Source organism: Halogeometricum sp. S1BR25-6, assembly GCF_031624495.1.
In the GTDB taxonomy this organism is placed as follows: domain Archaea; phylum Halobacteriota; class Halobacteria; order Halobacteriales; family Haloferacaceae; genus Halogeometricum; species Halogeometricum salsisoli.
Map to the genome: position 1 here is coordinate 109,719 of NZ_JAMQOP010000002.1, position 437,168 is coordinate 546,886.

Below are 437,168 nucleotides of genomic sequence, written 5' to 3' on the forward strand. Positions count from 1 at the left end.
GGAGGTGTCCGCCCCGGAGATGACCTCGACGAGTTGCATCCGAACGGGCGGGTTGAAAAAGTGCATCCCGCAGAACCGCTCGGGGCGCTCCGTCACCTCGGCGAGTTCGGTGACCGAGAGGCTGGAGGTGTTCGTGGCGAACACCGTCTCCTCGGGAGCGGCCGCCTCCAACTCAGTGTAGACGTCCTTCTTGATGTCCATCCGCTCGGGGACGGCCTCTATCACCACGTCGGCGTCCGCGACGGACTCCGCGAGGTCGACGTACGTCTCCACCCGTCCGAGGGCATCCTCGGCGTCGGCCTCGGTTATCTGCTCTTTCTCGGCGAGTTTGTCGAGCGACCACTCTATCTGGTCGTAGCCGTTCTCCACGAACTCCTCGTTGATGTCGCGCAGGTGCACTTCGTAGCCGGCCAGCGCCGCCACCTCGGCGATACCGTGGCCCATGTTACCGGCACCGAGAACCGTGATAGTGTTGATATCGTCTAACTCCATACCCCGAATCTCGGTTGCGAGGCGTTTCAACGTTTCCCTCGTAATCAGTTAAAACTCTTAGATAGTTTATTAACGGTTCTTCGTGATGCACCTGCGGGTTGGCGGCCGAGAAACTATTGGCGCCCGCGTCCCGCTTGCCGGACGAACACACCGTGACCGACGACGCAGACTCCGTCCTTCGAGAAGACCCCGTGATGCGGCGAGTGATGGACCGGCGCGACCCCTACACCGAACGCGAGTGGACGCCCTTCGAGCGCATCGTCGTCGCCATCGCCTACCAGAGCGTCTCGACGGCCAGCGCGGCGGCCGTCACGGAACGCGTCTTCGAGACGCTCGACGGGGAAGTGACGCCCGAACGCGTGCTCGAAACGGACGAGTCGGCGCTCCGGGAGGCGGGTCTCTCCGGGCGAAAGGTGGAGTACGTCCGGAACGCGGCGCGGGCCTTCCGGGAGTCGGACTTCTCGCGGGAGACGTTAGCCGACTACTCGGACGAGGAGGTGGTCGAGACGCTCACCGAGATATCCGGCATCGGCGAGTGGACCGCCGAGATGTTCCTCCTATTCGTTCTGGGGCGAGACGACGTGCTCCCCCTCGGGGATTTGGCCGTCCGACGCGGCATCGAGGACCTGTACGGCGAGGGGAAGAGAGACGGCGAGGACGGCGAACTGACGCGGGCGGAGATGCGGGATATCGCCGAGCGGTGGCGGCCGTACCGGTCGCTGGCGACGCGGTACGTCTGGGCCGACTACATGGCCGACGAGGGGTAGGCGAGGGCCGGACTCGGAGTCGAAGAGGGAGTCGAAGAGTCAGTCCACCGACCGCCAGAGGTACCGCGAGGCGAGCGTTCGGTGCGGCCGCCACGCTTCCGCGCGGTCGACCATCGCCGTCCGGTCGTCCTCGTCGATGCCGTACAGTTTCGCCATCGCCTTCCGAATCCCGAGGTCCTCGACGGGGAAGACGTCCTCCCGGCCGAGGACGAACATCAGATACATCTTCGCCGTCCAGTCCCCGACGCCGCGAATCTCTGTGAGGCGGGCGAGCGCCTCCTCGTCGCTCAGGTGCGCGAGACCCTCGCGGGTGAGGTCGTCCTCCTGAAACGCCGTCGCGACGCTCCGCACGTACGATATCTTCTGCGAGGAGAGCCCCACGTCGCGAAGCGCGTCTTCCTCGGCGGCCAGCATCGCCTCCGGCGTCACCTCGAAGCGCTCGAACAGGCGGTCCCGGATGGCGGCCGCCGACTGCGTCGACAACTGCTGGTTGACGATGGAGACGACGAACCGCTCGAACTCGTTTTCGGCGGGTTCGACGGCGAGTTCGCCGTGCTCCGCGACGAGTTCGGCGAGTCGGTCGTCGTTCCGTATCGGGTCCATGGTCCGCCGTTCGGGTCGCCCGGAAATAGGGGCGTCGCTCCCGGCGGGCGGACCCGTGTTCGGTCGCGACTCAGCGCTTCACTCTTCCTCTTCGAGACGTTCCTCGCTGTCGCCGTCCTTGCCGCCCTCGTCGACGCGGCGGCGCACGTCGACGCGGTAGTGTTCGAGGATGTCGCGGCCGAGGAGGAGCGGGTAGTCCATGTGCGAGCGGTCCTCGACGCTCGCGGTGACGGTGTGTTGGGTGCCGCCGATGCCGATGACGAGGTCGACGACGGGGCGCGCCTTGCCGGACTTCACGGACCCCGACTTCACGCGCGTCATGCTTTTGATGGGACCGGCCCCGATTTTCGCCGCGAGCGAGGTGTCGATGCTCGTCCGCGTCGCGCCGGTGTCGGACTTCGCCAGCGCCTGCGTCGACCCGCTGGTGCCCGAGACGACGACCTCCTCGATGTAGCCGATGAGCGGCAGTTCGCCCTCCGGTCCGGGGTCGACGCGCGGCATGCTCGCCGGTTCGGAGTCGTCGAGCGTCGCCGCCAGTTCGGCCACGCGGTCCTCCTCGACGTCGCCGCCCGCCTGTTCGATGGCGAGTTTGGCGATGTAGGGGGCGGGCGACCGACTCGTCGCCTGGTACAGTCCCTTGAAGCCGGCCGTCGGGTTCACTTCGAGGACGAACCAGCCGTCGTCGCCCTCGATGAGGTCGACGCCGACGTAGTCGAGGCCGATGACCTCGGCGGCGTACAGTGCCGTCTCCTTGGCCTCCTTCGGCATCTCTCCCGTCGCGTCGGCCACGTCGCCGCCGAGGGCGACGTTCGTCCGCCAGTCGCCCTCCGGGGCGTAACGGTACATCGCGCCGATGACCTCGCCGTCGACGATGTAGACGCGCAGGTCGCGGTGCTCGTTCTCGTCGCGTTCGATGAGGTCCTGCAGGAACGCCTGCCGGTTGCCGACTTTCGGGTTGACGGGGGTCGTGAGGTCAACCTTCCACGTCCCGCCGCCGTGCGTCCCGATGGCGGACTTGTAGACGCCGACGTCGCCGAAGCGGTCGCGGCCCTGGTTCAGCCGCTCGTTCGAGAGGGCGAGGAGCGCGTCGGGCACCTTGATGTTCCAGTTGGCGAGCGTCGCGGCGGTGGCGAACTTGTGGACGGCGGTGAGCACCGACGCCGGTTCGTTCAGCATCGGCCGGATGCGCTCGAAGGTGGTGGCGAGACCGAGCAGTTCGGCGGGCGCTTCGGTGTTCGAGAGCAGCAGGCGGTTGGCGATGATGTCGACCTCGGGTTCGACCGAGACGTCGCCGTCCTCGATGCTGATGGCCGTGTTCTCCCGGCGGAGCCAGACGCCCTCGTGCCCCAGGTCGTCAACAGCGTTCAAGATAGCCTTCGTCTCCTTGCTGTTGTGTAGTGACAACACCCCGACTCGAACCGAATCACCGTCGCCAGACATACAGCAACCTAACAGAGGCGGGTTTCAAAGGTATGCCGGTGTCTCGGTGTCGTGGGTGTCGTTCGCGCGCCGGAGGCGCGGTATGGGGAGTTTATATACGTCCCTCACCCAGACCCGGGTATGCGCGACGACGGGGCCTTCACGTACAACGGCGGGAAGGTCGCACGCGGCGAGACGCAGAACGTTCGGTACGGCATCAGCGAGACGTATCTCGGCGACCCGGTGCGCATCCCCGTCACCATCATCAACGGGGAGCGCGACGGACCTACGGCGTTCCTGACGGCCGCCGCACACGGGGACGAACTCAACGGCATCGAGGTGGTCCGCGAGGTGGCCCACGAGTGGGACCTCTCGGACCTTGCCGGAACGCTGGTCTGTATGCCCGTGCTGAACGTTCCCGGCTTCCTCGCTCAGCAGCGGTATCTCCCCATCTACGACCGCGACCTGAACCGGTCATTCCCGGGGCGGGAGGACTCGACGAGCGCCAAGCGGATGGCCGCCCGCATCTTCGACAACTTCATCCTGCCCTGCGATTTCGGCATCGACTTCCACACGTCGACGCGCGGGCGAACGAACATGCTCCACGTTCGCGCCGACATGGAGCACGCGGGCACCGCCCGCCTCGCCAACGCGTTCGGTTCGCACGTCATCATCGCCAGCGGGGGCGGCGAGGGGATGCTCCGCACAGAGGCGACGGCGGCGGGCGTCCCGTCCATCACCGTCGAGATGGGCGAGGCCCACCGCTTTCAGCGCGAACTCATCGACGAGGCGCTCGCCGGCGTCGAGAGCGTGTTCGCGGAGTACGGCCTCTACGACGACACCGCCGTCCGCTGGCCCGGGTGGCGGACGGTCATCGACGACGAGAACGAGAAGACGTGGATTCGCGCCGACGCCGGCGGCATCGTCGACATGCATTACGACCGCGGGTCGTTGATCCACGAGGGCGACCGCATCTGCACCATCACCAACCCGTTCAAGGACGACAACGTCACCGTTGAGGCGCCCTTCACCGGACTGATGGTCGGCGTGCTGGAGAACCCGGTGGTCTACCCCGGCAACCCCCTCTGCCATCTCGTCGAACTCGAAGCGAACGTCCGCCGCGTCGTCGAACGCGAGCAGTCGCCCGACGGCGACTCCGTCAGAGCCTGAATCGGAAGGCGCGTCTCGAACGCCCGACGGAGGACCGCTCCCGCCGAAATCGGTGCTCGCGCGGCGGTAAACCGGACCCCGCTCGCCGTACTGGCTTCGCGGCACGGGCTGCCGATTCTTTTCTCGCGGCTCGTGCCGTACACGTAAGTTCTATACTACCGCGCTCCCGAGCCTCAAGCGAGCATGAGTCAGTCTTACAATCGAGGCCTCATCGAGGACTTCGGCCGATGGAAGGAGTTCTCCGCGGGGATGTGGGCCTGGATTTTCCACAAGTTCACCGGCTGGGTGCTGGTGGGATATCTCTTCACCCACATCGCCGTCCTCTCGACGGCGTTGACGGGCGCCGCGGCGTACACGGAGACTATCCAGACTCTCGAGAGTCTGCTCGTGGTTCGCATCCTCGAAGTCGGCCTCCTCGCGGTGGCCGTCTTCCACATCCTCAACGGCCTCCGCCTGCTCCTCGTCGACCTCGGCGTGGGGCTTCACGCACAGGACAAGAGCTTCTACGCCTCGCTGGCGCTGACGGGCGCTATCGTCGTCGCCAGCGTGCCGACGTTCCTCGCGGGGGTGTTCTAACGATGGCGGAACACTACTCCTCGTTCGAACGCGGCGGGAGGCGGTGGCTCTGGCAGCGCATCACGGCGGCGTTCCTCGTGATAGTGCTCGCCTTCCACTTCTTCCTCCTCCACTTCGTCCACCACGCGGACGAGGTGACCTTCGCCATGTCGTCGGCGCGGATGGAGCAGTGGACCTACTACTCGCTGATGATCCTGTTCTTGGTCACCGCGACGTTCCACGGCGTCAACGGCGTGTTCAACGCCCTGGTGAACCAAGGAATCGAAGGAACGCGGAAGACGGCCGTGAAGTGGACGCTGGTCGCCGCCAGCCTCCTCCTGATCGTACAGGGCGTCCGAACGGCGAACGCGTGGGCGGGAATCAGTCTCCTCCCCTTCTAACATGAGCACGCAAGTTCCGGAACAAACCGAAGAAGAATCGTCCGCCGACACCGAATCGCAGTCGCAGTCCCAGTCGGCCGCACAGCAGGCGCGGATGCAGAAGAAGCGCGACCGGGCCGCAGAGCGCGACCGCCAGAAGGAGGCCGAAGAGGCCGAGAAGGCGTCCAGCGAGGACGACACCTACCTCCTGAAGGTGTTCCGCTACGACCCCGAAGTCGAGGGCAAACAGGAGCCGCGGTTCGACGAGTTCCACGTCCCCTACCACCAGGGGATGACCGTCCTCGACGCGCTGATGTACGCCCGCGACGAGTACGACTCCAGTCTCACCTTCAGACACTCCTGCCGACAGGCGGTCTGCGGGTCGGACGCGCTGTTCATCGACGGCCGACAACGGCTCGGCTGCAAGACCCAGCTGTCGGACCTCGAAGAGCCCGTGCGCATCGAACCGCTCCCCCACCAGGAGGTCGTCAAGGACCTCGTCGTGGACATGGAGCACTTCTACGACCAGATGCACGCGGTCGAACCGTACTTCCAAACGAACGACCTCCCGGAGGGCGAACAGCTCCAGTCCCGCGAGAACCGCGAGAAGATCAAGATGTCCACGCGCTGCATCTGGTGCGGCGCGTGCATGTCCTCGTGTAACATCGCGGCGGGCGACAACAAGTACCTCGGCCCCGCGGCCATCAACAAGGCGTACCGCTTCACGATGGACGAACGCGAGGGCGAGGACATGCAGGAACACCGGATGGAGATTCTGGAGCAAGAACACGGCGTCTGGCGCTGTCAGACGCAGTTCTCCTGCACCGAGGTGTGCCCGAAAGACATCCCGCTCACGGAGCACATCCAGGAGCTGAAGCGCGAGGCGGTCAAGAACAACCTGAAGTTCTGGTGAACGGGCAACATAAGTTCAGCCAGTCCTAACCCACGACAAACACTCACACCATGCACGAACACGACGTTATCGTTGTCGGCGCGGGCGGCGCGGGTCTCCGCGCGGCAATCGCGGCACAAGAAGAGGGGGCCGACGTGGCCATCGTCTCGAAGCTCCACCCCGTCCGCAGTCACACGGGCGCGGCGGAGGGGGGCATCAACGCCGCCCTCCGGGAGGGGGACTCCTGGGAGCAGCACGCCTACGACACGATGAAGGGGTCCGACTACCTCGGCGACGCCCCGGCCATCGAGACGCTCTGTCAGGACAGTCCCGAAGAGGTCATCCAACTCGAACACTGGGGGCTGGCGTTCTCCCGCGACGAGGACGGCCGGATGAGCCAGCGCCCGTTCGGCGGGATGTCGTTCCCGCGGACGACGTACGCGGGCGCGGAGACGGGCCATCAGCTCCTGCACACGATGTACGAGCAGTTGGTCAAGCGGGGCATCCAGGTGTACGACGAGTGGTACGTCACCCGCCTCGCCGTCTCCGACGAGGAAGACCCGACGGAGCGGCACTGTCACGGCGTCGTCGCCTACGACATCAAATCCGGCGGCCTCGACGCCTTCCACGCGCGCGACGGCGTCATCCTCGCCACCGGCGGCCCCGGTCAGGTGTTCGACCACACCACGAACGCCGTCGCCAACACCGGCGACGGGCCGGCGATGGCCTACCGGGCCGGCGTTCCGCTCGAGGACATGGAGTTCATCCAGTTCCACCCGACGACGCTCCCCTCGACGGGCGTCCTCATCACCGAGGGGGTGCGCGGCGAGGGCGGCATCCTCTACAACGAGGACGGCGAGCGCTTCATGTTCGAGCGCGGGTACGCGAACAACGACGGCGAACTCGCCTCCCGCGACGTGGTCTCGCGCGCAGAACTCACCGAGGTGAACGAGGGGCGCGGCATCGAGGACGAGTACGTCCACCTCGACATGCGCCACCTCGGCGAGGAGCGCATCATCGACCGACTGGAGAACATCGTCCACCTCGCGGAGGACTTCGAGGGCGTCGACCCCCTCGAACAGCCGATGCCGGTCAAGCCCGGCCAGCACTACGCGATGGGCGGCATCGAGACGGACGAGAACGGCGAGACGTGCATCTCGGGGCTGTACGCGGCCGGCGAGTGCGCCTGCGCGTCCGTTCACGGGTCGAACCGCCTCGGCGGCAACGCCCTCCCGGAACTCACCGTCTTCGGCAAGCGCGCCGGCCGGCACGCCGCCGGCGGCGACTTGGGGACGGCGGAGATAGAGACCGGCAAGCGCGGCGACTGGGAGGTCGGCGAGGTCGACACCCCCGTCGAACCCGGCGACGTCTCCGCCCCCGGCGAGGACGTCGTCGCGGACGGCAGCGGCGGCACGGCCGCCGCTTCCGGCGGGTCGCTCTCCCCCGACGAGTACGTCCAGCGCGCCCTCGACGTCGAACGCGAACGCGTCCAGACGCTCCTGGAGAAAGAGGAGGGACGACAGCACGCCGAAATTCGCGCCGACGTGCAGAAGTCGATGACGCGGAACGTGAACGTGTTCCGCGAGGAGGCCGGACTGAAGCAGGCGCTCCGCGACATCCGCGACGCGCGCGAGAAGTATCAGGACGTGTACGTCGCCGACAAGTCGAGCACGTTCAACACCGACCTCATCCAGACCATCGAGACGCGCAACGTCCTCGACCTGGCGGAGGCCATCACCCTCGGCGCGTTGGCCCGCGACGAGTTCCGCGGCGCCCACTGGCGCAAGGAGAACCAGGAGCGCCGCGACGACGTGTGGCTCAAGCACACGATGCTGTCGTGGGAGGACGGCCGCCCCGACCTGTGGTACCGGCCGGTCGTCCTCGAAGGCGAGAACAAGACGTACGAACCGAAAGTCCGCAGCTACTAACCCAGTTCGTCGGCGCCGCGCGGCCCGTTCTTCTCCGCTCGCGCCGTCGCCTATTTATTGGGGCGCGGCGTACGTCGGCACGGAAGGGTGGCTCAGTGGTAGAGCGATAAATTTCCGGCAGCGACCCTCGGGTCGCCCGGGTTTACGGCTTCGCGTGGTTCGAATCCCGCCCCTTCCACTCCCCGACCGAACCGAGAGCCGTCTCGACGCCTCCCGACCGGTCGAACTCGCGTCGACGGTGGTTCTCGTCAGAAGTCGAAAATCGGCGCCGCGGAACGAGCCTGCTCGTCTATCAACGATCCGTACAGTTCCGCGGTCCGGCCGTCTCGGCGCCGCTCCCGCCGGAACTCAGTCCGATGGTATTCGACGATCGACGAAGGTTGGTTTTATTATCGTCGAACCCGACGGACCGATAACAACAATGCAAGGCACTGTCCAGCCGCGACCCGCCGCCGGAGCCGACTCCGACTCCCGTTCCGTCGCCGTTCCCGCGGAGCTCGAATCGCCGCGCGCGAAGCTCGTCTACCTCTTCCTCTCGGTCCAAGGGGAGTCCTCCGTGACCGAACTCCAGAACGGACTGGAGATGAAGAAGATTTCCCTGTACAGCATCCTGGGGACGCTCGCCGAACGGGGTCTCGTCCACCAGGACGCCGAACGGTACCGCGTCGCCTGACCGGGCGAGTCAGGTGTTCCGCGCCGAGCGTGCTTTTCTCACCGTCGCGCCGTCGCGAACCATATCCTCACAGTTCGGACAGACGCGCGGGTGGTCCATCTCGTTCGGGGCGAAAACCCGGGCGTACGCCGTCGTGACGAAGGAACCGCAGTTCTGGCATTCGGGCACGGCGTCTGAGTGACGAGGGTTATGTATCATAAACATTTTGCTGAATCGCGGTCCGGAGGCTCAACACACCGTTTCGGCCGCCGAACCGGCGGTACGGATGCGAGCGGGGCGAACCGCGGAGAGACCGCTCGGAGATGTGTTGAATCGGATAGTTTTCGGTCTCACTCGGAAGTTGTTTGTTCGAGGAAGTCGTGGGTATCGGCGAATGAGTCGTCTCGCCCCCCGCACTCTCTGCGTCCTTTGGGTGGTCCTCCTCCTCGTCGTCGTCGTCGCCGGCGCGGCGGCGCCGGCGGCCGGCCAGTCGACGCGCACCATCGCCGGGACGCAACTCGCCCCCGACGACGTCTCCCTCCGCATCGACATCCGCGAAGACGGAACCGCCGAGTGGGCGGTAGAGTACCGCGTCCTCCTCGACGACCAGAACACGACGGCGGCGTTCGAGTCGGTCAGACGCGACGTGGAGGCCGACGGGTCGGAGTACTCCTCGGAGTTCCGGGGTCGGATGGAGTCGACGGCCGCGACGGCCGAGAACGCCACCGGGCGCGAGATGGCGATCAGAAACGTGAGCGTCAGCGCCTCCAGACAGCAGCTTCCGCAGGAGTACGGCGTGCTCACCTACCGGTTCGTCTGGGTGAACTTCGCCGTCGTCGACGGCGACAGCATCCGCGCCGGGGACGCCCTCCGAGGACTGTTCCTCGACGAGGAGACGTCGCTTCTGGTAACGTGGCCGGAGGGGTACGTCGCGGAGGACGCCGCGCCGGCGCCGGACGACCAGCGAACGCGGACCATCGTCTGGAACGGGCCGCTGGATTTCGGTCCCGATGAACCCTCCCTGGTCGTCGCCGCGCGCGAGTCCGCCGGCGCGGACGCGGGAGTGACGACGAGCGGACCCGCGACGGCGAGCGGTGCGGGCGACGACTCCTCGCCCGGCGACGGAGACGGGTCGTACCTGTGGCTCGGCGGCGCGGGGGTGCTGGTCGCCGCGGCCGTCGTCGGCGGCGGGTGGGCGCTCTACCGCAGACGCGGCGAGCGCGTTCCGGCCGACGCCGGCACCGGCGTCGACGCCGACGCAGGGACCGAGACTGGTGCCGCATCGCCGCGCGGCGGGACGGACGGAACGGGCGGCGCCGGAGCGGCGTCGGCCGGGGGAGACTCCGCCACCGCCGAAGCGGAGCGTCGGACAACCGAATCGGACCCCGACGCGGACGGGTCGGCGGCCGCGACGTCGAGCGCGGACGACGGGACGCCGCCCTGGGAGGACGAACTCCTGAGCAACGAGGAGCGGGTCCTTGCACTGATGGAGCACGAGGGCGGCCGCCTGAAGCAACAGGAGGTCGCCCAGACGCTCGATTGGACCGACGCGAAGACGAGCCAGGTCGTCCGTCGGATGCGCGAGGCGGACGAACTCGACGCGTTCCGCCTCGGCCGCGAGAACGTTCTCGTGCTCCCCGACGCGGACGCCGGCCGGGAGGACGAATAAATATGTTTCGACCGTTTAGTCGGACGGGCCGGCGACGGGACGCGGAATCGGGAGACGGCGGCGACCGTAAAACGTCGTTGATTCGGCCCAATCCGGCGCGAGCGTCGGCGGATTATACGTGGATGGCTCCGAAAGGAGTGGACAGAATGAGACGTGTCGCCGTGCTCGTCGTGCTACTGTCCGTCGTGGCCGCGACTCCCTTCGGGGTCGCGACCGCGGCGGCGGCCGTACCGACCGACGGAGGCGCAAGCCCCGGTGCGGTCGTCCCGCAGGTCGCCTCCGAAACCCCCTCGTCGGGCAACGCGACGGGGGAATCGGCGGGGAACGCGAGCGGCGACGCCGCGAACGAGGCCGCTACCGGCCTCTCGCCGGGGGCGCAACTCGCGGGCGTCATCGCCATCCAGCAGGCCGAAATCGACGGCGAACTCGAACAGCGCGCCTACGAGGTACAGATCACGACGTCGCGGAGCGAGGCGTCGAGAGCGGACGTCGTCTCGCGCCAACTGACCCAGATCGACGGGCAGGTGGCAGACCTCCGAGCGCGACTGAACGAACTGGAGGCGGCGCGTCGCGAGGGGAACATCTCGGAGGGACGCTATCGGGCGACGGCGGCGCGCCTCTCCGCGGAGATCCGTTCGACCCGGCGAATGATCAACGAGACCGAAGAGACCGCGTCCGACCTCTCCGCGGAGACGCGACGGTCCAATGACATCGGGCGAGACCGACTGTCGCGGCTCCGAAACGACGTCGAAAATCTCTCCACGTCGCCCGTGGCCGACGCCGCGCGGGGCCTCTCGGGGCCGGACGCGGGCAACGGTCTCGCCAAGGGAGACGTCGTCAACGAGAGCAAGGTCGCCGGCGGTGACACCTGCTCGGCCGCCGCGCGCGGCGGAAACCGGAGCATAAACGGCTCCGATGCGTCCGGAAGCAGCTCCCTAACGGGACCGTCGAACGCCTCAGCGGGCGCCGACACCGACGCCTGCGGGAACGCGACCGTCGGCAACGCCACCGGCGCCTCCGAGGCGGGCAACCGCTCGAATGCGACCGGAAACGCGACGGGGGCGCCGGGCCTCGCCGGTCGGAACAACACGACCGTCGGGAACGCGACTCTCGGAAACGCCACCGCAGGAAACCGCACGGCCGGAAACGCATCCGAGTCTCCCGCCGCGGAGGACCCGCGAGACGACGCCCGAGACTCGGACCGGCGCGACGATTCGGACCGAAACGAGGAAGCGGACGATGCGGACGACGAGGATGACGACGGTTCGGCGTCGGATAACGCCGGAGGCGACCCCGGCCGGAGCGACGCGGTCGAACCTAACCGCTCGGTCACCCCGGGAAGCGACGTCGGAACGACACCCGAAACGGATTCGGGTGCTCCGACGGCGAACGCGTCGGTGCCGACCGAGGTCGGACCCCCGGTGGACCCGGGAACGAGGACCGACAACTCGACCTTGACTGACTCGGAGACCCCCACCGACACCGCGACCTCGACTGAGACCGCAACCTCGACTTCGACTGAGACCGACACCGAAACCGCAACTCCGACTGACACGCCGACCTCAACCTCGACTGACACCGCGACCCCAACCGAGACCGCGACACCAACTGATACCGCGACGGAGACGGACACACCGACCGAGACGGCCACCCAAACCGAAACTGAAACCGCACCCGCCGCGCTGGAAGACGAACCGGCGGCCGAGGTCTCCGAGGAAGCGGCCGAAACCCAACCCGAACCCGACCCCGACCCCGAGACGGAGACCGGGACCGCGACTGCGGTCGCCGAGGCGCTGGCACTGTTCACCAATCCGAGCGTCCGCTGACCGGCGGCGCGAGCGCGTCTGAAACGTTTTTCCCACGACCTATCTTCAGTTCTGATAGTCAGAAAGATAGAGCTATACTCCCCCGCGTCCTCCGCGCGAACGAGATGGAGTACGTGTACCCCGTGGGTGGACTGTTCCTCGGCGCCGGTCTCGTCGCCGTGAGCGTGTTCATCGCCTTCGTCTACACGCCGTACACGTCCTCTCGAATCGACTCGCTCGTCACCGCTTTCACCGGCATCACCCTGCAGGTGGGCGATTTCGTCGCCGTCGCCTCCGCGACGGCCATCCTGTTCGACCTGCTGGCGACGCAGGTGGGGCTAACCTACCCGCTCGTCGTCCCGTTCCTGTTCGGCTACGTCGTCACGCACGTCACCGTCTACTACTCGTGTCTCCGCATCACCGACGTGCAGAGCGAACCGCTGGACCCGGACGTCGACATCAGACAGAACCCGCTGAAACTCGTCGCGCTCTCCATCCCGGGGGCGCTCATCCTCCTCGCGCCGCGCGAGAACGACTCCTCGCGCTGACGCCGCCGCACCCGACGTCGAGCGCTGAATCTGCGCACCGCGGTCGGTCAAACGGCTCTTTGAGTATACGCCGCGGTTATATCGTTCGGCACCGTAGGGGAGAACGCCCGCCTGCGCCGACGAGACGGGCACCACGGACCGACCCCTCCCTCCCCTTCCGCGGCCGTCGGCCCTCCCCGCCGACGTTCGGCCCTCCTGGAACCGCCGTCCTCCGCGGCGATTTCTCCCACCCATGCACTCACGTGCGAACAGTTGCCTCCTACACCGTCCGACGCCCGGCCGGCGCGCATTCGGAATTCGAGTACGATTCCTTCCGGACGACGTCGGACCGGACGAATCGCGCGTCGAGTCGGTCGGCGGCGCGTTCGAACCCCGCCGTTCTGCCGGCGCCCGACAATTCGCAGACGACGGCAGAGTGGCCGACGTCGAGTCGACTCCGACCGCGTCCGTTTCGTCGTCCGACAGAGCGCCCGCCTCCGTTTCGTACCTATTCGGAATTAATTTCACCTAATCAAATCATCGAAAAGATATTTCCCCACGAAGAAGAAAGAAGCGTAGTGAGTGATTCAAAGTGGAACTTCGCCCGACTGATTTCATGATTCTCGACCGGCTGCGCGAGGGCCGGAACGTCGGTGCGAATCTCGCGCTCGAACTCGACCGAAGCCGCGGCTACGTCAACAACCAGCTCTCGAAGCTCGCGTCGCTCGAACTCGTCCGCCGGGTCGGACCGAGCGACAACGGCGGCCTGTACGAACTCACGGAGCGGGGAGAACTGGCGGTCACCTACCGAGAGCGCTACGACGACGACTCGGTGGAGTTCGAGTCGCTGCTGGACGAAGAACTGCGGACGGCGCAGAACACGAAGACAGCCGACGTCGCCGGAAAGGCGGCCGAAGCGGCCGAAGAGTAAATCCCGGCTTCGACTGCGGCCCCGACTCGGGCCTCCGACTCGTCGAGCCGAGCCGCCTTTCTCAGGCGATATCGAACTCGCCGGTGTACTTGACCGTGACGTCGTACCCCGCGTAGCGGAATTTGACCTCGCCCTCGTGAAACGGCGCGTCCGGGCGCCCGAACAGGCTGTCGAGTGACTCCGTGTCGACGCAGTCTTCGAGCGGCGGGAGTTCGAACGGTTCGACACCTTCCAGTCGTGATATCTCGGTCACGAGCCGAATACTGAGTGGGTCCTGGGGTGTCATCGCTCGTCAGAGACTGGCGACGTCGAAGCAGAAGAAGCTCCCGGTTGGGAGCCTCGACTGACTGTAATTCGTCCCGTTAGGGGGTCGAAGCGCACCGCCGTACGAAGGTCTTCAGCAATCTGTGTCGGGGACTCGCCGCCGCCCGACGCGGCGCACCGGAAACGGCGGCCTCCGGGTGGGCGTCGACGGCGGATGCGGAGCGGCGTCGAGTCGTTCGTTCGGCGCACGAGCCTCGAAGCGTCGTCCGGCTAGAATAAAAAGACGTTTCGCATACAGCTATAGTGTTTTTTCAATCCGGTGTAACTCTATTCGTCACACAATGCTATTCGATGGAGGCAGTGCTTCGGATAGTTTGCGGATGAGACTCGGGTGGTTTCTCGGACGAACCTGCCTGGAGCGAACGACCGGAACGATGCCGAGTGACGAGTATCTCAACTATCGAGCCGAACTGCGCGGCGAGTGGTTCCGACTGGTCCACGAGAGTCCGGGCGGCGGGGAGACGGCGACGGTGCTCGAACGAACGCATCTGCCGGATGCGAACCCGAATACGGTCAGTGTCACGCTCTCGGACTCCGGCCGTAGCCTCGTTGCGGAGGCGCGCGACGACAGGGACGGCGTGCTCGCGGAGATGCGGTACGTGTGGGAGGATTCGAGGTAGCCGGCGCTCGTCGCGAGAACGGGTCGGCCGCAAGCCAGGAGTGGGATTCGAACCCACGAAGTCTCGATTACAAGTCGAGTGCATGAACCGCCCATGCTCTCCTGGCGCGACTCCGAGTAGTCAGTCCTCCTTTGAGTGTGTATCGCTTTCGACCGCCTTCTCCAACTCGACTCGGTGGACGGCGTAGCCGTGCCGCTCGTAGAACTGCCGCGCCCGCTCGTTTCGCGCCATGGCTTCGAGGCTGATGCGCGCCGCGCCCGCGTCGACCAGCGCCGTCTCCGCGGTTTCGAGGAGTCGCGACCCGACGCCGCGGCCCCGGCGCGCCGGAACGACGTAGAGGTTGCGGATGACCCCCCGGACGTCGTCCTGTTCGAAGTCGCCGCGTTCGAGGCTGAACATCACGAACCCGACGATTTCGTCGCCGGTGCGGGCGACGCGGAGGCCGCCCGTGACGGCGTGCCGGGCCATCGCCTCGCGTATCCGCTCGCGGTTCTCGTCGGCCCGGAGGTGCGAGCGGTAGGACCGCTGGTCGGCGGCGAGTTCGACCCAGAGGTCCGCGAGGACGTCGATGCTGTCCGTTCCGGCCCGAACGATGCGCACCGCGCATTCGTCGGTGTGATCCATCGACTACGGTACGTTCCCCGGGGCGAAAGAACTACTCCCCGCCCCGCACCGGCGGCCGCCGGTCGTAACCTCTCGACCGACGGACGCCGACACCGAACGCTCGTCCGCCAGACCCGCGTGCGACCGTTCGTTCGCTCGTGAATCTCGTCTGCAGTGTTCGGTGAATGAAGAAAGACTTATCATCGTTTCACGTCCGCAAATACCGTGAGGATAGTTATCAATGGGTATCGCTGAGACCTACTCACGCGGTCGCCGGTTCGCAGTCGACAGACCGGGGGCGCTTCTCTTGGCCGTCGTCGGAGTTCTCCTCGTCGGAGACCTTCTCACCGGCCTCGCCTCCGGGCGGACTGCATTCAGCGACGTGGGGTCGCTGATCTGGGACGGCCTCATGCGTGGGCTGGTGATCGGGTTGGCGGGAATCGGACTCTCGATGACGTACAGTATTCTGAACTTCGCGAACTTCGCGCACGGCGATTACATCACCGCGGGGGCGTTCTCCGGGTGGGGGACGACCTACCTGCTGGCGGGCCTCGGACGCGCCGACATCGGGTCGCTGCTGCTCGTCGGCGCGGGCGGGTCGGTGTTCGGCGGCGCACTCGGTATCGGCATCACGGGGACGCCGATAGCCGTCGTCGCCGGTCTGCTCGTCGCCGGCGCGTTCACCGTCGCCCTCTCGCTTGCGGTCGACCGGTTCATCTTCCGGCCGATTCGCGACGAGGACGGCATCACGCTCCTCATCACGAGCATCGGCGTCGCGTTCGCGCTTCGCTACATGATGCAGTTCGTCTTCGGGTCGGACGTGCGCGGGACGACGGCGCAACCGCCGGCCGTCTCGCTGTACTTCGTCGACGGAGCGGTCCGCGTCAACATGCACGACCTGACGCTCGTCGTCGTCGCGGGCGGTCTGATGCTCGGCGTGCACCTCCTGCTTCAGCGGACGAAACTGGGCAAGGCGATGCGCGCGATGGCCGACAACGAGGACCTCGCGCGCGTCACGGGGATTCCGACCGAACGCGTCGTGCGGGCGGTGTGGATCATCGGGGGCGGTCTCACCGGCGTCGCCGGCTACATGTTCGTCCTCTGGAAGGGAACGCTCGGCTTCAACGACGGCTGGTTGCTTCTCCTCCTGATCTTCGCGGCCGTCATCCTCGGCGGCATCGGGTCGGTGTACGGCGCCATCGCGGGCGGCCTCGTCATCGGGCTGACGGCGTCGCTGTCGGTCATCTGGATTCCATCGGCGTTCGCCCGCGCGGCGGCGTTCTTCGTGATGATCGTCATCCTGCTCGTGAAACCGTCCGGACTGTTCAGCGGGAGGTCGACCGCATGAGCGTCCGAGAGGACCTCGCGGACCGAGTGCCCGGCGGCGACGCCGGTCTCATCGTCGCCGTGCTGGTCGTGCTGTACGTCGCGTACGTGCTCGCCGGGGTCGGTCTCGGCTACTCGCTGCGCGGCCAACTCAACACCGTCGCGGTGTTGACGTTCTACATCGGCGTCTTCGCCATGCTGGCGCTGGCGCTGAACTTACATTGGGGGTACACCGGACTCTTCAACATCGGCATCGTCGGCTTCATGGCCGTCGGCATCTACGTGATGGCGCTGGTGTCGAAGCCGCTCTACCAGTCCGGCGGCGCGGCGCAGGTGGGCGGCCTCGGTCTCCCCCTCGTCGTCGGCATCGTCGCCGGCATGGTCGCCGCGGCGCTGCTCGGACTGGTGGTCGCCCTGCCGGCGCTCCGGTTGCGGGCCGACTACCTCGCTATCGTCACCATCGCGATGTCGGAAATCGTTCGATTCAGCTTCCTCTCGGGGGAGTTCCAGCAGTTCACCCTGTTCGGCGAACGCGTCGGCTTCGGCGGCGGGTCGGGGCTCATTCTCGACTTCACCGACCCCTTGCAGGCGTTCTTCGAGACGTTCGGTCTGTGGGGCGCCTACCTGAGTTTTGTCGACACCTTCGAGGCCATCGTCCCCACGAACCCGAAACCGGTCGTCGACGGTCTGGTGTACGGCGCGGTCCTGCTCCTGTTCGTCGCGGCGTACTACTGGCTGTTGAAGCGCACCGGCGAGTCGCCGTTCGGTCGCGTGCTCAAGGCCATCCGCGAGGACGAGGACGTGGCGAACTCGCTCGGGAAGGACACCAACCAGTTCAAAATCAAGTCGTTCATGCTCGGGTGCGCACTGATGGGGCTGGCGGGCATCCTCTGGTTCATGACGCAGGGGGCGGTGACGCCGAACACGTTCCGCCCGCGCATCACCTTCTTCGTCTGGATCGCGCTCATCATCGGCGGCGCGGGGTCGAACACCGGGAGCGTGCTCGGCGGCGCCGTCTTCGCGGCGGTGCTGTACCAGGGGCCGCGGTACTTCAAGAACCTCGTCGACGCCGCGCTCCCGTCGTTCAACGCGCCGTCGAGTTTCGGCCCGGCCGTGGCGCCGCTCATCTCGAATCTCAACCCGGCGCCGCTGTTCTACTACACCGTCGACAGTATTCGGCAGTTACAGCTCGTCCTGATGGGGCTGGTGCTCATCTGGTTGATGCACAACCGCCCCGAGGGGATGCTCGGCCACCGCAAGGAGACGGCCGCGGGCATCCCGCTCACGGCGAAACGTGCGCGCACCGCCGCGACGGACGGCGGCACCGAAAGCGACGACGGAGACGGAGGCGAACGCAATGAGTAAGACCGAGAACGACGCGAACACGGACGCGAGCAAGACCGAGACCGAACCGAACGCGAGCGAGCCACCGGCCGACGCTCCCATCTTGGGCGGCGGCGGGCCGGCGGTGACCGCCGAACGGCCGCTCGAAGTCGACGGTCTGCGGAAGTCCTTCGGCGGCATCACGGCCGTCGACGGCGCGTCATTCTACGTCGAGGGCGGCACGCTGACGGGACTCATCGGCCCGAACGGCGCCGGTAAGTCGACGACGTTCAACCTCATCACGGGCATGCTGACGCCCGACCAGGGGACGGTGACGTTCAACGACGAGGACATCACCGGGATGGAGCCGCACGCCATCGCGAACAAAGGGCTCGTCCGGACGTTCCAAATCGCGCGCGAACTCGAGGATATGACCGTCTTGGAGAACATGATGCTCGCGCCGAAGGGGCAGCGCGGCGAGAAGCTCTGGCGGTCGGTGACGCCCGGCGTCCGCGACGACGTCATCGCGCAGGAGAAGGAGCTCCTCGAACGCGTCTGGGACGTCCTGGAGTTCTTCGACATCGACCACATCGCCGACGAGTACGCGGGCAATCTCTCCGGCGGCCAGCGGAAACTGCTGGAGATGGCGCGGGCGCTCCTGACGGACCCCGACATGCTGCTCCTCGACGAACCGTTCGCGGGCGTCAACCCCTCCCTGGAGAAGCGCCTGCTCGAACACATCCACGCGCTGAAAGAGCAGGGGTACACCTTCCTCCTGGTCGAACACGACATGGACCTCATCATGGAGAACTGCGAGCACGTCATCGTCCTGCACCAAGGCCGCGTCCTCACCGAGGGGACGCCGGCGGATATCAAATCGAACGAGGAGGTCATCGAGGCCTACCTCGGGGGGAACGTGTGAGCTCCGACGTCGACGTCGACGCCGACGCCGCGGACGCCTCGACCCCCGACTCCGCCGACGCGGGGGAAACGGCTGGCGCCGCCACCGCCGGGTCGACGCCCGAGGGCGAGGGCGCCGAACTGCTCCGCGTCCGGAACCTCGACGCGGGCTACGGCGACCTTCAAATCCTCACCGACGTCGACATGGACGTCCACGACGGCGAGTACGTCACTATCGTCGGTCCGAACGGCGCGGGGAAGTCGACGCTGATGAAGTCCGTCTTCGGACTCACCAACCTCATGGGCGGTACGGTGACGTTCGAGGGCGAAGACGTCACCGGACTGCAACCCGAGGACATCATCCACGAGGGCATCGGCTACGTGCCGCAGAACGACAACGTGTTCGCCTCGCTCACGGTCCGCGAGAACCTGGAGATGGGGGCGTACATCCTCGACGAGGTGCCGCAGGACGCACTCGACATGGTGTTCGAGCGCTTCCCCATCTTGGAGGAGCGAGACGACCAGAAGGCCGGCACGATGTCCGGCGGGCAACAGCAGATGCTCGCGATGGGTCGCGCGCTGATGCTGGACCCGTCGCTGCTGCTCCTGGACGAACCGTCGGCCGGCCTCGCGCCCGACCTGGTCGAGGAGATGTTCGACAAGATAGACGAGATAAACGACGCCGGCACCGCGGTGCTGATGGTCGAACAGAACGCCAAGGAGGCGCTCAGACGCTGCGACCGCGGCTACGTCCTCGCCAACGGCGAGAACCGCTACGTCGACTCCGGCCGGGCGCTCTTAGAGGACGAGCAAGTGAGACGAGACTTCCTCGGCGGATAGTCCGGGCGACTCGAACGCGGACCGGGACGCGGAATTTTTTCGAACCGACGCGAGCGCGAGCGACGACGCTGCGTGCGACCCGACGCCGCCGCTCGGGGTGCAGTACCGAAAGAAACGGTCGGAGTTCGAGAGTCGGCTTGATTCGACCCAGCTCGACGCTCAGTTGCTCGACCCGGACAGCGCCGACTCGATGACCGAGGAGTACGACGACTCGCCGATGTTGAACGCCACCTGCGTGAGCACTTCGCCGTCGAAGCTGTCCTCGAAGACGCCGGAGAAGCGCTCCGAAAGCTGCTGGCCGTAGTCGTTGTTGACGTACAGCGTCGACACCGAGGAGGCGTTCAGTCGCTCGGCCATCACCTGCGCCATCACGCGTCCCTGCAGGCGGTCCGACGGCGCCGTCCGGAAGATGTAGTCGTTGTCCTCCAGATTCGACACCGACAGCGCCGTCGACGACGGCGAGCAGCCGATCATCTCGTTGGGGATGAACACCTGCTGAGAGACGGGGACGTTGACGCCCGAGGAGGCCGTCCCGCAGACGAACGGGACGCCCGCGCTGGCGAGCGACTGCGCCGCGGAGACGCCGGCGCTCGGCGAGGTCTGGGTGTCCTCTATCTGCTGGTTGACCGAGAGGCCCGCCGGGTTCGCGTCGTTGACCAGCATGCCGGGAATCTGTGCGGCCTGAATCATCGGCTGGCCGGTCGAGGCGAGGTCGCCCGTCTCCGGCAGGAGGATTCCGAGCGATATCTCGCGGTCGCTGCCGCCGGGTCCGCTGTCCGCGGCGGGTCCGGCGCCGTTCGGGTTCTGTCCCTCGAACGACTGCGTCTCGAGGGTCGAGGTCGACTGCGAGTCGACGCCGTCGAACTCCCAGATGGCGTACGCCGCGGAGGCGGGGTCGCCGTTCTGGTCGAAGTTGGTCGACGAGGAGGCTCCTTGATAGTTGACGTCCTCGCCGTTGGCGGCGGCCTCGACGCCCTCGACGAAGTTGTTGGGGCCGACCTCCATCCCGCCGGGGTTGGCGATGCGCCGCATCTGTTCTTTGATGGCGGGCCCATTGTTCTCACCCGCTGCGGCGTTCGCCAGGATGCCGATGGCGGCCGAGTCGAACGACTGGGAGGTGAACACGCCGGGTGCGGAGCCGTACTCCTCCTGGAAGAGGGAGACGAACGCCTCCTGGTTCGGGCCGCCGGCCGCCGGCGCCGTCCCGGTCACGTTGTTCATGTCGTTGCCGACCTGCGCCGGGAGCGCGCCGTCGCGCAGGCCGTCGGGGATGAGGATGGCCTCGGCCCCGTCGGACTGGCTGTAGTAGTCGCGGAACAGCTGAATCCCGCTTTCGGGGTAGCCGATGACGACCAGTCCGTCCGGGCCGTCGCCGCTTCCGCCGCCGCCGCTACTGTCGGTCTCGGTGCCGGTACCCGCGTCGGTTCCCGACCCGGCGTCGGTCCCCGTCTCACCCTGCGTCTCGGTCCCGCCGTCGTCCGGGCTTCCGATACAACCCGAGAGGCCCACCACGCCCACTGCCCCGGCCGCACCCGCTCTTTTCAGAAAGTCACGCCGTACGATATCACGTGCCATGTGACACGCAAAGGCAGTTACCGTTTATAAATCTACCCTTCGACCCGTCAAAATGACTCGAATTCGCACGTCTGACACCCGTGAAACGTGAGCGATTGTTACTGACACACGAGGGAACGAGGGAGGCGCTTCGGAGGCGAACCGCCACGCTCAAATCGGCGCGGACGCGTTCTCCATCGATGACCATCCCGTCGTTCGTCATCGGTATCGCGGGCGGGACCGGCGCGGGCAAGACCACCGTCGCGCGACTCATCACGGAGAACGTCGGCGAGTCCGTCACGCGCATCCCCATCGACAACTACTACGAAGACCTGAGCCACCTCGACCTCTCCGAACGCGAGGCGGTCAACTACGACCACCCCTCGGCGTTCGAGTGGGGTCTCCTGCGAGAACAGCTTTCGACGCTGTTGGAGGGGCGACCCATCGAGATGCCAGTGTACGACTTCGAGATTCACAACCGGAAGGACGAACCGACGACGGTGGAACCGACGGACGTCATCATCGTCGAGGGAATCCTCGCGCTGTACGACGAGGAGGTAAACGAGATGTTCGACCTGCGTCTCTACGTCGAGACGGACGCCGACGTTCGCATCCTCCGACGAATCGAACGCGACGTCATCGAACGCGGGCGCGACTTGGAGGGCGTCATCGACCAGTACCTCTCGACGGTGAAGCCGATGCACGAGCAGTTCATCGAACCCTCGAAGAAACACGCGGACCTCATCATCCCCGAAGGAGCCAACAGCGTCGCGGTGAACCTCCTAGAGGAGAAGGTGATGGCGGAGGTACACGGCGACACGGTGCGCGACTGGGAGCGCCCGTCACCGGAGCGGTAGGCGCCGTCCGGAATCTCAGGCGCTCTTCTTGCCGCTGACGAACTGGTCGGCGCCCTCGTAGAACCAGTAGCCCGACTCGCGCATCGCCCGCCCGACCGCCTGGTGGAACGGGACGAACGCGTCGAACTCCTCCTCTTCGACGTTCTCGAAGATGTCCCGCAGGGGGACGACCGTCTGGTAGTCGATGCGAATCGGCTCGTCGCCGTGCGCCTCGACGAACTCGTCGCGCGAGAGGGGGAAGTCCTCCTCCTCGTCTATCTTCTTCGCGATGATCGCCTGTCCGTACTTCCGCATCCCCTCGCTCCCCTCCTCGCCGTCGGGGTCGTGTGGCCAGTCCATGATTCGACGTTGGGAGGGCGACTCATAGCCGTTACGCATCTCGGGGACGCCGACGGCAGGGCTTTGTCGCCGGAGGCCCGATGTCGGCCCGTGACGACTCCTTCGTCCCACCGCGGCGACGCGTCCGACTCCGACCCCGATTCCGACAGCGGGACACTCCCGGTGCTGCTCGCCGCCGCGGCGCTCGTCTGCGGACTGCTCGCCGGGTGGGCGCTGACCGGCGTAGGGTTCGCGGCCGTCGAAGCCGTCCTCGTCGCCGGTGTGGCCGCACTCGCCGTCTTTTCCTGTCTGCGCTACGCCGTGACCCGTCTGTCGACCGAGTGAGGGACGGGGTCGGCTCCACACACGGTGCGCTACGCGGTGCTCGCCGGTCTGCTCGCGTCAGAATGCGGTGGGACTGGGATTTGAACCACGGTCGCTCGTTCGCTTCGCTCACGTCGCTCCCTGATTCAAATCGCCAGCGTATTCGATTCGACGCTCGCGGGTACGCGAGCACACGCTATGCGGTGCTCGCCGGTCTGCTCGCGTCAGAATGCGGTGGGACTGGGATTTGAACCCAGGAGGCCGAAGGCCACCGGTTTTCAAGACCGGCGCAATAGTCCACTCTGCCATCCCACCAGCGGACCGTGATTCTCGGCGGTCGTTCTAAGGCTTGTCGGTCAGTCTTCGCGGACCAGCGTCGGGTCGCCCCCCTCCGCGGCGACGCGGAGGCCGTTCTCGACGACGAACTCGGCCGTGTGGCCGGGGACGATGCTGCTCGCCCGCCAGCGCGCCCGAATCGTCGGCACGAGCGTCAGGAGGTCCTCGCCCGTCCGGACGGTCGGTTGGAACTCCGCGAACGTCACGCTGTGCCCGGCGTCCGTCGCTCGGTCGGTGACGGTCTGCAGTTCCGGCGTCTCGAAGGCGTCCGCGAAGTCGACGGACTCGCAGAAGCCGGCGACGTAGCACCGCCCTCCGGAGGACGGACCGACGACGACGTCGCTCGTCCGGAGTTTCGTCGACACGGTGTCCAGTTTCGCGCGGGCGAAGAACGGCGCGTCGCCGCGGAGGAGGGCCGCGGAGGCGACGTCTTCGTCGCGGAGGAGGTGCTGTATCGTGTTTCCCGCGCGCGCATCGAACGACGACCCGACCTGCACCTCGAAGCGGACGTCGTCGGGGTCCTCCAGGGCGTCGACGGCCAGGGCGCGCATCTCGGCCTCCGCCGTTCCCTCTTCTTTCCTATCGGCCTCGGGGAGGTGCTCCTCGGCGGGGTAGTTCACGAGCAGGTCGCTACCGGAACGCGAGACGGCCACCATCGTATCTTTCAGCATCGCGGCGTGCAGGTCGGCGGCCTCCGCCTCCGACAGCGGACTCGTCGCGGCGAGTTCCGAGAGCGCGAGTCCGGGGCGCGGCGGGTCGGCCAGGAGAACGACGACAGTCATACTCCACCCTCGGAGAGGGCGACCCTTCAACTCGCCGTTTCGATTCAAGTGTTCCCCGGCCGAAGAGGGGAGCATGCCCCCCGACGCTCAGACCGACGGTGCTCCGGCGAGGGACGACCGACCGACCGGCGGACCGGCCGCCTCGGGACTCACGCGCGCGCTCTCGTACCTCGGCGCCGCCCTCGTGGTCCTCCTCGGCGTCGTCGCCGGTCTGTACTGGTTGTTCGCCGCGGCGGAGTGGTCGCTCCTCGTCGGCGCGTTGCTCCTCGTCGCCGTCGTCGGAACCGTACTGTACGGCGCGCGGCGGGCGAGGAAGACGTCGACGCCGTACTGGCGGACCTGATAAGCCGAAGGCGGACCGCGGCCGCGAGTCAGCGGCCCCGACGACCCTTCGTCTGCCGGTAGTCCCGCGAGAACACCGACTCGACGACGTGGTCGACGAACGCCTCCGTCTGCTCGTCGGTCTGCTCGTCCAGCGGCAGCATCGGAACGAGTTCGAAGCCGCGGCCGCGAATCGTCGTCGCGTGTTCGGCCTCGACGTCGAAACTGTCCGGCGCGCGCGTCGTGTAGTCGATGGCCAACTCCTCCAGCGTTCGCTGGCCGATGGGGACGATAATCTCCGGGTTTATCATCCGCACCTCGGCGTTGAGGTAGGGTTCGCAGGTGAGCACCTCCTCGTCGGTCGGACGCCGGTCGGGGTGCCGGCAGCGCGTGAGGTAGGTGAGAAAAGCGTTCTGGAGGTCCGGCCGGTCGCTGTCCGGCGGCGACCGCGAGAACCCGAGGTCGCCGAGGATGCGCTGGAGTCGTTCGTCCGACTCGCCGGTGAACGGAATCCCGTTCCGGTCGGCGCCCTCGCTGGGTCGCTCCCCGATGAACAGGAACTCACCGCCCACGTCGCCGTACCCGTGCGCGACGTTCTCGCGGACGTCGCAGAGGCCCGGACAGTTCTCGCAGTCGGGGTCCATGCTGAACGGGTTCTCGAGCGTGTGTTGTTCGGCGTCCACGTTCGGCCCTCGGCCGCGACGGTGAAAAATGGTCGTTCTCGGCGCGTCGGCGCCGTCTGCGCGACGAGAGAGACGGCGCGCGCCGGTCGGTCCGATGGCGGGAGTGCGCGGTGAAAGTGGACGCCGAGGGAGACGCGACGCGCGGCGGGTTCGGGACCGGAGCGAAGAGAACGGACGCCGCGGCGAGAGCGGAAGTGAAGACGTTACTCGGTTCGCAGGCCGCCCCGCTCCTTGATGTCCATGATGTGCCGGACGTTCAGGTATATCTCCTCGGGGGAAGTGTCCTCGTCGGGGTCGTACAGGTCGCTCACGCGGTAGAGGACGGCCGAAAGCTGTCTGCTCTCGGAGGTGTCGCCGTACACGTCCTCGGCCACCGCACGGAGCAGTTCCCGGCGGTCGGCGTCCGGTTCGAACTCAGCCTCCGAGTCGGGGGCCATCTCCCAGTCGGGGTCGTCGGCGTCCGACTCCTCGGGCGCGCCGCCGTCGGTCCGCGCTTCGGACGCCGGCCGGTCGGTCATTCCCTCCTCGCTCATCGCCCCGAGGCCTCTCGCCGCCGGACGACGCCCGCCATGTCGGCGACGTTCTCGGTCAGTCGGCGGAAGGCGTCGGCCGTCTCGCTGTCCTCCTCTAAGACGACGGGTCGGCCGCCGTCGCCGCCCGTCCGCACCGCGGGGTCGAGCGGAATCCCGCCGAGGAACGGCAGGTCGTTCTCGGCGGCGAACGCCTCGCCGCCGCCCGTCCCGAAGATGTCGTGCGAGGACCCGCAGTCGGGACACCGGAACGACGACATGTTCTCGACGATGCCGAGCACGTTCGTGTCGTGCTTGCCGAACATCTGCAGGCCCTTCCGGGCGTCGTCGATGGCGACGTCCTGCGGCGTCGTCACGATGACCGCGCCGGTGAGGGGGAGCGTCTGGAGCACCGTGAGTTGGGTGTCGCCCGTCCCCGGCGGCAGGTCCAGAATCATGTAGTCGAGTTCGCCCCACTGCACGTCCTCGACCAACTGGGTCAGCAGTTTGTGGACCATCGGGCCGCGCCAGATGACCGGGTCGTCCTCGCCGACGAGGAAGGCCATCGACATCAGTTTCACCCCGTACCGCTCGGGGGGGACGATCTGCTGTTCGCCCGTCGCCTGCGGCGCCTCGTCGGCGGAGACCATGCGCGGAACGTTCGGTCCGTACACGTCGGCGTCGAACAGGCCGACGCGCGCGCCGAGTTTCGAGAGACCCGCCGCGAGGTTCACCGCGACGGTGGACTTGCCGACGCCACCCTTCCCGGAGGCGACGGCGATGACGTTCTTCACGCCGGGGAGGACGTCCTCGTCGGCCGAGAGGCCGCCCGGAATCGACGCCGAGAGGTCCACCTCGTAGTCGGTGTCCGCGAACTGTTCTCTGATTTTCGCGGCGATGTCCGTCTCGTGCGGCGAGTACGGCGCGCCGAGGGCGACGGAGATGCGGACCACGCCCGCCTCCTCGTCCACCTCGACGGCGTTGACGAGGCCGAGCGAATCGATGTCGTCGCCGAGGTCCGGGTCCTCGACCGCCCGGAGTCGGTCGCGTACCGCGTCGTCGTTCATGCCGCGAGAATGGGTCCGTGCGCCGAATAAGGGTTTTGAAGGGGTCGTCCGAGGGAGGCGCTCTTCGTAACTCGCGGTCGACACGTCCGTCCGCTCGCGTAACCGCTCGTCGTTACTATTCGAGTTCGGCGGGCCGCGAATTTATCAGCGTCCGCTCCCAGTTTCGAGATATGCTCGAGGACGATTTCGGACGCGAGGTGACCGGCGTCCGCGTCTCTCTCACCGACCGGTGTAACTTCGACTGCGTCTACTGTCACAACGAGGGGCTGGGCGACACGCGCGGGCCGATGGACCCCGACGACGACGAGATGTCGGCCGACGACGTGGTCCGCTTTCTCGAAGTGGTCGAGGAGTTCGGCGTCGAGAAGGTGAAGTTCACCGGCGGGGAGCCGATGCTCCGGCAGGACCTCGAAGAGATACTCGAACGCACGCCCGACTCGATGGAGACGTCGCTGACGACGAACGGCACCTTCCTCCCGGGCCGCGCCGAGGACCTGAAGGAGGCGGGCCTCTCGCGGGTGAACGTCTCGCAGGACGCCCTCGACCCCGAGGAGTTCGCCGAGATAACCCAGTCCGGCGCGTACGACCAGGTGATGGAGGGCGTACAGGCCGCCGTCGACGCCGGCCTCTCGCCGGTGAAACTCAACATGGTCGTCTTCGAGCACACCGCGGGCTACGTCGACGAGATGGTCGAGCACGTCGCCGAGAACGAGGGCCTCCAACTGCAGCTCATCGAGTACATGCCGGAACTGACCGGCCGCCCCGAGTGGAATATCGACATCCAGCGCGTCCACGACTGGCTCGCGGACATCGCCGACCGGGTCGAACACCGCGAGATGCACGACCGCAAGCGCTACTGGGTCAGCGACACCGACCCCGATTCGGACGCCGACGCGGGCGACGACGGCGGCGCCGGGATGGTCGAAATCGTCGACCCCGTCGAGAACGAGGAGTTCTGCGCGAACTGCCACCGGGTCCGCGTCACCCACGAGGGCTACCTCAAGGGCTGTCTCAACCGCAACGACGACCTGCGGACGATGGGCGAGATGACCCGCGAGGAGATACGCGAGACCTATCGGGAAACGGTCGAGAACCGGGTGCCCTACTACGGCGAGTACCTCGTGCAGGACGACGACGACCAGTGGGTCGTCAACGAGAAGTACATCGGCGCCTGAGCGGGTCGACGCCGACGCTCGCTCCCCCGTCGACCGACAGTATATCACTCCGCGCGGCGTATCAACTGCATGACAACCGCCTCCGACGACGCTCCCGAACCCTTCTCCGTCTCTCACATCCTCCTCGCCACCGACGGGAGCGCCGGCGCCGAGGCGGCCGCCGTCCACGCCGTCGAACTCGCCGCGCGGACGGACGCGACGCTGCACGTCCTGAGCGTCGCCGACGACAGGCACGCCGACTCGTTCTCGACCGAGCAGATGCGCCGGCGGGAGCGAACACGTTCCGCGATGGAGGGCGAGGAGGCCACCGCCACCGCGGCGCGGCGGGCGACGGCGGCGGGCGTCCACGCCCTGACCGCCGTCGAGGAGGGGCGACCGGCGGCCGTCATCGCGGACTACGCCGCCGACGTGGGCGTCGACGTCGTCGTGGTGGGAACGCACGGTCGAACCGGGGTCGGCCGCTTCCTCCTCGGGAGCGTCGCCGAGGCCGTCGTGGACGCCGTCGACGCCGCGGTGCTAGTGGTGCCGACGGCCGAGGAAGGCTCGGACCCGACGCCCGACTACCGGCGCCTCCTCCTCGCCGTCGGCGGAGGCGAGAGCGGGGACGCGGACCGCGCGGCCGACGCGGCGGTGTGGCTGGCGGCCGCCTACGACGCCGAGGTGACGGCGCTGTCCGTCGTCGACGAGCGGTTCGCCCGCCCCTCGGCGCTCAGAACGTCGCTCGAATCCGCGGCGCGTGAGACGGTCCGGGGCGTCGCGGTCGACGCGGCGGAACGAGGCGTCGCGGTCGACACAGCCGTCGAGACGGGCGTCCCGGCGACGCGCGTCCTCGACTTGGGGAGCGATTCCGACCTCGTCGTGGTCGGCGGACGGGGACCCCGCGGACTCGACGCCGTCCCCCTCGGGAGCGTCGCGCGGCGCGTCGTCCGCCGGAGTCGGGTGCCGGTGCTGGTCGTCCGGGACGTACCGGCGGGAGCGAAGACCGACTAGTCCGACCGCGACTCCGCGACGAACTCGTCGATGGCCGCGCCACCCTGGAACCCCTCCGCCAGCGTTCCGACGCGTTCGCCGTCCTCGAACAGGACGAGGGTGGGGACGCTCCGGATGTCGAAGCGGTCGACGAGGCCGATGTCGTCGCGCGGGTTGCAGAGGGCGACGGTCAGGTCCTCGTGCGCGCGGGCGACGTTGCCGAGGACGGGTTCGATGCTCTGACACAGCGTACAGCCCTTCGTGTAGAAGTCGACGAGGACGAGGTCGTTCCCGGCGACGAGGGCGTCGAGTTCGGCCTCCGACTCCACGGTGACGGGTCTGTTCGGGGCGTCGGCGGTGGAGGGTGCGTCTGCGCTCACACGTGGTAATAGGGTCACCGCGGCTATATCGCTTCGGCGGGGTGTCGCTGTCGGCGCACGGCCGCGCGACGGGCCGTGCGTACTTTGCGCTCCGCGACGAACGCGTCACCGTGATAGTCGTCACCGGTGCGACGGGGACGGTGGGCGAACCGACCGTGGAGTCGTTGCTCGCGCGCGGCGCGAACGTGCGGGCCGCGGTTCGGAATCCCTCGGTGGCGTCGGTCCCCGCGGGGGCCGAGACCGTCGAGTTCGACTTCGAGCGCCCCGAGACGTGGGGGCGGGCGTTCGACGGCGCGACGGGACTGTTCCTCCTCCGGCCGCCGACGACGACGCGGGTGTCGCGGCGCCTCCTCCCGGCGGCGGACGCGGCGGTCCGGTGCGGCGTCGGCCGGGTGACGTTCCTCTCGGTGCTCGGCGCCGAGCGGAACCCCCTGCTCCCGCACCGCCGGGTCGAACGTCACCTCGAAGCCGACGACACCGACGCGGGCGCGAACGCGACGTACGCCTTTCTCCGCGCGAGTTACTTCATGCAGAACCTCGCGGAGGTCCACGCCCCCGACGTCCGCGAACGCGGGGAACTGTTCGTCCCCGCGGGCGACGGCGCGACCAGCCTCGTCGACGCCCGCGACGTGGGGGCCGTCGCCGCCGCGACGCTGACCGAACCCGGCCACGCGGACGTCGCCTACGACCTCACCGGCCCGGAGGCGGTGACGTACGGGGCGGTGGCGGCCGTCCTCTCGGACGCCCTCGGGCGGCCCGTCGAGTACGTCGACCCGTCCGCCTGGGCGTTCGCGCGGCGGATGCGCCGCCGGGGGCACGACTGGGGGTTCGTCGTCGCGATGCTCGGCATCTACGCGACGGCGCGGTTCGGCCTCGCGGGGCGGGTCGAACCAGACGCGTCTGCGGTGCTCGGACGACCCCCTCGGGACGTGGCGACGTTCGCCGCCGACTACGCCGACGTGTGGCGGTGAGCGGAGGCCCGTTCGGGCGGAACCGCCCGCTTCGAGGCGTGTGTGCCGCTCTCACCCAGGCGCCCTATCGTGATGCTTAAGTAGGGTCCACGTTTTGTTCCGACTGCAATACGCTGTAGGGGCGCCGGCCCCGAGTCCGAGAGGGCGACAGTACCAGAGCACGAGTTGCGGTAGCCAAGCCTGGCCCAAGGCGCAGGGTTGCTAACTCTGTGGCATATCGCCTCCGGGGTTCGAATCCCCGCCGCAACGCTCGCCCCGACTTTCCAGCCATGAGTGCAGAAGAACCAGAAGACGACGCTCCCGAGGAGGAGGAAAACCTCCAATACTTCGTCCGAATCGGTCAGACCGACCTGGACGGCACGAAGTCGGTAGAGCGGAGTCTCTCCGACATGAAAGGTATCGGCAAGCGCACGGCGCGCATCGTTACCGACGCCGCGGGTGTGGACCGAACGGCGACGTTCGGACTTCTCGACGAGGACGAAATCGACTCGGTCGTCGACGTCGTCGAGAACTTTACCGACCACGCCCCCGAGTGGATGATCAACCGCCGCGACGACTTCTACAGCGGCGAGACCAACCACAAGACCGGCTCGGACCTCGAAGAAAAGCGCCGCCACGACATCAACCGCATGAAGATGATCAACTCCTACAAGGGCGTCCGACATCAGCGCGGACAGAAGGTGCGCGGACAGCGCACGAAGTCCACGGGACGTACCGAGGGGACCATCGGCGTGAACGTCGAAGCGATCAAGGAAGAACAGGCCGCCGAAGAGGCCGCCGAAGAGGCGGGTGACGAATAATGGCGACCGGTAAGAACACCAAGTTCTACGAGACGCCGAACCACCCGTTCCAGGGCGAACGTATCGCGCAGGAGGCCGACCTCCTCGGGCGCTACGGTCTGAAGAACAAAGAGGAACTCTGGCGCGCCCAGTCCGAACTGCGCGACTACCGCCGCGAGGCCCGACGCCTCATTGGCGAGGCGCAGGGCGATATGGAGGCCGCCGAAGAACTCGGCGAGGAGTTCCTCGACCGACTCCGCCGCTACGGCATCCTCTCGCAGGACGCCGACATCAGCGAGGTGCTCGGTCTCGACGTGACCGACATCCTCGAACGCCGCCTGCAGACCGTCGCCTACCGGAAGGGCATCGGTCACACGCCGCAGCAGTCGCGGCAGTTCATCGTCCACGGCCACGTGGTCGTCGGCGAGGGCCGCGTCACGCGCCCCTCGAAGAAGGTCGAAGCCGCCGAGGAGGACCTCGTCGCGTTCGACGAGGGCAGTCCCCTCTCGGACGAACTACACCCCGAACGCGCAGAGGGGCAGGAGTAACGTAACCAATGAGCGAATCCGAAAACTCCGGCACGACGTGGGGCATCGCCCACGTGTACGCATCGTTCAACAACACCCTCATCACCGTGACTGACCAGACCGGCGCAGAGACGGTCGCGAAGTCGTCCGGTGGCGCCGTTGTGAAGCAGAACCGCGACGAGGCGTCGCCGTACGCGGCCATGCAGATGGCCGACACGGTCGCAGAGGAGATCAAAGCGGCCGGCATCGACGCCCTGCACGTCCGCGTGCGCGGGCCCGGCGGCAACCTCAACAAGAGCCCCGGCCCCGGCGCGCAGGCGACGATTCGCGCGCTGGCCCGCGCCGGACTCGAAATCGGCCGCATCGAGGACGTCACTCCCATCCCGCACGACGGGACGCGCGCGCCGAAAAACAGCCGACTCTAACCCAGAACCATGGCAGAAGATTTCGAGGTCGAGTTCATCGAACGCGACGACCGGAAGGCTCGCTTCCTCGTCCGCGGGATGACCCCCGCGGTCGCGAACGGCATCCGCCGGGCGATGATCGCGGACGTGCCGACGTTCAGTATCGACACCGTCCGGTTCGTCGAGAACTCCTCGGTCATGTTCGACGAGATGATCGGTCTGCGCCTCGGCCTCGTTCCGCTGACGACCGACTTGGACGACTTCGAGGAGGGTGACGTCGTCACCCTCGCTCTCGACGTCGAGGGGCCGGCGACGGCTTACTCGGGCGACATCGAGACGTCCGACGGACTCGTCCACCCGGCCGACCAGAACGTGCCCATCGTCGAACTGAAGGAGGGTCACCGCCTCGAACTGGAGGCCGACGCCGTCCTCGGGCGCGGGAAGGAACACGCCAAACACCAGGGCGGCGTGGCCGTCGGCTACCGACATCTCCACCGCATCGAGGTCGTCGGCGACGCCAACGAGTTCGACGAGCAGGAGCCGAACATCCTGCGCGGCGTCATCGAGGAACAGGCGGCCGAACACGCCGCCGACGAGGGCGCGCAGAACGGCGACCTCGTCCCCACCGATGCGTTCGACAACGACCTCACGAAGCGGTACCCCGGAAAGGAGGTCGAAGTCCACGACGTCCCCGGCGCGTTCGTCTTCCACGTGGAGACTGACGGGTCGTTTACCGTCGAGGAACTCGTTCGGCGCGCCGTCGAGAGCATCTCCGACCGCGCCGCCGAACTCGAAGAGAAAGTCGCGATATAGAACCATGACTGCCCCTCACACCATCCGACGACGACTCGCCGCCCCCGGCGCGCGAGTCGCCCAACCGGCTGCCCTGACGGCCGCGGAGCCGCGACAACGGCTCGCAGGGAACCGTCGGACCGAAACTGGTTTGAAGGGGCACGCAGTACGTCGGAGTGCGCGCAGGGATAGCCAAGTCTGGTCAACGGCGCGGCGTTCAGGGCGCCGTCCCATAGGGGTCCGCAGGTTCGAATCCTGCTCCCTGCACTCCGTTTTCTCTCAACAGATAGACAATGAGTAAGACTAACCCGAGACTCAACAGTCTCATCGCCGAGCTAAAGGCGGCCTCGCGCGACTCCGGAGCCAACGTGTGGCAGGACGTCGCGGACCGTCTGGAGAAGCCCCGGCGCACCCACGCAGAGGTCAACCTCGGTCGTATCGAACGGTACGCCAAGGAAGACGAGACGGTCATCGTCCCCGGCAAAGTGCTGGGCAGCGGTGTGCTGGAGAAGAACGTCACTGTCGCGGCTGTCGACTTTTCGTCGTCGGCCCGCAAGAAAATCGAGCAGGTCGGTTCGACGGTGACGCTCGAACAGATCGCAGAACAGAACCCCGAGGGCTCCGACGTGCGGGTGATCCGATGAGTCTCGCAGAGTTCGACGCCGACGTGGTCGTCGACGCGCGGAACTGCATCATGGGTCGCGTCGCCAGCGAGGTCGCCCAGAAGGCGCTTGCGGGCGAGAAGGTCGCCATCGTCAACGCCGAGGACACCGTCATCACGGGCTCCGAGGACGACGTAATGAGCGTCTACCGCAAGCGCGTGGAAGTCGGCTCCGACCAGGGTCCGTACTACCCCAAGCGGCCGGACCGCATCTTCAAGCGCGCCGTCCGCGGGATGGTCCCGTACAAGACCGACGAGGGCCGCGAAGCGCTCTCGAACGTCCGCGTCTACGTCGGCAACCCGTTCGACGAGGACGGCGACGTCGTCGACGGCACTTCGCTGGACCGCCTCTCGAACATCAAGTTCATCTCGCTCGGAGAGGTCTCCGAGAAACTGGGTGCTAACGTCACATGGTAACGAATACGTCCGGAAAGAAGAAGACGGCCATCGCCCGCGCCACCGTGAGCGAGGGCGAGGGCCGCGTCCGTATCAACTCCCGACCGGTCGAACTGACCGAACCGGAGATGGCCCGCCTGAAGATGCTGGAACCGTTCCGCATCGCCGGCGAGGACCTCCGTTCGCAGGTCGACATCGACGTCACCGTGTCCGGCGGCGGTTTCGCCGGGCAGGCCGACGCGACGCGCACGGCCATCGCGCGCGGTCTGGTGCAGCATCTCAACGACGCGGAACTCCGCGACGCCTACATGGACTTCGACCGCTCGCTCCTGGTGAACGACGTTCGCCAGTCCGAGTCGAAGAAGTGGGGCGGACCGGGTGCGAGAGCGCGCTACCAGAAGTCCTACCGCTAGGTGATCCAACCATGATGATTCCCGTCCGGTGTTTCACGTGCGGCAACGTCGTCGGCGAACACTGGGACGAGTTCAAGGCTCGCGCCCGCGAGGGTGACGAAGACCCCGCCGAGGTCCTCGACGAACTCGGCGTCGAGCGCCACTGCTGTCGGCGCATGATGGTCTCGCACAAAGACCTCGTGGACGTGGTGGCACCGTACCAATAATGCACCAGCGCTACAACCGATACGAGAAGGCACGCATCCTCGGCGCGCGAGCGCTGCAGGTGTCGTACGGGGCGCCGGTCCTACTCGACACGGACCAGAGCGAACCCATCCTCATCGCGGCCGAGGAGTACGACGCCGGTGTGCTGCCGTTCACGGTCAGACGAGAGGGTAAGTGAACATGACACTCATCACCGACGTACGGCTCCGACGCGTCCTCGACTCTCGGGGCAACCCGACCGTCGAGGCGGACGTACTCACCGAGTCGGGCGGCTTCGGCCGCGCGGCCGCGCCCAGCGGCGCGAGCACCGGCGAGTACGAGGCTATCGAACTCCCGCCGTCGGAGGCCATCGCGGCCGCCCGGCGCCACGCCATCCCGCGCCTCGTCGACGAGGTGTACGCGGGCAATCAGCGCGAGGTCGACGGGGCCCTGCGCGCCGCGGACGGGACGGACAACTTCTCGGAGGTCGGCGCCAACAGCGCCGTCGCCATCTCGATGGCGGCCGGGAAGGCCGGCGCCGACGTGCTCGGTGCACCCCTGTACCAGCATCTCGGCGGCGCGTTCCGCGGTGAGAACTTCCCGACGCCGCTCGGCAACGTCGTCGGCGGCGGCGAACACGCGAAGGAGGCCACGCACATCCAGGAGTTCCTCTCCGCGCCGGTCGGCGCGCCGAGCGTCTCCGAGGCCATCTTCGCCAACGCCGCGGTCCACGCCCGCATCTCCGAGATACTCGACGACCGCGACGTCCCCGCCGCGAAGGGCGACGAGGGCGCGTGGGCGCCGCCCATCTCGGACGCCGAGGCGTTCGAGGTGGTCGACGAGGCCGTCTCCGACGTGGAGGACGACCTCGGGTTCGAGATCGGATTCGGTCTCGACATCGCAGCGGCCGAACTGTACGACGAGGACGAGGGCGGCTACGTCTTCGGCGACGAGGTGAAGTCGACCGACGAGATGGTCGACTACGTCGCCGAGATGGTCCACGAGTACGACCTCGTCTACGTCGAGGACCCCCTCGACGAGAACGACTACGAGGGCTTCGCGGAACTGACCGAGCGGGTGGGCGAGCAGACGCTCGTCTGCGGCGACGACCTGTTCGTCACCAACGTCGAACGCCTGCAGGACGGCATCGACGTGGGCGCCGCGAACTCCATCCTCATCAAGCCGAACCAGATCGGCACCCTCTCGGACGCCTTCGACGCCGTCGAACTCGCCGTCCGGAACAACTACGACGCGGTTATCTCGCACCGTTCCGGCGAGACGGAGGACACCACCATCGCACACCTCGCCGTCGCGACCGACGCCGCCTTCATCAAGACGGGGGCGGTGCAGGGCGAGCGAACAGCTAAACTGAACGAACTCATCCGCATCGCGGACGACGCAGTATGACAGACAACGACAACGAAGCGGTCGAAGTCGTCGACGAGGACGTCGCGGAGGCCGAAGACGCCGACGCCGACGCCGCCGAGACGACCGAGGCCGAGACGACCGAAGAAGAAGTCGCCGAGGCCGACGAAGCCGACGCCGAAGCCGAAACCGAGGAGGCTCCGGCGAAGGACGTGGCCGAGGCCGAAACGCTCGAGGAAGACGAGGAGGACGCCGGACCGGCGTTCGACGAAGACGTCATGCCGGACGAGGAGGCCGACCTCCTCATCCCCGTCGAGGACTACCTCGCCGCCGGGGTCCACATCGGGACCCAGCAGAAGACGAAGGACATGGAGCGGTTCATCCACCGCGTCCGCGACGACGGTCTGTACGTCCTCGACGTGAGCCAGACGGACTCGCGTATCCGCACCGCCGCGGACTTCCTCGCGAACTACGACCCCGAGCAGATTCTGGTCACGAGTTCGCGCCAGTACGGTCGGTTCCCGGCCAAGAAGTTCGCCGACGCCGTCGGCGCCCGCGCCCGCACGGGCCGGTTCATTCCGGGCACGCTGACGAACCCCGACTACGCCGGCTACATCGAACCCGACGTGGTCGTCGTCACTGACCCCATCGGCGACGCGCAGGCGGTCAAGGAGGCCATCACGGTCGGCATCCCTGTCATCGCCATGTGCGACTCGAACAACCAGCTCTCGAACGTCGACCTCGTCGTCCCGACGAACAACAAGGGTCGACGCGCCCTGTCGGTCGTCTACTGGCTGCTCGCCAACGAGACGCTCGACCGCCGCGGCACCGACCAGGTGTACGCGCTGGAAGACTTCGAGGCCGAAGTCTAACTCCGACCACGCGACCGACGACGATTCCGATTCCTCTTTCTCTCGCCCGCCGAGCGACCGCTCAGTCCGACCGTTCGACCACGCCGAGTCGCCCCGCGAATCGCTCGTGGTCGAACCACGCCGCGCGCGCCCCGTCCCCGCGTCCGAACGCGAACGGGTCGCCGAGCGAGAAGCGCTCGCGGGCCGCCTCGAAGTCGTCGACCCCGAGGAGGTACGCGCACGGCCCCTCCCCGACCGTCTCGAGTCGCTTCCGGAGCGGTCCGTCCGCCCCCGTCCCCGCCTCCGCGAGGGCGACGGGGGCGCCGGGACAGACGCGCAGGCGGTCGAACGGACCGGCGGCGTCGACGGGCGTCGGCAGGCGGTGCCGCCGGGTCAGGAGGTCCGCGGACGCGTCGGCGTCGTCGACGGCGAGGACGACGGCGGCGGTGCCGACTAGGGGCGAGTCGAGGAGGTCGGGGTCGGGCGTCGTTCGGTAGGAGCGAGGCGTCCGGTCGGAGACGAGAAACGGGAGTCGTTCGTCGCCGTCGGGGCCCTCGAAGCACATGTCCCACTCGACGCGCGTCCCGTTCGGACGGACCCGCGAGCCCTCGTGCGGACCGTCGACGCGGACGCCGCGGTCGATGGCCGCTTTCGCCGCCGCGGCCGCGTCGGGCACGTCGAGACACCACCCCGCGGGGCCGGCGTCCGCGGCGAGGTGTGCGGGCCAGAATCCGGCGTCCGCGGGGTCGGTTCCCTCCGTCGGGGCGACGAGTTCGAGGTAGGAGCCGTCGGGGAGGCCGACGACGGCCATGTGCGTCGTTCCGGTTCCGTGCGGGCCGCCGTACGCCGTGGGGAGGCCGACGGTCTCGGCGACCGCTCGCAGGTCGTCGAGGTCGAGGCCGCTGAAGGCGACGTGGTCGATGGTGAGCACGCCTCGCCACTCGACGCGAGCGGGCATAAACGGGACGGAGCGACGGGGCGCCGAGAACCGGCCGCGTCGGCGCTCAAACCGCCCTCCCGCGGGTCGGACTGCCAGAACAAGGGTTTTGTCTCCCCACCTCTACCGTCCTGTATGGATATCCTCCGTAGCGTCCACGCGGTCGCGACCGCTTCGGGCGACGGCACCGGGACCGGCGCCATCGATTGGGTCGCCGTCGCCGACGCCGCGAAGAACGTGACCGACCCCGGCGATATCGCGCTCTCCGATGCCGACCGCGAGGGGTACGCGACGGACGTGCGCGACGCCCGCCGCCGCCTCCGCGACGTGGGCGACGTCGAGTTCGACCTCCCAGACACCGTCGAGGTGCAGAGCCGCCACCACTGGATCGACGCGAACATCCGGACGTTCGAGCGCGTGATGCGACCCATCGAGGAGCGCGGCCGCGTCACCCTCCCCGGCGTCACCCGCGTCGTCAACACCGGGACGATGGCGTTCATGCTGTCGTTCCTCGGCAAGAACGTCCTCGGGCAGTACGACCCCCTCCTCCTCGCCGAGGACGACGAGGAGCACGGCCTCTACTTCGTTCACCCGAACATCGTCGCGGCGTCGGAGTCGCTCGACGTCGATCTCGACCGCTTCCGGCGCTGGATCGCCTTCCACGAGGTGTCGCACGCCGCCGAGTTCGGCGCGGCCCCGTGGCTCTCAGAGCACCTCGAAACCCGGATGCAGGACGGTCTCGACGCCCTCGCCGACGGGCAGTTCGACCGCGAGGCGTTCTCGGACCTCGACACCGCGATGACGGCCGTCGAGGGGTACGCGGAACTCCTGATGGACCGCGCGTTCGACGAGGAGTACGAGGACCTCCGGGAGAAACTCGACGCCCGCCGCAAGGGCGGCGGCCCCGTCGCCCGCCTCGCCCGCCGCCTCCTCGGCCTCGGGATGAAGCGCCGCCAGTACGAACGCGGCGCGCGGTTCTTCGAGACCGTCGCGGACGAACGCGGCGTCGCCGCCGCCTCGACCGTGTGGGAGCGCCCGGAGAACCTCCCGACCGAGGAGGAACTGGAGAACCCCTGGAAGTGGATCGCTCGGGTGAACCCCGAGTCGCGGCTGTAACGTCAGCCCACGACGTCGACGCCCGTGATGTCGAACCGCGCGCCGCCCTCCGCGCTCTCGGTCACGCGAATCTCCCAGCCGTGGGCGTCGGCAATCTCGCGGACGATGGCGAGTCCGTACCCGGTTCCGTCCCGGTCCGTCGAGTAGCCGTGCTCGAACACGCGGTCGCGGTTCTCCGGCGGAATCCCCGGCCCGTCGTCCGCCACGTAGAAGCCGTCGGGTAGGTCGCCGACCGTGACGGTCACCGACCGGCCGCCGCTCTCGGCCTCGTGAGACGCGGTCTCACTGCTCGTGGAACCGTGTTCCACGCTGTCTCCGGGAGCGGAGCGACCGGAGGCCTGTCGAGCACCGTGCTCGACAGCGTTCCGGACGAGGTTCTCGAACAGTTGCCGGAGCCGCGTCCCGTCTGCACGAACCGTCTGCTCGGTCTCGACTCGGAGCGTCGCGTCGGCCGTCGGAACGTTCATCCACGACTGCTCGACGACCGAGGCGAGTTCGACGGCCGAGAGGTCGTCGATGACGTCCCCCGACCGAGCCAGCATGAGCAGGTCGTCGATGAGCCCGTTCATCCGTTTGAGCGAGCGCCGCGCGGGTGCGAGGTGGTCCAGGTCCTCGGTTTGTTCGGCCAACTCGACCGACCCCATCGCCACGCTCAGCGGGTTCCGCAGGTCGTGCGAGACGATGGAGGCGAACCGCTCCAGCCGACCGTTCTGCCGCTGCAACCGCTCGTTCGCCCGCTGGCGCTGCAGCTCCGAGCTCACCCAGCGGCTCATCAGGTCGACGAGCGTCACCTCCCACTCGGAGAACGGCTCTCTCCGAGGTTCCGTATCGTAGAAGCAGAACGTGCCGTAGACGCCGTCGTCGACGAACACCGGCGTTCCGAGGTAACAGGAGATGCCCCACTCGGTGAAGCCCGCTCGGTCCGTCTCCTCCGGCGCGTCGCGCTCGATGTTCTCGAGAACGAGCGTCTTCTCGGTCGCCGCGGCGATTTCGCAGTTGGTCGCCGACAGCGGCACGATATCCCCTTCGGAGATGCTGTCGTCGGCCGCATCGACCACCTCGAAGCGGTACTCCTCGCCCCGAATCCGCGACAGCGTCCCGTAGCCGACTCCCAGTTGCGCGCGACCGAGCGCGAGGAGCCCCCGGACCTGTTCGTCGAACGATAGCTCCGGGTCGGCGGTTATCTCGTACATCTCGCGGAGGACGCGTTCGCGCGTCCGTCGGTCGGTGATGTCGCGGTCGGAGACGATTATCTCGGTTACCTCCCCGTCGTCGTTCGTCACCGGTCTGAACACGCCGCTGACGGTACGGTGCCCGTCGGCGCCGACGATTTCGGCCTCGAACGGGACGTACTCTCCGGACGCCGCGCGGTCGACCCACCGCTGGACGTCCTCGCGGAGGGAGTCGTCGTCCCCCCACCACGGCGCCTCGCGGAACGGCGTCCCCAGCACCGCCTCGCGGTCGGCGTCGATGTACTCCATGGCGGTCCGGTTGACGTCGAGGACCGTCCCGTCGGGGGTGAGCAACCCCACGAGGACGTTCGGGTCCTCGAACACCGCCTCGTACTGGCGCTCCGCGCGGGCGAGCTCCTCCTCGCGGGTCCGACGGTACGTGATATCTCGGGTCGACCCGCCGACGTGCGTGACCCGCCCCTCGGCGTCGGTTATCGGTTCCCCTTTCACCCAGACGTAGCGGCCGTAGCCTTCGGCTTCGTTGACGCGGTACTCGACGTCGACCGCCCGTCCGTTCGAGAGGGCCTCCATGGACCGCTCGACCCGTTCTCGGTCCTCGGGGTGCACCGCGTCGAGAAACGCGCGGGAGTCCTCCCGAAGGGTCGCGAGCGATTGCCCGTACACCGTCTCGTAGGAGTCCGTGATGAACACCAGTTCGCTCCAGTCGCGGGAGAACAACCAGAGCACGTCGTCGGTGCGGTCGACCAGTTCGGCGAACAGGTGCTGTATTTCGTTCATCGAGGTCCGCGCGCGGTCGCGTTCGACCACGTTGGCGATGCGGTTCGCGAGCACCGCGTAGTGGTCGGTGCCGGACTCCTTCTGGAGGTAGTCCGTCGCGCCGGCCGTGATGGCCTCGCTGGCCACCTCCTCGGACCCCCGCCCGGTGTAGAGGATGAAGGGGAGGTCCGGGCGCGTCGAGCGGATGGTTTCGAGGAAGTCGATGCCGGTGCGTTCGGGCATCTCGTAGTCCGAGACGACGCAGTCGAACGTCTCCTCGGCGAGTCGGTCCAGTCCCTCCTCGACGCTCGCCGCCGTCTCGACCGTCAGTCGGTCGTCCGCCCGTTCGAGGAACGCCGCGACCAGTTCGCCGAGGTCCGGCGCGTCGTCGACGTGGAGGACCCGAATCCGGTCGGTCGACGGCGATACCCCCGCGAACTCGTTCATCGGTCGGTCGCCTCGGGAGTCGACCCCGTAGAGCCTTCGGACGCGGCGGTTCGGGGATATATGTTAGTTGTCATCTGTTGGTAACTCGGCGTCGAAACGGGTCGCAGCGCCCGGTCGAGGCGGATTCGGGCGACGGAGCGACCCGGCCCCCTCCGGACGGCGAGACGGTCGCCCCGTTTGTTCGTTCCCAGGCGCTTCCGGACGCTGTCGGATAAACGTTCGTCTCGGGAAGCATCGCGGGCCCCCCCCGTCGGCCGGCGCCCGTCGCTCATCGACTGCGGCCGCGGTTCGTCGTCGCCAGGAAGTCGGCCCACCACCGGACGAGAAAGAAGATGAGGAGAAGGCCGACGAGCAGTCCGCCGAGGAAGCCACCGCCGACGAAGGCGAGAGAGCCGCCGGCCTGGACCGCGACCAGCGCGCCCGAGACGGCGACGAGGAGGACGAACCCGACCTTCAACCGGGCGCTCGCGGTCTCCCGTTCCTCGTCGGTCATGCTCGGTCCGACCATTCAGCCGTCCTCCGGGTCGTGCGCGACGCTCACGTGCATCCCCAGAAACACCCACTCCTCGGAGTCGCCGCCCGTCCCGGCGTCGGGTCCGCCTCCGTCGTCCCCGTCGGTTCCGTCGGTTCCCTCGCTCGCACCGTCGGCCGCGGGACGCCGTTCGAGGGTCCCGCTCCACCGCGTGTCGAACTCGCGGTCCGCGCCCGCCTCGGTGTCGGTCCACGCCATCCGAACGTCGTCGGCGAAGGCGGCGTGGTCGTCGCGTTCGACGACGCGTAGGTCGCCGCTCTCCACGGTCCAGTCCGTCGTCGTCCGGGTCTGCTCGCGGAGTCCCTCGGCGACCGCGTCGTAGCCGACGAGCGTCTCGCCCACCCCGAACTTCGTCACCGCCTCGGATTCCGCGAAGTAGGGGTACAGCGGCTCTCCGCGGCGAAGGGCTTCGTAGTAGTCCTCGACGGTCGCCCGTGCGCTCATGTTCGATACGTCGGCGCGAGGGGATTTGAAAACACGGTTCCGCGCCGCGGGTGAGGCCGTCGCCCGTCCGCCGCTACTGGAAGCCGCGGCCGACCGCGTCCTCGTCGATGAGGTCCTCTAAGTCCTCGCTCAGCAGGTCGTCGGCGTCGGCGAACTCCTCGGTCAACTCGTCGAGTCGGTCGGGGCGGCCGTCGAACTCGTACTCCATCGGGCCGAACGCCGGACTGTCCACGGCGTCCATCAGGTCGGTGAAGAAGTCCTCCGGCGTCGTCGGCGCCTCGGCGTGGACCTTCACGGTCTCTTCGAGGCGCGTCGCCATCGACTTCGCGTGGTCCTCGTCCTCCGGTGGCGACTGCACGGCGAACCGCCCGCCGTCGCCGCCGTCGCCGCGGCGCGGGAGCAGCGGTTCGATGTCGTCGTCGATGCGGCGGGCGACGCGCGACCCGACGCCGCGGACCTCCAAGGGGTTCTTCGCGTACGTCTTCAGTTCGTAGACGCCCACGCTCGGGTGCCCGAGGAACAGTTCCTCGCCGAGTCCCTGCTCTCGATGACCGGCGACCGCCCGCCAACCGTCGGGGTCCGCGCCCGATTCGGTGACGTCCGAGAGTACGTCCTTCCAGTCTCTGACGCGCATACGTTCGGTGGTACCACGGCGCTTCGGATGAGCGTGCCGGTTTCAGCGGGTAGTTCCGATATGTGGCGAACGTGGCTGTCAGAACGCGAGGTGCAGTTCGCGCGAGTGACTCTCGGCCATCGCGCTCCCGCGACCGTGAACACCTCGGAAGGGACCACCCGTGCCGGTCGGTCGGCCGGCTATCGCCCCCGTGCGCCGCGCCGACCCCCGTTCGACTTCAGTGACCGACAGCGTTTTTCGCGCCGACGCGGACCACTCCGTGTGAACCTCCGCGGCCGTCTCGTCGAGGTGGGCGAGGAACGCGAAGTGGAGACGCAGTACGGGACGCGGTCGCTCGCCGAGATGACGGTCCGCCCCGAGGGCGGCGACGTCGACGCTCCCGACGCGACCGTCCGGGTAACCCTCTGGGGGAAGTGGACCCACACCGCCGACCTCGCGGAATCCGGCATGGACCTCCTCGTCACCGACGCGGAGGAGTCCGAATATCGGGGCGAGACGACCTATGCTACGTCCAAGGAGTCGTACGTCGTCCTCGAACCCGACTTCCTCGTCGACGTGACCGACGTGCGCTCGTGGGTGCAGTGCCCCCGGATGTACTATCTGAACAAACTCTCGGGTATCCCGCTGAACTACCCCGTCGTCAAGGGGACCGTCGTCCACGAGGTGTTCGGCGACCTATTGCGGGGCCGAGATTTGGAAGACTCCATCGACGAACGCGTCGCCGAGGCGGGCCTGCAACTCGGCCTCCTCGGCTACGACGCCGAGGAGGTGCGAGACGAGGTGCGTCGCAACGCCGCCGCTATCGAGGGTTGGTTGGCGCAAGGGACCCTGACAGAAGAAGACGGGTGGCGCTCGGAGTACACGCTCATCTCGCCGACGTTCGGAATCAAGGGGCGCGCCGACGCCCTGCGACGCGGGATGCCCGTCGAGTTGAAGACAGGTAAGAACCTCAAGCGCGACCCGCGGTTTCAGGACAAGATTCAGGCCGCCGCGTACGCCCTCGTCCTCGCCGAACGCGGCGTTCCCGCCGATACGGCGACGCTCTTGTACACGAAGAACACGGCCTTAGAGCGGAACGAGGAGTCGGGCGACCTCTCGCCCGCAAAGGAATTCTCCGTCGGCAAGGGACTCCTCGACTTCGTCGTCCGCAAGCGCAACGAGATAGCCGCGATGGAGTTCGATTTCTCGGTGCCGACGGGGTTCGAGGCCGACGCGAAGTGCGAGTACTGCTTCGAGCAGGACACCTGCATGGTCGTCTCCGGGCGCTTGGACCAGGAGTCGAAAGCGGGACAGATAGGCACGCCGCTCCCCGAAGACGAACGCGAGTACTTCGACCGGTTCTACCGCGCCATCGAGGAAGAGCGACGCGAGACGCACGAGGAGTACCGAAAGCTCTGGGAGCAGTCCGCCGAGGAACGCGCCGACGACGACAGGGCGCTCATCGACCTCGACTACGTCGACCGGCGCGAAATCGAGGGCGGCCGCTGGGAACTCCGCGCGCGACGGCCCGACGGCGCGGTGTCGAAACTCCGCGAGGGCGACATCTGCCTGGCCAGCGACGGCGACCCGGTGGGCGGGCACGCCGAACTCTGTCGCATCCGCGAACTGGGCGACGAGGTGGTCGTCACCGCGGACGAACCCGTCGAACTCCGGCGTCTCGACGTCTACCCCTCCGAGATATCCGTCTCGCGGATGCTCACCGCCGTCCACGACGCCCTACTGAAGGGGTCGGAGGACCGCAAGGACGTGCTGTTCGGCCGACGCGACCCCGAGTTCTCGGCTCGGAGCGCGGAGGCGTACGTCGACAACAACGAGGCGCAGAACAGGGCGGTACGACTGTCGGTCGACGCCGACGATGCCGCACTCGTCCACGGACCGCCGGGCACGGGCAAGACGTACACCATCGCGCGCACCGTCCGCGCCCTCCTCGACGACGGTCAGCGGGTCCTCCTATCGGCGTTCACGAACCGCGCCGTCGACAACGCCGTGGAGGCCCTGCGCGAACAGGGATTCGAGGATATCGTCCGCGTCGGCACGGAGAACGGCGTCCGCGAGGACATGCTGGACCTCCGTCTGAAGACGGCGGGCGAACCGAACGACCGCGCGGCGGCGCTGAACGACGCGCCCGTCGTCGCCGCCACTACCTCCTCCTGCGGGTCGCGGATGATGCGCGAACAGTCCTTCGACGTGGCCCTCGTCGACGAGGCGTCGCAGTTGACCGAACCCGGCACGCTCGCGGCAATCAACCTCGCCGACCGGTTCGTCCTCGTCGGCGACCACCAGCAGTTACCGCCGGTGGTCAGAGCCGAGAACGACCTCCAGAAATCGCTGTTCGAGCGACTCGTCGACCGCTACCCCGAGGCGTCGGTGATGCTGGACCGCCAGTACCGCATGAGCCAGCGCATCCAGGCGTTCTCCTCGGCGGAGTTCTACGACGGCGCGCTCAGACCCGCCGGCGGCGAGGTGGCCGCGCAGCGACTCTCGGACCTCGGCGTCGCGGAGTCCGCACTGCCCGAGGAACTCCGCGACCCCGTGGCGTTCGTCGACCCCGGCGGGTCGCGCGTCGGCAACACCAACCCGGCGGAGGCCGACCGCGTGGCCGAACTCGTCGACGCCTACGCCGCCGCCGGCGTCGACCCCGACGACATCGGCGTCATCGCGCCGTTCCGCGCGCAGGTCGCCGAGATAAGCAAGCGGACCGACGTCACCGTCGACACCGTCGACCGATTTCAAGGCTCCTCGAAGGAGGTGATTTTGGTGTCGTTCGTCGCCGCCGGGGGGCTCGACGGCCCCATCTTCGAGGACCATCGCCGGATCAACGTCGCCCTCACGCGCGCGAAGAAGGCGCTCGTCCTCGTCGGCGACGCCGACGCCCTCGCCTCGGACCCCTTCTACGCGCGGATGCTCGACTGGGCGCGGCGGTGAGGGCGGCGACGTGCGGACCGCGTCGGGGTACCGGTCCGACGGCGGCCCGTCGGCCGACCGTCACGCGAGAACGCTTTTCCTCGTGGGGTGCGAACTAGTAGCATATGTCTCAGAAACAGAGCCCGATGTCTCGGCCGGAGGCCGACTCGGAGGGACAACTCCTCGGCGTGAGACAGGCGGCGCTGGGAGCGGCGGCCGGACTCGCGGGGATGGCGGTGATGGTCCCGCTTCTCGGCGTCGCGTGGCTGCTCGGGGCGTTCGAACTCTCGGCCGTCGCCGGTCTGGCGAGCATCGTCGGACTCGGCGAGAGCTTCCTGCTCGGCGCGATAATCTTCGTCGGCGGCGGGATGACGACGATTCCGCTCCTGTTCGCCTCGCTGGCGGTGTTCATGCCGGGCGAGAGCATGGGGACGAAGGGCGCCGTCTTCAACGCCATCGTCTGGACCGGGTTCGCCGTCGCCTTCTGGTCCGAACAGACCGGTCTGACGCTCGCGCTGTACCTCCTGTTGACGCTCCTAGCGCACGTCGGCTACGGCTACGTCCTCGGCACCGTCTACGGCCGCTACGCGACTATCCCCGTCTACGACGTCTGAGATGCCGCTGCTCCAGTTCGACACGACGGCCGAGGCGAGCGCCGAGGAGCGAGAGCGGTTCACCGCGGCGGTGACCGACCTGTACGCCGAGGAGATGGCGACGACGACGGGCCACGTCGCCGTGGTGATACGCGAGCACCCCCCGGCGAACCTCTCTTTGGGCCGCGCCGAGGAGGGTCCGCTGTGCTTTCTGAGCGCCGACATCCGCGAGGGCCGGTCGTTCGAGCGCAAGCGGTCGTTCGCGCTGGCGGCGATGGAACTGGCGGCCGAGCGGTTCTCGATACCCGAGACGAACCTGAAGGTGTCGTTTACCGAGCACGCGGGGGAGGAACTGATGGGCGTCGACCGGGTGGGCGGGGAGTGGTCGCCGACCGAAGAGGACGGCGAGTGAGCGGCGGGGAACGGAGGGCTACCAGAGGATGGCGGGCCAGACGAACTGGAACATGAACCAGAGGAGACCCGTCAGCACGACGGTCATCACGAGGTTGAGGATGACGCCGGCGCGCATCATGTGCTTCTGTTCGATGTAGCCCGACCCGAACACGATGGCGTTCGGCGGCGTCGCCACCGGGAGCGCGAAGGCGAAACTCGCCGCCACGGCGCCGGAGACCGAGAGGAAGACGGCCGCCGCCACCTCCGCGAGACCGAGCGTCGTGGCGAAGACGCTGCCGATGCCGATGAGGATGGGGACGATGATGGTCGCCGTCGCGGTGTTGGAGGTCATCTCCGTGAGGAAGATGACTAGGAGAACGACCGCGGCGACGACGAGGACGATGGGCGCGCCGGTCAGCGAACTGAACACCGTGTTGGCTATCCAGTCGGTCGCGCCCGTCGCCGCGAGGGCGTCCGCGAGCGCGATACCGCCGCCGAACAGGAGGATGGTCCCCCAGTCGATGTCGACGAGTTCGTCCCACTCCATGGTGTCCGCGAGGACCAGGGCCGGAATCGCCGCGAGACCGACCATCACGTAGTAGAGGATGCCTTGGTGGCCCTCGACGCCGAGCACCGTCGCGCCGTCGCCGCCGAACACCGTCGTCGCCCACGCGGCCGGGAGGTACGGGCCGATGAGGTCGCCGAGGCCGCCGAGCACCCACAGCCCCGCGGTCGCGGTGAAGATGTACGCGACGCGCTTGCCGCGCGTGCTCAGTTCACCCTCCTCTTCGAGGTAGCGCGCCGCTTCCTCGCGGGCCGACTCGACGTTGTCTATCTGCGGCGGGTAGATGCGGTAGGTGAGGAGGTACCAGACGAGGGGAAGCGTGACGACGACGATGGGGATGCCGATGAGTAGCCACCGCGCGAACCCGATTTCGTAGCCGAGTATCTGGTTGAGTTGCGCCGCGAGGATGGCGTTCGGCGGCGTGCCGATGAGCGTGCCGACGCCGCCGACGCTGGCGGCGTAGGCGGTGCCGAGCAGCATCGAAATCTGGATGTTCGTGAAAGAGTCCTCGCCCGCCCCGTCGCCGAGGCCGGCGTCGCCGACGCCCGCGCCGTCGGACATCGTGTCCGAGGAGCCTCCGGACGCTCCGCGCGCGTCGTCGTCGGTGCCCATCTCCGAGTCGAAGTCGGCGTCGGGGTCGTCGGCGGCCGCGGCCACCTCGTCCCGCCCGAGCACCTGCGTGAGGACGCCGAGCGCGATGGGCGTCATCATCGCCGTCGTCGCCGTGTTCGACACCCACATCGAGAGGAACGCCGTGGCGAGCATCACCGCCGCGACGAGTCGCCGCGGCGACGACCCCATCTTCGACATGATCCACAGCGCGATTCTGCGGTCGATATCGTACTTCTGCAAGGCGTTCGCCAGCATGAAGCCGGCGATGAACAGGAAGATGAGGTGGTCGGCGAATCCGACCAACGCCTCGTCGAGGTCGGGATACACCCCGAACGCGGTGAGCACGAACGGTATCGACAGCGCCGTCACGGCCAAGGGGAGCGCCCCGGTCACCCAGAGGAAGCCGGCGAAGAACATCGTCGCTATCGCGTACTGCCCTTTCACCGACAGCCCCTCCGGCGAGGGGCCGACGGCGACGAGCGCGGTGCCGAACACCGCGATGGCGAACAGTATCAGCCGCCGCTGCGTGCGCGAGTTACCCAGCTGTATCATTGATACACCTCTGCTTACGAAACTCCACGATTAATACTTTCGGAGACGGGATGGGAGAGTTATCGTATCACATACCGTCTGCGATTAAAAGTGCTCCGCGAGCGCTTCGACCTGGTCGGCGCTGAGTTCGGCGGCGTACAGGTCGAGCAGTTCCTCCCGGCGGGACCGCGACAGCGCGCGCGCCCCCGATTCGAGCATCGACACGTGCGCTTGGAGGACGTCGTCGACTTCGCGTTCGACCGTCCGCTGGTCGTAGTCGGCGGCGACGCGGAGCAGTCGCCACGCCCGCGGGGAGAGATCCGCGACGTCGACGGACGAGGTGGCGGCCATCGAGTGACTCTCACGGTTGTTCCCACAAAATCCATGCGGATGCCGGGCGCGGGTCGGTGCGTTCTTGCCCTCGGGCGACCACCTATGGAGTCATGACTTCGCTGCGAGAGCGGTTCGACGACTCCGACGCGTTCAGGCGCGGCGTCCTCGGCGCCGTCTCCGGCGGCCTCGCCGGCGTGGTGCTCACGCTCCTCGGCGCGTCGACGGTCGGCGACTACCTCATCGCCATCTTCGTCGGGTGCGTCACGTTCGTCGCCCTCTGGTTGCTGGTGAACTGAACCGAACGACCGCTACGGCCGGTCCTCGCCGGCGGCCACCGCTCCGCCGTCGCCGCCATCGCCGTCGTCGATTTCGTCCAGTACGCGCGCGTGGAACTCACGCAGCACCTCGCTCTCGTCCTCGGCGAGCACTACGTCGCTGGCGGTGAGCGTCGCGAGGCCGAACGCGCGCGGCGTGGGGGAGTCGACGTTCCGCGCGACGACGTTGATATCGCCCGCTCGGACGTCGCCGAGCACGTCCTTCACGGCGGCGACGTTCAGCTTGTCCTCCAGAATCTCCCGGTAGGTCTCCTCCATCACTGCGAAGGAGTCGAGCCCCTGCGCGAACGACAGCAGCATTTCGGAAGAGACCTGCTGTTGGGCCGCGGTCTTCTCGTAGCCCTTGTAGCGCTTCAGAATCATTAGAGAGCGCGCGGCGTTGATGCGGAAGTAGCGCTTCAGCAGGTCGGTGCCGTCGATTGCGGCGCGCAGGTCCGCGTCCACGTCCGCGGGGTCGATGTCGCGGAGGACGGCCTCGACGTCCACCTTCCGGTTCAGCGGCATGGAGACGCAGAAGCCGTTGTCCGCGACGGCCACCTGCACGTTTGCGTTCGACCGCTGGGCGCAGCGGTAGGCGACGAGGCGCGAGAGACCGTCGTTGAACCGCCGCCCGTAGTTCGAGTGGACGTAGAAGTGCCGGCGGTACGCCGCGCGGTCCAACTGCACCTCCACGACGAGTCGGTCGTCGGTGGCGACGCTCTCGGCGCCGGCGTAGCGCACCTGCTCGTCGAACATCCGGGTGACCGCCCGGACGCTGTTCTCGTCCATCGGGTACTCCCGGAGCCACGTCCGCACGCCGGGCGCGCCGCCCGCCTCCAGTCGTTCGAGCAGGTCCCCCTGGAACGCGGCTATCTCGCGGCCGAGGTCGTAGGAGAGGGGCAGGCGCTCGGAGAACCACGACGGCACCGTCGGTCGGTCGCTCGTCCGGTCGACGTGCACCTTCGACCCGCGGCGGTACCGGTAGGCGAAGCGGTCGCCGCCGAGGACGAACACGTCGCCCTTCTCCAAGGTGTCGAGGTAGTTTTCGTCCAACTGGCCGACCCACTCCTCGCCCCCCCGCGTCACCACGTCGCAGGTAAAGGAGTCGGGGATGGTGCCGATGTTCGTCATGTAGATGACGCGCGCCATCCGCCCGCGCTTGCCGAGGAGGTGCTCACCGACGTCGTACTCGGGGTAGTGGTGCTCGCCGTCGGGCGCGTCGTTCGTGTCGCGCCACACCTTCGCGTAGACGTTCTTCTCTTCGAGGCCTTCGTAGTCGGCCGTCAGGTACGAGAGAAGCCGCTCCCACTCGGCGTCCGAGAAGTCCCGGTAGGGGTACGCCCGCCGGAGCGTCGCCAGCACGTCCTCCTCGCGCCGAACGGCGTTGATGGCCATACCGTAGACCTGCTGTGCGGCCACGTCCTGGGCGTTCTCGGGGACGAACACCCGGTCGACAAATCCTTCTTCGGCTTTCTTCAGCATCACCGCGCACTCGACCAACTCGTCCCTGTCGAGGGCGATGACCCTCCCCTCGACCGTCTGGCCGAGTCGGTGGCCCGCGCGTCCGACCCGCTGGAGCAGCGAGGCGACAGATTTCGGCGACCCGACCTGCACCACGAGGTCGATGTGCGGCATGTCGATGCCGAGTTCGAGGCTCGTGGAGGTGGTCACCACGTCCAACTCGCCGGCCTTCAGTTGGGATTCTATCTCCCCCCTCCGCTCCTTCGAGAGGCTGCCGTGGTGACACCCCGAGTTCGTCTCATCGTAGCCGTCGTACTCCTCTCGCAGGTTGTGCAGCACCCGTTCGGCGCCCGACCGCGTGTTCGTGAACACCAGCGTGTTCGTGTGCGAGCGGACGAGTTCGTCCAGTCGGTCGTAGAACCCCTCCTGCACGACGTCGCGCGGCGTGTCGATGAGGTCGTCCGTCGGACACTCCAACCGCACGTCGAAGTCGCGGACGAAGCGCGTGTCGACGATTTCGTAGTCGCGCACCTCGCCGGCGTCGTCGCGCCCCACCAGAAACTCCGCCATCGTCGACAGCGGTTCGACCGTCGCCGAGCAGCCGATTCTGGTCGGGGAGGACTCGCACATCTCCTCCAATCGCTCCAAGGACACCGACAGGTGCGTCCCGCGCTTGTTCTCCGCGAGGCTGTGAATCTCGTCGACGACGACGTATTCGACCGTCCTGAGCTTCTCTTTGAACTTCGGCGAATTGAGGAGGATGGCGAGCGTCTCCGGCGTCGTGTTGAGGATGTGCGGCGTCGTCTCCAGCATCTTTTGGCGCTCGGAACTCTCGGTGTCGCCGTGGCGGATGGCGTGGCGGACGCGCACCTCCTCGCCGCGTTCGCCCATCCGCTCGGCGATACCCTCCAGCGGTTCGGTGAGGTTCCGGTGGATGTCGTTGGCCAGCGACTTCAGCGGCGAGACGTACAGGCAGTAAACGGAGTTCTCCAGGCCCTCCTCGCGCTCTCGGTCCCTGCGGAAGAGGTCGTTGAGGATGGCCGTGAAGGAGGCGAGCGTCTTGCCGGACCCGGTGGGCGCGCAGACGAGGGCGTTCTCCCCCTTGTCGATGAGCGGGATGCCCTCGCGCTGGGGCGGGGTGAAGAAGCCGCCGTTGCCGCCGACGTAGCGTCCGAACTGGTCGACCCACCACTCTCTCACCGTCGGTTCCAACCGGTCGAGGACGTCCTCGTCGGCCAGCGGTACGGTTTCGGGGTCGAACGCGAAGGGGTCGTCCTCGTCGGCCGCCCGCGACGCCGCCTCGCGGAGGAGGTGTCGGCCACCGCTACTCATTGGTTGCAGTGAGGGGCGCGCCTGTAAGTGGGTTGCGCCCGCGCCCGCGTGCGACTCCCCGACGGCCCGCCGACCGGCGCGGTCCGCGGCCGACGGACGCCGCCAACTTATACCCGCGCCGCTTACGGCGACTATGCGCGTCACGTTCCTCGGCACCGGTAGCGCGATGCCCTCTCCCGACCGGGCGCAGACGGGCCTCCTCGTCGAGTCCGGCGACCGCTCGCTCCTCGTCGACTGCGGCAGCGGCGTCCTCTCCCGCCTCGCCGGCACCGAGACGGGCTACGAGGGCGTCGGGACGGTCCTGCTCACCCACCACCACCTCGACCACGTCTCGGACCTCCTCCCCCTGTTGAAGGCGCGGTGGCTGGCGGGCGAGATGCACCTGGAAGTCGTCGGCCCAGTTGGCACGAAACGGCACCTCGACGGCCTCCTCGACGTCTACGACTACATGCAGAACCGCGTCGACCTGCAGGTCAGAGAGGTCGCGGCCGGGTCGTTCTCGGTCGGCGGGTTCGACGTGGAGGCGACGGAGACGCGCCACTCCGTGAACTGTCTGGCCTACCGGTTCGCGGGCGGCGACGAGGGGGGCGGAGGCGACTTCGTCTTCTCCGGCGACTCGGAGGCGTTCGAGGGCCTCGCCAACTTCGCGGACGGCGCGGCCGTCCTCGCGCACGACTGCTCGTTTCCCGACGAGGTGGACGTCTCGAACCACCCAACGCCCTCGCAGTTGGGCGCCGCCCTCGCCGGCCGCGATATCGGCCGCGTCTACCTGACGCACCTCTACCCGCACACCGAGGGGCGACACGAGGAGATGCTCGAATCGGTCGCGCGAGGGTACGACGGCGACGTGCGCTTCGCGCGCGACGGTCTCCGAATCGACATCTGAACGGTTCGACCCGCCGACTCAGCCGCGAATCACGGTCCCCGCGTCCTCGCCGGCCAGAAAGTCCGCGAGGGCGTCGGGACCGAACACGTGCGCCGGCGCGCCGAGGTCGAGGAGTGCGCGCACCTTCGCGGCCATCCCGCCCGTCACGTCCGTCGCGTCGCTGCCGCCCAACACGTCGCTGACGTCCTCGAACGCCGTTATCTCGGGAATCACCGCGCCGTCGTCGTCGAGGACGCCCGGCACCGTCGAGCACAGTCCCACGCGGTCGGCGTCGAGGCCGCGCGCCAGCGTCGTCACGAGTTCGTCGCCGCTCAGCACCGTCGCGCCCGCGCCGGCGTGGGTCACCATGTCGGCCTGTACGACCGGGACGAACCCCTCCGCCAGCATCGTCGCCACCGGGTCGAGGGGAAGCGAGAGACGGGCCTCCGAGTCCCGCGTCGCCGCCGAGAGCGGGTGAACCGGAAGGGCGTCGACGCCCGCCCCGTGAAGCCGGGTCACCACGGCGTCGTTCAGTCGTCGCATCGCGTCGTGGACGGCGAACGCCGCCTCGGCGTCGCGCGTGCCGTCGGTGTCGCTGACGCCGTGTCTCGCGGCGTGGTGGTGTCCGAAGCTCCCGCCGCCGTGGACGAGAACGAGGCGCGGGGCGTCCGCCCCGCCGTTACCGGCACCGAGCGCCTCGGCTATCGCCCCGACGGCGTCGTCGAGAGCGTCGTCGTCGACGGTCTCGGGGGCGGACTTGTCGGTGACGACGCTCCCGCCGAGTTTGAGAACGGTCGTGGTCGTCATCGCTCCTCCACTCTGACTCCGCCGCGCGCGAGTTCGGCGCGGAACGACTCCTCGCACTCCGGCGTGAATCGGAGGGCCGTCTCCGTCTCCTCCGTCCGGTCGAGGGCGACGATACAGCCGCCGCCGCCCGCGCCGGTGAGTTTCGCGCCGTGGGCGCCGGCCTCGCGGGCCGACCAGACCATGTTGTCCAGCGAACGCGAGGAGACGCCGAGCGCCTCCAAGAGACCGTGGTCGAAGTCCATCAGGCGGCCGAGTTCGGCCAGCACCGACTCCGGCGGGTCGTCCGTCGGGTCGGCCGCCGCGAGCACCGACTCGCCCGTCCTGACCACGTCGCCGATGCTCTCGACGGTGTCGGCCGCGAAGTCGTACTTCTCGCGGAGCGACCGGACGCCGGCGACGAGTTCCCCCGTATCACCCGCGCCGCCGTCGAAGCCGACGACGAACGGGAGGTTCGGCGCGTCGATGCGCCGGCAGTCGTCCCCCTCGACGCGGACGGCGCCGCCGACCGCACAGCAGAACGTATCCGCGCGGGAGGCCTGCCCGTCCTGCACGTCGTGCTCCGCGCGGTAGGCGCGTTCGGCGAGTTCTTCGGGATCCAAGGGTGCGCCGAGTTCGCGCGTCGCGGCGTCGATGCCGGCGACGACGACGGCCGCCGAGGAGCCGAGTCCCGCGCCGAGGGGGATGTCGCTCTCGACGGTCACGTCGAACCCGGCGTCCGGGGCGTCGGCGGCGTCTCTGGCCTGTTCGACGGCCGCGGCGACGTAGGCGATGCCGGCCTCGACGAGGCCCTTCGCCACGTTCACGTCGGGTCGGTCGTCGCCGTCGCCGCCGTACTCGACGGTGAACCCGTCGAGGCTCAGGTCGGGCGCGGTGACCCGGACCCGGTCGTCCTCGCGCGTCTCGACGGAGACGGTCGCCCGGCGTTCGATGGCGCAGGGAACCGCCGGTTCGCCGTAGACGACTGCGTGCTCCCCGAACAGGTACACCTTCCCGGGGGCGCTCGAAACGGTCATGTCCGAGGATTCCCCGGACGGCGCTTAAGGCTGTCCGACCGTCGGCACTCGGCGGGCCGGAGGCGGGTTGCGAAAGAAAGCGTGTCGAACCGCGGTCGCGGCCGCGAGCGGCCGGCGAAACGAGGCTTACTCCTCGTCTTCTTCGTAGTCGTGCTCGCTCTCGTCGTCCTCGTCGAGGGCGGCGTCGTTGTCGTCCGCGTCCGCGCCCGTCTCCTCGTCGTCGACGATGTTCGTCGCCGCCTCGTCGTTCGAGTCCGTGTCGAGGGCGGCGTCGTGACCGTCGTCGTCCGACTCGGAGAGGTCGTCGAGTTCGGCCAGTTCGTCGTCGCCGCTCATCAGCTTCTTCGCGACGATGAGCGCTCCCAAGAGGACGAGAGCCACGAGGATGCTGCTCTTGCTGCGACCCGACGAACCGGTGTCGTCGGCGTCGGCGTCGATATCGGCGTCGGCGTCGGTGTCGTCCTCGCCGACGACGTCGACCGCGTCTTCGGCTTCGTCGACCGCCTCGGCGGCGTCGTCCGCGTCGCCGACGGAGACGTCGGTGAGGTCGTCGAGTTCGGCCAACTCGTCGATGTCGTCGCCGCTCAGCACCTTCTTTCCGATGGCGAGGGCAGCGAGGAGGAGCAGTCCGGCGACGGTGCTCCCCTTGCCGCGTCCCGACGAACCGGCGTCGTCGTCGGCCTCGACGTCGTCGAGTTCGTCCTCGACGTCGACCTCCGCTTCCTCGTCGTCCTCGACGGCGTCGGCGTCCTCGGCGTCACCGCCGATGACGTCGATGGACTGGAACAGACCGTCGCCGTCCGCTTCGTCGGCTTCGGTGGCCTCCTCGGCCAGATTTCGGATGATGCCCGGAGCCGAGTTCGACGCGTTGAAACTGGGCTCGTGCAGATTTATCTCGAAGAGCGTGAACGATTTGTCTCCCATAGCACTCACAGTACGCCGACGAGCGGAATAATCGTTGTGCCCGGTCGAACAGAACGAACCGACGGGAAGAACGAAGGGAAATAGGCGAAAGAGCCACCCAGCGGTCCGGAACTGACTGAAATCGGGCATCACCCTCGGTTTCGGTGCTTTGAGGTGCGAACTGACCGTCGCCTCCCGCATGGACGAAGAGCGACGCACGTTTCTGACCGACCTGCTGAGCGCGCCGAGTCCCTCCGGGTTCGAGACGGCGGGCCAGCGGGTGTGGATGTCGTACGTCGAGGAGTTCGCCGACGAGATGCGCGTCGACGCCTACGGCAACGCCGTGGCCGTCCACGAGGGCGACGCGGACGCCGCCGAAATCGCGTTCACGGGGCACGCCGACGAAATCGGCTACATCGTCCGCGACGTGACCGACGACGGCTTTCTCCGCATCGAGGCCATCGGCGGCGCGGACCGCACCGTCTCGAAGGGCCAGCACGTCACGGTGTACGCCGAGAACGGGGAGGTGCCGGGCGTCGTCGGCCAGACGGCCATCCACCTGCGCGAGACCGGGGACGAGGAGCACGAGGACCTCACCGAACAGTTCGTCGATGTGGGCGCGACGAGCGAGGCGGAGGCGCGCGAACTCGTCGAGGTCGGCGACCCGCTCACCGTCCAGACGCGCATCCGGGACCTGCACGGCACCCGGACGGCCGCCCGCGGGATGGACAACCGCGTCGGGACGTGGGCCGCGGCGGAGGCCCTGCGGCACGCCGTCGAGGCGGACGTCGACGCGACGGTGTACGCCGTCAGCACGGTGCAGGAGGAACTCGGCGTGCAGGGGGCGAAGATGGTCAGCTACGACCTCAACCCCGACGCCGCCGTCGCCATCGACGTGACGCACGCGACGGACAACCCCGACGTGTCGGGCAAGCGCCGCGGCCCCGTCGAACTCGGCGAGGGGCCGGTCGTCACGCGGGGGAGCGCGAACCACCCCGCCGTCGTCGAACTCGCCCGCGACGCCGCCGACGGTGCGGACGTAGACGTGCAGTTGCAGGCCGCGGGCATCAGAACGGGCACCGACGCCGACGCGTTCTACACCTCCCGAAGCGGCATCCCCTCCCTCAACGTCGGCATCCCGAACCGCTACATGCACACGCCCGTCGAAGTCGTCGACACCGAGGACCTAGACGGGGTGTCGACGCTGCTCGGAGCGATGGCCGAACGCGCCGCGGACGCCGCGCCGTTCGCCGTCGATATCTGACCGGTCCGGTGCGAACCGGAGTGCGAATCCCGTCACGACGGCCGTCGGCGTGACGTACACCACCGAGGTTCACCCTCGCACGTCCGTTAGCGCGAAAGAAAACCGTTAAAAGTCGCGGAAGGGTGATTTGGGGTATGGCTGGAACTATCGAAGTGCTCGTTCCCGGCGGGGAGGCCAACCCCGGTCCGCCGCTCGGACCGGAACTCGGCCCGACGCCGGTGAACGTGCAGGACGTCGTGCAGGAGATAAACGACCAGACCGACGCGTTCGACGGCATGGAAGTGCCCGTCACGGTCGAGTACGACGACGACGGGTCGTTCTCCATCTCGGTCGGCGTCCCGCCGACGGCCGAACTCATCAAGGACGAGGCCGGATTCGAGACCGGTTCCGGCGAACCCCAGAAGAACTTCGTCGCGGACCTGAGCTTCGACCAGGTGAAGAAAATCGCCGAGCAGAAGTCCTCGGACCTCCTCTCGTACGACACGAAGAACGCCGCCAAAGAGGTCGTCGGGACCTGCACCTCCCTCGGCGTCACCATCGAGGGGAACAACCCCCGCGAGTTCAAAAAGCGCATCGACGACGGCGAGTACGACGACCAACTCGCCGCGTAAACCGCTCGTCGACCGCTCCGGGGACGACTCCCTTCTTCGAATTCGTTTCGACCCCCCGTCGGAGCGAAGCGTCCGGCCGTCGAGACTACGGACCGGAATGTGCCTCCGTCACACGGAAACGCCGCGTAGCGGGCGAATACCGGATTTCTGCGGAAGCGGCTTCGACGGACTTAAGGGCGCCATCCCCATTCCTTCCGACGAGGCAGGCAGACGCCTGTTTCACTGACCCGTAGGAGCAATCCTGCGTACTACGGAGGTGAATAATGGCAGATACGATAGTTGAAGCAGTCTCTCGCGCACTTGACGAGGCGCCGCAGCGGAACTTCCGCGAAACGGTCGACCTCGCTATCAACCTGCGCGACCTTGACCTAAACGACCCGTCGAAGCGTGTCGACGAGAGCATCGTGCTCCCGGCCGGCACCGGACAGGAGACGCAGATTGTCGTCTTCGCGACCGGCGAAACCGCACTCCAAGCAGAGGACGTTGCCGACCAAGTGATGGACGGTAACGACCTCGAAGACCTCGGAGACGATTCGGACGCCGCGAAGGACCTCGCCGACGAAACGGACTTCTTCGTCGCCGAGGCCGACATGATGCAAGATATCGGCCGCTACCTCGGGACCGTCCTCGGTCCTCGCGGTAAGATGCCGACGCCGCTCCAACCCGACGACGACGTGGTCGAAGTGGTGAATCGCATGAAGAACACGGTCCAACTCCGCAGTCGTGACCGCCGGACGTTCCACACCCGCGTGGGTGCCGAGGACATGTCCGCCGACGAAATCGCGGAGAACATCGACGTCATCGTGCGCCGCCTCGAGGCGACGCTCGAGAAGGGCCCCCTCAACATCGACGGGGTCTTCGTGAAGACGACGATGGGGCCATCGGTAGAGGTCGAAGCATGAGCGAGAGCGAGAGCGTCCGCAAGACCGAAACCATCCCCGAGTGGAAGCGCATCGAGGTCGGTGAGCTCACCGAGTTCCTCGAAGAGTACCAGTCCGTCGGCGTCGTCAGCGTCACCGGCATCCCGAGCCGCCAGCTTCAGAGCATGCGGCGGGAACTGCACGGCAGCGCCGCGCTTCGGATGAGCCGTAACACGCTCCTGACGCGCGCGCTGGAGGACGTGAACGACGGCCTCGAACAGCTGACCGAGTTCGTCTACGGACAGGTCGCCTTGGTCGGGACGAACGACAACCCGTTCGGCCTGTACAAGGAGCTCGAAGCCTCGAAGACTCCCGCACCCATCAACGCGGGCGAGGTCGCTCCGAACGACGTCGTCATCCCCGAAGGTGACACCGGCGTCGACCCCGGTCCGTTCGTCGGCGAACTCCAACAGGTGGGGGCGTCGGCCCGCATCATGGACGGCTCCATCAAGGTCACCGAGGACTCCCACGTGCTCGACGAGGGCGAGGTCGTCTCCGAGGAGCTCGCCAACGTGCTCGCGGAACTCGGTATCGAACCGAAGGAGGTCGGTCTCGACCTCCGCGGCGTCTACTCCGAGGGCGTCCTGTTCGAGCCCGACGAACTCGCCATCGACGTCGACGAATACCGCGCGGACATCCAGTCCGCCGCGGCGGGCGCCCGCAACCTCTCGGTCAACGCGGGCTACCCGACGGCGCAGACCGCGCCCACCATGCTCGCGAAAGCCGCCGGCGAGGCGAAGGCCCTCGGCCTGTTCGCCGCCATCGAGGACCCCGAACTCGTTCCGGACCTCATCGCCAAGGCCGACGCGCAGCTCCGTACGCTTGCGGCGCAGATCGACGACGAGGAGGCCCTCCCCGAGGAGCTCCGCGGCGTCGAGACGCCCGAGCCGGCGGCCGACTCCGCCGACAAGGCGGACGACGACGAATCGACTGACGAAGACACGGAAGCCGACGCCGACGACACCGACGCTGACGACGATGAAGACGACGACAGCGACGGTGCCGACGGCCTCGGCGCGATGTTCGGATAATCAACGAGGAACACAACAATGGAATACGTTTACGCAGCTCTCATCCTGAACGAATCGGGCGAAGAGATCAACGAAGACAACGTCACCGCGGTGCTCGACGCCGCCGGTGTGGACGTCGAGGAATCCCGCGTCAAGGCGCTCGTCGCCGCGCTGGAGGACGTCGACATCGAGGAGGCCGTCGACACGGCCGCCGCCGCTCCCGCGCCCGCCGCGGGCGGTAGCTCGGGTGGCGAGGTCGAGACGTCCGACGACGACGAGGACGAGGACGAGGGTGGCGACGAGGACGCCGCCGCCGACGAGGACGACGAGGAAGAAGAGGACGAGTCCTCCGGCGAGGGCCTCGGCGAACTCTTCGGCTAACGCCGGAGTTCCCACGTCCGTCCGGACGTCGCGCCTCGAATCGTCAGTACATCCCGCATTTTTCTGGAACCCGACCCGCGAGCGGTCGCTCCGCGCCGACGGCTCGACTCCCGCACCGAGGCGACGAACGTTCAAGTACCATCGAGCGGCCAGCACGCGCAGATGGTCGCACCGCCCCCGTCCGCCGACGCCGCCCTCCTGACCCTCGGGTTCGTCGCGGGCGGAATCTGTCTCGGCACCGCGAGCGGGCTGATTCCCGGCCTCCACGTCAACGCCCTCGCCCTCCTGCTGGCGGCCGCCGCGCCGACGCTTCCCGGACCGCCGGCGGCGGTGGGCGCGGCCGTCCTCGCGGCGGGCGTCGTCCACACCTTCCTCGACGTCGTCCCCGCCCTCGTCCTCGGCGTCCCCGACGCGGCGACGGCGGCCGGGTCGCTGCCGGGCCACCGCCTCGTCCTCGCCGGGCGCGGGAAGGAGGCGCTCCGGCTCTCTGCTCTCGGAAGCGGCGCCGCCGTCGCCGTCGCGGTGCCGCTGTCGCTCCCCCTGTCGACGCTCGTCGCGGCCGGGCGCACGGAGTTGAACGCGGCGCTCCCGTTCCTGCTCGCCGCCGTCGTCTGTCTGCTCGTCGCCGCCGAACCGACGTGGCGCCGGCGACTCGCGGCCGTCGGCTGTTTCGGCCTCGCGGCGGCGCTCGGATTTCTCGCGCTCGACGCGCCGACGGCGGGGGCGCTCGTCCCGGACGCGGCCGCGTCGATGCTGGCGCCGCTGTTCGCCGGCCTGTTCGGGGCGCCGGTGCTCGTGGACGCGCTCTCCGGTCGCGGGGCGATACCGCCGCAGGTCGAGCGGGGAGTCGCCCTCCCTCCCCGGACGACGCTCCGCGCGGCGCTGTCGGGCGTCGGCGGCGGGGCACTCGTGGGGTATCTCCCCGGCGTCTCCGCGGGCGTGGCGACGGTGCTTGCGCTCGGCGGCGTCGGCGGGGAGACGGGAGCGGAGGCGACCCCGCACGGGGGGCGAGAGCGCACCGACCGCGCGTACGTCGTGGCGACCAGCGGCGCCGACACCGCGACGGCCGTCTTCGCGGCGACGGCGCTGACCGTCCTCGGCGACGAGCGCAGCGGCGTCGCCGTCGCCCTCTCAGCCGTCGGCGGCGGCGGGTCGCCGTTCGGGTCCGTCCCGGCGCTCGCCGTCGTCGTCTTCGCGGCGGGCGTCGGAACGGCGCTCGTCCCCCTCGCCGGCGACCGCTATCTCGCCGCGGTCGGTCGGCTCCCCCATCGGCCGCTCTCGCTCGCCGTCCTCGTCCTGCTGTGGGTGCTCTCGGCCGGATTCGCCGGGTGGCCCGGTCTGTGCGCGTTCGCCGTCGCGGCGCTGGTCGGCCTCGCGCCGCCGCGTCTCGGCGTCCGGCGCGTCCACCTGATGGGGGTGTTGCTAGCGCCCGTCGCGGTCGGGTCGCTCGGATAGCTCCGAAAAGACAATCGTTAAAAGTCGCCACCGGGTTGGTATTCGTATGAGCCAATCCGACTCCGAGCAGCGACACGCCAGACAGTGCGTGTCCTGCGGCATCAACATCTCCGGCATGAGCGCCGCGACGTTCAGCTGTCCGGAGTGCGGCACCGAGATTTCGCGCTGTTCGAAGTGCCGAAAGCAGAGCAACCTCTACGAGTGTCCCGACTGCGGCTTCATGGGGCCGTAACGATGGGGAAGGTTGCAGCCAAGATGAAGGTCATGCCGAACAGCCCCGAAATCGACCTCGACGAACTTCAGGAGCGCCTGGAGAATTCGCTCCCCGAGGGCGCGAAGATAAACGGCTTCGAGCGCGACGACGTGGCGTTCGGCCTCGTCGCACTCCTCCCGACGGTTATCGTCCCCGACGACGCCGGCGGCACCGAGGCCGTCGAAGAGGCGTTCACGGGCGTCGAGGGCGTCGAGAGCGTCGCCGTCGAAAACGTCGGCCGCATCTGAGCCGCGGCGCGACACCCGTTCGGTTCGGACTTTTCAGTCGCTCAGTTCCACGGCCAGCAGGCCGGCCAGCGGCGAGACGACGAACCCGGCGCCGAGGGCGACGAAGAGGGGCAGGAGCGTGCTCCCGCCCAGCGCCCACGTGAGGGCGACGCCGACGACGGCGCCGAGGAAGATGGCCGCGGACAGACCTAGACCGAAGCGTTCGCCGAGGTGGCTCGGCACTCCGCCCACCCGCGGCGGGTCGACGGGGTCGGCGTCGTACTGCGTCACCTGCTCGTCCACGGTGCGCCTGCTGTCCCCTGCGGTGACTTCTTGAGCCATGTGCGGAGAGACGCTCGCTGAGAGCCTATCCTTTTAGCTCGTTCCCGGCGGCTGGGAACTCCGCCCCGTCGGACCGGTCAGAACGCGGCGTCGAACGCCGAATCGAGGTCCGCCTTCAGGTCGTCGACGTGTTCGACGCCGACCGAAACGCGGACGAGGCCGTCGGCGAGGCCGGCCGCGACGCGTTCCTCGCGCGGGATGGCCGCGTGCGTCATCGCCGCCGGCTGTTCGATGAGGCTCTCGACGCCGCCGAGGCTCTCCGCCAGCGTGAACACGTCCGTCTCGGAGACGACGCCGGAGGCCTGACTCAGCGAGCCGTCCACCTCGAAGGAGAGCATTCCCCCGAAATCGTCCATCTGCTCGGCGGCGAGTTCGTGCTGCGGGTGCGATTCGAGACCCGGGTAGTACACCCGGTCGACGCGCTCGTGGCCCTCCAACCACGCGGCGAGTTCGCGGGCGTTCTCGCAGTGGCGGTCCATGCGGACCGGGAGCGTCTTCGTCCCGCGGAGGACGAGAAAGCAGTCGAACGGCGACGGCGTCGCGCCGACGGCGTTCTGGTAGAAGCCGAACTCCTCGTCGAGGTCCTCGCTGTCGGTGACGAGGGCGCCGCCGACCACGTCCGAGTGGCCGCCGAGGTACTTCGTCAGCGAGTGGCTCACGACGTCGGCGCCGTGTTCGAGCGGTCGCTGGAGGTACGGCGTGGCGAACGTGTTGTCGACGGCGCAGAGCGCGTCGTGCTCGTGGGCGAGGTCCGCCAAGGCGCCGATGTCGTTGACGCGCATCAGTGGGTTCGTCGGCGTCTCGACCCACAGCAGGGCCGTCTCCTCGCGCATTGCCGCCGCGACGGCGTCGTGGTCGGTGGTGTCGACGAAGTCGAACGAGAGGTCGTACTTCTCGTACACCTGCGTGAAGATGCGGTGGGTGCCGCCGTACACGTCGTCGCCGGTGACGACGTGGTCGCCCGCTTCGAGGAGGTTCAACACGGTGTTGATCGAACCCATCCCCGAGGAGAACGCGCGGCCGTACTCGGCTCCTTCGAGCGATGCGAGGTTGGATTCGAGGTCCGTCCTGGTGGGGTTGCCCGTCCGCGAGTACTCGTAGCCGCGGTGCTCGCCCGGGCCGTCCTGTTCGTACGTCGAGTTGGCGTGGATGGGCGTCATCAGCGCGCCCGTCTCCTCGTCGGGGTCCTGTCCGGCGTGAATCGCGCGCGTCTCGATGCGTCGGTCGTCGCTGTCGTCCATGTCGGACCCCTCTCGGGCGACCGGCGTGACTCTTCCCCTTCGACCCACCCGCACCGCCCGCGCGGACCCCTCGCACGGCCGCGGAACAGGAACGTGCGTTTTATACCTCCGTCACCAGTAGACTGCCTCACGACTATGCCGAGCTCAAACGGTCCGCTTCACGGGACGCGAGGAAAACTCTCGAACGACCCCCGCGACCGGGGAACCTCCCCGCCGCAGCGCGCGATTCAGGAGTACGACGAGGGCCAGAAAGTCCACCTGAAAATCGACCCCAGCGTGCGCAAGGGCCGCTTCCACCCGCGCTTCAACGGCCACACGGGCGAAGTGGTCGGCAAGCAGGGTCGCGCGTTCAAAGTCGAAATCAACGACGGCGGCAAGGACAAGATCCTCGTCGTCCGTCCCGCCCACCTGCGCGCCCAGCAGTAACTCCCTCGCGATGACCATCTTCAAAGAGAAGGTACACGAGGAGTACCAGACCACGAGCGAGGTCAAAGACCTCCTCGAAGACGTCGAGGCCGAACGCGCCGCGGACGAAGAGCGCGAACTCCGGTACGAACTCGCTCGCGCCATCGAACACGTCAACCGCTTCGCCGTCCTCGACGCCGGGGAGTCGCGCGAACTCGTCGAGGAACTCCTCGAACTGGAGAAGGTGGACGAGAAGACCGCGTTCAAAATCGCGGACCTCCTGCCCCAGAGCCGGGACGAACTCCGCGCCGTCTACGCCCAGGAGCGCTACGCTCTGGACGGCGACGAACTCGACGACGTGTTGAACGTCGTCGCGAAGTACGTCTGATTCGACTCCGGGACTCCGGAACTTCGGCCGACCCGATTCGGGCGACGGCCCGAGGGCGGGCGACCCCGTCGGTCGTGCGTCCGCCGAAACGGCCAACTGTTTAAATACGCCCTCGGCGTATCGGATGACATGACGAGCGCTGAGAGCGGAGACGCCGACCCCGATTCGCCGGTCGACGAGACCGAGAGCGGCGCCGACGCCGAGGAGGAGGTACAGTACGCCATCGTCCTCGACCACCTCCCCCACGGACGGCCGGACGACGACCGTCCGCGGTACAAGAAGTCGCCGCTGGCGTACGCCCTCGGGGAGCGGAACTTTCGCCTCTTCGAGCTTCGGCTGACCGGGGACTCCGACACCTCCATCGGGGACAGGGTGGTGTTGTTCCCCGCCGAACGGCGCGAGGCGGTCGAAGAACTCCGCGAGGTGGAGTACGACGACCTCTCGAACACGGCCCACTCGGAGTTGGAGTACGTCGTCGAGGACATCGTCACCGAGAACGAGCGTCGCTTCGTCGACTTCTACAACGACGCCCAACCCATCACGCTCCGCCTCCACCAGTTGAACCTCCTGCCGGGCATCGGCAAGAAACTGCGGAACAACATCCTCGACGAACGGAAGCGCGGCCCGTTCGAGAGCTTCGAGGACGTCGAAGAGCGGGTCTCCGGACTCCACCACGCCCGCGACGTGCTGGTCGAACGCGTGATGGAGGAACTGCGCGACGACGACCTGAAGTACAAGACGTTCGTCGGCCGCGACGACTGAGCCCGGAGCCGGGACGTTTACACCCGCGCAGACGAAACCTCGGCCGATGACCGAGCCGCAGCCGGATACGCCGGAGGCCGCGGCGCGCCCCTCGCGCGACCCGGACCGACTGATCGAACGCGCGGGCCTGCGCGGCGACCCCGACCAGGACCAGCACTTTCTCGTCGACGACCGCGTTCTGGACCGAATCCCCGAGTACCTGCCACCGGACGCCGACACCTCGCACGTGCTCGAAGTGGGCGGCGGGACGGGCGCGCTGACCGACCGCCTGCTGGGCGTCGCAGAGCGCGTCACGGTGGTCGAACGCGATACGCGCCTCGCCGCCTTCCTCCGCGAGGAGTTCGCCGACGAGGTCGAATCGGGCCGGCTGACCGTGCTCGAAGGCGACGCGCTGGACGTCGACCTCCCCGAGTTCACCGCCTGCGTCTCGAATCTCCCCTACGGCATCTCTTCTGCGATAACGTTCAGACTCCTGCCCCGCGGCGTCCCCCTCGTCTTGATGTTCCAGAAGGAGTTCGGCGAGCGGATGGCCGCCGAGTCGGGGACGAGCGAGTACGGCCGCCTGTCGGTGAGCGCCCAGCACTACGGCGACGTCGAGGTGGTCGAAACCGTCCCGAAGGGTGCGTTCTCGCCCGCGCCGGCCGTCGACAGCGTCGTCGTTCGCGTGACCCCGCGCGACCCCGATTACGAGGTCGACGACGAGGCGTTCTTCCTCGACTTCGTGAAGGCGCTGTTCACCCAGCGACGAAAGACCATCCGCAACGGCATCCGCAACACGGCGCACATCTCCGGGCTGTCGAACCCCGAGGCCGTCGTCGAGGCGGCCGACGAGGAGACGCTCCGGAAGCGCGCGGGGAAGATGTCCCCGAGCGAGTTCGCCGCGCTGGCGGCGCTCGCCGACGAACACGGTCGATAGATGACCCCCGCGTCCCTCCTCGTTCCCCTGCAGAACGGCGCCTCCCCGCTGGACGAACTCGCCTCGCTCGTGCCGTCGTTCGCGGGGCGGGTGGCGGTCACCGGCGTCATCATCTTCCTCGTGACGGCGCTTCTGGCGCGCGGGGACCGGGTCCACGACTCCGACCCCGAGCACGTCCCGGCGGCGCTGTGGAGTCTGGCCGTGACGCTGACGACGATGTCCGTGACCGTCGGGGGCGCCGCCGTCATCGTCGGCGTCTGGGGACAGGCGACGCAGGTCGCGGAGGTGTTCGAGGGGTACAGCTTCGGCTACCGCTCGTTCGTCAATCTCGGACTCTCGATTCTCATCCTCGTCGGCGCGTACACGATGACGAGTCTCGTCCGCCGCCTCGTCGACGAGGTGACGGAGGCCCGGCCGGCGGTGAGCCAGCACCAACGCGAGATAGCCTATCGCCTCGCGCAGGTGTTCCTCTACGTCGTCGGCGTCGCCATGGTGCTCGCCCTCTGGAACGTCGACCTCGGGGGCATCCTCGTCGGCGCCGGGTTCCTCGGCATCGTCGTCGGGATGGCCGCCAGACAGACGCTCGGCGCGCTCTTGGCCGGGTTCGTCCTGATGTTCTCCCGTCCGTTCGAAATCGGCGACTGGGTCGAAGTGGGGGACCACGAGGGCATCGTCACCGACATCACCATCGTCAACACGCGCATCCAGACGTTCGACGGCGAGTACGTGATGGTGCCGAACGACGTGGTCTCCTCGGAGAGCCTCGTCAACCGCAGTCGGAAGGGACGGCTCCGCATCGAGGTGGATGTGGGCGCCGACTACGACGCGGACCCGAAGCGGGCGTCGGACGTGGCGCTCGAAGCCGTCGAGCAGTTGGACGAACCGCTGGGCGTCCCCACGCCGCAGGTGGTGCTGAAGCGGTTCGCCGACTCGGCCGTCGTGCTCGGCGTCCGCGTCTGGATCGACCGCCCCAGCGCGCGCCGCAAGTGGCGGACGCAGACGGCGGTCATCTCCGCCATCAAGGAGGCCTTCGAATCGGAGGGTATCAAGATACCCTACCCGCAACGCGAACTCATGGGCCGAGAGGAGGAGAACGGGTTCGTCGTCTCAGGCGGCGAGCGAGCGGCCGCCCCGCGGGACCCGAGTCCGGCACCGGACTCGCCGGCGGCGACGACCGACGGCGGGGACGGCGAGGAGAGCGCAGAGAGCGAAGGGAAGGAAGAGGCGGAGACGCCCGACGGCGAGGGCGGCGATTCCCCGGACGGTGAGGAGTCGTGACGGGACGCGACTTGGCCGAGCGTCGCGGCATGGAGACGAACGTCTATCAACCCGCCGAGGACTCCGCGCTCCTCGCGGAGGCCGTCGTCGACCGCGCGAGGGGTCGGTTTCTCGAAGTCGGCACCGGTTCGGGGTGGGTCGCCGAACGGGCCGCCCGCGAGGCGGACGTGACGGAAGTGGTCGCCAGCGACGTCAACCCCCACGCCTGCGAGAGCGCCCGCGAACGCGGCCGACGGGCGGCGGCCGAGGGACACCTCGGAATCGAGGCGGTGCGCGCGAACCTCGTGGACCCCTTCGCCGACGACGCGTTCGACACGGTGGCGTTCAACCCCCCCTACTTACCCACGGACCCCGACAACGAGTGGGACGACTGGATGGAGCAGGCGCTCTCGGGCGGTGAGACCGGTCGAAAGTTCCTCGACCCGTTCGTCGATAGCGTGGGCCGCGTCCTCGCCGACGGCGGGCGCGTCCTGCTCCTCGTCAGTTCGCTCACCGGGTACGACGAAGTCGTCGCCCGCGTCGAGTCGCGGGGATTCGCCCACGAGACGGTGGTGCAGGAGTCCTACCCGTTCGAGGTGTTGTCGGTGCTCGAACTAAAATAACCATAGGTAATAGAACGCATCAGCAAATATTAAGCGTCGGCATTTCGTAGCCGTGGCTGATGACCGAACTGGTAGCGACCTCGCCCGGGCTCTTTCCCCTCCCGGACTGGGCGAAGTCGGACCTCTCAGACCTCAAAGGGCACCAGAAGGACGACCTCATCTCCGGCGACGAGTCGGACGCCATCGTCGGCGTCTACGAGGAGGCGCGCGAGGAAGTCGTCTCGGACCAACTCGACGCGGGCCTCGACCGAGTGGTCGAAGGGCAACTCCGCTGGGACGACATGCTCGCGCACCCGCTGACCGTCCACGACAACGTCGAGACGGGCGGTATCGTCCGGTACTACGACAACAACAACTTCTATCGGGACCCCCGCGTCGTCGGCGAACTCGACTTCTCCGGCGACGTCGCCGCGGAACTGGAAGCCGCCGCGGACCTCGCGGGCGAGACGCCCCTGCAGGCCGTCCTCCCCGGTCCGTACTCGCTGGCCGAACTCGCCAGCGACGAGCACTACGGCGACGACGCCGAGTTCCTCTCGGCCGTCGGCGACTTCCTCGCCGGCGAGGTGGAGGCGTTCCCCGAACACGAGACGCTGTTCCTCCTCGACCCCTCCTTGGTGACGGACGCGCCCGGCGACGACGACATCGCCGAACTCGTCCCCGAGGCCATCGACGCCGTCGCGGGCGCGACGGACGCCGACGTGGTCGTCCACACCTACTGGGGCGCCATCGACGAGAAGACGTACGCGCACCTGATGGACGCCGACGTCGAGGCCATCGGCTTCGACTTCGTCGCCGGCGGCCGCGAGGAGACGCTGTACAACCTCAACGAGTACGGCGCGAAGGACGACGTGGCCCTCGGCCTCGCCGACGGTCAGAACACGCTGGTCGAAGACCCCGAGACCGTCCGCGAACGCGTCGACTGGGTGAACGGCCAGATTCAGGCCTCCGAGTTCGACACCGCCTACGTGACGACTAACACCGAACCGTTCTACCTGCCCGTGAACAAACACAAGGAGAAACTCGAAGCGTTGGCTGCGGCCGCCGACCTCGAATCGGAGGTGGAGGCGTAATGTCCCGGAACGCCGAGAACCGCGAGCAGTTCCGCCCGAACGGACTGGAGACCGACCACTTCCTGCTCACCACCGTCGTCGGAAGCTACCCCAAGCCGAAGTGGCTCAACCGCTCGAAGGAACTCGCGGCGGACGAGGATTCGAAGTTCGACGCCGATGACCTCGAAGAGGCGTACGACGACGCCTCGCGCGTCATCACGCACGAACACGAGAACGCCGGCCTCGACACCGTCGTCGACGGCGAGATGCGCCGCGAGGAGATGGTCGAGTACTTCGCCCACCGCATCCCCGGCTACGAGTTCAACGGCCCCGTGAAGGTGTGGGGGCACAACTACTTCGACAAGCCCTCCGTCGCGAGCGAGGTCGAGTACGACGAACCCTGGTTAGTGGACGAGTTCGAGTTCACCTCGGACGTCGCCGAAAAGCCCGTCAAAGTTCCCATCACGGGACCGTACACGCTCGCCCGTTGGTCGTTCAACGAGGCCTACGACACGGAGGCGGACCTCGCGTACGACCTCGCGGACCTCGTCAATCAGGAGGTCGAGAAGTTGGTCGAGGCGGGCGCGAAGTACGTCCAGATAGACGAACCCGCCCTCGCCACGACGCCGGACGACCACGCCATCGTCGGGGAGTGTCTCGAACGCATCGTCGACGGCATCCCCGAGGACGTCCGCATCGGTCTGCACGTCTGCTACGGGGACTACTCGCGCATCTACCCCGAGATAAACGAGTTCCCCATCGACGAGTTCGACGTGGAACTCTGCAACGGCGGCTACGAGCAGATAGACGTGTTCACCGACCCCGAGTTCGAACCGGACCTCGCCCTCGGCGTCGTCGACGTCCACACCGCCGAAGTCGAGTCCGTCGAGGAGATAAAGGAGAACATCCTCGAAGGACTCAAAGTCGTCCCGCCGGAGCGACTCACCGTCTCGCCGGACTGCGGCGTGAAACTCCTCCCCCGCGAAGTCGCATATCGGAAGATGGAGAACATGGTGAAAGCCGCCCGCGAAGTCGAGGCCGAACTCGACGCCGGCGAGATAGACGTCACCGCGCCGACGCCACGCGCGGACTGAACGCTTTCTCTCGCCCGCACCTTTTTCGGCGATTGCGCACCACCACTTTTCATGAGCCACTCGGTCGCCGACCGACTCGACGGCATCGTCCACGCCGACACGCAGGTCGCAGAGCGCGGCGTCGACCTCACGGTCGCGGAGATCTCGGTCGTGGAGGAACCCGGCCGTATCGACTTCGGCGGCGGCGAACTGACCGCCGCCGAGTCGTCTCCGGTCGAGACGGAGAAGCGCGACCTCGACGACGACTACGGCTGGTGGAATCTGGAGGCGGGGACGTACCTCCTCTCGTACAACGAGACGCTGACCGGCGGGGACTCGCTGGTCCTCCAACCGCGGACCGAACTGCGCGAACGCGGCGGTTCGCACCCGACGCTGTTCACCGACTCGCTGGGGACGGTTCCGCTGTCGGTGCCGACCGGCGGCCTCAGGCTGAAGGAGAACGCGCGCGTCTCGACGCTGCTCGAACCGCCGTAGCCGCCGCATCCGCACCGCGTTCCGGGGAGCGTCACGGCCACCCGACGAACACTCGCAAGAGGAGGGCGCCGCCGCCCAGCCACGTCATGAGGGCGACGGCGGCGACCACCCACCTCGCCCGGCCGGCGTCGACGTCCTCGTCGGCGCGCGCGCGACACTCGCGCACCACCTCGTTCGGCGTCAATCGAAGCGCCGCCGCGACGCCTAGCGGCAGGACGAGCAACTCGTCGAGGTAGCCGACGACGGGCAGGAAGTCGGGAATTGGGTCGACCGGACTCAGGGCGTAGGCGACGATGAGGACGACGATTGCCTTCGCGCGCGCCGGCGTCCGGTCGTCCCGCGCGGCGAGGGCGAGAGCGTACACCTCCCGCTCCAGTTTCTCGGCGCGTTCGCGCCACGCGTCGAACATCGTCGTCGGATAGTCCGCCCGGGGACGAGAGCGCTTCGGCGGCGCCGACCGAAAGCGACGGCGTCAGAACCGGTCCGCGTCGGGGAGTCGCGCGCGGCCGGCGTCGACGTCCGTCACCGCCGTCGCTCCCGTCGCCGCCGGGCCGACCGCCCACCCGTCCCCGACGCGGCGCACCGCCACCTCCTCGCCAACGGCGTCGGAGACTCGCTCCGGAGCGACGCCGCAGGCGGCGGCGACCCGCTCGAATTCGGTCCGTCCGGTCAGCCGCGCCGGTACCGGCGTCCAGACGGGTAGCGTCGCCTCGCGGTCCGCCAACGGCAGCGCCACGTCGAAGCGGACGCCCGGCGTCCGTCGGAGGCGACGGTGCAGGCGCCCGCGCCCGCGGCGCGACTCGGGGACGACGGCGCGGACGACGCCCGAGTCGACGTGCGGCGAGGCCGCGAGCGCACCGAGGTGCGCCTCCACGTCGCGTATCGACGCCGGGGCGCCGGTCCGGACGGGAGCGATGACGGCGGACAGATGCTCGGCGACGCGCATCGTGGTCCACGCCGTCACGGCGAGGAGGCCGACGCCGAAGACGGCGGCCGCGAGGAAGAACGCGCCGAGGAGCCACGGGAGGATGGTGAGGTCCATGCGCGTAGTTGGCGCATCGACGATATAGCGATTGCTCGCGGCGGACGGACCGTCGGCGTCACTGACGGGTGTGAGAAAATCGAAAGTGCGGTCGGCGGCCGTCGGCGGGTCGCAGGCGGAGCGCGGGCGCTCCTCGCGTCGACCGGTTACGTCGGTCTCAGTGGTCCTCTTCTTCGTACAGCCACGTCTCGTCGACGCGGTCGTAGTCGACGAGTTCGTCGTCGTCGAAGAAGAGGTCTATCTCTCGCTCGTTGGAGCCCTCGTCCTCGTGGTCCGAGGCGTGGATGACGTTGCGGCCGAGGTCGAGTCCGTAGTCGCCGCGAATGGTGCCGGGGGCGGACTCGGCGGGGTCGGTCTCACCGACCATCGAACGGACCTGTCGGGTCGCGTCGGCGCCCTGCCAGACCATCGCGAAGACGGGGCCGGACGTGATGAACCCGACGAGGTCGTCGAAGAACGGCTTGTCCTCGTGCTCGCCGTAGTGCTCCTCGGCGAGGTCGCGGTCGATCTGCATGAACTTGCCGGCGACCAGTTTCAGGCCGCGCTCCTCGAAGCGGGAGACGATGTCGCCCACGAGTCCGCGCTGGACGCCGTCGGGCTTGACCATCACGAACGTGCGCTCGTCGTGGTGGCTCACTGCTCGTCGCCTCCGGCGGGACCGCTCGCGGCCTGCCCTTCGGCGGTCCACTCCAGGTCGCGCGCCTCGCGGCCGAGGAAGTAGTTCTTCTCGGCCTTCGAGTCCTTGAAGTGGAGGATGGTGCCGTCGTTCTGGACGTACATCGTGCCCGTTCCGGGCTCGATCTGTTCACCCGTGTAGTCGCAGGTTCGCGTCTCTACCATTGGTTACTGACCTCCGATGGAGTCCGCGTCGCGCTGGGTTTCGCGCAACTGGAGGACGTCGCCCTCGCGGACGGGGCCCAGCACGTTCCGCGTGATGATGCGGCCCTGGTTCGAGCCCTCGCGGATGCGGCACTTGACCTGCATGGCCTCGCCGTGCATCCCGGTCTTGCCAACGATCTCGATGACTTCGGCGGACGTCGAGTCGCTGGCGGTCTCTTCTGCGCTCATGGTCGATTACTGAAGTTCCTCGACCTTCGCGGCGATGTCTTCGACCTGCTCCTGCGCCTCGCCGGCGTCGACGATGGCGGCGGCGGCGGAGCCGACTTCGAGACCGGCCGCGTGACCGACTTCGTCCTGCGTCTCGATGAAGATGTACGGGATGCCCTTCTCCTCGGCGAGTTCGGGGAGGTGCATCACGATCTCTTCGGGCGAGACGTCCTCGGCGACGAGGACGAGTTCGGCGTTGCCGCGCTCGACGGACTTGGTCGTCTCGTTCGTACCTTTCTTCACTGTACCCGTATCTCGTGCGACCTCGAGCGCCTCGAGGGCGTCTTCTGCGAGGTCGGCTGGGACGTCGAATTCTACGTATACTGCCATGTTGTTCACCTAATTCCTGCTCGCGGGCTCGACATCCTCGCCGGCGGACCACTGCTGGTCGCGGTCGTTCCCTCTCGGCGAAGAGCGTTCATCAACCCCGGGCAGGCCGTACAGTCAGTTAGCTCAGGACCCCATAAAAACGCTTTCAATGCTCCCCTGGCGTGTCACCCGTCCGCACGGCCGTTATCGGACGTTCGCGGACGTTCGGACGAGCGTCGGACGCGAGCGGAACACTCCTTACGACGCCTCCGGAAACGGCGGACATGGATATCGCGGCTCTCGCCCGTACCCTCCGGACGGCGGCGCGGCGGACGAACCAGCGCCGACTCCTCGTCCTCGCCGGCCCCCGCGACGCCGGCCTCGACGCCGCCTTCGACGCGGTAGCGGGCGCCGACGCGCCCGACGACGAGGTGACGTTCGTCACCGCCCGCGAGGGCTTCCGCTTCGAGCGCGTCCGCCCGAAGCGCGCCGGGACGCTCTTGGGAACCACCAGAACTGTCGTCGTCTGCGACGCCCACGAGGAGTTCTCGCCGAACGTCGTCGGCCGCCTCGCGGGCGTCGTCGACGGCGGCGGCCTGTTCGTCCTCCTGACTCCCCCCTTCGACGAGTGGTTCGAACGGGACGGCTCCTTCGAGGACTCCCTGGCTGTTCCGCCGTTCTCCCGAACCGACGTGGGCGGGCGCTTCCGCGCCCGACTCGTCGAGACGCTCCGGACGCATCCCGGCGTCGCGGTGGCGGACCTCGAATCGAAGACGGTCGAACGCGACGGCTCCGACGGCGGGTCGGTCGGCGGAACGACTGTGGGGGACGGCGCCGACCGCCGACCCGCCCCGCCGCGGGACCGCCGCTTCCCCCGCGCCGCCTACGAGGCCTGCCTGACGGCCGACCAGTCGCGCGCCCTCTCGGCGCTCGAACGGCTCAGGACCCCCGGCGAAGCGGTCGTCGTCGAGGCCGACAGAGGGAGAGGAAAATCCAGCGCCGCCGGCCTCGCCGCCGGGAGTCTCGCCGCCGCGGGACGGGACGTACTGGTGACCGCTCCCGGCTACGGCAACGCCCGCGAGGCGTTCGTTCGGTCCGCGGCGCTTCTCTCGGAGATAGGTTCGCTCGACGCGCACGACGAGGAGGCCCACGTCGTCCGCGCCGTCGACGGCGGCCGGGTGCGCTTCGCGGACCCGCCGACAGCGGCGACGCTCCCCGACGACCCGGACGTCGTCCTCGTCGACGAGGCGGCGGCGCTCCCGGTCCGCCTGCTCTCCTCCTTCCTCGACGCGCCGTCGGTCGGCTTTTTCACCACCGTTCACGGCTACGAGGGCGCGGGTCGGGGGTTCTCCGTGCGCTTCCGCGACCGGTTGTCCGAGAGCGACCTGTCGGCGACGGACGTGCGGATGGACGACCCCATCCGCTACGCCCGCGGCGACCCCGTCGAGTCGTGGTCGTTCCGCGCCCTCCTGTTGGACGCCCGGCCCGCCGTCGACCCCCTCGTCGCCGACGCGACGCCCGAATCGACCGAGTACCGCGCGCTCTCGAAGGACGAGTTGGCCGGCGACGACCACCTCCTGCACGAGGTGTTCGGCCTCCTCGTCCTCGCGCACTACCGGACGGAACCGGACGACTTAGCCCGCCTGCTGGACGCGCCGAACCTCTCCGTGCGGGCGCTGACGCACGAGGGCCACGTCGTCAGCGTCGCCCTCCTCGCCCGCGAGGGCGGCCTCGACGCCGAGACGCGCCGGTCGATGTACGAGGGCGCGCGGGTGCGGGGCAACATGCTCCCGGACGTGTTCACCAGCCAACTGCGGGACGAGGAGGCGGCCGTCCCCGTCGGCTACCGCGTCGTCCGCATCGCCACGCACCACGCCGCCCGGTCCACTGGACTGGGTTCGAAACTGCTCGCCGAGGTTCGCGCGGAGAAGTCGACGAGCGACGAGAAAGTCGATTACCTCGGCGTCGGTTACGGCGCGACGCCGGAACTCCTCTCCTTTTGGCGCGGGAACGGCTACGGGACGGTCCACCTCTCGACGACCCGAAACGACACCAGCGGGGAGTACTCCGCGCTGATGCTCGACCCTCTCACCGACGCCGGAACGGACCTGCGCGACAGGCACGCCGAGTGGTTCCTCGGCCGCCTCTCGGGCGTCCTCGCGGACCCCCTGCGCGATGCCGACCCGGACGTGGTCCGGGCGGCGGTGCGGGCCTGCGGCGCCGTCCCGCCCGTCGACCTGTCGGACCGCGAGTGGCGCGTCGTCGTCGGTGCGTCGTTCGGGCCGGGGATGTACACCACCGCGCCCGACGCCTTCCGGCGACTCGCCCTCCGCGCCCTGAACGACGACGACGCGGCCTGTACCGGGAGAGAGGAGCGATTGCTGGTGAGAAAAGTGCTGCAGGGCCACCCGTGGCCCGCCGTCGCCGACGAACTCGGCTACCACTCGCCGCGGAACGCGATGAAGTCCCTCGGCGACGCCTACGCCGCGGTCGTCGAACAGTACGGCGCGGACGTGGACGCGGTCGTTTCGGAGCGGCGGCGATTCGAGGAGTAGACGGCGAACGCGGGAGACGGCGACACCTCGAAGTCGCTCGCCGACCTCTCTCGACTATGACGCAGTGCGCCGAAGACGGCTGTTCGGACCCGGCGACCGTCCGCGTCTACGTGCCGTGGGGCGAGGACAGGGACGTCTGCACGGGGCACGCGCGGGCGTTGGTCCAAGAAGACGGCGTCGTCGCCGAACCCCTAGAGGGGGCCGACGACGACTGGCGGTGAGAGGGGGGGGGACTCAGCGGATGCGGACCGCCATCATCATCTCGTCGACGTAGTCGTCACCGATTTTGTAGTGGTCCCCGCGGACGGCCTCGGTCTCCCAGCCGTGGGCCTCCAGGAAGGCGATGGCGTCCTCGTTCGTCGCCGGGACGGAGTTGTACAGTTTCTCGAACCCGCGTTCGCGCGCCCAGTCGACGCCGCGTTCGAGGAGGCGACTGCCCATCCCGCGCCCGCGGAACTTCGGTCGGAGACCGACGGTGAGGACGGCCGTGTGGCGAAGCTTCGCGGTCTCCGGCAGGTCGAGGTGGCACCAGCCGGCGAGTTCGTCGTCGACGGTGGCGACGAACACCATCCGCGAGCGCGCGTCGTTGTGCCGGAGGACGACCTCCTCGTGGTCTATCATCTCACCCACCGTCTCCGCCTCGATGTACGTCCCCTCCTCGGCTACTTCCCGAATCGCCTCGACGAGGGCCTCCAAGTCCACCTGCTGGGCCGTCCGGATGGTGAACCCCTCGCCGTCGTCCGTCTCGAACACCTCCGCGTCGTCCTTCTCGTAGGCCACCTGTACCTTGTCGTCGACCTTTCGGATGTACCCCTCCCGTCGCAGGACGCTCAGGTGCGCGCCGAGGGCGCCCGGTTCGAAGTTGAGCGTGCGGCGAACGTCGCTCTCGCGGACGATGCCGTGACTCTCGATGTAGTCGTAGATGTCTTTGCGGTCCGCGTGGTCGAACGTCAGCGATTTCGTCACGTCCATGCCATCATCTACCACGCACCGAAAGTTAATGTTTTTTAATTATTATTTGAACGTTCGAGTTCCGAACAGCACCGTCCGGGACCGAACGCGGTTCCGACGGCGCGGCGTCGCTCTCGTCTGCTCCGGCGTCCTCGGTCGGTCACCGACGCGGCGGCGCGTCGGTGAGCAGTCGCGCCACCTCGCGGGCGTCGTGCGTCTGGAGCAGAATCTCCGCCGCCGTCCGGACCGTCGCGTCGGGGTCGACGCGGACCCCGTAACACCGCGCGTACAGCGCCAGCCAGTCGTTCAGCGCGCGGTGGAGCGACCGGAGTTCCGCCGCCGAGAAGCGGACGTTCCGCCCGCCGGTGTGCGCTTCGAGGTAGACGCCGGTCACGGGCGCGACGCCCTCGCGGACGTACGACAGCGCTCGCTCCGCCGCCTCGCCGTCCGCCGGCGGCTCGAACCGCCGGCGCTCGGCGCGGGCCGCCGCGGCCAGCGCTCGAATCTCCTCGTGGGAGGCCGACCGCTCTGCGGCCCCCGACCCCGCGCTCCCGCCGTCCGCGCGTTCGTCCGTCATCCCTGGTCGAACGCCACCCCCTTGCCGCCGCGCGGGTGCCGCCACTCGGTGTCGGCGACGACGGCGCACGTCCCGCACTCCACGCAGGGCTGCGTGTCGAGACTCACGACGCGCTCCTCGCTCCCGTTGGTCCGGACGACCTCCTCGCGGTAACAGCCGCCGCCGAAGTCCTCCGCGCTGACGGGACAGGCGGCGACGGCGGCGCCGCTGGCCGCGTAGGAGTCGTCGCGCAGCGTGATGTGGGGGTTGCCCACGTCGGTGTCGTACGTCAGTTCGCCGATGCGCTCCTCCAGGCTCGGCGGTTCGACGCCGCTCTCGTCCGCGACGCGCGTCCCCAGTTCCTCGGCGATGACCGTCGGGAGCGTCACGTACGGCGTTCGGGTGTCCGGCACGATGGCGGAGAGTCGGGGAGAGCCGTACAGCCCTTCGAGGCCGCCGCCCAACGCGCGGATACCGAGGCGGCCGAGGCGGGAGGTGAGAAGCGAGTCGACGGCGTCGGTCACGTCGTCCCGCTCCGCGACGGTCCGCACGAGGTCGTACCCCCGCGGTCTGAGTTTGTCCATCACGCCCTCGTCTCGGAGTTTCTCGGCGTACAGCCGACCGGCGTCCTCGGGCCGCCCGCGACCCCGCGCCTGCGCGAACGCCTCGCCGGCCAGCGCCCCCGCGGTGACGGCGTGGTTCATCCCCTTGATGATGGGACCCTGCGCCTGCATCTGCCCGGCGGCGTCGCCGACGACGAGCAGTCGCCCGGCGTGAGGTTCGCGCAGCGCCACCTTTTTCGAGTCGGGGACGAGTTTCGCGGCGTACTCCCGCTCCCGGTAGTCGTCTCCGAGCCACTGCGCGAGGAGCGGGTGCGTCAACAGCGCGTCGAGCAGTTCGTGTGGTTCCGCCTGCTCGGCGACGAGGCTGTCGAGGTGGAACACCGTCCCGATGGAGAGCGAATCCTCGTTCGTGTAGAGGAAGCCGCCGCCGCGCACGTCCGAGAACAGGTCGCCCGAGAACAGATGCGCCGCGCCCTCGTCCTCGTCGAGGGCGAACCGGTCGTTCACCGTCTCGGCCGGCATGTCGACGACCGCTTTCACCCCTTGGAACCACTCGCCGGGGTCCGCCCAGTCCATCAGACCGGCGTCGCGCGCCAACTCCGAGTTGACGCCGTCGGCGGCGATTATCACGTCCGCCTCGATGGGGTCGAGTTCGTCCGTCGTCACGCCGATGACCTCCCCCCTTTCGTCGCGGAGCAGGCCGTTCGCACGGACGCCCGTCAGCAGGCCGCCGCCCGTCTCGCGCGTCACCTCGTGGACGCGGTCCGCCAGCCACGAGTCCATCTTCCGCCGGAGGACGGCGTCGGCCCACTCGGTGTCGTGCTCGTGGAGCGGTCCCAAGTCGAACGTCTCCACCCGGTCGCCCGCGACGTTGTGGAGGTAGTAGCGCGTCACCGGACGCTCCGCGGCCTCCGCGCGGAAGTCCGGGAACAGGTCGTCTATCGTCACCGGCGCGGACGATTCGGCGTAGATGAGACCGCCCGAGACGTTCTTCGATCCGGCCTCGACGCCGCGTTCTAAGACGAGCGTCTCGACGCCGTATCTGGCTAAGGTCGCCGCCGCCGCGGCCCCGCCGGGACCGGCGCCGACGACCACCGCCTCGTAGCGTTCGTGCTCGGTCATTCGCCCTCACCTCCCGTCGGCGCGTCGGTCCCGGGACGCTCGCTCGGCCGCCGCACCTCGCCCCCGTCCGTCGCCGCCGCGTCCTCCGCCGCGGCGCCGAACGCGAACGTTCCCCTGCGGACCGCCTCGGTCAGCGTCGGGAGCACCTCGAACAGGTCGCCCTCGACGAAGAAGTCCGAGAAGTCGCGGATTCGGGCCTCGGGGTCGGTGTTCACCGCGACGACGGTTTCGGACTCGTCCATGCCGACCTTGTGCTGGACCGCCCCGGAGATGCCCGCGGCGACGTACAGGTCCGGCGCGACGACCTGTCCCGTCTCGCCGATCTGTCGCTCCTCGCGGGCGTACTGTTCGACGTGGGGCTCGAAGGCGTACGACCCGGTGACGATGCCGCGGGAGACGCCGACGGCGGCGTCCTCGAACGCCTCCGCGAGGTCCAGCGCCAGTTCTATCCCGCGGGTCGGGTCGTCGCCGATGCCGCGTCCGACGGCGACGACGACGTCGTGCCCGGACAGGTCGACGCCCTCGTCCAACCGCTCGTGGTCGGTGACGGCCACGCGGAACCACGCCTCGTCGAGTTCGAGTTCGTGGTCGACGACGACGCCCGCCCGTTCGGGGTCCGGGTCCGGGACGTCGAAACTGCCGGGGATGACCGAAGCCCCCTGCGGGTGGAACTCCCGTCGCGGGTTGTCCAGACAGAGGATGGTCGAGTACTCGAAGCCGGAGAAGTCCGGGCGCTTCATGTGCAGGACGCGCTCGAACGTCCGCTTCGTGCCTGCGGCGCCGGTCTTCACCGGGTTCGAGATGACCTCCTCCTCGATGTAGAGCCCCGAGCAGTCGCTGGCGAGGCCGGAGTCGAGTTCGGCCTGCACCAGCGCCGAGAGGTCCCGCCCGTTGTTCGTCGCCGGGAAGAGGAAGTAGCGGGGCTTGTCGTAGTCGCGCCAGGCCTCCTCGCGGCCGCCGGCGACTTCGCCCTCTACGTGTTCCGCCCCGGCGCGGGCCATGTCGGCGACGATTTCGGTGTACGGGTTGTGCTGGAAGCGTTCGAGGCGTTCGTCCTCGTGGACGACGACGACGTCCGCACCGAGGGCGATGCAGTCGTCGGCGTGCCCGCGCACGTCGTCGCCGACGAGAACCGCGACGACGCGTTCCTCGCCGCCGTCCTCGCCGTCTCCGTCGCCTCCGTCTCCGCCGCCCGCGTAGCGGTCGTTGTAGCCGTCCATCAACTCGCGCGCCTTCCCGAGCATCTCCCGCGACACGGAGGCGAGTTCGCCCGCCTGCGTCTCGCAGTACACCCACATGTCGCGGTAGCGGCCGTCCCGGAGCGACCGGACGTGCCGCTTGTCGCGCGTCGGGTGCGAGAGGTCCGGGTGTCGCTCTTCGGGCGGCCGGTCGTCCACCGCCGACTCCTCGCCCTCGCTCTCTTCGCTCCCCTGCACGGCGTCGAGTCGGCGCTGGACGAGGCGCTTCACCGCGCCGCGGTCCTCCCCTTCGGACTCCTCCTGCAGGAGGCGTTCGAGTTCGTCCGGGTCGTCGACGCGTTGGAGGGCGTTGCCGACTTCGGCGGCGGACATCGCCGAGAGGTCGATTCCCTCGACGTCCGCCTCGTCGTCCTCGGAGAACTTCTCGATGCGGCTCTCGACGAGGGCGATTGCGCCCGCGCGATTCTCGCCGGACTTCTCGGCCTCCAGAATCTCGCGGAGTTCGTCGACGTCCTCGACGTCTTTTATTTTAGGTCCGAGTTCGGAGATGTCGTACTCGCCGGGGTCGAGCGTCACGGTCAGTCACCCCCCGCGGCCGCGGCGTCGTCGGAACCGTCGCCCGCGAGCGGACGCATCGCGTCGAGGACGGCGCGCATTCCCTCCGGGTCGCCCGGGTCGACCATCGTCGCCTCCCGCTCCGCCGGCGGTTTCGGAATCGGGTCCACGGAGGAGACGATGGTGGGCGACCCGTCGAGGCCGATGTAGTCGGGGTCGACGTTGATGTCGGCGTGGTCCCACACCGTCAGCGCGTCCTCGTAGTCCGGGGCGCGTTCGCGCGCCGTCTCGCGCAGGTCCTTCAGCGTCAGGCGGTGTCCCGCGGTCCGATAGGACGGCTCGAACTCCGGGTCGACGACGACGAACGCCGGGAGGTCCGTCTCCACCGTCTCCGTCTCCGAGAGGTCGCCCTCCACGAGTCGCCGCGCGCGGAGTCGTCCCGCCTCCTCGTCGACGTCGAGGCCGGTGACGTGGGTCACGATGGGCATATCGAGACACCAGCACGTCTGCGGGCCGGTGTGGCCCGTCTCCCCGTCGGCCGTCTTGAACCCCGCGAACACGAGGTCGGGGACGCCCATCTTCTCGATGGCGGCGCTGAGCGTGATGGCCGTCGCCCACGTGTCGGCGGCGGCCATCTCGCGGTCGGATACCAAGTAGAGGTCGTCGGCGTACGTGGTCGCCATCGCCTCTCGGAGCACCTCCTTGTACCCCGGCGGACCCATGCTCATCACCGAGACGCGCCCGCCGTGCCTGACCCGCGTCTGCAACGCAGCGTTCAGCGCGTACGCGTCGTTCGGATTCATCACCGTCGGCGTCTTGCCGCGTTCGAGGTGCCCGTCCTCGTCGAACGACACCTTCCCCTCCCGGAAGTCGGGAACGCCCTTCGTCAACACGAGTGTGTGCATCGTTGACTCACCACTAGGTGACGATGGGCCACCGATTCCTTAACAATTATTCTTGAACAAATGAGCGTGCGGCGCTCACACGCGGCCCGCGCGACCCGGGTCGACGTCGATTGCGTCGACGGGACAGACGTCGACGCAGAGCATGCAGTCGATGCACTGGTCCTCGCGCGCGGGTTCGACTTTCACCTCCGACTCGGGGTGGTCGGGCGTGTCGACCCACGAGAACACGTCCACCGGGCAGTCTTCGAGGCACGCCCCGTCGCCGATGCAGATGTCGAAGTCCACGGCGACGTGCGTGCCGTGAATTCCGAGTTTCTCCGGAGGGTCCACCGGTCCCCACACCGTCACGCCGTCCTCTTCGTCCACTGCTTCGCGGTTCGTCTCGAAGTTCGGGTCTATCGGCATAGCCTAACGTCGCGCGGCGACGCGCATAAATCTACGTCGACGGTCGGAACGGGCACCGCCTATTTCCGTCGACCGGACGAACGGCCGGTATGGACGCCATCGCGCTTCTCGCCATCGCACTCGCCGCTCTCGGCGTCGTCGGCGTCGTCGTTCCCCTCCTCCCGGGCGGGTTGCTCTCCTTGGTCGGGGCCTACCTCTACTGGTGGTCGACGGGGTACGCCGACCCGTCGCTCCCGGTGTTGGTGACGCTCACCGCCGTCGGCCTCTTTACGGTGATAATCGACTACTTCGGCGGCGCCATCGCGGCGCGGGCGGGCGGCGCCTCCTCGCTCACAACCGCCGCCGCCGTCGTCGTCGGCCTCGTCCTCCTCGTCGTCACGGGGCCGGTGGGCTTCCTGCTCGGCATCGCCGCGACGGTGTTCGTCGTCGAGTTCGTCCGCAACAACGACCCCGAACAGAGCGCGCGCGTCGCCCTCTACGCCACCGCGGGCGTCCTCGCCTCGACGGTGATGCAGGTGCTCCTCACGGGCGCCATGTTGGTCGTCCTCGTCCTCGCGGTGCTGTTCTGAGAGGGCGGGGAGTCGAGTCGAGTCCGACAGCGTTTACACGACGGGTCAGATACGCACCTCCGTGTCGCCTCGAACCGACTCGCTGCTGTCTACCGTGCTCCTGTTCGTCCTCGCGGAGTGGGTGACGACGGCCTACCGGTTCGCGGGCGTCTCGACGGCGTTCGGCGTCGCCGCGATGCTGCCGGTGTTCCTCTCGGCCGCCCTCGTCTCGGACTTCGGGTAGTCGCGCCCGCGCGACGAGAGGGGGACGTCGCCTCGGAGGTGGGGCCCGTGTCAGTTAAGAGACAGTGCGCGGAACGGGCGCTCGTGTCAGACAGAACCGACTACCTCCTCTTGGCCGTCCTGCTCGTCGCCGTCGCGATATGGGCGAGCGTCTCCGGCGAGTTCCCCGCGCTCTCGACGCTGTTCGCCCTCGTCGGTCTCGTTCCGGGAGTCGCGGTCTTTCTCCCGGTATTCCCCGGCGAGTAGCGAGTCCTCACACCCACGCGACGGCCCGGACCGGCGCGCCGTCGGCGTCGACGCGGAGGGGAAGCGCCAGCAACTCGAAGCGTTCGGGCACCGCGTCGAGGTTCCGCAAGTTTTCGACTATCAGCCTTTCCGACCCGAGGAGCGCGCGGTGCGCGGGAACCGACTCCGCGCCCGTCGGGTCGGGACTCAACGCGTCGGTGCCGACGTGGTATCCCGCCTCGGCGCACCGCTCGGCCGTCTCCGGCGCGAGGTAGGGGTGGTCGGTCATCCGGTCGGTGCCCCACTCGTCGGCCCACCCGGTGCGGAAGACGAGCATCGCTTCCGTCCCGCCTCCGTCGCCTCGCTCCTCCTCGTCGTCGTCGCTCGCGGGCACCGCGTCCGGGGGTATCTCCCCGTTCGCGCCGACGTCGCGGCAGTCGACGACGCGCGCGTCGAATCGGAAGCGGTCGACGTCGAACGAGTCGAGCGTCCTCCCGTCCGCCTCGGTGTGCGAGGGGGCGTCGACGTGCGTTCCCGCGTGCGTGCCGAGTTCGAGGCGCGAGACGCGGTAACCGTCCGCCCCGTGCGTCGCGTGCGGCGTCACGTCGACGGCGGGGTCGCCGGGGTACGTCGGCATCCCCGACTCGACGCGCCGCGTGAGGTCGACGAGGCGGGTCACGCGTCCGGCCACCGCTCGATGTACACCGTCTCGTCGGTGTAGAACCGCACCGCGTCGTCTCCCTGCGCGTGCAAGTCGCCGAAGAACGACTCCTTCGCGCCGCCGAAGTGGAAGAACGCCATCGGCGCGGCGGTGCCGACGTTGACGCCGAGGTTGCCGGGTTCGGCTTCGTGGCGGAACCGCTCGGCCTCCGCGCCGGAGGCGGTGAACAGACTGGCCGCGTTGCCGTACCGCGAGTCGTTCACCACGTCGACGGCCGCCCCGAAGTCGGGCACGCGGACGAGGGCGAGTATCGGCCCGAATATCTCCTCGCCGACGAGCGCCGAGTCCCGCGGCGCGTCGCCGAACACCGTCGGCCCGAGAAAGTGCCCCTCGTCGGGCGTCTCGGCCGTCCGACCGTCCACGAGGAGTTCGGCCCCCTCCTCGACGCCCGTCTCGACGTACCCGGCGACGCTGTCGCGGTGGGCGGCGGAGACGAGCGGTCCCATCTCCGTCTCTTCGTCCAGTCCGTCGCCGACGACCATCGACTCGACCCGCTCGACGAGTCGGGCCGCGAACTCGTCGTAGACGGCGTCCTCGACGACGGCGACGGGGTTGGCGAGACACCGCTGGCCGGCGTTGGCGAACGCCGACCCGACGGTCCCGTCGACGGCGGTTTCGAGGTCCGCCGTCGCGGAGACGACGACGTGGTTCTTCGCGCCGCCCTGCGCCTGCACCCGCTTGCCGTTCGCCGCCGCCGTCTCGTAGACGTGCCTCGCGACGGGCGTGCTGCCGACGAACGAGACGCCCGCCACCTCCGGATGTTCACAGAGCGCGTTCACGGCGTCGGCGTCGCCGTGGACGAGGTTCACGACGCCGTCCGGGAACCCGGCCTCCGCCGCGAGTTCGACGATTCTGGTCGGGGTGTGCGGGTCGCGTTCGCTCGGCTTCAGGACGAACGCGTTGCCCGTGGCGACGGCGTACGGGAGGAACCACAGCGGAATCATCGCCGGGAAGTTGAACGGCGTCACCGCGGCGAAGACGCCCACGGGCCTCCGCACCGCCGTCTCGTCGATTTCGGGGGCGGCGTTCGAGAGGTGTCCCGCCTGCATCGCCGTCGGCGCCCCGCAGGCGACTTCCACGTTCTCGATGCCGCGCCGAATCTCCCCGCGCGCCTCCGCCAGCGTCTTCCCGTGCTCGCAGACGAGGAGTTCCGCGAGTTCCTCCTGTTCGTCCTCCAGCAGCGACTTCAACCGAAACAGCGGCTGGATGCGCTCCTCGACGGGCGTCTCCCGCCACGACGCGAACGCCTCGGCGGCCGCGGTCACCGCCTCGCCCACGTCCGTCTCGTCGCTGAATCCCACGCGACCGACCGTCTCGCCGGTCGCCGGGTTCTCCACGTCCGCGCCGTCGCGCGAGGGGTCCGTCCACGCCCCGCCGACGAAGTTCCGCGCCGTCCGCGTCTCCGAGTCCATGCCGTGTGGTGACGAGTCGCGGGTGAAAGAGCTGTCGCAGGCAGAGTTGTCGCTCGCTGAACGAGCGGCGCGCCGACGCCTCGCTACTCGTGCGCCCAGTAGACGACCGACTCGTCGTCCCCTTGGGAGTCCACTCTGACGAACCCGATACGCTCGAACTGCACCACCTCGTCGACGTCGGCGTCGGCGAAGTCGGGTTCGGCCACGCCCGTCACGTCGCCCTCCATCGTCCGCATCCGGACGGACACGTTGTCCTCGGCGGGCGCCCAGTGAATCACGTCGACGTCGCCGGAACGGACCACTTCGATGGTGTCGTCGGTGTGGACGAGCGAGTCGCCCTCGCGGCGGACGCAGCCGAATCCTTTCAGCCAGACCCGCTCACCCTCGGCGGGCACGTCCGCGGATTCGACGACGACGCCGTCGGCGGCGGGGACGGTTCTGTCCCCCCGGTCCTCGTGGTCGGGGTGAATCGCGGGGTGGCCCGCCTCGGGGCCGCCCTCGACGGCGAATCGCTCCCCGTTCCGGACGAGGAAGTAGCGGGGCGCCTCGTCGTCGACGACGTCGCGGTTGTTCGCGTAGATGGCCGACATCGAGAGGTCGACGTCGGAGGTGGAGGTGCCGAGTTCGAGCATCGCGTCCACGATGGCTGACCCCCGAATCCCCCGGCGGCGGAGGCTCTTGATGGTCGGCGCGCGGGGGTCGTCCCAGCCGTCGAGTTCGCCCGCCTCGATTTTCGCCTTGATGGTGGAGGTGGACATCTTCACGTCGTAGGCATCCACCTGCACGTGCCCCCAGTGGACGACTTCGGGGTACTCCCAGTCGAAGTAGTCGTAGAGGAACCGCTGGCGTTTGGCCGAATCCTGCAGGTCGATGCCGCGGATGATGTGCGTGACGCCCGTGAGGTGGTCGTCGACGCCGGACTGGAAATCAAGCATCGGCCAGCAGCGGTAGTCAGAGGCCTCCTCGCGTGGGTGCGGCGTGTCTATCATCCGGAACGCCACCCAGTCGCGCAGGGCGGGGTTCTTGTGCTCGATGTCCGTCTTGATTCGGAGCACCATCTCGCCGGAGGAGTACTCGCCGTCGACCATCGCCTCGAACTCCTCGCGGGTCGTCTCGACGTCCTTGTCGCGGTGCGGACACGGTTCGCCCGCGTTCTTCAACTCCGAGAACGCCTCGCCCGAACAGGAGCAGGTGTACGCCCCGCCCATCTCGATGACCTCGCGGGCGTGGTCGTAGTACGTCTCCATCCGGTCGGAGGCCCGGATGACCTCGTCCGGTTCGAAGCCGAGGTAGTCGATGTCCTCCAAGATGGCGTCGTAGGCGTCCAAGTCGGGGCGCTTCGTCTCGGGGTCGGTGTCGTCGAAACGGACGACGAACGACCCGTCGTATAGCTCCTTGTAGGTCCCGATGACGGCGGGCATCCGCGCGTGGCCGATGTGCCACGGGCCGTTCGGGTTCGGCGCGGCGCGCATCCTGACCTCGTCGTAGTCGTCCGCGTTCGGCAGGTCCGGCAGCGTCCGGTCGTCGGCCTCCTCCTCGGCTTCCATCTCCGCGAGTTCCTCGGGGGCCAACTCCTCCAGTCGGGCGCGCTTCTCCTCGGGCGGGAGGTCGTTCACGCGGCCGACGACGCCGCCGACGACGCCCGGAATCTCGTCGCCGTGGGGTCGAAAGTCGGGATTCTCCCCCATCAGCGGTCCCATGACCGCCCCCACGTCGGCGTCGCTGTCGTACTTGACCGCGTTCAGGAGGGCGTGCTTCTCCGCCTCTCGCTCCACGCGCTCTCGTAACTCGTCGTCCATTACCGTCCGATTCCGCCCGCCGCCTAAAAACAAGCCCGGATTGGGGCACGCGCGCCCCGTCGTCGCCTCGCTTCCGGCCGGACGGCCTCGGTCGACCGGCGGCGACCCGACGACGGAGCGGTCCGCGCCCGCGCCGCGGGCACACGGGTAGGGGTGCGTTAACTCTTGGCACGGATAGCATATATCGCTTTCGCGCCCGTGCGGTGTGAGAGCCAAACTAGGAGTGTCGAACGAACGTCGAAGAACTCGGCGCGGCGTCCGCGCCGCGTCCGGGGCGTCAGTAGCCGCGGGTGATGAGGTAGTCGGCGGTGTCTTCGAGCAGCGACCGCGCCTCGTTGTCCGGGAGGACTTCGAGGTGGCGCTTCGCCCGGTCCGTGAGTTCCTGTGCGGTCTCGCGGGCGTAGTCGATGGAGCCGGCCGCCTCCAGTTCGGCGACGGCGGCGTCTATCTCCTCTTCGGTGACGCCGTCGACGGTGTCGGCGGCGACGAGGCCGTCCACGTCGACGCCCTGCTGACGCGCGTGGAGGGTGATGAGCGTCTCTTTGTCCTCGATGAGGTCCGACCCGCGCTGCTTGCCGAGTTTCTCCGAGGGGACCGTGAGGTCCAACACGTCGTCCTGAATCTGGAAGGCGCACCCGGAGTCGATGCCGTAGCGGTAGAGCGCCTCGACCGTCTCGTCGTCGGCGCCCATCAGCACCGCGGCCGTCGCGGTGGCGGCGCCGTACAGCACGGCCGTCTTCAGTTCGACCATATCGAGGTACTCCTCGGGGACGACCTCCGTCCGGCGCTCGAACTCCACGTCCAGCGCTTGCCCCTCGCAGATCTTCGTGCAGGTGGTGGCGAGCAGTCGGACGGCTTCGAGGCCGTTGGCCGGGTCCGCGCCGGTGTCGGTCATCAACTCGAACGCCTTGGCGTACAGCGTGTCGCCGGCGAGGATGGCCGTCTCGGTGTCGTACTCTTTGTGCACCGCGGGGACGCCGCGACGGAGGTCGTCGTCGTCCATGATGTCGTCGTGGATGAGCGTGAACGACTGGATGACCTCGATGCTCACGGCGGCGGCCATCACGTCGACCGTCGTGCCGTCGACGCCCGGGAACGACCGGTACTCCTCCGAGAGCGGTTCGACGTCGGCGAGCGCCTCGGCGGTGAGAAGCGTCACCGTCGGGCGGAGCCGCTTACCGCCGGCCTGTAGGAGGTACCGCGTGGCCTCGTACAGCCGTTCGGGCTCCGCCATCGGCACGTCCTCGTCGAGCGCGTCGTTGACGAGTTGCCGCCGCTGCCGGACGGCTTCGAGCACCCGCTCCTCCGTCGCTTCCGAGTTCATCTCACTCCACCAGTTGGATCATGTTGCCGTTCCGCGTCACGTGGAGGTCCCGCCCCAGCGCGTACCCCTGCGACTCACAGAGGTCCACGTACGGCGCGAAGCCCTTGAGGTCCTGGTGAGCCGGGATGACGTGCTGCGGCTGGAGCGCGTCGAGCATCTGGTAGTGACCCTCCTCGCGGAGGTGGCCCGACACGTGAATCTCGTCGTAGATGCGCGCGCCCTGCATCTTCAGGAGGCGCTCGGACTGGTAGCGCTGGCCCTCGTTCGTCGGCTCCGGGATGACCCGCGCCGAGAAGATGACCTTGTCGCCGTTGTCGAGTTCGTACGGCGTCTCGCCGCGGCCCATGCGGGTGAGCATCGCGCGCGGTTCGCCCTGGTGACCCGTGACGATGGGGAGGTAGTTCTCCTTGCCCTCCTTCATGATGCGCTTGAACGTCCGGTCGACGGACTTGCGGTGGCCGTACATCCCCACGTCGTCGGGGATGTCGACGAAGCCGAGTCGCTCGGCGGTGCCGGAGTACTTCTCCATCGAACGGCCCAAGAGAACGGGCTGTCGGCCGATGTCCTTGGCGAACTCGACGAGCGAGGAGACGCGGGAGATGTGCGAGGAGAACGTCGTCGCCACGATGCCGCCGTCGTAGTCCTCGATGGACGTCATCACGTCCTGCAGGTGGCGCCGCGCGACGGACTCGGACGGGGTGCGTCCCTTCCGACCGGCGTTCGTGCAGTCCTCGATGTAACAGAGGACGCCGTTGTCCTCGCGACCGATCTCTCGGAAGCGCTCCATGTCGATGGGGTCTTCGAGGACCGGCGAGTGGTCCATGCGCTTGTCGAGGCCGTAGACGATGGCGCCCTCGGGAGTGTGGAGGACGGGGTTGATGGCGTCAATGATGGAGTGTGTGACGTGGACGAACTCCATCTCGACGTTGCCCGAGTCCCCGATGGACATCGTCTCGCCGGCGCTCATCTTCACCAGGTCGTTGTTGACGTTGAACTTGTTCTCGCCCTCGACCTGCTGTTTCACCAGTTCGATGGTGAACGGGGACGCCACGACGGGGGCGTCGTAGCGGTGGGCGAGTTTCGAGATGGCGCCGATGTGGTCGAGGTGGCCGTGCGTCGGCACGATGGCCTTCACGTCGCCCTCGAGTTCGGACATGACCCGGTCGTCCGGGATGGCGCCCATGTCGATCAGGTCGAGGCTGTGCATCTTTTCGGTCTCCACGTTGTCGTGGATGAGGACCTGACTCAGATTCAGGCCCATGTCGAAGACGACGACGTCGTCGCCTGCGCGTACCGCCGTCATCTGGCGACCGACTTCTTCGTATCCGCCTATGGTTGCGATTTCGATTTCCATGGTTTTCCGAGCATTGAAAGCCACAACTGTGGCGAAGGTGCTCACTCAAACGCCCCGCCGATTCCCGGACGCGCCGCGAGTCGGCGCGTCCGCGTCACGGGACTGAACGGCCCCGGCATCTTACAGCACGTCGGTCGTCGGCCCCGCGTGTGACGACTTCGGACGCCGTCACACTTACCCGCGGGTGTAGCAGTGAGTGGGGCTACACACTGGGGTATTAAAAACTACGTGGGTTACGCCGCCTCCGTCCCGCGCGTTCGGCGGCCTCCGCGCCGACCCTTCGATAGAGGTCAGATATTAAGAAAGATTGAATATCGGAGGTGTCCTGGTCCGGACACGTATGGACCCGAGCAGACTCACGGAGGAGGTGGAGGCGGACCTCTTCGAGTATCTGCCGGTGATGCTGCTCGTGACGCGCCCCGACGACGCGGGTCACCCCGTCGTGGAGGACTGCAACGAACGGTTCCTCGACCGACTCGGTTACGTCCGCGAGGAGGTGGTCGGCCGCCGCGTCGCGGCGTTCTACACCGCCGACTCCGCGGAGCGACACCGGAGCGGCGGGTACGAACGCGCCCGCGGAGGGAGGTACGGCCGCGAGGAGCGGGACTTTCTCACCGCCGGCGGCAACGTCGTCTCCACCGTCGTCCGCGCGACGCCGCGCCGCGTCGACGGCGAGGTGGTCGGCGTCGTCGCGGTGTACGTCGACGTGACGAGGCAGAAGTGGCGCGAACAGCAAGTGAAGGTGCTCAACCGCGTGCTGCGGCACAACATCCGCAACGACCTGAACCTCCTGCACGGTCACGCGAGGACACTCGCCCGGCACGAGGACGAGGCGGTGGCGACGTCGGCGCGGGTGGTCGGCCGGACCGTCGAACACTGGTTGTCGCTGGCCGAGAAGGCCGCCGAGATAGAGCGCGTCTTCGAGGAGTTTCCGGATCGGTCGACGCCGCTGTCGGCGCTGCTCCGAGAGACGCAGACGGCCGTCGAACTCGCGCGGCCGTCGACGACGGTGCGGGTCGAAGGTCCGGCCGACGGCGACGTGTCCGTCTCCTCGCGCCTCGGCGTCGCCCTCGAAGAACTGTGCGAGAACGGCGTCAAACACGCCGAACGGGAACGGCCGACGGTCGCCGTCGAGGCGACGCGGGAAGGGGAGCGGATCGAGTTGACCGTGACCGACCGGGGGCCGGGCATCCCCGACCACGAACGTGCGGTCCTGCGCGACGGCGAGGAGACGTCGCTCGTCCACGGGAGCGGACTGGGGCTCTGGTTGGTGCGTACCATCGTCCGGCGCCTCGGCGGCGAACTTAACGTCGGCGACGCCGACGGCGGGCCGGGCAGCGTCGTGACGGTGACGGTTCCCGTCGCCCCGGCCGGAGGTGTCAGCGAGTGACGACGAATCGGACGTGTGTTCGGCACCTTTAATACCGAAACCCGATGCGTTGTTGCCATGAGCGGACGACCCCTCGACGTACTCGAGGCTTCGCTGGAAGAAACCGTAACCGTCAACCTGAAAGACGGTAGCTCTTACCACGGAACTCTGGCGGGCTACGACCAGCACATGAACGTTGTTCTCGAGGCGCCGGCCGACGAGGAGGAGGCCATCCTCGGCGAGATAGAAGTGACACCGGTGGAAGACACAACCATTATACGCGGCGATAACGTCGTCACGATCAAAGCATGACGGGAGCAGGAACCCCGAGCCAAGGAAAGAAGAACAAGACGACGCACGTGAAGTGCCGCCGTTGCGGTGAGAAGTCTTACCACGTGAAGAAGAAGCAGTGCTCCTCGTGCGGGTTCGGCAAGTCCGCCAAACGACGCGGCTACGAGTGGCAGTCGAAGTCGGGCGACCACGGTAACTGAAGCGGCCTTCTTCCTCTCCTCTCGTCTCTTTTCCTTCCCCCGAGCGACGGCGCCGTCCCGAGTTCGACCGGTCGCCCGCAGACGACGCCGCTTCGAGTCTCGCGTTCGTCTCTCTCTCGCCCTCGCCGTCGGTCGCTCTCTACTCGTCCGCGGCGTCCGATAATGCATGAACGTGTACACAATCGCCGATAGAACCGGCGAAGAAGGCACAAGGACGGGTTTTTTACGCTTCGACGCCGCAGTCTCGTGTATGTCAGACGGGCGGGACGCTCAGACCCCCACACCCGGACGCGACGCGGGCCGACAGCAACCGACCGCCGCGGACCTCTCGGGGCCGACCGAGAAGTGCGGCGTCGTCGGCGTCGCCCTCTCGGACCGCGCGGCGGCGCGGCCCCTGTACTACTCCCTGTACGCGCTTCAGCACCGGGGACAGGAGTCGGCGGGCATCGTCACGCACGACGGGTTCCAACAGCACAGCCACGTCGAGACGGGCCTCGTCGGCGACGTGTTCGGTGAAGGGGACCTCGACTCGCTGGCGGGGACCACGGGCATCGGGCACGTCCGCTACCCCACGTCCGGGGGGCTGGGGTCCTGTTGCGCCCAACCGTTCTCCGTCTCGTTCAAGTCGGGGTCGCTCGGCCTCGCGCACAACGGCAACCTCGTGAACGCCGACGAGATACGCGCGGAACTGGAGGACCTCGGCCACGCGTTCACCTCGACGGGCGACACGGAGGTCATCGCCCACGACCTCGCCCGCAATCTCTTAGAAGAGGACCTCGTCCGCGCCGTCAAGCACACGATGAAGCGCGTCCACGGTTCCTACTCGCTCACCATCATGCACGACGAGACGGTGCTCGGCGTCCGGGACCCCGAGGGCAACCGGCCGCTCTGCATCGGCGAACTCGAAGACGGCTACGTCCTCGCCAGCGAGTCGGCCGCCATCGACACCCTCGACGGCGAACTCGTCCGCGACGTCCGACCGGGCGAACTCGTCGTCCTCGACGCCGATGGCTCCGGCTACGACACCTACCAACTCGTCGAACGGGAGGACACCGCCCACTGCTTCTTCGAGCACGTCTACTTCGCCCGCCCGGACTCCGTCATCGACGACACCCTCGTCTACGAGGCCCGCCGCGGATTGGGGAGGAAACTCTGGGAGGAGTCCGGCGTCGAGTCCGACGTGGTGATGCCCGTGCCCGACTCCGGCCGCGCGTTCGCCTCGGGGTACGCCGAGGCGGCCAACGAGACGACGCCCGACGGCGACCCCCGCGAGGGCGAGGACAGCGTCGAGTTCGCCGAGGGCCTGATGAAGAACCGCTACGTCGGCCGGACGTTCATCATGCCGACGCAGGACGAACGCGAACGCGCCGTCCGCCTGAAGCTCAATCCGATACGGAGCACCATCGAGGGGCGCTCCGTCACCATCATCGACGACAGCATCGTCCGCGGCACCACCTCCCGGCAACTCGTCCAACTCGTCCGCGACGCCGGCGCCGAGGAGGTACACGTCCGCATCGGCGCGCCGCCCATCGTCGCCCCCTGCTACATGGGCATCGACATGGCGACGCGCGAGGAACTCATCGCCTCCGATAAGACGACCGAGGAGATACGCGACGACATCGGCGCCGACAGCCTCTCGTATCTCTCCATCGACGCCATCAGCGAGGTGCTCGGGGAGTCGCGGACGGACCTCTGTTTGGGCTGTGTCACCGGCGAGTACCCCTACGACATCGACGGTGAAGCGACCGACCGCGACGTCTCCCGACCCGCCATCTCCGAGGGCGAACCGACGCCCGCGGACGACTGACGCGGCCGAATCGGCTCTCGATGCTCGCCCGTCCGCTCGGACGCCACCGCTCCGTTCCCGCCCGCACGGACCCGACTTCGTCTCCGCTCGAAGACATGTCGCGGCGCGACGACGGTTTCGTCCCGATACCAGACTCGACCCGACAGTCACCTTCGCGGCCGGGGCTGTTTATCCGCGTCGCGCGACACGTTCGAACCACGATGACCCTCGAAACACCCCGCGACCTGTTCGTGCACGAACTGAAGCAGATGTACTACGTGGAGAACCGACTCGTCGACGTGCTGGAAGAACTCGCCACCGAGACGCCGGACGAGAAACTCGCGAAGGGCTTCTCGTCTCACCGCGACGAGACGCGGCAGCAGGTGGAACGCCTCGAGCGGGTATTCCGGGAGATCGGCGAGACGCCCGAGGAGGCGGAGAGCGGCGCCCTCGACGGTCTGCTGCGCGACCGCGAGGAGTTCGAACGACAGGTCGGGTCGGACGACCTCAAGACTCCGTTCAACCTCACGGCGGGTATCAAGACCGAACGCGTGGAGATAACGGCGTACCAGTCGCTCATCACGCTCGCCAACGAGATAGAGTTCGACGGCGACGTGAAAGACCCGCTCGAAGCGAACCTCGACGAGGAGAAGGACACGCTGCGGTCGCTCGAGAAGATACAGAAGGGTTCGAGCATCAAGAACGTCATCCAGAACCTGCTGTAAGCGTTCGGAATCGGCGTTCTCCCTTTTCGTTCCGCGTGACCCCCCGGACCGCGTCGGGCCGCCGGTCAGTAGACGTGGTACAGCAGGAGGTACACCACGTCGCCGAGGAAGAAGGAGACGAGCCACAGCGACGCCGCCACCCGACCGACCCGCTTGTGCCGCGTGTCGTATATCTCCGCGACCGGTCGGGTCGCGGCGAGGAGGACGGCGTAGTAGACCAGCGGAATGCAGGCGATGGCTAGGAGGATGTGAACCGCCAAGGTCGGGAGGTAGACGAATCGATACACCGCCGCGGGGCCGGGGAACTCAGCCGTCCCCACGAGGGCGATGCGGTAGAGATAGCAGGCGAGAAAGGCGGCGAACAGCGCCAGGGTGGTGAGCATTAGCGTCCGGTGTCGGCGCACGTCCCCGCGACGTATCGCGCGCACGCCGAGGAGGATGGTTCCGATGGCCGTCGTGCTGAGCACTGCGTTCAGGTGCGGGATGGCGGCCAGCGCGCCGTCGGAGACGCGGGGGAGCGACGACTCGGGGACGTAGCCGAGCACGGTGCCGAACACGAGCGCCAGCGAGACGACGCTCAGTGCCGCCGTCGCCGCGGGGACGTGGTCTCGAGCGCGGAGTTGCATATCCGAAGGGGGAGCCTCGGCGGGCAAAACCGTACCGACCGCGTGGCGCCTGCGAACGCCCGACATGTGGACGCCGAAAGGAAACTCATTTAAATTACCCCGGACAACGAAGGAGTGCAACACGATACAGCGAGCGTGGGTAGCCAAGCTAGGCCAACGGCGCAGCGTTGAGGGCGCTGTCTCGTAGGAGTCCGCCGGTTCAAATCCGGTCCCACGCATCGCATGAGGGGTTCCGAAAGAACCCCCGACCGAGGCGGCATCGCCGCCGAGGCAACACGATGCAGGTGATTCCCTTCCGGGACATCACCCACGCACAATCCTTCGGACGCTAACTTCGCAGAGACGCCTCCGTGCCGACCCCGATTCTCGCACCTCACGTGCGAACGCGCCGCCGATTCCCGGACGCGCCGTCGTCCACCATTTTAAAAGGATAGAGCGGGTACGTGGGGGTATGCCGAAGTACTCCACCGGAGGCGGGGGAGGCGGGAACGACGGCGATAGCTGCGAACTCTGCGGTCGTTCGACGTCGAAACTCCGCCGCGCCAACGTCGCCGGTGCCGACCTGCTGGTCTGCCCGGACTGCGCGCCGCACGACGACTCCCAGCACAAGGGCGGCCAGTCGTCGTCCGGCGGTTCGTCCTCCTCGTCGTCCGACGGAAAGCCGAACAGGAAGAAGCGCGCCGCCCAGCGACAGGCGAAGATGTACGACCAGGCGAAGGGCGACTCCAAGCACTGGGAGAAGGGGACGAACTACGAGAAGGACCGACTCCCCTACCTCGTCTCCGACTACGGCGACGTGGTGGCGGACGCCCGGCAGGAGGCGGGTCTGACCGTCGAGGAACTCGCGGCGGAACTCGACGCCGAGGAGTCCGACGTCGACGCCGTCGAACAGGGACGGGCCACCCGCGCGGACGTCGGCGGGTCGCTCATCCGCTCCCTCGAAGAGCGACTGGGCGTGACGCTCGTCGACGAGTAGGTTCGACCCCTCGATTGACGCGACGACACCACTTTTGTCGACCGGCGGCGCACGGGTGAATCATGTTGACGCGTGCTCCCGCAGAGCCGACGATTCGCGAGTTCGAAGCCGAGGTGACGGGCGTCGACGGCCGCGAGGTGACGCTCGACCGGACGTACTTCTACGCCGAGAGCGGCGGCCAACCCGCCGACAAAGGGACACTCGGCGACGTCCCGGTCGAAGACGTGCAGACGGACGCGGAGACGGAGTCGGTGGTCCACACGCTCGAATCCGAACCCGACCTCTCCGAGGGCGACCGGGTGACCGGCGTCGTCGACGACGAGTTCCGGACCTACTGCATGCGCGCGCACACCGCCAGTCACGTCCTCTACGGCGCCGGTCGGGAGGTGCTCTCGGACCTCGGCTACGGCGGGTTCGACATCTCCCCCGAGAAGGTGCGCGTCGACTTCGCCACCTCCACAGATATCGACGACGAGACGCTGGTCGAACTCGAACGCCTCGTCAACCGCACCGTCTGGGACTCCCGCGGCGTCTCCTGGGAGGAGGTGCCGACCGAGGAGGCCCTCGACAGGGCGGAGGTGGCGTTCAACACGAAGACCGAGGAGGGCGTGATGGACGACGCCGACACGGTTCGTCTCGTCACCGTCGACGGCTGGGACGTGGCCGCCTGCGGCGGCACCCACGTCTCGAACACCGCGGAAATAGGACCGGTCACCGTCCTCGGCCGCTCGAACCCCGGCGAGGGCCTCACCCGCGTGGAGTTCGCCGTCGGCGAGGCGGGCGTCGACCGGCGGGCGACGGTCCACCGCGCGGCCCTCGACGCCGCCCGCGAACTCGAAACCGGCGTCGAGAACGTCGGCGAGGCGGCGGCGTCGCTCCGGGGCGACAACGAGCGGTTGGAAGGAAAGGTCCGCGAACTCGAATCCGAACTGCTCGGAAACCGCATCGCGGGGTTCGAGACGGTGACGAAGGAGGAGGCGACGTGGCGCGTCGGCGTGCTCGACGGCTTCGACGCCAACCGCGCGGGCGAGGCGGCGAAGTCGGCCGCGGGGGAAGCGGACGGCGCGGACGTGGTGGCCGTCGTCGGCGCGGGTGAGAGCCCGTACGTCGTCGTCGCCGCCGACGGGGACAGCGGCGTCCACGCCGGCGACGTGGTCGAGAGCGTCACCGACGAGTTCGGCGGCGGCGGGGGCGGCGGTCCGCCGTTCGCGCAGGGCGGCGGCCTCGACGCCGACCCGGTGGACGTGACGGCGTTTCTACGGGCGGTCTGAAGTCCACCCGGTCGCCGGAGGGACGACCCTCACTTCGGTCAGGTCCAGAGCAGACAGAGCAGACACCAGAGTTCGGAGGCGTAGGCGGCGGCCCAGACGGAGACGGTTGCGAGCATCGGCCGTTGTTTGCTGTCATCGGTCTAACCAGTTTCGACGCGCGAACCGAGTCGCTCCCGCCGCCGCGGATTCGCTCACCTTTTTCCATCACAGACCGAAGCGGAGGGTATGACACTCGCAGGCGCGGATTCGGCCCTCACCGACGAGCAGCGAGCGATTCGGGAGGTGGTCCGGGAGTTCGCCGCCGAGGAGATTCGACCGACGGCGCGGGAGGCGGACGAGACCGAAGAGTTCCCCGAGGCGGTGTGGGACGGCCTCGCGGACCTCGACCTGACGGGTCTGACCGTCCCCGAGGAGTACGGCGGGTTCGACGCCGACCGGGCGACGTACGCCCTCGTCAACGAGGAGGTGGCCTACGGGCAACTCGCGGTGGCGACGGCGCTGTCGGTCCACTGTCTCGCCACCTCCTGCATCGCAGAGTTCGGGAGCGACGAGCAGAAGGAGGCGTGGTTGCCGGAGATGGTCGACGGCCGCCCCGTCGGGATGTTCGCGCTGTCGGAACCCGACGCCGGGTCGAACCCCGCGGAGATGTCCACCGTCGCGCGCCGCGAGGGCGACGAGTACGTGATAAACGGGAAGAAGCAGTGGATAACGAACGGCGAACGGGGAGAGGTGTGCATCCTCTTCGCCAAGACGGACCGCGAGGACCCCGGGTCGGTCACGCAGTTCCTCGTCCCGAAGAGCGCCGAGTTCGAGGTGGGGAAGAAGGAGCACAAACTCGGCCTCCGCGCGTCGGACACGACGGCGTTGCTGTTCGACGACGTGCGAATCCCCGCGGAGAACCGACTCACCGAGGAGGGGGAGGGGCTCTCGGCGGCGTTCCACATTCTCACCGGCGGGCGCGTCGGCATCGCCGCGCAGGCAGTCGGCCTCGCGCAGTCGGCGTTCGACGAGGCGAAGACGTACGCGGGCGACCGCGAGCAGTTCGGCGGCCCCATCTCGGACATCCAGGCCGTCCGCCACAAGTTCTCCGAGATGGCGACGCAGATACACGCCGCGCGCCTGATGGTGCGCGAGGCGGCCCGGCAGGACGACGCGGGGGAGGACCCGCGCACCGCGGCCGCGATGGCGAAGTACTTCGCCAGCGAGGCGGCCGTCGACGTGACGAACGAGGCGGTCCAGATTCACGGCGGCTACGGCTACACGACGGACTTCGACGTCGAACGGATGTACCGCGACTCGAAGATAACGACCATCTACGAGGGGACCAGCGAGATACAGAAAAATATCATCGCGCGCGGCGTCCTCGATTGAACTGACTCGTCTCCGCCCGCTCAGCAGGGCTGTCGGGAGTGGGCCGTCTCCGCGTCCGCCTCGGAGTCGTCGCCGCAGTCGGTCTCGCTCGCACCGACGTCGTCTTCCTCCCCGCTTCCGTCCGCGTGGCCTTCGCTCACCGCCTCGTCGGCGCACTCGCCGTTCTCCAGCGGTCCGTCCGCCTCCTCGGTTTCGTCCGCCTCGTCGACGCGCCGCGCGGGGTTGCCGACCATCGTCGCGCCCGGCGGCACGTCTTTGCTGACGACGGCGCTGGCGCCGATAGAGGCACCCTCACCGACGGTGATAGCGCCGACGAGCGTCGCGCCCGCGCCGAGGACGACGTCCGACTCGACGGTCGGATGCCGCTTCCCGGCGTGCGGTTGGTTCGCGCCGAGCGTCACGCCGTGGTAGAAGTGCACGTCGTCGCCGACGTCGGCCGTCTCCCCGACGACGACGCCCGCGCCGTGGTCGATGGTGACGCGGCGGCCGAGTTCCGCGCCGGGGTGAATCTCGACGGCCGTGAGCAGGCGGGCCGAGTGCGACAGCAGGCGGGCGGCGAAGCGGCGGTCCCGCTTCCAGAGGGCGTGGGCGACCCGGTGGGTCCACACCGCCGTCATGCCGGGGTAAAAGAGGAGTACGTCGAGCGTCCCCCCCGCGGCGGGGTCGCGTTCCTGAATCGCGGCCACGTCCTCGCGGACCCGGGCGACGGCGTCGCGGAGGCGGCCGAACAGTCCGCGTTCGCGTCCGCTACGCCGAGCCATGGTTCCCCGCTCGTCGGTCGGTCGGCGCCGTCGAACCGTGCTGTCGCGCTCGTGGGTCGAAGCTCGCCGGACGGCGTCCGACTCGGCAACAACGCGGCCGCTGAGCGTCGAGGCGGTCGGGCGCGGTTCGTTCGTGCTGACCGGCGAGTTCGGTCATATCCTATATCGGAGTCCCACACTGAAAAGTCCGACCGAAGCGGTCTTTCGCGCGGGGGCCGACACTCCGTGCATGCCGACCGACACGGGACCGCGCGGACTCCGGAAGGAGTACGACGCGGTCGTCTGGGACCTCGACGGAACGCTCGTCAACCTCGCCGTGGACTGGGACGCCGTCGCCTCGGAGACGGCCGAGACGTTCCGCGCGGCGGGAATCGACGCCGGCGGGATGGACCTGTGGGCGATGCTGGACCTCGCGGACGAACGCGGGATGCGGGACGACGTCGAGGCCGTCATCGCCGGCCACGAACGCGAGGGGGCGCGACGCTCGACGCGCCTCGCATCCGCCGACCGGGTCGGGACGTTCGACCGCGAGGGCGTCTGCTCGCTCAACTGCGAGGGCGCCTGCCGCCTCGCCCTCGACGCGCACGACCTGACGGCGGGCGTCGACGCCGTCGTCGGCCGCGACACCGTGGCGACGCGGAAACCCGACCCCGAACCCCTCCTGGAGACGCTCCGCCGGATGGAGGTGTCCCCCGAAGACGCCGTCTTCGTCGGCGACTCGCGGCGCGACGAAGTGACCGCCGAGCGAGCGAACGTCGCGTTCCGCTACGTCGGCGACGGGTCGTCGGAGGTCTGAACGCCGAACTCCGGGTGCTGACCCTCCTCCCCCGCCCCGTCCCCCGCCGACGAGGGCGTTAAGTCGCCGACGCGCCAACGTCCGTCGATGAGCTATCCGGTCAGGTACTACTGCCCGCACTGCGGGGCCGTCGTCGAACTCGAACGCGACGGCTACCTCTCCGATAAGTCGGTCACGCCGTACCCGCTGGTCGGGTGGGAGTACGCCGACCCCGCCGAGTCGTTCGAGAACGACGACGCCGACGGCGTCCACTTCGTCTGCGGCGAGAGCGACGCCGAGGGCCTGCGCTGGACGGGGGAGGTGAGCGAGGCGGACGACGTGGAGCACCCGGGACTGGAGTCGCCCTGCGGGAACGACGTCTACCTCTCGTTCGTCCGCTTCGAGGACGGCCGCGAGGTCGACCCCGTTCCCGAGTCCGAGTACGTCGACATCGGGTCCGGCCCCCGGTCGGGGCCCAGAGGGCCGAACGGACCGTAGAGGAGCCAGCACCCCTCACGCGGGGTATATCTCTTCGGCGCGCGTCCGAGAGTGCGATATGACGCTCCCCATCCAGTCGATACTCGGTGACGCCGCGTTCTTCGTTCCGTTCGCCGTCTTCGGTCTCGGCGCCCTCGGTCTCGCCTTCTACCTCTCGCGTCTCGAACACGAAAAGGAGATGGCGCTCATCGAGGCCGGCGAGTACCGACAGCTCAGAACCGACGGTCGCGCGTGGATCCTCGGCGGCCTCCTCCTCGGCGCTCTCGGCCTCGCCGACGTGACGACGACGTTCCTCGCGGGCGGCGTCCCGCAGGAGGGTGTCGCCGCCGCGTTCGTCGGTCTCGCAGCCCTCGCGTACTACTTCTACAAACGCCGCGAGGACCGGGTCGACGCCCCGGAGAGCGCGACTCGCGCGTGAGTCGCGTTCCCGCGACCGACCTCATCCTTTGATGTTACAGACCGGGAACGTCCGGGCCACCTTGTCGCCGATACCGAGTTCGTCGGAGACGCGCACCACCTCGTCGACGTCCTTGTAGACGCCCGGCGCCTCCTCCGCGACGGTGGCGCCCGACTGCGCCTTCACGTATATCTTCTGCTGGTCGCGCAGTTCGTCTTGGACGGTCTCGCCCCAGTACTCCTGTTTGGCCTGCGTCCGACTCATCGTCCGGCCCGCGCCGTGCGCCGTCGACCCGAACGTGAGGTCCAAGGAGCGCTCGCCGCCGCGGAGGACGTAACTGCCCGCGCCCATGCTTCCCGGGATGATGACGGGTTGGCCCACGTCGCGGTACGCCGACGGGAGTTCCGGCCGCCCCGCGGGGAACGCGCGCGTCGCTCCCTTCCGGTGGACGTACAGTTCGCGGTCCTCGCCGTCGACCTCGTGAACTTCCTTCTTCGCGATGTTGTGCGCCACGTCGTACAGCAGGTCCATCTCCATCGCCTCCCAGTCGCGGCCGAACACGCGCTCGAACACCCGCCGCGTCCGGTGCATGATGAGTTGGCGGTTCACCCACGCGAAGTTGATGGCGGCGCACATCGCGCCGTAGTACTCCTCCGCTAGTTCGGACCCCGCGGGCGCGGCGGCCAGTTCCTTGTCCGGGAGCGAGTCGAGCAGGTCGCCGTGTTCCTTCTCTATCTTCCGGAGGTAGTCCGAGCAGACTTGGTGGCCCAGTCCCCGCGACCCGCAGTGGATGAGCACGACTATCTGGTCTTCCTCCAACCCGAACTCGCTCGCCACGTCTTCCCGAAAGACGTCGGTCACGCGCTGGACTTCGAGGAAGTGGTTGCCCGAGCCGAGACTGCCGAGTTGGTTCTTCCCCCTGTCCTTGGCCTTCTGCGAGACGGCGTCGGGGTCGGCGTCCGGCCGCCGGCCCTCGTCCTCGCAGTGCGCCAAGTCGTCCTCGACGGCGTGGCCGTGCTCTAACGCCCAGTCCACGCCGCGGTCGAGTACTCCCTCGACGGCGTCCACGTCGCCCTGCACGATGCCGCCGCCACCGAGGCCCGAGGGGACGTTGGCGAACAGGGCGTCGACAAGTTCCTCCTCTTTCCCTTCTAACTCGGCGTACGTGAGGTTTGTTTTCATCATTCTCACGCCGCAATTTATGTCGTAGCCGACGCTTCCGGGCGAGATACATCCCTCTTCGGCGTCCGTCGCGCCGACGCCGCCGACGGGGAAGCCGTACCCTTGGTGTCCGTCGGGCATGCAGATGGCGTGCTTCGTCATCCCCGGCAGGTGCGTGGCGTTTCGAAGCTGTTCGAGCGTCTTGTCCTGTCGGATCTGTTCGAGCAGTTGCTCGCTGGCGAGGACGCGCGCGGGAACCCGCATCTCCCCCTCGCGCGGCATCTCCCAGACGTGCTCGCGGACGCGTTCGAGGCGGATGTCGCCGAACTGTTTCACGTCGTCGTCGGTCATGGACGTGAGTTCGGCGGGACGAGTGAATAGGATTCCGTCCGCGGGTTGCGCGGCTCACGGGCGACCGACCCGATAGCCGCGGGCACTACACGTCGAAGACGACGTACGCCTCCCAGCCGTCGGCCGTCTCCGCGACGCACATCTCCGAGTAGGTCACGGCCTTCACCTCCCGGGCGTCCACGTCCGCGAGGGGGACGCCGCGCGCGGACCCCGAGAGCGTCCACTCCGCGCCCTCCTCTCTCACTTCGGCCTCGTTGTCGACGGGGAGGACGGCCCGCACGTCTCGTTCGTACACCAGTTGGTCGAGGTAGTCGAACAGGAGGGCCTCGACGCCCTCGGCGCGCACCTCAACAGGGAAGCGCTCCCCGCCGGCGTCCGGAATCTCCTCGCACCCGGCGGCGGCGAGGCCGTCGGCGACGGCGGCGAACAGACCCGACAGCGACGGCGCGGACGCGGCGACGGCCACGTCGGCGGTGTGGTCGCGGAGTTCGAAGCTCATGTGCTCGACTCCTCGCCCCCGTCCCGTCTCGCTTTCGGTCGGCGGCGTCGCGTCCGTCGGTGGTCGGTCCGTCCGCTCGACTCCGATGGGGACCGACCCGCCGTCTCCGCGGGCGTTCCCGCTGTCGCCGCTCCGCCCTCTAGAAGGTCGCTCGAGGGCGGACCGTTCGCGGCCAGACGCAGAAGCGACGGAGGAGTTATATTCAAGACGATTCTATCGGTTGGCGTGAGCGTCAACGTGGAGAAACGGGTAGACCAACCGGGGTCCGCGGAACACGCCGAACAGGCGTGGGAGCTGAAAGAGCGCATCCGGCGGTCCGAAGGCGTGCTGAAGCAGCGGCGCGGCTTCTTCATCGACGCCTACCGCCGCGCGACGACGCACCTGTACTTCGAGGACGAGACGCTCATCGGCTTCGCCTCGACGCGCCGCGACGGCTACATCCTCTTTCTCGCCGTCGCGCCCGAGGCGCGCGGGCAGAGCTACGGCGAACGACTCGTCGCCGAGGTGGCCCGCGACCACCGCTCGGTCTCCTGTCACGCCCGGACGACGAACGAGGGCGCGTTGGCGTTCTATCAGAACATCGGGTTCGAGGTCAAACGGGAGATTACGAGCTACTACGAGGACGGCGGCGACGCCTACTACCTCCGACTCGGGGAGAAAGCGAGCATCCGCGAGAAGTTCTCCGACCTGTTCCGACGGTAGTCTACACGTCTTCGACGATTTCGCCGAGACGGTCGACCGGGAGCGCCTGGTACGTCTCGGTGTCGAGGCCGTGTCGCTCGATGAGTTGCGTCACCTCGAACGCCTCGTCGTCGCCGTCGACGCGGAAGCGAACGTCGAAGTCGTAGGGGCCGAGGACGGCGTACGTGTCGAGGAGTTCGCCGCCGGCCTGCTGGACGTCTTCGCGGATCGAGCCCCAGATGGACACGAACTCCTGCGGGTTCTGGTACTCCATCTCGTTGACGTCGACGTGCGCGATATACGTCGGCATAATTCCCACTCGACGCCGAAGGAATAAAAGACTGTGTGTGACGGCGGCGCTCCCTCCACCCCGTTCATCCTCAACCTTTAATCGAACGCCGCATGTTGGTCCGCGTATGTACATCGGCGTACTCACGGTTCCGCTCGGCGGCGAATCGCTCCCCGACGCGCTCTCGTACCTCGACGACATCGGCGTCGACGGTGTCGAACTCGGCGTCGGCGGCTTCCCCGGCGACGACCACGTCGACCGGCGGGCGACCCTCGACGACGAGGAGAAACAGGAGGAACTGCTCGACCTGGTGGACGAACACGATATGCAGATAAGCGCGCTGGCGACGCACAACAACCCGCTGCACCCCGACGAGGAGAGGGCCGAGGAGGCCGACACGGAACTCCGCGAGGCCATCGAACTCGCCGACGCCCTCGACGTGGACGCCGTCACCGGCTTCTCCGGCCTCCCCGCGGGCGGACCGAACGACGAGGTGCCCAACTGGATTACGGCGCCGTGGCCGACGGAGCACGCCGACGCGCACGACTACCAGTGGGAGGTTGCCGTCGACTACTGGTCGGACCTCGCGGAGTTCGCCGACGACCACGGCGTGAACGTCGCCATCGAGATGCACCCGAACATGCTCGTCTACGAGCCCTCGGGCATGATGCGCCTGCGCGAGGCGACGAACGAGCGCATCGGCGCGAACTTCGACCCCTCGCACCTCTACTGGCAGGATATCGACGTCTGCCACGCCATCCGCTTCCTCGGCGAGAAGGACGCCATCCACCACTTCCACGCGAAGGACACGAAGGTGTACTCGTGGAACTCCCGGCTCAAGGGCGTCCTCGACACCACCGACTACACCGACGAATCGAACCGCTCGTGGCTGTTCCGCTCCATCGGCTACGGCCACGGCGAGAGCCACTGGAAGGACGTCGTGTCGACGCTTCGCATGGTCGGCTACGAAGGGGCGCTCTCCATCGAACACGAGGACTCGCTCACCTCCTCGAACGAGGGGCTAGAGAAGGCCGTCGACATCCTCGACCGCGCCGTCTTCGACACGCAACCGGGCGACGCCTACTGGGCGGAGTGAGGGGTCCGGGAAGCGTCGGGGACCCGACGGATATGAAACGCTAAACCGCCGCCGCGTGAAGCGCCGGCATGGCGCTCGATATCGGAATCCTCGGCTACCGGTTCATGGGCAAAGCCCACTCGAACGCATTGGCGCGACTGCCGATGTTCTTCCCGGACGCTCCCGACATCAATCGGCACACGCTCGTCGGCCGCGACGAGGAGGCTCTCGCCGACGCCGCCGACGAACTCGGCTTCGAGCACACCTCGACCGACTGGGAGTCGGTGATAGACGAGGTGGACGCCTTCTACAATCTCGGTCCCAACCACGTCCACGCCGAACCCTCCATCGCCGCCCTCGAAGCCGGCACACCCGTCTTCTGCGAGAAACCGCTCGCGCCCACCCTCGACACCGCCGAGGAGATGCGCGACGCCGCCGCCGACGCCGGCGTCCCCGCGGGCAACGCGTTCAACTACCGCTTCGTCCCCGCGATTCGGTACGCGAAGGGACTCATCGACGACGGCGAGCTCGGCGAGATTCGGGAGATAAACGGACGCTACCTGCAGGATTGGCTCGTCGACCCCGAGGCGCCGTGGTCGTGGCGCAACTCGAAGGAACTGGCCGGAAGCGGCGCGCTGGGCGACTTGGGCGCGCACACCGTCGACCTCGCGCGCTTCCTCGTCGGCGAACAGGCGGGCGAGATAGACCGCGTCTCCGGACACCTCCGGACGTTCGTCGACGAACGGCCCGTCCCCGGCGAGGACGAGACGCGCGAGGTGACCGTCGACGACGCCTACACGGCGCAGGTGGAGTACGAGAACGGCGCGATGGGGACGTTCGAGGCGTCCCGCGTCGCCGACGGGCACAAGAACGACCACACGATTCGGGTTCACGGCACCGAGGGGAGCCTGAAGTTCTCCTTAGAGCGGCTGAACGAACTGGAGTACAAGCGCAGCGACGGGAGAGGCTACGAGACGATTCTCGTCACGGACGGCGACGACCCGTACCTCGAGCACTGGTGGCCGCCGGGGCACGTCCTCGGCTGGGAGCACACGTTCGTCCACGAGAACTACGAATTCCTCTCGGCCGTGCGCGACGGCGAGGAGTTCCACCCCTCCTTCGAGGACGGCTACGAGGTCCAGCGGATTCTCGATGCCGTCGAGCGCTCCGACGACGGCGGCGAGTGGGTCGAGCCCTGAACGCCGGAGCGCCCGGCGGACCTCACCGGTCGTCGCCGCGGACTGCTCGCTCGACACCGCCTCCTCCGGAAAACCGGGACGCCGTCAGACCTCGAAGTGGAGGACGCCGTCGTCGGTGATGACCTGGTCGACGAGCGTCATCGGCGTGGCGTCGTAGGCGGGGTTCTCGATGTACACGTTCTCGACGGGTTCCAGCGACACTTCCGCGGGAGAGCGAATCTCGTTCTCGAAGACGAAACCGCTCTCGACCACCTTCGCACCTGACCCGACGACGGTGACGGGCACGTCGAGTTCGTTGGCGGTGGCGGCGATGGGGAACGTGCCGACGCGGTTGTACAGGGTGTTGCCGACGATGCAGTCCATCCCGACGACGACCCGGTCGCACTCTTCGAGGAAGATACCCGCCGCGCCGTCGACGAGGAGGTGCGGTTCGACCCGGTCGATGTCCGCAAGCGTCCGCGCCGACTTCCGGCCGAGGTAGCGCGGACGGGCCTCCGTCACGTAGGCGGTGAGGTGGGTCCCGGCCGACGCGGCGCCCTTGACGGCGTCCAGCACCGTCGAGGAGTAGTCGTGCGTGAGGAACGTCTCGCCGTCCTCGAACGTGTCTGCGGCGTGGGCGGCCGCGCGCGACTTCCCCTGCTCTACGTCGTCGACGACCCGTTCGATGGACTCCTCGGTGAGTTTCTTCGCCTCCTCGACCGACGACGCCTCCCCCTTGACGCGGTCGATTATCTCCTGCATCGCGTTGTACAGCGACGCGTGCGAGGGGTTCGCACGCTTCAGCGCGCCCACGTTGCGTTCGAGGTCGCGTTCGAACTCCTCGACCGTCGCGTGGTCGCGGTCGAGGAGGTCCGTCAGCGCGCGCGCGGCCTTGATGGCGACGACCGAGGAACTGTGCGTCTGCATCTCCCGAATTTCCTCTATCGTGTCGTCAATCATACCCGCAGGTCACGGAGTCGGGACAAAGACCTTCCGGGCGCGTCGTCGCCCGCCGGCGATTAGTGGCGTCGGGTGGGCCGACTCAGTCGTCCGCGTCGACCGCCGCCTCGGGCGGGGTGCCGCCGTCCCCGGCGTCGGTCCGCTTCGCGTAGAGGAAGACGGCGACGGCGGTGAGAATCCAGATGACCGCGCCGACCCGGACGGCGAAGGAGACGCGCGCGGCCCACGTCGGGAGGTCGTAGGCGACCGAGAGGGCGGCGACGGTGGGCGACCCGGTGAGGATGGTGACGACGAACGTCGTCTGCATCACCCACCCGTAGTCGACTCCGTCGGGGTTCGTCCGTTCGACGCGTGACACGGTGTATCCGTACGGGGCGAGCGAGTAATGCGTGCCGGTTTTCTCGCCTCAGCAGTCGGCGGACTTCGAGGTGGGTTCGCGCGGAATCTCAAGATACATAACAATTATCCTGAAGAATCCGGCAGCGGGACGCTTAACACGCGAAGCGGAGTCCGATAGGGCATGACGACGGTACGCGACGTGCGAGAGATGGCGGGTTCGACGCCGATAACGATGCTGACCGCCTACGACGCGACGACCGCCCGAGTGGCGAACGACGCGGGCATCGACGTGCTCCTCGTCGGCGACAGCGTGGGGAACACCGACCTCGGCTACGACTCCACGCTCCCGGTCACGGCCGACGACATCGCGTCGCGGACGGCGGCCGTCGCCCGCGGCGCGGAGGACGCTCTCGTCGTCGCCGACATGCCCTTCCTCTCCGTCGGCGTCGACGACGCCGAGAGCGTCCGCAACTGCGGGCGGATGGTGAAAGAGGCCGACGCCGACGCGGTGAAGTTGGAATCCGGCCCGCACACGGTCGAACTCACCGAACGACTCGTCGAACTCGGCGTCCCCGTGATGGCCCACCTCGGTCTCACCCCCCAACGAATGAAGGAGACGGGGTACGGCCGGCAGGGGACGACGCGAGACGAGGCCCATGAGATACTCGATTTGGCCCGCAAACACGAGGACGCCGGTGCGTTCGCCCTCGTCCTCGAACACGTCCCCGCCAACCTCGCCGCGCAGGTGACCGACGCGCTCTCGATTCCCACCATCGGCATCGGCGCGGGCGGCGACTGCGACGGACAGGTGCTCGTCGTCGACGACGTCCTCGGCCTCTCCGAGCGGTCGCCGCCGTTCGCGGCGCGGTTCGGCGACCTCAGAAGCGAGATGCTCGACGCCGTCTCCGACTACCGCGAAGCGGTCGAATCCGGCGACTTCCCGGCCGAGGAGCACGGTCACACCGCCGACGAACTGGACGAGTTGTACTGACCGGTTCGCGCCGTCGCTCGCGACTCGCGCGGGAAGCGATAGCCGTTCGAGCGAGGCGCCGACGGACCGTTCACTCGTCGAATCACGCGCGGAGGTGCCCGAAGGAAGCAAAACTGGCAGACCGATTATCGAAAGGTAGGAGACGAGGGGGCCGAGAGTTCGGTAACGTTCCACCGAGGCACAGGTGGGTTCCGTCTCCTGCCCGAGTATCACTTCGCACAGAGATTAAACCGCACGTTCACCCAGTTACTCATCCGTGAGGATTAGAGTGACAGTTACCCATCGGTAATCTCAGATACGCGGGACACACGCGGCAGAAAGGCGCAGATGACGAGAAATAGTGCGTCCTACTCGCCGAGTCGTCGCTCGACGAAGTCCCGCACGGCGACGTTGAACGCCTCGGGTCGCTCCAGCATCGCGAGGTGTGCGGCGTCCTCGACGACGCCGAGTTCGCAGTCCGGCATCTCCTCGGCGAGGTACTCGTGGTACCGCCGCGGCGTGAGTTGGTCGTGCTCGCCGACCAGCGCCAGCGCCGGCGTCGAAATCCGCCCGACGTCGTCGCGCACGTCGAACTCGTGACAGGTGCGGAAGTCGCGTTCGGTGACGGCGCGACCGACAGACTGCATCGCCTCCCGGGAGAACTCGGTGTACTCGCTCTCGGAGTCGGCGAACAGCAGTTCCGGCTGGTGGAGGAACTCCACGGCGCGCTCGAAATCCTCCGAGAGCCATCGCAGGAGGTCCTCGAGCACCCTGAGCCTCGCGCCCGTACCCGTGAGAACGAGGCCGTCGAGGGGAACCTCGCGTTCGAGAGCGACCGTGAGCGCCACGGCGCCGCCGAGCGAGTTGCCGACCAGCACCGACGCCCCCGTCTCCTCGGCGACGGCGACGACGTCGTCCACGTACGCCGACAGCGCCTCGTACCCCGAGTCAGCGTTCACGTCCTCGCTCTCGCCGTGTCCGCTCAGGTCGAGTGCGGCGACGGGCGTCTCGTCGGCGAGGCGGAACTGGGACTTCCAGACGGCGTGCGTCCCCCCGCTGCCGTGGACGAACAGGAGCGTCGGTCCGGCCCCGCCGCGGTCGGTGAACCGGTACGCCGTCTCCCGGCCGTGGTGCGTGACGGTTTCCATAGCCACCGTTGACGCCGGCCGCTGATAAAGCCCACACGCGGCTCCGGACGTCCGAAACTGTGAACCGCAATACGACCGTGAAATAAGAAAACGGCTCCCGTACCCCGATTCGTCGGAGAAAGATTTATATCCTAAGACGGATTACCTATGGTTAGGTCCCAACATGAGTACGCAACAGTTCGCCGGCGGAGACGAACGGTTCCTCCGCCGCTACGAGTACGAAAACGAGTGGGTCGTCGCCGTCGACACGGGCGCGTTCGGCGACGATGTCAGCGTCGACGTGGTCGGAACGACCGCCATCGTTGTCGCCGAATCGGGCGATACAATTACCGAGACGGAATTCGAACTCCCCGGTGAGGACGTAGCGGTCGCGACGAACAACGGCGTACTCACCATCACCATTCAAAAATGAAACTCATCGTCAAGCCACTGAAGCAGAAGGACGCCGGTCGCGGACTCGCGGCCATCGACCGCGAGGCCGCCGAAGAACTCGGTCTCGAGGGCGGAGACTACATTCGAATCGACGGCGACGGCGGCACCGCCATCGCGCGCGTGTGGCCGGGCTACCCCGAGGACCGCGATTCGGGCGTCATCCGCATCGACGGCCGACTCCGCCAGCAGGCGAACGTCGGCATCGACGACCGCGTGCAGGTCGAGCGCGCGGACGTCAAGCCAGCCAAGACGGTCTCCATCGCGCTCCCCCAGAACCTCCGCATCGGCGGGAACGTCGGGACGTACATCCGCGATAAGCTCTCGGGTCAGCCCGTCACGAAGGGCCAGAGCATCCAGCTCCCCCTCGGATTCGGCTTCATGACCTCCTCGAACCAGTCGGTTCCGGTGAAGGTCGCCTCCACGCAGCCGCAGGGGACGGTCGTCATCACCGACTCCACCGAGGTCCAGATCAGCCAGAAGCCCGCAGAGGAGATTCACGGCTCCGGCGAGGACGGCAGCGGCGAGGGTCCGTCGGTGACCTACGAGGACATCGGCGGCCTCGACCGCGAGCTAGAGCAGGTCCGGGAGATGATCGAACTCCCGATGCGCCACCCGCAGATATTCAAGCGCCTCGGCATCGAACCGCCGAAGGGCGTGCTCCTGCACGGCCCGCCGGGCACCGGGAAGACGCTCATCGCCAAGGCGGTCGCCAACGAGATAGACGCCAGCTTCCACACCATCTCCGGCCCGGAGATCATGTCGAAGTACTACGGCGAGTCCGAAGAGCAGCTCCGCGAGATATTCGAGGAGGCCGAGGAGAGCGCCCCCGCCATCGTCTTCATCGACGAGATAGACTCCATCGCCCCGAAACGCGGCGAGGCCGGCGGCGACGTGGAGCGACGCGTGGTCGCGCAACTGCTCAGCCTGATGGACGGACTGGACGAACGCGGCGAAGTCGTCGTCATCGGCGCGACCAACCGCGTCGACGCAATCGACCCCGCGCTCCGCCGCGGCGGCCGATTCGACCGCGAGATCGAAATCGGCGTGCCGGACCGCGAGGGCCGCAAGGAGATCCTGCAGGTCCACACCCGCAGCATGCCGACCGCCGAGGACGTCGACCTCGATGAGTACGCCGACATCACCCACGGGTTCGTCGGCGCCGACGTCGAGAGCCTCGCGAAGGAGGCCGCGATGAACGCCCTGCGGCGCATCCGCCCGCAGTTGGACCTCGACTCCGACGAGATAGACACCGAAGTGTTGGAGTCACTTGAGGTCCGCGACGACGACTTCAAGGACGCGAAGAAGGGCATCGAACCCTCCGCGCTCCGCGAGGTGTTCGTCGAGGTCCCCGACGTGACGTGGGAGGACGTGGGCGGTCTCGAAGGCACCAAAGAGCGCCTCCGCGAGACCATCCAGTGGCCGCTCGAGTACCCCGAGGTGTTCGAGCAGATGGACATGCAGTCCGCCAAGGGCGTGATGCTGTACGGTCCGCCGGGCACGGGGAAGACCCTGCTCGCGAAGGCCGTCGCCAACGAGTCCGAGTCCAACTTCATCTCGGTGAAGGGGCCGGAACTGCTCAACAAGTACGTCGGCGAGTCCGAGAAGGGCGTCCGCGAGATATTCAAGAAGGCGCGCGAGAACGCCCCGACGGTGGTGTTCTTCGACGAGATAGACTCCATCGCGACCGAGCGCGGTCGTAACTCGGGCGACTCGGGCGTCTCCGAGCGCGTCGTCTCGCAACTCCTGACCGAACTGGACGGCCTCGAATCGCTCGAGGACGTGGTCGTCATCGCCACGTCGAACCGCCCGGACCTCATCGACTCGGCCCTGCTCCGCCCCGGTCGACTCGACCGGCACGTCCACGTGCCGGTGCCCGACGAGGAGGCGCGCCGCGCCATCTTCAACGTGCACACCGAGCACAAACCGCTCGCGGACGACGTCGACCTCGACAAACTCGCGCGGAAGACGGAGGGCTACGTCGGCGCGGACATCGAGGCGGTCTGCCGCGAGGCGTCGATGGCCGCCAGCCGCGAGTTCATCCGCAGCGTGAGTCGCGAGGAGGTCACGGAGTCCATCGGCAACGTCCGCGTCACGATGGACCACTTCGAGACGGCTCTCGACGAGGTTCCCCCGAGCGTCACGGAGGAGACGCGCCGCCGCTACGAGGAGATCGAAGAGCGGTTCCAGAAGAGCGACGTGGAGCGCGAACCCGAGGGCGAGGTCAGCCGGACGTTCCAGTAAGGGACGCCTCGACGCCTCGTACCCCGTATCGCACGTCTCGACGCCCACCCGACCGAGCGTTTTTCTCCGGCGGTTCGACCGGTCGACCGACGACCTTTTAGCGCACCCTACCGCTACGTAGAGATACGTTCTCTCGGGAAGAGACGAAATCCACTAGTTGAGAGTTTATTTTACCGGAAATACGGTGTGTTCGGCGAGCGATTCGACGAACCGGCCGGTGGTGTCGACCGAATCCCTCGAATTCGCACGTCGAACGAAAACCCGTGTCCGCGCCTTACGCGCCCGCTTCGTCGAGGTCCGACAGAATCTGTTCGGCGTGTCCCTCGGGGGAGACGCCCTCGTAGGCGAACGCTATCTTCCCGTCCGGTGCGACGACGTAGGTGTTGCGGAACACGCCGTCGAAGGTGTCGCCGAACATGTTCTTCTCGCCGTAGGAGTCGTAGGCCGAAGCGACCGACCCGTCCTCGTCGGAGAGGAGTGGGAACGGCAGGTCGTGGTCGTTCTCGAACGCCTTGAGGTCCGAGACGGGGTCGTCGCTGATTCCGAGGACGGCGACGCCGCGGTCTTCGAACTCGTCGTAGGCGTCGCGGAACTCGCACGCCTCGGTGGTGCATCCCGGCGTGTTCGCGCGGGGGTAGAAGTAGACGACGACGTACTCGTCCTCGAACTGCGAGAGCGACACGGTCTCGCCGTCCTGATTCTCCAACTCGAAATCCGGCGCCTCGTCACCGACGCTGAGCATGTCTCCTCGGTCGGCCGGGAGCGTCAAAACGGCGCCGGTCGCGGCGAGTCGGTCGGTCCCGTCGACCGAGCGTCAGTCGAGGCGTTCGGCCGCGCCGCGTTCGACGAGGGGGCCGGCGTTCGTCGCCGGCAGGGTGACAACGTCCTCGGTGGCGAGGTCGTACTCGCGTTCGTCGACGCCGAGAATCTGCCCCACGTCGCGGGTGATACGGAGGGTGACGCGGTCGGTGTCGGTGTCGGTATCCGCGTCCGCCGCCGCACCGCCGGCCTCGGAGTCTGTCCCCGTCTCCGACGCGCCGCCGGGTCCACCGGCGTCCGCTCTCGGCGCGTCGTCGACCGGGGGTTCGTCCTCCGCGCCGTCCTCGGCGACAGCCGACCCCTCCGTCGCGGGGCGGTCGGCCTCCGTCTGCCGAGATTCGGCGGGCGCTTCCGCGGCGTCGGCGGACGCCTCGCTCCCGGCGTCTGTCGCCCCTTCGGCGTCCTCTCCGTCCGCCCCGCCGCCCATCGCGTCCGCGAGCACGTCGCCCGACCCGCCCGTCGGCGCGTCGGGGTCCACATCCGGCGGGGCCGGGGGGGCGTCGTCGGTCGGGTCCGCGGCCGTCCCCTCGTCCGTCCCGCGGGTCGCGGAGGAGTCGTCGGCCGGGTCAGTCAGGTCGGCGTCCGGACTCGGTCCCTCGTCGGCCGGCCCGACGGGGTCGGAGGGAACGGAATCGGAGGACGATGCCGCGCCGGAACGCTTGCCCGCGAGGACGTCGAGGACCGTCTCGCGGTTCCCCTTGATGCGGTCGACCAGGTCGTCGAACAGGTTCCGCTCCTCGGCGGTGAGACCGTTGGTATCGGCGCTCATGTCCGCCGCGGCGAAGGAGGCGAGTTTGACCACCTTGCCGACGCGGCGTTCGTAGACGGCCTCGACCACGTCCTCCGCGGTCTCTATCTCGTCCGTGAGGCGACCCACGTCGGGGTCGGAGAACGGGTCGTCCGCGCGGTCCGCCACGCGCTTTCGCTCGGCCTTCTGCCGGGCGATGTAATCGGCCACGTCCTCGTAGAACGAGTCCCGGAGGTGCTGGAGGCTGTCCTTCTGTCGTTCCGTCCGTCGGACGCTCCGTAACTCGTCTAAATCCATTATCTGATCTTCTCCGCGCGACCCCGGGCCATGAGAAAGACCCCGAGGCACTCTTCCACAGACTGGTCACCTTCGCTGAGTGTAAAACTATCGCCGTCGAACTCGACCGGTCCCGGGTCCGTCACGCGGACGTCGATGTCGTTCCCGCGGAAGCGGTCGACGACGGCGTCTTCGAGCGGTTCGAAGCCGTCGATTTCGTCGCGGTCGAGCGCTTTCACCCGCAGCGACGACCCGCCGTGGAGGCTCCCCGGCAGGCGGATGAGTCGCTTCGTGTCCGTCGTCACCGGTTCGTCGATGGGCGCCGTCTCCGCCTCGACGGCCTCGCGCGCCAGGGCGTCCACGAGGATGCGCGTCCCCGGACCGCCGGCCTCGACGTTGCCCTCGCGGATGGCGTCGAAGTTGCCGTGTATCTGCCCGAGGATGGTCTGTGCGCGTCCCTCGCCGATACCCTGCAGTTCCTGCAGTCGCTCCAGCGCCGACGCCTCGTCCATCTCGCGGAGGTCGGCGGCGAGCGTTAGAAGTCTGTCGTGCACGCGCGCGCCCCACCCGCCGCGACGTCGGAGGACGCGCCGGGTCGTTCCCCGGTTCGACTCGGTGCCGATCAATCCCTCTACGTCGAGGTCGATGGCGCGGACGTAGTCGACGATTTCGCGGCGCGCCTCGCTGTCGAGTCCGCGCACCGACTCGTCGCGCACGTGGACGTGGTAGCCGCGACCGCCGGAGAAGACGACCTGCGTCTCGCGGAACTCGAAATCGTCCTCCAGGAAGTCGAGAAGCTTCAACAGGTCCTCCTTACAGGCCGCGAGCATGTCCGCGTACGGGGTCGTCTCGGGGTCGACGCCCGGCAGGTGGTCGGCGTCCAGGTCGAACACGAGGTCGGCCGACCGCCACCCCTTCTCCTCCATCGTCCCCGCGCCGGGGTCGTCGAACCGCGCCGAGGAGAAGTAGACGTGCCGGGGCGCCGTCCGCGCGAGGAAGTCGCTCACGTCTCCGAGGTCGAGGATGGACTGGTGGCGGACCATCGTCGTCCCGCCGGCGCTCCACGGGATGTACCCCCACTCGCGCCGCTCCGAGGCGGGCGGCAGGGAGACCCGCGCGCGGCGGTAGTAGTCGCCGAACCGCCCTTCCAGGTACTCCCGAGTTCGCGCCTCCATAGCTCTGCGGTGATAACGAAGGCGGGAGTAAAGCGGTTGCGTCTTCGGCGGGGCGCCGTCGCGGCCGCCGCCCCGGCGACGACTTCCAACCGGGTCGAACCGCTCGAACGTGTGACGAAGCGAGTCAGCAACTATTGGTAAGCGTTATGGCCGCGAACTCCTTACGTCGTACCATCTCGACGGGCGGTTTCGAGATCGACCGCTCCGGGCCGTCTCCGCCACGTTCTACCGTCCGGTCGTAGTGTAATCCAGATAACTACAACTCCCGTAGTTACTGCTACCAAAACTATAAATAATCCTGATTCAAAAATACAGACTGTAATGGTCGATACTGACTCACGTGAGGGTAGGCGGAAGCTCGGTGGCGTCTCGCGACGGCGCTTCGTGAAGGCGGCAGGTGGCTCCGGTGTTGCTGTCGGTCTGGCGGGCTGTATCAGCAGCACGAACGGAGGCGGCGAGGGCAACGGCGGCGGTTCCACCGACTCCGGAACCGAAACCGCCATCGACACCGGCGAGGTGACCGAGGACATCACCGTCCAGATTGCGGGCGACTCGCGCATGTCCGACAACATCCAGGGCATCCGCGAGATTCTCCACAATCAGGGCGGTCTGGCTGACAACATCACGGTCGAGGTTATCGCCGGGTCGCAGGTGACGAACAACCGGCAGAACCAGTACCAGCAGTGGCTGGGTTCGGGCCGCGAGGAGCCGACGCTCCTGCTCATGGACTCGGGGTGGACCATCCCGTTCATCGCCCGAAACCAGATACAGAACCTCTCTGAGGCGCTGCCGGACGATATGGTCTCGACGGTCGAAAACGAGTACTTCCAGGCCAGCGTCAACACGGCGCAGGGCGAGAACGGGGACTTGTACGGCATCCCGATGTTCCCTGACTTCCCGACGATGCAGTACCGGAAGGACCTGCTCCGGAACGCGGGCTACGGCGACTCGGACTTCGAGACGTGGGCGACGGAGTCGATGTCGTGGGAGCAGTTCTCCAAGGTCACGAAGGAGGCGATGAACGCCAACTCCGACACCCAGTACGGGTACACCTTCCAGGCGTCGGTGTACGAGGGGCTCTCCTGCTGTGACTTCAACGAGTTCATGACCTCCTACGGCGGCGCGTACTTCGGTAACCCCGAGGAGAACCTGTTCGGACCCATCGGCGACCGACCCGTCACCGTCGACGAGCAACCGGTCATCGACTCCATCAAGATGGTCCGGACGTTCATCAACGGCGAGGACGACGAGCACGCCCTCGACGGTATCACCGGCAACATCGCCCCCGAGGCGGTGCTCCAGTGGACCGAGGAGCCGTCGCGCAAGCCGTTCACGGGCGGCGACGCCATCATGCACCGAAACTGGCCGTACTCCATCACCATCAACGGCGCCGAGGACGTCTTCGGCGAGGACCTCGGCGTCATGCCCATCCCGTACGGCGTCACCGCCGACGAGGCCCAGTACCCGATGACGGGCGGCCCCGTGGCCGCCCTCGGCGGCTGGCACATGGCGATGAACCCGAACGCCCCCTCGAAGAAGAAGCAGGCCGGGGTGCAGGTGCTCCGCGCGCTGATGCAACCGGACGCGGCGCTCGCGAACTTCGGTCTGCAGGGGTGGATTCCGCCGCGACCGTCGCTGCTCGACTCCCAGGAGGCGTCCGAAGTCGACGTCATCGGCCGCTACACGCAGCAGCTGAAGGTGGCCGGCGAGAACGCCATCCCCCGACCGGTCACGGTCGTCTGGCCGCAGCAGTCCAGCCAGATAGCGACCGAGGTCAACGCGGCGTACGCACAGGAGAAGGCGCCCGAGAAGGCGATGTCCGATCTGAAGTCGACGCTTCAGCAGATCGAAAACAGCCAGTAAAGCATCGGATAGAGATAAGTCACCCGCGAAACGTTATCATTTATCATGGCAACAGAACAAGACTCAGGAGACACGCTTCGGGATAGCTCCAGAAGCGGTCCGTACGTCTCCGCCGTTCGGTGGATGGAGTCGTTATCCGAGACACAGTTCGCCTATTTCCTGCTCTCGCCGGCGCTGCTCATACTGCTGCTCATCGCGCTGTACCCCCTCATACAGACGTTCAGCTACTCGCTGTTCGCCGACCAGTTGACGGGGTCGTCGCGGTTGGGTCAGTTCGTGGGCCTCCAGAACTACGTGGCGCTGTTCACGGGCGCGCGCGACTTCGCGCTCCCGTCGGCGTTCCTGCCGGAGTTCTCCTCGTCGTTCCCGTTCGTGACGGGCATCTACTCCAGCGCGCTGATGGTGACGCTCATCTTCACCGCGGTGAGCGTCCTGTTCGAGACGATTCTCGGCTTCGTGCAGGCGCTCGTCCTCGACCAGGACTTCCGCGGCCGACGGTGGGTCCGCGTGGCCATCATCATCCCGTGGGCCGTGCCCATCGTCATCCAGGGGATGATCTGGTACCTGATGTTCCAGCCGAACATCGGCTTTCTCATCGGAACGCAGCAGAACCCGACGTTCCTGAACACGCTGGGGCTCAGCTTCACGCCGCTCCGTAACACGGCGGACTCGCTGTTCCTCATCATCGTGGCCGACGTCTGGAAGACGACGGCGTTCATGGCGCTGCTCATCCTCGCCGGCCTGCAGAGTATCGACCGTTCGCTGTACGACGTGGCGCGCGTCTCCGGCGCGACCAACTGGCAGCAGTTCAAGATGATTACCTTCCCGCTCATCCTCCCGACGGTGCTGGTCGCGATGCTGTTCCGCACCATCGGCGCGATGCGCGTGTACGGCATCATCGAGACGATGGGCGGATGTACGACCGTCCCGTCGCTGTCGTGTCTGGTCGTGACGACGTTCAACAACTCGATGTACGCCACGTCCGCGACGGTGGCGTTCGTGACGGCGGCGCTCATCGGCATCGTCGTCTCGGTGTACCTCGTGAAGTTCGCCGATGCGGAGGAGGGATTCTAAGATGGCGACCGACAATCAACAGGACCCGTTCGAGACGAACCGAGACGCGGAGATAAAGCGAGGACCGCTCGAAACGTGGGTGGGCAAGGTCATCAAGAACCCCAAGCGCGCCTACAGAGCGATGTTCTACGTGGCGACGGTGTTCTTCCTCGTCACCACGCTGTTCCCGTTCTACTGGTTGTTAGTGCTCGCGCTGACGCCGAACAACCTCATCTCGAACATGGGGCTGCTGCCGAAGGGGTTCAACCCGGAGGTGTTCGTCACCATGTTCGAACGGGTGCCGTTCCACCTGTACATGTTCAACAGCTTCGTCCTCGGCCTCACGACGACCATCGTCGTGCTCCTGTTGGCGAGTCTGGCGGGCTACGTCTTCGGCCGTCTGCGGTTCCCCGGCCGGAGCTTCCTCATGTTGGCCATCCTGGCCATCTCGTACTTCCCGCCGGCGGCGTTCTTCCTGCCGCTGTTCCAACTGTTCACGGGCGGGACGACCCTCGTGCTCGGCCCCATCACCGTCTCGTCGCCGGACCTGTTCAACACGCCGGCACCGATGGTGTTGCCGTTCAGCGCGCTGTTCATGCCGCTGTCCATCTTCATCCTCACGACGTTCTACGGGCAGATTCCGGACGGCCTGGAGGACGCCGCGCGCGTCGAGGGGACGACCCGACTCGGCGCGTTGTTCCGCGTCATCATCCCGCTGTCGGCGCCCGGCGTCGCCACGGCGGGCGTCCTGACGTTCATCAGCGTCTACAACGAGTTCTTCTTCTCGTTCCTGATGAACAACGGCGAGGCGTCCTCGTGGGCGCCCATCGTCGCGGGCATCCTCAAATACCAGGGGCAGTTCGACACCCCCTACAACCTGATGGCGGCGGCGAGCATCGTTGGGGTTCTCCCCGTCGCGATTCTCGTCATCGTCGCACAGGAACGCATCGTGAGCGGACTGACTGCGGGCGCACTCAAGGAGTAATTCAATGGGAGAAGTAAACCTCGAAGACGTGACGAAACGGTACGAAGACGTAACGGCCGTCGACAACATGAACCTCGAAATCAGGGACAGCGAGTTCGTCTGTCTCGTCGGTCCGTCGGGGTGCGGCAAGTCGACGACGATGGAGATGATCGCCGGTCTGACCATCCCCACGGAGGGGACCATCTCCATCGGCGGCCACGAGGTAACGAACCTCCCGCCGAAGGACCGGGGCGTGGCGATGGTGTTCCAGAACATCGCGCTGTTCCCCCACATGGACGTGTACGATAACATCTCGTTCGGCCTCCGCCTCCGGAAGTACGACAAGGAGGAGATCGACCGACGCGTCGAACGCGCCTCCGACATCGTCCAGTTGGAGGGCATGCTCGACCGGATGCCCGACGAGATGTCCGGCGGGCAGCGACAACGCGTCGCCATCGCCCGCGCCATCGTCCGGAACCCCGAAGTGTTCCTGATGGACGAACCGCTGGCGAACCTCGACGCGAAACTCCGCGTCCACATGCGGACGGAACTCCAGCGCCTGCACAAGGAACTGGACACGACCATCATCTACGTGACGCACGACCAGGCCGAAGCGATGACGATGAGCGACCGAATCGCAGTCATCGACTCCGGTCAACTCCAGCAGATAGACCCGCCGCTGGTTTGCTACAACGAGCCGTCGAACCTGTTCGTCGCGGGCTTCATCGGGAGTCCGGCGATGAACTTCGTCGACGGGGAGGTAACCGAGGGCGGGTTCAGAAGCGAGAAAGTCAAAGTGGACTTCGACCCCGCCGACGTGGGGGCTACTGCGGGCGACGACGTGACGCTCGGTATCCGCCCCGAGGACGTCTACACACTCAACGACGCGGGGTCGCTGGCTAACCCGACGAAGGAGATAGAGGCCATCACGGACGTGCTCGAACCGATGGGTGACGAGATATTCGTCTACCTGTTGCTCAGCGAGGACGCGACGGTGGACCTCGACGAGGAATCCCGCGGGGGGATGACCGACCAACTGCTGATGAGCGTCGACCCCGACTCGGACATCTCGGAGGAGCAGGATGTCAACGTGGTCTTGGACCGGACCAAAGTACACCTCTTCGATACGGAGACGGGCGACGCCATCTCGCACGGCCTCGCGGCGACGGCGCCCACCGGTACGGACAGCGGTACGGCCGCCGAGAGCGACGACTAGTCGACCGTCGGCGGTCGCTTTTCCCGCCGCGGCACCGGACCTAAGTGCCGCCGCGCCGTTGTACGGGTATGGTTACCGAACTCGGGTGGCTCTACATCGGAGGGATGACGTTCCTGTTTTTCTTCTGGGCGTACGGTATCGTCTCCTTCGCCCTCGACCTGAAGAACGTCATCATCCCGAAAACCAGACAGTACCTCCGGGGGCGTCGCCGACTGAAACAACAGGAAGAAGAGGAGAACGAACGTGAGGAGCGCGAACGACAGTTGTACTGAAGGTGACAGTTCCCACCGTGGGAACGATGCCGCAACGAGAAACTTAACAACCCAGATAGTAATTTAAAAGATATGACCTCCGGGACTCCAACGCGCGTCGGCATCGTCGGCCTCGGCAACATCGGACACTACCACGCGGACCGTCTGATAGAAATCGGTGCGAACCTCGGCGGCGGCCTCGACATCCAACCCGACGCCCGAAACCGGTTCTCCGAGAAGTACGGCGTCCCCACCCACGAGGAGAAGGAGGGACTGTTCGAGGAAGTCGACGCCGTCATCATCACGACGCCGAACCGCTTCCACGAGGAGTACGCCGTCGCCGCCCTCGAAGCGGGTCTGCACGTCCTCCTGGAGAAACCGCTGGCGCACTCGCTCGAGTCCGCGGAGCGAATCGCCGCGGCCGCCGAGGACGCCGAAGGTGTCTGCATGGTCGGCTTCAACAACCGCTTCGGTAACCCCGTCCGCATCCTGAAGAGCTACCAGGCCGAGGGCCGCTTCGGCGAGGTGCAACACATCGAGGCGAACTACGTCCGCCGCCGCGGTATCCCGGGCCGCGGGTCGTGGTTCACCTCGAAGGACGTCGCCGGCGGCGGGTCCGTCATCGACATCGGCGTCCACGCCATCGACCTCTCGCTGTACTTCCTCGACTACCCGGAAGTCGAGGAGGTGTCGGCCGTCACCCGCGCCGACTTCGGCAACCGCGACGACTACGCCTTCGTCGAGATGTGGGGCGAGGACATCGGCCCGGAGGGCTTCGACGTCGACGACTCCGCGACGGCGTTCATCCGCTGTGCGGACGGGCGGACCGTCTCCTTGGAAGTCGCGTGGGCGTCGAACCGTCCGACGAACGACGAGTTCTACGTCCTCGGAACCGAGGCGGGCGCCCGCTACGACCGCGCGAGCCACGACCTGACGTTCTACGAGTCGGGCGTCGGCGGCAACAACCACCTCACCGACACGGACGTGGAGACGGAGGCCAACGACACCCACAAATCCGAGCAGAAACTGTTCTTGGAGGCCGTTCGCACCGAGGAGCACCCCGGCATGAACACCGTCGCGGAGGGCCTGCAGGTCCAACGCGTCATCGACGCCATCTACCGTTCCTCGGAGACGGGCCGGGCCGTCCAGTTGGCCGACGTCGACTCCCCCGTCGAGAACTCCTCGCCGGAGAACTGAGCCCCCCCGACTCCGAGTTCGGTCCGACCCGTCGGGAAAGTCATAAGTCGGTCTCGCCGCCAGGGTACCCTATGTCGCTTCTCGACTCGATTCGTCGCCCCGATTACACGGGCGAGCGACGCTGTTGGCCCTGCACGGCCGTCAACGTCGCCGTCCTCCTCGCCGCGGCCGTCGTCCTCTGGCCGCTCTCGACGACCGTCGCCCTCCTCGCCGCCGTCGGCGGCGGGGCGCTGGTCTACCTGCGCGGCTACGTCGTCCCCGGCACGCCCGAGTTCGCCCCGCGACTCGTCGCCCGACTCGGCCTCTCGCACCTCTTCGAGCACGCCCCGGACGGCGGCGAGACTCGTCAGTCCGACGAGTTAGGCGGCGAAGACGGCGAGCAGGTGCTGTTCGCGCTGTTCGAGGCGGGCGTCCTCCGCGAGGACGAGGACGGCGCGCTGTATCTCTCCGGGGAGTTCTGGTCGGCGTGGGAGGCGGAGATGGCGTCGCTGCGCGACCGCGGCGACGAGGCGGTGGCGGCCGCCGTCGCCGAGGCCGCCCCGTTCGACGCCGAGGGCGGCGTCGACTACGGCGGCATCACCGTCGACGGCGAACGGGACTCCATCTGGCTCTCGCGGGCGCACGCCGTCGGCGACGCCGCCGCGGTGCGGACGATGGCGGCGTTCGACGTGCCTGAGTCGGTCCGCGCGCCGGCGACGGCGCCGCTCCGGATGTTCCTCGAATCCTGCCCGCTCTGCGGCGGTCCCGTCGAGGAGCGGACGACGGCGTTGGACTGCTGCGGCGGGACGATGGGCGTGTACGACGACCCCGAAGACGAGATACTGGCCTGCGCGGACTGCGGAGAGACGCTGTACGTCTTCGAAGAGGAGAAAGCGGGTGAGGAAGACGCGGACGCCGAGTCGGACACCGGCCCCGACACCGACGCCGACGCCGCGTAGCGCGGGTCGGGCGGTTCAGACGAACTGTTTTCGGTCCGGGACCTCGTCGCGGCCGAGGATTATCTCCTGGGCCTCCACGTCTTCGAGCGCAGAGACGAGACCGCCGATTTCGAGGACGCCGTCCTCGGTCTCCATCTCGAAGGAGGCGACCTCTTCGGATTCCTCGAAGGTGGTCCTGCTGACGCGTCCCTCGACGACGATGGAGTCGCCGGACTCGACGTGTCGGCCGGAGACGGAGGCGTAGAACTCCCCGCCGAGTTCGCGCACGTCCTTCACGGCGCGACGGATGGAGGCGTAGCGGCGGGGGAACGGGCGGCGCTTGCCGTTGGCCGCCAGCGTCTCGGCCGTCGTCCAGAGGACGGTGCCGAAGAAGCCGCTGACGAGGAAGCCCAGCGCCGAGCGGTTGAAGATGACGCCGTAGCGGTCCTTGTCGTCGCGGAGGGCGTCCTGCGTCGCGTACACCGAGTACTCGCCGTCGGCGACGGCGAGGACGGGCGTGGTGATGCCCCGTCGGCCGCGCGCGATGGTGGCGACTTCGAGGTAGTCGAACTCCGCCGGGTCGGGGGCGCGAGAGAGCGGCGTGATGAGGAGGTCGACGCTCACCCCGTCGTCGATGGCCGAGGCGAGTTCGTCGTGGAAGCGGCGCAGGAGGTCCGGCGTCAACGACAGGATGAGTTCGTACTCGGCGTTCTCGATGATCTCCTCGATGTAGCGAAGGATGGTCGACCGCGACTTCACGAGCGAGACGGCCTCGGTGTCGCGGGCGGGTGCGGTGTAGCGGGCTTCCAGTTCGGAGATGAGGTCGTCCAACGAGGTCTTCACGTTCGCGAACGCGTCGTCGGGGTCGACGGCGACAATCTTCATCGGGCGCGACTCGCGGAGCTCGACGAGGCCGCGGTCCGAGAGGCTTCGGACGGTGTCGTACACGCGGGGTTGCGGGATGTCGGTCCGGTCGGCGATCTCCGAGGCGGTGAGTTCCCCGTGTTCGAGGACGGCGAGGTACGCCTCTATCTCGTACTCGCCGAGGTTGAACCGCTCGCCGACGCTTTCCATCGTCGTCCGCAGTTCGTCTGCCATATCTCACCCCTCTCTGTGGACCCCCTTGATGTTTACTATTAATTGAGTAGCACTGTCCTTCGGAACACGATGGTATATAACGTTCGAACGGTCTGGACGGGGTATGGGTCGGCGGAGCGGAGACGGACGCATCGAGTGCGTCGACTGGGGAAGCCGTTTCGGACGGTTACACTGTGGCCGTCTCTTCTAGAGGACCGCCCTTCGCCGTCGAATCGGTGTTCCGAGGTCGTTCTCAGCGATTGCACCGCGAGGCGAGCGAACGCGAGTCTCGCGGCATCTTTTTGTCGCCAGAACGCGGCGCGTTCTGGCTGAACAGCCAGAAATCTCCGATTTCTGGCGGTGCCGTCAGACGGCACAGCCGTCTGACTGCTAACCGGAAAGCTCTGCTTTCCGGTGATGGTCCAGATTTTTGCAAGGAGGGCTCTCCACAGCGAGCCGAAGGCCCGCGAGGAAGCCCGACGTCTCCGAAAATCGAAGATTTTCGGGATGCACGGACAGCTTCGCTGTCCGTTAACACAGCAAAACGGTGGTGTTACATGTACATCCGGTCCTCGGGCATCTCCTCCTCGCGCGCTTCGAGGCGTTCGGCGAGTTCGGCGTAGTGCTGTCGCACTTCGCCGGCGAACGCCTCCAGGGGGTCGGCGTCGAGTCCCAGTCCGTACACCGACTCCGCGGCCTCCACGAGGCGGACGGCGGCGTCCACGTCGGGCACCTGCGCGTGGACGGGCGTGATGTAGACGCAGACGCCGAGCGGGGAGTCGATGCCGCGTTCGACGAGAGCGGCGTTCGTCCCGTCGAAGAACCCGCGACCCATCGGCGGAATCTCCGTGTCGGCCAACCGGCGCTCCCGGTAGTCGTCGGTGGCCACGAAGTACGTCTCGTGCTCGGCGTGGCTGTGCGGAATGGGAACGCCCGAGAGGACGGCTATCTCGTCGACGCCCTTCTGTTCGGTCCACTCCAAGACGGCGTCGGAGAACGCCCCGCCCGCGGCCGCCGGCACGAACAGTTCGCCGACGAGGACGGTCACGTCGAGGTCCGGCCGCGAGAACAGTCGGGTGTGGTGTCGCGGACGCCCCTCCTCGAACGGGGTCACCGCGGGCAGGCCCTCGACGGTGAGGTGACCGATTTCTTCGAGTTCGAGTTGGTCGACGACGAAATCCGCGGCCGTGAGTCCGGCGAGGCCGAACGTCGAGAAGCCGGCGAGCAGCGTTTCTCCGGGCGACTGGTCGGAGGAGATGGCGAAATCTGGTGTCTGTCTGAAGCGACCGAGCATGTTCGGGGCGAAGACCGGCGGGGACTTAGCGCTTCACCCTGCTGCCGACGTCCGGTCCGGAGTGGTGGCCCTTTTTCTCGGACCCCGCCGTGGTCCGGCGTATGCAGGGGACCCCGGCGCCGACGCCGACAGAGGGCGAGGAGTTCGTTCGACAGTTGCTCCCGGACTTCCTGTTCTTCCCCGGCGCGCACTACGTCGCTGCCGTCCTCGTCTTTCTCGTCGGCTACGCCCTCTCGGGCTACGTCGTCCGACTTATCGGTCGGCCCGTGGCGAGACGGTTCCGCCGGCAGAGCGTCGCACAGGTCGTCCTCCGCCTCGTCCGTTCGGTGACCGTCTTCGCCTCGCTCGTGGCGGCGGGCGTCGTCGCCGGCCTCGAATTCGGCAACATCGCCATCTCCGTCGGGGTGTTCTCCGCCGTGGTCGGTATCGTCCTCGCGCCCATCGTCGGGAGCGCTATCAACGGCCTGTTCGTCCTCGCGGACCAACCGTACGAGGTCGGCGACATGATCGAACTCGAAGACGGCCGGAAGGGGTTCGTCGACGAGATAACCATCCGCTACACGAAGATGTTCACCCTCGACAATACTTTTCTCGTCATCCCCAACTCCTCCATCCGCGACCGGTTGGTGACGAACTACTCAGCGGAGGACGAACGCGTCCGCCTCCGTCTCGGCTTTCTGGCGACGTACGAATCGGACATCCCGCGGACGCGGGAACTGCTCGAACGGGCCGCCAGCGACGTCGACATGGTGGTCGAGGGGGGTCCGGACATCCGAGTGGGAAGCGCCCGCTACCCCGCCAAGCCGACGGCGTACATCGACGAGTACGGCGACAGCGGCATTTTGGTGACGCTGCGCTACTGGGCGAAGAAACCGTACAAACTCCTCACCGTTCGCTCGCGCGTGCAGTCGCGGCTGTACCGACTGCTCGAAGACGAAACCGACGTCGAGGCGGCGTACCCGCACAGACACCACGTCTTCGACGACACCAGCGGGTCGCTCCGCGCGGAGGTGGGCGAGCGACCCGACGAGTCGTGGTCCGACGCCGGCGGGCGGATAGACCGGCGCGGCCGCGACGGCGAGCGGAACTGAGCGGCCGTCGGCCCCGTCGTCCGACCGTTTCTGACGGTTCCGACGGTTCCGAGGGGATTCAGGCCTCGCTCTTCTGGTCCGGTCGAACCGTGATGACCGTACAGTCGAGTTTCTGTCTGAGGTACGTCTCGATGTCGGGGTCGTCGAGGAAGCGCCGCAGCATCCGCCGCCAGCGACTCGCCTGCTTCGACCCGATGACGACGATGTCCGCCTCTTCGGCCGCCGCCTCTTCGAGGATGGTCTCCTCGACGAGGAAGCCGCGTCGGATGACGTACCGCGTTCGTTCGAGTCGGCCGAACTCCCGCTCTATCGCGCGTTTCAACTCGGCCCTCGTCACCCCGCGGTTCTCCTGGTACAGGTCGACGTGGAGAATCGTGAGTTCGGCCTCGCGTTCCTCGGAGATGCGGACCGCTTCCGAGAGCGTTGCTTTCGAGTGCTTCGTCAGCGGGTACCTGACGGGGACCACCACTCGCGTCATCGTCGGAGGAGACGGCGCCCGCCCGCCTGAACGTTTCCCCTTCGGCACGGACCGCCGCGCGGGGGCGAACTCCGCCTATCGCCGGCAGCCGACTCTCCGCTCAGTCGTCCGCGGCGGACCCCGAGACGCGTCTGATTCGCCCGTCGATTCCGGCGTCGAGACCGAACTCGCGGGCGTAGTCGGCGAGCACCTCGTGCTGAATCCGTCCCTCGGCGGCCCGGTGGCGCGGTCCGATAGTCGGGAACTCGTGGTCGCTGTGGAGCAGGTAATCGGCCGTCGCCACCTCGTACGTCGCCTCGGAGTCGATTGGTTCGCCGCCGACGCGCGCGGAGACGACGGCCTCCCGGTCGTCGTCCCAGACGAGTTCGACGCCGCTCAGATGGCCCTGCCACCAGTTGGGTTCGCCGAAGTCGACCGTCGCGGCGGCGCACTCGCGCAGGACGGCGCTGAGTTCGGCGCCGGTCAGTTCCGCGAGGACGACGCGCTCTTCGAACGGGATGACGCTCACGAGGTCCGCGATGGTCACCTCGCCGTCGAGGGGCGGGCCGTTCCGGATGCCGCCGCTGTTCTGCAGGCCCACGTCGGCGTCCATCGACCACCGGTAGGCGTCGGCGACGAAGTTGCCGACGGCGCACTCGCCGCCGAACACCGTCTCCTCCGAGCGGTCCATCGGCTCATCGACGACGGCGACCACCTCGTCCAACCCCGCCGCGTCGACGCGCCCGCGAAGTCGTTCCGTGAGGGCCTCGTGGACGGGCGCGTCGGCCGTCTCGTGACGCGTCGCCGTCGCGCGTGCGTCGCCTCCCTCGCGGCCCGCGCCCAGTTCCACCTCGAAGACGACGTGCCCGTTCGCGCCGGGTCGGAGGAGCAGCGTTCCGTCGACGTACTCGCGTCGCTCCGCGTGGACGTGTCCGCCGAGAACCGCGTCGACGTCGACGCGCCGGGCGAGTTCGTCGTCGCCGCCGCCGAGATGTGAGAGCACGACGACGCGGTCGACGCCGGCGTCGCGGAGCGCCTCCACCTCGCGCTCTACGGCCTCGTAGGGGTCCTCGAACGTCAGGTCGGCCGCCATCGGATTTAACGACGGCGTCGCGGGGTCGGTGACGCCGACGAACCCGACGCGCGCGCCGTCCACCTCGCGGACCGCGTGCGGCACCGTCTCGTCGAACCGCTCGCCGTTCTCGTCGCGGACGTTCGCCGACACCCACGTCTGCGGGGAGTCGGCGACGATACCGCGCGTCGCGTCGGGGCCGTAGTCGAAGTCGTGGTTCCCGAAGGTGTCGAAGTCCGCTCCGACCGCATCGAAGAACTCCAGCGACTGCCGGCCGCGTTCGATGAGCGAGAGGACGCCCGGTGCGGTGGTGTCGCCCGTGCCGCAGACGAGGGCGTCGTCGCCGTCGAGGGCGCGGACGAGACCCGCCAGGCGCCCGGCGCGGACCGGGTCGTCGTAGACGTTCTCGATGTCGGAGTAGTGGAGGAGACGCGGCATACACCGGTCGTGACGCCGCGGAGAAGATGAAGCCGTCGGTCGAGCGGTTCGGTTACTCGCCGTCGCCTTCGAGTTGGAAGGCGACTTCGACCTCGGCCTGGTACTGGCGTCCCTCGACGCTGGCTATCTCCACGCCCATGCTCTCGACTTCGATCCAGTGGACGTTGTCGAGCGTCTCCTCGGCGCGGTCTGCGGCGTTGTCGACGGCCGCGTCGAAGCTCTCGTCGCTGTGCCCGATGAGTGTGATCTTCTTGTATACCATTATGTTAGTCCGCTGTTGCGGGCAGGCGCCGTCCGCGAATTGCCCGTACGGAGACGAGGGTCTGAATTATCATGTAGTTGGCGGCGTCGTCGGTGACGGAGGAAGCGAGGCCGACTCACGCCCGCGACCGGTCGAACCGCGCCGTCAGCGCCGTCACCACGCCGCCCAACTGCCCGCTCCCCCACACCGCGACGGCGACGGCGCCGAGGGTGTTGAACAGGAGGTCCATCATCGTATCGGCGAGGCCGTACTGGGTGAGGACGGTGCCGACGCCGAACGCCGCGGCCGCCAGCGAGATGAGGAACTCGATGACCTCCCAGAACACGCCGAACGCGACGGTGAACGTGAGAATGAACACGAACATGAATCTGGGAGGGAGCGAGACGGCCTCGCTGTGTAAGTCGAACGCGCGGGCCGTCGCGTAGCCGACGGCGGCGACGATGCTCGCCGAGAGGGCGTGCGTGAGGTGGTCCCACCACCAAACGTCGGCGTAAGGGGTGCCGACGAACGGGAGGGCGACGGTACCGAGGCCGTGCAGGAAGACGGCCAGCGTCAGCCACAGCGTCAACCCGGCGTCCATCGGGATGTCGTAGTCGTGCTCCAAGACGCCGGGGAGGAAGGTGACGCCGAAGGCGACGAGGGCGTTGACGACGACGCCTCCGTTCCGCGAGACCAGACCGACGACGACCATCAGACCCAACAGCGCCTGCATGACTCGGCTCGCCTGTCGCTGTCGTCTCTCGGAGATGTGGAGGGCGTCTCTGACCTTCACCGCCGGGCCTCCGTCTCGTCCCCGTTCGACGCTCCCGCGGCGGGCCGCGCCCCCGCGTCCCCCTCGGGGAGGCGACTGTGCAGGCGGGCGAGGCGGCGGAAGTAGTACTCGAAGAGGACGCCCGCGAAGACGCCGGCGACGGTGGCGGCGACGAAGTCCCACATCAGCGCCTCCTCGATGACCTCCTCCGCCCGGCCGTCGTAGAGGAACGCGGTGCCGACCAGCACGTCGGAGGCCCAGCGAACGACGGCCCAGACGCCCGCGGCGGCCATCGTCGTGACGACGACGAACGCGACGGCGAACGAGTGGTTCATCCGAATCGAGGTGAACACGTCCAGTTCGACGGCGACGATGAGGGCGACGGCGGCGACGGCGAGGTAGGTGGCGACGCGCCCGGTGAACGTCATCCCGCCCACCGTCTCGCCGGTGACGAGGGCGCGGGCGATGATGGGGAGGGCGGCGAGGAACAGTACCTCCCACGGCAGCATCGACGTGGGGTCTCTGAGCGCTATCGCCGGGACGAGGGCGACGGCGGCGACGGCGAGCGTAAACCCCGCCCACTGGAGTTCGCCGTCGACGAACTGACCCGCGGCGGCGACGAGCAGGAACCCGACGAGGAGCCACGAGAGACCCGTGTTGACCCGTCGACTCTCGACGACGCTACGCAAGCCAGTCTGCGACATGGGGAAACGTAGGATGGCCGGGACAAAAACGGTTCGCGATGGTCACGACGTGGACACGCGATTCGGGGGTCGTTCGGAGACTCCGGTCGGCGCGCTCAGCGCGCCTCCGGGTGCACCACGTCGTACTCCTCGGAGTCTCCGCCGTCGACGCCGATGACCGCCCACTCGTAGGCCGGGTCGGCCTCGCTCAACTGCCCTCGTAAGTCCCCTGCGGCCTCCTTCCAGGTGACGAAACACCGGAGCGGATGCCCCCGTGTCTCGCCGCCGTCGGCGACGGCGCGTCGTCCCCGCACGTTCGAGTCGGCGTCGAGGACGGTTACCTGCACGGTCCGCCACTTGCGCTCTGCGACGAACTCCGGCCCGTCGCCCGAGACGGTGTATCCGAGTCGACTGAATATCGACCGAGCTTCCTCCGACGGAGGCATGCTGACAGGGGGCATGTACCGAACGATACCACGGCTCATCAGATAAAGCTTGGCACAGTTTGTCACACGCGAGAACGTCCGCAGAACGACGTCGCCGCGGGTCGCCCTCGGCGGTGGCGCGACGTTTACTCGTGGGCGGCGTCCCACTCGTCGGGTTTGCGGATGTTGCCGCAGACGTTGCACTGGATGCGGCCCATCGTGTCCATCGCGGTGTCGAGGGTGTCGCAGTTGCCGCAGAAGTAGCCCCACCGCGTCTCGCGGTCCTCGGTGACGAAGACGGCGAAGAACGGACCCTGCGCGCCGCGCTCGGCCTCCTCGCGGTCGACGTACACGGTCCGTCCGTCCTCGGTTTCCCGGTCTTCGAGTTCGGCAGCCATGGGCCGTCGTTCGACCTCCGGGCGGTTTACCCTGTCGTTCCGCCCTACGTCCGGAACGACTCGCCGCACCCGCACTCGCTGACGACGTTGGGGTTCTCGACGTGGAAGCCCGCGCCCTGCAGGCCGCCCTCGAACTGGAGGGTCGACCCGCCGATGTAGTTCTGACTCGCCGGGTCGACAAACACCCGGAGGCCGTTCTGTTCGATGATGGCGTCGTCCTCTTCGGGTTCGTGGTCGAAGCGCATCCCGTAGGAGAGACCCGCACAGCCGCCCTGCTGGACGAACAGGCGAAGTCCTGACACGTCGGTGTCCATCCCTTCGGACTCCATCAGTTGGAGGGCCTCCGAGGCCGCCGATTCCGTCACCGTCACGGCCGCGTCGGTCCCGCCGTCGACCGTCTCGGTACTCATGGGAGAACGTACCCGGTACACCCTGTTAACGTTGACGCCGACCGCGACCCGGTCCGAACCTCCGTTCACCCCTCCGTCTCGACGGGCCGCACCGCCGTGGCGACGAGTTCGCCTTCGACGCCGACGTCCGCCGTGACGCTCGCGTCCGCGAACCCGGCGTCATCGAGGGCCGCGCGAACCTCGCTCGCGTCGACGACGCGGAACGGCGTTCGCTCGGACGCGACGCCCACCGCGCCCGTCCGGCGGTCGGTGACCCGATAGTCCGCGCGAATCGCCGATTCCCCGAGTGCGACGTCGACGGCGCGTTCGAGCACGTAGCGCGCGCCGCGGTACGTCTCCACGCCCGACTCGGCGACCGCCCGCGCGTCGGAGAACGCGCCGGCGACGAGGATACCGCCCGGTCTGAGGGTCGCGTACGCGCCCGCGAAGAGCGCCGAGAGCGGGGCCGGTGGGGACACGCCGGTCGCGTCGAAGGCGCAGACGGCGTCGAACGCGGCGCGCAGGGGCGGGTTCGCCGGGTCGCCGCGGACGACGGGCGCGCCGCGCGCGGCGGCGAACGCGAGCAGTTCCGGGGAACGGTCGACGCCGACGGCGTCGTAGTCCTCGCACAGGCGGTCCAACAGCGTTCCCGTGCCGCATCCGAGTTCGGCAACCCGGTCGACGTCGGCGGGGAGGCGCGCCGCGAGGAGTTCTCGACGGACGTCCGTTCGGGCGGACGCCGCCTCGGAGACGTCCATTCGCGCGCGGACGGGCGCGAGCGTCGTCGTCAGCGAGTGGTCGGCGTCGGGGGCCTCAACCACGCGGGCGCAGGCGTCCGCGAACGACGGGGGGCGCGGGCGCGACGGCATCTTAGGTCACGTCACTTGCCGCCTGCGTCTCCGTCTTCGCCCTCGAACCGCGCGCGAACGCTCTCGGCGTGCGCCTCCAACCCCTCGGCCTCGGCCAGTGTCTCAACGGTCGAGGAGAGGTCCGACAGCGCCCCCTCGTCGAGTCGCTGGACCGTCGTCGACCGGAGGAACGTCTCCACCGAGAGGCCGCCGTAGCGCTTCGCGCCGCCGGAGGTGGGGAGGACGTGGTTCGTCCCGGAGGCGTAGTCGCCGGCCGCCACGGGCGTGTGCGGCCCGAGGAAGACGCTCCCGGCGTTCGAGATTCTATCCAGGAGCGCCTCGTCGTCGTCCGCCTGAATCGACAGGTGCTCGGCGGCGTACTCCTCGGCGAACAGCACCGCCTCGGACATTGACCGCGCGAGGAGGACGCCCGAAGCGTCGTTCTCCAGCGCGCCGCGAATCGTCTCGGCTCGCTCCCGACCGTCGACCCGCCGTTCGACGGCCTCAGCGATTGCCTCGGCCGTCTCGGCGTCGTCGGTGACGGCGACGACGGAGGCGTTCTCGTCGTGTTCGGCCTGCGCCACCACGTCGGCGGCGACGTACTCCGGTTCGCAGGTGTCGTCGGCCAACACGAGCACCTCCGACGGCCCGGCGAGGAAGTCGATGTCGACGTCGCCGCGCACCTCGGCCTTCGCCGCCGTCACCCACTTATTACCCGGTCCGACCACCTTCTGCACCGCTTTGACCGTCTCGGTGCCGTAGGCGAGGGCGGCGATGCCCTGCGCGCCGCCGACGCTGTAGATTCGGTCGGCGCCCGCGATGTGCGCCGCCGCGAGGGTGATGGGGTTCACCGGGTCGCCCGGCGGCGTGGCGACGGCGACGTGTTCGACACCGGCCACCTTCGCGGGGACGACGCCCATCAGGACGCTGGAGGGGTAGGCGGCCGTCCCGCCGGGGGCGTAGACGCCCACCCTGTCGAGGGGTCGGAACCGGCGGCCGAGTTCCCGCCTTCCGGGAGAGCGTCGCTCCCCCGACGTCGCGTTCGCCTCGCTCACGCGACCCTCCCCGAACGACTCGCGCCAATCCTCGGGCATCTGCCGCTCGTGGAACTCGCGGATGTTCTCGGCGGCCGCCTCGATGGCCTCGCGCACGTCGTCGTCTATCTCCTCAAAGGCGCGTTCGGCGTCGTCGGTCACGTCCAGGTTCCCCACTTCGACGCCGTCGAACTCGCGGCAGAAGTTCCGCACCGCCACGTCGCCCTCCTCGCGGACGCGAGAGACGATGTCCCGCGCGTCCGACCGTGCCTCCGCGACGCCGGCGTCCCGTTCGAAGAACGCGGCGCGTTCGGCCGGCGCGAGTTCGGCCACCTCCCGAACGTCGAGTTGCATGCTCCGCGATTCGGTAGCGTCGGGTAAGGACGTTCCGGAACCGCGGCCGTGGTTCCCGCCCCGTTCCGCCGGCGCTCCGGCCGTTCCGCTTTGTCCGCCCGCGCTCACCGCCGCCGCCCTCTTGTGTCCCGCGCGAGACACCACGGTCGATGACCACCGACCCGGTTCGCGTGCTCAGCTTCAACGTCCGGTACGACACCGACCACGACGGCCCCGACGCGTGGCCGAACCGCCGCGAGGACGCCATCCGCCTCGTGCGCTATCACCGTCCCGACGTGGTCTGTCTGCAGGAACCGCTCGAACACCAACTGGACGCCTTCCGCGAGGGACTTGAGGGGTACGAGTGGGTGGACGTCCCACGCACGGGCGAGAAGGACATCGACGGCGTGACGGACGAACACGTCCCCGTCGGCTACGACGCCGACCGGTTCTCCCTGGTCGACGACGAGACGTTCTGGCTGTCGGAGACGCCGGAGGAAGTCGGGAGCGTCGGTTGGGACGCCGACCTGCCGCGCGTGCTCACGCGCGCGACGCTCGAAGACGAGTCGGGCGACCGCTTCCACGTCGCCAGCGTCCACCTCGACAACAAGGGGCCGGAGGCGCGCCTCGAAGGCGCGAAACTCGCCCGCGACCGCCTGCGCGAACTCGACGCCCCCGTGATTCTGGCGGGCGACTGCAACGACACCCCGGACTCCGACCCCATCGCGGCGTTCACGGAGTACTTCGACGACGCGAAGGAGGCCGCCGAACACGGCCACCACGGCCCGGACAAGACGATGCACCGCTTCACCGGCGAACCGAAGGAGCGCATCGACTACGTGTTCGTCCGCGACTGCGACGTGAAACTGAGCGCGACGCTCGCCGACCGCATCGACGACGACTCCTACCCCTCGGATCACTTCCCCATCGCGGCGGACGTGGTGCCGCGGTAGCGGAACGGAACGGAGGCGAGGAGAAGAGAAGAGAAGAGAGGTTCATGTCCGAACGTGCTCCGGCGGCGAAAAAACACACTGAGCCGGCGACCCCGTCGGAGTCCCCCGATTCGGTGACGGCCGACGGCGCCGTACGCGGTCGGTCTCAGAGACGGACCGTGCCGACGACGAACGCCACCACCGGGACGGCGACGAGGATGTGGAAGGCTGCGAGGACGACCTGTCCGGCGGCGGTGACGCCCATCGAGGGGGCGACGGTCAGCACCGGGACGAGCATCACCGCGAAGACGGCGGCCGCGAGGGCGACGAAGTTTCGCGTCGGACGCGCGGTGAAGCGGTCGAGGGCCGCGTACGCGACGGCGGCGAACACGCCGGCGACGACGGCGCTTCCGAGCAACGGGCCGGCGGCGAAGGGGTCCATCGCACCCCCCGCGCCGACGTCCACGCCGAGGAGTTCGACGGCGAGTCGGGCGGCGAACACGAGGACGACGGCCGTCAGGACACCGAACGCGGTTCGGCGGGCGAGGTCACCCGCGGTCGTCGGCGCAACCGCTCCAGACGTTGTGAATTGCATACCCCCTCGTACGCGCGCCGAGGAGATAATCTAGCCAGTCGTGCTCGGTCGTAAAATCGGAGAGAAGATTCGCGTTCGTCCGGCCGCCGGATGCGGCGTTGAGAACCGAATTACTGCCGCGTCAGGTTCGCCGCGCGCGGACCCTTGGGGGCGTCTTCGATGGTAAACTCTACGTCTGTTCCCTCTTCGAGGTCCGGGCCGCCGATGTCTTCCATGTGGAAGAACACGTCGTCGTCAGCGTCGTCCGTCGAGATGAAACCGTAACCGCCAGTGTCGTTGAAGAAATCAACGTTTCCTTTCGCCATTGCGTTTCAACACAGCGGAGGTGTACGCATAAGGCTTCCGAGATATCAGCTACCACGCGATATTCGTAGACAATCGTCCTCTAAATCAGCGAAAACGAATACGAATATTCTGATTCGGTAGTTCCGAGAGGCGCGGTCGTCGGTATCCAGTTCTCCGAGGGTCAGTTCTGTCGAATCGGCGATTCGGGCGCCGGGTCGCGACGCCGCGTTGAGCGTTCACTCGGGTGTCACGGAGTTCTCGGCGGGGTCCGTGAACGGGCACATCAGATAGCCGCCGAACCCGAGACCCGAGTCAAGGGGAGGGGCGGGAGAGGCGGCGGAGCGTTCGGAAGCGATTCGGGACCGGTTCGTCCGCCCGAGTCGACTACTCCTCGGCCGCGTCGGACTCCCAGCCCTCGGTGAAGATGCGGTCCTCGTCGGCGCCCGCCTCGACCAGCAGGTCCTCCGTCTCGACGACCATCTCGGGGACGCCGCAGACGTAGAAGTCCGTCTCCTCGACGTCCAGACCGTCCAGCGCGTCCGGGAGGTGGTCCTGCACGTGCCCCGTCCGACCGTTCCACGCCTCGCTCTCGGCGTCCGAGAGGACGTAGTCGACGTCGAGGGTCGCCTCCTCGGCGCGGAGTTGGTCGAGGCTCTCGCGGAAGATGAGGTGCTCCTGGTCGCGTTCGCCGAACACGAGGCGCGCGTCGCCCTCGCCCTCGCGGGCGTACTGTTTGACCATCGGGTAGAGGGGGGTGATGCCCGTCCCGGTGGCGAGGAAGACGGCGTCGCGGTCGAAGTCGCGCACGTGGAGGTTACCGTCGACCTCCTCGACCTCTATCTCGTCGCCCGGCGTCCGTTCGTGCATGAAGACGGAACCGGTGCCGTCGTCGTAGCGCTTGATGGCGAGAATCAGCTGATTCGTCCCCGGCAGGTTCGCCGCCGTGTAGGGTCGCGCCTCCTCCTCGCCGTCGGATTCGAAGTGGACCATCGTGTGCTGGCCCGGGTCGTACTCGAAGGTGTGCTCGTCGGCGACGAGGCGGAACTGCTTGACGTCCGGCGTCATCCGGTGTACGTCCGCGACGGTGACGGTGAGCGTCATATTCCCGGCTTAGGAGTGAACGCGCAAAGGCGTGCTGGCGGGTCGGTCGGCGGGCCGAACACAGAACTATCCGTCTCGTCTCCCACTATCCGGTATCCATGTCGCGCCACTTCCTCACCGCCCGTTGGCGCAACCTCCTCAACCTCACCTACGCCGTCCCGCCGGAGACGTTGGAACCACACTGTCCGGACGGCGTCGAACTGGAGGTGCAGGACGGCGAGAGTTTCGTCAGCCTGGTCGGCTTCGACTTCGAGGACACCCGCGTCTTCGGCGTCCCGTGGCCCGGCTACCGCGACTTCCCCGAACTGAACCTCCGCTTCTACGTGCGCTACGAGGGCGAACGCGGCGTCGTCTTTATCGGGGAGTACGTCCCGAAGCGCCTCGTGGCGTGGATGGCCCGCGGCATCTACAACGAACCGTACACGTACGCGCCGATGAAACGCGCCGAACGGATCGGCGAGGGCCGCCGGTCGTACTGGCTCGGCGTCCGGCGCGGCGGCGAGACGCACTCGTTCACTGTCGAGACGACCGACGCCTCGCCGTCGGTCCCGCCTGAGGACACGCCCGCGTACTTCTTCAAAGAACACGAGTGGGGGTTCGGCGAGGGACACCGCGGAGCGACGAAACGCTACCGCGTCGACCACCCGCAGTGGGCGGTCTACGACCCGGTGGACGTCTCTTTGGACCTCGATTACGGCGTCCTGTACGGCGAGAAGTGGTCGTTCCTGAACGACGCGGAGCCGAGACACACCGTCTTCGCGGAGGGGTCCGACGTGGTCGTCTACCCGTCCGAGGTGCTCTGAGGCGGCGGGTACGGCGCGACACGGCGCAACCGGGCCCGCGCTCATCCGTCCGTCGCGTGCCGTTCGAGAACGGGAACGCGACTCCGGAGCAGCGAGCGCAGGTGGTCGGCGCCGTCGAGGACGGTCAGGTCCGCCTCCGGAAGCCACGCCGCGAGGCGGCGTGCGCCTTCGACGGGAACGTTCGCGTCCTCGTCCCCGTGCCACAGACCGACCGGCGCGGCGACGTCTTCCAGCGAGAACTCCCACGGGTGAGCGAGCAGACGCGTCTCCGTGACGAACCCGCGCCGGTGACGGGCGAACGCCGCCGCGAAGTCGCGCGCGACCAGGTCGGCGACGCCGTCCGGGAGGGCCCCGTCGACGGAAGTGTACTGAGAGGTGACGAGCGACGGCGGGGCGCGCCGCGCGAGTCGGGCCTGCGCGCCGACCAGTCGCGCCGCCAGCGACGGCATCCGCTCGCAGAGTATCTCGAGGAGGCGAAGCGTCGGCGGGGGCGACGAACGGAGGGATGGGGGGACGGCGCCGGCGACGACGTCGACGCGGCGGACGCGGTCGCCACGCGTCGCCGCCGCGGCGAGGGCGTGCGGGCCGCCGCCGGAGAAGCCGACGAGGCCGACGCGCGAGGCGTCCGCCTCGTCCGCCACCGCGGCGACGACCCGTCCGGCGTCCGCCGGCGTCCGAACCGGTTCGGCGTCCGAACGTCCGTACCCCGGTCTGTCGGGGGCGAAGACGCGGACGCCCGCCTCGAACGCCCGGTCCGCGAACAGGCCGCCGAGGAGGCGCGACCCGGGGGTCCCGTGGAGGAAACAGACCGGGACGCCCTCGGGGTTGCCGTACTCGGCGTACGCGACCCGACGACCGTCGGGCAGGCGGACCGACCGGAGGGTCGACCCGTCGACCGCCGGCGCTCCGTCGGCGACCAAACGGTTCGTCTCCGCCCGCCCCGTCGCCGTCCGAGACGCCGCTCCTCCGTCCGTCGAGTCGGCGCATCTCTCGTTCATCGCTCGGAGGTTCGGCCGCGAGGAGGGAATCGATACTCCCGGACGAGTGCGGTGCTTTATGTCGCTCCTCCGTCGCCTTCGCGACGTGAACCGAGTCGCGTTCGGCGTCACGTACCCGCCGGAACGGATTCACCCGCTCCACCGCCGACTGACGCGGACCGACGGCGCCTCGCGGATGGAACTGCTCGCGTGGGGGCCGACGGACGAGGTGACGACGCTGTCGTGGTTCGACGCGACGCCCGAGACGGCGCGCGGACTGCTCGCGGCGGTGGAGTCGACGGCGACGACCGACCTCGTCGCGGGCGACGGCGGCACCTACGCCTTCGTCCGCCAGACGCGCTTCGAGTTCGACGACGCCCTGCTGGCCGCCGTCGCGGAGGCCCGGGCGGCGTTCCTGCCGCCGGTGACGTTCCGCGAGGACGGGACGGCGACGGTCGAAGCGGTCGGCGAGCGCGCGGCACTGAGCGAGTTCTACGAGGCGCTCGACGAGTTGGTCGACGTGCGGGTCGAACGCGTCCGCGACTTCCGGCGGGGCGGGTCGCCGCCGACGCTCACCGACCGGCGGCGCGAGGCGGTGGCGGCGGCGTCGGCGGTCGGGTACTACGACGTTCCCCGGACGGGCACCGTCGCGGACGTCGCCGCCGAACTCGACTGCGCGAAGAGCACCGCGGGCGAACTGCTCCGCCGCGCGGAGGCGGCGCTGGTCGACGAGTTCACTTCGCGAGGGTCGCTCGGCGGGGACGAAAACGGGTGCGTTCGATAGCGCGGGGGGTCGCCCACTCGGAACGGAGTTTTAGGACAGCGAGTCGTAGTCGTAGTTCGACGTCGCCTCGGAGAGTTCCTCCAGCGCCGCCTCGTCCTCGTCGAGGTTCTGCTGCAGCAGTTCCGCCGCGTCCTCGCGGCCACTCTCGCGGGCGAGGGCGACGAGGCTCTCGTAGGCCGATTGCTCGTACCGTTCGGTCTTCGTCGCGGTGACGAGGTTGTAGTAGTCCAGAACGGGACCGGACTCGCCCTCCTCGAGGAACTCCTCCCACTCGGTCAGGAGACCCTCGATTCCCTCGCACTCCTCGGTCTGCGGCGGTTCGCCGGACTCCTCGAACACCTCGACCAGTCGGTCGATGTGCGTCGCCGTCTCGTCGAGGTGCGAGCGGAACAGTTCTTCGACTTCCTCGTCCTCGCTCAACTCCGCCATCCGCTCGTACGCGGTGGTGAGTTCGTGGGCGGCGAAGTAGATGTCTTGCAGTTCGTGCTCGAACAGTTCGTCCATACTCGCGACAGACATGACAGATACGTACAGTGGCGTGCGTCGGAATACGCTTGTGGCCCGAGCGGCTCCGAAAATGCCGAGAGTCTCCCGCTCAGAGCGTGCCTCCGAGGCGTTCGGTCGCTGTCTCGTTGACGAAGTAGGTCGCCTCGTACGGGCCGACCGTTTCGGCGTCCACCGTCGGAGGACGGTCGGGGTGCTCGCGCGGTTCGACGGCGTTGCCGCCGGTCAGGCACCCAGACAGCCGGCGAACAGCACGACAGGGCGACCCTCAGGAGGACGAGAGCGCGCTGGTTCACGTCGGTACTGTAGGGCCGCTGAAAAGATACCCCTTCCCGCCCGCGCGGGTCCGTGGTTTCAACCCGCCGGGGGGCGACATTCCGCGTATGCCGCGCACCACCGTCGCCGAGTTCTCCGTGGAATCACTGGAAATCCTCGCCCCCGACGGGAGCGTCGACGAGGAGTTGGAACCGTCGCTCTCGGAGGAGACGCTGTTCGACATCTACCGGACGATGCGCCGCGCGCGCCGCCTCGACGAACGCGCCGTCGCCCTCCAGCGACGGGGGGAGTTGGGAACGTACGCGCCCGGAACCGGCCAGGAAGCGGCGCAGGTGGCGAGCGCCGCCGCCCTCGCCGAGGACGACTGGGTCGTCCCGGCGTTCAGAGAGCAGGCGGCCCTGCTGACGCGCGGGGCGTCGATGGAGAACATACTCGCCTACGCGATGGGACTCGAAGAGGGGGCCGAGAGTTCGGCCGAGGACCGGGCGCTGCCGCCGGCGATTCCCGTCGGGTCGCAGGCGCTCCACGCCGTCGGCATCGGGTGGGCGCAGGCGATACGCGGCGATGACACCGCCGCCATCGCGTACTTCGGCGACGGCGCCACGTCGACGGGCGACGTGTACGAGGCGCTGAACTCCGCCGGCGCCTACGGCGCGCACACCGTCTTCCTCTGTCAGAACAACCAGTACGCCATCTCGACGCCCCGCGAGAACCAGACGCGCGCGGAGACGCTGGCGCAGAAGGCCGTCGCCGCCGGTATCGACGGGATTCAGGTCGACGGCAACGACGCGCTGGCGGTGTACGAGGCGACGCGGTTGGCGCTCGAACGCGCGCGCGAGGGCGACCCCGTGCTGGTCGAGGCGCTGACGTACCGCCGGTCGATGCACACCACCTCCGACGACCCGCGAAAGTACCGCGAGGAGGAAGAGGAGGTCGACTGGGACCGCAAGGACCCCATCGCGCGGTTCGAGGCGTACCTCCGCGGACGCGGAATACTCACCGACGAGCGAGTCGAGGAACTCGCGGCGGAGATAGAGGCCGAACTCGAAGACGCCGTCGCGGGTGCGAGGGAGACGGCCGCCGAGGCCGACCCCGCCGACATGTTCGAGCACGCGTACGCGGAGACGCCGCCGTGGCTGGAACGTCAGGCGGCCGCGTTCGAGGGAGGTGACGCCGATGGCGAGTGACCTGCGACTGGTCGAGGCGGTGAAGGCGACGCTCGGCGAGGAGATGGCGCGCGACGAGTCGGTCGTCCTCTACGGCGAGGACGTCGGCGTCGCGGGCGGCGTGTTCCGCGCGACGGACGGCCTGCTGGACGAGTTCCCGAACCGCGTGTACGACTCCCCCCTCGGCGAGTCGGGCATCGTCGGCACCGGCGTCGGACTCGCCGCCGCCGGGATGCGGCCCGTCGCGGAGATACAGTTCCAGTCGTTCCTCTATCAAGGGTTCGCGCAACTGCAACAGCACGCCTCCCGCCTCCGGAGTCGGTCGCGCGGCGGGTTCTCCTGTCCGATGACGATTCGGACCCCGTACGGCGGCGGCATCCACGCGCTCGAACACCACTCCGAGAGCTTCGAGGCCGGATTCGCCCACGTGCCGGGGCTCAAGGTGGTGATTCCCTCCTCGCCCGCCGACGGCAAGGGGCTGCTCGCGGCATCGATTCGGGACCCCGACCCGGTCGTCTTCATGGAACCGACGCGGCTGTACCGCTCGCTCCGCGAGTCCGTCCCCGACGACGACCACGTGGTACCGCTGGGCGAGGCGGCGGTGGCCGAGGAGGGCGCGGACGTGACCGTCGTCGCGTGGGGGTCGATGCTCCAGCGGACGCTGAGCGCCGTCGACGACGTCGACGCGGACGTGGAAGTCGTCGACCCGCGGACCGTCTACCCCCTCGACACCGACACCATCACCGAGTCGGTGAAGAAGACGGGACGGTGCGTCGTGGTCCACGAGGCTCCCGGGACGGCCGGCTTCGGCGCCGAAATCGTCTCCCGACTCACCGAGACGGCGTTCTACCACCTCGAAGCGCCGCCCGAACGGGTCACGGGGTACGACGTGCCGGTACCGATGTTCGCCCGCGAGGACGCCTACCTCCCGGACGAGGAGCGCATCGCCGCCGGAATCCGCCGGGCCGTCGAGGCCTGAGACGGCGCGGACTGGGGGGAAGAAGAACGGGCAGTCGGGCGGTCGGGCGGTCGGCGCGTATCGACCCCGCGTCGGTCAGCCGCCGACCAAACGGTAATGGGAGTCGCCCCCGTGAGATTCGACAGCACGGTTCGGGTCGCCCGTCCTCACCGTCGGGCGGTCCCGTCGACGCCGCGACTCACCCGCGGACGATGGCCGGCGCCTCACGCTCCCATGTACGAACACGACATCACGCTGACGGTGAACGGTGCGACGGAGGAACTGACGGTCGAGTCGCGCACGCTGCTCGTCCACGCCCTGCGCGACGGACTGGGATACACCGGCCCGAACGTCGGTTGCGAGAGCGGGAAGTGCGGCGCCTGCACGGTCCACCTCGACGGCGACGCGGTCAAATCCTGCACCCTCCTGGCCGTCCAAGCCGACGGCGGAGCGGTGACGACGGTCGAGGGGATGGCGACGGCCGACGGCGCCGACGGCCCCGACGACGCCGCGGACGCCCTCCACCCCATCCAGCGGGCGTTCCACGAGGAACACGGCCTCCAGTGCGGCTACTGCACCCCGGGGATGGTGATGACGGCGGCGCAGGTGCTCGAAGAGAATCCGGACCCCTCGCGCGAGGCGATTCGCGCCTCGCTGAAGGGGAACATCTGCCGCTGTACGGGCTATCACAACGTCGTGAACGCCGTCGAGTCGGCGGCCGACTCGTTGCGGAACCTCGATTCGTCGACGGAGGGCGAGTGAGATGTTCCCGCCGCAGTTCGGCTACCGGCGGGCGGGCAGCGTCGCGGAGGCGGTGGACCTCCTCGCGGAGTTCTCAGACCGGGACGCGCGGGTGCTGGCCGGCGGTCACGGTCTGCTGCCGGACCTGAAAGCCGGCCGCGAAGCCCCCGACGTACTCGTCGACGTCGGCGGCGTCGACGACCTGCGGTACGTCGAGGCGGAGGGCGGAGCGACGGCCGTCGGCGCCTTGACGACGTACGCCGACGTCGACGAGAACGAGAGACTGTGGTCCCGCGCGACGGCGTTCGCGGAGGCCGTCTCACACGTCGGCGACGTGCAGATACGCAACCGCGGCACTGTCGGCGGCAACCTCGCGCAGGCCGACCCGTCGGCCGACCCGCCCGCGGCGGCCCTCGTTTCGGAGGCGACGCTCGTCGCCCGCGGTCCGGACGGGCGGCGCGACATCGACGCTGCGGACTTCTTCGAGGGCGACGGCGGGACGACCCTGCGCGACGGGGAACTCCTAACCGAAGTTCGGATTCCGGCGGTGGACGATGGAAGCGAGGGTAGCGGGGCAACCGCCGGCGGCGCCTATCACAAGGAGACCCACCCCGCCTCGGGGTACGCGCTCGTCGGCGTCGCCGCCGCCGTCGTCGTCGAAGACGGGGACGTGACCGACGCCCGCGTCGCGGTCAACGGCGTGACCGACCCGCCGCGCCGACTCGCGCCCGTCGAGGCGGCCCTCGACGGCGCGCCGGCGGACGCCGAGAGCGTCGAGGCCGCCGCCGACCGGGCGACGGAGGATATCGACCCCGGTGCGGCCGTCTCGGACGCGTACGCCTCCGGCGCCTACCGCGTCGAGGTGCTCCCCGTCCACGTCCGTCGGTCGCTGGAGACGGCGCTCGACCGGGCGACGGGCGCGGCGGCGACGCCGACCAGACCGCCGCACCGCCCCGCCGCCGACGACGGGGGTGACCGCCGGTGAGCGACGCGCGGGATGGACGCGCGAACGACGCGCGAGACGCCGGCGGCACACCGGACGGGTCGGCCTCGGAGGACCGACTCGTCGGACGGGGAATCGACCGCCGCGAGGACGCCGAACTGCTTACCGGGCGAGCGACGTACACCGACGACATCTCGGCGGACGCGGCGCACCTCGCGTTCGTCCGGAGCGCGGTCGGACACGGCCGAGTCGAGTCGATAGACGCGAGCGAGGCCGAGGAGATGGCGGGCGTCCTCGGCGTCTACACGTGGGACGACGTCGACGCCTCGCCGTCGCCCGGCGTCCTCCCGATTCGGACCGAGTCGCTGGACTGCGAGGTGCCGGGGCATCCGGTGCTGGCGCGCGACCGGGTTCGCTACGAAGGGCAACCCATCGCCGCCGTCGTCGCCGAGGACCGCTACGTCGCCCGCGACGCCGTCGAGGCGGTGCACGTCGAGTACGGGACGCGCCCGGCCGTCGTCGACCCCGCCGAGGCGACCGAGGACGGTGCGCCGACGCTGTACGAAGGGGTACCGGACAACGTCGCCCTCGATGCCGAACTCGGGGACGAGACGACGACCGAGGAGGCGTTCGCGGCCGCCGACCGGGTGGTGGAACTCGACCTCGTGAACAACCGCCTCGTCGCCAGCGCACTCGAACCGCGGGCGGCCCTCGCCCGCTACGACGCCGACAGGGACTACTTCACCGTCGAGTTGACCAGCCAATCGCCGCACGGCCACCGACGCAAGCTTTCGGAGACGCTCGGACTCGACGAGGAGCAGGTCCGGGTCGTCGTCCCGCGCGTCGGCGGCGGGTTCGGGCACAAGGGCCACCACCACCCGGGTGAGGCGATGGCCGCGTGGTGCGCGCGCGAACTCGACCGGTCGGTCAAGTGGACGGCGACTCGTTCGGAGAACTACCGAGAGGGGGCGCACGCCCGCGACCACCGGACGACCGCTGCAATCGCCGTCGACGACGACGGTACCGTGCGCGGACTGCGGGTCGACACGCGCGCCGCCGTCGGCGGCTACGGCCTCGGCGGCGGTGCGTCGATGCCGGGATGGTACGGCCGCCTGCTGTCCAGTCAGTACCGCATCCCTGCCATCTACTGCCGGACGCGCGCCGTCTTCACGAACACCGCGCCGGTCCACTCCTACCGCGGCGCGGGCCGCCCGGAAGCCATCTACGTGACCGAGCGACTGATGGACGCCGCCGCGGACGAACTGGGCATCGACCCCGTCGAACTCCGACGCCGAAATCTCATCGAACCCGACGAGTTCCCCTACGAGACGGCCGTCGGCGCCTCCTACGACAGCGGCGACTACGAGACGGCCTTGGACGAGGCGCTGGACGCTATCGGGTACGGCGAGGCGCGCGAACGGGCGGGAGAACCGGGCGACGACGGCCGCTACCGGGGAGTGGGCGTCGCCTGCTTCACCGAGTCGACCGGCGGCGGATTCGAACGCGGCGTCGTCCGCGTCCGCCGCGACGGGAGCGTCGCCGTCTACGCGGGCACCCACTCGCACGGACAGGGTCACGAGACGACGTACGCCCAACTCGTCGCCGACGAACTCGGCGTTCCGTACGACGACGTCGAGGTGGCTGAGGGCGACACCGACGACACGGCCGACGGAACGGGCACGTTCGGCAGTCGGAGCACGATTACGGGGGGAAGCGCCGTCGTCGAGAGCGCGCGGGACGTGCTGCGGGCGGCCCGCGGCGTCGCGACCGACCTACTGGGCGTCGACGCCGCGGACGTCGTCTCCGAGGGGGGCGCGTTCCGCGTCGTCGGCCGGCCCGAACATTCGGTGTCGTTCGCGGACGTCGCGTGCGCCGCCGCCGAGGCGGAGAACGAAAGCGGGGACGAGAGCGACGCCGGCATCGCCTTCGAGGCGTCGACGCGCTACGAACCCGACGGCACGGCCTACGCGTTCGGGACGCACACCGCCCTCGTCGCCGTCGACGCCGAGACGGGCGCCGTGGAGATAGAGCGGTACGTCGCCGTCGACGACTGCGGCGAACGCGTCAACCCGACCATCGTCGAAGGGCAGGTGCACGGCGGCGTCGCGCAGGGTATCGGACAGGCGCGCTCGGAAGGGGCCGTCTACGGCGACGACGGGCGTCTCCTGACGGACTCGATGCTGTCGTACGCCCTGCCGCGGGCCTCCTCGCTTCCGGACATCGAGACGCGCGCGACGGTGACGCCGAGTCCGCGCAATCCCCTCGGCGTCAAAGGTATCGGCGAAGCCGGCACCATCGCCGCCCCGCCGACGGTGGTGAGCGCCGTCGCCGACGCCCTCTCGTCGTTCGGCATCGCGCACGTCGACATGCCGCTGACCGAGGAGAACGTCCTCGCCGCGATACGCGAAGTCGACGGCGGATAGCGTCGGGAAAAACCGTGGCGGGCGTCGGTTCGGTTACCGCCGTCACGGGCTCTGAGTCGCGGCCGCGTCGCTCCAAGCGTGGAGTTGTCGGAAGATGTCGCCCGAGACACTAACGGCCGGTCTCATCCCGAGGCGGCGTGCCGCGTCGACCGGGAAACCCTCGTGTCAGGCGGTCCGTCTTTGCGGCGCGGACGGTCCGAACTGTCGCGCACCTGGGTTCTCCGCCTGTTCATCGCTCCCTGGTGGGACAACTCGGGCGGGGACTAACGGTGCGCACCGGACGTAGAGCGCCGACGATAAAGGGCGTTCCGACTCCGCTCAGAGGACGTACTCCTCTTCGGACAACTGGACGTAGCGGTCGTCGCGGAACTTCCGTTTCGTCTTCTTGTAGTTGGCGACGAACCGGGCCGCCGAGAGGCCCGAGCGAATCTTCCCCATCTTGAACAGACCGTCGTCCGAACTGGCCGCCATGAGTTTCCGGGCGACGGAGAACGCGCGGTCCCAGTCGTCGGGGCCGTAGTCGCGGACGACTTCCGCGAAGGCGACGTTGCGCCGAACCTCCTCGCCGATGGCGTCCTTCCAGCGGTCGTTGTAGTCGGAGAGGTCGCCCGAGGCGGCGAGTTCGCCGGCGATGGCGCCGGTGCGGACGGCCACGTGGTCGCCGCCCTCGTGGAACGCCGAGGTGGCGCCCATCGCGCCGCCGGTGACGGCGATGCCCGCCGCCGTCGGAGAGTCGACCGGACGGGTCGACGATATCGCGTACGTCTCCGTTCCCTTCGTCTTCCCGCGGTCCTCGACGAGGGGGAAGTCCTCGTCGATGTCGTACTCGTCGCCGTACTCCTGTTCGAGCAGTCGCCGGACGTACTCTTTGCCCCGCGGGACGCGTTCGTCGGAGTCGCGGAGCAGTTTGTACTTCTCTCTGGCCTCCACCTCCGAGAGGTCGATGCCGATGGGCATCGTCAGTCCGATGCGGGCGACGTTGTCGTCGTTCGGGAACACCCACGGGTAGGCGGTGTGCCCGGGCATGTAGCCCCACCAGAACTTGATGGCGCCCTCGACGTCGCGGGCGACTTCCTCGGGCAGGCGGCGATGCTCCTGGTAGGCGATGTGGTTCACCTTCGTCGTCGCCAGTCTGTCGGTGACGTCGAAGTCGAGATAGCGGTCGAGCACCCGGTTCGTCACCTGTCGCTGCGGACCGTCCGCGAGGACGAGGAACTCGCCCGCCACGTCGTCGCCGTTCGCGAGGCGGACGGTGTGGCGCGGCGTCCCGTCCAAGTCCGTCTCCACGTCGCGAACGGAGGCCTTCACGCGGTACTCCGCGCCCGCCTCTTCGGCCCTGTCGCGGAGGAAGTCGTCGAAGCGCGCGCGGTTCATGCAGTAGCCGAAGTGGTCGTACGAGGCGTCGAACCCGGTTGTCCGCATCGTCAGCGACTCGTTCGGCCCGACGAACTCCGCGCGGTCCAGCGTCGAGAGGACGACTCCCTCCGGCATCTCGTCGGGGTGGATGCCCATGATGTCGACCCAGTAGTCGAGGATGCCCGCGGCGTCCGTCGAGTCGGGTCCGAGGCGGTCCGGGCGGTCCGCTCGCGGCACCCCTTTCTCCAGCACCACCGCCGACGCGCCCGACTCCGCGGCGGCGTGCGCGGCGGCCGACCCCGCGGGGCCGCCGCCGACGATGACGACGTCGAATCGCTCCATGCCGATACTGGTTCTCGGTTCGGTATTAAACCCGGTGAACCGGCGACGGCGCCCTACTCGTCCTCGTCGGGGGCGGTCGATACGTCAGTGAAGGCGAACCGCATCCCGTCGCCCCCGTCGGCACGGTCGTGACACGACGGGAGTGCCACCGGAAACGGCACCGCCCGCCGGATGAGGTGGTCCTTTGTAGCCGCTTTCGGAAGGGAGTGCCAACGATGAGTCAAGACGACGCGCCCGACATCGCAGTGCTTCGACAGAAGATTCACGGACTGTCCGCCGAGGAGTACGCGGAGACGCTCAGAGAGCGACTCCCGGAGAAGGATATCGCCCTCGCGCGGACGCCGACGGAGGAGCGGGACCTACTGAAGCGGGTGTCCGTCGCGACGGGCTTTTCCATCGAGGAGGACGCCCTCGCGGAGGCGGAGAACCTCGAACTGTTCGCCTGCGTGTTCGCCGGGACGGGCCACCTCCCCCTCGAGGCCCTCGACGAACGCGGCGTCGCCGTCACCAACGCCTCGGGCGTCCACGGCCCGAACATCGCCGAACAGGTGCTCGGCGGCATCCTCTCTTTCTCCCGCCGGTTCCACGTCGGGTGGCGGCAGAAACAGCGCAACGAGTGGCGCTCGTACCCTACCTACGAGCTACAGGGGTCGACGGTGACGGTGCTCGGCCTCGGCGCCATCGGGCAGGCCGTCGTCGACCGTCTGGAACCGTTCGGCGTCGACACCATCGGCGTGCGCTACTCCCCGGAGAAGGGCGGCCCCACGGACGAAGTCGTCGGCTTCGAGGACGAGTCGGGCTTCCACGACGCCCTCGCTCGCTCGGACTACGTCGTCGTCGCCTGCCCCCTGACGGACACCACGCGCGGCATTCTGGACGCGGACGCGTTCAAGACGATGGACCCCGAGACGGTCCTCATCAACGTCGGCCGCGGTCCCGTCGTCGACACCGACGCCCTCCTCGACGCCCTGCGCGGCAACGCCGTCCGCGGCGCGGCCCTCGACGTGACCGACCCCGAACCGCTCCCCGACGACCACGAACTGTGGGGCTTCGACAACGTGCTCATCACGCCGCACAACGCGGGTCACACGCCGGAGTACTGGGAGCGCATGACGGACATCATCGAGGAGAACTTAGAGCGGTTGGAGTCGGGCGAGGAGGAACTGCGGAATCAGGTGTAGACGGGACGACTCGGGCGTACGGGCGCACCAAGCGGCCCGCGAGAGCCGCACGGCCTCGGAAGCCCTCCCGTTCCTTCCCGTCGCTTCGTCCCGTCAGGGCGTCCGACTACTCGTTCGACCCCCCTGTGACGACTTCGTAGGGCCGCATCATCTCCTGGTCCTCGTGTTCGAGGATGTGGCAGTGCCAGACGTACCGCCCGGCGAAGTTCCCGAACCGGCTGGCGATTCGGACCGTCTCGCCGGCGTACACGTTCACGGTGTCTTTGTTCCCTCGTTCGGTCGGTTCCGGGGCGTCGGTTCCGTTCGGGCCTCTCCCGAGGACTTGGAAATCCACGAGATGCAGGTGGATGGGATGGGCGTCGCCGGTCCGGTTCTCCAGTTCCCAGACCTCAGTGGTCCCGAGTTGGGGCTTGGTCAGCACGGGGTCCCCCCAGTGTTCGCCCGGGGCGGGTCGGCCGCCCTCTTCGTCGAGGAAGTGGGTGTCCAATCCGTTCAGCGCCCCCGTGTCCAGCCCCATCCGTCGGGTCTGCACCGCCGCCTCCTCCTTGAGCACCTCCGGACCGGGCAGGCGAAGCGAGGTCGGGTCGACTGCGGGGTCCTGCGGCGTCTCGTCTCTCACCGTGAACTGCGCCAACTCCGGGAGACCCGCGCCGTCCGTCCCGGTCGACGCACCGGGACTCTGGAACGGGAAGTCCGCGTCGTTGGTGACCGTCAGCGTCTCGCCGGCGAAATCGGAGAAGTCGACGACGACGTCCGCACGTTCGGCCGGCCCGAGGAGAAGCGACTCCGTGGCTTCGTCCGGTCCGATGGGAACCACGTCCCGGAGGAACCCGAGGTCGGTCCCGATCTGATACATCGTCGGCGGGTCTTCGCCGTCCTCGCTCTCCAGTCGGACGTTGAAGAACCGCCCGTTCGACCCGTTGAGGAACCGGAACCGGTACTGTCCGGGATCGACGCTGAAACGGGGCCACGCCTGTCCGTTGACTACGGAGACGTCGCCGGAGACTTCGGCTTCGAAGCTCGAGGGGTACTGGTACCTGTCGGGGGCATCGTCGTCCGGATCTCCATCGAATGCCCGGTCCTGAAAGAGAATCGGGACCTCCTTGTCACCGCTGGGGAGGCCGAGTCGCTCTTCCTGCGGACCTCGGAGGAGGAAGAAGCCGGCGAGTCCGGCGTAGACGTTGAGACGCGTCAGGCCGAGGGCGTGGTCGTGATACCACAGCGTCGCCGGGTCCTGTCGGTTCGTGTAATCGTAGACGTCCTTGACGAACTGTGGTCCCTCGATGCCGTCCGGCGACGTCCACTGCTCGGGTAGGCCGTCGCTCGCGGACTCCACGTGGAGGCCGTGGGCGTGCGTCACCGCCCTGACCTCCGGAAATTCGCTGGAGTCTGCAAACTGGTCGGTCCACTCCGGATACCGGTCGCTGTAGTCCGACAGCTTCGTCCCGTGGACTTCCGTGTCGACGTCAAAGAGGTGACTCTCGGGGAGTTCGTTGACGAACTCGACCTTCATCGGCTGGTTCACGCGGCCCTCGATGGTCTTCCCCGGGTATTGACCCTCCTCGTCGTTCGGCCCCTTGTACCCCCAGACTGGGGTCGGGTCCATGGCCGGGTGGTGTTGGTGCATTCCGGGAGCCATCTCTATTCTGTAGTACGGTACCCCTCGGCGCGTCCCCGACGACGCCATGACGTCCGGTATCGCGTCCTCTATGTCGACGTCCTGCCACTCGAGGTCGTCGAGACCGAACCCCGGCGAGGTCAGATCGGTCGCCACCGCCGGCCTCGCGGCGACCGGGAGCATCGCGGCGGTTCCGAGTGCTGCGCCCGTCTTCAGGACCGTTCGGCGGTCGATTCTCCGGTTCGACTGTGAGTGCTCGTCTGTCATCGGTTTCACGAGGGTCCCAACCCTCTCCCCCCGACAATAGTTAGCATGGACTTTGTAATATTGACACTTCTCTGATAGACTATCGGGACACTACCGCTAACGTGGCAATTATTTCCGGGGGAAAGAGGATTCGCGGCAGAAGCGGGGCGACTCCATCGGGGTGCGGTTCTGAGGAAACGGACACTACCGTCCGGCGGACCCCGCCGGAAGCGGCGTGCCGCGAGCGGATAAACTCGACATTTATCTGAATTGAGACAAAGGTCCCGTCCTCAACGAGCGACCGAGGGACGGCCGGGACCGCTGTGCGGCGCCGTGCGACCCGACCAATCGACCCTCAGACCCAGCCCTCTTCGACCAGCAGTTCTCCGTTCAGCAGGGAGGCGCCGGCCGCGCCGCGAATCGTGTTGTGCGCGAGGCAGTTGTACTTCAGACCCGTGCCCGTCGTCTGAATCCCGCCCGCGGAAATCTGCATGCCGTCGCCGCGGTCGCGGTCCAGACGCGGCTGGGGCCGCACGGGGTCCTCGAAGACCTGGATGAGCTGTTCGGGGGCGCTGTGCAGGTCGACGCCCTCGTAGGAGCGCATCGCCTCGGCGGCGTCCTCGACCGTCGCCTCCTCGGCCGTCTCCGCGAAGACGTTCTCCAGGTGGCCGTCGATGGTCGGGATGCGGTTGCAGGAGGCGGCGACCTCCATCCCGTGCAGTTCGACGTCGGCGCCGTCGAACTCGCCGAGCAGCTTTCTGGACTCGGTCTCCATCTTGTTCTCCTCGCCGCCGATGTGCGGGATGGCGTTGTCGATTATCTCCATCGACGTGACGCCGGAGTAGCCCGCGCCGGAGACGGCCTGGAGGGTGGAGACGCGGACGGATTCGAGGTCGAACGCGTCGTCGAGGGCGGCCAGCGTCGGCACCATCGTGATGGTCGAGCAGTTCGGGTTCTTCACGAGGGCGCCGTCCCAGCCGCGTTCGTCCCGTTGGACCTCGATGAGGTCGAGGTGGCCGGGGTTGATTTCGGGAATGGTAAGCGGCACGTCGGGAGCCATGCGGTCGTTCGAGGAGTTCGAGGAGACGACGTAGCCCTCGTGGAGGAACTCGGGTTCCACCTCGGTGGCGACGCCGGAGGGGAGCGAGGAGAACAGAAGGTCGACGTCGTCCGGGACGGCCTCCGGTTTCGTCGGCCCGACCTCCATCCCCGCGATATCGTCCGGGATGGGGGCGTTCACGCGCCACTTCGCCGCGTCGCGGTAGGTCTTGCCCGCGCTCTCCTCGCTGGCGGTCAGCGCCGCGAGTTCGAACGTCGGGTGGTCGTCGAGAAGTTGGATGAATCGCTGTCCGACCGCACCGGTCGCGCCGAGGATACCGACTCGTACTACCATTGCCGTGGCTTTCCGTGGCACACCCATAAGGCCGTTTGGATTCGAGGCGTATTTCACGAACGTTCACCTTCGAGGCCGCAGTCTCCCGCTCGACAGACGTTCGTCCACTCCGACGCCGCGACGGGTTCGACGGGCGTCGAAGCCGGAACCGTACCGAACCGATAGAATGAGGTGCCGCGTTCGGGTATACTCCCGCAAATGTTCAGTAAGGTTCTCGTCGCCAACCGCGGAGAGATAGCCGTCCGCGTGATGCGGGCGTGCAAGGAGTTGGGCGTGCGCACCGTCGCCGTCTACAGCGACGCCGACAAGCACTCGGGGCACGTGCGCTACGCCGACGAGGCGTACAACGTCGGGCCCGCCCGCGCGGCGGACTCCTACCTCGACCACGAGGCGGTCATCGAGGCCGGCGAGAAGGCCGGCGCTGACGCCATCCACCCCGGCTACGGCTTCCTCGCGGAGAACGCCGACTTCGCCGCCAAGGTCGAAGAGTCGGAGATGACGTGGGTCGGCCCCTCCGCCGCGGCGATGGAGCGACTCGGCGAGAAAACGAAGGCGCGCGCGCTGATGCAGGAGGCCGACGTCCCCGTCGTCCCCGGCACCACCGAACCCGTCGAGTCCGCCGACGAGGTCAAGGAGATAGCCGACGAGTACGGCTACCCCGTCGCCATCAAGGCCGAGGGCGGCGGCGGCGGCCGCGGTCTGAAGGTCGTCTACGACGAGGACGAGGTCGAAGAGCAACTCGAAACCGCACAGCGGGAGGGCGAGGCGTACTTCGACAACGCCTCGGTCTACGTCGAGAAGTACCTCGAATCACCCCGGCACATCGAGGTACAGATTCTCGCGGACCACCACGACAACGTCCGCCACCTCGGCGAACGGGACTGCTCCCTCCAGCGCCGCCACCAGAAGGTCATCGAGGAGGCGCCCTCACCCGCCCTCGGCGAGGACCTGCGCGAACGAATCGGTGAGGCGGCGCGCCGCGGCGTCGACGCCGCCGACTACACGAACGCCGGGACGGTGGAGTTCCTGGTGGAGGACGGGGAGTTCTTCTTCATGGAGGTGAACACCCGGATTCAGGTCGAACACACCGTGACGGAGCAGGTGACCGGCATCGACGTGGTGAAGTGGCAACTGCGCGTCGCCGCCGGCGAGGAACTGGGCTTCGAGCAGAACGACGTCGAGATAGAGGGTCACTCCATCGAGTTCCGCATCAACGCGGAGAACGCCGCGAACAACTTCGCGCCCGCCCCGGGCGGCGAACTGGAGACGTACGACCCGCCGGGCGGGTTCGGCGTCCGACTGGACGACGCCCTCCGACAGGGCGACGACCTGGTGACCGACTACGACTCGATGATAGCGAAACTCATCGTCACCGCGGGCGACCGCGAGGAGTGTCTCGCGCGGTCGGAACGCGCCCTCGAAGAGTTCGAAATCGACGGCTTCCACACCATCATCCCGTTCCACCGGTTGATGCTCACCGACGAGACGTTCCGGGCGGGCGAGCACACGACGAAGTACCTCGACGAGGAACTGGACAGGACGAGAATCGAGCAGGCCGTCGAGAAGTGGGGACCGGCCGACGCCGAGAGCGAGGACGAGGCCGACGAGGAGGTCACCGAACGCGACTTCACCGTCGAGGTCAACGGCAAGCGCTTCGAGGTCAGCCTCGAAGAACGCGGCGCGCCCGCCGTGCAGGTTCCGGCGGGCGGCGGAAGCGGGAACGCGGGCGGGAACACCCGCTCGCGTCCCGACGAGGCCGAAGAGGACGACTCGGAGACGGTCGCCGTCGAGGGCGGCGAGCAGATAGCCGCCGAGATGCAGGGCACCATCCTCTCGGTGGACGTCGAGGAGGGCGACGAGGTCGAGAGCGGCGACGTGGTCTGCGTCCTGGAGGCGATGAAGATGGAGAACGACGTGGTCGCCGAACGCGGCGGCACCGTCGCGCAGGTGCTCGTCGGCGAGGGCGAGAGCGTCGACATGGGCGACGTGCTGGTCGTCTTGGAGTAGCGGCCGCGAATCAGTTTCTTTCGAGTGGTCAGCGGTAGCCGGCGACGACGAGAATCAGACCGAACACGACGCCGAGGACGATGAGCGCCGCGCCGCCGATGCCGTACAGTTCGGCGGCGGTGTACTGGAATCGCTCGCCGTAGCGCATAATTCCCGCCGACAGCAGTAACGTGATTCCCGAACCGGTCAGGACCGTCGCGATGTCGAAGCCGGCCGGGTTTCCGAAGTCAGGCATGCGTACTTCGAACACCCAGAACGGGCAAAGACCCACCGGCCGTCGCCGGACTCAGAGTTCCTTGACGACTTCGGCGGGGTTGCCCTGCACGACCACCTCGTCGGGTACGTCGCGGGTGACGACGGCGCCCGAGGCGACCACGCTGTCGTCGCCGATGGTCACGCCGGGGTTGACGACGGCCCGCCCCCCGAACCACACCCGGTCGCCGACGGTGACCGGCTTGCCGTACTCCTCGCCGGCGACTCGTTCCGCCGCGTCGAGGGGGTGCGTCGCCGTGTAGACGTGGACGCCGGGGGCGAGCATGCAGTCGTCGCCGAACTCGACGGGACAGACGTCGAGAATCACGCAGTCGAAGTTGGCGAAGAAGCAGTCGCCGACGCGGACGTTGTAGCCGTAGTCGCACTTGAACGTCGGTTCGACGAGCGGGTCCTCGCCGACGGAGCCGAACAGGTCCCGTAGGAGGGACTCCCGCCGGTCGTCCTCGTCGGCGCCCGTCGCGTTGTACGTCTCGGTCAGCCGACGCGCCGCGCGGCGCTCTTCGACCAGCGTCGGGTCCGACGGGTCGTACAACTCCCCCGCCAGCATCTTCTCTTTCTCCGTCTCGCCGTCTCGCTCCGGGGACATCGTTCGCCTCTCGTCGCCGCCCGACTTCGTTCTTGCGCGCCGCCGCGGACCCCCGGCGCTTTTGCCCTCGCTTGCCTCACCCCCGGTATGAACGAGACGCGCCGCGCCCTCCTCGACGCCCTCGCCGGGGGACCGACGGCCGGTCCCGAACTCGCCGAGCGACTCGGCGTCTCCCGCGCCGCCGTCTGGAAGCAGGTCGAGGCCCTCCGCGAGGAGGGGTTCGGAGTCGAGAGCGGCGACGACGGCTATCGGGTCACCGGCGTGCCCGAGTACGGCGCGGCGGCCCTCGCGTTCGGCCTCGACGCCCCCTACGAGGTGGAGTTCCACGAGCGACTCGGTAGCACGAACGACCGCGGGCGGGAACTCGCCGCTGCGGGCGCCTCGGACGTCGCCGTCGTCGCCGACGAACAGACCGGAAGCAGGGGTCGACTCCGCCGCGAGTGGACCGCTCCGGCCGGCGGCCTCTGGGTGAGTCTCGTCCTCCGACCGGAGATTCCGCCGGCGCACGCCCCCCTCTACACGCTCGCGGCGGCCGTCGCCGTGACGCGGGCGGCGCGCGAGGCCGGCGTGGACGCGTCGATAAAGTGGCCGAACGACGTCCTCGTGAGTGAAACGAGCGAGAACACATCGGAGTCGTCCGACGGAGTGCCCGTGAGCGAGGGCACGTCAGTTAACGCTGACCTCGCGGACAGCGACTCCGACTCGGCCCGCGGCGGCCGCAAACTCGCCGGCGTCCTCACCGAGATGGAGGGCGAGGCCGACCGGGTGTCGTGGGTCGTTGTCGGCATCGGCGCGAACGTCAACGTCGACATTGAGGACTTACCGCCAGGGGCGACGAGCGTCCGCGAGGAAGTCGGCGACGCCGACCTGCGGGCGTTCTGTCAGCGCGTGCTGGAGGCGTTCGCCGAGTTGACCGCCGACCCCGACTCGATTCTTCCGGCGTGGCGCGAACACGCCGCGACGCTCGGTCGGTACGTGCGCGTCGAGACGCCTGGCGGCGTCGTCGAGGGCGAGGCCGTCGACGTGCGCACGCCGGGAGCGCTCGTCGTGCGGACCGACGAGGGCGAACGCATCGTCCACGCGGGCGACTGCGAGCATCTCAGACCCGCCCGGTCGGAGGACCGGTAGTCGTAGTCAGCAGTCAGTCGGCTTCGACGCCCGTCTCGGCGTCCCCGTCGGCGTCGGACTCGGTCCCGGCGTCCGATTCGGCCCCGAGAGCCTCCTCGGTCTCCGAGACGTCGCCGACCCGCACGGTGAGCACCGGCACCTCCGAGGCGCGAACCACCTTCTCCGCGACGCTGCCGAGGAGCAGGCGGTCGATGCCGCCGCGACCGTGCGTCCCCATCACGATGAGGTCGCAGCCTTCCTGCTCGGCGAACGTGACTATCTCGCGGCTGGGCGTTCCCTCGGCGATCGTCGTCTCGACGGGGACGTCCGCCTCCGCCGCGGCGGCGCGGACCGCTTCCATCGCCGCTTCGCCGTCCGAGCGCAGCATCTCGTCCAGTCCCTCCCACGAGGACTCCATCGGGAGGCCGGCGAAGCTCCCGCTGTTGATGACGTACAGGGCGTGGACGGTCGCGCCGTGGACGGCCGCGAGTCCGACGGCGTGTTCGAGAACGCGCGCGGACCCGGCCGAACCGTCGGTCGGGACGAGGATGCGCTGGTACATCATGGTAACTCACCCCACGATAGTCGGCTCGGACGCTTAATTCTATCTCCAAAGACCGTTACGAACCGAAACCTCTCCGAGCGGCGACGAGCGAGCCGTTCAGAGCAGGACGTCGCTCACGTCCGCCTGCCCGGCGCGCCGGACGACGGCGCGGACGGGGTCCTTCGCGCCGGCGAGGTTGTCGGAGTCGCCGTCGAGGACGAGCAGTTTCGCCTCCCGCCCCGCCTCGACGACGCCGTAGTTCTTCCCCGCCAACTCGGCGCCGTTGACCGTCGCCATCCGCAGCACCTCGGCAGCGGACACGTCCGCGAGTTTGTCGAGAAACTCCATCTCGCGGAACATGGAGGGCGAGTTGAGCATCACGTTGTCCGTGCCGAGGGCGACGGTGGTCCGGTCGACCAACTCGCGCGCCGGCGCGACGCCGACGTTCGTGACGAGGTTCGACCGCGGGCAGAGCACTATCGGCACCTCGCTGTCCGCGATGCGCTCTAAGTGCGACTGCTCGGGGTGAACCATGTGGACCGCGAAGTCGGGGTCGAGGTCCAAGGCGGGGTCGATATCGAGCGAGTCGCGCTCGCCGGCGTGGATGCCGAACAGCTTCCCCGCCTCGCGCGTCGCCTCGCGGAGGTCGGCGAACTCGGCGTCGCGGGCGCCCGAGGCGCCGAACCCGTCCGACGCGCGCATCGCGTCGGCCGTCTCGCGCCCGAGGACGACCGGGTCGATGTCGAGTCCGTCCGCGGCCGCGCGGATGGCTTCGACGCCCTCGACGCCGCCCTCGCGGAACTCGATGCAGGTCGCCGTCCCCGTCGCCGCCATCATGCGCAGCGACCGCCGCATCGCCTCGACCTTCTCCTCGCGACTCGCCGCGCGGAGCAGTCGGTGCTTCAGGCCGTCCGGCGGCGCGACCAACTCGTCCAAGGACAGCCCCGACCCCGCCTCCTTGGCGATGGAGTCGCCGATGTGGGTGTGGGCGTTGACGAACGCCGGCAGGACGATGTTCTCGGAATCGGTGCTCGCCTCTTCGACGGCCGAAATCTCGCCGTCTTCGACGACGACGCGCCCTTCGACCGGGTCGAAGTCGCGCCCGCGGAGGATGGTTCCCTCGACGATCATGGTCGACACTCGCCTCGGATACGGCTTGAAACTCCCGACCCGTTTGGACGACGACTCACCCCGCGAACTCGTCGAGCGTCGCGTTGACGCCGTGGCGGACGTCCGAGACGAGGGCGCCGTCGATGTCGAGACCCATCTCCTCGACGGCGGCGCGGCCGACGGCCGCCGTCTCCCCGGCGGGCGCGTAGACGCCGAAGCGCCACTGCTGGCTCTGGGCGGTCCGGAGGGCGGACACGAGCGGCGACTGCTTGCCGAGCCGTCGTATCTCGCCGCTGACCATCACGCGCGTGGTCGACTCGGTCATCGACGGCCGCGGGGGGACGTCGACGATGACCGACTCGGGGTCGACGTCGACGCGGTCCGCGATGGCCGCCTCGAAGTCGCGGTAGACGGTATGGTCGGCGTCGATGACGTCGTCCGGGACGGCGTCCATCTCCGCCCAGACCGCCCGCTTGTACAGGTCGCGGCTGCCGAGGCGCTCGGCAAACGCGCTCGTCTCGGGCGTCATCCGGAGGGCGGCGACGAGGTCGTGGTCGTCCATCCGGCGGAGTCGGTCGGCCGTGAGGTCGGGTTGCCGCAGGAGTCGTTCGCTCGCCCGCCTGAGCATCGCCTTCGAGATTCGGGCGACGTGGTGCTGGTAGACGGTCGGGTTCATCAGCGCGCGGGCGAGCAGCAGGGACTCCGCGGTCTGGACGTTCCCCTCGTCGAGGACGAGTTCGCCGTCGACGAAGGTGAGTTCCCGAATCAGCCGCTCGTGGTCGATAGTGCCGTAGGGGACGCCGGTGTGGTGGGCGTCGCGCACGAGATAGTCCATCCGGTCGACGTCCAACTCCCCCGACACCAGTTGGCCGTACTTCCCCTCGCCGGCGACGAGGTCGGCTATCGTCGCCGGCTCCAAGTCGTGGTCGCGGAGGACGCGCCCCACCGCGCCCTCGGCGATGAGTTCGTGCACGTCGTCGTGGTACTTGCCCGTGTGGCGGTAGGTGACGCTCTCGACGTTGTGGCTGTACGGGCCGTGTCCCACGTCGTGGAGGAGGGAGGCGGCGCGGATTCGCTCGGCCTGCACGCCCCCGATGCCGAGGTGGTCGAGGGCGCGGGAGGCCAGGTGGTAGACGCCCAGCGAGTGCTCGAAGCGCGTGTGGTTCGCCGACGGGTAGACGAGTTGGACCGTCCCCAACTGCTTGATGTGTCGGAGCCGTTGCACCTCCTCGGTGTCGAGGAGGGCCTCGGCGACGCCCTCGACCTCGATGTGGTCGTGGACGCTGTCCTTGATGGTCGTCATACCGAGCGTTGTGTCGTCTTCGGATAAAAACCGTCGGGCGGGGGGTCGAACCGGCCGTCTCGCGACGTCGCCGAGCGCTCCCGCCCCGACTCAGGCGGCCGGGCCGGGACGTCGCGTGCTGCCCGCGTCGGCCAGCGTTCCGCCCAACGCGCCGCCGAGGGCACCGGGGACGACGGTCACGACGACGAACAGCAGCGTCGCGAGACCGGCCGTGAGACCGAACGCGGTGGTGGCGTCGCCCAGGGCTAGCAGCACTCCCCCGAGCAGGAGGCTCCCCGCGGCGGCCGCCGCGACGCCGTAGGCGGCGTCGCGTCCCATCGTTCCGGCGTTGACGTAGCCGGCGACGCCGCCGGCCAGAAGCCCCGAAAGCCCGGCGCCGAGCATCGGGAGGTCGGCCTCGGCGTAGGGAAGTCCCGGTCCGCCCAACAGTCCCACGGCGACGCCGACAAACAGCCCCGAGAGCAGCGCTCTGTCGTTCATGGTCCCTCCGTACGCTGCGTCAGTACGTAAACGAGTTCGCGGCGTCCCGTGACTGTCCGATTCTCAGTCGGGTGCGCGGGCGCGCCGGAGCGCCGGGGGTCGACTCGCCGGTCGCCGTCCCGACGTTCGGACCCGGCGCCGGTCACGCCGATTCGCTCCGAACCCCTTCGAGCGTCCGCGACGCCGTCTCCTCGGCGACGACCGACGCGAGGTGACGCTCGTACGCCGGGCGCGAGACGAGGCCGGTCGCTCCATCTTCGAGTCGGTAGTCACCGGCGACGACGACGTCCGACCCGTTCCGCGAGTCGAAGCGAATCGGGTCGCCCGCGAGGGCCGCCGTCACGTGGTCTTCGTGCCCGTTCGCGTCGAAGGCGGTGCGCCACGTCACCGTCGCCGAGGGCGTCACCGGATTCCAGCGCGCGTCCCACGAGTCGACGGCGACGACGAGGACGGGCGACCCGTCGTCAGGAACCTCGGAGGCGACCGTCACGTCGAACCCGCGCTCGGCGAACGACTCGCGGAGGCTCCGTTCGAGGCGGGGTCGGACCGAGTCGGGCGCGCGAACGACCACCGTCGCGTCGGCGACGACCGGGCCGGACCCGTTCGTCGTCGCCGACGCCGTCGTCGTCGAACCGGTCGCCGAGGTGTTGAACTCCGCGGCGGAGACGTCGGCGAGTGCGAGAACGCCGTACGTCGGCGCGGCGAGAGCAAGGAGGACGATGAGTGCGGCCGCGACGACGCGGACGCGGTCGCTCGAAGAACGGTCTGACATCATCTTCCTTTGGTCCCGCGGTCGGAAAGCCCTTGCCGGGACCGCTCCGTGAGCGAATGGTTGAAACCGCCCGTGGGCCTCTACGGGGACATGGTCACGTTTCTCGCCGGGGGGACGGGCACCCCGAAACTGCTCGACGGCGCGAGCGAGGTGTTCGACCCTGCGGAGACGACGGTGGTCGCCAACACCGGCGACGATATCGAACTCGGGGGGCACCTCGTCTGCCCGGACGTCGACACCGTCCTGTTCCACGGCGGCGGCGTCCTCGACACCGAGCGCTGGTGGGGCATCGAGGGCGACACGACGGCGACGGACGACGAACTCCACCGCCTCGCCGAGGCCGCCGGCCTCGACGGCGGTCCCCGCTATCTCGCCGACGAGGGGCAGGTCTCCGGGAGAGACATCGCCCGGTGGCGCCGCTTTTCAGGCGTGGCCGAGTTCATGGAAATCGGCGACAGGGACCGCGCCGTCCACCTCACTCGCACCTCCCTCCTCGACGAGGGGCACACACTCACCGAGGTGACGCGGACGCTCGCCGACGCGTTCGGTCTCGAACGCGAACTGCTCCCGATGTCGGACGACCCCGTCGCCACTATCGTCCACACCGACGAGGGGACGATGCACTTTCAGGCGTACTGGGTCCACCGCCGCGCCGAACCCGCCGTCGAGGAAGTCGAGTTCCGCGGGGCGGGCGAGGCCGACCCCACCGACGCCGTCCTCGACGCCCTCGCGAACCCTGTCGTCGTCGGCCCGTCGAACCCCGTCACCAGCCTCGGGCCGATGCTGGCAATGGACGCTTTCCGCGACGCCCTCGAATCGACGCCCGTCGTCGCCGTCTCGCCGTTCGTCGAGGACCGCGTGTTCTCCGGGCCGGCGGCGAAACTGATGGAGGGCGTCGGTCTCGATCCCTCCACCCGCGGCGTCGCCGACGCCTACCCGTTCGCCGACGCGTTCGTCCTGGACTCGGCGGACGGCACGGAGTTGAACCGGCCCGTCGTCAGAACCGATACGGAGATGGACGGCCCAGAGGACGCCGCGCGCGTCGCTCGCGCCGTCGAATCCGCGCTGGCGGAGGTCGGAGCGGAGGTGCCCCGATGACTCCGGACGTGAACTTCGACTTCGACCCCCGCCTCGCCCTCGCCAGCCTCAGCGGCGAGAGCGACGCCGCGTGGGCGCGGGCGGCCGCCCCCCACGCCGGGATGGCTGTTCTCGGCGGCGTCAGTCTGGACGGGGAGAGCAGAGACGCGGCGCGGGAACTCGTCGCGCGCGACCGAAACGAGTTCCTGCCCGCGGACCCCCTCGCGTTCGTCGCCGGCGAACTCGACGCCCTCGCCGACGTCGACGTCGAGGCCGCGGTCAACGTCCGGAGCGCGACGGTCGACCCGGTGCGCGAGGCCGCCCGAGTCTGCGCCGACCGCGGCGCCGTCCTCGAAGTGAACGCCCACTGTCGACAGGACGAACTCCGCGCCGTCGGGTGCGGCGAGACGCTCCTCCGTGACACGGACAGACTGTGCGAGTACGTCGCCGCCGCGGCCGACGAGGGGGCGACGGTGAGCGCGAAAGTCCGCGCCGAAGTCGACGGCGTGGACCTCGCGGAGACGGCGGAGCGAATCGCGGACGCGGGTGCTTCGCTGATACACGTCGACGCGATGGACTCCGAGGACGTCGTCGCGGAGGTGGCCGAGGCGCCCCTGTTCGTCGTCGCCAACAACGGCGTGCGAGGCGAGGCGAGCGTCCGCGAGTACCTCGGCCACGGCGCGGACGCGGTGAGCGTCGGCCGGCCGAGCACCGACCCGCGCGTCCTCCGTCGCGTCCGGCGGGCGGTCGACGACTGGTTCGACGGGGAACGAACGAGTGAGTCGGGGGCGGCGACGACGCCCGACCCATCGGAGGGCCGGCCGTGAGCGGAGTTGCAGAACGGCAGCATCCCCGAACGTCCGCCGAGAACGCCCAACTCGCGCTCCTGCTCGAACTCGCCGGGACGCCGAAACCCGGCAACGTCGACCGCGCGCGCGACCTCTCTGACCTCCGCTTCGAGCACTTCCTCGCGGGCGCCGTCGGGTCGGCCGAGGGCCTCCGCCGGGCCGAGTCCGGCGCGCCCGTCGGCGTCGCCTTCGAACGCGCCGTCCGCGGGATGCGCCACCAGGAAGGAGGCAACACGCAGTTCGGCTGTCTGCTCCTGCTCGTCCCCCTCGTGCGCGCGGCGGCCGCGGGCGACCTCTCGCCCGCCGGCGTCACCGAAATCGTCGAGTCGACCACCGTCGCCGACGCCGCGGACTTCTACCGGGCGTTCGAGCACGTCGACGTCGCCGTCGACGACCCGCCGGAGTCGATGTCCGACCTCGACGTCCGCCGCGGGAGCGACGCGGTGCCGGCGCTCAGAGCGCGTGGGATGACGCTGTCCGACGTGATGGCCGCGAGCGAGGGCGACGGCAACGCCGCCGAGTGGAGGGACGGCTTCGCCGCCACGTTCGAGACGGCGGAGACCATCCGCGCGGACGACGGCCCCGTCCCGGACCGAATCGCCCGGGCGTTCGTGGACCGCCTCGCCGACGGGGAGGACAGCCTCGTGCGGACGAACCACGGTCCCGAGACGGCCGCGGAGGTGCGCCGCCGGGCGGCCGAGGCCCGCGGCGACAGGGCGGAGGTGACCGAACTGGCCGAGGCGCTCGTCGCGGAGGGTATCAACCCGGGAACGACCGCCGACCTCGTCTGCGCGGCGGCGTTCGTCGCCCTCGAACGGGGGGTGTCCGTGTGAGCGACTCGGAACCCGAGGCCGACGGGTGGCCCGTCGCCCTCCGCGGCGTCACCGAGTCGGTGGTGACGACGCTCGGTCCGAACGACCGCTGGAACGTCGCCGCCCTCGGTCTGCGCGCGCCGGACGAACCGGGGGAACCGGTGACCGCGACGACGTGGGGGAACACGCGCACGCGGCGAAACTTCCACCGGCGCGGGGGCGGCGTCGTCCAGTTCGTCTCGGACCCCCGCGAGTTCGTCTCCGCGGCGATGACCGTCCGCGAGGAGGACGCCCCGGTCCTCGACGCCGCGCACGCGTGGGTCGAAGTGGAGGTCCGCCGCGTCGACGGCGGCGAACGCGGCGGCACGCGCTGGGAGGAGTGGGAGCTTCGACCCGCCGACGCGCGCGTCGTCTCCGAGACGGTGCCCACCATCAACCGCGGGTTCGCCGCCGTGATAGACGCCACCGTCGCGGCGTCGCGCCTCGACGTGCCCGCCTACGACACCGACGAACTGCTCTCCAGACTCGACTACTTCGCGGACACCGTCGAGCGGTGCGGCGGCGCGGCGGAGAAAGAGGCGTTCGAGACGATAGACGAGGTGTCGGGGTGGCGGGAGCGCCGGCGCGACTGACCCCGCCCGACCCTCCGATGACCCCTGCCACGCCCTCTCGCGCTGGCGGGCGCGGAACGAATCGTTTTAGTGCGCTCTGTGGGTATCGTCGGGCATGGCTATCAAACCCAAATACGTCAAACAGCTCGGAAAGGTGCTGCTGGAGAAGTATCCGCAGGCGTTCAACGCCGACTTCGAGACGAACAAGGAGAGCGTCAACAAACTCACGAACGTCGAGTCGAAGGGCGTGCGAAACCGCATCGCCGGGTACATCACGCGAAAGAAGGGCGGCGCGGCCAAGACGGCGTAGACGGGGGCGCTTTCTCGACGCGACATCGGTCGACCGGAGAGCGGCGCGCTCCGGAGCTACTCGATTTCGAGGCTGCCGCCGCTCCCGCCGTCGCCGCCGTCCTCGTCCCACTCCAACTCGAACTCCACGCTCAGTTCGCCGGGTTTCCCCGTCGGTCCCTCGCGTTCGGCCTTCACCTCGAAGGTCAGTCGGGGCGGCGGGTCCATCGTCACCGACTGGTCGCCGGCGCGCAGGCTCAGCGACTTCCCGCTTTCGAGGTTATCGGCCACTTTCCGCAGATACGACGCGATTTCGTCTCTGTCCTGCGTGCTCTCGGATTTGAACAGCGTCTCTTCGGGCATACGCCGTCACCTACGGGGCGAGCGCGAATAAGGGCACCTGGTGGCCGACGTCCGGGTGACGACTCCACCAGCAGGTCGGTCGTCGTCGCCGTCCTCGCACACGGTCTCCGGGCGCTGCTCACGGCGTGAACGCGCTCGTCGACCGCGAACGGTTCGCGGGAGACGGCGCCCCCGACTCAGAATCGGTCGGTGCGCCCGGCGGCGGTCCACCCGTCGCGCGGCGCGCCCGTCGGAACGCGCGCGGCCCGACGGCCGACGCCGTCCAACCGGCCGGCGAACGACCAGCGCTGGCCGTCCCACGAGTCGTCCTCGCCCTCCGACGCCGCGGCGGCCGCGGCGGCCGCCCGCCTGTCGCGGAGGTGCGCGGCGACGGCGGCGGCGATGGCCGCCGCCTCGTCGTCGTCGGCCGTCTCCGGAATCGTGAGTTCGGACTTCTCGACGGTCATATCGGGATGTTCCCGTGTTTCTTGTCGGGCAGGGACTTCCGCTTCGAGCGCAGCATCTCCAAGTCCTCGACGAGGCGCGCCCGCGTCTCCGTCGGTTCGAGCACGTCGTCGAGGAATCCCCTGTCCGCCGCCGTGTAGGGGTTGGCGAACTCCTCGCGGTACTCCTCGATGAGTTCGTCCCGGCGGGCGTCGGGGTCCTCCGCGGCGTCGAGTTCGTCGCTGTAGAGGATGTTCACCGCGCCCTGCGGTCCCATCACGGCGATTTCGGCCGTCGGCCACGCGTAGTTGACGTCTGCGCCGAGGTGCTTCGACGCCATCACGTCGTAGGCGCCGCCGTAGGCCTTCCGCGTGATGACGGTCATCAGCGGCACCGTCGCCTCCGAGTAGGCGTAGAGTAGTTTCGCGCCGTGGCGGATGATGCCGCCGTGCTCTTGGTCCGTGCCGGGCAGGAACCCGGGCACGTCGACGAACGTCACGATGGGGATGTTGAACGAGTCACAGAAGCGCACGAAGCGCGCCGCCTTCTCGGAGGCTTCGATGTCCAGCGTTCCGGCGTTCACGCGCGGTTGGTTGGCGACGACGCCGACGGAGTGGCCGTCGAGGCGGGCGAAGCCGACGACGATGTTCTTAGCGAACTCCTCGTGGACGCCGAAGAACGAGCCCTCGTCGAGGACACCGTCGATGACGTCGTGGGCGTCGTAGGGCTTTCGGGGTTGGTCGGGGACGACGGAGTTGAGCGACTCGTCGGCGCGTTCGGGGTCGTCCCACGGTTCGACGCGCGGGGGGTCCTCCACGTTGTTCGGCGGGAGGTACGACAGCAGGAGTCGAATCTGGTCCAATGCCTGCTCCTCGGAGTCGCAGGCGAAGTGCGCCACGCCCGACTCTGAGGCGTGCGTCATCGCGCCGCCGAGTTCCTCGAAGGTCACCTCCTCACCGGTGACCGTCTTGATGACGTCCGGGCCGGTGATGAACATGTGGCTGGTGTCTTTCACCATGAAGGTGAAGTCGGTGATGGCGGGCGAGTAGACGGCGCCGCCGGCGCACGGTCCCATGATGGCCGAAATCTGCGGGACCACGCCGGAGGCTTCGGTGTTCCGTCTGAATATCTCGCCGAACCCGCCGAGCGACTGGACGCCCTCCTGGATGCGGGCGCCGGCGGAGTCGTTGAGGCCGATGACGGGCGCGCCGACGTCGACGGCCTTGTCCATCACCTTCGACACCTTCTCGGCGAACACCTCGCCGAGAGACCCGCCGAAGACGGTGAAGTCGTGGGCGAAGACGAACGTCTTGCGCCCGTCGACTTCGCCGTAGCCCGTGACGACGCCGTCGCCGGGCAGTTGCTTTTCCTCCATTCCGAACTTGTGGTTGCGGTGCGTTCGGAACTGGTCGAACTCGTTGAACGTCCCGTCGTCGAGGAAGTAGTCGATCCGCTCTCGGGCGGTCATCTTCCCCTTGTCGTGCTGGGACTCGATGCGGTCTTCGCCGCCGCCTTTTCGCGCGCGCTCGCGCTTTTCGCGGAGTTCGTCGATACGGTCGTCCATCGTCACGCCGGACCACCTGCACTCATTATCACGAACGTCCAGACGGGACGCAAAAGGGTTTCCGCAATACGGCAATCGAGGGTTCGACGTCCGTCGTGATTTTTATCCGTCACTACGCCCCGAATCGCCGTCGAATCCGGTCGCGGACGGAGATGCAGCCGCCCCCTCAGAGTTGCACGATACCATTGCACGGGAGAAGTGGTACTAGCGACCGGAAGAGCGAACCGTCGAGACGGCGGGAGCGACCGCGACTTCGACGTCCGGGCGGCGCGACGCGCGCGGTCCGCCGACTCGGTTTCTCCCGACCGGGAGGGACGACCGCCGTCACCCTTAGGCGCCACCGGTCGGTATCGGCGACCGTGTCCCACCGCTACACCGGCGACGACGACGACGAGGAGTCGGAAGCGTTCGACCAGGACGCGTCCCGCCGCTCGGACGACCGTCGCTCGGGCGAGGACGTCGACAGCGACACGACCGTCACCAGCCGCGAGGCGTCGGGCGCCGGCACGGACGCCGCCAGCAGTCCGGACCCCGCCGACGGTTCGACGGCCGACGAGGCGGCCGCCGAGAAGACGGACGCCGACGAATCCGGGGCGCACGAACTCCCCCCCATTCTCGACGTGCGGGACGCGCTGGACCGCATCGAACGCGAGTCCGACGCCGACGTCTCCGACCAACTGGACCGCGTCCGCTCGCTCCTCGACGAGTACGAGGGCCGCGAGGCCGACGCCAGCACCTCGCAGGCGTCGCTGGTCGACGACGTCGACGGCGTCGTCGTCTCGATGCGCGAACGGCTCTCCGGCGACGCCGACAGGCTGGCGGAGGGCATCGAGAACCGCCTCCAGATCTACCGCGACTCGCGGAGCGACGCCTCCGAGACCCTCTACGCTTCCGGGGCCGGTCTCTCCGACAACGGCGGCGACGTCGAGTCGGCGAAGGCCGTCCGCGGCGAGGCGGTGACGCTCGAAGCGACGCTCGTCAACCAGGGCGAACCCCGCGACGGCGCGGTCCGCCTCACCTTCTACGACGAATCGAACGCCCCCGTCCTCCGGGTCGAGCGCCGCGAGACCGACCTCCGACCCGACGACAACCGACAGGTGAGCCAGCGGGTGTTCGTTCCCGAGGAGGCCGAGTACTTCGACGTCACTGCGCTGGACGCGGCGGAAACGGCGGCGAGCGCGTCCACAAACGCCTGAACCGCTCGATTCTTCGGTCTCTGATTTCGGTTTCCCGTTCTCCGCTTTTCGTCCTCTTACCCGTTCTCACACCGCCACCAGCGCCGCGCCCGCCACGACCAGCACCGCCCCGGCGACGATGCCGCGGGTGACGCGTTCGAGGTCCGAGAGCAGGAAGTACGAGAACACGGTCGTGAACAGCGGCGCGGTGGCGATGAGGGGGTCGACGACGGCGACGCGACCCTCCGGCAGCGCCAGCGCGGTGAACATCGCCAACAGCGCGACGGCGGTCATCGTCCCGCTGACGGCGAAGACGCCGTAGGTTCGCCGCGGCGCCTCCAGCACGTCGCGGCGGCCGGCGACGAGGACGTAGCCGCCGAGGGCGACGAGCGCCGCGAACTCGTTGAGCGCGACGGCTTCGAGCGCCGTGGTGTCCCCCAGTCCGAGACCGAACCGGCGGAGGACGTTGCCGATGGCGAACGTGACGGCGGCGGCGAGCGGCATCAGCAGGTCCCGGGTGTCCCACCCGGAGATGTCGCCGCCCTTCGCCAAGGAGAGCACCGCAAGGCCGACGACGAGGACGAGGACGCCCGCGGCCGTGGCGAGCGAGACCGGTTCGTCCAAGAACCCGACGGCGAGGGCGGTGGCGAACAGCGGTCGGGCGCTGACGACGGCGCTGGAGACGCTGGCGCCGACGCGGTCGTTGCCGGCGAAGATGGCCAACCGACCGAGGGCGGTGCCGAAGACGCCGGCGGCGACGAACACCGCGGCGGTTTCGAGCGGAAGGCCGACGAACGGCACGGTTCCGCGCGCGAGGAGGGCCAGCGAGTACAGGAGGGTGTCGACGACCACCACGACGAGCGACGCCTGCAGGGGCCGGCCGCCGCCCGAGAGCGCGCGCTTCTCGATGACGGGGGTGAACCCCCACAGCACCGCGGGGCCGAGCGAGAGGAGGAGGACGAGCGGCGAGACGGAGACGTTCACGTGCGTCGGTCCGGCGGCGGCGGGGAAAACGTGCTGATAGCGGAAGCGAAGGCTGGAAAAAGCGGTTCAGACGAGCGAGCGCTCGCCGCGCAGGCCCGCGAAGGCGGCGCCGGCGACGGCGACGGCGGCGGCGACGGTGGGCCAGAACCCGATTTCGGCGTCGACGTTGAACGTCGTCAGGAGGGTGAACACGAGGAACGTCGGGAGCAGGACGCCGACGGCGAACAGCCACGGCGTCGCGACGGCGCGGCCGACGGGGCCGGCGCCCTTCCGGAACTCGACGAGCGCGTCCCGACCCATCACCCAGCCGACGAAGACGAGACAGACCGCCAGCCCGATGGTGAGCAGGATGTCGACGAGGGTGCCCGCGACGAACCCGAACACGCCGGCGTTCAGCGCGCAGACGGAGCCGGTGACGGCGACGAGGCCGCCGACAGTCGCCGCGGCGCGGCGGCGCGGGAGGTCGTACTCGTCGACGAGGAAGGAGACGGAGATTTCGAGGATGCTGATGGCCGAGGAGAGCGCCGCGAGGGCGACGACGGCGAAGAACGCCGTCGCCACGAGCGCACCGGCGGGAAGCTGCGCGAACGCGCCCGCGAGGCCGACGAACAGCGCGCCCGCGCCGGTACCCGTCTCGCCGGGTTCGATGCCGAGCGAGAACAGGAGCGGGAAGACGACCAGACCCGCGAGGACGCCGACGACGGTGTTGAGGACGGCGACGCTCGCGCCGTCGAACGGCAGCGAGCGGTCCTCGTCGAGGTAGGAGGCGTACGTTATCATCGTGCCGACGCCGAGCGAGAGGGTGAACAGCGCCTGCCCCGCCGCGGGGCCGAGCAGGCCGAAGAAGTTCTCCCGGATGACGCTCGTGTCGAACCGGAGGTAGAACGCGTACGCCTCGGCGGCGCCGGCCTGCGTGGAGGCCCACGCCGCGAGGCCGACGAGCAGGGCGAAGATGGCGGGCATCATCCACTTCGTGGCGACTTCGATGCCCCGCCGGATGCCGGCGACGACGACGAACGCCGTCAGCGCGAGGAAGACGAGGTGGAACGCGACGGCGTCGAGTCCGACGGACGCCGCGCCGAACGACGCGCCGGGGTCCGCGAAGTAGGGGGCGCTCCCGGCGACGACGCCGAGGAGGCTCTCGCCGAGGTACCGCAGTATCCAGCCGCCGACGACGCTGTAAAAGGAGATGAGCACCAGCGAGCTGAAGACGAGAAAGCCGCCCGCGAGGCCCCAGCGGTCCGACCCCGAGAGCTGTTGCAGGGCGCCGACGGGGTTGCGCTTGGCGCGCCGCCCGACGACGAACATCGCGAGGAGGCCGGGGACGCCCACCAGAAGGACGATACCGAGGTACATCGCCAGGAAGGCGCTTCCGCCGTTCTCGGCCGTCACCCACGGGAACCGCCAGATGTTCCCGAGGCCCACCGCGCTCCCGACGGCGGCGAGGATGAATCCGACGCGCGTCGCCCACGTCTCTCGTGCCATTGACTCGCAATCCCCCGCTCGGGCTAAAAGCGCTTACGGACCGAGGATTCGTCAACCGGCAAATGTAACGGATAAACTGCGGTCAGAATGCGATATTCGTCGAGAATCGAGACGGAAATCGGTCGTTCGGTGACGATTCCTCGACGGCGGGGTGAGCCGAGTCGGCGCCCGCGGAGTCGACGTCGGCCCGCGCGGCGTCAGAGCGGCGGGACGATGGCCGGGTCGGGGCCGCCGAACAGCGTGATGAGGCCGAGCACCAGCGTGAGGACGACGCCGAGGAGGACGACGGTGCGGACCAGCCACAGCCACAGCGAGCCGATTCCGCCGCCGAAGCCGGTGCCGCGGAGGAGTTCGTCGACGGCCGGGCGGCCGAACACCCAGCCGACGAAGACGAGGATGCCGAGCACCGAGAGGGGGAGCAGCAGCGAGTAGGCGAGGTTGTCGAACCACGTCAGCCACGCCGTGTCCCACGCCGAGGGGAGGCCGAGGACGAAGATGGCGGCGCCGAGGCCGGCGGCCACCTGCGGACGGGAGACGGCGTAGTTGTCGACGGCGTAGGAGACGACGACTTCGAGCAGGCTGATGGCCGACGACAGGGCGGCCACGAGCACGACGAGGAAGAAGACGAAGCCGACGACGCGGCCAAACGGGATGGTCGCGAACGCGCCGGCGACGCTGACGAACAGGGCGCCGGCCCCGCCGGCGCCGGGTTCGGCCCCCTGCGCGAACAGGAGGGGGATGACGACCAGACCCGCGAGGATGCCGATGAGACTGTTGAAGACGACGATGGTGACGCTGTCGCCGAACAGGCTCTCGTCGCCGTCGATGTAGGAGGCGTAGGTTATCATCGCGCCCATTCCGAGCGACAGCGAGAAGAACGCCTGCGAGACGGCGAACGGGATGATTTCGGCGAGGGGGCCGCTGAAGGCGACGAACGGGAAGACGTTCGTGAAGACCACCGACAGGCGGAGTTGGCTCAGGTCGGGCGAGAGGAAGTAGGCGTAGCCGGGACCGGACCCGGGGAGCGTGAACGCCCAGACGGCGAGGGCGACGAGGATGACGAGGATGCTCGGCACCATCAGCTTCGTCGCCTTCTCGATGCCGTCCTCGATGCCGAAGGCGACGATGCCGACGACCAGGGCCATGAAGACGGCGTGCAGGGCGACGGCCGGGAGGCCGGCGGAGACGGCGCCGAAGTACGCGCCGGCGTCGCCGAAGTACGCACCGGTGAGGCTACCGCCGACGTAACGGAGCACCCACCCGCCGACGACGCTGTAGTACGAGAGGATCCAAAAGCCCGTCAGCAGACCGATGATGCCGACGACGCGCCACTGGCGGTAGCCGAGTCGCTCGAACGCGCCGATGGTGTTGAGGTTGCTCTTCCGGCCGATGACGAACTCCGAGAGCATCGCCGGAAGCCCGATACCGAACGCCGCCACGAGGTAGACGACGAGGAACGTCGCGCCGCCGAACTGCGCCGTTTTGAACGGGAACTGCCAGATGTTCCCGAGGCCGACGGCGCTTCCGACGGCGGCGAGGATGAACCCCGCCCTCGTCGCCCACGTCTCTCGTTCGCTCATGTCTGTCTCTCCGTACCAGACGAAAACGTGATAAACAACACGATGTGCGTCCGAAATCGGCCGAGAAATCGACGGGTTCGTTCGCAGCCGCCCCCTGAAGAAACGTTCGTCAGTTTCTGTCGCTCCGCGGTGATGTGCGTGACCGTGTGTACCGCGTTACGAAGGCGCGGGAACCGCGACGCCGTTCGCGCCGGGCGCGCACGTAGGCTTATGTCGGCGGCGTATCAGTAGTAGCGTATGGCAGACGACTCCGAGACGACCACCGACGCGACGCGTTCCCTGTCGACGCTCGGCCGCGTGCTGTTCGGCCTCGGTCTGGCGCTGCAGGCCTCCGAGGACTTCCGAGACATGGAGGGGAACATAGAGTACGCCGAGTCCGCGGGCGTGCCGATGCCCGAACTGGCCGCACCGTTCGCCTCCGGGATGATGTTCACGAGCGGACTGCTCCTCGCCGCCTGGCGGCTTCCCCGCCTCGCCACCGGGGCCGTCGTCACCTTCCTCGCGGTGGTGACGACGACGATGCACGACTTCTGGAACGAGGAGGGCGACGCCAGCGGCGAGCGTCTCGCCTTCTTCGGCAATCTGGCGATGTTCGGCGCGGCGCTGGTGTACCTCCGCGAGGCGTACCGCTGAGGCGGCGAACGCGGACACGGTCGCGAACGCGGACACAGTCGCGGCGCCCTCGACGCCGCACGCTCAGGTTCCGATTCTCGTCACACCCAGAATCGCGCCGCACTCCGAACACTCCCACACCCTGCCGGTGCTGAACTTCGCCGACGTGCCGCTCTCGACCACTTCGACCAACTCCTCGCCGCAGTCGGGACAGTGACCCATGGCGGCCGCTTTCGCAGACGTGACAAATAACTGTCTGCTCCGGCGAGACGGGTCGACGCCGCTCAGGGGACGAGCACGAGTTTGCCGACGAAACTGTCGTTGAGGACGGCCCGTTGGGCGTCGGCGGCCGCTTCAAGGGCGTAGGTGTCGTGGACGACCGGTTCGACGTCGCCGCGGACGAGGAGTTCGTTGAGGCGCGCGAGCACGTCGCTCGGATACGGCGTGTTGAACATCGACATGAACTGATAGCGCAGTTCCTTCGACTTCGTGGCGCCGATGTCGTCGAACCCGCCCTCGGCGGTGTCGTTGCCGACGCCGACGATGCGGGCGCCGTCGGCGGCGACGTCCGCGTTCAGTTGGAGGTAGCGGTCCATGTGGGTGTCGAGGACGACGTCCGGGGCGCCCGCCTCCGAAATCATGGACTGGAGGTCGTCCCGACGGTAGTCGAAGACGGGGTCGGCGCCGAGGTTCCGCAGGGCGTCGTGGTGGTCGGGAGAGGCCGTGGCGACGACGCGCGCCCCCATCGTCCGCGCCAGTTGGACGGCGACGTGCCCGACGCCGCCGCTCCCGCCGTGGACTAACACCGTCTCGGCGGGTTCGACGCCCGCGTGGTGGACGAGGGCGCGCCACGCCGTCGTGCCGACGAGAGCGAGTGCGGCCGCGTCGGTCAACTCCGCGTCGTCCGAGAGATGGGCGAGCGAGTCGACGGGCGCCGCCACCTGTTCCGCGTAGGTGCCCGGCCGGCCGTTGCCGAGGCCCGTGCCGAACACCCGGTCGCCGAGGGAGAATCGCTCGACGCCGTCGCCGACGTCGACGACGGTCCCTGCGAGGTCGGACCCGGGGACGAACGGGAGACTCGGAACCGGATACGCCCCCTCGCGGAAGTACGTGTCCACCGGGTTGACGCCGGCCGCGCCGACCTCGACGACGACCTCTCCGTGTCCCGGTTCGGGTTCGGCTACGTCGTCGACGGCCAGTACGTCCGGGCCTCCGTGCTCGTGGAATCTGACTGCGCGCATGGGCCGCGTTCGACAGCGGGCATCATAAATGAGTGCGGCGGAGTCTCGGGCGTGCCCGGAACGTGCCCCGAATGCGGCCTCGTCCGCCTCTACGCGGACTGAGGGGTTCTCGCTTCAGCGGACCATGTACCCGCCGTCGACGACGACGGACGCGCCGGTGACGTACCGGGCGGCGTCGCTGGCGAGGTAGACCACGGTGGGCGCGACGTCCTCCGGCGGCGCGATTTCCTCCATCAGCATCTCCCCCTTCCACACCTCGTCGATGTCGGGGTCGACGGCGTCGGCCTGGTCGGTGTTGTCCGTCCGTATGTAGCCCGGCGCGACGGTGTTCACGCGCACGTCGTATTCGGCCCACTCGGAGGCTAGCTGTCGGGTGAAGGACTCGACACCACCTTTCGAAGCGTTGTAGGCGACCTGTCGCTGGGGGTAGTTGGCGATGAACGCCGACATCGAGGAGACGCTGACGATGGACCCGCCGTCGCCGGCGCGCATCGGTTCGCCCGCGTACTTCGAGCAGAGGAACACGCCCGTGAGGTTCGTCTCCACGACTCGGTTCCACTCGTCGAGGGTCATGTCCTCGATGCCCTCGTGGACGACGATGCCGGCGTTGTTCACCAGCACGTCGACGTCGCCGAACGCCTCCAAGGTCGCGTTCACCATCGACCGCACCGAGTCCTCGTCGGCCACGTCGACGGGGACGGCGAGCGTCTCCGCGCCCGTCGAGTCGGCTATCTCCTCGGCGGCGACGGCCCCCGAGTCGGCGTTCCGGTTCGCCACGACCACGTCGGCGCCCGCCTCCCCCAACGCCTGCGCGATGGCGCGGCCGATGCCGCGGTTGCCGCCGGTCACGATGGCCGTCTCGCCGTCGAGTCTGAATCGGTCGATAACTCCCATACCGAGGCGTCGACGGCGGGTGGCATAAGTTGTCGTCGTCGGTTCCGCGTTCCGTCGGCGTCGCTGAACGGGAACCCGCCGCGGGCGGGACTGGAAGGGGCCGCGCTGTCAGCCAGCCCCGACGAAGCAAGCACGTGAGTGAAGCGAACGCGCGCAGCGAGTCGCGGCGGCTGACAGCGCGGGGGCTTCCGAGTTGTTCTCTATCGTTCAGTCGGCGAGTTTGTCGTCTCTCACGCGGAATCGTTCGTCACGACGAGTTTCCCGACGCTCTCTCGTTCCTCCATCGCGCGGAACGCCTCGCCCGTCTCTTCTAACGGGTAGGTCTCGTCTATCTCCGGGACCAACTCGCCGTCGGCGACGAGGCCGACCAGTCGCTCCAACTCCGTCTGCGTGCCCATCGTGCTCCCCAGCACCTCGTTGTGCTGTAGGAACAACTGCGGGATGTCTATCTCGGAGTAGCGCCCCGCCGTCCGCCCGCAGACGGCCATCCGGCCGCCGCGGCGGAGGGTATCGAGGCCGAGTTGGGTGTACTCGCCGCCGAGATGGTTGACGACGGCGTCGGCCGGTCCCACGTCCTCGACGGCCTCGCGCAGTTCGTCGGGGTCGGTACCCTCGACGGCGTGGTCGAGACCCAACTCGGTCATCCGGTCGAGTTTCGACGCCGAGGAGGAGGTGCCGACGCTCCGCGCGCCGAGGGCGTCGGCGAGTTGGACGGCTGCGACGCCGACGCCGCCCGTCGCGCCCGGAACGAACACGAGGTCGTTCGCCCCCACGTCGGCCTTCCGGAGCATGTGGTAGGCGGTCATGTACGCGGTGGGGAGGGCGGCGGCCGTCGTCGACTCGACCGAATCGGGCAGGGTGACGAGTCTGTCCGCCCGCACGCGCGCCCGTTCGGCGAGGCCGCCGTGGTAGAGCGAGAAGTTCTCGCAGAGGTTCTCCGGTCCCTCGCGGCAGAAGCGACACGTCCCGCAGGTCTCGTTCGGGCAGAGGACGACTCGGTCGCCGGGGTCGACGGCGGTCACGCCGTCGGCGACGGCGCGCACCGTCCCCGCCACGTCGAGACCGCTGACGAACGGCAGGTCGTCGGCGTCGACCATCGCGGAGTCGCCGTCGAGAATCCAGAGGTCGTGGCGGTTGATGGAACAGGCGTCCACGTCGACGACGGCCTCGCCCGGCCCCGGGTCAGGGTCCTCGCGATCGACCATCTCGACGCCGTCCGGTCCGGTGAGTTCGGCGAATGCTGCGGCGCGCATGGTGCGCGATTGCGGCGTGAGACCGATAACGCTGATGACGGGACGACTCCGACCGGCACGAGAGCGGCCCGCAACCGACCCCCCACGCGATCTGTCAGGCTTGGTCGGCGTACTCGGCGAGGGACTCCCCCGTACCCGTCTCGCCGGTTTCGACGTGGTAGGACGCGCAGAGGTTGCCCAGTCCGAGCGCGTTCTCCCACTCCCACCCCGCGGCGAGGCCGTGAGCGAGGCCGCCGGTGAAGCGGTCGCCCGACCCGGTCTGTCGCCTCTTCCCGTCCGCCTCGACGTTCGGAACCGTGAGTCGACCGTCGGCCGTCGCGGCGGCCGCCTCCGACTTCCCGTGGCGGACGACGCCGGCGATTCCGACCCGCTCTCGGAGATCCGCGAGGTCCGAACTGTCGTCCGTCTCCCCGACGGAGAGCACCCGCAGGAGGTGCGCGATTTCGTCGCCGTTCGCGCTGAGGACGACGTCGTACGTTGCTTCGAGGTCGCCGAGCGCATCGCAGAGTCGAGTTATCGGGTCCGCTCGGACGCCCGTCAGGTCGCCGGGGTCGAGGACGAACAGGCCGCCGTCGAAGCCGCGGGAGGCGAGTCGGTCGAGCGCGTCCGTCATCGAGTCGAACGAAACCCAGTTCACGCAACAGACCGCGTCGGCGGTGAGACGGCCCTCGAAGGCGTCGCCCGCGACCGCTCTCAGGTCCGAGAACGACCAATCGGGCATCTCTTCCGACCCCTCGGCGAACATCAGGTCGCCGTCGTCGAACTCGTAGACGGACACCGACGCCGGGGCGCCCATCGACGCCGTCTCGAAGTCGAGGCCGTCGAACACCGGGTCGTCGAGGTGGCCGAACAGCCTCGTCTCGTCGCCGAGCGCGTGCGTCTGTCGGGCGGTGTTGACCGCCTGCCCGCCGGGTTTCTGCTCCGCGCGGTCGACCGCGAAGGAGTCCGCGTCGTCGATGATTCGCTCGCCGAACTCGACGCGCGAGTCGATTCTGTCGCCCCCGTTGTCGCGCACCTCGTAGAACGTGTCGACGCTGCCGTCCGGGAACACCGTCACCTCGCCGCGGGACTGGTCCTCTCTGAGCCTCCTCGCGAGTCCGGCGTAGTCCATTCGAGTTTCCCTTACGGAACCTCGTGACTTAGCGGGTTCGCCCGTCGTGGCGGGTCGCTCCCGTCGAGTCGAGACAGGTCAGTTCTCGCGGGTATTCGGAGGGAGTTCCGGTACCGGATGAACGGGATTTAAGCGCGCGTCATTCGCACACATCAGTGCATGAAACTCCACGAGTACCAGGCGAAGGATATCTTCGCCGAGGCGGGGATTCCGGTGCCAGAGTCCCGCCTCGCGGCGTCGGTCGACGAAGTGATGGAGGCTGTCGAGGAGATCGGATACCCGGCCGCTATCAAGGCGCAGGTCCACGTCGGCGGCCGCGGCAAGGCGGGCGGCATCAAGATAGCGACGAGCGAGGAGGAGGCCCGCGAGGCCGCCGAGGACATCCTCGGCATGGACCTCAAGGGCTACACCGTCGAGAAGGTGCTCGTCGAGGCCGGCGTCGACTTCGAGAACGAACTCTACGTCGGCGTCACGATGGACCGCGGCGAGGGCGAACCCGTGGCGATGGTGTCGACGCAGGGCGGCGTCAACATCGAGGAGGTCGCAGAGGAGAACCCCGAGGCCATCGCGCGCGAGCACATCGACCCCGCGTTCGGTCTGCACCCCTACCAGGCGCGGAAGGTCGTCTACGACGCGGGCATCGACCGCGACGTGGCGAACGACGTGGCGTCCATCCTGACGACGCTGTACGACCTCTACGAGGAGAGAGACGCCTCCGACATCGAGATCAACCCGGTGATGATCACGTCGGACGGCGACGTCGTCGCGGCCGACGCCGTCATGAACATCGACGACGACGCCCTGTTCCGGCAACCCGACCTCGCGGAGATGGAGGACGAGGCGGCCGAGGACGACCTCGAACGCAAGGCGAACGACTACGGCTTCGACTACGTCCGCCTGTCGGGTAACGTCGGCATCATCGGCAACGGCGCCGGTCTCGTCATGACGACGCTGGACCTCGTCGACCACTACGGCGGCGAACCCGCGAACTTCCTCGACATCGGCGGCGGCGCGAAGGCCGAACGCGTGACGAACGCCCTCGACATGGTGTTCTCCGACGAGAACGTCGACGCCGTCGTGTTCAACATCTTCGGCGGCATCACCCGCGGCGACGAGGTGGCCAAGGGCATCAACGAGGCGCTCGAAGCGTTCGACGAGATACCGAAGAAAGTGGTCGTCCGACTGGCGGGCACCAACGCGGAGGAGGGCATGGAGATTCTGAACACCGACCTCGTGGAGGTCGAGAAGACGCTCGAAGACGCGGTCCAACGGGCCGTCGAGAACGCACAGGAGGCGAACCAATGAGCATACTGGTCGACGACGACACGCGCGTGGTTGTACAGGGCATCACCGGCGGCGAGGGCAAGTTCCACACCCAGCAGATGGTGGAGTACGGCACGAACGTCGTCGCCGGCACCTCGCCCGGCAAGGGCGGTCAGGACGTCGACGGCATCCCCGTCTACGACACGGTCGACGAGGCCGTCGACGAGGAGGACGCCGACGCCTCCGTCGTGTTCGTCCCGCCGGCGTTCGCGGGCGACGCCGTCTTCGAGGCCCTCGACACGGACCTCGACCTCGTGGTGGCCATCACCGAGGGAATCCCGACGCAGGACATGGCGAAGGTGAACAAACGACTCACGGAGGTCGACACCCGCCTCATCGGGCCGAACTGCCCCGGCATCATCACGCCCGGCGAGGCAAAACTCGGCATTCTGCCCGGCAACATCTTCGAGTCGGGTAACGTCGGTCTCGTCTCCCGGTCGGGCACCCTGACCTACCAGGTCGTCTCGAACCTCACCGAGCGCGGTATCGGCCAGACGACGGCCATCGGCATCGGCGGCGACCCCATCATCGGCACGTCGTTCGTCGACGCCCTCGAACTGTTCGAGGCCGACGAGAACACCGACGCCGTCGTGATGTGCGGCGAAATCGGCGGCGAGGACGAGGAGCAGGCCGCCCACTACATCGCGGAGAACATGGACACGCCCGTCGCGGGCTTCATCGCGGGCCGCACCGCGCCGCCGGGCAAGCGCATGGGTCACGCCGGCGCCATCGTCTCCGGGTCCGGCACCGGGACCGCGGAGTCGAAGATTTCGGCGCTCAACGACGCCGGCGTCCCCGTCGGCGACACGCCGAACGAAGTCGCGGAACACGTCGAAGACTTCCTGTAGAGCCGTTCGGACGTCTCGACTCGACTCGACTCGACCCGACTCGAACGACTCGGTCCACTTCTTTCGCGCTCGAACCCGACTACGGCTCACTTCGTTATCTTCGCCAGACAGACGCCGCAGAAGCGGGTGTACTCCGGGTTCGGCGCGCCGCACCGCGAGCACGTCGGCCCGTCGCCGACCGCCCGTCCGTCCCGTCCGTTCGTTCGGTCGGCGTCGGACCCCGGCAGCGACGGCGCGAACGCGCGCCACGCGCCCCCCTTCGGACCTCCCTCGGCGCCGGACCCGGATTCGGCCTCGTCCATCTGCAACAGCACCTGCTCGACGAACGGGTCGTCGCGGAGTCGTTCCAGGCCGCGGACGAGTCCGACGTACAGAAGGGTCGGGGCGACGACGCAGAACGCCGACAGGAGAAGCGCGAACCCGACCTGCCACTCCATAAGGGCACCAAGCGGTAGATAGACTTGGCTTTATCGCCGCTGTGGGCGCGGACGGGCGTGCTGGCGTCCACGCCGGATGGACCGCTCGCACGAATCGGGACCGCGGACGTCGCCGCCCGCGACGAAGGGGATGGCCGAGAAACCGATGGCCCGTGGGGCATCCGTTCTGTCCGCGTCTATAAGCAGGCGCGAGTAACAGATATAGAGAATGTTTCCTAGAGAGGATTTTCTCAATAGCTGCGAACGAATGTGACATTTAAGAATCCCAACTACTACTGTTGAGTCATGAGGACCGACCGTACGACACCCGCGACGCCCGACTCGCTCCCGGAGGCCATCGTGTCGCTGGTCGCGGAGCTAGACGGCGTCGCAGTCACCGACATCCCGCCGCTCGCGTCCGTCGTCGACCCGGACGCCCTCGTCGCCCTGTTCGACGGACGCGAGACCGCCGCGAGCGACGTGGAGTTCGACTACGCGGGCTATCGCATCCACCTTCGCGGCGACGGCGACGTCCACGTGCTCGAAGCGACGCCCGCGAAACGCTGCGGCGCCGACTGACCGACCGGGTCCCTCCCGCCGCCCCTCCCAACTGTCACGACAGTCACGACACTCTCGTGTCAATACGGACGATGCGGTGGCGACACCGGACGTTCGCACGCGTCCGCCCCCTCCGCCCCGGCGCCTCGCCGCCGGATGCGGACGCGTGCCGACGTCCCCGCCGACGCCGCGGGCCGCCCCCGGCCCGGCGGTTCGGCCCTCCCCCTTCGTCCGCTTTCTTCCCGTCCGCGCCCCCTTCCGAAGATTCATGTAGGTCATCGAACCACTTCGACTATGGACAGCGGACTCCCCTCCGGCCGACGGGTGCACGTCGCACCCCTCGGGTACGAACGCGACCGGGTCGTCGAACCCGTTCGCGCCGAGGCCGCGGACCTGGTCTACCTCCTCGTCGACGACCCAAATCGGACCGACGCCGAGTGCGGCGACGTGGACGCCGACGCCGACTGGTCCGCTCCCGAAACCGAACACGTCCCCTGGGAAGAGACGACGGCGTACCAACGCGCCGCGCGCGAGGAACTCGACTCGCTGTGCGAGGCCCGCGGCGTCCCCGTCGACATCCACAACGTCTACGACGTGATGGGCGTCACGACCACCGTCGCCGCCGCGCACCCCGACGACCAGGTGTTCGTCAACATCTCGTCGGGAACGAACGTCGCCGCCGTCGGCGCCGCCATCGCCTGCATGACGACGGCCGCCCTCCCCTACAGCGTCGAACCGGAGTCCTACGGCCACGACGTCGACACCGAACCGCTCTCGCGGGGCGTCGCCGGCATCGACCGCGTCCCCGACTACCCCATCGAGGCGCCGACACGCGAGCAGGTTCACATCATGGGCTACCTGTACGAGCAGACCGTCGAGAAGCCCTACACGCTGAACAAGCGGAGTCTCATCCAACGCGCGAACGACTACGGGCTTCCCTTCCTCGCGAACTACTCGACGGAGAGCAGGCAGTCGGAGTACCGCCGCCTCGACGCCGCCATCGTCGACCCGCTGGTCGAGAAGGGGTACGTTCGGCTCGAACCCGCCGGCAAGCGGAAGAACGTCGTGCTGACCGAGACGGGCGTCAGCGTCTACCGGGCGTTCCAGCACAAGGTCGAACTGGACTGAACTGAACGCTCGACGTCGTCTGGAACGCCGCCGGAGTCCCCGTCGAATCCCCCCGCCCGTTCGCAAACGTCATCCCCGCCGAACCGCTAGGACCGACAACGACGCCCGTCCGCACCGCGGGCGGGACCGTACACCCAATGGCTCCGAAACTCACCCGCCGTCGCCTCCTCGGAACGCTCGGCACCGGCGCGCTCGCGGGCACCGCGGGCTGTATGAGCGCCCTCGGGTTCGAGACGCAGTCGGCGTGGCGCGACCCGCCGCTGGTCGAGGACCGACCCGACGCCGTCTACGTCCCCGCCATCACCGAAGGGATGAAGCTGTACGGGACGACGACCGCCGGGCCGTACGGCGTGGCGCTGACGTACTCGTACCCGCACCGCTTCTGGACGCTCACGGGGACGGAGTTCTCGAAGACGGTCGTCGAGTCCGACGACTCGATACACCTCATGGTGTCGCTGTGGGACGCCGAGACGGGCATGGTCCTCCCAATCGACTCCGGTCTCACCCTCGAAATTCTTCGGGACGGGAGCCTCGTCAGCGAGGAGCTAGCCTACCCGATGCTCTCCCAGCAGATGGGGCTGCACTACGGGTCGAACTACGCGCTGGACGGCGAGGGGAGCTACGAAGTGACCGTCCGCGTCGGCGGCGTCTCCCTCCGCCGAACCGGCGCGTTCGAGGGGCGCTTCGGGCAGGCCGAGACGGCGACCTTCGATATCGAGTTCGACACGGACGAACTGTACGACGTGCCCCTCACGAACCCCGAGAACCCGGGGTCCCGAGGGGCTATCTCCCCGATGGAGATGGCGAACGTCCCCGTCGGCCGGGCGCCGGACCCCGAGTCGCTGCCGGGTCGACACCTCGGGCGGGCGAGGAGCGGCGACGCCGTCTTCCACGCGTTCGCCGTCGACGCCGACCGCTTCGGCGACGGCACCTACCTCTACGTCTCCCCGCGGACGCCGCACAACGGAATCGTCCTGCCGATGATGGGACTGACGGCGACGGTGCCGGGCGGCGGCGGAACGGCGGAGACCGACCTGACTCGGACGCTCGACCCCGAACTCGGATACCACTACGGAACGAGCGTCGACGCCCTCGCGGCGGGCGACGAAGTCCGCGTCGTCGTCGCCGTGCCGCCGCAGGTGGCCCGCCACGACGGCTACGAGACGGCGTTCGTGGAGATGTCACCGATGACGTTCTCCGTCCCGTCATGAACGCGGCCGAACGCCGGAGCGAACGCACGCGGCGGCCGGAACGGAAAGCCTCAGGCGCGTCTGGAACGAAGACCGGAGCGAGTCCATGACGGAGACGACGCGCGGCGCCGCCGAGGGGCCGACCGACGCGGGCGTGGATGCGAAGGCGGACGCGACCCCCGAGGACTCCGAGAGCAGCGTCTGTCGGGTGTGCGGGCGGACGTTCCCGGAACCGAGGCTGCTCGTCCTCCACCGCGGCGTCCGTCATGCGGGCGCGCTCACCGACGAGGAGAAGGAAGCGTACACCGAGGCGTACAGGGACGAAGAGGCCGCCCTGCACTCCTTCCGAATCCGGGCGCTGGCCGTGCTGGTCGTCCTCTACTTCGGCGTGCTGTTCCTCTACATCGGCTTCGCGGGGTGACGAGAACGGTGACATCCCCTCCCTCTCGCACCGCCGGTCGCCGCCTCGTCGGCCGCGCGCTGACCCTCTGTCTCGCCGCCGTCGGCTTCCTCCTCCTCGCCCGCGGCGTCGCGGCCAGCAACGCCGCCGTCGGCCTCGGACAGGCCTCCCGCGACTCGCTGAGCGTCCCGCGGTGGCTCTACGTCGCCACCGGCGGCGCGACCATCGGCGCCTCCGCCCTCCTCGCCAGTTTCGTCACCGACCGCCGGTTCGTCCTCTCCATCCACCGCTGGCGGGAGACGCTGCCGGGTCGGGAGACCGCTCTCCGGGCGGGCACCGCCGCGCTGAACGTCCTCGGCCTCGTCCTCCTCGCCCTCGTCATCTATCGAGGGTTCACCGGTCCACAGATACCGACCGTCAACTTCGCCGTCGTGTTCGTCTTCGCGGGTCTGCGCGCCGGACTGACGATGGTCGCCTACCTCGTCGGCAACCCCTGGCCCGCGCTGAACCCGTGGCGCACCGTCGCCGAGCGACTGCCGAACGGCTTCCTCGACTACCCCGAGGCGTTCGGTCGGTGGCCCGCCGTCGCCGGCCTCCTCGCCCTCGTCTGGGTGGAGACGACGACAGCGGTGACGAACGACCCGGCGCTGCTCGCCGCGGCCGTGGCCACTTACTCCGTGCTCACGGTCGCCGGCGCCCTCGCCGTCGGCGTCGACGACTGGTTCCGGAACGTCGACCCCGTGTCGGTGTTCTTCGCGTTCTACGGACGCGCGGCCCCCGTCTCGCGGGAGGACGGCCGCCTCCGACTCCACCTGCCGGGGATGCGACTCGTCGGCGACGACGGCTACGGCGACGGGGGCGGGAGCGAACCCGTGTCCCCCTCGTGGGGCATGGACGACGTCGCGTTCGCCGTCGCCCTCGTCTGGGAACTCACCTACAGCGGGTTCGTGACCACCGCGCAGGGCGGGGCGTTCGTCCGCGCCCTCGTCGGCGTCGGCCTTCCCGCCGCCGTCGTCTACGGCGGCCTCTTCCTCGCCGGATTCGCGGCGTTCTACGGCGTGTACGCCCTCGCGGCCCGCGTGTCGGCCTCGCGCCTGCGGACGTACCGCGGGGCGCGGGAACTCGCCGTCCGCTTCGCGCCGGCGCTGCTCGCCATCGCGGCCGGTTACCACCTCGCACACTACTTCGCGTTCTTCGTCTCGCTGTCGCCGTCGCTGGTCGCCGTCCTCGCCTCGCCGCTGTCCGTCCCGCCGAACCCGCTCGTCCTCACGCTGCCGGCGTGGATGGGCGCGCTCAACATCGCGTTCGTCCTCGGCGGTCACCTGCTCGCCATCTGGGTAGCGCACTCCACGGCGTACCGCCTGTTCCCGAGTCGGTTGCAGGCCATCGAGAGCCAGTACCCGTTCGTCTTCGTGATGATGGCGTACACGGCCGTCAGCCTCTGGCTCATCTCGCTGCCGACGGCGTCGCCGCCGTTCCTCCCCTGAGCGGGTCCGACGACGCGGCGAGCGAGAACCGCGCCCGCGTTCCGCCGTCGCTTTCGCAACCGCTTTCACCCCGGACCGTCAGGCGTACGAGGGAACATGCTCCTCGCCGGAACCGTCATCGCCGACCCTTCGACCGTCATCGACGACGGTGCCGTCGTCGTCGAGGCAGACCGAATCGTCGCCGTCGGCGAGCGAGCGACGCTGACGGAGAGCCACCCGGACCACCGGGTACGGGAGTTCGACCTGCTGATTCCGGGCCTCGTCGGCGGCCACGTCCACTCCGTGCAGAGCCTCGGACGCGGCATCGCCGACGACACCTCGCTGCTCGATTGGCTGTTCGACCACGTCCTCCCGATGGAGGCGTCGCTGGACGCCGAGGGGATGCGGACGGCCGCCGAGTTGGGCTACCTCGAACTGCTGGAGAACGGAACGACCACCGTGGTCGACCACCTCTCCGTCGCGCACGCCGAGGAGGCGTTCGAGGCGGCGGGCGAACTCGGCATTCGAGGCCGACTCGGGAAGGTGCTGATGGACCAACGCGCCCCGGACGGACTGACCGAGGACACCGACGACGCCCTCGCGGAGACGGAGCGACTCATCCAGACGTACCACGGCTCGTTCGACGACCGGATTCGCTACGCCGTCACGCCACGCTTCGCCGTCAGTTGCACCGAAGACTGCCTGCGCGGGGCGCGCGAACTCGCCGACCGGTACGACGGCGTCACCATCCACACCCACGCCAGCGAGAACACGGACGAGGTGGCGACGGTCGAAGAGGACACCGGGATGCGCAACATCGAGTGGCTCCACGAGGTGGGACTGACGGGCGAAGACGTCGTCTTGGCCCACTGCGTCCACACGACCGAGGTCGAGCGCGAACTTCTCGCGGAGACGGGCACGACCGTCACCTACTGCCCCTCCTCGAACATGAAACTCGCCTCCGGCGTCGCGCCGATAGCCGACTACCTCGACCGGGGGGTCACCGTCGCCCTCGGCAACGACGGCCCGCCGTGCAACAACACGCTGGATCCGTTCACCGAGATGCGGCAGGCCAGCCTCCTCCAGAAGGTCGAAGAGATGGACCCGACGACGACCCCCGCGGCGGCCGTCTTCGAGATGGCGACGCTCGGCGGCGCGCGGGCCGCCGGGTTCGAAAAAGTTGGCGCGCTCCGCGAGGGGTGGAAGGCCGATATCGTCGCCCTCGACACCGACATTACGCGCGCGACGCCGTTGCACGACGCGCTCTCGCACCTCGTGTTCGCCGCCCACGGCGACGACGTGACGTTCACGATGGTCGACGGCGACGTCGTCTACGACGAGGCGTTCGGCGGCCTCCAGACCGCCGACGCCGACGACGTCCGTCGCCGCGCCCGCGAGGTAGAGTTCGACGGTAAGCCGGCTCCGTAGGGCGGAACGACTCGGTACGGCACGCCGCCGGTTATACCGTCTCGTGCGTGGCGACCCACGCGTCCCCCTCGCGCCGCACCTCGGAGACGGTTCGGAACCGGAGCCGCCGTTCCTGTTTCGTCACGACGGGGAAGTCGTAGTGCTCGGCCTCGTAGCCCGGCGGACTCCCCTGCTCCCGTCGCTCCGCGACGAACTCGCGGTGAGCGCCGAGTCGGTCGGCGACGACGGCGCGCGAGAGAGACGGGGCGCGCCTCGCCCGAGTATCGAACGCCTCGACGAACGCTTCTTCGAGTTCGTACCCCACCGAGTCGCGCCCGGCGACCATCGCGGCCAGCGAGGTGGTGCCAGTGCCGAAGAAGGGGTCCAAGACGGTGTCGCCGTAGACGGAGTACATGTTTATCAGCCGGTAGGGAATGTCGAAGGGGTACGCCGCCGTCCGGTCCCTGAGTTCGTCGCTCGCGTCCGCACTCGCGCCCGTGCCCGCACTCGCGCTCTCGGCGTCCCCGCCGTCGCTCGAAACCGTCGGCGGGTCGTCGAACCGCTTCGTCGCCTCGGCGACGCGCTGGTCGGTGCCCGCCACGTCCGTCCAGACGTCGGTGAACCACGCGTTCCGCTCCTCCCAGAAGTAGGCCGACTCGTAGCGCCCGTCCGCGCCGGGAACGAACGACCGCGACCCGGTGCCGTTGCGGAACACCAGCACGTACTCGTGCTCCAAGGTGACGTAGGCGTTCGGCGGGAGCATCCCGCTGCCCATGAACTTCGCGGCGCTGTTGGTCGGTTTGCGCCAGAGAACGTCCGGGAGCGGGTCGAACCCGAGGTCGACGAACGCGTCGACGACGCGGGCGTGATTCGGGTAGACCCGGAAACTGTCGCCGACCGTTCGGGTGGCGTCGCCGACGTTCACGCAGGCGATGCCGCCGGGGACGAGGACGCGCCGGAGTTCGGCCCACACCTCGTCTAAGACGCGGTGCATCGCCTCGAACGCCGCCTCGCCGTCGCCGTCTTCGAGGGCCGGACCGACGCCGTCGGCGAGGTCCGAGAAGAGGTCGTCCCACATCTCCACCATCGGGTACGGCGGCGAGGTGACGACGAGTTCGACGGCGTCGTCGGCGAGGCCGCTCATCTCCCGCGCGTCACCGACGATAGCCCGATGTCGAGACTCCACGCTGCCGACGCTACGTCGCTACGTCTGATATAACCTCGCACTCCCGGCGTCCGCCGCCACAGCGAGCGACGGCCGGGAGCGAGAGGGCGTCCGCCGCTACGCGTCCTCGTCTTCGGCCTCGGCGTCGGCCTTCATCTCGCCCAGTCGGTCGACGAGGGCGTCCGTCGACACGTCGCTCTCGACGCTGACTTCCCCGTCGTGTTCGTGCTCGTGGGCGTCGACGCCCTCTGCCGCTTCCTCGTCGTCGTTCGACTGTTGACGCTCCTGCTCGGATTCGTCGTAGCTTCCGAAGCCCATGGGCACCGATTGCGCGGTCGCACTGAAGAACCAACCGATGTCCCCGCCGCCCTCTCAGACCTCGCTCGCCCGCGCCGCCCGATGGGCGTCCAGCCACCGGTCGACGTAGTAGTCGACGGCTTCGGACAGCGGAACCGACGCCTCGGCGACGGTGCGTGCGAGCGCCGCCCGCGTCTCCGCTGTCGGGTGGGAATCGCCGTCGCCGTCGCCGTCGCCGAGTTCCCGCTCGAACTCGGAGACGAGCCACCGTAGCTCCGCGAGCTTTCGGTAGGTGTCGTCCCGCGAGAGCAGTTCGTACTCGTGGTGGGTCATCCCGCCCGCCGCGGCGCGGCACCGCTCGTTCTCGTACGGCTTCAACCCCGCGTACTGGAACCGGTTTTGGAATGTCACACCGTCTCACACGCACCGCGTGAGGTATGTGCTCACTGCTTGAGTATGCCGGGTCCGCCGTCGCCCCTCAGACGCTGTCGGCCCGCTTCAGAACCTTCACCGCCGCCTCGTACCCGGAGAGATCACCGGCCGGCTCCTCCCCCCGAACGGCGCTGAACGCCGCCGGGTTCGACTCCGTCCCCGCCCGTCCGCGCGCGGTGAACTTCGCGTCCTTCGCTCCGTAGTCGAGTTTCACCACGACCGACTCGCCCTCGTATCGGTCGGGGGCATCGAGTTCCTGCACGCGGCTATCGACGAGAACGGCGGGGCTTCCGCCGTCGCCGCCGTCCGTTTCGAGTGTGCCCGCTGCGACTTCTCCGGTGACCAAGTCGTACACGTTATCCTCGTGTTCGATCCGCGCGCCGAACCCCGGCGTGTCGACGGAGACGACGACTTCCGCGTCGAAGCTTTCTCGTTCCATACTGCAATCGACCGAACAGCGTCACATGACCCTATCGGCCTCCCGGGTTTCGGTAGCGAACTGCTGGTTCCGACTGATAGTGACAAACTCTGGGATTGTAGAAAGCGTATATGTATATCCAAAATTGTATATCTATTGATGCATCTGGCGGACGAGACGTACTGGCGGCTCGACGAAGCGAGCGAGACGATCAGTATCACGACCAGTAAACCGGTGTACGAACAGATGGACGTCGACAAGGCACGAGAGGTCCGCGACACGCTCTCGGAACTGATTGCGGAACTGGAAGCCCGCGAGAACGACTGAACCGAGTCGGGAGCGAAGGTCGGGTTTCGCGGCCGGGTGGTGTTCCCCGAGACAGCGACACCTCCGTAGGTGGCAGGAGTGGGTCGAGACGATTTGTGCTTCCTTTAGGTTCGTCAGAAGAACGAGTGGGTTGGGGCGGATTCGCCCTGATGCAAGACGGCTTCAGACAGGGGTCTTTCGCCGACTTGCTGACCCCCCGGTTCGCAAGCTCACCCCGGGACGCCGGCCTGCATGTACCTATAGGCACCCAGTCAGTGACGGTGCATGCGCATGAGAGCCTCCCGATCATCCTAGACTCCGACTCTGGTTCTGCCTCGATGCCGATCAGCTCCTGTGTCGGATCAAGACACGATGGCTATTGTCCCTGTTTGCTGGTTGCTATCAGACAATGCACGATTCAGCCGTCACACCGACAAGTGCGGTCGAACAGTATCTTGAAGCACGCGAGTACGAACTCGCTGAGTCAAGCATTCAGAATATGCGGTACAGGCTCAAGCAGTTCACGAAATGGGCCGAGATGAAGGAGTTAACCGATATGCGGGAACTCAATGGCCGGCACGTCGAGCAATATAAGCTCTGGAGGCAAGACGATGATCTGGCACCGATAACCGTTCAGCAACAGCTTCAGACTCTACGTGTGTTCCTGAAGTGGTGTGAATCCCAAGAGTTTGCCCAGCCGGGCGTCGCAGATCTGGTGAGAATACCGACTGTCAGCAAGGCCAATCGGACTCGAGACGACGCGATTAGCTCAGTCACGGCAAATGATATTCTTAGCTTCTTTCAGAAGTACGATTATGCTTCTAGAGACCACGTCGTATTCCATCTGCTCTGGCACACGGGTATCCGTCTCGGGTCGCTTAGGGCACTGGACCTCTCCGATTGGTGCGTAGAGTACTCAGACGGTAGGGAGGACGCCTACCTCGCGATCCGCCACCGGCCAAATACCGGAACTCCGCTCAAACTGCAAGAAATGGGTGAGAGAAATATATCCATTCTTGATAAAGATCTGATCAATGCAGTACAAGACTACATCGATCGAAACCGAGCTGAGATAACGGATGATAATGGGAGAGAACCGCTGATTACGACCAATCAGGGGCGAATAAGCAAAAACAGCGTTCGGTACACTGTCTACCGCGCTACTCACCCATGTCAGTACCGCGGGGAGTGTCCACACGACCGAGCAGAATCCGATTGTGACGCTCGTTCCAACGTGAGTGAGGCATCGAAGTGCCCGTCAGCAGTTGGCCCTCACGCCATACGACGATCCGCTATCACCGCACACTTAGACGCAGACGTTCCGAAGGAGATCGCCTCGGAACGAATGGCTGTCTCGCCAGATACCCTCGAGGACCACTATGACGTCCGTACGAATGAGCAGAAGCGGACTCGGCGTCAGAGATACCTCCACGATCTCAACATCTAAAATGAAATCACACTTCGAAGACGAGCGAGAATTCAGTCAGTGGCTCTCAGATCGGCTGGACGGCGCCACTGTGATACGAAGTGTAATAGATCCAACTACTGGTGACCGAACGGGGTTCACACTGAAGACAACTCATCAGTCGGGAGTAGCGCGGAACGACACAGAAAGACCCGACATCGAGATGTTCCACAACATCGACTTCGATCACACCTGGTCGCAGCGGGAGGAGTACGCGTACCCACCAACGAATCCTGTCTACATCGAATGTAAGATCGGTGATGCATTCCGTGAGCGAGGGGAACAGGTGGCGGATCGATCAGACACGGGGATCCCTGCAATTCAGCGCGCGCTCCCCGGCCAACTCCGTGACTACCAGAATGGGGACAGTAAATCTCTAACAGGTGCAGGGCCCGATTCCGATATCAAGTGGACAGTGCTCGTGACTTGCCCCTTCATGCTTGATGGAGTTCTCTCCGAGAAGGCGATCTCGGGTTTCTCCCTCGAGCAGTTCAAGCAAACGTTACGTGCTTTGAGTCTCGGATGGGTCTACCGGCACGAACACGGCATTGTCCTCCAGATGGATGCCCTCAACTCGTACTTGGTGTTAGACTGAGCGGATCGTTCGACGAGTCTCGGCCGATCGCTTACCCCTTTCTTTTGAATGACACAGATGGAACTCTATGCCCGCTCGCAACACCGATTTCGGTGTAGCTGATCTTCTCTCGGGTCAGAGCGGTGTATCGGTCGATATCGGCAGTCTGAGTGGGGTTCAGTAGTGCTGTTGGGACAGGTATTCTGAGACGAGCTCGTGTGAGAATCCATCAACTTCCTAGAATGCTTGATCTCAAGCAGTAGACAACGAATCAACTGCTCGGTCTGCTCTACTTTGTGATCGCTTCTGGGTGACTGACCCTTAGTGGAGTTCGACTGCTATCCGTTTACCCCTGTGTCCATATCCCATTCGTCCAAGATAATACCAAACAGCGAATGTTGGACGTTAGCTAAAACCGGATGATTCCAGTGGTACGTATGATACGTAAAATACGAGTAAAGTAGATACCACGAGTTACCTGAGCAATTCATCTAATACGTATAACACGCATGATACGGGTGAAACGTGTTGTGTGGCCCTGAATTCAAAGCGCAAGTCGGTCAGAAGATATGACTCGCTCAGCCTTTCCTCGCTCACCCCAGAAGAGAGTTGACACGACTGATCTCTTCTCAGGTCAGATCGATCTACCGGTCGATATCGACGGTTTGAGTGGGATGGAGTGGTGCTGTTGGGACAGGTATTCTGGAGCGCTCGTGAAGTATATCTCGACTAGCAGTCGGTGAGTGCTTCTTTACGGGCGCTATACTCAGATTATGAGCCTTCTACGTGACGAGCTTCATTGATAACATAGAATATACCAACGACTTGCTTCGGAGGAAGTTATCACAGAGGGGGAGTCAACCAGCCGTCCAGTAGGAAATCAAACAGAGAGAGTACGGCCGTTCAGTCGAAGCCACTCGCGCCGACTCTCGTAATCTGGAACGATAGAACCGACCGCATTCCAGAATCCCCGGGAATGCTGCTCGTGCTCATAGTGAGCCAACTCATGGACAACGACGTAGTCCTGGATTCGGACTGGCGCGAGAATGAGACGCCAGTGGAGTCGCACTGTTCCGTTCTGAAATTCGCCCCAGTTCCGTTCTAACTCGGTCACCTCTATGGGCCGATCCGACGCTCCGAATTTCGGAGAATAGAGGTCGACTCGGTCCACGAGCTCGTCCTTCGCACGAGAGACATACCAATCGACGACAGCCTGTCGTTTCCGTCGGACGCTTACATCGTCGCTCGGTTTGTCGAGTTGATGGACTTCGAGCGTAAACGTATGATCGTCGAACGACAGTCGGGGTTCCGAGACGTCCGCCTCTTCGACTTTGAGTGGATACTGTCGCCCCCGATACGGAAGTTTCTCCCCGCTTAGGAATTCGCGATCGCCCTGTGGGTCCGCTCCCTCTTCTAAGTGGTAGAGTTTCTCTAGCAACCATCCTTGTTTCTCACCAAGTACAGACTCTACTTCGTCGTACGTCGCACGCATCGGAGCCTTCACGGTGAGAGTCATTGATTCATCCATCGAGAGCCCGATGGTGGACCGCTCCTGCGACCAATCGATCTTATACGGGATCACGGTCTGACCGATGTGGTACGTTCGGCTCATTCGTAGTGTGCCCGGGCAAGTTCGATAACGCGATTCGTGAGCTCGTCGCGTTCGTCCGAACTGAGATCGATGTCAGAACGGAAAAGCTGGATCTTCACCTGCTTCCGCATCCGATCTTGAACGTGCACCTTCTGTTTCCACTCGACAACTCTAGCCAGCTTTTCGACCTCGTCGATGATCTCGCTCGTGAGCTCTAAGAGCTGATCTTCGCCAACATCGCGGTTGTCGCCTCGGAGAACGTCTTCCAGCGCGTGATAGAACGAGAGTTCCGTAGTGTCATTCAGTCCCTTCTTCTGCGCTGCTCGATTCCGGGAGCGCATGTCGTCAAGAACATCACGGAGTTCCTCGATGATCTGTTTGTCCGAGAGACGCTTCTGCCGGTACTCCTCGATCAGCTCCTCGACTCGTTCCCGAAGCGAACTGAAATGGACAGGGTCCTCATCGTATCGAACGCTCAGTTCGTGCTTGACCGCGTTCTGCATCTCGCTAGCTCGCGCCTCGTCGTCGTCCATCTTATCGAGACGGGTGTCGAACTCCGATTTGTCCATCACGGATACCGGCTCTTCGTTGAGAACCTCGATACCGGACGAACTGAGATGCTCCTGAATGAGCTCTCGCACTTTCTCACCGCACCCCTCCAAATTCATCGAATCATCGCGATAGCGCTGCTTCGCACGGGCGTGGATCTCGCTGAGTCGGTTCAGATCTTCTTTGTAGGGGTTCGCGAGGGGGTTCGGAAGGACAATGTCCATCAGCTTCGAGAAGCGCTTGAACGCGTTCTGGAACTCGATACGGACGTCGTCCGGTTCAAGGGTCCGGAGACAGGCCTCCACGTCGTCCAGGTCGTCGAAGAACGAGATCGCTTTCCGGTGAGAAGCCTCCAGTTCGGGCTCCTTGTCTTCGAGGGGAACCATGGCGTGACGGACGTCTTCCTCGCTGAACATCGCCAGCGCCTCGCGTAGGTCGTCTGAGACGCCGTAGTAGTCGATGATGATTCCGTGGTTCTTCTCCGCGTACGGTCGATTGACTCGCGCGATAGCCTGCAGGAGATTGTGCTCCTTCAGCGGTTTGTCGAGGTACATCGCCTGCGCGATTGGCGCGTCGAAACCGGTGAGGAGCATATCACAGACGATGAGGAGTTCGACGTCGCCGTTATCGTCGACGAAAGACTCCTTGTAGTCCCGGAGTTCGGAGTCGGTCGGTGCCCACTTCTTGACGTCCTCGGGGTCGTTATGGGCCTTCGAGATGACGACCCGCGACTCGGGGCCGTTGAACTGATCGAGCTTCTTCTTGTAGCGAATCGCTGCACGCTTGCTGGTCGTGACGACCATTCCCTTGAACGGGCGAGCGATCTCGTTCTCGAAGTGCTCGATGACGTCGAGAGCGACACGTTCGATCCGCGACTCCGCCTCTGCGAGGTCCTGTTCTCGAGCGTATCGCTTCTTGATCTCGGCTTTCTCCTCCTCGGTGTACTCATCGAACACGCGATCGAAGATGACGTCAAGGTCCGCTCCTTCGAGGTGGATATCGGCCAGCCTCCCCTGATAGAGAATCTCGACGGTCGTGTCGTCCTCCAGCGACTGGTCGATAGTGTATGTGTCGATGTAGGTTCCGAAGGTCCGCCGTGTGTCGCGCTCTTCCTTCTCGATCGGCGTTCCGGTGAAGCCAATATAGTACGCTTCCGGGAGCGCAGTGCGCATGTTGTTCGCGAGTGATTTGTACTGGGTTCGATGGGCCTCGTCAACCATCACGTAGATGTCGTCGTCACGAGAGAGAACCGGGAAGTCACCTTCCTCGTCATCACGAAGCTGGAACTTCTGGATGAGACTCGTAATTGTTTCGCCGGCGTTGTTCTTGAGTTTCTCTCGGAGGTCCTTGATGTCGCCGGCTCGCTTCGGATTCGGGAAACCACAGCGTTCGAATGTCCCATGTATCTGTTTGTCAAGTGACCTTCTGTCGGTGACGAGCAACAGTGTCGGATCGGACTTCGCACGGCGGAGCTTCAGCGCAAGGAACAGCATCGTGAGCGACTTCCCAGATCCCTGCGTGTGCCAGATGACGCCACCCTGTGCCTCACGTGATCCTCGGTGATTGATCTGTTCCAGTGCTTTCTCGACCGCTCGATACTGCTGGTACCGGGCAACGAGTTTCGCCGTCCCGCTCTTCTTAGTGTCGTAGACGGTGAAGTGTCGAAGCTGATCGAGCAATCGGCTTGGCTCGAACAGCGCGTACAGCATCCGGTGCTGTGGGGAGACGTAGTCGGTCCCGAAGAGACCCGATAGGTGCTCGTCGTCTGCGGGGTACGCGTCGCGCCACGGTTTGTACTGATTCCTCGGCGTTCCGTACGTGCCCATAACGGCCCCCTCGTACCACGTCGCAACAGAGAACTGGTTGTAGCGGAAGAGTTCCTCTGCTCCTTCAGATCCCGTCTCTTCACGCTCGTTCTGGTACCGCTGGAGTTGTTCGAGCGCCTCGCTTCGGGGTTCGGCGATAGTCGGAGCCTTGCATTCGATGACGCCGAGCGGGAGACCGTTGACGAACAGAACGATGTCGGGTTTGACCACCTCTATCGGACCCTCCACTCGGAACTGATTTAGTGCGAAGAAGTCGTTGTTCTCGGGATCTTCGTAGTCGATGTACCGAACTGTCTGGTGCTTCAGCCCGTGACCTCGATCCTGCTGGACCGACGTGTGCCGAACGAGTTTCTCGTGAATCTGTTCGTTCTCGTCCATCGCGCTCGCCCCGCCGATTTGCTGAATCTCACGGACGACCTTGTTTAGGTTGTTCTCGTCAATCCACGGGTTCAGCCGTTCGACGGCGTCGCGAAGGCGGTTTTCGAGTACAGCCGAGGACTCGGTCTCGCGAGGATCGAGCCAAGTGGAGCGTTGCTGGTCAGCGACCTTCCAGCCCAGTTGGTGGAGAACCGTGAGAGCGGGGCGTTCGGTCTCGGTGTACTCATCAGACATCGCTAGTCAGTCTTGACGCGGACCTTTCCGGTGAGGAGGTCTTGCATGAGCCCACGTTTGAGATCTGACAGTTGGCTCCGTCTTTCATTTTCGAGATCAATAGTTCTGTTTACAACAGATAACATCTCAATTATTTCTTCCTGCTCCTCGATAGGTGGTAGGGGAATAATCAATTGTTTCACAATTTTGTTGTTCAGCCCTTTGCGAGAGGACCCATAACTCAGTGACTGGATTTGGAGGCGTATCAGGTTGGAACTGTTAATTACTAATGATAGAAACTCTGGAAGACAGACAGAGTCCGGTCGTATCCGAATCAAGCTGTCACTTATTATCCCTTCCTTAGCGTTTTCGGGGAATACCGTGGACTTTCCGATCGTGCCACGTCTTGTTACCAAGACGTCACCGGGTATAGGAGCAGCAGATTCTAATTGCTCAAATTTGTCCTCGGAGATGTAGTCGTCGCGCAAGCTAAAGTCATCATTTATCACATGGTCCTGAACATATATTTTGTACCCTTGTTCAACTCTGTTCCCCTTTTTTATCCTGCTACCTGGTGGCCCCCCTCGCAGACCATCTTTCCCAGGTAGAATGATGTCATCAATCGCCTCCAACTCCCACGATTTCGGTACTTGGATGCTGATCGGCCCGACTCTCAAAGAGTTGTACTTGTTGTGGCCGATACCATTCTTTAGCAGGTTCTGAAGTAGCCCTTCTCGTAGCTCAGTCCGCGTCTCGATTATTCCGTCTGTCTGCTGAATCTGTTCCTCAACCGTCGAGAGTATGTCGGCAATACGGCGTTGTTCGGGGAGTGAGGGAAGCGGAATAAGTGTTTTTTCCAGATCCTTCCATGAAGTCCGTGGGAGGTTTGTCCCTTCCATCGTTGAGACAACTCGGTCTCGGATGAGCTTCGAGTGCATTAGGTGAGGTAGGTATTGCTGATGTGTATCCTCCTTAGCGTATAATGGGATAATATCTGAGGAGCAGACGCCCGAAAACGGTGCGATGGCAGCCTTATTCAGGTTCGGACGAAGTTTCCCGAAGAGGACATCACCTTTACGAAAGACCCTCGAACTACTGCGTTCTCGTCCATCCTCGTCGTAGCCGTTGATTTTGAGTTGTCCGCTGTCAAGGTGTTTAAGACCGACGTACCGGATTTCTCCATCTTCGAGATCGTCTACGGAAGCGCGCCTACGCTGATATACGTTCCCAAACCGCTCAGTCGACCAGTCGCTCGGAACGATAAACGTCTTCGGTCCAAGTTGAACCTCTTCGTATCCCTCACGAAGGTCAGACTGCTCCAAGGCTTCACTCATTGATACTCCAACTCCTCCATGTACTGCTGCAGTTCCTCCTTGGTATTCCGACGTTTTGTCTCCAATTCATCAATCTCCCTGAGCTTCTCACTCACGTCGATTGGCTCCTCGGGCTCTGTCGTGTCGACGTAGCGAGGTACACTCAAACTCCAGTCGTTCTCTTCGATCTCCTCCATATCGACCAGCCGACTATGATGCTCCTCTTCGCGCCCGGTGAGGTGCGTCTCAGCGAGGTACGCGACACCATCCTGTGTGAGCTGATTCTGATTCGAGAGCTCCTCGAAAATCTGCACCCCCGACTCCCGGAGCGTCTGGTCCTCGGCGTAGATGAACTGGACCTTGTCCTTGCGCTCTGCAGGCTTGTCCTTGTTCATGATGAGGATACACCCCGGGGACGAGGTGTTGTAGAAGAGGTTCTCAGGTAGCGCGATGACGGCCTCGATCAGGTCGGCTTCCAGAACCGGCTTGCGGATTTTCTTTTCCGAACGGGACCGGAACAACACGCCGTTGTCCATCACGATGCCCGCCTTACCCGTCTCCGATAGCGACGCGATCATGAGCTGAATCCACGCCCAATCGCCTCGATTCTTCGGCGGGAGTCCGTGTGGGAATCGATTGTACGGCTCGTTCTCTTCGACCCACTCTTTGTTCCAACTCTTCTGGTTCCACGGCGGATTCGCGACGACGCGGTCGAACGGTTCGAGTTCGTCATGCTCTGTGACGAATTTCGGCGTCCGTATCGTGTCGCCCTTCGCGATGTCGGCGTCCTGTAGCTCGTGGAGGAGAACGTTCATTTGGCCGATCGCCCATGTATTCAGGTTCTTCTCCTGCCCGTAGAGAGAGATGTCGTCCCGGTCGCCACCTTCCTCTTCTACGTGTTGGGCCGAATAGATGAGCATCCCACCGGAGCCACACGCCGGGTCGTATACGCGGTCCCCGGGTTCCGGATCGACGCACTCGACGAGTAACTGAACGATCTCACGGGGCGTGTAGAACTCGCCACCCTTCTTCCCGGCGTCGTCGGCGAACTGGCGGATGAGGTACTCGTACGCGCGACCGAAGATGTCCGGGTCGACGAGGTCCTCGTTCCGATAGCGATGCTTCGAGAAGTGAGTGACCAGTTCGTCAAGCGTTGCGTCCGATAGCCTATCCTTGTCGTTGAAGTCAACCGAGGTGAGGACCCGATCAGCGATGACGTCGTTCTCGTCCTCAACTGCTTCGAGCGCTTTGTTGAGGGTCGCCCCGATGTCCGATTCCTGTGCGCTGATGTGGCTCCAACGAGCTCGCTCCGGCACCCAGAACTCGTCGTGGAGGTCGCGGTCGGTCTTCACGATGTCCTCGGGGATGTCGTGCTTCTCGGACATCTCCTCCGTCTCTTCTTCGAACCGGTCGTTGATCCGCTTCAGAAACAGGATGCCGAAGATGTAGTTCTTGTAGTCCGCTGCGTCGATGCTCCCCCGCAAAATGTCTGCAGCCCCCCAGAGATGGGTTTCCAGAGTGTCGAGATCGAGAGTCTCCGACTCGGTGTCGATGCCGGAGAGCGTCTCTTGGTCCGAGTCCATATCTAACGGTTCTATCCTTCGACTGGTATATCTCTTTACCTATGGTTTCTCGCTGTCCGCCTTCTCCCCTTACGGAGACTCAGACCGAGTATTGGTAGACGCTCTGTCTATCGAATTCACACCCTAGTCTACTGTATTCAGGAAAAAGACGTCGAGACTACGCAGCAAATAGCGTGTCCCGACTCAAGAGGTACCGGCGAGATGATTAGAGGTGATGCTGTTGAACGGTGACGTCTCCGCCCTTGACCGAGATCATCTCGACGCTGGGTTGGAGACCGCCCTTCGTATCTCCCAGAGCCCCGGTCGACCCACCCGAGAGACCTCGGTGTCGTCCGACTGTAGTCTCTTTCCTGGTGTGAACGTGGCCAGTAATAGTCAGATCTATCGGTACATTCGACGTGTTCATCAAATCGCGGAACGAACAGTCCGGATTCTTCTTCGCGGTAAACGGCGAAACTGACTGGTGGATGAACAGAACCGTCGGGACCGCAGATGGAGGACGTTCAAGCTCGAACCCTGTCCACTCGTACTGGTGGTCAACTCCGTAGATAGACACCGTATCGGAAATTATCTCAGGTCGGGAACTGAGATGAGTCGCGATGCCATCTTCGACTAGTTCTTCCATCTCCCGACGCCCTGCTTCTCGTTCGTGATTGCCGTAGATGTAGTAGAACGGGATGTTGTGTACGAACAGATCAGAAAGTTTCTCTCGGCACAGAGTGACATCTTCGTCCGTAATGCCGGTCTTCGAGTTGTGATAGAGGTCCCCGCCGTGGACGACTGCATTGACGTTCCTGTTCACGGCGTAATCGATCGCGTCACTGAATCCAGCCTCGGGCGAGACAGACCATGTGTTCCGACCGTATCCGTGGGTCGTCTTTCCGAGGTGGCTATCGGTCATGTACAGAATTTCTACTCGGTTCTCCTCGCCACCTCTCTCGAGGCGGTTGATTTTCAGTCGAGATGTACCGTGTATCAACGTTCCCGCTGGCCAGACGTTGGCCGAAATCCCACTGAGTCGGTACCAGCATCCTTCCTTCCATTCGTAACTGCTTCCGAGAGTAGATTTCTCCCACACGATGAACTCGAATTCGGTCCCATTAACGTCTGAGACAGTCATCTCGTACGCTCGATTCTTTATATGTGATTTCCTGCACTTCACGACCTGAACGGGCAGTTCATAGGTCCCTTCATTTCCGAGATCCTCGTACGTCGCAGTCATGCGATTAGCTGATAGAGATCAGTACGTTCCATGACTAGTAATCTTTTCTGTAAGTCTTTATTTTATATAACTACAGTCATAGCACGACTGAGTCGGCTCAGATGGTGGAGTAATCCGAGGATATAGCAACCAGTCTACCGGTCGACACCCAGAACCTGAGTGAAGTCCTCAGAAGGTCAATACAACTAGTGCACAGTGGCTGCATGGAACTCTGTCCAATCTACGTCTAGCTTATAACGGTCGCTATGACTACGGATGATATGAGTACGAGAGGGCACAGTCTCTCGACATACTCTATTCATGACTCAAGCGAAACGAACCACAATTATGATCTACGACAGCGAGAAGCGGGCTCTCAACGAATACGCCGAGAAAGTTTTCGGCCACAGTGACATCCCCTACCGGAGCATCGTCGTCTCTCTTCTCCACAACGCGGATATCTCCGTCGAATCCGAAATCAGCGAATAAGCTCTGAGCTGAGCTCAATTCGCCCCTCACACGTCGCAATGAGATCCGATACACAACCGAGTCGTCCAGAGAGATTTCCCTGCTCGGGGGTAGAATGACCCTCACTGACATCGCTCGTCAGTTCCAACCGGGAAACGATCCCGAGGAAACTCTGCTGCCAAAGGGGACGATATCGGATGTTCTCTCGACAGACCCGGATATCGTGGGGCCCGAGGAATTACGCGGTCTGACGATATCGGACGCTGAAGACGCTTACGTCGGAGTGCGGAGAGCTGAGGCCATAAACACGAGCTACCACTCCGGCACGAAACACGAGCGCGCAAAGCGCCAGTACCGACTGCTGCTACAGATCGACCGAGTCGCCCGTCAACAGTTCGAGCAGCCAGCCGTCGGCATGCAGACGGTCGTTTTCGATCCCACGCAATTCGACCGTGTGCTCGATCCGATCGCACAAGCGACGATTACGACCGAAGGGGTAGAGAGATCGATTCGACGAACACGGGATCGGCTTGACGGAGAGAGATACGTCTACTTCGGAGTTCGAGATATCGATAGCAACGGTCAGAGTCACTGGCACGTGTATTGGTGTCTCGACCAGGTGGTCGTCGCTGGTGATTCACTCGACCTGTATGCTGGGATTGAGGCTCACATTCGACATGCCACTGGAGCAGATTACTCGAATCATCCTGCCACTGAGGCTGTGAAGTGGGACCCGTATCCGAACCAAACTGCTGAGGAATGGGGGTCAGACAGAATGAACGGTGGTGCTGTACATCCGTGCGCGCGCTATGTGGCTGGGAGTCTGCCTCATATTGGAGTCGATGGGGAGATGAGTCCGAAGCAAATCAGGCACGGTGTGGTCGAGTGGGGTCGGTCGGATCGAACCGTTCGAGTTTCTCGTCGGAACGCTCTTCCTGTCGAATTCGAGGGGATGAGTGGGTTCGAGTAGTCCAGTTGGGACAGGTATTCTCTATTTCAATTGTTTTGGAGTTGAGGCGCCCACAATCTCATCTGCACTATATCCGCTCTATTCGTGAGCTTCTTGATCAAAGAACCATCCGATAAGTCCCCCACCGACTATCCCCCCAATCAATTTCAGAATGATACCAGAGATCAATCCGAATATCGCAATAATGATCCAGCCAGTAGTATCGTTCGAGGGATTTCCTTGGGATGACAATACAGCTATGTTAAGAAATGTCCCGACAATGACACCAATTATGGAAGAAGGAATCCCTCCAATTATTGCGACTAGTAGCCCATATTTTGCTCCATCTCTGCCTCCTTTCCTTCTCAGGTAACCGACTGTCGCGCCACCAGCGAACCCACCTCCCAAGGTGAAAATCCATCCAATGAGTACCCCCAGCGCTGGAATTACTACACCGAGCGAGATGAGAAATACGATTCCCGAGCCGATTAGTATGTCCCTTTGCCTACTCGTGATTCTGTCTAAGGCACCTGACGGGGATTGTTTATTTGCATGTGTATCTGAGCTCCAATCTTCACTTGTCATCTTCAACTACATTATCTTTTTCCTATATAAGATTTCTGAGTTTCGGAGAATACCTGCGTGACTATAGTCGCACGACCAGATCTCATCTGACGGTAGAGCGAATCAGAACTCCTACCGGAGTATATCAAAGACACCGCTCGCCTCGTACTGCCTCCCTGTCTGCCTTCCGGTCACTTCTCGTATCAACCCTGATCTGTCGAGTTCATCAACGGCTTTGTATACGGTCGGACGCGAGACGCCGAGAACATCTACCAAGTCGGGCGGAGCAAAGTACGGGTGTTGGAGCAATTGACGAGCGAGTTTGTCCGTCGCACTATCGCCATTGTAGCGTTCACTGTACTCGGCTTGCAGCTCATGCAACTCCCGTATGCGTTCGTACGTGTGTTCCGCTTGGGACCGAATCCCCTCAACGAAGAACTCGAACCATTCGTTCCACGCTCCCTCATCGCTGACAGCGCGCATTCTCTGGACATAGTCGTATTTGTTCTGATTGAGATACTCACTCTGGCAGATGTAGACACTCTCTGGGTAGCCTTCTTGCATCAGATACAGGATGGTGAGCAGTCGACCGAGACGACCGTTTCCATCCGAGAAGGGGTGGACTGTCTCGAAGAAGTAGTGGATAACTGCTGCATCGATGATCGCGTGGTGTGCCCCACCGGCCTGTGCGTAGGACGTCAGTGACTCTACTAATGGTTCAACGCTCTCTGGCGTAGGTGGAACAAACGAGCGTTGGCCGAGATCTGGACTTGGTAGGTGGACCATGTGGTCTCGGAAGTTACCGACGACGTCACCGTCGCTGCTGACACCGTCTAAAAGAACCTCGTGGAGTCGTTTGATCAGATCCGGTGTGATCGCTTCGTGTCTCCCTGTGTTGCCGGTAGCCAATGAGATTGCCTCCTCGCAGTTGACTGCCTCTCGGGTATCCTTCGGCACCGCAGGGGGGTCCGTATCGTCAGCATAGCGAGTACGGTACGCTTCGACATCGGTGAGGGTTACGTCCGCGCCCTCGATACGGGCTGATTCGACTGCTTCTATCCGACGCAATCTCGTGCATATTGAGTCAGAGAAATCGCTCGCGGAGAGAGCTCCGTCGACACGACCGAGTTGATGTGCAGCTTCGATGGCGAGTTCGTGTACCTCGTCGGTGATCTCGAGCCCAGATTCTACGGAGAGGGGCTCGGGGCGGAAATACGAATGAGGATGAGACGGTACGTATTCGCCCGGTGGCTCATGGGATGAATCCTCATTCTGCATAACGCGTACTCTTCGTACTATCGGATGGGACAAAGGTATTCTCGCGCGCGGGTTTTTTGCTCAACTGGTGTTCTGGACGGACGACAGAAGCGTTTTATCCCCAATATTCTACAAACCCCATATACTCTAGTAATGATGGTTGTTCTGGAGGAAGTTAACACAGAAGGGGAGAGGAGCAGTCCTGGCGATAGTAGTCAACGAACAACTCGCCCGATCTCGGGGTCAACATCGTTCAAGGAATGATGAAGCGGTCACGAGATACGATTTCGTCTTCGGTCTCTAATATGCGATTCGCGAGCGATCGAGAACACTTGAAACGTACTCTCCCCCCTCGATCCCGACCAAAATGTGGCCCGAGCGAAGTCATCAGTGATGACCGCCACGATCATTGTCCTCAGGTTCTCAACGTTCTGGACGACGGCTATGACGTTTAACCCTCCATACTTGAATGACGCGTAGTAACAACCCCGGTACTCAGTGGTCTAACTTTCTAATCTGAAATTGTCCATCAGACGGGAGCTGAATCGGCTATCCGTGTATCCACAACGAATCACTCACTCTGGATACTCCGCTGATGGACACTGGTCTGTTGCCCCCCCAATCCCAACTGGTCAGCTGTCAACCAGACCACGTCGCCTCCCCCGAGGCGACGTTCATCCTGCGACGACAGTTAGTCTGCCGTCGCTTACGTCTATTCCGACTACGCATCTCACTGCAACAGCGACGAGCGGAGAGTTCATACATGTTCCCTGTTAACGTCCACTGTGGAAATCGTGTGCCAGCAGTGTAGCTGGTCAGTGAGTGATTCGGGCGATCTGACGCCCTGTGAGTTCAACAGGCGGTCGATAGAGCACTTCGTAGAGACGGGCCATTCAGTCTGTAGTACCGACCATCATCCGAGAGAAAGGGGCTATTAGCTCCGACTACCTGATTATTTATTTCCGACGGTGGGGTATCGCAGTAGACTGTAACTGCTATACTCGTTCGGGGTGTGCGTGACTGCAGTATGCACACTCGTAGACTCGGTGCGGTTTTCTGGCGCACTTCTCGTTTTCCGGCTTCACGTTGTCTCGCCGTATCACCGGCGTAATCGTCAGCGATATCTCGTGCTCGCGTTCCCCTCCGCAGTTCGAGCAGTGTCTGAGTACCATTCCATCCCGTTCCGACCATTCGAGGTTTTCTTTTGACATCTTTATGCGGGGTTACTGCTGAGCGGTTGACCATCAGAAGCGATCGTTGGGAGAGACACGAACGCCATACGCTGGATACGGTGCATCAATCATCCACGGCCTCTGGAGCACGAACTGACCGACTGGATTCGTAATCAAATACCGCGTCTATCTTCTCGTCGCCGTTGTACTGGACGCTCTCGGCTCGATCATCGAAGTCGATAACACCGTAGTCAGCCAGTATCGGAAGGTGACGGTGGTGCAGGTCGATGGCGACGGCCTCTCTGTCCGGTGCCGACGACTGTCCCTCCCGTTCGGTTACGTAGTCGACGAGGTCGTCGAACGATGCAGTATCGTCGTCGCTGTTCCGAAAGTAGCCGAGGATGTGCCGTCGACGTTCGTCTGCGAGGCACCGGAACACCGAATCAGAGGTGGGATCTTCCATCCGCATCGTTCATCTCTGGTTCACTCGTCCGGTTCAACTACCTGCTTGACATATCTTCTCTGCCTCTCCCTACCGGATATGGAAAGCCATTTTAAGTAGAACTGATATCACGACTCGTTGGTCGACTCGAAATTCTCAGCGACGAGACCAATCAACGACTTTCGGAGGACTGTCTCGGCTCCACGCCGGACACGCTCGGAGGTGGCTTGCCTGCTGATGCCCAATTGATCGGCGATCTCGTCGAGTTTTATTTCTCGGGGGACCGAGAAGTAGCCCTCTTGGACGGCCATCGTCAACGCCTCTCGCTGTTCGGGCGTGAGACCGAAGCCGTATTCGGTTCGGGAGGCTTCGTCGGGGGCGTACACGCGGTCGATGTGAACGGGGTAGTTGTGGGCCTGATAGAACTGGTGGAACCGCGTCAGGTCGGCGTGGCTCCGGAAGCGAACGGTGAACGACCACTCGGAATTACCGTGGGCGTCCATGATCGCCCCGTTGTGCTCGCTGAGACCGTTCAGGAACGTTTCCTTGTCCGTCTCCCACTCGACGTAGTAGAGGACGCTCCCGCCGAGTCGCGTGACGGCCTCGAGGTGTTTGACCACCTCGCTGTCTCGAAGGTGTTGTTCGAACTGCTCGAACTCCTCTCCCGTCGCCCACAGGAAGGGGATACGGGATTCTCTGAGGGGGACGAGACGTTCGAGTTGGACCCGGACGTTCGGGTCCCCGCTCGTTGCCCGTCCGAACGGGAACGAATTCGAGGGAAGCGTAAACTCAAGTACGACGCTCATTGGGGCTTTTCCTCCGGGCAGTGAATGGGTGATGGACGGACAGGCTGTCCGACGATCGAGAGATACTGTTTGTTCTCTGAGTTGGATACGTGGGTACTGTCATACGTGACTGATGATGGTGCGGAACTAACATGCTGAATGATATGTTCCGCGTGACTGCCACGCGAGGAGAACGAGGAGACTGCCTCCTTGACCGGGTATCCCGGCTCAACGGCCCCTTCATCTTAGGGACGCGAACACAGAGTGCGGTAGTTCCGTTACTCAGATCTTCGTAACAGAGCCGGATAACGGTTTGGCTGAGTTACTTCGATCGGTATAGAGAATAGAGCTGTCACAGTTCCAAAGGGTGACGAGTTCTGCTCAATGTGTCATGATAGACCGAACCTCTAATCAATTCGTACGCGCTACTGAACAGCTGATTCGACAGAGATGATGTGGAACGCATCCCGTACTAATCCCACCACAGATTGGTCTGCGCAGAGGAGGAATTCTCGTGACGGCTGTCTCGAAGATGCTCAATGGGCGCCGACGAGGAACTCTGGTTCGACATCACTGATCCGTATCCGGGAGACACCTCTCGGGGAAATGTCGCATGCACCCCGAGACTGAGGAAACTACTGTCGAGGCTCACTCGTAATCCCTCGGACGTACAGTCGATAGCTAATTGAAATCGAAGTTATCAGATCGCTCAGCACTCGGAAGAAGTCGACCGGAACTCGTCGATATGGTCGTAGTAGTACGCGAGAGCGGTGTGGATATCACCAAGACTGAGGTAGGGGTACAACTGCGTGATTTCGTCGGGATCGTAGCCACAATGCACGTGGGCGATCGCGATGTCCTTCACTCGCACCCCCGTGCCTTCCATTGTCGGTGCGCCATTGCTGTGTTCTGGGTCCTGTACGATGCTCATGTGGCGAAGAGGAGAGACGTTGACTTGAAGCACGGGGTCACTGAGGACTTGCTCTCAGTGCAATTCGACGAAACTCTCGTCGGCCGAGATCTGGTTATTATCGGAAGACGTTTCGCCGAGAGTGGTCAATGAAAAGCCCGCTCAATCACTATTCAGGATTACTGAATCAGCGAACGGTATGAGGAGTAGTGAGGTGATCATGGGGGTGAATTCAGCTCTCTGTATCGTCTTCCCGGGACTCGTTTATGTCTGAGAGCTCCTCGAACAGTTTGTTGGCTTCCTCTTGGCGACGGGCGAGGCCGTAGCTCGTGGCTTCGCGACTCCGCTGGGCAGCATTCACGAACTCGTCGATGTCGCCCTCGTAGGTACCGATACTGTGTCGCCAGTCCGATGTCACCTCCGCTATAATTCGCTTGACGGCGTCGCTGAAGCTCTCATCGTCTCGCCTCTCCGCTTTGAGGAGGTCGTACGCCTCGTCATCGAGCTCGATCCTATTCGTCCCCATGGTAGTGGATAAATTGTGATGGTATACCAAAATAGAATCGGCGACGCGGTTTTTGAGTCTACGAGATCAACCCGAACGATATCGTCTTCCTGATTGTGGATTAAATGGGGGACTTGCTCCCAGTGCAATCCGACGAATCTCTCGTCGGTTGAGATCAGCACTGCTCCGTGTGAATTCTCGCGCGCGCTATTTTCCCGATGTCGAGTTGTTGATCGGGCGATAGCAGGCTCGTAGCTGTGGAATTTTACCCGCTCCATATACTCTATCAGAGGAGTTGTCTACGACGGAGTTGCTCATGTGGGGTTGCTGCCGAAGGAGATGGTTCGAGTTGTGTCTCTATTCTCCGTGGTAGAGGTGATGGATACTAACTGGTTTCCTGAGCGGATGTCTTGCGTGTTCTCACTCCCCCCTCTTCTGTGATAACTTTCCTCTGATGTTACAGACAGTACTTCGCTGTCCCAGTTGTCTCCAATGGGAAACCTCCCAAGTCGAGAGGATGAACTATCAGACAACCAGTGACTCGGCGCCAACAGATCCGCATCAGTCGGCGCAGACAGGGCCGGCTTCTACAGTGATAGAGTCGAGTCGGAGACGACCACTTCGCTCGTTTCGACGTCACCGTCGCGCCCCTTCGTATCTGGTTCGAGCTCGAATCGAACAACGTTGCCAGCTCCGATATCAGTCTCGTTTGTTCGTTCCCACCCAATCACCTCTCCAGCTGGATTATAGACCTTCGCGACCACTTCGACATAGTCAAGCGATCCGTCTCGCTGGTTCTGAACCTGCCCTCGAACGAGTACTTGGGACTCTGACGACCGAAGTTCAACACCGGACAATGTTACTCCGTCCGGGTCCAACGTAGTGGCCAGAGCCACGTTTCCAACGCTCACCTCGAAGTCGTCGATCACGCTGTAGTCGTCGACATCAATCGATGGGTCGATACGCGCAGACCATGTCTCGCCCACACCGAGAGTCTGGACGTAGCCCTCACTGGAAGCAAGGTATTCGCCGGCATCGTTGAGCCAGTCCACAGTGACCGGGAGTCGTTTGGTGGGAGATTCGCCGTCGTTCGTCACGAGCACGCCGGCCATCGGTCTCGTCTCATATCCCGTGTCGACCTCGACTAGACTCGTCTCACCGATTGTAATGTCTGGCTGGGGGACGACGACGTCGTACGACCATTCAGTGTCGTAGTCGACTAATCGGAATTGGAGCTGATACGCTTGATCGAAGCTGACGTCGTCCGACGTGAACTTTCCTGTCTCACCGGGGGCGACGTCTTCGATCTGGAAGGAGCCGATTTCCTCCCAGCGAGTCGCGTCGGCGGTGCTGAGCTCAACGGTCGTCTCGAAGGTTCCTGCTTGATCGCCTGTGTTTCGGATGCGAACGGTGAAGTTGTGTTCCTCACCCGCTTGGACCTGGTCGGGAGCATCGACACCGATGACCTCGAATGACGCAGATCCTCCTTCTGATGCCTGGGTCGAGGTAGACTCTTCCTGGGTCGTCTCCGTGTTCTCATTACCCTCGGTGGCACCATCCGAGTTGTTCGTGCCACCCGCGCATCCTGATATGCTAATAATACCCACAGTTAGAGCCAGATAGCTTCGACGTCGCATTCATGAACCGAAGAAGTGTCATCTGATTAACTTTGGTGTTCCAACAATAGGATGTGTGCGCACAGGTGAATCCTGAGACTGATGGAACTGAACACTCAACGATCGGCTCACAGAACACCAGATTTCTCGGTGGTGGGAGTCCACCAAGCTCCGTGTGTTCCGATTAGTTCAGTGGATGTGGGCACGAAACAACTCTTCAGTAGAGTCGTACGCCTTGAGTGGCTGATTTATCTCACCTCTCGTACCGTCATCTGGACACCACTGATAGTATGTCAGTATAAGGTTTCCAGTCCTTATCTACACGTCGCAGCGACCGCCTTTCGAAACACTTCCCATTCCTCAGACAATATTTGATATCGTTAAAAAGATTGAATATTTCACACCTCCTGAGAGTTCTGTATGGATCCCTACGAGGAAATAACGCTCTGGTTTACAATCGAAGACGATTACGAGGTTGAACTCCCCGAAACGGGAGACACGAAGCCAGCAGTGAGAATGGGAGATCTCGGGTTGTTCTTTTTCAAATATGCCGGCCTCGTCGGTGCAGCGGACGAGATGCTCTCAGGGAATGAAGAGATGGAATCGTATGTATTTGAGGTTCTCCAGCAGATTACGCCAGGGGAGATTACAGAATTTCAAGTGCCGGATGACTTTGAAGAGAAACTCCATGAGTGGGGTGTCATTGATGCATTCAGAGGCCGACCCGAGAGTTTCGCTACTTCTGCTTCCATGAGCCTCCAGTATCTCAACAAGCCAAATTTCATCGATTGTGGTGCCCTGACTGGTCCGATTGCCATTCTTATTTTCTCCCTACTCCTGAAAAACGTGGGTGGGGGCAACATAACGGAGACGACGTTAATTGAGCGGGATACCAAGGGGAACGTCACGAAGACCGAAACCCGAAAACGGGGTATCTGGTTGGGGAAAGAAGAAGAGACTCCACCTCTTTCGGACCTCCTCGCAGTGATCAATGAACTGTCGGGAGGAGACATCTGCGAGTAGCACCGACAAGGCATTAACCTCCACTGAGCGAACGGGCTCTTCGGGTTACGGGGCTCCACCCTCACCCGTGACACAACTCCAGCGGAAAACCCACAGAGAATGCTCGTCTTGCCACAGCCAACAGTGCCATCCAACGGACATCCGTTGGTTCCTGGTTAAGTACAGCGCCGTGACTACTAATTGAGTAGTGGGAGTCGGTACGGCCACACCGAGCAGTACCTGCGCTCCCACAGTCAATATGTCTGATCCGAAATTTAGCACCATCCATATCCAACGAACAGATCTTCAGGATCTCGATGACTACGCCAAGAGGGAGTTCGGGACCACTGATATCCCGTACCGCGTGATCGTCCAGCACCTCCTCGCCGAACATGTGGAGTAAATTCTGGTCCACGGCAGAGGAACCGGCGTACGATGTCACTCTCAACTTCGCTGGAGCCTGCCGGGATAATTCGGGCCCCAGCTCGTATGGACTCGTACTCCAACGCTCGGGGGAGAGAACTACGTATTCTGGTGAGCTCGGAGTCTCAACGAGTAGCGGGGCAGAGTTCCGAGCACTGATTTTCGGATTGAAGAAGGTGCTCGTCGGGGGTGCATCACATCTCCAGGTGCGAGGCAGCTCCGAGGTTGTTCTGAGGCCACTCCAGGGAGAGTACCAGATGCCAGACGGTCCTCTCTGGAGAGATTACTACTGCGCGAACTGGCTCATTCGACAGCTCGACGACGTTGAGATCACCTGCGTTCCTGCTCATCTCAACAGGGAGGCGACGAGACTAGCCGAAGATGCGCTAGACGATCACTTCTAAATGACACAATTAACTCCTTGCTTCGGATAGATAGAGTCACAATTCTTCTGTTCGGGAGTATTGGCGGGGAAATGATGTTGACCTGCAGTGTTTCTGAATCAACTGGACGCTATCTGTCTTCTGTGTAGTCAGATTCGTCACTCCCATCCTCTGCTTGATTTGATGAGTAATCGTGCTGAGTCTCTTTTTTTATACAGCAACTTTTTCAGGGACGAATGTCCCGGTAGTACCTCTCCGAGAAAATATGAGTATCTGCTGCTACGATTTTGCCCATGGGTTTCCACGGAGAACCTCTGTAAAGTCGCATATATACTCGGTTAACGCAGAGGGAGAGAAACGTGCTCACGTTAACTAACGCGGGCCCAATCTAATACTGATCGTTGAGGCAGGCGTCGTAGCGCATCTGCCCAACTTGGTGTTGTAGCTCTACGCTTGACTCGTTGACGTGGCTCAGTATGCCTCGAATACGCGACGATGCGCAGCCAGGGTAGTTCTCCTCGTCGCTCATGGTGTCTCCATTCGGTGCCCGCGACCATGGAAGTATCGCCGGCAACGGCCACCATCGCGTGGTCTGCGGGGCACAGGAACACTAAGGCACGACGAGTACAGTCTCATCTATGGGTTCGGGAAGCATCGATATCGGCGAGTTTGAATCCGCTAGCGAGGACGAATTCCGGTCAGCGTCAGGTACTGAAGATGTGATCACATTTCTAAATGAGCATCGCGATCGGGCATGGACAGCGAGCGAGCTCGCATCGCGTACCGAGCTCGATCCCGACTCCGTGAGGACGATTCTGTGGCGCCTGAAGGAGCGAGATTTAGTCAGGTACAAGGAACCGTATTGGGCGCTCACGGATGATACCGATCGACTCAGTAACGCGTATTACCTCCACAAGACCACTGAGCGTCTCAATCGTCGATATGGGACGGAGAATCTCAAGGAGTGGATGACCGAGGATTCTAGATCAATAGAGGACTGAGTTCAGGTGCAGTAGCAAGCGTGTGAATAGCACTCGTGCGCCAGTCATCTAAAATATTATCTCTCCATCTCACCAACGATTGGATGAGTCGTGTCCGGGGAATGTTCTCCGGGGACGACTAATACAGCCCTCAGGTTCGACGATCCCCTTCCGATACTTCGCCTGGTCAGTCGTGTACACGACTAGCCGAGGCTATGTCGGGTAGGAGACCGCGTTGGCTCGAGGGCATAACCGTCTATGATGAAGAAAATCCCAACAAAACAATCGGAAACCGAGAAGCAGAGCAACGAAAACACCACAGGTACCCTCCATTTCGATGGTGGATCGCGGTTAAATTCTACATCCGCTGCGTACGGATTTGTGTTAGAGATCGGTTCGACATTAGTTGAGGAATCAGAACACATCGGTCACGGAACGAACAACCAGGCGGAGTATGCGGGACTCGTAGCAGGACTCAGCAAGGCACGTGAGATGGGCGTCACCAAAATACATGCCTTCGGAGATTCTGAACTAATTGTAAAACAGGTAACAGGCGAATACGCAGCGAAACATGAGAATATTCGCCCCCTGTACGAACGAGCAAAGGAGCTCATCCCTGAGTTTGACGAGTTTACGATAGAACACCTTTACCGGGACGAAAACTGCCGAGCGGATAAATTAACCAAGCAAGAGCTCGATTAGCCAACGCAACTCAGAGATGTTCAGTACACCCATCTTTACTGAGTAGGCTACTCACGAGCGTCTCCTTCTATTCACGGGTAGTGGAGGCCGAGTAGACGATCTGTGAGAAAGTGGTGGATCGGGCAATTTATTTGGGAGATTTCATTTAGTAATGGCAATAGTCTAACTGAATGAACGGAGTTAATTCACCCTCATACAAGATTTGTACTAAAATCTTAATACGTCCTCGTTCCTGGATCTGGATGAGTCACTGGGAATGATTCCCAGCACGACTATCAAAAGCCCTCGGGTCCGACGCCCTCCAACTCGGCGATTCCACTGAGATCCCTTATGACCTCCAGCGGATGCGCTGTCAAGCGGTGTCACCAGAGGCAAAGAATGCCAAATGAAAGCAATAAATTACTTTCCCGACATGCGGAAGTACCGACGTGCGAGCAACCAAGCAGAACGAAAACCGGTCGAGAAAACTCGGTATCTGCCACTGGAGAGCAAGTACGCTGCTTCCATGTCGAACCCCGGGTTTGGGGCGACCACTGAGAGTCTCGAAGGATATCCAGACGGAGTCGAATTTCTGCCGAGGATAGCCTTTCGCGAGCCTGCGACAACGCTGTATGCGAGAGACGCTCCAGAGGACCTCGAAGATCTGTATAATCGTCTCTGGAAGCATCAGCACGGTCGCCTCGCTACCCCGAGGTTCAAGATCTCCAGCGAGGTGGAAAAGGGGCTCATGGTCGATTCAACAGAGGAGGAGAAATATCTCCGCATCCGGCCTCTACTGGACTTGGTACCGCAGTGCCGACGGTACGCCGTTATCCGTCGGTTTCAGCGGGCAAATCTACGTCGTTTCAGCGCTCACTACGGGGGCAACGAAGGTGCCTTCATCGGTGCTGCCATCATCGAGATGTACGACGATCTGGAGTCGTTCCTGAACGCTGAGTCGGATCTACACGATCGCGCAAGAGAATACTGGGACGTCTACCAGCCGGAGCGCGATGAAAATGACGAGAGGAAAAAGTACATTCCAGAGCTCGAGGATCTGGCGGAGTTCGCTTTCGAGGTGTGGGGTGACGAGGAATGAGTGCCCCAGCAGAACCAGCTGACCGTTACGTCGTCACAAATCCTGATCGCATCCCCGTAGAGTTGCGTGAGAGGAAAGAGTGGCTCGTCGCGCGAGTCACCGAGAACGGGAAGCCACCACTCGCCCCAAACGGCGGTGATTCGTGGAACGACACGTCTCAATCGCTCTTAGAGTTCGACGACGCATATGAACTGACCTGCGAGATCGCGCAGTCCGGGCGGATTGATACTGATGCTGGTGAACGGGTAGCACTTGCATACCGGCTCACTGCCGGTGACCCGTATACTGGAATCGACATCGACGATATCGAGGACATCACTCTCGTTTCCGGTCTGATCGAGAAGTTTTCCACCGGATACATCGAGAAGTCCGTCTCAGAGAACGCTCACATCATCGTGAGAGCCTCAATCCCCGAAGTGACTGGTGGTAAGTATTCACTGTCGGATGTGGATGGTGCTACAGTGGAGCTGTACGACCGGAACCGCTATCTCGTCTTCACCGGTGACGTAGTTCGCTCGGCCTTACCCATCGGCGATGGTCAGGAAGAGATGGATGCACTCGTCGACGAACTAACGGCGAAAAACCAGAGCCGAAGAAGAACTCACTCCTCCCCTACGAGGGGCGGTCCGAAGCAAACGAGCTCAATCACCGACATCGGGAAGCGGTCTGCTCGGTGGTATGCTCAGGGTTCAACCCGATCGAGCACTGACCGACCAACTGCGGACGAGGTTGTAGCCACAGCCAGAGAGTACGACCATGGATTTGACTCCCTCTGGCGCGGTCAGACGTCTGGGTATGAGACTCAGTCAAATGCAGACATGGCTCTCGCTACCAAGCTCGCGTTCTGGTGCAAAGGAGATGAGTCGCTGATGGACGAGTGCTTCCGTCAGAGCGATTTCTACGGCTGCCGAGGTCAAGAAATCCCGAAGTGGGATGCAGTGCGCAAGAGCTCCGGTGATACCTACGGAGATCTTACGCTTCGAGAGGCGAGGCGACTCAATGCAGGGAGATACCAAGGGTCGTACCTTCGTCAGTAATCATGTCTATCGTTGTCGTAACCAGGGATATGCCAGTCTGCAATAGATTTAATATTCTACCCATGTTCCTTTGGCACAGACCAGCAGATGGCGTCAATGCCAACAGTAGTCTTGCTCGAATGTCACAAGCGTCATGACCGGAACTAAATCGGATCCCGGGGATAGAGGACTCATGAGCTCCGATAACGGTAAATTACCTTCAGGCAAGAAAGAAGTGGGTTGGGGCGGATTCGAACCGCCGGCCTGCTCCGTGTGAAGGAGCCGTCATAACCTGGCTAGACCACCAACCCAGGCAAAAAAATCTAGCTCCGGGTGAGACTTAACCGTTCTGCTTCGGTCTCACTCGGCGGCGCCGCCGCGGTACCGCTTCACACGCCCGCGCGCTCGCTTGATAGCCTTCTTACCGCCGCGTTCGGCGCGGTGCGGAACGTTTCGGAGTTCCGTCTCCAGGCGCTCGCGTCCGGTCGGTTCGGATTCGACCGGTCGTTCCCGTCCGACCGCCCGGCGAACGCGCCGTTCGAACGGGGCGGCCTCTTCGCGTAACCCGACTGCGAGGTGGTCGCCGGCCCGTCGGAGGTAGTACCAGGCGTCTTCGAAGTGTCGGTTCATACGCGTCGGTAGACCGTCTGCGAATAAAAGGATTATGCGGGTCGTTACCACCGTGTTTTAGGCCAACCAAAACCGAAGCGCTTTAGTGGTTGTTAGGCATGCCTAAAACTGATGCGACGCCGGTTCGCCGGTGTCCATCGAGAGTCTGTCCCAACGTGGCCGGCCGTGGGCATCATCACCGTCGGTCCACACCCTATAGTAGCGTTCGCAACTGATTATCCATCTGACCGCACGGTGTCGTGCGGTCGAGTGAGTGAAGACTTGCGGACGCTACTATATCACTCAGTCGTACGTCGGCGACTCCTCGGGTACCTCGTCCCGCTTGTTTACCAGCCGCGCGAACACGAACAGCGCGTCCGACAGGCGGTTGAGGTAGCGAATCGCCTCCGCGTTCACCGGTTCCTCGTCCGCGAGGGCGACGGCGCGGCGCTCCGCCCGGCGCGTCACCGCCCGCGCGTGGTGGAGTTTCGCCCCGGCGTCGCCGCCGCCGGGAAGGATGAACGACCGGAGCGGTTCGAGTTCCTCCTCGGCCTCGTCGATGTACGCCTCCACCTGTTCGACGTGGTCGGCGCGCACGACGGGGGCGTCATCGTCGGGGTCCGGGTTGGCGAAGTCGGCCTGCACGACGTGGAGGTGGTTCTGTATCCGCTCCAGTTGCTCGTCCACGTCGTCGTAGCCGGTGGGGCGGACGCTCCCCACCAGCGCGTTCGCCTCGTCGACGGTGCCGTACGCCTCGATGCGGGTGTTCGTCTTCGACACCCGCGACATATCGCGCAGGTCGGTCTTCCCCTCGTCACCCCGACCCGTGTAGATGGTCATGCCGCGAGCGTCTTCTCGACGTACTGGAGGATGTTCTCGGATTCGCCCATCGTCACCCCGCGGTCGTGGTCGATGAGGACCGGAACGGCGCGCTGGCCGCTCACGCGCTTGACCTCGTCGCGTTCGGAGTGGAGCGCACCGACCCACTCGGTCTCGTACTCGACGCCCTCCTCTTCGAGGGCGTCGTGGACTTTCTCACAGTACGGACAGCCGTCCAGAGCGTACAGCGTGATGCTCATGGGGAGACGTTCGGACTCCGCGCGCAAAGAGATTTGGCCGCCGGCAGCGCCCGTCCGCGTTCCCCGCCGACACCTCGGAACGCCCCCGAAACCTCACGAACGACCGGAACGAACGCTCTCGCGTGTCAGAAGCGTTAATCGGGGCGTTCGAGTAGGACGTGTATGATCGACGTCGAGGAGACCTACATCGAGAACCGCGTCCTGGTCCACCCGAACGACACGAACAACTACGACATGGCCCACGGCGGCAACGTGATGAAGTGGATGGACGAGGTGGGGGCGATGTCCGCGATGCGCTTTGCGGGCGAGACGTGCGTCACGGCGCGGATGGAGAGCGTGAACTTCCACCGTCCCATTCCGCGCGGCGACGCCGCCCTCATCGAGTCGTACGTCTACGAGGCCGGACAGACCAGTGTGAAGGTCCGCCTCCGCGTCTTCCGGGAGGACCCCCTTACCGGCGACACGGAACTCACCACCGAATCGTACTTCGTCTACGTCGCCGTCGACGAGGACGGCGACCCGACGGAGGTGCCCGAACTGGAGACGAACACCGAGTACGGTCGCGAACTCGTCGAAACCGCCCTCGAAGGCGAAAAGGAGTCGAACGGACACGACGAGTAGCGGAGAGCGAGGAGAGCACGCCCCGCCGCACCTCGAATCTCGTGTTCGATAACTGCGGCGCACCGTTTATGTTCTACAGTGACAAGTCGAATTCGAAGAGGAAACCCGTGACCGGACCACTCAGCACGCTCGTCGAGGAAGTCGAAGCGTCCTCGCAGACGCTCTCCATCGTCAACTACGGCGGCTCCGAGGCGGCGACAGACCGCATCGTATCGTACTTCGAACCCCAACACGTGGCGGTGAGAGACGGCGTGTCGGCGCCGTCGCTCCCCGCCGACTTCGCCGTGTTGCACGACGGCGACTCGTTCGTCGCCGCCGCCGCGGTGGCCGATATCGACTGCCACCTCTCCGGGGAGAGCTACCTCGAAGACGGCGGCTTCGGATTCGCCGAACGACCCGCCATCCTCCGGCACGTCGACGACCGAACCTTCACGAGTTACGACCGCCGCCGGATGACGCTCGCCTCCCGTGAGATAGAGTCCTACGCCTACCACGCCGGCGGAGGTGAGATTCACGCCGGCTTCCAACGTTTCTCGATTCTGCGTCCACAGACGCGGATATACGAGCGAATCGACGAGGCGGGCGTCGACGTGCACGCCTACGGCGCCCCCGACGCGAACGCCCCCGAACCCGTGGTCGCGCACCCTTCCGAGGACGCGGAGATTCTGGGCTCGTGGTTCGTCGTCTACGAGGGCGACGGCCCGGGCGACGCGCGCGCCCTCGTCGCCGTCGAGACGGACGCCGGCGCGGGAGAGTTCTCCGGGTTCTGGACGTACGAGACCGAGACGGTCGAGACCGTTCTCGAACGCCTCCGCGCGGAGTACCCCGCGACGACCGACGCCCCCGCGCCGACCGGCGACTGAGCCGACCGTCCGGGGACGCTCGACGCCCTCGCGAACGCTGCGACGCGAGCGCCCGGTTCTCCGCCAGCGTTTGCCACCTCGCGAACGACTTTTGCGGTCGACGCCGGACGCGGGTACGTGCCCCTCACCATCGGAATCCACCCGTCCGTCGCCCGCATCGTGCCGCCCGAACGCCTCGAATCGGAACTGACTGACGCCGCCCCCGAGGCGACCGTTCGCGTCCTCGACGGTCACGGCGACGGCAGGGGCGGCAGGGACGTGACCGTCGACCCGGCTTCCGTCGGCGACTCGATAGACGTCGTCGCCTCGTTCGGCTTCGAGGAATGGTTCCTCGACGCCGGTCTCGAGTGGGTCCACGTCGTCCGCGCCGGTCACGACGAGTTCCCGGTCGAGGCCCTCCGCGACCGGGGAATCGCGCTGACGAACAGTTCCGGCATCCACGGCGCGCCCGTCGGCGAAACGGTACTGGGCTACATGCTCCAGTTCGCCCACGGCCTGCACCGCTACCGCGACGACCAACTCGACCGCGAGTGGAACCCGCGGCCGTGGGGCGAGTCGTTCACACTGGAGGGCGAACGCGTCTGCGTCGTGGGACTGGGTACCCTCGGACGCGGTATCGCTCGCCGCGCGGACGCCATCGGGATGTCGGTGACCGGCGTGCGCCGGACGCCCGCGCCCGTCGACCACGTCGCGGAGCGGTACTCGCCCGAGAACCTCCGGGAGGCGGTCTCGGACGCGCGGTTCGTCGTGCTCGCGGTTCCCCTGAACCCGGCGACGGAAGGGTTGTTCGGCGCCGAGGAACTGGCGGCGATGCGCGAAGACGCCTACCTCGTGAACGTCGCGCGCGGCCCCGTCGCGGACCAATCGGCCGTCGTCGACGCCCTCAAATCCGAGTCCATCGCCGGCGCCGCTCTGGACGTGACCGACCCCGAACCGCTCCCACAAGAGTCGCCGCTGTGGGGGATGGAGAACGTCGTCGTCACGCCGCACGCCTCGGCCGCCGACGAGGCGTTCCCCGAACGGGTCGCGGACATCGTCGGCGAGAACGTTCGCCGCCTCGAATCCGGCGAATCGCTGGCGAACCAGGTGGTCTGAGACCGAAGGGGTCGTCCGACTCAGTGTCCGATGGCCCACGGGTAGCCGCCGGTCGCCCGACTCCGGCGGGGGGCGCCGTTTCCGCTCCCGCCGGGCCCGCCCTCGTCCGAACCGGGAGCGTCGGCCGCGTCGACCGCGAGCACGTCGTCGACGCGGAGCACCGCCGAAACGGCCTCGAACGCCGTCGTGAGCGTCCGGTCGAGGACGGCCGACGGCTCCAGCACCCCGGCCTCGACCATCTCACGGAGCGCCCCCGACCGGCCGATACCGACGGTCGAGTCGCCCTCACTGTGCCGGGTCCTGAGTTCGACCAGCGAGTCGACGGGGTCGAGACCGGCGTTCGTCGCCAATTGGCGAGGTATCGCCTCCAGCGAGTCGGCGAACGCCTCGACGGCCGCCGCCTCTCGCCCGCCGACGCCCTCGGACCACGCGCCGAGGTCCCGCGCGAGGGCCGTCGCCGCCGCGCCGCCGCCGGGGAGGACGCCCTCGTCTCGGAGGGCGCGCCGGACGAGCGTCCGGCAGTCCTCGACGATGCGCTCCGTCTCCTCGGCGACGTGCGGCGTCCCGCCGCGGAGCAGCAGCGTCGCCCGCGACTCCCCGCGACCGCCCGTCACGACGAGCGTATCGGCCGTCCCGACGGTCCGCCGACGGACCTCGCCCGCGCGTCCCAGGCGCTCGGGGGAGAGGTCCGCGACGGCCATCGTCGGGTCCGCGTCCGTCGCGCGGGCGAGAGCGTCGAACTCGTCTCGCCGCGTGCGCTCGACGACCAACACGCCCGCGCGGGCGAGTTCCGACCGCACCGCCCCGTCGACGGACTTCTGACAGAACAGCGCGTCGGCGCCCGACCCCGAGACCGCCCGGACGGCGTCGGCGCGGACCGACCGCTCGTGTTCGCGCAGGGCGTCGAGTTCCTCGGGTCCGTCGAGACCGAGCGACCCGGCCCCGCGGGGCGTCTCGACGGCGAGTTCGGCGTCGAGCATCGCCACTCGCGCGTCGGCGAGCGTCCGCGGTCCCTCGACGGCGCCGTCCTCGACGCCCGTCGAGGAGGTGTCGGTGTCGACGAGGACGCCGTCGAGGAGCGTCGACTCCCGGAGTTCGCCACCCGGGTAGGCGCACAGGTCGAGACGGGCGTCGTCGAAGCCGACGGCGCGGAGGCCGGAGACGGCGAGGCCGGCGAACCGCTCGGCGGCCGCGTCGTCCCACCGACCCGTGACGGCCGTCTTCGCCACGCTTCGCAGGCGCTCCTCGTCGCCCTCCTCGACCGGAAGTTCGTAGGCGGGAAGCCGTTCGCGGGCGCGGGTCGCCGCCAGCGCGTACCCCTCGACGACCGTCGTCGGGTGGTAGCCGTCCGCGACGAGCGACGACGCCGCCGAGAGCAGTTCGTCGACGAGGAGCAGGGTCCCCGTCGCGCCGTCGCCGACGCGCGCTCGCTGGGTCCGGACGGCCCGCGACAGCACCCGAGCGACGGGGTCCTCGACGTCGAGTCGGTCGAGGATACTCGCGCCGTCGTTCGTGACGACGACGGTGCCGTCGGAACCGACGAGCATCTTGTCGCGGCCGTTCGGCCCGAACGTCGACCGGACGGTGCCCGCCAGCGCCCGCGCGGATTCGGCCGGTGTCGGTACCTCTCCGTCTCGCCCGTCCCCGGTCTCCGCCAGAGGCGGCCGCGCTACGTCCGACATCGGAGCGCCGGACGGAGACGGTTCGGGGTCGCGCCCGCGTTCGCGTCCGGAGTTGCCGCTCGCATCCGTCGGGTCACCCGAGCGGGTCGTCCGTGACGACCAGGTCGCCGCGGTCGGTCTTCGACTCCTCCAGTCCGCCCGGCGAGACGTCGAACTCGAAGACGCCCTTCGGGAGCGCGAGCGTCGAACACGCGTTCGGCACGTCGACGACGCCGCTCTGCCGCCCCTCGACGGGCACCGTCCCGAGCAGGTGGTAGGCCTGCTGGCCCGTGTAGCCGAACTTCTTCAGGTAGTCGATGGCCTGCAGGCAGGCGCGACGGTAGGCGACGTGCGAGTCGATGTAGTGCTGCTCGCCGTCCTCGGTGACCGAGTAGCCGCAGAAGGTCACGTAGTCCTCGAAATGCGGGCCGCGGTGGCCGGGTTCGAAGATGGGGTGGTCGACGCCGTGCGCCTCCATGCCGCCCTTCACGAGGTCGAACTCCACGTCGACGTAGCCCGGCATCTCGATGGCGCCGCAGAACGTTATCTCGCCGTCGCCCTGCGAGGCGTGGAAGTCGCCGACGCCGAACTTCGCCCCCTCGACGTAGACGGGGAAGTACACCGTCGACCCGATGGAGAGGTCCTTGATGTCGTGATTGCCGCCGTGTTCGCGCGGCGGCACCGTCCGCGCGGCCGTCTCGGCCGCCTCCTCGGCCGCCTCGGGGTCCATCTCGCCCATCTGGGCGCCCTCGGTCGTCGGGAGGTTCGCCACGCCGGGTTCCTCCTCGCCGGTGGGGTGGTTGTGAATCGACTCGGGGTCCGCCTCGTGTTTCTCCGCCAGCGCCCGTTCGCGCTCGTTCCACTCCTCCAACAGTTCCTCGCTCGGCGCACACCCGGCCAGTCCGGGGTGAATCTTCCCCTCGTAGCGCACGTCGGGCACGTGCCGCGAGGAGACGGTGTAGCCGTCGATGTCCCAGACGGACTTGGCGGCGTCGGGGAAGTGGTCCGTCAGGAAGCCGCCGCCGTTCTGCCGGGAGAACGTGCCGGTAAAGCCGAACTCGCACCGGTCGTTCAGCGGCCCCATGTCGAGGAACTCGACCTTCAGTAGGTCGCCGGGTTCGGCGCCCTCGACGTGTACCGGGCCGGCGAGGTAGTGGACCTGGCTCAGGTCCACGTCCCGGACGTCGTTGGCGTTGTCGTCGTCGGCTATCTGGCCGCCGGTCCAATCGAGCGCCTCCAACCGCATCGTCTCGCCGGGTTCGGCCTCGACGGCCGCCGGAATGTCCGGGTGCCAGCGATTGAACGGGTTCGCGCCGGGTTGCTCGTCGGGCGGACTGTCGACGTCGACCTCGAATTTTACTTCTGGCATCGAACGTATCTCCACGCTGGCTGACAGTTCGAGTCGAGATAAACGTTTTTCTAACTTCGAGGTACTCTCTCGATTTTCTGTCCGTGAATATGCGAGGAGTTTGCTCGAATAGTATGGTAATTCCGGGGTGAAGCTTCATAAACACTATCCCGAGTTAGAATTCGAACGAACCCGCTTTCTTCCGAGTCGCCGCCGTGGAACCCCCCGAACGTCGGCGACGCCGAGGAGGGCGGACGCGGCGGCCCGAACGTATACCCGCGCGGGTGCCGAGTCGCAGTCCATGACTGACACCGACGACTACGACCGGCGGACGCTCCTCCGCGGCATCGGGGCCGGCGCGCTCGGAATCGGACTCGCGGGTTGTGCGGCCCCTGGCGGCGAAGGTGAAGAAGGTGAAGAAGGCGGAGAGGGCGGCGAAGGCGAGGAAGGCGGAGAGGGCGGCGAAGGCGAAGAAGGCGGCGAGGGCGGGGAAGGCGGCGAAGGCGGCGAGGAGGGCGACGACATCGAAGCGGGCGGGGACGAGGAGGGAGGCGAGAGCGACCGTTTGGAGGCGCCGGCCGCCTCGACGCGATAACGTGCGTCCCCCGACCGACGGCTCGCAGTCGGTTCTCGAACCGCGGCCCGCCACCTCGCTTAACCGTCCGCTCCGACTACCCGCCACCAGATGAGCGAGTCGACGTTCGACCGTCGCACGGCGCTGAAGTCGCTCGCCGGGTTCGGCGTCGCGGCGGTCCTGTTGTACCTCTTCGGTCGGGTCCTCGGCTGGGACTCCATCATCTCCGCGCTGTCGAAGGCGGACCCCGTCCCCGTCGCCCTCGCCTGCGGGAGTTCGCTGGTCGCGCTCACCGCTTGGGCGAGGGGGTGGGACGTAGTTCTCTCGTCGCTCTCGGTGGAGATTCCGTACCGCGACCTCGTCCCGACGTACTACGCCGCGACGTTCGCCGACTACGTCACGCCGTTCGGCAAGGCCGGCGGCGGTCCGTTCGTCGCCGCCGTGCTGTCGGCGGACCACGCGGTGAGCTACGAGGAGTCGCTGGCCAGCGTCGTCACCACCGACTCGCTGAATCTCCTCCCGTTCTTCACCTTCGCGGGCGCGGGCGTCGTGGTGCTCGGCGTCACCGGTAGCGTCCCGACGAACGTGCGTCCGCTGGTGTACGCGCTCGGCGCCGTCGCGGTGTGCGTCCCCCTGCTCGCCTACCTCGTCTGGCGGGTCCGAGGGCGGGCGACGCGGCTGATAACCCGCGTGCTGGACCCCCTCGCGTCTCGGGTGGGGTTTCTCGACGCCGAAGGTATCGAGGAACGGGTGGCGCGGTTCTTCTCGCTCGTCGGCGACCTCGGGCAGCGCCGGTCGTGGGTGCTCGAAACGGTCGCGCTCGCCTACGTCGGGTGGGTGTTCTTCGCCCTTCCCTTGTGGCTGGCCGGGCAGGCGATGGGCGTCGCCCTGCCGCTCCAACTGGTCGCGTTCATCGTCCCGGCGAGTTCGATGGCGAGTCTCGTCCCCACCCCCGGCGGTCTCGGCGGCGTCGAGGCGGCCGTGACGGGCCTTCTCGTGACGCTGGCGGGCGTGCCGACGCCGACGGCGGCGGCCATCGCGCTCCTCTACCGCGTCGCCAGTTTCTGGTTCGTGCTCCCGGTGGGCGGCGGCGCGACGCTGTGGCTCACCTACCGGAGCTAGCCTATATCTCGTCGTCCGGGTCGTGCTCGCTCGCCACTCGCTCGGCCTCCGCCGCGTAGCGCTCGCGCGTCTCGGGGTCGCCGACCGATTCGAGGTTGTCGGGGTCCACGTCGCGGGCGGCGGTGACCGTCGAGGAGTCGACCACCTGCGCCGCGAGTTCTCGGCGGTACGCCCGGTCGCCCTCCGGCGTCGCGTACGTGAGGATGATCAGGTCGCGGTCGTTGTAGTCGCGCTCGACGAACCAACAGCGGACGGTGTCTGCCATATTGGGTCTTCGTAGGCGAGCGGTTTCTACTCTGCGCCGGCGCCCGCCCGCGGTCCGCGACCCGCGACCCGCCGACTGCCGGGGGGCGAACGCTTTAGCGCCAGTCTGTGGTGTTGACTCATGACAACGAGCGACGTCGAGACGGTGAAGCGGGCGCTGTTCGAGGACATCGACGCCGAAGGCGAGCGGTTGCGGACGCTCGCCCGCGACATCTGGGAGAACCCGGAGGTGGCGCTCCGGGAATCCGAGTCGAGCGAACGGCTCCAGTCGGTGCTACGCGAGGAGGGGTTCGAGGTGGAGACGGGCGCGGGCGGCATCGACACGGCGTTCGTGGCGCGGTACGGGGAGGAAGACCCCGTCGTCGGCACGATGGGCGAGTACGACGCGCTGCCGGGGATGAGCCAGCGCGCGACGGCCGAACGCGACCCCGTCGAATCCGGCGCGCCCGGTCACGGCTGCGGGCACAACCTCTTCGGCGTCGGGAGCCTCGGCGGCGCCCTCGCGGTCAAGCGCGCAATCCAGCGCGGCGACCTCTCGGGGTCGGTCGTCTTCTTCGGCACGCCCGCCGAGGAGGCCGGCGGCGGCAAGGTGTACATGGTTCGCGACGGCGCCTTCGACGACGTGGACGCCGTCGTCTCGTGGCACCCCGGTTGGTACAACGCGCCGGGCAAGGGCTCCTGTCTCGCAAACGACGGCTTCGACTTCACCTTCCGCGGCGAGACGTCGCACGCGGCGGCCGCGCCCGAGTCCGGGCGGTCGGCGCTCGACGCGGTCCAACTGCTGAACACCGGCGTCGAGTACATGCGCGAACACGTCCCCGACGCCGCGCGCGTCCACTACGTCGTCCGGAACGGCGGGTCGGCGGCCAACGTCGTCCCCGGCGAAGCCAGCGTCGAGTACCTCGTCCGCGCGCCCGAACGCGCGGAGGTCGAACGCATCTCCGAGTGGGTGCGCGATATCGCCGGCGCGGCGGCGACGATGACCCGCACGGACCTCGACGCGACGAAGACCGCGGGGATGTACGGCGTTCTCCCGAACCATCCCATCGCCGACGCCGTCCGCGAGAACATGAACTCGATCGATTTCGAGTTGGGCGACGAGCAGGCCGCGTTCGCCGAGGACCTCCGCGAGACGCTCGGGGACGTCGAGGGCGCCCTCCGACAACTGCCCGAGTCCGACCGGGAGGCGGCCCGCGGGTCGGCGATGTTCTCGGACCCCATTGAGGCGCCCGACGAGGGGCAGGTCGGGTCGTACTCGACGGACTCGGGCGACGTGTCGTGGAACGTTCCGCTCGGGCGGTTCACGGCGGCGACGTGGGTCGTCGGCACGCCCGCACACTCCTGGCAGGCCGTCGCGGCCGGGAAGGACCTCGGCACCGTCGGCATGACGTTCGCCGCGAAGACCATCGCGGCGACGCTCGCCGACCTGCTGGCGGACGACGAACTCCGCGCGCGGGCCCGGGCGGAGTTCGAGGACCGCTCGGCCGGCCACGAGTACGAGAGTCCGCTCCCAGAGGGCGCGGACCCCTACGAACTCGTGAGCCGCTGAACGGCGGCGTTCGTCCCGCCGGAACCGACCGACCGATACCGGCGGACTGCTGGTAGCCGAACCGTTTTGGGTCGCAGTCTCCGATTCCGGATATGGACCTCTCTCTCGTCGACCTCTCTCCGGTCCCCGACGGCGGCACCGCCGCCGACGCCTACGCGAACACCGTCGAGACGGCGAAACGGGCCGAGAAACTGGGCTACTCGCGGTTCTGGGTGGCCGAGCACCACGGGATGGCGAGCACGCTCGCGGGGACGACGCCCGAAGTGCTGCTCGGCCGCCTCGCCGGCGAGACGGACGCGATTCGCCTCGGCACCGGCGCCGTCCTCCTGAACCACTACAGTCCGTTCAAAGTCGCCGAGGCGTTCGGCGCGCTGGACGGCCTCGCCCCCGGCCGCGTCGACGCCGGCCTCGGGCGGGCGAACGGGTCGCCGGCGTCCGACAGCGCCCTCGGCACCGAACGGCACGTCGAGGACCCCGACGGCGACCACCGCGAGAAGATAGAGGCCGTCGTCAGCCACCTCTACGACGAGTACCCCGAGACGCACGCCTACGCCGACTTGGAGATTCCGCGCTCGGACGCCGAACCCCCGGCGCCGTGGGCGCTGGGGTCGAGTCCCTCCAGCGCTGCCATCGCGGGCGAACTCGGCCTCCCCTACTGCTTCGCGGCGTTCATCCGCCCGCAGTTCGCCGCCCACGCCGTCGCGGAGTACCGCGAACGGTTCGAACCCTCCGAATCGGCGGGCGGCCTCGACGAACCGCACGTGATGGTGGCGCTGAACGCCGTCTGCGCGGAGACCGACGAGGAGGCGGCCCGCCGCCGCGCGGTGGCCGAGGCGTCGTACAAGCGGATGCGGCGCGGCGAGGTGGGCACCCGACCCTCTATCGAGGAGTCCATCGACGAACTCGGCGGCGTCCCCGACCCTACGCCCGAGACGCTGGACGAAGACGAGTGGCCGCGGGCCATTTCGGGGAGTCCGGAGACGCTCTCCGGACCCCTCGACCAACTCGCGGAGCGCGTCGGCGCCGACGAGATGATGATACAGCAGGTGGTCACCGAGCACGACCACGCGCTGGAGTCGCACGAACTGCTGGCGGAGGCCGTCGGACTGGACGGTCGGTGACGGCGCTCCGGGTCAGGCACCGATGCGGAGGAGCAGACCCGCCGCGGCGAACAGCGCCAGCGCCGTCCCGCCGGTGATGAGGACCGACGTGATGCCGGCGTGAACGGAGACGAACAGCGTGAACGCGAGCGCTCCGAGGCCGACGACGACGCACGCGCCGGCGGCGCCGAACCGCCAACCCGAACGTTCCGTTCGCACCGTCAGCGTCCGGAACAGGCGGGCGACGAGGCCGCCGACGACGCCGAGACCGAGGAGGTACGCGCCGAACCAGAACGGGTACCGTTCCCCCGTCGACCCGAGCGCGAACTCCAGCCAGTCGAAGCCGACGACGAGGAGGTAGCCCGGTATCTGGAGGGGCTGAAACGGGACGCGCATCAGGGCGTACAGCGCGACGACCACGGCGACGCAGACGGCGACGTCCCGGACGAACGCGCGTCGACGAACGTCTAACACGGGTCCGCAGGCGTCGGTCGACGACTCGGTATCGTCCGCGCCGCCGGAGGCGACCCGTGAGTGGTGTCGACGAGTTCGGCGCCGTCGACGGGCAGTGCGTCCATATCGGACCCGACGCGGGCGGACGAGTTTACGTCACCGCCCGGCGCGTGTGACGGCCCGCGTCGTCCGCGTCGCGGGTTGTCGTCGCCCGGTGGTCGGTGCGTCTCGCGGCCGACGGCAGGGTTTTTCTCGTCCGTTCCGATAGGGGGAGGCGTGACCGACGACCCCGCGCGGTTCCTCGCGGATTCGCCGGACCGTCTGACCCTGCTTCGGCGCCTCTCCGAGGGCGGCGCGTCGCCGAGCGAACTCGCCGACGACCTCCCGTTCTCGCGGCGGAGCGTCCAGCGGAACCTCGCGGCGTTCGTCGACCGGGGGTGGGCCGAGAGCGGCGGGGGGACCTACCGAGCGACCGTGACCGGCACCCTCGTCGCCGAGGAGCACGCGGCGTACGTCGACGCCCTCGACCGAATCGGCGAGTTCGCGCCGCTGTTCCGCCACCTGCCGGACCGCGACCACGCGCCGGACCCGGCGTGGCTGGCCGGCGCCGAACTGACCGCCGCGACCGACGACGACCCGCAGGCTCCGGTCCACCGCTACGTCCAGAGCGTGAAGCGCCTCGACACCGACCGTGTCAGGATGCTCTCGCCGGTGCTGAGCCGCCTGTTCCACGACGCGCACGCGTCGCTGGCGATGCGCGGCGTACACACGGACCTCGTGATGCCAGCGCCGATGGTCCGACGGGCCAGAGAGCGCAACCCGACGGAGTTCGCGACGGTCGTCCGTCTGGACGTGCTCTCGCTGTACCGCTGTCGAGATTTCTTCTCGGTCGGACTCGTCCTCGGCGACGACCGGGTGCTGCTGGCCGCCTACGACAGGGAGAAACGGTTGCGAGCGCTCGTCGAGTCCGACGACGCCCGGGTTCGCGCGTGGGCGGCGGAGTTATTCGAGCGGTACCGAGAGCAGTCGGACCGGGTGACGGAATAGGTGGTCGGGCGCCGCTGATTCCGAATTACGTATCGCGGTATGCGATATACGAGGCCTGTCGGCCGGTTCGACGAGTTCCGACGGGGCCCGCGAGTGGGAGAACCAGTATCTTCAACTGCCATCGACGCAGAACAGCGAGTATGAGTCTGGAGATGGAACGCGACTGCCCCGAGTGCGACAGCACCGAGTTCTGGAAGACGGCGTACATGGAGATTCACCTCGGGAAGAAGACGAAGTGGCGCTGTAGCGACTGCGGGTTCGGCTTCATCCAGATAGACGGCGACATCAGCACGGCGTAGGCTCGCACTGTTCTCTCTCTCTCTCTTCGCGCTTCGTTCGAGCGGCGGCCAAAAAGAGCCGTCGCGCGGTCGCTACTCCTCGCTTTCGTCAGAGTCCAGCGCCCGCCACGATAGGCGGGGTTCGCGCGCGGCGGTCACCTGGTCGATACGTCGCGCCGTCGTCTTCGAGGGCGCGTTCTCCAACTCCTCGTCGGAGTCGGCCATCGCGGCGTTGAACGCGTGCGCTAAGTCGTCGAGCGAGTCGCGGTTCTCTATCTCAGTGGGTTCGGTAAGCATCGCCTCGGGGACGAACTCGGGCCACTTCGTCGTCGGCGGGTGGACGCCGTAGTCGAGCATCCGTTTGGCTACGTCGGCGGCGTCTCTGTCGCCGGCGGTGGCGGCGAACTCGTGGTGGAACGGTTCGTACGGCACCTCGTAGTCTATCTGCGAGGCGAGGTAGTTCGCGTTCAGCACGGCCTTCGCGGAGGCGTCCGCCAGTCCCGTATCGCCGAGGCGGGCGATGTAGGCGTACGCCTTGACGAGGACGAACCAGTTGCCTTGGTAGCCGTGGACCTTGCCAATTGACTCCTCGGGGTCGAACAGTTCGTAGTTGCCGCCCGTCTCGCGGACGCGCGGACTCGGCAGGTAGGGGGCGAGTTCCTCGACGACGCCGACGGGGCCGGCGCCTGGGCCGCCGCCGCCGTGCGGCGTGGCGAACGTCTTGTGCACGTTGTAGTGCATGATGTCGAAGCCCATGTCGCCCGGACGGGCCCGGCCGAGCAGGGCGTTGAGGTTCGCGCCGTCGTAGTAGAGCAGACCGCCCACGTCGTGTACCATCTCCGCGATGTCGACGATGTCGCGTTCGAACAGGCCCACCGTGTTCGGATTGGTGAGCATCAGCGCCGCGGTGTCCTCAGAGAGGGCGGCGTCGAGGGCGTCCACGTCGACGCGGCCGTCCTCGTCGCTCGGGAGTTCCACCACGTCGTAGCCTGCCATCGCGGCCGACGCGAAGTTCGTCCCGTGCGCGGAGGCGGGGACGACGACTTCGTGCCGATCGTTGCCGTTGGCCTCGTGGTACGCCTTCGCGACGAGGATACCCGCGAACTCCCCAGCGGCGCCCGCGGGCGGTTGCAGCGTCACAGCGTCCATCCCGCCGATACGCGCGAGGTAGTCCTGCAGGTCGCAGAGGAGTTCGAGCGACCCCTGCACGCTCCCGGCCGAGCGGTCGGGGTGGACCGCCGCGTTCGGGTCGGCGGCGACGTCCTCGGTGAACGAGGGGTTGTACTTCATCGTGCAGGACCCCAGCGGGTACGGCCCGCTCTCGACGCTCCAGTTCATCTGCGAGAGGCGCGTGTAGTGGCGGGCGAGTTCGGGTTCCGAGAGGTCCGGAAGTTCCACCGAATCGCGCGTCAACTCGGCCGGCAGCGGCGAGTCATCCTCGTCTATCTCGACGCGTGCGGCGTTCTTCTCGGCGAGTAGCGGTTCGTACTGGTCGTCGCGCGAGTAGCGCGCTTGGTCGTAGTTCATTCGAGACACCTCCGTGGCGAGAGTGAACGAGGCTGGGCGCCTCGCGTCCGGACGTACTCCATCTTACAGAACCTCCTCGAACGCCGCGACCAGTTCCTCGGTCTTCCGGGCGTTCAGGTCGGTGACGCACACCTGCAGTTCGTGCTCCCCGACGACGTGGACGGCGAAGCCCTCCGCCTCCAAATCGGAGGCGATGGCCTCGGCGGGTTGGTCGGTGTGCGCGACGAACTCGCGGAAGTGGTGTCGGTCGTGGACGGGGGCTTTGACGCCCTTCAGGTCGTTCAGCGCGGCCGCGAGCGACTCGGCGTCGGTGACGCAGCGCTTCGCCAAGTCGACGAGGCCGTCGGGACCGAGGTACGCGACGTGCATCGCCGTCCGGAGGGCGACCCACGCCTGGTTCGTACAGATGTTCGAGGTGGCCCGCTCCTTGCGGATGTGCTGCTCGCGCGTCTGCAGCGTCAGCGTGTACGCCCGCTTGCCACCGGCGTCCTCGCTCGCGCCGACGAGTCGCCCCGGCACCTGCCGGAGGAACGACTCGCGGGTGGCGAACAGACCGAGTCCCATCCCGTAGGCGGTGGGCATCCCGAGGGCGTCCGCCTCGCCGACGACGACGTCGGCGCCGACGCTCGCGGGTTCTTCGAGCAGTCCGAGCGCCACGATGTCGGTGCCGAGGCAGAACAGCGCGCCCGCCTCGTCCGCCACGTCGCCGATTTCCGAGAGACGCTCCTCGACGGCGCCGCGGACCGTCGGGTTCTCGGCGTACACCATCGAGACGTCCTCGCCGACCGCGTCCCCGAGAGCGTCAACGTCGACGTTGCCGTCGTCCATCGGGTACGTCTCGACGGTCAGGTCCGTCCCGGAGACGTAGTTATCGAGGACGCTCCGCTTGCCGGCGTGGAGCGTCTTCGGAACGAGAATCCGAGTCCCGGAGACGCGGCGGACGCGGTTCGAGAGGCGCGCCGCCTCCGCCAGCGCCGTCGCGGCGTCGTACATCGAGCAGTTCGCCACGGGGAGGCCAGTGAGTTCCACCAGCAGCGACTGGTACTCGAACAGTACCTGCAGGAATCCCTGCGTTATTTCGGGTTGGTACTGCGTGTAGGAGGTGAGAAACTCCGAGCGGCGCGAGATGTCGTCGACCAGCGCGGGGACGTAGTGGCCGTGGTGACCGCGTCCGAGGAACTCGGTGAGGTCCGCGTTCTTCGCGAACGTCCTCGACAGTTCGGTCCGCAGTTCCCGCTCTCCGCGCGCGTCGATGCCGAACTCGCCGTCGAACCGCACGTCCTCGGGGATGTCAAACAGCGACTCCTCGCCGTCGGCGTCGACGGCGTCGAGCATCGCCGCCGTCTCCGCCTCGGTGTGGGGTGCGTAGGGGCTTCCGCGCGTCATTCGGTCTGGTCGCGGTACTCCTCGGGCGAGAGCAGTTCGTCGAACTCGTCGGCGTCCGACACCTCGACTTCGAGCATCCACCCCTCCCCGTAGGGGTCCTCGTTGACGAGTTCCGGCCGGTCGAACAGTTCTTCGTTCACGCCGACCACCGTGCCGGAGACGGGCGCGTAGAGGTCGGAGACGGCCTTGATGGACTCGACGACGCCGAACTCCTCGCCTCTCGTCACGTCGTCACCCTCCGCGGGGAGTTCGACGAAGACGACGTCGCCCAGTTCGTCCTGGGCGAAATCGGAGATGCCGATGGTGGCCGTCTCGCCGTCGGTGGTTGCGTACTCGTGCGATTCCAGATACTTGCGGTCTTCGGGTACTTCGAACATTGTTAATCCTCCAGGAAGGGCGTGCTAACTACCTTCGCGCGTTTCTCCTGTTCCCGGACGGCGACGCGCAGGCGCGTTCCGGGGTCGGCGTACTCGACGGGGACGTAGCCGAGCGCTATCGGTTCGTTCAGGGTGGGACTCATCGTTCCGCTGGTGACGTGGCCGACGACGTGCCCGTCCTCGTCGACGACGTCGTAGCCGTGTCGGGCGACGCCGCGGTCCAGCAGTTTCAACCCGACGAGCTTCTCGTCGACGCCCTCCTCGTAGGCGGCTTCGAGGGCGTCGCGGCCGACGAACTCGGTATCGAGTTTCACCGCGAAGCCGACGCCGGCCTCGTAGGGGTTGCGAGGCTCCGTCTCGGGGTCGAAATCCTGCCCGGAGAGCAGGAAGCCCATCTCGATGCGGAGGGTATCGCGCGCGCCGAGGCCGCACGGCGTACAGCCGTGGTCGTCGACGAACGCGTTCCACATCGCCTCCGCCTCGTCCCACGGACAGAGTATCTCGAAGCCGTCTTCGCCGGTGTAGCCGGTGCGGGCGACCCACGACCGGACGCCGCCGACGTCGGCGTAACGGGCCTCGAACTTCGGGAGGTCGGCGGCGCCGTCGGCCGCGGCGGCGACGGCGTCCCGGGCGTCGGGACCCTGCACGGCGAACATCGCCCATTCCTCGGTGACGTTGTTCACCTGCGCGTCCAACCACCGCTCCTCCCGGTGGGCGGTCCACCGGTCGTGCATCTCGGCGTCGTGCCCGGCGTTCGGGATGAACAGGTAGCGCTCTCCCTCCTCGTCGGGGAGGCGGTAGACGACCGTGTCGTCCAGAATCGTTCCCTCCTCGTCCGTTATCATCGCGTACTGGGAGTCGCCGGGGTCGAGGCGCGTCACGTCGTTCGTGGTGAGTCGTTGCATCAGCGTCGTCGCGTCCGGTCCGGACACCTCCACCTCGCTCATGTGCGAGACGTCGAAGATGCCGACCGATTCGCGGACGGCCGCGTGCTCTGTCCGAATCGAGTCGAACTCGACCGGCATGTCCCACCCACCGAACTCCGTGAACTTGGCGTCACGGGCCGCGTGAGCCTCGCGCAACGGCGGTTTGCGAAGGGCCATACCTCCGAGTTGGTTCGGGCGAAGTAATGCTTTGGTATGTCGGTTCGGGGTTCCGGTGAGCGGGCGTTCGTCGCGGTAAACTGAATGCCGCGATAGGAAATCTACATTTGAGGGGGCGTCCGACGAACGAGGTTCAGACGAGTCCGTCCAGTTCGGTGACCCGAGTGTCCGTTTGGGAGCAGTCCGAAGAATTGATAAATAGATGTCACTATAGTTGTCAATCGACTGCACTGACGAATCAAAATCCGTGAAATAGGTTTATATTGCTGGCTACCGAATAAGTTACTATGATAGTAGCAAATACTCACAACCGAGACGTCCGTGCTGACGACCGCGACCGCCGAACGGCCACCTTCGCCGACATGGACCGTCTGATGCGAAGCATCTAATCGGCTGAAACTCTCTCTTTCGGGCGCTCTCGCCCCGAGAAACTGTTTTGTCCTCTCGCATCCATCTAGATTGATAGGCGTCGCGGACCGCGCCCGCTTTCGCGGGTGCGACCGCCGACGCGTTTCCTATCATGAGCGACAAACCACACCAGAACCTGGCCATTATCGGACACGTCGACCACGGGAAATCCACCCTCGTCGGCCGACTGCTGTTCGAGACGGGGAGCGTCCCCGAGCACATCATCGAGCAGCACCGCGAAGAGGCCGCCGAGAAGGGCAAATCGGGCTTCGAGTTCGCCTACGTCATGGACAACCTCGCCGAGGAGCGAGAGCGCGGGGTGACCATCGACATCGCCCACCAGCGCTTCGACACGGACAAATACTACTTCACCATCGTGGACACGCCCGGTCACCGCGACTTCGTGAAGAACATGATTACCGGGGCCTCCCAGGCCGACCACGCCGTCCTCGTGGTCGCCGCCGACGACGGCGTCGCCCCACAGACCCGCGAACACGTCTTCCTCGCGCGCACGCTGGGCATCGAGACGCTCATCATCGCCATCAACAAGATGGACACCGTCGGCTACAGCGAGGACACCTACGGGGAGATTCGCTCGGAGGTGCAGGACCTGCTGAAGCAGGTGCGCTTCGACACCGACGACGCCCGCTTCATTCCCATCTCGGCGTTCGAGGGGGACAACATCGCCGAGCGCTCGGAGAACATGGACTGGTTCGACGGCCCCACCGTGCTGGAGGCCCTCGACAACCTCCCGGCGCCGTCGCCGCCGACGGACGCCCCCCTTCGCATCCCGATTCAGGACGTCTACACCATCTCCGGCATCGGCACGGTCCCCGTCGGACGCGTCGAGACGGGGACGCTCAACGTCGGGGACAACGTCTCCTTCCAGCCCTCGGACGTCTCCGGCGAGGTGAAGACCATCGAGATGCACCACGAGGAAGTCGACAGCGCGGGCCCCGGCGACAACGTCGGATTCAACGTCCGCGGCATCGGCAAGGACGACATCCGCCGCGGCGACGTGGCGGGTCCCGCCAATGCACCCCCCTCGGTCGCCGAGACGTTCCAGGCGCAAATCGTCGTGATGCAGCACCCCTCGGTCATCACCGCGGGCTACACGCCGGTCATCCACGCGCACACCGCGCAGGTGGCCTGCACGTTCGAGTCCATCGACAAGAAACTCGACCCGAAATCCGGCGAGGTCGCAGAAGAGAGCCCCGACTTCATCAAGGCCGGCGACGCCGCCGTCGTGACCCTGCGCCCGCAGAAACCGCTGGTGCTGGAACCCTCCTCGGAAATTCCCGAACTCGGCTCCTTCGCCATCCGCGACATGGGTCAGACCATCGCGGCCGGGAAGGTGCTCGAAGTCCACGGGCGGTGACCGACTCCCTTCTTTCAACGCGGCGGTCCGCGAGCGAGCGGTGAGCCGCGTTTCCGCGGGGTGACCGAGTCTCAGGCCGACCCGGCGGCGGTCGTCGCCGTCGAGAGCGTCGCGTTCACGACGAACCCGAGCATGAGCACGACGGCGGCGAGATAGAGGCTCGAGAGCACGAGCAAGATGACGCTGAGGACGCCGAAGACCGCGTACGCGGCCGCGTTCGCGATGTAGAACCGGACGGCGGCGAGCAGGACCGTCCACCCGAACGCGGCGGCGACGCTCCCCGGAAGCGCCGCCGTCGGGGAGGGGAGTTCGCTCGTCGGGACGTAGTACAGGGGGAGGAGCACGAGCGAGAGCGCGACGAAGAGGGAGCCAAGACCGGCCACGGCGGGGACGACGCTGGGTAGGAGGACGAAGAACGCGCTCGCGGCGACGACCGACCCGACGCTCAGTCCGACCGAAGCGAGGATGCTGGCCGCGTCGGCGAGTCGGCCGCGCGGCGACTCGTGAGCGGCGTCCTCGACGCGGGAGATCACCGTCTCGAAGCCGGCGGTGGCGTTGGCGGCGCTCCAGACGAGGACGACGACGGCGAACAGGGTCGCACTCGCCTTCCCGGCGGAGTTTGACAGCGCTCGCGAGACCAGCCCCTGCGCCTGCGGGGTGAGAAACTGCGACGTCGCCGCTCGGACCGGTTCGATAATCGGTTTCCCGACGACGACCAACAGCAGCACCAACACCGGGAGCAGCGAGGCGAAGCCGTAATACGCCAGCGCCGCCGCCGGATACTGTATCCGGTGCTCGTACGACGTCTCGACGACGGTCCGCACCGTCTCGACGGCGGTGTCGGGTCGCGGCACATCAGCCCTAGCGGGAGCGCACTGAAAACGCTGTGTGGCCGTCGTCGACCCCGACTAGTCGCTCCGGGTTTCGCGTCGCTCGCGCGCCGCCGGTCTCGACTCGGCGTCACGGGGCGTCACGGTGCGCCATGACGCATCGCGTCACGGATTCGGAGAACGGAAGCGAGGGGGCGAACGCACCAGGCGGGATGTGCACGCTCCCTCGGGACGTATCGGGAGGGACGGTTGATACAGACTAACGTGGAACGTCGGCGGGCGTTCCGGTGGCGGTACAGCGGGGACCGCTCGTGGTTGGATTCGGCGCGGTTGGTGCCTCCGTTTTCTCACCCACCTGCGGCCGCGTCGTTTCGGAGGTACACGCCGTCGGCGCGCCATCCGTTGCCGCGGGCGCCGGCCCGCGTCAACTCCATCGTGACGGGCGCTCCCGTCGGAAGTCCGGCGAGTCGTTCGCGGAGGCCCTCGTGAGCGTACTCGACGACGTGGTAGGTCGCGTTCGTCTCGTGGGTCCGTAGGGTCAACGCGCCGTGGGCGTTCATCTCGCCGACGACAGTGAACGTTTCACCAATCTTTGCTACACTCATTCTTACTTCATCAACTTGTGCGCGAGATAGATAGATAAATCTGGCCCACTAGGTGTATAAGGTGTACATACGGGGTTGGGATGGGATGAACCCCGCCCGCGCGTCACGGTAGTCACGGAGCGACCGGACGGACCGTCGGATTCCCCCTTCGCCGAATCAGCGGGGTTATTCGGGTTCGGGCGGAACGGACGCGCATGAACCCCTCGCGACGGGACGCCGCGCCCGAGGACACGGAGACCGCGACGGGAGCGGACGCCGGCGTCTCCGACGACGACGACGCCCGCACCGATACCGCGACCGACGCCACTACCGACGGCGTTCCCCCCGGCGGAGACCCGCGCGTCGCCCTGTTCGTCGACGGGCCGAACGTCCTCCGCGAGGAGTTCGACGTGGACTTGGACGACGTGCGCGAGGCGGCCGCCGCCTTCGGCCGACCCGCCGCTACGCGGCTCTACCTCGACGAACACGCCACTCCGGGGCTGATTCAGGCCGCCGAGGCACGCGGGTTCGAGGTGGTCGTCACCAGCGGCGACGTGGACGTCCGCCTCGCCGTCGACCTGACGCGCTTCGCCGTCGAAGGGCGGGCCGACGTCGTCGCCGTCGCCTCCCGCGACACGGACTTCAAGCCCGCCATCGAGACGGCCAACGCCTACGGTCTGCGCACCGTGGCAATCGCCCCCGGCGCGTTCGGCCGGTCGGACGCCCTGCGGAACGCCGCGACGGAGAGCGTCACGCTGGGCGACGACGAGGACGGCCCGTCGCTGGTCGGTTACGACGGGTAGCACGACGCGAGAATCAGTGCCGACGCGCCGACGGTCGGGAGCGACCAACCTTTTACTCGAACCGTCCGACCCCGACGTATGGAAGACCTGGGTACGCCGGTCCTCGACAACCACCTGCACCTGAACCCGACGCACGGTCGAGGTATCGACGCCGTCCGCGACTTCGCGCGCCTCGGCGGCACCCACCTCCTCGTGGTGAACCGCCCGTCGTGGCACTTCGGTATCGAGGCCAGCGAGCGGGAGGATTTCCGACCCGTCTTCGAGGAGACTATCGACGTCGTCGAGGAGGCGACCGAGGAACTGCCGGGGCGCGCGTGGCCCGTCCTCGGCGTCCACCCCGGCCTCGTCTCCCGCCTCGTCGACGAACGCGACCTCTCGGCGGCCGAGGCGCGCGACGTGATGCGCTCGGGGTTGGACCTCGCGTCCGAGTACGTCCGCGACGGGGCGGCCCTCGGTCTGAAGTCGGGGCGGCCGCACTACGACGTGGACGACGAGGTGTGGGAGGCGTCGAACGACGTGATGCGGCACGCCTTCGACCTCGGCGCGGAACTGGACTGCGCCGTCCAACTGCACACCGAGTCGACCGAGGACCTCTCGGAGGTCGCCGAGTGGGCCGCCGAGGCGGGGATGGACCCCGAGAGGGTCGTGAAACACTACGCCGCGGGGCGACTCGCGGGGCCGACGCCGAGCGTCATGAGCGAGAAGGACCGCCTCGAAACCGCGGCCGACCGGGGCGAATCGTTCCTGATGGAGACGGACTTCGTCGACGACGCCGACCGGCCGGGCGCGGTGCTCGGTCCGAAGACGGTGCCCCGGCGCGTGCGGTGGATGCTGGAGGAGGGGTGGGACGACGCCGTGGAGACGGCGCACGTCGAGACGCCGCGGGCCGTGTACGGTATCGACACGCGCGGAACGCTGGAGCGCTGAATCCGTCCGGTCGGCGACCCGGAGACTCGGGAACGCGCTCACGCCCCGTGAGGCGCCCACACCGTCGATTCGCCGCCGTCGACCCGCCGATTCGCCGCGAACGCGCCGCGCTCGGACCCCGCGGACATAGGAAAGGCATTTGAACGACCACCGGGATGGTTGAGACATGACCGAGGCCGAGGAGACCTACTACACGAGAGAGCGTTGGCAGAACTGGATTTCGCGCGTCGAGGAGGAGGAACTCGACCCGGAGAACGAGGACTCCGCTCGACTGCTCTTGAATCTGCAGGACGACGCCGCCATCGCGGTGGCGAAAATCGTCTCCGCCTACGAGGAGGGGACGCTCTCCGAGGAGGACGCTCTCGAAGAGATAGAGGGCGTCCGCGAAATCGTCCTCTCGGAACCGGAGTTCGAGGGCGACGACGTCGAGGAGAAGGTGATGCTCATCGACGGCGTCCAGACGAGTCTTGTCTGCGTCTTCTACGCCGCCGAGGAGTACATCGTCGCCGGCCCCGCCGAGGAGGCCCCCCTGGAAGAGTACGTGCAGGTGGCCGCCGAGGCCGAACAGGAGGAGGACTTGGACGCCGCGCTCGGCTACCTCGTGCAGGCGGGCACGCGCATTATCGAGGGCGACGAACTCGACATGTCCGTCGCCGAAGAGATCGAGTACGGTCTCGTCTCCGAGTGGCTCAATGGCCTCGACAGCCTCCAGAGCGCCATGAGCGACCCCGAAGTCGTCGAAGAAGAGGACGAGTAGACGAGCGAGCGACGGCCGGACGCTCTTCGCCGGGCCTCGCGCGCCCGCGCCTCTCTACGGTCTCCCGGAGGAATACTTTTATCTGACAGTCACACAATCCGATGTATGGACTTTGGGGGGGACGACCGGGGGGTCACCGTTCAGATCGGGGCGGTGCTGTTGTTCGGGTTCCTCGTGGTGTCGATGTCGCTGTACCAAGCGACGGTGGTTCCGCAGGAGAACGAACGCGTCGAATTCAACCACAACCAGCGCGCGGTGAGCGACATGCAGGAGGTACGGAACGCCGTCGTTCGAGCAGGAACGACGGGCGAATCCGCGCCGGTCACGGTCGAACTCGGGACGCGATACCGCGCGCGCGCGATGTTCGTGAACCCGTCACCGCCGGGCGGAACGCTCTCGACGTCGCCGCTCGGCGAGGTGTCGATTCGGAACGCCGCCGTCGATGACGCGACTACGGCGGAGAGCGACTACCCCGACATCGCCGATTTCTGGAACGAGACGCGCCGGTATCCGACGAACTCGCTCACCTATCGCCCGTCGTACAACAGGTTCCGAGACGCGCCGACGACGGTGTACGAAAACGGCGTCCTCTACAACCGCTTCGACCGCGGGAACGAGACGGTGACTCTCGCGAAGACCGGACAGACGCTCGTCTCCGGTGAACGCATCTCAGTCGTGACGCTGACCGGAAACCTCTCTCGCGGCGGGTCTCGGACGCTCTCCGTCGACCCCGAGACGGTGAGTCAGTCCTCCCGAACGATATCGGTCACGAACGAGTCGGCGGGTCCCCTCACCGTCGTCGTCCCGACGGGCCTCTCCGCGAACGACTGGCGGGAACTGCTCCGAGACTCCGGACAGATGCGGGGCGACGGCGGGCGCGTCCTCAACGTGTCCGCGGGACCGTCGACCGGAACCGTCGAAATCACGCTGGAACCGGGAGTGACGTATCAACTCAGTCTGTCGCGCGTTCGCGTCGGCGCAGGATCCGAACGCCCCGAAGCGCGGTATCTGACGAACGTCGAGACGCTCGAACCGACGCTCAGAGTCGGCGAGTCCGACGCGTTCGTCGTCGAAGCGCGCGACGAGTACAACAACCCGGTCGGCGCGACGGTGAACTGGTCAGTCGAGGGCGGCGTCATCGACGGTCCGGTCACCGTGGCCCCCGGGCGCTACCGCTTCGTCTACACACCGTCGGACGAGACGACCACCGACGAGGTGCGCCTGAGTCTCGACGACCCCACCGACGCCGAGTTCGACGCGCGCGACCCCCGAGACGTGCGGGTCGAGGTCGACATCGCCTCGGGCGGCGGTGACGGCGATGGCGGCGGAGACGACGGTGGAAACGTCGACGACCCCGGGTTCGCCTACAACGACGTGGACGGCGACGGGAGCTACGATTCGACCCAGGATGCCAAGATTCCGGAGAGTGAACTCGCGGACGGTCAATACGATGCCGGGAACGACCAGTTGGTCATCCCCGCGAGCAGTTCCGACATCAGCGCGGACAGCATCGACTTCCAAGGCGGTCAGGGCGTCTACCTCGCCCCAGACGTGACCGCGACAGCCGGCGGTGCGACGGGGAAAATCACCATCGACGGCGGCGACGGCGACGTGATCGTCGCGGGCGCGACGCTCACGGCGAACGGTGACAACGCGGACGCTTCCCTCAGCGCGAACGGAAACATCGACGTTCGGGACTCAACCATCGCTGGCCACGGGGACGTCCGACTCAGCGCGACCGGATGGGTGAACGCCTCCGGTGCGACGCTCCACGCCGACAAGGACCAATCGGACGTCATCCTCGAGTCCAGCGGGGACGACATCGACCTCACGGGTGCGGTCTTAAAGGCCACGCGGAAGGATCAGTCCAATACTTCGCCGCAAAACGACGTTATCGCGCGGGTACCAAACGATCCCTCGCAGTATACGGTGTTCGTCGACGGGGCGACGTTCGTCGACGAAGACGACTCTCTCGACGTCTCGCCGGACGGAGCGGAGAGCGGAACCCCCGCTTCCGGCGGCGTCGTCTGATTAGCTCTGAGTTCGACAGCTGACGTAACACCTCATCGACAAACCCATATGGCCGGGCTTCGGAGTGAAGAACTATGACAGCCGTCGGCATCGACGCCATCGAGATATGGACGGGCAAGCTCAGACTCGACCTGCCGAACACGTTCGCGCCGGCGATGGGCGAGGACCCCGAGAAGTACACGAAGGGACTCGGTCTCGAATCGTCATCGTTCCCTGATACGTACGAGGACATCGTCACCATGGGTGCGAACGCGGCCAAGCGCCTGATGGACCGCAGAGGGCTGACGCCCGACGATATCGGTCGCATCGACGTGGCCACCGAGTCGGCGTTCGACAACTCCAAGCCCGTCTCGACGTACATCGCGGGCTGTCTCGAACAGGTGTACGACGGCGACTTCCACCACGCGAACAAAGGTGAGCGCAAGTTCGCCTGCCTCGCCGGCACCCAGAGCATCGACGACGCCTACAACTGGATCAAGGCGGGGCGCAACCGCGGCCTCGGCGCCCTCGTCATCGCCACCGACACCGCCCTGTACGAACGCGGCGACCCGGGCGAGGCGACACAGGGCGCCGGCGCCGTCGCCATGCTCATCACGGAGAACCCCTCCATCGTCGAACTCTCGACCGAACAGGGCTACGGCAGCGCCGACGAGACGGACTTCCTGAAGCCGAACCAGCAGTTCCCGAGCGTCGACGGCAAACGTTCGGTCCAAGTGTATCTCGCGCGCATGCGGGAGGCGCTCGAAGACTACGAATCCGTCTCGGGGGACACCCACCCCGACGACTTCGAGTACATCCCGTTCCACACGCCGTTCCCCGGCATGGTCCGGAAGGCGGCCGTCCTCGGCTACCGGCACATGACGCGCGACACCGACGTGGAGGAGGCCCTCGCCGAGGAGATCGGGATGCAACCCCGCGAGGAGGCGTACGACTCCCGCGAGGAGTACGAGGAGGCCATCCGCGCCTACATGGACGAACTGAAGGGGACCGACCGCTACCGCGAGTGGTACGGTCGCGTCATCGAACCGACGCTGGAGATATCGCGCAACGTCGGCAACTGGTACACGGGGTCGGTCCACATCGCCCGCCTCTCGGCGCTCCGCGACGCCCTCGAACGCGGCGAGGACCTGACCGGCAAGAAGTTGCTCGTCGGGTCGTACGGCTCCGGCGCCCAGGCGGAGATTCACGCCGAGACGGTCGTCGAGGGCTGGGAGGACCACGTCGAATCCATCGACGTGGACGACCAACTCGCCCGCCGGTACGACATCTCCTACGACGAGTACGAACTCGTCCACGACGTTCACAACCACGACAAGGAGACCGACGTCGACCGGTTCAGCCCCCCCGAGGAGGAGTTCGTCTTTACCGGATGGGGTCGGATGAACGAGCGCCGCTACGACTACGTGGAGTAGCGGGGAGCGTTCGCTCCCCTCGACCGCACCGGTCCCGTCGGCGCGCGACTCCGCTCCGGGCGCGTTTTACTCAACCCGACTGCCCGAGTCAGCCGTCGGCGTCGTCCGGACGGTTCCGGTCGAGGTCGGCCGCGAGACCGTCCGCGCCGACGCCGAACGTCACTTCTTCGAGGCGGCAGGCGTACGCCGCGTAGTGGTTGCCGTCGGCGTCGTAACGCGTCTCCCGCGCCAGCAGGTCGCGGCCTTCGAGCGCGTCGAGTCGTCGGTAGACGGTCGGTTTCGACACGTCGCAGGCGGCGGCGAGTTCGCTCGCGGAGCGCGGGCACTCGCTGGTGTGCACGAGTATCCGCCTGACCGACCGGTCGCCCAGCAGGTCGAGCAGTCCCCCCGCGTCGGCGTGTGACACGGTCGCACGAACGGACGACGCACACAAGAGTCCGGCGGCTGGGGGGGGGAGGTGACGAAGCTACGAGATGGTGCGCAGGTCTTCGAGCATCGCGTCGAGGTCGCGGTTCGCGATGGCCAGCGAGAAGCCGTCGATGCCGGCGAGGGCCGGGGCGTGCTCCCAGAGGTCCTCCTCTTCCAGTCCGTGGAGGATGACGGCGTTCGGCGTCGGGTTCACGACGCGCATGGCCACGAGCGGCGACTCCCCGCGGCTGACGTGCGTGAACACGAGCGCGCGACTGGTCGACTGGCCGTACAGGCGGTAGAACTCCTCCGAGGAGAGTCGGGTGATGGCCTGGATGCTGTTGATGACGGTGTGACCGCTCACCTGGTCGTGGTCGCCGCGGACGAGTTCGGTCGCGTCCATCACCTCGTAGAGGCGTTCCAGCGGCACGGAGGTGGGATACTCGCGGAGGTCTTGGACGATGTCGCTCTCGAACCCCGCGGAGATGACGCGGGCGTACTGCCGGATGCGACTGCCGCCGCGCGACTCGTCGATGTCGAGGAGCGCCTCGACCATCCGGCGGACGACGCCGATGCCGGGGCTCTCGCGCCGTCCGCTCTCGTAGTCGGAGATGACGGACGACGACACGTCGAGTTCCTCGGCGAGCACGGTCTGTGAGATGTCGAAGTCCGTGCGCCACTTGCGGAGCGTCGCGCCCGCGTCGTCGCTCAGCGTTATCTCGCCGGCGATACGGCGCGCGAGTTCGTCGCGCGGGACGTCCGTCATCGGATGCCTCCCGCGCCTCGGTCGTACCGATCCATGCTAGTCTACTGCCCTCTGCGCGACTGCGACGCAAAAGAATATCGAAAGTGGGGTTCGACGAACGACGAGCGCGAACGACTGCCGTCCCGAGCAAACGTTCAAGAGGAGTCCGAGACAGTGACTGTCGTGCCATCTACTATCGTCCACCTCGCGATAGCCGGTCTCGTCGCCGCCGCCCTCCTCGGCGAGGAGTTCGACGCGCGGAGCGCACTCGTCGTCGCCGGCTTCACCGTCCTCCCGGATTTGGACGTGCTCGCCGAACCGGTGCTCCCCGGCGCGCACCGCTCGCTCGGTCACACGCTGTTGCTTCCAGCGCTGGTCTTCGCCGTCCTCCTCTGGGACACGCGCCGCGGCGCCGCCTCCGCCCTCTACCGCCGCTACTGCGTCCGCGGACTGAAAGTGGCGTGGACGGGGGCGTTCTGCCTGTTCGGAGCCGCCATCCTCCCGGACCTGTTTCTCGGCGGCGTCAACGCCTTCTACCCCCTGCACGACCGCTTCTACGTGTTCAACGGGGAACTGTACTACTCCACCGACCGGGGGTGGGTGCAGACGTTCGTCGACCTCTCGCCGCCGGACCTGAATCCGGAACCGAATTCGTTGCGGACGACGGCCAACTTCCGGTTCCGGACGGTGCTCGACGCGGCGCCGACGCGCGGGGTGGAGCAGACGGTCGAAGCGGAACGCGTCGAACGGCTCTTCCCGGTGGCGATGGCCGGGTTCCGCTTCGCGCTGGTGCTCGTCTCGGCCGTCGTGGTGGCGATTCGATTCGGTGGCGACCGGTATCTGGCGCGCCTGCTCGGCGAGTAGCGTCGTGGGCGCGGCGGCGTCGATATCCTCGCCGACGGTACCGGCGCGTTCTTGTCTCCCAGCGACGACGAGGAACCGATGACCGACGCGACGATTCGACCGTACGAGGGCGGCGACGCCGAGGGGCTGTGGAGACTGAAGCGCGGCTTCGAACTCGGCATCGGCGCGGAGACGGGTCCCGACGGAAAGGCGGCGGCGTACGAGGCGAAACTGACGGACGACTACCGGAAGCGGTGGCTCGACTGGGTCGACCGCTGCGTCGACGAGGACGGCGCGTGCGTGAACGTCGCCGTCGCGGCGGACGGCGGGGGCGAGGAGTCCGCGGGCGCCGAACTCGTCGGCTACTCGTTTCTGCTCCCCGAGTCGCTGTCGTTCGTCTGGGACGCTGCCGTCCTCAACGAGATATTCGTCGCGCCCGAGCGCCGGGGGTCGAGCGTCGCGGACGGTCTGATGGACGCCGCCGTCGACTGCGCCCGCGCGCAGGACCTCCCCTTAGAGCGGATGGTGCTCGACGTGGACCGCGAGAACGACCGGGCGAAGGCGTTCTACGAGCGCTACGGCTTCTCGCACTGGGGGGAGATGGTCGCGCGGGACCTGTAGTCAGGTCACTCGGACGCCTCGTCCGTCCAGCGGAGCGTCGCGGTTCGCTCGCCGCCCGCCTCGCGCCACTCCTCCTGCGAGACGCTGTACCGGACGGCCGGCGCCGGGTCGCCGTCGCGTTCGATTCGATTGCGGAACTCGCCCTCGCGCCGCCCGCCGGCCGCCTCGACGTACCGGCGGATGGCGGCCTCGCTCTTCTCGTTGCCGGAGATGTGCTCGACGGCGCACAGCGACACGTCGAACTCGCCGAACGCCACCTCGAAGAACGCCCGCGCGCGTTCGCCGGAGTAGCCGCGGCCCCAGAACCGCTTTCGGAGCCACGTGCCGAAGACGGCGGTGTCGCGGTCCCACTGGAAGTCGAGTCCGGCCATCCCGGCGAACTCGCCGGCGCCGTCCTCGCCCTCGCGCGGGCGGACGACGTAGGCGGCCGCCTCCCCGTCGTCCCAGCGCTCCTCACACCGGACGAGGTAGTCGCGAGACTCCTTCGGCGTGGCGTGCGGGTCCCACGGGACGTACTCGGTCACCTCGTCGATGCCGTCCGCGTCCTCGCGGCAGTAGTCGTAGCACTCTCGCGGGGACACCTCCTCGCGCGTCGCGCGGCGGAGGCTGAGCCGGTCGGTGCGAATCTCGACGGGAAACACGCTATCGAGATGTGAGTCCGCCGAAAAGAAACTGTCCCGGGTGTGTCACTCGGTGGCTCGGCCCGCCGCGCGTCACTCGATACCGCGCGACGTCTTCTCCTTGCGGCCGGTGAGTTCGTCGGGTTCGAGGCGGTACATCTCGAACTCCAACTCCGCGGAGGGGCGGTCGTAGATGGTGACGAACGGGATGTCCATCGTCCGCATCGCCTCGACGACGGTAGAGTCCAGGGCCGCTTCGGTCACCTCCGCGAGGTGGCCGCGGGCGACGACGGATTTCCACCCGTCCGGCGTCTTCTCGTCGACGACGAGGGAGACGAGGCTCGTGGCGTTGACGAACGTCCGCTTCTCGGACTCGGGAGCGAACGCCAGGCGCAGGTAGACTCGTTCCTCGTCGGGATCGAAGCCGTAGGAGACGGGAATCGCGTAGGACTCGTTGTCCTTGGCGAACGCGACCACGCCGGTGCCGCCGTCTCCGAGAAACTCGACTACCTCTTCGTGGCTCATGGCGACGGACTGGTCGGACATGTCCGGAGAGACGCGCGCCAGCGGCATAATCATCCCTGATGAATCCCATCTCGCGGGAGCGCGCGTCCGGCGTCAGACGAGGAGGAGGACGACGGTGTAGCCGACGAGGCCCGCGCCGAACGCCCGGAAACGGCTGTCTCGCTCCTCGGGGAGTTCCTCTTTGATGACGTTGAGAACGATGCCGCCGGCGAGAAACGCGAACAGGAGCGAGAGCGCCGTCTCGGGGACGCCGACGAGGAACCCGGCGCCGACGCCGGCGAGGACGGCCGCGGCGAGCACCCAGCGTCCGATTCGGTCGTACGTCTCGCGGTGGTGGTCCCGCAGGCCGTAGTCGGTGACGAGGAAGTGGACCGCCATCGCCCCCGCGTACAGGAGGAGGTTCGCGACGCCCGCCTCCTCGCGGTGGAGGAGGAGGTAGCCGACGAGGGCGTTGTACACCGCGAACGACCCGACGTGGACCCAGAAGACGCCCGTCGGCGCCGCCGAGGACTCCGAATCGCCGCCGCGGCCGGACCCGGACTGCCTGGCGAACTGTTCGAGACCGTAGAAGGCGGTGAACCCGGCGAGCGCCGCGAGGAAGACGGCGTGTTCGGTGAGCGTCGCGAGGAGGGCGCTCGCCGCCGCGGGGCCCTCCGTCAACTGCACGTGGTGATGGGTGATTTCGGGGAAAATGTGCACGAACACGTACGCGACGGAGACGCCGCCCGCGGCGGAGAGCCACCGACTGCGCGGGACGGCCTGCAGGAACCGGAGTTTGCCGGCGAAGACGTGCACCGCGGCGAAGCCGACGGCACAGAGGACGTCGAGCGTCGGGAACACGGCGGGGTCGTTCGAGACCGGGATGAATAAGGTCGGGGGCCGGCCTGAGCGCGAGGGTCGTCCGAAGGGGTCGCCAGACGCTTTTTCGGCCGCGGGCGTCAAACGAGGGACTATGCGTTCACGGACGCTCGCAGCGCACGGCGAACCGCTCGGATTCGGGGCTCGGAGCGACTCTTCCGGACGCTCGGACGGACGATGAAGCCTGTCTATCTGTTCTCCGGAGCACTCCTCCTCTCGGTCGCGAGCGTCGACGTCCTCTGGACGACGCTCTGGGTCCAAGGGGGGGCCGGTCCGCTCACCTCGCGGCTGATGGACCTCGTTTGGAGACTGTTCCGGCGGGTGTTCGGCGACCGGCACCGGCTCCTGTCCCTCTCGGGACCGACGATGCTCGTCTTCGGCCTCGTCGTCTGGGTCGCCCTCCTCTGGGGCGGGTGGACGCTGCTGTTCGCCGGCGGCGACCCCGCTCTCTTCGACACCCGTCAGAACGACCCCGTCGACTGGGTCGAGCGGTTCTACTTCGTCGGCTACACGCTGTTCACGATGGGGAACGGCGACTTCACACCGAACGAGGGCGTCTGGCAGGTGGCGACCGCGCTGATGACCGCCTCGGGGATGCTGTTCGTGACGCTGATGGTCACGTACATCCTCTCGGTGCTGGACGCGGTCACGCAGAAGCGCGCGTTCGCCAGCGGGGTGAGTAGCCTCGGCGACCAGAGCCACGAGATACTGCGCAACGCGTGGAACGGCGAGGAGTTCCGCGGGCTCGACCTCCCGCTGAACTCGCTGGCGTCGGACCTCGACACCCTCACGGCGAACCACAAGGCGTACCCCATCGTGCACTACTTCCACAGTAAACGAGCCAGAAACGCCCCCGCCGTCAGCATCGTCCGCCTCGACGAGTTGTTGACTCTCCTCCGCTTCGGGACGCCGCGGGAAGGGGAACCCGCCGACGTCATCGTCGACAGCGCGCGGTCGAGCGTGGAGGATTACCTGTCGATACTCAACGGTGCCTTCATCGACCCGGCGGACGACCCGCCACCCGCCCCCTCCGTCGAGTCGCTCCGCGACGCCGGGATTCCCGCGGCGTCCGACGAGGCGTTCGCCGACGCCCTCGACGACCTGACGGAGCGCAGACGGCAGTTACGCGGCGTAGTCGAATCTGACCTCCGCGAGTGGCCCAACCGGGAGTGACGGGGAGCGTCCGCCTCAGTCGTCCTTACAACCCCACCCGAACGCCGACCACCCGCCGTCGGCGGTGAGCACCTCGCCGGTGACGAAATTGTCGTTGGAGGCGAGAAAGGAGACGCAGTTCGCCACTTCGTCGAGCGTTCCGAACCGGTCCAGCGGCGTTCGGTTCCGGACGTCCTCCCTGTCGAAGTCGGCGTCCTCCTGCGCCTGTTCGACCATCTCGGTTTCGATGTATCCGGGTGCGAGCGCGTTCACCTGGATGTCGTGCTCCGCCCACTCGACGGCGAGACAGCGCGTGAGGTTGTTGACGCCGCCTTTCGTCGTGTTGTAGGGCGTCCGGTCCTGCTGGCCCATGCTGCCCATCATGCTGGAAATATTGACGATGCTGCCGCCGTCGCCCTGTTCTATCATCCGTTTACCGGCCGCCTGCGCGCAGAAGAAGACGCCGGTCAGGTTGACGTCGAGGACCTGTTGCCACTCCTCGGGCGTGACGTCCTCGGCGGGGCCGCGGATGTTGATGCCGGCGTTGTTCACCATCACGTCGAGTCGGCCGAACCGGTCGACGGCCTCCTCGATAAGGTTCTCGACCGACGGCTTCTCGCTCACGTCGACCTCGACCGCGTGGGCCGACCCGCCGTCGTCTTCTATCTCCGCGGCGACCGCTTCGCAGTCCGCCAGCGACCGCGAACAGACCACGACGTTCGCGCCGTCCGCGGCGAACCGCTTCGCGACGTGCTTTCCGATTCCTCTGCTCGACCCGGTGACTATCGCCGTTCGCTCGTCGGTTGCGTCGTCCATGTGGCGTGTGTACCTCGTTAGCCGGTTCGCCGCGTCCGTCGCAAAGAACTGCCGGTACGGGGTTCGAGGTTCGTGTCACGGCGAACTCGAAGCGGTTAGCGCACTTCGTTCGACGTCGTTCGCCCCGAGAGATACGGGACGGATCGAGCTGAGAGTGATGGGTGAAAATTCGATTTCAGGGAACTGTTTTTATTTTACCCACCGTACGAGAGGTATGTCCGACGCGACGCTCGACGACAGAGGACGTCTGACGCTCCCGAAGGAAATCCGAGAGCGGTACGGCGACCGTTATCACGTCGTCGACGTCCGCGACGGCATCAGGCTGATTCCGGTCGCGGACGACCCGCTCGACGAGCTTCGAGACGAATTCGCGGACGTCGAGAAAACGGCCGAAGAGTTGCGCGACGAGACTCGCGAGGCGGCGCTGGACAAGGCCGGGCGCTGAATGTACGCCGAGACGGACTTCCTGCTGGCGCTCATCAAGGACGAGGACTGGCTCGGCGAGGCGGCCGAGACGGTGTATCGAGAACACCGGGACGAACTCTGGACGTCGCAGTTCACCTCATCGAACTACTGCTCGTCGCCTACCGCGAAGACCGCGATACGGAACGGGTCGTCACGAATGCCGCGGCGCTAGTCGAGGTTCGCGGCGATGTCGATACGGTCGTCGCGGCGGCGACGTACGTCGAAGACCACGGCTTCACGCCGTTCGACGCGCTCCATCTCGTCGAATCGAACGGCGACACAATCGTCCCCAGCGACGGCGCGTACGAGGGGTTCGCCCCGCGACTCGACCTGCGCGACACGAGCGAGGAGTAGCGTAGCGCTCCGCAACCACTAAACGCGGTTCGTCCCTCCCTCCGACAATGGCAGACTGGACGGAGAAATACCGGCCGTCGACGCTGGCGGAGGTCCGCGGGAACAACAAGGCCCGCGACGCGTTCGAGAAGTGGGCGAAGACGTGGGACGACCACCGCGAAGCCGTCGTCCTCCACGGCGCGCCCGGCGTCGGCAAGACGTCCGCCGCGCACGCCCTCGCCGCCGACATGGGGTGGGAGACGGTCGAGTTGAACGCCTCCGACCAGCGGACGGCGGACGTCATCGAACGCTTCGCCGGCCGCGCCGCGAAGAACGCGACGCTGGCGGGCGCGTCGGCCGGCGACGCGAGCGGAACGCGCGAGGGTCGACAGCTAGTGATTCTCGACGAGGCGGACAACATCCACGGCAACTACGACCGCGGCGGCGCGGGCGCCGTCACCCGGCTCGTCAAGGAGTCGAACCAGCCCATCGTTCTCATCGCAAACGAGTACTACGACATGTCGAACGGCCTGCGGAACGCAACGCAGGACATCGAGTTCCGCGACGTCTCGGCCCGTTCCATCGTTCCCGTCCTCCGGGACATCCTCCGCAAGGAGGGAATCGAGTTCGACGACGACGCCCTCGACAGAATCGCCGAGGTGAACTCCGGCGACCTGCGCTCGGCCGTCAACGACCTGCAGGCGGCCGCCGACGGCAAGGAACGTCTCGCCGTCGAGGACGTGGTGACGGCCGCGCGCGACCGGGGTATCGGCCTGTTCGAGTACATCGACTCGGTGCTGAAGGAGGATTCGGCGCGAGACGCCATCCAGTCGGCGTACGCGGTGGACGAGACGCCCGACGACCAGGTGAAGTGGATCGAGGACAAGGTCTCCTTAGTCTACGACGCGGAGGAACTCGCCCGCGCCTACGAGTTCCTCGCCAACGCCGACGTCTGGTTGGGTCGCGTGATGGCCACGCAGGAGTACTCGTACTGGCGGTACGCGACGGACAACGTCGCCGCGGGCGTCGCCGCCGCGCGCGACGGGACCTACGGCGGGTGGACGCGGTATGGCGGCGCACCGTACCGGTCGACCCGCGACAAGACGCGCGACGACGTCGTCCGCAAGATAGCCGAGTCGGGCGGCTTCTCGATGGGCACCGCCCGCCGCGACGTGCTCCCCTTCCTCGCGACCGTCACCCACCACTGCAAGCCGCGGGACGTGACCGTCGCCATGGCCGCGTGGTACGACCTCGACGAGTCGGCCGTCTCCTTCGTCACCGGGAGCGGCGAGACGACGAACAAGGTGCAGTCCATCGTCGAGGACGCCGCGGAGATGCGCGAGGCCGAGATGGAAGCGCATACCGGCGGCGCGTTCACCGGGTCCGTCCCCGACGACGCGGCGGAGGGAGCGGACGGAAACGAGGACGACGCCGGAAGCGACGAGGGAGCAACCGACGCGGACGACGAACTCGACGCCGACGTGTTGGACCGCGAGGAGGACGAGACCGACGCCGGCGCGGACGGGGACCCGGACGCCGAGGACGACGACGGCCAGTCCGGACTGGACGACTTCTTCTGAGGTCCGGCCGTCTCGTCTCGGCGACCCCGCCGACCGTCGTAACGCCCGACGGCGACCCATGAGTGTTCTGCCACGCCGTTTATTTCACCCCCGCGAGAAGCCGCAGTTATGCCCGAGTTCGGATACACGCTATCGAGCGAGGAGTTCGCCGGGAGCGAACTGGTCGAATCGGCGCGGGAGGCCGAATCGCGCGGTTACGACTTCCTCTCCGTCTCGGACCACTTCCACCCGTGGCTGACGGAGCAGGGCGAGTCGCCGTTCGTCTGGAACACGCTCGGCGGCGTCGCGGCGGCGACCGACGACATCGACCTCGGCGTCGGCGTCACCTGCCCCACCGTCCGCATCCACCCCGTGAACGTCGCGCAGGCGGCGGCGACGACGAAGGAGATGCTGGAGGGCCGGGAGTTCTACTTCGGCGTCGGTTCCGGGGAGGCTCTGAACGAACACGTGACCGGCGAGCACTGGCCCGAACACGACGTGCGGATGGAGATGCTCGAAGAGGCGGTCGACGTCATCCGGAGTCTCTGGACGGGCGAGCAGGTGAGCCACCGCGGCGAACACTACACCGTCGAGAACGCCCGCCTGTACACCCTGCCCGAGGAACTGCCGTCGCTGGTCGTCTCGGCGTTCGGCGAGGAGTCCGCGCGGCGGGCGAGCGACATCGGCGACGGCTTCTGGTCGGTCGGCCCGCAGGACGTCGTCGAGGAGTACGAGGGTGACGGCCCGAAGATGACCCAGTTGACGATGTGCGTCGCCGACTCCGAAGACGAGGCCGTGAAGACGGCTCACGAGAACTGGCGGCAGTCGGCGCTGCCAGGCGAACTCAACCAGATTCTCCCGACGCCGAAGCACTTCGACGAGGCGAGTCAGATGGTGACCGAGGAGACGGTCCGCGAGGGGTCGACGATAACCGATCAGGACCCGCAGACGCACATCGACAACATCCAGCAGTGCCTCGACGCCGGCTACGACCACGTCTACTTCCACCAGATCGGCGACGACCAGGAAGCGTTCTTCGAGTTCTACGAGGAGGAAGTCCTCCCGTCGTTCCGGTAGGCGAATTCGGTCTCGGAGCGGGATTTCTTTTGTCGTCGCGGTCCGACCTCCGGGTATGCGCGCCGCAGTCCTCCGCGAACACGGCGAACCGCTGAGCATCGAAGACGTGCCCGAACCGACGGCGGACCCCGCGGGGGCCGTCGTCGACGTGGAGGCCTGCGGCATCTGCCGGAGCGACTGGCACGCCTGGATGGGGCACGGTGAGTGGGCCGACGACGCCGTCTCGACGGGACAGATTCTCGGGCACGAACCCGCCGGCCGGGTCGTCGAAGCGGGCGACCGCGTGGAGACGCTGACCGAGGGCGACCGCGTGGCCCTCCCGTTCAACCTCGCTTGCGGGTCCTGCGGCCACTGTCGGACCGGCCACGGCAACGTCTGCACCGGCGACCACCCGCACGCCCTCGGGTTCGAGCAGTCCGCGCAGGGGGCGTTCGCGGAGCGAGTCCACCTACCGTCGGCCGACTACAACGCCATTCGCCTCCCCGAGGACGTCGACTCGCGGGACGTGGCCGCCCTCGGCTGTCGGTTCATGACCGCCTACAACGCGCTGAACGCGCGGGCCGGCCTCGGTGCGGGCGAGTGGGTGGCCGTCCACGGGTGCGGCGGCGTCGGCCTCTCGGCGGTTCAGGTCGCCCGCGTCCTCGGCGCGCGCGTCGTCGCCGTCGACGTGCGGGAGACGGCGCTCGAAGCGGCGGCGGACCTCGGCGCCGAGGTGTTGGTGAACGCCTCCGAGTCCGACCCCGTCGAGCGGGTGCGCGAGGTCACCGGGGGAGGGGCGCACGTCTCGCTCGACGCGTTGGGCGTCGCGGAGACCTGTCGTAACTCCGTTCGCTGCGTCAGGCCGCGCGGAGCGCACGTGCAGGTGGGACTGACCACCGACGAGGAGAAGGGCGAGGTGTCGCTGCCGACGGACTGGATGACCAGACACGAGGTGTCGTTCCTCGGGGCGCGCGGCATGCCGCCGACGAGCGCCGACGACCTGCTGTCGCTGCTCGCTTCGGACGCCGTCGATCCCGGTGCGCTCGTGACGCGGGAGGTGTCGCTCGACGACGTTCCGGACCGACTGGCGGCGATGAGCGAGTACGACACCGTCGGCGTCGAAGTGATGACGTTCTGACCGGAGTGACCGGGAAAATCAGGCGATGCGGACGACGGCCAGCGACGCCTCGCAGTCGGGACAGGAGACGGTTTCGTCGCCGGCGTCGGCGGTGCGCGACCAGTCGTCCAGCGGCGCCGCACGGTCGCAGTCGGGACAGAACAGGACGGATTTTCTCAGGGTTTGCGTCTGCCGCTCGGAGCGCGAGCGGGGAGTGAGGGCGTTCATAGCCGAAGTATCGTCGTCCGAGCAGATGAACGTGTCGCAGATTATTACTTTGTGTATTTAGAGAATTTTTGAGAGGAACCGCTTGCCGCGGTCCGTCTCGGGGTTCTCGAAGAACCGCTTCGGTTCTCCGGTTTCGACGACGCGGCCGTCGGACATGAGGACGATTCGGTCGCCCACCTCGCGGGCGAACCCCATCTCGTGGGTGACGACCATCATCGTCATCCCCTCGTCGGCGAGCGTCCGCATCACCTCGAGCACCTCCCCCACCAGTTCGGGGTCCAGCGCGCTCGTCACCTCGTCGAACAGCATCACCTTCGGGTCCATCGCCAGCGCGCGGGCGATGGCGACGCGCTGTTGTTGGCCCCCAGAGAGCTGATTCGGGTAGGAGTTCAGTTGGGCGCCGAGTCCCACCCTATCGAGGAGTTCCTCGCCGCGCGCCTCCGCGACGTCGTCGTCGAGTCCGCGGACCTTCCGCGGCGCGAGCGTCACGTTCTCCAGGGCCGTCTTGTGCGGGAAGAGGTTGAACGACTGGAACACCATCCCGATGCGCTGCCGGAGGAGGTTGATGTCCGCCTTCGGGTCGGAGATTGACTCGCCGTCGAGGCGAATCTCCCCGCCCTGAATCTCTTCGAGGCGGTTCGCACAGCGCAGGAGCGTCGACTTCCCCGACCCGGAGGGGCCGACGACGACGGTCACGTCGCGGTCCTCGATGTCGAGAGAGACGTCCTTCAGGACGTGCGTCTCGCCGAAGTACTTGTCAACGTGGTCGAACTCCAAGAGGGGGTTCACTGGCTGTCACCTCCCCAGTCCGAGCGCTCCTCCAAGTAGGTCACGAGTCGCATCAGCGGCAGCGTGATGGAGAGGTACGCGATGGCGACGAGGACGAGCGGCGTCCACGGGTCGAACGTCGCGCTGTTGACGCTCCGGAACGCCTGCATCAGTTCGGGGATGGCGATGATGGTGAGCAGCGAGGTGTCCTTCACGAGGATGACCTGGTCGTTACCGATGGCCGCGAGGGCGTTGCGCCACGCCTGCGGGACGACCACCTCGCGCATCCCCTGGATGTAGCCCATACCCAGCGAGCGGGCGGCCTCCATCTGTCCGTCGGGGACGGCGCCGATGCCGCCGCGGACCGCTTCGCCGACGTAGGCAGCGTGGTTGAGCGTCAGCGCGATGATGGCCGTCGGAAAGCCCCAGTCCTGGACGGGGAACGTGCCGGGCCACAGCGTCGGGATACCGAAGTAGATGACGAATATCTGGAACAGGAGCGGCGTCCCGCGGAAGAACTGGACGTACGCCGTCGCGATGCCGTTCGTTATCGACGTCTTCGAGACGCGCGCGAGGCCGACCAACACGCCCGCCGTCACCGAGAGGATGCCGCCGATGACGACGATTTGGAGCACCAGTAGGTACGCCGAGACGAACTGCGGGAAGATGGTCTGTAGCAGGGCGAAGTCGACCTGCGTGGCGACGATGTAGACGACGAGCGCCAAGACGGCGAGCGCGAACAGACTCGACAGCCCCACGCCGAGCCACTTCAGGCTCTTGTCGTCGACGAACCCGCCGCTCCCGCGGTCGCCCTCGTCGGCGGTCGCCCCGGAGTATGAATCAGCCATGAGTTCGAGTGTCTCGTCGAAAGGTAAAGAGGGAGGCGTTCAGCCCTCGAAGTACTCGGCGTATATCTCGTCGTACGTCCCGTTCTCCTTGATGGCGGCGAGCGCCTCGTTCACCCGCTGACGGAACTCGTCGTCATCCTGTCGGAACGCGATTCCGTAGTTCTCGACGGTGAGCGTGAGGTAGTCGGGGGCGTTCTCGCCGGACTCGGCGGCCGCGCCCTCGCCCTGAAGGAAGCGGACCTGGCCCTCGCCCTGGTTGTTGACGAACTCGGCGTTGACGGTGTTGTCGTTGATGACGGCGACGACCTGTCCGTTGACGAGCGCCTGGAACGCGCCGTTGACCTGGTCGTACTGGTTGAGTTCCAACTCGCCGTCGAACTCCTCTTTCAACTGCTGGGCGGCGTCGGCGCCGGTGGTGCCCTTCTGGACGCCGACGGTCGTCCCGCGGAGGTCCGCCTTGGACTGGATGTCGCTGTCCTGCCGGACGATGACCGTCTGGTACGCGGTGAAGTAGGGGTCGGAGAAGTCGACTTCCTGCGCGCGTTCGTCGTTGATGGTCATCGCCGACATGATGATGCGGAAGTTGTTGTTCTTCAGCGAGGGGATGATAGAGTCGAAGCTCGTCGGTTTGAACTCGTAACTCGTCCCCAACTGCTCCTCGAAGACGGCCTGCGCGATGTCCACGTCGAAGCCGGTGAGTTCGCCCGACGCCGTGTTGTACTCGAACGGCCGGTACGGGATGTCCGACCCGATGACGACGTTGTCCGGGACGACGTCGCCCGAGGACTCGGTCCCCGTTTCGGTCCCGTCCGCCGTGCCGTCTCCGTCCGTCGCCGTCGCCCCCGAGGTAGTCGTCTCGGTCGACCCTTCGCCCGCTCCGTTACCACCCGAACAACCCGCGAAGAGTCCGCCAGCGACCACTCCGGCACCAGTCTTCAGATACGCACGTCTGTCCATAACACCCGTCCGTAGCCAATCCTGGTATAACACCTCTTCGGTTCGGAGAACGCGACCTGTCCACGAATACCGGGCAGAGGCGGAGTATCGACCACCGCGGCCGGCTGAACCCGACCGTCCGGAGACCGACGCGAGCGCGCTCGTGCGATTGGACGCTGCGGTTGACGCCGTCCAGCCTTCAGTCGCTCCCGCCGGGGACGCCGCGGGACTGCCGACTCGGACGGTTCCGGAGGGCGTAGGAGGCGGCGCCGACGAGTCCGAGGACGACGACGGTGCCGCCGACGGAGACGTACTCCAGTCCGCCGCTGTACACCTGCCGACCGAGGACGAGGAGGGCGACGAGGAGGAGGGCGGCGCTCCCCGTCAGGAGGCGGACGCGGCCGGAGCCGTCACCGACGCCCGAACCGAGCCACGCGGTGGCGGCGACGAGGACGCCGTAGGCGACGAGTCCGACCGTGTAGTAGACGGCCTGTAAGTTCGCGCCGAACGGGAGGAACGCGTGGGGTGCGAGGACGACGAGGGCGGCGATACCGACGGCGGTGCCGCCGAGGGCGCGGCGGAGTTCGTCGGCGCTCGGGGGGTCGTACGCCCGCGCGAACGCGAGGACGACGGCGGTGAAGATAATCGAGGCGGTGAGGAAGTGCGCCGAGAGGATGACCCACTCGTACGTCGTCACCGTCAGCGCGCCGAGGATAATCTGCGAGGGCAGGAGGATGGTGGCGAGGGCGAGCGACCGGCGGACGCGGCGGTCGGCGCCGGCCCGCCACGCCTGCACCGTGGTGCCGAGGATGAGGAAGCCGACGAGCATCGCCACGAGTCGGTGGAACCACTCGATGAAACTGCTCCAGTTGGCCGGAAACAGGCCGAGGAAGCCGTCGCAGAACGGCCACCGGCCGGCGCACGTGAGTCCGGCGCCGGCGGCGGCGGTGTACACCCCGAGTACCATCAGAAAGCCCGTGAGCGGCACGGTGAGTGCCACGAGGCGTCGGAGGCGAGCGTTCATGTTCCGCTCTCGGGGTCGCGTCCACTTGAACCCCTCTCTCCGCAGACGCGCGAACCACCGGAACGTTTCAAATGGGTGCCGCGGGAACGGTCGGGTATGACCGACGAGGACCCCGGCGCGAACGCCGCCGGAAGCGAACACGACATCGTCACCGACCACCTCGACGACCGACGGGAGCGACTGTCGGAGTACCTCGACCGGGAGGAACTCGACGCGGTCTGGTTCGCGGCGCCGAACTCCTTCGCGTGGCTCACCGGCGGGAGCAACGTCGTCAGTCGCGGCGCCGACGTTGGCGTCGCCGCTGCGGGCTACACCCGCGACGACGGGTGGGTCGTCGTCACGGACAACATCGAGGCGAACCGACTCGCCGACGAGGAGGTGCCCGAGGCGTTCGACGTCCGGCAGACGAACTGGTACGAGTCGTCGCTGGCCGACGGCGTCGTCCGAGAGACCGACGGGAGGGGGGCGGCGGACTTCGAGGTTCCCGGACTCGACTCGGTAGACGCGAGCGAACTCCGGCAACCGCTCTCGGAGACGGACGTCGAGCGCTACCGCGAACTCGGGCGCGAGGCGGCCGACGCCGTCGAACGGGTCGCGCGCGAACTCGAACCAGGGGACACCGAACACGAGGTGGCCGCGGCGCTGAAAATAGCGCTGGCGACGCGGGGCATCGAGGCGCCCGTCGTCCTCGTCGGCGGGTCCGAACGCGCCCAGCAGTACCGCCACTACACCCCGACGTACGCGGAGTTGGGCGACTACGCCCTGCTGTCGGTGACGGCCGAACGCGGCGGTCTGCACGCGAGCACGACCCGAACCGTCGCCTTCGACCCCCCGGAGTGGCTGGCCGAACGACACGCGAAGGCCCAGCAGGTCGAGACGAGTGCGCTGGCGGCGACGCAGGCAGTCGCGCGACTCGGCGGCACCGCCGACGACGTCTTCGACAACATCATGGCCGCCTACGAACATCTCGACTACCCCGAGGAGTGGCGCGAACACCACCAGGGCGGCGCGGCCGGGTTCGCCGGTCGGGAGTGGTTCGCCTCGCCCGGCGAGGACGCCCCGGTGGAGACGCCGATGGCGTACGCGTACAATCCGACGATACAGGGGGCGAAATCGGAGGACACCGTCCTCGTCACCGAGGACGGCGCGGAGGTGCTGACGGCGACGGGCGAGTGGCCCACCCGCCCCGTGAAGGGATGGGACCACGAGTTCGCCGTCGAACGGCACGAGATACTGCACCTCGACGCGGAGTAGGGCAGCGATTCGGAGTAAAGAAGTACTCGTCGGCGAGTATCATTTCGTCGTCTGTCGAAGTCAATTTTCGACAGTACGGTAGCTTTTTCACGGTTCCACGGGTGCCCTCGGGCATGGGATTAGACGACGACGCGCGGGAGTATCACCGCGAAGAGCCGCCGGGTAAAATCGAAATTTCGACGACGAAACCGACGAACACGCAGCGAGACCTCTCTTTGGCGTACTCGCCGGGCGTGGCGGCGCCGTGCCGCGACATCGCCGACGACCCGGACAAGGCCTACGAGTACACGGCGAAAGGGAATCTCGTGGGCGTCGTCTCCGACGGGTCCGCCGTCTTGGGTCTAGGTGACATCGGCGCGCAGGCGTCGAAACCGGTCATGGAGGGGAAGGGCGTGCTGTTCAAGCGTTTCGCGGACATCGACGTGTTCGACATCGAGCTAGAACCCGAGAACGTTGACGAGTTCGTGAATATCGTCAGCGCGATGGAACCCACGTTCGGCGGCATCAACTTGGAGGACATCAAGGCGCCGGAGTGTTTCGAGATAGAGTCGCGCCTGCGCGACGAGATGGATATCCCCGTGTTCCACGACGACCAGCACGGGACCGCCATCATCTCCGGCGCAGCCCTGCTGAACTCGGCGGACATCGTCGGCAAGGACCTCGAAGACCTGGACATCGTGTTCTCGGGGGCGGGGGCGTCCGCCATCGCCAGCGCGCGCTTCTACGTCTCGCTCGGCGCGCGGAAGGAGAACATCGTGATGTGCGACTCCGACGGCGTCATCAAACCCGACCGCGACGACGTCAACGAGTTCAAAGCCGAGTTCTCCAACGACGTCGAGGCCGACACGCTCGCGGAAGCGATGGAGGGCGCGGACGTCTTCGTCGGCCTCTCCGTCGGCGGCCTCGTCGACCAGGAGATGGTCGCGTCGATGGCTGAGGACCCCGCCCTCTTCGCGATGGCCAACCCCGACCCCGAAATCGGTTACGAGGCGGCCAAAGAAGCCCGTGACGACACCGTCATCATGGCGACGGGTCGGTCGGACTACCCCAACCAGGTGAACAACGTGCTCGGCTTCCCGTTCATCTTCCGCGGCGCCCTCGACGTGCGAGCGCGCGAGATAAACGAGGAGATGAAGCGCGCGGCCGCCGAAGCCCTCGCCGAACTCGCCCGTAAGGACGTTCCCGACGCCGTCGTGAAGGCCTACGGCGACCAACCCCTGCAGTACGGTCCCGAGTACGTCATCCCCAAACCGTTGGACCCCCGCGTGCTGTTCGAGGTGGCGCCCGCCGTCGCGCAGGCGGCGATGGACAGCGGGTCGGCCCGCAGCGAACTCGACACGCAGGAGTACGAAGAGACGCTCGAAGCGCGCCTCGGGAAGTCCCGCGAGATGATGCGCGTCGTCCTCAACAAGGCGAAGTCCGACCCCAAGCGCGTCGCCCTCGCGGAGGGCACCGACGAGAAGATGATCCGCGCCGCCTACCAGATTCAAGAGCAGGGAATCGCCTACCCCGTCCTCATCGGCGGCGAGGACGAGATTCGGCAGACCGCCGAGAACCTCGGCCTCGACTTCGAACCGGAGGTGGCCGACCCGCAGAACGGCGACTGGGACCACTACGCCGACCGCCTGTACGAACTGCGCCGGCGCAAGGGCCTGACGAAGAACGAGGCGCACGAACTCGTCCGCCGCGACACGAACTACTTCGCCAGCGTGATGGTCGAACAGGACGACGCGGACGCGATGCTGACGGGTCTGACACACCACTACCCCTCGGCGCTCCGCCCGCCGCTTCAGGTCGTCGGGACGGCCGACGACGCCGAGTACGCCGCCGGCGTCTACATGCTGACGTTCAAGAACCGCGTCGTCTTCTGCGCGGACACGACGGTGAACCTCGCGCCCGACTCCGACGTGCTCGCGGAGATAACGAAGCACACCGCCGAGTTGGCCCGCCGGTTCAACATCGAACCGCGGGCGGCGATGCTGTCGTACTCGAACTTCGGCAGCGTCACGAACGAGGGGACGCGCAAACCGCGCGACGCCGTGAAACTGCTCCACGACGACGCCGAAGTCGACTTCCCGGTCGACGGGGAGATGCAGGCCGACACGGCCGTCGTCGAGGACATCCTCCAGGGGACCTACGAGTTCTCCGACCTCGAGGACCCCGCGAACGTCCTCGTCTTCCCGAACCTCGAAGCGGGCAACATCGGCTACAAACTGCTCCAGCGACTCGGCGGCGCGGAGGCCATCGGCCCGATGCTCGTCGGCATGGGCAAACCCGTCCACGTCCTGCAACGAGGCGACGAGGTCAAGGACATCGTCAACCTCGCGGGCGTCGCGGTCGTCGACGCGCAGAACGAGTAACGTCGCGGTCAGCGCGAACACTCTTTTGTCGACTCCCGCCCCGGAGAAGGAGCGGTCGCCGGCGGCGACGGTCAGTCGCTCGCGCGACTCTCGAACCGCGACGGCGGCGGGAACTGCGGGTCGTCGGCCTCGGTTTCGGCTCCGGTTCTGGTTCCGGTCCCGGTCCCGGGGCCGGCGTTCGCCGGCGAGGGCGAGTCCGGCACGACGCAGCGGTCCTTTCGCTCGTTGACGTGCGCGTACTCGTTCGGCGCGTTCGCGAGGGGATGTGCGGGGTTGTTCCGGCCGTCGATGCGCGCGGCGCGGAGTTCGGCGAATCCGGCGATGCGGGCGCGGATGCCCCGCCAGTGGTTCTCGCTGCCGGCCGGCGGCGACGTGGGTCGGCGCGTCCGACGCCACTCGGGGTCGGCCTTCGCGAGGACCTCGGTGTTGACGTTCGCCGCGAGGGCGTCGTGGTCGATGAGGACGCCGACCCGGGCGCTCGGCGGCGCGCGGGCCGCGAGCACGTCCAGACCGAGGTGGAGCGCGCGGTACTCGGAGACGTTGTTGTTCGGCGCCGCGTCGGGCACGGCGACCCGAGCCACCCGCGTGCCGTCGCGCGTCTCGATGACGACACCCAGTCCGCCGTCGCCCGAGGACCGATACGACCCGTCGGTGGCGACGTAGAAGTGGCGGTGGTGGGTGCGCGGCGGATGCGCGATGTGCGGCGTGGGAGACTCGTCGAACAGGTCTCGAAGTGATTGACGGCCGTGAACGGCCATGCTCGTCCCTACCAAACCCAGAAATATAAATATAACCCGAATTTGCACCGTGAACGAAAAGGAACAGACAGATGGACCGCGTCCGCGTAGGGAGGGTATGGACCTCTCCGCTCGGGAGTTGATGACGACGGACGTGAAGACGGTCGCCCCGGACGACGACGTGAGCAACGTGTTGGGTCGCCTCGCACGCGCCGACTTCAACGGGTTCCCCGTCGTCGACGAGGACGGCGCCGTCGTCGGCATCGTCACGCAACACGACCTCGTGGAACTGTTTCAGACCAAAGAGCGGACGCTGTGGATTCCCGTCGGCCTCCCGCCGTTCACGGAGACGCTCACCTACGCCGTCGACGTGTCGTGGGACGACCTCGACCTCGGCGTCGACTTGGCGAAGAACGCCGACAGACCCATCAGCGAAGTGATGACGACGGACGTGGTGACCGTCGGCCCCGACGCGGACCTCGACACCGTCCTCGACCTCCTGTCGGGCGACGACCGCGATATCAACCGCTTGCCGGTGGTCGAGGACGGCCGCCTGGTCGGCATCGTCGCCCGTCAGGACGTCGTCCGGGCGATGCGAGACCTCCGTCGCGGCACCGGAGAGACCGCGAGACGATAAGAGGCAGCGCGCGCACCCGAACGAAACGTTGAGGGAGGTAACCGAGAAACCGCAGGTGTGAGCCGGTACCGAAACCTCGCGCTGTTCGTCTTCCTCGCCGCCGCGTGGGGGGCGTCGTTCATGGCCATCAAGGCGGGTCTCGGCACGCCCACCGACCCCGGCGGCTTCCTCGAGACGCCCGTGCTCTTCGCGGCGATTCGCTACGACGTGGCGGGCGTGTTGATGCTCGGCTACGCCGTCTACGCCACCGACAGCCCCCTCCCGCGCGGACGCGACGAGTGGGCCACCGTCGTCGTCGGGTCCGTCCTCATCATGGCGGGCTACCACGCCCTGCTGTTCGTCGGCGAGACGGACCCCGCCGTCACCTCCGCCGCCGCCGCGGTCATCGTCAGCCTCAGCCCCATCCTCACCGCCGGATTCGCGCGCGCCTTCCTGCCGTCCGAGCGCCTCGCGCCCGCCGGCCTCGTCGGTCTGTTGTTGGGGCTGGCGGGCGTCGTCGTCCTCTCGAACCCGGACCCGAACAACCTCCTCTCGGGCGGCGCCGTCGCCAAACTGCTCATCTTCGGCGCGGCGACGGTGTTCGCCCTCGGGTCGGTGCTGACCCGCCGCATCGACGCGGACCTGCCCATCGAGACGATGGAGGCGTGGACGATGCTCGGCGGCGCCCTCCTGATGCACGTCGTGAGCGTCGCCATCGGCGAATCCGCCTCGGACGTCTCGTGGACGACCGACGCGTTCCTCGCGCTCGGGTACCTCTCGGTCGTCGCCAGCGCCGTCGGCTTCCTCGTCTACTTCGTCCTCCTGAAGCGCCTCGGCGCCGTCGAGATAAACCTCGTCTCCTACGTCGCGCCGGTGTTCGCGGCGCTGACTGGGTGGGCGTTTCTCGGGGAACTGCCGACCGTCTACACCGTCGCCGGGTTCGCGCTCATCTTCGTCGGCTTCCTCCTCCTGAAGCGCGAGAGCATCCGGCGCGAACTCCCCCGACTGCGGCGGGGACTCGAATCGTTCGGCGCGCGCGACTGAGTCGAGGCCGTTCGAGGGGAGAACTACTCCTCGACGCGTTCGGCAGCCGTCACCTCGCCGACCATCGTCCACCCCTCCTCGTCCGGCCCCTTCCGCCCGAGCAGCACCGACTCGGCGTCCTCGGTGGTGACGAGTCGGTACGCGGCGCCCGCCTCGTCGAGGCGTTCGCCCTCGGCCTGGAACTCCCGCTGGAAGAACTCCGTGCTGTGCATCCGGTACACCGCCGAGTCGCCGCCGTCGAGGGTGAGGCGGACGGGCGTCGGCGAGACGTTGTGAATTCGCTTTGCGACCGGGTTGAGATCCGCCATGCCGACCGAAGGCGGCGTCGAGGAAAAGCGGTGTCGCTACAGTTCGACGTCGGGCGTCCGGAACGCGCCCTCGTCGCTCCCGGCCTCGTACTCCTCGACGGCGGTGAGGACGATTTCGAGGAGGGCGTCGGGGCTCCAGCGGGCGGTGTTTATCCGGAGGTCGTAGAACGACTGGTCGCTGACGTCGATGCCGTAGTAGGACTCGTAGCGGCCCGCCTCGCTCACCTCGCGGACGCGCATCTCGGCCTCCATCTCCTCGCGGTCGCGGGTCCGGTCGACGCGGACTTCTTCGGGGGCGTCGAGCCAGATGCGGAGGTCGGCGCGGTTGCCCGCCAGCCACCCGGCGAGGCGGGATTCGAGGATGAACGCCTTGTTCGCCGTCCCCCACTGCTCGGCGATAGTGCGGAGGCGCTTGTCCAACGCGCGGTCGATGTCGTCTTTCTCGTCGGCCTTCGCGATGAGTTGCGACAGCGACATCTCGTGGTCCTCGGCGAGTTCGCGGAAGATGTCGCCTCCGGAGACGTACCCGCAGTCGAGCGACCGCGAGAGTCCCTCGCAGAGCGTCGTCGCTCCGCACCCCGGCGGGCCGGAGACGGTGATGAACAGGTTGCTATCGACTGACCGCCTCGGCGTGGGACTCTCCTCCAGCATCTTGTTCGGCCCCACTCTCTACGGGCACAAAAACCCGCTGAACCGACCCGTCTCCGCGTGGCGGCGCCTCACTCGAACGTCGCCTCGACCGCTTCCCGCGAAAGGCCGGCGGTAAGGCCGAGGACGAGTTTCACCCGCGCCTTCGCCGTCGAGAGGTCGCCCGCGTAGGCGACGCCGTGGCTCCGGAGGGTGACGCCGCCGCCGGCCGTCCCGTACACGGCCTCGGTCGGCCCGGCGTGACACCGCGAGGAGACGACCACCGGGAGCGTCTCGACGGCGTCGGCGACGGTATCTCCCAGCGGCCCCGTCGCGTTCCCGAGTCCGGTACCCTCCACGACGACGGCGTCGGCGCCGTCGAGGACCCGTTCGAGGAACGACCCGTCGACGCCGGTTCCCGAGTGGACGACGGGGACGTCGGCGTAGTCGGCGGCGTCCCGGTCGGGGTCGAGCGTCCCGTCCGGCAGCGACGTCTCCGAGGTCGCCCGCGTGGGGTCACGGTGGAGGCGGGTCGTCGCGCGGGTGAACGTCGCCACCGGACCCTTCCCGGGCGACTGGAACGTATCGAGGGCGTTCGTGTGCGTCTTCACCGCGTCGCGGGCGGCGTGGAGTTCGTCGTCGAAGGCGACGTGGACGCCGGGCGCGAACCGGTCGTCGACCGCGGCCCGCACCGCCGTGAGGAGGTTCGCAGGCGCGTCGGAACCCGGTTCGTCGAACCGGCGCTGCGACCCGGTGACGAGGACGGGGACGGGGACGTCGCACGCGAGGTCCAGTGCGTACGCGGTGTCGGCGATAGTGTCCGTCCCCTGCGTGACCACGACGCCGTCCGCGCCGTCGGCGACGGCGTCACGGGTCGCCTCGGCGGCCGCCGCCACGACAGAAAAGTCCATGTCGAACCCCGGGCGCGACCCCACGTCGGTCACGCGCAGGTCCGCGTACTCGGCGACGTCGGGGACGGCGGCGACGAGTTCCTCGCCCGCCTTCGCCGGAGCAGCCCCGTCAGCCGCCGGTTCGCTCGCTATCGTTCCGCCGCATCCGACCACGTGTACCGTAGGCATCGGCCGCGACGACGGTCCCCCGCCGATTACCTCTTTCGCACCGGCCAGCGGGTCGGGTCCGGAAGAGGGATGGCCGGGGAGAGCGACCGCGCGGCGTCGCCGGTCGAACGTGCCGTCGCTCCCCGAAGGGTGACAGGAAGGCGCGGACCGACCGCAGGCGGCGCGGGGAATCGCCTCACAAATAACTGTATTAAATAATGTAAGCTACTAGAGACTGTTTCATAAGAAAACTAGTAAGAAAGACCTAAAGACTGTTTAGAGAGTTCTTGTCGAGTTTGGAACAGTGCCGATACTGTTACAGTTCCGCTGAAATTCTCCGAACTGACGCGAACGCTCTAACGGGTTAATATGAGTGTCTGCCTTTCGGACATGTGAGGTGTGACACAGATAATGTCGAACTCGTCATCCACGGTCCCCCGCAAGCACGTCGTCCGTCTCCGCGAAGTACTCGAGACGACCCCGAACGCCCTCCGCTTCGGACTGAGGGTGGTCGCGTATCCCGTCCAGTTCGCCGCGTTCTGGCTGGCGGTCGCCCTGCCCTTCCTCTACATGCCGCTTCTGTACGGCGGCGTCCACGGGGAGCAGGCGACGGTGTTCGGGTCGCTTCTCGCGCTCAACGCCGCCGCCCTCGTCGTCGGGCACGGTCACAGCCGCGACCGAGGAGACGGCTGACCGAACCGATTCGGCCCTCCAACCGCCGCATTCCGTTCTCGCCGCCCGCCTCCTTTTTCGTTCTCCTGCTCCCCGTGAGCAACCGCGCCGAAACCGTCAGAGGTACCGGGGCAGACGCCGTAGACGGCGACATGACCGAGCAGAACGCTTCAGCGGACGTCGACCCCGAGTCGTACGCCGACGAACTGCGGCGCAAGCGCGAGGAGAAGAACGACTTCTTCGGGTCGCACCCGCAGTCGCCGATTCCCCCCGAGGAGCGCGACGCCTTCGACGGACTGGACTACTTCGACCCGAACCCGGACGCGCGCGTCGAGGCGACGGTCAGCGTTCACGAGGACCCCGAACCCGTACCGATGGAGACGACGGCGGGCAACGAGGTGCGGTACCTCCGGCTGGTCACCTTCTCTTTCGAACTCCGCGGCGAGGCGGTCGAACTGCACGGCTACCAGCAGGAACGCGAGGACGACGAGGCGGTGTTCGTCCCCTTCCGCGACAAGACGACCGGTCAGCAGAGCTACCGGAACGGGCGGTACATCGAACTCCACCCCGACGAACCGCTCGCGGACGGCGAGACGATCGTCCTCGATTTCAACCTCGCCTACACGCCGTTCTGCGCGTACAGCGAGACGTTCGCCTGCCCGCTCCCGCCCGAGGAGAACTGGCTCGACGTGGCCGTCGCCGCGGGCGAACGCGACTGGAACAGTACCAATTAATAGTCCTAGAATCGGGAGACGAAAGCGCAATACACATATTCGGCGCCTCCGCAGGGACAGCCATGGGACTGCTCAGTAGCAAGAAAGCGCTCGTCGGTCTGGTGCTGATGGTCGTCGGTACGCTCGCATTCTTCCCGAGCCTCATGGCGAACGCCGGCAACGTTTCGGTGTACCTGCTGGCGGTGGCCGCCGTCGTCCTCACGGCGGGGACGTATCTGCTCGGTACCTCCGGCGACGGCCGTCCGGTCTAAGAATCGTCGTTCGATTTTCGGATTCCGACAGCAGGCTCTGAGCTGTTGCTGTGAAGTTCGGATTCCGTAGTGCTGTCGCTCGGCGATGTTGCGTCAATAAAGGAAAGGGACGGTCGCGGTTAGTTGCTCGGCGCGGTGTACTCCGACAGCGTGGCGGAGCTTTCGCCGGTCTCTGCGTTCCAGACGACGCGGAACGTCCCACCCTTGAGGTCGCTCCCTTCAGCGATGAGCGTGTCGCCCGCGCTGACGCTCGCGCCCTCGCTGAACGCATCGGTATCAGTGAACGCTTCGGACTGGGTTACGTTGTCGCCAGTCTCGGCAGCGCTTCCCGGAAGGTACACGTCAACACCAACATCGGTCTTTAAGCTGAGTTGATCGGCCGGAATCGTGGCACCAGTTTCGTGAGTGATGGTGACGTTATCCGTCGTGCCATCCTCAAAGTTGAATCCGAACGACGCTTGCGGCGTCGTCTGGGAGACGCTTCCCCCCAGATTCAGGACGAACGTGCCGATGACGGCGGCCAGTATGACGGTGATAGCGACCATCAGGATAACCCCAATGACCGGCGACACCGCGGAATCGTCCGTGAACAGTTGTTTCAGTTTCATTTGCGGTTTTAGTTACTGGGAGCCGTACTCTCGCTCAGCGTCGCGGAGTTCTCGTTGTTCTCGGAACTCCAGACGACACGGACGGTCTCGCCGGACCAGCCGTCAGAGTTTTGGAGGTTCACAGAGTCTCCAGCACTGACACTCTGGTCAGAGTAGGTTTCGTTCCAATCTTGACCAGTGACTGAGAATCCTTTCGTAGTAAGGCGGTCGCTCTCGATAGAGCTACCCGATTCGTGGGTGATAGTGACGTTTCCATTTGACGTATTGTAGTCAAACCCGAACGATGCCTGCGGCGTTGTTTGCGATACGCTTCCCCCCAGATTCAGGACGAACGTGCCGATAACTGCGGCCAGAATAACGGTGATGGCGACCATCAGGATGACCCCGATGACCGGCGACACCGCGGAGTCGTCCGTGAACAGTTGTTTCAGTTTCATGGTTGGTTGTTCGGACACACTCCGACGACAGAAGAGTCGGCGGCTCTCGTATTTCCCCCCGGCGACCGACCGGATGCGGGCGGCCACCAATCCCATCCCTGTCGCGGCGTGTCTACCAGTCTCCACTCACTACAGTAACTTAAATCTAAAGGTCTCCATAACAAAACAGTCATATACGAGTTAGTGGCTTAATATCCCGTTTAAATAGTGTTTAAGATGGGGTAGTCGTTCGCTCGACGGCGACGGGAAGGCTAGACAGAACCTATCGAACAAACCGGCCGCGGCGAACGGAAGGTAAAGGTCCTCGCGCGTGCGTCTCGGTGTCGGCGGTCGACTCGTCGCGGCGGCCTCCGGGGACGGTCGTTCGGTACGACGGGTACCGCCGTGCTGCGCCCGTGCGCGTTAGTACCGAGCGTATTTTCCTCCCGAAACCGGGGCCGAAGCACGGAGACGGGGACCTGCCGGTGTCCGGTGCCGGAATACTTACCGGGCGATGCGTTTACGTAGAACTATGCCACTCACGGATTCGGTCCCCGGAATGCGAGTGGAGTCGCCCGTTCGGAACGCCCTGCTCGCCGTCGCGTATCTGGGCCTCCTTCCGATCGCGATCACCTTCCTTCCGGCCACGCTCGCGGTGGTCGTCGGCCTCAACGTTGGCGGGGCGGCCGACCGACTGTCCGGCCTCCCGGGAGTCGGCGAGGGCGGCGTCGTCGCCGCCGCCGTCGGCGCCGCGTTCGGGTTCGCTCTCCTGGCCGCCCTCGACGTGATCTTCCCGGACGAACGGGAGCGGAACCAGCGGGAGATACCGGGCGCGGCCGTCTTCGAGTCGCGTCCGACGGTATCGTCGACGTCGCCCGCGGAGGATGATTCGGCGGTCGGGACCAAATCCAACCCCGAGACGCGAGCCTGAAGAACTGACTGACTGTTTCGGCGAGTTCTCGAAGCGGATCGAAGAACGTTCGGCGAGCGGCGTCGCTGCAAACTCGTACCGTCCGTGTTCGGAAAATTTGAGGAATGCCCGGGGTGGGCTCCGAACCCACGATCTCCGCATGTCCCAGGTCTGAGGCTCGGCGGGCCTCTTCGGGAGCGGGCGGAGGCTTCCAAGGCGTACCGCACCGAATCTCAGAAACCCTATGAGTGCGGCGCTATGTCCAGCTAAGCCACCCGGGCTCGTTCTTTCGTAGTCCGATGAAGTTCTTTAACCTTCTCATCTGAACCGGCCGACAGATATGCCACCACGCGGCACGGGAGAGGTTCGAACCCACCCGCGGATTTATCAGCTAAGACGAATACTTCCCCGTATGAGTCAACCGCAGATGGTCCAGTCCGCCCTCGACGGCGAACCCGTGGTCGCTCGGGTCGCCCTCGGCGGGGAGGACGAACTGTACGTCACCCCGACCCGAACTCTCGTCTACCGCTCCGAGGGGCTGCTCTCCGACGAGACGGTCGAGGAGTACCCGCACGAAGCCGAACGGGTCGCCCTCTCCGAGGGCCGGCGGAAGACGAAGGTCGCGCTCGATTACGGTCTCGACGGCGAGCGGACGGTCGCGCTCTCCAACAAGCATCTCGCTCGGGCACTCCAGCCGATGCTCGAAGGCGTCCTAAAGGCCAACGGCATCCTCGCGGACGACGAGGCGGTCGAACGGCTGTTCCGCTTCAGCGAACTCACGCTGGTCGTCGCCGGCGGGCGCGTCGTCAAGCACATCGGCGCGTCGCTGTGGGACGAGGACTTCGAGGAGTACCGCTTCGACGACGTGACCGACCTCCAGTTCGAGGGCGGCAGCGTCGCCACGTCGGTCGTGCTGACCGTCGACGGCCGACAGGAGCGGTTCAAGGCGCCCAACGAGGACGCTCGACAGCTCCGCGAGACGCTCGAATCGGCGCTCCTCGCCCACCGCGGGGTCGACTCGCTCGACGAACTCCGCGCCGCGGCCGAACCGGAAGCGGAGACGACGGCGACGGACGGGGAGTCGGCGGACGCGAAGAACGTCTCGTTCGGCGACGGCCCCGAACCGCTGAGCGCCAATCCGGCCGAACTGACCGACGCTCCAGCGAACGCCACGCGCACCGGACCGTCCGAATCGGCCGAATCGGTCGAGGCCGCCGCCGAGCTTTCGGCGGACGCGAGCGGCGTCGCCCGACCGGTCGAGGCGCCGATTCGGGCGGCGTCGGCACCCGCCGCCGGGTCCGGCGACGCCTCGGAGACCGCCGCCGCGTCGGTCGGCGAGGGAGTCGGCGTCGACACCGAACCCGAACTCGAACCCGACCGCGAGTCCGACGCCGACCGCGACGAAGCCGCCGGTGCCGGCGAGGACGGCTTCGAAGGGTCGGGGTTTCAGTCGGCCGCCGCCGACGCGAACGAGCGGGTCGCGCAGGAACTCGCCGAACTGCGCGCGACCGTCGAGCGGCAGGGCGAGGAGATACGCGAACAGCGGGCGCTCGTCGAGCAACTCATCGAGGAACTGCGTCGCGGTCGCTAAGTCGCGGTCGCTGGACCGCCGTCGGGGACGCGCCCGAACCCGGTGTCGCCCGTTACGACCGGCCGAGCACTTTCTCGATGCACGAGGAGCCGAACGGCCCGAGTTCGCCCGACTCGAAGCGGACGAAGTGGCCCGTCGAGAGGCCGGCGCCGCAGCGCCGGCAGGTGAACTCCCCCTCGCGGCGGACGACTTGGCTGTCGAAGCGGACGAACGTCCCACCGCGGCGGGTCAAGATGCGACCCTCCTCGCGTTCGATGACCCCTCGGAGTTCCGCGGCGTCGAGAATCTCCCTCGTGAGCGTCGGGTTCGTCGTCACCGTCTCGATGCGGTCGACGGCTTCGGCGACGGAGAGTTCGTCGGCTTCGAGATGCGCGAGCAGGTCGACGCCGAGTTCGATTCGCTCGCTCCGGTCCAACTCGGCGACCGGCGGGGCCGACTCGGAGGAACGGCGCTCGGCCGCCTCGTCATTCTCCCCTTCAGTCTCACCCTCGCTTTCGCCTCCGTTTCCGTGTCCGCGTTCGTCGCCGGCGGAGCCGCCGCTCCCGGCGTAGGCGGACAGATCCGACTGCGTCTCTCGGTCGTTCCCCACGGCGTTCGCCCGCACGTGCGCGGCGCACCGACAAAAACGCACCGCGGTCGAATCGCTTTGTCGAGACCGTCGACGTCCGCGGGGCACAAGGCGTATAGCCCCGCGTGCGAGAGTGGCGTGCGATGAAGCGACCTCGCGTCGACTCCCGCGTCGCGGTCGGCCTCGCGTTCGCCGTCGTCGCCGCCGCCGCGGTCCTCCTCTCGCCCGACGCGGCGCTCTCGCACGCGGCGTGGGTCGTCGCCGACCCCGTCCGCCTCGTCGCCGCGACGCTCGCACTCGCCGTCGTCCGGCCGTTCCTCGCGTGGCCGACGACGCTTCTCGCCGTCGTCGTCGGCTTCGGATTCGGTCTCGCCGGTCTCCCCTTCGCCCTCGCGCTCATCGTTCTGACCTCGGTTCCGCCGTACCTCTTCGCCCGACGCTACGGTCGGACGGGCCGCCTCGCGGCGGCGGGCGAGTCGTTCGTCGAGCGAACCGGCGACGTGCGGAGCGTCGTCCTCAGCCGTCTGGTTCCCGCCCCCTCGGACGTCGTCTCCGTGGGCGCCGGCGTGGCGGGCGTCCCCCTCGGCGCCTTCGCCTTCGGGACGGCCATCGGGGAGGTTCCGTGGGCCGTCGCGGGCGTCCTCGCCGGCGCGTCCGCCGAAACGCTCGCCGCCGGCGACCTCGGGGGCGTCGTCGACGTCCGTCTCGTCGCCGCCGCCCTCCTCGCCGCGGCGCTGTTGGCGGCGCCGGTGCTGTACGAGTGGTACGACGAACGGGGAGAACGAGTCGACGACGGCGACGCGGTCTGAGCGCGGTCCCCTATTCGAGTAGCGACCGCCCGGTCATCGCCTCGGGTTGCTCGACGCCCATCAGTTCGAGAATCGTCGGCGCGATATCGCAGAGCGACCCGCCCGAGCGAACGATTCGACCCCCGTCGTCGCCGTCGGGCGTGAGGTACACGAGCGGCACGGGGTTGGTCGTGTGCGCGGTGTGCGGCGACTCGGGCGTTCCCATGTCGTCGGCGTTGCCGTGGTCGGCCGTGAGGAGGACGTGCCCGCCCGCGTTCTGCACCGACTCGACCAGGCGACCGAGTTGCGCGTCCACCGCTTCGACGGCGGCGACGGCGGCGTCGAAGACGCCGGTGTGCCCGACCATGTCCGGGTTGGCGTAGTTCAGCACCATCGCGTCGGGGTCCTCGGACTCGACGAGTTCGATAGCGGTGTCGGTGAGTTCCTCGGCGCTCATCGCCGGCTTCAGGTCGTACGTCGGTACGTCCGGACTCTCGACTATCTTCCGGATCTCGCCCTCGAACTCCACCTCGCGGCCGCCGTTGAGGAAGTACGTCACGTGCGCGTACTTCTCCGACTCCGCGAGGCGGAGTTGCGTCTTTCCGGCCGTCGACAGCGTCTCGCCGAGGGTATCCTGCGGTTCGTGCGGGGGGAACGCGACTGGGAACGGGAACGTCTCGTCGTACTCGGTCATCGTCACGAGGCGAATCTCCGGCGCGTTCGTGTCGAACTCCCACTCGGGTTCGGTGTTCGTGAGCATCCGACAGAGTTGTCGCGCCCGGTCCGGTCGGAAGTTGAAGAAGACCACGGCGTCGCCGTCGTGGAGGGCAGGTCCCCCTTCGACGAGCGTCGGTTCGACGAACTCATCGGTGTCGCTGCGGGCGTAGGAGTCGGTGACGGCGTCGACGGCCGAGGCGACTTCGTGGTCGGCCTCGCGGTTCACGATGGCGTCGTAGGCGAGGCGCGTGCGCTCCCAGTTTCGGTCTCTGTCCATCGCGTAGTACCGCCCCGACACCGTCGCCACGTCGCCCGTGCCGTGGTCGTCGACGACGGATTCCAGTTCCGCGAGGTAGTCCTCGCCGCCGTGCGGGTCGGTGTCGCGCCCGTCCATGAACGCGTGCGTGACGGCCTCGACGCCCCGGTCGGCCGCCATCTCGACGAGCGTGTGGAGGTGGCCCTGCTCGGAGTGGACGCCGCCGTCGCTGACGAGACCCATGAAGTGGACGCGGCCGCCCGTCCCCTCGACGTGGTCGAACGCGGACTCCAAGGCGTCGTTCTCGAAGAAGGAGCCGTCGGCGATGGCGTCCTCTATTCGCGTGTACGCTTGCTTGACGACGCGACCCGCGCCGATGTTGAGGTGCCCCACCTCGCTGTTGCCCATCTGCCCCTCGGGGAGACCGACCTTCCGCCCCGACACGTCGAGCGTCCCGTACGCGCCGGCCGCCGCGAAGCGGTCGAAGTTCGGCGTGTCCGCCGCCTTCACCGCGTCGCGTCTGTCGTGGTCTCCGAGTCCCCAACCGTCGAGGATGACGAGCGCAGCCTGCATGTCCGGGGCGACGGCCGCGAGCGGTAACTAGGCTTCGTTTGGCGCGGACGGTCGGTCACGGTCGTTCGGGCGGGTCTCGACCGCAGCCTTCGGGTCGCGGTTCGCGGTTCGCGGCTCGCAGCTCGCAGACGGCGGACGGTGGAACGGCGAACGCGACACCTTCTTTCGACCCCCCGTCGTGGGAGGAGACGATGGCCGACGGCTCCTCGCGACGGACGCTCAAACGCCCCGTCCCCGACCGCTGGGTGCAGTACTACCTCGGCAACGGACCCAGCCTCGGGTGGCTCCTCCTCGTCAACGCCTCGGCGTTTTTCCTCGGCGTCAGCTTCTACGTCCACTCCGACCCGTCGCTCGCGGACGTCAGCTCTCTGTTGTACCCCCTGTTCGGCGACTCGCCGACGGCGCTGGCGCTGGCGACGCTCTCGTTCGTCACGCTCGCCCCGCGCGTCGGCCGGCGCGTGACCGACGCGCCGACGAACGACCTGCTCGCCGTCATCCACACGCTGGCGTTCGTCTGGTTGGTGAAGTACGGCGTCTGGACCGCTGTGGCGCTCAACCTCCGCCCGGACCTCTACTTCGGCTTCACGCCGGACCTGCTGTGGGAGTACTGGGGCATCATGCTGACGCACCTGTTCTTCCTCGTCGAGGCGGTGGCCATCCCCTACTACGGGAAAACGACGACGGGCGCGCTGGCGTTGGCGCTGGCGCTGGCACTCGTCAACGACGTGTACGACTACGGCTTCGGCTTTTACCCGCCGCTCCGCTACGAGGCCGGGGCGCTGCTGGCGGGCATTACTATCGCATTATCGTTCGGGTCGGTGGCGCTGGCCGCGTGGATGTTCGACCGAGCGGACGAGGGGGCGTCGGCGGGCGCGACGGCCGAGCGGTGAGGCCGATTCCGGGCCGGCCAGTCAGTAAACCTCATCACGTCCCGTGATTTACCTGTGGTTATGGACTCCGCGGTACTGTTAGACCTACTCGGTAACGAGAACCGGCGGCGCATCCTCCGGTTGCTGTCGCACAAGCCCTGCTACGTCACCGAGATAAGCGAGTACCTCGGAGTGAGTCCGAAGGCGGTCATCGACCACCTGCGGAAACTGGAGGAAGCCGGTCTCATCGACAGCCGAACCGACGACCAGCGACGCAAGTACTTCCGCATCACGCGAAACCTGCGCTTGGAGGTGAACGTCTCCCCGTACGGCTTCGGGGCGAAGAGCGCCTACCCCGCGAGCCCGAACCTCGACATGAGCGGCCGGTGTCCGCATCTCTCCTTCGACATCCCGGCCGAGGACGCGCAGGACCTCGACGAACTCGCGCGAGAACTCGGCCACCTCGACGACTTGGAGAACGAACTCTCCCTCGCGCAACGCTGGGTGCACGGTCGCATCACGAGCGTCCTCGACCGCCTGAACGACCGCATCGGCGCCGACGCCGACAGCCGCTTCCACGCGGAAGCGCTCGCGGCCGTCGCTCGCGGCGAAGGAACCGTCGAGGGCGTCGCGCGCGAACTCAACGCCCCCTACGAGGCCGTCGACGATGCGGTGCACCGACTCGCCGAGCGCGGACTCCTCGTCCGCGAGGAGGGCGAGGGCTGGGTCGTCGCCGGCGGCACCGTGGCGTAGCGGACGAGGCTCAGATTTCCCGCGTCAGTCCGTCGCGCAGGTCCCGGCCGAGGTAGTGGCCGAGGACCGACGCGAGGAGACCCGCGCCCGCCCCGGCGCCGGCGATGGCCGGTCCGTACTGCGCCACGAGGTCGATGGCGAACGGCACGAAAAAGGAGAACATCGTGCTCAGCACCAACAGGAGGCCGGAGACGAGCGCCCCGGCCGCTCCGACTTCGAGGTACCGGCGCTCGCTCGCGAGGAGGCCGACACCGAACCCGACGGCGAGCAGACCGAGGAGACCGCCGAAGAGACCGATGACCGGGATGCCGTTTCCGAGGACTGCGGCGGCGGCCGACGCGAGGAGGACCCCGAGGAACAGTTTCGGCGAGAACACCCCGCCCAGGCGGCCCGACGAGGAGCGCGAATCGGCCTCCGGTGCCGACGCTCCGCCGGTCCACCCGTCGTCGGACTCGGCGTCGAGCGAGAACTCGGCGGCGTCTCGTTCCCTCTCGTCGGTCCGTTGCATGGCTACGAGTGCGCGCGCCGAGGGTATGGGTCTTGCGCCGCCCTCCGACGCTCCCGACGAAAGGGAGATTTCAAGTCCGGTCCGGCGGTACCTCGCGGTATGAACCCAGGGGACCGCGTCCGCGTCGACCGCGCGGGCGTCACGAACGAGGGCGTCCTGATGCCGTCGTCGACGCCGGAGCATCTCGTCGTCAAACTCGACGGCGGTTACAACGTCGGTATCGACCGCGCGGACGCCGAGGTAGACGTGTTGGAGACCGGCGTGTACGACGTCGAGGAGGCCCAGTCGGAGTCGAGCACCTCCGAAATCGCCTTCGACGACGACCTGCCGACCGTCTCGCTCATCTCGACGGGCGGGACCATCGCCTCCACCGTCGACTACCGCACGGGCGCGGTGACCGCACAGTTCGACGCCGAGGACGTACTCCGGGCCGTCCCGGACCTCGCCGGACGGGCGAACTACCGCGGGCGCGTCGTCGCCAACATCCTGTCCGAAAACATGACGCCCGACGTGTGGCGCGACCTCGCCGAGGCCATCGAGGACGAAATCGAGGCCGGCACGGACGGCATCGTCGTCATGCACGGCACCGACACGATGCAGTTCACGGCGGCGGCGATGTCGTTCGTGGTCGACACGCCCGTCCCGGTCGTGTTCACGGGTAGTCAGCGCTCGGCGGACCGTCCCTCCTCGGACAACGTGATGAACGCCGTCTGCGCCGTCGAGGCGGCGACGGCCGACTGCGCGGAGGTGATGGTGTGCATGCACGGCTCCGAGTCCGACGACGTCTGCGCCCTCCACCGCGGCACGCGCGTGCGCAAGAACCACACCTCCCGCCGGGACGCCTTCGAGACGGTCGGCGCGAACCCGCTGGGCGAGGTGGACTACGAGTCCGAGAAAGTCACCTTCCGCCGTGACCACGCCGAACGCGGCGCGACCGAGTTCTCCCTCGCACCGAACCTGAACGAGAACGTCGACCTCCTGAAGTTCACGCCCGGTATGGACCTCGACGCCTACGCCGAGTTCCTCCGCGGGCGGGACCTCGACGGCCTCGTCGTCGAGGGGACCGGCCTCGGCCACGTCCACACCGACTTCGTGCCCGTGCTCGAAGAACTGGTCGAGTCGGGTACCGTCGTGGCGATGACGACCCAGTGCATCGAGGGTCGCGTCTGCGACCGGGTGTACGACACCGGTCGGGACCTCCTCGACGCCGGCGTCGTCGAGGCGGGCGACACCCTACCCGGCACCGCGAAGGTGAAACTCATGTGGGCGCTGGCGAACCTCGCGGACCCCGCCGAGGCGATGGAGCGGTCCCTCGCCGGCGAACTGACGCAGCGGTCGGTACCGTGGGAGTAGCGTTCGACCGTTTCGAGGCTCTTCGCGTCCCTCCGGCGCTCTTCTCGTCCGCCTTCCCCGTGCCACCGCGGCACAACGTTTAGCCGCCGCCGGTCCGAACGGCGGCCGTGAACGCCGAAGCCAACGAACCGAAGCCGACGACGGAGTTCGACGGGTGACGGACGAGATTCGAATCAGGGAGGCCCGACTCGACGACGCCGCGGCGGTCGCCGACTTCACCAGCGACACTTGGAGCGGTCACGGCCGCGAGGACTACCTCCCGCGGGTGTTCGAGGAGTGGGTTCGGGCGAACGACGAGCGGCGACGGACGTTCGTCGCGTGCGACGAGAGCGACGCCGCCGTCGGCCTCAGCCAGATCGTCATGCTCACCGACGACGAGGCGTGGGGACAGGGGCTACGCGTCGCTCCGCGAGTGCGCGACCGGAACGTCGGGTCGAAGCTGAGTCGGGCGGGGTTCGAGTGGGCCCGCGAACGCGGCGCGACCGTCGCTCGGGGGATGGTGTTCAGCTGGAACGTGATGGGGCTGGGTCACGCCCGCGCCAACGGTTTCGACCCCGCGACCGAGTTCCGGTTCGTCCACCCCGAACCGGACGCCGGCGCAGCCCCCGACCTCCCGGTCCACGACGACCCGACGGCCGCGTGGCGCTACTGGACCGACAGCGACGCCCGGTCGCGCCTCCGCGGCCTGGCGATGTCGCCGGTCGAGTCGTGGGCGCTCTCGGAACTCGCCCGCGAGACGCTCCGGGAGGCGGCGAGCGCGGACGGCCTGTTCGTCGTTGACGACGGCGGGACCTGCGGGATGGCGTTCAGGGTGCGGGAGTACGAGACGGGCGGGGAATCGGCAGAGCGGGTGGCGGTCTACGGCGTCGGCGAGTGGGACGACCGCGCCGCCTGTCGGTCGCTCCTCGACGCCGTCGCCCGCGACGCGGGGGCGCGGGGCGTCGACTCAACCCGCCTGCTGGTCCCCGAGACACCCCGCCACGTCAGCGACGTCGCGGAGGTGCGCACCGAAATCGCCGACGGTCCGGACTTCGTGATGGCGGCGGACCTGACCGACGAGTCGCTGGCGAACCCCGAGCAGCGGACGGGGCGTCGGGACGGCCGTCGGTAGTTCGCCGACGGCGGAAGACCGACCGTCGACGCGGGAGGACGGACCGTCCGGCTTCAGAACTCCACCGTCTCCTCGATAGCGGCCGCGATCCGCGGCGGCTGGGGCGGGTAGTAGTCCTCCATCGAGAGCAGCGGGACGGGGACGTCGAAGCCGGTCACCCGTCGGAGCGGCGCTTCGAGGTAGAGGAGGGCGTCCTCCGCCACGGTTGCGGCGACCTCGGCCCCGAACCCGCCCGACTTCGCCGCCTCGTGGACCACCACGCAGCGGCCGGTCTTCCTCACCGACGCGAGCAGCGTCTCGCGGTCGAGCGGCGAAATCGACCGGAGGTCGACTACCTCGGCGTCGACGCCCAGTTTGTCGACGGCTTCCAGGGTCGGGTGCATCATCGCTCCCCACGAGACGACAGTCACGTCGGCTCCCTCCCGGCGAACGGCGGCCTCGCCGAGCGGAACGGTGTGTTCGCCGTCGGGGACCTCCTCGCGGAACGACCGGTACACCCGCTTCGGTTCCATGAAGAGGACGGGATCGGGGTCGCGGATGGCCGAGGTGAGCAATCCCTTGGCGTCGGCGGGCGTCGAGGGGATGGCGACCTTCAGCCCCGGGACGTGGGCGTACGCCGCTTCGAGGCTCTCGGAGTGGTGTTCGAGCGCCCGGACGCCCGCCCCGTACGGCGTCCGCACGACCATCGGCGCGGTGAGTCGTCCGCGGGTTCGCCAGCGGATGCGGCTCGCGTTCGAGACGAGTTGGTCGAACGCCGGCGGGAGGAAGCCGGAGAACTGGATCTCCACAATCGGGCGGTAGCCGTGGGTCGCGAGGCCGACGGCCGCCCCGACGATGGCGATTTCCGACAGCGGCGTGTCGCGCACCCGTTCCTCGCCGAACGCCTCCAACAGACCGTCGGTCGCCCGGAAGACGCCGCCCGAACGGGCGACGTCCTCGCCGAAGACGAGCGTCCGGTCGTCCGCCGCCATCTCGGTGTGGAGCGCGTCGTTGACCGCCTGAACGATGGTTTCGCGGGGCATCGTCACCCGCGCTCCCGCTGGTGGACGTACTCGTCCATCTCCGGATGGTCGTCGAGGAAGTCGCGATACCACTCCATCTGTCGGGCCAGTTCGGGCGTCGGCTCCTCGTAGAGGTGGACAAACATCTCGTCGACGTCGCGGTGCGGGTAGTCGTCGGCGGCCGCGACCGCCTCGTCGAACATCTCGTCGACCTCCTCGCGGACGGCCGCTTCGTCGACGTCGTCGAGCAGGTCGCGGTCCGCGAGGAAGGTGCGGTAGCGGTCGACCGGGTCGCGGGCCGCCCACGACTCGACCTCCTCCTCCTCTCGGTACCGCGTGGGGTCGTCGCTGGTCGTGTGCGCCCCGCGGCGGTAGGTGACGCTCTCGACGAGGACGGGGCGTCCGTCGCGGGCGCGCGCTCGAGCCGTCGACATCGCGTTGTAGACGGCGAGAACGTCGTTGCCGTCGACTCGAACGCCGTCGACGCCGTACGCGAGCGCCTTCTGGGCCACCGTGTCGGCGGCGGTCTGCTCGGAGAACGGGAGGGAGATGGCGTACTGGTTGTTCTGACAGTAGAATACTGCCGGGACCCCAAGGACGCCCGCGAAGTTGACCCCCTCGTGGAACGCCCCGGTCGACGTCGCCCCGTCGCCGAAGTAGCCGACGGCGACCGCGTCGTCTCCGGCCAGTTGCATGCCCCACGCCTTCCCGGTGACCATCGGCATCTGCGACCCGATGGCGATGGCGACGCCGAAGACGTTCGCCCCCTCCATCCGCGAGGCGTCCTCGACGCCGCGCCAGTACAGCAGGAGGTCGCGCATCGACACGCCGTGCATGAGCAGCGCCGCGGCCTCTCGCCCCGCGGGGAAGATCCAGTCGTCGTCCGCGAGGGCGAAGGCGCTCCCGACGATGCTCGCCTCCTGTCCCCGGCCGGAGGCGTACGTTCCCAACTGTCCCCGGCGCTGGAGCTTCGTCGCCCGCTCGTCGAACGTTCGCTGGAGCACCAGCCACCGGTAGAGGTCGCGGAACTGCGCGTCCGTCAGGTCGGGGACGCGCGACGCCTCGACCGTCCCCTCCGCGGTCACGACCTGATGGGTCTCGACCCGCAGGTCGGCCTGCGAGAGGTGTTCGACGCCCGCCGCCGTGTTCACCCGCGGCGGCGGGCGGGACGGGGGCTCACCGTCCATCTACGACCACTCCGGCTCCCGGTCCTCCGCGTATGCGCTGGTCGCTTCCTCGAAGTCCTCGCCCGTCATCGCCTCTGTCTGGAGGTCGAGATAGCGGTCGAGGAAGGCGTCGAAATCCTGGTCGAAACAGGTCAGCATCGCCTGCTTCGAGAGGCGCGCCCCCTGTGAGTTGACCCGCGTGTAGCGGTCGACCAGTTCCTCGAACTCCTCGTGCATTTCGTCCGCCGAGACGAGGTGGTCGACGAGGCCGATTCGTTCGGCCTCCTCGCCGTCGACGTTCTCGCCGAGGATGACCATCCGCTTCGCCCGCCCGAGGCCGATGTACCGGGGGAGACGGAACGTCCCGAGCCCGGGGATGATACTCTCGTTGATGGCCGGGAGGCCCAGTTTCGCGTCGGGCGTGCAGGCGCGGATGTCGCACGAGAGCGCGAGCTGTAAGCCGCCGCCCAGCGCGTAGCCGTGAATCAGACAGAGGACGAGCGGCTCCATCGTCTCGAAGCGACGCAGCGCTCGCTCCCACGGGGGATGGTAGCCCATGTCGATCTCGTCGGCCGAGAGGTCTTTGAGGTCGATGCCAGTACAGAACGCTCGGCCGGCCCCCTCGATGGTGACCAACCGGAGGTCCTGGTCGCTGGCCAGCAACTGGGAGACGGCGTCCAGGTCGCGCACCGCGTCGTAGTGGAAGGCGTTCAGCCGTTGGGTCCGGTCGAGGGTGATCCGGGCGATACTCCCCTCTTTCTCGACGGACAGGTGGTCGAATTCGACGTGCATGGCTGTGGTTCGACTGTTCTAAACGACACGTTTTACCATGAATGTATAGGGTGGTAGCAGGAACTGGAACCGACGTACCGTGTACGAATCCGCGCGCTGGTGTGGGAGACTGTCCGTTAGGGGGGAGAAATCGTCCTCGAAAATCAAAACGCGGGACTGCGCCGCGGACGGCGTCTCAGCCGAGGGAGACGACCCTCAGTCCGAGGCGGCGACTCGTGTCCCGCCCTCGCCGGCGTCGACGCCGGCCATACCGAGGACGTCGTCGAAGAAGTCAAGCGAGTCGTTGGGACCGGGGTGGGCCTCGGGGTGGTACTGACGGGTGATGACGTTCAGGTCGTCGTTCTCCAGTCCTTCGGCGGTGTCGTCGTTGACGTTGACCTGCGTGACGTTCAGGTCTCCGGGTTCGTCGACGGTGTAGCCGTGGTTCTGGGTGGTCATGACGACCTTGCCGGTGTTCAGGTCGCGGACGGGTTGGTTGACGCCGCGGTGGCCGAACGCCATCTTTTCGGTGGTGCCGCCGAGGGCGCGCGCGATGACCTGCTGGCCGAGGCAGATGCCCGCGAGGGGAACCTCGCCGACGAACTCCTCGACGAGCGCCTGTGCCTGCGTGAAGTTCGCCGGGTCGCCCGGCCCGTTCGAGAGGAACAGCACGTCAGGGTCGAGTTCCTCGACCGTCTCGGCGTCGGTGTCGTGCGGCAGGACGTGGACGTCGGCGCCGCGTGCGGTCAGCGAGTCGACGATGGACATCTTCGCGCCGCAGTCGATGAGCGCGACGTCCGTTTTGCCACCTCCCTCGTAGGTTTCGTGCTCGACGGTGCTGACCTGCGCGCCGATTTCGGTGTGCTCGCTCATGCCCTTGCACTGCGCGAGTTCCTCCTTCGCGTCCTCGGGCGTCGCGTCGTCACCGACGGCGATACCGCACTTCATCGCACCCTCCTCGCGCACGGCGGTCACGAGGTCGCGGGTGTCGATGTGGTCGATGGCGGGCACGTCTTCCGATTCGAACCACTCGACGACGTCCTCGGTGAACTCGCGGGCGATGGCGGCGCGGGGGTGAATCCGGTCGGACTCGAACCGCTCCTCTCGGACGCCGTAGTTTCCGATGAGGGGGTACGAGAAGGTGAGGACCTGCTCCTCGTAGGAGGGGTCTGTGAGACTCTCTTCGTATCCCGTGTACGCGGTCGTGAACACCAGTTCGCCACGTGTGCGTCCCGGAGCGCGACCGCGCGCTTCGATGACGCGGCCGTCCTCCAGAGCCAAGTAGGCGTCCGACATTACGAGAAACACACGGAAGCCGGGTCTATAAATGTTGCTTTCGAAGCTGAGTTACGAATTTCGTAATCGGTAAGTCCGTGCGGGCGGCAGTGGAGACATGGACGAGTTGGACCGACGGATTCTCGACATCCTCCGGCGGGACGCGCGGACCCCGTACACAGAGATAGCCGAGCAGGTCGAAACGTCCGAGGGGACGGTGCGAAACCGGGTCGAACGCCTGATGAGCGACGGCGTCATCGAGCGATTCACCGTCTCCACCCGCACGGGCAACATCAAAGCGATGATCGAGGTGTCGGTCAAGGTGGACGTCGACACGACGAAGATTTCCGAACTGATGGCCGAGTGGGACGAGGTGGACTTCGTCTGGCAGGTATCGGGCGAGGAAGACGTGGTGCTCGTCGTCGACGCCGCGGACACGCGCGCGGTGAACGAACTCATCACGCAAGCCCGCGAACTCGACGAGGTCAAGAGCACGAAGACGCGGCTGATTCTCGACGAGCGACTCGGACGCAGTCCGTAGCGGCAGAACAGTTGTCGAGCCGTCAGTTCTAGCGTCTCGCCGCTACTGCGGACTCGACCCGCCGTCCATCGCGCCCTTCGCGTGGTGGATGCGGGTGTACGCCCGGTCGAGTTCCTCCTCGAACCGGTTGAGGTTCACCACGGCCTCCGTCTCGCCCGAACGGATGGCGTCGGCGACGGCGGCGGGCGTGAGTTCGTCGGCGTCAATGAGCGTGTACGCCCGTCCGATCTCGAACGGGTAGTGCGCGTCGCTGCCGCCGGTCAACGGCAGGTCGAGTCGTTCCGCGAGTTCACGCGTCTGGACCACGTGCTCGGGGTTCTTTCCGTTCAGTTCGACGGCGTCGAAGTCGGCCTCGGTGTCCCGGAGGCTGCTGTTGCGGTAGGGGTGGGCGACGACGGCCGCACAGCCCCGGTCGTGCGCCTCGTCGACGACCTCTGCGGGCGTCAACTCCCCCGCTCGCGTCCGACTCGGCGGGTCGGGGCCGACGACGAGGAGGTGTCCCATCGTCGTCGACACCTCGATACCCGGAATCGTCGGAAACCGCCGCTGTGAGGCGTAGGCGTAGTCGTGGTTCGTTACGGCGACGGCGTCCAGTCCGCGCAGGCGGCCCGCGATAGCGGACAGCGAGAGACCGACCGGGTCGAAGCGCGTCGGCCGGCCGGGCGACCAGTGGAAGAACCGAGAGTGGGTGTGAAGGTCGACGGCGAACACGACCCGTTCGAGGGGGCGGTACGACTTTGTTCTTCTGCCCCGGAGCACCGGCCGTGACCGACCGAATCCTCGTGTTCAACCCGCGGAGCGGCGACGGCAAACGAAGCGCCTGCGCGCGGGCGATAGCCGAGGAGCGCGGCTACGACGTGCGGGAGAGCAGGGAGAAGGGAGACACGCTCGAACTCGCGCGCGAGGCGGCCCGCGAGGGAGCGTCGGTTATCGCGGCCGCGGGCGGCGACGGCACGCTGAACGAAGTCGTCCGAGGGGTCGACGCGGAGGGGGGACTCGACGAGACGACGCTCGGCGTCGTTCCCTGCGGGACGGGCAACGACTTCGCCGACAACGTGGGCGTCCGCGGCGTCGAACACGCCTTCGACGTGCTCAAAAACGGACGCCGCCGGGGGCTGGACCTCGGGAGCGTCCGCTGGACCGCCGAGGAGTCGGCCGACTCGCTGGCCGGGACGCCCGCGCGCCCGTTCTTGAACTCCTGCGCCTGCGGACTCACAGCCGAGGCCAGCGCCGGGGCGACCCGCGAGGCGAAGCGCCGACTCGGCGTTCTCGCCTACGTGCTCTCGACGCTCCAGCGCACGCGGACGTTCCAGGGGTTACAGTTGGACGTCCGTGCCGGGCCGCAGAACGACCCCGTCTGGACGGGCGAGGCGCTGATGCTCCTCGTCGGCAACGGCCGCCGGTTCCCCGGCGAGCGGATGCGGCAGGCGAACATGGAGGACGGCCTGCTGAACGTCGTCGTCGTTCGGAACCGGCCGGCCCTAAACTATCTCACCGAGGGGGCGGCCGACCGACTCCTGCGCCGGGGAGCCTCGCATCTCACGCGCCTGAAGGTCGACCATCTCGAAGTCGACGCCAGCGTCCCGCGGCAGTTCAGTCTCGACGGCGAGTTCGTCGAGGGGCGGCACCTGCGGGCCGACGCTCGCCCCGGCGCGGTGCGGTTCGCTGTCGGCGAGGGGTACGACCCGTCGCCGGTCGACCCGACTCGACCCGGCCGACCCGACGACGCCTGAACCCGAACCAAGCCCCCCTCGGCCGCCGCGCATCGAAGACTCCTTGACCCACCTCTCCCTTGGTCCACGGTATGAGTACGGACGAGGGGGCCAGTTCCGCCGCGGACGCCGCGGAGGAGGGCGAACTCCACAAGAACGCCGCACAGGACGTCATCGCCGTCGACGCCGACGACAACGAGCAGGGGCTGGTCAACCGTCTCGACGCCCACACCGGGGACGGGACGCGGCACCGCGCGTTCACCTGTCTCGTCTTCGACGGGGAGGGGCGCCTGCTTCTCGCACAGCGCGCGCCGAACAAGCGTCTGTGGGACACCTCCTGGGACGGCACCGTCGCCTCTCACCCGGTGGAGGGGCAAAGTCAGGTCGACGCGACGGCGCAGCGTCTCGAAGAGGAACTCGGAATCAGCCCCGACCAGTACGGCGACCTGCGCGTGACGGACAAGTTCGAGTACAAGCGCTACTACGAGAACGCCGGCTTGGAGTGGGAGGTCTGTGCCGTCCTCAAGGTGACGCTGGAGGATACAACGCTGGACCCCGACGAGGAGGAGATAGCCGGCCTGCTGTGGGTGGACTACGAACACCTCCACGAGCACCCGCAGTGGTATCGACAACTCCGTCTGTGCCCGTGGTTCGAGATAGCGATGCGCCGTGACTTCGACGAGGAACCCGCCGACGAACCGAGTCAGCCTCGCAACTGACGCGCGAGCCGCGATTCTCGCCCGCGCTCGCGACGGCGCGTCAGGCTCGGTCCCGCGCGAGGTGTGCGGCGTCCTCGCGGGTCACCGGGCCGACGAGTCGAGCGGTGCCGACGTCGTCGAGAGAGCCGACCCGGTACCGAACGTCGCCGCCGACCCCCGGACGGAGTACGAACTCGACCCGGCGACGACGGTGGAGACCATCGACGCCCTCGAAGCCGAGGGGCTGGACGTCGTCGGCTTCTACCACAGTCATCCCGAGAGCGACCCGACTCCGAGTCCGACGGACGAGGCGCGGGCGGGGTGGGTCGGCTACGTCTACCTCCTCTGTCACCCGGACGGCCGCCTGAACGCCTACCGCTGGACCGGCGAGCGGTTCGAGGAACTCCGGGTCGCGCGGCGCGGGTGAGTCGGCGCCGACCGAGAACGCAACCCCCTTGCGGCGCCGGTCCCTCTCCCGACGCGATGAGTGAGGACGTTCCGGACCCCGACGTGTACGACTCCCTGGAGGGACAGGTCGCCCTCGTCACGGGCGCGAACCGCGGCCTCGGCCGCGAGATAGCCGAACAACTGCACGACCTGGGCGCGACGGTGTTCGCCGCGACGCGGAGCATCACCCACGAGATACCCGACGAGTGGACCCATCTCCTCGTCGACGTGACGCAGGAGGGCGACGTCTCGCAGGCCGCCGACGACGTCTTCTCCGCCGCGGGCCGCCTCGATATCGTCGTCAACAACGCGGGCGTCTCCGGCGGCGACGGGGACATCGTCGCGGAGTCGACCGACGACATCGACCGCACGCTGTCGACGAACCTCCGCGGGCCGATGCTCGTCTGCAAGCACACCGTTCCCCTCCTCCTGCAGGACGAAGGCGGGCGCGTCGTCAACGTCTCCTCGGGGATGGGGGCGCTGAACGAGGAGCAGTCGGGCGGGTCGCCCGCCTACCGCGTCTCGAAGTCGGGACTCAACGGACTCACGAGGTACCTCGACGGCGAGTACGGCGACGAGGGCCTCATCGCCAACGCCGTCTGTCCGGGGTGGGTGCGAACCGACATGGGCGGCGAGGAGGCCAATCGGTCGATAGAACGCGGCGCGGAGACGCCCGTGTGGCTCTCGCGGTTCGAGACCGGAGCGCCGTCGGGGTACTTCTGGCGCGACAAGGAAGTCATCGACTGGTAACCGAATCAGGTCACTCCGCCGCCGCGCGTCTCGTAGCGTTCGTACTCTCCTTCGTCCAGAATTTCCCGGAACGCGTCGACGACGTCGTACACCTCCTCGAAGCCGACGTAGTACGGCGAGGGACAGATTCGAACCACGTTCGGCGGTCGGAAGTCGGCGACGACGCCGCGTTCTTTCAGCGCCTCCGAGATGCGATACGCCTCGGGGTGTTCGACGGCGACGTGGCCGCCGCGGCGCGACGCCTCGCGGGGCGTTCCCACCTCGCAGTCGCGGAGTCGGTCGTCGACGAGGGCGACGAGGAAGTCGGTGAGCGCCAGCGACTTCTCGCGGAGAGCGTCGATGCCGGCGTCCTCGGTCACGTCGAGGGCGCCGTCGAGGGGCGCGGCCGAGAGAATCGGCGGCGTGCCTATCTGGAACGCGCCCGCGGAGTCGGCCGGCGTGTAGGTGTGTCGCATCTCGAACTGCGTCTCCTTCTCGTGACCCCACCACCCCGCGAGGGTCGGCGTGACGCCGAAGTGGCGCTCGTTGACGTACAGTCCCGCGAGCGCGCCGGGACCGGCGTTGAGATACTTGTAGTGACACCAGACGGCGAAATCGACCCCGTGTTCGGAGAGGTCGTGCGGCACGACGCCGACGGAGTGCGCGAGGTCGAATCCGGCGAGGGCGCCCGCGTCGTGGGCCGCGCGGGTGATGCGCTCGACGTCAAGCAGTTGCCCGCTGCGGTACAGCACCGAGGGGAGAAAGACCATCCCCACGTCGTCGTCGACGGCGGCGACGATATCGTCCTCCTCAATCGTTCTCCCGTCGCGACTCTCGACCACCCGGAGACACTCGTCGGGGTCGCGGCCCGCCGCCCGGAGTTGCGCGCGAATCGCGTAGTGGTCGGTCGGGAAATCGAGGCTGTTCACGACGATTTTCTCCCCGCGGTCGGGGTCGTAGAACGTCCCGACCAGGGTGTGGATGTTCACCGTCGTCGAGTTGCCGACGACGACTTCCTCCTCCGCGGCGCCGACGAGGGGGGCGAGTCGGGCGCCGAGGCGTTCGCCGTAGGTGAACCACTCGGGGTCGGCGTCCGTCCACCCGCGGACGGCGAGCGTCTTCCACTCTTCGACCGCTCGGTCGAGGGCCGCCGCCGCGTCCGCGGAGCAGAGTCCCAGCGAGTTGCCGTCCACGTACGCCTCGTCCTCGGGGAGGAAGAAGCGCTCTCGGAGGTCCGACAGCGGGTCCGCGCGGTCGAGTTCGCGGGCGTCGGCGCGCGTCGGCGGGCCGGCGGCGTCTGCGTCGTCCATGCCGCCCGGTTCGTCCGCCGTCGCAAAGACCTTCGCCTCCCGTCACCCCCCGTTCGCCGCCGTCCGGTCGGTTTTTTCCGCGCGCCGCGCGGCCCTCGGGTATGGAGCGACGCGCCCCCGAGGTGGACCCGCAGGTCCGAGACGCGGTGGAGCGATTCGAGCGCGAGGGACTGCCGCCGTGGCACGCGCTGTCGGTCGAGAGCGCCCGGACCGTCGAGGACGAGGCGTTCGCGGCGACGGACCCGCCGGCGGTCGAACGGGTCGGGGAGTTCTCGATAGCGGGGCCGCGCGGACCGGTTCCGCTCCGGACGTACCACCCCGCACCCGAGGAGACCCGAGGGGTTCTCGTCTTCTACCACGGCGGCGGGTGGACCCTCGGAACCCTCGACTCCGCGGCCGGCATCTGCCGCCGACTCGCCGACCGGTCGGGGCGACTCGTCGTCAGCGTCGACTACCGCCTCGCGCCCGAACACCCGTTTCCGGAACCGCTGGACGACGCCGTCGCCGCCTACGAGTGGGTCCGCGGGCACGCCGGGTCGCTCGGCGGCGACCCCGAGAGCGTCGTCGTCGGGGGAACGAGCGCCGGCGGCAACCTCGCCGCCGCCGTCTCCCTCCGCGCCGCCGCCGAGAGTGAGGGGGTGCGAGAGGTTCCGACGCCGGCGGGGCAACTCCTCCTCTACCCGATTCTCGCGCAGACGTTCGACACCGACTCCTACGAAGAAAACGCCGACGGACCGCTGCTCTCGCGGGCCGACATGGCGTGGTTCCGCGGCCACTACCTCCGGAGCGACGTCGACCGGTACAACCCGTTCGCCGCGCCGGTTCGCGCGGACGAGGAACGCCTCGCCGAGACGCCGCCGGCGTGCGTCGTGACGGGCGGGTTCGACCCCCTGCGGGACGAGGGGACGCGCTACGCCGCGCGACTTCGGGAGGCGGGCGTCGCCGTCGTCCACCAACACTACCCCGCGATGGCCCACGGTTTCCTCAGCCTCGCCGCGGACGTCGACGCCGCCGACGAGGCGTTCGACCGGGTCGCAGAACGGCTCGCGGAGTTCGATAGTAGCGTTCGCAACTGATTAGATTGCTCACTCGATGCGCCGGACGCCGACCCACGAGAGGGCGGCGCGGACGAAGAGATAGGAGACGAGGAGCGCCGCGAGAAGCATCGTCGGCGCCGAGAGCAGTTGCGCGGTCCGGTAGGGGAGCGCGATGCGCGAGAGGCCGAGAATCACGAAACTCAGGAGGATGAGTCCGAACGCGAGGAACGCGAGCCTCACGAAGTCGGAGCGGTTCACGGGTCGCTCACTCCTCCGCGCGCCGCGCCAACTCCTCGTAGGCCGCCCACGACGAGTCGACGTCCGGATGGGGAACCGACTCGCCGTCGACGACGACGCCGGAACCCTCGCGCACCGTCCCGGCGACGCCGACGGGCGTGCCCTCGGATTCGAGCGCCGAGACGACCCGGTCGGTCGCATCGGGGTCGACGGCGAGCACGAGCGTTCCGCCCGTCGTCGCCGTCCACGGGTCGATGTCCAGGTAGTCGCACACCTCGCGGACGCTCGGTCGGAACGGGATGGCGTCGGTGGCGACGTCGAGGCGGACGCCCGCGCCGTCGGCGACTTCGTTGAGCGCCCCGAACAGGCCGCACTCCGTCGCGTCGTGCATGGCGTGGACGCCGCCGGCGGCCGCGGCGGCCATCGCGTCGCGGACGCAGTCGGTCTCGTCCACCTGCGACTGCGCCGCAGAGAGCGTCCCGGGCGGGAGGTCGAACTGCTCGGGAAACAGCGTCGTGAGCAGTCCCGTCGCCTCCACGGCCGGTCCCTTCGTGACCAGTACGTCGTCGCCGACGCGGGCGCCGTCCGGGCGGACGACGTCCGACGGGTCGCCGACGGCGAGGGCGGTGGCGCCCCCGACCCACGGGAACGAGCACTCGGCGTAGCGGGCGGTGTGACCGGCGACGATGCTGACGCCCAGCGCCTCGGCCTCCTCGTGCATCGCGGTCCACAACTCCCCGAACGCCTCGTCGGAGAACTCGGACGGGAGCGTGAACGAGACGGCGAGGTGCGACGGCGGCAGCCCCGAGACGGCGACGTCCGCGAGGACGAAGTCGAGGGCGAACCGGCCGGCGCGGGCGAGGCCGAGACCCGGCAGGACGGAGACGGGGTCGGTGGCGACGGCGACGGCCGTGCCGTCGAGGTTCAGGAGGCCGAAGTCGACGCCGTGGGTCGGGCCGACGGCGACGTCGTCGCGGTCGGCGCCGAGGTTCGAGAAGACGTACCGGTCGAAGAACGCTCGGTCGGCCTTTCCGAGGTCGGTCATATCGGAAAGACAGCGGCGTGCGGTTTCAACGTGCCGTTGGAGCGCAGGAGCAGCCGTAACATATAGGGTACGATGTTTCCTCGGTACGACCAATTCGATGCCCTTCGGATGCGGACCGGGCGCCTCGGTTCCCGGCGCTTCGACGAACAGTCGGAGACGACGGCCCCGGGCGCCGCCCATCGACGGTAGTGTTCGACCGCACCCGCTCACGGGGGAGACACCGTGAGCGACGACGGGACCATCTCGGAAATCGGCCCCGCCGCCGAGGAGCGCAGCGACGACGACTACCGAAAACTCATCGAACGGGTCGTCGACGCGGCGGTCGTCCTCCTCGACGCCGACGGCGACGTGACCACGTGGAACGCGAGCGCTCGCCGACTCACGGGGTACGACCGGACGAGCGCCCGCGGGGCCGACTTCGACGTCGTCCTCAATGCCGACATCCCGGCGACCACGCTGCTCGAAGAGGCCGACGCGGCGGGTCGGGTCGAAGTCGACTGCGTCGCCCACGACGCCGACGGCGAGGCGTACGACGCCCACGTCGCGGTCACGTCGCTCGAACCCGACGAGAGCGCTCCTGGGATACCGATGTCGCCGAGCGTGACCGACGACGAGGGCTACGCCACCGTCGTCCGCGACGTGACCGACTACCGCTCGGAGACGCGGTCGCTCGAACGGCGCAACGAGCGGCTGACGGCCTTCGCGAGCAGCGTCTCCCACGACCTCCGGAACCCCTTGAGCGCCGCCCTCGCGCAACTCGACGTCGCCCGCGCGCGCTATCCCGACGAGACGCACCCCCACCTCGACACCGCCTACCAGTCGCTCCTCCGGATGAACGACCGCATCGACGAGGCGCTGACGCTCGCTCGGGAGGGTGCCCGCGGCGTCGAGCGGACGCCGGTTTCGCTCCGGGAGACCGCAGAGCGGGCGTGGCGGGTGGCCGGTCCCGAAAGGGGGACGCTGCGGTTCGACGACCCGCCGGAGACGGTGTCGGCCGACGAGGAGGGGCTCTGTCGACTCTTCGAGAACCTCTTCGACAACGCCGAGACGCACGCCGGCGACGACGCGGCGGTCGAAATCGGCGGCACCGGCGAGGGGTTCTACGTCGCGGACGACGGCCCCGGCATCGCGCCGGACCGCCGCGACTCGGTGTTCGAGTACGGCGTCACCGGCAGCGCAGACGGCACCGGGCTCGGTCTCGCCATCGTCACCGCCGTCGCCGACGCGCACGATTGGCGGGTCGGCGTCGACGAGAGCGAGACGGGCGGCGCGCGCTTCGACGTCGTCTTCGACCGCGCGGCGAACCGGTAGCCGGGAACCGGTCGTCGAAATCGACGGTCGCGAGCGCCGCCGCTCGGAGCGGAGAAAAGCTCCCGGTCGCACGGGGCGCGACCGGTCGGCTCATGAAGGAGACGCGAACGAGGTAGTATCGTGCGGGGTCATCCAGTCCCGGGAACGCGACCTCGGTTCCGCCTCGACTGTACGTATTTCGTCATGGGTTAAGTAAGTCGCTAAGTCGACTCGGTGATGGTATATAGACTCACGCACGTCTGCGGCGGTCCCGACCGAATCACTCCGGGTGCGACCGGAAGTGGTCGGTGAGTTCGCGGCGAACGCGGACGGGTTCTTCGTGTTGAATCCAGTGGGTCGCCTCGTCGAGGACGACGAGGTGGCTCCGCTCGCAGTACTCGACGCTCTCCAAGGCGAGCGAGCGGGTGAGGAAGGCGTCTTTCGCCCCCCACAGCACGAGCGTCGGCACCTCGACGCGTTCGGTCCGCGGGCGGGGATTCGTCCGGGCGATGGCGCGGTACCAGTTGAGCATCGACCGGTAGGCCCCCGGTTGCGACCACGCCGCGCGGTAGCAGTCGAAGTCGGCGGCGTTGAACGTGCCCGGTTGGCTGGTCCGACGCATCATGTCGCAGACGCCGCGGTACCCGCCGACGCTCGCCAGCGCCTCGGGGAGTTTCGGCAGTTGGAAGAACAGGACGTACCAGCTTTTGAACCGCTGCTCCCAGTCGTTTCTGAGCGCCCGGCGGAACGCCGTCGGGTGGGGGACGTTCGCCGCCGACAGCGTCCGGACGCGCTCGGGGTGGTGGAGGCTCATCCACCACGCGACGAAGGCGCCCCAGTCGTGGCCGACGAGGTGCGCCGCAGAGAGGTCGAGGGCGTCGAGGAGTCCGAGCACGTCGCCCGTGAGTTCCTCCGGCCGGTAGGCGGAGACGGCCTCGGGTTTCCCGCTCAGGTGGTAGCCGCGCTGGTCGGGGACGACGACGCGGTAGCCCTCGTTCGCGAGCGGTTCGACGTACTCGTGCCAGCCGTACCAGAACTCGGGGAAGCCGTGGAGGAGCACGACCGGTTCGCCGTCTTCCGGACCGGCGGTGACGACGTGCAGGTCCACGTCGCCGACGTCGACGAACGTCGACTCGCCGCGCAGTCCCAGCACCTCAGGCGTGACGCCGCCGTCGACGGCGGAGTCTGTCGATTCCATGGGCGAGGTACGGCGTGCGCAGGGAAATACTCTCCCGCGGTGCGGGGGTATCGGGTCGGGTCCCGCCGCGGTTCACTTCCGGCCGAACAGTCGCTCGCGGAGCGAACGCGTGCGCGCCCGTTCGGCCAGGAGCACCGAGCAGTCCACCTCGTTGAGGACGTCGAGGACGAGCGTCCCGCGGACGAGGCGGGAGAGCAAGCCGCGTTCGGTGGCGCCGATGACGAGCATCGTCGCGTCCCGCGCGTGGCGTTCGATACACGCCTCCACGTCGTCGGACTCCTCGACGATGAGTTCGGCGTCGGAGAGGCCGTGGCCCTCGGCCCACTCGCTGAGGAACCGTTCGCCCTCGGCGGCGTCGTCGGCGACGTGGAGGAGAGCGACCGTCGAGTCGTACCGGTCGCGGAGCGTCGCCGCGACGGCCGCCGAGAGGTCCGAGTCCGGGCCGCCGGCCGTCGGCACCAGGATGCGCGAGGCGTCGAACCCCCTGTCGCGCAGGACGAGGAAGTCGCAGGGGAGCGAACTGGCGAGTTCGTCGATGGCCGACTCGGCGCGTCCGGGGGCGCCGTGGGAGTCCGGACCCCACCCCATGACGGTGACGTCGGCGTCGTACGTCCGCGCCGCGTCGAACACCTCCTCGAACGAGCGGTGCGAGAGGATGGTGTGCGTCTCTATCGGGACGTCGAACGTCTCGGCGTTGTCGCGGGCGCGTTCGAGGATTTCGTGCGCCTCCGCGAAGTCCCCGCGTTCGCGGGCGGATTCGAGCGCCGTCTGGTCGGGTACCTGCTCGATGTGGACGGCGACGACGGTGCCGTCGCGGGCCTTCGCGAGGGCGCTGGCGAGCGTGATGAGGTCCGTCTCGTTCGCCGGATTCGCGAGGGGGACCATCACGCGGTAGGTGCCGCCGTCGGGTTGGACCGAGGAGGCGGCCGAGACGGCGGCGTCGGGGACCTCCTCGCGGCGGCTCAGGATGTACTGTCCGAGGATACCCTGCTTCGTGGCCCGCGAACGGGCGTAACCGAGGTACCACACCGCCGCGAACACCGTGAAGCCGACGGCGAGGAGGATGACGTCGCTCGCGAAGAAGTAGATGAGCGCGAACGAGGTTATCATTCCGAGAATCGGGGTGAAGGGGTAGAGCGGAACCGTGTAGTCCGGTTGGTACTCCTTGGGGTCCGCCGTCCGCATCACGATGAGCGCGATGTTGAGCAGGCCGTAGATGATGAGGTGGAGGACGCTCCCGGCGGTCGCGAGCGTCTCCACGTCGGCTAGCAGGATGAACGCGAAGATGAACCCGCCCGTGATGGCGATAGAGCGGTAGGGCGTCCCGAACCGCGGGTGAATTTCGTTGAGTTCCGTGCTGACGATCTGGTCTCGCCCCATCGCGAAGTTGATGCGCGAGGAGGCGAGGATGGAGGCGTTGGCGCTGGAGGCGGTCGCGAGGAGGCCGCCGAACAGCATCGCGGCGGCGCCGACCGGTCCGATGAGCATCCGCGCCACGTCGACGACGGCGGTGTCGTTGTTGGCGACGACGCTGTTCGGAACCGCCGCGAGGACGGTCACGAGGACCAGCGCGTACACCGTCGTGACGATGAGGACGCTCCCGATGACGGCCCGCGGGAGGTTCTTGCCCGGTTCCTGAATCTCTTCGGCGACCGACGTGATCTGGACGAAGCCGAGATACGAGACGAACACCAGACCCGTCACCGGAAGCAGCGGGGAGATGCCCTTGTCCGGCGGGACGATGGGTCGGAGCGACGAGAGGTCCGCGCTCATCGCGCCGAACGCCGTGAACACGGCGAGGATGGCGACCAGGGTGACGACGATGTAGTTCTGGAGTTTGCCCGTCTCCTTCGCGCCGACGTAGTTGACGAAGACGAACAGCGCCGCGCCCGCGAGGGCGACGAGTTTCACCGCCGATATCGTGACGAACCCGAGCGACAGGTCGGGGACGGGCAGGAACGTCGTGACGTACTGCCCGAACCCGGTCATGTAGAACGCCGAGGCGAACGCCAGCCCCATCCAGTTGGCCCATCCGGCGACGCTGCCGAAGAGGGGGCCGAGGGCGTGGTTGACGTAGTAGTACGCTCCGCCGGACTTCGGCATCGCCGTGCCGAGTTCGGAGGCCGAGAGCGCGGTCAACAGGGCGATGCCACCGCCGAGAACGAACGCCGCGGCGGCGAGGGGGCCGGCCTGCGCGACGGCGGGACCGGGCAGCACGAAGATGCCCGCGCCGATCATCGTCCCGACGCCGATGGTCAGGGCGGCGAGGGGGCCGAGGTCCTTCGCGAGTTCTTCGTCGCCGCCGCTCACGCCCCGTCACCTCCGCGCGGCGCGGGCGCGAGTCGCTGGAAACGACCGCCGTTCACGTGTCGGGGCCCTCCTCGCGTACGTCCGGGAGAACGACCACCGGCAGGTCGCTCTCGGTCACGAGCGATTCGCGGACGTCGCCCGAGAAGAGGTCCCACCACTTGCTGCCGCCGCGCGGGGTGAACGCGATGCACGTCGCGTCCGCGTCGTGCGCGGCGTCGACGATGGTCTCGGCGACGTCGGTGCCGTAGCGGAGTTCGGTCTCCGCGTCGACGCCGGCGTCCGCGGCCGCCGCTTCGAGGTGCTCGAACATCTCGGCGGCGAGTTCCTCGCGCTGTTCGACGGAGGCCTTGTCGGGCGCGCCGCCGGCCTTCTCGATGACGTGGACGAACACCGCCCGGCCGCCGACGGCGGCGACGCGCGGGAGGAGTGCGCTGGCGGTCGCCGCGGCGTCGTCCGCCCCCGCGACGGGGACGAGCGGTCGGGCGAACAGGGAGGGTGTGGCGGGTGCGGCGGGGTCGTCTCCGGTCGCGGGGTCCTCAACCATGCTGACCACCGCCGTCGGCGCCGCTCGCGGGGCGGCCGAGCGCCGTCGATGGAGATGAAGGAGACGGGAACACTCCCGAGTCATCGCCGCCGAGGCGGAATCCTCCGGGCGTTCGGTTCGGTTCGCTCGGACGGGGCGTGCGTGAACGGGTGTGCCGTACGGTCATAGTTGAGACGTTCTCCCGCATCGACTTTAGGGGTTCGCAAACCGCTGGCGCCCCGACGCCCCGCCCGAACGCTTCGAGACCCGCCGATTCAGACGGCGGCGACCCACGCGCGGTAGTCGTCGTCGCGGCCGTACACCTCGCGGAAGGCCCGGTCGACGAACGCCGCGAGGCGGTTCGCGTCCGACCGCGCGGTGACGCGGAGGTTCGTCCCCTCGGACTCCTCGGGCGACTCCATCCGGTCGATGCGGAACTCGGGGAACTCCGAGAGCAGCGACTTCGCGCGTTCGAGTTCCTCGTCGGTCACGTCCAGGTTGAACGTCCCGTCGGCGAACTGCACCCACGGCGCGGGCGCGTCCTCGCCGTCTACCTCGGGGTTGGCGTCGACTTCGACGGTGAAGAACGGACTCGCGCGCTCGCGGTGGGCGGTCACCGCCTCGGCGAACAGCTTTCGTCGCTCCGTCGGGTCGGCGGCGTCGAATCTGGTCATGGGGGACGTACGTCGCCGTCCGTAGAAAAACGGTCGGGCGACGGGGTCGCGGCGTTCACAGGAGCGTCACCACGGCGAACAGGGCGAGGACGGAGACGACGACGAGCGAGACGGACAGCACCGCCACCGGCGCGAGGCCGGCCTCGCGCATCGCGCCGAGGCGGACGTCGAGTCCGAGGCCGGCGAACGCGAGGGCGAACAGGGCGTCGCTCGTCGTTTCGAGGACGGCGAGCACCGCCGGGGAGAGCAACCCGGCGTTCGCGGCGAGGGCGACGAACGCGAACCCGGCGAGGAAGTTCGGCACGCCGTTCAGCAGCGACCGCACGCCCGACTCCGCGGAGGGGTCGGCGTAGCGGAACGCGTACCAGAGGGCGACGACGCCGAGCAGCGAGTTCCGCGCCAGTTTCGTCACCGTCGCCCACTGTCCGGCCGCGGCCGAGTGGGCGAACCCCGCGGCGGTGACCGGGCCGGTGCTGTACATGCTCAGTCCGGCCCAGACGCCGAACTGCCGGGCGGAGAGGTTCAGCAGGTCGCCGGCGACGGGGAACGCGAGCAGCGTCACCGCGTCGAACAGCAGGATGGCGGCGACGACGTGCGCCAGCGACTCCCCGTCGGCGTCGATGGTGCCCGCGATGGCCGTCGCGGCGGAGACGCCGCAGACGCTGGCGCCCGCGGCGAGCAGCGACGCCGTCTTGTGCTGCAGGTTGAACAGCCGCCGGGCGAGCGACTCAACGAACGCGACGCCGAAGACGACGGCCGCGACGGCGAGGCCGAGCACGACGGGACCGGTCGCGACGAGTTCGGCGAACGCGACGCGCGCGCCGAGCAGGACGATGCCGGCTTCGAGGAGGACGCCGCGGAACCGAACCCCGTCGGCGGCCCGTTCGGGAAGGCCGACGGTGTTCGCGACGAGCGCACCGAACGCGACGGCGAGGAGGAGCGCGTTCAGGCCGGGTACCGCGCCGGCGACGAGGAAGGCGAGGCCGGCCAGCGCCGCGAGGAGGAGGAGCCCCGGAACGGCGGCGGCGGTCGGAAACGTCGCGTTCGGCATCTGTCCGGACGTCGTTCGCGCGGGACCCTGACTGTGTTGATTCGGGCGCTCGCTCGGCGCCCGCCCGGGGGCGCGCGGAACGCGAAAGGACGGACGCTTTCTTCAACGTTATACCGACGGCCCGGGATGGGTCGAACATGGGTACGCACATCCTGCTGCTCGGCGCCCCCGGCGCCGGGAAGGGAACGCAATCGAAGCGACTCGCCGACGAGTTCGACCTCGAACACGTGACGACCGGCGACGCCCTCCGGGCGAACAAGGAGATGGACATCAGCCACCTCGACTTCGAGTACGACACGCCGCGGGAGTACATGGACGCGGGCGAACTCGTCCCGGACGACGTGGTCAACGAAATCGTGAAGACCGCGCTACAGGATTCGGACGGTTACGTTCTGGACGGCTACCCGCGGAACCTCGACCAGGCCGAGTACCTCTCGGAGATAACCGACCTCGACGTCGTCGTCTACCTCGACGTGAGCGAGGAGGAACTCGTCGACCGACTCACGGGCCGCCGAATCTGTCCCGACTGCGGCGCGAACTACCACGTCGAGTTCGCCCCGCCCGAGGAGGCGGGCGTCTGCGACGAGTGCGGGTCGCCGCTCGTCCAGCGGGAAGACGACACCGAGGAAACGGTCCGCGAGCGCCTGAGCGTCTACCACGAGAACACCGAACCCGTCGTCGACCACTACCGCGAGGAGGGCGTCCTCGAAGAGGTGGACGGCGAGCAGACCCCCGACGAGGTGTTCGAGGACGTGGCGGCCGTCGTCGAAGACGCGTAGACGGGCCGCAGAGGCGACGGTGCGGCTTCCGAAACGCGGATTTTCTCGCCGGGCCAGACGCAGACGGAGAGTAAAAGCTTGATAACCGGTGAGTAACTACTCTCTCGGCAATGGCACGAATCGAAGCGAAGGTGCGGGACCTCGTCTCCTCGGACCCGGAGATGCGGAGCGCCGTCAAGACCGTCCTCGAACGGTCCGACGGCGGCGACGTCCGGTGGGTCGACGTGAAAGGAGACATCACGAGCGGCCACTGGGGTCGCCTCATCGAGAAGGGCGTCCTCGTCGACGGCGACGAGGGCTTCGAACTCGCCGACCCCGAGGCGACGCGCGCCGGCCTGGAAGAGGCCTCGGCGTCGTCGGGGTCGAGTTCGGCGTCGACGTCCTCCTCGGTCGATATCGACGACGAGGACTCCTCGTGGTCGAAGTACGACAAGATGGCGGCTGTGGTCACGGTGGGCCTGTTCGCCGCCTACGGCTGGAAGCCCCTCCGCGACGTCATCGGCACCGCGATGGACGTCTTCCTCGGACCGCTGACGGAACTGCTCCCGTTCTACGCGGTCATCATGGTCATCGCGCTGGCGACGGGGCTGTACTCGACGCTGCTGCAGGCGAACCTCATGAACATGGAGAAGATGGGTGCCTACCAAGAGCGGATGAAGGACATCCAGAAGCGGCAGAAGGAGGCCCGCGAGGCGGGCGACGACGAGGCGCTTGACGCCATCCAGGAGGAGCAGATGGAGGCGATGGGCGACCAGTTGGGGATGTTCAAAGAGCAGTTCCGCCCGATGGTGTGGATCATGTTCATCACCATCCCGGCGTTCCTCTGGATGTACTGGGCCATCGGCGTCGGCGGCGGCGCCGAGGCGCAGGTCACGATGGGGAACATCGTCCTGCCGCTGGTCGGCGAGGTGGCGTGGACCGAGGGCGTCCTCGGCCCGATGCAGGCGTGGATCATCTGGTACTTCCTCTGCTCGATGGGGTTCACCCAGATCATCCGAAAGAGTCTCAATATCGACATCTCGCCGTCGGCGTCGTAATCGGAGTCGGAGTCGGGCCCGCACCGCTCGATTCGTCCGACGCGGCGTTCGACACGGGGCGACACACCCGTCGGCAAAGACAACCTCTTTTAGCGGGACCGTCCGAGAGTCTCTATGTTGCTCACCGTCTCCGGTCCGCCGGGCGCCGGAAAAAGTACGACCGCCGAAACGCTCGCCGAGGCGTTCGACCTCGAACACATCTCCGGCGGCGACATCTTTCGTCAACTCGCCGCCGAACGGGGAATGACGGCGGTCGAGTTCAACAAACTCGCCGAGAAGGACGGACAGATCGACCGCGATTTGGACCGCCGCCTCCGGAGCATCGCCGTCGAACGCGACGACGTGCTGTTGGAGTCGCGGCTCGCCGGGTGGTTGGCCGGCGACGCCGCCGACGTTCGCCTGTGGTTGGACGCGCCGCTGGACGTCCGCGCCACCCGCATCGCCGACCGGGAGGGGAAGTCGGTCGAACGCGCCCGCGAGGAGACGGCCGCGCGCGCCCAGAGCGAGGCGCTTCGCTACAAGGAGTACTACAACATCGACATCACCAACCTCGCTATCTACGACGTGACGCTCAACACCGCCCGGTGGAGCCAAGAGGACGTCCCGGATATCCTGAAAGCCGCCGTCGACGCCTACGACCCCGAGGACGACGAGGGGAAGTTCCCCGTCGAGGGTGTCGAGTACGACTTCTGACCCGTGACTGACCTTCGCGGCCCCCCCGACGACCGCTCCGTCGACGACCTGCTGTCGTTCGGCGTCGTCAACCTCGACAAGCCGCCCGGCCCCTCGGCGCACCAGGTCGCCGCGTGGGTGCGGGACATGACGGACGTCGAACGGGCGGCCCACGCCGGTACGCTCGACCCCAAGGTGACGGGCTGTCTCCCGACGCTCCTCGGCGACGCGACCCGGATGGCGCAGGTGTTCCTCGAAGGCACGAAGGAGTACGTCTCCGTGCTGGAACTGCACGGACCCGTCCCCTCGGACTTCGACGCCGTCGTCGCCGAGTTCGAGGGCGAGGTGTACCAGAAGCCGCCCAGAAAGAGCGCCGTCTCGCGCCGCCTGCGCTCCCGCGAGGTGTACGACCTCGACGTATTGGAGGTTCGAGACCGGCAGGCCCTGCTCCGCATCCGCTGTGAGAGCGGCACCTACGTCAGAAAGCTCTGTCACGACATCGGCCTCGCGGCCGGGACGGGCGCGCACATGGGCCATCTCCGCCGCACCGCGACCGACCCGTTCGACGACACGTCGCTCTCGACGCTGTACGACCTCTCGGACGCCCTCGCGTTCGCCGAGGAGGGTGACGAGTCGGTCCTGCGCGAGGTGGTCGCGCCGGCCGAACGCGCCCTCTCGCACCTGCCGCACGTCACTATCGCGTACTCGGCGGCCGAGCAGGTGGCCGAGGGCGCGCCGGTGTACGCGCCGGGCGTGTTCGACGCAGACGACGCCGACCGCGGGTCGCTCGTCGCCTGCGTCACGCCGGACGACGCCGCCGTCTGCCTCGGCCACCTCGTCGGCGACCCCGACGCCGACTCGGGCGAGGTCGTCTCGCTGGAACGCGTGCTGATCTGACTGCGTTTCTCCGCGACCCGACCGTTTTTCTCCGCCGACCGTGACGCCGGGGTATGAAGCTCGGAACCGTCGAATCCGAACCCGGAGCGGTCGTTGGCGGCTGGTTCGAGGCGACGGACCTCCCGACCGGCGGGGCGGAGCGTCTCCCACTCGTGGTCGCCGAGGGCGAGTCCGCGGGGCCGACGCTGTGGCTCACCGGCGGCGTCCACGGCGACGAAGCGACCGGGGTCGCCGTCGCGCAGGACGCGATGCGCGCGGACCTCCCCGCGAACCTCTCGGGTACCGTCGTCTGCGTGCCCGTCGTCAACCCCGCGGGCCTCCGCCGCAACGCCCGGCAGTCCTACTACGGCGACGACGACCCGAACCGCTACTTCCCGGACCCCGAGTCGGCGTCCTCGCGCCCGCCGGGCGTGCAGGAGCGAATCGACGAGCGACTGTACGAGGCGTTCGCCGAGTCAGCGGACGCCCTCGTCGACCTGCACACCGCCCAGGTGGGGTCGATGCCGTTTCTCATCCGCGACCGGGTGCTGTACGGCGAGCGTCGCGGGCGGGAGGAAGCCGAAGAACTCGCCGCCGACCTGGACCGCCTCGCCTCCGCGTTCGGCTTTCCGACCCTCACGGAGTACCCCGCCGCCGAGTACGTCGAGCAGGCGCTCCAGCGCTCGACGGCTGGCGCGGCGCTGAACGCCGCCGGCGTCCCCGCGGTCACCGTCGAACTCGGCGGGCACAGCGTCGTCGAGGAGGACGTCCGCGCGGCCGGCGTCGCAGGCGTCTACAGCGTGCTGGTCGAACTCGGGATGCTCGACTCGGCGGACGTCCCCGAGGACGTGGGCGACCCCGGCGTCGGCGTCCCCGACGCGCCCGTCGACTATCCGGTCCGGCGCGCCGTCCACCCGCGGACGGAGACGGCCGGTCTGATTCGCCACCGCGTCGAACCCGGCGACGTCGTCGAGTCGGGGGACGTCGTCGCCGACGTGGTGACGCCGCAGGGCGAAGGCGTCGACACGGTCGAGACGGACCACGACGGCTACGTCGTCGCCCGCCGCGAGGGGTTGGTCGCCTACGAGGGCGACCCCGTGTTGAGCACGGCCGTCCGCGACGACGGCGACCTCGTGGTCCCCCGGGACCCGGACGCCGAGTCGGAGTAACCGTCGACCGGTCCGCCGGCGTGCCATTCCGTACCGGCGTCGACTCGAAGCGAAGCACTTAACGGTCACACGCGCATTCTCTCGAATACACCCTGGGACCGTGGGGTAGTGGTATCCTCTGCCGATGGGGTCGGTAGGACCTGAGTTCGACTCTCAGCGGTCCCATATCCGTTTTCGAGGCGCTACGCGACGAGCGAAGCGAGTCACCCGCGCCGACTAACGATGTGTACATCGGTGAGAGTCGGACGAATCGAGTTCGACTCTCAGCGGTCACGGGTTCCTCCGGAACCCGTGAGCAAGGGAGACGCTCCGCGTCTCTCAGCGGTCCCACTCCACCTTTTTACTTCGTCGGGTTCGCTCTTTGAGCGAACCGCTCCTCGCAAAAAACTGTCTCGCTGAGCGGAGCGAAGCGAGGCTCGATGGGCGCGAAGCGCCCATCGGTGGACCAAAAAGAGTCCGCGAGGGCTCGCTTCGCTCGCCTCGCGGTACGACTGCTCGGCTCATTAACCGCTCCGCGCGGTACGACTCCTTCGTCACCGTCGACCGCCGCAAAAAAGCTCGTTCGTGCGCGCGCGCTCAGTCCTCTTTCCGCTGCTCTTTCGCCATATCAAGCGACCAGAAGAACCCGAAGTACGCCGCCACACCGGCGACCATGAACAGGTAGTAGGCCCACTGCGGCCCCTGCACGAAGTCGAAGAACAGCGAGACGGCCACCACCCACGCGATGGCGAAGGTGAGGTCCGCGAGCATCCCCGACCCGTGCTCTCTGAGGGCGCCGACCGGGCCGGACGAGGAGTTCACGCCTCGGCCTCCGCTCCGTCGTTACTGTCGACGACGAGTACCGGTACTCTGGTCCGACGGAGCACCTTCTCGGCGACGCTGCCGAGGACGACGCGCGAGAGACCCGAGCGCCCGTGCGACCCCATGACGACGAGGTCGATGTCGTTCTCGTCGACGAACTTCCGAATGGCGCGGGCGGGTTCGCCCGCGGTGACGTGTTCTTCGACGGAGACGCCGCGTTCGCGGGCCGCGTCGGCGACGTAGCCGGTGGCCTTCTCCGCCGCGTCCGTCACCTCGGGCATCTCGTCGAGGTGGCCGCTTCGGATGCGGTCGACCTGTTCGGCGCCGAGCGAGTAACTCGTCGCGTCCACGTCGACGACGTAGAGCGCGTGGACCGTCGCGTCGTACTTCTCGGCGATGTCGACCGCCTGGTCGACCGCCTGTCGCGACGTATCGCTTCCGTCTGTCGGCACGAGTATGTGTTCGTACATTGTTAATCAGTCGTCCGCGGGAGTCCCGCCGCTGCCGTCGTTGCCCACGACGTCCTCGGCGGTCTGTTGCTGCCCCATGGGTTCGGGGCTGTGACACTGTCTGACCATCCGCTTGGTCTCCAGCGGCGGTTCGTCGGTGACGAGGGAGACGCCGATGGTGACGGCGAACACGACGGGCACGGCGACGAGCGCCGACCCGATGGCCGGCAGCCACTGCGCGAGGGCGGGGAAGATGACGCCGTCGGCGCCGGCCGCGCCCGCGAACAGTCCGTAACTCGGCAGCACCTCGTTCACGATGGGGGTGAACCAGATGAGGAGGCCGGTGGTCATCCCGGCCAGCGCGCCCTGCCGGTTCGTGTTCTCCCACCAGAGGCCGAGGAAGAACATCGGGAAGAGGACGGCGCCGGCGAGCGAGAACGCGTAGGAGACCAGCGCGGCGATGGGCGCCGCGGGGTCGAGGGCGGCCAGCGTGGTGAACGCGCCCAAGGCGACGATGCTGAGGCGACCGACGAGCACCTGCTGGCGCTGGGTCGCGTCCTCGTTGATGATGTTGACGTAAATGTCGTGTGCGATAGCCGAGGAACCGGCGATGAACAGGCCGGCCGTGGTGGCGATGGCGGCGGCGATGCCGCCGGCGGCGACGAGGCCGACGAACCACGTCGGGAGGTTCGCCAGTTGCGCCGCCAGCACGACGATGACGTCGCCCGCGGCGCTGGTCATGCCGGGGTCGCCGTACACCGCGCCGATGTTCTTCGCGTAGAGGTCCGTCCCGAACGCCGCGAACGCGGGCGCGCTCAGGTACAGGAGGAGGATGAATCCGAGTCCCCACACCGTCGACCAGCGGGCGGTCCGCTCGCTCTCGACGGTGTAGAACCGGACGAGCACGTGCGGAAGCCCGCAGGTACCGACGACTAAGGAGAACGCCGTCGCGATCCAGAGGTAGTAGCTCTCGTTGACGAACGGTTCGCTGAACTCGGTCCCGAGTTGGGATATCAGCGCGCCGTACTCTATCTGCGGGAGCACCGTCGAGTAGCCCTGCGTGAAGCCGACGACGTACAGACCCGCGAGGAACGCGACGATGAGGATGACGTACTGAACGGCCATGTTCTTCGTCGCGCCGAGCATCCCCGACAGCGTCAGGTAGCCGACGGTGATGGCCATCATGGCGACGACCATCGATTGGTAGCCGCTGAGCCCCGGGATGCCGATGTCGCCGAAGATGTAGACGCCGACGAGACCCATGCCGCGGGCCTGCCCGATGGCGTAGACGAATCCGATGAGGAACGTCGTCACCGCGGCGATGGCGCGGGCGCCGTCGGAGTTGAAGCGGTCGCCGACGAAGTCCGGCGCGGTGTACTTCCCGAACCGCCGCATCTGCGCCGCCATGAAGATGAGGAGGATGAAGTAGCCCGCCGACCAGCCGACGATGAACGCCAGCCCGTAGAACCCCGAGAGCGCGATGAGCGCCGCCATTCCGAGATACGACGCTGCAGACATCCAGTTGGCCCCGATTGCCATCCCGTTCTCGACGTTGCCGATGGACCGGCCGCCGACCCACATCCCCTCCGTGTCGGCCACTTTGAAGACGTAGCCGATGGCGAGAAACAGCAGAAGCATCGCCGTGACCATGATGGCCGGGACGAGTTTGAACGAGACGTTCAACCCCTCGGGAAGCAGACCGCTCTGCAGGAGAAGCGGTCCCGTCATTCGGTCCGCCCTCCGTCGGTGGCCGTTCTCTCGGGTGTCCCCTCGGGTCCGTCGGCGGTCGTTCCGTGCGTGATTCCGTACTCCTCGTCGAGGGCGTCGCGCTTGCGAGCGTACCAGAACGCCAGGAGGAGCGCACCGAGCGGCGCCCCGATGGCGACGAGGAAGTAGTGTAGCGGGAAGCCGATGACGGGCATCGGCGTCGTCATCACGCCCGGCGCGACGGCGGTCAGCGTCACCGGACCGAAGACGACGAGCGCCCACGCGGCGAATCCGGTCCAGATGATGCGCAGGTGGTCCCGCATGAACGGCGTGCTCGGACGGAGGAGGTTCACCTCCCTGTCGAGGTAATCGACGTCTCGGTGATTCCGACTCCCGGAAGCGGCGACGCCACCGTCGGGTTTCACCGTCGGTTCGTCGGCTGGTTCGCGTGTACTGTCGTCTGACATAGTTGTAACTGGCGCGTCCGGCGGTCCGTTCGGCGTGGAAACCCGTTAGCCGTCCCCGACTCGACGCTTCTCTCGGTGCTGCGTGAATAGGTCGCCTCGGGTCTGTTCTCCGCGCCGCGTCCCGGAGGGACGGCAAGGCGCGGAGGTACGGACCGAGGGCGGCGTCAATCGTGGGACGGCCGGGAGTTCACCCATCGACCGTCGTCAACCGGACACGATTTCTCAAACCCGCTCCTCTACTATAACAATTGTTAATCATAGGGAATAATTAGCAGTTCCGCAGAGACTATGAGCCCCCCTTCGAATCGACCGCCAGAGGTGCCTTCCAACCTTTTATTCGCTCACGTCCGCTCGCTCGAAAAACTGGACCAAAAGAAATCGGGGCGTTACCGCTTCGCGCCGGGGTTCGTCACCGCTCCGTTCCTCCTTTTCCTCGCTCACTCTGGGAGAACTCCGTTCTCCCGTGTTCCCGTTCGCCTTCGACTCACGGGAAACGTCGTTCGCTCGAAAAGCTGGACCAAAAAAGACCGAGCCGTTACCGCTTCGCGCCCGGATTCGTCACCGCGCCGTTCGCGGCGGAGCCGAAATCGCTGCCGTACTTCGCCAGCACGCCCGTCGTGTACTGGGGTTCGCGCGGTTCCCACTCCTCCCGTCGCGCGTCGAGTTCCTCCTCGGAGAGGTCGACCGACAGTTCGCGGTTCTGGATGTCGACGGTCACCGTGTCGCCGTCTTCGAGGAGGGCGATGGGGCCGCCGTCGGCCGCCTCAGGGGCGACGTGCCCGACCATCGGGCCGCGCGTCGCACCGGAGAACCGACCGTCGGTCAGGAGGGCAACGTCGTCCTCGTGGCCCTGCCCGACGACGGCGGCGGTGACGCCGAGCATCTCGCGCATGCCGGGGCCGCCCTTCGGACCTTCGTTGCGGATGGCGAGAACCTCGCCCGACTCGATGTGCCCCTCCTGCACGTAGCGCATCGTCTCCTCCTCGTTCTCGAAGACGCGTACGGGGCCGGTGTGGTGGAACTTGTCGTCGCCGGTCACCTTCAGGACGGCGCCGTCGGGCGCGAGGTTGCCGGTGAGAATCTTGATGGCCCCCTCCTCCTGGTAGGGGTCGTCGACGGTGTAGATGAAGTCGCCGCCGACCTCCTCGTCGCTCGGCAGGTCGAGTCGCTCCAGTTCCTCCGCGATGGTGCGGCCGGTGACGGTCATCGCGTCCCCGTGGAACAGGCCGGCGTCGAGGAGTCGGCGGATGACGACGGGAACGCCGCCCTCCTCGTGCAGGTCGTTCATGACGCGCGTGCCGCCGGGTTGGAGGTTCGCAATCTTCGGCGTCCGGCGCGATATCTCGTCGAACTCCTCGATGGAGAGGTCGATGCCCGCCTCCGCCGCGAGAGCCAGCAGGTGGAGGACGGCGTTCGTCGACCCGCCGACGGCCACCTGCAGGGCGATGGCGTTCTCGAAGGACTCCTTCGAGAGGATTTCGGAGGGGCGCAGGTCGTTCTCGACGGCTTCGAGGACGGCCTCGCCGGCGCGGCGGGCCACGTCGTAGCGTTCCTCGGATTCCGCGGGCGCGGAGGCCGAACCGAGCGGCGCGAGTCCGAGCGCCTCGGAGATAGAGGCCATCGTGTTCGCGGTGAACATCCCGCCGCAGGACCCCGCACCGGGGCAGGCGTTGCGCTCCAGTTCGTCGAGTTCGTCGGCGCTCATGTCCCCCTCGGCGTAGGTGCCGACGCCCTCGAAGACGCTCTGGACGGTCACCTCGCGGCCCTGATGCTCGCCGGGCATGATGGACCCGCCGTAGAGGAACACCGACGGGAGGTCGGTGCGGATGGCGGCCATCATCATGCCGGGGAGGTTCTTGTCGCACCCGGCGACGGTGACCAAGGCGTCCATCCGTTCGCCGAACGAGACGAGTTCGACGGAGTCGGCGATGACCTCCCGGGAGATGAGCGACGCCTTCATCCCCTCGGTTCCCATCGAGATGGCGTCGGAGATGGTGATGGTGCCGAATTCGATGGGCATCCCGCCCGCCGCGTCGACGCCCTCGACGGCGGCGTCGGCCACGTCGTCGAGGTGCGCGTTACACGGCGTGATGTCTGCGGCGGGGTTGGCGACGCCGACCATCGGCGACCCGAGGTCCTCGTCGTCGAACCCCATCGCTCGGAACATCGCGCGGTGTGGGGCCTTGTCGGGCCCCTCCGTGACCTCCGTGCTGCGGAGGCGTTCGTCCTTCCCGCTGGAGAATCGCTCGTCGTCGTCCTCCTCGCGGGGCTTCTGACTGCTCATAGCTGGTCGTATCCGGTCCTGCGTCTTAAACTACCGCACCGGGACAGAAATCGCGGGTTCGTCGCGGTGACACCGCGGGTCCGCCGACCCCGACCTCACTCCCTGCTCGCCAACCCCGCCAGATGCGGCGCCTCGGGAACCAGAATCTCCTCGGCGCCGAGGCGGGCGGCGTTCTCGCTGCCGGGGAGACAGAACACCGGCGTGTGGTCGGCGATGCCGGCCGTCGTCCGGGTGCCGACGACGCGCGTCCCTATCTCGTCGTAGGAGAGCCGACGGAACAGTTCGCCGAACCCGGGTAGCGTCTTGTGCATCAGGTCGGTGACGGCCTCTACGGTCACGTCGTCGGGCGTCACGCCCGTTCCGCCCGTCGTGACGACGATGTCGACGTCGTCGCGGCCGACGAGGCGGTTCACGGTCGATTGGACGCCGTCGAAGCTGTCGTCGATGAGTTCGCGGACGGTCACCTGGTGACCGCTGTCCTCGAACGCGTCGCGGATGGCGTCGCCCGCCGGGTCGTCCTCGATGGACCGGGAGGTGGAGACGGTGACGACGCCGACGCCGAGGTCGGATACGTCGTGGTCGTGGTGGTCGTGGTCGTGCGCCTCGCCGCCCGCGTCTTCGCCGCTTCCGCTCTCGTCCTCGCCCGCCCCCGTCCGCTGGCCGTCGTGGTGCTCTCGGTGGTTGTGCGAGTCGCCGGCGCTCCCGATTCCGTCGTGTCCGTGTTCGCTCACGACTCATCGGTTCGCCCCGGCGGGACAAAGTTCTCGCGCCCCGCCCTCAGTCGTCGGTCGCGATACCGGACGCGGTGAGCCGCTGAGCCTCCGCGGAGAGCGTCTCGAATATTGTCTCGGCCCACGCGCACGCCTCGGCGTCGTCGTTGATGATGACGCCGCGGACGCCCGTGTCGCTGTAGACCACGACGCCGGCCTCCGCCTCGGTGAGCCACAGACCGAACGAGAACGGAACCTCGCCGCGCAGGATAGTCACTCGCTCTTTGCGGAGTTGTGCGAGGAGGGTCTCTCGGGTGCTGGCCGTGGCGACGAGACTGTCGAGGACGTCGGCGTCGATGAGCATCTCGACGCGGGCGTCGTTCGACCGCGCGGCCTCGTAGAACCCGTTCAGGTGTCCGGAGAGGGCGACGGGGGCGATGCCGCGGAGGTGCGTCGCCGCCTCCACGCTGTCGAACAGACGCTCGACGACGCCGTCGGGCATCTCCGGCGTCGCCACGTGCACGTCGGCGCCGGCGAGAAAATCCGGGTTGATGGGCTCGTCCGGCCCGAGGTGCGAGAGCACGCCCGCCGCGGATTCGACCCCGTGCATCCGGTCGTGGAACGCCTCGACGGCGTCGAGCGCCGACCGACCGGCCAGCGTCGCCTCGTACCGCCCGTCGGCGCGCCCCACCAGACCGGCGTCGACGAGTTCGCGTATCGCCCGGTCGACGGTGGAGCGGGAACTGTCCACCGCCTCTGTCAGTTCGGGCTTGTTCAGCGGTCCCCGGACGAGCGCTCGAAGTATCGGCTCGCGGTTCGTCACCATGGCTTCGAGCGACCGTCCGGAGACAGTCATCGTGCGAACGTCAGACAGGATTGTAATGAGTGTTGTGACTCCCGTCACAGCATTCACCCATCGGTCGGCGTTCCGGAATCGGACGGCCGGGAGTTGAACGCAGCCGCCCCCTCCCTATATTCGTTGATTGTCGATATAGAGGTATGATGTTCGTCGAAACGCGGGCTTTTGCCGGTGCCGTGCGACGGCTTGACCATGCAGGCTGTCCAATTCGCGGAACACGGCGACCGAGACGTCATCGAGTACGGCGACTTCCCGGACCCGGAGGCGGGGCGCGGCGAAGTCGTGGTCGACGTGAAGGCGGCGGCGTTGAACCACCTCGACATCTGGACGCGGCGAGGGATGCCCGGCATCGACCTGGAGATGCCGCACATTCCGGGCAGCGACATGGCGGGCGTCGTCCACGAAGTCGGCGAGGGCGTCACGCGCTTCGAACCCGGCGACCGAGTGGCGCTCATCGCGGGCGTCGCCGGCGAGAACACCGAGTTCTCCCGGAAGGGCGACCCGACGCTCTCCTACGACTTCCACATCATCGGCGAACACGTCCGCGGCGTCCACTCCGAGTACGCGGCCGTCCCCGCCGCGAACCTCGTCCCCGTCCCGGAAGGCGTCGACTGGGAGGTGGCCGGGTCGGCGTCGCTGGTGTTTCAGACCGCCTGGCGGATGCTCCGCGACCGCGGCGAACTCCGCTCGGGCGAGTCCGTCCTCGTCCTCGGCGCGTCCGGCGGCGTCGGGCACGCAGCGGTCCAGATAGCCGACCACGCCGGTGCGGAGGTGTTCGCGACGGCGTCGACGGACGAGAAACTGGAGTACGCCCGCGAGTGCGGCGCGGACCACGTCATCAACTACGACGAGGACGACTTCGCCGACGTCGTCAGCGAGAAGACCGGTCGGCGCGGCGTCGACATGGTCGTCGACCACGTCGGCGCGGACACGTATCAGGACTCCCTGAAGAGTCTCCGGAAGGGCGGCCGCGTCGTCACCTGCGGGGCGACGACGGGTCCGAACCCCGACGCCGGTCTCAACCGCATCTTCTGGAATCAGCTCTCGGTCATCGGGTCGACGATGGCGACGCCCGGGCAGGCCGACGAGGCCCTCCAGCACGTCTGGAACGGCACCTTCGAACCCCGCATCCGCGAAGTGCTCCCGATGAGCGAGGCGGCGCGCGCCCACGAGATGATAGAGAACCGTGAGGGCTTTGGCAAGGTGGTGGTAATCCCAGACAGTGAGCTCTGAGGACGACGACTCGGGCGGATACGTCCACCGACCCGGCGGCGCGCCCGGAACCGAGACGACCCGCGAGGAACCCGAGGCGGTCGGGTTCGGGACGAGGGGCTGGGGTCTCGTCGCCGTCTTGGTGCTCTGCACGCTGGTCGTGCCGGGCATCATCTACCTCGACCCGTCGGTGTTCGCGGCCGTGGGCATCCCCTACACCGTCGCCCTCCTCATCCTGCCCCTCGTGCCGGCCGGGGTGCTCGGCCTCACGGCCGTCTGGTCGATGACCGGCGCGACACGGGGCGAACGGGAGGACTGACCTCCCGACCGCGCCCGGTTTCGGCTCGCCGACCGCTCTGTTTGCGCGACGGTATGTATCTTGGCGACAAAGCTTATGTTCTACCCTGTGTGAGATTCACATGCACAGAATGTTCGAACAGTTTTCCAGCGGTTACTACTTGGGTCGCCTGTACGTCGAACCGTACGACGGCGACGTTCCCGCGATACACCGAACCGACCACACGCACGTCAACGAACGCCTGTACGCCGAGGCGGACCTCGTCCGACTCGACGTACCCCTCGTGATGAAACTCGACACCGGGCACTTCCCCGTCGTCGGCGACGAGGGCGTCCCGTCGGGGACACTCGCCCTCCCCCGAGACTTCGCGGAGTCGGACCTCCCGGACGACAGGGACGTGCTCCTCGCGAAACCCGCGCGGGCGAACGAACTCCTGCGCTACGCGGGATACGATTTCGACGACGCCGCGATGGCCTGAGTTCGGCGGAAAACGCCGGCTGGCCTCCGATTTTTCGACGCCGCGAGCGACGGACTCGAAACGTGGTTCCGAAGAGGAGCACGTTCAAGTGCGCCGCGCGCCCGGTTCGTACACGACATGCTGGACGAGTTGCTGGGACGGGCCGAACTCAAGGCGCGCATCGAGGAGTTAGAGGAGGAGAATCGACACCTCGAACGCCGCGCCGAGGCCGAGGAGGAGCGCCGCTCCGAGGCGGCCAGCGAGCGTCAACGGGCCGAGGAGGAGGTCAACCGCCTCGAAGACCGGGTCACGGAGTTGGAGGACCGAGTCAGCAGACTCGGCGGCGACGAGGAGGCGGAACTCGATTTCCGCGGAACGGAGGACCTCCGCGGAGAGCGTCTGTCCGAGGTCCTCGCCCGTCTCGAATCCGTCGCCACCGGTCCCGAGGGAGCGTTCTCGGCCGTCGTCTCCGAGGACGTTCCTGACGAGGTGGAAGACGCGTTCGGCGAGCGGTCGGCGCTCATCCGCCGCGCCGGCCCGTGCGTCTGTCTCACCGACGACGCCGGCGTCGTCTCCGTCGCCCTCGACGCCCCGACGCCGCCCGACCCGTTCGCGGAGTGGAACGAGGCGTTCCGACTGGAGCGCTCGTGGTTCGTCCCGACCGAACCCGTCCGCGTCGCCCTCGTCCGCTCGGACCTGTTCGCCCTCGGCGTCTACGACGGCGACTCCCTGACGCTCGTCGACGAGGTGGAGTCCGACGTAATGAACGCCCACTCGAAGGGCGGGTTCTCGCAGGCGCGCTTCGAGCGACGGCGCGACGAGCAGGTGGACAACCACCTCGACAGGGCGACGGAGGCGCTGGCGGCGCACGAGAACGCCGCGGAGGGACTCGTCGTCCTCGGCGAGCGGACGGTTCTGGGCGACTTTCGAGCGACGGCCGACCGGGTGGCGACGGTGGACGCCTCGGGCGACCCCGAGGAGGCGCTTCGCGAGGCGGTCAGGGAGTTCTGGACGACGCGGCTGTACCGTCTTTGAATCTCGACCGAACCGTCAGATTCCCGGCGGCACGCCGATGGCTTGGAACGAACTGTAGCCGAAGTACGCGGCCGCGTAGAGGATGGCGAACGAGACGGTCCACGTGCCGATCGAGATGGCGACGGCCTGTCCGAGTCCGTTCTCGTAGAGCAGGTCGACCGCCAGGATGTACGCGACGACGGCGAGGGCGGGGCCGGCCGCGACGGCGTAGCCGCCGACGCCCACGACGCCCGATATCAGGTACGTCACGCCGAACCAGACGACCGACGTGATGCCGGCCGTGAACAGCGAGTACACGACGCTCGACCCGTCGCTCAGGAGACTGGTAGTGACGTACGTCGCCGCGGTGACGACGAGGAAACTCAACACCGTACCGAGGAGACTCGCGGTGATAGTCACCGACATATCGGTGTCGAGAACGGACGTGAGCCCCTTATGCGGTGGGGCCGGAACGACCGAGAGCTCTCTCCCTCGCTGACACCAACTCTGATAACGGACGCGTACACTTATCACCTTCAGAATATATCATATCCACACAATGAATGCGGGTGGAGTCACCGGGTTCGGTCTCGCGGTCCTAGTCGGCGTCTCCCTCGGCGCCGGCATCAACTTCTGGATCGCGGCGGCCGCCGACCGCCGGAACGAACCGGTCGCGCGCGTGTACCGGTGGCTGGCACTCGCGACGGCGATGCTCTGCGTCGCCTCGGTCGGGATGTACCTCGGACCGACCCCGACGACCGTCTTCGGGGCGTACGCGCTCTACAGCCTCTTCAACGTCTCCGGCGCCGCCCTGTTCGTGCTGTTCACGGTCGTGTACACCGGGAACCGCGACTGGCTGACTCGCCGCCGGGTCGCGCTTCTCGCGGTCGAACCCGCCGCGTACCTCCTGCTACTGGTCACGAACCCGCTCCACGGTCTGGTTCTGGTCGACGTCCACGTCGTCCCGTTTGAGGGGCTGGCCACGCTCCGCGCCCAGCCGACAGCTCTCACGGCGGTGCATATCCTGTACACGCTCGTACTGACTACGACCGGATACGCCCTGTTCGTCCGGTTCTACTTCCGGGCGCGGAACGTCTACCGCACGCAGACCGGCGTGATATTCCTCAGCAGCCTCCTCATCCCGACGGGGGCGTTCCTCTACGCGGGTGGGGTCACGCCGGTCGATCTGACCCCTTTCGCGCTCGTGGTCAACGGCGTTGTCGTCTGGGTCGCGCTGTTCCGGTACGACTTCCTCGACGTCACCCCGCTCGCCGCCGACCTCCTCATCGAGGAGATGGAGGATTCGGTCGTCGTGACGGGTCCGAACGGGAGGATTCTCGACGTCAACGGGGCGGCCGGGGGGCTTCTGGCCTCCGGGCGCGGGTCGGCGTCGAGCGAGAGCCCGGTCGGGCGGTCGCTGGCCGACGTCTCGCCGTCGCTGGTCGAGGCGGCGGACGGAGGCGAACTCTTCGTCCGTTCGACGGGAGACGGCGCGCACGCGCGGATATTCGACCCGAGCGTGACGACGATTCGCGACCAGTTCGACATCGAGCGCGGAACGCTGCTGGTCCTGCGCGACGTCACCGAGCAGGTGCGCCGACGGGAGGAACTGGAGCGGCAAAACGAGCGTCTGGACGAGTTCGTGAGCGTGGTCAGCCACGACCTGCGCAACCCGCTCGCTATCGCGGAGGGGTACGTCGACTTGGCGCGCGGCGAACGTGACTCGGCCCACTTGGACCGAGCGGCCGACGCCGTCGAGCGGATGAACGTGCTCGTCGAGGACCTCCTGACGCTCGCTCGCGACGGTCGGTCGGTGGACGAGGTCGAACGGGTGTCGCTCGCGTCGGTCGTCGACGAGGCGTGGCAGAACGTCGACGGGGACGCGACGCTCGTCAACGAGGCGGAGGGAACCGTCGAGGCGGACGCCCGGCGCCTCCAGCAGATGTTCGAGAACCTGTTTCGGAACAGTGTGGAACACAGTTCCACGAGCAGTCGGGCGAAGCCCGACGACGCTGTCGAGCACGGCGCTCGACAGGCCTCCGGTCGCTCCGCTCCCGGAAACAGTGTGGAGCATGGCTCCGCGAGCAGTGAGACTACGTCTCGCGACGTCGGCGAACGCGCCGAACCGGGCGTGACGATTCGGGTCGGGTGCGAGGGCGATGGGTTCTTCGTGGAGGACGACGGCCCGGGAATTCCGGCGGCGGACCGCGACCGGGTCTTCGAACACGGTTACACCTCGTCGGCGTCGGGGACCGGGTTCGGACTCGCGATAGTTCGAACTATCGCCGAGGCCCACGGGTGGTCCGTCCGTTCGGTCGAGGGCCGAGACGGCGGCGCGCGCTTCGAGTTTTCGGGTGTGACCCCGTTCCGACCCGTCGACGCTCGGTAGACCGGCGGTTCGGCGCGGCGCAGGCTACCGAAACACCCGAAATTAAGCCCTTCGTCGTCGTCGTCTCCGGATATGACCGCAGGAACAGGCGGCGACTCCCGCCGAGTCGTCGTCCTCGCGCACGAGAAGTTCCCCGACCGAGCGAAGACGGCGACGGGCGTCCTCAAGTACGCCGACTACGACGTGGTCGCCGTCCTCGACCGAGACAACCCCGGCACCTCCGCGCGGGACCACCGCGCGGACCTGCCGGACGTGCCCATCGTCGCCTCGATGGACGACGCGCCGGAGGCGGACGCCCTCCTCGTCGGCATCGCCCCTATCGGCGGCGGGTTCGACGAGTCCTGGCGCGACGACGTCCGGACCGCAATCGAACGCGGCTGTGACCTCATCTCGGGGCTCCACTACTTCTTGAACGACGACGAGGAGTTCGCCGAACTCGCCGCCGAACGCGGCGTCGAGATAAACGACGTGCGGAAACCGCACGAGGACCTCTCGGTGTCGCAGGGCCGCGCCGCCGACGTGGACGCCGATATCGTCCTCACCGTCGGCACCGACTGCTCGGTGGGGAAGATGACCGTCTCCCTGGAACTGCTGGAGGCGGCGCGGGAACGCGGCGTCGACGCCGGATTCATCCCGACGGGCCAGACGGGCATCATGATATCGGGGTGGGGCAACCCCGTCGACCGCGTCGTCTCCGATTTCACCGCCGGCGCCGTCGAGGAGATGATTCTGGAGGTCGGCGACGACTACGACGTGCTGTTCGTCGAGGGGCAGGGGAGCATCGTCCACCCCGCCTACTCCGCGGTCACCTGCGGCATCCTCCACGGCGCGATGCCCGACGCGATGGTGCTGTGTCACGCCGCGGGCCGCGAGGCCATCCACGGCTACGAGTCGTTCGAGATGCCGCCGATACCGGAGTACGTCGACCTCTACGAGTCGCTGTCGGCGCCCGTCAGCGAGTCGAGCGTCGTCGCCGGCGCGTTGAACACCTCGCACCTTGACGACGGGGCGGCCCGCGACGCCGTCGACGACTACGCGGCCGAACTCGACGCGCCCGCCGCGGATATCGTCCGCTTCGACGCCGACGAGGTGCTCGACGCGGTGTTGGGGGAGTAACGTGCTGTTGACGACGGAGTTCGAGCGGGTGTCGTACCCGCTCGCCGACGAGTTCACCATCTCGCGGCACACCCAGACCGAGGCGGAGAACGTCGTCGTGCGCGTCACCGACGACGGCGGGATGACCGGCGTCGGCGCGGCGGCCCCCTCCGCGCACTACGGCGAGACGGCCGACACTGTCGAAGCCGTGCTCCCGGACCTCTTGGAAGTGGTCGAGTCGGTCGGCGACCCGCACGGCATCGCCCGCATCGAGCGGCGGATGCGTGACCGCGTCGCCGACAACCCGGCCGCCCGCGCGGGCGTCGAAATCGCGCTCCACGACCTCGCCTCGAAGCGACTGGGCGTCCCGCTCTACCGCCAGTGGGGGCTCGACCCCGCCGAGGCGCCGCCGACGTCGTTCACCGTCGGACTCGACGAGACGGAGGCGATGCGGCAGAAGACCGAGGAGGCGGTCGACTCGGGCTATCCGGTGTTGAAGGTGAAACTCGGCACCGACCGCGACGAGGAGATAATCGAGGCCGTGCGCGAGGCGGCGCCCGACGCTGCGATTCGCGTCGACGCCAACGAGGCGTGGACGCCCCGCGAGGCCGTCCGGATGTCCGAGACGCTCGCCGAGTACGACGTGGAGTTCGTCGAACAGCCGGTTCCGGCGTCGAATCCGGAGGGACTACAGTTCGTCTACGAGCGCTCGGCGCTCCCGGTGGCGGCCGACGAGTCCTGCGTCACCCTCGCCGACGTGCCGCGCGTCGCCGACCGCGTCGACATCGTGAACCTGAAGCTGATGAAGTGTGGCGGCCTCGCGGAGGCGACGCGGATGATACACGCCGCACGGGCGCACGGGTTGGAGGTGATGCTCGGCTGTATGATCGAGTCGAACGCCGCCATCGCCGCCGCCTGCCACCTCGCGCCCCTCCTCGACTACGCGGACCTCGACGGCGCGCTCCTCCTCGAATCGGACGACTACGAGGGCGTTCCCATCGAAGACGGCGAGATACGCCTGCGCGAGTCGAACCGGAGCGGAACCGGCGCGCGCCGAACGGACTAGCTCCCCCGTCGGCGCGCCGTCCCCGCTCACTCCCAGTCTAAGTCCTCGCTCCGACTCGCCGAGCGCAGGATGAACGGTCCGATGGAGAGCGTCCGCTTGGCGACGGTGGCGATGCGGAGCATGATGGAGAAGAGGACGGCGAACGGCAGCAGCGACACGGCCGCGGCGAAGGCGACGACGTAGACGAGGTTGTGGACGCCGAACGTCGTCCCGACGATGCTGTCGGGATTGTCCAGAAAGAGGATGGCCGAGGTGGCGACGGTCAGCGAGGGGATGGCCGCGTACAGCATCGCCCGCGAGAGGTTGATGAGTTCCCACTGGAAGTACAGCGTCTTGAAGTGCTCCCGCGCGGGGCCGAAGTAGGTGAGCGTGTTCACCACGTCGTCGAGGGCTTCGCGCGCGTCCTCGCTCAGACCGTCGTAGAACTCGTGTTTCAGCCGCCGGGCCTCGTATATTTTCCACGAGTAGTTGAAGTCCAAGGCGGCGAACAGCACGTCGAACGTCCCGAACTGCTCGTCTTCGAGTTCCTCGGAGACGGTGCGGGCGTGCGCGACGAGGCCGTCGACGTACGCCGAGACCCCCTCTTCGGTCTCCCCGTTCTCGCCGGCCGCCTCGCGCAGGTCCTCCGCTCGGTTCTGGGCCGCCTCGACGAGGGCGCGGAGGAACGCCGATGGTTCCGGCGGCGCGGCGGGCACCTCCAGGTCCTCCTCGACGTCCGCGCGGAACGCCATCGCCCCCTCCATCCGGTCCCGTTGGTCACCGAGCGGTCCGAGTTCCTGCGAGAGCACGAGGGAGTTGATGGAGACGACGAGCGTCACGCCGGTGATGGTCGCGGTGACGAACGCCTGAAACAGCGTCTCGATGGGGTCGCCAGACTCGACGGCCAACACCAGCGGCGCCGGGTCGAGGACGCCGAAGACGACGACGGCGACGAACACCACCGACAGGGGCAGGACGGCGATGAACCACCGGTTCGCGTCGAGGAGTAACCACAGTTTGATGCGGTTCTCCCCCGCGCGTTCGCGCATCGTGTCGCTCGGTTCCTCGTCGCGGCGGTCCTCGTCGGAGCGGGAATCCTCGTCGTCTCGCTGTTCGCCTCCGTCCTCGGACCGGGCGTCCCCGCCGTCGGGTCGGACGTCCGCCGCCTCGGAGCCGTCGGCCGTCGCGGGCGACCGCTCGCCCGCGGGACCGCTGCGTTCGCCGTCACCGGCCTCCGCCGTCGCCTCGTCGTCGGGCATCGCTTACACCTCCCTTCCGAGAGGCGGCATAAAGGCCTCGCGGTCGCTCGCGGACGCGGCGACGCGGGAAAAGCGGGGACCGGCGGCGGTCAGTCCGACTCAGTTGTCCTCTTCGTTCTTCAGTTCCTCCAGTTCGGCCTCCACGTCCTCGTCGGAGACGTCCATCTCCTCGAGTTCCGCGTCGGCGTCGGCGTCGCTCGTCGTCTCGGCCTCGTCCGACTCGTCGCTCCCGGCGTCCGCCGAGGACTTACCCATCTCGGCCTTCAGCGTCTCCAGTTCGGTGTTCACCTCGGCGTTCGAGCGGCCGGAGTCCAGTTCGCGGTCGATGGCGTCCTTGTCGGACATCGCGTCGTCGAACGCGCCCGTATCGACGAGTTCGTCCATCGCCGCCGACCGCGCCTCCATCTCGTCGGTCTGGTCCTCGGCGCGTTCGAGGGCGCGAGAGACGTCGCCCATCTCGTCGCCGACGCCCGACATCGCCTCGGAAACCCGAGACGAAGCCTCCGCCGCCTCGTAGCGGGCCTTCATCGTCTCCTTCTTTGTGCGGAACTCCTCGATGCGGTTCTGGAGTTGGTTCTTCTTGTCGACGAGGTCGTCCTGCGTCTCTTGGAGGTTGGCTATCTGCGTCTCCAACTCCTCTATCTGGTTCATCTTCGCCTGCTTTTTCTCCAAGGCGCGGGAGGCCAGGTCGTCGCGGTCCTGTCGGACCGCCTCGCGGGCCTGCTCGTTGTGCTTCTCGACGTTCTCTTCGAGGCGACGTTTCTGTATCTCTAGTCGCTTCTTCTGGGTCGTCAGGTCCGCGATGCCCTGCTTGACCTGCTGGAGTTCGTCGCGCATCTTCTCGTAGGAGTAATCCAGCGTCTCCCGCGGGTCCTCCGACCGGTTGAGGACGGCGTTTATCTTCGAGCGGATAACGTAGGAGGTGCGTGAGAGGATTCCCATGGGCCTAAATTAGTCACGCCGGCCTTAAAACCTCACGCGGCCAAGGAGTGGCGTGAGTGAGACGATTCATGTCCCCGGCGGCCGCGACGTGCGTGGAACGCTGGAGACGGCTGATTCCGATGCGGACTCGGACGCCGTCGTCGTCGCGTGCCCCCCGCACCCTCAACAGGGCGGCCACCGCGGAGACGAACGCCTCGTGGCCGTCGCGGACGAACTGACCGACCGGGGGGTCGACTGCCTGCGGTTCGACTACGGTCCGTGGGACGAGGGACGCGGCGAACGCGGCGACGCCGCCCGCGCCGTCGAGTGGGCCGTCGAGCGGTACGACCGCGCGGGCCTGTTCGGGTTCAGTTTCGGCGGAGCGGTCGCGCTTCTGACCGCGGCCGAGGGCGCCGACGTCGAGGCCGTCTCGGCGCTCGCGCCGGCGAGCGGACTCCCGGACGGGTCCGACGTGACGGCCGCCTTCGAGGAGATACCCGTCCCGGTGCAGGTGGTGTACGGGACGCGCGACGACGTCGCCGACGCCGCGGCGGTGGCCGACCGCGCCCGCGAGTTCGAACAGGTCGTCGTCGAACTCGACGCGGACCACTTCTTCGTCGGGCAGGCCGGGAAGGTGGCCGAACGAGTCGCCGACTTCCTCGTCCCGTGGGTTCGACCGGACGACTCTCGGTGACCGACCGCTCGGGCGCCCGAACGGTCGGGGTCGACGAGGTGGCGGAGGCGGCAGAACAGGTGGTCGAAGCGACGAACGACAGACGATAACCGGCAAACGACAAACGGTGAACCCCGGGACCGGGGTCGGCGGAACGACGGAGTCAGTCCTCGTCGCCGAGACCGTCGTTCGGGAAGCACTCCCCGAGGTCGTGGATCATGTCGATGGTCTCCGTCTTCGTCTCGGGGTCGATGTCGTCGATGGTCTCTATCTCGTCGAGTGCGCGCTTCAGGAGGGGGAGGCTCAGTCGCTGGTCGACGTGGCAGACGGGAAGTTCGAGGTCCTCGAAGCCCTCCGGGGGAATGCCGGACGTGGAGAGGAGGTAGTAGTCGTCGATGTCGGCGAGGTCGTCCATCGGGAAGTCGTTCTCCTCGTAGGGCATGTTGGGTGCCTCGGTGGTCGCACCGCGGATCGACGGCACGTGCAGGGTGTATTCAGGCATACTGTTCGACGCTCGACCGGACGGGTCAAATGCCTTGTTGCCACGTCTCTCCGCCGGATTTCGGTACTCTCTTGTGTCCCCCGCCCAGGCGAACCGCACCGAAATATTAGTAAGCAAACTTACTTGTACTCGCGGCGCTTCGACGGAGATACGAGTCGGCGGTCGGGAGGGGTCGAGAGCGTCGCCGACGAATACTACCTATACAGCTAGCCGATGGCTCGCGAGGCTGCGATGTGGCTAGCGTGCGCCGCCTTACAACCGGAGTGCGGTTCGTCATTCGATGGACGACACAGAGGGGATATCGCGCCGGGGGGTCCTCGCGACCCTCGGCGCCGGGGGAATCGCGGCACTCGGGGGATGTGCCGGGTCGACCGGGGGCGACGCTATCGTCGCCGCCGCGACGGAAGAACCGTCGGGTGCGGCGCCGTCCGAGGGGACGGCGACGGCTCGCGAATCCGAGACCGAAACGGAGACGCCCGTGCAGACGATGACGGAACAGCCGTCGCCGCCGCTGACGGGGGACGGTCTCTCGAACGTCCGGGGGGCGGTGTACCTGCCCTACCGCGTCTTCAACCACTACCAGATGTGGGACCGCTACGCGCCGGCGGAAATCGAGCGCGACCTGACGTTCGCGAGCAACCTCGGGCTGAACTCGCTCCGGGTGTTCGCCAGTTACACCGTCTGGCGGGAGGACCCCGCGGCGTTCCGCGAGCGGTTCGACCACTTCCTCGGTGCGGCCGCCGACCGCGGCATCGCCGTGCTCCCGATGCTGTTCGAGAGCATCGGCGCCGACCCGACGCCGGCGAACGTCGCCCGAGACATCCCGGTTCGGTCGCCCGGCGGCGCGGTGCTCCGCGACCGCGGGCGCTGGAACGAGACGGCGGCGTTCGTCCGGTGGTTCGCAGCGCGGTACGGCGACCACGAGGGCCTCCTCGCGCTCGAACTCATGAACGAACCCGGCGAACTCGACCACCGCGTCGCGTTCGTGCGGGAGATGCTCCGCGTCGCGCGCGAGGTGCACCCGACGGTGCCGCTCACCGTCGGTTGTAAGACCCTCGACCTCAACCGCCAGTACGCCGACGCTATCGACGTGCTGCAGTTCCACCACAACCTGCCGCCGACGGCCGACCAGATGCGGGAGCTACTCCGAGAGGCGTCGGACCTCTCCGCGGAGGTGGGCAAACCCGTCTGGTTGACCGAGTGGCAGCGGACGCGGGTGGGACCGCCGGACAAGATGCTGCCGAACTACGACTCGTTGGCCGACGTCGTCCGCGACAGCGACATCGATGGCGAGTTCTTCTGGCAGCTAATGCTCAACCCGGCGTACAACCTCAAGGTGCGGTCGATGGGTCGCATCAACGGCGTCTTCACCGAGGACGGCGGCGTCTACTCGCTGGAAGGGGCGCGGGCGCTCGCGGGGTCCGCCGAGTGGGAGGCGCCGGAGGTTCGACCCGAGTGGACGGAGAGCGTCGGGTCCGAATAAAAGGCGTCAGTTGTAACCGCGCCACCGCCGCCCGCAGTTCTTACATTTGAAGAAGCGCGTCGGCGGTTCGTCGGCCGAGCCGGTCTGTTTTATGGTGTACCACGCCTCGCCGTGTCCGCACTCCTCGCAGGTCACGTCGGTGGCGGTGGGTTTCCCCTCGAAGTCCGCGCCCTCTTCGGTTTCGATGACGTCCGAGTCGTCCTGCGCCTCGGTGGAGACGAACTCCGCGGCGCGGTCGGTGTCCTGCTCCTGTGTCGCGCCGCAGCTCGAACACACCATCTCGCCGTCCCTGTTGTGCATCATCGAACCGCACTCCTCGCAGAACTGCATGCGTTCGCGTAGTCGCCTCGGATACTAATGTCGCACGCCTCGTCGCGGGGCGACCTGCTACCGTCGGTCCTTCGAGTTAGTCCCGGAGTCCGCCCCCGAGTCGGCCTCCGCATCGCGGGCCACGGGGCAGTTCCGCACCCGGAACCGGTCGGCGTCGACGACTTCGACAATCTCCGTACCCGCGCGGGTGCAGGCGAACGCCGGCGGGGTCGCGAAGTGCAGACAGGACTGACAGAACGACCGCTTGGGGACGACGTGGTCGGCCTCCCCCGACGCGCCCTCGACCGCTTCGGCGCGACCGGCGGCGCCGGCGGCCGCGGCGTCGGTGTCGGCGTCCGCCAACTCCGCCCAGAGCGTCTCGGGGTCCACCGACTCGACGGCCATCGACTCGAACGGCGACGCTTCGGACGACTCGTCCGCGTCCGCGTCCGCCCCCTGCCGTCCGACGCGGTCGGCGAGGTCCGACAAGGGGTCGTCGCGGTCGGCGTCTCCCATCGGTCAGTCTCCACCCGCCTCGGGCGGGTCCGCCGCCTCGCGTCGCGCGCGCGACGCCGCTTCTGACGACGCACCCGACGTCGTCTCCTCGTCGTCGGAGTCGTTCCGGACGAACGGCGCCTCGAAGGGGTCCGCCGCGGTCTCCGCGGTTTCGGCGAGTTCGGCCGAGTCGGTAGATTCGGCGGTCTCCCCGGGCCGTTCTAGCGCCGGCCGCCGACCGGTCGTGAGCGTCGCCGACCCGAACGGGAGCAGACCGCCCCTCGCGCGGACGCCGTCGAACGTCTCCCCGCAGTGCGGACAGTACGGCGCCGTCAGAAGGGCGACGGCGACCGATTCGCCGCAGGCCTCGCAGTCGGCGCGAGCGACGCCCTCGCGGTTCGCCGTTCGCTTGAGTTCGGCCGACGCGGACCGCTCAGCGTCGGCGCGTTCCCGTTCCGAGAGCCGTCGACGCAGGTCGACGACCGCGGTGGCCACCGCGTCGAGTTTCTCGTCGCTCTCCTCGGCGGCGTCGACGAGGTACTCTACGACCTCCTCGTAGTTCTCGAACCCGCCCTCGACGCGCGACTCCAACGCCGATAGCGACTCCCCGAGGTCCGCGACGGCGTCGGGCGCCTCCGCGGGCCCCGCGCCCTCGGCGTCGGAGCGGTCGTCGCTCGACGCGGCGCGCCGGTCCGCCTCGCGTTTGACCTGGATGACTCGCTCGCGCAGGTCCGTCACCTTCTCGTCGAGGTCGGCTTCGAGGTCGGACACCCTGCTGTCGAGGTCGTCGAGTTCGGTTTCGAGGCCGTCCACCTCGTCGCTCCGTAGGGCGTCTCCGTCCGCGTCGAGCACGCGGTACGCCGCGAGAGCGCGGTCGACCACCTCGGCGCGGTCGACGTCCAGTTCCGCCGCCTTCCGGTCGACCCACCGTTCCAGTTCTTTCCCCTCCGGTCCCGTCTCCGCTTGTTCCCCTCCCATGCGTCGAAATCTGACGCTATGCGACCTTAAACGTTGCCGATATATTTGTTTTTAATCCTATACGACGGCGGCCAGTCGGCTTTTCGGTGGACTCGCCTTAAGGGGGAGGATGGCAGACGAAGACGAAGTCAGAACGCAGGAATCGGTCCGCGAACTATCGAGCGTCGCCGGCGAGACGGCCGTCGTCACGGGCGGGTCGAGCGGAATCGGCCGCGCAGTCGCCGAGACGTTCGTCGCGGACGGCGCGGACGTAGTCATCTGCTCGCGCACGCGCGACGACGTGGAGACAGTCGCGGAGGAACTGAACGCGGCGGACGTTCCCGGGTCGGTCCTCCCCGTCGAGTGCGACGTGACCGACCGCGACTCGGTCGCGGCCCTCGCGGAGGCCACCGTCGAGGAGTTCGGCGGGGTCGACCTCCTCGTGAACAACGCGGGGGGCGCGGGGTCGGGCGGACCGCTACACGAGGTGGAGAGCGACGGATGGGACGGGGTCATCGACGTGAACCTCACCGGCGTCTACACCGTCACGACGGCCTTCTCGGAGGCCCTCCGCGAGGACGGCGGCGCGGTGGTCAACACCGCCAGCATGGCCGGCCGCTACGGCGTCGCCGGCATGGGGCCGTACAGCGCCGCGAAGGCCGGCGTCAGCGCCCTCACGCGGACACTCGCCGACGAGTGGGCCGCGGACGACGTGCGCGTGAACGCGGTCGAACCCGGGTTCGTCGCCACGCCGCCCGTCCGCGAGAAACTCGGCCTCGACGAGGTACCCGAACGCGCCGGCGCCGACCGGCGGGTCGGCCGGCCGGAGGAGATAGCCGACGCGATTCGCTTCCTCGCCAGCGACGCCGCCTCGTTCGTCACCGGACAGACCATCGCCCCGACCGGTCCGCCGAACACCTTCGAACCGCCCGAGGTCTGAGGGTTCGGTCGGAACTCCGCCGGCGGTCCGGCCCGGCGGGGTGGACCGCTCAGCGGATCTTCCGCACGTCGCTCACGTCGAAACCGCCGTCGTGAATCTGCGTCTCGAACCGGACGATGTCCTCGGATTCGAGGCGCGAGAGGACGCCGCGGAACTCCTGGACGACGAGCGTCCGCGCCCGCTTGGAACCGCCGGTGTCCCACTGGAACTGGAGCGTCCCGTCGACGGCGTCCATGAGGTGCCCGAGGTCGGTCCGCGCGAGGGTGTCGCGGCCGACGAGGGCGAGGATGAGGCCGCCCCACCGGTGTGCCGCCTTGCTGATTCCCCGCATCACCATCGAGATGTCGTGGAACGACATCTCGTCGGAGATGGCCGCGACGAGGTCCGTCAGCGAATCGATGACGACGAGGTTGCCGGCGGCGTGGTCGCTCAGGTAGTTGCCGAGGGCGGTGAGGACGGGGACCCGGTTGTGTCGTTCCCCGAGGTCCTGCAGCGTCGTCGCCTCCCCGGCGTACCACTCGTGGGGGATGGGACTGGGGCGGAAGTACTCCGCGGAGAAGTCGTGGAATCGGATACCCTCCGTTGCGGCGTCGACGAGCGACTCCTCGAACACGTACGACATCTCGCGTCGGAGGTTCGCCTCGTCGGCGGTGAAGGAGAGATAGTGGACCTCCGGCGGCGGCGTCGACCCGCCGTGCAGGTCGCCGTAGTAGAGTTCGAAGAGGTCGCCGTCGATGCGGTTGACGGCGTTCATCGTCGCGCTGGTGAACATGAACTCGCGGGCGCCGGCGCCGGGTTCGCCGACGAGGAGGACGACCGAACCGGGCGGTGCGCCGCCGCCGACGATGCGGTCGAAGCGGGAGACGCCGAACGGGATGCTATTCATCTTCGATACAGACACATTCACATCTGTTAATCCTTTCGCCGGCTCGACTCGCGTCTCCTCGCCTCACGACTCCTCGGACACGTCGGCGCCGACGTTCCGCCCGCGGACGACGCGCACGTCGCCGTCGACGCTCGCCGAGTCGAGCGCCGCCGCCCCCGCCGCCCGGGCCTCGTCGGCGTGGTCGGCGTCGGTGACGGCGTACACGGCCGGCCCCCACGAGGACTGCCCGGCGCCGTAGCAGGCGGGGTCGTCTTCGAGCGCCGCGACGAGTTCGCCGACCGGGGGGCGGTAGACGCCCCCTTGCTCGTCGGCGTACCACGCGCCGTTGAGACGGCCGATTTCGGACACCGCCTCTCCGAAGCGCGCGGCGCTCCCGTCGGCGACGGCCGGGAGGAGGCGTCTGGAGAGCACGCCCGAGATGCGGTCGGCCACGCCGGGGTCGGCGCGTTCGACGGCGGCGCGCATCCCCTCGTCCTCCTCCTCGCCGCTCCGACCGGGGTCGGCGTCCGGGACGACGAGGAGGAAGCGCCACTCCTCGGGCACGTCGTGGCGGACGGCGACGGCCGGGACGGTCCACTCGCCGTCGGCGGGTCGGTCGGTGGTGAAACGCGCCGTGGGGTGGCCGGCGTCGACGAGGACGCCGCCTCGCTCGAACGTCGCCACGCCGATACCCGACCGGCCGCCGCGGCCGAGGCGAGGGGCGGCCGACCGGACCGAGGGGTGGCGGTCGTGGGCGCGGGCGACGGCCGCGTAGACGGCCAGCGCGAGTTGCGTGCCGCTCCCGAGGCCGACGTGCCGCGGGAGCGACGACTCCACCGAGACGGCGGCGCCGGGGACGTCGAGGAGGGCGACGGATCGTTCGGCGTACCGGCGGGCGTCCGGGTCCGCGCAGTCGACGTCGTCGGCCGGTTCGGCGGCGACGACGGCTCTGGGTTCGTCGAGTCCGACGCCGAGTCCGCCGTACAGTCGCTGGTGGGCGAGACTCAGGTTGAGAAAGCCGAAGTGCAGGCGGGCGCCGGTCGAGACGCGGACGCGACTCATCGGGCGAACTACCGGACCGGCGGAGTATGTCGGTTTCGACGGTGGCAAGCGGAACCGGCGTCGGTGCCGGGGTGAAGCTATCTGGGTCGCTCGTCCGTCGCGGGTCTGGCGAACCCGAGCGGCCGCGAATCGGGGGCCGAAGTCGGAACGAGCGGGGGTGGGGTGGGGTGGGGTGGGGGCCGTGGGTCGAGTGGGGGTTGGTGGGTGCCTCGGTCTGCCTGTAGCGCCGTCGAACCGCGCGGGCCGGGGTCGATGTGAGCCCGGTCGCGGTTCGGTGCGCGTGCGCGGGTTCGTCGCTCCGCGGGGGAGCGCAATCGCGCCCGGAGCCGGAACTGATGAGAGCGCGCGTTCGAGTTGGCCGCGCGCCGACCGCCGCGACTCGCTGCGGGCCGCGGGGTCGCGTGTCACCGTCCGACTGCGGTGAAGTGCGTTTCGGGAGCGCGGGTGTGACGGCCGTCGCACCGTCGCGCGGGACAGGCCGACGGTGCGACGCGTCGGAACGCTCCTCGGTCACCGCGTTTCTCGCTTGGGCGGGGAAGTACTTCAACCGGGGAGACCCTGAACCCGGATTCAACCGCATATTGTCCCAAAGATACGATTAACTGTGGTTTAATTCGCCGAGTCGTCTGACGGGCGTCGTGCACGCGTCGTCTCGACCGCGGTTTCCGCTCATTCCGCCCCGTCCGTTCCGTCGGCCCGAAGCGACAGTGCGGTCGGGTCCTGTGCCGCGAGTGCGTCGACCAACGACGACGCGCCGCACTCGAACTGGACGGAAACCGACGCCGACGAACCGGTCGTCGACAAGTACGACCCGGGACCGGTGACGCAGTACGAACGAGCGTCGGGCCCGTCGCTGTGGCTCCGACCAAACCGAACCGAACCGAACGCGCAGCACACCGAGACCGACCGGTACGGAGTCTCGGTCGTCCGCGACGTTGAGGAAGAGTGCACCCCGTTCGCGCACGCCAAGGGGTTCGAGGACGCCCGGCGCGTCGCCGACGCGTTCATCGGGGCGTACGAGGACGCCGCTGGCGGAAGCGGAGACCCGATAGAAGCGGGGCGGGAAGCGGCGCAGTCGGCCGAGGTGGCCGAGACCGCCTCGCGCTGAGCGGGCGGTTCGGGCGGTCGAACCGACGGTCGACGGTCGATAGTCGACGACCGGCCGTCGGCCGTATCGCTGTTTTACGCGCCGACCAGTTCCTCGGCGACTACCTCGGCCGCGAGGAGGTCGGGGTCGACGGCGAGGTCGGCCTGTCCGCGCGCGTACTCCGGCAGGGAGTCGCGCGAGTAGGCGACCACGCGGATGTCCGGGTTCGCCTCGCGCGCCACGGGGATGACCGAGGCGTCGTCCATGTCCGTGAGGACGAGGGTGTCCGCAGTGTCGACGCCCGCGTCGGCGATGGTGTCGCGGGTCGCGACGCCGTCGACGCGTACAACGTCGGCGCCGAGGTCGGAGAGCGCATCGCCGAGGCCGTCTGTGTCTGGTCCTGTGATGAGCACGGTCATTCGTACTCGATGGTGGCCGGCGGCTTGTGTGTTACGTCGTAGACGACCCGGGCCACGTTGTCGTTCTGTCCCGTGATGCGCGACTGAATACGCTGGAGGGTCTCCCACGACAGTTCCTGCGCCCGCGCCGTCATGCCGTCGCGCGACTCAACGGAGCGCACGGCGACGATCCAGCCGTGGACGCGGTTGTCGCCCTTCACGCCGGTCCCCTTGCCGACGACGGCGGCGAACGCCTGCCAGGGGTCGTACTCTTCTAACTCCTCCTCGACGACGTGGCACGCCTCGCGGGCCACTTCGACTTTCTCCCTCGTCACCTCGCCGACGACGCGGACGGCGAGTCCGGGGCCGGGGAACGGCATCCGCTCGGAGACGACCGATTCGAGACCGAGTTCGCGGGCCACCTCGCGCACCTCGTCTTTGTACAGGTCGCGGACGGGTTCGACGATGCCCTCGAAGTCCACCACGTCGGGCAGACCGCCGACGTTGTGGTGGGACTTGATGTTCCCCTCCGACTCGATGCGGTCGGGGTAGATGGTTCCCTGCACGAGGTAGTCGGCGTCGGTGTCCTTCGCCTCGCGTTCGAACTCGCGGATGAACTGTCCGCCGATGACCTTCCGCTTCTCCTCGGGGTCGACGACTCCCTCGAGGGCGCCGAGGAAGCGCTCTTGTGCCTCGACCACCCTGAGGGAATCCATGTAGTCGAACGTCTCGCGGATGCCGTCAGTCTCTCCTTTCCGCATCAGACCGGTGTCGACGTAGACGGGCGTCAGTTGGTCGCCGATGGCGCGGTAGGCGAGGGCGGCGGCGACGGAGGAGTCCACGCCGCCCGAGAGGGCGATGATGGCGTGGGCGTCTCCCACCGTCTCGGCTATCTCCTCGGTGGCCTCCTCGATGAACGACTCTGCGTCGACCATCAGGCCTGCACCTCCCGGTCGGCGACCAGTTCACGGGCGTCCAGTTCGCCGAGAACGGCCTCCACGAACCCGACGAACGGCGGACTCGCGCGGTCGGGCCGCGAGCGGAACTCGGGGTGGAACTGCGTGCCGAGGAAGTACGGGTGGTCGGTCCGCTCGACGATCTCCATGCGGTTGTTCGCCCGCCCGGAGAACGTCAAGGCGCCGTCCTCCAGGTCGTCGATGTACTCGGGGGCCACCTCGTAGCGGTGGCGGTGTCGCTCGGTGCAGACGGTGTCGCCGTAGACGTGGGCGGCGAGAGAGCCCTCCGAGATGTTCGTCTCGTGCGCGCCGAGGCGCATCGTCCCGCCCATCTCCTCCGTCTCGTACTGCTCGGGTAGCAGGTCGATGACCGGATAGGAGCTGTCGGGGTTCAGTTCCGCGGAGTGGGCGTCCTCGTGACCGAGGACGTTGCGCGCGTGTTCGACGACCGCCATCTGGAAGCCGAGACAGAGACCGAGGAAGGGAACGTCGTGCTCGCGGCAGTACCGGATAGCCTCTATCTTCCCCGCCGTGCCGCGCGTCCCGAACCCGCCGGGGACGACGACGCCGTCGGCCTCCTTCAGCCGGTCCGTGTGTCTGTCGAGCATCTCGTCGGAGTCGACCCAGAGGATGTTTACGTCCGTCCGCGTCTCGATGCCCGCGTGCTTCAGCGCCTCGTGGACCGACATGTACGCGTCTTCGAGGTCGTACTTGCCGACGAGGGCGACGTCTATTTCCTGCTGTCGGTCGCGCGTGACGAGTTCGCGCCACCGCTGGGAGCGCTCGGCCGGCGGGAGCGCCTCTTCTTCGAGGTCCAGACGCTCCATCACGTACTCGTCGAGGCCCTCCTCTTCGACCATCAGCGGGACGTGGTAGATGTCCTCCACGTCGGGGTTCGAGAACACCGCCTCCGTGGGCACGTCGCAGAACAGGGCTATCTTCTCTTTCGTCTCCGGGTCTAGTTTGTCCGGACTGCGGCCGACGAGGATGTCGGGTTGCAGGCCGATGCTCCGCAGTTCCTTCACGGAGTGCTGCGTCGGCTTCGTCTTCTGCTCGCCGTTCTTCGAGTAGGGGATGAGGGTGACGTGGGTGAACAGGATGTCGTCGTCCTCCTCCTCGTGGGCGAACTGGCGGAGCGATTCGAGGAACGGCATCCCCTCGATGTCGCCGACGGTGCCCCCGACTTCGATGATGCAGACGTCGGACCCCTCCGCGGCCTCGCGGACGCGCCGCTTGATGTCGTCGGTGACGTGCGGGATTATTTGGACGGTCTTCCCGAGGTAGTCGCCGGCGCGTTCCTTCTGGATGACGTGCTGGTAGGTCTTGCCCGTCGTCACGTTGTGGTCCGACGTCATGTCGACGCCGAGGAAGCGCTCGTAGTTCCCCAAGTCGAGGTCCACCTCGCCGCCGTCTTTTAATACATAAACCTCCCCGTGTTGGTAGGGATTCATCGTCCCGGCGTCGACGTTCAGGTAGGGGTCTATCTTGACCGCCGTCACGTCGAACCCCGCGTTCGAGAGCAGACGCCCCGTACTCGCGGCGGTGATGCCCTTGCCCAACCCTGACATCACGCCTCCCGTCACGAAAATGAACTTCCGACCCAGCGACGGGTCGTACCCGGTTTCGGGTTCCTTCGGCATACCGACTGTGTGCCAGCGCAGTTCAAAACCGTTTCGGAGCGACCGATACGTTGCCACGATTCACCACGTTTCAACGGTTTTAGAGGTGATTCGGAACTCCCGGTTTCGGGCGTTGCACCGCGGGTGCAGCGCCGCCGCCGCCGAATCGGACGACCGAAGCTACTACCGGCGGGACCCCGTAACATCGACGACCGTGTACGACTACCACACGCATTCGACGTACTCCGACGGCGACTACCTCCGGTCGATGTTCGCCGCCGCGGAGGCGGCCGGACTTGACGGCGTGGGCGTCGCCGACCACTGCATGGTGCTGTCGTCGGAGTGGGCCCGCCGGACGCGACGCGAGATGGGCTTCAACTTCGACGCGACGTACGACCGCCGCCGCGAGGCCATCGACTCCCTGCGGGGGGAGTTCGACCTCGAAATCTTCGACGCCGCCGAGGTGGATTACGAACCCGGTCACGAGACCGAGATACGGTCGTTCCTCGCCGACGCGGAGTTCGACTACGCCATCGGGAGCGTCCACGCCCTCGACGGCGCGAACGTCCACGCCGTCGACCACTTCGCCGCCCTCCCCGAGTCGCGCCGCGGCGACCTGGTCGAGACGTACTTCGAGAAACTCGTCTCGCTCGTCGAATCGGAGCTGTTCGAGGTAGCCGCCCACCCCGACCTGATAGAACGGAACCCGGCGCTGCGCGGCCACGCGACCGGAGAACAGTACGAACGCGTCGCCGACGCCTTCGCCGACTCGCGGACGGTCCCCGAGGTGAACGCCGGCCGGGTCCGCCGCGACTACGGCGAGTTCCACCCGACGTCCGAGTTCTTCGAGGTGCTCGCCGCCCGCGGCGTCGACTTCGCGCTCGGGTCCGACGCGCACGACGCCGAGAGCATCGGCCCCCTCGCCGACGAACTCCGCGCGTTCGCCGACGAACGCGGCCTCGAACCGGCGCGGCCGGAGCGATAAGAGCCGTTACTCGTCGTCGCCGCTCGATGTCCCCGAGGCGTCCCCGCGGCGGCGAATCGCCGGGGAGGTGTCGTCGGAGAGCGCCCGCGGACTCGGCGCCCCGTCGGCGCTCTCGTCGCCGGGGTCGGCCGCCGACGCCTCGACGGGGTGGTCCTCGCCGTCCGCGGCGCCCGCCTCCGCGCCGAGGTTCGGGTCGTCCGCGGCGTCGACGCCGTCCGCTCCGTCCGCACCCGGTCCCGACGCATCCGCCGTCGCCGCGGGCGTCTTGCGGTCCGGACCGGTCTCGCGGGCGACGACTTCTCCGTCCTCCAAGTCGATACGTTCGACGCCGGGCAGTTCGAGTACGAGGTCCGGGCCGAACGCCGCGGCGGGCGTCTGATAGCCCGTCGGCGCCTCGCCGTCGAGCGTCTTCTCGACGCACTTCAGCGCCGCCTGCACGGTCAGTTCGTACGTCTCGGGCGTTCGGAGACGCGAGACGAGGCGGTCGCGCGAGGAGCGGACCTCTCCCCAGACGCGCGCCTCGCCGGTGGCTCGCTGCTCTTCGTCGGGACCCTCGACGTAGCGGTCGACGAGGCGGGTCAGGAGCGACTGCCCGACCGTCGAGTCGAACGCCCCGCCGAGGTAGTTCGTCGCCGCGAGGGCGCGCCGCGCGCCCGCCGGTAGGGAGAGATACACCTCGACGTTTGGGATGCCCGTCGTGAAGTGCGCCGTCGACACGTCGCCCCACGGGATGGTGACCGCGCGGTGGAGGCCGTCGCCGAAGTCGACGGCGCGGGTCTTGTGCGCGACCGGCACCCAGCGGAGTTTCCCCTCCTTCCGCACCGCGCCGCCGCCGGTCATGTCGCTCAGTACGGTCTTCAGCGTCCCCGGCGAGACGCCGCCGTCGGCTTCGAGGGCGAGAGAGAGATGCGTCGCGTCGGGCAGTCGCGCCTTGAGGTGCGCCGCGAGGCAGTCGGTGGGAACCACGTCGAAGCCGACGCCGGGTAGCAGCGTCACGCCGGCGTCCTCGGCTTCGTCGCTCCGGCGCTTCACGCGCTCGAATACGGGGAGTTCGCCCGTGATGTCGAGGTAGTGCGTCTCCGTCTCGAGGCAGGCCTCGACCAGCGAGTCGGCCGTCCGGTCGAACGGACCCGCGCAGTTGAGCACGAGGTCGATACCGTCGAGTTGGTTCGCCGCCAGCGACACCTCGAAGGTGCGGTAGGGGAGGTCGAGTTCGTCCGCGAGGTCGCGGGTGCGCAACTCGTCGCGTCCGGCGAGGACCACGTCGTGTCCGCGCTCGGCCGCCTCCTCGGCGATGAGACGACCGGTGTAGCCGTACGCGCCGTAGACGAGAAACCGAGAGTCGTCGGGCATGGTTCGCCGTTGGGTCGTCGGATGGTTATTCGTACCGGCTCCGGCGCCTCGAAGCGGCGAGAACCCCGAGTCGACTGCCGCGACCGGTGGCGTTGACACCGCGGCGTTCGAGCACTCGCGCATGGACATCCCCAGTCTCGGCTTCGGCACGTACCAGATGGACGAACGAGACGAGTGCGCGCGCGCCGTCGAGGAGGCGATGGAGACGGGTTACGAGCACGTCGACACCGCGCAGGGCTACGACAACGAGGAGTACGTCGCCGAGGGCCTCGACGCCGCCGGCGTCGACGAGTCCGAGGTGTTCGTGGCGACGAAACTCGACACGGACAACCTCGCGCACGACGACGTCATCTCGACGACGGAGGAGAGCGCGGAGAAACTCGACGCCGACAGCATCGACCTGCTGTACGTTCACTGGCCGCTCAACACCTACGACCCCGAGGAGACGCTTCCGGCCCTCGACGAACTCGTCGACGACGGCCTCGTCGACCGCGTCGGTCTCAGTAACTTCCGCCCCGACCAGATAGAGGAGGCAATCGAGACGCTCGACGCCCCCCTCTACGCCCACCAGGTCGAGATGCATCCGATGCTTCCCCAAGAAGAGCTGCACGAACTCGCCGTCGAACACGACCACCGACTCGTCGCGTACTGTCCCATCGCGCGCGGGCAAGTCGCCGACGTCGAGGAGATACAGGACGTGGCGGAGAAGCACGATGCGACGCCCGCGCAGGTGTCGCTGGCGTGGCTGATGGCTAAGGAGAACGTCACGGCCATCCCGAAGGCGGCCTCCTCCGACCACATCGAGGAGAACTTCGGCGCCCTCGAACTCGAACTCGAACTCGAGGAGGAAGACGTCGAGAAGATAGACGAAATCGACGAGCGCACGCGCATCGTCGACTTCGACGAGGCGCCTTGGAATCACGGCTGAAGCGCGGTCGACCCGGCCCGCTCGACCCCCGTTCGACCGGCCCCGGCGCCGGATTCTGACCGACCATCATATCCGCCACAAACGACCTTCTCAAGCCTCAATAAGTCCGAATCCGGAAGTAAGATTTACAACTATTCGTCGTCGACGTGAACTATGGAAATGTCGGTAGTGGCCTGTCCGCACTGCGGACAGCAGGTGGAAGCAACGCATCCGACAGGCGTCAGCACGAGGGGCGTGCGCCGGCGGTTGAAGTCGGAGTACCGGGCGACGCGGAACACGTGTCCCGAGTGCGGTTCGCAGTACGACATCAGAGCGCCGTAGCCGTCGGCGGGTCGCCGACGGCCGCGGCCCCGAGCGACGCGTCTCGTCTCTCTTCTTCCTTCTCCGCCGCTCAGCCGGTGTTCTTCATCCCCGCGGCGACGCCTTTGACCGTCAGTCGCAGGGTCCGCTCTTCCTCTTCCGTTCGGTGCGTCTGCGAGAGCAGGTGCGTCTGCAGCAGGTTCAGCGGGTCGACGTAGGGGTTGCGGCGGCGGAGGCTCTCGTCCAGCCACTGCCGCTTCAGGAGCGAATCCCGGCCGCTCACGTCGAGGACGATGCTGCGGGCGGACTCGTACTCGTCTTGGAGGCGCGGGAAGAAGCGCTCGCGGAGTTCCGCGTCGGCGAGGTCCGCGTAGTGCTCGGCGATGTCGAAGTCCGTCCGGGCGAGGGCGAGCGAGGAGTTGTCGAGCGTCGTCCGGAAAAACGGCCACTCCTCGTACATCTCGCGGAGCGTCTCGACGTCGCCGCCGTCGTCGAGGTACGCCTGTATCCCGGTTCCGAGGGCGTACCAGCCGGTGATGATACAGCGCGACTGCGTCCACGAGAACACCCACGGGATGGCCCGGAGGTCCTCGACGGTGCGCTCGCCGGACCGCGAGGCGGGGCGGGAGCCGAGGTTGAGGTCCTCGATGACTCCGATGGGCGTCGCCTGCCCGAAGTAGGAGACGAAGCCCTCGGATTCGAGCAGGTCTCTGTACTCGGCCCGCGCCGCCGTCGCCATCGTGTCCATCGCGTCGGCCCACTCGTCGGGGACGTGGTCTTCGGGTTCTCTGATGGCCTCGTGTCGCGCGCGGACCTGCGCGTTCAGCATCTGTTCGAGGTTGCGTTCGGCGATGCGCGGGTTGGCGTACTTCTCGGCGATGGCCTCGCCCTGCTCGGTGAACTTGATCTGGCCGGTCACCGTCTCGTTCGGCAGCGCCAGCATCGCCTTGTTCATCGGGCCGCCGCCGCGGGAGATGGAGCCGCCGCGTCCGTGGAACAGGCGCATCTTCACGTCGAAGTCATCGCAGATGGACGCGAGGCGGCGCTGGTTCTTGTAGAGGTCCCAGTTGGCGGCGAGGTAGCCGTTCTCCTTGTTCGAGTCGGAGTAGCCGAGCATGATCTCCTGGACGCCGTTGCGGGCGGCCAGCACCTTCTCGTACGCCTCGTTCTCGAACAGCGTACCCATGATGCGGCGCGCGCCGTTGAGCGCGGACTCGGTTTCGAGGAGGGGGACCACGTCGATGCCGCAGTGGTCCGGCAGGGAGACGACGCCCGCCTGGTCGGCCAGGAAGAGCACTTCGAGCACGTGGCTCGGCTCCTCGGTCATCGAGATGGCGTAGGTGTCGATGGCGCCGACGCCGTACTCCTTCTGCCACTCGCCGAGTCTCTCGAAGCGGGTCAGCACGCGCGCGGCGGTGTCGGAGAGTTCCTCGGTGTCGTCGAAGTCGAGCAGCGGTTCCTCCTGCAGGATGGCCTCCGTCAGCACCTCGGTGCGGCCCTCCTCGTCGCGGCCGTAGTAGTCGATGCCCTGCTGGGAGAGCGCCTCGTGGACCGCTTCGGTGTGGTTCTCCTGGTGGTCGCGCAGGTCCAGACTCGCCAGCGTGAAGCCGAACGTGTCCACCTGGCGCATCAGCGGACTGAGATACTCGTCGGCGACGACTTCCGCGCCGTTGTTCCGCAGGCTCTTGTCGATGACCCGGAGGTCCTCCAGCAGTTCGTGGTGGTTCGAGTAGCCGTCGGGGCGAACGTCCTCGATGCGGCGGATGCGCTCGCGCATCAGCTTCAGCTTCTGGCGGTACGGCTCGTCGGGGTAGCGCTCCTCCGTCTCGTCGGCGACGACGGGGAGTCGCTCCCGGTCGGCGACCAGCGAGCGCTCGAACTCCGCGCCCGCGTCGACCCGCTCGCCGTCCTGGCTGAGGACGCCCGAGAGGCGCTTGAGCGCGTCGCTGTACTTCCCGAGGACGACGGAGCGCTGGCGTTCGAGCGTGTCTTCGGTCACCTCGGGGGTGACGAAGGGGTTGCCGTCGCGGTCGGACCCGGCCCACGAGCGGAACTCGAACAGTTTCGGCACGTCGACTTCGGGGTACTCGTCGGCCAGTGCGTCCTCGAACTCGGCGTACACCTGCCCGACGACGTCGAAGAGGATGTTCTCGAGGTACCACTGGACGTTACGCGCCTCGTCCTGCGGTTCGGGACGGCGGCCGCGGACCTGTGAGGTCTGCCAGAGGCTCGTCACCTCGGAGTCCACCTTCCGCCACAACTGCTGGCGCTCGCGGTCGGTGAGGCGTCGCTCGTCCATGTCCTCGATGCGCGCGGCGATGGAGCGAAGCTTCGCCTTCACCGTCTTGCGGCGCGCTTCCGTCGGGTGCGCGGTGAACGTCGGTTCGATGAGCACGTCGTCGAGCACGCGCTGGACCGTCTCGGGGTCGGCGTCGCCGTCGGCGAACGACTCGACGGTGGCGGTGAGTCCGTCCTCGAGGGTGCCCTCCTGGGACGCCTCCCGGATGGTGCGAACGCGCTCGCGTTCCTCGGCGAGGTTGATAAGCTCGAAGTAGGTGGTGAACGCGCGGGCGACGACGCTCTCGCCGTCCGGGTCGAGACCGTCGAGAACCCGGCTCAGTCGATCGCGCGAGTCCAGGTCGCCCTTCCGATAGTCGATGGCGGCCGTCCGGATGTCCTCGACCGTCCGGAACGACTCCGTCGACGACTGTTCTTCCAAGACGTCGCCGAGAAGTGCCCCGAGTTCCCGGACGTCTTGTCTGACGTCTCTGGCATGTAGCTCCATAGCTCCGAATATGCCAGTCCCCGAGTAAAAGACCCCGAGTCGATAGAAAATTTTGCCCGCGTCCGAGTCAATCGTCGTTCCCGCCCTCGTCGTCTGCCGAGTGCCGGGAGGTGAGTCCCTTCGAGTACGGAAATATCTTTGGCCGCTCGGTCTCTTCGATTTCGTATGGTGCTCCGAACGCTCGCTCTGACGTTGGGCGTCGTGGAACTACTTCGGCCGAAGCAGGTGGTGGACTTCTGGATGCGCCTCGCGACGCGCGGGGACGCGACACCGCGCCGGTGGGTGTACGCGGCCGCGAGAGTCGAGGGACTGTCTCTCGTCCTCTGGGCACTGACGCGGCGCTCCGACGGCGGCGACTGAGGCCCCGCCCCGCGTCGAGTCGTCCGCGGGCCGACCGTTCGACGCGCGGACCACTCGGCGGGAACGAACGGGGGTTTCGTCATGCTTTTCACCGGCGGGCCGAAGGTTTCGGTATGAGCGATAAGTACCCGGACGACTCGGGTCGCCGCCGGTTCGTCAAGGGTGTCGTGGGGGGCGCGACACTTGCCGGCGTCGGCGCGACGACCGCGGCCGCCGTCAACTCAGCAACGATGTCGAGCGGGAGCGGTGGCGGGACCACCCAGGCGATGGCCATCGAGAACATCGCCGGCCCCGCCCCGCGCGGAATGCCGCAGATTCCCATCGAAATCGACAGCGAGGGCTACCTCAAGGGCGTCTGGCCCGAGGTCAAGACCATCGAGGAGAACGGGGTCCAGATTCAGGTCGCCGAGACGGAGAACTACAAGGGCTCCGGCGTGACCTACACCTCGGAGTGGTTCCAGTACTGCGGCGTCGAGTCCTACGGCGGCATCGACCCCGAGTACGACTCAGACAACTACTTCATCTCCGGGGCCGCTCCCGGCTACACGTGGCAGTCCGACGCCTACTCGGAGGGTGACCGACTCCACGTCGACGACTTCTCCGACTACCAGACGTGGTCGAACGACGTCGGCGACCCCGGACTCGGAAAGCCGGCGACCGGTCGCTGGCGGTCCGAGGAAGCGGAGAACGTCATCCCGATTCAGGTCATCCGCTCGGAGGAGATAGAGCAGATGGCGCAGGACGACCCGTGGGTGCAGGCGTCCACGCAGGAGGGCTTCGTCGCGTGGCTGAACAAGTGTACGCACTTCTGCTGCGTGCCCGGGTACAAGACCGAAGGGTCCGGGAAGTTCAACGCCGCGAACGACGTCTACTGTCAGTGCCACCAGTCGGTGTACGACCCGTTCAGTCTCGTCGAGACACTGTTCGTCGCGCGTCCGCGTCCCAGCGAGTAACCGAGTCGCGGAGCGAAACGAACGAACGGGCGGACGGACACGGCCGTCTCGCTGCCGGTCGGGTCTCTGGTCTTTTTTTCGCGACACCCGCGACGCCGTCGTACGAGCGCCGAGACGCCCGTCAGCCGCCGCTGACCGGCGGGAACAGCGCGAGTTCGTCGTTCTCGGAGACCGAATCGGAGAGCGACGCCGCCTCGCCGTTGCACAGGAGGTTGACGTGCTCGGCGAGCGTTCCGTCGTCGAAGACGCGGACGCGGAGGCCGTCGCGGCCGTCCAAGAGGGCGTCGAGGGCGTCTTCGACCGTCGCGTCGTCGGCGACGGTGACCGTCGTCTCCCGGTCGCCGGCGACTTCCGCGAGGTCCGCGAACAGTCGCCACCGTACGGTCGTCATACCTCGCTATCCCCGCCCGCGAGACATGAGTATTGCGACCGCCGGCGGTCGGGTTCAGTCGTCGTCCGCGGAGTCGGATGCGGGCGACGCCGGCGTCCCCGCGGAGTCGCCGCCGTCGCCGTCGTCGGCCTCCGGCGCGGCGGCGAACCGCGAGATGCGGCGAACCGTCTCGGGCCGGGCGACGATGAACAGTTCGTCGCCGGCGGCGAGTTCGCGCGCCCGCGCCGGGATGGCGTCGACGGCCTCGTCTTCGTCCGCGCCCCGGACGGCGACGACGGTTGCGTCCAGGTTGCCGAGCGTCGCGCCGACGAGGTCGCTCCCCAGTTCGACGGTTACCCGCTCCATCGTCTCGTCGGCGCTCCTGAGCAGCGAGGTGAACTCGTGCTCCGCGCCGGGGTCCGAGGGGAGCGTGAGAAGGCGGTACTCCTCCCCGCGGTCCAACCGCTGGGCGTCCGACTCGTCGAGGATGACGGTGGCCACGTCGCCCGCCGTCGCCCGGAGTTCCGCGCCGACAACGCGTTCGGGGGCGCCGTCCTCGCCCGTCCGCCACAGTTGCACGGCGTCGCCCGCCGAGGCCCCCGCACCCGGGTCCGCGCGGACGGCGACGGCGGCGACGCCGGGGGGCATCGTCGGTCCCAACCCGGCGACGCGCCGGCCGAGAGCGAGGAAGGACACGTCGCCCGCCTCGTCCAACTCCACGTCGACGTGGCCGATGCCGTAGTCTTCCTTGATGCGCGTGACGAGGCGGTCGGTGAGTTCCGCGTCGGTCAACCGTCGGGGGAAGAGGAGGCGCTTGCCAGCCATCGCCTCCTTGCGGGCGCGGGGAACGGGGTCGTAGCCGTCGATGTCGCCGATATTGTCGGGGTCTTCGGGGAGTTCGACCGCCGCGACGCGCCCCACCGTGCGGACGATGCGGCCCACCTCGGCGTCGACGGCGCTCGTGCCGGCGAAGGCGAACACGTCGGTGGCGACGCGGTCCCCGACCGCCCGGCCGGCCGGCGAGACGGCGACGGCGGCGACGAGTACGGTCGAGTTCAGGAGCATCGTCGAGGGTTCGAACACGTCCGCCGCCCGGGTCGGGTCCGTTATCGTGTCGAGGAGGCCGATACCGCTGATGTACACCGCGGCGGGCGTCCCGCCGAAGAGGGAGGCCAGCCACCGCGGAATCGGCTCTCTGGTGTACCACCGGTGGACGAGGGCCGCCGCCGCGGCGACGGCCGCGGCCCCCACCGCGAGGCTGGCGATGAGGGCGATGTCGTTGAGGAGGACGGCGGCGGACCGGATCACGGCGTCGAGTTGGAGCAGAAGGGTCACGCCACCACCTCGGCGAACGCCGCGAGGTCGGGGTAGGCGCCGACGACCACCAAGTCGTCGCCGGGGTCCACCCGCTGAGTGCCGCGCGGCGCGATGGTCCACTTCCCCTCGTGGCGGACGCCGAGGATGACGACGTCGTACCGGTCGCGGACGGTCGCCTCCCCGAGCGTCACGCCGTCGAGGACGCCGCCCTCGCGGGCCGAGAGCCGCCGGAACCGCTTGCCCGCCCGCCGGAGCAGCGTCACCAACTCGAACTCGCTGCGGACGCCGCGCGACCGGACGAGAAGCGCCACGTCGTCCGTCGAGAGCACTTTCGAGGCCTGCTGGCGCCGGACCGCGAGCGTCACGCGCGCCTCGCCGCCGGTCGCCGTGGGGACCGTCTCGGTGGGAGCGACGTCGAGGCCTCCGTCGGAGCGGAGCTCCGACGAGATTCGCGAATCGCGGATTCGCTCACCCCCGTCGGACCGCAGGTCGCCGCCGCCGTCCGTCGCCGCGGACGCCGGCGCGTCGTCGGACTTCTTCGTCTCGACGTCGTCGACGATGCCGAGGACCGTCGCCGGGAAGGACTCCCCGCCCGCGAGCACCGTCACCTCGTCGCCGCGGGCGGTGCCCGTCGGTACCAACGCGGTGGTGGAGACGGCGCGTTCGCCGGGAGCGAGGCGCTTCGAGAGCCCGCTCATCCCCGGTGCGGCGGCGACGGACGCCCGCGCGCGTTCGTCCAGCGTCACCTCGACCTCCGCGAGGTCGAACTCGGTTCGGAGGCGGTCCTCCACGCGCGTCTCCAGTTCGACCAGCGGCACGTCGGCGGGGAACGTCCACTCGCCGCCCCGAATCTCCTCGCGGACCGACGCCGACAGCGGCTGGTAGCCCTCGACGTCGGCCACCTCGCCGACGACGCTCACGCGCACCTGTCCCCGGCCGCCGACGAGTTCGACGACGTCGGAGGAGAGCGTCCGCGCGGTGAGTTCGCGCAAGGAGAGCTTCCGCGGGAGGTTCGCGCCCATCCGGTCGCCGAGGCCGTGCGCGTAGAACGTCACCATCAGGACGATGAGGAGGGCGACGGACAGCCGCACTTGGTTCTGCGAGAGCGTGACTTCCGGGTCGGCGAGCGCGAGGATGCCGCCGCTCAGACCGGCGATTGCGACGCCGAGACCGGCGACTGCCAGTCCGGGTATCGTGATACCCGTGAAGTACCGGAACGCGAACCCGAGCGCCCAGGCCACGAGCGCGGGGACGAACCCGGCCAGCGCACCGAGGTAGAGACCGTAGAGCAGTTCGACGGGGAGGGATGCCATCTGAACGTTCCTCTCGGCGGGAACGATTTACACTTATCGCCGCAGGAGAACGATACGAGACGATGACAGACTCGACCGACTCGGCGGTTCGCCCGGTGACTCTCGCGGACGCCTTCGACTCCTTCGAGGAGACGTGGTCGCCGCGCCTCGCCGCTGAGCTGAACGGACAGACCGTGAAGCTGGCGAAGATGGAGGACGCCTTCGTCTGGCACAGTCACCCCGACGCGGACGAACTGTTCCTCGTCGTCGATGGGTCGGTGACGCTCGAACTCCGCGAACAGGCAAACGTGACGCTGGGGGCGGGCGAACTCGCCGTCGTCCCGCGCGGCGTCGAGCACCGACCCGTCTCGGAGGCCGGGGCGAACGTCCTGCTGTTCGAGCCGTCGGGAACGGAGAACACCGGCGACGCCGAGGACGGGGCGATGACGGCCGACGTCCGCGACCTCTGAGCGTCCGAACCGCGAGACGGGCGGCCGGTCGGTCGCGTCCGTTAAGTAGCGAAGTCGCCATCGGGCAGATATGAGGCTCGAACGGGAGTGGGTGGGCGCCCGCGCGTCGATGGTGCTGACGCTCTTCGTCGGCGTCCTCTCGGTCGTCACGGGCATCGCCAACATCGGCGTCAGCGCCGACGTGGCCGACTTCGTGCTGTTCGGCGTCACCTTTCCCGGCTACGTCCAGCAGGTGGCGGCGTTCACCGGGACGCTCACCGGGTTCGTCCTCCTCGTCGCCGCCTTCGGCCTCCGGCGACGCCTGCGGGCGGCGTGGTACGCGACGATGCTGCTGTTCCCCATCACCGCCGCGCAGGGGGCGCTCCAGTCGACGCAGCTATCCTTTCCCCTCATCGGCCTCTCGGCGGTGGCGTTCGTCGTCGTCGGGCTGAACTTCGGCGCGTACGACCGCGAGTTGGAACTGACGACGACGCAGCTAGCCGCTCTCTCGGCTCTCGCGGGCGCGCAGGCGTACGGCACCGTCGGCGCGTACGCGCTCCGCGAGGAGTTCGGGGACGTCGAGACGCTCCTCGACGCGTTCTACTTCTCCTTGGTCACCGGCAGCACCGTCGGCTACGGCGACATTACGCCCGCGACCGCGGTCGGGAAGCTGTTCACCCTCTCGGTGATGCTCGTCACCGTCTCCTCGTTCGCCGCCGTCCTCGGCGTCGTCTTCACCCCGCTCATCGAAGCGCGACTCTCCAAAGCACTCGGACGCATGACAGAAGAACAACTCGACCTCCTCGAAAACCACGTCCTCGTTCTCGGCTACGGGGACCTGACGGAACCGATACTCGAAGAACTCACCGCGAAGGCGGACGTCCTCATCCTCACCGAGGACGAAGAGCGCACCCGACGACTCACCGAACGCGGCTACACCGTCCTCACCGCCGACCCGAGCGACGAGGAGTCCCAGCACCGCGGGCGCGTCGAGTCCGCGCGGGCCGTCGTCGTCGCCACGAACAACGACGCCGAGGACGCCCTCGGCATCCTGACGGCGCGGCAACTCAACCCCGATGTGACCATCGTCGCCGCCGCCAGCCAACGGGAGAACGTGAACAAACTGAAGCGCGCCGGCGCCGACACCGTCATCAGTCCGGCGACGCTCGGGGCGCACTTCCTCGCGGAGTCGGCGCTCGGCGGCGAGGGCGTCGAGGAACTGGAGCGGCGGTTGATGAGCGGAGACCCCTCGCAGGCGGACGAAGCGATGCAGGAGGCGCTCGGCGGCGACGACGGCGATGGCGATGACGATGGCACCGATGGCGACGGCGGCGACGAACGCGAGGAGAACGGAAGGCGCAAAGGCGAGAACTGAGCCGCACCGCGGCCGCCGGGTTCGCGAATCAGGGGTCGCCGCGGTCGAAGACGGCCACGTCGCACTCCACCTCGTGAAGTCGCTCGAACGTCGGCGGCGCGACGAACCGCGAGGCGGCCGAACGGTCCTGACTGGACCCGAGAACCAGGAGGTCGTACGACCCGGCGTTTGCGGCGATGAACGATTGCACGTCCGCCCGCGAGACGCGCGTCTCGATTGGGCCGTCGGCCGTCTCCGCGAAGTCCGCCAGCCGCGACTCCGCCCGTCGGCGCTCCACCTCGTTCGAGATGCAGGTGGTGACGCTGACGACGCCGTTCCGGCCGGCGAGTCGGGTGGCGAAGTCTATCATCGCGTGGGCGGTGTCGCCGGGGCGGGAGACGAGAACGAGGACGCGCCGCCAGCGCCGCGTCTCGCCGACCGAGCGGAACGCCACGGCGTCCGTCGGTCCGCGGAAGATGCCGCGCACGTAGTCCGAGAGCAGGCCCCGGTCCTCCTCGTACGGCGTCACCACGAGGTCGCAGTTGGCGTTCCGCGCGGCGTCGAGCGTCGTGGGCACCGACTCGCCCGCGGCGACGACCACTTCGCAGGGGACGCCGACACGGGTGCGGATATCGGCGGCGCACGACTCCAGTTCCGTGACCGTCTCGTCGGCTTCGTCGGTGAGTTCCTCGTTCGCCCCCTCGCTCGTCGCGATGTCGTTTCCCTCGACTTCGACGAGTCGCTGGTCGGACTCCTCGACGAGACCGAGCAGCACCACCTTCCCGGCGTCGTGGGCGGCGGCGAGGCGCGCGCCGAACAGGGCGGTTCGGGTGGCGTGCTCGCCGCGCATCGGGACGAGCACGTGGTCGTCGCCGCGGACCGTCTCGTAGAGGTAGCGGGCGCGCCGTTCGTACAGTCGCTCGCGCCAGACGACGAACGCGCCCGCGATGATGCTCGACGCGAGGAAGATGTTGACGACGTACGCGACGGCGCCCGCCGTCTGCGAGAGGGGCGTACCGGGACTCGAAACCAGCGCCAGGAGCGCCGTCGAGAACGCGGAGGGCGCTTCGAGGTCGGCGGCCCACGTCACGACGCCGGTGAGAAACACCGCTAACGCGGCGCTCTCGGCGTGCGGTACGGCCGACTGCGCCTGCCCGTACACCATCATGGTGAACCACAGGGCCGCGAGTCCGCACACCGCGCCGACGGTGAGGCTCCCGACGAACTTCGTCGGACTGGAGTATCGCCCCTCGGGGTCCGAGAACAGCGTGTACGTGCCCGACGCCAGCGGCGGGAACAGCAGGTACGACAGCGTCTGGAGCCGACCGGTGAGGAACGTGACGAGCCCGATGAGAAGCGGGACGAACAGGAGGATGGAGAGATGCAGCAGGTTGCTCGTGTTCTCCAGCCACCGTCGGAACTCCGAGAGTTCCCGTCGCTCTATCCGCCGAGCGCGCGCGCCGAGGGTGCTGAGGCGCGCCGCGACGTGCGCCGCGTACCGGCGGAGTCGAGACATCCCTTACGCGAGGGACGTGACCGCGTCCAGCGTGAGCGCGATGGCCCGTTCGACGTTGTCCTTCGCCTTCTCGGGCAGTTCCTCCTCGGAGTCGGCGCCCTTCTGGGTGCCCTTCACGAGGTTGCCGTCGACGGTGCAGATGGCGCCCGCGCGGAGGCCCTTGCGGCGGGCCAGCGAGAACACGGTGGCCGCCTCCATCTCGACGGCGAGGAGACCCGCCTCGTTCCACGCCTCGACGAAGTCGTCGGACTCGTTGTAGAAGGCGTCGTCGGAGACGATAGGGCCGACGTGGACCTCCTCGTCGTTCGCCTCCGCCGAGTCGACGAGGGCGGTCAGCACGTCGTAGTCCGGCACCGCGGGGATGACTTCCGACTCGTAGCGCTTGGAGGTGCCCTCCTCCTTAGCAGCGCCCGTCGCGACGATCATGTCGCCGATTTCGACGTGCTCCTGTAGCGCGCCGATGGTGCCGACGCGGACGAACGTCTCGACGCCGACGCGGGCGAGTTCCTCGACGGCGATGGCCGCCGAGGGACAGCCGATACCGGTCGAACAGATGGTGAGGGGCGTCCCCTCGTACGTCGCGTTGACGACCTTGTACTCGCGGTTCTGTGCGACCTCCTCGACGTTCTCGCACTGCTTCGCGATGCGGTCGACGCGGCCCGGGTCGCCGGGGATGAGCGCGACGTCCTCGACGTCGCCCTCCTCGACGAGTAGGTGGGGCTGTTTGGCCATACGCGAGAGTCTCGCGACGTCCTGAAAAACGACGCGGTCCGACCGCCGGCGCCGGCGAGGGTCTCCGCGGCCCGTCGCCGATTCCCGGGCCGTTCGACGCCGCCTAACCGGTCGTTCGAACCGTTTAACGACGGCGACAGTCGGGATATTCGACCGATAACTAAACCCCTCTCCGGTCTCTGGTAGGACGGCCGCCGAACACCGTTCCGCCCGGGACGTTCCATCCCATCCCCCCTTCGCCGGACGGGCACATCCCCCCGCCCGTCCGCGCGTACCGACTCGGGCCGGACGGTGCGGCCGCCGGCGACGCGCGGGCGCCGCCGAGCGGGAACAGTCGATTCGCTGCGGCGTGAGCATTCCCCCCCTTCGCTCCGCTTCGACGGCTCGCAAACCACCCGCTCCCGGCACGACGCGTCACGTCGCTGGCGGCCGCTTCGGCGGTACACGTTCCCCCATACATGTCACTCAGTACACTTACGGAGCGAGCGGACCCCCCCAACGGACCCGGCTGGCGGTTCGCGGTCGAGACCGCCGCGAACCGTCGCACGGTCGCCGTCTCGACGGCGTTCGTCGCCGCCCTCGGTCTCCTTCCCCTCTACGAGTCGGTGTGGTGGTGGGACATCCTCACGCACGCCCTCGCGGGCGGGGCTATCACGGGCTGGCTCCTGCTCTCGGGACGGCGCGCGTCCGCCGTCGTCCTCCTCGTCGCCCTCTGTTCGGGCGCGTGGGAACTGCTGGAGTACGCGACGCCGACGTACGTGTTCATCGCCGGCGGCGCGGCGGACACGGCGCTCGACGTGGTCTGCAACTTCGCCGGGTCGGCCGTCGTCGCCGCCGCGTTCGTCCGCGTCCGGTCGTCGCTGCGCCGTTCGCCGGTCGACGGCGGAACGGGGTCTCGGCCGGTGCGGTCGAACGCGCCCGCGGACGACTGACGCCGAGCGGCGTCGGTCGGGTTCTTTTCACTACACTGCCACTGGCAGTTTCAACCGTGAAAATCGGGGCACTACAGTTATCTCCGCTCTCGGTGGAGAGCCGGGTGGAATAGGGAACCGAAAGACCACGAACGTCGGGGAACGGGCGAGAATATGGGGACACATCCTCGGAACGCTTCGCCGGTACGGCCGAGTCGACATCGAACACCTCGGACACCGCACGGGTCGGACCGTGCGGGAGGTCGACGCTGCCTGTCGGGAGATGTCGGCGCTGGGATGGTTGCAACCGGGAACGACGAACGGCGGTTGGGTCGCCGACGGGACGGCCGCTGAGCTGCTCACCCGTTATCCGCCGCTCAAATCCGACACCGTGCCGCCGCGCGTCGACCGGGCGGGGTTCGGCGAACGGCTTACGGGGTGACCGGCGGGTCGACCGGACTCCGAAGTGCCGCTACAACCCCCACGTCACCAGCGGCAGCACGACGACGAGCGTCGCGCCGAACACGAGCGACGACCGGAGCCACTGCCCGCGGACGGCCGTCGAGCGCTCCTCGTGGACGCTCGCACCCGCCCGCGGAAGGACCACGTGCGCGAAGAAGACGTAGACGAAGCCGACGACGGCCGCCGTCGCCAGCGCGTGCGGGAGGGCGTCCAACGACCCCGCGGACGCGGTGGCGGGGAGCACCGGCGAGAGCGCCGCGTACGCGACGGCGTACAGGACGCCGGAGAGGACGCCCGCGCCGTAATGGACGAGGCGGGCGGCGACGGTCGACACGTCGTCGGGCGTCGTTCGGCGGAGCGCCGCCGCCGCGATGTACGCCGGCGTGTAGCCGTCCTCCTGCGTCGCCATCGGGACGGTCATGGCGGCGGCGGCGACGAGACCCGAGACGGCGCTCAGCCCGACGAACGTGAGCGTCTCCCCGAGCGCTCCGACGAAGACGGGGCCGGGCGGTGGCGTCGGCATCGGCCGAGATAGGACGCGGGGGGCTAAAAGCGGACTGGCGCTCGCGCGCTCCGTCCCTCGTGACGGTCGGCCGACGAGAGTGTATCACGGGCGACCGCGGAGCTATCGGTATGGTCCCCCCCGCCGAGTCAGTCTCCTTCCGGAACGTCGCAGTCGGTCTCGGCGTCGGCCTCCTCTTGTCCGCCTTCTCACAGTTCCTCGGAGAGGGTCTGACGTCGCTCCTCTGGCTGTACGTCCTGCTCATCGCGTTCGCTATCGCCGGAAGCGGCGTCCGACCGGTCGGCGGGACGCTCGGATTTTAGGTTCTCTCGGGCGTTCTTCTCACGGCCGTGGGCGTCGTCACCGTCGCAGTCGACGGCGTGACGCTCCGGGTTTTCGGCGTCGTCGCCACCGGTGTCGTCGTATCAATCGTCTACGGGTGGCGTGCGACGCGGCGCGGCCTCTGGGTGCCCGCCGAGAGGTCGCCGTTCTCGTTCGGACCGCCGCGGTAGACGACTCGACTCACGCCCCGCCGAGCACCGTGAAGAGCAGCAGGTTGTGCGCGCCGGGGCCGAGGCCGACGGCGGCGACGAAGCCGAGGAGGGCGTACCCCTCCGCGGGGTCCTCGCGCACGTAGTCGGCAAATAGGGCGGCGACGCCCGAGGCGATGACGAGTTTGACGACGACGAACAGCCAGACCGTCCCGAGGTAGGGTTCGGTGGGGAGCGTCGCGGCGAACTCGATGATAATCCGCGAGAGCGGCGTCCGCTCGCCGAACCCGAGCAGGTCGACGCCGACGGCGGTTGAGACGGCGTCGAGGGCGTGGCCGAAGACGGCGAGAAAGCCCACCGAACCGGTGACGCGCGCCGCCGGGTGGGCGCGGACGAGGAGGCCCCACGTGGCGACGGCGACGACGGCGGCGGCGACGAGGCCCGCGGCCGGGACGAGGGGCGCGAGCGTCCCCCTGGCGGCGCCGACGAACAGAGCGCCGGCGACGGCGACGGCGGCGAGGAGGCTTCCGAGGCCCGCGAGGACGAGGGCGGCGTCGTCCCCGGCCCGCGCGTCCGCGGCGACGAACGTCCCGACGCCGAGGGCGCCGACGGCGAGGTAGACGGCCGCCGTGGCGCCGAGCGGTCTGAGAAGAGGCGGGAGGGCATCGACGACGTAGAGGACGTGTGCGGCCGACCCGAGCACCATCCACGGGACGAACGCGAGGACGCGCCGGGGGGTAACCGCGGGGCGGCGGCGGTTCGCCGCCGCGGCGACGACGGCGACGGCGACGAGGAGGACGGCGAGGTACGGGAGCGGCGGCACCGAGAACCCTTCGGGGAGTATCGCCATGCTCCGTTGCGCGCTTGGCGGCCGTGAAAGCCTTACGAAAGCCGCCTCCCCGGATTCGCCCCCGCGCTCCGAAGTCCGGCCGACGCGTCCGCCCGTTCGAGCCGTTTTTAGGCGCGGTCGACGTCTCTTTCCCGCATGGACCGCACGGAGTTCGCCGCGCGCATCGACCACACCGTCCTCGGGCCGGAGACGACGCTTTCGGACGTAGAGCGGGTTCTGGACGAGGCGGCCGAGTACGGGATGAACGCCTGCATCCCGCCGTGTTACGTCGCCGAGGCGACCGACTACGCCCCGGACGTGACGGTGGCCACCGTCGTCGGCTTCCCGCACGGCCAGCACTCGACGGCCGCCAAGCGCGAGGAGGCCGTCGACGCGTGGGAGAGCGGCGCCGACGAACTGGACATGGTGATAAACGTCGGCCGCCTGAAAGCCGCCGAGAACGACGCCGTCGAGGAGGATGTCGCGGAAGTCGTCGCCGCCGTGCCGGTGCCGGTGAAGGTCATCATCGAGACGGCGCTCCTCTCGGAGGACGAGAAGCGCCGCGCCTGTGAGGCGGCCGTTGAGGCGGACGCCGACTTCGTGAAGACGTCGACGGGGTTCGCCGAGGGCGGCGCGACCGTCGACGACGTGGAACTGATGGCGGAGTACCTGCCCGTGAAGGCCTCCGGCGGCGTCGGCTCCTACGAGAAGGCGACGGAGATGTTCGACGCCGGCGCCGAGCGCATCGGGGCGTCCTCGGGCGTCGACATCGTCTCGGGATATCCGGAGTAGGCGGCGAGCGTCGAGTCACTTCCCGCGCGTCGGTGCGCGCCTCCGCCCCCTCGTTTCCGTCCCCAACCGTCGGCCTTTTGGCCGCGCGGAAGAGACCTCAGAACGACCGAATGGCCCGATACCACATCGAGACGTACGGCTGCACCTCCAACCGCGGCGAGAGCCGAGCCATCGAGAGCGCGCTCCGCGATGCCGGCCACTACCGCGTCGAGGGTCCGGAGGAAGCCGACGTCGCCATCATGAACACCTGTACGGTCGTCGAGAAGACGGAGCGCAACATGCTCCGACGGGCCAAAGAGTTGGAGGAGGAGACGGCGGACCTCATCGTCACGGGCTGCATGGCGCTCGCGCAGGGCGATGAGTTCCGCGAGGAGGAGGTGGACGCCCAGATTCTCCACTGGGACGACGTTCCCTCGGCGGTCACGAACGGCGAGTGCCCGACGCCGGGGGCGGGCACCGAACCCATCCTCGACGGCGTCGTCGGTATCCTGCCCATCGCCCGCGGCTGTATGTCGAACTGCTCGTACTGCATCACGAAGTTCGCCACGGGCCGCGTCGACTCCCCCTCGGTGGAGGAGAACGTCGAGAAGGCCCGCGCGCTCGTCCACGCCGGCGCGAAGGAGGTTCGCATCACCGGACAGGACACCGGCGTCTACGGTTGGGACGAGGGCGACCGGAAGCTCCCGGAACTGCTCGACCGAATCTGCTCGGAAATCGAGGGCGAGTTCCGGGTCCGTCTCGGGATGGCCAACCCCGGCGGGATTCACGGCATCCACGAGGAGTTAGTCGAGGTCTTCGACCGCCACGAGAAGCTGTACAACTTCATCCACCTCCCCGTACAGTCGGGGTCCGACGACGTGTTGGAGGAGATGCGCCGCCAGCACCGCGTGGCGAAGTTCCGCGAGATAGTCGAGACGTTCGACCGGGAACTCGACTACTGGACGCTCTCGACGGATTTCATCGTCGGCTTCCCCACCGAGACGGAGGCCGACCACGAGCGGAGCATGGACCTGTTCAGGGAGGTGCGCCCCGAGAAGGTGAACGTCACGCGCTTCTCGAAGCGCCCCGGCACCGACGCCGCCGACATGAAGGGCCTCGGCGGGACGGTGAAGAAGGAGCGCTCGAAGGCGATGTCCGAGTTGAAGATGGACGTCGTCGCCGAGGCGTACGAGGAGATGATTGGAGAGACGCACCGCGTGATGGCCGTCGAGGAGGGCACCGGCGACTCGGTGAAGTGCCGCGACGAGGCCTACCGGCAGATCATCGTGCAGAACGCCTCCGAACGCGGCGTCGAACCCGGCGATTTCTTGGAGGTCGAAGTGACGAGCCACCAGACGGTGTACGCGTTCGGCGACCCCGTCCGCACGGCGCCGAAACCGTAGCGGAGCGCCGGAACGCCGGACCGTCGAGACGCCACCTACGCGTCGCCGCCGCCCGCGGTATCCGACTTCGACTCCGACTCCGACTTCGACTCGAACGCTTCGCGCAGGTCGGCGGCCACGTCGGCGACGAGTTCGCGCGAGCGGTCAACCTCGTACATCGTGGCGAACCCGTGGACCATGTCTTCGTAGTTCTCGAAGCGGACGGAGATGCCCTCGCTCACCAGTCGCTCGGCGTAGGCCGCCCCGCCGTCGCGCAACGGGTCGAACCCGGCCGTGACCACCGTCGCCGGCGCGACGCCCGAGCAATCGCGGGCGTGCATCGGGTCGGCGTACGGGTTCCTCCGGTCGACGTCGCTCTCGAAGTAGCAGTCGCGGAACCACGCTAAGTCCTCCTTCGACAGCACCGTTCCGGCGTGTCGCTCGACGGACTCGCGTCGCTCGTTCGCACCCACGGCGGGGTAGACGAGCGTTTGGTGGTCGACGTCCGGACCGCCCCGGTCGGCGGCCATCAGCGACACGACGGCCGCGAGCGTCCCCCCGGCGCTGTCGCCGGCGACGGCCAGTCCGCCGTCGGAGTCGAGACGGTCGGCGTTCTCCGCGGTCCACTCCGTCGCAGCGTAGGCGTCCTCGACGGCGGCGGGGAAGGGGTGTTCGGGCGCGAGGCGGTAGTCCACCGAGACCACGGTGCAGTCGCTCTCCCGGACGAGTCGACGGCAGAGGACGTCGTGGCTCTCCAAACTTCTGAGCACGAACCCGCCGCCGTGGAAGAATACGACCGTCGGGGACGGCCCGCCGCCGCGCGGGCGGTAGACGCGGACCGGAATCGCTCCCGCGGGGCCGGGAACCGTCCGGTCGGTGACGTCGCCCACCTCCGGCGGGTTCCGGTTCTCCCACCGGTTCGCGACCCGCGCCAGCAACCGCAGCGGTTTCGGACCGAAGCGCCTGAGGCGCGAGAGGTCGACCTGCGACGCCATCGCCGCCCGCGCCTGCGGGTGAATCTCGTCTGCGTGCACGGGAACCGTTCGCGCCGTTGTCAGAAAAGCGCGACGGGGCGCGGGGTCGGATTCGCTCGCGACTCCGAACCGTCGACTTCGCGGGACCCGCGGAACCGCCGCGCTTTTGCTCGTCGTCCCCCACGTTCGGTCGATGGCCGACGATTCCGGTTCCGCCCGCCGCGACTCTCCCCGTCCCCGTTCGGGTTCCGGCTCCCGCCCTCGCGTCCCGCGCTACGTCCGCGACGTGGCCCAGACGCTCGGCGCCGTCGTCCTCGTCGGCGCCCTCCTGTTCGCGCTGACGGGCATCTGGCCGCCGATGGTCGCCGTCGAGAGTCCGAGCATGGAACCGCACATCGACACCGGCGACATGGTCGTCGTCTCGGACGTGAACCGCTACGTCGCCGCCGCCGCCGACGAGAACGGCATCGTGACGCAGGCGCGAGCGGATGGCTACACCCGGTTCTCCGAGGGCGGCGACGTCGTCGTCTACATGCCGCCCGACCGCCGAGGGCTCTCCTCGCCCATCATCCACCGGGTTCGCTTCCACGTCGAGGCGGGCGAGAACTGGTACGACAGGGCCGACCCCGACTCCGTGGGGGCCGGCGTGGACGACTGTGCGGAACTGGCGAACTGTCCCGCGCCGCACGCGGGGTACATCACGAAGGGGGACAACAACGCCAGGTACGACCAAGTCGGCGTCGACCCCATCGCGCCCCCGGTGCGGGCGGAGTGGGTTCGCGCGAAGGCGCAGGTTCGGGTGCCGCTGCTCGGGTGGATTCGCCTCGTCCTCGCCGGAACGGTCTGACCCGTTACTTCTCGCCGGTCCGCCTCTCGAACAGTCGGGTCGCCCGCTCGTCCTCCTTCCACTCGCCGAGTTCCTTCGGGTCGACGTGGACGAACACGTCGTCCACCTCGGGAATCTCGCGGATGGCCGTCACCACCTCCGACTCGATGTCGTGCGCCTCGAACAGCGTCATGTCGCCCTCAACCTCGATGTGGAGGCTCACGTCCACCTCGGGGCCGACGTAGTGGGCGACCACGTCGTGCGCCCCCTCGACGCGCGGGTGTTCGAGGGCGGTCGAGAGTATCTCGGCGGTCAGTTCGTCGTCCGGCGCGGCGCCGACGAGGTAGTTCACGTTGTCGCGGACGATCTCGTAGCCGGTGTAGATGATGCCGAGGGAGACGACGCCCGCGGCGACGGGTTCGAGGACGGGGACGCCGAGGCTCGCGCCGACGACGCCGACGAGGGCGGCGGCGGCGGTGAGGATGTCGTTGCGGTTGTCCATCGCCGTCGCCACGATGGCCGGGGAGCGGTGGGTCTCGCCGACGCGCCGGCAGTAGCGGTAGAGGCCGTACTTGACGCCGGCGGAGGCGACGAGGACGCCGACGCTGAGGAGTCCTCCGGTCGCGCCGCCGTACGAGCCGTTCAGAACCGTGGTGGTGGCGTTCCAGAGGACGCCCGCGCCGGCGGCGAACACGCCGACGGCGACGAACAGGGAGACGAACGGTTCGATGCGCTCGTGGCCGTGCGGGTGCTGGAAGTCGGGGGGTTGCGTCGTCAGGTAGAGACCGGCGAGGACGATGAGGCTGTAGGCCGTGTCGGCCGCGCTGTTGACCGCCTCGGATCCGACGGCGAGACTGCCAGTCGCCCACCAGACGCCGCCCTTCGCGAGGGCCAGCACGACGTTCACCACGAGGACGATGAGGCCCACTCGTCGGACGACCCGGCGCCGGTTTCCGCTCATCACCGGGGATTTCGGAGGCAGACGCATGACGTTTCCGACCGCCGGTCCATCGCTCTACCCGTCGTACTCGGTGCCCGCATCGAAGTCGAGAAAGACGGCGTCGTCCTCGCCGTCGACGTCCGCGCCCGACTGCTCGGCGAACGCCCCGCGGAGTCGCTCGTACGTGTCGTCGAGGGCTTCCACGATGACCTTCGTGTCGCCGACGACGGGCATGAAGTTCGTGTCGCCGCCCCACCGCGGCACGACGTGCGTGTGCAGGTGGTCGTCGATGGACCCGCCGGAGGGGCCGCCGCCGAGGTTCTCGCCGGCGTTGGCGGCGTCGGGGTCGAGCGCCGCGTCGAGGGCGTCCAGCGTCCGCGTCTTCAGTTTCGCGTGGTCGAGCAGTTCCGCGTCGGTCAGGTCGCCCCACGACCCGGTGTGTCGGTACGGGATGACCATCGCGTGCCCGGGGTTGTACGGGTAGTTGTTCAGGAGGACGAACGAGTGCTCGGTCCGGGCGACGATACGGCTCTCCCCGTCGTCGTCGGCCTCCGGAAGCGCGCAGAACGGACAGCCGTCGTCCCCGTCTCCGTCGTCGTCGCGTTCGACCCAGTCGATGCGCCACGGCGCGAATATCTGGTCCATACGCGGTCCTCGCGCGAGTCGGGTTTAGTGCCGGCGGAACCGGCGGCCGGGACGGACTCGCTCTCTCGGACGCGCTACTCGGTGATGATTTCGCAGCCGTCCTCGGTGACGATGACGGTGTGTTCGGCCTGACTCACGAGTTCGCCGTCGTCCTCTTTCAGGACGGGGTAGCCGTGGAGGACGCCCTGCTGTTCGAGCCGCTTGATGGCGATGTCCGAGCGGGGGACGTCTATCCACCGCGAGGCGAACGGGAGCGTCTTGTACTCCTCGTTCACCTGCTCTAACACCTGCCGCGCCGAGCGGTTTCGGACCGAACGGTCCCGTTCGAGGCTGTAAATCTCCTCCTTGGAGCCCTCCGTGACCTTGCCGGACCCCGTCGTGGCGAACGGTTCGATGGCGACCACGTCGCCGACTTCGAGTTCGACGCCGCGTTCGGTGCCGCGGTTGGGGATGTTCGGCCCCGTGTGGGCGTCCCACTGCTCGACGCCGTGCCCCGAGAGGTTTAGGACGGGCGTGTAGCCGTAGCCGCGGATGACGTCCTCTATCTCCGCGCCGACTTCGCCCGTCTGGACGCCGGGACCGACGGCGTCGAGGGCGGCGTCCAGCGCTTCTTCGGCCGCCTCGACCAGTTCGTCGTTGCCCGAGAGGTCGACCGTCGCCGCGGCGTCGGCGATGTAGCCGTCGACGTGGACGCCGCAGTCCAGACAGACCATCTCGTCGTCGAACTCGGTGTCGTCGTCGCGGCCGGGCGAGGCGTGCGACGCCTCCTCGTCGACGCTGATATTGACGGGGAACGCACAGCCGTCGGCGAGTTCGTAGATACGCTCCTCGGCGTGCTCTGCGACTTCGAGGTGCGTCGCGCCCGGTTCGACCATCTCGGCCGTCTCGTCGAGAACCTCGCGGAGGACGCTGCCGGCCTCGCGGTACTTCTCGGCCGTCTCCTCGTCGAGGGGTCCGATGCTCATGGCCGTGCTTGGCGCGAGCGTCTCAAAGAGGTTGCGGACCCCGTCTCAGTCCCTCGAATTCGGCCCCCGATGGCCGCTCGACGCGTCGGTGTCGACCGCTGTATTAGTCGTTTCCGGCCGGAGACCGAGTGACTATATAGCGCACAGAGCGCCTCCTAGCAACCGTTTATTGGTTCGCGCTCGTCTCGGCACAGAGACAGATGAGTGCACCCGAGTTCGGCGCGGACGTACCTCACCGGCGGGTCGACGCGGACGACTGGAACGAAATCTACGTCGTCGGCGACGTGCACGGCTGCCGCGCGGAGTTAGAGCGGTTGCTCGACGAACTCGGCGTCACCGACGACGACCTCGTGGTGTTCGTCGGCGACCTCGTCCGAAAGGGACCCGACAGCGAGGGCGTCGTCTCGCTCGTCCGGAACGCGGAGAACATGCTGACCGTTCGCGGCAACAACGAGGAGAAACTCATCCGCGGCGACAAGCACCTCGACGAACTCTCCGACGAGCAGATAGCGTGGATTCGGAACCTGCCGGTCGCCATCTCGTGGGCGGACGCGCTCGTCGTCCACGGCGGCGTCGACCCGCGGAAGCCCCTCTCGGAGCACTCGCTCGAAGAACTGGAGACGTTCCGGAAGTTCGAGGACGACGGTGAGAAGTCCTACTGGTGGGAGGTCCACAGCGGCCCCCAGCGCGTCTTCTTCGGTCACACTCCCCTGGCGGCGCCCGTCTACCGCCGGTACGCCGTCGGCCTCGATACCGGGTGCGTCTACGGCAACGAACTCACCGCCTACGACTGGCGCGCCGACGAGTTCGTCGTCGTCGAACCCGAGACGACCGTCGAGGAGCGCGCCGAGTCGAAGTGGGTCGAACCCGCCGACACCCCCGCCCCCGCGCAGTAGCCGCGTTCGTCGCGTCCATAGCGTTCGTCTCCGCCCGCCGCGGAAGCGAACGGTGAAGTCGCTTCGCGAACAGGTCACGACCGATGACTTCGGAGGACCGGGAGGCCGACGCCCCCGCACGAACGCCGCCCATCGCCCCGGCGGACGCGCCCGTGTCGTTCGACGCGGATGCGGACGCCGACGCGGACGACCCGGCGTGGTATCTCAACCGCGAACTCGGCGAACTCGCCTTTCACCACCGCGTCCTCCACGAGGCCCTCGACGACCGGAACCCGCTGTTGGAGCGGGCGAAGTTTCTCGCCATCTTCACGGGCAACGTGGACGAGTTCTTCATGAAGCGCGTCGGCGGCCTCAAACAGCAGATGGACGCCGGCGTGACCGCGCCGTCGCCCGACGGTCGCACGCCGCGGGAGCAGTGGTCGGCGGTGCTGTCGCGCGCGTCCGACCTGTTCGAGACCCAAGACCGGTGTTTCAGCGAGACGGTCCGCCCCGCCCTCGCCGAGGCGGGAATCGAGATTCTCGACCACGAGGACCTGCGCGAGTCGGAGCGGCGCGGCCTGCGGTCGTACTTCGAGGAGTCGGTGCTGCCGACGCTGACGCCCTTGACGTTCGACCCGGCGGGGTCGTTCCCCTTCATCTCGAATCTCAGCCTCTCCGTCGCGGTGCTCACGCGGGACGGACCGGACGGCGACCTGCGCTTCTCGCGCGTGAAGGTGCCGCCGAACCGCCCGCGACTCGTCCCCGTGGCCGACGTGACGGACGGAGGGGCCGACCCGGACGAGACGAGCGCCGACGGCGCGTCCGGCGGCGCGCGTCGGTTCGTCTTCCTCGAAGACGTGCTGTGTGCGAATCTCGACCTGCTGTTCCCGAACGTCGAGGTGGTCGAGGCCTCGCCGTTCCGCGTGACGCGCAACGCGGAGGTCGGCCGGGACGAGGAGGTGGCGGAGGGCCTCATCGATACCATCGAGGACGTGCTCCGGCAGCGTCGCTTCGCCACCGTCGTCCGCCTCGAACTCGACGCCGACGCGCACCCGTTCGTCCGCGAGGTGCTGCTCGAACGGCTCAACGTCTCCGAAGCCGAGGTGTACGAGCGCTCCGGACCCATCGACAAGAAGTTCTGCTTCGCCCTCGCCGGGATGGACCGCCCGGACCTGCGGTTGCCCGCGTGGACGCCGCAACCGCACCCCCGACTGGCCGACGTCGACCCCGACGACCCCGCCGCGCTGTTCGCCGAAGTTCGGACGGACGACCTGCTGGTGCACCATCCGTACCACTCCTTCGCGGGGACGGTGCAGGCGTTCCTCTCGGCGGCCGCGAGCGACCCCGACGTGCTCGCCATCAAGGCGACCATCTACCGCACCGCGCCCGATTCGGGCATCATCCGGACGCTCATCGAGGCGGCGAGTCGCGGCAAGCAGGTGGCGGTGGTGGTCGAACTGCAGGCGCGGTTCGACGAGGAGAACAACCTCCGCTGGGTGAAGCGCCTCGAAGAGGAGGGTATCCACGTCGCCTACGGCACCGTGGGGCTGAAGACGCACGCGAAGACCGCGCTGGTCGTCCGTCAGGAGGCGGACACCGTCCGTCTCTACTCGCACGTCGCCACCGGCAACTACCACTCCGAAACGGCGAAGACGTACACCGACCTCGGCCTCCTCACCGCCGACCGGGCCGTCGGCCGCGACCTGGTGAAACTGTTCAACTTCTTCACCGGGCACGCCCGCCACACCGACTACGAGAAACTGCTCGTCGCCCCCGAGACCCTCCGGGAGGCGTTCACCGAGCGTATCCGCCGCGAGGCCGACCACGCCCGCGCGGGCCGCGAGGCTCGAATCGTCGTCAAGATGAACTCGCTGGAGGACCCGGCGATGGTTCGGGAACTGTACGCGGCCTCGCAGGCCGGCGTCGACATCGACCTCGTGGTGCGCGGCATCTGCCGCCTCCGTCCCGGTGTCGAGGGCCTCTCGGAGACCGTCTCCGTCTCCAGCGTCGTGGGGCGCTTCCTCGAACACTCCCGCATCTTCTACTTCCACGACGGGGGCGACCCCGACTACTACATCGGCTCAGCCGACTGGATGACGCGCAACCTCGACCGCCGGGTCGAGGCCATCGCGCCCGTCGAGGACCCGGAACTCAGGCGCGAACTCGACGCCGTCCTGCGGACGCTGCTCGCCGACAATCGCAAGCGCTGGGTGATGGACGCATCGGGCGGATACGAACAGCGCAGACCCGACCCGGGGGAGGAAGACCTCGTCGCGCACGACGCGCTGATGTCGCTCGCGCGCGGCGACGTGACGCGCGAGTCGCTCACGGAGTACGAGCGGTGACTCGGTGACTCCGGCGCCTCGCGCCGGCGTCGAATTCCGGCTTCGCGGACCCGCTACGGTTCCGTCGCGTCTCGTTCGACGTCGTGCCGTTCGAGTTCGAGCGTCCCGGGGTCGAGCGTGTAGTACGCCTCCCACGTGGGTGCGAGGCTGACGACGCGGACGCCCTCGATCGTCGCCTCGGCGTGGCGGTGGTTGTGGCCGACGAGGAGGAGGTCCGGTTCGACCGCCCGCAGTAGTTTGTCGACGGCGCCGACGCCGGGGTCGCGGCCGCCGGCGACCCGGAGGAGGCCGCGCGGCGGTTGGTGCGCGAGGAAGACGTCCACGTCGGTCAGCGACGCCGCGCGTTCGACCTCGGCGCGGACGAAGTGCCGTCGCCGGTCGCCCGCGAGGTCCGCGCGCGACTTCCCGTACTGCGTCGGGGCGAAGTTGCCAGAGAGGCCGCCCACTCGGAGGCCCTCCACGTCGGCGACGGTGCTCGCGAGGAGGTGCGGCCGCCCGGCGTCCGTCAGCGTCGCGTCGCCGCGGCGGAGGGCGTCTATCACGTCGAAGTCCTCGTTGTTGCCCGCGACGAACCACGTCGGTGCGGGGAGGTCGTAGTGGAACAGGTCGCCGACTTGGAGGGCGGCGTCGGGGTCGGTCTCGCGGTACGCGGCGAGAAGAGCGTCTCTGCGGGCGGGGTCGTCGGCGTGAGCGTCACCGAGAACGAGCATTTCCGTGTGGGTAACGACTCGGACGCCTTAGCCGTACGCGTCCGAGGCCGTCACGGATTACTCGTTTCGAAGCGAGTCGAGCAAGTCCCGCGCGTACTCGACCTCTTCGGGGAAGACGCGGTGTTCGCTGCCCTCGTAGACGTCGAAGCGCACCTCCGCGCCCATGCGTTCGAGTTCCGCGACCGTCTCCTCGGCGCGCGAGAGGGGGATGTGCGGGTCGTCGTCGCTCACGCCGAGCATGACCGGCGTCCCGTCGAGCGAGCCCTCGAACCGGAAGTCGGTCCCGTCCGCCCCGACGAACCCGCCCGAAAGGAGGACGAGGCCGCCGTAACGCGTCGGGTTCGTCGCCACGTAGGAGGAGAGCAGACACGCCCCCTGCGAGAATCCGGTGAGGACGATGTTCTCGGAGGGAAGCCCGGTCGTCTCGCGCGCCTGCGCGACCGCGCGGTCGACGTGCGTCAGCGCCGACTCGTAGTGCGGTTGATTCGACTCGACGGGCGCCATGAACGAGTTGGGGTACCACGTCCCTCGCTGCGCCTGCGGGGCGACGTAGTGGATTCGCTCCCGCCCGAACTCGTCGGCGAATCCGAGCATCCCGCGCGCCGTCGCGCCGCGGCCGTGGACGAGGACGACGGCGACGTCGGCGTCCGACGGGTCTGCGCCGGCGGTCAGTATCGGCTGGTCGGCGTGCGGGTCGTCGCTCGCGGCCATCAGTCGGACACCTCCCCGGTTTCCGCTCCGGCATCGACTTCGGGTTCGGTCCCCGTCTCGGCGACGCCGTCGAGGGACGGCAGGTTCGCTTCGATGCGGTCGCGGTCCTCCGCCAGCCACGGCGGGAGTTTCAGGTCGGAGCCGAGCGACTCGACGGACTCGTCGGCGGTGAAGCCGGGGCCGTCCGTCGCCACCTCTAAGAGGACGCCGCCGGGTTCGCGGAAGTAGATGGACTCGAAGTACTGTCTGTCCTTCCGCGGCGTGACGTTCTGGCCCGCCTCGGAGAGTTTCTCGCGCCACTCCGTCTGCGTCTCGGCGTCCGGCACGCGGAAGGCGACGTGGTGGACGGTGCCGACGCCGGGCCGCCCCCGCGGCGACTCGCGCGTCAGGAGGTCGACGACCGTCGCTCGGTCGCCGTCGGCGACGTAGCGCATTCTGTCGCCCGCCTCGTCGGTCCGCTCGAACCCGAGGAGTTCGAGGACGCGGCCCGTCGCGTCGGGGTTCGCCGACTGGAGCGTGACGCCGTGGAACCCGCGGAGGGCGTACTCCTCGGGGACGGGGCCGTCCGCCCACGGTTCGACGCTCGTCTCGCCTTCGACCAGTTCGAGCGGTTGGCCGTCGCCGTCCTCGAACGGGAGGACGTTCGCGCCGAATCGCTCTCCCTCCTCGCCGACGGTCACGTCGTGCGATTCGAGTCTGTCGCGCCAGTAGTCGAGACTCCCCGCAGGGACGACGAACGACGTGGCGACGGCCTGTCCGCGGCCGGGTCGGCCGGGTCGCCCCTCCCCGAACGGGAAGAACGTCATCGCGGTGCCGGGCGACCCCGTCTCGTCGCCGAAGTAGAGGTGGTAGGTGTGCGTGTCGTCGAAGTTCACCGTTCGCTTGACGAGTCGGAGGCCGAGCACGTCGGCGTAGAACCGAACGCTTTCGGTCGGGTCGCCCGCGACGGCCGTGACGTGGTGGATGCCTGTGGTGTTCATGGTGGTGTGGAGTTACGGCGCGTTCGCCGGTCGAACGGCCAGTTTCACTCTGTTACTTAGTACGGAACCGAAACCATATGTAGGTTCCCGGACGTACGGGCTATCAGGTGACATCGATGCCCCCCGAAGACGGAGAGCGATACAGCGAGGAAGCGTGCGGCGTTATCGACTCGATTCAACAGATCGGTTCGCAGTGGCGGCTCATCGTCCTGCACGACTTACAGGACGGCGAGAAGCGGTTCAACGAACTGAAGCGCTCGACGGGGTCGAGTTCGCGGACGCTCTCGCGCGTCCTCGACGACCTGCAGGAACTCGACTTCGTCTCCCGCCGACTGGAGGAGGACGCCCCGGTGGCGACGTACTACTCGCTCACCCCGAAGGGGCGGTCGCTCTGCCCCGTCTTCGACGAGATAAGCGACTGGGCCGACGAGTGGTTGGCCTCGCCGCCGCCGGGCGAAGACCCCGCGGCGGTCGAGGACGAGGAGGAGGCGGCCGAGACGGCCGCCGCGGAAGCCGAGTAACTCCTCTCTCTCAGTCCCCGTTCTCGCTCGGCGCCCCTGCCTCCTCGCGCCGGGCGCGCATGCCCTGTCTCGTGAACTGCGGGTTTCCGCGGACGCGGACGCCGCGTTCGCGTCGGAACGCGACGTAACAGAGCACCAGTAGGGGCGGCACGCCGAGGGCGGCGACGCCCGCGGTCACCCCGTTTTCGAGGGCGAACAGGAGGGCGACGGCGAGGAGGTTGCCCGCGAGGAGGATGCCGGTGACGACCTTCTTCGCGAACGACTCCAACGCCTCGGACTCCGCGAGGACGACGTTCACCCGCACGTTCTCCCGTTCGACCAACCCGAGCACGCGGCTCAGTTTCGGCGGCACCGTCAGGAGCGTCCGCGTCGCCGCGCGGAACTGGTCGGCCGCGTCCTCGGCGTACTCGCGGGCGACGCGTTCTCTCACCGAGGCCTCGTCCCCCTCGTCGTCGCCGTCGACCCCGCGTTCGTCGACGTACTCGGTCACCTCCTCCACGAAGTCGAAACCGGGGACCAGCGTCCGACAAACGCCCTCAAGCACCGTCGAGACGCGGACGACGAGGGCGAGGTTCTGCGGGAGGCGGAGGGGGAAGTCGTACAGCGTCGCTCGGAACTCCGAGACCAACTGCCGGACGCGGTACTCGTCGACGTCCCCGCCGCCGAGTCTGTCGATGGCGACGGAGAACGCCTCGCGCATCAGCGCCCGGTCGGCCGCCGGGTCCAAGGCGCCCATCGCCACGAACGCGTCTATCACCCGGTCGACGTCGTCGGTGGCGGCGCCGACGTAGAACTCGTACATGTGCTCGCGCGTGGCGGCGTCGATGCGGCCGGTCATCCCGAAGTCGTAGAAGACGAGCGTTCCGTCCGACTGCACGGCCAGATTTCCGGGATGGGGGTCGGCGTGAAACAGGCCGTGTTCGAGCATCATCTCGATGTACGCGCGTTCGAGGCGCCGCGCGAGCGCTTCGCGGTCGACGCCCATCTGGTCGAGTTCCCCGACGCGGTCTATCTTCACCCCCTCGACGTACTCCATCGTGAGGACGTTCCGCGTGGAGCGTTCCTCGCGCGCGACCGGGACCCGAATCTTCGGGTCGTCCGCGAAGTTCCGTCGGATGCGGCGGAGCATCGCCGCCTCGTGCGCGTAGTCCATCTCGTCGTGGATGGTGTCGGCGAACTCCCCGGCGAGGTTCTCGAAGGTGAAGCGCTGGCCGGGGTGCGCGAAGCGGACGAGCACGGGCACCAACCGCTCGACGACGCGCAGGTCCGCTTCCACGGCGCGGCGGATGCCGGGGCGCAACACTTTGACCGCGACGCGTTCGCCGTCGGCGACGGCGGTGTACACCTGCCCGAGACTCGCGCCGCTGATGGGTTCGGGGTCGAACTCATCGAACGCCTCGTCGACGGGGCCGAGTTCCGCCTCGATTCGCGGGCGGACCGTCTCCCAGTCGTCCGGCGGCACCTCGTCCTGCAGGGTCGAGAGCACTTCGACGTACTCGGCCGGCAGGGCGTCCGGTCGGGTGGAGAGCACCTGCCCGAGTTTGACGAACGTCGGGCCGAGCGAGACCAACGTGTCCCGAAGGGCCGTCGCCCGGCGGGTGCGGGTCGCCGCGTCGGTGCGGCGCGACCGGCCGAACAGGAGGAAGCGCCGCCTGTCGCGGGCGACGGCGACAAAGAAAGGAAGGAAGGCGTAGACGACGACGAGCAGTCGCCACAGCGAGCGGAGCGTCACGCGGACGCCGGAGGGCCGGTCCGGGTCGGGACTGGGAGGGGAGGCGTCGCCGGGGGCGTCCGAGGCGGAGGCGGACATTCGAGGTACTCCTCACTCGGGACCGCGAAGGTAAAAAGGGAGTCGCCCGGCGCGCAGCCGGGCGGGGGGCCGTCAGGGTGGAGAGCGACCGCGGACCGCCGAACTGCCAGTAGTCCTTTACTCCGAGGCGGGGAGCACTTTCCAATGGCAGAGAGTAAGTCGGTCGTCGTCGCTTCCCTCATCGCCAACGGCTCTATCGCCGTCATGAAGTTCGTCGGGTTCATCCTCACCGGAAGCGCGGCGATGCTATCGGAGACGTACCAGTCCGTCTCGGACACGGGTAACCAGATATTCCTCCTGTTCGGCCTTCGCTACTCGAACCAGCGGGCGGACCGCGACCACCCGTTCGGCTACGGGAAGGCGCAGTTCTTCTACGCGTTCCTCGTCTCGGTGCTGCTGTTCGGCGTCGCGGGCATCGAGAGCGCCCGCAAGGGTTACGAGACGCTCGTCGGCGGCGGCAGTTTCCACATCAGCAACGCCACGATTCCGGTGATAGAGCTGACGCTGTCCGGGGCGCAGATCAGCTACGCCGTGCTGCTGTTCGCCATCGCCTTCGAGTCGTGGGCGCTCAAGAAGGCGTACGACGGAATCAAGGTGCAGATAGACGAGCACAACTGGAGCGGACTCCGCGAGGCCTTTCGGAAGACCAGCGACGTGACGACGCTGACGGCGCTGACCGAGGACGCAATCGCCCTCGCGGGGGCGGCCATCGGCATCGTCGGAATCTACCTGACCGAACAGACCGGGAACACGGTGTACGACGGCATCGCCGCCCTGCTCATCGGACTGCTCCTGATGGGCTTCGCCATCGCGCTGGCGTGGCAGAACAAGCGGCTGCTGCTCGGCGAGAGCCTTCCTGCGGACGAGGAACGGCGCCTGCACGCCATCGTGACCGACGCGGAGGGCGTCGAGGAACTCGTCGACTTCCGGACGGTCTACTTCGGCCCCGAGGAGGTCGTCGTCACCGCCGACGTGGTGTTCGATTCGAGCCTCGACGCCGACGGCATCGACGACCGCATCAGCAGAATCAAAGCGGCGATAATGGACGCGGAACCGCAGGTGCGGAAGGCGTACCTCGAACCGCAGACGTAGGCGATTCGGTCAGTTCCCCTCGACCAGTCGCTTCAACTGCTCCGGGGGCACCGCGCCGCGGGCGCCGTAGCCGTCGTACGCGAACGTCGGCACGCCGGTGATTCCCTGCTGCTGCGCCTCGGTGAATTTCCCGCGGACCTCCTCCCGGAGGGCGTCGTCGTCGAGCGCCGAGCGTATCTCGTCGCCGTCGACGCCCGCTTCGGCGGCGAGTTCGACCAGCACGTCCTCGTCGCCGATGTTCTTCCCCTCCGTCCAGAGCGCGTCGAATATCGCCACGTCGAACGCCAGCCACGTCTCGTAGTCGTAGTGCTCTTTCACGTAGTAGGAGGCCACCTGCGCGGGCAGGGAGTCGACGTCCGTCGCGATGTCGAGGTCCATCTCGACGTCGTACTGCTCCTGCAGGCGGCGGACGTTCTCCTTGGCCTGCTCGTAGTAGTCGTCGTCCTTGCCGTCGTCGACGTCGTGGTCGATGGTGCCGTCGGGCTTGCGCTTCCCGCTCCGGAGGTCGAACGGGTGCCAGTCGACCTCCAACTCGTCCTCGCGCGTCGCTTGGTACTGCCGGAGCGACTCCCTTCCCAGATAACAGAACGGGCAGACGTAGTCGGAGTAGACCGTGATTCGACCCGTGGATTCGGCGTCACTCATACCGCCGAGTACGGCGTCGCGCGGGTAAAAGGGAGCGTCCGGGGCGCGACTCGCCGCTAGCGTTCCGACGTCTCAGACGCCGTAGGGGACGCCCGTCAGTTTCTCGGAGAGTTCCCAGAGGCGGTGGGCGTCCACCTCGTCGCGGGAGTCGGCGCTCGACTCGTTCTCGCCGGGGTAGCCGCGCATGTTCCGAAAGCCCGTGGGTCCGACGTACTCGCCGCCGTCGACGCCCGGAGCGGTGGCGGCGTAGACGAGGGGAAGTGCCCCCATCTCGGCGCTCTGGGCGAGGGCGCGGTTCGCGAGGCTCATCCCCAGCAGTCGGAGGTACGACCCCTCCATCTCCGGGCCGCGCCGCTGGAGGTTCGTCGCCGCGTAGCCGGGGTGACAGCCGACGCTGAGCACGTCGTCCTCGCCGGCGCGTTCGAGGCGTCGCTGGAGTTCGTAGGCGAACAGCAGGTTCGCCAGTTTGCTCTGCCCGTAGGCGCCCCACTTGTCGTAGGAGTCCTCGCCCATCAGGTCCTCGAAGTCCATCTCGCCGCTCTCGTGGACGCCGCTGGACTGGGTGACGACGCGCGTCTCACCCTCCGTCTCGCGGAGCGTATCCAAGAGGCGGCCCGTCAGCGCGAAATGTCCGAGGTGGTTGACGCCGAACTGCATCTCGAAGCCCTGTTCGGTCTCGCGGCGTGGAATCGCCATCACGCCCGCGTTGTTGGCGAGAACGTGGAGTTCGTCGAACTCGCCCTCGAACCACTCGGCGAACCGGCGGACAGAGTCGAGGTCCGCGAGGTCCAACTTCGCCAGCGTGAGGTCGGCGTCCGGAACGCGGTCGAGCACGTCCCTCGCGGCCTCGCGCCCGCGTTCGGGGCTCCGAACGGCCATCACGACGTGCGCCCCTTTCTCGGCGAGCATCCGCGTCGCTTCGTAGCCGAGACCGCTGTTCGCGCCGGTTACGACCGCCGTCCTGCCCGACTGGTCGGGGGCGTCCTCGACAGTCCAGTTAGCTGTCATTATTCGGGGTAGGGGGTGGCGACGGTAAAGTCCACGGCTCGCGGCAGGACCGTCTCGGCGGCGGCGGTGCGGCGCCGATTCAGCGTTCGGCGACGGCCGTCTGCATCCCCTCGGTGTTGAACGCGCTGCCGACGCCCTCCTCGTCGGCGACGATGACGCCCGCCTCCGAGCCGGTGAGTTCCTCGAACTCGCCGACGGCCAACTCCGCGGCCGCCTGCGCGTCCTCGCCGGACTCGACATGCCGGACGGCGCGGCGGGTGAGCGTCGCCTTGGCGATGTCCTCGCCCGCGCCCGTCGCGGAGGCGGCGCCCGCGGGGGCGGCGTAGAAGCCCGAGCCTATCTGCGGCACGTCGCCGACGCGGCCGGCGAGGGCGAACCACCGCCCGCCGGTCGAGGTGGCGGCGGCGAACTCCCGGCCGTCGGAGGCGACGGCCCCGACGGTGTCGTGGTCCGAGAGGTCGGCGTCGTTCGACGCCGTCGCGCTCGACTCGCCGAACTTCGAGTCGAGCCACGCGAGGTGGTCGCGCGGCGACCCCTCCGGCGGGTCGGCCTCCGCCCAGCGCTCCCGCGTCTCGGCGGTGAACAGGTCGACGTCCGTCTCGACGCCGAAGTCGGCGGCGACGTCGACGGCGGGCCGGCCGGCGACGAAGACGTGCGGCGTCTCCTCCAGCACCGTTCGGGCGACGGAGACGGCGTGTTCGACGCCGTCCATCCCCGCCGCCGCGCCCGCCTCGAAGTCGCTCGTCATGAGGCCCGCGTCGGTTCGGACGCGACCGTCCGACTGGACGGCCCCGCCGACGCCCGCGTTGAACGCCGGGTCCGATTCGAGGGCGCGGACGGCCGCCTCGACGGCGTCGACCGGCATCCCGCGGGAGGCGCCCGTCGCGGCCGCCTCGTCGAGCGTCTGCTGTCTCGGCTCCGGTTCCTCGGGGACGCCGCCGGCGCCGCCGTGGACGATGACTCGCATAGGACGGCCGACGACGGGGGCCGAGAAAACGGCACCGACTCGCGGAGGGGCGGCGTCGGGGGGGAGCCTCCGGACGCGGCGTCGGCGGGGCGGAAACGGCGAGAAACCGCGAGAGAGCGGCGCCTCGACCGGAACCGCCGGAGCAGCCGTCTCGTCGATAACGGCAGTACTTTACGCTCGGTGAGGGAACAGGGGAATCGTTATGAGCTACGATCAGATCGAAGTTCCCGAGAACGGGGAGAAGATCACGCTCGCCGACGAGGAGACCGGTGAGCTGTCGGTCCCGGAGCACCCGATTATTCCGATCATCCACGGCGACGGCATCGGGACGGACGTCGGCCCGGCCGCGCAGAAAGTGCTCGACGCCGCCGCCGAGGCGACCGGCCGCTCCATCGAGTGGATGCGCCTGTACGCCGGCGAGTCCGCCCGGGAGAAGTACGACGAGAACCTCCCGGAGGACACCGTAGAGGCCATCAAAGAGCACCACGTCGCCATCAAGGGTCCGCTCACGACGCCCGTCGGCGCCGGCTTCCGCTCGCTGAACGTCGCGCTCCGACAGAAGCTCGACCTGTACGCGAACGTTCGCCCGACGTACCACCTCGACGGCGTCCCCTCGCCCGTCAAGAACCCCGAGGCGATGGATATGGTGTTCTTCCGCGAGAACACCGAGGACGTCTACGCCGGCATCGAGTGGGAGGCCGGCACCGACGAGGTCCAACAGGTCAAGGAGTTCCTCTCCGAGGAGATGGACGCCGGCGACAAACTGCACGACGGTCCCATCGGCATCGGCGTCAAGCCCATCACCGAGTTCGGGACGAAACGGCTCGTCCGCCAGTCCATCGAGTACGCCATCGAGAACGACCAAGACACGGTGACCCTCGTCCACAAGGGTAACATCATGAAGTTTACCGAGGGCGCCTTCCGCGACTGGGGCTACGAACTCGCAGAGGAGGAGTTCGGCGACGTCACCATCACCGAGGACGAACTCTGGGAGGAGCACGACGGCGAGAAGCCCGAGGACAAGATCGTCGTCAAGGACCGCATCGCGGACAACATGCTCCAGCAACTCCTGACGCGGACCGACCAGTACGACGTCATCGCGACGATGAACCTGAACGGCGACTACATGTCCGACGCCGCGGGCGCTCAGATCGGCGGCCTCGGCATCGCACCCGGCGCCAACTTCGGCGACGCGCGCTGTCTCGCCGAACCCGTTCACGGCTCCGCGCCCAAGTACGCGGGCGAGGACAAGGTGAACCCGACGGCGATGATCCTCTCGGGTCGCCTGATGTTCGAGTACATGGGCTGGGACGACGCCGAGCAACTCGTCCACGACGCCGTCGAGCAGACCATCTCCGACGGCGACGTCACGTACGACCTCGAACGGCAGATCGAGGGCGGCAACAAACTCGCCACCAGCGAGTTCGCCGACAAAATCGTCGAGAACATCGAAGAGTTGGCTTAGAGCCAACTCTTCGAGCAGCCAGAACTCTCCGAGTTCTGGCGACATCGAGACGCTGTCGTAGATAGCGTCTCAAGCGCTCGGAAATCACAGATTTCCGAGAATATCGAAGAACTCTCGTAAGCGAGTCGGCGCCGCTCCGCGACCCCTCTTTGTTTCGACCGCCGAGCGGCGAGGCTACTCGTCGCCCCAGTCGGCCATCGTTCGCGGCGGGCTGAAGATGTCGACGCCTTCGACCGTCTCATCGCCGCGGTTCTCGGCGGCGTGGACCTCCTCGCTACCGAGCGCGTAGGAGTCGCCCGCGCGGACGACCACCTCCCTGTCTTCGAGGACGAACGTGAGTTCGCCCGCGGTGAGATAGCCCACCTGCTCCTGTTCGTGACCGTGCGAGGGCACCGTCGCGCCGGGTTCGATGCGGAAGTGCTGGACGTTCATCCGTTCGGCGCCGGCGAGCACCGAGAGGTGGACGTCCGGGACCGCTTCGACCGATTCGACGTCGTCCGTGGAAACGCGTTCCATGGGGAGTCTGCATCCCCGTCCGAAATAAGCGTACGCCCGGCGCGGTGCCAAGGTTCAAATCCGACGACGCGGAAGCGGTGGTATGTACGCGGTGGTCGGCTGTTCGGAGTGCGCCAACATGTGGATCATCACCGACCCGAAGCGGTCGAAGACGGCGAACTGTTCCCGGTGCGGGCGGACCCACCAGACGAAGAAACTGCGTTCGTTTCTCGAAACCGATGACCACCACGCCGCCAGACAGGCGCGGGCGGCCCTCCTCGCCAAGAAACACGGCGACAGCGAGGCGTTCGCCGAGACGGCGCACGTCTCGGAGATGGAGGAGCGAATCGAGGAATCCGGTATCGACGACGCCGAGTACCTCGAAGGCTCCGGGCTCGACGCCGCGGAAATCGAATCCGCGGGCGAGCGGGCGATGGAGGGACGCTCGTCGTCGAACCGACTCGACGTGGTCCGCGAGGCGGTCCGAGAGGGCGACCGTCCGACGGAGGAGGAGGTGGTCGCGTCCGCCGAGGAGCGCGGCGTCCCCGGCGACGCGGCGCGGGACCTCCTCGAGAAACTGACCCGACGCGGCGAACTCTCGGAGTCACGCGGGCGGTACCGCCTGCTCTGAGGAGAGGGGTGGTCGACGTCGACCGGCGGCGAGGGAACCCACGGGAACGTGAGCACCAGCGCGAGCGGTTCGACTGCTCACTTTGCCTTTCGGAGGGACATCGAGAGCGACTACCGGAGAGTCGTCGTCGCCATGTCCGAACGGTCGGTCCTCAACCGACGAAAAATCGGGGGCCGCGTCCGAGCGCTCGCGCCGCGCGTCACAGCAGACCGAGCAGTTTCAGCGCCGTCAGCGCGGAGACGACGGAACCCGTCGCGAGTTTGACGAGGCGCAGGAGGCGCGTCGCCGCGCGGACGTCCGAGTCGCCTGCGGCGTCGTCGGCGCGCGCGTCGGACGGTGCGTCCGGAGGGCCGGTACCAGCGTCGGCGGCCGCTGGCGCGTTCGTTCGGGGGGACATGACGGGGCCGCCCGCGGCGGCGGGGGAGTCGCGCCGCCGCGGACGCGTTCCGACAGAGACCCGACACGAGTGTAAATGCGAGCCATGGGTGCACGGTGAAAGTGGGCCATTCGGCGGAACTGGAACGGCGTACGGAAAACGAAACGCTTTGTCCGGGAGCGACCCACGGGCGCGTATGTCGGATTCGCTGCCAGCGCCCGTCGGCGTCCTCGTGCGCGCCCTCGTCGTGGCGTGTTTCGTCGGCGGCGGCGTCCTCGCCCTCCTCAACGGGCGCCTCGTCCTCGCCGGTCTGGCCTACCTCGCGGGGTACACCGCACTCGCCGGGGCCGCCCTCGTGCGGGGGCAACGCCGCCGCGGCGCCGGCCTCTCGCTGTCCGGTCTCGGGTGGATGGTCCTGGCCGTCGGCGTCGCCCTCGGGTCGGAACTCCTCCTCCTCGGGGCGGGCGTCGCCCTCCTCGCCGTCGGAACGGGCCTGCTCGTCCTCCCGTGGGTCAGTCGTCGTCAGGAAACGACCGTCGACTGACTCGCGGACCGCGACGCTACCGCCCGAGTTCGGCGTGCGCGCTGGAGAGGTGCCGCGACGCGAGCGCCGATAGCAGGGAGAGTTCGCCCGCGAGCGACCCGACGGCGATGGCCTCCGCGAGGGCGTCGGCGTTCGACCCGGCCGGGTCGCCGCCGCCGCGGACGCCCAGAACGTCGAGGCCTTCGGCCTGCGTCGGCAGCTTCGTCCCGCCGCCGACGGTGCCGACTTCGAGGCTGGCGATGGAGACGGAGACGTAGAGGCCTTCGTCCCTCACTTCGGCCGTCGTGATAGCGTTCGAGCCTTCGACCACCTGCGCGGCGTCCTGCCCGGTGGCGAGGAACATCGCGGCGACGACGTTGGCGACGTGGGCGTTGAACCCCAGACTGGCCGCCTTCGCCGACCCGACGAGGTTCTTTCTGGTGTTGAGTTCCGCGACGGCTTCGGGCGTCGTGTGCAGACGCTCCTCGACCACCTCGCGCGGAATCGTCACGTCGGCGGTGACCGAACGCCCGCGCCCCTCGACGGCGTTTATCGCCGCGGGCTTCTTGTCCGAGCAGAGGTTGCCCGAGAGGGCGACGAGCGAGGCGTCAGTCGCTTCCTCGACCACGTCGCAGGCGGCCCGCGTGGCGATGGTGGCCATGTTCATCCCCATCGCGTCCTTCGTGTCGTAGCGGAAGCGCAGGTAGACGGAGTTGCCGACGACGTACGGCGTCACCCCCTCCAGTTCGCCGTGACTCGTCGTCTCCTCGGCCGCCTCGCGGAGTTTCCCCTCGTTTTCGCGCACCCACTCGACCAGCGCCTCGGCCTCCACCACGTCCGCCACGCGGAAGACGGGCGCGCGGGTCATCCCCGATTTCAGCACGCGCGCGTTCGCTCCGCCGGCGTCGTTGAGGACCGAGCAACCCCGATTGACGCTCGCCAGTAGCGCACCCTCCGTCGTGGCGAGGGGGAGGTGGCGCTCGCCGTCGAGGCTCGCGCCGCGAATCGCGACGGGGCCGGCGACGCCCATCGGCACCTGCACCGCGCCGACCATGTTCTCGATGTTGGACCCGGCGGCCGCGTCGGCGGGGAAACCGTAGTCGCCGACGACGTCCAAGGACGCGCCGGACCGCTCCTCGACGAGGAGTCGGCGGGCCGCCGTCGCCGTGTCCGCGTCGGCGTGCTCTTCGAGTTCGTGGAATCTGAGCGTTCCGTCGCGGACGCGCTCGGCGAGTTCCTCGGCCGCGCGAGTGTCGTCGGTCATGTCCGTGGCTTTTCCCCGACTCTCCTAACCGTTATCGGTCCCATTCTCGGTCTCTGTCTCCGTCGCACTCCCGGTTGCGTCCACCGCAGCAGCGACTGGCGCGACAGCCACAACCACAGTTGCGTACACCTCGAAAGTCCCTGTCGTCTCAGCTCCCAGAACTCGTCGGCTGGCCGCCCCCACTGCCGGGCGGACCGAAAGGGGCGCATCGCTGGGGGAAGGCGGCCGACGCAAGCACCGCAGCGCCACAGGCGCGAGGAGCGCAGCGAGGCCCCCGACTCCAGCGATTCGGGGCTTTCGCGGTGTTCCCGGCGACGGTCGTCGTTGCTGTGTAGCCGTCGACGAAGACTCCGAGGATAACATCTCAAATTCATACCCGCCACCCGAACCGTTTTGCTCCTTCCCGTCACCTGCCCACACATGACCGACGCCGCGGACCTCGTCCTCCTCGACGGGGAGATTCACACGCTATGCGACCCCGACGAGACGCACGAGGCGATAGCCGTCCGCGACGGCCGCATCGTCCGCATCGGCGCCACCTACGACGTGGAGTTCCTCGTCGGCACCGAGACGGAGACGCTGAGACTCGACGGCGACGTGGTGCTGCCCGGGTTCGTCGACGCGCACACCCACCTCGACATGGTCGGTCGGTCGCTCGTTCACGCCGACCTGTCGGGCGCCTCGGGACCCGACGACTGCCGCGACCGACTCCGGAAACGACTGGACGAACTCGAATCCGAGGGGGGCGCGGAGAGCGACGACTGGGTGCTCGGGTTCGGTTACGACGAGAGCGGGTGGGCCGAGTCGCGCTATCTCACCTGCGAGGACCTCGATTCGGTCGCGACCGACCGCCCCGTCGCCGCGTTCCGCGAGGACATGCACGTCGTCTCCCTGAACTCTGTCGCCCTCGACCGACACCTGGGCGAGATGCCCAAGGACGACGTGCGCTTCGACGGCGAGGACCCGACCGGCGTCGTCGTCGAGGAGGCCGTAGACGCGATATACGGCGCCGTCGAACCCGGCGTCGAGGAGACGGAGGAACTCCTCCGCGCGGCGCAGGCGGCGGCGAACGAACGCGGGGTCACCGGCGTCCACGACATGACGCGCAACTCGCAGAAACCGCGGGTGTACCGCGACCTCGACCGGGCGGGCGAGTTGACGCTTCGGGTTCGAATCAACTACTGGGCCGACCACCTCGACGGCGTGATAGACGCCGGTCTGCGGACGAACCACGGCAGCGAGATGGTCCGGACGGGGGCGATAAAGACGTTCACCGATGGGTCGTTCGGCGGCCGAACGGCCAAACTGTCGGACCCGTACAGCGACAGCGAGGGGGAGACCGGGACGTGGGTGGTCGACCCCGAGGAGTTGGCCGACGTCGTCTCGCGGGCGGACGCGTACGGTCTCCAACTGTCGGCGCACGCCATCGGCGACGAGGCCGTCGACGCCGTCCTCGACGCCTACGAAACCTGCGAGAGTCCGGGTGAGAGCCGCCACCGCGTCGAACACGCCGAATTGGCCGACGACGAGGCGATAGCGCGGTTCGCGGAGTCCGGCGTCGTCGCCTCCGTCCAGCCCAACTTCCTGAAGTGGGCCGAGGAGGGCGGTCTGTACGCCTCGCGCCTCGGCGACCGGCGGACCGAGACGAACCGCTACGCCGCCCTCGCGGACGCCGGCGTCCCCCTCGCGTTCGGCAGCGACTGCATGCCGCTCGACCCCCTCCTCGGCGTCCACTGGGCGGTGAACGCCCCCGCGGAGGCGCAACGGCTGAGCGTCACCGACGCCCTCCGCGCGTACACGTCCGGCGCGGCGTACGCCGGGTTCGACGAGGACCGATTGGGGACGCTCGAAGTCGGGAAAACCGCGGACCTGACGGTGCTGGCCGAGTCGCCGTGGGAGGCCGAGCGGATACGCGATATCGACGTCTCGGCCACCGTCGTCGACGGACGAGTCGTCTACGACGCCGACGCGTAACGGCCGAAGAGAATAGTCCTTCGATACCGCCTCATTTCGCGTAGGATTCTTTCGCTCGTGACTAAGAGACCTACACTAGATAGCCATCCATTACCGGATAGTATCTCAGCACAATCTACACTTCGAAGAAGAATATTTTTCATCAAAGCGCTCTGAGGAGACGATAGCCCTCACACGGGATACCAATGGCACGACTAGAGACAGCGGGGTTCGAATCGGACCTGAGCCTCTTCAAGTACGACGATTTAGAGCAGTTACCCGAACGGTATCGGGACCTGACCGAAGCGGATAGGGCGGGGAGAATCGAGGCCGCCCGCGAGGAACTCGGCGACGAGGTGGTCGTCCTCGGCCACAACTACCAGCGCCGCGAAATAGTCGAGCACGCCGATTTCGTCGGCGACTCCTACGAACTGTCGAGGCGCGCGGCCGAGTCCGACGCCGAGTCCGTCGTCTTCGCCGGAGTGACGTTCATGGCGGAGAGCGCCGACATAATCACCGACGACGACCAGACCGTCCTCCTGCCATCGATGGAGGCGTCCTGTCCGATGGCCGGGATGGCCGAGGCGCTTCAAGTCGACGCGGCGTGGGAGAAAATCGAGTCGGCGGCGGGCGGACGAGACGTGATTCCGGTGACGTACATGAACTCCTACGCCGACCTGAAGGCGTTCTGCGCCGAACAGGGCGGACTCGTCTGCACCTCCTCGAACGCCGCCGACGCGTTCGAGTGGGCGTTCGAACGGGGCGACGCCGTCCTCTTCCTCCCGGACAAACACCTCGGACGCAACACCGCCGCCGAACTCGGCGTCGACTCGGTGACCGAGTGGGACCCCTGGGACGCCGACTCGCCCGACGCCGCGGCGGCCGCCGACGCGGACGTCGTCCTCTGGGACGGCTACTGTCAGGTGCACGAGCGCTTCGACGTCGAGCACGTCGAACGGGCGCGCGAGGAACGCGACGCGAACGTCATCGTCCACCCCGAGTGCCGTCGGGAGGTGGTCGTCGCCGCCGACGAGGCGGGGTCGACGAGCCGGATATGCGACACCGTCGCAAACGCCGACCCCGGCGAGACGTGGGCTATCGGCACCGAGATACACCTCGTGAACCACCTGCGACGGTGGCATCCGGAGGTCGAGGTGATTTCCCTCTGCGGCGACGCCTGCATGGACTGCAACGCGATGCGGCAGGTAGACCCGAACTACCTGACGTGGCTGCTGGAATCGCTCGCCGACGGCGAGGTGCACAACGCCGTCGAGGTGGCGGAACGGGAGAAGGAACTGGCCGAAGTCGCCCTCGACAGGATGCTCGACCTATGACGCGGGAGACGGACGCCCGCGAGGCGGACGTGCTCGTCGTCGGGTCGGGCGTCGCCGGGTGCGCCGCCGCACTCGCCGCCGCCCGCGCGGGCGCGAACGTTCTCGTGGCGACGAAGGCCACGGCGCCCGAGGACGCCGCGACGGACTGGGCGCAGGGCGGCGTCGCCGTCACCGGGAGCGACCCCGAGTCGTTCCGCGCGGACGTCCTCGCCGCCGGCGACGGCGAGTCGGACCCCGAGGCGGTCGACGTCCTCGTCGGCGACGCGCGGGAAGCGGTGACGGACGTCCTCGTCGACACCCTCGGCGTCCCGTTCGACGGCGCCTCCCCCGGTGCGGACCTCGGCGCGTACGACCGCGGGCGGGAGGCGGCCCACTCGGAGCGACGCATCCTCCACGTGAACGCGAGCACGGGCCGGCACGTCCTCCGACCGTTCCTGAACCACCTCCGCGACCGGGAGAGAGTGACGTTCCTCGACGACGCGACGGCGCTGGACCTTCTGACCCACGAGGGCCGCGTCCACGGCGTCGAACTGCTCCGCGAGGGGTCGGTCGACCCCATCTTCGCCGGCGCAACGGTGCTGGCGACCGGCGGCATCGGCGCCTGCTACGGGACGACCACCAACCCGTCGGGGGCGACGGGCGACGGCGTGGCGATGGCCGCCCTCGCCGGCGCCCGCGTTGCGGACATGCAGTACGTGCAGTTCCACCCGACCGCTTTCCCCGCCGAGGACCCGTTCCTCGTCAGCGAGGCGGTCCGCGGGGAGGGAGCGGTGCTCCGCGACGGGTCGGGAAAGCGGTTCATGCCCGCCGTCCACGACGACGCCGAACTCGCCGCGCGTGACGTGGTCGCCCGCGCCGTCGCGGACGCCCGCGAGCGAACCGGCGAAGTGCGCCTCGACGTCTCTCCCCTCGACCCGGACTTCGGCAGCGAGTTCCCCGACTTGGCCGCCCTGTGCACCGAACGCGGCGTCGACCCGAGCGAGGGAATCCCCGTCGCCCCCGCCGAGCACTACCTCTGCGGCGGCGTCGCCGTCGACGACCGGGGACGGACGACGCTCGACCGCCTGTTCGCCGCCGGCGAGTGCGCCCGAACCGGCGTCCACGGCGCGAACCGCCTCGCCTCGATGAGCCTCCTCGAAGGTCTCGTCTGGGGCCGCCGCGCCGGCGAGACGGCCGCCGACGCGGGCGCCGGGGGCGCGGAGCGAATCGAGGCGCCCGAACCGCTCGACCGGGACCCCGGACTCCCGGACGCGTTCGCCGACGCGAAGTACACCCGCCTCCGCGAGACGATGGATTCGACCGTCGGCGTCGAGCGGACCCCCTCGGGCCTCGAACGCGCCCGCGCCACCCTGCGGCGCCTGAAGGGCGAAGTCGACGCCTACACCCGGACGCGCGTCTCCCGGTCGCTGTACGAACTGCGCAACGCGACGGTGTGCGCCCTCCTCGTCGCCCGCGCCGCGAGCGAAGCCCCGTCCGCCGGGTGTCACCGCGTCGTAGGTGAAGGCGCCGACGAACCGCGGACCGGAGGCGCCCGTGCTGACGACTGAGACGGTCGAACGGTGGCTTCGCGAGGACGTGGGTCACCGCGACGTGACGAACGACGTGCCCGGCGAGACGACGGGCCGACTGGTGACGAGAGAGGCGGGCGTCGCCGCCGGCCTCGACGCCGCCGTCGCTGTCTTCGAGTACCTCGGCGTCGAGGCGTCGCCCCGCGTCGACGCCGGCGAGTCCGTCGAACCGGGGACGACGGTGCTGACGGCGTCGGGGTCCGCCCGCGAGGTGCTCCGGGGCGAACGCGTCGCGGTCAACGTCGTCGCGCACGCCTCCGGCGTCGCCACGCGGACGCGCCGCGCCGTCGACGCCGCCCGCACCGTCGACCCGGACGTGCGCGTCGCCGCCACGCGGAAGACGACGCCCGGCCTGCGAGGCGTCGAGAAGCGCGCCGTCGCCGCGGGCGGCGGCGACACTCACCGACTCACCCTCTCGGGGACGGTGATGGTCAAAGACAACCACGTCGCCGAGATGGGACTCGAAGCGGCCGTCGAGCGCTTTCGCGAGCGCAAGTCGTTCGCGACGAAACTCGAAGTCGAGGTGGAGTCGCCCGAGGCGGGCGCCCGCGCCGCCGCCGCGGGCGCAGACATCGTCCTCTTCGACAACCTCCCGCCCGAGGACGTCCGCGCGGGCGTCGAGCGCCTTCCGAACGGCGTGCTCTCGGAGGCCAGCGGGGGAATCACCCTCGACGCCGTCGCCGACTACGCCGCGACGGGCGTCGACGCGGTGTCGATGGGGTCGCTCACCCATGGCGCTCCGAGCCTCGACCTCTCGTTCCGAACCGGCGGCGAACGGTAGAGTGCGCGGCGCCCGCCGGGGCCGGGTCGACCGGCGCACGGGCGGGAACATCGAAGTCGCCCCGTCCCGTCTCTCCGGCGTGTACGTGACAGAGAGGATTCGAACGGGAGTGGGATAATCGATGCCCGAGAGCGAGTACGACCCGGACGACGCGCTGGTCCCGTCGACGCCCGCGGGCTACCGCGACCCGACGACGTTCGACTACTCGATGCCGGCGCTGGCCGTCGTCGGAACCGCCCTGACCGTCCTCGGCATCTTCGCGTTCGGCGCGGTGCTGGATTTCGCGCAGGGGTCGGACGTCTACGACGCGCTGTTCGTCTTCGAGGAACTTCCCGACGGCGGCTTCGTCGCCACTCTGCGCGCCGGTCTCGTCTTCGGTATCACCGTCGCCGTCGTCGTCGTTACCGTCGTCGCCCACGAACTCGTCCACGGAATCGTCTACCGGCGCTTCGGTTACGACGTCAGTTACGGCCTCGTCCCCTCCCTCGGCGCGGCGTACGCCGGCGCGTTCCACCAGTTCCAGCGCTCCGAACACGTCCGGTACGTCGGCGTCGCTCCGTTGCTCGTTCTCGACGCCCTCTTCCTCATCCTCCTGTTCGTCCCCGTCCCCTTCGTCGCGTTCGCGGCGTTCGTCGGCCTTGTGTTCAACACGGCCGGGGCCGCCGGCGACCTGTACCTGCTGTGGTTCCTCTCGCAACTGCCCGAGGGGACGCTCCTCTACGACAGCGACATGCGCCACTCGTACGTCTTCAAACCGGCCTCGAAGTCGGACTCAAACTCGAGCTCGAACGCGGAGCCCTGAGCGGTCGGGGCGCGGCGCTCGGTCACACGCTGCCGTCGACCGCTCCCGCCGGGTGTTCGGCGGCGAACTCGAAGCGGGCGCCGCCGGTCTCGCTCTCGGTCAGCGTCACCGACCAGCCGTGGGCCTCGGCGATGCGCTTCACGATGGCGAGACCGAACCCGGTGCCGTCGGCGACGGAGGAGTGGCCGGCCTCGAAGACGGTCTCGCGCTCGGACTCGGAGATTCCGGGACCGTCGTCCTCGACGTAGAATCCCCCGTCGGTCCGCCCGACGGTGACCGTGAGGGTGTGGGTGTCGTCGTCGGTGGAGCCGTGCTCCACACTGTCGTCGGGCGTCGCCCGACTGTTCGTGGAACTGTGTTCCACACTGTCTCCGGGAGCGGAGCGACCGGAGGCCTGTCGAGCACCGTGCTCGACAGCGTTCCGAAACAGGTTCTCGAACAGGGCGCGCAGTCGTCCCGGGTCGGCGGGAACGGTCGCGTCGCCCGTTTCGACGGCGAGCGTCGCCCCGTGGGTCGTCGTGCTCCGCCACGCCGCGTCTACCACGTCGGCGATGCGCGTCGAAGTGAGGTCGTCGACCACCGTCCCCTGTCGCGCCAACGCCAGCACGTCCTCGATGAGTTCGTCCATCCGTCCGTGAGCGTCCTCGATGCGGTGGAGGTACGACCGGGCCGTTTCGTCGTCGACCGCCTCCCCGAGGAGTTCGAGGTAGCCCTGCGCGACGTTCAACGGCGAACGCAGGTCGTGGCTGACGACGTCCGCGAACTCCGACAGCCGCTCGTTCTGCCGTTCGAGCCGTCGTCTGTCGGCCTTCCGGTCGGAGATGTCGATGGAGAAGCCGACCAGTCCGACCACTTCCCCGTCGGCGTCGCGCCACGGTACCTTCGAGGTGAGCACCCAGTCGCCGGTGACGGTGCCGTCGGCCTCCCCGTGCCGTTCGAGCAGCGACTGCATCGAGAACGTCGTGTCCGCGGGGACGATGGGTTCCTCCTGGTCGAACAGCGGTTGGCCCGTCTCCATGATCCGAAGGTCGTCCTCGTACGTCCCCCGCGACGTCTCGTCGGGGACGACGTCGTAGTCGGTCTTTCCGAGGAAGCGGTCGGGGTCGCCGACGTACGCCTCGCTCACCCGGATGTGCTTCGCTTCGCGGTCCTTCACGTACAGGTGCGCCGGCACCGTCTCGAAGATGGCGTTCAGCAGGCCGCGCTCCCGCGAAAGGTCCGCGGCGAGTCGCTCCCGCTCCGACCGAAGACGCGCGGCCTCCGAGCGCGCCACCGCGCTCCGAACGCGGGCGTCGAGGACGGCGGGGTCGGCCGCGTTCGCCGCCGGGACGAACTCCGCGGCGCCGGCCTCGAACGCGTCGGCGGCGTCCGCGGCGTCGCCTCCGACGAGGACGACGGGCGCGTCGGCCGGGAGGCGCCCGAGCGTGTCGAATGCGGAGGCGTCGAGCGGACCGGGCGACCCGGGCGCGGACGAAGCGTCGGCGTGCGCGACGACGCAGTCGAACGCGCCGTCTTCGAGTCGCTCGCCGAGCGGTTCGGCGTCGGCGGCGGTCGGCCCCGTCCCCGGCCCCGCCGCCGCGTCCGCCGTCGTCTCCGTCACCGTGAATCCGAGCGTCCGAAGGGCGTCGGCCGTCTCGTCCGCGCCGTTCCCGCGAGGCGGACCGGCGCGCGCGTCCTGGAGGGCGACGACGAGGACGGCGGGCGAATCCGGCGCCTCCGGTGTCCCTTCTCCACCGTCTGTCCGCGATTCGCCGCGCTCGGGTCCCAACACAATCTGTTCGACCGACATATCACGAACGGAGTATTGAATCTATCGGGTCGAATGGGAACTTTCTCGGCGGCGGCGCGCGCAGGTCAGCCGATGACTACCGCGTTCTTCGACCGCCTCGCCGACCGCATCGAACGCGTCGACAGCGTCGTCTCGGTGGGTCTCGACGCCGACCGGTCGCGCATCCCCGAGCACTTACAGGAAAAAGACCTGCCGCAGTGGGCGTTCAACCGCCGCATCATCGACGCGACGCACGAGCACGCCGCCTGCTACAAACCGAACGCGGCGTTCTACGAGGACGCCGACGGCTGGCGGGCGCTCCGCGAGACCATCGCCTACGCGCACGGAAAGGACGTGCCCGTCCTCCTGGACGCGAAGCGCGCCGACATCGGCAACACCACGCGCCAGTACGCGAAGTTACTCGACGAGGCGGACGCCATCACGGTGAACCCGTACATGGGTCGGGACTCCCTGCAACCGTTCCTCGACAGGGAAGACAAGGGGGTCTTCGTCCTCTGTCGCACGTCCAACCCCGGCGGTTCGGACCTGCAGGACCTCGAACTCGACTCGGACGAGAAACTGTACGAACGGGTCGCCGCCCTCGCGGACCTGTGGAACCAACACGGCAACGTCGGCCTGGTCGTCGGGGCGACGGCGCCCGAGGAGTTGGAGTCGATACGGGAGCAGGTTCCCGATTTGCCCTTCCTCGTGCCCGGCATCGGCGCGCAGGGCGGCGACGCCGAGGCGGCCGTGGAGTTCGGTCTCTCCGACGGGGTCGGCCTCGTGAACTCCTCGCGCGGCATCATCTTCGCCGGCGAGGACCGCGGAGAGCAGTTCGCGGGTGCGGCGGGCGAGGCGGCCCGCCGACTGAAGCGACGGCTCAACCAGTACCGCGAGGCGGCGGACGGCGACGAGTAGCGTTCACGGGAGTCGGCGCGCCGAGTTCTCCGGGAACCGAACTCAGTAGACGAGTCCGACCGAGAAAAGGTGGTCGCGGTAGGCGGTGCCGTCCTCGAAGCGGTCCCCGCAGGCCGGACATTTCCGTTCCGACCCCGGTTCCCGCTCTGATTCGGTCGCTTTCGCTGTCTCCGTCGGTTCCGTCACGTTCGTACGCAGACTATCGAAGCGGGTAGTCGTTGCGCCGGTCAGATCCGGTGAACGTCGTCGTCGTCGACGCCGGGGCCGGAGTCGGGGTCCGGGTTGGCGATGTCGTCGCGTCCGGACCGCTCGACGCAACGGGTACAGAGGCTCTTGTCGCGCTGATAGTGCTTCTCGCACACCGGCGTTCCGCACTGCCCGCAGGTGTGTTCGGCCTCGTTCGACTCGCAGATCTGACAGAGTCCGGAGAGGCTCATACGCGGCGGTACGAGCGGGGGGTATCTACGTCTTGGGGGCGGCCGGACGCGGCCGTCGAATCGGCGGGGGCGGCGAGACGCTTACGGTCCTGCGAACCTAAGCCCGAGCGTGGACCGTGACACGCTCGTACTGGGGCTTGCGGCGGTGTTCGCGGGTATCTCCATGCTTCTCGTCGTCCTCGGCTTCGCCTACCAACTGTTCTTCCTGCTCGTCGCCGTCCCGTTCGTTCTCACGACGTACCTCATGTGGGAGCACGCCAGCGGACGGTTCAGAGAGCGAATCCGGCAGAGCCGAACCCGGCGCGGCCGCGGCCGAGGAGCGGAGAACGCCGCCGGCCGCGGCCCGAGCGACTTCCGCGGGTTCGGTCCCGGCCGTCGCTCGGCCGCCGACGGCGCAGGCGCGGAAGCGGGGGCGGGGGCGGGCGGCCCGAACGGACCCGGCGGGGCGAGCGGAGGCGCCGGCCGACGCGGCCGACGCGGGCGGAACCGGAACCGTCGACGTCGGTCCCGCGGGGCCGAGGAGGCGGCGAGCAGTCGGCTCTCCCCGGCGGAAGCGTACCGCACGCTCGACCTCTCCTCGTCGGCGACGACCGCCGAGGTGAAAGACGCCTACCGCTCGAAAGTCAAGGAGGTCCACCCCGACACCGAGTCGGGGAGCCGAGAGGAGTTCAAGCGCGTGAACCGGGCGTACGAACGGCTCTCGGAGTGAGCGCTGCGGCAGCGTCGAGCACGCTCCGTTGCCGGCGCTCGCCGTGACTGGTACTCTCACACCACCGCGAGAACGGTCGTGTCGGGTCTATAGTCGCCATATCCCTACTGTGATACTGAATATCATGCACGGAAAGCGTTTTACTCGGTCCTCCCATATCCGCGCTCATGAGCGCTGACCGGGCCGCGCTGAACAAGGCCCTCGAGCGCGGCGAGGAGGAGGGCGGCAACATCGAGTTCAAAGAGCGGCTCTCCCGCGCCGTCCACCTCGCGGACGGGCGGTTGGAGAGTTTAGCCGCCCAACTCCGGCACCGAGTCCTCTCCGGCGACGGCACGGCGACGTACGTCGTCGGCGTCACGGACGACGGCGGCATCGCCGGCATCGCGCCCGACGAGTTCTCCGAGTCGATGGACGTACTCTCCATCCTCGCCGACGAGGCGGGCGCGCACATCGAGGACGTCGAGACGTGGGGCGTCGGCGACGACGCCTCCCGCGGACTCGTCGGCGTCGCCACCGTGCGGGAGGGTGCCGCCCTCGACGCCGACGACGACCACATCGTCGTCGGGACGGCGGGTCACGTCGACCACGGGAAGTCCACCCTCGTCGGGTCGCTCGTCACCGGGCGGGCCGACGACGGCCAGGGGAGCACCCGCGGGTTCCTCGACGTGCAACCCCACGAGGTCGAACGCGGCCTGTCCGCGGACCTCTCCTACGCCGTCTACGGCTTCGACGGCGACGACGCGGTCCACCTGGGGAACCCCCACCGGAAGTCCGACCGCGCCCGCGTCGTCCAGGAGTCCGACAGGCTGGTCTCCTTCGTCGACACCGTCGGGCACGAACCGTGGCTCCGGACGACGATTCGGGGGCTGGTCGGCCAGCGACTCGACTACGGACTGCTCGTCGTCGCCGCCGACGACGGGCCGACGAAGACGACGCGCGAACACCTCGGCATCCTCCTGGCGATGGAGTTGCCCACCGTCGTCGCCCTGACCAAAGTGGACGCCGTGAGCGACGAACGCGTGCAGGAGGTCGAACGCGAGGTCGAACGCCTCCTGCGCGACGTGGGTCGGACGCCCCTGCGCGTGGACCGTCACGGTGTCGACGCCGCCGTCGAGGAGGTGAGTTCCTCGGTCGTTCCTATCCTGCAGACCAGCGCGGTGTCGATGGAGGGCCTCGACCACCTCGACTCGTTCTTCCGGAACCTCCCGAAGACGAACTCGGAGTCCCGCGAGGACTTCCGGATGTACATCGACCGGACGTACTCGGTCACCGGCGTCGGCGCCGTCGCCTCCGGGACGGTCAACTCCGGCAGCGTCGAGGCGGGCGACGAACTCAAGGTGGGACCGATGCCCGACGGCTCGTTCCGCGACGTGGAGGTGCGCTCCATCGAGATGCACTACCACCGCGTTGACCAGGCGAAGTCGGGCCGCATCGTCGGCATCGCCCTCAAGGGCGTCAAGGAGTCCGAGATAGAGCGCGGGATGGCGCTCCTGCCGGGCGACGCCGACCCGACGCCGGTGCGGTCGTTCGACGCGGAGGTGATGGTGCTGAACCACCCGACGCGCATCCGCGAGGGGTACGAACCCGTCGTCCACCTCGAAACCGTCAGCGAGGCCGTCGTCTTCCGCCCCGAGGGCGGCCAACTCCTCCCCGGCGACACCGGCGAGGCGACGGTGGAGTTCAAGTTCCGCCCGTACCTCGTCGAGGAGGGCCAGCGGTTCGTCTTCCGCGAGGGGAGTTCGAAGGGCGTCGGCACCGTGACCGAGATTCACGGCGACTGACGGCCCGAGAGATGCTTCCTGACCCCCCGTCCGCACTCTTTCAATTATCAAAGACTGTAATCTGTTCTGAAAGCTTTTGTCGCTGCCGCCGAGACGATTCGCATGGAACTGAGTGGGTACGAGTTCGGGCGGGTCTGCGACGTCGACCCCGACCGGACCGACGCGGGGGTCCCGAGGGTGGTCGTCCCGCAACCCGAGTACGCGAAACGGGACGAGAAGCCGGTCCACGACCACGGCTGGGGGCCGTTCTGCGCGTTCGGCATCCCCGACGAGGGGACGCACCGACCGGGCGTGTACGTCCTCGCCGTCGAGGGCGAGGTGACGTACGTGGGCGAGACGCAGGACCTCTACGCGAAGTTCGCCAACGGCTACGGCACCATCTCGCCGGCCGACTGCTTCGAGGGCGGCGGCGGGACGAACTGCCGGCTGAACACGGCCATCTTCCACGCCGTCCGGGCGGGCGACCGGGTGTCCGTGCACCTCCACGCGACGGACGACTTCGCCGGGACCGCCGACGAGAACCGCGCGCTCCGGCGCATCATCAAAGACGACCTCGTGACGGCGCTGAATCCGGCGTGGAACCGGACCGGCGGGGACGACCGGGCGGACGAGAGGGAGGACGCCGAGAGGGGGGAGGCGGATGCACCCGAAGTCACGCAGGAATCGGTCGAGTCGGAGTCAGACCCCGGTTCTGAGACAGAACCGAACGCCCGAGCGGGAACGGAGAGCGGTCCCGACGGCGACGGCGCGGACGCCGAACCCGACCCGGTCGGAGCGGCGATGCCGAACACCGGGTCGTCCGGCGGGGTTTCCTCGAACAGGAACTCGGCCGGCACGGTCGAGGAGTGGTTCGAGACGGAACGGCGCGCGTCGGGACGGTCCGAAGCCGAGCGGTCCGACCCGGAGCGACCCGACCCGAATGCGTCCCGCCCGGCGGAGTTCGACGCGGCGGCGCCCGACTCGACCGCGCCGGCGGCGGAAGGATTCGAGCCGAAACCGGTCGAGCCGGAACGTTCGCGGGACGCTCGGAGCGCGCCCCCCGCGGCCGACCGCCCGACGGGCGAGTTCGCGGCGCTGTACGACTACCTGGTCGAACACGAACGCGACCGAGTGGAGCGCTCGTTCGCCGACTTGGAGGTCGTCCTCGACGCGCGGTTACCGACGGAGGCGCGCCGGTGGCGGCGCTGGTGGACGAACGACGAGTCGTCGCACCCGCACGCGAGCGCGTGGCTCCGCGCCGGGTACGAGGTGACGGAAGCCTCCCTGCCCGAGGGTCGCGTCGCCTTCGAGCGGGTCGGGACGGACGAGCGGTCGCAGTCGGCTCCGGAGTCGGAGTCGGAGTCGGGGTCGGTCGCGTCGCCGTCGGCGGGGCGCGCCTCCCCCCAGCGGCCGGAGTGACGACGGCGGCGAATCCGCCGTCGAACGGCCGCCGCGGCGCGGCGCTTAACCGTTTTCGACCCCACTTTCGTGGCATGGTGTCGCAAGCGGCGATCTCCTTGGTCGCCCTCCTCGTCGGGACGCAGGTTCTCTTTACGGTGTTGGACGCGCTGAACCTCAGACACGGCGCCCGCGCGGTCCGCGAGTCGGCGTCGTGGGTGCGCGAGACGCTCGGCGTCGACGATCCCGAGCGGATGCTCTCCTACCAGCGGTCGAAGACGGCGCTCTCCAGAGCGCAGTCGTGGGTCGGCGTCCTCGTCGTCCTCGCCGTCGTCGTCTCCGGCCTGTTCGGCGACGCGGTGGCGCTCCTGACCGAGACCGGACTGCCGACCGTCGCGCAAGGGGTCGCCCTCCTCGTCGCCGCCGGCGTCCTCGCGCGCCTGTTCGGCGCGCCGTTCGACCTCTACGAGACGTTCGTCCTCGAAGAGCGGTTCGGGTTCAACAACCAGACGCCGGCGCTGTGGCTCCGCGACTTTCTCGTCGGCGCCGTCCTCTCGGCGGCGCTGGCGGGCGCCCTCGGCGGCATCGTCCTGTTCGTCGTCGACCGCCTACCGACGCTGTGGCCCGCGGCCGGATGGGCCGTCGTCGTCGGCTTCTCGCTCCTGATGATGGTGGTCTACCCGCGGTTCGTCGCGCCCCTGTTCAACGACTTCGACCCCGTGGAGTCGGGGCCGCTCCGAGACGCCGTCGACGACGTGTTCGAGCGCGCGGGGTTCGACTGCGAACAGGTGTACGAGATGGACGCCAGCCGCCGCTCCTCGCACTCGAACGCCTACTTCGTCGGCTTCGGGCGGGCGAAGCGGGTGGTGCTGTTCGACACCTTAGTCGAGCAGATGGACCGCGAGGCCGTACAGGCCGTGCTGGCGCACGAACTCGCCCACTGGAAGCGCGGGCACATCTGGAAGCAACTCGCCGCCTCGGCGGTGCAGACGGGGCTGGCGTTCGCCTTCCTCTGGTGGGTCACGACCTCTCGGTGGGTGTACGCGGCGTTCGGACTCCCCGAGGTGACGTACGCCGCCCTCGCCGTCGGCCTGCTCTACGTCGGTCCGCTGTTCTCGCTGGCGTCGCCGCTGACCAATCGACTGTCGCTGGCGCACGAACGGGAGGCCGACGACTTCGCCGCGCGGGTGATGGGCGAGTCCGAGTCGATGACGCGGGCGTTGGCGACGCTCGCCGGCGAGAACCTGAGCAACCCGTTCCCGCACCCGTGGTACGCCGCGTTCCACTACTCGCACCCGCCGATTCCCGAGCGGATGCGGCGGTTGCGCGAGGGGAGCGGCGAGGGCGAGTCGGAGGAGAACGAAGGACCGTCGGGGCCGGCGAGCAGCGTCTGAGAGTCGGACGTCTACTCGACGGCGACGTAGCCGTCCGCTTCCGCCGCCGCGAGGTCCAAGAGGACCAGCCAGTCGAGTATTCGCTCGACCCGCTCGGTCCAGATGTCTCGCCAGTTCTCGACCGCCCGGTGTCGCTCCCAGGCGGGCACCCGCTCGTCGAATCCCCCGAAGACGTCCGCGACCGACTTCGGTTCGTCCGAGAGCGCGTCGAGCACGTCGCTCGCGCCGTACACGCGCCGCTCGAAGGCGTCCCGGAGGTGCGCCGCCGTCGGTTCTCGCTGCAGGCGGACGAAGCTCCCGTCGCTCGTCTCCTCGGCCAACTCCAGTGCGCGGAGGAAGGTGAGCCACGTGCGCGCGACGTCGCGGCTCGGCAGGTCGAGGCGGCGCATCAGGCGTGCGCAGCAGTCGTCCTCGGAGCCCGGAACGAGGGGGACGGCGCGCTGAGCGTCCGCGACGAAGCCGAGTTCGTCCGGGGGAGTGGGGACGAGTTTGAACTTCACGACCGGATGTCGAACGACTCCGCCAGCAGCTCCTCGTCGGTCTCGCCGTGGACGTACGTCGGCCCGTTCACCACGTCGACGGTGACCTTCGCGGGGGCGAACACCGTCTCGGGGACGTCGTAGAAGTCCCAGCCGACCTCCTCGAATATCTGCTGGAACGGCGTGCCGTACTCGTCGGCGGCCGTCGAGGCCACCCGGTCGAACACGTCCGAATCCTCCGTGACCGTAAGGTGCGCCTCGCCGCCGTACGCGATAGCGTCGTTCGTCCGGCCCATGGCGACGCCCTCGTCGTAACTGACGGGCGCGAGAGGGGCGGAACCGAACGCCGAGACGACGTTCCGGGGGTCGTAGTCGAGTTCGAAGAGGCGGAACATGGCGAGTTCGCACACCCGCGCGGCCGTCGTCACGCTTCCGACGAGCGACCCCGTCGCGTACGTCGGGAGGAAGACGCCGCTGGGTTCGATGCCGGCCATGTCGGCGACGTGTTCGGCAACCCGGTCACCCGGAAGGTCGATGCTCTCGATGCCGAGCACCGTGAGGTCGAACTCGTCGAAGTACTCCACGGCGTGGAACTCGTCCTCCTCGGCGACGAGGGCGCGGGCGGGACCGGAGCCGAGGCCCTCGAACGGCGGGTCGTCGAACTCGAGTTCCCACCCGGCCTTCTGCGAGCAGAGGAGCGCGAGGGCAGGGTGGTCCGTCTGGAGTTCGATTCGGGGGGTGGGTGCGCCGGCCACGTCGTCCATCGACGCCTGAATCGTGGCGAGGCCGGCCGTCTCTATCTCCGCGAGGAGCATTCCGGCCTCGATACCGCCCTCGGCGTCGACACCGAAGTCGATGACCGTCGCCCCCGAGTCGAGTTCGTACACGTCCACCCGCAGTTCGTCGGCGAAGTCGATGGCCTCGTCGACGAGTTCGATGGCCATGCGATTGATGGAGTCCATGGGCGTCGGTTGGTCGTGACCTCCTAAAGACGTTGGCAGTCGGGGCGAAAGGCGCCGGCGGGGCGTCTCACTCCTCTCGCTCTTTCTTCGCCTCCCGGCCCAGGTGCCCCTCCACGGCGTCGACTTTGTCCTGCGCCGTCTGAGTCGACCCACGCTTGTCGTCTATCTTCAGGAAGGTGCTCACCCGGTCGCCGTCGACCGCCTTGTGTGCCGCGCCGACGGCATCGAGGAGGGTGTCGACGTCGTCGGCCTCTATCACCGTCCCCATCGGGTTCGTCTCGTAGGAGACGTCGAAGTCGTCGAGGGCGGCGACGGCCTTCGCCACCTCGCCGGACATGCTGTCTTCGACGACGGGCGCGACGCTCAGGAGCGCGATGACTGTCATGGACGCACCGTCGCGCCCGCGGGACAAAACGGTACGCCTGAATGCCGCCAGTGTTTTTCTCTCGGACGGATAGTTCCACTCACATGAACTTGCGACAGTCGTTGACCGACGCGCCGTACGTCGGGCGGACCGTCACGCTCCTCCGGGCGTTGGTCCACGAAGTGCGGGCCGAGAAACTCACGTTCATGGCGGGCAGCATCGCCTACCACGCGTTCGTCTCTCTTCTTCCCCTCTTCTTGCTCCTCTTGGCGCTGGCCGCGGCCACGGGCAATCAGGCGCTGGACGAGAGCGTCCGAACGTTGGCGGGCGTCGTCCTCACCGAGGGGACGCGCGAGGAGTTCTTCGCGGAGATGACGCGGTCCAGCCAGTCGACCGGCGTCTCGCTATTCGGGGGCGCCGTCCTCCTGTGGGGGACGCTGCGCATCTTCCGCGGCCTCGACACCGCCTTCTCCGACATCTACGAGTCCGAGGCGTCGAACACGCTCGCGGACCAACTCCGCGACAGCGTCATCGTCCTCGGGACGTTCGGCGTCGTCCTCGTCGTCGGGTCCCTCGTCCACGACGTCGTCGGGTCTCTCTCCTCACCGATGCTCGGATGGGCGGCCGGCCGCGCGTTCCTGATCGGGGGGCTCGCGCTCGCGCTGTTTCCGATGTACTACATCTTCCCCGACACGGACGTGGGCGTCGCCGAAATCCTCCCGGGAACGTTCACCGCCGCGGTCGGACTCACCGTCTTCCAGTCGCTGTTCGACCTGTACACCGCCTACTCCAGCGCCTCGTCCGACGGCAGCGTCGTCGCGAGCGTGCTCGTCCTTCTGACGTGGCTGTACTTCAGCGGCCTCGTCGTCCTCTTCGGCGCCGCCGTCAACGCCGTCCTCTCGAACCGGAGCCGCGACGTGAACGTCGAACCCGTCTTCGGAGGGATCTCGCCCGAAACGAAGCGGCACGGGCGGGCCGTCTCGCGCGAGGAACTCGTCGACGCCGTCGACCGACTGGACAAACGACTCCACGACGCCGAGGAGGTGGTCGTCGTCGTCGACGACGAGGAGATACCGATTCCCGTCCCTGACGAAGTCGTCTCCGACACCGACTCGCTCCGCCTCCTGCCGGGCGGCGCGGTGACCGTCGAACTCCGGTGGTCGCCCGCCGACGAGTGACCGGTAGCCGAACTGTCTCGGCACTCTAGATTAAGCTCTCGGAGAGCGTATACTGCATTATGCCCGCGAGAACCCACGCCGCGCAGCAACCGACAGGCACGACGACCACCGTCTCCGCCGCCGTCACCCTCCGACCCGCCGTCGTCGACGCCGACCCGACCGTCCGGAACCCCGAGACCAGCGCCACGACCACCTCGCGGGCCGTCGCTCCGCGAATCACCCTCCCGAATCGCCGCCTCGCGGACGGCTACTTCGGCGAGTCCTACCTCGTCTGGCGCTGTCTGGACTGCGGCGAGACGGGGTCGCTGACGGCGTTCCCGACGCGCTGCCCCGACTGTCGAACCGGCCGCGAGTCGTTAGCGTACTGGATCGAGGACTAGCGCGGAACGCGAACGGACTGCTCTGTCGAGGGACGCTCGACGAACGCGCCCTCTCGTCGCCCGCCGGAGGCGTCGCGGGTGGGCGTCTCGACGACGAACGTACCAGTCTCGGCCGCGTTCGGCCCGTCAGGAGTCGTTCGTCTCGTATCTGACGACCGCCTGACCGACCGACCCGACGAGCATCAGAAACGCCCCGACGATGAACGCGTAGATGCCGAGTCGTTTCAGCGACTCGTACAGAAAGAAGACGCTCCCGACGAAGAACAGCACGTTGCCGAGCAGCCCGAGGCTGAGGTGAATCCATTCGTACTCCTGAAAGAGCGTTTTTAGCGCGTCTTTGAGCATTGTCGTCGTCACCAACTCCGTACGTCCACGTTGCGGCCTCGGGGCCAACTGCGTTGTGGCGGTCGTGGTGAGTGGTGTCGCGCGCGTTCAGCGTCGGTCGCGTATCGCCCGCAGCGCCAGTCTGGGAACGGTGACGAGAACCGTCGGGAACCCGAAGCCGAGTTGTCGACGGAGCGTCGCCGAGTCGACGAACGCGCGCTCCTCGGCGATGCGGCCGTCGACGTAGCGAACCATCGACATCCCCTCCAACTCGATGCGCCGACCGGTCGGGGAAATCCGACCGAACGGTCCCTCGTGTGTGCCGGTGAGCGTGTAGTGAGCCACCACGGTATCGCCCTCCGCCAGCATCTCGTGGAGTTCGACGCGGAGGTCCGGGAAGGCGGTGAACGTGTCGCGGAGGTAGCGCGCGAACGCCTCCCGCCCCCGTATCGGACGCGGTTGCGTCGGGTCGTAGAGGACGCAGTTCTCGTGGACGTACTCCGGCGCCGTCTCGACGCGGTGGTCGTTCCAGATGTCGTCGGCGAACCGACGGTGGCCGTCGAGGTTGGTCTGTTCGATGGTGTCTGTGGCGGTCATACTACCCCGTAGCGTACGTCGCCTGACAGCATATCGCTATCTGAGCGTCGCTCGGACTATCCTCGAACCCGTACTGTCGAGTCCGGAGAGTCCAGGCGCTCTGAGGGAGAGGTTCGGAAAAGTGCGCTGGCTGGGACTTGAACCCAGGTTGTGACCATGGCAAGGTCACGTGATACCACTACACTACCAGCGCGTGCCGACGGGTCGTTTCCCGCGTCACTCGAACGGATGCGACGGCGGTACAAATAAGACACGAATCGCTTCGACTTGCGCGCGTACGCGGAAGAAGAATATACTGGCGAGACACTGACTTTTCGCGCCGAGACGAGACTCGACGCTCGAAGCGTGAGATTCGGAGAAGTGCGCTGGCTGGGATTTGAACCCAGGTTGTGACCATGGCAAGGTCACGTGATACCACTACACTACCAGCGCCCGTCGCGGCGTGCGACTACAATAAATCGTAACGCGAGGTCGATTGATAAGGCTTGCGAAACGCCGTAAATCGAGCGATGGCGTGGGGGGAACACCCACGGGCGGGTCGGCGTGGCGGACGGGTCGACGACGCTGACTGTCCGATTAGAAATCCCTAACCACGACGGGTCAACCGCTATCCTCGCGAGCGGCGTGGGTGAAGTATGAACTTAGAGACCCGAATCCGCGAACTGCACCGAGACGGCGACGACGGCGCGGTGAAACAACTGATTCGCGCCGCCATCAGTTGCGGCAACGGGGCCGAGTACCGAGTAGCGAACGACCGAGTGCACGTCTCGCACTCGGCGTACACCGGGAGCCACGACATCGTGCGGGGACCCGGCTCCTTCGGACAGGTGCGAGTGGTGGCCCGCGGGACGTACCGCTTCACGGGCGGAGACGAGTCCCTAGACGTCGAACTCGACGCGGTGAACTCGAAGGCGGTGCAGTTCGGTCGGGCGCACATCGACGGGACGAACGCGGGCGGCGACGTCCGGGAGGCCGGCCGGGAGGACCGCCCGGCGACGGCGCCGTAAACGGACCGACGGTGTACCGCTCGCGGTGACGAACCGCACGGACGTTCGGCCGCGAAACCCCCGTCCTCGCGGGTGTCACGCCCTCACAACGTCGGCTACGAGTCGCTACCCTTTTAGGGAGGCATCCGGTACAAGCGATACAGTCTAGACGTGACGACGAAGGGACCGGTATGACACTGAGCGTACTCGTGCCGTCTTCCGTCGTCCGAGAAGCCGAGGACAAACGCGAGGCCACTCGCAAACTCGGTTACGTCGCCCGCGCGGCGACGGTGTTTCGGGCGGACCGGCTCGTCGTCTTCCCCGACCGGGAAGGCGAGAACCGGTGGGGAGGCGAGTTCGTCGAGACGGTGTTGCGATACGCCGCTACGCCCCCTTACCTCCGAAAGGAGGTGTGGGGTCACCGCGACGAACTGCAGTACGTCGGTGTCTTACCGCCCCTCCTCGTCTCGTCTACGACCGGCTCCGAATCGAACGGTTCGGGGTCGTTACAACAGGGAATCGTGACCGAGGTCGGACCTGAAGGTCGCGTTCGGGTCAATTGCGGACTGCAACACCCGGTCTCCCTCTATGCTCCGTCGGATACGGAGTTGAAAGAGGGGGAGCGCGTCGCCATCAGGATCTCTTCGCGAGAACCGGTCCGTGCGCGGATCGTGGACGAGCCCGTTCCGGGGTTCTCCATCGCCCGCACGGACCTCGAGGAAGCCATCGGCCGCTCCGACGCGGGCGTCACTATCGCGACGTCCCGGTACGGAGAGTCGCTGACGGTCCCGAGGCTGGCGGAACTCACCCCCCGTATCGAGCGGGAGGGAGCCACCGTCGCCTTCGGGTCGCCCGGCCGCGGGCTTCCGGACATCCTCGGCGTGGACGCCGAGGAAGTCACAGTCGAACCCTCCGACGGTCCGGGGTTCGACCTCTGGCTCAATACGATTCCGCGACAGGGCAGCGAGGTGGTGCGAACCGAGGAAGCGATGTTCGCCTCCCTCGCGTCCCTGACACTCACGGAGTGAACACATGCCACAACCAAGCAGACCACGTAAGGGTTCGATGGGTTACGGCCCACGCACGCGTGCGGCCAAGGAGGTCCCACGCATCAAGTCGTGGCCCGACGACGACGGGTCACCGGCGCTGCAAGGGTTCGCCGGCTACAAGGCCGGAATGACCCAAGTGATGATGGTCAACGACGAGTCCAACTCCCCCCGCGAAGGGATGGAGGAGGCCGTCCCCGTGACCGTCGTCGAGACGCCGCCGATGCGCGCCGTCGCCCTTCGAGCCTACGAAGACACGCCGTACGGTACCAAGCCCCTGACCGAAGTGTGGGCGTCGGAGTTCGACGAGAACCTCGACCGCGCCCTCGACCTCCCGTCGGAGGACACGTTCGACGACGACGCCGACGACCTGCGCTCCGCGCTCGAAGCAGGCGAGGTCGACGACGTCCGCGTCATCACCCACACCGTCCCGGCAGGGATGAAGAACATCCCCAAGAAGAAACCCGACATCATGGAGACGCGCGTCGGCGGCGGTTCGCTCGACGAGCGTGTCGACTTCGCCCTCGACCTCGTCGGAGAGGGCGGCGAGCACGCGATGTCGGACGTCTTCCGCGCCGGCGAGTACATGGACGTCGCCGGCGTCACGAAGGGGAAAGGCACGCAGGGCCCCGTCAAGCGATGGGGCGTCCAGAAGCGGAAGGGTAAGCACGCCCGTCAGGGCTGGCGGCGCCGCATCGGTAACCTCGGCCCGTGGAACCCCTCCCGCGTCCGTTCGACCGTTCCGCAACTCGGTCAGACGGGCTACCACCAGCGGACCGAACTCAACAAGCGCCTCGTCGACATCGGCGACGGCGACGAGGCCTCGGTCGACGGCGGCTACGTCGGCTACGGCGAGGTCGACGGTCCGCACGCGCTCGTGAAGGGGTCCCTCCCGGGTCCCGACAAGCGCCTCCTGCGGTTCCGCCCGGCCATCCGGCCGAACGACCAACCGCGCCTCGACCCCGAGGTGCGCTTCGTCTCCACCGCATCGAACCAGGGATAACTCATGCAGGCAACAATCCGAGACCTGAACGGCGACGACGCCGGCACGCTGGACCTCCCCGAGGTCTTCGAGACGGCCTACCGGCCGGACCTCATCAAGCGCGCCGTCCTCGCCGCGCAGGCAAACCGAAAACAGGCGTACGGAGCCGACCCCTTCGCGGGGATGCGCACCCCGGCCGAATCGCTGGGTAGCGGTCGCGGCATGTCTCACGACCCCCGTGAGAACGGCCGCGCCCGCCGCGTCCCCCACGCCGTCAGCGGTCGCAAGGCGCACCCGCCGAAGGCGTCGAAAGAGCAGGGCAAGAACATCAACGACAAGGAGCGAAAGCTCGCCGTCCGTTCGGCGCTCGCCGCCACGACGGACCCCGAACTGGTCGCCGAACGCGGCCACCGCTTCGAGGAGGATCTCGAACTGCCGCTCGTCGTCTCCGACGACTTCGAGGACCTCGTGAAGACCAAAGAGGTCGTCTCGCTGCTCGAAACGCTCGGCGTCTACGCCGACGTCGAGCACTCCGACGAGAACAAGCGGGTCCGCGCCGGACAGGGGAAGGCCCGCGGTCGCAAGTACACGCGACCCAAGTCCATCCTCTTCGTGACGAGTTCGGAGCCGTCGAAAGCGGCTCGGAACCTCGCCGGCGTCGACGTCGCCACCGCGGCGAACGTCGGTGCCGAGGAACTCGCGCCCGGCACGCACGCCGGTCGCCTCACGGTGTTCACCGAGAGCGCAATCGAGGAGGTGGCCGACCGATGAGCGTCGTTCGCCACCCGCTCGTGACCGAGAAGGCGATGAACGAGATGGACTTCGACAACAAGCTCCAGTTCCTCGTCGACCTCGACGCGGCGAAGCCCGAGATAGTCGAGGAGCTCGAATCGCGCTACGAGGTGTCCATCGAGAAGGTCAACACACAGGTGACGCCGAAGGGCACCAAGAAAGCAACCGTCCGACTCTCCGAGGACGACGACGCGCAGGAAGTCGCGTCGCGAATTGGGGTGTTCTAACAATGGGACGACGAATTCAAGGCCAGCGTCGCGGACGCGGCTCGCCCACCTTCCGGGCGCCGTCGCACCGCTACAAGGCCGAACTCTCGCACAAGAACGCACAGGACGAGACGATCTCCGGCACCATCGTCGACATCGAGCACGACCCGGCGCGCAGCGCGCCCGTCGCGGCCGTCGAGTTCGACGACGACGACCAGCGACTCGTCCTCGCACCCGAGGGCGTCGCGGTCGGCGACACGATTCAGGTCGGCGTCTCCGCGGAGATCAAACCCGGGAACACGCTCCCGCTCGCCGAAATCCCGGAAGGGGTTCCGGTGTGTAACGTGGAGCGACAGGTCGGCGACGGCGGCAAGTTCGCCCGCGCGTCGGGCACCAGCGCCCAACTGCTGACCCACGACCGGCGCGTCGCCGTCGTGAAGCTCCCGTCCGGCGAGGTCAAGCGCCTCAACCCGCAGTGCCGCGCCACCATCGGCGTGGTCGCCGGCGGCGGTCGGACGGAGAAGCCGTTCGTGAAGGCCGGGAACAAACACCACAAGATGAAGGCGCGAGGCATCAAGTGGCCGCGCGTGCGCGGTGTCGCCATGAACGCGGTAGACCACCCGTTCGGCGGCGGCGGCCGCCAGCACCCCGGCCGCCCGAAGTCCGTCTCGCGCAACGCGCCGCCGGGGCGCAAGGTCGGCGACATCGCCTCCAAGCGCACCGGCCGCGGCGGTAAGGGAGGCAACTGAACATGAGCTCGGAATACCGAACCGGCCGTCAGGGTGAGACGTTCACCTACCGCGGCCACACGCTCGAAGAGCTCCAGGAGATGGAGCTCGACGAGGTCGTCGAACTGCTCCCCGCACGCGTGCGGCGAAGCATCAACAGAGGGCTGACGCTCCAGAAGGAGAAGCTCCTCGACGAGGTCCGCGAAGCGGACCCCGAGGAGACGGCCAACTCGCCCATCCGGACGCACCTCCGCGACATGCCCATCCTGCCGGTGTTCGTCGACAAGACGTTCGCCGTCTACAACGGGCAGTCGTTCGAGCGCGTCCGCGTGCAACCCGAGATGATCGGACACTACCTCGGCGAGTTCCAGTTGACCCGAAACTCGGTCGAACACGGTCAGGCCGGCATCGGTGCGACCCGGTCCTCGAAGTTCGTGCCGCTCAAATAACCCATGGGAATCAACTACAGCGTCGAGGCCGACCCGGACGTCACCGCCAAGGGGATGCTCCGTGACCGGCCCATCAGCCTGAAGCACAGCAAGGCCATCTCGCGCGAGATAAAGGGCATGACCGTCGAGGACGCCGAAGACTACCTCGACGCCGTCATCGAGGGAGACCGCTCGGTCCCGTTCCGCCAGCACAACACCGGCGTCGGACACCGCTCCGACATCGACGGCTGGGACGCGGGCCGCTACCCCGAGAAGGCGTCGAAGGCGTTCCTCGAACTCCTACAGAACGTCGCAGCCAACGCCGACGAGGACGGCTTCGACGGTCGCTCGATGGAGATCATGCACGTCGCCGCGCACAAGGTCGGAGAACGACCCGGTCGTAAACCCCGCGCGTTCGGGAGTGCAGACCCATTCAACACCACACTCTGTGACGTCGAACTCATCATCGAGGAGGTCGAGGAGTAATGGCTGACGAACACCAGTTCATCGAGAACGGGCTCCAGCGCTCGCAGATAGACGAGTTCTTCGCGGACGAACTCGGTCGCGCGGGCTACGGCGGCATGGACGTCGCCAAGACGCCGATGGGCACGCAGATCGTCCTGAAGGCGGAGAAGCCCGGGATGGTCATCGGCAAGGGCGGGAAGAACATCCGCAAGGTGACCAAGGAACTCGAGAACCGCTTCGACCTCGACGACCCCCAGATCGACGTGCAGGAGGTCGACGAACCCGACCTCAACGCGCGCATCGTTGCGGACCGTCTGGCGAACGCGCTCGAACGCGGCTGGTACTTCCGCAAGGCGGGCCACACGACCATCGACCGCATCATGGACGCCGGCGCCCTCGGCGCCGAAATCGTCCTCGCGGGGAAGGTCACGGGCGCCCGCTCGCGCGTCGAGAAGTTCAACCGCGGCTACATCAAGCACAACGGCGAACCCGCCCAGTCCATCGTCGACGAGGGACAGGGCGTCGCCGTGATGAAGCTCGGTACCATCGGCGTGAACGTCAAAATCATCCCGCCGGGAGCCAAGCTTCCCGACGACTTCGAGATCGAAGAGGACGCCGACCCCGAAGCGGTCGAGCAGACCGTCGAGTCCGAGGGCGTCGAGGAACTCCTCGAGGACGAACCCGAGGAGGTTCCCGACGTCGCAGAGGACGACGAGGACGTCGACGTCCCCGACGAGGAACCCACGGAGGTCATCGACGAGGAGATCGTCGAAGAGGTCGTCGAGGAGTCCGGCGACGTGGCCTCGCGCTCCGAGAGCGCGGAGCCCGCTCCGGAAGAAGAGCCCGTCGGCACCGGCGACGTCGAGGACGAGGACGTCTCGCCGGACGACGACGAGGCCGACGCCAGCGAGGCCGAACTCGACGAGGAGGTCGAGGCGGAAGCCGAGGACCTCGTCGCCGAGATGGAGGAGGCCGACGAGGACGAAGAGGACACGGAAGCCGAGTCCGACGCGGACGCCGACGAGGCCGACGCCGACGACGAAGAAACGGAGGAGTAATACATGGCAATCCTCTACCCCGAAGAGATTCGCGACATGACGCCCGCCGAGCGTGACGCAGAACTCGAGGAACTCGAGACGGAACTGCTCAACGCGAAGGCCGTGCAGGCCGCGGGCGGCGCGCCGGAGAACCCCGGTCGCGTCGGCGAACTGAAGCGGACCATCGCCCGGATCAAGACGATTCAGGGCGAAGAAGGCGACCTCGACGACGAATAACGGAACCCATGGCACTGACACCCGAGACCCTCACGCGACACGAACTCAACGGCCTCCGAGTGGAGGTCGTCGACGCCGCCAACCCCGACCTCGTCGGGATAGCTGGCCGTGTCGTCGTCGAGACGATGCAGACGCTCCACGTCGACGTCGACGCCTCCGAGTCGGAGGCGTCCGACGACGGGGAGACTCGGGTGCTGCAGGTGCCGAAGCAGGGCGCGACCCTGCAGTTCGAGATTCCGTCGCGGGACGACGCTCCCGCATCCGCACGCGAGCGCACAGATGAAGCCGCCGACGCCGAGAAGGCGTCGGGGACCGCGTCCAAACTTCGGTCGGAAACTGCCGGCAGATTCGAAGCCGGTCAGTCTGGTCGTTGCCAGGGCGCGGCCTACGTTACGGTGGATGGCGCACGTCTGCTCTCACGACCCGCCTTGCGAACAGAGAAGGCAGGTGACACAACATGGCGATAGGACTGAACGTAGAAGAACCGGAGGAGACCTGCTCCGACGAGAACTGCCCGTTCCACGGCTCCCTTGCCGTTCGCGGACAGACGCTCGAAGGAACAGTCGCCTCCACAGACATGGACAAAACCGTCGTTGTGGAACGCGAATACGACGTTCGCGTCCCCAAGTACGACCGCTACATGAAGCGGCGTAGTCGCATCCCGGCCCACGCACCCCCGTGCGTGGACCTCGCCGAGGGCGACACGGTACGTATCGCAGAGACCCGACCGCTGTCGAAGACGAAGGCGCACGTCGTCGTCGAGACGCTCGGAGGTGAGGAGTGATGGAGGCGCTGAAGGCCGACGTCACGAAGGGCCTCGCACGAGGCTCGCTCATCACGTGTGCCGACAACACCGGCGCGCGTCAGCTGAAAGTTATCAGCGTGAAGGGCTACTCAGGAACCAAGAACCGACACCCGAAGGCGGGCATCGGCGACCAGGTCACCGTCTCGGTGACCAAAGGGACGCCGGAGATGCGCCGTCAGGTGCTCCAGGCCGTCATCGTTCGCCAGCGGAAATCGATCCGCCGGCCGAACGGGACGCGCGTGAAGTTCGAGGACAACGCCGCCGTCATCATCGACGAGATGGAAGAGCCTCGTGGGACCGAGATCAAGGGTCCCGTCGCGCGTGAGGTCGCCGAGCGCTTCGGGAGCATCGCCTCCACGGCGACGATGATAGTCTGACGGAGAACCGCACATGACCAAACAACCACGCAAACAGCGAAACGAGACGCAGAACGCGCCGCTCCACGAGCGACAGAAGCAGGTCCGCGCGACGCTGTCCGGCGACCTGCGCGACGAGTACGGCCGCCGGAACGTGCGCGTCAACGCCGGCGACACGGTCGAAGTGCTCCGCGGCGACGCCGCGGGCACCGAGGCCGAAGTCGCTCGCGTCGACCTCACGGACGCGGTCGTCTACGTCGAGGACGTCACGGTCGCGAAGGCCGACGGCGAGGAAGTGCCTCGCCCCCTCGACGCCAGCAACGTCCGCGTCGTCGAACTCGACCTCGAGGACGAGCGTCGCGAGGAGCGTCTCCAATCTGATACGGACTCGGACTCGGAGGACAACGAATGACGAAGCACCAGAAGCGACTCTCGGCACCGAACTCGTGGCCGATAGAACGCAAAGAGGAGACGTTCACGGTCAAGGCCGACGCCGGTCCGCACGGGAAGGCGGGGGTTCCCCTGCTCATCCTGCTGCGGGACGTGCTCGGCTACGCGGACTCGAAGAAGGAGGCGCGCTACGCGCTCAACCAGGACACCGTGCTCGTCAACGGGGACGCAATCTCCGACGAGGCCCGTCCCATCGGGATGTTCGACATCCTCGCGTTCACGGAGCGAGAAGAGTACTTCCGCGTCTTCCCCGACGAGGGCGGACGCCTCGCGCTCACGCCCATCGACGCCGAGTCGGCTGACAGCCGCCTCGGAAAGATCGCGGGCAAACAGAGCGTCACGGGCGGCGCCACGCAGCTCACGCTGCACGACGGGTCGAACGTCCGCGTCGAGGCCGACGAGGACCCCGACCAGTACCACTCGAAGGACTCGCTCGTCGTCGACAACGAGACGAAGGAGATCGTTGCGCACTTCCCGTACGAGGAGGGCGCGCTGGTCACCGCCGTCGACGGCACGCACGCCGGCGAGATCGGCGAGATCACCGAGATCACCGTCACGCCCGGCAGCGGGAACAACTCCGTCACCGTCGAGACCGACGAGTACACGTTCGAGACGGTCGAACAGTACGTCGTCGTCATCGACGAGAACTTCACGGGCGACGCCGACGACGAGTCGGCGGTCGAGACCGGAGGTGCCGACGACGGGTCGGCAGCAGGTCAGACGGAGTCCGACGGAGGTGACGACGAATGAGCGAGAGTGAACCCGAGAGCGAGGGCGAGTTCCACGAGATGCGCGAGCCCAAAATCGAGAAGGTCGTCGTCCACATGGGCGTCGGCGAGGGCGGTCGCGAACTCGCGAACGCCGAGGACATCCTCGAAGAGATTACGGGCCAGCAGTCGGTCCAGACGCTCGCGACGCGCGCGGCGACGCAGTTCGGCGCGCGGAAGGGCGACCCTATCGGAACGAAGGTCACCCTCCGCGGCGACAACGCCGTCGAGTTCCTCGAGACGGCGCTGTCGCTCGCGACCATCTCGGAGCGACAGTTCGACGAGACCGGGAACTTCAGCTTCGGCGTCGAAGAGCACACCGCGTTCCCCTCTCAGGAGTACGACCCGCAGATCGGTATCTACGGGCTGGACGTGACGGTCAACCTCGTCCGCCCCGGCTACCGAGTGAAGAAGCGCGACAAGGCGTCGCGCAGCATCCCCTCGGCCCACCGCATGAGCGCCGAGGACGCCATCCCGTTCCTCGAATCGAACTTCGACGTGGACGTGGAGGCTACAGAAGAATGAGCGAATCAGAGACCGAACAGACGGGCGAGCACGCGACACGGCGCACGGGACAGGAGAACGAGTGCCGTCGCTGCGGCCGCAAGCAGGGACTCGTCGGTAAGTACGACATCAACCTGTGCCGGCAGTGCTTCCGCGAGGTCGCCCGCGACATGGGATTCAAGAAGTACAGATAACAATGGCAGGAAACGACCCCCTCTCCAACGCTCTCGCCGGCGTGAACAACGCCGAGAGCGTCGGGCATCTGTCGCACGAGATACAGCCCGCCTCCAGCGTCATCGGCTCCGTCCTCGAGGTCTTCTACGACCGCGGGTACGTCGACGGCTTCGAGTTCGTCGACGACGGCAAGGCCGGAACGTTCGAGGTCGAACTGAACGGCGCTATCAACGAATGTGGTGTCGTCAAGCCCCGCTACTCCGCGGGTGCCGACGAGTTCGAGAAGTGGGAGAAGCGATATCTCCCCGCCCGCGACTACGGGACGCTCATCGTCACGACGAGCCACGGCGTCATGAGCCACTACGACGCCCGCGAACAGGGCATCGGTGGCCAAGTAATCGCCTACGTGTACTGAGACAATGAACCGAGTAGAAATCGAAATTCCGGACGACGTCTCGGCCGAGATCAAGAATCTCGACCTCACCATCGAAGGCCCCAACGGGAGCGTCACGAAGACGCTCTGGTACCCCGCCGTCAGCGTGACGGTGGAGGACGGTCACATCGTCATCGAGTCCAACGACGACAAGGCGAAGACGAACGCGACCGTCGGCACCTTCGAGAGCCACGTGGAGAACATGCTCTACGGCGTCACCGATGGATGGGAGTACAAGATGGAAATCTACTACGCCCACTTCCCGATGCAGGTGAACGTGCAGGGCGACGAGGTCGAAATCGAGAACTTCCTCGGCGAGAAAGCGCCGCGGCACGCGAAGGTCCGCGGCGACACGCAAGTACAGGTCGACGGCGAAGAAGTGGTCCTGACCGGCCCCAACAAGGAGGACGTCGGGCAGACCGCCGCCGATATCGAACAGCTCACCCGCGTGAACGACAAGGACACGCGCGTCTTCCAGGACGGCGTGTACATCACGCAGAAACCGGAGAAGGAGACGGTCTAAATGGCTGACGAAGAGATCCAAGAACTCGAAGACATCAGCGGCGTCGGTCCCTCGAAGGCCGAGGCGCTCCGCGAGGCCGGCTACGAGTCGGTCGAGGACGTGAAGGCCGCGAGCCAGTCCGAACTGGCCGAGGTCGACGGCGTCGGGAACGCGCTCGCCGCGCGTATCAAAGCCGACGTCGGCGGCCTCGAAGTCTCCGAAGACACCGAGGCGGAAGTCGAAGAGGAGACCGAGGAGCCGGAGAGCGAGGAAGCGGACGTGGAGACGGAACTCCAACCCCGCGGGCACGCGGACAAGACGCCCGACCTCGACTCGGACACCGCGGCTGCGCTCGCACAGAAGCACCGCGAGGGCAAGCCCGCCTTCCGGCGGCAGGACTACCACAAGAAGAAGCGGACGCCCGAATCGTGGCGGAAGCCCCGCGGCAACCTCTCGAAGCAGCGCCGCGGCGTCAAGGGCAAGGGGCCGAAAGTCGAGTCGGGCTACCGCTCGCCGAAGGCCGCCCGCGGTCTCCACCCGTCCGGCTTCGAGGAGGTTCACGTCCACAACGTGAACGACCTCGAAGGCGTCGACGGCGACACCGAGGCCGTCCGCATCGCCTCCTCCGTCGGCGCTCGCAAGCGCGAGCGCATCGAGGAGGAAGCCGAGGACCGACAGATTCGCGTCCTCAACCCCACCTACGTCGAAGTGGAGGTCGACGAATGACCGATCTGAAAGCCCAACGACGCATGGCCTCCGACGTCCTCGACGTCGGAAAGAGCCGCATCTGGTTCGACCCGGAGGAACAGGCCGAAATCGCGGAAGCCATCACCCGAGAGGACATCCGCGAACTCGCCGACGAGGGAACGATTCGCATCAAGGATGCGAAGAGCAACTCGAAGGGACGCGCCCGCGAACGCGCCGAGAAGCGTTCCTACGGTCACCGGAAGGGCCCCGGCTCCCGCAAAGGGAAGTCCGGCGGTCGGAAGAGCTCGAAGGACGAATGGATCAGCCGAATCCGCGCGCAGCGTCGTCGCCTGAAGGAGCTTCGCGACGACGGGCCGCTGACGCCGACGCAGTACCGCGAACTGTACAACAAGGCGTCCGGCGGCGAGTTCGACAGCGTGGACAGGCTCGAAGCGTACGCACGAAACAACTACGACGTGGAGATAGAATAATGGCGACAGGACCACGCTACAAGGTGCCGATGCGACGTCGCCGGGAAGTCCGGACGGATTACCACCAGAGGTTGCGCCTGCTGAAATCGGGCAAACCCCGCCTCGTTGCTCGTCTGAGCAACAAGCACGTCAGGGCGCAGCTGGTTACCCCCGGACCGAACGGAGACGAAACGCACGCGGCCGCCTCCTCGGAGGACCTCGCGGAGTACGGCTGGGAAGCCCCCACGGGCAATCTCCCCAGCGCGTACCTCACGGGCTTCCTCGCGGGGACGCGGGCGCTGGAGGCCGGCCTCGAAGAGGCCGTCCTCGACATCGGCCTGAACACGGCGACGCCCGGAAACAAGGTGTTCGCGGTTCAGGAAGGAGCGATAGACGCTGGCCTCGAAATCCCGCACAACGAGTCGGTGCTCGCGGACTGGTCGCGTAACCGCGGCGAGCACATCGCCGAGTACGCAGAGCAGCTCGACGAGCCGCTGTACGGCGGCGATTTCGACGCCACGAACCTACCCGAGCACTTCGACGACGTGCTCGAACGACTTCAGGAGGACGCATGAGCCAACGCAACAGCAACGGCTGGGAGCCGCGAACGCGGCTCGGCCGCATGGTACAGGACGGCGACGTCACCTCGATGCAGCAGGCGCTCGACACCGGACTTCCGCTCAAGGAGGCCGAAATCGTCGACCAGCTCCTGCCCGGACTCGAAGACGAGGTGCTCGACATCAACATGGTTCAGCGCATGACCGACTCCGGTCGGCGCGTGAAGTTCCGTTGTGTCGTCGCCATCGGGAACCGCGACGGGTTCCTCGGCTACGCCGAGGCCCGAGACGACCAGGTCGGGTCGGCCATCCAGAAGGCCATCGACGTGGCGAAGCTGAACATCATCAAGGTCGACCGCGGCTCCGGTTCGTGGGAGGACTCCGCCGGCGGCGTGAACTCCCTCACCCGGAAGGCCGAGGGGAAGGCCGGCTCCGTGACGGTCGAGATCATGCCCGCACCGCAGGGCCTCGGCCTCGCGGCCGCAGAGACCGTTCGGAACATCCTCGAACTGGCCGGCGTGCAGGACGCCTGGACCCGCTCGAACGGGAACACGCGGACGACGGTCAACCTCGCGAAGGCGACGTACAACGCGCTGAAGAACGCCTCGCAGTCGCGCACCCCGCGGCGCGCGCGAGAGAAGCAGCAGGAGGCTGGCAACTGATGCAAGCCATCGTGCAGCTTCGCGGCGACGTGAACATGAGCGAGGCCACCCACGACACGCTGAAGATGCTCAACATCCACAGCGTGAACCACTGCGCGTTCGTCCCCGAGACGGACACGTATCGCGGGATGATCACGAAGGTCAACGACTACGTCGCGCACGGCGAACCGAGCGCCGACGTGGTCGAGACGCTCCTGCGGACGCGCGCCGAACCCGCGGAGGGTTCCGAGACGGTCGACGACGACTGGATCGCAGAGCACACCGACTACGACGACGTCTCCGCACTCGCGGAGGCCGTCGTCGACGAGGAGACGACGCTGCGCGAGCAGGGTCTCTCCCCCGTGCTTCGCCTGCACCCGCCGCGCGGCGGTCACAAGGGCCAAAAGCACGTCACCAAAGAGGGCGGTCAGCTCGGACAACACGAGACCGAGCAGATCGACGAACTCCTGGAGGATATGCGATGACCTCGAAGAAACGACGACAGCGCGGTTCTCGCACGCACGGCGGCGGCACACACAAGAACCGGCGCGGCGCCGGCAACCGCGGCGGACGCGGCCGCGCGGGACGCGCCAAACACGAGTTCCACAACTACGAACCGCTCGGGAAACACGGCTTCGACCGACCCGAGAAGGCGAAAGACACCGTCGTCGAGGTAAAGGTGCAGAAACTCGACGAGGACGCGGCGCTTCTCGCGGCCGACGACGTGGCCGAGAAGGACGGCGACGCCTATCGCGTCGACGCTCGCGACGTGGCCGAGGACGGCTACGACGCCGACGTCGTGAAAGTGCTCGGCGGCGGGCAGGTCCGACAGGAACTGCACGTCGTCGCCGACGCATTCACCGCGGGCGCCGTCGAACTCATCGAGGAAGCCGGCGGCAGCGCCGAACTCTCCGAGCGCGGGGAGGAGGCGCAATCCGAAGAAGATAACTCGGACGAGGAAGAAAGCTCCGAAGAGTAACATATGGGATGGAAGGAGGCCGCCGAACCGGTGCTGACGCGGATGCCTGCAGTCGCCCGTCCGGAAGGGCACGTTCCGTTCCGCCGAAAACTCGGCTGGACGGCGGGCATCCTCGTGATGTATTTCTTCTTGACGAACGTGACGATGTTCGGTCTGCAGACGCAGACCGCCGGGGGGGACTTCTACGGGCAGTTCCGTAGCATCCTCGCCGGGTCGCAGGGGTCGATACTCCAGTTGGGTATCGGTCCCATCGTCACGGCGAGCATCGTTCTGCAACTGCTCGGCGGCGCCGACCTGCTCGGCTTGGACACCGACGACCCCCGGGACCAGATCCTCTATCAGGGGCTTCAGAAGCTGCTGGTGGTCGTGATGATCTGTCTCACCGGACTGCCGATGGTGCTCGCGGGTGGCTACTTACCCGCGAGCCAGCAGGTCGCGCAGTCGCTCGGCGTCGGCCTCGGCGGCGTGAAGGCGATCATCTTCGCGCAGATGTTCGTCGGCGGCATCCTCATCCTGTTCATGGACGAGATCGTGAGCAAGTGGGGCGTCGGATCCGGTGTCGGGCTGTTCATCATCGCGGGCGTCAGCCAGCAGCTCGTCGCCGGGCTGTTCAGCTGGGAGGCCCTCGGTGGCGCCTCGGGGCTGTTCCCGACGTGGATCGGCATCCTCACCGGCGCCGTCGACATCGGCTCGCCGCTCTCGCCGGGCGGACTGTCCGACATCTTCCTCGGACAGGGCCAACTGCTCGCGCTGCTCACGACGCTGTTCATCTTCGGCATCGTCGTGTACGCCGAGAGCGTCCGGGTCGAGATTCCGCTGTCGCACGCCCGCGTGAAGGGCGCCCGCGGCCGCTTCCCGGTGAAGCTCATCTACGCGAGCGTCCTGCCGATGATCCTCGTGCGCGCCCTGCAGGCCAACATCCAGTTCCTCGGGCAGATCCTGAACAACTGGACCGGTCTGCCGGCGTGGGCGGGCACCTACAGTCAGGGACAGGTCACCGGCGGCCTGTTCTACTACCTCGCACCCATCCAATCGCGCGGCGACTGGATGTGGTTCCTCGGGCTGACCTCCCAAGAACCCGCGCAGATCCTCCTGCGCGTCCTCATCGACCTGACGTTCATGGTCGTCGGTGGCGCCATCTTCGCCATCTTCTGGGTCGAGACGACCGGGATGGGCCCCGAGTCCACCGCACAGCAGATTCAGAACTCCGGGATGCAGATTCCCGGCTTCCGGCGCAACCCGCAGGTGATCGAGAAGGTGATGGAGCGGTACATCCCGCAGGTCACCGTCATCGGCGGCGCCTTAGTCGGACTGCTCGCGGTCATGGCGAACATGCTCGGCACCATCGGATCGGTCTCCGGAACGGGACTGCTGCTGACGGTCTCCATCACGTACAAACTGTACGAGGAGATCGCAGAGGAGCAGTTGATGGAGATGCACCCGATGATGCGCAACATGTTCGGCGGCTAAGCGCGGCCACCCCGCGTGCGGATTTTTTTGACGCTCCGTTCGGAGAGCGGCGGCACCGTCTGTCGCTTCGGTTTCGCTCTCGCCTCCGTTCGGCGTTCGCAGCGGAGAGCGGCCGCCCGAAGCTATTTCGGACGCTCGTGGTTTGTTCACGCTATGCAAGCCGATTTTAAGCCGCTCGAACACTACGGGGTGATCGGCAACCTTGAGACGTGCGCGCTCGTCGGCCGGGACGGCGCCGTTGACTGGTGCTGTCTGCCGCACGTCTACTCGCCGAGCGTGTTCGCCGCGATACTCGACCCGGACGTAGGGGGGCGATTCGCCGTCGCCCCCGCCGGGGAGTTCGAGTCCGAGCAGGCGTACCTCTCGCGGACGAACGTCCTGCAGACGACGTTCGAGACGGCGTCGGGGACGATGACCGTGACCGACTTCATGCCGGTCGTGGAGGCGAACAACGAGGAACAACCGGACGTGCGCGGGCTCTACCGAAAGGTGACCTGCACCGAGGGCTCCGTGGAGGTGGCCGTCGAGTTCGACCCGCAGTTCGACTACGGGCGCGCCGACACCTCGGTGGACGCGGTGACGGACGGCGTGACCGCGACGGGTGACGACGGGCATCTGTACCTCTCGACGCCGACGCCGTTGAACGCCGAAGATGGCACGGCCCGGGCGACGTACCGCCTCGACGCGCACGACACGCAGTGGTACGTTCTCCAGTACGACATGGACTCGCCGACGGACGCCGAGGACTGCGAGCGACTGTTGGAGGAGACCGCACAGTACTGGCGGGAGTGGGCGCACTCCTGCGTCGAGTCGGAGTGTCTGTTCGGCGGCCGGGCGCACGAGTACGTCGTCCGTTCGGAACTCGTGCTCAAACTGCTCAACTACCGCGAGACGGGAGCGCTGGTCGCGGCGCCGACCACGTCGCTGCCGGAGAACGTCGGCGGGGTGCGTAACTGGGACTACCGCTACTCGTGGATTCGCGACGGGGGAATCACGGTCCGCGCGCTGACGAACCTCGGCCACGTCGAGGAGGCGGCCGACTACGTGCACCGCTTCCTGAAGCTGAGCCTCAGGGGGGATTCGGCGGAGGTTCGGCCGCTGTACGGCGTCGAGGGCGATGGCGAGTTAGAAGAGGAGGAACTGGGCCACCTCCGCGGCTACCGCGACTCCAGACCGGTGCGCATCGGCAACGAGGCGGCCGAGCAACAACAACTCGACGTGTACGGCGACCTGGTGCTCGCGATGTACCAGCGGTTCTGGAGCGACGGACAGAACGTGACCGACGAGGACTGGAAGGCGCTCTGCGACATCGCCGACTACGTCTGCGAACACTGGGACGACGAGGGAGCGGGCATCTGGGAACTGCGCGGGGAGCCCAGACACCTCGTCTACTCGAAGGTGATGTGCTGGGTGGCGCTCGACCGGAGCATCCGACTCGCCGACCGAACGGGACGGGAGGGACCCGTCGACCGCTGGCAGGAGTACCGCGAAGAGATAAAAGAGACCGTCTTAGAGCGGGGGTTCGACGAGGACCTGAACAGCTTCACGCAGTCGTTCGAGGGCGACGAACTGGACGCTTCCAGCCTCCTCATCGTACTCTCGGGCATCCTCCCGTTCGACGACGAGCGCATCGTCGGCACCGTCGACGCCGTGCGCGAGCATCTGACCACCGACGACGGCCTCGTCTTCCGCTACGAGGACGACGGCCTTCCCGGCGAAGAGGGGGCATTCGTGTTCTGTTCGTTCTGGCTGGTCGACGCCCTCGTCGCCACCGACCGGGTCGAGGAGGCGTGGGACGTCTTCGAGAGCGTCCTCGAACACGCGAGTCCGCTCGGGTTGTTCGCCGAGGAGATAAACCCCGACTCGGGCAGACAGATAGGCAATTTCCCGCAGGGCTTCAGCCACATCGGACTGATCAACAGCGCGCTGTACCTCCGCGAGGCCGAGTACGGATGGGCGACGGTCGGTCCGCTGGGGCAGGCGACGCTGATTCAGGAGCGAGAGGCGGAGCGAGGGAAGGACAGAGACGGAGGCGTGACGGCCGAGGCGCCGCGGCACGACGAGGCCTGAGTCGGGGTCGAATCCCGCTCGCGGTGTCCGGCTTCACTCACGCGTCGACGCGAACCCTCGAACTCCATCGGCGTCGTCGATGTCCCTTTGTCGCCGGAGTGGGTATCGTTCACCTCGTCGACCAGGATATCAAGATTGATATCTGAGCGGAAGAATTTATCAGCCCGTCTCCCCCAAGTGATACTGTCGGCGCGCGGCGCGGTCTTCCGAAAGCCGCCGGCGGGTCGACGTGTGCGGGTCGTTCGACGCGACGCGCGTACACATTCATCAGTAATCCAATTCGCCGCTGTCGGCCGCGCCGGCGGGCCGTCGCTCGCGCGACCGCTCCCCCCGGCGGGGCTCTCTCGAAGGGCCTCGTCGGCGCTCGGTCGACCCGAAACGGGACTGCCTACCCCCCGCACCGGGTCGCCGCGGCCGTCCGGGACTGCCTACCCCCCGCACCGGGTCGCCGCGGCCGTCCAGGACTGCCTACCCCTCGGACGGGCGCACCGAGTCGCCGAACCGACCGACATCACGCGCGTGCGGCGGTCCATCCCGACGGACCGCCCCGGGTGCGGCGGCGATTGGTCTCTCCTTCGACACCCACATCTCAGATACGTCTCGCGACAAGCGTTTAGACGGTCGCCGCGGTAATGGTCTGTATGTCCGACGCGACCAGGTGCGCGCAGCGTCGTCCCCGAAGCAACAGCGCCGGCGTCCTCCCGACGCCGACGCGCCGGTCGGGGGTGCCCGCGTGACCCGACCCTCCGGCAGGGGCGAGTGGAAGCAGGCCAAGTACGTCGACCGGGAGGGTGACGGCTACCGGACCGACGGGCGCGACGCCGAGAAACCCTCGCGGGAGTCGTTCTCGAAGGTGACGATGGGCTTCGAGAGCGGCGGCGAACGCTGCTCGGGGTGGCTCTACCGCCCCGACCGACCCGCCGACCCGCCGGTCGTCGTCATGGCCGGCGGCCTCGCGGGCGAGCGCTCGTTCGGCCTGCCCGCCTACGCCGAGCGACTCGCGGAGGCGGGGTACGCCGTCTTCCTGTTCGACTACCGCAACCACGGCGACAGCGACGGCGACCCGCGGAACCTCGTCTCGCCGTCGCGCCAGCGGACCGACTGGGAGGCGGCCGTCGAGAGCGTCCGGGGTCGGGACGGCCTCGACGACACCCGCCTCGTCCTCTGGGGCGCCGACTTGGGCGGCGGGCACGCCCTCGACGTGGCCGCGGATGACCCGCGCGTGCGCGCCGTCGTCGCGCAGACGCCGGTGCTCTCGGGCCGGTCGTTCCTCTCGACGCGGGGCCTCGGCTTCGTCGCGAAATCGGTGCTGTCGGGGGTTCGCGACCGACTCCAGTCGCTTCTCACCGACCCGCACACCGTCCCCGTCGCCGGCGACCCCGAGGAGTTCGCCCTCGTCTCGACGGCCGGCGCGCGCCGGGGCTACCTCGACACCGTCCCCTCTGATAGCGACTGGGACAACGAGACGCCCGCCCGGTCGCTTCTCAATCTCGTCCGCTTCTCGGCCGGCGACGACCTAGAGAGTGTCGCCTGTCCCGTTCTCGTCGTCGGCGGGACGCGCGACGACGTGGTGCCCGTCGGGGGCGTCGAGTCCGCGGCGGACTCGCTGTCGGACGCGACGTTCCTCCGCCTGCCGACCGGCCACTTCGACGTCTACGAGGGTAGCGGTCTGGAGTCGGTCGTCGGCCACGGCCTCGCGTTCCTCGACGCTGAAGTCGACGACGCCGACCACTAGCCGAGTATCAAACGGGAGATTCGGCAGGGTACCGTTATTCGTCTCCGGCTCTCCGTTGTGATATCATGCACTGTCCGACCGGTCGCGCGTGTAGGGCCGCCGTCACCGTACTGTTGATTCTCTCGGTCGCCGCGTCGATGGAGGGGTCCGCGTAGGCCGCTGTCTTTCGGAGGGTTCGATTCGCGACCGCCGAACCCTGTCAACCCCCGTCGGGACGCGTGCGTGACCTTCTTAGGACGGCACTGCGCACATCCGACGATGACCGCCACGCGAACCGTCGAGTTGGAGGGGCACATCATCGACTCCGGGATGATGCAGCGGGCGTTCGGACTCGTGATGGACCTCGGCGGCGACTTCGAGGTCGAGGAGTTCGTCGTCGGCAAGCACAAGGACAAGACGTCGCACTGCCGGATGGCCGTCTCGGCCGGTCCGGACGAGGACGACGCCGAGTTACAGGAGATTCTGCACGAACTGCACCAGATCGGCGCGAACCTCATCGATCCGGTGGACGCCCGCGTCGTCCCCGCTCCGGCCGACCAAGTCGTCCCGCACGGCTTCTACTCGACGACGAACCACCCCACGCGCGTCCGCTACGAGAGCGAGTGGATCGACGTCGAGAACATCGAGATGGACTGCGCGATAGTGGTCGAGGACGACGGCGACGACGTCCGCGCGTACACGAAGGTGCTGAACGCCATCGAGGAGGGTGACCTCGTCGTGACCGACGAGGCGGGCGTCCGCGTCGACCCGCCCGAACGCCCCCGCGACGCCTCCGGCCCGTTCGGGTTCATGCAGGGCGGCGTCTCCTCGGAGCGACCCTCCGAGTCGCTCATCAAACAGGTCGCGGAGGCTCTCGAAGAGACGAAACGGGAGGGGGGGAACGTGCTCGTCGTCGCCGGCCCGGCCCTCATCCACGCCGGCGCGGCCGAGGACTTAGCCCGCCTCGTCCGCGAGGGCTACGTCGACATGATATCCGCGGGCAACGGCTTCGCCACCCACGACATCGAACGCGGTCTGTACGGCACCTCGCTCGGGATGGATATGGAGACGATGGAGCACCCGCGGAAGGGGCACAAACACCATATCTACACCATCAGCGAGGTCATCCGCGCGGGCGGCATCGAGGAGGCCGTCGAAGAGGGCCTCATCGGCAGCGGAATCATGTACGAGTGCGTGCAGAACGACGTACCGTACGTCCTCGCCGGGTCCATCCGCGACGACGGCCCCCTTCCGGACACCATCACCGACGCGGTGGAGGCGCAGAACGCCATCCGCGAACAGGCCCACGAGGCCGACATGGTGTTGATGCTCTCGACCCTCCTGCACTCGGTGGCCGTCGGCAACTGCCTCCCCTCGACGACGCGCGTCGTCTGCGTCGACATCAACCCCGCGACGGTGACGCAGTTGCTCGACCGCGGGAGTTCACAGGCCATCGGCATGGTGACCGACATCGGGACGTTCGTGCCGACGCTGGCCGACGAGGTGCTGACCGGCGACAGTTCGGTCACGGACGGCGGCGAGGACGCCGAGGAGGACGCGGCGGACGACTGAACCTCACTCCATCCGTTCGAGCGGAACGACCGACATCGGTCGGTTCGAGTTGAGGAGAATCTTCTGCGCCGTGCTGCCGAAGACGACTTTCGCCGTCGGGTTGCGCTTGCGGACGCCGAGGAGAATCTCGTCGGCGTCGACCTCCTCGGCGTAGTCGAGGACGTCCGTGGCGGCGTCGTTGCCGCGGACGAACTGGCGGGTCTCCACCTCGGCGAACCCGCCGAGACGGGACGCGACGACGTTGAGGGCGTCTTCGCCGTCGCGCGCGTCCTCGCCCGACGTCTCGTCGCCGCCGGGCAGGGAGTTCACCGCGTGGACGGTGTCGCCGTCGTCGAGGCGGGAGAGCAGGTAATCGCAGAGGGCGGCGCTCGTGTCGACGTGGTTCGTCGCCAGCACGTACGTTGTCATACCCCACGATTCGCGTCGTGTGACAAAAATCCGCCGCCCCCGGTGCGCGGACGGTCGATTCGACCCCGCCCGAACACAAAGCCTATACCGAACAGTTCTATCTGCTGACGTATGAACCGAGACGCCGCCCTCGCGACGGCCGCCGTCGGAGTCGTCGCCGTCGCCCTCCTCGCGGTCCTCGCCGTTCCCGGGGTGCTCGCCGACCCCGCCGAGGAGGTGACCCGACCCGGACCGGTCGACGTGACGGAGATGAACATCGGCTACGACGACGCCGCGGTCCGCGGCGAGACGGTGACGCTCGGCGTGGAGACGCGCATGCGTCACCGCGGCGACCCGACGCCGAACGTGACGCTTCTCGTCCGCGCCGTCGACGCCGACTCCGGACTCGTGGCGACGACGGAGACGGTCGACGTCGGAACGCTCGAAGACGACGGCGAAACGGCCGTCGGGACGAACCTCACGGTCGAACGCGAAGGGGGCTACCGCATCGAGGCGGTCCTGTTCCGCGACGACGAACGCGTCGACGAGGCGTCGAAGACGGTCCGCGGGTTGGAGGCGCTGACGCCGGCGTACGCGCGGACGACCGTCGCGTTCAGCGACCGCGAGGCGCTCCCGCCCCTCTCCTTTTCGGTCGCGGAGGGCGGCGGAAACCGGACGACGCTGGACCTCGCGGCGTCGCTGACGAACGCGGGGGATTCCCCCTCCGAGGACCTCGCGGTGACGTTCGTCCTGCGGCAGGCGGACTCGAACGTCGTCGCCGCGCGGACGACGAGCGACGTGGGGGCGATTCGACCGGGGCGGACCACCACGACGACGGCGTCGGCGACGGTGCCGGCGGGCTACAACTACTACCTCGACGCCGTGCTGACGAAGGACGGCGTCGTCGTCGACACCGCCCGCGCGGCGGCGAACCTCGACCCGACGAGGCGCATCGCCGTGAACGAGACCGAAGAGGAAGTAGAGTTCCGCGTCGAGGACTTCGAGTCCGGCGGCGCGGAAGGGGGTCGGTCGACGGAGATGCCGGAGGCGACGGCGGCGGGCGAGACGGACGGCGGCGCGGCCGGGTTCGGCGTCGGCGTCGCCGCCGTCGCCCTCCTCGCGGCGGCGCTTCTCGCGCGGAGGCGAGAACGATGACCGACCGAGCGGGGGCGGACAGAGAGAGGAACGATGCGGCGGACGCAGACGGAGACACGACCATGCCAACCGATTCGACGACCGAGACGGGAGCACCGACGCGGGAACCGAGCGACGACGAGGGGAGCGCCGTCGACAGACTGCGAACGACGCTGAATTACGCCGTCCTCGGCGGACTGCTGCTCCTGGCGGCGATTTCGGCGGTGCAGTTGTACCTCGCCGTCGGGCGGACCATCTCCACGTTCGTCGTCTACGAGTACCGCGCGCCGCTGATGGTCGCGTTCAACCTCGCCGTCCTGTTGCTCGCCGCGCTCGGAATCTCGCTGCAACTGCGCCGCCTATCGGGGTCCGAGGAGGAGTGAGCGGTCAGACGACGAACAGCCACGCGAGGAACACCGCCAGACCGCCGAGGAAGGTGCTGGCGACGGCGTGGAGACGGAGTTCGTCGAGGAGGTCGTGGGCGTCACCCTCCACCGAGAGGTGTTCGTGTATCTCGCTGCCTATCTCACAGCGGGGGAGGAAGTCCATCGCGACGTGGAGAAAGACGCCCGCGGCGAAGCCGAAGACGACGCCGCGGAACGGCGCCGACCCCGGCAGGACGACGACGCTGGCGAGGATGGCCGCGATTCCGAGCGCCGACGCCGGGAGCAGGAGCGCCGAGACGGCGCGCCGCTTCGAGGCGAGGCGGCGCGCGGCGGCGTACCCCGCCGGTCCCTTGTGCGAGACGATAGCGAGGCCGAGCGTCGGACCGAGGTTCGGCATGTTCCCGTAGACGATACCGATGATGAGGCCCGCCGAGAAGGCGTGCGCGGCGAGTTCCGCGACGGTCCGGTCGACGGGTAACTCCATGTGCGCGAGTCGGTGGCCGACGGTGTGGGAGCCGAACCCGGCCAGCAGACCCGCCGCGATGCCGAACCCGCCGTACTGCGGGTGGTGGCCGATGGCCTGCGGCACCAAGAAGACGGCCGCGCTGGTCACCATCGCGCCGCTGGCGAGACCGTAGCCCCACACGAGGGCGTTCGCCCCCTCGTCGCGATGTCGGGCGCCGAGGGGAGCGGCGAGCGCCATCGCCGCGAACGCCACCCAGGTTATCCCGAGCAGTTTCCACGCGCCGGCGCTGGCCGCGTACACCGAGAGCGCGACGAAGACGGCGGTAGCGCCGACGCCGACGCGAGAGATTCGGGACACGCTGTTAACTCTCGAACCGAGGTTAATATGACCCACGATGTTAACTCCATAGACGAAGTTAATAACAATGTCGGTCGGACGCCGCTCGGTGTCGACCGAGAAACTGAGGCCGAAGCCTCAGCGCGTCGCGTCCTTCCACGCGCGCAGGTCGAGGCGGGCGCCGTCGAGGTCAGAACGGTCGAGTGCGGCGGCCCAGACGAACATCGGCGCGACGTCCGCGGGGTCGCGACCCGCCCCGCCGGAGAGGTCCGTCGCCACGAGTCCGGGGTCGACGATGCCGACGGCCGGGTCAGCGTCGGCCGCGAACTGCCGGGCGAGACCCTCGACGGCCGCCTTGGAGACGGCGTAGGCGCCCATTCCGGGTTTCGCGTCTGCGGCGATAGACCCGGAGGGGACGAGGACGCGCGCGTCGTCGCTCGCGTGGGGGAGGAACTCCCGAACCGACGCGAACACGCCGCGGACGTTCGTGCGGAGGGTATCGTCGAACCGGGTGTAGGACTCCTCGCCCATCGGCGCCTCGCCCGGCGCCGCGTGGTTCACCGCGGCGTTGGCGACGAGGACCGCGATTCCGTCCGCGCCGGCGCCGCGCGCGGCCGTCTCCATCAGTCGTTCCACGTCGAACTCGTCGCGCACGTCGGCGCGGACGGCCTCGACGGACCCCGCCGCGCCCTCGGCGTCCGCGACGACGCCCGAGAGCGACCCCTCGTCGCGGGCGCAGGCGACGACGCGCGCCCCTTCGGCGGCGAACGCCGCCGCGAGGGCCGCCCCGATTCCGCGACTCGCGCCCGTGAGTACGACCGTCCGACCGTCTACGTCCATGCCTCCCGTGAGGACGCACACACCGTAAGCGCTCCGTCGGCGGAACCCGGGGGCCGTTCCGCCACAGTCAGTCGATTTATGCGTTCTACGTCCTAAGGTCGGCTATGAAATCTGTCTCGGATCTCTCCGCGGTCGAGGGGTCGTCCGTGGTCGTCGTCGGCGGCGGATTCGGCGGCCTCTCGACGGCGTGCTACCTCGCCGACGCCGGCGCCGACGTGACCCTCCTCGAGAAGAACGAACAGTTGGGCGGGCGGGCGAGTCGCCTCGAACGGGACGGGTTCCGCTTCGACATGGGGCCCTCGTGGTATCTCATGCCCGACGTGTTCGAGGACTTCTTCGGCCACTTCGACCGCACGCCCTCGGATTACTACGGGCTGACGCGACTGGACCCCCACTACCGCATCTTCTTCAAGGACGGCGACAGCGTCGACATGGTGTCGGACCTCGAAGCGAACAAGGAGACGTTCGAGTCGTACGAACCCGGCGCGGGCGAGCAGTTCGAGAAGTACCTGGAGAAATCCGAGAAGAACTACGAGGTGGGGATGGAGCACTTCGTCTACACCGACCGGACCGAACTCTCCGATTTCGCCACCTGGGACGTGATGAAGAACGCGCGCGGCCTCTCGCTCGTCGGGTCGATGCAGGACCACGTCGAGCGCTACTTCTCGCACCCGAAACTCCAGCAGATCATGCAGTACACCCTCGTCTTCCTCGGGGGCGCGCCGAACAACACTCCGGCGCTGTACAACCTCATGAGCCACGTCGATTTCAACATGGGCGTCTACTACCCCGACGGCGGACTCGGCGGCGTCGTCGACGGCATGGCCGAACTCGGCAAGGAACTCGGCGTCGACTTCCGCGTGAACGCCCCGGCGACGGAGATTCGCGGCCGCGAGGGCGGGTTCGTCGTCCGCACCGAGGGCGGGGAGTTCTACTCCGACTACGTCGTCAGCGACGCCGACTACCGACACACGGAGATGGACCTCCTGCCCGAGGGCAAGCGGCAGTACGACGAGGACTACTGGGACACCCGGACGTACGCCCCCTCCGCCTACTTACTCTACCTCGGCGTCGAGGGCGACGTGCCGAACCTCGAACACCACACGCTCGTCCTCCCGACGGACTGGAACGACCACTTCGAGAAGATATTCGACGACCCGGCGTGGCCCGACGACCCCGCCTACTACCTCTGCGTCCCCTCGAAGACGGACGACGACGTCGCCCCCGAGGGACACTCGAACCTGTTCGCTCTCGTGCCCATCGCCGCCGGACTCGACGACACGCCGGAGCGGAGAGAAGAGTATCGAAACCTCGTACTGGACGACATCGCGGAGCACACCGACGAGGACCTGCGCGACCGCATCGTCTTCGAGGAGTCCTTCTGCGTGAGCGACTTCGCCGAGCGCTACAACAGCACGCGCGGGACGGCGCTGGGCCTCGCGCACACGCTCAGGCAGACGGCGCTCCTGCGCCCGCCGCACCACTCCGAGGAGGTTCCCGGCCTCTACTTCACGGGGTCGTTCACCACGCCCGGCATCGGCGTCCCGATGTGTCTCATCAGCGGACGTCTGACGGCCGAAGAGATGGCCGAACGGGTCGCGTGACGCGCGCCGCGTCCGCCCGCGGCCGACTCTCCTATCTCTTCACGCTGTCGCGGCCGCGCTTTTGGCTCTACCTCGCCGGCCCCGTCCTCGTCGGCGCCGCCTTCGCCGCCGACGTCGTGAGCGACCTGTACGCCCTACCCACCCTCGTCCTCGCGGGCTACTTCCTCCTGCCGGCGAACGTGCTCGTCTACGGCGTCAACGACGCGTTCGACGCCGACGTCGACGAACGAAACCCGAAGAAAGACGAGAAGGAGGCGCGCTGGCGGGGGAATGGGGACGCCGTCGTCACCGCCGTCGTCGTCGCCTCGGGACTCCTCGGCGTCGTCGCGTTCGCCGTCACCCCGACGCTCGCGTGGCCGTACCTCGCGGGCTTTTTCTTCCTCGGCATCGAGTACAGCGCCCCTCCTCTGCGATTCAAAACAACGCCGCTTCTCGACTCCGTCTCGAACGGGCTGTACGTCATGCCCGGCGCGGCGGCGTTCGCCGCCGTCGCGGGCCGTCACCCGCCCGCGGCCGCCGTCGTCGGCGCGTGGCTGTGGACGATGGGGATGCACACGTTCTCGGCGATTCCCGACATCGAACCGGACCGCGAGGCGGGCATCCGCACGACGGCGACGCTCCTTGGCGAGCGCCGCACGTACGCCTACTGCGCGCTGTGTTGGCTCGCCGCCGCGGCCGGGTTCGCCCTCGTCGACCCGCGCCTCGGCGCCGTGCTGTTCGCCTATCCCGTGGCCGTCTTCGCCGTCGTCCGCTCGAACGTCGACGTCGAACGCGCCTACTGGTGGTATCCGGCCCTGAACACGCTCGTCGGCACGGCCCTCACGGTGGGAGCACTCTGGAGGCTGGTGCATGGCTGAGTCGAACTTCTCCGTTCAGGAACGACTCCCGACCACGCGCGAGGAGTGGGAGCGGCGGCTAGACCGACTTGTCCGGGAGAACCGCTTCACCATCTCGGTGTTCTTCCCGCTGAACGGCCTCGTCCTCCTCCTCGCCAGCGCCGAGGGCTGGTTCGACGGGACGCTCCTCGCCCCGTTGGCGTTCAACGGCCTGTTCATCCTGTTCGGGACGATGGTGATGCGCTCGCCGCTGGTCGTCGGCGTCCTGCCGCGGACGACGCGGCGGGCGGCGACGGGCGTCGGCCTGCTGACGCTGTACGCCTACGCCATCGAGTACACCGGCGTCCACACCGGCTTTCCCTACGGAAGCTTCTCGTACGGCGTCGACCTCGGACCGACCGTCGGGGGCGTTCCGCTCGGCCTCCCGGTGTTCTTCGTCCCCCTCGTGATGAACGCCTACCTGCTCTGCGTCCTCCTGCTCGGCGACAGAGCCGAGAACGCGGCCGTCCGCCTCGCGACCGTCGTCGCCGCCGTGCTGGCGATGGACGTGGTGCTGGACCCCGGCGCCGTGGCCCTCGGCTTCTGGGCGTACGACCCCGCCGGCCCGTTCTACGGCGTCCCGTGGTCGAACTACGCGGGGTGGGTTGTGAGCGCCGCTGTCGCCGTCGCCCTCCTCGATTGGGGGTACGACCGCGACGCCCTCCTCGCCCGCCTCGACGACTGCGAGTTCATGCTGGACGACCTCGTCTCGTTCGTCATCCTCTGGGGCGGAATCAACGCCTGGTTCGGCAACTGGATACCCGTTGCCGTGGCGGCGCTGTTCGGCGTCGGTCTGCTGAAGACCGAGCGGTTCGACTCGCGGGTGCTTCGGATTCGCCGGTGAGGGAGAGAGACGGGGCGAGCGGCCGGAGACGAGCTATTCGCCGCGGGTGAAACTGCGGACCCAACTCGACAGGCGACCGACGGTGCGTCCGGTGGGGACGCGTCGGACGCCCGGATGCTCGTGGTGGGAGGTGTCCTCCTCGGGGTACGGGACGACGCTCACCTTCCGGAACACCGTCTCGGGGTCCTTCTCGACGGCCCAGTACGCCCGCGTCTTCGCCAACAGGAGGAGTTTACGCGAGGTGGACAGCGACGGCGTCGCCGACAGTACGTCGTAGTTCCGGCGGCGAATCGCGCGGTGGTGGTCGGCGTACAGCACCGCCGACAGGAGCACGGCGAACTGACAATCGGAGGGGAGATACTGGATGCCGCGCACGCCCTCGCGGTAGAGCGCCTCCGTCCGGCGCATCTCCGCGCGCATCGCGTTCCGAAAGCTCTCGTCGGTACGGAACGAGCGCAGTTGCTCGGCGGTGACGCCGTGTTCGCGCAGGGTCTCCTGCGGGAGATACACCCGGTCGCGTTCGACGATGTCCTCGCGCACGTCGCGCAGGAAGTTCGACATCTGGAACGCCTCGCCGAGCGCCGTCGCGTGCGGGAGCGCCTTCTCGGCGTCCGGCGAGCGCATGATGGCCGTCATCATCCGGCCGACGGCGGCGGCCGACCCGTCCATGTACGCCTCCAGTTCCTCGTACGTCTCGTACTCGCCCTTGTCGATGTCCGCGAGCATCGCGTCGACGAAGATGTTCACGTCTTCCTCGGCGATGCCGTGCTCTTCTCGGAGTTCGGCGAACGCCGAGAGCACAGGGTCGTCCGTCTCGCGTTCGCCCAGCGCCTCCGCGCGGAGGTGCTCTAACTGCTCGCGTTGGACCGCTGGTTCGGCGGTGTCCTCGGCGTCGACGACTTCGTCCGCGACGCGGAAAAACGCGTAGAGCACGTACGTCGCGTGTCGGACCCGGCGGGGCAGCACCCTCGTCGCGAGGTGGAAGGTTTTGCCGGTCTGTCGCTGGATCGCCTTGCTACGTTGGACCTGCTCCTGTCTTACCATTGTGAGAGATTCAGTGGCGGCACACTTCGGGCGGTGACGACGCGACCACGCATCTACTTGATGACTATAGTGCTCGCACCGACATAATCGTTCGTCCCGAAACTTTAACCCAGCACAGTCCTACACCGTGGTTTCGCCGGCGAAATCGACTGACTGCGGACCGGTCCCGAGCGGTGTCGCCGCGGAAGTGCCGCCCGAGGCATCTGTCAGGTGTTTACCAGAAGGTGTCGCTGCAGTCGTAGACGACGCCGTGCCGGGGGCAGACGTACTTGCAGTGGCGGCGATGCATCGGTTCCTCGCACAGCGGACAGGGCCGGCCGCCTCGCGTCTCGCTCACAGGTCGAGATGGAACCCCGAGCGCCATCACTGTTTCTCGACGGCGTCGGACCGCCGGGTGCGGACGGGATTCGACGCGGCGTCCGGACGATGTTTATGCCGGTCCCGACGGCGACGGAGAGGACCGACGACGTCCGAACGAATCGCGTAAAAGTCGAGTTCCGAACGAAGTCGGCGGGTCGGGCTACGGAGCCCGTTCTTCGAGAGTCAGTTCAGCACTCCGACCAGCCGCAGGACTCGCACGTCTTGCAGCCTTCGGAGTAGTACAGCGTCATGTTCCCACAGTCGGGACACTCGGGACTTTCGCCCGCCGCCAGCAGGTCGTCGACGGCGCCCTCTGCGTTCGAGGACGCGGTATCGGCGTCGGTGCCGGCGCTGACGTCGATGTCTACGTTCGGGTCGTCGGCGACCGTCGCCCCTCCGTCCGGTTCGGGCGCGTCGACGCTGTCCCCGGTCGCCTCTTCGGAGAGTTCCGTCAGGCTCTGCTGCTGCGGGTAGCCCTTGTCTATCTCGCCGTCGAGGTAGCGGCGCATCGCCGTGCCGATGGCATCCGGGATGCTGTTTATCTGCTCGCCTTTGTCCCAGGCGACCTTCGGGCTGCGGATGCCCTGCAGTTCGCTCGCTATCTCGGCGGGGTCGACGCCCGAGCGGAGCGCCGTCGAGATGGTCTTGGCCAGCGCCTCGGTGAACGAGGCGGTGAAGCCGCCGGAGTTGCCGATGTTGGCGAACAGCTCGAACGGGTCGCCCGTCTCGGGGTCCTCGTTGATGTTGACGTACAGTTTCCCGTAGCCGGTGTCGATGCGCTGGGTGACGCCGTGGAGCACGTCCGGCCGCGGGCGCTTCTTCCCGAGGTTGCGCTCGCCGTCGGCCGCCGCCAGCAGCCGCTCGACTTCGCCGTCAAGCGCCGCTCGGACGTCCTCGTTGTCGAGGAAGCCCTGCAGGCCGCCGAACACCTCCTCCATCTGGTCGACCAGCGTCTCCGCCGCCTCGCCCTCGTCGGCGAAGTCGGCGTTCTTCGCGCGCGTCGTCAGCACCTGCTTCGAGCGCGTCCCGTCGCGGTAGACGGTGACGCCCTTCCCGCCGTTGTCGTAGATGTAGCGGTACACCTCGTCCATGTCCTCCTTCGAGGCGGAGTTCGGGAAGTTGCAGGTCTTCGAGATGGCCGAGTCGACGCCCGTCTGACAGGCCGTCTGAACCGCCGCGTGGTCCTTGCCCGAGAGGTCGGAGGTGACGACGAACAGTTCGCCGATGGCATCCGGAACGGTGTCGAGTCCCTCGACGCCGTCGAACTCGTTGTTCGACATCTGTTCTTGGGCCTCGCGTTTGACCGCGTCGACGTCAACGTCGTTCTCCTCCAAGACGCGGAGGAAGTAGTCGTCGAACTCGACGAGCATCTCGTCGCCCTGCACGTCGTCGGAGACGTTCTTGTAGTAGGCGACGTTGTAGATGGGTTCACAACCGCCCGTCGTGTTGCCGATCATCGACGTCGTTCCGGTCGGCGCGATGGTCGTCGTGTTGTGGTTGCGGACGGGGAAGCCGTCGGTCCACTCGTCGGCGTCCAGTCCGGTGTGGTGCTCGAACCACTCGCGGTACTCCGTCGGGTCGGCGAACTTGGAGTCGCCCCAGTCCTCGAAGGAGCCGCGCTGTTCGGCGAGTTCGTGGCTAGCCCACTTCGACTGATGGTTGATGTGGGTCATCAGCTTCCCGGCGACTTCGTTGCCCTCGTCGCTGCCGTAGCGGATGCCCAGTTGGATGTACAACTGCGCGAGTCCCATCACGCCGAGGCCGATTTTCCGCATCTGACGGACCTTCTCCTCTATCTTCTCGACGGGGAAGTCCGACATCGTGACGACGTTTTCGAGGAAGCGCGTCCCCTCGGCGATGCGGTGGTCGAACGCGTCCCAGTCGATGGCCTCCTCGAGGAAGGCGTCGACGGCCGCCTCGGTGTCGGCGTACTCGTCGCCGTGCTCGTCGTGCCAGACGCGCCAGTCGGGGGCGTCCGTCGCCGCGAGCGTCGAGAGGTTGATGTGCCCGAGGTTGCAGGCCTCGTACTCCTCTAACGGCTGCTCGCCGCAGGGGTTCGTCGCGAGGATGCGGTGTTCGGGGTGTTTCTCAACGTCGAAGGAGTGCTCTTTGTTCACCCGTTCGAGGTAGATGACGCCCGGTTCGCCGTTCTCGTAGGCGCCGTCGACCATCTGGTCCCACAGCTTTTGTGCGGGGACCGAGAGCACCTCGCCGACTTCGACGTGCTCGCCGAGACCGAACATGTCGTATATCTCCTTGGTCTCGGGCGTGGCGACGTGCGGTTCCTCGGTGCGCGGGTTGGTGAACGTGAACTCCTCGTCCGCGTAGAGCGCCTCCATGAAGTCGTCGGTGACGCCGACGGAGATGTTGAAGTTCGAGAGGTGGCCCTCGACGGCGTTGCGGAGGTGTTTGGGAACTTTCCCCTCCTCGTCGATGAGTTCGCGGGCCTCTTCGAGGGCGTCCGCGAAGGAGTTGTGCGTGAAGTCGTCGGGGTCGTTCAGACGCAGCGAGTGGGCCAGGGAGACGTCCTTGTTCTTCGAGTGGATGAACTGGATGACGTCCGGGTGCGAGACGCGCATGACCCCCATCTGCGCGCCGCGGCGCGCGCCGCCCTGCGCGATGGTCTCACACATCTGGTCGTACGTCCGCATGAACGTGATGGGACCGGAGGCGATTCCGCCGGTGGAGCCGACGGCGTCGCCGTAGGGGCGGAGGCGCCAGAAGGCGTAGCCCATCCCGCCGCCGGACTGGAACACCTCGGCGGCCTCCTTGGCCGTCTGGTGGATGTCGGTGATGTCGTCCTCGGGCGAGTCGACGAAGCAGGCCGAGAGCTGTTGGAGTTCGTCGCCGGCGTTCATCAGCGTCGGCGAGTTCGGCATGAAGGAGAGCGACTCCATCATCTCTTGGAACGTCTCGCGCTTCTCCTCGACGACGTCCCGAACCTCCCCGGGGAGTTCGGGGACGATGGTGTCGTAGGCGAACTTGTTGACGTTGTACACCGACAGCGTCGCCTCCGCGTCGTCACCAGAAGCGTCCGCTTCTGGCTGGCTCACGGGAGCTTCGCTCCCGTGAACGTCCTCCGTGGTGACCCCCTTTCCGAACACCTCGGCGGCGAGTTCGTCGCGCCGCGGGTGGCCGGGTTTCAGTTGGTCGGGCGTGACCGTTATCTCCTCGTCTCGGCGTTCGGCCTCGTAGACGGCCTCGGCAAGCGAGATGTTCTTCGCCACGCGGGCGAACAGTTCCTCCTGCGTCTCCGTCAGGTCGCCGTTGGCGTCCTTGCGCAGGTACCGCGCCGGCAGAATGTTGTTGTAGGCGTTCGAGGTGAGTCGCTCCGCCAGCGTCTCCCCCTCGGTACGCTTGATGGGCAGGACGAGTTCGTCCGCCGATAAGTCCGCGCCGCTCATCTACTGTTCCTCCCGCCCAGCGTCCCCGCACCGGGCGATTTCGAGTCGGATAGCGTGCTCAGTTCCAGGCATAGTAACGATGGCTTGTGAGTACGGGTGCGTCCGTTAAGGCTTCGGTATCGGTGACTCACGTTCGAACTGTCAGATTCGATACCTACCGCCGACCCCACACCCCCCTAGGTCGGACGGCGTCGATATCGACTACGTGCCGTCCCTCAATAACCGTGGTTGAAGCGCGGTGAAAGTGATACTTTCCACCACCCAATCGGCCGACAGAGTGCCGTTGTGCAGACGAACCAAAGGGGGGTCGAAGGAGGCTGATTCGAGGGGCCGCCGACCACCCACGGCAGCGAGTCCGAGTATTTGAACGCGACGCACCCTCCGGGCTCGAGAGAACTACCAGAAGCAATATGGTTTCGAAACCGACGGTCCGCGAGCCCTCTCACGCCGCGTTTCGAGGTCGAGATGCGGGTCCCGCTTGGGGGCGAGACCGTCCGGGGCCGTCGGGAGGATTTCTATCCCACAAGGTTATACTCTGCGAGGTTGATAGTTCACGTATGCACTTCGCACTCGGCAGCGCTCTGGGGGCGCTGCTCACCCTCCCGATGCAACTCGGCGGACTGCTGGAAACGCAACTCGGACAGGCGTTCGTCGCCGTCGTCGCCCTGGCCGTCGTCGTCGTCGTCGGCCGCATCGTCCTCAACATCGCGTGGCGCCTCGTGACCATCGCGGCCCTCGTCATCGGCGTGTTGCTGCTGCTCTCCTTTTTCGGTATGGGCATCTGAGGCGGCCTCGGCAGGAGTCGGGCCGCCGGAGACTCCCGTTCCTCGTTCGACGCGAGCGGCGGCGGCAGGACTAACTGAAGGCGGCGGTGGACCGATGGGTCGGTTTCGTTCGACGCTCGGTAGAAGAGAGCGGTGTGACGCGCGAGAACTCAGGCGGCGACCGCGGAATCGTCGTCGTCCGCCTGCCACCAGATGACGCCCGCGAGCGCCAGACCGCTGAGGAACAGCCCCCAGTTGACGACCGGGTCGTTGTAGTAGAACACGTCGACGGTGACGATTTTGGTCTCGACGAACGGCCAGAACGGTTCGACCTGCGGGGCGATGTCCGGCGCGGACAGCATGTCGGCGAACAGGTGGCTGAGACCGCCGACGAACACCGCGCCGATGGCGTAGACGTACGAACTGCCCGCGGGCGGGACGAGGTAGTCGCCGTCGAACCGCGGAACGACCCACTTCGCCAGGATGGCGCCGATGACTATCGAGGCGGCGGCGACGAAGACGATGGTGTGGACGACGCCGTGGTGGTTGACCGTCTGGAACGCCTTCGACAGCCAGAGATCGATGTCGGGTAGCAGCGAGAACGGCGCGCCGAGGGCGACGAACCCGAGCGCCGTCTTCCCGTCGTAGGCGAGCCAGCTTACGATGGCGAGCCAGATCAGTCCCATTCCGAGGTGTCCGATGATGTCGACCATGGTGACGTACATACGAGTCAAAAAGTTGTATCTGGTGGCCCTTCGAGAGACGGACGCCCGGGGTCGGGCGAGAGGAGACCGGACGCGTCGCCGTCGCACTCAGGCGACGACGCGTTCGTCTCCGACGACGGTCGCTAGGAAGTTCCGCATCACGTCGTGGCCGACGCCCGTCAGCACCGACTCGGGGTGGAACTGCACCGCCTCGATGGGGAACTCGCGGTGGCGCACCCCCATCACGAGTTCCGTCCCATCGTCGGACTCGCTTTCGCCGGCCCCGTGGACCGTCGTGGCCGACACCTCGAAGCAGTCGGGCACTTCGGTGGCGACCAGCGAGTGGTAGCGGCCGGCCTGGAACCCTTGTTCTAACCCTCGAAACACGCCGCGGCCGTCGTGGTCGACCGGAGAGGCCTTGCCGTGGACGGGGTCGGGGGCGTGGCCGACGCTGCCGCCGTAGGCGTACACCGCGGCTTCGAGGCCGAGACACACCCCGAGCGTCGGGACGGACTCGGAGAGCGTCGTCAGCACCTCGTTCGTCACGCCGACGTCGCGGTCGTTCTTCGGGTGTCCCGGACCCGGACTGACGACGAGGGCGTCCGGATCGAGACCGCGAATCTCGTCGAGCGACGCCGTGTTCTTTCGGACGAGCACCTCCACCGGCTCACCGGACGACGTCCGGTTGCTCGACGGGCTTCGCCCGTCGGTGTCGCCGTCCACCCGCTGTTCGGAGAGATACTCCACGAGGTTGTACGTGAACGAGTCGAAGTTGTCGACGACGACGACGCGGAGGCTCATCGGCGGGCCTCCTCGGGGGCGGCCTCCGAATCGTCTTCGCCGCCGGTACCGTCCGCGGGCGTCCGCTCGATTCGCTCGACGGCGGCGAGGACGCCGCCCATCTTCTGCTCCGTCTCCTCGTACTCGGCGGCCGGGTCGCTGTCGGCAACGAGGCCGGCGCCCGCGCGGACCGAGATGGTGTCCTCCTCTCCCGAGCGGTCGACCGTCGCGGTGCGGATGACGATGGCGAAGTCGGCGTCGCCGGACCACGAGTAGTAGCCGACGCCGCCGCCGTACATTCCTCTAGGAGTGAGTTCCAACTCGTCAATTATCTCCATCGCGCGCACCTTCGGCGCGCCGGTGAGCGTCCCGGCGGGGAACGTCGCGCGCGTCGCGTCGAACGAATCCTTGCCGGCCGCGAGCGTTCCCGTCACCGTGGACTCGATGTGCTGGACGTGGCTGTACTTCAGGACGTTCATGAACTCCTCGACGCGGACGCTGCCCGCCTCGCTCACCCGGCGGACGTCGTTGCGCGCGAGGTCGACGAGCATCGTGTGCTCGGCGCGTTCCTTCCCGTCGGCGAGCATCTCGCCCGCGAGGCGGCGGTCTTCGACGGGACTCGTCCCGCGTTCGCAGGTGCCCGCGATGGGGTTCGAGACGACCCGGTCGCCGTGGACGGAGACGAGCGTCTCCGGACTCGCACCGACGATGTGCCGGTCGTCGTGGCGGAGCAGGTACATGTACGGCGAGGGGTTCACGGTCCGGAGCGCCTCGTACAGACCCATCGGGTCCACCGCCCCGCGGAGTTCGCGGACGCGGGAGATGACGCCCTGGTAGATGTCGCCGTCGAGGACGCGCTCTTTCGTCTCGCGGACGGCCGCCTCGTACTCGTCTCTGGGGCCGGCCGTCTCGCCCGTGCGGACGAAGCCGCCGGTGTCGGGGGCCTCCGCCGCTCGCAGGGTCGCGACGACGTCTCGGGCCTCCGCGAGCAGTTCGTCGTACACCTCGCCCGCGTCGTCGTCCGGGCCGACGACGGGCGTGCAGACGAGCGTCGCCGTCCCTTCGGCGTGGTCGAACGACAGGGTGCGCGTCGTGAGGACGAACTCCGCGTCCGGGGTGTCCGTCTCGGGACGGTCGACGCCCACCTCTTCGAGCCAGAGGTCGTAGACGGCCTCGTAGGCGAGGAAGCCGACCAGACCACCGCGCAGGCGCTGTCGGTCGTCGTCCGGGAAGCCGACGCGCGGGAGGTCCGGGAGCGCCCCGCGGAGTCGGTCCAGCACGTCGCCGTCGCCGGGGTCGAGATAGCGTGCGGCGCGGCCGCCGAGCGACTTGACCGAAGTGCCGTCGGGGCCGACGGTGACGACGGCCTCGGGGTCGTAGCCGACGAACGAGTAGCGGGCGTGTCGGTCCGCCGTCGCGTGGTCCGGCGCGAACGCGCCGTCGGGGTCGCTGGAGGCGGTCTTCTCGGCGCTCTCTAAGAGAAAGCCGTAGTCGCTGCGGTCCGCGAGCGCCGCGTACGCCGTCATCGGCGTCGTCGCCGGCAGGTCGGCGGTGACGTGCGCGACGACCGGACGCTCCTCGTCGTCGAGGAGCGAGACGAACTCCGCGCGCGAGAGCGACAGCGAGGCGTCGACGTCAGCGTCGGCGACCCCGTCCGCGCGCGTCACGTCCGCACCTCCGCGGCGTCGGCGGCCGCGGCCTTGGCGTTCTCGACGAACGCCCGCACGGCGTCGGGGTCCTTCACGCCGCCCTCGGACTCGACGCCACTGGCCACATCGACGGCGTAGGGGTCGACCGTCTCGATGGCCTCTGCGACGTTGTCGGGCGTCAATCCACCCGCGAGAATCACCGGCGCGTCGAGCGTCGAAGCCACTTTGGCCGTCTGCTGCCAGTCGTGCGTCTCGCCGGTGCCGCCCGCGCCCTCCTCGCTCACGGAGTCGACGACGACGCCGTCGACGGCCGCGTCGATGGCGCGGGCTCGCTGCGGTTCCTCGGCGTCGACGACGGCGACGACGCAGGCGTCCACCGCGGCGCGGACGGCGCGGTACTCTTCGGCATCGAACTCGCCGTGAATCTGGAGTACGTCGGGTTTCACTCGGTTGCCGACGTCGATGGCCTCGCTGGGCGTCTCCGGCATGGTGACGTGCGTGGCCGAGAGGAACGGCGAGGCGGTGGCGGCGAGTTCGGCCGCCCGGACGAGCGACAGTTCGCGCGGCGTGTCCACGGGGACGCCGGCGATGAAGCCGACGGCGTCCGCGCCCGCCTCCTCGACGACGCGCAGGTCCTCCTCGCGCGTGACGCCGCAAATCTTCACCCGGACCATCTCAGACCTCCGCCGACTCCGCGTCGGGAGCCTCCTCGGTACCGCAGAGGGCCGCGAACGTCTCGGCGGCCGCCCCGGAGTCGATGGCCTCGGCGGCGCGTTCGACGCCAGCCTCGATGCTGTCTGTGAGTCCCGCGACGTATATCGCCGCCCCGGCGTTGGCGAGGATGATGTCCCGCTTCGGTCCCGTTACGTCGCCGGTGACGATGCCGCGGAGGTCCTTGGCGTTCTCCTGCGGCGTGCCGCCCGCCACTTCCGAGACGGGCGCCGGGTCGAGACCGATGTCCTCCGGGGAGAGCGTGTACTCCTTGATCTCCTCCCCTCTGACTTCGGCGACGAGCGTCTCATCGTGGAGCGCGATTTCGTCCATGCCGGAGCCGTGGACGACGAGGGCGCGTTCGACGGACATCTTCGTCAGCGCGCGGGCGAGCACCGGAACGAGGTCCGGGTCGTAGACGCCGACGACCTGCGCTTGCGCGCCCGCGGGGTTCGTCAGAGGTCCGAGCACGTTGAAGACCGTCCGCATGCCGAGTTCCTTCCGCGGGCCGATGACGGCCTTCATCGCGGGGTGGAATACCGTCGCGAGCATGAAGCCGATGCCGTCACGGTCGATTGCGGCCTCGACGGCCGCTGGTTCGGCCTCCACGTCGGCGCCGGCGACTTCGAGCACGTCGGCGCTCCCCGACGAGGAGGACACCGAGTAGTTGCCGTGTTTGGCGACGGCCGCGCCCGCCCCGGCGGCGACGATGGCGCTGGTCGTCGAGACGTTGATGGTGTCGTAGTCGTCGCCGCCGGTGCCGCAGGTGTCCACCAGCGGCGTCCGCTCCGGCGAGATGGTTCGCGCGGCGTCACGCATCCCCTGCGCGAACCCCGCTATCTCCGCCTCCGTCTCGCCCTTCGCCCGTAGCGCGGCCAGCAGCGCGCCGATTTGCGCGTCCGTCGCGCCCTCGAAGACGGCGCTGGCGGCCTCGCGGGCCTCTTCCTGCGTCAGGTCCGTTCCCTCCGTCGCGCGTTCGATGTATGTTTGAAGCGTCATTGTGAGACACCGATGTACGTGTTCGGGTTATGATGTACAAATAAGTACACCAGCATAAGGCTGTCGGGGCGGGACTGGAGCGACGGGAGGGCCGACGTTCGATGAGTCCCGAAAGCGCGTCGCGTCCCCGCGCCGTCCCTCGGAATCGAGCGACTCCGCTCCGATTCGCAACCCTTAATTGTATCCCCGGAAAACGAGGTAATGCGCTCAGACGGGCGCACTGCACGCAGCACACCGGGTTGGTGGTCTAGTCTGGTTATGACACCTCCTTGACATGGAGGAGGCCGGCAGTTCAAATCTGCCCCAACCCACTCACTTTTCCAAGCGAACTACACGGTGAACATCCCGTGTGTTCGCCACTCGCAAGCCGGATACGTTAGTTCCGCAGAGTAGCTTCGAACCGACGGACACCGTGAGCGATGCGAGTGAGGCTCACAACCCGCCCTCCCTACTCTGATCCCTCGCAACGACGAGCGGAGCCGTCGACTCCGCAGTCGTCTCGACGCTGTTCGGTACGAGTCTTCGACTGGGCGCACGCGTCGCTTACAGTTCGCGCCGAGAGACAGCGCCGACGCGATTCGGCGAATCGCTCCGACTACCAGAAGAAAGCACGTCGGCGCGGGTTCGCTCGCTTTCTGAGGTAAGCCCGGCTATCCGAGGAAACCCGCGTTTCCGTTCCCGTTCCCGTTCGTGTTTCCGTTTCCGTTTGCTTCACCGTTCGGCGGTGAGCCGCCCCCGTCGGACTCGTTCGAGGCCGCCTCGTCGGCGTTGTCGTTCGGTTCCGGACCGTCCTCGTCGTCGCCGAGACCGAGGGCGGTTTCGACGAGTCCGCCCTCGTCACCGTCCTTCGCCGGGGGCGCCGCTTCGGCGTTCGGTTCGCTGTCTTCGGTCGCCTCCTCCGTCGCCGTCGGTTCATCAGTCGGCGCTTCGGTCGCTGTGGCAGTTTCCGTCTCGGTGCTGGTCTCCGTCCGAGTCGGGGTCGCGGATTCGGTCGGCGTGGCTGTCGGCTCGTCGGTTGGCGTGGCTGTCGGTTCGTCGGTTGGCGTGGCTGTCGGTTCGCCGGTCGGCGTGGCTGTCGGCTCGTCGGTTGGCGTGGCTGTCGGCTCGTCGGTTGGCGTGGCTGTCGGCTCGTCGGTCGGCGTGGCTGTCGGCTCGTCGGTCGATTCAGCCGTTTCCGTCTCGCGACGCGTCTCGGTCTGCGTCGGGTTCTGCGCTCGGTCCGCGTCGCCGGCTATCGCCGCCGCAGTCGTCAGCAGCGCCGACAGAGCGCCGTCGTCTCCTTCGGTCTCCGTCGGCGCGTCGGTATCGGTCGGTGCCTCGGTCTCCGTTTCGCCGTTCTCGTCGTCGGCGTTCGGTTCGTCCGAGTCCGAATTCGAGTTCGAGTCCGCGTTCGGTTCGTCTTCGTTCTCGTCGGCGTTCTCCGGTGCGTCCGTTTCGGTGTCGGTTTCGGCAGCCGTGTCGGTTGCCGTCTCGGATTCCGCGTCCGCATCGGCGTTCGGGTCGTCCTCGTCGTCGGACTCCGCGTCGACCGCGGCCGAGGCGTTCGCGCCCGCGTCGGTGGGCGTCTCGGTCTCCGTGTCGGTCACGGTATCGGTCGCCGTGTCCGTATCGGTCGCGGTATCGGTTGCCGTGTCCGTGTCGGTATTCGATTCGTCCGAGTCGTCCGAGTCGTCGTCCGCATTCTCGGAATCGTCGGAGTCGGCGTTCGCGCCGTCGGAGCTATCGTCCGAGTCCGAGTCCGAGTTCGAGTCCGAATCCGAATCGGCGTTCGGCTCGTTCGAGTCGCTCGAATCCGACTCCGCGTTCGGTTCGTCAGAGTCCGAATTCGAATTCGAGTTCGAGTCCGCGTTCGGTTCGTTTTCGTCCGCGTCGGCGTTCGGCGGCGCGTCCGTCGGGGTGGCCATGTCGGTCGAATCGCCGCCGTCGTCGGTGGTCGCGTCAGGCGAGACGCTGGACCCGTCCGGGGTCTGCGCGCTCTCTACCTCCGACACGATTTCGCCGGACGGTGACTCCGACGGGCCCACGCCGATACAGCCGGTCGTGACGAAGATGAGTACGACTCCGAGTACTATCAGCCGGGACATTCTGTGTTGAACGCACTCCGCCGCGGAACAAATAATCCAATTAAATATTCCGTGAAATAATAGACGCTAGACCTGACTTTTCGCCGTCACGAGGCGGACGTGGCCCCAATCGTCGCTCAGACGAGAGGTTCGAGTTCCTCGATGCGGTCGCCGGGAGCGACGACTTCGTCGGCGTAATCGTAGCTGACGACGTCGGCGGCGGCCAGCCTCGGGATGTCGGTGTGTCCGAGAGCGACGCGAACGTTGCGATGGGCGTCCGCGGACGACCCCTGTGTCGACTCCTCGCGCGCGTCGTCGACGACTTCCTCGACGACCCGGGAGAGCGGTTGGGCGCCGTCCGCGATGAGCGTGCGGATGAGGCTCCGTCGGCGCTCGTTCGACGCGAACTCGTACGCCTCGTCTTTCGAGAGCGTGGCCGGGTCGTAGCTGTCCATACTCTATCTTACGGTCCCGGACGGGTATTAGTTTCTCTTCTAAAAAATTCGTAATTTACTCCGTTCCGGGTCAACCGTTCGCGCTACGCGTCCGAACCGAGGAGTTCCGCCACGCGCGGTCGGAACTGGTCGGTCGCGAGCAGGTACGCGAAGCCGAAGGCGACGGCGCCCATCACGGCCGCCCACGCGCCGAGTCCGAGTTGCCCGCCCTCGACCATCGACAGCGCGAATCGCTCGGCGTAGATGCCGACACCCGACAGCAGGACGGTTCCGATGCCGAACAACAGTACCTCGACGAGTTCAGGAACCAACGCGAGTAGTCCGTTTGCCATACCGGTGAAGATGCACCGTCCGTTGAGTCCTTTTCGGTCCGGTCGGTCCGGGTCAGAAGCGCGTGTACTGACGTCCAAGACCACGTACGCGCCGCGAATACCCATTTGGTCCGGGCGGCAGCGTGCGACGCCTGTCGACCGGGAACCAGCGCGAACCTTCAAGACCGGGGGAGGAGTACGTTAATGATGGAGGTTACTCGGACTATGGATATTGCTGATATTGCCACTCCCGATTTCGTCGAGGTTGATGCAAACAAACGGCTGGGTAAAGTCCGGTCCATCTTCGAGCGCGAGAACTCTCGCGGCATCGTCGTGACCGAGGACGGGGACTACGCCGGCGTTATCGGCGAGAAACAGCTCGTCCGGTCCCGCATGGAGGACGATACCAAGGCGTCGGCCGTGATGAAGTCCGCGCCCCGTATCGACCGCCACGAAGACATCCGAGAGGCCGCCCGGATGCTCGTCGAGGGGGACACCCGAATCGCACCCGTCTACGAGGGCGAGAAACTGTACGGCATCATCACGGGGAACGACATCCTCGAAGCGGTGCTTGAGAACCTCGACGCCATCACCGTCGACGACATCCTGACCGAAGACGTCGTCACCATCGGCGAGAAGTCTCACGTCGGACAGGCCATCAATCTCCTGCGCGAGAACGGCGTCTCGCGGCTGCCCGTCATCGACGACGACGGAAAGCTCGCCGGCGTGCTGACCACGCACGACATCATCGAGTTCTCGGTGCGCAACACCGACCGACAGGGTCGCGGCGACCGCCGCGGCGACATCGACCGGATGCTCGACCTACCCGTCTACGACCTGATGTCCTCTCCCGTCATCGCCGCCTCGCCCGGCGAAACGGTTCGGGAGGCCGTCGAGCGGATGTTCGAGAACGACATCGAGGGACTGGTCGTGACGCCGACCGAGAGCGACAGCGAGGTGCTCGGCATCGTCACGAAGACGGACGTGCTCCGCGCCCTGACGTTCACCGAGGAGGAGCGCATGGACGTACAGATCACCAACATCGGTCTCCTGGAGACGCTCACCCGCGACGAGGTGGTCGACTCCATCACGAAGGTGGTCGACAAGTACCAGCAGATGCAGGTGCACCACGCGCACGTGCGCTTCCACGAGCACAAGGAGAAGCTCCGCGGAACGCCCCTCATCCAGTCGCAGGTGCGCCTCCGCACCAGCCACGGACAGGTGGCCGGCAGCGGCGAGGGCTACGGCTCCGAACACGCCTTCCACGTCGCGCTGGACAAACTCGAACGCAACGTGCTCGAACTGAAGGGCGTCAACGCCGACGAGAAGTACCAGGGACAGGTCATGCGGAAGCTCGGCGACCTGTAATCGGACCCGCCTCGACGGAACTCGACCACATTTTCTCCCCGGTCCGACTCGCCAGCGACGGCCTCGAAACGCGACCCCTCCCGAACCGCCGCCGCTCAGTCCGACCCGGCCTCGAGGGGTGCGTCGTCGCGCACCGCGTCGGCGCGGGGCGCCTCCGTCCGCCACTCACAGCGGACGACCAACTCCTCGCCGTCGTCCGTGCGGGTGGTGTGCTCCGTCACCTCCACCGTCCTCTCGGGGCGCATCTCACGAACGTCCCCCTCGTCGTCGAGCGTCGACCGGGACGTCTCGTAGTGCCCCGTGGTTCGCGCTCTGAGTTCCTGCAGGTAGTCGTCAAACTCGTCGCGGGTCATGGACTCCTCTCGCTCCGTCTCCCAACTGGTCGCGCCTGTTCCGACTCCGCCCGGCGTCCCGGTGGCGTAGCCGCCCACAACCGCGTTGATGACCGCGCCGAGGAGGAGAACGATGCCCGAGAAGTACAGCCACGTGACGACGACGATGACGCCGCCGAAGAAGCTCCCCGACCCGCCGCCTTTGAACGTGAGATAGACCTGAAACAGCGCCTGCAGGGCGGCCCACCCGACCGCCGAGAAGACGACTCCGGGGAGCACGTTCCGCCAGTCGACGTCCGTATCCGGGAACTCGTAGTACATCGGCAGGAACGCGACGACGAGGCCGGCGACGAGTCCAACCGGGAGGAGGTAACCGACGAACGGAATCGCGTCGGCGAACCGGGCGAAGACGGAACTGGCCCCGACGATGGAGACGACGGCGACCACCAACGCGACGAGCACGACCACGCCGTCTTTGAGTTGGTCGACGAAGGAGTTCTCGCCGGTCGTCTCGTATATCTCCGAGAACGCCGTGTCGAGTCCCCGGAATATCTTGAGCGTCCCCCAGAGCAGTGCGACGGTACCGACGAGCGACGCGCCGGCGACGGCCGACTCCCCGCGGAATATCTGCGCGACGATATCGGCGATGGGTCGGGGCAGAGACGTCCGCGCGAGGTCGACGATACGCGCTTCGAGGCCGCCGCCGACGACCGAGACGACGAAGAGGAGGAGCAAAAGCATCGGCGCGAGCGAGACGAAGGCGTTGTAGGCGATGCCCGCCGCCATGAAGGTCACGTTCTTCTCCTTCGTCTCGGTGAGAATCCGCTTACCGGTCTCCGCGATGTGAGATGCGCTGGTCACGAGTCGCCTTCAACCGTGGCCGCCGAGAAAGATACGGCCACGTATCTGTCAGGTGACGGGACGGGTGCCGGGCCGAACGGACGGCCTCCGAGCCGACGCTACAGGTCGGTCGCCGCGAGGCCGCCGTCGGTTATCTCGAACGTTGCCGTCTCGCCGGCCGCCTTCGCGCGGTGTTTCTCCAGCGTCGCGCGGCGGTTGCCGCCGCGGAAGCGGTCGATGCGGAGTACCGCACCGGTCCAGTGTTCGAGCGTGTGGCCGCCGAGCGCGCGGACGCGGTCGGTGTCGGGGTCGGAGAACACCTGATTCGTGATGACAACGGCGAGGTCGTGTTTCCGCGCCAAAGAGAGCAGATGCGTCACCTGCCGGGCGACGCGGCGGAGCGACTCGCCGCCGTCGTCTTTGTCCATCGTGCGTTCGAGGCGGTAGAAGCCCGTCGCGCTGTCGAGGACGACGAGGTCCGCCCGCTCGGCGAACTCGCTGGCGTCGCGAACGGCCTCCTCCTGCTCGTCGAAGTCGTGCGCCTCCGAGACGATGAGCCGGGAGGTCACGTCCTCGATGGACTGGTCGGGGCCGGCGACGTGCTCGGCGAGTTGGCGGAAGCGGTCGACCGAGAGCCCCTCGGTGTCGATGTAGACGACGGTGCCGCCGGCGGCGGCGACGCGGACCGCCGCCGACAGCGCGAGGTTCGTCTTCCCCGCCGCCGGCGGGCCGTACACCTGCGTGACGGTTCCGCGCTCGAACCCGCCCCCCAAGAGGTCGTCGAGCGACCGGCACCCGGTAGTGACTGGGTCGGACACGAGAGGAGGTGGGTCGCGTCCGCCGAAAAACCCCCCGGTCGCCGTCCCGCGTTCCGACGGCGACGGCCGGTCAGCGCGCCGCCCGCACGTTCCCGGCCGGCCGCCCGCCGCGGCGCGACACGCTTTACTCGGTTCCTCTCGAACGTCCGCGGCGTGATAGTCGTCGCCACCGCGGACTTCGAGTTCTACCACGACGTCGTCGGCGAACTCCGCGACCGAGGGGTCGCGTTCACGACGGTCGAACCCGGCGCCGAGTTGCCCGACGGGACGAGCGTGGTCGTGGTCGCCGAGACGGACGACACCGACCTGCCGGACGGCGGCAGCGGCGATAGCGACGGCGGTGGCGGCGACGCGGACGCGGATGCGGACGTCGACGTGGTCGTCGCGCCGACGGACGAGGTCAGGCGCGCCGTCGAGGAGGCCGTCGCCCTCCTCCGCGGCGACGGCGGGCGGACGATAGTGGGCGTCGACCCCGGTACGCGACCCGGCATCGCCGTGCTCGCCGGGGACACCGTCGTCGCGGCGTTTCACGTCCCCCTCGCGGACGCGGTGGCGACGATTCGAGAGGAGGTGGCCGACAGTCCCGACGCCTTGGTCCGCGTCGGCGACGGCGCCCGCCTGCAGGGGGCGACCATCGTGAACGAACTGGAGGACGTGACCGTCGAACTCGTCGACGAGACGGGGACGACCCCCTACCTCGGTACCGGAACCCGCGGCATGGGCGACGTACTCGCGGCGGTGAACATCGCCCGGCGCCGCGGCGAAGCGGTGGACTCCCGGGACATCGAACCCACGCAAGGGGAACTCCAGCGCATCAAGGACCACTCGCGGCGCGTGAGCGAGGACAGCCGCACCATCGACGAGGGACTCGCCCGGCGCGTCGCCGCCGGCGACCTGACCGTCAACGAGGCCTTGGCCGAGCACCGCGAGCGGAGCGGCGACGAGGGGGAACCCGCGGACGCGGAAAGCGGTGCGGACGCGGATACGACGGAAGACGCGGACGCCGACGGCTGAACGGTCGGACGCGCGACGCGTCGAAAGAAGAACGAGGGTGAGAGCGGGTCGGTCGTGGCGGACGGTGCTCGGCGTCGGGAACGGCTTACGCTTCGGACGGAATCTCGCCGTAGTCGTAGCCTTCGCCGAGTTTCGAGAGCTTCTCCAGGGCGTCCTGCTCCTCGCGGAGCGTCTCTTCGAGGGTGTCCGCCGCGTCCTCCATCCCGAGCTGGTCGGCCAGCGGGATGAGGTTGCCGTAGGACGCGATTTCGTAGTGCTCGGACTTCTGACCGGCGGCGACGTTGTACCGCTCGAGCACCTTGTCGTCGGGGTTCTGCTCGGTGAACTCCTCGTGCTCTTCGATCATCGCGTCGACGACGCGGTCCTGCTTGCCCTCGGCCTCCTGACCGAGCGCCTCGAACACCTCTTCGAGGCGCTCGATGTGCGTCCGCGTCTCCTCTCGGTGCTCGGAGAACGCGCTCTGAATCTCCTCGTCCTCCGCGCCGCTCTCGAGTTCTTCGAGCGCGTTTTCGAGCTGTTGCTCGGTGTAGTATATCTTCTGCAGTCCATCCACGAACAGGTCTTCGAGCGAGTCAGCGGACATTGCATTCAGGAACAAGTTCCCGTATTCAATTACCGGACTGGTTGCATATTAATGTGGTTTAAAGGGGCGAGTCGAGATCCTGAGACGCCCGAAAAAGCGCGTGTGAGTACTCGAAGCGCGCGTTTAGTTGGGGAAGGAGACCGCGCTTTCGGCGCGCCGCATCACCTCGCGGACGGGAAGGTCCGTCGCGTCGGCGACGGAGGCGGCGTCGTCGAACTCCGCGCTCCGGTCGTACGTCTCGCCCGTCGCGTCGGCGGCGACTTTCACCGCCACCCGGTAGGTCTCCTCGCCGATTTCGAGTTCCGCCGTCTCGAACGTCCGGTCGGCTATCCAGCGGTGGCCGGCGCCGTGTTCGCGGACGCCCAAGGTGCCGGTTTCGACGGCGAGGCGGTGCGCCACGCGTTCGGCGTCCTCGGGTTTGACCACGACCTTCACGAGGTGACCCGGCCGGGACTTCTTCATCGTCGCCGGGAGTACCGTCACGTCGCGCGCGCCGGCCTCGGTCAGCGTCGACTGGAGGCGTCCCAGCAGTTCGGGTGAGGCGTCGTCGAGGTTCGTCTCCAGGACGGTTATCTCGTCGCGGGAGAGGCGGCCCTCGCCGTCGCCGACGAGGGCGCGGAGGACGTTCGGGTGCTCGGGGAAGTCGTAGCCGCCGGCGCCGTACCCCGAGTCGTCGATTCGGAGGGCGGGGAGCGTCTCGACGCCCTCGGCGACGTGCGCGAGTATCGCCGCGCCCGTCGGCGTCAGCAGTTCCGCCTCGACGGGACCGCCCTTCAGCGACCAGTCGGCGCGTTGTGCGATTTCGACCACCGCGGGCGTCGGGACGGGGTAGGTGCCGTGGGCCATCGATTGCTCGCCGCCGCCCGTCGCGAGGGGGGCGGTGACGACGCGGTCGACCCCGAGGTCCGCGAGGAGGAGGCAGGCGCCGACCACGTCCGCGATGGCGTCGTCCGCACCGACCTCGTGGAAGTGCGTCTCCGTCAGGTCGGTCCCGTGGACCGACGACTCCGCTTCGCCGAGTATCCGAAAGACGGCTTTGGCGTCGCGTTCGACCGACGGGGGGAGGTCCATCGACTCGACAATCTCGACGACTTCCGCGTACGCGCGGTGGGGACCGTGCCCCTCCGCGGGCGTCGCGTGGGCATCGCCGGCGTCGTGGTCGTGACCGTGGGTGTGGTCGTGGTCGTGCCCGTGGGTATGGTCGTGGTCGTGCGTGTGGCCGTGGTCGTCGTTCGGCGACTCGGCGTCTTCCCCGTCGCCGTCCGCCCTGTCCTCGTCGTCCAACAGCACGCGAACGCGGGTCGCCGAGATACCGTTCTTCACCGCCGTCGACGTCTCGTAGCGGACGTCGAGAGCCTCTTCGACGGGGGCGAGGGCGTCGCGGTCGGCACCCGCCGCGAGGAGGGCGGCGAGGATCATGTCGCCGCTGGCACCCATTCGCCCGTCGAACGCGAGTGTACGCATATTCGCGAGGAGGCGGTGGGACGTGAAAGTTCCACGGCATCGATGGACGCGGTCGGTAGGGATTTGTATGTTCCAGCCCGTAGTGTGCTACGGAGTGTCACCCACAGCGAGGCGGGTGCAGAGCGTCCCATCTGGGGAAGGACTTAACCCGCACCGAAAACGAGAAATCAGACATATCCCCGCGATCAAATCATGAACGAAGTGCAACTCGAAGTGGCGAAAGCGTACCCGAACGACTCGGGACGCGGTATCGCCCGTCTTGACCCGGACACGTTGCTTCATCTCAAACTCTCACCGGGCGACATCATCGAGATTGAGGGTGGTGAGACGACGGCAGCGAAGGTGTGGCGCGCAGACCGGCAGGACTGGAACACCGACACGGTCCGCATCGACGGCTTCACTCGGCAGAACGCCGACGTGGGAATCGGCGAACGGGTGACCATCCGGAAGGCGGAGGCGACGAAGGCCGAGAAACTCGTCCTCGCGCCCCCCGAGGAGGCGAGCGTGCAGTTCGGCTCCGACGCCGCCGGAATGGTGAAACGGCAAATTCTCAAACGCCCCGTCGTCGAACGCGACATCGTCCCCGTGATGTCCTCGACGAACCATCCGTTCATGCGGTCGCCGGGCCAGGCGATTCCGCTCATCGCCGTCGAAACCGAACCCGAAGGCGTGTGCCTCGTCACCGAGGACACCGAGGTGGAACTCCGCGAGGAGCCCATCTCCGGGTTCGAGAAAACCGGCGGCGGAATCACCTACGAGGACATCGGCGGTTTACAGGGCGAGATTCAGCGGGTCCGGGAGATGGTCGAACTCCCAATGAAGCACCCGCAGATATTCAAGAAACTCGGCATTGAACCGCCGCAGGGGGTGCTGTTGCACGGCCCGCCGGGCACCGGGAAGACGCTGCTCGCCAAGGCCGTCGCCAACGAGACGTCGGCGAGTTTCTTCTCCATCGCCGGCCCCGAGATCATCTCGAAGTACTACGGCGAGTCCGAACAGCAACTCAGGGAGATATTCGAGGACGCCAAAGAGGAGTCGCCCTCCATCATCTTCATCGACGAACTCGACTCCATCGCCCCGAAGCGCGAGGACGTGACCGGCGAGGTCGAACGCCGCGTCGTCGCGCAGTTGCTGACCATGATGGACGGTCTAGAGACCAGAGGGCAGGTCATCGTCATCGCGGCGACCAACCGCGTCGACTCCGTCGACCCCGCCCTCCGCCGTCCGGGTCGGTTCGACCGCGAGATAGAGATCGGCGTCCCCGACGAAGGCGGCCGCAAGGAGATCCTGCAGATTCACACCCGCGGGATGCCGCTCTCGGACGACGTCTCCCTGGACCACCTCGCCGACGAGACGCACGGCTTCGTCGGCGCCGACATCGAGTCGCTGACGAAGGAGGCGGCGATGAAGGCTCTCAGAAGGTACCTCCCCGAAATCGACTTGGACGAGGAGGATATCCCGCCGAGCCTCATCGACCGCATGATCGTCAAGCGCGACGACTTCGAGGGCGCGCTGACGGAAGTGGAGCCCTCGGCGATGCGCGAGGTGCTCGTCGAACTGCCCAAGATATCGTGGGACGACGTCGGCGGTCTGGAGAGCCCGAAACAGCAGGTCAAAGAGAGCGTCGAGTGGCCCCTCACCTCTCGGGGGAAGTTCGAGCGCATGGGCATCGAACCGCCGAAAGGTGTCCTCCTGTACGGTCCACCGGGGACAGGGAAGACGCTCATGGCGAAGGCCGTCGCCAACGAGACGAACGCGAACTTCATCTCGGTGCGCGGCCCGCAACTGCTGTCGAAGTGGGTCGGGGAGTCGGAGAAGGCCATCCGCCAGACGTTCCGCAAGGCGCGGCAGGTCAGTCCGACCATCATCTTCTTCGACGAGTTGGACAGCCTCGCGCCCGCCCGCGGCAACGAGATGGGTAACAACGTCTCCGAACGGGTCGTCAACCAACTGCTGACCGAGTTGGACGGATTAGAGGAGAACGGCGACGTGATGGTCATCGGGGCGACGAACCGTCCGGACATGATCGACCCGGCGCTCATCCGCTCGGGTCGGTTCGACCGTCTCGTGCTCATCGGCCAACCCGGCGAGGAGGGCCGCGAGCAGATTCTGAAGATCCACACGGATTCGAGTCCGCTCGCGCCCGACGTGAGCCTCCGCGAGATAGCCGAAATCACGGAGGGCTACGTCGGCTCGGACCTCGAATCCATCGGCCGCGAGGCGGCCATCGAGGCCCTCCGGGAGGACGACGACGCCCAAGAGATAGAGATGCGGCACTTCCGCAAGGCGATGGAGTCCGTCCGGCCGACCATCACGGAAGACCTGATGGACTACTACGAGCAGATGCAGGACCAGTTCAAAGGCGGCACCCGCGACCAACTCGACGACAGTCGCGGCGGACGGATCGGGTTCCAGTAACACCCTCCCGCCGTCGCTCTCCGTCTTCGCTACTGCGCTACGCCGACGACGTACGCCCGGCTATCGGGCGACCAAGACGACCCCGAGAACCGCGAACGCGATTCCGGCGAGTCTCGTCGCCGTCACTTTCTCTCCGAAGACGATCATGCCGATGATGGCCGCGACGACGAAGTACATCGCACCGAGCGTGGAGACCGTCGTCGTCGACCCCGCGGAGAGGCCGACGTACATCGAAATGAGGCCGATACCAGTGAACAGACCGGCCACACCGGCGAGAAGCCCTCCTCTCGCGTTGATGGCGAACGACGCGTCCGAAACGATGACGAACCCGAGTGCGAGGAGTCCCGCGACGAGATAGGAGATTGCGGCGGCCGTTCTCGGGTCGATGGATTCCGAAGCGGCGTTGCCGAGGACGACCCAGATTCCCCACGTGACCATCGTAATCGAACCGAAGAAGACAGCCGAACCTATCTGTGGGAAATCCATTGGTATAGTTTCCGTATCGCCACTGAAAAACGTCGCCCTTCAGTAGCGGCGGTCGTTAAGTCGTCTCCGGTCGTCGAGCGGTCGCAGGGCGGAGAGTCCGAATCTGCGAGAAGCCGGCCGCGGAACGTCGGAGGCGACTAGTACAGCAGTTCGTCGTCGTCCTCGGCCATGTACAGCGACCGAGCGGCGATGTTGACCGCGTGGTCGCCGACGCGTTCGAGGTCGCGAATCGTCAGGAGGAGGCGGGAGATGTCGGTCATGTACGCTTCGGCGTCGAGGTCCGCCTCGCCGAAGGGGTCGGCCTCGATGAGGTCGCGGACGACCATCTCGCTGGCCGCCTCGCACATCGCGTCGACCTCGTCGTCGCGGTCCGCGACCGAGCGGCACAGTTCGGCGTCCTCCTCGGCGTACGCCTCCATCGCGGTCTCCAACATGTCCAGCGTCTCGTCGCCGATCTGCTGGATGTCGACCTCGGGGAACACGTCGCGGTCGGCCTCGGTGGCGTACCCCGCGAGGTTCGTCGCGAGGTCGCCGATGCGTTCGAGGTCGGTCGTGATCTTGAACGACGCCGCGATGAAGCGAAGGTCGGAGGCGACCGGTTGCTGGAGGGCGATGAGGTTGATGCACTCCTGTTCGAGGTCGAGGTACATCCGGTTTATCTCGCTGTCGCCCTCGATGACCT

At 67.5% G+C, this 437,168-nt stretch carries 477 protein-coding genes, 12 tRNA genes and 2 pseudogenes (2 of these 491 cut by a window edge); 259 read left to right on the plus strand and 232 right to left on the minus strand.

Annotation, left to right across the window (positions count from 1 at the left end):
- Positions 1–492, minus strand: the start of a protein-coding gene (locus tag NDI76_RS10425) for a 3-hydroxyacyl-CoA dehydrogenase/enoyl-CoA hydratase family protein (protein ID WP_310924015.1). 1,488 nt of this gene lie to the left of the window's left edge; the window shows 492 of its 1,980 coding nt (coding positions 1–492); the start codon lies at positions 490–492; its stop codon lies beyond the left edge, outside the window.
- A gap of 152 nt (positions 493–644) precedes the next feature.
- Here NDI76_RS10425 and NDI76_RS10430 point away from each other — a divergent pair, with 152 nt between their 5' ends.
- On the plus strand, positions 645–1,259 hold the full coding sequence (locus tag NDI76_RS10430) for a DNA-3-methyladenine glycosylase family protein (RefSeq protein WP_310924016.1): 615 nt from the start codon (positions 645–647) through the stop codon (positions 1,257–1,259).
- A gap of 39 nt (positions 1,260–1,298) precedes the next feature.
- Here NDI76_RS10430 and NDI76_RS10435 read toward each other — a convergent pair whose 3' ends face one another.
- Both NDI76_RS10435 and NDI76_RS10440 read right to left on the minus strand, forming a co-directional pair.
- Complete coding sequence (locus NDI76_RS10435) at positions 1,299–1,862, minus strand: DNA-3-methyladenine glycosylase family protein (protein ID WP_310924017.1); 564 nt, start codon at positions 1,860–1,862, stop codon at positions 1,299–1,301.
- A gap of 78 nt (positions 1,863–1,940) precedes the next feature.
- Entirely contained in the window at positions 1,941–3,302 is a 1,362-nt protein-coding gene (locus NDI76_RS10440) for a putative ATP-dependent zinc protease (RefSeq protein ID WP_310924018.1), read from the minus strand.
- Positions 3,303–3,422: 120 nt separating this feature from the next.
- Between NDI76_RS10440 and NDI76_RS10445 the strand changes: the two genes are divergently transcribed.
- From NDI76_RS10445 to NDI76_RS10475, 7 genes are all read left to right on the plus strand, one after another.
- Positions 3,423–4,451, plus strand: coding sequence for a succinylglutamate desuccinylase/aspartoacylase family protein (locus NDI76_RS10445; protein WP_310924019.1), 1,029 nt, complete (start codon positions 3,423–3,425; stop codon positions 4,449–4,451).
- A gap of 183 nt (positions 4,452–4,634) precedes the next feature.
- Positions 4,635–5,027, plus strand: a complete 393-nt coding sequence (sdhC, locus tag NDI76_RS10450) for a succinate dehydrogenase, cytochrome b556 subunit (protein WP_008383170.1) — start codon at positions 4,635–4,637, stop codon at positions 5,025–5,027.
- A 2-nt stretch (positions 5,028–5,029) separates the two neighbouring features.
- Positions 5,030–5,407: a succinate dehydrogenase/fumarate reductase transmembrane subunit gene (locus NDI76_RS10455; protein ID WP_310924020.1), complete on the plus strand. Its 378-nt coding sequence runs from the start codon at positions 5,030–5,032 to the stop codon at positions 5,405–5,407.
- Position 5,408: 1 nt separating this feature from the next.
- A complete protein-coding gene (locus NDI76_RS10460; RefSeq protein WP_310924021.1) occupies positions 5,409–6,299 on the plus strand; it encodes a succinate dehydrogenase/fumarate reductase iron-sulfur subunit in 891 nt (296 codons plus the stop codon).
- Between the two features lie 50 nt (positions 6,300–6,349).
- The gene (locus NDI76_RS10465) at positions 6,350–8,206 is read left to right on the plus strand and encodes an FAD-binding protein (protein ID WP_310924022.1); all 1,857 of its coding nucleotides are present in this window, start codon (positions 6,350–6,352) and stop codon (positions 8,204–8,206) included.
- Positions 8,207–8,287: 81 nt separating this feature from the next.
- Positions 8,288–8,384: transfer RNA gene (locus NDI76_RS10470), tRNA-OTHER, on the plus strand.
- Positions 8,385–8,627: 243 nt separating this feature from the next.
- Positions 8,628–8,879 (plus strand): TrmB family transcriptional regulator, encoded by a 252-nt coding sequence (locus tag NDI76_RS10475; RefSeq protein ID WP_310924023.1) that lies wholly within the window; start codon positions 8,628–8,630, stop codon positions 8,877–8,879.
- Between the two features lie 9 nt (positions 8,880–8,888).
- Here NDI76_RS10475 and NDI76_RS22605 read toward each other — a convergent pair whose 3' ends face one another.
- Positions 8,889–9,047 carry a DUF7563 family protein gene (locus NDI76_RS22605; protein ID WP_425498354.1) on the minus strand — a complete coding sequence of 53 codons (159 nt, stop codon included), beginning with the start codon at positions 9,045–9,047 and terminating at the stop codon, positions 8,889–8,891.
- 205 nt (positions 9,048–9,252) lie between these two features.
- On the opposite strand from NDI76_RS22605, the gene NDI76_RS10480 reads away from it, so the two are divergent.
- The 4 genes from NDI76_RS10480 (at position 9,253) to NDI76_RS10495 (ending at position 13,790) form a co-directional block, all read left to right on the plus strand.
- Entirely contained in the window at positions 9,253–10,527 is a 1,275-nt protein-coding gene (locus NDI76_RS10480) for a helix-turn-helix transcriptional regulator (protein WP_310924024.1), read from the plus strand.
- Positions 10,528–10,673: 146 nt separating this feature from the next.
- Positions 10,674–12,353, plus strand: coding sequence for a hypothetical protein (locus NDI76_RS10485; RefSeq protein ID WP_310924025.1), 1,680 nt, complete (start codon positions 10,674–10,676; stop codon positions 12,351–12,353).
- A gap of 104 nt (positions 12,354–12,457) precedes the next feature.
- Entirely contained in the window at positions 12,458–12,880 is a 423-nt protein-coding gene (locus NDI76_RS10490) for a DUF8133 family membrane protein (RefSeq protein WP_310924026.1), read from the plus strand.
- Positions 12,881–13,475: 595 nt separating this feature from the next.
- Positions 13,476–13,790 carry a phage repressor protein gene (locus NDI76_RS10495; RefSeq protein ID WP_310924027.1) on the plus strand — a complete coding sequence of 105 codons (315 nt, stop codon included), beginning with the start codon at positions 13,476–13,478 and terminating at the stop codon, positions 13,788–13,790.
- Between the two features lie 61 nt (positions 13,791–13,851).
- Here the strand turns inward: NDI76_RS10495 and NDI76_RS10500 are convergent, their stop codons facing one another.
- Positions 13,852–14,076, minus strand: a complete 225-nt coding sequence (locus NDI76_RS10500) for a HalOD1 output domain-containing protein (protein ID WP_310924028.1) — start codon at positions 14,074–14,076, stop codon at positions 13,852–13,854.
- A 412-nt stretch (positions 14,077–14,488) separates the two neighbouring features.
- Between NDI76_RS10500 and NDI76_RS10505 the strand changes: the two genes are divergently transcribed.
- Positions 14,489–14,734, plus strand: a complete 246-nt coding sequence (locus NDI76_RS10505; protein ID WP_310924029.1) for a hypothetical protein — start codon at positions 14,489–14,491, stop codon at positions 14,732–14,734.
- A gap of 32 nt (positions 14,735–14,766) precedes the next feature.
- Here NDI76_RS10505 and NDI76_RS10510 read toward each other — a convergent pair.
- Both NDI76_RS10510 and NDI76_RS10515 read right to left on the minus strand, forming a co-directional pair.
- A tRNA-Thr gene (locus tag NDI76_RS10510) sits at positions 14,767–14,840 on the minus strand.
- Between the two features lie 14 nt (positions 14,841–14,854).
- Positions 14,855–15,358, minus strand: a complete 504-nt coding sequence (locus NDI76_RS10515; RefSeq protein WP_310924030.1) for a GNAT family N-acetyltransferase — start codon at positions 15,356–15,358, stop codon at positions 14,855–14,857.
- 220 nt (positions 15,359–15,578) lie between these two features.
- Between NDI76_RS10515 and NDI76_RS10520 the strand changes: the two genes are divergently transcribed.
- From NDI76_RS10520 to NDI76_RS10535, 4 genes are all read left to right on the plus strand, one after another.
- On the plus strand, positions 15,579–16,685 hold the full coding sequence (locus NDI76_RS10520; protein ID WP_310924031.1) for a branched-chain amino acid ABC transporter permease: 1,107 nt from the start codon (positions 15,579–15,581) through the stop codon (positions 16,683–16,685).
- Entirely contained in the window at positions 16,682–18,028 is a 1,347-nt protein-coding gene (locus NDI76_RS10525) for a branched-chain amino acid ABC transporter permease (protein ID WP_310924032.1), read from the plus strand. Before NDI76_RS10520 ends, NDI76_RS10525 begins: the two co-directional genes overlap by 4 nt.
- Positions 18,021–18,908, plus strand: a complete 888-nt coding sequence (locus NDI76_RS10530; RefSeq protein WP_310924033.1) for an ABC transporter ATP-binding protein — start codon at positions 18,021–18,023, stop codon at positions 18,906–18,908. Before NDI76_RS10525 ends, NDI76_RS10530 begins: the two co-directional genes overlap by 8 nt.
- 119 nt (positions 18,909–19,027) lie before the next feature.
- Positions 19,028–19,726, plus strand: a complete 699-nt coding sequence (locus NDI76_RS10535; RefSeq protein ID WP_310924943.1) for an ABC transporter ATP-binding protein — start codon at positions 19,028–19,030, stop codon at positions 19,724–19,726.
- 159 nt (positions 19,727–19,885) lie between these two features.
- Here NDI76_RS10535 and NDI76_RS10540 read toward each other — a convergent pair whose 3' ends face one another.
- Positions 19,886–21,301 carry an ABC transporter substrate-binding protein gene (locus NDI76_RS10540; protein WP_310924034.1) on the minus strand — a complete coding sequence of 472 codons (1,416 nt, stop codon included), beginning with the start codon at positions 21,299–21,301 and terminating at the stop codon, positions 19,886–19,888.
- Between the two features lie 179 nt (positions 21,302–21,480).
- Here NDI76_RS10540 and udk point away from each other — a divergent pair, with 179 nt between their 5' ends.
- A complete protein-coding gene (udk, locus tag NDI76_RS10545; RefSeq protein ID WP_310924035.1) occupies positions 21,481–22,137 on the plus strand; it encodes a uridine kinase in 657 nt (218 codons plus the stop codon).
- A gap of 15 nt (positions 22,138–22,152) precedes the next feature.
- Here the strand turns inward: udk and NDI76_RS10550 are convergent, their stop codons facing one another.
- Positions 22,153–22,476 (minus strand): DUF5785 family protein, encoded by a 324-nt coding sequence (locus NDI76_RS10550; RefSeq protein ID WP_310924036.1) that lies wholly within the window; start codon positions 22,474–22,476, stop codon positions 22,153–22,155.
- Between the two features lie 90 nt (positions 22,477–22,566).
- Between NDI76_RS10550 and NDI76_RS10555 the strand changes: the two genes are divergently transcribed.
- Positions 22,567–22,800 carry a hypothetical protein gene (locus NDI76_RS10555; protein WP_310924037.1) on the plus strand — a complete coding sequence of 78 codons (234 nt, stop codon included), beginning with the start codon at positions 22,567–22,569 and terminating at the stop codon, positions 22,798–22,800.
- Positions 22,801–23,011: 211 nt separating this feature from the next.
- On the opposite strand, the gene NDI76_RS10560 is transcribed toward NDI76_RS10555, so the two are convergent.
- Together NDI76_RS10560 and NDI76_RS10565 are read right to left on the minus strand one after the other, a co-directional pair.
- Positions 23,012–23,094: transfer RNA gene (locus tag NDI76_RS10560), tRNA-Ser, on the minus strand.
- 41 nt (positions 23,095–23,135) lie between these two features.
- Entirely contained in the window at positions 23,136–23,897 is a 762-nt protein-coding gene (locus tag NDI76_RS10565) for a DUF2064 domain-containing protein (protein ID WP_310924038.1), read from the minus strand.
- A 73-nt stretch (positions 23,898–23,970) separates the two neighbouring features.
- On the opposite strand from NDI76_RS10565, the gene NDI76_RS10570 reads away from it, so the two are divergent.
- Positions 23,971–24,240 (plus strand): hypothetical protein, encoded by a 270-nt coding sequence (locus tag NDI76_RS10570; RefSeq protein WP_310924039.1) that lies wholly within the window; start codon positions 23,971–23,973, stop codon positions 24,238–24,240.
- 28 nt (positions 24,241–24,268) lie between these two features.
- Here the strand turns inward: NDI76_RS10570 and NDI76_RS10575 are convergent, their stop codons facing one another.
- The 3 genes from NDI76_RS10575 to NDI76_RS10585 all read right to left on the minus strand — a co-directional run bounded on the left by NDI76_RS10575 (position 24,269) and on the right by NDI76_RS10585 (position 26,477).
- Positions 24,269–24,901 carry a uracil-DNA glycosylase gene (locus NDI76_RS10575; RefSeq protein WP_425498355.1) on the minus strand — a complete coding sequence of 211 codons (633 nt, stop codon included), beginning with the start codon at positions 24,899–24,901 and terminating at the stop codon, positions 24,269–24,271.
- 203 nt (positions 24,902–25,104) lie between these two features.
- Positions 25,105–25,434: a DUF7976 family protein gene (locus tag NDI76_RS10580; protein ID WP_310924040.1), complete on the minus strand. Its 330-nt coding sequence runs from the start codon at positions 25,432–25,434 to the stop codon at positions 25,105–25,107.
- The gene (locus NDI76_RS10585; RefSeq protein ID WP_310924041.1) at positions 25,431–26,477 is read right to left on the minus strand and encodes an Mrp/NBP35 family ATP-binding protein; all 1,047 of its coding nucleotides are present in this window, start codon (positions 26,475–26,477) and stop codon (positions 25,431–25,433) included. The genes NDI76_RS10580 and NDI76_RS10585 overlap by 4 nt, the downstream gene beginning before the upstream one ends.
- A gap of 170 nt (positions 26,478–26,647) precedes the next feature.
- Here NDI76_RS10585 and moaA point away from each other — a divergent pair, with 170 nt between their 5' ends.
- On the plus strand, positions 26,648–27,652 hold the full coding sequence (gene moaA / locus NDI76_RS10590; RefSeq protein ID WP_310924042.1) for a GTP 3',8-cyclase MoaA: 1,005 nt from the start codon (positions 26,648–26,650) through the stop codon (positions 27,650–27,652).
- Between the two features lie 69 nt (positions 27,653–27,721).
- Positions 27,722–28,642 carry a universal stress protein gene (locus NDI76_RS10595; protein WP_310924043.1) on the plus strand — a complete coding sequence of 307 codons (921 nt, stop codon included), beginning with the start codon at positions 27,722–27,724 and terminating at the stop codon, positions 28,640–28,642.
- Here the strand turns inward: NDI76_RS10595 and NDI76_RS10600 are convergent.
- Positions 28,639–29,001, minus strand: coding sequence for a thioredoxin family protein (locus NDI76_RS10600; protein ID WP_310924044.1), 363 nt, complete (start codon positions 28,999–29,001; stop codon positions 28,639–28,641). The two genes, NDI76_RS10595 and NDI76_RS10600, sit on opposite strands and share 4 nt — an antisense overlap.
- A gap of 2 nt (positions 29,002–29,003) precedes the next feature.
- Here NDI76_RS10600 and NDI76_RS10605 point away from each other — a divergent pair, with 2 nt between their 5' ends.
- The 14 genes from NDI76_RS10605 to rpsB all read left to right on the plus strand — a co-directional run bounded on the left by NDI76_RS10605 (position 29,004) and on the right by rpsB (position 36,364).
- Positions 29,004–29,972, plus strand: coding sequence for an SDR family oxidoreductase (locus NDI76_RS10605; protein WP_310924045.1), 969 nt, complete (start codon positions 29,004–29,006; stop codon positions 29,970–29,972).
- Positions 29,973–30,136: 164 nt separating this feature from the next.
- Positions 30,137–30,221: transfer RNA gene (locus tag NDI76_RS10610), tRNA-Ser, on the plus strand.
- A gap of 20 nt (positions 30,222–30,241) precedes the next feature.
- Entirely contained in the window at positions 30,242–30,772 is a 531-nt protein-coding gene (locus tag NDI76_RS10615; protein ID WP_310924046.1) for a 30S ribosomal protein S13, read from the plus strand.
- A complete protein-coding gene (locus NDI76_RS10620; RefSeq protein WP_310924047.1) occupies positions 30,772–31,299 on the plus strand; it encodes a 30S ribosomal protein S4 in 528 nt (175 codons plus the stop codon). Before NDI76_RS10615 ends, NDI76_RS10620 begins: the two co-directional genes overlap by 1 nt.
- An 8-nt stretch (positions 31,300–31,307) precedes the next feature.
- Entirely contained in the window at positions 31,308–31,703 is a 396-nt protein-coding gene (locus tag NDI76_RS10625; protein ID WP_310924048.1) for a 30S ribosomal protein S11, read from the plus strand.
- A gap of 9 nt (positions 31,704–31,712) precedes the next feature.
- Positions 31,713–32,495: a DNA-directed RNA polymerase subunit D gene (locus tag NDI76_RS10630; protein ID WP_310924049.1), complete on the plus strand. Its 783-nt coding sequence runs from the start codon at positions 31,713–31,715 to the stop codon at positions 32,493–32,495.
- 161 nt (positions 32,496–32,656) lie between these two features.
- Positions 32,657–32,741, plus strand: a tRNA-Leu gene (locus NDI76_RS10635).
- Positions 32,742–32,767: 26 nt separating this feature from the next.
- Entirely contained in the window at positions 32,768–33,118 is a 351-nt protein-coding gene (locus NDI76_RS10640; protein WP_310924050.1) for a 50S ribosomal protein L18e, read from the plus strand.
- Positions 33,115–33,552 (plus strand): 50S ribosomal protein L13, encoded by a 438-nt coding sequence (locus tag NDI76_RS10645; protein ID WP_310924051.1) that lies wholly within the window; start codon positions 33,115–33,117, stop codon positions 33,550–33,552. Before NDI76_RS10640 ends, NDI76_RS10645 begins: the two co-directional genes overlap by 4 nt.
- The gene (locus NDI76_RS10650) at positions 33,546–33,944 is read left to right on the plus strand and encodes a 30S ribosomal protein S9 (protein WP_310924052.1); all 399 of its coding nucleotides are present in this window, start codon (positions 33,546–33,548) and stop codon (positions 33,942–33,944) included. The genes NDI76_RS10645 and NDI76_RS10650 overlap by 7 nt, the downstream gene beginning before the upstream one ends.
- Before the next feature lie 11 nt (positions 33,945–33,955).
- Positions 33,956–34,150: a DNA-directed RNA polymerase subunit N gene (locus tag NDI76_RS10655; protein ID WP_310924053.1), complete on the plus strand. Its 195-nt coding sequence runs from the start codon at positions 33,956–33,958 to the stop codon at positions 34,148–34,150.
- Positions 34,147–34,326, plus strand: coding sequence for a DNA-directed RNA polymerase subunit K (locus tag NDI76_RS10660; protein WP_193363638.1), 180 nt, complete (start codon positions 34,147–34,149; stop codon positions 34,324–34,326). Before NDI76_RS10655 ends, NDI76_RS10660 begins: the two co-directional genes overlap by 4 nt.
- 2 nt (positions 34,327–34,328) lie before the next feature.
- Entirely contained in the window at positions 34,329–35,534 is a 1,206-nt protein-coding gene (gene eno / locus NDI76_RS10665) for a phosphopyruvate hydratase (RefSeq protein WP_310924054.1), read from the plus strand.
- Positions 35,531–36,364, plus strand: coding sequence for a 30S ribosomal protein S2 (gene rpsB, locus NDI76_RS10670; RefSeq protein ID WP_310924055.1), 834 nt, complete (start codon positions 35,531–35,533; stop codon positions 36,362–36,364). Before eno ends, rpsB begins: the two co-directional genes overlap by 4 nt.
- Before the next feature lie 61 nt (positions 36,365–36,425).
- Here the strand turns inward: rpsB and NDI76_RS10675 are convergent, their stop codons facing one another.
- On the minus strand, positions 36,426–37,301 hold the full coding sequence (locus tag NDI76_RS10675; protein ID WP_310924056.1) for a VOC family protein: 876 nt from the start codon (positions 37,299–37,301) through the stop codon (positions 36,426–36,428).
- A gap of 114 nt (positions 37,302–37,415) precedes the next feature.
- On the opposite strand from NDI76_RS10675, the gene NDI76_RS10680 reads away from it, so the two are divergent.
- Positions 37,416–38,396, plus strand: a complete 981-nt coding sequence (locus NDI76_RS10680; RefSeq protein ID WP_310924057.1) for a zinc-dependent metalloprotease — start codon at positions 37,416–37,418, stop codon at positions 38,394–38,396.
- A 2-nt stretch (positions 38,397–38,398) separates the two neighbouring features.
- Here the strand turns inward: NDI76_RS10680 and NDI76_RS10685 are convergent, their stop codons facing one another.
- The 4 genes from NDI76_RS10685 to NDI76_RS10700 form a co-directional block, all read right to left on the minus strand.
- The gene (locus NDI76_RS10685; RefSeq protein ID WP_310924058.1) at positions 38,399–40,792 is read right to left on the minus strand and encodes a response regulator; all 2,394 of its coding nucleotides are present in this window, start codon (positions 40,790–40,792) and stop codon (positions 38,399–38,401) included.
- Positions 40,793–41,060: 268 nt separating this feature from the next.
- Complete coding sequence (locus tag NDI76_RS10690; RefSeq protein ID WP_310924059.1) at positions 41,061–41,300, minus strand: hypothetical protein; 240 nt, start codon at positions 41,298–41,300, stop codon at positions 41,061–41,063.
- Complete coding sequence (locus NDI76_RS10695) at positions 41,301–41,768, minus strand: nuclear transport factor 2 family protein (RefSeq protein ID WP_310924060.1); 468 nt, start codon at positions 41,766–41,768, stop codon at positions 41,301–41,303.
- 73 nt (positions 41,769–41,841) lie between these two features.
- The gene (locus tag NDI76_RS10700; protein WP_310924061.1) at positions 41,842–42,402 is read right to left on the minus strand and encodes a hypothetical protein; all 561 of its coding nucleotides are present in this window, start codon (positions 42,400–42,402) and stop codon (positions 41,842–41,844) included.
- A gap of 261 nt (positions 42,403–42,663) precedes the next feature.
- On the opposite strand from NDI76_RS10700, the gene NDI76_RS10705 reads away from it, so the two are divergent.
- The 3 genes from NDI76_RS10705 to NDI76_RS10715 all read left to right on the plus strand — a co-directional run bounded on the left by NDI76_RS10705 (position 42,664) and on the right by NDI76_RS10715 (position 46,311).
- The gene (locus NDI76_RS10705) at positions 42,664–45,327 is read left to right on the plus strand and encodes an AAA domain-containing protein (protein WP_310924062.1); all 2,664 of its coding nucleotides are present in this window, start codon (positions 42,664–42,666) and stop codon (positions 45,325–45,327) included.
- Between the two features lie 104 nt (positions 45,328–45,431).
- Positions 45,432–45,920 (plus strand): DUF6789 family protein, encoded by a 489-nt coding sequence (locus NDI76_RS10710; RefSeq protein WP_310924063.1) that lies wholly within the window; start codon positions 45,432–45,434, stop codon positions 45,918–45,920.
- Position 45,921: 1 nt separating this feature from the next.
- Positions 45,922–46,311, plus strand: a complete 390-nt coding sequence (locus NDI76_RS10715) for a tautomerase family protein (RefSeq protein ID WP_310924065.1) — start codon at positions 45,922–45,924, stop codon at positions 46,309–46,311.
- 18 nt (positions 46,312–46,329) lie between these two features.
- Here the strand turns inward: NDI76_RS10715 and NDI76_RS10720 are convergent, their stop codons facing one another.
- Together NDI76_RS10720 and NDI76_RS10725 are read right to left on the minus strand one after the other, a co-directional pair.
- Positions 46,330–48,021, minus strand: a complete 1,692-nt coding sequence (locus tag NDI76_RS10720) for an SLC13 family permease (RefSeq protein WP_310924066.1) — start codon at positions 48,019–48,021, stop codon at positions 46,330–46,332.
- Between the two features lie 84 nt (positions 48,022–48,105).
- Positions 48,106–48,351 carry a hypothetical protein gene (locus NDI76_RS10725; RefSeq protein WP_310924067.1) on the minus strand — a complete coding sequence of 82 codons (246 nt, stop codon included), beginning with the start codon at positions 48,349–48,351 and terminating at the stop codon, positions 48,106–48,108.
- A 92-nt stretch (positions 48,352–48,443) separates the two neighbouring features.
- On the opposite strand from NDI76_RS10725, the gene NDI76_RS10730 reads away from it, so the two are divergent.
- Positions 48,444–48,629 carry a hypothetical protein gene (locus tag NDI76_RS10730; RefSeq protein ID WP_310924068.1) on the plus strand — a complete coding sequence of 62 codons (186 nt, stop codon included), beginning with the start codon at positions 48,444–48,446 and terminating at the stop codon, positions 48,627–48,629.
- A 12-nt stretch (positions 48,630–48,641) separates the two neighbouring features.
- Here the strand turns inward: NDI76_RS10730 and NDI76_RS10735 are convergent, their stop codons facing one another.
- Positions 48,642–51,440: an ATP-dependent helicase gene (locus NDI76_RS10735; RefSeq protein WP_310924069.1), complete on the minus strand. Its 2,799-nt coding sequence runs from the start codon at positions 51,438–51,440 to the stop codon at positions 48,642–48,644.
- Positions 51,441–51,573: 133 nt separating this feature from the next.
- On the opposite strand from NDI76_RS10735, the gene NDI76_RS10740 reads away from it, so the two are divergent.
- Positions 51,574–52,326, plus strand: coding sequence for an MBL fold metallo-hydrolase (locus NDI76_RS10740; RefSeq protein WP_310924070.1), 753 nt, complete (start codon positions 51,574–51,576; stop codon positions 52,324–52,326).
- A gap of 18 nt (positions 52,327–52,344) precedes the next feature.
- On the opposite strand, the gene NDI76_RS10745 is transcribed toward NDI76_RS10740, so the two are convergent.
- The 3 genes from NDI76_RS10745 to NDI76_RS10755 all read right to left on the minus strand — a co-directional run bounded on the left by NDI76_RS10745 (position 52,345) and on the right by NDI76_RS10755 (position 55,049).
- A complete protein-coding gene (locus tag NDI76_RS10745; RefSeq protein ID WP_310924071.1) occupies positions 52,345–53,112 on the minus strand; it encodes an isopentenyl phosphate kinase in 768 nt (255 codons plus the stop codon).
- Positions 53,109–54,125: a mevalonate kinase gene (gene mvk / locus NDI76_RS10750; RefSeq protein ID WP_310924072.1), complete on the minus strand. Its 1,017-nt coding sequence runs from the start codon at positions 54,123–54,125 to the stop codon at positions 53,109–53,111. The genes NDI76_RS10745 and mvk overlap by 4 nt, the downstream gene beginning before the upstream one ends.
- A 126-nt stretch (positions 54,126–54,251) precedes the next feature.
- Positions 54,252–55,049 carry a hypothetical protein gene (locus tag NDI76_RS10755; protein WP_310924073.1) on the minus strand — a complete coding sequence of 266 codons (798 nt, stop codon included), beginning with the start codon at positions 55,047–55,049 and terminating at the stop codon, positions 54,252–54,254.
- Between the two features lie 178 nt (positions 55,050–55,227).
- Here NDI76_RS10755 and NDI76_RS10760 point away from each other — a divergent pair, with 178 nt between their 5' ends.
- From NDI76_RS10760 to NDI76_RS10795, 8 genes are all read left to right on the plus strand, one after another.
- A complete protein-coding gene (locus NDI76_RS10760; RefSeq protein WP_310924074.1) occupies positions 55,228–56,292 on the plus strand; it encodes a M28 family peptidase in 1,065 nt (354 codons plus the stop codon).
- A 134-nt stretch (positions 56,293–56,426) separates the two neighbouring features.
- Complete coding sequence (locus tag NDI76_RS10765; RefSeq protein ID WP_310924075.1) at positions 56,427–56,903, plus strand: 50S ribosomal protein L11; 477 nt, start codon at positions 56,427–56,429, stop codon at positions 56,901–56,903.
- Positions 56,904–57,166: 263 nt separating this feature from the next.
- Positions 57,167–57,805 (plus strand): 50S ribosomal protein L1, encoded by a 639-nt coding sequence (locus NDI76_RS10770; protein ID WP_310924077.1) that lies wholly within the window; start codon positions 57,167–57,169, stop codon positions 57,803–57,805.
- Positions 57,802–58,854, plus strand: a complete 1,053-nt coding sequence (locus NDI76_RS10775) for a 50S ribosomal protein L10 (protein ID WP_310924078.1) — start codon at positions 57,802–57,804, stop codon at positions 58,852–58,854. The genes NDI76_RS10770 and NDI76_RS10775 overlap by 4 nt, the downstream gene beginning before the upstream one ends.
- 18 nt (positions 58,855–58,872) lie before the next feature.
- The gene (gene rpl12p, locus NDI76_RS10780; RefSeq protein WP_310924079.1) at positions 58,873–59,214 is read left to right on the plus strand and encodes a 50S ribosomal protein P1; all 342 of its coding nucleotides are present in this window, start codon (positions 58,873–58,875) and stop codon (positions 59,212–59,214) included.
- Between the two features lie 162 nt (positions 59,215–59,376).
- Positions 59,377–60,669 carry a tripartite tricarboxylate transporter permease gene (locus NDI76_RS10785; protein WP_310924080.1) on the plus strand — a complete coding sequence of 431 codons (1,293 nt, stop codon included), beginning with the start codon at positions 59,377–59,379 and terminating at the stop codon, positions 60,667–60,669.
- 46 nt (positions 60,670–60,715) lie between these two features.
- Entirely contained in the window at positions 60,716–60,901 is a 186-nt protein-coding gene (locus NDI76_RS10790; protein ID WP_310924081.1) for an HVO_2753 family zinc finger protein, read from the plus strand.
- Between the two features lie 2 nt (positions 60,902–60,903).
- Entirely contained in the window at positions 60,904–61,170 is a 267-nt protein-coding gene (locus NDI76_RS10795; protein WP_310924082.1) for an elongation factor 1-beta, read from the plus strand.
- Positions 61,171–61,203: 33 nt separating this feature from the next.
- Here NDI76_RS10795 and NDI76_RS10800 read toward each other — a convergent pair whose 3' ends face one another.
- Both NDI76_RS10800 and NDI76_RS10805 read right to left on the minus strand, forming a co-directional pair.
- Positions 61,204–61,491, minus strand: coding sequence for a glycine zipper domain-containing protein (locus NDI76_RS10800; protein ID WP_310924083.1), 288 nt, complete (start codon positions 61,489–61,491; stop codon positions 61,204–61,206).
- A 77-nt stretch (positions 61,492–61,568) separates the two neighbouring features.
- Positions 61,569–62,732, minus strand: a complete 1,164-nt coding sequence (locus NDI76_RS10805; RefSeq protein WP_310924084.1) for a cystathionine gamma-synthase — start codon at positions 62,730–62,732, stop codon at positions 61,569–61,571.
- Positions 62,733–62,867: 135 nt separating this feature from the next.
- Between NDI76_RS10805 and NDI76_RS10810 the strand changes: the two genes are divergently transcribed.
- From NDI76_RS10810 to NDI76_RS10850, 9 genes are all read left to right on the plus strand, one after another.
- Entirely contained in the window at positions 62,868–63,158 is a 291-nt protein-coding gene (locus tag NDI76_RS10810) for a 50S ribosomal protein L21e (protein ID WP_310924085.1), read from the plus strand.
- 10 nt (positions 63,159–63,168) lie between these two features.
- Positions 63,169–63,525 (plus strand): RNA polymerase Rpb4 family protein, encoded by a 357-nt coding sequence (locus tag NDI76_RS10815; protein WP_310924086.1) that lies wholly within the window; start codon positions 63,169–63,171, stop codon positions 63,523–63,525.
- A gap of 129 nt (positions 63,526–63,654) precedes the next feature.
- Complete coding sequence (locus NDI76_RS10820) at positions 63,655–64,287, plus strand: DUF655 domain-containing protein (RefSeq protein WP_310924088.1); 633 nt, start codon at positions 63,655–63,657, stop codon at positions 64,285–64,287.
- Positions 64,288–64,333: 46 nt separating this feature from the next.
- A complete protein-coding gene (locus tag NDI76_RS10825) occupies positions 64,334–65,203 on the plus strand; it encodes a 16S ribosomal RNA methyltransferase A (RefSeq protein ID WP_310924089.1) in 870 nt (289 codons plus the stop codon).
- Positions 65,204–66,481, plus strand: coding sequence for a mechanosensitive ion channel family protein (locus tag NDI76_RS10830; protein ID WP_310924090.1), 1,278 nt, complete (start codon positions 65,204–65,206; stop codon positions 66,479–66,481).
- The gene (locus tag NDI76_RS10835; RefSeq protein ID WP_310924091.1) at positions 66,478–67,083 is read left to right on the plus strand and encodes a HemK2/MTQ2 family protein methyltransferase; all 606 of its coding nucleotides are present in this window, start codon (positions 66,478–66,480) and stop codon (positions 67,081–67,083) included. The genes NDI76_RS10830 and NDI76_RS10835 overlap by 4 nt, the downstream gene beginning before the upstream one ends.
- A 59-nt stretch (positions 67,084–67,142) precedes the next feature.
- Positions 67,143–68,153 (plus strand): 5-methyltetrahydropteroyltriglutamate--homocysteine methyltransferase, encoded by a 1,011-nt coding sequence (locus NDI76_RS10840; RefSeq protein ID WP_310924092.1) that lies wholly within the window; start codon positions 67,143–67,145, stop codon positions 68,151–68,153.
- Entirely contained in the window at positions 68,153–69,226 is a 1,074-nt protein-coding gene (locus tag NDI76_RS10845) for a methionine synthase (protein WP_310924093.1), read from the plus strand. The genes NDI76_RS10840 and NDI76_RS10845 overlap by 1 nt, the downstream gene beginning before the upstream one ends.
- Positions 69,227–69,277: 51 nt before the next feature.
- Complete coding sequence (locus NDI76_RS10850; RefSeq protein ID WP_310924094.1) at positions 69,278–69,700, plus strand: dCTP deaminase/dUTPase family protein; 423 nt, start codon at positions 69,278–69,280, stop codon at positions 69,698–69,700.
- Between the two features lie 31 nt (positions 69,701–69,731).
- On the opposite strand, the gene NDI76_RS10855 is transcribed toward NDI76_RS10850, so the two are convergent.
- The 6 genes from NDI76_RS10855 to rpl7ae form a co-directional block, all read right to left on the minus strand.
- Complete coding sequence (locus tag NDI76_RS10855) at positions 69,732–70,109, minus strand: YkvA family protein (RefSeq protein WP_310924095.1); 378 nt, start codon at positions 70,107–70,109, stop codon at positions 69,732–69,734.
- Between the two features lie 63 nt (positions 70,110–70,172).
- Entirely contained in the window at positions 70,173–70,742 is a 570-nt protein-coding gene (locus tag NDI76_RS10860) for a hypothetical protein (protein ID WP_310924096.1), read from the minus strand.
- Positions 70,743–70,899: 157 nt separating this feature from the next.
- Complete coding sequence (ndk, locus tag NDI76_RS10865; protein WP_310924097.1) at positions 70,900–71,379, minus strand: nucleoside-diphosphate kinase; 480 nt, start codon at positions 71,377–71,379, stop codon at positions 70,900–70,902.
- Entirely contained in the window at positions 71,376–71,582 is a 207-nt protein-coding gene (locus tag NDI76_RS10870; RefSeq protein WP_310924098.1) for a 50S ribosomal protein L24e, read from the minus strand. Before NDI76_RS10870 ends, ndk begins: the two co-directional genes overlap by 4 nt.
- 3 nt (positions 71,583–71,585) lie before the next feature.
- Positions 71,586–71,810, minus strand: coding sequence for a 30S ribosomal protein S28e (locus tag NDI76_RS10875; protein ID WP_021052342.1), 225 nt, complete (start codon positions 71,808–71,810; stop codon positions 71,586–71,588).
- A gap of 6 nt (positions 71,811–71,816) precedes the next feature.
- The gene (rpl7ae, locus tag NDI76_RS10880; protein ID WP_310924101.1) at positions 71,817–72,179 is read right to left on the minus strand and encodes a 50S ribosomal protein L7Ae; all 363 of its coding nucleotides are present in this window, start codon (positions 72,177–72,179) and stop codon (positions 71,817–71,819) included.
- A 263-nt stretch (positions 72,180–72,442) separates the two neighbouring features.
- On the opposite strand from rpl7ae, the gene tmcA reads away from it, so the two are divergent.
- Together tmcA and NDI76_RS10890 are read left to right on the plus strand one after the other, a co-directional pair.
- The gene (gene tmcA, locus NDI76_RS10885; RefSeq protein WP_310924102.1) at positions 72,443–74,713 is read left to right on the plus strand and encodes a tRNA(Met) cytidine acetyltransferase TmcA; all 2,271 of its coding nucleotides are present in this window, start codon (positions 72,443–72,445) and stop codon (positions 74,711–74,713) included.
- A gap of 56 nt (positions 74,714–74,769) precedes the next feature.
- On the plus strand, positions 74,770–74,934 hold the full coding sequence (locus NDI76_RS10890) for a DUF8014 family protein (RefSeq protein ID WP_310924103.1): 165 nt from the start codon (positions 74,770–74,772) through the stop codon (positions 74,932–74,934).
- A gap of 13 nt (positions 74,935–74,947) precedes the next feature.
- On the opposite strand, the gene NDI76_RS10895 is transcribed toward NDI76_RS10890, so the two are convergent.
- The 6 genes from NDI76_RS10895 to NDI76_RS10920 form a co-directional block, all read right to left on the minus strand.
- On the minus strand, positions 74,948–75,685 hold the full coding sequence (locus tag NDI76_RS10895; RefSeq protein ID WP_310924104.1) for a GNAT family N-acetyltransferase: 738 nt from the start codon (positions 75,683–75,685) through the stop codon (positions 74,948–74,950).
- Between the two features lie 139 nt (positions 75,686–75,824).
- The gene (locus tag NDI76_RS10900; protein ID WP_310924105.1) at positions 75,825–76,241 is read right to left on the minus strand and encodes a DUF8055 family protein; all 417 of its coding nucleotides are present in this window, start codon (positions 76,239–76,241) and stop codon (positions 75,825–75,827) included.
- Complete coding sequence (locus NDI76_RS10905; protein ID WP_310924106.1) at positions 76,238–77,905, minus strand: FAD-dependent monooxygenase; 1,668 nt, start codon at positions 77,903–77,905, stop codon at positions 76,238–76,240. Before NDI76_RS10905 ends, NDI76_RS10900 begins: the two co-directional genes overlap by 4 nt.
- On the minus strand, positions 77,902–79,680 hold the full coding sequence (locus NDI76_RS10910; RefSeq protein ID WP_310924107.1) for an electron transfer flavoprotein subunit alpha/FixB family protein: 1,779 nt from the start codon (positions 79,678–79,680) through the stop codon (positions 77,902–77,904). Before NDI76_RS10910 ends, NDI76_RS10905 begins: the two co-directional genes overlap by 4 nt.
- Positions 79,681–79,682: 2 nt before the next feature.
- Positions 79,683–80,564, minus strand: a complete 882-nt coding sequence (locus tag NDI76_RS10915; protein ID WP_310924108.1) for an electron transfer flavoprotein subunit beta/FixA family protein — start codon at positions 80,562–80,564, stop codon at positions 79,683–79,685.
- 75 nt (positions 80,565–80,639) lie between these two features.
- Positions 80,640–80,969, minus strand: coding sequence for a 4Fe-4S dicluster domain-containing protein (locus NDI76_RS10920; protein ID WP_310924109.1), 330 nt, complete (start codon positions 80,967–80,969; stop codon positions 80,640–80,642).
- A gap of 89 nt (positions 80,970–81,058) precedes the next feature.
- Here NDI76_RS10920 and NDI76_RS10925 point away from each other — a divergent pair, with 89 nt between their 5' ends.
- The 3 genes from NDI76_RS10925 to NDI76_RS10935 all read left to right on the plus strand — a co-directional run bounded on the left by NDI76_RS10925 (position 81,059) and on the right by NDI76_RS10935 (position 82,006).
- The gene (locus tag NDI76_RS10925) at positions 81,059–81,538 is read left to right on the plus strand and encodes a DUF456 domain-containing protein (RefSeq protein WP_310924110.1); all 480 of its coding nucleotides are present in this window, start codon (positions 81,059–81,061) and stop codon (positions 81,536–81,538) included.
- A gap of 61 nt (positions 81,539–81,599) precedes the next feature.
- Positions 81,600–81,761, plus strand: coding sequence for a hypothetical protein (locus tag NDI76_RS10930; protein WP_310924111.1), 162 nt, complete (start codon positions 81,600–81,602; stop codon positions 81,759–81,761).
- An 83-nt stretch (positions 81,762–81,844) separates the two neighbouring features.
- A complete protein-coding gene (locus NDI76_RS10935; protein ID WP_310924112.1) occupies positions 81,845–82,006 on the plus strand; it encodes a hypothetical protein in 162 nt (53 codons plus the stop codon).
- Positions 82,007–82,013: 7 nt separating this feature from the next.
- On the opposite strand, the gene NDI76_RS10940 is transcribed toward NDI76_RS10935, so the two are convergent.
- The 5 genes from NDI76_RS10940 to NDI76_RS10960 all read right to left on the minus strand — a co-directional run bounded on the left by NDI76_RS10940 (position 82,014) and on the right by NDI76_RS10960 (position 88,595).
- Positions 82,014–82,664, minus strand: coding sequence for a cyclase family protein (locus NDI76_RS10940; RefSeq protein ID WP_310924945.1), 651 nt, complete (start codon positions 82,662–82,664; stop codon positions 82,014–82,016).
- Positions 82,661–84,118: a CoA-acylating methylmalonate-semialdehyde dehydrogenase gene (locus NDI76_RS10945; protein ID WP_310924113.1), complete on the minus strand. Its 1,458-nt coding sequence runs from the start codon at positions 84,116–84,118 to the stop codon at positions 82,661–82,663. The genes NDI76_RS10940 and NDI76_RS10945 overlap by 4 nt, the downstream gene beginning before the upstream one ends.
- Positions 84,119–84,201: 83 nt before the next feature.
- Positions 84,202–85,917, minus strand: coding sequence for a glutamate--tRNA ligase (locus NDI76_RS10950; protein ID WP_310924114.1), 1,716 nt, complete (start codon positions 85,915–85,917; stop codon positions 84,202–84,204).
- 277 nt (positions 85,918–86,194) lie between these two features.
- Entirely contained in the window at positions 86,195–87,241 is a 1,047-nt protein-coding gene (gene idsA3, locus NDI76_RS10955; protein ID WP_310924115.1) for a geranylfarnesyl diphosphate synthase, read from the minus strand.
- Position 87,242: 1 nt separating this feature from the next.
- Positions 87,243–88,595: an RNase J family beta-CASP ribonuclease gene (locus NDI76_RS10960; RefSeq protein WP_310924116.1), complete on the minus strand. Its 1,353-nt coding sequence runs from the start codon at positions 88,593–88,595 to the stop codon at positions 87,243–87,245.
- 340 nt (positions 88,596–88,935) lie between these two features.
- Here NDI76_RS10960 and NDI76_RS10965 point away from each other — a divergent pair, with 340 nt between their 5' ends.
- From NDI76_RS10965 to NDI76_RS10985, 5 genes are all read left to right on the plus strand, one after another.
- Positions 88,936–89,985 carry a sensor histidine kinase gene (locus tag NDI76_RS10965; RefSeq protein ID WP_310924117.1) on the plus strand — a complete coding sequence of 350 codons (1,050 nt, stop codon included), beginning with the start codon at positions 88,936–88,938 and terminating at the stop codon, positions 89,983–89,985.
- Positions 89,986–90,042: 57 nt separating this feature from the next.
- On the plus strand, positions 90,043–90,276 hold the full coding sequence (locus NDI76_RS10970) for an LSM domain-containing protein (RefSeq protein ID WP_008383009.1): 234 nt from the start codon (positions 90,043–90,045) through the stop codon (positions 90,274–90,276).
- Positions 90,273–90,455: a 50S ribosomal protein L37e gene (locus NDI76_RS10975; protein WP_310924119.1), complete on the plus strand. Its 183-nt coding sequence runs from the start codon at positions 90,273–90,275 to the stop codon at positions 90,453–90,455. Before NDI76_RS10970 ends, NDI76_RS10975 begins: the two co-directional genes overlap by 4 nt.
- A gap of 250 nt (positions 90,456–90,705) precedes the next feature.
- Entirely contained in the window at positions 90,706–92,262 is a 1,557-nt protein-coding gene (gene purF / locus NDI76_RS10980; RefSeq protein WP_310924120.1) for an amidophosphoribosyltransferase, read from the plus strand.
- A 200-nt stretch (positions 92,263–92,462) separates the two neighbouring features.
- Positions 92,463–92,966, plus strand: a complete 504-nt coding sequence (locus NDI76_RS10985; protein WP_310924121.1) for a YciE/YciF ferroxidase family protein — start codon at positions 92,463–92,465, stop codon at positions 92,964–92,966.
- A 65-nt stretch (positions 92,967–93,031) separates the two neighbouring features.
- On the opposite strand, the gene NDI76_RS10990 is transcribed toward NDI76_RS10985, so the two are convergent.
- Positions 93,032–93,592, minus strand: coding sequence for a DUF420 domain-containing protein (locus tag NDI76_RS10990; RefSeq protein WP_310924122.1), 561 nt, complete (start codon positions 93,590–93,592; stop codon positions 93,032–93,034).
- Positions 93,593–93,725: 133 nt separating this feature from the next.
- On the opposite strand from NDI76_RS10990, the gene NDI76_RS10995 reads away from it, so the two are divergent.
- From NDI76_RS10995 to NDI76_RS11010, 4 genes are all read left to right on the plus strand, one after another.
- Positions 93,726–93,810 (plus strand) — tRNA-Leu (locus tag NDI76_RS10995).
- 233 nt (positions 93,811–94,043) lie between these two features.
- A complete protein-coding gene (locus tag NDI76_RS11000; protein ID WP_310924124.1) occupies positions 94,044–94,568 on the plus strand; it encodes a multiprotein-bridging factor 1 family protein in 525 nt (174 codons plus the stop codon).
- Between the two features lie 62 nt (positions 94,569–94,630).
- Positions 94,631–95,839 carry an alanyl-tRNA editing protein gene (locus tag NDI76_RS11005; protein WP_425498356.1) on the plus strand — a complete coding sequence of 403 codons (1,209 nt, stop codon included), beginning with the start codon at positions 94,631–94,633 and terminating at the stop codon, positions 95,837–95,839.
- Positions 95,840–96,064: 225 nt separating this feature from the next.
- The gene (locus tag NDI76_RS11010; protein ID WP_310924126.1) at positions 96,065–97,210 is read left to right on the plus strand and encodes an acyl-CoA dehydrogenase family protein; all 1,146 of its coding nucleotides are present in this window, start codon (positions 96,065–96,067) and stop codon (positions 97,208–97,210) included.
- Positions 97,211–97,413: 203 nt separating this feature from the next.
- Here the strand turns inward: NDI76_RS11010 and cysE are convergent.
- Positions 97,414–97,971: pseudogene (cysE, locus tag NDI76_RS11015) on the minus strand (serine O-acetyltransferase); the annotation flags it as partial.
- Between the two features lie 229 nt (positions 97,972–98,200).
- On the opposite strand from cysE, the gene NDI76_RS11020 reads away from it, so the two are divergent.
- The 3 genes from NDI76_RS11020 to NDI76_RS11030 all read left to right on the plus strand — a co-directional run bounded on the left by NDI76_RS11020 (position 98,201) and on the right by NDI76_RS11030 (position 99,662).
- Complete coding sequence (locus NDI76_RS11020) at positions 98,201–98,767, plus strand: HAD family hydrolase (protein ID WP_310924128.1); 567 nt, start codon at positions 98,201–98,203, stop codon at positions 98,765–98,767.
- Between the two features lie 87 nt (positions 98,768–98,854).
- On the plus strand, positions 98,855–99,244 hold the full coding sequence (locus tag NDI76_RS11025) for a DUF7969 family protein (protein ID WP_310924129.1): 390 nt from the start codon (positions 98,855–98,857) through the stop codon (positions 99,242–99,244).
- 58 nt (positions 99,245–99,302) lie between these two features.
- The gene (locus NDI76_RS11030; protein ID WP_310924130.1) at positions 99,303–99,662 is read left to right on the plus strand and encodes a hypothetical protein; all 360 of its coding nucleotides are present in this window, start codon (positions 99,303–99,305) and stop codon (positions 99,660–99,662) included.
- Between the two features lie 21 nt (positions 99,663–99,683).
- Here NDI76_RS11030 and NDI76_RS11035 read toward each other — a convergent pair whose 3' ends face one another.
- Together NDI76_RS11035 and NDI76_RS11040 are read right to left on the minus strand one after the other, a co-directional pair.
- Positions 99,684–101,153: an RtcB family protein gene (locus NDI76_RS11035; RefSeq protein ID WP_310924131.1), complete on the minus strand. Its 1,470-nt coding sequence runs from the start codon at positions 101,151–101,153 to the stop codon at positions 99,684–99,686.
- Between the two features lie 85 nt (positions 101,154–101,238).
- A complete protein-coding gene (locus tag NDI76_RS11040) occupies positions 101,239–101,652 on the minus strand; it encodes an archease (protein ID WP_310924132.1) in 414 nt (137 codons plus the stop codon).
- A 225-nt stretch (positions 101,653–101,877) separates the two neighbouring features.
- Here NDI76_RS11040 and NDI76_RS11045 point away from each other — a divergent pair, with 225 nt between their 5' ends.
- The gene (locus NDI76_RS11045; protein ID WP_310924133.1) at positions 101,878–102,354 is read left to right on the plus strand and encodes a GNAT family N-acetyltransferase; all 477 of its coding nucleotides are present in this window, start codon (positions 101,878–101,880) and stop codon (positions 102,352–102,354) included.
- A 1-nt stretch (position 102,355) separates the two neighbouring features.
- Here NDI76_RS11045 and NDI76_RS11050 read toward each other — a convergent pair whose 3' ends face one another.
- Positions 102,356–102,643: a GYD domain-containing protein gene (locus NDI76_RS11050; RefSeq protein WP_310924134.1), complete on the minus strand. Its 288-nt coding sequence runs from the start codon at positions 102,641–102,643 to the stop codon at positions 102,356–102,358.
- Positions 102,644–102,749: 106 nt separating this feature from the next.
- Between NDI76_RS11050 and NDI76_RS11055 the strand changes: the two genes are divergently transcribed.
- Both NDI76_RS11055 and NDI76_RS11060 read left to right on the plus strand, forming a co-directional pair.
- Positions 102,750–103,718, plus strand: coding sequence for a sugar phosphate isomerase/epimerase family protein (locus NDI76_RS11055; protein WP_310924135.1), 969 nt, complete (start codon positions 102,750–102,752; stop codon positions 103,716–103,718).
- 68 nt (positions 103,719–103,786) lie between these two features.
- On the plus strand, positions 103,787–104,896 hold the full coding sequence (locus tag NDI76_RS11060) for a Gfo/Idh/MocA family protein (RefSeq protein WP_310924136.1): 1,110 nt from the start codon (positions 103,787–103,789) through the stop codon (positions 104,894–104,896).
- Positions 104,897–104,980: 84 nt separating this feature from the next.
- Here NDI76_RS11060 and NDI76_RS11065 read toward each other — a convergent pair whose 3' ends face one another.
- Together NDI76_RS11065 and NDI76_RS11070 are read right to left on the minus strand one after the other, a co-directional pair.
- Positions 104,981–105,835 carry an eIF2B alpha/beta/delta subunit family protein gene (locus NDI76_RS11065; RefSeq protein ID WP_310924137.1) on the minus strand — a complete coding sequence of 285 codons (855 nt, stop codon included), beginning with the start codon at positions 105,833–105,835 and terminating at the stop codon, positions 104,981–104,983.
- Positions 105,836–105,917: 82 nt separating this feature from the next.
- Positions 105,918–106,193 carry a DUF5822 domain-containing protein gene (locus NDI76_RS11070; protein ID WP_310924138.1) on the minus strand — a complete coding sequence of 92 codons (276 nt, stop codon included), beginning with the start codon at positions 106,191–106,193 and terminating at the stop codon, positions 105,918–105,920.
- 162 nt (positions 106,194–106,355) lie between these two features.
- On the opposite strand from NDI76_RS11070, the gene panB reads away from it, so the two are divergent.
- Positions 106,356–107,165 carry a 3-methyl-2-oxobutanoate hydroxymethyltransferase gene (gene panB / locus NDI76_RS11075; protein ID WP_310924139.1) on the plus strand — a complete coding sequence of 270 codons (810 nt, stop codon included), beginning with the start codon at positions 106,356–106,358 and terminating at the stop codon, positions 107,163–107,165.
- 347 nt (positions 107,166–107,512) lie between these two features.
- Here the strand turns inward: panB and NDI76_RS11080 are convergent, their stop codons facing one another.
- Entirely contained in the window at positions 107,513–108,292 is a 780-nt protein-coding gene (locus tag NDI76_RS11080; RefSeq protein WP_310924140.1) for an alpha/beta fold hydrolase, read from the minus strand.
- Positions 108,293–108,455: 163 nt separating this feature from the next.
- On the opposite strand from NDI76_RS11080, the gene NDI76_RS11085 reads away from it, so the two are divergent.
- Entirely contained in the window at positions 108,456–108,704 is a 249-nt protein-coding gene (locus tag NDI76_RS11085; RefSeq protein ID WP_310924141.1) for an Hsp20/alpha crystallin family protein, read from the plus strand.
- Positions 108,701–110,965: a CDC48 family AAA ATPase gene (locus NDI76_RS11090; RefSeq protein ID WP_310924142.1), complete on the plus strand. Its 2,265-nt coding sequence runs from the start codon at positions 108,701–108,703 to the stop codon at positions 110,963–110,965. The genes NDI76_RS11085 and NDI76_RS11090 overlap by 4 nt, the downstream gene beginning before the upstream one ends.
- A 274-nt stretch (positions 110,966–111,239) precedes the next feature.
- Here the strand turns inward: NDI76_RS11090 and bcp are convergent, their stop codons facing one another.
- From bcp to priS, 3 genes are all read right to left on the minus strand, one after another.
- Positions 111,240–111,707: a thioredoxin-dependent thiol peroxidase gene (bcp, locus tag NDI76_RS11095; RefSeq protein ID WP_310924143.1), complete on the minus strand. Its 468-nt coding sequence runs from the start codon at positions 111,705–111,707 to the stop codon at positions 111,240–111,242.
- Between the two features lie 72 nt (positions 111,708–111,779).
- Positions 111,780–112,829 (minus strand): DNA replication complex subunit Gins51, encoded by a 1,050-nt coding sequence (locus tag NDI76_RS11100; protein WP_310924144.1) that lies wholly within the window; start codon positions 112,827–112,829, stop codon positions 111,780–111,782.
- Positions 112,829–113,983 (minus strand): DNA primase small subunit PriS, encoded by a 1,155-nt coding sequence (priS, locus tag NDI76_RS11105; RefSeq protein ID WP_310924145.1) that lies wholly within the window; start codon positions 113,981–113,983, stop codon positions 112,829–112,831. The genes NDI76_RS11100 and priS overlap by 1 nt, the downstream gene beginning before the upstream one ends.
- 384 nt (positions 113,984–114,367) lie before the next feature.
- On the opposite strand from priS, the gene NDI76_RS11110 reads away from it, so the two are divergent.
- From NDI76_RS11110 to NDI76_RS11140, 7 genes are all read left to right on the plus strand, one after another.
- Complete coding sequence (locus tag NDI76_RS11110; protein ID WP_310924947.1) at positions 114,368–115,846, plus strand: extracellular solute-binding protein; 1,479 nt, start codon at positions 114,368–114,370, stop codon at positions 115,844–115,846.
- A 123-nt stretch (positions 115,847–115,969) separates the two neighbouring features.
- Entirely contained in the window at positions 115,970–116,920 is a 951-nt protein-coding gene (locus NDI76_RS11115; protein WP_310924948.1) for a carbohydrate ABC transporter permease, read from the plus strand.
- Position 116,921: 1 nt separating this feature from the next.
- Complete coding sequence (locus tag NDI76_RS11120) at positions 116,922–117,884, plus strand: carbohydrate ABC transporter permease (RefSeq protein ID WP_310924146.1); 963 nt, start codon at positions 116,922–116,924, stop codon at positions 117,882–117,884.
- A gap of 4 nt (positions 117,885–117,888) precedes the next feature.
- Entirely contained in the window at positions 117,889–119,079 is a 1,191-nt protein-coding gene (locus NDI76_RS11125) for an ABC transporter ATP-binding protein (RefSeq protein WP_310924147.1), read from the plus strand.
- A gap of 68 nt (positions 119,080–119,147) precedes the next feature.
- Positions 119,148–119,351: a DUF8005 family protein gene (locus NDI76_RS11130; protein WP_310924148.1), complete on the plus strand. Its 204-nt coding sequence runs from the start codon at positions 119,148–119,150 to the stop codon at positions 119,349–119,351.
- 72 nt (positions 119,352–119,423) lie between these two features.
- Positions 119,424–120,527: a Gfo/Idh/MocA family protein gene (locus NDI76_RS11135; RefSeq protein ID WP_310924149.1), complete on the plus strand. Its 1,104-nt coding sequence runs from the start codon at positions 119,424–119,426 to the stop codon at positions 120,525–120,527.
- A gap of 71 nt (positions 120,528–120,598) precedes the next feature.
- Positions 120,599–121,465, plus strand: a complete 867-nt coding sequence (locus NDI76_RS11140) for a DUF8054 domain-containing protein (RefSeq protein WP_310924150.1) — start codon at positions 120,599–120,601, stop codon at positions 121,463–121,465.
- A 15-nt stretch (positions 121,466–121,480) separates the two neighbouring features.
- Here the strand turns inward: NDI76_RS11140 and trmB are convergent, their stop codons facing one another.
- Complete coding sequence (gene trmB / locus NDI76_RS11145; RefSeq protein ID WP_310924151.1) at positions 121,481–122,542, minus strand: HTH-type sugar sensing transcriptional regulator TrmB; 1,062 nt, start codon at positions 122,540–122,542, stop codon at positions 121,481–121,483.
- Positions 122,543–123,074: 532 nt separating this feature from the next.
- The gene (locus NDI76_RS11150) at positions 123,075–123,815 is read right to left on the minus strand and encodes a proteasome assembly chaperone family protein (protein ID WP_310924152.1); all 741 of its coding nucleotides are present in this window, start codon (positions 123,813–123,815) and stop codon (positions 123,075–123,077) included.
- A gap of 101 nt (positions 123,816–123,916) precedes the next feature.
- On the opposite strand from NDI76_RS11150, the gene NDI76_RS11155 reads away from it, so the two are divergent.
- A complete protein-coding gene (locus tag NDI76_RS11155) occupies positions 123,917–124,906 on the plus strand; it encodes a mechanosensitive ion channel family protein (RefSeq protein WP_310924153.1) in 990 nt (329 codons plus the stop codon).
- A 58-nt stretch (positions 124,907–124,964) separates the two neighbouring features.
- Here the strand turns inward: NDI76_RS11155 and NDI76_RS11160 are convergent, their stop codons facing one another.
- From NDI76_RS11160 to hisD, 10 genes are all read right to left on the minus strand, one after another.
- Positions 124,965–125,384, minus strand: a complete 420-nt coding sequence (locus tag NDI76_RS11160) for a universal stress protein (protein WP_310924154.1) — start codon at positions 125,382–125,384, stop codon at positions 124,965–124,967.
- 100 nt (positions 125,385–125,484) lie between these two features.
- Positions 125,485–126,873 (minus strand): bifunctional metallophosphatase/5'-nucleotidase, encoded by a 1,389-nt coding sequence (locus tag NDI76_RS11165; protein WP_310924155.1) that lies wholly within the window; start codon positions 126,871–126,873, stop codon positions 125,485–125,487.
- Between the two features lie 52 nt (positions 126,874–126,925).
- A complete protein-coding gene (locus tag NDI76_RS11170; RefSeq protein ID WP_310924156.1) occupies positions 126,926–127,135 on the minus strand; it encodes a dodecin in 210 nt (69 codons plus the stop codon).
- Between the two features lie 115 nt (positions 127,136–127,250).
- Complete coding sequence (locus NDI76_RS11175; RefSeq protein WP_310924157.1) at positions 127,251–127,907, minus strand: DUF2238 domain-containing protein; 657 nt, start codon at positions 127,905–127,907, stop codon at positions 127,251–127,253.
- The gene (locus tag NDI76_RS11180) at positions 127,904–128,590 is read right to left on the minus strand and encodes a hypothetical protein (protein ID WP_310924158.1); all 687 of its coding nucleotides are present in this window, start codon (positions 128,588–128,590) and stop codon (positions 127,904–127,906) included. Before NDI76_RS11180 ends, NDI76_RS11175 begins: the two co-directional genes overlap by 4 nt.
- A gap of 95 nt (positions 128,591–128,685) precedes the next feature.
- A complete protein-coding gene (locus NDI76_RS11185; protein WP_310924159.1) occupies positions 128,686–129,030 on the minus strand; it encodes a DUF7116 family protein in 345 nt (114 codons plus the stop codon).
- Between the two features lie 110 nt (positions 129,031–129,140).
- The gene (locus NDI76_RS11190) at positions 129,141–129,392 is read right to left on the minus strand and encodes a DUF5816 domain-containing protein (protein WP_310924160.1); all 252 of its coding nucleotides are present in this window, start codon (positions 129,390–129,392) and stop codon (positions 129,141–129,143) included.
- Positions 129,393–129,436: 44 nt separating this feature from the next.
- Entirely contained in the window at positions 129,437–129,802 is a 366-nt protein-coding gene (locus NDI76_RS11195; RefSeq protein WP_310924161.1) for a HesB/IscA family protein, read from the minus strand.
- 65 nt (positions 129,803–129,867) lie between these two features.
- Positions 129,868–130,650 (minus strand): class I SAM-dependent DNA methyltransferase, encoded by a 783-nt coding sequence (locus tag NDI76_RS11200; protein ID WP_310924162.1) that lies wholly within the window; start codon positions 130,648–130,650, stop codon positions 129,868–129,870.
- Between the two features lie 11 nt (positions 130,651–130,661).
- Entirely contained in the window at positions 130,662–132,017 is a 1,356-nt protein-coding gene (gene hisD / locus NDI76_RS11205) for a histidinol dehydrogenase (protein ID WP_310924163.1), read from the minus strand.
- 149 nt (positions 132,018–132,166) lie between these two features.
- Here hisD and NDI76_RS11210 point away from each other — a divergent pair, with 149 nt between their 5' ends.
- Positions 132,167–132,949 (plus strand): endonuclease/exonuclease/phosphatase family protein, encoded by a 783-nt coding sequence (locus NDI76_RS11210; RefSeq protein WP_310924164.1) that lies wholly within the window; start codon positions 132,167–132,169, stop codon positions 132,947–132,949.
- Positions 132,950–133,094: 145 nt separating this feature from the next.
- On the opposite strand, the gene NDI76_RS11215 is transcribed toward NDI76_RS11210, so the two are convergent.
- From NDI76_RS11215 to NDI76_RS11225, 3 genes are all read right to left on the minus strand, one after another.
- Positions 133,095–133,523, minus strand: coding sequence for a DUF6069 family protein (locus tag NDI76_RS11215; RefSeq protein ID WP_310924165.1), 429 nt, complete (start codon positions 133,521–133,523; stop codon positions 133,095–133,097).
- A 110-nt stretch (positions 133,524–133,633) separates the two neighbouring features.
- Positions 133,634–133,828, minus strand: a complete 195-nt coding sequence (locus NDI76_RS11220; protein ID WP_008382898.1) for a cold-shock protein — start codon at positions 133,826–133,828, stop codon at positions 133,634–133,636.
- A gap of 364 nt (positions 133,829–134,192) precedes the next feature.
- Positions 134,193–134,909, minus strand: coding sequence for a ferredoxin--NADP reductase (locus NDI76_RS11225; RefSeq protein ID WP_310924166.1), 717 nt, complete (start codon positions 134,907–134,909; stop codon positions 134,193–134,195).
- 98 nt (positions 134,910–135,007) lie between these two features.
- Between NDI76_RS11225 and NDI76_RS11230 the strand changes: the two genes are divergently transcribed.
- Positions 135,008–135,712, plus strand: coding sequence for a YqjF family protein (locus NDI76_RS11230; RefSeq protein WP_310924167.1), 705 nt, complete (start codon positions 135,008–135,010; stop codon positions 135,710–135,712).
- A 41-nt stretch (positions 135,713–135,753) separates the two neighbouring features.
- Here NDI76_RS11230 and NDI76_RS11235 read toward each other — a convergent pair whose 3' ends face one another.
- Entirely contained in the window at positions 135,754–136,710 is a 957-nt protein-coding gene (locus NDI76_RS11235) for an alpha/beta fold hydrolase (protein ID WP_310924168.1), read from the minus strand.
- 85 nt (positions 136,711–136,795) lie between these two features.
- Between NDI76_RS11235 and NDI76_RS11240 the strand changes: the two genes are divergently transcribed.
- Positions 136,796–137,473 (plus strand): helix-turn-helix domain-containing protein, encoded by a 678-nt coding sequence (locus NDI76_RS11240; protein ID WP_310924169.1) that lies wholly within the window; start codon positions 136,796–136,798, stop codon positions 137,471–137,473.
- 30 nt (positions 137,474–137,503) lie between these two features.
- Here the strand turns inward: NDI76_RS11240 and NDI76_RS11245 are convergent, their stop codons facing one another.
- A complete protein-coding gene (locus NDI76_RS11245; protein ID WP_310924170.1) occupies positions 137,504–137,992 on the minus strand; it encodes a YciE/YciF ferroxidase family protein in 489 nt (162 codons plus the stop codon).
- A 368-nt stretch (positions 137,993–138,360) separates the two neighbouring features.
- Here NDI76_RS11245 and pdhA (NDI76_RS11250) point away from each other — a divergent pair, with 368 nt between their 5' ends.
- The 5 genes from pdhA (NDI76_RS11250) to NDI76_RS11270 all read left to right on the plus strand — a co-directional run bounded on the left by pdhA (NDI76_RS11250) (position 138,361) and on the right by NDI76_RS11270 (position 144,484).
- Positions 138,361–139,440 carry a pyruvate dehydrogenase (acetyl-transferring) E1 component subunit alpha gene (pdhA, locus tag NDI76_RS11250; protein WP_310924171.1) on the plus strand — a complete coding sequence of 360 codons (1,080 nt, stop codon included), beginning with the start codon at positions 138,361–138,363 and terminating at the stop codon, positions 139,438–139,440.
- Positions 139,430–140,398 (plus strand): alpha-ketoacid dehydrogenase subunit beta, encoded by a 969-nt coding sequence (locus tag NDI76_RS11255; protein WP_310924172.1) that lies wholly within the window; start codon positions 139,430–139,432, stop codon positions 140,396–140,398. The genes pdhA (NDI76_RS11250) and NDI76_RS11255 overlap by 11 nt, the downstream gene beginning before the upstream one ends.
- A gap of 213 nt (positions 140,399–140,611) precedes the next feature.
- Complete coding sequence (locus NDI76_RS11260; RefSeq protein WP_310924173.1) at positions 140,612–141,139, plus strand: (2Fe-2S)-binding protein; 528 nt, start codon at positions 140,612–140,614, stop codon at positions 141,137–141,139.
- Between the two features lies 1 nt (position 141,140).
- Positions 141,141–142,103 carry an FAD binding domain-containing protein gene (locus tag NDI76_RS11265; RefSeq protein ID WP_310924174.1) on the plus strand — a complete coding sequence of 321 codons (963 nt, stop codon included), beginning with the start codon at positions 141,141–141,143 and terminating at the stop codon, positions 142,101–142,103.
- Complete coding sequence (locus tag NDI76_RS11270) at positions 142,100–144,484, plus strand: xanthine dehydrogenase family protein molybdopterin-binding subunit (RefSeq protein ID WP_310924175.1); 2,385 nt, start codon at positions 142,100–142,102, stop codon at positions 144,482–144,484. The genes NDI76_RS11265 and NDI76_RS11270 overlap by 4 nt, the downstream gene beginning before the upstream one ends.
- Before the next feature lie 318 nt (positions 144,485–144,802).
- Here NDI76_RS11270 and NDI76_RS11275 read toward each other — a convergent pair whose 3' ends face one another.
- Complete coding sequence (locus tag NDI76_RS11275) at positions 144,803–146,182, minus strand: NAD(P)/FAD-dependent oxidoreductase (RefSeq protein ID WP_310924176.1); 1,380 nt, start codon at positions 146,180–146,182, stop codon at positions 144,803–144,805.
- Between the two features lie 215 nt (positions 146,183–146,397).
- Between NDI76_RS11275 and NDI76_RS11280 the strand changes: the two genes are divergently transcribed.
- Positions 146,398–147,363 (plus strand): D-2-hydroxyacid dehydrogenase, encoded by a 966-nt coding sequence (locus NDI76_RS11280; protein WP_310924177.1) that lies wholly within the window; start codon positions 146,398–146,400, stop codon positions 147,361–147,363.
- Between the two features lie 106 nt (positions 147,364–147,469).
- Here NDI76_RS11280 and NDI76_RS11285 read toward each other — a convergent pair whose 3' ends face one another.
- Together NDI76_RS11285 and asd are read right to left on the minus strand one after the other, a co-directional pair.
- Positions 147,470–149,248 (minus strand): multicopper oxidase domain-containing protein, encoded by a 1,779-nt coding sequence (locus tag NDI76_RS11285; RefSeq protein WP_310924178.1) that lies wholly within the window; start codon positions 149,246–149,248, stop codon positions 147,470–147,472.
- 334 nt (positions 149,249–149,582) lie between these two features.
- On the minus strand, positions 149,583–150,620 hold the full coding sequence (gene asd, locus NDI76_RS11290; protein ID WP_310924179.1) for an aspartate-semialdehyde dehydrogenase: 1,038 nt from the start codon (positions 150,618–150,620) through the stop codon (positions 149,583–149,585).
- A 198-nt stretch (positions 150,621–150,818) separates the two neighbouring features.
- On the opposite strand from asd, the gene NDI76_RS11295 reads away from it, so the two are divergent.
- The gene (locus tag NDI76_RS11295) at positions 150,819–152,627 is read left to right on the plus strand and encodes an acetyl-CoA carboxylase biotin carboxylase subunit (RefSeq protein ID WP_310924180.1); all 1,809 of its coding nucleotides are present in this window, start codon (positions 150,819–150,821) and stop codon (positions 152,625–152,627) included.
- 28 nt (positions 152,628–152,655) lie between these two features.
- Here NDI76_RS11295 and NDI76_RS11300 read toward each other — a convergent pair whose 3' ends face one another.
- Complete coding sequence (locus tag NDI76_RS11300; RefSeq protein WP_310924181.1) at positions 152,656–152,862, minus strand: hypothetical protein; 207 nt, start codon at positions 152,860–152,862, stop codon at positions 152,656–152,658.
- A gap of 51 nt (positions 152,863–152,913) precedes the next feature.
- Complete coding sequence (locus NDI76_RS11305; RefSeq protein ID WP_310924182.1) at positions 152,914–153,486, minus strand: maltose acetyltransferase domain-containing protein; 573 nt, start codon at positions 153,484–153,486, stop codon at positions 152,914–152,916.
- A gap of 87 nt (positions 153,487–153,573) precedes the next feature.
- Between NDI76_RS11305 and NDI76_RS11310 the strand changes: the two genes are divergently transcribed.
- Entirely contained in the window at positions 153,574–154,614 is a 1,041-nt protein-coding gene (locus NDI76_RS11310) for a biotin--[acetyl-CoA-carboxylase] ligase (protein ID WP_310924183.1), read from the plus strand.
- Positions 154,615–154,627: 13 nt separating this feature from the next.
- On the opposite strand, the gene NDI76_RS11315 is transcribed toward NDI76_RS11310, so the two are convergent.
- The 5 genes from NDI76_RS11315 to NDI76_RS11335 form a co-directional block, all read right to left on the minus strand.
- Positions 154,628–155,158, minus strand: a complete 531-nt coding sequence (locus tag NDI76_RS11315; RefSeq protein WP_310924184.1) for a universal stress protein — start codon at positions 155,156–155,158, stop codon at positions 154,628–154,630.
- A gap of 96 nt (positions 155,159–155,254) precedes the next feature.
- On the minus strand, positions 155,255–156,268 hold the full coding sequence (locus NDI76_RS11320; RefSeq protein WP_310924185.1) for an amidohydrolase family protein: 1,014 nt from the start codon (positions 156,266–156,268) through the stop codon (positions 155,255–155,257).
- A gap of 55 nt (positions 156,269–156,323) precedes the next feature.
- On the minus strand, positions 156,324–157,550 hold the full coding sequence (locus NDI76_RS11325; protein ID WP_310924186.1) for an HD domain-containing protein: 1,227 nt from the start codon (positions 157,548–157,550) through the stop codon (positions 156,324–156,326).
- A 90-nt stretch (positions 157,551–157,640) separates the two neighbouring features.
- A complete protein-coding gene (locus NDI76_RS11330) occupies positions 157,641–158,030 on the minus strand; it encodes a hypothetical protein (RefSeq protein ID WP_310924187.1) in 390 nt (129 codons plus the stop codon).
- Positions 158,031–158,172: 142 nt separating this feature from the next.
- Entirely contained in the window at positions 158,173–158,802 is a 630-nt protein-coding gene (locus NDI76_RS11335; RefSeq protein WP_310924188.1) for a hypothetical protein, read from the minus strand.
- Positions 158,803–158,892: 90 nt separating this feature from the next.
- On the opposite strand from NDI76_RS11335, the gene cofD reads away from it, so the two are divergent.
- The 5 genes from cofD (at position 158,893) to NDI76_RS11360 (ending at position 162,460) form a co-directional block, all read left to right on the plus strand.
- Positions 158,893–159,900: a 2-phospho-L-lactate transferase gene (gene cofD, locus NDI76_RS11340; protein ID WP_310924189.1), complete on the plus strand. Its 1,008-nt coding sequence runs from the start codon at positions 158,893–158,895 to the stop codon at positions 159,898–159,900.
- The gene (locus tag NDI76_RS11345) at positions 159,897–160,706 is read left to right on the plus strand and encodes a tRNA-dihydrouridine synthase (protein WP_310924190.1); all 810 of its coding nucleotides are present in this window, start codon (positions 159,897–159,899) and stop codon (positions 160,704–160,706) included. Before cofD ends, NDI76_RS11345 begins: the two co-directional genes overlap by 4 nt.
- The gene (locus tag NDI76_RS11350; protein ID WP_310924191.1) at positions 160,703–161,560 is read left to right on the plus strand and encodes a triphosphoribosyl-dephospho-CoA synthase; all 858 of its coding nucleotides are present in this window, start codon (positions 160,703–160,705) and stop codon (positions 161,558–161,560) included. Before NDI76_RS11345 ends, NDI76_RS11350 begins: the two co-directional genes overlap by 4 nt.
- Complete coding sequence (locus NDI76_RS11355) at positions 161,557–162,171, plus strand: DUF447 domain-containing protein (RefSeq protein ID WP_310924192.1); 615 nt, start codon at positions 161,557–161,559, stop codon at positions 162,169–162,171. The genes NDI76_RS11350 and NDI76_RS11355 overlap by 4 nt, the downstream gene beginning before the upstream one ends.
- 94 nt (positions 162,172–162,265) lie before the next feature.
- Positions 162,266–162,460: a 30S ribosomal protein S17e gene (locus NDI76_RS11360; RefSeq protein ID WP_310924193.1), complete on the plus strand. Its 195-nt coding sequence runs from the start codon at positions 162,266–162,268 to the stop codon at positions 162,458–162,460.
- Positions 162,461–162,516: 56 nt separating this feature from the next.
- On the opposite strand, the gene NDI76_RS11365 is transcribed toward NDI76_RS11360, so the two are convergent.
- From NDI76_RS11365 to NDI76_RS11375, 3 genes are all read right to left on the minus strand, one after another.
- Positions 162,517–162,801: an amphi-Trp domain-containing protein gene (locus tag NDI76_RS11365; protein WP_310924194.1), complete on the minus strand. Its 285-nt coding sequence runs from the start codon at positions 162,799–162,801 to the stop codon at positions 162,517–162,519.
- A gap of 176 nt (positions 162,802–162,977) precedes the next feature.
- A complete protein-coding gene (locus tag NDI76_RS11370; RefSeq protein ID WP_310924195.1) occupies positions 162,978–163,247 on the minus strand; it encodes a DUF8022 family protein in 270 nt (89 codons plus the stop codon).
- Positions 163,244–164,788 carry an acyl-CoA carboxylase subunit beta gene (locus NDI76_RS11375; RefSeq protein ID WP_310924196.1) on the minus strand — a complete coding sequence of 515 codons (1,545 nt, stop codon included), beginning with the start codon at positions 164,786–164,788 and terminating at the stop codon, positions 163,244–163,246. Before NDI76_RS11375 ends, NDI76_RS11370 begins: the two co-directional genes overlap by 4 nt.
- A gap of 359 nt (positions 164,789–165,147) precedes the next feature.
- On the opposite strand from NDI76_RS11375, the gene NDI76_RS11380 reads away from it, so the two are divergent.
- Positions 165,148–165,984 carry a hypothetical protein gene (locus tag NDI76_RS11380; RefSeq protein ID WP_310924197.1) on the plus strand — a complete coding sequence of 279 codons (837 nt, stop codon included), beginning with the start codon at positions 165,148–165,150 and terminating at the stop codon, positions 165,982–165,984.
- 66 nt (positions 165,985–166,050) lie between these two features.
- Here the strand turns inward: NDI76_RS11380 and NDI76_RS11385 are convergent, their stop codons facing one another.
- The 3 genes from NDI76_RS11385 to NDI76_RS11395 all read right to left on the minus strand — a co-directional run bounded on the left by NDI76_RS11385 (position 166,051) and on the right by NDI76_RS11395 (position 170,012).
- Entirely contained in the window at positions 166,051–166,947 is an 897-nt protein-coding gene (locus tag NDI76_RS11385; protein ID WP_310924198.1) for an EamA family transporter, read from the minus strand.
- Positions 166,948–167,013: 66 nt separating this feature from the next.
- Complete coding sequence (locus NDI76_RS11390) at positions 167,014–168,432, minus strand: sodium-dependent transporter (RefSeq protein WP_310924199.1); 1,419 nt, start codon at positions 168,430–168,432, stop codon at positions 167,014–167,016.
- Between the two features lie 197 nt (positions 168,433–168,629).
- Positions 168,630–170,012 carry a sodium-dependent transporter gene (locus tag NDI76_RS11395; RefSeq protein ID WP_310924200.1) on the minus strand — a complete coding sequence of 461 codons (1,383 nt, stop codon included), beginning with the start codon at positions 170,010–170,012 and terminating at the stop codon, positions 168,630–168,632.
- Between the two features lie 237 nt (positions 170,013–170,249).
- Between NDI76_RS11395 and NDI76_RS11400 the strand changes: the two genes are divergently transcribed.
- Complete coding sequence (locus tag NDI76_RS11400) at positions 170,250–170,645, plus strand: DoxX family protein (RefSeq protein ID WP_310924201.1); 396 nt, start codon at positions 170,250–170,252, stop codon at positions 170,643–170,645.
- A gap of 63 nt (positions 170,646–170,708) precedes the next feature.
- Here the strand turns inward: NDI76_RS11400 and NDI76_RS11405 are convergent, their stop codons facing one another.
- The 5 genes from NDI76_RS11405 to NDI76_RS11425 all read right to left on the minus strand — a co-directional run bounded on the left by NDI76_RS11405 (position 170,709) and on the right by NDI76_RS11425 (position 175,123).
- Positions 170,709–170,846, minus strand: a complete 138-nt coding sequence (locus NDI76_RS11405) for a hypothetical protein (protein WP_310924202.1) — start codon at positions 170,844–170,846, stop codon at positions 170,709–170,711.
- A 62-nt stretch (positions 170,847–170,908) separates the two neighbouring features.
- The gene (locus tag NDI76_RS11410) at positions 170,909–171,865 is read right to left on the minus strand and encodes an NADPH:quinone reductase (RefSeq protein ID WP_310924203.1); all 957 of its coding nucleotides are present in this window, start codon (positions 171,863–171,865) and stop codon (positions 170,909–170,911) included.
- 114 nt (positions 171,866–171,979) lie between these two features.
- A complete protein-coding gene (locus tag NDI76_RS11415) occupies positions 171,980–172,759 on the minus strand; it encodes an SDR family NAD(P)-dependent oxidoreductase (RefSeq protein ID WP_310924204.1) in 780 nt (259 codons plus the stop codon).
- A gap of 230 nt (positions 172,760–172,989) precedes the next feature.
- Positions 172,990–174,012: an alcohol dehydrogenase catalytic domain-containing protein gene (locus tag NDI76_RS11420; protein WP_310924205.1), complete on the minus strand. Its 1,023-nt coding sequence runs from the start codon at positions 174,010–174,012 to the stop codon at positions 172,990–172,992.
- A 94-nt stretch (positions 174,013–174,106) separates the two neighbouring features.
- Positions 174,107–175,123, minus strand: coding sequence for a carbohydrate kinase family protein (locus tag NDI76_RS11425; protein WP_310924206.1), 1,017 nt, complete (start codon positions 175,121–175,123; stop codon positions 174,107–174,109).
- A gap of 159 nt (positions 175,124–175,282) precedes the next feature.
- Between NDI76_RS11425 and sucC the strand changes: the two genes are divergently transcribed.
- Positions 175,283–176,428 carry an ADP-forming succinate--CoA ligase subunit beta gene (gene sucC, locus NDI76_RS11430; RefSeq protein WP_310924207.1) on the plus strand — a complete coding sequence of 382 codons (1,146 nt, stop codon included), beginning with the start codon at positions 175,283–175,285 and terminating at the stop codon, positions 176,426–176,428.
- Positions 176,425–177,294: a succinate--CoA ligase subunit alpha gene (sucD, locus tag NDI76_RS11435; RefSeq protein ID WP_310924208.1), complete on the plus strand. Its 870-nt coding sequence runs from the start codon at positions 176,425–176,427 to the stop codon at positions 177,292–177,294. Before sucC ends, sucD begins: the two co-directional genes overlap by 4 nt.
- Before the next feature lie 86 nt (positions 177,295–177,380).
- Here the strand turns inward: sucD and NDI76_RS11440 are convergent, their stop codons facing one another.
- Positions 177,381–177,731 carry a zinc ribbon domain-containing protein gene (locus NDI76_RS11440; RefSeq protein ID WP_310924209.1) on the minus strand — a complete coding sequence of 117 codons (351 nt, stop codon included), beginning with the start codon at positions 177,729–177,731 and terminating at the stop codon, positions 177,381–177,383.
- Between the two features lie 285 nt (positions 177,732–178,016).
- Here NDI76_RS11440 and NDI76_RS11445 point away from each other — a divergent pair, with 285 nt between their 5' ends.
- The 6 genes from NDI76_RS11445 to NDI76_RS11470 all read left to right on the plus strand — a co-directional run bounded on the left by NDI76_RS11445 (position 178,017) and on the right by NDI76_RS11470 (position 183,880).
- Complete coding sequence (locus NDI76_RS11445; RefSeq protein ID WP_310924210.1) at positions 178,017–178,289, plus strand: HalOD1 output domain-containing protein; 273 nt, start codon at positions 178,017–178,019, stop codon at positions 178,287–178,289.
- 273 nt (positions 178,290–178,562) lie between these two features.
- Positions 178,563–179,396 carry an HFX_2341 family transcriptional regulator domain-containing protein gene (locus NDI76_RS11450; protein ID WP_310924211.1) on the plus strand — a complete coding sequence of 278 codons (834 nt, stop codon included), beginning with the start codon at positions 178,563–178,565 and terminating at the stop codon, positions 179,394–179,396.
- 137 nt (positions 179,397–179,533) lie between these two features.
- Positions 179,534–180,607: a DUF7350 domain-containing protein gene (locus NDI76_RS11455; RefSeq protein WP_310924212.1), complete on the plus strand. Its 1,074-nt coding sequence runs from the start codon at positions 179,534–179,536 to the stop codon at positions 180,605–180,607.
- An 85-nt stretch (positions 180,608–180,692) separates the two neighbouring features.
- Entirely contained in the window at positions 180,693–181,007 is a 315-nt protein-coding gene (locus NDI76_RS11460) for a DUF1289 domain-containing protein (protein WP_310924213.1), read from the plus strand.
- Between the two features lie 8 nt (positions 181,008–181,015).
- Entirely contained in the window at positions 181,016–182,473 is a 1,458-nt protein-coding gene (locus NDI76_RS11465) for a hypothetical protein (RefSeq protein ID WP_425498357.1), read from the plus strand.
- A 96-nt stretch (positions 182,474–182,569) separates the two neighbouring features.
- Positions 182,570–183,880, plus strand: a complete 1,311-nt coding sequence (locus tag NDI76_RS11470) for a 5'-deoxyadenosine deaminase (RefSeq protein WP_310924214.1) — start codon at positions 182,570–182,572, stop codon at positions 183,878–183,880.
- 31 nt (positions 183,881–183,911) lie between these two features.
- Here the strand turns inward: NDI76_RS11470 and NDI76_RS11475 are convergent, their stop codons facing one another.
- The 4 genes from NDI76_RS11475 to NDI76_RS11490 all read right to left on the minus strand — a co-directional run bounded on the left by NDI76_RS11475 (position 183,912) and on the right by NDI76_RS11490 (position 186,192).
- Complete coding sequence (locus tag NDI76_RS11475) at positions 183,912–185,045, minus strand: DNA-methyltransferase (protein WP_425498358.1); 1,134 nt, start codon at positions 185,043–185,045, stop codon at positions 183,912–183,914.
- Between the two features lie 96 nt (positions 185,046–185,141).
- A complete protein-coding gene (locus NDI76_RS11480) occupies positions 185,142–185,342 on the minus strand; it encodes a DUF5786 family protein (protein ID WP_310924215.1) in 201 nt (66 codons plus the stop codon).
- 54 nt (positions 185,343–185,396) lie between these two features.
- On the minus strand, positions 185,397–185,732 hold the full coding sequence (locus NDI76_RS11485; protein WP_310924216.1) for a hypothetical protein: 336 nt from the start codon (positions 185,730–185,732) through the stop codon (positions 185,397–185,399).
- Positions 185,733–185,799: 67 nt separating this feature from the next.
- Entirely contained in the window at positions 185,800–186,192 is a 393-nt protein-coding gene (locus NDI76_RS11490) for a hypothetical protein (RefSeq protein ID WP_310924217.1), read from the minus strand.
- Positions 186,193–186,330: 138 nt separating this feature from the next.
- On the opposite strand from NDI76_RS11490, the gene NDI76_RS11495 reads away from it, so the two are divergent.
- From NDI76_RS11495 to NDI76_RS11505, 3 genes are all read left to right on the plus strand, one after another.
- On the plus strand, positions 186,331–186,498 hold the full coding sequence (locus NDI76_RS11495; RefSeq protein WP_310924218.1) for a hypothetical protein: 168 nt from the start codon (positions 186,331–186,333) through the stop codon (positions 186,496–186,498).
- Between the two features lie 388 nt (positions 186,499–186,886).
- Entirely contained in the window at positions 186,887–187,924 is a 1,038-nt protein-coding gene (locus NDI76_RS11500) for a tyrosine-type recombinase/integrase (RefSeq protein ID WP_310924219.1), read from the plus strand.
- A complete protein-coding gene (locus NDI76_RS11505) occupies positions 187,872–188,537 on the plus strand; it encodes a hypothetical protein (RefSeq protein ID WP_310924220.1) in 666 nt (221 codons plus the stop codon). The genes NDI76_RS11500 and NDI76_RS11505 overlap by 53 nt, the downstream gene beginning before the upstream one ends.
- 859 nt (positions 188,538–189,396) lie before the next feature.
- On the opposite strand, the gene NDI76_RS11510 is transcribed toward NDI76_RS11505, so the two are convergent.
- The 5 genes from NDI76_RS11510 to NDI76_RS11530 form a co-directional block, all read right to left on the minus strand.
- A complete protein-coding gene (locus NDI76_RS11510) occupies positions 189,397–190,128 on the minus strand; it encodes a M48 family metallopeptidase (RefSeq protein WP_310924221.1) in 732 nt (243 codons plus the stop codon).
- A complete protein-coding gene (locus NDI76_RS11515) occupies positions 190,125–193,094 on the minus strand; it encodes a type I restriction endonuclease subunit R (protein WP_310924222.1) in 2,970 nt (989 codons plus the stop codon). Before NDI76_RS11515 ends, NDI76_RS11510 begins: the two co-directional genes overlap by 4 nt.
- Positions 193,095–193,096: 2 nt before the next feature.
- On the minus strand, positions 193,097–194,407 hold the full coding sequence (locus NDI76_RS11520; RefSeq protein ID WP_310924223.1) for a restriction endonuclease subunit S: 1,311 nt from the start codon (positions 194,405–194,407) through the stop codon (positions 193,097–193,099).
- A complete protein-coding gene (locus NDI76_RS11525) occupies positions 194,404–195,969 on the minus strand; it encodes a type I restriction-modification system subunit M (RefSeq protein ID WP_310924224.1) in 1,566 nt (521 codons plus the stop codon). Before NDI76_RS11525 ends, NDI76_RS11520 begins: the two co-directional genes overlap by 4 nt.
- Positions 195,970–196,174: 205 nt before the next feature.
- The gene (locus NDI76_RS11530) at positions 196,175–197,191 is read right to left on the minus strand and encodes a metallophosphoesterase (RefSeq protein ID WP_310924225.1); all 1,017 of its coding nucleotides are present in this window, start codon (positions 197,189–197,191) and stop codon (positions 196,175–196,177) included.
- A gap of 327 nt (positions 197,192–197,518) precedes the next feature.
- Between NDI76_RS11530 and NDI76_RS11535 the strand changes: the two genes are divergently transcribed.
- Both NDI76_RS11535 and NDI76_RS11540 read left to right on the plus strand, forming a co-directional pair.
- Entirely contained in the window at positions 197,519–197,659 is a 141-nt protein-coding gene (locus NDI76_RS11535; RefSeq protein ID WP_310924226.1) for a hypothetical protein, read from the plus strand.
- 94 nt (positions 197,660–197,753) lie between these two features.
- The gene (locus NDI76_RS11540) at positions 197,754–198,608 is read left to right on the plus strand and encodes a hypothetical protein (protein WP_310924227.1); all 855 of its coding nucleotides are present in this window, start codon (positions 197,754–197,756) and stop codon (positions 198,606–198,608) included.
- Positions 198,609–198,686: 78 nt separating this feature from the next.
- Here the strand turns inward: NDI76_RS11540 and NDI76_RS11545 are convergent, their stop codons facing one another.
- From NDI76_RS11545 to NDI76_RS11575, 8 genes are all read right to left on the minus strand, one after another.
- On the minus strand, positions 198,687–199,172 hold the full coding sequence (locus NDI76_RS11545) for a DUF5518 domain-containing protein (RefSeq protein WP_310924228.1): 486 nt from the start codon (positions 199,170–199,172) through the stop codon (positions 198,687–198,689).
- Positions 199,173–199,283: 111 nt separating this feature from the next.
- The gene (locus NDI76_RS11550; RefSeq protein ID WP_310924229.1) at positions 199,284–200,429 is read right to left on the minus strand and encodes a Fic family protein; all 1,146 of its coding nucleotides are present in this window, start codon (positions 200,427–200,429) and stop codon (positions 199,284–199,286) included.
- Between the two features lie 974 nt (positions 200,430–201,403).
- Complete coding sequence (locus NDI76_RS22820) at positions 201,404–201,619, minus strand: DUF7835 family putative zinc beta-ribbon protein (protein ID WP_484494587.1); 216 nt, start codon at positions 201,617–201,619, stop codon at positions 201,404–201,406.
- 85 nt (positions 201,620–201,704) lie between these two features.
- Positions 201,705–202,043, minus strand: coding sequence for a DUF7344 domain-containing protein (locus tag NDI76_RS11555; RefSeq protein WP_310924230.1), 339 nt, complete (start codon positions 202,041–202,043; stop codon positions 201,705–201,707).
- Between the two features lie 107 nt (positions 202,044–202,150).
- Entirely contained in the window at positions 202,151–202,828 is a 678-nt protein-coding gene (locus NDI76_RS11560; protein WP_310924231.1) for a helix-turn-helix domain-containing protein, read from the minus strand.
- 688 nt (positions 202,829–203,516) lie between these two features.
- Positions 203,517–203,738: a DUF433 domain-containing protein gene (locus NDI76_RS11565; RefSeq protein ID WP_310924232.1), complete on the minus strand. Its 222-nt coding sequence runs from the start codon at positions 203,736–203,738 to the stop codon at positions 203,517–203,519.
- 211 nt (positions 203,739–203,949) lie between these two features.
- Positions 203,950–204,243 carry an antitoxin VapB family protein gene (locus tag NDI76_RS11570; protein ID WP_310924233.1) on the minus strand — a complete coding sequence of 98 codons (294 nt, stop codon included), beginning with the start codon at positions 204,241–204,243 and terminating at the stop codon, positions 203,950–203,952.
- A gap of 566 nt (positions 204,244–204,809) precedes the next feature.
- Positions 204,810–205,859, minus strand: coding sequence for an FxLYD domain-containing protein (locus NDI76_RS11575; protein WP_310924234.1), 1,050 nt, complete (start codon positions 205,857–205,859; stop codon positions 204,810–204,812).
- Positions 205,860–206,258: 399 nt separating this feature from the next.
- On the opposite strand from NDI76_RS11575, the gene NDI76_RS11580 reads away from it, so the two are divergent.
- The 5 genes from NDI76_RS11580 (at position 206,259) to NDI76_RS11600 (ending at position 211,443) form a co-directional block, all read left to right on the plus strand.
- Positions 206,259–206,861: a hypothetical protein gene (locus NDI76_RS11580; protein ID WP_310924235.1), complete on the plus strand. Its 603-nt coding sequence runs from the start codon at positions 206,259–206,261 to the stop codon at positions 206,859–206,861.
- A 371-nt stretch (positions 206,862–207,232) separates the two neighbouring features.
- A complete protein-coding gene (locus NDI76_RS22610; protein ID WP_425498359.1) occupies positions 207,233–207,667 on the plus strand; it encodes a ribonuclease HI family protein in 435 nt (144 codons plus the stop codon).
- Between the two features lie 1,217 nt (positions 207,668–208,884).
- On the plus strand, positions 208,885–209,328 hold the full coding sequence (locus NDI76_RS11590; protein WP_310924237.1) for a ribonuclease HI family protein: 444 nt from the start codon (positions 208,885–208,887) through the stop codon (positions 209,326–209,328).
- A gap of 412 nt (positions 209,329–209,740) precedes the next feature.
- Positions 209,741–210,406 carry a Rossmann-fold NAD(P)-binding domain-containing protein gene (locus tag NDI76_RS11595; RefSeq protein ID WP_310924238.1) on the plus strand — a complete coding sequence of 222 codons (666 nt, stop codon included), beginning with the start codon at positions 209,741–209,743 and terminating at the stop codon, positions 210,404–210,406.
- Positions 210,403–211,443, plus strand: coding sequence for a phage NrS-1 polymerase family protein (locus NDI76_RS11600; RefSeq protein WP_310924240.1), 1,041 nt, complete (start codon positions 210,403–210,405; stop codon positions 211,441–211,443). The genes NDI76_RS11595 and NDI76_RS11600 overlap by 4 nt, the downstream gene beginning before the upstream one ends.
- Positions 211,444–211,658: 215 nt before the next feature.
- Here the strand turns inward: NDI76_RS11600 and NDI76_RS11605 are convergent.
- The 4 genes from NDI76_RS11605 to NDI76_RS11620 form a co-directional block, all read right to left on the minus strand.
- A tRNA-Val gene (locus NDI76_RS11605) sits at positions 211,659–211,733 on the minus strand.
- 49 nt (positions 211,734–211,782) lie between these two features.
- Entirely contained in the window at positions 211,783–212,052 is a 270-nt protein-coding gene (locus NDI76_RS11610) for a DUF7553 family protein (protein ID WP_310924241.1), read from the minus strand.
- 282 nt (positions 212,053–212,334) lie between these two features.
- A complete protein-coding gene (locus NDI76_RS11615; RefSeq protein WP_310924242.1) occupies positions 212,335–212,871 on the minus strand; it encodes a cob(I)yrinic acid a,c-diamide adenosyltransferase in 537 nt (178 codons plus the stop codon).
- Complete coding sequence (locus NDI76_RS11620) at positions 212,868–213,110, minus strand: glutathione S-transferase N-terminal domain-containing protein (RefSeq protein WP_310924243.1); 243 nt, start codon at positions 213,108–213,110, stop codon at positions 212,868–212,870. Before NDI76_RS11620 ends, NDI76_RS11615 begins: the two co-directional genes overlap by 4 nt.
- Positions 213,111–213,272: 162 nt before the next feature.
- Between NDI76_RS11620 and NDI76_RS11625 the strand changes: the two genes are divergently transcribed.
- The 3 genes from NDI76_RS11625 to ddh all read left to right on the plus strand — a co-directional run bounded on the left by NDI76_RS11625 (position 213,273) and on the right by ddh (position 215,689).
- On the plus strand, positions 213,273–213,731 hold the full coding sequence (locus NDI76_RS11625; RefSeq protein ID WP_310924244.1) for an acyl-CoA thioesterase: 459 nt from the start codon (positions 213,273–213,275) through the stop codon (positions 213,729–213,731).
- Positions 213,732–213,838: 107 nt separating this feature from the next.
- Complete coding sequence (locus NDI76_RS11630) at positions 213,839–214,594, plus strand: DICT sensory domain-containing protein (protein WP_310924246.1); 756 nt, start codon at positions 213,839–213,841, stop codon at positions 214,592–214,594.
- Positions 214,595–214,711: 117 nt separating this feature from the next.
- Positions 214,712–215,689 carry a D-2-hydroxyacid dehydrogenase gene (gene ddh, locus NDI76_RS11635; RefSeq protein WP_310924248.1) on the plus strand — a complete coding sequence of 326 codons (978 nt, stop codon included), beginning with the start codon at positions 214,712–214,714 and terminating at the stop codon, positions 215,687–215,689.
- Positions 215,690–215,709: 20 nt separating this feature from the next.
- Here ddh and NDI76_RS11640 read toward each other — a convergent pair whose 3' ends face one another.
- Together NDI76_RS11640 and fmdA are read right to left on the minus strand one after the other, a co-directional pair.
- Entirely contained in the window at positions 215,710–217,371 is a 1,662-nt protein-coding gene (locus NDI76_RS11640) for a TCP-1/cpn60 chaperonin family protein (protein WP_310924249.1), read from the minus strand.
- A 73-nt stretch (positions 217,372–217,444) separates the two neighbouring features.
- On the minus strand, positions 217,445–218,719 hold the full coding sequence (gene fmdA / locus NDI76_RS11645) for a formamidase (protein WP_310924250.1): 1,275 nt from the start codon (positions 218,717–218,719) through the stop codon (positions 217,445–217,447).
- A gap of 280 nt (positions 218,720–218,999) precedes the next feature.
- Between fmdA and NDI76_RS11650 the strand changes: the two genes are divergently transcribed.
- Both NDI76_RS11650 and NDI76_RS11655 read left to right on the plus strand, forming a co-directional pair.
- The gene (locus NDI76_RS11650; RefSeq protein ID WP_310924251.1) at positions 219,000–219,293 is read left to right on the plus strand and encodes a hypothetical protein; all 294 of its coding nucleotides are present in this window, start codon (positions 219,000–219,002) and stop codon (positions 219,291–219,293) included.
- A 90-nt stretch (positions 219,294–219,383) separates the two neighbouring features.
- On the plus strand, positions 219,384–220,394 hold the full coding sequence (locus tag NDI76_RS11655) for a lysylphosphatidylglycerol synthase transmembrane domain-containing protein (protein WP_310924252.1): 1,011 nt from the start codon (positions 219,384–219,386) through the stop codon (positions 220,392–220,394).
- A 1-nt stretch (position 220,395) separates the two neighbouring features.
- Here the strand turns inward: NDI76_RS11655 and NDI76_RS11660 are convergent, their stop codons facing one another.
- Positions 220,396–220,659 (minus strand): DUF7967 family protein, encoded by a 264-nt coding sequence (locus NDI76_RS11660; RefSeq protein ID WP_310924253.1) that lies wholly within the window; start codon positions 220,657–220,659, stop codon positions 220,396–220,398.
- Positions 220,660–220,779: 120 nt separating this feature from the next.
- Between NDI76_RS11660 and NDI76_RS11665 the strand changes: the two genes are divergently transcribed.
- A complete protein-coding gene (locus NDI76_RS11665; RefSeq protein ID WP_310924254.1) occupies positions 220,780–222,207 on the plus strand; it encodes an amidohydrolase in 1,428 nt (475 codons plus the stop codon).
- A gap of 92 nt (positions 222,208–222,299) precedes the next feature.
- On the plus strand, positions 222,300–223,328 hold the full coding sequence (locus NDI76_RS11670) for an LLM class flavin-dependent oxidoreductase (protein WP_310924255.1): 1,029 nt from the start codon (positions 222,300–222,302) through the stop codon (positions 223,326–223,328).
- 12 nt (positions 223,329–223,340) lie between these two features.
- Here the strand turns inward: NDI76_RS11670 and NDI76_RS11675 are convergent, their stop codons facing one another.
- Positions 223,341–223,781 carry a hypothetical protein gene (locus NDI76_RS11675; RefSeq protein ID WP_310924256.1) on the minus strand — a complete coding sequence of 147 codons (441 nt, stop codon included), beginning with the start codon at positions 223,779–223,781 and terminating at the stop codon, positions 223,341–223,343.
- Positions 223,782–224,036: 255 nt separating this feature from the next.
- On the opposite strand from NDI76_RS11675, the gene NDI76_RS11680 reads away from it, so the two are divergent.
- Both NDI76_RS11680 and NDI76_RS11685 read left to right on the plus strand, forming a co-directional pair.
- Positions 224,037–224,807 carry a helix-turn-helix transcriptional regulator gene (locus NDI76_RS11680; RefSeq protein ID WP_310924258.1) on the plus strand — a complete coding sequence of 257 codons (771 nt, stop codon included), beginning with the start codon at positions 224,037–224,039 and terminating at the stop codon, positions 224,805–224,807.
- A 140-nt stretch (positions 224,808–224,947) separates the two neighbouring features.
- Entirely contained in the window at positions 224,948–225,106 is a 159-nt protein-coding gene (locus tag NDI76_RS11685; RefSeq protein ID WP_310924259.1) for a DUF7838 family putative zinc beta-ribbon protein, read from the plus strand.
- Positions 225,107–225,178: 72 nt separating this feature from the next.
- Here NDI76_RS11685 and gcvPB read toward each other — a convergent pair whose 3' ends face one another.
- From gcvPB to gcvT, 4 genes are all read right to left on the minus strand, one after another.
- The gene (gene gcvPB / locus NDI76_RS11690) at positions 225,179–226,612 is read right to left on the minus strand and encodes an aminomethyl-transferring glycine dehydrogenase subunit GcvPB (RefSeq protein ID WP_310924260.1); all 1,434 of its coding nucleotides are present in this window, start codon (positions 226,610–226,612) and stop codon (positions 225,179–225,181) included.
- A gap of 63 nt (positions 226,613–226,675) precedes the next feature.
- Positions 226,676–227,998, minus strand: a complete 1,323-nt coding sequence (gene gcvPA, locus NDI76_RS11695; RefSeq protein ID WP_310924261.1) for an aminomethyl-transferring glycine dehydrogenase subunit GcvPA — start codon at positions 227,996–227,998, stop codon at positions 226,676–226,678.
- A complete protein-coding gene (gene gcvH, locus NDI76_RS11700; protein WP_310924262.1) occupies positions 227,995–228,375 on the minus strand; it encodes a glycine cleavage system protein GcvH in 381 nt (126 codons plus the stop codon). The genes gcvPA and gcvH overlap by 4 nt, the downstream gene beginning before the upstream one ends.
- Positions 228,376–228,377: 2 nt before the next feature.
- Positions 228,378–229,478 carry a glycine cleavage system aminomethyltransferase GcvT gene (gene gcvT / locus NDI76_RS11705; RefSeq protein WP_310924263.1) on the minus strand — a complete coding sequence of 367 codons (1,101 nt, stop codon included), beginning with the start codon at positions 229,476–229,478 and terminating at the stop codon, positions 228,378–228,380.
- A gap of 520 nt (positions 229,479–229,998) precedes the next feature.
- On the opposite strand from gcvT, the gene tuf reads away from it, so the two are divergent.
- Positions 229,999–231,264, plus strand: coding sequence for a translation elongation factor EF-1 subunit alpha (gene tuf / locus NDI76_RS11710; protein WP_310924264.1), 1,266 nt, complete (start codon positions 229,999–230,001; stop codon positions 231,262–231,264).
- 71 nt (positions 231,265–231,335) lie between these two features.
- Here the strand turns inward: tuf and NDI76_RS11715 are convergent, their stop codons facing one another.
- Positions 231,336–232,118 carry a YhjD/YihY/BrkB family envelope integrity protein gene (locus NDI76_RS11715; RefSeq protein ID WP_310924265.1) on the minus strand — a complete coding sequence of 261 codons (783 nt, stop codon included), beginning with the start codon at positions 232,116–232,118 and terminating at the stop codon, positions 231,336–231,338.
- Between the two features lie 323 nt (positions 232,119–232,441).
- Complete coding sequence (locus tag NDI76_RS11720; RefSeq protein ID WP_425498360.1) at positions 232,442–232,699, minus strand: DUF7999 family protein; 258 nt, start codon at positions 232,697–232,699, stop codon at positions 232,442–232,444.
- Positions 232,700–232,893: 194 nt separating this feature from the next.
- Between NDI76_RS11720 and NDI76_RS11725 the strand changes: the two genes are divergently transcribed.
- The 5 genes from NDI76_RS11725 (at position 232,894) to hmgB (ending at position 238,608) form a co-directional block, all read left to right on the plus strand.
- Positions 232,894–233,481, plus strand: coding sequence for an NYN domain-containing protein (locus NDI76_RS11725; RefSeq protein ID WP_310924266.1), 588 nt, complete (start codon positions 232,894–232,896; stop codon positions 233,479–233,481).
- A gap of 78 nt (positions 233,482–233,559) precedes the next feature.
- Entirely contained in the window at positions 233,560–234,408 is an 849-nt protein-coding gene (locus tag NDI76_RS11730) for a TatD family hydrolase (RefSeq protein WP_310924267.1), read from the plus strand.
- Positions 234,409–234,574: 166 nt separating this feature from the next.
- Positions 234,575–235,165 (plus strand): DUF2150 family protein, encoded by a 591-nt coding sequence (locus tag NDI76_RS11735; protein WP_310924268.1) that lies wholly within the window; start codon positions 234,575–234,577, stop codon positions 235,163–235,165.
- Positions 235,166–235,270: 105 nt separating this feature from the next.
- The gene (locus tag NDI76_RS11740) at positions 235,271–237,196 is read left to right on the plus strand and encodes a hypothetical protein (protein WP_310924269.1); all 1,926 of its coding nucleotides are present in this window, start codon (positions 235,271–235,273) and stop codon (positions 237,194–237,196) included.
- Between the two features lie 74 nt (positions 237,197–237,270).
- Positions 237,271–238,608 (plus strand): hydroxymethylglutaryl-CoA synthase, encoded by a 1,338-nt coding sequence (gene hmgB, locus NDI76_RS11745; RefSeq protein ID WP_310924270.1) that lies wholly within the window; start codon positions 237,271–237,273, stop codon positions 238,606–238,608.
- An 88-nt stretch (positions 238,609–238,696) separates the two neighbouring features.
- On the opposite strand, the gene NDI76_RS11750 is transcribed toward hmgB, so the two are convergent.
- Both NDI76_RS11750 and NDI76_RS11755 read right to left on the minus strand, forming a co-directional pair.
- Positions 238,697–239,014: an ArsR/SmtB family transcription factor gene (locus NDI76_RS11750; RefSeq protein WP_310924271.1), complete on the minus strand. Its 318-nt coding sequence runs from the start codon at positions 239,012–239,014 to the stop codon at positions 238,697–238,699.
- Positions 239,015–239,074: 60 nt separating this feature from the next.
- Entirely contained in the window at positions 239,075–239,782 is a 708-nt protein-coding gene (locus NDI76_RS11755) for a helix-turn-helix domain-containing protein (RefSeq protein ID WP_310924272.1), read from the minus strand.
- Positions 239,783–239,944: 162 nt separating this feature from the next.
- On the opposite strand from NDI76_RS11755, the gene NDI76_RS11760 reads away from it, so the two are divergent.
- The gene (locus tag NDI76_RS11760) at positions 239,945–240,625 is read left to right on the plus strand and encodes a metal-dependent hydrolase (RefSeq protein WP_310924273.1); all 681 of its coding nucleotides are present in this window, start codon (positions 239,945–239,947) and stop codon (positions 240,623–240,625) included.
- 78 nt (positions 240,626–240,703) lie between these two features.
- The gene (locus tag NDI76_RS11765) at positions 240,704–241,225 is read left to right on the plus strand and encodes a GNAT family N-acetyltransferase (RefSeq protein WP_310924952.1); all 522 of its coding nucleotides are present in this window, start codon (positions 240,704–240,706) and stop codon (positions 241,223–241,225) included.
- 5 nt (positions 241,226–241,230) lie between these two features.
- Here the strand turns inward: NDI76_RS11765 and NDI76_RS11770 are convergent, their stop codons facing one another.
- The 3 genes from NDI76_RS11770 to NDI76_RS11780 form a co-directional block, all read right to left on the minus strand.
- A complete protein-coding gene (locus NDI76_RS11770) occupies positions 241,231–241,866 on the minus strand; it encodes a GNAT family N-acetyltransferase (protein ID WP_310924274.1) in 636 nt (211 codons plus the stop codon).
- Positions 241,867–241,938: 72 nt separating this feature from the next.
- Complete coding sequence (locus tag NDI76_RS11775; protein ID WP_310924275.1) at positions 241,939–242,391, minus strand: pyridoxamine 5'-phosphate oxidase family protein; 453 nt, start codon at positions 242,389–242,391, stop codon at positions 241,939–241,941.
- Positions 242,392–242,463: 72 nt separating this feature from the next.
- The gene (locus NDI76_RS11780; RefSeq protein WP_310924276.1) at positions 242,464–243,210 is read right to left on the minus strand and encodes a hypothetical protein; all 747 of its coding nucleotides are present in this window, start codon (positions 243,208–243,210) and stop codon (positions 242,464–242,466) included.
- A gap of 195 nt (positions 243,211–243,405) precedes the next feature.
- Here NDI76_RS11780 and NDI76_RS11785 point away from each other — a divergent pair, with 195 nt between their 5' ends.
- Entirely contained in the window at positions 243,406–244,401 is a 996-nt protein-coding gene (locus NDI76_RS11785) for an ion channel (protein WP_310924277.1), read from the plus strand.
- Positions 244,402–244,416: 15 nt separating this feature from the next.
- On the opposite strand, the gene NDI76_RS11790 is transcribed toward NDI76_RS11785, so the two are convergent.
- Positions 244,417–245,196 (minus strand): SDR family NAD(P)-dependent oxidoreductase, encoded by a 780-nt coding sequence (locus NDI76_RS11790; protein ID WP_310924278.1) that lies wholly within the window; start codon positions 245,194–245,196, stop codon positions 244,417–244,419.
- Positions 245,197–245,410: 214 nt separating this feature from the next.
- Between NDI76_RS11790 and NDI76_RS11795 the strand changes: the two genes are divergently transcribed.
- The 5 genes and pseudogenes from NDI76_RS11795 to NDI76_RS11815 all read left to right on the plus strand — a co-directional run bounded on the left by NDI76_RS11795 (position 245,411) and on the right by NDI76_RS11815 (position 249,747).
- Positions 245,411–245,641: an AbrB/MazE/SpoVT family DNA-binding domain-containing protein gene (locus NDI76_RS11795; protein WP_310924279.1), complete on the plus strand. Its 231-nt coding sequence runs from the start codon at positions 245,411–245,413 to the stop codon at positions 245,639–245,641.
- A pseudogene (locus NDI76_RS22615) lies at positions 245,642–246,015 on the plus strand (PIN domain-containing protein). It abuts the gene before it with no gap.
- 47 nt (positions 246,016–246,062) lie between these two features.
- Positions 246,063–247,574, plus strand: a complete 1,512-nt coding sequence (locus NDI76_RS11805) for a replication factor C large subunit (protein WP_310924281.1) — start codon at positions 246,063–246,065, stop codon at positions 247,572–247,574.
- A 108-nt stretch (positions 247,575–247,682) separates the two neighbouring features.
- The gene (locus NDI76_RS11810) at positions 247,683–248,630 is read left to right on the plus strand and encodes a TIGR03557 family F420-dependent LLM class oxidoreductase (RefSeq protein ID WP_310924282.1); all 948 of its coding nucleotides are present in this window, start codon (positions 247,683–247,685) and stop codon (positions 248,628–248,630) included.
- 55 nt (positions 248,631–248,685) lie between these two features.
- Positions 248,686–249,747, plus strand: coding sequence for a zinc-dependent alcohol dehydrogenase family protein (locus tag NDI76_RS11815; RefSeq protein ID WP_310924283.1), 1,062 nt, complete (start codon positions 248,686–248,688; stop codon positions 249,745–249,747).
- An 18-nt stretch (positions 249,748–249,765) separates the two neighbouring features.
- On the opposite strand, the gene NDI76_RS11820 is transcribed toward NDI76_RS11815, so the two are convergent.
- The 5 genes from NDI76_RS11820 to NDI76_RS11840 all read right to left on the minus strand — a co-directional run bounded on the left by NDI76_RS11820 (position 249,766) and on the right by NDI76_RS11840 (position 253,530).
- A complete protein-coding gene (locus NDI76_RS11820) occupies positions 249,766–249,954 on the minus strand; it encodes a DUF8106 domain-containing protein (protein ID WP_310924284.1) in 189 nt (62 codons plus the stop codon).
- A gap of 57 nt (positions 249,955–250,011) precedes the next feature.
- A complete protein-coding gene (locus tag NDI76_RS11825; RefSeq protein ID WP_310924285.1) occupies positions 250,012–250,743 on the minus strand; it encodes an amino acid ABC transporter ATP-binding protein in 732 nt (243 codons plus the stop codon).
- Complete coding sequence (locus NDI76_RS11830) at positions 250,740–251,570, minus strand: amino acid ABC transporter permease (protein ID WP_310924286.1); 831 nt, start codon at positions 251,568–251,570, stop codon at positions 250,740–250,742. Before NDI76_RS11830 ends, NDI76_RS11825 begins: the two co-directional genes overlap by 4 nt.
- 39 nt (positions 251,571–251,609) lie before the next feature.
- Complete coding sequence (locus NDI76_RS11835) at positions 251,610–252,527, minus strand: basic amino acid ABC transporter substrate-binding protein (RefSeq protein ID WP_310924287.1); 918 nt, start codon at positions 252,525–252,527, stop codon at positions 251,610–251,612.
- Between the two features lie 178 nt (positions 252,528–252,705).
- The gene (locus tag NDI76_RS11840) at positions 252,706–253,530 is read right to left on the minus strand and encodes a COX15/CtaA family protein (protein WP_310924288.1); all 825 of its coding nucleotides are present in this window, start codon (positions 253,528–253,530) and stop codon (positions 252,706–252,708) included.
- A gap of 96 nt (positions 253,531–253,626) precedes the next feature.
- Between NDI76_RS11840 and NDI76_RS11845 the strand changes: the two genes are divergently transcribed.
- Positions 253,627–254,784 carry a M24 family metallopeptidase gene (locus tag NDI76_RS11845; RefSeq protein WP_310924289.1) on the plus strand — a complete coding sequence of 386 codons (1,158 nt, stop codon included), beginning with the start codon at positions 253,627–253,629 and terminating at the stop codon, positions 254,782–254,784.
- A gap of 113 nt (positions 254,785–254,897) precedes the next feature.
- Positions 254,898–257,144, plus strand: a complete 2,247-nt coding sequence (locus tag NDI76_RS11850; RefSeq protein WP_310924290.1) for an NADP-dependent malic enzyme — start codon at positions 254,898–254,900, stop codon at positions 257,142–257,144.
- A gap of 71 nt (positions 257,145–257,215) precedes the next feature.
- Here NDI76_RS11850 and NDI76_RS11855 read toward each other — a convergent pair whose 3' ends face one another.
- The gene (locus tag NDI76_RS11855; protein ID WP_310924291.1) at positions 257,216–257,902 is read right to left on the minus strand and encodes a ribonuclease H family protein; all 687 of its coding nucleotides are present in this window, start codon (positions 257,900–257,902) and stop codon (positions 257,216–257,218) included.
- A gap of 97 nt (positions 257,903–257,999) precedes the next feature.
- Between NDI76_RS11855 and NDI76_RS11860 the strand changes: the two genes are divergently transcribed.
- Both NDI76_RS11860 and NDI76_RS11865 read left to right on the plus strand, forming a co-directional pair.
- Complete coding sequence (locus NDI76_RS11860; protein ID WP_310924292.1) at positions 258,000–258,518, plus strand: CBS domain-containing protein; 519 nt, start codon at positions 258,000–258,002, stop codon at positions 258,516–258,518.
- A 57-nt stretch (positions 258,519–258,575) separates the two neighbouring features.
- Positions 258,576–259,541: a DMT family transporter gene (locus tag NDI76_RS11865; RefSeq protein WP_310924293.1), complete on the plus strand. Its 966-nt coding sequence runs from the start codon at positions 258,576–258,578 to the stop codon at positions 259,539–259,541.
- 23 nt (positions 259,542–259,564) lie between these two features.
- On the opposite strand, the gene NDI76_RS11870 is transcribed toward NDI76_RS11865, so the two are convergent.
- The 3 genes from NDI76_RS11870 to NDI76_RS11880 form a co-directional block, all read right to left on the minus strand.
- The gene (locus NDI76_RS11870; protein ID WP_310924294.1) at positions 259,565–259,849 is read right to left on the minus strand and encodes a DUF8072 family protein; all 285 of its coding nucleotides are present in this window, start codon (positions 259,847–259,849) and stop codon (positions 259,565–259,567) included.
- Between the two features lie 36 nt (positions 259,850–259,885).
- Positions 259,886–260,500 carry a (d)CMP kinase gene (gene cmk / locus NDI76_RS11875; RefSeq protein WP_310924295.1) on the minus strand — a complete coding sequence of 205 codons (615 nt, stop codon included), beginning with the start codon at positions 260,498–260,500 and terminating at the stop codon, positions 259,886–259,888.
- 68 nt (positions 260,501–260,568) lie between these two features.
- Positions 260,569–261,555 (minus strand): asparaginase, encoded by a 987-nt coding sequence (locus tag NDI76_RS11880; protein ID WP_310924296.1) that lies wholly within the window; start codon positions 261,553–261,555, stop codon positions 260,569–260,571.
- 390 nt (positions 261,556–261,945) lie between these two features.
- Between NDI76_RS11880 and NDI76_RS11885 the strand changes: the two genes are divergently transcribed.
- The 3 genes from NDI76_RS11885 (at position 261,946) to NDI76_RS11895 (ending at position 263,191) form a co-directional block, all read left to right on the plus strand.
- Entirely contained in the window at positions 261,946–262,227 is a 282-nt protein-coding gene (locus tag NDI76_RS11885; RefSeq protein WP_310924297.1) for a DUF8028 family protein, read from the plus strand.
- Positions 262,228–262,358: 131 nt separating this feature from the next.
- On the plus strand, positions 262,359–262,940 hold the full coding sequence (locus NDI76_RS11890; RefSeq protein ID WP_310924298.1) for a DUF1684 domain-containing protein: 582 nt from the start codon (positions 262,359–262,361) through the stop codon (positions 262,938–262,940).
- Positions 262,941–263,002: 62 nt separating this feature from the next.
- Positions 263,003–263,191 carry a DUF8178 family membrane protein gene (locus tag NDI76_RS11895; protein ID WP_310924299.1) on the plus strand — a complete coding sequence of 63 codons (189 nt, stop codon included), beginning with the start codon at positions 263,003–263,005 and terminating at the stop codon, positions 263,189–263,191.
- 119 nt (positions 263,192–263,310) lie between these two features.
- Here the strand turns inward: NDI76_RS11895 and NDI76_RS11900 are convergent, their stop codons facing one another.
- Positions 263,311–263,799, minus strand: coding sequence for a type IV pilin domain-containing protein (locus NDI76_RS11900; protein ID WP_310924300.1), 489 nt, complete (start codon positions 263,797–263,799; stop codon positions 263,311–263,313).
- An 8-nt stretch (positions 263,800–263,807) separates the two neighbouring features.
- Entirely contained in the window at positions 263,808–264,236 is a 429-nt protein-coding gene (locus tag NDI76_RS11905) for a type IV pilin domain-containing protein (RefSeq protein ID WP_310924301.1), read from the minus strand.
- Between the two features lie 511 nt (positions 264,237–264,747).
- Between NDI76_RS11905 and NDI76_RS11910 the strand changes: the two genes are divergently transcribed.
- Entirely contained in the window at positions 264,748–265,146 is a 399-nt protein-coding gene (locus tag NDI76_RS11910; RefSeq protein ID WP_310924302.1) for a hypothetical protein, read from the plus strand.
- Positions 265,147–265,251: 105 nt separating this feature from the next.
- Here NDI76_RS11910 and NDI76_RS11915 read toward each other — a convergent pair.
- A tRNA-Met gene (locus NDI76_RS11915) sits at positions 265,252–265,406 on the minus strand.
- Between the two features lie 131 nt (positions 265,407–265,537).
- Between NDI76_RS11915 and NDI76_RS11920 the strand changes: the two genes are divergently transcribed.
- Positions 265,538–266,716, plus strand: coding sequence for a DUF7115 domain-containing protein (locus NDI76_RS11920; protein ID WP_310924303.1), 1,179 nt, complete (start codon positions 265,538–265,540; stop codon positions 266,714–266,716).
- A 52-nt stretch (positions 266,717–266,768) separates the two neighbouring features.
- On the opposite strand, the gene NDI76_RS11925 is transcribed toward NDI76_RS11920, so the two are convergent.
- A complete protein-coding gene (locus NDI76_RS11925; protein ID WP_310924953.1) occupies positions 266,769–267,131 on the minus strand; it encodes a DUF5830 family protein in 363 nt (120 codons plus the stop codon).
- Positions 267,132–267,427: 296 nt separating this feature from the next.
- Between NDI76_RS11925 and NDI76_RS11930 the strand changes: the two genes are divergently transcribed.
- On the plus strand, positions 267,428–268,093 hold the full coding sequence (locus NDI76_RS11930) for a TVP38/TMEM64 family protein (RefSeq protein ID WP_310924304.1): 666 nt from the start codon (positions 267,428–267,430) through the stop codon (positions 268,091–268,093).
- A 10-nt stretch (positions 268,094–268,103) separates the two neighbouring features.
- On the opposite strand, the gene gpmI is transcribed toward NDI76_RS11930, so the two are convergent.
- On the minus strand, positions 268,104–269,618 hold the full coding sequence (gene gpmI / locus NDI76_RS11935; protein ID WP_310924305.1) for a 2,3-bisphosphoglycerate-independent phosphoglycerate mutase: 1,515 nt from the start codon (positions 269,616–269,618) through the stop codon (positions 268,104–268,106).
- Positions 269,619–269,809: 191 nt separating this feature from the next.
- Between gpmI and NDI76_RS11940 the strand changes: the two genes are divergently transcribed.
- Both NDI76_RS11940 and NDI76_RS11945 read left to right on the plus strand, forming a co-directional pair.
- Complete coding sequence (locus NDI76_RS11940; RefSeq protein WP_310924306.1) at positions 269,810–270,508, plus strand: DUF1405 domain-containing protein; 699 nt, start codon at positions 269,810–269,812, stop codon at positions 270,506–270,508.
- Between the two features lie 60 nt (positions 270,509–270,568).
- Positions 270,569–271,240 (plus strand): ArsR family transcriptional regulator, encoded by a 672-nt coding sequence (locus NDI76_RS11945; protein ID WP_310924307.1) that lies wholly within the window; start codon positions 270,569–270,571, stop codon positions 271,238–271,240.
- 10 nt (positions 271,241–271,250) lie between these two features.
- Here the strand turns inward: NDI76_RS11945 and NDI76_RS11950 are convergent, their stop codons facing one another.
- Positions 271,251–271,748 carry a hypothetical protein gene (locus NDI76_RS11950; protein ID WP_310924308.1) on the minus strand — a complete coding sequence of 166 codons (498 nt, stop codon included), beginning with the start codon at positions 271,746–271,748 and terminating at the stop codon, positions 271,251–271,253.
- Positions 271,749–271,847: 99 nt separating this feature from the next.
- Here NDI76_RS11950 and gatD point away from each other — a divergent pair, with 99 nt between their 5' ends.
- Both gatD and NDI76_RS11960 read left to right on the plus strand, forming a co-directional pair.
- Positions 271,848–273,101: a Glu-tRNA(Gln) amidotransferase subunit GatD gene (gene gatD / locus NDI76_RS11955; protein ID WP_310924309.1), complete on the plus strand. Its 1,254-nt coding sequence runs from the start codon at positions 271,848–271,850 to the stop codon at positions 273,099–273,101.
- 154 nt (positions 273,102–273,255) lie between these two features.
- Entirely contained in the window at positions 273,256–274,212 is a 957-nt protein-coding gene (locus NDI76_RS11960) for a GNAT family N-acetyltransferase (protein WP_310924310.1), read from the plus strand.
- Positions 274,213–274,265: 53 nt separating this feature from the next.
- Here NDI76_RS11960 and NDI76_RS11965 read toward each other — a convergent pair whose 3' ends face one another.
- From NDI76_RS11965 to carA, 4 genes are all read right to left on the minus strand, one after another.
- Complete coding sequence (locus NDI76_RS11965; protein WP_310924311.1) at positions 274,266–275,234, minus strand: alpha-ketoacid dehydrogenase subunit beta; 969 nt, start codon at positions 275,232–275,234, stop codon at positions 274,266–274,268.
- A 2-nt stretch (positions 275,235–275,236) separates the two neighbouring features.
- On the minus strand, positions 275,237–276,400 hold the full coding sequence (pdhA, locus tag NDI76_RS11970) for a pyruvate dehydrogenase (acetyl-transferring) E1 component subunit alpha (protein WP_310924312.1): 1,164 nt from the start codon (positions 276,398–276,400) through the stop codon (positions 275,237–275,239).
- Positions 276,401–277,171: an enoyl-CoA hydratase/isomerase family protein gene (locus NDI76_RS11975; protein ID WP_310924313.1), complete on the minus strand. Its 771-nt coding sequence runs from the start codon at positions 277,169–277,171 to the stop codon at positions 276,401–276,403.
- A gap of 195 nt (positions 277,172–277,366) precedes the next feature.
- Positions 277,367–278,446 (minus strand): glutamine-hydrolyzing carbamoyl-phosphate synthase small subunit, encoded by a 1,080-nt coding sequence (carA, locus tag NDI76_RS11980; RefSeq protein ID WP_310924314.1) that lies wholly within the window; start codon positions 278,444–278,446, stop codon positions 277,367–277,369.
- 97 nt (positions 278,447–278,543) lie between these two features.
- On the opposite strand from carA, the gene NDI76_RS11985 reads away from it, so the two are divergent.
- Positions 278,544–278,966 (plus strand): Lrp/AsnC family transcriptional regulator, encoded by a 423-nt coding sequence (locus NDI76_RS11985; protein ID WP_310924315.1) that lies wholly within the window; start codon positions 278,544–278,546, stop codon positions 278,964–278,966.
- A gap of 42 nt (positions 278,967–279,008) precedes the next feature.
- Here the strand turns inward: NDI76_RS11985 and NDI76_RS11990 are convergent, their stop codons facing one another.
- A complete protein-coding gene (locus tag NDI76_RS11990) occupies positions 279,009–279,677 on the minus strand; it encodes a PHP-associated domain-containing protein (protein ID WP_310924316.1) in 669 nt (222 codons plus the stop codon).
- Positions 279,678–279,730: 53 nt separating this feature from the next.
- Between NDI76_RS11990 and NDI76_RS11995 the strand changes: the two genes are divergently transcribed.
- From NDI76_RS11995 to NDI76_RS12010, 4 genes are all read left to right on the plus strand, one after another.
- Positions 279,731–280,699 carry a diacylglycerol/lipid kinase family protein gene (locus tag NDI76_RS11995; RefSeq protein ID WP_310924317.1) on the plus strand — a complete coding sequence of 323 codons (969 nt, stop codon included), beginning with the start codon at positions 279,731–279,733 and terminating at the stop codon, positions 280,697–280,699.
- A gap of 71 nt (positions 280,700–280,770) precedes the next feature.
- Positions 280,771–281,397: an NUDIX hydrolase gene (locus NDI76_RS12000; protein ID WP_310924318.1), complete on the plus strand. Its 627-nt coding sequence runs from the start codon at positions 280,771–280,773 to the stop codon at positions 281,395–281,397.
- Positions 281,348–281,803 (plus strand): desampylase, encoded by a 456-nt coding sequence (locus NDI76_RS12005; protein WP_425498361.1) that lies wholly within the window; start codon positions 281,348–281,350, stop codon positions 281,801–281,803. Before NDI76_RS12000 ends, NDI76_RS12005 begins: the two co-directional genes overlap by 50 nt.
- Positions 281,804–281,859: 56 nt before the next feature.
- Positions 281,860–282,573: an SDR family NAD(P)-dependent oxidoreductase gene (locus NDI76_RS12010; protein WP_310924319.1), complete on the plus strand. Its 714-nt coding sequence runs from the start codon at positions 281,860–281,862 to the stop codon at positions 282,571–282,573.
- A 5-nt stretch (positions 282,574–282,578) separates the two neighbouring features.
- Here NDI76_RS12010 and kynU read toward each other — a convergent pair whose 3' ends face one another.
- Positions 282,579–283,862 (minus strand): kynureninase, encoded by a 1,284-nt coding sequence (kynU, locus tag NDI76_RS12015; protein WP_310924320.1) that lies wholly within the window; start codon positions 283,860–283,862, stop codon positions 282,579–282,581.
- 101 nt (positions 283,863–283,963) lie between these two features.
- On the opposite strand from kynU, the gene NDI76_RS12020 reads away from it, so the two are divergent.
- Complete coding sequence (locus NDI76_RS12020) at positions 283,964–284,938, plus strand: alpha/beta hydrolase (protein WP_310924322.1); 975 nt, start codon at positions 283,964–283,966, stop codon at positions 284,936–284,938.
- A 9-nt stretch (positions 284,939–284,947) separates the two neighbouring features.
- Here NDI76_RS12020 and NDI76_RS12025 read toward each other — a convergent pair whose 3' ends face one another.
- Together NDI76_RS12025 and NDI76_RS12030 are read right to left on the minus strand one after the other, a co-directional pair.
- Entirely contained in the window at positions 284,948–285,157 is a 210-nt protein-coding gene (locus tag NDI76_RS12025) for a hypothetical protein (RefSeq protein ID WP_310924323.1), read from the minus strand.
- 7 nt (positions 285,158–285,164) lie between these two features.
- Positions 285,165–286,181, minus strand: a complete 1,017-nt coding sequence (locus NDI76_RS12030) for an AIR synthase-related protein (protein WP_310924324.1) — start codon at positions 286,179–286,181, stop codon at positions 285,165–285,167.
- Between the two features lie 222 nt (positions 286,182–286,403).
- Between NDI76_RS12030 and NDI76_RS12035 the strand changes: the two genes are divergently transcribed.
- Positions 286,404–287,492 carry a PAS domain-containing sensor histidine kinase gene (locus tag NDI76_RS12035; RefSeq protein WP_310924325.1) on the plus strand — a complete coding sequence of 363 codons (1,089 nt, stop codon included), beginning with the start codon at positions 286,404–286,406 and terminating at the stop codon, positions 287,490–287,492.
- Between the two features lie 259 nt (positions 287,493–287,751).
- Here the strand turns inward: NDI76_RS12035 and NDI76_RS12040 are convergent, their stop codons facing one another.
- From NDI76_RS12040 to NDI76_RS12060, 5 genes are all read right to left on the minus strand, one after another.
- Entirely contained in the window at positions 287,752–288,669 is a 918-nt protein-coding gene (locus NDI76_RS12040; RefSeq protein WP_310924326.1) for an alpha/beta fold hydrolase, read from the minus strand.
- Positions 288,670–288,741: 72 nt separating this feature from the next.
- A complete protein-coding gene (locus tag NDI76_RS12045; RefSeq protein ID WP_310924327.1) occupies positions 288,742–290,979 on the minus strand; it encodes an amino acid permease in 2,238 nt (745 codons plus the stop codon).
- Positions 290,980–291,031: 52 nt separating this feature from the next.
- A complete protein-coding gene (locus NDI76_RS12050) occupies positions 291,032–291,523 on the minus strand; it encodes a universal stress protein (RefSeq protein ID WP_310924328.1) in 492 nt (163 codons plus the stop codon).
- Between the two features lie 254 nt (positions 291,524–291,777).
- Entirely contained in the window at positions 291,778–292,176 is a 399-nt protein-coding gene (locus tag NDI76_RS12055; protein WP_310924329.1) for a DUF7975 family protein, read from the minus strand.
- A gap of 55 nt (positions 292,177–292,231) precedes the next feature.
- A complete protein-coding gene (locus NDI76_RS12060; protein WP_310924330.1) occupies positions 292,232–293,227 on the minus strand; it encodes a YeiH family protein in 996 nt (331 codons plus the stop codon).
- Positions 293,228–293,364: 137 nt separating this feature from the next.
- Here NDI76_RS12060 and NDI76_RS12065 point away from each other — a divergent pair, with 137 nt between their 5' ends.
- The 6 genes from NDI76_RS12065 (at position 293,365) to NDI76_RS12090 (ending at position 297,925) form a co-directional block, all read left to right on the plus strand.
- Positions 293,365–294,006: an adenylate kinase gene (locus NDI76_RS12065; protein WP_310924331.1), complete on the plus strand. Its 642-nt coding sequence runs from the start codon at positions 293,365–293,367 to the stop codon at positions 294,004–294,006.
- Positions 294,007–294,116: 110 nt separating this feature from the next.
- Positions 294,117–295,043, plus strand: coding sequence for a DUF106 domain-containing protein (locus tag NDI76_RS12070; protein ID WP_310924332.1), 927 nt, complete (start codon positions 294,117–294,119; stop codon positions 295,041–295,043).
- Positions 295,044–295,157: 114 nt separating this feature from the next.
- Entirely contained in the window at positions 295,158–295,736 is a 579-nt protein-coding gene (gene cmk, locus NDI76_RS12075) for a (d)CMP kinase (protein WP_310924333.1), read from the plus strand.
- A gap of 3 nt (positions 295,737–295,739) precedes the next feature.
- Complete coding sequence (locus NDI76_RS12080; RefSeq protein ID WP_310924334.1) at positions 295,740–296,612, plus strand: RNA-guided pseudouridylation complex pseudouridine synthase subunit Cbf5; 873 nt, start codon at positions 295,740–295,742, stop codon at positions 296,610–296,612.
- A gap of 53 nt (positions 296,613–296,665) precedes the next feature.
- Positions 296,666–297,760 carry a succinylglutamate desuccinylase/aspartoacylase family protein gene (locus tag NDI76_RS12085; RefSeq protein ID WP_310924335.1) on the plus strand — a complete coding sequence of 365 codons (1,095 nt, stop codon included), beginning with the start codon at positions 296,666–296,668 and terminating at the stop codon, positions 297,758–297,760.
- 94 nt (positions 297,761–297,854) lie between these two features.
- Positions 297,855–297,925 (plus strand) — tRNA-Pro (locus tag NDI76_RS12090).
- A 411-nt stretch (positions 297,926–298,336) separates the two neighbouring features.
- Here NDI76_RS12090 and NDI76_RS12095 read toward each other — a convergent pair.
- The 7 genes from NDI76_RS12095 to NDI76_RS12125 all read right to left on the minus strand — a co-directional run bounded on the left by NDI76_RS12095 (position 298,337) and on the right by NDI76_RS12125 (position 305,034).
- Positions 298,337–298,561, minus strand: a complete 225-nt coding sequence (locus NDI76_RS12095) for a DUF8119 family protein (RefSeq protein WP_310924985.1) — start codon at positions 298,559–298,561, stop codon at positions 298,337–298,339.
- The gene (locus tag NDI76_RS12100; protein WP_310924336.1) at positions 298,558–299,031 is read right to left on the minus strand and encodes a universal stress protein; all 474 of its coding nucleotides are present in this window, start codon (positions 299,029–299,031) and stop codon (positions 298,558–298,560) included. The genes NDI76_RS12095 and NDI76_RS12100 overlap by 4 nt, the downstream gene beginning before the upstream one ends.
- 6 nt (positions 299,032–299,037) lie before the next feature.
- Entirely contained in the window at positions 299,038–300,738 is a 1,701-nt protein-coding gene (locus tag NDI76_RS12105) for a sodium:solute symporter family transporter (RefSeq protein WP_310924337.1), read from the minus strand.
- On the minus strand, positions 300,735–301,184 hold the full coding sequence (locus tag NDI76_RS12110; protein WP_310924338.1) for a DUF4212 domain-containing protein: 450 nt from the start codon (positions 301,182–301,184) through the stop codon (positions 300,735–300,737). The genes NDI76_RS12105 and NDI76_RS12110 overlap by 4 nt, the downstream gene beginning before the upstream one ends.
- 535 nt (positions 301,185–301,719) lie before the next feature.
- On the minus strand, positions 301,720–303,468 hold the full coding sequence (gene ilvD / locus NDI76_RS12115; RefSeq protein ID WP_310924339.1) for a dihydroxy-acid dehydratase: 1,749 nt from the start codon (positions 303,466–303,468) through the stop codon (positions 301,720–301,722).
- 95 nt (positions 303,469–303,563) lie between these two features.
- On the minus strand, positions 303,564–304,199 hold the full coding sequence (locus NDI76_RS12120; protein ID WP_310924340.1) for a MogA/MoaB family molybdenum cofactor biosynthesis protein: 636 nt from the start codon (positions 304,197–304,199) through the stop codon (positions 303,564–303,566).
- Between the two features lie 46 nt (positions 304,200–304,245).
- Entirely contained in the window at positions 304,246–305,034 is a 789-nt protein-coding gene (locus NDI76_RS12125) for a helix-turn-helix transcriptional regulator (RefSeq protein WP_310924341.1), read from the minus strand.
- A 195-nt stretch (positions 305,035–305,229) separates the two neighbouring features.
- Here NDI76_RS12125 and NDI76_RS12130 point away from each other — a divergent pair, with 195 nt between their 5' ends.
- From NDI76_RS12130 to NDI76_RS12145, 4 genes are all read left to right on the plus strand, one after another.
- Entirely contained in the window at positions 305,230–306,270 is a 1,041-nt protein-coding gene (locus NDI76_RS12130) for a zinc-binding dehydrogenase (protein WP_310924342.1), read from the plus strand.
- Positions 306,260–306,568 carry a DUF7977 family protein gene (locus tag NDI76_RS12135; protein WP_310924343.1) on the plus strand — a complete coding sequence of 103 codons (309 nt, stop codon included), beginning with the start codon at positions 306,260–306,262 and terminating at the stop codon, positions 306,566–306,568. Before NDI76_RS12130 ends, NDI76_RS12135 begins: the two co-directional genes overlap by 11 nt.
- Positions 306,569–306,677: 109 nt before the next feature.
- On the plus strand, positions 306,678–307,025 hold the full coding sequence (locus NDI76_RS12140; RefSeq protein WP_310924956.1) for a DUF5802 family protein: 348 nt from the start codon (positions 306,678–306,680) through the stop codon (positions 307,023–307,025).
- Positions 307,026–307,142: 117 nt separating this feature from the next.
- Positions 307,143–308,039 carry a Vms1/Ankzf1 family peptidyl-tRNA hydrolase gene (locus NDI76_RS12145; protein ID WP_310924344.1) on the plus strand — a complete coding sequence of 299 codons (897 nt, stop codon included), beginning with the start codon at positions 307,143–307,145 and terminating at the stop codon, positions 308,037–308,039.
- 15 nt (positions 308,040–308,054) lie between these two features.
- Here NDI76_RS12145 and NDI76_RS12150 read toward each other — a convergent pair whose 3' ends face one another.
- Positions 308,055–308,444 (minus strand): hypothetical protein, encoded by a 390-nt coding sequence (locus NDI76_RS12150; RefSeq protein WP_310924345.1) that lies wholly within the window; start codon positions 308,442–308,444, stop codon positions 308,055–308,057.
- Between the two features lie 133 nt (positions 308,445–308,577).
- On the opposite strand from NDI76_RS12150, the gene NDI76_RS12155 reads away from it, so the two are divergent.
- From NDI76_RS12155 to NDI76_RS12165, 3 genes are all read left to right on the plus strand, one after another.
- Complete coding sequence (locus tag NDI76_RS12155) at positions 308,578–310,407, plus strand: sensor histidine kinase (RefSeq protein ID WP_310924346.1); 1,830 nt, start codon at positions 308,578–308,580, stop codon at positions 310,405–310,407.
- A 72-nt stretch (positions 310,408–310,479) separates the two neighbouring features.
- Positions 310,480–311,523, plus strand: a complete 1,044-nt coding sequence (locus NDI76_RS12160; RefSeq protein ID WP_310924347.1) for an N-acetyltransferase DgcN family protein — start codon at positions 310,480–310,482, stop codon at positions 311,521–311,523.
- 4 nt (positions 311,524–311,527) lie between these two features.
- Positions 311,528–312,568 carry a dipeptide epimerase gene (locus NDI76_RS12165; protein ID WP_310924957.1) on the plus strand — a complete coding sequence of 347 codons (1,041 nt, stop codon included), beginning with the start codon at positions 311,528–311,530 and terminating at the stop codon, positions 312,566–312,568.
- Between the two features lie 26 nt (positions 312,569–312,594).
- Here the strand turns inward: NDI76_RS12165 and NDI76_RS12170 are convergent, their stop codons facing one another.
- Both NDI76_RS12170 and NDI76_RS12175 read right to left on the minus strand, forming a co-directional pair.
- On the minus strand, positions 312,595–313,806 hold the full coding sequence (locus tag NDI76_RS12170) for a DUF7972 family membrane protein (RefSeq protein ID WP_484494588.1): 1,212 nt from the start codon (positions 313,804–313,806) through the stop codon (positions 312,595–312,597).
- A 99-nt stretch (positions 313,807–313,905) separates the two neighbouring features.
- Positions 313,906–314,748 (minus strand): PspA/IM30 family protein, encoded by an 843-nt coding sequence (locus tag NDI76_RS12175; RefSeq protein ID WP_310924348.1) that lies wholly within the window; start codon positions 314,746–314,748, stop codon positions 313,906–313,908.
- Between the two features lie 52 nt (positions 314,749–314,800).
- On the opposite strand from NDI76_RS12175, the gene NDI76_RS12180 reads away from it, so the two are divergent.
- Positions 314,801–315,421 (plus strand): alpha/beta hydrolase, encoded by a 621-nt coding sequence (locus NDI76_RS12180; RefSeq protein WP_310924349.1) that lies wholly within the window; start codon positions 314,801–314,803, stop codon positions 315,419–315,421.
- Positions 315,422–315,563: 142 nt separating this feature from the next.
- Here NDI76_RS12180 and NDI76_RS12185 read toward each other — a convergent pair whose 3' ends face one another.
- Complete coding sequence (locus NDI76_RS12185) at positions 315,564–315,902, minus strand: hypothetical protein (RefSeq protein ID WP_310924350.1); 339 nt, start codon at positions 315,900–315,902, stop codon at positions 315,564–315,566.
- A 280-nt stretch (positions 315,903–316,182) separates the two neighbouring features.
- On the opposite strand from NDI76_RS12185, the gene NDI76_RS12190 reads away from it, so the two are divergent.
- Positions 316,183–317,385 (plus strand): glycoside hydrolase 5 family protein, encoded by a 1,203-nt coding sequence (locus NDI76_RS12190; RefSeq protein WP_310924351.1) that lies wholly within the window; start codon positions 316,183–316,185, stop codon positions 317,383–317,385.
- A gap of 6 nt (positions 317,386–317,391) precedes the next feature.
- Here NDI76_RS12190 and NDI76_RS12195 read toward each other — a convergent pair whose 3' ends face one another.
- From NDI76_RS12195 to NDI76_RS12205, 3 genes are read right to left on the minus strand one after another with little or no spacing between them, the layout of a single operon-like run.
- Positions 317,392–317,715 (minus strand): transcription factor S, encoded by a 324-nt coding sequence (locus tag NDI76_RS12195; RefSeq protein ID WP_310924352.1) that lies wholly within the window; start codon positions 317,713–317,715, stop codon positions 317,392–317,394.
- A gap of 57 nt (positions 317,716–317,772) precedes the next feature.
- A complete protein-coding gene (locus NDI76_RS12200) occupies positions 317,773–318,210 on the minus strand; it encodes a DUF8135 domain-containing protein (protein WP_310924353.1) in 438 nt (145 codons plus the stop codon).
- A 3-nt stretch (positions 318,211–318,213) separates the two neighbouring features.
- Entirely contained in the window at positions 318,214–319,167 is a 954-nt protein-coding gene (locus NDI76_RS12205; RefSeq protein ID WP_310924354.1) for a CopG family transcriptional regulator, read from the minus strand.
- Positions 319,168–319,276: 109 nt separating this feature from the next.
- On the opposite strand from NDI76_RS12205, the gene NDI76_RS12210 reads away from it, so the two are divergent.
- On the plus strand, positions 319,277–320,086 hold the full coding sequence (locus NDI76_RS12210; protein ID WP_310924355.1) for an SDR family NAD(P)-dependent oxidoreductase: 810 nt from the start codon (positions 319,277–319,279) through the stop codon (positions 320,084–320,086).
- 49 nt (positions 320,087–320,135) lie between these two features.
- Here NDI76_RS12210 and NDI76_RS12215 read toward each other — a convergent pair whose 3' ends face one another.
- Together NDI76_RS12215 and NDI76_RS12220 are read right to left on the minus strand one after the other, a co-directional pair.
- Positions 320,136–320,972 (minus strand): RAD55 family ATPase, encoded by an 837-nt coding sequence (locus NDI76_RS12215; RefSeq protein ID WP_310924356.1) that lies wholly within the window; start codon positions 320,970–320,972, stop codon positions 320,136–320,138.
- 63 nt (positions 320,973–321,035) lie between these two features.
- The gene (locus tag NDI76_RS12220; RefSeq protein ID WP_310924357.1) at positions 321,036–322,013 is read right to left on the minus strand and encodes a beta-ribofuranosylaminobenzene 5'-phosphate synthase family protein; all 978 of its coding nucleotides are present in this window, start codon (positions 322,011–322,013) and stop codon (positions 321,036–321,038) included.
- Between the two features lie 820 nt (positions 322,014–322,833).
- On the opposite strand from NDI76_RS12220, the gene NDI76_RS12225 reads away from it, so the two are divergent.
- The gene (locus NDI76_RS12225) at positions 322,834–323,121 is read left to right on the plus strand and encodes a hypothetical protein (RefSeq protein ID WP_310924358.1); all 288 of its coding nucleotides are present in this window, start codon (positions 322,834–322,836) and stop codon (positions 323,119–323,121) included.
- Between the two features lie 74 nt (positions 323,122–323,195).
- Here the strand turns inward: NDI76_RS12225 and NDI76_RS12230 are convergent, their stop codons facing one another.
- From NDI76_RS12230 to pyrG, 3 genes are read right to left on the minus strand one after another with little or no spacing between them, the layout of a single operon-like run.
- Positions 323,196–323,519 (minus strand): DUF7126 family protein, encoded by a 324-nt coding sequence (locus tag NDI76_RS12230; RefSeq protein WP_310924359.1) that lies wholly within the window; start codon positions 323,517–323,519, stop codon positions 323,196–323,198.
- Positions 323,516–324,433 carry a glutamine-hydrolyzing GMP synthase gene (gene guaA, locus NDI76_RS12235; RefSeq protein WP_310924360.1) on the minus strand — a complete coding sequence of 306 codons (918 nt, stop codon included), beginning with the start codon at positions 324,431–324,433 and terminating at the stop codon, positions 323,516–323,518. The genes NDI76_RS12230 and guaA overlap by 4 nt, the downstream gene beginning before the upstream one ends.
- Positions 324,433–326,094 (minus strand): glutamine hydrolyzing CTP synthase, encoded by a 1,662-nt coding sequence (gene pyrG, locus NDI76_RS12240; protein WP_310924361.1) that lies wholly within the window; start codon positions 326,092–326,094, stop codon positions 324,433–324,435. Before pyrG ends, guaA begins: the two co-directional genes overlap by 1 nt.
- 193 nt (positions 326,095–326,287) lie before the next feature.
- On the opposite strand from pyrG, the gene NDI76_RS12245 reads away from it, so the two are divergent.
- Positions 326,288–327,058, plus strand: coding sequence for a PHP domain-containing protein (locus tag NDI76_RS12245; RefSeq protein WP_310924959.1), 771 nt, complete (start codon positions 326,288–326,290; stop codon positions 327,056–327,058).
- Positions 327,059–327,064: 6 nt separating this feature from the next.
- On the opposite strand, the gene NDI76_RS12250 is transcribed toward NDI76_RS12245, so the two are convergent.
- Positions 327,065–328,411, minus strand: a complete 1,347-nt coding sequence (locus NDI76_RS12250; protein ID WP_310924362.1) for a saccharopine dehydrogenase family protein — start codon at positions 328,409–328,411, stop codon at positions 327,065–327,067.
- A gap of 121 nt (positions 328,412–328,532) precedes the next feature.
- On the opposite strand from NDI76_RS12250, the gene NDI76_RS12255 reads away from it, so the two are divergent.
- Both NDI76_RS12255 and NDI76_RS12260 read left to right on the plus strand, forming a co-directional pair.
- A complete protein-coding gene (locus tag NDI76_RS12255) occupies positions 328,533–329,339 on the plus strand; it encodes an aldo/keto reductase (RefSeq protein WP_310924363.1) in 807 nt (268 codons plus the stop codon).
- Between the two features lie 153 nt (positions 329,340–329,492).
- Positions 329,493–329,660: a CpXC domain-containing protein gene (locus NDI76_RS12260; protein ID WP_310924364.1), complete on the plus strand. Its 168-nt coding sequence runs from the start codon at positions 329,493–329,495 to the stop codon at positions 329,658–329,660.
- 70 nt (positions 329,661–329,730) lie between these two features.
- On the opposite strand, the gene ppc is transcribed toward NDI76_RS12260, so the two are convergent.
- Positions 329,731–332,424, minus strand: coding sequence for a phosphoenolpyruvate carboxylase (gene ppc / locus NDI76_RS12265; RefSeq protein WP_310924365.1), 2,694 nt, complete (start codon positions 332,422–332,424; stop codon positions 329,731–329,733).
- A gap of 165 nt (positions 332,425–332,589) precedes the next feature.
- Here ppc and NDI76_RS12270 point away from each other — a divergent pair, with 165 nt between their 5' ends.
- Both NDI76_RS12270 and NDI76_RS12275 read left to right on the plus strand, forming a co-directional pair.
- The gene (locus NDI76_RS12270) at positions 332,590–332,784 is read left to right on the plus strand and encodes a hypothetical protein (RefSeq protein ID WP_310924366.1); all 195 of its coding nucleotides are present in this window, start codon (positions 332,590–332,592) and stop codon (positions 332,782–332,784) included.
- A gap of 113 nt (positions 332,785–332,897) precedes the next feature.
- Positions 332,898–333,737 (plus strand): ubiquinol-cytochrome c reductase iron-sulfur subunit, encoded by an 840-nt coding sequence (locus NDI76_RS12275; RefSeq protein WP_310924367.1) that lies wholly within the window; start codon positions 332,898–332,900, stop codon positions 333,735–333,737.
- 121 nt (positions 333,738–333,858) lie between these two features.
- Here NDI76_RS12275 and NDI76_RS12280 read toward each other — a convergent pair whose 3' ends face one another.
- From NDI76_RS12280 to NDI76_RS12290, 3 genes are read right to left on the minus strand one after another with little or no spacing between them, the layout of a single operon-like run.
- The gene (locus tag NDI76_RS12280) at positions 333,859–334,128 is read right to left on the minus strand and encodes a ubiquitin-like small modifier protein 1 (RefSeq protein WP_310924368.1); all 270 of its coding nucleotides are present in this window, start codon (positions 334,126–334,128) and stop codon (positions 333,859–333,861) included.
- Between the two features lie 54 nt (positions 334,129–334,182).
- Positions 334,183–335,442 (minus strand): DUF8167 domain-containing protein, encoded by a 1,260-nt coding sequence (locus tag NDI76_RS12285; RefSeq protein ID WP_310924369.1) that lies wholly within the window; start codon positions 335,440–335,442, stop codon positions 334,183–334,185.
- Positions 335,439–336,737, minus strand: a complete 1,299-nt coding sequence (locus NDI76_RS12290) for a potassium channel family protein (RefSeq protein ID WP_310924370.1) — start codon at positions 336,735–336,737, stop codon at positions 335,439–335,441. Before NDI76_RS12290 ends, NDI76_RS12285 begins: the two co-directional genes overlap by 4 nt.
- A 62-nt stretch (positions 336,738–336,799) precedes the next feature.
- On the opposite strand from NDI76_RS12290, the gene NDI76_RS12295 reads away from it, so the two are divergent.
- Positions 336,800–337,186, plus strand: coding sequence for a cupin domain-containing protein (locus NDI76_RS12295; protein ID WP_310924371.1), 387 nt, complete (start codon positions 336,800–336,802; stop codon positions 337,184–337,186).
- Positions 337,187–337,256: 70 nt separating this feature from the next.
- Positions 337,257–338,540, plus strand: a complete 1,284-nt coding sequence (locus NDI76_RS12300) for an NAD-binding protein (RefSeq protein ID WP_310924372.1) — start codon at positions 337,257–337,259, stop codon at positions 338,538–338,540.
- A gap of 28 nt (positions 338,541–338,568) precedes the next feature.
- On the opposite strand, the gene NDI76_RS12305 is transcribed toward NDI76_RS12300, so the two are convergent.
- Entirely contained in the window at positions 338,569–340,035 is a 1,467-nt protein-coding gene (locus NDI76_RS12305; RefSeq protein ID WP_310924373.1) for a universal stress protein, read from the minus strand.
- Positions 340,036–340,038: 3 nt separating this feature from the next.
- Complete coding sequence (locus NDI76_RS12310; protein ID WP_310924374.1) at positions 340,039–340,767, minus strand: guanosine phosphorylase; 729 nt, start codon at positions 340,765–340,767, stop codon at positions 340,039–340,041.
- A 458-nt stretch (positions 340,768–341,225) separates the two neighbouring features.
- Here NDI76_RS12310 and NDI76_RS12315 point away from each other — a divergent pair, with 458 nt between their 5' ends.
- Together NDI76_RS12315 and NDI76_RS12320 are read left to right on the plus strand one after the other, a co-directional pair.
- On the plus strand, positions 341,226–341,699 hold the full coding sequence (locus NDI76_RS12315; RefSeq protein WP_310924375.1) for a DUF2238 domain-containing protein: 474 nt from the start codon (positions 341,226–341,228) through the stop codon (positions 341,697–341,699).
- Positions 341,700–341,931: 232 nt separating this feature from the next.
- Complete coding sequence (locus NDI76_RS12320) at positions 341,932–342,120, plus strand: hypothetical protein (protein WP_310924376.1); 189 nt, start codon at positions 341,932–341,934, stop codon at positions 342,118–342,120.
- Between the two features lie 30 nt (positions 342,121–342,150).
- Here NDI76_RS12320 and NDI76_RS12325 read toward each other — a convergent pair whose 3' ends face one another.
- Positions 342,151–342,663, minus strand: a complete 513-nt coding sequence (locus tag NDI76_RS12325; RefSeq protein WP_310924378.1) for a hypothetical protein — start codon at positions 342,661–342,663, stop codon at positions 342,151–342,153.
- A 110-nt stretch (positions 342,664–342,773) separates the two neighbouring features.
- On the opposite strand from NDI76_RS12325, the gene NDI76_RS12330 reads away from it, so the two are divergent.
- On the plus strand, positions 342,774–342,965 hold the full coding sequence (locus tag NDI76_RS12330) for a hypothetical protein (protein WP_310924379.1): 192 nt from the start codon (positions 342,774–342,776) through the stop codon (positions 342,963–342,965).
- A gap of 27 nt (positions 342,966–342,992) precedes the next feature.
- On the plus strand, positions 342,993–343,154 hold the full coding sequence (locus NDI76_RS12335; protein ID WP_310924380.1) for a hypothetical protein: 162 nt from the start codon (positions 342,993–342,995) through the stop codon (positions 343,152–343,154).
- Between the two features lie 10 nt (positions 343,155–343,164).
- On the opposite strand, the gene NDI76_RS12340 is transcribed toward NDI76_RS12335, so the two are convergent.
- Positions 343,165–343,983 (minus strand): DUF63 family protein, encoded by an 819-nt coding sequence (locus NDI76_RS12340; protein ID WP_310924381.1) that lies wholly within the window; start codon positions 343,981–343,983, stop codon positions 343,165–343,167.
- 135 nt (positions 343,984–344,118) lie between these two features.
- Here NDI76_RS12340 and deoC point away from each other — a divergent pair, with 135 nt between their 5' ends.
- Together deoC and NDI76_RS12350 are read left to right on the plus strand one after the other, a co-directional pair.
- A complete protein-coding gene (gene deoC, locus NDI76_RS12345; protein ID WP_310924382.1) occupies positions 344,119–344,754 on the plus strand; it encodes a deoxyribose-phosphate aldolase in 636 nt (211 codons plus the stop codon).
- A 110-nt stretch (positions 344,755–344,864) separates the two neighbouring features.
- Positions 344,865–346,136 carry a tRNA (N(6)-L-threonylcarbamoyladenosine(37)-C(2))-methylthiotransferase gene (locus NDI76_RS12350; protein WP_310924383.1) on the plus strand — a complete coding sequence of 424 codons (1,272 nt, stop codon included), beginning with the start codon at positions 344,865–344,867 and terminating at the stop codon, positions 346,134–346,136.
- Positions 346,137–346,171: 35 nt separating this feature from the next.
- Here NDI76_RS12350 and NDI76_RS12355 read toward each other — a convergent pair whose 3' ends face one another.
- A complete protein-coding gene (locus tag NDI76_RS12355; RefSeq protein WP_310924384.1) occupies positions 346,172–347,149 on the minus strand; it encodes an alpha/beta hydrolase in 978 nt (325 codons plus the stop codon).
- Between the two features lie 133 nt (positions 347,150–347,282).
- Between NDI76_RS12355 and NDI76_RS12360 the strand changes: the two genes are divergently transcribed.
- Positions 347,283–347,936 (plus strand): S24/S26 family peptidase, encoded by a 654-nt coding sequence (locus NDI76_RS12360; RefSeq protein WP_425498362.1) that lies wholly within the window; start codon positions 347,283–347,285, stop codon positions 347,934–347,936.
- Positions 347,937–347,940: 4 nt separating this feature from the next.
- On the opposite strand, the gene NDI76_RS12365 is transcribed toward NDI76_RS12360, so the two are convergent.
- The 3 genes from NDI76_RS12365 to map form a co-directional block, all read right to left on the minus strand.
- A complete protein-coding gene (locus NDI76_RS12365; RefSeq protein WP_310924385.1) occupies positions 347,941–348,876 on the minus strand; it encodes a cation diffusion facilitator family transporter in 936 nt (311 codons plus the stop codon).
- A gap of 54 nt (positions 348,877–348,930) precedes the next feature.
- Positions 348,931–349,500 carry an HIT family protein gene (locus tag NDI76_RS12370; protein WP_310924386.1) on the minus strand — a complete coding sequence of 190 codons (570 nt, stop codon included), beginning with the start codon at positions 349,498–349,500 and terminating at the stop codon, positions 348,931–348,933.
- A 74-nt stretch (positions 349,501–349,574) separates the two neighbouring features.
- Positions 349,575–350,465, minus strand: coding sequence for a type II methionyl aminopeptidase (gene map, locus NDI76_RS12375; protein ID WP_310924387.1), 891 nt, complete (start codon positions 350,463–350,465; stop codon positions 349,575–349,577).
- A 200-nt stretch (positions 350,466–350,665) separates the two neighbouring features.
- On the opposite strand from map, the gene NDI76_RS12380 reads away from it, so the two are divergent.
- Together NDI76_RS12380 and ppk1 are read left to right on the plus strand one after the other, a co-directional pair.
- Positions 350,666–351,361 (plus strand): metallophosphoesterase family protein, encoded by a 696-nt coding sequence (locus tag NDI76_RS12380; protein WP_310924388.1) that lies wholly within the window; start codon positions 350,666–350,668, stop codon positions 351,359–351,361.
- A gap of 83 nt (positions 351,362–351,444) precedes the next feature.
- Positions 351,445–353,685 (plus strand): polyphosphate kinase 1, encoded by a 2,241-nt coding sequence (gene ppk1 / locus NDI76_RS12385; RefSeq protein WP_310924389.1) that lies wholly within the window; start codon positions 351,445–351,447, stop codon positions 353,683–353,685.
- 53 nt (positions 353,686–353,738) lie between these two features.
- Here the strand turns inward: ppk1 and NDI76_RS12390 are convergent, their stop codons facing one another.
- From NDI76_RS12390 to NDI76_RS12400, 3 genes are read right to left on the minus strand one after another with little or no spacing between them, the layout of a single operon-like run.
- A complete protein-coding gene (locus tag NDI76_RS12390; protein WP_310924390.1) occupies positions 353,739–354,395 on the minus strand; it encodes a metallophosphoesterase family protein in 657 nt (218 codons plus the stop codon).
- Positions 354,396–354,452: 57 nt separating this feature from the next.
- Positions 354,453–355,106 (minus strand): alpha/beta hydrolase, encoded by a 654-nt coding sequence (locus NDI76_RS12395; protein ID WP_310924391.1) that lies wholly within the window; start codon positions 355,104–355,106, stop codon positions 354,453–354,455.
- Entirely contained in the window at positions 355,106–356,086 is a 981-nt protein-coding gene (locus NDI76_RS12400; RefSeq protein WP_310924392.1) for a ring-cleaving dioxygenase, read from the minus strand. Before NDI76_RS12400 ends, NDI76_RS12395 begins: the two co-directional genes overlap by 1 nt.
- Before the next feature lie 116 nt (positions 356,087–356,202).
- On the opposite strand from NDI76_RS12400, the gene NDI76_RS12405 reads away from it, so the two are divergent.
- Positions 356,203–356,607, plus strand: a complete 405-nt coding sequence (locus NDI76_RS12405; protein WP_310924962.1) for a winged helix-turn-helix transcriptional regulator — start codon at positions 356,203–356,205, stop codon at positions 356,605–356,607.
- Between the two features lie 10 nt (positions 356,608–356,617).
- Here the strand turns inward: NDI76_RS12405 and NDI76_RS12410 are convergent, their stop codons facing one another.
- Positions 356,618–358,417 (minus strand): ABC1 kinase family protein, encoded by a 1,800-nt coding sequence (locus NDI76_RS12410; RefSeq protein WP_310924393.1) that lies wholly within the window; start codon positions 358,415–358,417, stop codon positions 356,618–356,620.
- Between the two features lie 144 nt (positions 358,418–358,561).
- On the opposite strand from NDI76_RS12410, the gene NDI76_RS12415 reads away from it, so the two are divergent.
- Positions 358,562–359,509, plus strand: coding sequence for a cation diffusion facilitator family transporter (locus tag NDI76_RS12415; RefSeq protein ID WP_310924394.1), 948 nt, complete (start codon positions 358,562–358,564; stop codon positions 359,507–359,509).
- Positions 359,510–359,518: 9 nt separating this feature from the next.
- Here the strand turns inward: NDI76_RS12415 and NDI76_RS12420 are convergent, their stop codons facing one another.
- The 3 genes from NDI76_RS12420 to NDI76_RS12430 all read right to left on the minus strand — a co-directional run bounded on the left by NDI76_RS12420 (position 359,519) and on the right by NDI76_RS12430 (position 362,129).
- Positions 359,519–360,154 (minus strand): DsbA family oxidoreductase, encoded by a 636-nt coding sequence (locus tag NDI76_RS12420; protein ID WP_310924395.1) that lies wholly within the window; start codon positions 360,152–360,154, stop codon positions 359,519–359,521.
- Positions 360,155–360,226: 72 nt separating this feature from the next.
- Positions 360,227–361,162, minus strand: coding sequence for an oxidoreductase (locus NDI76_RS12425; RefSeq protein ID WP_310924396.1), 936 nt, complete (start codon positions 361,160–361,162; stop codon positions 360,227–360,229).
- Positions 361,163–361,241: 79 nt separating this feature from the next.
- Positions 361,242–362,129 (minus strand): isoaspartyl peptidase/L-asparaginase, encoded by an 888-nt coding sequence (locus tag NDI76_RS12430; RefSeq protein ID WP_310924397.1) that lies wholly within the window; start codon positions 362,127–362,129, stop codon positions 361,242–361,244.
- Between the two features lie 202 nt (positions 362,130–362,331).
- Here NDI76_RS12430 and icd point away from each other — a divergent pair, with 202 nt between their 5' ends.
- Positions 362,332–363,594, plus strand: a complete 1,263-nt coding sequence (gene icd / locus NDI76_RS12435) for an isocitrate dehydrogenase (NADP(+)) (protein ID WP_310924398.1) — start codon at positions 362,332–362,334, stop codon at positions 363,592–363,594.
- Between the two features lie 174 nt (positions 363,595–363,768).
- Here the strand turns inward: icd and NDI76_RS12440 are convergent, their stop codons facing one another.
- Positions 363,769–364,110 (minus strand): cupin domain-containing protein, encoded by a 342-nt coding sequence (locus NDI76_RS12440; protein ID WP_310924399.1) that lies wholly within the window; start codon positions 364,108–364,110, stop codon positions 363,769–363,771.
- A gap of 82 nt (positions 364,111–364,192) precedes the next feature.
- Between NDI76_RS12440 and NDI76_RS12445 the strand changes: the two genes are divergently transcribed.
- Positions 364,193–364,720, plus strand: coding sequence for a DUF5817 domain-containing protein (locus NDI76_RS12445; RefSeq protein WP_310924400.1), 528 nt, complete (start codon positions 364,193–364,195; stop codon positions 364,718–364,720).
- A 199-nt stretch (positions 364,721–364,919) separates the two neighbouring features.
- On the opposite strand, the gene NDI76_RS12450 is transcribed toward NDI76_RS12445, so the two are convergent.
- Positions 364,920–365,117, minus strand: coding sequence for a hypothetical protein (locus tag NDI76_RS12450; RefSeq protein ID WP_310924401.1), 198 nt, complete (start codon positions 365,115–365,117; stop codon positions 364,920–364,922).
- 175 nt (positions 365,118–365,292) lie between these two features.
- Here NDI76_RS12450 and NDI76_RS12455 point away from each other — a divergent pair, with 175 nt between their 5' ends.
- Positions 365,293–365,640: a hypothetical protein gene (locus NDI76_RS12455; protein ID WP_310924402.1), complete on the plus strand. Its 348-nt coding sequence runs from the start codon at positions 365,293–365,295 to the stop codon at positions 365,638–365,640.
- Positions 365,641–365,656: 16 nt separating this feature from the next.
- Here the strand turns inward: NDI76_RS12455 and hmgA are convergent, their stop codons facing one another.
- Positions 365,657–366,883: a hydroxymethylglutaryl-CoA reductase (NADPH) gene (gene hmgA / locus NDI76_RS12460; RefSeq protein WP_310924403.1), complete on the minus strand. Its 1,227-nt coding sequence runs from the start codon at positions 366,881–366,883 to the stop codon at positions 365,657–365,659.
- A 420-nt stretch (positions 366,884–367,303) separates the two neighbouring features.
- On the opposite strand from hmgA, the gene NDI76_RS12465 reads away from it, so the two are divergent.
- The 5 genes from NDI76_RS12465 to NDI76_RS12485 all read left to right on the plus strand — a co-directional run bounded on the left by NDI76_RS12465 (position 367,304) and on the right by NDI76_RS12485 (position 373,321).
- Entirely contained in the window at positions 367,304–368,857 is a 1,554-nt protein-coding gene (locus NDI76_RS12465) for an amidohydrolase (protein ID WP_310924404.1), read from the plus strand.
- A 185-nt stretch (positions 368,858–369,042) separates the two neighbouring features.
- Positions 369,043–370,170: a quinolinate synthase NadA gene (gene nadA / locus NDI76_RS12470; protein WP_310924405.1), complete on the plus strand. Its 1,128-nt coding sequence runs from the start codon at positions 369,043–369,045 to the stop codon at positions 370,168–370,170.
- Positions 370,167–371,717, plus strand: a complete 1,551-nt coding sequence (locus NDI76_RS12475) for an L-aspartate oxidase (protein WP_310924406.1) — start codon at positions 370,167–370,169, stop codon at positions 371,715–371,717. Before nadA ends, NDI76_RS12475 begins: the two co-directional genes overlap by 4 nt.
- On the plus strand, positions 371,704–372,519 hold the full coding sequence (gene nadC / locus NDI76_RS12480; protein WP_310924407.1) for a carboxylating nicotinate-nucleotide diphosphorylase: 816 nt from the start codon (positions 371,704–371,706) through the stop codon (positions 372,517–372,519). The genes NDI76_RS12475 and nadC overlap by 14 nt, the downstream gene beginning before the upstream one ends.
- A gap of 121 nt (positions 372,520–372,640) precedes the next feature.
- Positions 372,641–373,321, plus strand: coding sequence for a DUF3267 domain-containing protein (locus tag NDI76_RS12485; RefSeq protein WP_310924408.1), 681 nt, complete (start codon positions 372,641–372,643; stop codon positions 373,319–373,321).
- A 22-nt stretch (positions 373,322–373,343) separates the two neighbouring features.
- On the opposite strand, the gene NDI76_RS12490 is transcribed toward NDI76_RS12485, so the two are convergent.
- Positions 373,344–375,110 carry a PAS domain-containing sensor histidine kinase gene (locus tag NDI76_RS12490; RefSeq protein WP_310924409.1) on the minus strand — a complete coding sequence of 589 codons (1,767 nt, stop codon included), beginning with the start codon at positions 375,108–375,110 and terminating at the stop codon, positions 373,344–373,346.
- Between the two features lie 72 nt (positions 375,111–375,182).
- Between NDI76_RS12490 and pyrF the strand changes: the two genes are divergently transcribed.
- On the plus strand, positions 375,183–376,007 hold the full coding sequence (pyrF, locus tag NDI76_RS12495) for an orotidine-5'-phosphate decarboxylase (protein WP_310924410.1): 825 nt from the start codon (positions 375,183–375,185) through the stop codon (positions 376,005–376,007).
- Between the two features lie 42 nt (positions 376,008–376,049).
- On the opposite strand, the gene NDI76_RS12500 is transcribed toward pyrF, so the two are convergent.
- Both NDI76_RS12500 and NDI76_RS12505 read right to left on the minus strand, forming a co-directional pair.
- On the minus strand, positions 376,050–376,193 hold the full coding sequence (locus NDI76_RS12500; protein WP_310924411.1) for a hypothetical protein: 144 nt from the start codon (positions 376,191–376,193) through the stop codon (positions 376,050–376,052).
- 41 nt (positions 376,194–376,234) lie between these two features.
- A complete protein-coding gene (locus tag NDI76_RS12505) occupies positions 376,235–376,444 on the minus strand; it encodes a hypothetical protein (protein WP_310924412.1) in 210 nt (69 codons plus the stop codon).
- Positions 376,445–376,553: 109 nt separating this feature from the next.
- Between NDI76_RS12505 and NDI76_RS12510 the strand changes: the two genes are divergently transcribed.
- The 4 genes from NDI76_RS12510 to NDI76_RS12525 all read left to right on the plus strand — a co-directional run bounded on the left by NDI76_RS12510 (position 376,554) and on the right by NDI76_RS12525 (position 381,705).
- Positions 376,554–377,153 (plus strand): J domain-containing protein, encoded by a 600-nt coding sequence (locus tag NDI76_RS12510; RefSeq protein ID WP_310924413.1) that lies wholly within the window; start codon positions 376,554–376,556, stop codon positions 377,151–377,153.
- Between the two features lie 167 nt (positions 377,154–377,320).
- Complete coding sequence (locus NDI76_RS12515; RefSeq protein WP_310924414.1) at positions 377,321–378,934, plus strand: GTPBP1 family GTP-binding protein; 1,614 nt, start codon at positions 377,321–377,323, stop codon at positions 378,932–378,934.
- Positions 378,935–379,036: 102 nt separating this feature from the next.
- The gene (locus NDI76_RS12520) at positions 379,037–380,332 is read left to right on the plus strand and encodes a DUF7662 domain-containing protein (protein ID WP_310924415.1); all 1,296 of its coding nucleotides are present in this window, start codon (positions 379,037–379,039) and stop codon (positions 380,330–380,332) included.
- A 74-nt stretch (positions 380,333–380,406) separates the two neighbouring features.
- Positions 380,407–381,705: a M48 family metallopeptidase gene (locus NDI76_RS12525; RefSeq protein ID WP_310924416.1), complete on the plus strand. Its 1,299-nt coding sequence runs from the start codon at positions 380,407–380,409 to the stop codon at positions 381,703–381,705.
- An 11-nt stretch (positions 381,706–381,716) separates the two neighbouring features.
- Here the strand turns inward: NDI76_RS12525 and NDI76_RS12530 are convergent, their stop codons facing one another.
- The 3 genes from NDI76_RS12530 to NDI76_RS12540 all read right to left on the minus strand — a co-directional run bounded on the left by NDI76_RS12530 (position 381,717) and on the right by NDI76_RS12540 (position 383,531).
- Complete coding sequence (locus NDI76_RS12530; protein WP_310924418.1) at positions 381,717–382,205, minus strand: double winged helix-containing putative transcriptional regulator; 489 nt, start codon at positions 382,203–382,205, stop codon at positions 381,717–381,719.
- Complete coding sequence (gene mch / locus NDI76_RS12535) at positions 382,202–383,146, minus strand: methenyltetrahydromethanopterin cyclohydrolase (RefSeq protein ID WP_310924419.1); 945 nt, start codon at positions 383,144–383,146, stop codon at positions 382,202–382,204. Before mch ends, NDI76_RS12530 begins: the two co-directional genes overlap by 4 nt.
- A 67-nt stretch (positions 383,147–383,213) precedes the next feature.
- Positions 383,214–383,531 (minus strand): MTH1187 family thiamine-binding protein, encoded by a 318-nt coding sequence (locus NDI76_RS12540; protein WP_310924420.1) that lies wholly within the window; start codon positions 383,529–383,531, stop codon positions 383,214–383,216.
- An 83-nt stretch (positions 383,532–383,614) separates the two neighbouring features.
- Here NDI76_RS12540 and NDI76_RS12545 point away from each other — a divergent pair, with 83 nt between their 5' ends.
- Both NDI76_RS12545 and NDI76_RS12550 read left to right on the plus strand, forming a co-directional pair.
- On the plus strand, positions 383,615–384,688 hold the full coding sequence (locus NDI76_RS12545; protein ID WP_310924421.1) for a YihY/virulence factor BrkB family protein: 1,074 nt from the start codon (positions 383,615–383,617) through the stop codon (positions 384,686–384,688).
- A 59-nt stretch (positions 384,689–384,747) separates the two neighbouring features.
- Positions 384,748–385,068 (plus strand): DUF7130 family rubredoxin-like protein, encoded by a 321-nt coding sequence (locus NDI76_RS12550; RefSeq protein ID WP_310924422.1) that lies wholly within the window; start codon positions 384,748–384,750, stop codon positions 385,066–385,068.
- A gap of 126 nt (positions 385,069–385,194) precedes the next feature.
- Here NDI76_RS12550 and NDI76_RS12555 read toward each other — a convergent pair whose 3' ends face one another.
- The 4 genes from NDI76_RS12555 to NDI76_RS12570 form a co-directional block, all read right to left on the minus strand.
- On the minus strand, positions 385,195–385,425 hold the full coding sequence (locus NDI76_RS12555) for a YrhK family protein (protein WP_310924423.1): 231 nt from the start codon (positions 385,423–385,425) through the stop codon (positions 385,195–385,197).
- Positions 385,426–385,500: 75 nt separating this feature from the next.
- Positions 385,501–385,989, minus strand: a complete 489-nt coding sequence (locus NDI76_RS12560) for an ester cyclase (RefSeq protein ID WP_310924424.1) — start codon at positions 385,987–385,989, stop codon at positions 385,501–385,503.
- A gap of 122 nt (positions 385,990–386,111) precedes the next feature.
- Positions 386,112–386,182: transfer RNA gene (locus tag NDI76_RS12565), tRNA-Gly, on the minus strand.
- Positions 386,183–386,350: 168 nt separating this feature from the next.
- A tRNA-Gly gene (locus NDI76_RS12570) sits at positions 386,351–386,421 on the minus strand.
- A 203-nt stretch (positions 386,422–386,624) separates the two neighbouring features.
- On the opposite strand from NDI76_RS12570, the gene NDI76_RS12575 reads away from it, so the two are divergent.
- The 29 genes from NDI76_RS12575 to NDI76_RS12715 all read left to right on the plus strand — a co-directional run bounded on the left by NDI76_RS12575 (position 386,625) and on the right by NDI76_RS12715 (position 407,047).
- Positions 386,625–386,996: a hypothetical protein gene (locus NDI76_RS12575; RefSeq protein WP_310924425.1), complete on the plus strand. Its 372-nt coding sequence runs from the start codon at positions 386,625–386,627 to the stop codon at positions 386,994–386,996.
- Positions 386,997–387,166: 170 nt separating this feature from the next.
- Positions 387,167–388,003 carry an RNA methyltransferase gene (locus NDI76_RS12580; RefSeq protein WP_310924426.1) on the plus strand — a complete coding sequence of 279 codons (837 nt, stop codon included), beginning with the start codon at positions 387,167–387,169 and terminating at the stop codon, positions 388,001–388,003.
- A 4-nt stretch (positions 388,004–388,007) separates the two neighbouring features.
- Complete coding sequence (locus NDI76_RS12585) at positions 388,008–389,024, plus strand: 50S ribosomal protein L3 (protein ID WP_310924427.1); 1,017 nt, start codon at positions 388,008–388,010, stop codon at positions 389,022–389,024.
- Between the two features lie 3 nt (positions 389,025–389,027).
- Complete coding sequence (rpl4p, locus tag NDI76_RS12590) at positions 389,028–389,774, plus strand: 50S ribosomal protein L4 (RefSeq protein ID WP_310924428.1); 747 nt, start codon at positions 389,028–389,030, stop codon at positions 389,772–389,774.
- On the plus strand, positions 389,771–390,022 hold the full coding sequence (locus NDI76_RS12595) for a 50S ribosomal protein L23 (protein WP_310924429.1): 252 nt from the start codon (positions 389,771–389,773) through the stop codon (positions 390,020–390,022). Before rpl4p ends, NDI76_RS12595 begins: the two co-directional genes overlap by 4 nt.
- A 2-nt stretch (positions 390,023–390,024) precedes the next feature.
- The gene (locus tag NDI76_RS12600) at positions 390,025–390,750 is read left to right on the plus strand and encodes a 50S ribosomal protein L2 (RefSeq protein WP_310924430.1); all 726 of its coding nucleotides are present in this window, start codon (positions 390,025–390,027) and stop codon (positions 390,748–390,750) included.
- A 2-nt stretch (positions 390,751–390,752) separates the two neighbouring features.
- Positions 390,753–391,178, plus strand: a complete 426-nt coding sequence (locus NDI76_RS12605) for a 30S ribosomal protein S19 (RefSeq protein ID WP_310924431.1) — start codon at positions 390,753–390,755, stop codon at positions 391,176–391,178.
- A gap of 3 nt (positions 391,179–391,181) precedes the next feature.
- Positions 391,182–391,643 carry a 50S ribosomal protein L22 gene (locus NDI76_RS12610; RefSeq protein WP_310924432.1) on the plus strand — a complete coding sequence of 154 codons (462 nt, stop codon included), beginning with the start codon at positions 391,182–391,184 and terminating at the stop codon, positions 391,641–391,643.
- Positions 391,643–392,680, plus strand: a complete 1,038-nt coding sequence (locus NDI76_RS12615) for a 30S ribosomal protein S3 (protein WP_310924433.1) — start codon at positions 391,643–391,645, stop codon at positions 392,678–392,680. Before NDI76_RS12610 ends, NDI76_RS12615 begins: the two co-directional genes overlap by 1 nt.
- A 3-nt stretch (positions 392,681–392,683) precedes the next feature.
- Positions 392,684–392,896, plus strand: a complete 213-nt coding sequence (gene rpmC / locus NDI76_RS12620) for a 50S ribosomal protein L29 (protein ID WP_310924434.1) — start codon at positions 392,684–392,686, stop codon at positions 392,894–392,896.
- A gap of 8 nt (positions 392,897–392,904) precedes the next feature.
- Entirely contained in the window at positions 392,905–393,363 is a 459-nt protein-coding gene (locus NDI76_RS12625; protein ID WP_310924435.1) for a ribonuclease P protein component 1, read from the plus strand.
- The gene (locus NDI76_RS12630; protein WP_310924436.1) at positions 393,354–393,680 is read left to right on the plus strand and encodes a 30S ribosomal protein S17; all 327 of its coding nucleotides are present in this window, start codon (positions 393,354–393,356) and stop codon (positions 393,678–393,680) included. The genes NDI76_RS12625 and NDI76_RS12630 overlap by 10 nt, the downstream gene beginning before the upstream one ends.
- Positions 393,680–394,078 (plus strand): 50S ribosomal protein L14, encoded by a 399-nt coding sequence (locus NDI76_RS12635; RefSeq protein ID WP_310924437.1) that lies wholly within the window; start codon positions 393,680–393,682, stop codon positions 394,076–394,078. The genes NDI76_RS12630 and NDI76_RS12635 overlap by 1 nt, the downstream gene beginning before the upstream one ends.
- A gap of 13 nt (positions 394,079–394,091) precedes the next feature.
- Positions 394,092–394,469: a 50S ribosomal protein L24 gene (gene rplX, locus NDI76_RS12640; RefSeq protein WP_310924438.1), complete on the plus strand. Its 378-nt coding sequence runs from the start codon at positions 394,092–394,094 to the stop codon at positions 394,467–394,469.
- Complete coding sequence (locus NDI76_RS12645) at positions 394,466–395,257, plus strand: 30S ribosomal protein S4e (RefSeq protein WP_310924439.1); 792 nt, start codon at positions 394,466–394,468, stop codon at positions 395,255–395,257. The genes rplX and NDI76_RS12645 overlap by 4 nt, the downstream gene beginning before the upstream one ends.
- Positions 395,254–395,799 (plus strand): 50S ribosomal protein L5, encoded by a 546-nt coding sequence (locus NDI76_RS12650; RefSeq protein ID WP_310924440.1) that lies wholly within the window; start codon positions 395,254–395,256, stop codon positions 395,797–395,799. Before NDI76_RS12645 ends, NDI76_RS12650 begins: the two co-directional genes overlap by 4 nt.
- Positions 395,796–395,972, plus strand: coding sequence for a 30S ribosomal protein S14 (locus tag NDI76_RS12655; RefSeq protein WP_008384724.1), 177 nt, complete (start codon positions 395,796–395,798; stop codon positions 395,970–395,972). The genes NDI76_RS12650 and NDI76_RS12655 overlap by 4 nt, the downstream gene beginning before the upstream one ends.
- A gap of 2 nt (positions 395,973–395,974) precedes the next feature.
- Complete coding sequence (locus NDI76_RS12660; protein ID WP_310924442.1) at positions 395,975–396,367, plus strand: 30S ribosomal protein S8; 393 nt, start codon at positions 395,975–395,977, stop codon at positions 396,365–396,367.
- 4 nt (positions 396,368–396,371) lie between these two features.
- Positions 396,372–396,908, plus strand: coding sequence for a 50S ribosomal protein L6 (locus NDI76_RS12665; protein ID WP_310924443.1), 537 nt, complete (start codon positions 396,372–396,374; stop codon positions 396,906–396,908).
- Positions 396,909–397,613: a 50S ribosomal protein L32e gene (locus NDI76_RS12670; protein ID WP_310924444.1), complete on the plus strand. Its 705-nt coding sequence runs from the start codon at positions 396,909–396,911 to the stop codon at positions 397,611–397,613.
- On the plus strand, positions 397,610–398,065 hold the full coding sequence (locus NDI76_RS12675; RefSeq protein WP_310924445.1) for a 50S ribosomal protein L19e: 456 nt from the start codon (positions 397,610–397,612) through the stop codon (positions 398,063–398,065). The genes NDI76_RS12670 and NDI76_RS12675 overlap by 4 nt, the downstream gene beginning before the upstream one ends.
- Positions 398,065–398,619 (plus strand): 50S ribosomal protein L18, encoded by a 555-nt coding sequence (locus NDI76_RS12680; RefSeq protein WP_310924446.1) that lies wholly within the window; start codon positions 398,065–398,067, stop codon positions 398,617–398,619. The genes NDI76_RS12675 and NDI76_RS12680 overlap by 1 nt, the downstream gene beginning before the upstream one ends.
- Entirely contained in the window at positions 398,616–399,263 is a 648-nt protein-coding gene (locus NDI76_RS12685) for a 30S ribosomal protein S5 (RefSeq protein ID WP_310924447.1), read from the plus strand. The genes NDI76_RS12680 and NDI76_RS12685 overlap by 4 nt, the downstream gene beginning before the upstream one ends.
- On the plus strand, positions 399,263–399,727 hold the full coding sequence (gene rpmD / locus NDI76_RS12690; protein WP_310924448.1) for a 50S ribosomal protein L30: 465 nt from the start codon (positions 399,263–399,265) through the stop codon (positions 399,725–399,727). The genes NDI76_RS12685 and rpmD overlap by 1 nt, the downstream gene beginning before the upstream one ends.
- Entirely contained in the window at positions 399,724–400,221 is a 498-nt protein-coding gene (locus tag NDI76_RS12695) for an uL15m family ribosomal protein (RefSeq protein ID WP_310924449.1), read from the plus strand. Before rpmD ends, NDI76_RS12695 begins: the two co-directional genes overlap by 4 nt.
- Positions 400,222–400,224: 3 nt before the next feature.
- Positions 400,225–401,691 carry a preprotein translocase subunit SecY gene (gene secY, locus NDI76_RS12700; protein ID WP_310924451.1) on the plus strand — a complete coding sequence of 489 codons (1,467 nt, stop codon included), beginning with the start codon at positions 400,225–400,227 and terminating at the stop codon, positions 401,689–401,691.
- Between the two features lie 153 nt (positions 401,692–401,844).
- Complete coding sequence (locus NDI76_RS12705) at positions 401,845–403,761, plus strand: glycoside hydrolase family 15 protein (protein WP_310924452.1); 1,917 nt, start codon at positions 401,845–401,847, stop codon at positions 403,759–403,761.
- Between the two features lie 733 nt (positions 403,762–404,494).
- On the plus strand, positions 404,495–405,496 hold the full coding sequence (locus tag NDI76_RS12710) for an alpha/beta hydrolase (protein ID WP_310924453.1): 1,002 nt from the start codon (positions 404,495–404,497) through the stop codon (positions 405,494–405,496).
- 258 nt (positions 405,497–405,754) lie between these two features.
- Positions 405,755–407,047 carry an ornithine cyclodeaminase, nickel-pincer nucleotide-dependent gene (locus tag NDI76_RS12715; RefSeq protein ID WP_310924454.1) on the plus strand — a complete coding sequence of 431 codons (1,293 nt, stop codon included), beginning with the start codon at positions 405,755–405,757 and terminating at the stop codon, positions 407,045–407,047.
- Between the two features lie 3 nt (positions 407,048–407,050).
- On the opposite strand, the gene NDI76_RS12720 is transcribed toward NDI76_RS12715, so the two are convergent.
- Positions 407,051–407,455, minus strand: coding sequence for a universal stress protein (locus NDI76_RS12720; protein ID WP_310924455.1), 405 nt, complete (start codon positions 407,453–407,455; stop codon positions 407,051–407,053).
- Between the two features lie 111 nt (positions 407,456–407,566).
- Here NDI76_RS12720 and NDI76_RS12725 point away from each other — a divergent pair, with 111 nt between their 5' ends.
- Positions 407,567–408,589 (plus strand): DUF7490 domain-containing protein, encoded by a 1,023-nt coding sequence (locus NDI76_RS12725; protein WP_310924456.1) that lies wholly within the window; start codon positions 407,567–407,569, stop codon positions 408,587–408,589.
- Positions 408,586–408,951, plus strand: a complete 366-nt coding sequence (locus tag NDI76_RS12730) for a DUF8060 family membrane protein (protein WP_310924457.1) — start codon at positions 408,586–408,588, stop codon at positions 408,949–408,951. Before NDI76_RS12725 ends, NDI76_RS12730 begins: the two co-directional genes overlap by 4 nt.
- Positions 408,952–408,955: 4 nt before the next feature.
- Here the strand turns inward: NDI76_RS12730 and NDI76_RS12735 are convergent, their stop codons facing one another.
- Together NDI76_RS12735 and NDI76_RS12740 are read right to left on the minus strand one after the other, a co-directional pair.
- Positions 408,956–409,777 (minus strand): ZIP family metal transporter, encoded by an 822-nt coding sequence (locus tag NDI76_RS12735; RefSeq protein ID WP_310924458.1) that lies wholly within the window; start codon positions 409,775–409,777, stop codon positions 408,956–408,958.
- 117 nt (positions 409,778–409,894) lie between these two features.
- On the minus strand, positions 409,895–410,596 hold the full coding sequence (locus NDI76_RS12740; protein WP_310924459.1) for an SDR family NAD(P)-dependent oxidoreductase: 702 nt from the start codon (positions 410,594–410,596) through the stop codon (positions 409,895–409,897).
- A gap of 104 nt (positions 410,597–410,700) precedes the next feature.
- Between NDI76_RS12740 and NDI76_RS12745 the strand changes: the two genes are divergently transcribed.
- Genes NDI76_RS12745 through cruF form a run of 3 tightly spaced genes read left to right on the plus strand, consistent with a single transcriptional unit; the run spans position 410,701 to position 413,919 of the window.
- Positions 410,701–412,200 carry a phytoene desaturase family protein gene (locus NDI76_RS12745; RefSeq protein WP_310924460.1) on the plus strand — a complete coding sequence of 500 codons (1,500 nt, stop codon included), beginning with the start codon at positions 410,701–410,703 and terminating at the stop codon, positions 412,198–412,200.
- On the plus strand, positions 412,197–413,057 hold the full coding sequence (locus tag NDI76_RS12750) for a prenyltransferase (RefSeq protein ID WP_310924461.1): 861 nt from the start codon (positions 412,197–412,199) through the stop codon (positions 413,055–413,057). Before NDI76_RS12745 ends, NDI76_RS12750 begins: the two co-directional genes overlap by 4 nt.
- Complete coding sequence (cruF, locus tag NDI76_RS12755; protein ID WP_310924462.1) at positions 413,050–413,919, plus strand: bisanhydrobacterioruberin hydratase; 870 nt, start codon at positions 413,050–413,052, stop codon at positions 413,917–413,919. The genes NDI76_RS12750 and cruF overlap by 8 nt, the downstream gene beginning before the upstream one ends.
- Before the next feature lie 33 nt (positions 413,920–413,952).
- Here cruF and NDI76_RS12760 read toward each other — a convergent pair whose 3' ends face one another.
- The 3 genes from NDI76_RS12760 to NDI76_RS12770 all read right to left on the minus strand — a co-directional run bounded on the left by NDI76_RS12760 (position 413,953) and on the right by NDI76_RS12770 (position 418,727).
- Positions 413,953–414,963, minus strand: a complete 1,011-nt coding sequence (locus NDI76_RS12760; RefSeq protein ID WP_310924463.1) for a phytoene/squalene synthase family protein — start codon at positions 414,961–414,963, stop codon at positions 413,953–413,955.
- A 214-nt stretch (positions 414,964–415,177) separates the two neighbouring features.
- Positions 415,178–415,327 (minus strand): HVO_2523 family zinc finger protein, encoded by a 150-nt coding sequence (locus NDI76_RS12765; RefSeq protein ID WP_425498364.1) that lies wholly within the window; start codon positions 415,325–415,327, stop codon positions 415,178–415,180.
- Positions 415,328–415,511: 184 nt separating this feature from the next.
- Positions 415,512–418,727: an adenosylcobalamin-dependent ribonucleoside-diphosphate reductase gene (locus NDI76_RS12770; protein ID WP_310924465.1), complete on the minus strand. Its 3,216-nt coding sequence runs from the start codon at positions 418,725–418,727 to the stop codon at positions 415,512–415,514.
- A gap of 557 nt (positions 418,728–419,284) precedes the next feature.
- On the opposite strand from NDI76_RS12770, the gene NDI76_RS12775 reads away from it, so the two are divergent.
- Entirely contained in the window at positions 419,285–419,512 is a 228-nt protein-coding gene (locus NDI76_RS12775) for a DUF8029 family protein (RefSeq protein ID WP_310924466.1), read from the plus strand.
- Between the two features lie 149 nt (positions 419,513–419,661).
- Here NDI76_RS12775 and NDI76_RS12780 read toward each other — a convergent pair whose 3' ends face one another.
- The 5 genes from NDI76_RS12780 to trpD form a co-directional block, all read right to left on the minus strand.
- Entirely contained in the window at positions 419,662–420,204 is a 543-nt protein-coding gene (locus tag NDI76_RS12780) for a metal-dependent hydrolase (RefSeq protein WP_310924467.1), read from the minus strand.
- Between the two features lie 99 nt (positions 420,205–420,303).
- A complete protein-coding gene (gene trpG, locus NDI76_RS12785) occupies positions 420,304–420,996 on the minus strand; it encodes an anthranilate synthase component II (protein WP_310924468.1) in 693 nt (230 codons plus the stop codon).
- Positions 420,993–422,642, minus strand: a complete 1,650-nt coding sequence (gene trpE / locus NDI76_RS12790; RefSeq protein WP_425498365.1) for an anthranilate synthase component I — start codon at positions 422,640–422,642, stop codon at positions 420,993–420,995. The genes trpG and trpE overlap by 4 nt, the downstream gene beginning before the upstream one ends.
- Positions 422,639–423,298, minus strand: coding sequence for a phosphoribosylanthranilate isomerase (locus NDI76_RS12795; protein WP_310924469.1), 660 nt, complete (start codon positions 423,296–423,298; stop codon positions 422,639–422,641). The genes trpE and NDI76_RS12795 overlap by 4 nt, the downstream gene beginning before the upstream one ends.
- Before the next feature lies 1 nt (position 423,299).
- Entirely contained in the window at positions 423,300–424,334 is a 1,035-nt protein-coding gene (gene trpD, locus NDI76_RS12800; RefSeq protein ID WP_310924470.1) for an anthranilate phosphoribosyltransferase, read from the minus strand.
- A gap of 236 nt (positions 424,335–424,570) precedes the next feature.
- Here trpD and NDI76_RS12805 point away from each other — a divergent pair.
- Positions 424,571–424,645 (plus strand) — tRNA-Val (locus NDI76_RS12805).
- 339 nt (positions 424,646–424,984) lie between these two features.
- On the opposite strand, the gene NDI76_RS12810 is transcribed toward NDI76_RS12805, so the two are convergent.
- The 3 genes from NDI76_RS12810 to NDI76_RS12820 form a co-directional block, all read right to left on the minus strand.
- Positions 424,985–426,418: a midas domain-containing protein gene (locus NDI76_RS12810; RefSeq protein ID WP_310924471.1), complete on the minus strand. Its 1,434-nt coding sequence runs from the start codon at positions 426,416–426,418 to the stop codon at positions 424,985–424,987.
- Positions 426,419–426,534: 116 nt separating this feature from the next.
- Complete coding sequence (locus NDI76_RS12815) at positions 426,535–426,852, minus strand: DUF7344 domain-containing protein (RefSeq protein ID WP_310924472.1); 318 nt, start codon at positions 426,850–426,852, stop codon at positions 426,535–426,537.
- An 83-nt stretch (positions 426,853–426,935) separates the two neighbouring features.
- The gene (locus tag NDI76_RS12820) at positions 426,936–427,184 is read right to left on the minus strand and encodes a DUF8151 family protein (protein ID WP_310924473.1); all 249 of its coding nucleotides are present in this window, start codon (positions 427,182–427,184) and stop codon (positions 426,936–426,938) included.
- 204 nt (positions 427,185–427,388) lie between these two features.
- Between NDI76_RS12820 and NDI76_RS12825 the strand changes: the two genes are divergently transcribed.
- Positions 427,389–428,531, plus strand: a complete 1,143-nt coding sequence (locus tag NDI76_RS12825; RefSeq protein WP_310924474.1) for a CBS domain-containing protein — start codon at positions 427,389–427,391, stop codon at positions 428,529–428,531.
- 95 nt (positions 428,532–428,626) lie between these two features.
- Here the strand turns inward: NDI76_RS12825 and NDI76_RS12830 are convergent, their stop codons facing one another.
- Both NDI76_RS12830 and radB read right to left on the minus strand, forming a co-directional pair.
- A complete protein-coding gene (locus NDI76_RS12830) occupies positions 428,627–429,724 on the minus strand; it encodes a YihY/virulence factor BrkB family protein (RefSeq protein WP_310924475.1) in 1,098 nt (365 codons plus the stop codon).
- Positions 429,725–429,822: 98 nt separating this feature from the next.
- Positions 429,823–430,521 (minus strand): DNA repair and recombination protein RadB, encoded by a 699-nt coding sequence (radB, locus tag NDI76_RS12835; RefSeq protein WP_310924476.1) that lies wholly within the window; start codon positions 430,519–430,521, stop codon positions 429,823–429,825.
- A gap of 153 nt (positions 430,522–430,674) precedes the next feature.
- Here radB and NDI76_RS12840 point away from each other — a divergent pair, with 153 nt between their 5' ends.
- Complete coding sequence (locus tag NDI76_RS12840; RefSeq protein WP_310924477.1) at positions 430,675–431,535, plus strand: hypothetical protein; 861 nt, start codon at positions 430,675–430,677, stop codon at positions 431,533–431,535.
- Between the two features lie 85 nt (positions 431,536–431,620).
- Here NDI76_RS12840 and NDI76_RS12845 read toward each other — a convergent pair whose 3' ends face one another.
- Both NDI76_RS12845 and larC read right to left on the minus strand, forming a co-directional pair.
- The gene (locus tag NDI76_RS12845) at positions 431,621–432,118 is read right to left on the minus strand and encodes a YciE/YciF ferroxidase family protein (protein ID WP_310924478.1); all 498 of its coding nucleotides are present in this window, start codon (positions 432,116–432,118) and stop codon (positions 431,621–431,623) included.
- 123 nt (positions 432,119–432,241) lie between these two features.
- On the minus strand, positions 432,242–433,582 hold the full coding sequence (gene larC, locus NDI76_RS12850; protein WP_310924479.1) for a nickel pincer cofactor biosynthesis protein LarC: 1,341 nt from the start codon (positions 433,580–433,582) through the stop codon (positions 432,242–432,244).
- A gap of 192 nt (positions 433,583–433,774) precedes the next feature.
- Here larC and NDI76_RS12855 point away from each other — a divergent pair, with 192 nt between their 5' ends.
- Entirely contained in the window at positions 433,775–436,000 is a 2,226-nt protein-coding gene (locus NDI76_RS12855; protein WP_310924480.1) for a CDC48 family AAA ATPase, read from the plus strand.
- A gap of 60 nt (positions 436,001–436,060) precedes the next feature.
- Here NDI76_RS12855 and NDI76_RS12860 read toward each other — a convergent pair whose 3' ends face one another.
- Positions 436,061–436,486, minus strand: a complete 426-nt coding sequence (locus NDI76_RS12860; protein WP_310924481.1) for an EamA family transporter — start codon at positions 436,484–436,486, stop codon at positions 436,061–436,063.
- A gap of 137 nt (positions 436,487–436,623) precedes the next feature.
- Positions 436,624–437,168: the 3' portion of a phosphate signaling complex protein PhoU gene (gene phoU, locus NDI76_RS12865; protein WP_310924482.1), read on the minus strand. 133 nt of this gene lie beyond the right edge of the window; only the last 545 of its 678 coding nucleotides appear in the window; its start codon lies beyond the right edge, outside the window; its stop codon occupies positions 436,624–436,626.

What these genes read in the sequence shown, in the direction of transcription:
- NDI76_RS10435 (WP_310924017.1), bottom strand. Translation starts at nt 1,862, where the DNA reads ATGGACCCGATACGGAACGACGACCGACTCGCCGAACTCGTCGCGGAG.
- NDI76_RS10440 (WP_310924018.1), bottom strand. Translation starts at nt 3,302, where the DNA reads ATGTCTGGCGACGGTGATTCGGTTCGAGTCGGGGTGTTGTCACTACAC.
- NDI76_RS10445 (WP_310924019.1), top strand. Translation starts at nt 3,423, where the DNA reads ATGCGCGACGACGGGGCCTTCACGTACAACGGCGGGAAGGTCGCACGC.
- sdhC (WP_008383170.1), top strand. Translation starts at nt 4,635, where the DNA reads ATGAGTCAGTCTTACAATCGAGGCCTCATCGAGGACTTCGGCCGATGG.
- NDI76_RS10455 (WP_310924020.1), top strand. Translation starts at nt 5,030, where the DNA reads ATGGCGGAACACTACTCCTCGTTCGAACGCGGCGGGAGGCGGTGGCTC.
- NDI76_RS10460 (WP_310924021.1), top strand. Translation starts at nt 5,409, where the DNA reads ATGAGCACGCAAGTTCCGGAACAAACCGAAGAAGAATCGTCCGCCGAC.
- NDI76_RS10465 (WP_310924022.1), top strand. Translation starts at nt 6,350, where the DNA reads ATGCACGAACACGACGTTATCGTTGTCGGCGCGGGCGGCGCGGGTCTC.
- NDI76_RS10475 (WP_310924023.1), top strand. Translation starts at nt 8,628, where the DNA reads ATGCAAGGCACTGTCCAGCCGCGACCCGCCGCCGGAGCCGACTCCGAC.
- NDI76_RS10480 (WP_310924024.1), top strand. Translation starts at nt 9,253, where the DNA reads ATGAGTCGTCTCGCCCCCCGCACTCTCTGCGTCCTTTGGGTGGTCCTC.
- NDI76_RS10485 (WP_310924025.1), top strand. Translation starts at nt 10,674, where the DNA reads ATGAGACGTGTCGCCGTGCTCGTCGTGCTACTGTCCGTCGTGGCCGCG.
- NDI76_RS10490 (WP_310924026.1), top strand. Translation starts at nt 12,458, where the DNA reads ATGGAGTACGTGTACCCCGTGGGTGGACTGTTCCTCGGCGCCGGTCTC.
- NDI76_RS10495 (WP_310924027.1), top strand. Translation starts at nt 13,476, where the DNA reads ATGATTCTCGACCGGCTGCGCGAGGGCCGGAACGTCGGTGCGAATCTC.
- NDI76_RS10500 (WP_310924028.1), bottom strand. Translation starts at nt 14,076, where the DNA reads ATGACACCCCAGGACCCACTCAGTATTCGGCTCGTGACCGAGATATCA.
- NDI76_RS10505 (WP_310924029.1), top strand. Translation starts at nt 14,489, where the DNA reads ATGCCGAGTGACGAGTATCTCAACTATCGAGCCGAACTGCGCGGCGAG.
- NDI76_RS10515 (WP_310924030.1), bottom strand. Translation starts at nt 15,358, where the DNA reads ATGGATCACACCGACGAATGCGCGGTGCGCATCGTTCGGGCCGGAACG.
- NDI76_RS10520 (WP_310924031.1), top strand. Translation starts at nt 15,579, where the DNA reads ATGGGTATCGCTGAGACCTACTCACGCGGTCGCCGGTTCGCAGTCGAC.
- NDI76_RS10525 (WP_310924032.1), top strand. Translation starts at nt 16,682, where the DNA reads ATGAGCGTCCGAGAGGACCTCGCGGACCGAGTGCCCGGCGGCGACGCC.
- NDI76_RS10530 (WP_310924033.1), top strand. Translation starts at nt 18,021, where the DNA reads ATGAGTAAGACCGAGAACGACGCGAACACGGACGCGAGCAAGACCGAG.
- NDI76_RS10540 (WP_310924034.1), bottom strand. Translation starts at nt 21,301, where the DNA reads ATGGCACGTGATATCGTACGGCGTGACTTTCTGAAAAGAGCGGGTGCG.
- udk (WP_310924035.1), top strand. Translation starts at nt 21,481, where the DNA reads ATGACCATCCCGTCGTTCGTCATCGGTATCGCGGGCGGGACCGGCGCG.
- NDI76_RS10550 (WP_310924036.1), bottom strand. Translation starts at nt 22,476, where the DNA reads ATGGACTGGCCACACGACCCCGACGGCGAGGAGGGGAGCGAGGGGATG.
- NDI76_RS10565 (WP_310924038.1), bottom strand. Translation starts at nt 23,897, where the DNA reads ATGACTGTCGTCGTTCTCCTGGCCGACCCGCCGCGCCCCGGACTCGCG.
- NDI76_RS10570 (WP_310924039.1), top strand. Translation starts at nt 23,971, where the DNA reads ATGCCCCCCGACGCTCAGACCGACGGTGCTCCGGCGAGGGACGACCGA.
- NDI76_RS10580 (WP_310924040.1), bottom strand. Translation starts at nt 25,434, where the DNA reads ATGAGCGAGGAGGGAATGACCGACCGGCCGGCGTCCGAAGCGCGGACC.
- NDI76_RS10585 (WP_310924041.1), bottom strand. Translation starts at nt 26,477, where the DNA reads ATGAACGACGACGCGGTACGCGACCGACTCCGGGCGGTCGAGGACCCG.
- moaA (WP_310924042.1), top strand. Translation starts at nt 26,648, where the DNA reads ATGCTCGAGGACGATTTCGGACGCGAGGTGACCGGCGTCCGCGTCTCT.
- NDI76_RS10595 (WP_310924043.1), top strand. Translation starts at nt 27,722, where the DNA reads ATGACAACCGCCTCCGACGACGCTCCCGAACCCTTCTCCGTCTCTCAC.
- NDI76_RS10615 (WP_310924046.1), top strand. Translation starts at nt 30,242, where the DNA reads ATGAGTGCAGAAGAACCAGAAGACGACGCTCCCGAGGAGGAGGAAAAC.
- NDI76_RS10620 (WP_310924047.1), top strand. Translation starts at nt 30,772, where the DNA reads ATGGCGACCGGTAAGAACACCAAGTTCTACGAGACGCCGAACCACCCG.
- NDI76_RS10625 (WP_310924048.1), top strand. Translation starts at nt 31,308, where the DNA reads ATGAGCGAATCCGAAAACTCCGGCACGACGTGGGGCATCGCCCACGTG.
- NDI76_RS10630 (WP_310924049.1), top strand. Translation starts at nt 31,713, where the DNA reads ATGGCAGAAGATTTCGAGGTCGAGTTCATCGAACGCGACGACCGGAAG.
- NDI76_RS10640 (WP_310924050.1), top strand. Translation starts at nt 32,768, where the DNA reads ATGAGTAAGACTAACCCGAGACTCAACAGTCTCATCGCCGAGCTAAAG.
- NDI76_RS10645 (WP_310924051.1), top strand. Translation starts at nt 33,115, where the DNA reads ATGAGTCTCGCAGAGTTCGACGCCGACGTGGTCGTCGACGCGCGGAAC.
- NDI76_RS10650 (WP_310924052.1), top strand. Translation starts at nt 33,546, where the DNA reads ATGGTAACGAATACGTCCGGAAAGAAGAAGACGGCCATCGCCCGCGCC.
- NDI76_RS10655 (WP_310924053.1), top strand. Translation starts at nt 33,956, where the DNA reads ATGATGATTCCCGTCCGGTGTTTCACGTGCGGCAACGTCGTCGGCGAA.
- eno (WP_310924054.1), top strand. Translation starts at nt 34,329, where the DNA reads ATGACACTCATCACCGACGTACGGCTCCGACGCGTCCTCGACTCTCGG.
- rpsB (WP_310924055.1), top strand. Translation starts at nt 35,531, where the DNA reads ATGACAGACAACGACAACGAAGCGGTCGAAGTCGTCGACGAGGACGTC.
- NDI76_RS10675 (WP_310924056.1), bottom strand. Translation starts at nt 37,301, where the DNA reads ATGCCCGCTCGCGTCGAGTGGCGAGGCGTGCTCACCATCGACCACGTC.
- NDI76_RS10680 (WP_310924057.1), top strand. Translation starts at nt 37,416, where the DNA reads ATGGATATCCTCCGTAGCGTCCACGCGGTCGCGACCGCTTCGGGCGAC.
- NDI76_RS10685 (WP_310924058.1), bottom strand. Translation starts at nt 40,792, where the DNA reads ATGAACGAGTTCGCGGGGGTATCGCCGTCGACCGACCGGATTCGGGTC.
- NDI76_RS10690 (WP_310924059.1), bottom strand. Translation starts at nt 41,300, where the DNA reads ATGGTCGGACCGAGCATGACCGACGAGGAACGGGAGACCGCGAGCGCC.
- NDI76_RS10695 (WP_310924060.1), bottom strand. Translation starts at nt 41,768, where the DNA reads ATGAGCGCACGGGCGACCGTCGAGGACTACTACGAAGCCCTTCGCCGC.
- NDI76_RS10700 (WP_310924061.1), bottom strand. Translation starts at nt 42,402, where the DNA reads ATGCGCGTCAGAGACTGGAAGGACGTACTCTCGGACGTCACCGAATCG.
- NDI76_RS10710 (WP_310924063.1), top strand. Translation starts at nt 45,432, where the DNA reads ATGTCTCAGAAACAGAGCCCGATGTCTCGGCCGGAGGCCGACTCGGAG.
- NDI76_RS10715 (WP_310924065.1), top strand. Translation starts at nt 45,922, where the DNA reads ATGCCGCTGCTCCAGTTCGACACGACGGCCGAGGCGAGCGCCGAGGAG.
- NDI76_RS10720 (WP_310924066.1), bottom strand. Translation starts at nt 48,021, where the DNA reads ATGATACAGCTGGGTAACTCGCGCACGCAGCGGCGGCTGATACTGTTC.
- NDI76_RS10725 (WP_310924067.1), bottom strand. Translation starts at nt 48,351, where the DNA reads ATGGCCGCCACCTCGTCCGTCGACGTCGCGGATCTCTCCCCGCGGGCG.
- NDI76_RS10730 (WP_310924068.1), top strand. Translation starts at nt 48,444, where the DNA reads ATGACTTCGCTGCGAGAGCGGTTCGACGACTCCGACGCGTTCAGGCGC.
- NDI76_RS10735 (WP_310924069.1), bottom strand. Translation starts at nt 51,440, where the DNA reads ATGAGTAGCGGTGGCCGACACCTCCTCCGCGAGGCGGCGTCGCGGGCG.
- NDI76_RS10740 (WP_310924070.1), top strand. Translation starts at nt 51,574, where the DNA reads ATGCGCGTCACGTTCCTCGGCACCGGTAGCGCGATGCCCTCTCCCGAC.
- NDI76_RS10745 (WP_310924071.1), bottom strand. Translation starts at nt 53,112, where the DNA reads ATGACGACCACGACCGTTCTCAAACTCGGCGGGAGCGTCGTCACCGAC.
- mvk (WP_310924072.1), bottom strand. Translation starts at nt 54,125, where the DNA reads ATGACCGTTTCGAGCGCCCCCGGGAAGGTGTACCTGTTCGGGGAGCAC.
- NDI76_RS10755 (WP_310924073.1), bottom strand. Translation starts at nt 55,049, where the DNA reads ATGGGAGACAAATCGTTCACGCTCTTCGAGATAAATCTGCACGAGCCC.
- NDI76_RS10760 (WP_310924074.1), top strand. Translation starts at nt 55,228, where the DNA reads ATGGACGAAGAGCGACGCACGTTTCTGACCGACCTGCTGAGCGCGCCG.
- NDI76_RS10765 (WP_310924075.1), top strand. Translation starts at nt 56,427, where the DNA reads ATGGCTGGAACTATCGAAGTGCTCGTTCCCGGCGGGGAGGCCAACCCC.
- NDI76_RS10770 (WP_310924077.1), top strand. Translation starts at nt 57,167, where the DNA reads ATGGCAGATACGATAGTTGAAGCAGTCTCTCGCGCACTTGACGAGGCG.
- NDI76_RS10775 (WP_310924078.1), top strand. Translation starts at nt 57,802, where the DNA reads ATGAGCGAGAGCGAGAGCGTCCGCAAGACCGAAACCATCCCCGAGTGG.
- rpl12p (WP_310924079.1), top strand. Translation starts at nt 58,873, where the DNA reads ATGGAATACGTTTACGCAGCTCTCATCCTGAACGAATCGGGCGAAGAG.
- NDI76_RS10785 (WP_310924080.1), top strand. Translation starts at nt 59,377, where the DNA reads ATGGTCGCACCGCCCCCGTCCGCCGACGCCGCCCTCCTGACCCTCGGG.
- NDI76_RS10790 (WP_310924081.1), top strand. Translation starts at nt 60,716, where the DNA reads ATGAGCCAATCCGACTCCGAGCAGCGACACGCCAGACAGTGCGTGTCC.
- NDI76_RS10795 (WP_310924082.1), top strand. Translation starts at nt 60,904, where the DNA reads ATGGGGAAGGTTGCAGCCAAGATGAAGGTCATGCCGAACAGCCCCGAA.
- NDI76_RS10800 (WP_310924083.1), bottom strand. Translation starts at nt 61,491, where the DNA reads ATGGCTCAAGAAGTCACCGCAGGGGACAGCAGGCGCACCGTGGACGAG.
- NDI76_RS10805 (WP_310924084.1), bottom strand. Translation starts at nt 62,732, where the DNA reads ATGGACGACAGCGACGACCGACGCATCGAGACGCGCGCGATTCACGCC.
- NDI76_RS10810 (WP_310924085.1), top strand. Translation starts at nt 62,868, where the DNA reads ATGCCGAGCTCAAACGGTCCGCTTCACGGGACGCGAGGAAAACTCTCG.
- NDI76_RS10815 (WP_310924086.1), top strand. Translation starts at nt 63,169, where the DNA reads ATGACCATCTTCAAAGAGAAGGTACACGAGGAGTACCAGACCACGAGC.
- NDI76_RS10820 (WP_310924088.1), top strand. Translation starts at nt 63,655, where the DNA reads ATGACGAGCGCTGAGAGCGGAGACGCCGACCCCGATTCGCCGGTCGAC.
- NDI76_RS10825 (WP_310924089.1), top strand. Translation starts at nt 64,334, where the DNA reads ATGACCGAGCCGCAGCCGGATACGCCGGAGGCCGCGGCGCGCCCCTCG.
- NDI76_RS10830 (WP_310924090.1), top strand. Translation starts at nt 65,204, where the DNA reads ATGACCCCCGCGTCCCTCCTCGTTCCCCTGCAGAACGGCGCCTCCCCG.
- NDI76_RS10840 (WP_310924092.1), top strand. Translation starts at nt 67,143, where the DNA reads ATGACCGAACTGGTAGCGACCTCGCCCGGGCTCTTTCCCCTCCCGGAC.
- NDI76_RS10845 (WP_310924093.1), top strand. Translation starts at nt 68,153, where the DNA reads ATGTCCCGGAACGCCGAGAACCGCGAGCAGTTCCGCCCGAACGGACTG.
- NDI76_RS10850 (WP_310924094.1), top strand. Translation starts at nt 69,278, where the DNA reads ATGAGCCACTCGGTCGCCGACCGACTCGACGGCATCGTCCACGCCGAC.
- NDI76_RS10855 (WP_310924095.1), bottom strand. Translation starts at nt 70,109, where the DNA reads ATGTTCGACGCGTGGCGCGAACGCGCCGAGAAACTGGAGCGGGAGGTG.
- NDI76_RS10860 (WP_310924096.1), bottom strand. Translation starts at nt 70,742, where the DNA reads ATGGACCTCACCATCCTCCCGTGGCTCCTCGGCGCGTTCTTCCTCGCG.
- NDI76_RS10870 (WP_310924098.1), bottom strand. Translation starts at nt 71,582, where the DNA reads ATGGTAGAGACGCGAACCTGCGACTACACGGGTGAACAGATCGAGCCC.
- NDI76_RS10875 (WP_021052342.1), bottom strand. Translation starts at nt 71,810, where the DNA reads ATGAGCGCAGAAGAGACCGCCAGCGACTCGACGTCCGCCGAAGTCATC.
- rpl7ae (WP_310924101.1), bottom strand. Translation starts at nt 72,179, where the DNA reads ATGGCAGTATACGTAGAATTCGACGTCCCAGCCGACCTCGCAGAAGAC.
- tmcA (WP_310924102.1), top strand. Translation starts at nt 72,443, where the DNA reads ATGGATATCGCGGCTCTCGCCCGTACCCTCCGGACGGCGGCGCGGCGG.
- NDI76_RS10890 (WP_310924103.1), top strand. Translation starts at nt 74,770, where the DNA reads ATGACGCAGTGCGCCGAAGACGGCTGTTCGGACCCGGCGACCGTCCGC.
- NDI76_RS10895 (WP_310924104.1), bottom strand. Translation starts at nt 75,685, where the DNA reads ATGGACGTGACGAAATCGCTGACGTTCGACCACGCGGACCGCAAAGAC.
- NDI76_RS10900 (WP_310924105.1), bottom strand. Translation starts at nt 76,241, where the DNA reads ATGACGGACGAACGCGCGGACGGCGGGAGCGCGGGGTCGGGGGCCGCA.
- NDI76_RS10905 (WP_310924106.1), bottom strand. Translation starts at nt 77,905, where the DNA reads ATGACCGAGCACGAACGCTACGAGGCGGTGGTCGTCGGCGCCGGTCCC.
- NDI76_RS10915 (WP_310924108.1), bottom strand. Translation starts at nt 80,564, where the DNA reads ATGCACACACTCGTGTTGACGAAGGGCGTTCCCGACTTCCGGGAGGGG.
- NDI76_RS10920 (WP_310924109.1), bottom strand. Translation starts at nt 80,969, where the DNA reads ATGCCGATAGACCCGAACTTCGAGACGAACCGCGAAGCAGTGGACGAA.
- NDI76_RS10925 (WP_310924110.1), top strand. Translation starts at nt 81,059, where the DNA reads ATGGACGCCATCGCGCTTCTCGCCATCGCACTCGCCGCTCTCGGCGTC.
- NDI76_RS10945 (WP_310924113.1), bottom strand. Translation starts at nt 84,118, where the DNA reads ATGGACTCGGAGACGCGGACGGCGCGGAACTTCGTCGGCGGGGCGTGG.
- NDI76_RS10950 (WP_310924114.1), bottom strand. Translation starts at nt 85,917, where the DNA reads ATGGACGACGAGTTACGAGAGCGCGTGGAGCGAGAGGCGGAGAAGCAC.
- idsA3 (WP_310924115.1), bottom strand. Translation starts at nt 87,241, where the DNA reads ATGAACTCGGAAGCGACGGAGGAGCGGGTGCTCGAAGCCGTCCGGCAG.
- NDI76_RS10960 (WP_310924116.1), bottom strand. Translation starts at nt 88,595, where the DNA reads ATGGAAATCGAAATCGCAACCATAGGCGGATACGAAGAAGTCGGTCGC.
- NDI76_RS10965 (WP_310924117.1), top strand. Translation starts at nt 88,936, where the DNA reads ATGGACCCGAGCAGACTCACGGAGGAGGTGGAGGCGGACCTCTTCGAG.
- NDI76_RS10970 (WP_008383009.1), top strand. Translation starts at nt 90,043, where the DNA reads ATGAGCGGACGACCCCTCGACGTACTCGAGGCTTCGCTGGAAGAAACC.
- NDI76_RS10975 (WP_310924119.1), top strand. Translation starts at nt 90,273, where the DNA reads ATGACGGGAGCAGGAACCCCGAGCCAAGGAAAGAAGAACAAGACGACG.
- purF (WP_310924120.1), top strand. Translation starts at nt 90,706, where the DNA reads ATGTCAGACGGGCGGGACGCTCAGACCCCCACACCCGGACGCGACGCG.
- NDI76_RS10985 (WP_310924121.1), top strand. Translation starts at nt 92,463, where the DNA reads ATGACCCTCGAAACACCCCGCGACCTGTTCGTGCACGAACTGAAGCAG.
- NDI76_RS10990 (WP_310924122.1), bottom strand. Translation starts at nt 93,592, where the DNA reads ATGCAACTCCGCGCTCGAGACCACGTCCCCGCGGCGACGGCGGCACTG.
- NDI76_RS11000 (WP_310924124.1), top strand. Translation starts at nt 94,044, where the DNA reads ATGCCGAAGTACTCCACCGGAGGCGGGGGAGGCGGGAACGACGGCGAT.
- NDI76_RS11005 (WP_425498356.1), top strand. Translation starts at nt 94,631, where the DNA reads ATGTTGACGCGTGCTCCCGCAGAGCCGACGATTCGCGAGTTCGAAGCC.
- NDI76_RS11010 (WP_310924126.1), top strand. Translation starts at nt 96,065, where the DNA reads ATGACACTCGCAGGCGCGGATTCGGCCCTCACCGACGAGCAGCGAGCG.
- NDI76_RS11020 (WP_310924128.1), top strand. Translation starts at nt 98,201, where the DNA reads ATGCCGACCGACACGGGACCGCGCGGACTCCGGAAGGAGTACGACGCG.
- NDI76_RS11025 (WP_310924129.1), top strand. Translation starts at nt 98,855, where the DNA reads ATGAGCTATCCGGTCAGGTACTACTGCCCGCACTGCGGGGCCGTCGTC.
- NDI76_RS11030 (WP_310924130.1), top strand. Translation starts at nt 99,303, where the DNA reads ATGACGCTCCCCATCCAGTCGATACTCGGTGACGCCGCGTTCTTCGTT.
- NDI76_RS11035 (WP_310924131.1), bottom strand. Translation starts at nt 101,153, where the DNA reads ATGACCGACGACGACGTGAAACAGTTCGGCGACATCCGCCTCGAACGC.
- NDI76_RS11040 (WP_310924132.1), bottom strand. Translation starts at nt 101,652, where the DNA reads ATGAGCTTCGAACTCCGCGACCACACCGCCGACGTGGCCGTCGCCGCG.
- NDI76_RS11050 (WP_310924134.1), bottom strand. Translation starts at nt 102,643, where the DNA reads ATGCCGACGTATATCGCGCACGTCGACGTCAACGAGATGGAGTACCAG.
- NDI76_RS11055 (WP_310924135.1), top strand. Translation starts at nt 102,750, where the DNA reads ATGTACATCGGCGTACTCACGGTTCCGCTCGGCGGCGAATCGCTCCCC.
- NDI76_RS11060 (WP_310924136.1), top strand. Translation starts at nt 103,787, where the DNA reads ATGGCGCTCGATATCGGAATCCTCGGCTACCGGTTCATGGGCAAAGCC.
- NDI76_RS11065 (WP_310924137.1), bottom strand. Translation starts at nt 105,835, where the DNA reads ATGATTGACGACACGATAGAGGAAATTCGGGAGATGCAGACGCACAGT.
- panB (WP_310924139.1), top strand. Translation starts at nt 106,356, where the DNA reads ATGACGACGGTACGCGACGTGCGAGAGATGGCGGGTTCGACGCCGATA.
- NDI76_RS11080 (WP_310924140.1), bottom strand. Translation starts at nt 108,292, where the DNA reads ATGGAAACCGTCACGCACCACGGCCGGGAGACGGCGTACCGGTTCACC.
- NDI76_RS11085 (WP_310924141.1), top strand. Translation starts at nt 108,456, where the DNA reads ATGAGTACGCAACAGTTCGCCGGCGGAGACGAACGGTTCCTCCGCCGC.
- NDI76_RS11090 (WP_310924142.1), top strand. Translation starts at nt 108,701, where the DNA reads ATGAAACTCATCGTCAAGCCACTGAAGCAGAAGGACGCCGGTCGCGGA.
- bcp (WP_310924143.1), bottom strand. Translation starts at nt 111,707, where the DNA reads ATGCTCAGCGTCGGTGACGAGGCGCCGGATTTCGAGTTGGAGAATCAG.
- NDI76_RS11100 (WP_310924144.1), bottom strand. Translation starts at nt 112,829, where the DNA reads ATGGATTTAGACGAGTTACGGAGCGTCCGACGGACGGAACGACAGAAG.
- priS (WP_310924145.1), bottom strand. Translation starts at nt 113,983, where the DNA reads ATGGAGGCGCGAACTCGGGAGTACCTGGAAGGGCGGTTCGGCGACTAC.
- NDI76_RS11115 (WP_310924948.1), top strand. Translation starts at nt 115,970, where the DNA reads ATGGAGTCGTTATCCGAGACACAGTTCGCCTATTTCCTGCTCTCGCCG.
- NDI76_RS11120 (WP_310924146.1), top strand. Translation starts at nt 116,922, where the DNA reads ATGGCGACCGACAATCAACAGGACCCGTTCGAGACGAACCGAGACGCG.
- NDI76_RS11125 (WP_310924147.1), top strand. Translation starts at nt 117,889, where the DNA reads ATGGGAGAAGTAAACCTCGAAGACGTGACGAAACGGTACGAAGACGTA.
- NDI76_RS11130 (WP_310924148.1), top strand. Translation starts at nt 119,148, where the DNA reads ATGGTTACCGAACTCGGGTGGCTCTACATCGGAGGGATGACGTTCCTG.
- NDI76_RS11135 (WP_310924149.1), top strand. Translation starts at nt 119,424, where the DNA reads ATGACCTCCGGGACTCCAACGCGCGTCGGCATCGTCGGCCTCGGCAAC.
- NDI76_RS11140 (WP_310924150.1), top strand. Translation starts at nt 120,599, where the DNA reads ATGTCGCTTCTCGACTCGATTCGTCGCCCCGATTACACGGGCGAGCGA.
- trmB (WP_310924151.1), bottom strand. Translation starts at nt 122,542, where the DNA reads ATGGCAGACGAACTGCGGACGACGATGGAAAGCGTCGGCGAGCGGTTC.
- NDI76_RS11150 (WP_310924152.1), bottom strand. Translation starts at nt 123,815, where the DNA reads ATGCTCGGTCGCTTCAGACAGACACCAGATTTCGCCATCTCCTCCGAC.
- NDI76_RS11155 (WP_310924153.1), top strand. Translation starts at nt 123,917, where the DNA reads ATGCAGGGGACCCCGGCGCCGACGCCGACAGAGGGCGAGGAGTTCGTT.
- NDI76_RS11160 (WP_310924154.1), bottom strand. Translation starts at nt 125,384, where the DNA reads ATGACGCGAGTGGTGGTCCCCGTCAGGTACCCGCTGACGAAGCACTCG.
- NDI76_RS11165 (WP_310924155.1), bottom strand. Translation starts at nt 126,873, where the DNA reads ATGCCGCGTCTCCTCCACTACTCCGACATCGAGAACGTCTACGACGAC.
- NDI76_RS11170 (WP_310924156.1), bottom strand. Translation starts at nt 127,135, where the DNA reads ATGGTATACAAGAAGATCACACTCATCGGGCACAGCGACGAGAGCTTC.
- NDI76_RS11180 (WP_310924158.1), bottom strand. Translation starts at nt 128,590, where the DNA reads ATGTCGCAGACTGGCTTGCGTAGCGTCGTCGAGAGTCGACGGGTCAAC.
- NDI76_RS11185 (WP_310924159.1), bottom strand. Translation starts at nt 129,030, where the DNA reads ATGCCCCCTGTCAGCATGCCTCCGTCGGAGGAAGCTCGGTCGATATTC.
- NDI76_RS11190 (WP_310924160.1), bottom strand. Translation starts at nt 129,392, where the DNA reads ATGGCTGCCGAACTCGAAGACCGGGAAACCGAGGACGGACGGACCGTG.
- NDI76_RS11195 (WP_310924161.1), bottom strand. Translation starts at nt 129,802, where the DNA reads ATGAGTACCGAGACGGTCGACGGCGGGACCGACGCGGCCGTGACGGTG.
- NDI76_RS11200 (WP_310924162.1), bottom strand. Translation starts at nt 130,650, where the DNA reads ATGCCGTCGCGCCCGCGCCCCCCGTCGTTCGCGGACGCCTGCGCCCGC.
- hisD (WP_310924163.1), bottom strand. Translation starts at nt 132,017, where the DNA reads ATGCAACTCGACGTTCGGGAGGTGGCCGAACTCGCGCCGGCCGAACGC.
- NDI76_RS11210 (WP_310924164.1), top strand. Translation starts at nt 132,167, where the DNA reads ATGACCACCGACCCGGTTCGCGTGCTCAGCTTCAACGTCCGGTACGAC.
- NDI76_RS11215 (WP_310924165.1), bottom strand. Translation starts at nt 133,523, where the DNA reads ATGCAATTCACAACGTCTGGAGCGGTTGCGCCGACGACCGCGGGTGAC.
- NDI76_RS11220 (WP_008382898.1), bottom strand. Translation starts at nt 133,828, where the DNA reads ATGGCGAAAGGAAACGTTGATTTCTTCAACGACACTGGCGGTTACGGT.
- NDI76_RS11225 (WP_310924166.1), bottom strand. Translation starts at nt 134,909, where the DNA reads ATGACGCTCACCGTCACCGTCGCGGACGTACACCGGATGACGCCGGAC.
- NDI76_RS11230 (WP_310924167.1), top strand. Translation starts at nt 135,008, where the DNA reads ATGTCGCGCCACTTCCTCACCGCCCGTTGGCGCAACCTCCTCAACCTC.
- NDI76_RS11235 (WP_310924168.1), bottom strand. Translation starts at nt 136,710, where the DNA reads ATGAACGAGAGATGCGCCGACTCGACGGACGGAGGAGCGGCGTCTCGG.
- NDI76_RS11245 (WP_310924170.1), bottom strand. Translation starts at nt 137,992, where the DNA reads ATGTCTGTCGCGAGTATGGACGAACTGTTCGAGCACGAACTGCAAGAC.
- pdhA (WP_310924171.1), top strand. Translation starts at nt 138,361, where the DNA reads ATGCCGCGCACCACCGTCGCCGAGTTCTCCGTGGAATCACTGGAAATC.
- NDI76_RS11255 (WP_310924172.1), top strand. Translation starts at nt 139,430, where the DNA reads ATGGCGAGTGACCTGCGACTGGTCGAGGCGGTGAAGGCGACGCTCGGC.
- NDI76_RS11260 (WP_310924173.1), top strand. Translation starts at nt 140,612, where the DNA reads ATGTACGAACACGACATCACGCTGACGGTGAACGGTGCGACGGAGGAA.
- NDI76_RS11265 (WP_310924174.1), top strand. Translation starts at nt 141,141, where the DNA reads ATGTTCCCGCCGCAGTTCGGCTACCGGCGGGCGGGCAGCGTCGCGGAG.
- NDI76_RS11275 (WP_310924176.1), bottom strand. Translation starts at nt 146,182, where the DNA reads ATGGAGCGATTCGACGTCGTCATCGTCGGCGGCGGCCCCGCGGGGTCG.
- NDI76_RS11280 (WP_310924177.1), top strand. Translation starts at nt 146,398, where the DNA reads ATGAGTCAAGACGACGCGCCCGACATCGCAGTGCTTCGACAGAAGATT.
- NDI76_RS11285 (WP_310924178.1), bottom strand. Translation starts at nt 149,248, where the DNA reads ATGACAGACGAGCACTCACAGTCGAACCGGAGAATCGACCGCCGAACG.
- asd (WP_310924179.1), bottom strand. Translation starts at nt 150,620, where the DNA reads ATGGTAGTACGAGTCGGTATCCTCGGCGCGACCGGTGCGGTCGGACAG.
- NDI76_RS11295 (WP_310924180.1), top strand. Translation starts at nt 150,819, where the DNA reads ATGTTCAGTAAGGTTCTCGTCGCCAACCGCGGAGAGATAGCCGTCCGC.
- NDI76_RS11300 (WP_310924181.1), bottom strand. Translation starts at nt 152,862, where the DNA reads ATGCCTGACTTCGGAAACCCGGCCGGCTTCGACATCGCGACGGTCCTG.
- NDI76_RS11305 (WP_310924182.1), bottom strand. Translation starts at nt 153,486, where the DNA reads ATGTCCCCGGAGCGAGACGGCGAGACGGAGAAAGAGAAGATGCTGGCG.
- NDI76_RS11310 (WP_310924183.1), top strand. Translation starts at nt 153,574, where the DNA reads ATGAACGAGACGCGCCGCGCCCTCCTCGACGCCCTCGCCGGGGGACCG.
- NDI76_RS11315 (WP_310924184.1), bottom strand. Translation starts at nt 155,158, where the DNA reads ATGATGTACCAGCGCATCCTCGTCCCGACCGACGGTTCGGCCGGGTCC.
- NDI76_RS11320 (WP_310924185.1), bottom strand. Translation starts at nt 156,268, where the DNA reads ATGATCGTCGAGGGAACCATCCTCCGCGGGCGCGACTTCGACCCGGTC.
- NDI76_RS11325 (WP_310924186.1), bottom strand. Translation starts at nt 157,550, where the DNA reads ATGACGACCATCAAGGACAGCGTCCACGACCACATCGAGGTCGAGGGC.
- NDI76_RS11330 (WP_310924187.1), bottom strand. Translation starts at nt 158,030, where the DNA reads ATGAACGACAGAGCGCTGCTCTCGGGGCTGTTTGTCGGCGTCGCCGTG.
- NDI76_RS11335 (WP_310924188.1), bottom strand. Translation starts at nt 158,802, where the DNA reads ATGTCAGACCGTTCTTCGAGCGACCGCGTCCGCGTCGTCGCGGCCGCA.
- cofD (WP_310924189.1), top strand. Translation starts at nt 158,893, where the DNA reads ATGGTCACGTTTCTCGCCGGGGGGACGGGCACCCCGAAACTGCTCGAC.
- NDI76_RS11345 (WP_310924190.1), top strand. Translation starts at nt 159,897, where the DNA reads ATGACTCCGGACGTGAACTTCGACTTCGACCCCCGCCTCGCCCTCGCC.
- NDI76_RS11360 (WP_310924193.1), top strand. Translation starts at nt 162,266, where the DNA reads ATGGCTATCAAACCCAAATACGTCAAACAGCTCGGAAAGGTGCTGCTG.
- NDI76_RS11365 (WP_310924194.1), bottom strand. Translation starts at nt 162,801, where the DNA reads ATGCCCGAAGAGACGCTGTTCAAATCCGAGAGCACGCAGGACAGAGAC.
- NDI76_RS11370 (WP_310924195.1), bottom strand. Translation starts at nt 163,247, where the DNA reads ATGACCGTCGAGAAGTCCGAACTCACGATTCCGGAGACGGCCGACGAC.
- NDI76_RS11375 (WP_310924196.1), bottom strand. Translation starts at nt 164,788, where the DNA reads ATGGACGACCGTATCGACGAACTCCGCGAAAAGCGCGAGCGCGCGCGA.
- NDI76_RS11390 (WP_310924199.1), bottom strand. Translation starts at nt 168,432, where the DNA reads ATGGCACGAGAGACGTGGGCGACGCGCGTCGGATTCATCCTCGCCGCC.
- NDI76_RS11395 (WP_310924200.1), bottom strand. Translation starts at nt 170,012, where the DNA reads ATGAGCGAACGAGAGACGTGGGCGACGAGGGCGGGGTTCATCCTCGCC.
- NDI76_RS11400 (WP_310924201.1), top strand. Translation starts at nt 170,250, where the DNA reads ATGGCAGACGACTCCGAGACGACCACCGACGCGACGCGTTCCCTGTCG.
- NDI76_RS11405 (WP_310924202.1), bottom strand. Translation starts at nt 170,846, where the DNA reads ATGGGTCACTGTCCCGACTGCGGCGAGGAGTTGGTCGAAGTGGTCGAG.
- NDI76_RS11410 (WP_310924203.1), bottom strand. Translation starts at nt 171,865, where the DNA reads ATGCGCGCAGTCAGATTCCACGAGCACGGAGGCCCGGACGTACTGGCC.
- NDI76_RS11415 (WP_310924204.1), bottom strand. Translation starts at nt 172,759, where the DNA reads ATGGGAGTTATCGACCGATTCAGACTCGACGGCGAGACGGCCATCGTG.
- NDI76_RS11420 (WP_310924205.1), bottom strand. Translation starts at nt 174,012, where the DNA reads ATGCGCGCCGCAGCATTCGCCGAACTCACCGGACCGGACGGCGTCGAG.
- NDI76_RS11425 (WP_310924206.1), bottom strand. Translation starts at nt 175,123, where the DNA reads ATGGACTACGCCGGACTCGCGAGGAGGCTCAGAGAGGACCAGTCCCGC.
- sucC (WP_310924207.1), top strand. Translation starts at nt 175,283, where the DNA reads ATGAAACTCCACGAGTACCAGGCGAAGGATATCTTCGCCGAGGCGGGG.
- sucD (WP_310924208.1), top strand. Translation starts at nt 176,425, where the DNA reads ATGAGCATACTGGTCGACGACGACACGCGCGTGGTTGTACAGGGCATC.
- NDI76_RS11440 (WP_310924209.1), bottom strand. Translation starts at nt 177,731, where the DNA reads ATGGAGTGGCAGGTCGGGTTCGCGCTTCTCCTGTCGGCGTTCTGCGTC.
- NDI76_RS11445 (WP_310924210.1), top strand. Translation starts at nt 178,017, where the DNA reads ATGAGGACCGACCGTACGACACCCGCGACGCCCGACTCGCTCCCGGAG.
- NDI76_RS11450 (WP_310924211.1), top strand. Translation starts at nt 178,563, where the DNA reads ATGGACAGCGGACTCCCCTCCGGCCGACGGGTGCACGTCGCACCCCTC.
- NDI76_RS11455 (WP_310924212.1), top strand. Translation starts at nt 179,534, where the DNA reads ATGGCTCCGAAACTCACCCGCCGTCGCCTCCTCGGAACGCTCGGCACC.
- NDI76_RS11460 (WP_310924213.1), top strand. Translation starts at nt 180,693, where the DNA reads ATGACGGAGACGACGCGCGGCGCCGCCGAGGGGCCGACCGACGCGGGC.
- NDI76_RS11470 (WP_310924214.1), top strand. Translation starts at nt 182,570, where the DNA reads ATGCTCCTCGCCGGAACCGTCATCGCCGACCCTTCGACCGTCATCGAC.
- NDI76_RS11480 (WP_310924215.1), bottom strand. Translation starts at nt 185,342, where the DNA reads ATGGGCTTCGGAAGCTACGACGAATCCGAGCAGGAGCGTCAACAGTCG.
- NDI76_RS11490 (WP_310924217.1), bottom strand. Translation starts at nt 186,192, where the DNA reads ATGGAACGAGAAAGCTTCGACGCGGAAGTCGTCGTCTCCGTCGACACG.
- NDI76_RS11495 (WP_310924218.1), top strand. Translation starts at nt 186,331, where the DNA reads ATGCATCTGGCGGACGAGACGTACTGGCGGCTCGACGAAGCGAGCGAG.
- NDI76_RS11500 (WP_310924219.1), top strand. Translation starts at nt 186,887, where the DNA reads ATGCACGATTCAGCCGTCACACCGACAAGTGCGGTCGAACAGTATCTT.
- NDI76_RS11505 (WP_310924220.1), top strand. Translation starts at nt 187,872, where the DNA reads ATGAGCAGAAGCGGACTCGGCGTCAGAGATACCTCCACGATCTCAACA.
- NDI76_RS11510 (WP_310924221.1), bottom strand. Translation starts at nt 190,128, where the DNA reads ATGAGCCGAACGTACCACATCGGTCAGACCGTGATCCCGTATAAGATC.
- NDI76_RS11515 (WP_310924222.1), bottom strand. Translation starts at nt 193,094, where the DNA reads ATGTCTGATGAGTACACCGAGACCGAACGCCCCGCTCTCACGGTTCTC.
- NDI76_RS11520 (WP_310924223.1), bottom strand. Translation starts at nt 194,407, where the DNA reads ATGAGTGAAGCCTTGGAGCAGTCTGACCTTCGTGAGGGATACGAAGAG.
- NDI76_RS11525 (WP_310924224.1), bottom strand. Translation starts at nt 195,969, where the DNA reads ATGGACTCGGACCAAGAGACGCTCTCCGGCATCGACACCGAGTCGGAG.
- NDI76_RS11530 (WP_310924225.1), bottom strand. Translation starts at nt 197,191, where the DNA reads ATGACTGCGACGTACGAGGATCTCGGAAATGAAGGGACCTATGAACTG.
- NDI76_RS11535 (WP_310924226.1), top strand. Translation starts at nt 197,519, where the DNA reads ATGATCTACGACAGCGAGAAGCGGGCTCTCAACGAATACGCCGAGAAA.
- NDI76_RS11540 (WP_310924227.1), top strand. Translation starts at nt 197,754, where the DNA reads ATGACCCTCACTGACATCGCTCGTCAGTTCCAACCGGGAAACGATCCC.
- NDI76_RS11545 (WP_310924228.1), bottom strand. Translation starts at nt 199,172, where the DNA reads ATGACAAGTGAAGATTGGAGCTCAGATACACATGCAAATAAACAATCC.
- NDI76_RS11550 (WP_310924229.1), bottom strand. Translation starts at nt 200,429, where the DNA reads ATGCAGAATGAGGATTCATCCCATGAGCCACCGGGCGAATACGTACCG.
- NDI76_RS22820 (WP_484494587.1), bottom strand. Translation starts at nt 201,619, where the DNA reads ATGTCAAAAGAAAACCTCGAATGGTCGGAACGGGATGGAATGGTACTC.
- NDI76_RS11555 (WP_310924230.1), bottom strand. Translation starts at nt 202,043, where the DNA reads ATGGAAGATCCCACCTCTGATTCGGTGTTCCGGTGCCTCGCAGACGAA.
- NDI76_RS11560 (WP_310924231.1), bottom strand. Translation starts at nt 202,828, where the DNA reads ATGAGCGTCGTACTTGAGTTTACGCTTCCCTCGAATTCGTTCCCGTTC.
- NDI76_RS11565 (WP_310924232.1), bottom strand. Translation starts at nt 203,738, where the DNA reads ATGAGCATCGTACAGGACCCAGAACACAGCAATGGCGCACCGACAATG.
- NDI76_RS11570 (WP_310924233.1), bottom strand. Translation starts at nt 204,243, where the DNA reads ATGGGGACGAATAGGATCGAGCTCGATGACGAGGCGTACGACCTCCTC.
- NDI76_RS11575 (WP_310924234.1), bottom strand. Translation starts at nt 205,859, where the DNA reads ATGCGACGTCGAAGCTATCTGGCTCTAACTGTGGGTATTATTAGCATA.
- NDI76_RS11580 (WP_310924235.1), top strand. Translation starts at nt 206,259, where the DNA reads ATGGATCCCTACGAGGAAATAACGCTCTGGTTTACAATCGAAGACGAT.
- NDI76_RS22610 (WP_425498359.1), top strand. Translation starts at nt 207,233, where the DNA reads ATGTGGAGTAAATTCTGGTCCACGGCAGAGGAACCGGCGTACGATGTC.
- NDI76_RS11590 (WP_310924237.1), top strand. Translation starts at nt 208,885, where the DNA reads ATGATGAAGAAAATCCCAACAAAACAATCGGAAACCGAGAAGCAGAGC.
- NDI76_RS11595 (WP_310924238.1), top strand. Translation starts at nt 209,741, where the DNA reads ATGCGGAAGTACCGACGTGCGAGCAACCAAGCAGAACGAAAACCGGTC.
- NDI76_RS11600 (WP_310924240.1), top strand. Translation starts at nt 210,403, where the DNA reads ATGAGTGCCCCAGCAGAACCAGCTGACCGTTACGTCGTCACAAATCCT.
- NDI76_RS11610 (WP_310924241.1), bottom strand. Translation starts at nt 212,052, where the DNA reads ATGAACCGACACTTCGAAGACGCCTGGTACTACCTCCGACGGGCCGGC.
- NDI76_RS11615 (WP_310924242.1), bottom strand. Translation starts at nt 212,871, where the DNA reads ATGACCATCTACACGGGTCGGGGTGACGAGGGGAAGACCGACCTGCGC.
- NDI76_RS11620 (WP_310924243.1), bottom strand. Translation starts at nt 213,110, where the DNA reads ATGAGCATCACGCTGTACGCTCTGGACGGCTGTCCGTACTGTGAGAAA.
- NDI76_RS11625 (WP_310924244.1), top strand. Translation starts at nt 213,273, where the DNA reads ATGATCGACGTCGAGGAGACCTACATCGAGAACCGCGTCCTGGTCCAC.
- NDI76_RS11640 (WP_310924249.1), bottom strand. Translation starts at nt 217,371, where the DNA reads ATGTCGGACGTAGCGCGGCCGCCTCTGGCGGAGACCGGGGACGGGCGA.
- fmdA (WP_310924250.1), bottom strand. Translation starts at nt 218,719, where the DNA reads ATGCCAGAAGTAAAATTCGAGGTCGACGTCGACAGTCCGCCCGACGAG.
- NDI76_RS11650 (WP_310924251.1), top strand. Translation starts at nt 219,000, where the DNA reads ATGACTGACACCGACGACTACGACCGGCGGACGCTCCTCCGCGGCATC.
- NDI76_RS11655 (WP_310924252.1), top strand. Translation starts at nt 219,384, where the DNA reads ATGAGCGAGTCGACGTTCGACCGTCGCACGGCGCTGAAGTCGCTCGCC.
- NDI76_RS11660 (WP_310924253.1), bottom strand. Translation starts at nt 220,659, where the DNA reads ATGGCAGACACCGTCCGCTGTTGGTTCGTCGAGCGCGACTACAACGAC.
- NDI76_RS11665 (WP_310924254.1), top strand. Translation starts at nt 220,780, where the DNA reads ATGACAACGAGCGACGTCGAGACGGTGAAGCGGGCGCTGTTCGAGGAC.
- NDI76_RS11670 (WP_310924255.1), top strand. Translation starts at nt 222,300, where the DNA reads ATGGACCTCTCTCTCGTCGACCTCTCTCCGGTCCCCGACGGCGGCACC.
- NDI76_RS11685 (WP_310924259.1), top strand. Translation starts at nt 224,948, where the DNA reads ATGAGTCTGGAGATGGAACGCGACTGCCCCGAGTGCGACAGCACCGAG.
- gcvPB (WP_310924260.1), bottom strand. Translation starts at nt 226,612, where the DNA reads ATGAACTACGACCAAGCGCGCTACTCGCGCGACGACCAGTACGAACCG.
- gcvPA (WP_310924261.1), bottom strand. Translation starts at nt 227,998, where the DNA reads ATGACGCGCGGAAGCCCCTACGCACCCCACACCGAGGCGGAGACGGCG.
- gcvH (WP_310924262.1), bottom strand. Translation starts at nt 228,375, where the DNA reads ATGTTCGAAGTACCCGAAGACCGCAAGTATCTGGAATCGCACGAGTAC.
- gcvT (WP_310924263.1), bottom strand. Translation starts at nt 229,478, where the DNA reads ATGGCCCTTCGCAAACCGCCGTTGCGCGAGGCTCACGCGGCCCGTGAC.
- tuf (WP_310924264.1), top strand. Translation starts at nt 229,999, where the DNA reads ATGAGCGACAAACCACACCAGAACCTGGCCATTATCGGACACGTCGAC.
- NDI76_RS11720 (WP_425498360.1), bottom strand. Translation starts at nt 232,699, where the DNA reads ATGAGTGTAGCAAAGATTGGTGAAACGTTCACTGTCGTCGGCGAGATG.
- NDI76_RS11725 (WP_310924266.1), top strand. Translation starts at nt 232,894, where the DNA reads ATGAACCCCTCGCGACGGGACGCCGCGCCCGAGGACACGGAGACCGCG.
- NDI76_RS11730 (WP_310924267.1), top strand. Translation starts at nt 233,560, where the DNA reads ATGGAAGACCTGGGTACGCCGGTCCTCGACAACCACCTGCACCTGAAC.
- NDI76_RS11735 (WP_310924268.1), top strand. Translation starts at nt 234,575, where the DNA reads ATGACCGAGGCCGAGGAGACCTACTACACGAGAGAGCGTTGGCAGAAC.
- NDI76_RS11740 (WP_310924269.1), top strand. Translation starts at nt 235,271, where the DNA reads ATGGACTTTGGGGGGGACGACCGGGGGGTCACCGTTCAGATCGGGGCG.
- hmgB (WP_310924270.1), top strand. Translation starts at nt 237,271, where the DNA reads ATGACAGCCGTCGGCATCGACGCCATCGAGATATGGACGGGCAAGCTC.
- NDI76_RS11755 (WP_310924272.1), bottom strand. Translation starts at nt 239,782, where the DNA reads ATGACGGACGTCCCGCGCGACGAACTCGCGCGCCGTATCGCCGGCGAG.
- NDI76_RS11765 (WP_310924952.1), top strand. Translation starts at nt 240,704, where the DNA reads ATGACCGACGCGACGATTCGACCGTACGAGGGCGGCGACGCCGAGGGG.
- NDI76_RS11775 (WP_310924275.1), bottom strand. Translation starts at nt 242,391, where the DNA reads ATGTCCGACCAGTCCGTCGCCATGAGCCACGAAGAGGTAGTCGAGTTT.
- NDI76_RS11785 (WP_310924277.1), top strand. Translation starts at nt 243,406, where the DNA reads ATGAAGCCTGTCTATCTGTTCTCCGGAGCACTCCTCCTCTCGGTCGCG.
- NDI76_RS11790 (WP_310924278.1), bottom strand. Translation starts at nt 245,196, where the DNA reads ATGGACGACGCAACCGACGAGCGAACGGCGATAGTCACCGGGTCGAGC.
- NDI76_RS11795 (WP_310924279.1), top strand. Translation starts at nt 245,411, where the DNA reads ATGTCCGACGCGACGCTCGACGACAGAGGACGTCTGACGCTCCCGAAG.
- NDI76_RS11805 (WP_310924281.1), top strand. Translation starts at nt 246,063, where the DNA reads ATGGCAGACTGGACGGAGAAATACCGGCCGTCGACGCTGGCGGAGGTC.
- NDI76_RS11810 (WP_310924282.1), top strand. Translation starts at nt 247,683, where the DNA reads ATGCCCGAGTTCGGATACACGCTATCGAGCGAGGAGTTCGCCGGGAGC.
- NDI76_RS11815 (WP_310924283.1), top strand. Translation starts at nt 248,686, where the DNA reads ATGCGCGCCGCAGTCCTCCGCGAACACGGCGAACCGCTGAGCATCGAA.
- NDI76_RS11820 (WP_310924284.1), bottom strand. Translation starts at nt 249,954, where the DNA reads ATGAACGCCCTCACTCCCCGCTCGCGCTCCGAGCGGCAGACGCAAACC.
- NDI76_RS11830 (WP_310924286.1), bottom strand. Translation starts at nt 251,570, where the DNA reads ATGGCTGATTCATACTCCGGGGCGACCGCCGACGAGGGCGACCGCGGG.
- NDI76_RS11835 (WP_310924287.1), bottom strand. Translation starts at nt 252,527, where the DNA reads ATGGACAGACGTGCGTATCTGAAGACTGGTGCCGGAGTGGTCGCTGGC.
- NDI76_RS11840 (WP_310924288.1), bottom strand. Translation starts at nt 253,530, where the DNA reads ATGAACGCTCGCCTCCGACGCCTCGTGGCACTCACCGTGCCGCTCACG.
- NDI76_RS11845 (WP_310924289.1), top strand. Translation starts at nt 253,627, where the DNA reads ATGACCGACGAGGACCCCGGCGCGAACGCCGCCGGAAGCGAACACGAC.
- NDI76_RS11850 (WP_310924290.1), top strand. Translation starts at nt 254,898, where the DNA reads ATGGGATTAGACGACGACGCGCGGGAGTATCACCGCGAAGAGCCGCCG.
- NDI76_RS11855 (WP_310924291.1), bottom strand. Translation starts at nt 257,902, where the DNA reads ATGGCCGTTCACGGCCGTCAATCACTTCGAGACCTGTTCGACGAGTCT.
- NDI76_RS11860 (WP_310924292.1), top strand. Translation starts at nt 258,000, where the DNA reads ATGGACCTCTCCGCTCGGGAGTTGATGACGACGGACGTGAAGACGGTC.
- NDI76_RS11870 (WP_310924294.1), bottom strand. Translation starts at nt 259,849, where the DNA reads ATGGCGGATCTCAACCCGGTCGCAAAGCGAATTCACAACGTCTCGCCG.
- cmk (WP_310924295.1), bottom strand. Translation starts at nt 260,500, where the DNA reads ATGCTGGAGGAGAGTCCCACGCCGAGGCGGTCAGTCGATAGCAACCTG.
- NDI76_RS11880 (WP_310924296.1), bottom strand. Translation starts at nt 261,555, where the DNA reads ATGCCTACGGTACACGTGGTCGGATGCGGCGGAACGATAGCGAGCGAA.
- NDI76_RS11885 (WP_310924297.1), top strand. Translation starts at nt 261,946, where the DNA reads ATGTCGAACTCGTCATCCACGGTCCCCCGCAAGCACGTCGTCCGTCTC.
- NDI76_RS11890 (WP_310924298.1), top strand. Translation starts at nt 262,359, where the DNA reads ATGACCGAGCAGAACGCTTCAGCGGACGTCGACCCCGAGTCGTACGCC.
- NDI76_RS11895 (WP_310924299.1), top strand. Translation starts at nt 263,003, where the DNA reads ATGGGACTGCTCAGTAGCAAGAAAGCGCTCGTCGGTCTGGTGCTGATG.
- NDI76_RS11900 (WP_310924300.1), bottom strand. Translation starts at nt 263,799, where the DNA reads ATGAAACTGAAACAACTGTTCACGGACGATTCCGCGGTGTCGCCGGTC.
- NDI76_RS11905 (WP_310924301.1), bottom strand. Translation starts at nt 264,236, where the DNA reads ATGAAACTGAAACAACTGTTCACGGACGACTCCGCGGTGTCGCCGGTC.
- NDI76_RS11910 (WP_310924302.1), top strand. Translation starts at nt 264,748, where the DNA reads ATGCCACTCACGGATTCGGTCCCCGGAATGCGAGTGGAGTCGCCCGTT.
- NDI76_RS11920 (WP_310924303.1), top strand. Translation starts at nt 265,538, where the DNA reads ATGAGTCAACCGCAGATGGTCCAGTCCGCCCTCGACGGCGAACCCGTG.
- NDI76_RS11930 (WP_310924304.1), top strand. Translation starts at nt 267,428, where the DNA reads ATGAAGCGACCTCGCGTCGACTCCCGCGTCGCGGTCGGCCTCGCGTTC.
- gpmI (WP_310924305.1), bottom strand. Translation starts at nt 269,618, where the DNA reads ATGCAGGCTGCGCTCGTCATCCTCGACGGTTGGGGACTCGGAGACCAC.
- NDI76_RS11940 (WP_310924306.1), top strand. Translation starts at nt 269,810, where the DNA reads ATGGCCGACGGCTCCTCGCGACGGACGCTCAAACGCCCCGTCCCCGAC.
- NDI76_RS11945 (WP_310924307.1), top strand. Translation starts at nt 270,569, where the DNA reads ATGGACTCCGCGGTACTGTTAGACCTACTCGGTAACGAGAACCGGCGG.
- NDI76_RS11950 (WP_310924308.1), bottom strand. Translation starts at nt 271,748, where the DNA reads ATGCAACGGACCGACGAGAGGGAACGAGACGCCGCCGAGTTCTCGCTC.
- gatD (WP_310924309.1), top strand. Translation starts at nt 271,848, where the DNA reads ATGAACCCAGGGGACCGCGTCCGCGTCGACCGCGCGGGCGTCACGAAC.
- NDI76_RS11965 (WP_310924311.1), bottom strand. Translation starts at nt 275,234, where the DNA reads ATGCCCCGCGAAACCATCGTTCAGGCGGTCAACGACGCGCTCCACACC.
- pdhA (WP_310924312.1), bottom strand. Translation starts at nt 276,400, where the DNA reads ATGGACGGTGAGCCCCCGTCCCGCCCGCCGCCGCGGGTGAACACGGCG.
- NDI76_RS11975 (WP_310924313.1), bottom strand. Translation starts at nt 277,171, where the DNA reads ATGCACGTCGAATTCGACCACCTGTCCGTCGAGAAAGAGGGGAGTATC.
- carA (WP_310924314.1), bottom strand. Translation starts at nt 278,446, where the DNA reads ATGTCGGACGCCTACTTGGCTCTGGAGGACGGCCGCGTCATCGAAGCG.
- NDI76_RS11985 (WP_310924315.1), top strand. Translation starts at nt 278,544, where the DNA reads ATGGACGAGTTGGACCGACGGATTCTCGACATCCTCCGGCGGGACGCG.
- NDI76_RS12000 (WP_310924318.1), top strand. Translation starts at nt 280,771, where the DNA reads ATGAGTACGGACGAGGGGGCCAGTTCCGCCGCGGACGCCGCGGAGGAG.
- NDI76_RS12010 (WP_310924319.1), top strand. Translation starts at nt 281,860, where the DNA reads ATGAGTGAGGACGTTCCGGACCCCGACGTGTACGACTCCCTGGAGGGA.
- kynU (WP_310924320.1), bottom strand. Translation starts at nt 283,862, where the DNA reads ATGGACGACGCAGACGCCGCCGGCCCGCCGACGCGCGCCGACGCCCGC.
- NDI76_RS12020 (WP_310924322.1), top strand. Translation starts at nt 283,964, where the DNA reads ATGGAGCGACGCGCCCCCGAGGTGGACCCGCAGGTCCGAGACGCGGTG.
- NDI76_RS12030 (WP_310924324.1), bottom strand. Translation starts at nt 286,181, where the DNA reads ATGACCGACCTCGGAAAGGCCGACCGAGCGTTCTTCGACCGGTACGTC.
- NDI76_RS12040 (WP_310924326.1), bottom strand. Translation starts at nt 288,669, where the DNA reads ATGGAATCGACAGACTCCGCCGTCGACGGCGGCGTCACGCCTGAGGTG.
- NDI76_RS12050 (WP_310924328.1), bottom strand. Translation starts at nt 291,523, where the DNA reads ATGGTTGAGGACCCCGCGACCGGAGACGACCCCGCCGCACCCGCCACA.
- NDI76_RS12055 (WP_310924329.1), bottom strand. Translation starts at nt 292,176, where the DNA reads ATGACCAGATTCGACGCCGCCGACCCGACGGAGCGACGAAAGCTGTTC.
- NDI76_RS12060 (WP_310924330.1), bottom strand. Translation starts at nt 293,227, where the DNA reads ATGCCGAACGCGACGTTTCCGACCGCCGCCGCCGTTCCGGGGCTCCTC.
- NDI76_RS12065 (WP_310924331.1), top strand. Translation starts at nt 293,365, where the DNA reads ATGGGTACGCACATCCTGCTGCTCGGCGCCCCCGGCGCCGGGAAGGGA.
- NDI76_RS12070 (WP_310924332.1), top strand. Translation starts at nt 294,117, where the DNA reads ATGGCACGAATCGAAGCGAAGGTGCGGGACCTCGTCTCCTCGGACCCG.
- cmk (WP_310924333.1), top strand. Translation starts at nt 295,158, where the DNA reads ATGTTGCTCACCGTCTCCGGTCCGCCGGGCGCCGGAAAAAGTACGACC.
- NDI76_RS12085 (WP_310924335.1), top strand. Translation starts at nt 296,666, where the DNA reads ATGAAGCTCGGAACCGTCGAATCCGAACCCGGAGCGGTCGTTGGCGGC.
- NDI76_RS12100 (WP_310924336.1), bottom strand. Translation starts at nt 299,031, where the DNA reads ATGTACGAACACATACTCGTGCCGACAGACGGAAGCGATACGTCGCGA.
- NDI76_RS12105 (WP_310924337.1), bottom strand. Translation starts at nt 300,738, where the DNA reads ATGACGGGACCGCTTCTCCTGCAGAGCGGTCTGCTTCCCGAGGGGTTG.
- NDI76_RS12110 (WP_310924338.1), bottom strand. Translation starts at nt 301,184, where the DNA reads ATGTCAGACGACAGTACACGCGAACCAGCCGACGAACCGACGGTGAAA.
- ilvD (WP_310924339.1), bottom strand. Translation starts at nt 303,468, where the DNA reads ATGAGCAGTCAGAAGCCCCGCGAGGAGGACGACGACGAGCGATTCTCC.
- NDI76_RS12125 (WP_310924341.1), bottom strand. Translation starts at nt 305,034, where the DNA reads ATGACTGTCTCCGGACGGTCGCTCGAAGCCATGGTGACGAACCGCGAG.
- NDI76_RS12130 (WP_310924342.1), top strand. Translation starts at nt 305,230, where the DNA reads ATGCAGGCTGTCCAATTCGCGGAACACGGCGACCGAGACGTCATCGAG.
- NDI76_RS12140 (WP_310924956.1), top strand. Translation starts at nt 306,678, where the DNA reads ATGTTCGAACAGTTTTCCAGCGGTTACTACTTGGGTCGCCTGTACGTC.
- NDI76_RS12145 (WP_310924344.1), top strand. Translation starts at nt 307,143, where the DNA reads ATGCTGGACGAGTTGCTGGGACGGGCCGAACTCAAGGCGCGCATCGAG.
- NDI76_RS12150 (WP_310924345.1), bottom strand. Translation starts at nt 308,444, where the DNA reads ATGTCGGTGACTATCACCGCGAGTCTCCTCGGTACGGTGTTGAGTTTC.
- NDI76_RS12155 (WP_310924346.1), top strand. Translation starts at nt 308,578, where the DNA reads ATGAATGCGGGTGGAGTCACCGGGTTCGGTCTCGCGGTCCTAGTCGGC.
- NDI76_RS12160 (WP_310924347.1), top strand. Translation starts at nt 310,480, where the DNA reads ATGACCGCAGGAACAGGCGGCGACTCCCGCCGAGTCGTCGTCCTCGCG.
- NDI76_RS12170 (WP_484494588.1), bottom strand. Translation starts at nt 313,806, where the DNA reads ATGCCCGACGACGAGGCGACGGCGGAGGCCGGTGACGGCGAACGCAGC.
- NDI76_RS12175 (WP_310924348.1), bottom strand. Translation starts at nt 314,748, where the DNA reads ATGGGAATCCTCTCACGCACCTCCTACGTTATCCGCTCGAAGATAAAC.
- NDI76_RS12185 (WP_310924350.1), bottom strand. Translation starts at nt 315,902, where the DNA reads ATGCCTGAATACACCCTGCACGTGCCGTCGATCCGCGGTGCGACCACC.
- NDI76_RS12190 (WP_310924351.1), top strand. Translation starts at nt 316,183, where the DNA reads ATGGACGACACAGAGGGGATATCGCGCCGGGGGGTCCTCGCGACCCTC.
- NDI76_RS12195 (WP_310924352.1), bottom strand. Translation starts at nt 317,715, where the DNA reads ATGCAGTTCTGCGAGGAGTGCGGTTCGATGATGCACAACAGGGACGGC.
- NDI76_RS12200 (WP_310924353.1), bottom strand. Translation starts at nt 318,210, where the DNA reads ATGGGAGACGCCGACCGCGACGACCCCTTGTCGGACCTCGCCGACCGC.
- NDI76_RS12205 (WP_310924354.1), bottom strand. Translation starts at nt 319,167, where the DNA reads ATGGGAGGGGAACAAGCGGAGACGGGACCGGAGGGGAAAGAACTGGAA.
- NDI76_RS12210 (WP_310924355.1), top strand. Translation starts at nt 319,277, where the DNA reads ATGGCAGACGAAGACGAAGTCAGAACGCAGGAATCGGTCCGCGAACTA.
- NDI76_RS12215 (WP_310924356.1), bottom strand. Translation starts at nt 320,972, where the DNA reads ATGAATAGCATCCCGTTCGGCGTCTCCCGCTTCGACCGCATCGTCGGC.
- NDI76_RS12220 (WP_310924357.1), bottom strand. Translation starts at nt 322,013, where the DNA reads ATGAGTCGCGTCCGCGTCTCGACCGGCGCCCGCCTGCACTTCGGCTTT.
- NDI76_RS12230 (WP_310924359.1), bottom strand. Translation starts at nt 323,519, where the DNA reads ATGACCGTGCTCATCACAGGACCAGACACAGACGGCCTCGGCGATGCG.
- guaA (WP_310924360.1), bottom strand. Translation starts at nt 324,433, where the DNA reads ATGGTCGACGCAGAGTCGTTCATCGAGGAGGCCACCGAGGAGATAGCC.
- pyrG (WP_310924361.1), bottom strand. Translation starts at nt 326,094, where the DNA reads ATGCCGAAGGAACCCGAAACCGGGTACGACCCGTCGCTGGGTCGGAAG.
- NDI76_RS12250 (WP_310924362.1), bottom strand. Translation starts at nt 328,411, where the DNA reads ATGCCCGACGACTCTCGGTTTCTCGTCTACGGCGCGTACGGCTACACC.
- NDI76_RS12255 (WP_310924363.1), top strand. Translation starts at nt 328,533, where the DNA reads ATGGACATCCCCAGTCTCGGCTTCGGCACGTACCAGATGGACGAACGA.
- NDI76_RS12260 (WP_310924364.1), top strand. Translation starts at nt 329,493, where the DNA reads ATGGAAATGTCGGTAGTGGCCTGTCCGCACTGCGGACAGCAGGTGGAA.
- ppc (WP_310924365.1), bottom strand. Translation starts at nt 332,424, where the DNA reads ATGGAGCTACATGCCAGAGACGTCAGACAAGACGTCCGGGAACTCGGG.
- NDI76_RS12270 (WP_310924366.1), top strand. Translation starts at nt 332,590, where the DNA reads ATGGTGCTCCGAACGCTCGCTCTGACGTTGGGCGTCGTGGAACTACTT.
- NDI76_RS12275 (WP_310924367.1), top strand. Translation starts at nt 332,898, where the DNA reads ATGAGCGATAAGTACCCGGACGACTCGGGTCGCCGCCGGTTCGTCAAG.
- NDI76_RS12280 (WP_310924368.1), bottom strand. Translation starts at nt 334,128, where the DNA reads ATGACGACCGTACGGTGGCGACTGTTCGCGGACCTCGCGGAAGTCGCC.
- NDI76_RS12290 (WP_310924370.1), bottom strand. Translation starts at nt 336,737, where the DNA reads ATGGCATCCCTCCCCGTCGAACTGCTCTACGGTCTCTACCTCGGTGCG.
- NDI76_RS12295 (WP_310924371.1), top strand. Translation starts at nt 336,800, where the DNA reads ATGACAGACTCGACCGACTCGGCGGTTCGCCCGGTGACTCTCGCGGAC.
- NDI76_RS12300 (WP_310924372.1), top strand. Translation starts at nt 337,257, where the DNA reads ATGAGGCTCGAACGGGAGTGGGTGGGCGCCCGCGCGTCGATGGTGCTG.
- NDI76_RS12305 (WP_310924373.1), bottom strand. Translation starts at nt 340,035, where the DNA reads ATGTCTCGACTCCGCCGGTACGCGGCGCACGTCGCGGCGCGCCTCAGC.
- NDI76_RS12310 (WP_310924374.1), bottom strand. Translation starts at nt 340,767, where the DNA reads ATGGCCAAACAGCCCCACCTACTCGTCGAGGAGGGCGACGTCGAGGAC.
- NDI76_RS12315 (WP_310924375.1), top strand. Translation starts at nt 341,226, where the DNA reads ATGTCACTCAGTACACTTACGGAGCGAGCGGACCCCCCCAACGGACCC.
- NDI76_RS12325 (WP_310924378.1), bottom strand. Translation starts at nt 342,663, where the DNA reads ATGCCGACGCCACCGCCCGGCCCCGTCTTCGTCGGAGCGCTCGGGGAG.
- NDI76_RS12330 (WP_310924379.1), top strand. Translation starts at nt 342,774, where the DNA reads ATGGTCCCCCCCGCCGAGTCAGTCTCCTTCCGGAACGTCGCAGTCGGT.
- NDI76_RS12340 (WP_310924381.1), bottom strand. Translation starts at nt 343,983, where the DNA reads ATGGCGATACTCCCCGAAGGGTTCTCGGTGCCGCCGCTCCCGTACCTC.
- deoC (WP_310924382.1), top strand. Translation starts at nt 344,119, where the DNA reads ATGGACCGCACGGAGTTCGCCGCGCGCATCGACCACACCGTCCTCGGG.
- NDI76_RS12350 (WP_310924383.1), top strand. Translation starts at nt 344,865, where the DNA reads ATGGCCCGATACCACATCGAGACGTACGGCTGCACCTCCAACCGCGGC.
- NDI76_RS12360 (WP_425498362.1), top strand. Translation starts at nt 347,283, where the DNA reads ATGGCCGACGATTCCGGTTCCGCCCGCCGCGACTCTCCCCGTCCCCGT.
- NDI76_RS12365 (WP_310924385.1), bottom strand. Translation starts at nt 348,876, where the DNA reads ATGAGCGGAAACCGGCGCCGGGTCGTCCGACGAGTGGGCCTCATCGTC.
- NDI76_RS12370 (WP_310924386.1), bottom strand. Translation starts at nt 349,500, where the DNA reads ATGGACCAGATATTCGCGCCGTGGCGCATCGACTGGGTCGAACGCGAC.
- map (WP_310924387.1), bottom strand. Translation starts at nt 350,465, where the DNA reads ATGAGCATCGGACCCCTCGACGAGGAGACGGCCGAGAAGTACCGCGAG.
- NDI76_RS12380 (WP_310924388.1), top strand. Translation starts at nt 350,666, where the DNA reads ATGAGTGCACCCGAGTTCGGCGCGGACGTACCTCACCGGCGGGTCGAC.
- ppk1 (WP_310924389.1), top strand. Translation starts at nt 351,445, where the DNA reads ATGACTTCGGAGGACCGGGAGGCCGACGCCCCCGCACGAACGCCGCCC.
- NDI76_RS12390 (WP_310924390.1), bottom strand. Translation starts at nt 354,395, where the DNA reads ATGCTCGTTCTCGGTGACGCTCACGCCGACGACCCCGCCCGCAGAGAC.
- NDI76_RS12395 (WP_310924391.1), bottom strand. Translation starts at nt 355,106, where the DNA reads ATGGCCGCGAGCGACGACCCGCACGCCGACCAGCCGATACTGACCGCC.
- NDI76_RS12400 (WP_310924392.1), bottom strand. Translation starts at nt 356,086, where the DNA reads ATGAACACCACAGGCATCCACCACGTCACGGCCGTCGCGGGCGACCCG.
- NDI76_RS12405 (WP_310924962.1), top strand. Translation starts at nt 356,203, where the DNA reads ATGCCCCCCGAAGACGGAGAGCGATACAGCGAGGAAGCGTGCGGCGTT.
- NDI76_RS12410 (WP_310924393.1), bottom strand. Translation starts at nt 358,417, where the DNA reads ATGTCCGCCTCCGCCTCGGACGCCCCCGGCGACGCCTCCCCTCCCAGT.
- NDI76_RS12415 (WP_310924394.1), top strand. Translation starts at nt 358,562, where the DNA reads ATGGCAGAGAGTAAGTCGGTCGTCGTCGCTTCCCTCATCGCCAACGGC.
- NDI76_RS12420 (WP_310924395.1), bottom strand. Translation starts at nt 360,154, where the DNA reads ATGAGTGACGCCGAATCCACGGGTCGAATCACGGTCTACTCCGACTAC.
- NDI76_RS12425 (WP_310924396.1), bottom strand. Translation starts at nt 361,162, where the DNA reads ATGACAGCTAACTGGACTGTCGAGGACGCCCCCGACCAGTCGGGCAGG.
- NDI76_RS12430 (WP_310924397.1), bottom strand. Translation starts at nt 362,129, where the DNA reads ATGCGAGTCATCGTCCACGGCGGCGCCGGCGGCGTCCCCGAGGAACCG.
- icd (WP_310924398.1), top strand. Translation starts at nt 362,332, where the DNA reads ATGAGCTACGATCAGATCGAAGTTCCCGAGAACGGGGAGAAGATCACG.
- NDI76_RS12440 (WP_310924399.1), bottom strand. Translation starts at nt 364,110, where the DNA reads ATGGAACGCGTTTCCACGGACGACGTCGAATCGGTCGAAGCGGTCCCG.
- NDI76_RS12445 (WP_310924400.1), top strand. Translation starts at nt 364,193, where the DNA reads ATGTACGCGGTGGTCGGCTGTTCGGAGTGCGCCAACATGTGGATCATC.
- NDI76_RS12450 (WP_310924401.1), bottom strand. Translation starts at nt 365,117, where the DNA reads ATGTCCCCCCGAACGAACGCGCCAGCGGCCGCCGACGCTGGTACCGGC.
- NDI76_RS12455 (WP_310924402.1), top strand. Translation starts at nt 365,293, where the DNA reads ATGTCGGATTCGCTGCCAGCGCCCGTCGGCGTCCTCGTGCGCGCCCTC.
- hmgA (WP_310924403.1), bottom strand. Translation starts at nt 366,883, where the DNA reads ATGACCGACGACACTCGCGCGGCCGAGGAACTCGCCGAGCGCGTCCGC.
- NDI76_RS12465 (WP_310924404.1), top strand. Translation starts at nt 367,304, where the DNA reads ATGACCGACGCCGCGGACCTCGTCCTCCTCGACGGGGAGATTCACACG.
- nadA (WP_310924405.1), top strand. Translation starts at nt 369,043, where the DNA reads ATGGCACGACTAGAGACAGCGGGGTTCGAATCGGACCTGAGCCTCTTC.
- NDI76_RS12475 (WP_310924406.1), top strand. Translation starts at nt 370,167, where the DNA reads ATGACGCGGGAGACGGACGCCCGCGAGGCGGACGTGCTCGTCGTCGGG.
- NDI76_RS12485 (WP_310924408.1), top strand. Translation starts at nt 372,641, where the DNA reads ATGCCCGAGAGCGAGTACGACCCGGACGACGCGCTGGTCCCGTCGACG.
- NDI76_RS12490 (WP_310924409.1), bottom strand. Translation starts at nt 375,110, where the DNA reads ATGTCGGTCGAACAGATTGTGTTGGGACCCGAGCGCGGCGAATCGCGG.
- pyrF (WP_310924410.1), top strand. Translation starts at nt 375,183, where the DNA reads ATGACTACCGCGTTCTTCGACCGCCTCGCCGACCGCATCGAACGCGTC.
- NDI76_RS12505 (WP_310924412.1), bottom strand. Translation starts at nt 376,444, where the DNA reads ATGAGCCTCTCCGGACTCTGTCAGATCTGCGAGTCGAACGAGGCCGAA.
- NDI76_RS12515 (WP_310924414.1), top strand. Translation starts at nt 377,321, where the DNA reads ATGAGCGCTGACCGGGCCGCGCTGAACAAGGCCCTCGAGCGCGGCGAG.
- NDI76_RS12520 (WP_310924415.1), top strand. Translation starts at nt 379,037, where the DNA reads ATGGAACTGAGTGGGTACGAGTTCGGGCGGGTCTGCGACGTCGACCCC.
- NDI76_RS12525 (WP_310924416.1), top strand. Translation starts at nt 380,407, where the DNA reads ATGGTGTCGCAAGCGGCGATCTCCTTGGTCGCCCTCCTCGTCGGGACG.
- mch (WP_310924419.1), bottom strand. Translation starts at nt 383,146, where the DNA reads ATGGACTCCATCAATCGCATGGCCATCGAACTCGTCGACGAGGCCATC.
- NDI76_RS12540 (WP_310924420.1), bottom strand. Translation starts at nt 383,531, where the DNA reads ATGACAGTCATCGCGCTCCTGAGCGTCGCGCCCGTCGTCGAAGACAGC.
- NDI76_RS12545 (WP_310924421.1), top strand. Translation starts at nt 383,615, where the DNA reads ATGAACTTGCGACAGTCGTTGACCGACGCGCCGTACGTCGGGCGGACC.
- NDI76_RS12550 (WP_310924422.1), top strand. Translation starts at nt 384,748, where the DNA reads ATGCCCGCGAGAACCCACGCCGCGCAGCAACCGACAGGCACGACGACC.
- NDI76_RS12560 (WP_310924424.1), bottom strand. Translation starts at nt 385,989, where the DNA reads ATGACCGCCACAGACACCATCGAACAGACCAACCTCGACGGCCACCGT.
- NDI76_RS12575 (WP_310924425.1), top strand. Translation starts at nt 386,625, where the DNA reads ATGAACTTAGAGACCCGAATCCGCGAACTGCACCGAGACGGCGACGAC.
- NDI76_RS12580 (WP_310924426.1), top strand. Translation starts at nt 387,167, where the DNA reads ATGACACTGAGCGTACTCGTGCCGTCTTCCGTCGTCCGAGAAGCCGAG.
- NDI76_RS12585 (WP_310924427.1), top strand. Translation starts at nt 388,008, where the DNA reads ATGCCACAACCAAGCAGACCACGTAAGGGTTCGATGGGTTACGGCCCA.
- rpl4p (WP_310924428.1), top strand. Translation starts at nt 389,028, where the DNA reads ATGCAGGCAACAATCCGAGACCTGAACGGCGACGACGCCGGCACGCTG.
- NDI76_RS12595 (WP_310924429.1), top strand. Translation starts at nt 389,771, where the DNA reads ATGAGCGTCGTTCGCCACCCGCTCGTGACCGAGAAGGCGATGAACGAG.
- NDI76_RS12600 (WP_310924430.1), top strand. Translation starts at nt 390,025, where the DNA reads ATGGGACGACGAATTCAAGGCCAGCGTCGCGGACGCGGCTCGCCCACC.
- NDI76_RS12605 (WP_310924431.1), top strand. Translation starts at nt 390,753, where the DNA reads ATGAGCTCGGAATACCGAACCGGCCGTCAGGGTGAGACGTTCACCTAC.
- NDI76_RS12610 (WP_310924432.1), top strand. Translation starts at nt 391,182, where the DNA reads ATGGGAATCAACTACAGCGTCGAGGCCGACCCGGACGTCACCGCCAAG.
- NDI76_RS12615 (WP_310924433.1), top strand. Translation starts at nt 391,643, where the DNA reads ATGGCTGACGAACACCAGTTCATCGAGAACGGGCTCCAGCGCTCGCAG.
- rpmC (WP_310924434.1), top strand. Translation starts at nt 392,684, where the DNA reads ATGGCAATCCTCTACCCCGAAGAGATTCGCGACATGACGCCCGCCGAG.
- NDI76_RS12625 (WP_310924435.1), top strand. Translation starts at nt 392,905, where the DNA reads ATGGCACTGACACCCGAGACCCTCACGCGACACGAACTCAACGGCCTC.
- NDI76_RS12630 (WP_310924436.1), top strand. Translation starts at nt 393,354, where the DNA reads ATGGCGATAGGACTGAACGTAGAAGAACCGGAGGAGACCTGCTCCGAC.
- NDI76_RS12635 (WP_310924437.1), top strand. Translation starts at nt 393,680, where the DNA reads ATGGAGGCGCTGAAGGCCGACGTCACGAAGGGCCTCGCACGAGGCTCG.
- rplX (WP_310924438.1), top strand. Translation starts at nt 394,092, where the DNA reads ATGACCAAACAACCACGCAAACAGCGAAACGAGACGCAGAACGCGCCG.
- NDI76_RS12645 (WP_310924439.1), top strand. Translation starts at nt 394,466, where the DNA reads ATGACGAAGCACCAGAAGCGACTCTCGGCACCGAACTCGTGGCCGATA.
- NDI76_RS12650 (WP_310924440.1), top strand. Translation starts at nt 395,254, where the DNA reads ATGAGCGAGAGTGAACCCGAGAGCGAGGGCGAGTTCCACGAGATGCGC.
- NDI76_RS12655 (WP_008384724.1), top strand. Translation starts at nt 395,796, where the DNA reads ATGAGCGAATCAGAGACCGAACAGACGGGCGAGCACGCGACACGGCGC.
- NDI76_RS12660 (WP_310924442.1), top strand. Translation starts at nt 395,975, where the DNA reads ATGGCAGGAAACGACCCCCTCTCCAACGCTCTCGCCGGCGTGAACAAC.
- NDI76_RS12665 (WP_310924443.1), top strand. Translation starts at nt 396,372, where the DNA reads ATGAACCGAGTAGAAATCGAAATTCCGGACGACGTCTCGGCCGAGATC.
- NDI76_RS12670 (WP_310924444.1), top strand. Translation starts at nt 396,909, where the DNA reads ATGGCTGACGAAGAGATCCAAGAACTCGAAGACATCAGCGGCGTCGGT.
- NDI76_RS12675 (WP_310924445.1), top strand. Translation starts at nt 397,610, where the DNA reads ATGACCGATCTGAAAGCCCAACGACGCATGGCCTCCGACGTCCTCGAC.
- NDI76_RS12680 (WP_310924446.1), top strand. Translation starts at nt 398,065, where the DNA reads ATGGCGACAGGACCACGCTACAAGGTGCCGATGCGACGTCGCCGGGAA.
- NDI76_RS12685 (WP_310924447.1), top strand. Translation starts at nt 398,616, where the DNA reads ATGAGCCAACGCAACAGCAACGGCTGGGAGCCGCGAACGCGGCTCGGC.
- rpmD (WP_310924448.1), top strand. Translation starts at nt 399,263, where the DNA reads ATGCAAGCCATCGTGCAGCTTCGCGGCGACGTGAACATGAGCGAGGCC.
- NDI76_RS12695 (WP_310924449.1), top strand. Translation starts at nt 399,724, where the DNA reads ATGACCTCGAAGAAACGACGACAGCGCGGTTCTCGCACGCACGGCGGC.
- secY (WP_310924451.1), top strand. Translation starts at nt 400,225, where the DNA reads ATGGGATGGAAGGAGGCCGCCGAACCGGTGCTGACGCGGATGCCTGCA.
- NDI76_RS12705 (WP_310924452.1), top strand. Translation starts at nt 401,845, where the DNA reads ATGCAAGCCGATTTTAAGCCGCTCGAACACTACGGGGTGATCGGCAAC.
- NDI76_RS12715 (WP_310924454.1), top strand. Translation starts at nt 405,755, where the DNA reads ATGACCGCCACGCGAACCGTCGAGTTGGAGGGGCACATCATCGACTCC.
- NDI76_RS12720 (WP_310924455.1), bottom strand. Translation starts at nt 407,455, where the DNA reads ATGACAACGTACGTGCTGGCGACGAACCACGTCGACACGAGCGCCGCC.
- NDI76_RS12725 (WP_310924456.1), top strand. Translation starts at nt 407,567, where the DNA reads ATGAACCGAGACGCCGCCCTCGCGACGGCCGCCGTCGGAGTCGTCGCC.
- NDI76_RS12730 (WP_310924457.1), top strand. Translation starts at nt 408,586, where the DNA reads ATGACCGACCGAGCGGGGGCGGACAGAGAGAGGAACGATGCGGCGGAC.
- NDI76_RS12740 (WP_310924459.1), bottom strand. Translation starts at nt 410,596, where the DNA reads ATGGACGTAGACGGTCGGACGGTCGTACTCACGGGCGCGAGTCGCGGA.
- NDI76_RS12745 (WP_310924460.1), top strand. Translation starts at nt 410,701, where the DNA reads ATGAAATCTGTCTCGGATCTCTCCGCGGTCGAGGGGTCGTCCGTGGTC.
- cruF (WP_310924462.1), top strand. Translation starts at nt 413,050, where the DNA reads ATGGCTGAGTCGAACTTCTCCGTTCAGGAACGACTCCCGACCACGCGC.
- NDI76_RS12760 (WP_310924463.1), bottom strand. Translation starts at nt 414,963, where the DNA reads ATGGTAAGACAGGAGCAGGTCCAACGTAGCAAGGCGATCCAGCGACAG.
- NDI76_RS12765 (WP_425498364.1), bottom strand. Translation starts at nt 415,327, where the DNA reads ATGGCGCTCGGGGTTCCATCTCGACCTGTGAGCGAGACGCGAGGCGGC.
- NDI76_RS12770 (WP_310924465.1), bottom strand. Translation starts at nt 418,727, where the DNA reads ATGAGCGGCGCGGACTTATCGGCGGACGAACTCGTCCTGCCCATCAAG.
- NDI76_RS12775 (WP_310924466.1), top strand. Translation starts at nt 419,285, where the DNA reads ATGCACTTCGCACTCGGCAGCGCTCTGGGGGCGCTGCTCACCCTCCCG.
- NDI76_RS12780 (WP_310924467.1), bottom strand. Translation starts at nt 420,204, where the DNA reads ATGGTCGACATCATCGGACACCTCGGAATGGGACTGATCTGGCTCGCC.
- trpG (WP_310924468.1), bottom strand. Translation starts at nt 420,996, where the DNA reads ATGAGCCTCCGCGTCGTCGTCGTCGACAACTTCGACTCGTTCACGTAC.
- NDI76_RS12795 (WP_310924469.1), bottom strand. Translation starts at nt 423,298, where the DNA reads ATGGTCCGGGTGAAGATTTGCGGCGTCACGCGCGAGGAGGACCTGCGC.
- trpD (WP_310924470.1), bottom strand. Translation starts at nt 424,334, where the DNA reads ATGACGCTTCAAACATACATCGAACGCGCGACGGAGGGAACGGACCTG.
- NDI76_RS12810 (WP_310924471.1), bottom strand. Translation starts at nt 426,418, where the DNA reads ATGTCCCGGCTGATAGTACTCGGAGTCGTACTCATCTTCGTCACGACC.
- NDI76_RS12815 (WP_310924472.1), bottom strand. Translation starts at nt 426,852, where the DNA reads ATGGACAGCTACGACCCGGCCACGCTCTCGAAAGACGAGGCGTACGAG.
- NDI76_RS12820 (WP_310924473.1), bottom strand. Translation starts at nt 427,184, where the DNA reads ATGGCAAACGGACTACTCGCGTTGGTTCCTGAACTCGTCGAGGTACTG.
- NDI76_RS12825 (WP_310924474.1), top strand. Translation starts at nt 427,389, where the DNA reads ATGGATATTGCTGATATTGCCACTCCCGATTTCGTCGAGGTTGATGCA.
- NDI76_RS12845 (WP_310924478.1), bottom strand. Translation starts at nt 432,118, where the DNA reads ATGTCCGCTGACTCGCTCGAAGACCTGTTCGTGGATGGACTGCAGAAG.
- larC (WP_310924479.1), bottom strand. Translation starts at nt 433,582, where the DNA reads ATGCGTACACTCGCGTTCGACGGGCGAATGGGTGCCAGCGGCGACATG.
- NDI76_RS12855 (WP_310924480.1), top strand. Translation starts at nt 433,775, where the DNA reads ATGAACGAAGTGCAACTCGAAGTGGCGAAAGCGTACCCGAACGACTCG.
- NDI76_RS12860 (WP_310924481.1), bottom strand. Translation starts at nt 436,486, where the DNA reads ATGGATTTCCCACAGATAGGTTCGGCTGTCTTCTTCGGTTCGATTACG.